General features: G+C 52.7%; 405 protein-coding genes, 7 tRNA genes, 1 pseudogene, 1 riboswitch and 1 other annotated feature (2 of these 415 cut by a window edge). Of the genes and pseudogenes, 227 read left to right on the top strand and 186 right to left on the bottom strand.

Features of this window, described 5'->3' with window-relative positions; genetic code table 11:
- On the top strand, window positions 1–814 hold the 3' portion of the coding sequence (gene yedA / locus ACZRKO_RS10115; RefSeq protein WP_463737059.1) for a drug/metabolite exporter YedA. Its footprint begins 110 nt before the window's first position; 814 of the gene's 924 nt are visible here — the last part of the coding sequence; its start codon lies beyond the left edge, outside the window; its stop codon occupies window positions 812–814.
- A 639-nt stretch (window positions 815–1,453) separates the two neighbouring features.
- Here the strand turns inward: yedA and ACZRKO_RS10110 are convergent.
- Genes ACZRKO_RS10110 through ACZRKO_RS10070 form a run of 9 tightly spaced genes read right to left on the bottom strand, consistent with a single transcriptional unit; the run spans window position 1,454 to window position 8,257 of the window.
- A complete protein-coding gene (locus ACZRKO_RS10110) occupies window positions 1,454–2,002 on the bottom strand; it encodes a DUF3833 domain-containing protein (RefSeq protein WP_463737058.1) in 549 nt (182 codons plus the stop codon).
- A 21-nt stretch (window positions 2,003–2,023) separates the two neighbouring features.
- Window positions 2,024–2,551, bottom strand: a complete 528-nt coding sequence (locus ACZRKO_RS10105) for a chalcone isomerase family protein (protein ID WP_463737057.1) — start codon at window positions 2,549–2,551, stop codon at window positions 2,024–2,026.
- Window positions 2,548–3,051 carry a DUF2878 domain-containing protein gene (locus tag ACZRKO_RS10100; RefSeq protein ID WP_463737056.1) on the bottom strand — a complete coding sequence of 168 codons (504 nt, stop codon included), beginning with the start codon at window positions 3,049–3,051 and terminating at the stop codon, window positions 2,548–2,550. Before ACZRKO_RS10100 ends, ACZRKO_RS10105 begins: the two co-directional genes overlap by 4 nt.
- Entirely contained in the window at window positions 3,048–4,280 is a 1,233-nt protein-coding gene (locus ACZRKO_RS10095; RefSeq protein WP_463737055.1) for a class I SAM-dependent methyltransferase, read from the bottom strand. The genes ACZRKO_RS10100 and ACZRKO_RS10095 overlap by 4 nt, the downstream gene beginning before the upstream one ends.
- A 2-nt stretch (window positions 4,281–4,282) precedes the next feature.
- Window positions 4,283–4,999 (bottom strand): DUF1365 domain-containing protein, encoded by a 717-nt coding sequence (locus ACZRKO_RS10090; RefSeq protein WP_463737054.1) that lies wholly within the window; start codon window positions 4,997–4,999, stop codon window positions 4,283–4,285.
- A complete protein-coding gene (locus ACZRKO_RS10085) occupies window positions 4,996–6,309 on the bottom strand; it encodes an NAD(P)/FAD-dependent oxidoreductase (protein WP_463737053.1) in 1,314 nt (437 codons plus the stop codon). Before ACZRKO_RS10085 ends, ACZRKO_RS10090 begins: the two co-directional genes overlap by 4 nt.
- Window positions 6,310–6,316: 7 nt before the next feature.
- On the bottom strand, window positions 6,317–7,033 hold the full coding sequence (locus ACZRKO_RS10080; RefSeq protein ID WP_463737052.1) for an SDR family NAD(P)-dependent oxidoreductase: 717 nt from the start codon (window positions 7,031–7,033) through the stop codon (window positions 6,317–6,319).
- A complete protein-coding gene (locus tag ACZRKO_RS10075; protein ID WP_463737051.1) occupies window positions 7,030–7,485 on the bottom strand; it encodes a nuclear transport factor 2 family protein in 456 nt (151 codons plus the stop codon). Before ACZRKO_RS10075 ends, ACZRKO_RS10080 begins: the two co-directional genes overlap by 4 nt.
- A complete protein-coding gene (locus tag ACZRKO_RS10070) occupies window positions 7,475–8,257 on the bottom strand; it encodes a MerR family transcriptional regulator (RefSeq protein ID WP_463737050.1) in 783 nt (260 codons plus the stop codon). The genes ACZRKO_RS10075 and ACZRKO_RS10070 overlap by 11 nt, the downstream gene beginning before the upstream one ends.
- A 462-nt stretch (window positions 8,258–8,719) precedes the next feature.
- On the opposite strand from ACZRKO_RS10070, the gene ACZRKO_RS10065 reads away from it, so the two are divergent.
- Genes ACZRKO_RS10065 through ACZRKO_RS10055 form a run of 3 tightly spaced genes read left to right on the top strand, consistent with a single transcriptional unit; the run spans window position 8,720 to window position 10,345 of the window.
- Window positions 8,720–9,262 (top strand): helix-turn-helix domain-containing protein, encoded by a 543-nt coding sequence (locus ACZRKO_RS10065; protein WP_463737524.1) that lies wholly within the window; start codon window positions 8,720–8,722, stop codon window positions 9,260–9,262.
- Window positions 9,263–9,295: 33 nt separating this feature from the next.
- Window positions 9,296–9,832 (top strand): N-acetyltransferase family protein, encoded by a 537-nt coding sequence (locus ACZRKO_RS10060; protein WP_463737049.1) that lies wholly within the window; start codon window positions 9,296–9,298, stop codon window positions 9,830–9,832.
- A 3-nt stretch (window positions 9,833–9,835) separates the two neighbouring features.
- Window positions 9,836–10,345, top strand: a complete 510-nt coding sequence (locus ACZRKO_RS10055) for a GNAT family N-acetyltransferase (protein ID WP_463737048.1) — start codon at window positions 9,836–9,838, stop codon at window positions 10,343–10,345.
- Window positions 10,346–10,636: 291 nt separating this feature from the next.
- On the opposite strand, the gene ACZRKO_RS10050 is transcribed toward ACZRKO_RS10055, so the two are convergent.
- Both ACZRKO_RS10050 and ACZRKO_RS10045 read right to left on the bottom strand, forming a co-directional pair.
- Window positions 10,637–11,443: a 5'-nucleotidase, lipoprotein e(P4) family gene (locus ACZRKO_RS10050; RefSeq protein ID WP_463737047.1), complete on the bottom strand. Its 807-nt coding sequence runs from the start codon at window positions 11,441–11,443 to the stop codon at window positions 10,637–10,639.
- 195 nt (window positions 11,444–11,638) lie between these two features.
- Window positions 11,639–12,739, bottom strand: a complete 1,101-nt coding sequence (locus ACZRKO_RS10045) for a porin (RefSeq protein WP_463737046.1) — start codon at window positions 12,737–12,739, stop codon at window positions 11,639–11,641.
- Between the two features lie 302 nt (window positions 12,740–13,041).
- Here ACZRKO_RS10045 and dinG point away from each other — a divergent pair, with 302 nt between their 5' ends.
- From dinG to ybiB, 3 genes are all read left to right on the top strand, one after another.
- Window positions 13,042–15,213: an ATP-dependent DNA helicase DinG gene (gene dinG, locus ACZRKO_RS10040; protein ID WP_463737045.1), complete on the top strand. Its 2,172-nt coding sequence runs from the start codon at window positions 13,042–13,044 to the stop codon at window positions 15,211–15,213.
- A 105-nt stretch (window positions 15,214–15,318) separates the two neighbouring features.
- The gene (locus ACZRKO_RS10035) at window positions 15,319–15,957 is read left to right on the top strand and encodes an FMN-binding negative transcriptional regulator (protein WP_463737044.1); all 639 of its coding nucleotides are present in this window, start codon (window positions 15,319–15,321) and stop codon (window positions 15,955–15,957) included.
- 74 nt (window positions 15,958–16,031) lie between these two features.
- Window positions 16,032–16,994: a DNA-binding protein YbiB gene (gene ybiB, locus ACZRKO_RS10030; RefSeq protein ID WP_463737043.1), complete on the top strand. Its 963-nt coding sequence runs from the start codon at window positions 16,032–16,034 to the stop codon at window positions 16,992–16,994.
- 179 nt (window positions 16,995–17,173) lie between these two features.
- Here ybiB and ACZRKO_RS10025 read toward each other — a convergent pair whose 3' ends face one another.
- Window positions 17,174–17,584, bottom strand: coding sequence for a hypothetical protein (locus ACZRKO_RS10025; RefSeq protein ID WP_463737042.1), 411 nt, complete (start codon window positions 17,582–17,584; stop codon window positions 17,174–17,176).
- A 152-nt stretch (window positions 17,585–17,736) separates the two neighbouring features.
- On the opposite strand from ACZRKO_RS10025, the gene ACZRKO_RS10020 reads away from it, so the two are divergent.
- Both ACZRKO_RS10020 and ACZRKO_RS10015 read left to right on the top strand, forming a co-directional pair.
- Window positions 17,737–18,078 carry a zinc ribbon domain-containing protein YjdM gene (locus ACZRKO_RS10020; protein ID WP_463737041.1) on the top strand — a complete coding sequence of 114 codons (342 nt, stop codon included), beginning with the start codon at window positions 17,737–17,739 and terminating at the stop codon, window positions 18,076–18,078.
- Window positions 18,079–18,191: 113 nt separating this feature from the next.
- A complete protein-coding gene (locus ACZRKO_RS10015) occupies window positions 18,192–20,054 on the top strand; it encodes a M3 family metallopeptidase (protein WP_463737040.1) in 1,863 nt (620 codons plus the stop codon).
- Between the two features lie 43 nt (window positions 20,055–20,097).
- Here ACZRKO_RS10015 and ACZRKO_RS10010 read toward each other — a convergent pair whose 3' ends face one another.
- Entirely contained in the window at window positions 20,098–20,739 is a 642-nt protein-coding gene (locus tag ACZRKO_RS10010; protein WP_463737039.1) for a flavin reductase family protein, read from the bottom strand.
- A gap of 232 nt (window positions 20,740–20,971) precedes the next feature.
- On the opposite strand from ACZRKO_RS10010, the gene rlmF reads away from it, so the two are divergent.
- Together rlmF and ACZRKO_RS10000 are read left to right on the top strand one after the other, a co-directional pair.
- Window positions 20,972–21,937 (top strand): 23S rRNA (adenine(1618)-N(6))-methyltransferase RlmF, encoded by a 966-nt coding sequence (rlmF, locus tag ACZRKO_RS10005; protein ID WP_463737038.1) that lies wholly within the window; start codon window positions 20,972–20,974, stop codon window positions 21,935–21,937.
- Window positions 21,938–22,304: 367 nt separating this feature from the next.
- On the top strand, window positions 22,305–23,603 hold the full coding sequence (locus tag ACZRKO_RS10000; protein ID WP_463737037.1) for a methyl-accepting chemotaxis protein: 1,299 nt from the start codon (window positions 22,305–22,307) through the stop codon (window positions 23,601–23,603).
- A gap of 676 nt (window positions 23,604–24,279) precedes the next feature.
- Here the strand turns inward: ACZRKO_RS10000 and ACZRKO_RS09995 are convergent.
- Together ACZRKO_RS09995 and yfcG are read right to left on the bottom strand one after the other, a co-directional pair.
- On the bottom strand, window positions 24,280–25,179 hold the full coding sequence (locus tag ACZRKO_RS09995) for a TIGR01777 family oxidoreductase (protein WP_463737036.1): 900 nt from the start codon (window positions 25,177–25,179) through the stop codon (window positions 24,280–24,282).
- Between the two features lie 161 nt (window positions 25,180–25,340).
- Window positions 25,341–25,970, bottom strand: coding sequence for a GSH-dependent disulfide bond oxidoreductase (gene yfcG / locus ACZRKO_RS09990; RefSeq protein WP_463737035.1), 630 nt, complete (start codon window positions 25,968–25,970; stop codon window positions 25,341–25,343).
- Between the two features lie 380 nt (window positions 25,971–26,350).
- Between yfcG and yfcD the strand changes: the two genes are divergently transcribed.
- Window positions 26,351–26,995 (top strand): NUDIX hydrolase YfcD, encoded by a 645-nt coding sequence (gene yfcD / locus ACZRKO_RS09985; protein WP_463737034.1) that lies wholly within the window; start codon window positions 26,351–26,353, stop codon window positions 26,993–26,995.
- Window positions 26,996–27,068: 73 nt separating this feature from the next.
- Here the strand turns inward: yfcD and ACZRKO_RS09980 are convergent, their stop codons facing one another.
- Complete coding sequence (locus ACZRKO_RS09980) at window positions 27,069–28,085, bottom strand: LacI family DNA-binding transcriptional regulator (protein ID WP_463737033.1); 1,017 nt, start codon at window positions 28,083–28,085, stop codon at window positions 27,069–27,071.
- 393 nt (window positions 28,086–28,478) lie between these two features.
- On the opposite strand from ACZRKO_RS09980, the gene ACZRKO_RS09975 reads away from it, so the two are divergent.
- From ACZRKO_RS09975 to ACZRKO_RS09955, 5 genes are all read left to right on the top strand, one after another.
- On the top strand, window positions 28,479–28,922 hold the full coding sequence (locus tag ACZRKO_RS09975; protein WP_463737032.1) for a PTS sugar transporter subunit IIA: 444 nt from the start codon (window positions 28,479–28,481) through the stop codon (window positions 28,920–28,922).
- A gap of 118 nt (window positions 28,923–29,040) precedes the next feature.
- Entirely contained in the window at window positions 29,041–29,322 is a 282-nt protein-coding gene (locus tag ACZRKO_RS09970) for a PTS sugar transporter subunit IIB (protein WP_463737031.1), read from the top strand.
- 46 nt (window positions 29,323–29,368) lie between these two features.
- Window positions 29,369–30,745, top strand: a complete 1,377-nt coding sequence (locus ACZRKO_RS09965; protein WP_463737030.1) for a PTS ascorbate transporter subunit IIC — start codon at window positions 29,369–29,371, stop codon at window positions 30,743–30,745.
- Window positions 30,746–30,858: 113 nt separating this feature from the next.
- A complete protein-coding gene (locus ACZRKO_RS09960; protein WP_463737029.1) occupies window positions 30,859–31,692 on the top strand; it encodes a transketolase in 834 nt (277 codons plus the stop codon).
- Window positions 31,685–32,638, top strand: coding sequence for a transketolase family protein (locus ACZRKO_RS09955; protein WP_463737028.1), 954 nt, complete (start codon window positions 31,685–31,687; stop codon window positions 32,636–32,638). The genes ACZRKO_RS09960 and ACZRKO_RS09955 overlap by 8 nt, the downstream gene beginning before the upstream one ends.
- A 69-nt stretch (window positions 32,639–32,707) precedes the next feature.
- Here the strand turns inward: ACZRKO_RS09955 and pta are convergent, their stop codons facing one another.
- Together pta and ackA are read right to left on the bottom strand one after the other, a co-directional pair.
- Window positions 32,708–34,849, bottom strand: coding sequence for a phosphate acetyltransferase (gene pta / locus ACZRKO_RS09950; protein WP_463737523.1), 2,142 nt, complete (start codon window positions 34,847–34,849; stop codon window positions 32,708–32,710).
- A 193-nt stretch (window positions 34,850–35,042) separates the two neighbouring features.
- A complete protein-coding gene (gene ackA, locus ACZRKO_RS09945; protein WP_463737027.1) occupies window positions 35,043–36,245 on the bottom strand; it encodes an acetate kinase in 1,203 nt (400 codons plus the stop codon).
- A 535-nt stretch (window positions 36,246–36,780) separates the two neighbouring features.
- Between ackA and yfbV the strand changes: the two genes are divergently transcribed.
- The 4 genes from yfbV to ACZRKO_RS09925 all read left to right on the top strand — a co-directional run bounded on the left by yfbV (window position 36,781) and on the right by ACZRKO_RS09925 (window position 40,557).
- A complete protein-coding gene (yfbV, locus tag ACZRKO_RS09940) occupies window positions 36,781–37,236 on the top strand; it encodes a terminus macrodomain insulation protein YfbV (protein WP_463737026.1) in 456 nt (151 codons plus the stop codon).
- Window positions 37,237–37,414: 178 nt separating this feature from the next.
- Entirely contained in the window at window positions 37,415–37,909 is a 495-nt protein-coding gene (locus tag ACZRKO_RS09935) for a YfbU family protein (protein ID WP_463737025.1), read from the top strand.
- Window positions 37,910–37,928: 19 nt separating this feature from the next.
- Complete coding sequence (locus tag ACZRKO_RS09930) at window positions 37,929–38,585, top strand: sugar phosphatase (protein WP_463737024.1); 657 nt, start codon at window positions 37,929–37,931, stop codon at window positions 38,583–38,585.
- Between the two features lie 136 nt (window positions 38,586–38,721).
- Complete coding sequence (locus tag ACZRKO_RS09925; RefSeq protein ID WP_463737023.1) at window positions 38,722–40,557, top strand: SLC13 family permease; 1,836 nt, start codon at window positions 38,722–38,724, stop codon at window positions 40,555–40,557.
- Between the two features lie 4 nt (window positions 40,558–40,561).
- Here ACZRKO_RS09925 and yfbR read toward each other — a convergent pair whose 3' ends face one another.
- On the bottom strand, window positions 40,562–41,161 hold the full coding sequence (gene yfbR, locus ACZRKO_RS09920) for a 5'-deoxynucleotidase (RefSeq protein WP_463737022.1): 600 nt from the start codon (window positions 41,159–41,161) through the stop codon (window positions 40,562–40,564).
- A 113-nt stretch (window positions 41,162–41,274) separates the two neighbouring features.
- Window positions 41,275–42,489, bottom strand: a complete 1,215-nt coding sequence (locus ACZRKO_RS09915) for a pyridoxal phosphate-dependent aminotransferase (RefSeq protein WP_463737021.1) — start codon at window positions 42,487–42,489, stop codon at window positions 41,275–41,277.
- 980 nt (window positions 42,490–43,469) lie between these two features.
- On the opposite strand from ACZRKO_RS09915, the gene lrhA reads away from it, so the two are divergent.
- The 22 genes from lrhA (at window position 43,470) to menE (ending at window position 68,672) form a co-directional block, all read left to right on the top strand.
- Window positions 43,470–44,414, top strand: a complete 945-nt coding sequence (gene lrhA, locus ACZRKO_RS09910; RefSeq protein WP_463737020.1) for a transcriptional regulator LrhA — start codon at window positions 43,470–43,472, stop codon at window positions 44,412–44,414.
- Window positions 44,415–45,132: 718 nt separating this feature from the next.
- Window positions 45,133–45,570 (top strand): NADH-quinone oxidoreductase subunit A, encoded by a 438-nt coding sequence (locus tag ACZRKO_RS09905; protein ID WP_463737019.1) that lies wholly within the window; start codon window positions 45,133–45,135, stop codon window positions 45,568–45,570.
- Window positions 45,571–45,589: 19 nt separating this feature from the next.
- On the top strand, window positions 45,590–46,264 hold the full coding sequence (locus ACZRKO_RS09900) for a NuoB/complex I 20 kDa subunit family protein (protein ID WP_140470293.1): 675 nt from the start codon (window positions 45,590–45,592) through the stop codon (window positions 46,262–46,264).
- 79 nt (window positions 46,265–46,343) lie between these two features.
- Window positions 46,344–48,143: an NADH-quinone oxidoreductase subunit C/D gene (gene nuoC / locus ACZRKO_RS09895; RefSeq protein ID WP_463737018.1), complete on the top strand. Its 1,800-nt coding sequence runs from the start codon at window positions 46,344–46,346 to the stop codon at window positions 48,141–48,143.
- A 2-nt stretch (window positions 48,144–48,145) separates the two neighbouring features.
- Window positions 48,146–48,682 (top strand): NADH-quinone oxidoreductase subunit NuoE, encoded by a 537-nt coding sequence (gene nuoE, locus ACZRKO_RS09890; protein WP_463737017.1) that lies wholly within the window; start codon window positions 48,146–48,148, stop codon window positions 48,680–48,682.
- Entirely contained in the window at window positions 48,679–50,049 is a 1,371-nt protein-coding gene (gene nuoF / locus ACZRKO_RS09885; RefSeq protein WP_463737016.1) for an NADH-quinone oxidoreductase subunit NuoF, read from the top strand. The genes nuoE and nuoF overlap by 4 nt, the downstream gene beginning before the upstream one ends.
- A 142-nt stretch (window positions 50,050–50,191) precedes the next feature.
- Window positions 50,192–52,918 carry an NADH-quinone oxidoreductase subunit NuoG gene (gene nuoG / locus ACZRKO_RS09880; RefSeq protein WP_463737015.1) on the top strand — a complete coding sequence of 909 codons (2,727 nt, stop codon included), beginning with the start codon at window positions 50,192–50,194 and terminating at the stop codon, window positions 52,916–52,918.
- On the top strand, window positions 52,915–53,892 hold the full coding sequence (gene nuoH / locus ACZRKO_RS09875; protein WP_463737014.1) for an NADH-quinone oxidoreductase subunit NuoH: 978 nt from the start codon (window positions 52,915–52,917) through the stop codon (window positions 53,890–53,892). Before nuoG ends, nuoH begins: the two co-directional genes overlap by 4 nt.
- 14 nt (window positions 53,893–53,906) lie before the next feature.
- The gene (gene nuoI, locus ACZRKO_RS09870; protein WP_188469902.1) at window positions 53,907–54,449 is read left to right on the top strand and encodes an NADH-quinone oxidoreductase subunit NuoI; all 543 of its coding nucleotides are present in this window, start codon (window positions 53,907–53,909) and stop codon (window positions 54,447–54,449) included.
- A 12-nt stretch (window positions 54,450–54,461) separates the two neighbouring features.
- Window positions 54,462–55,019 carry an NADH-quinone oxidoreductase subunit J gene (gene nuoJ, locus ACZRKO_RS09865; RefSeq protein WP_463737013.1) on the top strand — a complete coding sequence of 186 codons (558 nt, stop codon included), beginning with the start codon at window positions 54,462–54,464 and terminating at the stop codon, window positions 55,017–55,019.
- The gene (gene nuoK / locus ACZRKO_RS09860) at window positions 55,016–55,318 is read left to right on the top strand and encodes an NADH-quinone oxidoreductase subunit NuoK (RefSeq protein ID WP_004936014.1); all 303 of its coding nucleotides are present in this window, start codon (window positions 55,016–55,018) and stop codon (window positions 55,316–55,318) included. Before nuoJ ends, nuoK begins: the two co-directional genes overlap by 4 nt.
- Window positions 55,315–57,162: an NADH-quinone oxidoreductase subunit L gene (nuoL, locus tag ACZRKO_RS09855; protein ID WP_463737012.1), complete on the top strand. Its 1,848-nt coding sequence runs from the start codon at window positions 55,315–55,317 to the stop codon at window positions 57,160–57,162. Before nuoK ends, nuoL begins: the two co-directional genes overlap by 4 nt.
- Window positions 57,163–57,186: 24 nt before the next feature.
- Entirely contained in the window at window positions 57,187–58,716 is a 1,530-nt protein-coding gene (gene nuoM / locus ACZRKO_RS09850; RefSeq protein ID WP_463737011.1) for an NADH-quinone oxidoreductase subunit M, read from the top strand.
- A 6-nt stretch (window positions 58,717–58,722) separates the two neighbouring features.
- Window positions 58,723–60,183: an NADH-quinone oxidoreductase subunit NuoN gene (gene nuoN / locus ACZRKO_RS09845; protein WP_463737010.1), complete on the top strand. Its 1,461-nt coding sequence runs from the start codon at window positions 58,723–58,725 to the stop codon at window positions 60,181–60,183.
- 210 nt (window positions 60,184–60,393) lie between these two features.
- Window positions 60,394–60,921 (top strand): DUF1097 domain-containing protein, encoded by a 528-nt coding sequence (locus ACZRKO_RS09840; RefSeq protein WP_463737009.1) that lies wholly within the window; start codon window positions 60,394–60,396, stop codon window positions 60,919–60,921.
- 102 nt (window positions 60,922–61,023) lie between these two features.
- The gene (gene elaB, locus ACZRKO_RS09835; protein WP_463737008.1) at window positions 61,024–61,347 is read left to right on the top strand and encodes a stress response protein ElaB; all 324 of its coding nucleotides are present in this window, start codon (window positions 61,024–61,026) and stop codon (window positions 61,345–61,347) included.
- Between the two features lie 246 nt (window positions 61,348–61,593).
- Window positions 61,594–62,967: an isochorismate synthase MenF gene (gene menF / locus ACZRKO_RS09830; RefSeq protein ID WP_463737007.1), complete on the top strand. Its 1,374-nt coding sequence runs from the start codon at window positions 61,594–61,596 to the stop codon at window positions 62,965–62,967.
- Window positions 62,968–62,989: 22 nt separating this feature from the next.
- The gene (gene menD, locus ACZRKO_RS09825) at window positions 62,990–64,675 is read left to right on the top strand and encodes a 2-succinyl-5-enolpyruvyl-6-hydroxy-3-cyclohexene-1-carboxylic-acid synthase (RefSeq protein ID WP_463737006.1); all 1,686 of its coding nucleotides are present in this window, start codon (window positions 62,990–62,992) and stop codon (window positions 64,673–64,675) included.
- Entirely contained in the window at window positions 64,672–65,469 is a 798-nt protein-coding gene (menH, locus tag ACZRKO_RS09820; RefSeq protein WP_463737005.1) for a 2-succinyl-6-hydroxy-2,4-cyclohexadiene-1-carboxylate synthase, read from the top strand. The genes menD and menH overlap by 4 nt, the downstream gene beginning before the upstream one ends.
- A complete protein-coding gene (gene menB, locus ACZRKO_RS09815; protein ID WP_463737004.1) occupies window positions 65,456–66,313 on the top strand; it encodes a 1,4-dihydroxy-2-naphthoyl-CoA synthase in 858 nt (285 codons plus the stop codon). The genes menH and menB overlap by 14 nt, the downstream gene beginning before the upstream one ends.
- Window positions 66,313–67,311, top strand: a complete 999-nt coding sequence (gene menC, locus ACZRKO_RS09810; RefSeq protein WP_463737003.1) for an o-succinylbenzoate synthase — start codon at window positions 66,313–66,315, stop codon at window positions 67,309–67,311. Before menB ends, menC begins: the two co-directional genes overlap by 1 nt.
- On the top strand, window positions 67,299–68,672 hold the full coding sequence (gene menE, locus ACZRKO_RS09805) for an o-succinylbenzoate--CoA ligase (protein WP_463737002.1): 1,374 nt from the start codon (window positions 67,299–67,301) through the stop codon (window positions 68,670–68,672). Before menC ends, menE begins: the two co-directional genes overlap by 13 nt.
- 71 nt (window positions 68,673–68,743) lie before the next feature.
- On the opposite strand, the gene ACZRKO_RS09800 is transcribed toward menE, so the two are convergent.
- Window positions 68,744–70,177, bottom strand: coding sequence for a catalase (locus ACZRKO_RS09800; RefSeq protein ID WP_463737001.1), 1,434 nt, complete (start codon window positions 70,175–70,177; stop codon window positions 68,744–68,746).
- 362 nt (window positions 70,178–70,539) lie between these two features.
- Here ACZRKO_RS09800 and ACZRKO_RS09795 point away from each other — a divergent pair, with 362 nt between their 5' ends.
- A complete protein-coding gene (locus tag ACZRKO_RS09795; RefSeq protein WP_463737000.1) occupies window positions 70,540–71,085 on the top strand; it encodes a YfaZ family outer membrane protein in 546 nt (181 codons plus the stop codon).
- Between the two features lie 130 nt (window positions 71,086–71,215).
- A complete protein-coding gene (locus ACZRKO_RS09790; RefSeq protein WP_463736999.1) occupies window positions 71,216–72,421 on the top strand; it encodes a nicotinamide mononucleotide deamidase-related protein YfaY in 1,206 nt (401 codons plus the stop codon).
- Between the two features lie 150 nt (window positions 72,422–72,571).
- Here the strand turns inward: ACZRKO_RS09790 and ACZRKO_RS09785 are convergent, their stop codons facing one another.
- The 5 genes from ACZRKO_RS09785 to ubiG form a co-directional block, all read right to left on the bottom strand.
- The gene (locus ACZRKO_RS09785; protein ID WP_463736998.1) at window positions 72,572–72,847 is read right to left on the bottom strand and encodes a hypothetical protein; all 276 of its coding nucleotides are present in this window, start codon (window positions 72,845–72,847) and stop codon (window positions 72,572–72,574) included.
- A gap of 317 nt (window positions 72,848–73,164) precedes the next feature.
- Window positions 73,165–73,425 carry a class I ribonucleotide reductase maintenance protein YfaE gene (yfaE, locus tag ACZRKO_RS09780; protein ID WP_463736997.1) on the bottom strand — a complete coding sequence of 87 codons (261 nt, stop codon included), beginning with the start codon at window positions 73,423–73,425 and terminating at the stop codon, window positions 73,165–73,167.
- Window positions 73,426–74,556: a class Ia ribonucleoside-diphosphate reductase subunit beta gene (gene nrdB / locus ACZRKO_RS09775; RefSeq protein WP_463736996.1), complete on the bottom strand. Its 1,131-nt coding sequence runs from the start codon at window positions 74,554–74,556 to the stop codon at window positions 73,426–73,428.
- 63 nt (window positions 74,557–74,619) lie between these two features.
- Window positions 74,620–76,902, bottom strand: coding sequence for a class 1a ribonucleoside-diphosphate reductase subunit alpha (gene nrdA, locus ACZRKO_RS09770; protein ID WP_463736995.1), 2,283 nt, complete (start codon window positions 76,900–76,902; stop codon window positions 74,620–74,622).
- Between the two features lie 490 nt (window positions 76,903–77,392).
- Window positions 77,393–78,130, bottom strand: a complete 738-nt coding sequence (gene ubiG / locus ACZRKO_RS09765) for a bifunctional 2-polyprenyl-6-hydroxyphenol methylase/3-demethylubiquinol 3-O-methyltransferase UbiG (protein WP_463736994.1) — start codon at window positions 78,128–78,130, stop codon at window positions 77,393–77,395.
- Between the two features lie 302 nt (window positions 78,131–78,432).
- On the opposite strand from ubiG, the gene gyrA reads away from it, so the two are divergent.
- Window positions 78,433–81,108, top strand: coding sequence for a DNA topoisomerase (ATP-hydrolyzing) subunit A (gyrA, locus tag ACZRKO_RS09760; protein ID WP_463736993.1), 2,676 nt, complete (start codon window positions 78,433–78,435; stop codon window positions 81,106–81,108).
- Between the two features lie 130 nt (window positions 81,109–81,238).
- Window positions 81,239–84,109 (top strand): two-component system sensor histidine kinase RcsC, encoded by a 2,871-nt coding sequence (gene rcsC, locus ACZRKO_RS09755; protein ID WP_463736992.1) that lies wholly within the window; start codon window positions 81,239–81,241, stop codon window positions 84,107–84,109.
- 85 nt (window positions 84,110–84,194) lie between these two features.
- On the opposite strand, the gene rcsB is transcribed toward rcsC, so the two are convergent.
- The 3 genes from rcsB to ACZRKO_RS09740 are packed head-to-tail and all read right to left on the bottom strand — an operon-like array spanning window position 84,195 to window position 88,740.
- Window positions 84,195–84,845, bottom strand: coding sequence for a response regulator transcription factor RcsB (rcsB, locus tag ACZRKO_RS09750; RefSeq protein ID WP_463736991.1), 651 nt, complete (start codon window positions 84,843–84,845; stop codon window positions 84,195–84,197).
- Window positions 84,846–84,849: 4 nt separating this feature from the next.
- A complete protein-coding gene (rcsD, locus tag ACZRKO_RS09745; protein ID WP_463736990.1) occupies window positions 84,850–87,543 on the bottom strand; it encodes a phosphotransferase RcsD in 2,694 nt (897 codons plus the stop codon).
- A gap of 21 nt (window positions 87,544–87,564) precedes the next feature.
- Window positions 87,565–88,740 (bottom strand): MFS transporter, encoded by a 1,176-nt coding sequence (locus tag ACZRKO_RS09740; protein ID WP_463736989.1) that lies wholly within the window; start codon window positions 88,738–88,740, stop codon window positions 87,565–87,567.
- A 709-nt stretch (window positions 88,741–89,449) separates the two neighbouring features.
- Between ACZRKO_RS09740 and ACZRKO_RS09735 the strand changes: the two genes are divergently transcribed.
- The 4 genes from ACZRKO_RS09735 (at window position 89,450) to ACZRKO_RS09720 (ending at window position 108,273) form a co-directional block, all read left to right on the top strand.
- A complete protein-coding gene (locus ACZRKO_RS09735) occupies window positions 89,450–103,303 on the top strand; it encodes an Ig-like domain-containing protein (protein ID WP_463736988.1) in 13,854 nt (4,617 codons plus the stop codon).
- Window positions 103,304–103,419: 116 nt separating this feature from the next.
- Window positions 103,420–104,802 carry a TolC family outer membrane protein gene (locus ACZRKO_RS09730; RefSeq protein WP_463736987.1) on the top strand — a complete coding sequence of 461 codons (1,383 nt, stop codon included), beginning with the start codon at window positions 103,420–103,422 and terminating at the stop codon, window positions 104,800–104,802.
- Window positions 104,803–104,922: 120 nt separating this feature from the next.
- Window positions 104,923–107,094, top strand: a complete 2,172-nt coding sequence (locus tag ACZRKO_RS09725; RefSeq protein ID WP_463736986.1) for a type I secretion system permease/ATPase — start codon at window positions 104,923–104,925, stop codon at window positions 107,092–107,094.
- A 9-nt stretch (window positions 107,095–107,103) separates the two neighbouring features.
- The gene (locus ACZRKO_RS09720) at window positions 107,104–108,273 is read left to right on the top strand and encodes a secretion protein HlyD (RefSeq protein ID WP_463736985.1); all 1,170 of its coding nucleotides are present in this window, start codon (window positions 107,104–107,106) and stop codon (window positions 108,271–108,273) included.
- On the opposite strand, the gene ACZRKO_RS09715 is transcribed toward ACZRKO_RS09720, so the two are convergent.
- Window positions 108,270–110,246 carry a DUF4034 domain-containing protein gene (locus ACZRKO_RS09715; protein WP_463736984.1) on the bottom strand — a complete coding sequence of 659 codons (1,977 nt, stop codon included), beginning with the start codon at window positions 110,244–110,246 and terminating at the stop codon, window positions 108,270–108,272. The two genes, ACZRKO_RS09720 and ACZRKO_RS09715, sit on opposite strands and share 4 nt — an antisense overlap.
- A gap of 852 nt (window positions 110,247–111,098) precedes the next feature.
- Between ACZRKO_RS09715 and ompC the strand changes: the two genes are divergently transcribed.
- Complete coding sequence (ompC, locus tag ACZRKO_RS09710; protein ID WP_463736983.1) at window positions 111,099–112,223, top strand: porin OmpC; 1,125 nt, start codon at window positions 111,099–111,101, stop codon at window positions 112,221–112,223.
- 163 nt (window positions 112,224–112,386) lie between these two features.
- Entirely contained in the window at window positions 112,387–112,854 is a 468-nt protein-coding gene (locus ACZRKO_RS09705) for a nuclear transport factor 2 family protein (RefSeq protein WP_463736982.1), read from the top strand.
- A 6-nt stretch (window positions 112,855–112,860) separates the two neighbouring features.
- On the opposite strand, the gene ACZRKO_RS09700 is transcribed toward ACZRKO_RS09705, so the two are convergent.
- From ACZRKO_RS09700 to ACZRKO_RS09690, 3 genes are all read right to left on the bottom strand, one after another.
- A complete protein-coding gene (locus tag ACZRKO_RS09700) occupies window positions 112,861–113,247 on the bottom strand; it encodes a helix-turn-helix domain-containing protein (RefSeq protein WP_463736981.1) in 387 nt (128 codons plus the stop codon).
- A 428-nt stretch (window positions 113,248–113,675) separates the two neighbouring features.
- Window positions 113,676–115,442 (bottom strand): penicillin-binding transpeptidase domain-containing protein, encoded by a 1,767-nt coding sequence (locus ACZRKO_RS09695; RefSeq protein ID WP_463736980.1) that lies wholly within the window; start codon window positions 115,440–115,442, stop codon window positions 113,676–113,678.
- A 187-nt stretch (window positions 115,443–115,629) separates the two neighbouring features.
- Window positions 115,630–115,872 (bottom strand): DinI family protein, encoded by a 243-nt coding sequence (locus ACZRKO_RS09690; protein ID WP_140471316.1) that lies wholly within the window; start codon window positions 115,870–115,872, stop codon window positions 115,630–115,632.
- 183 nt (window positions 115,873–116,055) lie between these two features.
- On the opposite strand from ACZRKO_RS09690, the gene ACZRKO_RS09685 reads away from it, so the two are divergent.
- The 4 genes from ACZRKO_RS09685 to ACZRKO_RS09670 are packed head-to-tail and all read left to right on the top strand — an operon-like array spanning window position 116,056 to window position 119,614.
- Complete coding sequence (locus tag ACZRKO_RS09685; protein ID WP_463736979.1) at window positions 116,056–116,442, top strand: copper resistance protein; 387 nt, start codon at window positions 116,056–116,058, stop codon at window positions 116,440–116,442.
- 55 nt (window positions 116,443–116,497) lie between these two features.
- Window positions 116,498–118,534, top strand: coding sequence for a protein-disulfide reductase DsbD family protein (locus ACZRKO_RS09680; protein WP_463736978.1), 2,037 nt, complete (start codon window positions 116,498–116,500; stop codon window positions 118,532–118,534).
- Complete coding sequence (locus ACZRKO_RS09675; protein WP_463736977.1) at window positions 118,531–119,127, top strand: DsbA family protein; 597 nt, start codon at window positions 118,531–118,533, stop codon at window positions 119,125–119,127. Before ACZRKO_RS09680 ends, ACZRKO_RS09675 begins: the two co-directional genes overlap by 4 nt.
- Window positions 119,114–119,614 carry a protein disulfide oxidoreductase gene (locus ACZRKO_RS09670; protein WP_463736976.1) on the top strand — a complete coding sequence of 167 codons (501 nt, stop codon included), beginning with the start codon at window positions 119,114–119,116 and terminating at the stop codon, window positions 119,612–119,614. Before ACZRKO_RS09675 ends, ACZRKO_RS09670 begins: the two co-directional genes overlap by 14 nt.
- Before the next feature lie 6 nt (window positions 119,615–119,620).
- Here ACZRKO_RS09670 and yejM read toward each other — a convergent pair whose 3' ends face one another.
- Window positions 119,621–121,402 carry an LPS biosynthesis-modulating metalloenzyme YejM gene (gene yejM / locus ACZRKO_RS09665; protein ID WP_463736975.1) on the bottom strand — a complete coding sequence of 594 codons (1,782 nt, stop codon included), beginning with the start codon at window positions 121,400–121,402 and terminating at the stop codon, window positions 119,621–119,623.
- Window positions 121,403–121,426: 24 nt separating this feature from the next.
- A complete protein-coding gene (locus ACZRKO_RS09660) occupies window positions 121,427–121,654 on the bottom strand; it encodes a YejL family protein (RefSeq protein WP_463736974.1) in 228 nt (75 codons plus the stop codon).
- A 240-nt stretch (window positions 121,655–121,894) separates the two neighbouring features.
- Here ACZRKO_RS09660 and yejK point away from each other — a divergent pair, with 240 nt between their 5' ends.
- Window positions 121,895–122,899, top strand: a complete 1,005-nt coding sequence (gene yejK / locus ACZRKO_RS09655) for a nucleoid-associated protein YejK (RefSeq protein WP_463736973.1) — start codon at window positions 121,895–121,897, stop codon at window positions 122,897–122,899.
- A 104-nt stretch (window positions 122,900–123,003) separates the two neighbouring features.
- On the opposite strand, the gene rplY is transcribed toward yejK, so the two are convergent.
- Together rplY and ACZRKO_RS09645 are read right to left on the bottom strand one after the other, a co-directional pair.
- Complete coding sequence (rplY, locus tag ACZRKO_RS09650; RefSeq protein WP_463736972.1) at window positions 123,004–123,294, bottom strand: 50S ribosomal protein L25; 291 nt, start codon at window positions 123,292–123,294, stop codon at window positions 123,004–123,006.
- 151 nt (window positions 123,295–123,445) lie between these two features.
- Window positions 123,446–125,209 (bottom strand): DEAD/DEAH box helicase, encoded by a 1,764-nt coding sequence (locus tag ACZRKO_RS09645; protein WP_463736971.1) that lies wholly within the window; start codon window positions 125,207–125,209, stop codon window positions 123,446–123,448.
- A gap of 313 nt (window positions 125,210–125,522) precedes the next feature.
- Here ACZRKO_RS09645 and rsuA point away from each other — a divergent pair, with 313 nt between their 5' ends.
- Window positions 125,523–126,230, top strand: a complete 708-nt coding sequence (gene rsuA / locus ACZRKO_RS09640) for a 16S rRNA pseudouridine(516) synthase RsuA (RefSeq protein WP_463736970.1) — start codon at window positions 125,523–125,525, stop codon at window positions 126,228–126,230.
- A gap of 198 nt (window positions 126,231–126,428) precedes the next feature.
- Window positions 126,429–127,628, top strand: a complete 1,200-nt coding sequence (locus ACZRKO_RS09635; RefSeq protein ID WP_463737522.1) for a Bcr/CflA family multidrug efflux MFS transporter — start codon at window positions 126,429–126,431, stop codon at window positions 127,626–127,628.
- A 32-nt stretch (window positions 127,629–127,660) separates the two neighbouring features.
- Here ACZRKO_RS09635 and ACZRKO_RS09630 read toward each other — a convergent pair whose 3' ends face one another.
- The 3 genes from ACZRKO_RS09630 to ACZRKO_RS09620 form a co-directional block, all read right to left on the bottom strand.
- A complete protein-coding gene (locus ACZRKO_RS09630; RefSeq protein WP_463736969.1) occupies window positions 127,661–129,016 on the bottom strand; it encodes an MFS transporter in 1,356 nt (451 codons plus the stop codon).
- A 114-nt stretch (window positions 129,017–129,130) separates the two neighbouring features.
- Entirely contained in the window at window positions 129,131–130,054 is a 924-nt protein-coding gene (locus ACZRKO_RS09625) for a 2-hydroxyacid dehydrogenase (RefSeq protein ID WP_463736968.1), read from the bottom strand.
- 178 nt (window positions 130,055–130,232) lie between these two features.
- The gene (locus tag ACZRKO_RS09620; protein ID WP_463736967.1) at window positions 130,233–131,216 is read right to left on the bottom strand and encodes a LacI family DNA-binding transcriptional regulator; all 984 of its coding nucleotides are present in this window, start codon (window positions 131,214–131,216) and stop codon (window positions 130,233–130,235) included.
- 206 nt (window positions 131,217–131,422) lie between these two features.
- On the opposite strand from ACZRKO_RS09620, the gene idnO reads away from it, so the two are divergent.
- Both idnO and ACZRKO_RS09610 read left to right on the top strand, forming a co-directional pair.
- The gene (gene idnO / locus ACZRKO_RS09615; protein WP_463736966.1) at window positions 131,423–132,187 is read left to right on the top strand and encodes a gluconate 5-dehydrogenase; all 765 of its coding nucleotides are present in this window, start codon (window positions 131,423–131,425) and stop codon (window positions 132,185–132,187) included.
- 2 nt (window positions 132,188–132,189) lie between these two features.
- Window positions 132,190–132,933, top strand: a complete 744-nt coding sequence (locus tag ACZRKO_RS09610) for an SDR family oxidoreductase (protein WP_463736965.1) — start codon at window positions 132,190–132,192, stop codon at window positions 132,931–132,933.
- A 184-nt stretch (window positions 132,934–133,117) separates the two neighbouring features.
- On the opposite strand, the gene aqpZ is transcribed toward ACZRKO_RS09610, so the two are convergent.
- From aqpZ to ACZRKO_RS09590, 4 genes are all read right to left on the bottom strand, one after another.
- Complete coding sequence (gene aqpZ / locus ACZRKO_RS09605) at window positions 133,118–133,822, bottom strand: aquaporin Z (protein WP_463736964.1); 705 nt, start codon at window positions 133,820–133,822, stop codon at window positions 133,118–133,120.
- A gap of 221 nt (window positions 133,823–134,043) precedes the next feature.
- Window positions 134,044–135,444 (bottom strand): c-type cytochrome, encoded by a 1,401-nt coding sequence (locus ACZRKO_RS09600; protein ID WP_463736963.1) that lies wholly within the window; start codon window positions 135,442–135,444, stop codon window positions 134,044–134,046.
- A gap of 8 nt (window positions 135,445–135,452) precedes the next feature.
- Window positions 135,453–137,108 (bottom strand): GMC family oxidoreductase, encoded by a 1,656-nt coding sequence (locus ACZRKO_RS09595; protein ID WP_463736962.1) that lies wholly within the window; start codon window positions 137,106–137,108, stop codon window positions 135,453–135,455.
- Complete coding sequence (locus tag ACZRKO_RS09590; RefSeq protein WP_463736961.1) at window positions 137,108–137,725, bottom strand: sorbitol dehydrogenase family protein; 618 nt, start codon at window positions 137,723–137,725, stop codon at window positions 137,108–137,110. Before ACZRKO_RS09590 ends, ACZRKO_RS09595 begins: the two co-directional genes overlap by 1 nt.
- Before the next feature lie 593 nt (window positions 137,726–138,318).
- On the opposite strand from ACZRKO_RS09590, the gene ACZRKO_RS09585 reads away from it, so the two are divergent.
- Window positions 138,319–138,663: a YejG family protein gene (locus ACZRKO_RS09585; protein ID WP_463736960.1), complete on the top strand. Its 345-nt coding sequence runs from the start codon at window positions 138,319–138,321 to the stop codon at window positions 138,661–138,663.
- 14 nt (window positions 138,664–138,677) lie between these two features.
- Here the strand turns inward: ACZRKO_RS09585 and yejF are convergent, their stop codons facing one another.
- From yejF to ACZRKO_RS09545, 8 genes are all read right to left on the bottom strand, one after another.
- The gene (gene yejF, locus ACZRKO_RS09580) at window positions 138,678–140,273 is read right to left on the bottom strand and encodes a microcin C ABC transporter ATP-binding protein YejF (protein ID WP_463736959.1); all 1,596 of its coding nucleotides are present in this window, start codon (window positions 140,271–140,273) and stop codon (window positions 138,678–138,680) included.
- A gap of 1 nt (window position 140,274) precedes the next feature.
- Window positions 140,275–141,321 carry an ABC transporter permease gene (locus tag ACZRKO_RS09575; RefSeq protein ID WP_463736958.1) on the bottom strand — a complete coding sequence of 349 codons (1,047 nt, stop codon included), beginning with the start codon at window positions 141,319–141,321 and terminating at the stop codon, window positions 140,275–140,277.
- Window positions 141,321–142,415 (bottom strand): microcin C ABC transporter permease YejB, encoded by a 1,095-nt coding sequence (yejB, locus tag ACZRKO_RS09570; protein WP_463736957.1) that lies wholly within the window; start codon window positions 142,413–142,415, stop codon window positions 141,321–141,323. The genes ACZRKO_RS09575 and yejB overlap by 1 nt, the downstream gene beginning before the upstream one ends.
- A gap of 10 nt (window positions 142,416–142,425) precedes the next feature.
- Window positions 142,426–144,234 carry an extracellular solute-binding protein gene (locus tag ACZRKO_RS09565; RefSeq protein ID WP_463736956.1) on the bottom strand — a complete coding sequence of 603 codons (1,809 nt, stop codon included), beginning with the start codon at window positions 144,232–144,234 and terminating at the stop codon, window positions 142,426–142,428.
- A 206-nt stretch (window positions 144,235–144,440) separates the two neighbouring features.
- Window positions 144,441–146,024 carry a cyclic di-GMP phosphodiesterase gene (locus ACZRKO_RS09560; protein ID WP_463736955.1) on the bottom strand — a complete coding sequence of 528 codons (1,584 nt, stop codon included), beginning with the start codon at window positions 146,022–146,024 and terminating at the stop codon, window positions 144,441–144,443.
- Between the two features lie 185 nt (window positions 146,025–146,209).
- Window positions 146,210–146,794 carry a bifunctional murein DD-endopeptidase/murein LD-carboxypeptidase gene (mepS, locus tag ACZRKO_RS09555; RefSeq protein ID WP_463736954.1) on the bottom strand — a complete coding sequence of 195 codons (585 nt, stop codon included), beginning with the start codon at window positions 146,792–146,794 and terminating at the stop codon, window positions 146,210–146,212.
- A gap of 448 nt (window positions 146,795–147,242) precedes the next feature.
- A complete protein-coding gene (locus ACZRKO_RS09550) occupies window positions 147,243–147,944 on the bottom strand; it encodes a phosphatase PAP2 family protein (RefSeq protein WP_463736953.1) in 702 nt (233 codons plus the stop codon).
- 61 nt (window positions 147,945–148,005) lie between these two features.
- Window positions 148,006–148,980 (bottom strand): CobW family GTP-binding protein, encoded by a 975-nt coding sequence (locus tag ACZRKO_RS09545; protein ID WP_463736952.1) that lies wholly within the window; start codon window positions 148,978–148,980, stop codon window positions 148,006–148,008.
- A gap of 264 nt (window positions 148,981–149,244) precedes the next feature.
- On the opposite strand from ACZRKO_RS09545, the gene ACZRKO_RS09540 reads away from it, so the two are divergent.
- Window positions 149,245–149,553 (top strand): hypothetical protein, encoded by a 309-nt coding sequence (locus ACZRKO_RS09540; RefSeq protein ID WP_463736951.1) that lies wholly within the window; start codon window positions 149,245–149,247, stop codon window positions 149,551–149,553.
- Window positions 149,554–149,792: 239 nt separating this feature from the next.
- A complete protein-coding gene (locus ACZRKO_RS09535; protein WP_463736950.1) occupies window positions 149,793–150,524 on the top strand; it encodes an FCD domain-containing protein in 732 nt (243 codons plus the stop codon).
- Window positions 150,525–150,571: 47 nt separating this feature from the next.
- On the opposite strand, the gene ACZRKO_RS09530 is transcribed toward ACZRKO_RS09535, so the two are convergent.
- Both ACZRKO_RS09530 and yeiP read right to left on the bottom strand, forming a co-directional pair.
- The gene (locus tag ACZRKO_RS09530; RefSeq protein WP_463736949.1) at window positions 150,572–152,041 is read right to left on the bottom strand and encodes a mannitol dehydrogenase family protein; all 1,470 of its coding nucleotides are present in this window, start codon (window positions 152,039–152,041) and stop codon (window positions 150,572–150,574) included.
- A gap of 284 nt (window positions 152,042–152,325) precedes the next feature.
- Window positions 152,326–152,898 (bottom strand): elongation factor P-like protein YeiP, encoded by a 573-nt coding sequence (gene yeiP / locus ACZRKO_RS09525; protein ID WP_463736948.1) that lies wholly within the window; start codon window positions 152,896–152,898, stop codon window positions 152,326–152,328.
- Window positions 152,899–153,150: 252 nt separating this feature from the next.
- Between yeiP and ACZRKO_RS09520 the strand changes: the two genes are divergently transcribed.
- Complete coding sequence (locus ACZRKO_RS09520; protein WP_463736947.1) at window positions 153,151–153,405, top strand: YkgJ family cysteine cluster protein; 255 nt, start codon at window positions 153,151–153,153, stop codon at window positions 153,403–153,405.
- An 89-nt stretch (window positions 153,406–153,494) separates the two neighbouring features.
- On the opposite strand, the gene ACZRKO_RS09515 is transcribed toward ACZRKO_RS09520, so the two are convergent.
- Window positions 153,495–154,064: a phospholipase D family nuclease gene (locus ACZRKO_RS09515; protein WP_463737521.1), complete on the bottom strand. Its 570-nt coding sequence runs from the start codon at window positions 154,062–154,064 to the stop codon at window positions 153,495–153,497.
- Window positions 154,065–154,551: 487 nt separating this feature from the next.
- Window positions 154,552–155,766: a sugar efflux transporter SetB gene (gene setB / locus ACZRKO_RS09510; RefSeq protein WP_463736946.1), complete on the bottom strand. Its 1,215-nt coding sequence runs from the start codon at window positions 155,764–155,766 to the stop codon at window positions 154,552–154,554.
- A 449-nt stretch (window positions 155,767–156,215) separates the two neighbouring features.
- On the opposite strand from setB, the gene fruB reads away from it, so the two are divergent.
- The 3 genes from fruB to fruA are packed head-to-tail and all read left to right on the top strand — an operon-like array spanning window position 156,216 to window position 159,996.
- Window positions 156,216–157,346 carry a fused PTS fructose transporter subunit IIA/HPr protein gene (gene fruB / locus ACZRKO_RS09505; protein WP_463736945.1) on the top strand — a complete coding sequence of 377 codons (1,131 nt, stop codon included), beginning with the start codon at window positions 156,216–156,218 and terminating at the stop codon, window positions 157,344–157,346.
- A complete protein-coding gene (fruK, locus tag ACZRKO_RS09500) occupies window positions 157,343–158,281 on the top strand; it encodes a 1-phosphofructokinase (protein WP_463736944.1) in 939 nt (312 codons plus the stop codon). The genes fruB and fruK overlap by 4 nt, the downstream gene beginning before the upstream one ends.
- Window positions 158,282–158,295: 14 nt before the next feature.
- A complete protein-coding gene (fruA, locus tag ACZRKO_RS09495) occupies window positions 158,296–159,996 on the top strand; it encodes a PTS fructose transporter subunit IIBC (protein WP_463736943.1) in 1,701 nt (566 codons plus the stop codon).
- 79 nt (window positions 159,997–160,075) lie between these two features.
- Here fruA and nfo read toward each other — a convergent pair whose 3' ends face one another.
- Window positions 160,076–160,939 carry a deoxyribonuclease IV gene (nfo, locus tag ACZRKO_RS09490; RefSeq protein WP_463736942.1) on the bottom strand — a complete coding sequence of 288 codons (864 nt, stop codon included), beginning with the start codon at window positions 160,937–160,939 and terminating at the stop codon, window positions 160,076–160,078.
- Between the two features lie 96 nt (window positions 160,940–161,035).
- Window positions 161,036–162,124 carry a YeiH family protein gene (locus ACZRKO_RS09485; protein ID WP_463736941.1) on the bottom strand — a complete coding sequence of 363 codons (1,089 nt, stop codon included), beginning with the start codon at window positions 162,122–162,124 and terminating at the stop codon, window positions 161,036–161,038.
- Between the two features lie 257 nt (window positions 162,125–162,381).
- Between ACZRKO_RS09485 and yieE the strand changes: the two genes are divergently transcribed.
- The 13 genes from yieE to cirA all read left to right on the top strand — a co-directional run bounded on the left by yieE (window position 162,382) and on the right by cirA (window position 177,454).
- Entirely contained in the window at window positions 162,382–163,254 is an 873-nt protein-coding gene (yieE, locus tag ACZRKO_RS09480) for a DNA-binding transcriptional regulator YeiE (protein WP_463736940.1), read from the top strand.
- 141 nt (window positions 163,255–163,395) lie between these two features.
- Window positions 163,396–164,871, top strand: coding sequence for an amino acid permease (locus tag ACZRKO_RS09475; protein ID WP_463736939.1), 1,476 nt, complete (start codon window positions 163,396–163,398; stop codon window positions 164,869–164,871).
- Window positions 164,872–165,218: 347 nt separating this feature from the next.
- Window positions 165,219–166,289: a [citrate (pro-3S)-lyase] ligase gene (gene citC / locus ACZRKO_RS09470; protein WP_463736938.1), complete on the top strand. Its 1,071-nt coding sequence runs from the start codon at window positions 165,219–165,221 to the stop codon at window positions 166,287–166,289.
- Window positions 166,286–166,576: a citrate lyase acyl carrier protein gene (gene citD, locus ACZRKO_RS09465; RefSeq protein WP_463736937.1), complete on the top strand. Its 291-nt coding sequence runs from the start codon at window positions 166,286–166,288 to the stop codon at window positions 166,574–166,576. The genes citC and citD overlap by 4 nt, the downstream gene beginning before the upstream one ends.
- Window positions 166,576–167,472 carry an aldolase/citrate lyase family protein gene (locus ACZRKO_RS09460; protein ID WP_463736936.1) on the top strand — a complete coding sequence of 299 codons (897 nt, stop codon included), beginning with the start codon at window positions 166,576–166,578 and terminating at the stop codon, window positions 167,470–167,472. Before citD ends, ACZRKO_RS09460 begins: the two co-directional genes overlap by 1 nt.
- Before the next feature lie 12 nt (window positions 167,473–167,484).
- Window positions 167,485–168,999, top strand: a complete 1,515-nt coding sequence (citF, locus tag ACZRKO_RS09455) for a citrate lyase subunit alpha (RefSeq protein WP_463736935.1) — start codon at window positions 167,485–167,487, stop codon at window positions 168,997–168,999.
- Between the two features lie 2 nt (window positions 169,000–169,001).
- Window positions 169,002–169,547: a citrate lyase holo-[acyl-carrier protein] synthase gene (citX, locus tag ACZRKO_RS09450; RefSeq protein WP_463736934.1), complete on the top strand. Its 546-nt coding sequence runs from the start codon at window positions 169,002–169,004 to the stop codon at window positions 169,545–169,547.
- Window positions 169,540–170,406 carry a triphosphoribosyl-dephospho-CoA synthase CitG gene (gene citG / locus ACZRKO_RS09445; RefSeq protein ID WP_463736933.1) on the top strand — a complete coding sequence of 289 codons (867 nt, stop codon included), beginning with the start codon at window positions 169,540–169,542 and terminating at the stop codon, window positions 170,404–170,406. The genes citX and citG overlap by 8 nt, the downstream gene beginning before the upstream one ends.
- 59 nt (window positions 170,407–170,465) lie before the next feature.
- Window positions 170,466–171,929, top strand: coding sequence for an anion permease (locus ACZRKO_RS09440; protein ID WP_463736932.1), 1,464 nt, complete (start codon window positions 170,466–170,468; stop codon window positions 171,927–171,929).
- 222 nt (window positions 171,930–172,151) lie between these two features.
- Complete coding sequence (locus ACZRKO_RS09435; protein ID WP_463736931.1) at window positions 172,152–173,318, top strand: ABC transporter substrate-binding protein; 1,167 nt, start codon at window positions 172,152–172,154, stop codon at window positions 173,316–173,318.
- A 42-nt stretch (window positions 173,319–173,360) separates the two neighbouring features.
- On the top strand, window positions 173,361–174,443 hold the full coding sequence (locus ACZRKO_RS09430; RefSeq protein ID WP_463736930.1) for a FecCD family ABC transporter permease: 1,083 nt from the start codon (window positions 173,361–173,363) through the stop codon (window positions 174,441–174,443).
- Window positions 174,443–175,279: an ABC transporter ATP-binding protein gene (locus ACZRKO_RS09425; protein ID WP_463736929.1), complete on the top strand. Its 837-nt coding sequence runs from the start codon at window positions 174,443–174,445 to the stop codon at window positions 175,277–175,279. Before ACZRKO_RS09430 ends, ACZRKO_RS09425 begins: the two co-directional genes overlap by 1 nt.
- Window positions 175,280–175,480: 201 nt before the next feature.
- Entirely contained in the window at window positions 175,481–177,454 is a 1,974-nt protein-coding gene (cirA, locus tag ACZRKO_RS09420; RefSeq protein ID WP_463736928.1) for a catecholate siderophore receptor CirA, read from the top strand.
- A 150-nt stretch (window positions 177,455–177,604) separates the two neighbouring features.
- Here the strand turns inward: cirA and ACZRKO_RS09415 are convergent, their stop codons facing one another.
- The 10 genes from ACZRKO_RS09415 to puuD form a co-directional block, all read right to left on the bottom strand.
- The gene (locus tag ACZRKO_RS09415) at window positions 177,605–178,600 is read right to left on the bottom strand and encodes an ABC transporter permease (protein ID WP_463737520.1); all 996 of its coding nucleotides are present in this window, start codon (window positions 178,598–178,600) and stop codon (window positions 177,605–177,607) included.
- Window positions 178,601–178,608: 8 nt separating this feature from the next.
- Window positions 178,609–180,090 carry a sugar ABC transporter ATP-binding protein gene (locus ACZRKO_RS09410; RefSeq protein ID WP_463737519.1) on the bottom strand — a complete coding sequence of 494 codons (1,482 nt, stop codon included), beginning with the start codon at window positions 180,088–180,090 and terminating at the stop codon, window positions 178,609–178,611.
- A gap of 802 nt (window positions 180,091–180,892) precedes the next feature.
- Window positions 180,893–181,807 (bottom strand): VOC family protein, encoded by a 915-nt coding sequence (locus ACZRKO_RS09405; protein ID WP_463736927.1) that lies wholly within the window; start codon window positions 181,805–181,807, stop codon window positions 180,893–180,895.
- Window positions 181,800–182,915 (bottom strand): alkylhydroperoxidase domain protein, encoded by a 1,116-nt coding sequence (locus ACZRKO_RS09400; protein ID WP_463736926.1) that lies wholly within the window; start codon window positions 182,913–182,915, stop codon window positions 181,800–181,802. Before ACZRKO_RS09400 ends, ACZRKO_RS09405 begins: the two co-directional genes overlap by 8 nt.
- The gene (locus ACZRKO_RS09395; protein WP_463736925.1) at window positions 182,912–183,964 is read right to left on the bottom strand and encodes a putative FMN-dependent luciferase-like monooxygenase; all 1,053 of its coding nucleotides are present in this window, start codon (window positions 183,962–183,964) and stop codon (window positions 182,912–182,914) included. The genes ACZRKO_RS09400 and ACZRKO_RS09395 overlap by 4 nt, the downstream gene beginning before the upstream one ends.
- A gap of 22 nt (window positions 183,965–183,986) precedes the next feature.
- Window positions 183,987–185,639 carry a dipeptide ABC transporter ATP-binding protein gene (locus ACZRKO_RS09390; protein WP_463736924.1) on the bottom strand — a complete coding sequence of 551 codons (1,653 nt, stop codon included), beginning with the start codon at window positions 185,637–185,639 and terminating at the stop codon, window positions 183,987–183,989.
- The gene (locus ACZRKO_RS09385) at window positions 185,636–186,502 is read right to left on the bottom strand and encodes an ABC transporter permease (RefSeq protein WP_463736923.1); all 867 of its coding nucleotides are present in this window, start codon (window positions 186,500–186,502) and stop codon (window positions 185,636–185,638) included. Before ACZRKO_RS09385 ends, ACZRKO_RS09390 begins: the two co-directional genes overlap by 4 nt.
- Window positions 186,499–187,443, bottom strand: coding sequence for an ABC transporter permease (locus ACZRKO_RS09380; protein WP_463736922.1), 945 nt, complete (start codon window positions 187,441–187,443; stop codon window positions 186,499–186,501). The genes ACZRKO_RS09385 and ACZRKO_RS09380 overlap by 4 nt, the downstream gene beginning before the upstream one ends.
- A 16-nt stretch (window positions 187,444–187,459) precedes the next feature.
- Complete coding sequence (locus tag ACZRKO_RS09375) at window positions 187,460–189,100, bottom strand: TIGR04028 family ABC transporter substrate-binding protein (RefSeq protein ID WP_463736921.1); 1,641 nt, start codon at window positions 189,098–189,100, stop codon at window positions 187,460–187,462.
- Window positions 189,101–189,907: 807 nt separating this feature from the next.
- Complete coding sequence (gene puuD, locus ACZRKO_RS09370) at window positions 189,908–190,705, bottom strand: gamma-glutamyl-gamma-aminobutyrate hydrolase (protein ID WP_463736920.1); 798 nt, start codon at window positions 190,703–190,705, stop codon at window positions 189,908–189,910.
- A gap of 326 nt (window positions 190,706–191,031) precedes the next feature.
- Between puuD and ACZRKO_RS09365 the strand changes: the two genes are divergently transcribed.
- Together ACZRKO_RS09365 and ACZRKO_RS09360 are read left to right on the top strand one after the other, a co-directional pair.
- A complete protein-coding gene (locus ACZRKO_RS09365; protein WP_463736919.1) occupies window positions 191,032–192,465 on the top strand; it encodes a glutamine synthetase family protein in 1,434 nt (477 codons plus the stop codon).
- 472 nt (window positions 192,466–192,937) lie between these two features.
- Window positions 192,938–194,317: an APC family permease gene (locus ACZRKO_RS09360; protein WP_463736918.1), complete on the top strand. Its 1,380-nt coding sequence runs from the start codon at window positions 192,938–192,940 to the stop codon at window positions 194,315–194,317.
- Window positions 194,318–194,497: 180 nt separating this feature from the next.
- Here ACZRKO_RS09360 and sbcB read toward each other — a convergent pair whose 3' ends face one another.
- Window positions 194,498–195,925, bottom strand: a complete 1,428-nt coding sequence (sbcB, locus tag ACZRKO_RS09355) for an exodeoxyribonuclease I (RefSeq protein WP_463736917.1) — start codon at window positions 195,923–195,925, stop codon at window positions 194,498–194,500.
- 250 nt (window positions 195,926–196,175) lie between these two features.
- Between sbcB and ACZRKO_RS09350 the strand changes: the two genes are divergently transcribed.
- Both ACZRKO_RS09350 and ACZRKO_RS09345 read left to right on the top strand, forming a co-directional pair.
- Window positions 196,176–197,270 (top strand): FUSC family protein, encoded by a 1,095-nt coding sequence (locus ACZRKO_RS09350; RefSeq protein WP_463736916.1) that lies wholly within the window; start codon window positions 196,176–196,178, stop codon window positions 197,268–197,270.
- A gap of 144 nt (window positions 197,271–197,414) precedes the next feature.
- Window positions 197,415–197,747 carry a DUF496 family protein gene (locus tag ACZRKO_RS09345; RefSeq protein WP_463736915.1) on the top strand — a complete coding sequence of 111 codons (333 nt, stop codon included), beginning with the start codon at window positions 197,415–197,417 and terminating at the stop codon, window positions 197,745–197,747.
- An 88-nt stretch (window positions 197,748–197,835) separates the two neighbouring features.
- Here the strand turns inward: ACZRKO_RS09345 and ACZRKO_RS09340 are convergent, their stop codons facing one another.
- The 10 genes from ACZRKO_RS09340 to ACZRKO_RS09295 form a co-directional block, all read right to left on the bottom strand.
- Complete coding sequence (locus ACZRKO_RS09340; RefSeq protein ID WP_463736914.1) at window positions 197,836–199,095, bottom strand: MFS transporter; 1,260 nt, start codon at window positions 199,093–199,095, stop codon at window positions 197,836–197,838.
- 199 nt (window positions 199,096–199,294) lie between these two features.
- Window positions 199,295–200,371: a ferric ABC transporter ATP-binding protein gene (gene fbpC, locus ACZRKO_RS09335; protein WP_463737518.1), complete on the bottom strand. Its 1,077-nt coding sequence runs from the start codon at window positions 200,369–200,371 to the stop codon at window positions 199,295–199,297.
- A 23-nt stretch (window positions 200,372–200,394) separates the two neighbouring features.
- Window positions 200,395–202,473 carry an ABC transporter permease gene (locus ACZRKO_RS09330; RefSeq protein ID WP_463736913.1) on the bottom strand — a complete coding sequence of 693 codons (2,079 nt, stop codon included), beginning with the start codon at window positions 202,471–202,473 and terminating at the stop codon, window positions 200,395–200,397.
- An 82-nt stretch (window positions 202,474–202,555) separates the two neighbouring features.
- Window positions 202,556–203,596, bottom strand: coding sequence for an ABC transporter substrate-binding protein (locus ACZRKO_RS09325; protein ID WP_463736912.1), 1,041 nt, complete (start codon window positions 203,594–203,596; stop codon window positions 202,556–202,558).
- Window positions 203,597–203,640: 44 nt separating this feature from the next.
- The gene (uhpC, locus tag ACZRKO_RS09320) at window positions 203,641–204,948 is read right to left on the bottom strand and encodes an MFS transporter family glucose-6-phosphate receptor UhpC (RefSeq protein ID WP_463736911.1); all 1,308 of its coding nucleotides are present in this window, start codon (window positions 204,946–204,948) and stop codon (window positions 203,641–203,643) included.
- An 88-nt stretch (window positions 204,949–205,036) separates the two neighbouring features.
- Entirely contained in the window at window positions 205,037–206,566 is a 1,530-nt protein-coding gene (locus ACZRKO_RS09315; protein ID WP_463736910.1) for an MASE1 domain-containing sensor histidine kinase, read from the bottom strand.
- 3 nt (window positions 206,567–206,569) lie between these two features.
- The gene (locus tag ACZRKO_RS09310; protein WP_463736909.1) at window positions 206,570–207,199 is read right to left on the bottom strand and encodes a response regulator; all 630 of its coding nucleotides are present in this window, start codon (window positions 207,197–207,199) and stop codon (window positions 206,570–206,572) included.
- 101 nt (window positions 207,200–207,300) lie between these two features.
- Window positions 207,301–208,266: a D-2-hydroxyacid dehydrogenase family protein gene (locus ACZRKO_RS09305; RefSeq protein ID WP_463736908.1), complete on the bottom strand. Its 966-nt coding sequence runs from the start codon at window positions 208,264–208,266 to the stop codon at window positions 207,301–207,303.
- A gap of 414 nt (window positions 208,267–208,680) precedes the next feature.
- Window positions 208,681–209,859 (bottom strand): MFS transporter, encoded by a 1,179-nt coding sequence (locus ACZRKO_RS09300; protein ID WP_463736907.1) that lies wholly within the window; start codon window positions 209,857–209,859, stop codon window positions 208,681–208,683.
- Window positions 209,856–211,046, bottom strand: coding sequence for a serine hydrolase domain-containing protein (locus ACZRKO_RS09295; protein WP_463737517.1), 1,191 nt, complete (start codon window positions 211,044–211,046; stop codon window positions 209,856–209,858). The genes ACZRKO_RS09300 and ACZRKO_RS09295 overlap by 4 nt, the downstream gene beginning before the upstream one ends.
- Window positions 211,047–211,170: 124 nt before the next feature.
- Here ACZRKO_RS09295 and ACZRKO_RS09290 point away from each other — a divergent pair, with 124 nt between their 5' ends.
- Together ACZRKO_RS09290 and ACZRKO_RS09285 are read left to right on the top strand one after the other, a co-directional pair.
- The gene (locus tag ACZRKO_RS09290) at window positions 211,171–212,055 is read left to right on the top strand and encodes a LysR family transcriptional regulator (protein WP_463736906.1); all 885 of its coding nucleotides are present in this window, start codon (window positions 211,171–211,173) and stop codon (window positions 212,053–212,055) included.
- Between the two features lie 20 nt (window positions 212,056–212,075).
- A pseudogene (locus ACZRKO_RS09285) lies at window positions 212,076–212,191 on the top strand (transcriptional regulator); the annotation flags it as partial.
- A 95-nt stretch (window positions 212,192–212,286) separates the two neighbouring features.
- On the opposite strand, the gene ACZRKO_RS09280 reads toward ACZRKO_RS09285, so the two are convergent.
- From ACZRKO_RS09280 to rutA, 7 genes are all read right to left on the bottom strand, one after another.
- A tRNA-Asn gene (locus tag ACZRKO_RS09280) sits at window positions 212,287–212,362 on the bottom strand.
- A gap of 254 nt (window positions 212,363–212,616) precedes the next feature.
- The gene (rutG, locus tag ACZRKO_RS09275; RefSeq protein WP_463736905.1) at window positions 212,617–213,945 is read right to left on the bottom strand and encodes a pyrimidine utilization transport protein G; all 1,329 of its coding nucleotides are present in this window, start codon (window positions 213,943–213,945) and stop codon (window positions 212,617–212,619) included.
- A 46-nt stretch (window positions 213,946–213,991) separates the two neighbouring features.
- On the bottom strand, window positions 213,992–214,537 hold the full coding sequence (gene rutF, locus ACZRKO_RS09270) for an NADH-dependent FMN reductase RutF (protein ID WP_463736904.1): 546 nt from the start codon (window positions 214,535–214,537) through the stop codon (window positions 213,992–213,994).
- Window positions 214,522–215,349 carry a pyrimidine utilization protein D gene (gene rutD, locus ACZRKO_RS09265; protein ID WP_463736903.1) on the bottom strand — a complete coding sequence of 276 codons (828 nt, stop codon included), beginning with the start codon at window positions 215,347–215,349 and terminating at the stop codon, window positions 214,522–214,524. Before rutD ends, rutF begins: the two co-directional genes overlap by 16 nt.
- 9 nt (window positions 215,350–215,358) lie before the next feature.
- Window positions 215,359–215,748, bottom strand: a complete 390-nt coding sequence (rutC, locus tag ACZRKO_RS09260) for a pyrimidine utilization protein C (protein ID WP_463736902.1) — start codon at window positions 215,746–215,748, stop codon at window positions 215,359–215,361.
- A gap of 22 nt (window positions 215,749–215,770) precedes the next feature.
- The gene (gene rutB / locus ACZRKO_RS09255; RefSeq protein ID WP_463736901.1) at window positions 215,771–216,544 is read right to left on the bottom strand and encodes a pyrimidine utilization protein B; all 774 of its coding nucleotides are present in this window, start codon (window positions 216,542–216,544) and stop codon (window positions 215,771–215,773) included.
- Window positions 216,544–217,644 carry a pyrimidine utilization protein A gene (gene rutA / locus ACZRKO_RS09250; RefSeq protein WP_463736900.1) on the bottom strand — a complete coding sequence of 367 codons (1,101 nt, stop codon included), beginning with the start codon at window positions 217,642–217,644 and terminating at the stop codon, window positions 216,544–216,546. The genes rutB and rutA overlap by 1 nt, the downstream gene beginning before the upstream one ends.
- Before the next feature lie 396 nt (window positions 217,645–218,040).
- Here rutA and rutR point away from each other — a divergent pair, with 396 nt between their 5' ends.
- The gene (gene rutR / locus ACZRKO_RS09245; protein WP_463736899.1) at window positions 218,041–218,700 is read left to right on the top strand and encodes an HTH-type transcriptional regulator RutR; all 660 of its coding nucleotides are present in this window, start codon (window positions 218,041–218,043) and stop codon (window positions 218,698–218,700) included.
- Window positions 218,700–219,689: a metal-dependent hydrolase gene (locus ACZRKO_RS09240; protein WP_463736898.1), complete on the top strand. Its 990-nt coding sequence runs from the start codon at window positions 218,700–218,702 to the stop codon at window positions 219,687–219,689. Before rutR ends, ACZRKO_RS09240 begins: the two co-directional genes overlap by 1 nt.
- 61 nt (window positions 219,690–219,750) lie before the next feature.
- Here ACZRKO_RS09240 and cycA read toward each other — a convergent pair whose 3' ends face one another.
- A complete protein-coding gene (cycA, locus tag ACZRKO_RS09235) occupies window positions 219,751–221,151 on the bottom strand; it encodes a D-serine/D-alanine/glycine transporter (protein WP_463736897.1) in 1,401 nt (466 codons plus the stop codon).
- Between the two features lie 360 nt (window positions 221,152–221,511).
- Here cycA and ACZRKO_RS09230 point away from each other — a divergent pair.
- Window positions 221,512–221,587: transfer RNA gene (locus ACZRKO_RS09230), tRNA-Lys, on the top strand.
- Between the two features lie 232 nt (window positions 221,588–221,819).
- On the opposite strand, the gene fabV is transcribed toward ACZRKO_RS09230, so the two are convergent.
- Entirely contained in the window at window positions 221,820–223,019 is a 1,200-nt protein-coding gene (gene fabV / locus ACZRKO_RS09225) for an enoyl-ACP reductase FabV (RefSeq protein ID WP_463736896.1), read from the bottom strand.
- 56 nt (window positions 223,020–223,075) lie between these two features.
- The gene (locus tag ACZRKO_RS09220) at window positions 223,076–223,279 is read right to left on the bottom strand and encodes a hypothetical protein (protein WP_463736895.1); all 204 of its coding nucleotides are present in this window, start codon (window positions 223,277–223,279) and stop codon (window positions 223,076–223,078) included.
- Between the two features lie 215 nt (window positions 223,280–223,494).
- Between ACZRKO_RS09220 and iraP the strand changes: the two genes are divergently transcribed.
- Window positions 223,495–223,782 (top strand): anti-adapter protein IraP, encoded by a 288-nt coding sequence (iraP, locus tag ACZRKO_RS09215; protein ID WP_463736894.1) that lies wholly within the window; start codon window positions 223,495–223,497, stop codon window positions 223,780–223,782.
- A 179-nt stretch (window positions 223,783–223,961) separates the two neighbouring features.
- Window positions 223,962–225,629 (top strand): 2-isopropylmalate synthase, encoded by a 1,668-nt coding sequence (gene leuA, locus ACZRKO_RS09210; RefSeq protein WP_463736893.1) that lies wholly within the window; start codon window positions 223,962–223,964, stop codon window positions 225,627–225,629.
- Here the strand turns inward: leuA and ACZRKO_RS09205 are convergent.
- The 3 genes from ACZRKO_RS09205 to ACZRKO_RS09195 all read right to left on the bottom strand — a co-directional run bounded on the left by ACZRKO_RS09205 (window position 225,614) and on the right by ACZRKO_RS09195 (window position 227,071).
- A complete protein-coding gene (locus tag ACZRKO_RS09205; RefSeq protein ID WP_463736892.1) occupies window positions 225,614–226,402 on the bottom strand; it encodes an AraC family transcriptional regulator in 789 nt (262 codons plus the stop codon). The genes leuA and ACZRKO_RS09205 overlap by 16 nt on opposite strands.
- A gap of 100 nt (window positions 226,403–226,502) precedes the next feature.
- Complete coding sequence (locus tag ACZRKO_RS09200; protein ID WP_463736891.1) at window positions 226,503–226,673, bottom strand: hypothetical protein; 171 nt, start codon at window positions 226,671–226,673, stop codon at window positions 226,503–226,505.
- A 173-nt stretch (window positions 226,674–226,846) separates the two neighbouring features.
- A complete protein-coding gene (locus ACZRKO_RS09195; RefSeq protein WP_463736890.1) occupies window positions 226,847–227,071 on the bottom strand; it encodes a DUF2594 family protein in 225 nt (74 codons plus the stop codon).
- Between the two features lie 747 nt (window positions 227,072–227,818).
- Here ACZRKO_RS09195 and uvrY point away from each other — a divergent pair.
- The 7 genes from uvrY to ACZRKO_RS09160 all read left to right on the top strand — a co-directional run bounded on the left by uvrY (window position 227,819) and on the right by ACZRKO_RS09160 (window position 232,041).
- Complete coding sequence (uvrY, locus tag ACZRKO_RS09190) at window positions 227,819–228,475, top strand: UvrY/SirA/GacA family response regulator transcription factor (protein ID WP_463736889.1); 657 nt, start codon at window positions 227,819–227,821, stop codon at window positions 228,473–228,475.
- On the top strand, window positions 228,468–230,303 hold the full coding sequence (gene uvrC / locus ACZRKO_RS09185) for an excinuclease ABC subunit UvrC (RefSeq protein ID WP_463736888.1): 1,836 nt from the start codon (window positions 228,468–228,470) through the stop codon (window positions 230,301–230,303). The genes uvrY and uvrC overlap by 8 nt, the downstream gene beginning before the upstream one ends.
- A 56-nt stretch (window positions 230,304–230,359) precedes the next feature.
- Window positions 230,360–230,908: a CDP-diacylglycerol--glycerol-3-phosphate 3-phosphatidyltransferase gene (gene pgsA, locus ACZRKO_RS09180; RefSeq protein ID WP_463736887.1), complete on the top strand. Its 549-nt coding sequence runs from the start codon at window positions 230,360–230,362 to the stop codon at window positions 230,906–230,908.
- A gap of 148 nt (window positions 230,909–231,056) precedes the next feature.
- Window positions 231,057–231,132 (top strand) — tRNA-Gly (locus ACZRKO_RS09175).
- 58 nt (window positions 231,133–231,190) lie between these two features.
- Window positions 231,191–231,264, top strand: a tRNA-Cys gene (locus ACZRKO_RS09170).
- An 11-nt stretch (window positions 231,265–231,275) separates the two neighbouring features.
- Window positions 231,276–231,361 (top strand) — tRNA-Leu (locus tag ACZRKO_RS09165).
- 248 nt (window positions 231,362–231,609) lie between these two features.
- Window positions 231,610–232,041, top strand: coding sequence for an OsmC family protein (locus ACZRKO_RS09160; RefSeq protein WP_463736886.1), 432 nt, complete (start codon window positions 231,610–231,612; stop codon window positions 232,039–232,041).
- A 131-nt stretch (window positions 232,042–232,172) separates the two neighbouring features.
- Here the strand turns inward: ACZRKO_RS09160 and proP are convergent, their stop codons facing one another.
- Both proP and ACZRKO_RS09150 read right to left on the bottom strand, forming a co-directional pair.
- Window positions 232,173–233,675 (bottom strand): glycine betaine/L-proline transporter ProP, encoded by a 1,503-nt coding sequence (proP, locus tag ACZRKO_RS09155; protein WP_463736885.1) that lies wholly within the window; start codon window positions 233,673–233,675, stop codon window positions 232,173–232,175.
- A gap of 280 nt (window positions 233,676–233,955) precedes the next feature.
- Window positions 233,956–234,222, bottom strand: a complete 267-nt coding sequence (locus ACZRKO_RS09150; RefSeq protein WP_463736884.1) for a hypothetical protein — start codon at window positions 234,220–234,222, stop codon at window positions 233,956–233,958.
- Window positions 234,223–234,504: 282 nt separating this feature from the next.
- On the opposite strand from ACZRKO_RS09150, the gene ACZRKO_RS09145 reads away from it, so the two are divergent.
- Window positions 234,505–235,161: a metallophosphoesterase gene (locus ACZRKO_RS09145; RefSeq protein WP_463736883.1), complete on the top strand. Its 657-nt coding sequence runs from the start codon at window positions 234,505–234,507 to the stop codon at window positions 235,159–235,161.
- A gap of 8 nt (window positions 235,162–235,169) precedes the next feature.
- Here the strand turns inward: ACZRKO_RS09145 and ACZRKO_RS09140 are convergent, their stop codons facing one another.
- Window positions 235,170–235,889, bottom strand: a complete 720-nt coding sequence (locus ACZRKO_RS09140) for a PfkB family carbohydrate kinase (protein ID WP_463736882.1) — start codon at window positions 235,887–235,889, stop codon at window positions 235,170–235,172.
- Window positions 235,890–236,144: 255 nt separating this feature from the next.
- Here ACZRKO_RS09140 and deoR point away from each other — a divergent pair, with 255 nt between their 5' ends.
- Window positions 236,145–236,909, top strand: a complete 765-nt coding sequence (gene deoR, locus ACZRKO_RS09135; RefSeq protein ID WP_463736881.1) for a DNA-binding transcriptional repressor DeoR — start codon at window positions 236,145–236,147, stop codon at window positions 236,907–236,909.
- Here the strand turns inward: deoR and ACZRKO_RS09130 are convergent.
- Entirely contained in the window at window positions 236,893–237,390 is a 498-nt protein-coding gene (locus tag ACZRKO_RS09130) for a GyrI-like domain-containing protein (protein ID WP_463736880.1), read from the bottom strand. The two genes, deoR and ACZRKO_RS09130, sit on opposite strands and share 17 nt — an antisense overlap.
- 179 nt (window positions 237,391–237,569) lie before the next feature.
- On the opposite strand from ACZRKO_RS09130, the gene ACZRKO_RS09125 reads away from it, so the two are divergent.
- The 3 genes from ACZRKO_RS09125 (at window position 237,570) to ACZRKO_RS09115 (ending at window position 238,826) form a co-directional block, all read left to right on the top strand.
- Complete coding sequence (locus ACZRKO_RS09125) at window positions 237,570–238,076, top strand: YlaC family protein (RefSeq protein ID WP_463736879.1); 507 nt, start codon at window positions 237,570–237,572, stop codon at window positions 238,074–238,076.
- A gap of 122 nt (window positions 238,077–238,198) precedes the next feature.
- Window positions 238,199–238,510 (top strand): hypothetical protein, encoded by a 312-nt coding sequence (locus tag ACZRKO_RS09120; protein ID WP_463736878.1) that lies wholly within the window; start codon window positions 238,199–238,201, stop codon window positions 238,508–238,510.
- 52 nt (window positions 238,511–238,562) lie between these two features.
- Entirely contained in the window at window positions 238,563–238,826 is a 264-nt protein-coding gene (locus tag ACZRKO_RS09115) for a hypothetical protein (protein ID WP_463736877.1), read from the top strand.
- 54 nt (window positions 238,827–238,880) lie between these two features.
- On the opposite strand, the gene ACZRKO_RS09110 is transcribed toward ACZRKO_RS09115, so the two are convergent.
- Window positions 238,881–239,093, bottom strand: a complete 213-nt coding sequence (locus tag ACZRKO_RS09110) for a YccJ family protein (protein WP_463736876.1) — start codon at window positions 239,091–239,093, stop codon at window positions 238,881–238,883.
- A gap of 227 nt (window positions 239,094–239,320) precedes the next feature.
- Here ACZRKO_RS09110 and ACZRKO_RS09105 point away from each other — a divergent pair, with 227 nt between their 5' ends.
- The 3 genes from ACZRKO_RS09105 to ACZRKO_RS09095 all read left to right on the top strand — a co-directional run bounded on the left by ACZRKO_RS09105 (window position 239,321) and on the right by ACZRKO_RS09095 (window position 240,693).
- Entirely contained in the window at window positions 239,321–239,452 is a 132-nt protein-coding gene (locus ACZRKO_RS09105; RefSeq protein WP_256594519.1) for a hypothetical protein, read from the top strand.
- 263 nt (window positions 239,453–239,715) lie between these two features.
- Entirely contained in the window at window positions 239,716–240,057 is a 342-nt protein-coding gene (locus tag ACZRKO_RS09100) for a DUF2502 domain-containing protein (RefSeq protein ID WP_463736875.1), read from the top strand.
- A gap of 378 nt (window positions 240,058–240,435) precedes the next feature.
- Window positions 240,436–240,693, top strand: a complete 258-nt coding sequence (locus ACZRKO_RS09095) for a hypothetical protein (protein WP_463736874.1) — start codon at window positions 240,436–240,438, stop codon at window positions 240,691–240,693.
- 112 nt (window positions 240,694–240,805) lie between these two features.
- On the opposite strand, the gene ACZRKO_RS09090 is transcribed toward ACZRKO_RS09095, so the two are convergent.
- Window positions 240,806–241,588 carry an IclR family transcriptional regulator gene (locus tag ACZRKO_RS09090; RefSeq protein ID WP_463736873.1) on the bottom strand — a complete coding sequence of 261 codons (783 nt, stop codon included), beginning with the start codon at window positions 241,586–241,588 and terminating at the stop codon, window positions 240,806–240,808.
- Window positions 241,589–241,839: 251 nt separating this feature from the next.
- Here ACZRKO_RS09090 and ACZRKO_RS09085 point away from each other — a divergent pair, with 251 nt between their 5' ends.
- Together ACZRKO_RS09085 and ACZRKO_RS09080 are read left to right on the top strand one after the other, a co-directional pair.
- Window positions 241,840–243,441, top strand: a complete 1,602-nt coding sequence (locus ACZRKO_RS09085) for an MFS transporter (protein ID WP_463736872.1) — start codon at window positions 241,840–241,842, stop codon at window positions 243,439–243,441.
- A gap of 65 nt (window positions 243,442–243,506) precedes the next feature.
- Window positions 243,507–244,541 carry an HlyD family secretion protein gene (locus ACZRKO_RS09080; protein WP_463736871.1) on the top strand — a complete coding sequence of 345 codons (1,035 nt, stop codon included), beginning with the start codon at window positions 243,507–243,509 and terminating at the stop codon, window positions 244,539–244,541.
- An 85-nt stretch (window positions 244,542–244,626) separates the two neighbouring features.
- Here ACZRKO_RS09080 and mdoC read toward each other — a convergent pair whose 3' ends face one another.
- Window positions 244,627–245,790, bottom strand: coding sequence for a glucans biosynthesis protein MdoC (gene mdoC, locus ACZRKO_RS09075; RefSeq protein ID WP_463736870.1), 1,164 nt, complete (start codon window positions 245,788–245,790; stop codon window positions 244,627–244,629).
- A 347-nt stretch (window positions 245,791–246,137) separates the two neighbouring features.
- On the opposite strand from mdoC, the gene ACZRKO_RS09070 reads away from it, so the two are divergent.
- From ACZRKO_RS09070 to ACZRKO_RS09060, 3 genes are all read left to right on the top strand, one after another.
- Entirely contained in the window at window positions 246,138–247,673 is a 1,536-nt protein-coding gene (locus tag ACZRKO_RS09070) for a glucan biosynthesis protein G (protein ID WP_463736869.1), read from the top strand.
- Complete coding sequence (gene mdoH / locus ACZRKO_RS09065; RefSeq protein WP_463736868.1) at window positions 247,666–250,251, top strand: glucans biosynthesis glucosyltransferase MdoH; 2,586 nt, start codon at window positions 247,666–247,668, stop codon at window positions 250,249–250,251. Before ACZRKO_RS09070 ends, mdoH begins: the two co-directional genes overlap by 8 nt.
- Before the next feature lie 87 nt (window positions 250,252–250,338).
- Window positions 250,339–250,584, top strand: a complete 246-nt coding sequence (locus ACZRKO_RS09060) for a YceK/YidQ family lipoprotein (protein WP_463736867.1) — start codon at window positions 250,339–250,341, stop codon at window positions 250,582–250,584.
- Between the two features lie 18 nt (window positions 250,585–250,602).
- On the opposite strand, the gene ACZRKO_RS09055 is transcribed toward ACZRKO_RS09060, so the two are convergent.
- The gene (locus tag ACZRKO_RS09055; RefSeq protein ID WP_463737516.1) at window positions 250,603–251,010 is read right to left on the bottom strand and encodes a MysB family protein; all 408 of its coding nucleotides are present in this window, start codon (window positions 251,008–251,010) and stop codon (window positions 250,603–250,605) included.
- Window positions 251,011–251,231: 221 nt separating this feature from the next.
- Here ACZRKO_RS09055 and ACZRKO_RS09050 point away from each other — a divergent pair, with 221 nt between their 5' ends.
- The gene (locus ACZRKO_RS09050) at window positions 251,232–251,630 is read left to right on the top strand and encodes a VOC family protein (RefSeq protein ID WP_463736866.1); all 399 of its coding nucleotides are present in this window, start codon (window positions 251,232–251,234) and stop codon (window positions 251,628–251,630) included.
- A gap of 15 nt (window positions 251,631–251,645) precedes the next feature.
- On the opposite strand, the gene mdtG is transcribed toward ACZRKO_RS09050, so the two are convergent.
- The 3 genes from mdtG to ACZRKO_RS09035 all read right to left on the bottom strand — a co-directional run bounded on the left by mdtG (window position 251,646) and on the right by ACZRKO_RS09035 (window position 255,626).
- Window positions 251,646–252,884 carry a multidrug efflux MFS transporter MdtG gene (gene mdtG, locus ACZRKO_RS09045; protein WP_463736865.1) on the bottom strand — a complete coding sequence of 413 codons (1,239 nt, stop codon included), beginning with the start codon at window positions 252,882–252,884 and terminating at the stop codon, window positions 251,646–251,648.
- Window positions 252,885–253,170: 286 nt separating this feature from the next.
- A complete protein-coding gene (locus tag ACZRKO_RS09040) occupies window positions 253,171–254,103 on the bottom strand; it encodes a Kdo(2)-lipid IV(A) acyltransferase (RefSeq protein WP_463736864.1) in 933 nt (310 codons plus the stop codon).
- A 425-nt stretch (window positions 254,104–254,528) separates the two neighbouring features.
- Entirely contained in the window at window positions 254,529–255,626 is a 1,098-nt protein-coding gene (locus ACZRKO_RS09035) for an NADH:flavin oxidoreductase/NADH oxidase (protein WP_463736863.1), read from the bottom strand.
- Between the two features lie 274 nt (window positions 255,627–255,900).
- Here ACZRKO_RS09035 and trhO point away from each other — a divergent pair, with 274 nt between their 5' ends.
- A complete protein-coding gene (gene trhO / locus ACZRKO_RS09030; protein WP_463736862.1) occupies window positions 255,901–256,956 on the top strand; it encodes an oxygen-dependent tRNA uridine(34) hydroxylase TrhO in 1,056 nt (351 codons plus the stop codon).
- 107 nt (window positions 256,957–257,063) lie between these two features.
- On the opposite strand, the gene ACZRKO_RS09025 is transcribed toward trhO, so the two are convergent.
- From ACZRKO_RS09025 to pyrC, 5 genes are all read right to left on the bottom strand, one after another.
- Window positions 257,064–257,723, bottom strand: a complete 660-nt coding sequence (locus ACZRKO_RS09025; RefSeq protein ID WP_463736861.1) for a LuxR C-terminal-related transcriptional regulator — start codon at window positions 257,721–257,723, stop codon at window positions 257,064–257,066.
- Between the two features lie 219 nt (window positions 257,724–257,942).
- Window positions 257,943–259,058 (bottom strand): N-methyl-L-tryptophan oxidase, encoded by a 1,116-nt coding sequence (gene solA, locus ACZRKO_RS09020; protein ID WP_463736860.1) that lies wholly within the window; start codon window positions 259,056–259,058, stop codon window positions 257,943–257,945.
- A 199-nt stretch (window positions 259,059–259,257) separates the two neighbouring features.
- Window positions 259,258–259,512: a biofilm formation regulator BssS gene (gene bssS, locus ACZRKO_RS09015; protein ID WP_463736859.1), complete on the bottom strand. Its 255-nt coding sequence runs from the start codon at window positions 259,510–259,512 to the stop codon at window positions 259,258–259,260.
- Window positions 259,513–259,870: 358 nt separating this feature from the next.
- Window positions 259,871–260,116, bottom strand: coding sequence for a DNA damage-inducible protein I (gene dinI / locus ACZRKO_RS09010; protein ID WP_463736858.1), 246 nt, complete (start codon window positions 260,114–260,116; stop codon window positions 259,871–259,873).
- Window positions 260,117–260,240: 124 nt separating this feature from the next.
- Entirely contained in the window at window positions 260,241–261,290 is a 1,050-nt protein-coding gene (gene pyrC, locus ACZRKO_RS09005; protein ID WP_463736857.1) for a dihydroorotase, read from the bottom strand.
- 226 nt (window positions 261,291–261,516) lie between these two features.
- Here pyrC and ACZRKO_RS09000 point away from each other — a divergent pair, with 226 nt between their 5' ends.
- Complete coding sequence (locus ACZRKO_RS09000; RefSeq protein WP_463736856.1) at window positions 261,517–261,804, top strand: putative quinol monooxygenase; 288 nt, start codon at window positions 261,517–261,519, stop codon at window positions 261,802–261,804.
- Between the two features lie 89 nt (window positions 261,805–261,893).
- On the opposite strand, the gene rne is transcribed toward ACZRKO_RS09000, so the two are convergent.
- Window positions 261,894–265,202, bottom strand: coding sequence for a ribonuclease E (rne, locus tag ACZRKO_RS08995; protein WP_463736855.1), 3,309 nt, complete (start codon window positions 265,200–265,202; stop codon window positions 261,894–261,896).
- 591 nt (window positions 265,203–265,793) lie between these two features.
- Here rne and rluC point away from each other — a divergent pair.
- Window positions 265,794–266,756, top strand: a complete 963-nt coding sequence (rluC, locus tag ACZRKO_RS08990; RefSeq protein ID WP_463736854.1) for a 23S rRNA pseudouridine(955/2504/2580) synthase RluC — start codon at window positions 265,794–265,796, stop codon at window positions 266,754–266,756.
- A gap of 59 nt (window positions 266,757–266,815) precedes the next feature.
- Here rluC and ACZRKO_RS08985 read toward each other — a convergent pair whose 3' ends face one another.
- Entirely contained in the window at window positions 266,816–267,412 is a 597-nt protein-coding gene (locus ACZRKO_RS08985; protein WP_463736853.1) for a Maf family protein, read from the bottom strand.
- Window positions 267,413–267,553: 141 nt separating this feature from the next.
- Here ACZRKO_RS08985 and yceD point away from each other — a divergent pair, with 141 nt between their 5' ends.
- The 22 genes from yceD (at window position 267,554) to ACZRKO_RS08875 (ending at window position 286,674) form a co-directional block, all read left to right on the top strand.
- Window positions 267,554–268,078 carry a 23S rRNA accumulation protein YceD gene (yceD, locus tag ACZRKO_RS08980; RefSeq protein ID WP_463736852.1) on the top strand — a complete coding sequence of 175 codons (525 nt, stop codon included), beginning with the start codon at window positions 267,554–267,556 and terminating at the stop codon, window positions 268,076–268,078.
- Window positions 268,079–268,090: 12 nt separating this feature from the next.
- A complete protein-coding gene (gene rpmF, locus ACZRKO_RS08975) occupies window positions 268,091–268,258 on the top strand; it encodes a 50S ribosomal protein L32 (RefSeq protein ID WP_013576249.1) in 168 nt (55 codons plus the stop codon).
- A 61-nt stretch (window positions 268,259–268,319) separates the two neighbouring features.
- A complete protein-coding gene (plsX, locus tag ACZRKO_RS08970; protein ID WP_463736851.1) occupies window positions 268,320–269,354 on the top strand; it encodes a phosphate acyltransferase PlsX in 1,035 nt (344 codons plus the stop codon).
- A 6-nt stretch (window positions 269,355–269,360) separates the two neighbouring features.
- Window positions 269,361–270,314: a beta-ketoacyl-ACP synthase III gene (locus tag ACZRKO_RS08965; RefSeq protein ID WP_463736850.1), complete on the top strand. Its 954-nt coding sequence runs from the start codon at window positions 269,361–269,363 to the stop codon at window positions 270,312–270,314.
- An 18-nt stretch (window positions 270,315–270,332) separates the two neighbouring features.
- Complete coding sequence (gene fabD, locus ACZRKO_RS08960) at window positions 270,333–271,265, top strand: ACP S-malonyltransferase (protein WP_463736849.1); 933 nt, start codon at window positions 270,333–270,335, stop codon at window positions 271,263–271,265.
- A gap of 10 nt (window positions 271,266–271,275) precedes the next feature.
- Window positions 271,276–272,010 carry a 3-oxoacyl-ACP reductase FabG gene (gene fabG, locus ACZRKO_RS08955; RefSeq protein WP_463736848.1) on the top strand — a complete coding sequence of 245 codons (735 nt, stop codon included), beginning with the start codon at window positions 271,276–271,278 and terminating at the stop codon, window positions 272,008–272,010.
- A 153-nt stretch (window positions 272,011–272,163) separates the two neighbouring features.
- Window positions 272,164–272,400 carry an acyl carrier protein gene (acpP, locus tag ACZRKO_RS08950; RefSeq protein WP_463736847.1) on the top strand — a complete coding sequence of 79 codons (237 nt, stop codon included), beginning with the start codon at window positions 272,164–272,166 and terminating at the stop codon, window positions 272,398–272,400.
- Window positions 272,401–272,499: 99 nt separating this feature from the next.
- Window positions 272,500–273,741 (top strand): beta-ketoacyl-ACP synthase II, encoded by a 1,242-nt coding sequence (gene fabF, locus ACZRKO_RS08945; protein WP_463736846.1) that lies wholly within the window; start codon window positions 272,500–272,502, stop codon window positions 273,739–273,741.
- A 162-nt stretch (window positions 273,742–273,903) separates the two neighbouring features.
- Window positions 273,904–274,701 carry an aminodeoxychorismate lyase gene (gene pabC / locus ACZRKO_RS08940; RefSeq protein WP_463736845.1) on the top strand — a complete coding sequence of 266 codons (798 nt, stop codon included), beginning with the start codon at window positions 273,904–273,906 and terminating at the stop codon, window positions 274,699–274,701.
- Between the two features lie 25 nt (window positions 274,702–274,726).
- Window positions 274,727–275,752: an endolytic transglycosylase MltG gene (mltG, locus tag ACZRKO_RS08935; RefSeq protein ID WP_463736844.1), complete on the top strand. Its 1,026-nt coding sequence runs from the start codon at window positions 274,727–274,729 to the stop codon at window positions 275,750–275,752.
- A complete protein-coding gene (gene tmk / locus ACZRKO_RS08930) occupies window positions 275,742–276,395 on the top strand; it encodes a dTMP kinase (RefSeq protein WP_463736843.1) in 654 nt (217 codons plus the stop codon). Before mltG ends, tmk begins: the two co-directional genes overlap by 11 nt.
- The gene (holB, locus tag ACZRKO_RS08925) at window positions 276,392–277,369 is read left to right on the top strand and encodes a DNA polymerase III subunit delta' (RefSeq protein ID WP_463736842.1); all 978 of its coding nucleotides are present in this window, start codon (window positions 276,392–276,394) and stop codon (window positions 277,367–277,369) included. Before tmk ends, holB begins: the two co-directional genes overlap by 4 nt.
- A gap of 79 nt (window positions 277,370–277,448) precedes the next feature.
- Entirely contained in the window at window positions 277,449–278,249 is an 801-nt protein-coding gene (locus tag ACZRKO_RS08920) for a metal-dependent hydrolase (RefSeq protein ID WP_463736841.1), read from the top strand.
- A 341-nt stretch (window positions 278,250–278,590) separates the two neighbouring features.
- A complete protein-coding gene (ptsG, locus tag ACZRKO_RS08915) occupies window positions 278,591–280,024 on the top strand; it encodes a PTS glucose transporter subunit IIBC (protein WP_463736840.1) in 1,434 nt (477 codons plus the stop codon).
- Window positions 280,025–280,226: 202 nt separating this feature from the next.
- On the top strand, window positions 280,227–280,580 hold the full coding sequence (gene hinT / locus ACZRKO_RS08910) for a purine nucleoside phosphoramidase (RefSeq protein ID WP_463736839.1): 354 nt from the start codon (window positions 280,227–280,229) through the stop codon (window positions 280,578–280,580).
- Between the two features lie 26 nt (window positions 280,581–280,606).
- Window positions 280,607–280,975, top strand: coding sequence for a YcfL family putative periplasmic lipoprotein (locus ACZRKO_RS08905; RefSeq protein WP_463736838.1), 369 nt, complete (start codon window positions 280,607–280,609; stop codon window positions 280,973–280,975).
- A gap of 21 nt (window positions 280,976–280,996) precedes the next feature.
- Window positions 280,997–281,590: a penicillin-binding protein activator LpoB gene (gene lpoB, locus ACZRKO_RS08900; protein ID WP_463736837.1), complete on the top strand. Its 594-nt coding sequence runs from the start codon at window positions 280,997–280,999 to the stop codon at window positions 281,588–281,590.
- A gap of 19 nt (window positions 281,591–281,609) precedes the next feature.
- Window positions 281,610–282,455, top strand: coding sequence for a phosphotransferase (locus ACZRKO_RS08895; protein WP_463737515.1), 846 nt, complete (start codon window positions 281,610–281,612; stop codon window positions 282,453–282,455).
- 30 nt (window positions 282,456–282,485) lie between these two features.
- Window positions 282,486–283,514: a beta-N-acetylhexosaminidase gene (nagZ, locus tag ACZRKO_RS08890; protein ID WP_463736836.1), complete on the top strand. Its 1,029-nt coding sequence runs from the start codon at window positions 282,486–282,488 to the stop codon at window positions 283,512–283,514.
- A gap of 60 nt (window positions 283,515–283,574) precedes the next feature.
- Window positions 283,575–284,117, top strand: a complete 543-nt coding sequence (gene ycfP, locus ACZRKO_RS08885) for an alpha/beta hydrolase YcfP (protein WP_463736835.1) — start codon at window positions 283,575–283,577, stop codon at window positions 284,115–284,117.
- Between the two features lie 331 nt (window positions 284,118–284,448).
- Entirely contained in the window at window positions 284,449–285,756 is a 1,308-nt protein-coding gene (locus ACZRKO_RS08880) for an NAD(P)/FAD-dependent oxidoreductase (RefSeq protein ID WP_463737514.1), read from the top strand.
- Window positions 285,757–286,137: 381 nt separating this feature from the next.
- The gene (locus tag ACZRKO_RS08875) at window positions 286,138–286,674 is read left to right on the top strand and encodes a glycine zipper 2TM domain-containing protein (RefSeq protein WP_463736834.1); all 537 of its coding nucleotides are present in this window, start codon (window positions 286,138–286,140) and stop codon (window positions 286,672–286,674) included.
- A 73-nt stretch (window positions 286,675–286,747) separates the two neighbouring features.
- Here ACZRKO_RS08875 and ACZRKO_RS08870 read toward each other — a convergent pair whose 3' ends face one another.
- The gene (locus tag ACZRKO_RS08870; protein WP_463736833.1) at window positions 286,748–287,713 is read right to left on the bottom strand and encodes an XdhC family protein; all 966 of its coding nucleotides are present in this window, start codon (window positions 287,711–287,713) and stop codon (window positions 286,748–286,750) included.
- Window positions 287,700–288,308, bottom strand: a complete 609-nt coding sequence (locus ACZRKO_RS08865) for a nucleotidyltransferase family protein (protein WP_463736832.1) — start codon at window positions 288,306–288,308, stop codon at window positions 287,700–287,702. Before ACZRKO_RS08865 ends, ACZRKO_RS08870 begins: the two co-directional genes overlap by 14 nt.
- A gap of 228 nt (window positions 288,309–288,536) precedes the next feature.
- On the opposite strand from ACZRKO_RS08865, the gene ACZRKO_RS08860 reads away from it, so the two are divergent.
- The 3 genes from ACZRKO_RS08860 to ACZRKO_RS08850 are packed head-to-tail and all read left to right on the top strand — an operon-like array spanning window position 288,537 to window position 293,121.
- Window positions 288,537–291,326 (top strand): xanthine dehydrogenase family protein molybdopterin-binding subunit, encoded by a 2,790-nt coding sequence (locus ACZRKO_RS08860; protein ID WP_463736831.1) that lies wholly within the window; start codon window positions 288,537–288,539, stop codon window positions 291,324–291,326.
- On the top strand, window positions 291,323–291,871 hold the full coding sequence (locus ACZRKO_RS08855) for a (2Fe-2S)-binding protein (protein WP_463736830.1): 549 nt from the start codon (window positions 291,323–291,325) through the stop codon (window positions 291,869–291,871). The genes ACZRKO_RS08860 and ACZRKO_RS08855 overlap by 4 nt, the downstream gene beginning before the upstream one ends.
- Window positions 291,871–293,121 (top strand): c-type cytochrome, encoded by a 1,251-nt coding sequence (locus tag ACZRKO_RS08850; protein ID WP_463736829.1) that lies wholly within the window; start codon window positions 291,871–291,873, stop codon window positions 293,119–293,121. The genes ACZRKO_RS08855 and ACZRKO_RS08850 overlap by 1 nt, the downstream gene beginning before the upstream one ends.
- A 91-nt stretch (window positions 293,122–293,212) precedes the next feature.
- On the opposite strand, the gene mfd is transcribed toward ACZRKO_RS08850, so the two are convergent.
- Entirely contained in the window at window positions 293,213–296,656 is a 3,444-nt protein-coding gene (mfd, locus tag ACZRKO_RS08845) for a transcription-repair coupling factor (protein WP_463737513.1), read from the bottom strand.
- A gap of 238 nt (window positions 296,657–296,894) precedes the next feature.
- Between mfd and lolC the strand changes: the two genes are divergently transcribed.
- The 5 genes from lolC to pepT all read left to right on the top strand — a co-directional run bounded on the left by lolC (window position 296,895) and on the right by pepT (window position 302,327).
- Complete coding sequence (gene lolC, locus ACZRKO_RS08840) at window positions 296,895–298,097, top strand: lipoprotein-releasing ABC transporter permease subunit LolC (protein WP_463736828.1); 1,203 nt, start codon at window positions 296,895–296,897, stop codon at window positions 298,095–298,097.
- Complete coding sequence (lolD, locus tag ACZRKO_RS08835) at window positions 298,090–298,812, top strand: lipoprotein-releasing ABC transporter ATP-binding protein LolD (RefSeq protein WP_463736827.1); 723 nt, start codon at window positions 298,090–298,092, stop codon at window positions 298,810–298,812. The genes lolC and lolD overlap by 8 nt, the downstream gene beginning before the upstream one ends.
- Window positions 298,812–300,062: a lipoprotein-releasing ABC transporter permease subunit LolE gene (gene lolE, locus ACZRKO_RS08830; protein WP_463736826.1), complete on the top strand. Its 1,251-nt coding sequence runs from the start codon at window positions 298,812–298,814 to the stop codon at window positions 300,060–300,062. The genes lolD and lolE overlap by 1 nt, the downstream gene beginning before the upstream one ends.
- A gap of 37 nt (window positions 300,063–300,099) precedes the next feature.
- Window positions 300,100–300,930 (top strand): Sir2 family NAD+-dependent deacetylase, encoded by an 831-nt coding sequence (cobB, locus tag ACZRKO_RS08825; protein WP_463736825.1) that lies wholly within the window; start codon window positions 300,100–300,102, stop codon window positions 300,928–300,930.
- A 161-nt stretch (window positions 300,931–301,091) separates the two neighbouring features.
- Complete coding sequence (gene pepT, locus ACZRKO_RS08820) at window positions 301,092–302,327, top strand: peptidase T (protein WP_463736824.1); 1,236 nt, start codon at window positions 301,092–301,094, stop codon at window positions 302,325–302,327.
- An 89-nt stretch (window positions 302,328–302,416) separates the two neighbouring features.
- On the opposite strand, the gene ACZRKO_RS08815 is transcribed toward pepT, so the two are convergent.
- The 3 genes from ACZRKO_RS08815 to phoP form a co-directional block, all read right to left on the bottom strand.
- Window positions 302,417–303,538: a ribosomal protein uL16 3-hydroxylase gene (locus ACZRKO_RS08815; RefSeq protein ID WP_463736823.1), complete on the bottom strand. Its 1,122-nt coding sequence runs from the start codon at window positions 303,536–303,538 to the stop codon at window positions 302,417–302,419.
- Window positions 303,539–303,670: 132 nt separating this feature from the next.
- Window positions 303,671–305,125, bottom strand: coding sequence for a two-component system sensor histidine kinase PhoQ (gene phoQ, locus ACZRKO_RS08810; RefSeq protein ID WP_463736822.1), 1,455 nt, complete (start codon window positions 305,123–305,125; stop codon window positions 303,671–303,673).
- Between the two features lie 20 nt (window positions 305,126–305,145).
- Window positions 305,146–305,820, bottom strand: coding sequence for a two-component system response regulator PhoP (phoP, locus tag ACZRKO_RS08805; RefSeq protein WP_463736821.1), 675 nt, complete (start codon window positions 305,818–305,820; stop codon window positions 305,146–305,148).
- A gap of 308 nt (window positions 305,821–306,128) precedes the next feature.
- On the opposite strand from phoP, the gene ACZRKO_RS08800 reads away from it, so the two are divergent.
- From ACZRKO_RS08800 to ACZRKO_RS08790, 3 genes are read left to right on the top strand one after another with little or no spacing between them, the layout of a single operon-like run.
- The gene (locus tag ACZRKO_RS08800; RefSeq protein ID WP_463736820.1) at window positions 306,129–307,379 is read left to right on the top strand and encodes a nucleoside permease; all 1,251 of its coding nucleotides are present in this window, start codon (window positions 306,129–306,131) and stop codon (window positions 307,377–307,379) included.
- Between the two features lie 57 nt (window positions 307,380–307,436).
- Window positions 307,437–308,456, top strand: a complete 1,020-nt coding sequence (locus ACZRKO_RS08795) for an ADP-ribosylglycohydrolase family protein (protein WP_463736819.1) — start codon at window positions 307,437–307,439, stop codon at window positions 308,454–308,456.
- Complete coding sequence (locus tag ACZRKO_RS08790) at window positions 308,453–309,427, top strand: PfkB family carbohydrate kinase (RefSeq protein ID WP_463736818.1); 975 nt, start codon at window positions 308,453–308,455, stop codon at window positions 309,425–309,427. The genes ACZRKO_RS08795 and ACZRKO_RS08790 overlap by 4 nt, the downstream gene beginning before the upstream one ends.
- On the opposite strand, the gene ACZRKO_RS08785 is transcribed toward ACZRKO_RS08790, so the two are convergent.
- The 6 genes from ACZRKO_RS08785 to rluE form a co-directional block, all read right to left on the bottom strand.
- The gene (locus tag ACZRKO_RS08785) at window positions 309,424–310,185 is read right to left on the bottom strand and encodes a GntR family transcriptional regulator (RefSeq protein ID WP_463736817.1); all 762 of its coding nucleotides are present in this window, start codon (window positions 310,183–310,185) and stop codon (window positions 309,424–309,426) included. The genes ACZRKO_RS08790 and ACZRKO_RS08785 overlap by 4 nt on opposite strands.
- A 104-nt stretch (window positions 310,186–310,289) precedes the next feature.
- The gene (gene purB, locus ACZRKO_RS08780; protein ID WP_463736816.1) at window positions 310,290–311,660 is read right to left on the bottom strand and encodes an adenylosuccinate lyase; all 1,371 of its coding nucleotides are present in this window, start codon (window positions 311,658–311,660) and stop codon (window positions 310,290–310,292) included.
- Window positions 311,661–311,699: 39 nt separating this feature from the next.
- Window positions 311,700–312,326 (bottom strand): high frequency lysogenization protein HflD, encoded by a 627-nt coding sequence (gene hflD / locus ACZRKO_RS08775; protein ID WP_463736815.1) that lies wholly within the window; start codon window positions 312,324–312,326, stop codon window positions 311,700–311,702.
- 196 nt (window positions 312,327–312,522) lie between these two features.
- Window positions 312,523–313,626, bottom strand: coding sequence for a tRNA 2-thiouridine(34) synthase MnmA (gene mnmA / locus ACZRKO_RS08770; RefSeq protein WP_463736814.1), 1,104 nt, complete (start codon window positions 313,624–313,626; stop codon window positions 312,523–312,525).
- A 223-nt stretch (window positions 313,627–313,849) separates the two neighbouring features.
- Window positions 313,850–314,296: an NUDIX hydrolase gene (locus ACZRKO_RS08765; protein WP_463736813.1), complete on the bottom strand. Its 447-nt coding sequence runs from the start codon at window positions 314,294–314,296 to the stop codon at window positions 313,850–313,852.
- Window positions 314,289–314,915, bottom strand: a complete 627-nt coding sequence (gene rluE / locus ACZRKO_RS08760; protein WP_463736812.1) for a 23S rRNA pseudouridine(2457) synthase RluE — start codon at window positions 314,913–314,915, stop codon at window positions 314,289–314,291. The genes ACZRKO_RS08765 and rluE overlap by 8 nt, the downstream gene beginning before the upstream one ends.
- A 132-nt stretch (window positions 314,916–315,047) precedes the next feature.
- Between rluE and icd the strand changes: the two genes are divergently transcribed.
- From icd to cho, 3 genes are all read left to right on the top strand, one after another.
- Window positions 315,048–316,301, top strand: coding sequence for an NADP-dependent isocitrate dehydrogenase (gene icd / locus ACZRKO_RS08755; RefSeq protein ID WP_463736811.1), 1,254 nt, complete (start codon window positions 315,048–315,050; stop codon window positions 316,299–316,301).
- A gap of 175 nt (window positions 316,302–316,476) precedes the next feature.
- Window positions 316,477–318,054 (top strand): sensor domain-containing diguanylate cyclase, encoded by a 1,578-nt coding sequence (locus tag ACZRKO_RS08750; protein WP_463736810.1) that lies wholly within the window; start codon window positions 316,477–316,479, stop codon window positions 318,052–318,054.
- A gap of 38 nt (window positions 318,055–318,092) precedes the next feature.
- Window positions 318,093–318,932 carry an excinuclease Cho gene (gene cho, locus ACZRKO_RS08745; protein ID WP_463736809.1) on the top strand — a complete coding sequence of 280 codons (840 nt, stop codon included), beginning with the start codon at window positions 318,093–318,095 and terminating at the stop codon, window positions 318,930–318,932.
- A 19-nt stretch (window positions 318,933–318,951) separates the two neighbouring features.
- On the opposite strand, the gene ACZRKO_RS08740 is transcribed toward cho, so the two are convergent.
- Window positions 318,952–319,167: a hypothetical protein gene (locus ACZRKO_RS08740; RefSeq protein ID WP_463736808.1), complete on the bottom strand. Its 216-nt coding sequence runs from the start codon at window positions 319,165–319,167 to the stop codon at window positions 318,952–318,954.
- Between the two features lie 305 nt (window positions 319,168–319,472).
- Here ACZRKO_RS08740 and ACZRKO_RS08735 point away from each other — a divergent pair, with 305 nt between their 5' ends.
- From ACZRKO_RS08735 to ACZRKO_RS08725, 3 genes are all read left to right on the top strand, one after another.
- Window positions 319,473–319,901 carry a GNAT family N-acetyltransferase gene (locus ACZRKO_RS08735; protein WP_463736807.1) on the top strand — a complete coding sequence of 143 codons (429 nt, stop codon included), beginning with the start codon at window positions 319,473–319,475 and terminating at the stop codon, window positions 319,899–319,901.
- A gap of 113 nt (window positions 319,902–320,014) precedes the next feature.
- Complete coding sequence (locus tag ACZRKO_RS08730; RefSeq protein ID WP_463736806.1) at window positions 320,015–320,302, top strand: hypothetical protein; 288 nt, start codon at window positions 320,015–320,017, stop codon at window positions 320,300–320,302.
- A gap of 137 nt (window positions 320,303–320,439) precedes the next feature.
- Window positions 320,440–320,838, top strand: coding sequence for a hypothetical protein (locus ACZRKO_RS08725; RefSeq protein WP_463736805.1), 399 nt, complete (start codon window positions 320,440–320,442; stop codon window positions 320,836–320,838).
- A gap of 14 nt (window positions 320,839–320,852) precedes the next feature.
- Here ACZRKO_RS08725 and ACZRKO_RS08720 read toward each other — a convergent pair whose 3' ends face one another.
- From ACZRKO_RS08720 to ACZRKO_RS08710, 3 genes are all read right to left on the bottom strand, one after another.
- Complete coding sequence (locus ACZRKO_RS08720; RefSeq protein WP_463736804.1) at window positions 320,853–321,071, bottom strand: hypothetical protein; 219 nt, start codon at window positions 321,069–321,071, stop codon at window positions 320,853–320,855.
- A 171-nt stretch (window positions 321,072–321,242) separates the two neighbouring features.
- Complete coding sequence (locus ACZRKO_RS08715) at window positions 321,243–322,886, bottom strand: ABC transporter substrate-binding protein (RefSeq protein ID WP_463736803.1); 1,644 nt, start codon at window positions 322,884–322,886, stop codon at window positions 321,243–321,245.
- Window positions 322,887–323,028: 142 nt separating this feature from the next.
- Window positions 323,029–323,220, bottom strand: coding sequence for a YdfD/YebW family protein (locus ACZRKO_RS08710; protein ID WP_463736802.1), 192 nt, complete (start codon window positions 323,218–323,220; stop codon window positions 323,029–323,031).
- Window positions 323,221–323,423: 203 nt separating this feature from the next.
- Between ACZRKO_RS08710 and ACZRKO_RS08705 the strand changes: the two genes are divergently transcribed.
- Window positions 323,424–323,669: a DUF2766 family protein gene (locus ACZRKO_RS08705; protein ID WP_463736801.1), complete on the top strand. Its 246-nt coding sequence runs from the start codon at window positions 323,424–323,426 to the stop codon at window positions 323,667–323,669.
- 72 nt (window positions 323,670–323,741) lie between these two features.
- On the opposite strand, the gene ACZRKO_RS08700 is transcribed toward ACZRKO_RS08705, so the two are convergent.
- The gene (locus tag ACZRKO_RS08700) at window positions 323,742–323,978 is read right to left on the bottom strand and encodes a YobH family protein (RefSeq protein WP_463736800.1); all 237 of its coding nucleotides are present in this window, start codon (window positions 323,976–323,978) and stop codon (window positions 323,742–323,744) included.
- 185 nt (window positions 323,979–324,163) lie between these two features.
- The gene (locus ACZRKO_RS08695) at window positions 324,164–326,857 is read right to left on the bottom strand and encodes an autotransporter outer membrane beta-barrel domain-containing protein (protein WP_463736799.1); all 2,694 of its coding nucleotides are present in this window, start codon (window positions 326,855–326,857) and stop codon (window positions 324,164–324,166) included.
- 942 nt (window positions 326,858–327,799) lie between these two features.
- Here ACZRKO_RS08695 and mgrB point away from each other — a divergent pair.
- From mgrB to ACZRKO_RS08675, 4 genes are all read left to right on the top strand, one after another.
- Complete coding sequence (gene mgrB / locus ACZRKO_RS08690) at window positions 327,800–327,922, top strand: PhoP/PhoQ regulatory lipoprotein MgrB (RefSeq protein WP_463736798.1); 123 nt, start codon at window positions 327,800–327,802, stop codon at window positions 327,920–327,922.
- A gap of 107 nt (window positions 327,923–328,029) precedes the next feature.
- Window positions 328,030–328,302, top strand: a complete 273-nt coding sequence (locus ACZRKO_RS08685) for a YebO family protein (protein WP_463736797.1) — start codon at window positions 328,030–328,032, stop codon at window positions 328,300–328,302.
- A 123-nt stretch (window positions 328,303–328,425) separates the two neighbouring features.
- Window positions 328,426–328,728 (top strand): phage protein NinX family protein, encoded by a 303-nt coding sequence (locus tag ACZRKO_RS08680; RefSeq protein WP_463736796.1) that lies wholly within the window; start codon window positions 328,426–328,428, stop codon window positions 328,726–328,728.
- 132 nt (window positions 328,729–328,860) lie between these two features.
- Entirely contained in the window at window positions 328,861–329,097 is a 237-nt protein-coding gene (locus tag ACZRKO_RS08675) for a DUF4060 family protein (protein WP_188472122.1), read from the top strand.
- A gap of 111 nt (window positions 329,098–329,208) precedes the next feature.
- Here the strand turns inward: ACZRKO_RS08675 and ACZRKO_RS08670 are convergent, their stop codons facing one another.
- Window positions 329,209–329,499: a hypothetical protein gene (locus ACZRKO_RS08670; protein WP_463736795.1), complete on the bottom strand. Its 291-nt coding sequence runs from the start codon at window positions 329,497–329,499 to the stop codon at window positions 329,209–329,211.
- Between the two features lie 221 nt (window positions 329,500–329,720).
- Between ACZRKO_RS08670 and ACZRKO_RS08665 the strand changes: the two genes are divergently transcribed.
- The 3 genes from ACZRKO_RS08665 to cspE all read left to right on the top strand — a co-directional run bounded on the left by ACZRKO_RS08665 (window position 329,721) and on the right by cspE (window position 331,998).
- Entirely contained in the window at window positions 329,721–330,710 is a 990-nt protein-coding gene (locus tag ACZRKO_RS08665; RefSeq protein WP_463736794.1) for an MBL fold metallo-hydrolase, read from the top strand.
- 920 nt (window positions 330,711–331,630) lie between these two features.
- Window positions 331,631–331,747, top strand: a complete 117-nt coding sequence (locus ACZRKO_RS08660; protein WP_140472023.1) for a DUF2627 domain-containing protein — start codon at window positions 331,631–331,633, stop codon at window positions 331,745–331,747.
- Between the two features lie 41 nt (window positions 331,748–331,788).
- Complete coding sequence (gene cspE, locus ACZRKO_RS08655) at window positions 331,789–331,998, top strand: transcription antiterminator/RNA stability regulator CspE (protein WP_140472021.1); 210 nt, start codon at window positions 331,789–331,791, stop codon at window positions 331,996–331,998.
- A gap of 50 nt (window positions 331,999–332,048) precedes the next feature.
- Here cspE and pgeF read toward each other — a convergent pair whose 3' ends face one another.
- The gene (pgeF, locus tag ACZRKO_RS08650; RefSeq protein WP_463736793.1) at window positions 332,049–332,765 is read right to left on the bottom strand and encodes a peptidoglycan editing factor PgeF; all 717 of its coding nucleotides are present in this window, start codon (window positions 332,763–332,765) and stop codon (window positions 332,049–332,051) included.
- 145 nt (window positions 332,766–332,910) lie between these two features.
- Here pgeF and rlmA point away from each other — a divergent pair, with 145 nt between their 5' ends.
- The gene (gene rlmA, locus ACZRKO_RS08645) at window positions 332,911–333,765 is read left to right on the top strand and encodes a 23S rRNA (guanine(745)-N(1))-methyltransferase (protein ID WP_463737512.1); all 855 of its coding nucleotides are present in this window, start codon (window positions 332,911–332,913) and stop codon (window positions 333,763–333,765) included.
- Here rlmA and mntP read toward each other — a convergent pair.
- The 5 genes from mntP to manX form a co-directional block, all read right to left on the bottom strand.
- Window positions 333,748–334,320: a manganese efflux pump MntP gene (gene mntP / locus ACZRKO_RS08640; protein ID WP_463736792.1), complete on the bottom strand. Its 573-nt coding sequence runs from the start codon at window positions 334,318–334,320 to the stop codon at window positions 333,748–333,750. The two genes, rlmA and mntP, sit on opposite strands and share 18 nt — an antisense overlap.
- A gap of 2 nt (window positions 334,321–334,322) precedes the next feature.
- Window positions 334,323–334,525, bottom strand: a riboswitch (yybP-ykoY riboswitch).
- 215 nt (window positions 334,526–334,740) lie between these two features.
- The gene (locus tag ACZRKO_RS08635) at window positions 334,741–335,199 is read right to left on the bottom strand and encodes a DUF986 family protein (protein WP_463736791.1); all 459 of its coding nucleotides are present in this window, start codon (window positions 335,197–335,199) and stop codon (window positions 334,741–334,743) included.
- Between the two features lie 109 nt (window positions 335,200–335,308).
- Entirely contained in the window at window positions 335,309–336,166 is an 858-nt protein-coding gene (locus ACZRKO_RS08630; RefSeq protein ID WP_463736790.1) for a PTS mannose transporter subunit IID, read from the bottom strand.
- Window positions 336,167–336,177: 11 nt separating this feature from the next.
- Window positions 336,178–336,978, bottom strand: a complete 801-nt coding sequence (locus ACZRKO_RS08625; RefSeq protein ID WP_463736789.1) for a PTS mannose/fructose/sorbose transporter subunit IIC — start codon at window positions 336,976–336,978, stop codon at window positions 336,178–336,180.
- 96 nt (window positions 336,979–337,074) lie between these two features.
- Complete coding sequence (gene manX / locus ACZRKO_RS08620; RefSeq protein WP_463736788.1) at window positions 337,075–338,046, bottom strand: PTS mannose transporter subunit IIAB; 972 nt, start codon at window positions 338,044–338,046, stop codon at window positions 337,075–337,077.
- Between the two features lie 614 nt (window positions 338,047–338,660).
- Here manX and ACZRKO_RS08615 point away from each other — a divergent pair.
- Window positions 338,661–340,217 carry a TerC family protein gene (locus ACZRKO_RS08615; RefSeq protein WP_463736787.1) on the top strand — a complete coding sequence of 519 codons (1,557 nt, stop codon included), beginning with the start codon at window positions 338,661–338,663 and terminating at the stop codon, window positions 340,215–340,217.
- A gap of 78 nt (window positions 340,218–340,295) precedes the next feature.
- Here the strand turns inward: ACZRKO_RS08615 and ACZRKO_RS08610 are convergent, their stop codons facing one another.
- The 4 genes from ACZRKO_RS08610 to pabB all read right to left on the bottom strand — a co-directional run bounded on the left by ACZRKO_RS08610 (window position 340,296) and on the right by pabB (window position 345,787).
- Window positions 340,296–341,870 (bottom strand): EAL domain-containing protein, encoded by a 1,575-nt coding sequence (locus tag ACZRKO_RS08610; protein WP_463736786.1) that lies wholly within the window; start codon window positions 341,868–341,870, stop codon window positions 340,296–340,298.
- Between the two features lie 338 nt (window positions 341,871–342,208).
- Window positions 342,209–343,573: an L-serine ammonia-lyase gene (locus ACZRKO_RS08605; RefSeq protein ID WP_463736785.1), complete on the bottom strand. Its 1,365-nt coding sequence runs from the start codon at window positions 343,571–343,573 to the stop codon at window positions 342,209–342,211.
- A 223-nt stretch (window positions 343,574–343,796) separates the two neighbouring features.
- Window positions 343,797–344,399 carry a CoA pyrophosphatase gene (locus ACZRKO_RS08600; protein ID WP_463736784.1) on the bottom strand — a complete coding sequence of 201 codons (603 nt, stop codon included), beginning with the start codon at window positions 344,397–344,399 and terminating at the stop codon, window positions 343,797–343,799.
- Window positions 344,396–345,787: an aminodeoxychorismate synthase component 1 gene (gene pabB, locus ACZRKO_RS08595; protein ID WP_463736783.1), complete on the bottom strand. Its 1,392-nt coding sequence runs from the start codon at window positions 345,785–345,787 to the stop codon at window positions 344,396–344,398. Before pabB ends, ACZRKO_RS08600 begins: the two co-directional genes overlap by 4 nt.
- A 176-nt stretch (window positions 345,788–345,963) precedes the next feature.
- On the opposite strand from pabB, the gene ACZRKO_RS08590 reads away from it, so the two are divergent.
- On the top strand, window positions 345,964–346,143 hold the full coding sequence (locus ACZRKO_RS08590; RefSeq protein ID WP_463736782.1) for a YoaH family protein: 180 nt from the start codon (window positions 345,964–345,966) through the stop codon (window positions 346,141–346,143).
- 91 nt (window positions 346,144–346,234) lie between these two features.
- Here the strand turns inward: ACZRKO_RS08590 and purT are convergent, their stop codons facing one another.
- Window positions 346,235–347,413 carry a formate-dependent phosphoribosylglycinamide formyltransferase gene (gene purT, locus ACZRKO_RS08585; protein ID WP_463736781.1) on the bottom strand — a complete coding sequence of 393 codons (1,179 nt, stop codon included), beginning with the start codon at window positions 347,411–347,413 and terminating at the stop codon, window positions 346,235–346,237.
- Between the two features lie 296 nt (window positions 347,414–347,709).
- On the opposite strand from purT, the gene dbpA reads away from it, so the two are divergent.
- The 3 genes from dbpA (at window position 347,710) to ACZRKO_RS08570 (ending at window position 351,842) form a co-directional block, all read left to right on the top strand.
- Window positions 347,710–349,092: an ATP-dependent RNA helicase DbpA gene (gene dbpA / locus ACZRKO_RS08580; protein ID WP_463736780.1), complete on the top strand. Its 1,383-nt coding sequence runs from the start codon at window positions 347,710–347,712 to the stop codon at window positions 349,090–349,092.
- A gap of 172 nt (window positions 349,093–349,264) precedes the next feature.
- A complete protein-coding gene (gene yebF, locus ACZRKO_RS08575) occupies window positions 349,265–349,630 on the top strand; it encodes a protein YebF (protein WP_463736779.1) in 366 nt (121 codons plus the stop codon).
- Between the two features lie 154 nt (window positions 349,631–349,784).
- Window positions 349,785–351,842 (top strand): S9 family peptidase, encoded by a 2,058-nt coding sequence (locus ACZRKO_RS08570; RefSeq protein WP_463736778.1) that lies wholly within the window; start codon window positions 349,785–349,787, stop codon window positions 351,840–351,842.
- 74 nt (window positions 351,843–351,916) lie between these two features.
- Here ACZRKO_RS08570 and exoX read toward each other — a convergent pair whose 3' ends face one another.
- A complete protein-coding gene (exoX, locus tag ACZRKO_RS08565) occupies window positions 351,917–352,579 on the bottom strand; it encodes an exodeoxyribonuclease X (RefSeq protein ID WP_463736777.1) in 663 nt (220 codons plus the stop codon).
- A 27-nt stretch (window positions 352,580–352,606) separates the two neighbouring features.
- Window positions 352,607–353,368 (bottom strand): carbon-nitrogen hydrolase family protein, encoded by a 762-nt coding sequence (locus ACZRKO_RS08560; protein WP_463736776.1) that lies wholly within the window; start codon window positions 353,366–353,368, stop codon window positions 352,607–352,609.
- Window positions 353,369–353,890: 522 nt separating this feature from the next.
- Between ACZRKO_RS08560 and pip the strand changes: the two genes are divergently transcribed.
- Entirely contained in the window at window positions 353,891–354,844 is a 954-nt protein-coding gene (gene pip / locus ACZRKO_RS08555) for a prolyl aminopeptidase (RefSeq protein WP_463736775.1), read from the top strand.
- A 37-nt stretch (window positions 354,845–354,881) separates the two neighbouring features.
- Here pip and ACZRKO_RS08550 read toward each other — a convergent pair whose 3' ends face one another.
- A complete protein-coding gene (locus ACZRKO_RS08550) occupies window positions 354,882–355,112 on the bottom strand; it encodes a DNA polymerase III subunit theta (RefSeq protein WP_463736774.1) in 231 nt (76 codons plus the stop codon).
- Between the two features lie 438 nt (window positions 355,113–355,550).
- Here ACZRKO_RS08550 and ftnA point away from each other — a divergent pair, with 438 nt between their 5' ends.
- The 4 genes from ftnA to ACZRKO_RS08530 all read left to right on the top strand — a co-directional run bounded on the left by ftnA (window position 355,551) and on the right by ACZRKO_RS08530 (window position 357,919).
- A complete protein-coding gene (gene ftnA / locus ACZRKO_RS08545) occupies window positions 355,551–356,057 on the top strand; it encodes a non-heme ferritin (RefSeq protein WP_463736773.1) in 507 nt (168 codons plus the stop codon).
- A gap of 199 nt (window positions 356,058–356,256) precedes the next feature.
- The gene (copC, locus tag ACZRKO_RS08540) at window positions 356,257–356,643 is read left to right on the top strand and encodes a copper homeostasis periplasmic binding protein CopC (protein WP_463737511.1); all 387 of its coding nucleotides are present in this window, start codon (window positions 356,257–356,259) and stop codon (window positions 356,641–356,643) included.
- Between the two features lie 3 nt (window positions 356,644–356,646).
- A complete protein-coding gene (gene copD, locus ACZRKO_RS08535) occupies window positions 356,647–357,531 on the top strand; it encodes a copper homeostasis membrane protein CopD (RefSeq protein ID WP_463736772.1) in 885 nt (294 codons plus the stop codon).
- Window positions 357,532–357,583: 52 nt separating this feature from the next.
- Entirely contained in the window at window positions 357,584–357,919 is a 336-nt protein-coding gene (locus ACZRKO_RS08530) for a YebY family protein (RefSeq protein WP_463736771.1), read from the top strand.
- Window positions 357,920–358,262: 343 nt separating this feature from the next.
- Here the strand turns inward: ACZRKO_RS08530 and ACZRKO_RS08525 are convergent, their stop codons facing one another.
- Window positions 358,263–358,754, bottom strand: coding sequence for a DUF2938 domain-containing protein (locus ACZRKO_RS08525; protein WP_463736770.1), 492 nt, complete (start codon window positions 358,752–358,754; stop codon window positions 358,263–358,265).
- A 66-nt stretch (window positions 358,755–358,820) separates the two neighbouring features.
- Between ACZRKO_RS08525 and ACZRKO_RS08520 the strand changes: the two genes are divergently transcribed.
- The gene (locus ACZRKO_RS08520) at window positions 358,821–359,213 is read left to right on the top strand and encodes a helix-turn-helix domain-containing protein (protein ID WP_463736769.1); all 393 of its coding nucleotides are present in this window, start codon (window positions 358,821–358,823) and stop codon (window positions 359,211–359,213) included.
- Between the two features lie 445 nt (window positions 359,214–359,658).
- Here ACZRKO_RS08520 and ACZRKO_RS08515 read toward each other — a convergent pair whose 3' ends face one another.
- Complete coding sequence (locus tag ACZRKO_RS08515; protein WP_463736768.1) at window positions 359,659–360,849, bottom strand: M20 aminoacylase family protein; 1,191 nt, start codon at window positions 360,847–360,849, stop codon at window positions 359,659–359,661.
- A gap of 785 nt (window positions 360,850–361,634) precedes the next feature.
- Here ACZRKO_RS08515 and ACZRKO_RS08510 point away from each other — a divergent pair.
- Genes ACZRKO_RS08510 through ACZRKO_RS08500 form a run of 3 tightly spaced genes read left to right on the top strand, consistent with a single transcriptional unit; the run spans window position 361,635 to window position 367,558 of the window.
- Window positions 361,635–364,226 carry a WG repeat-containing protein gene (locus ACZRKO_RS08510; protein ID WP_463736767.1) on the top strand — a complete coding sequence of 864 codons (2,592 nt, stop codon included), beginning with the start codon at window positions 361,635–361,637 and terminating at the stop codon, window positions 364,224–364,226.
- Window positions 364,223–367,135, top strand: coding sequence for a WG repeat-containing protein (locus tag ACZRKO_RS08505; RefSeq protein WP_463736766.1), 2,913 nt, complete (start codon window positions 364,223–364,225; stop codon window positions 367,133–367,135). The genes ACZRKO_RS08510 and ACZRKO_RS08505 overlap by 4 nt, the downstream gene beginning before the upstream one ends.
- 30 nt (window positions 367,136–367,165) lie before the next feature.
- Window positions 367,166–367,558, top strand: a complete 393-nt coding sequence (locus tag ACZRKO_RS08500) for an ASCH domain-containing protein (protein ID WP_463736765.1) — start codon at window positions 367,166–367,168, stop codon at window positions 367,556–367,558.
- Between the two features lie 46 nt (window positions 367,559–367,604).
- Here ACZRKO_RS08500 and ACZRKO_RS08495 read toward each other — a convergent pair whose 3' ends face one another.
- The 5 genes from ACZRKO_RS08495 to yebS form a co-directional block, all read right to left on the bottom strand.
- Window positions 367,605–367,847 carry a YebV family protein gene (locus tag ACZRKO_RS08495; RefSeq protein WP_463736764.1) on the bottom strand — a complete coding sequence of 81 codons (243 nt, stop codon included), beginning with the start codon at window positions 367,845–367,847 and terminating at the stop codon, window positions 367,605–367,607.
- Between the two features lie 151 nt (window positions 367,848–367,998).
- Complete coding sequence (locus ACZRKO_RS08490; protein WP_463736763.1) at window positions 367,999–369,720, bottom strand: sensor domain-containing diguanylate cyclase; 1,722 nt, start codon at window positions 369,718–369,720, stop codon at window positions 367,999–368,001.
- A 297-nt stretch (window positions 369,721–370,017) separates the two neighbouring features.
- Complete coding sequence (gene rsmF, locus ACZRKO_RS08485) at window positions 370,018–371,487, bottom strand: 16S rRNA (cytosine(1407)-C(5))-methyltransferase RsmF (RefSeq protein WP_463736762.1); 1,470 nt, start codon at window positions 371,485–371,487, stop codon at window positions 370,018–370,020.
- Window positions 371,488–371,625: 138 nt separating this feature from the next.
- Window positions 371,626–374,256, bottom strand: coding sequence for a PqiB family protein (locus tag ACZRKO_RS08480; protein ID WP_463736761.1), 2,631 nt, complete (start codon window positions 374,254–374,256; stop codon window positions 371,626–371,628).
- Entirely contained in the window at window positions 374,225–375,472 is a 1,248-nt protein-coding gene (yebS, locus tag ACZRKO_RS08475) for a membrane integrity lipid transport subunit YebS (RefSeq protein ID WP_463736760.1), read from the bottom strand. Before yebS ends, ACZRKO_RS08480 begins: the two co-directional genes overlap by 32 nt.
- Before the next feature lie 254 nt (window positions 375,473–375,726).
- Between yebS and ACZRKO_RS08470 the strand changes: the two genes are divergently transcribed.
- The 4 genes from ACZRKO_RS08470 (at window position 375,727) to htpX (ending at window position 380,258) form a co-directional block, all read left to right on the top strand.
- Entirely contained in the window at window positions 375,727–376,224 is a 498-nt protein-coding gene (locus tag ACZRKO_RS08470; RefSeq protein WP_463736759.1) for a GAF domain-containing protein, read from the top strand.
- A 95-nt stretch (window positions 376,225–376,319) separates the two neighbouring features.
- On the top strand, window positions 376,320–377,006 hold the full coding sequence (gene proQ, locus ACZRKO_RS08465; protein ID WP_463736758.1) for an RNA chaperone ProQ: 687 nt from the start codon (window positions 376,320–376,322) through the stop codon (window positions 377,004–377,006).
- A 19-nt stretch (window positions 377,007–377,025) separates the two neighbouring features.
- The gene (gene prc / locus ACZRKO_RS08460) at window positions 377,026–379,095 is read left to right on the top strand and encodes a carboxy terminal-processing peptidase (protein WP_463736757.1); all 2,070 of its coding nucleotides are present in this window, start codon (window positions 377,026–377,028) and stop codon (window positions 379,093–379,095) included.
- A gap of 281 nt (window positions 379,096–379,376) precedes the next feature.
- Window positions 379,377–380,258 (top strand): protease HtpX, encoded by an 882-nt coding sequence (gene htpX / locus ACZRKO_RS08455; RefSeq protein WP_463736756.1) that lies wholly within the window; start codon window positions 379,377–379,379, stop codon window positions 380,256–380,258.
- A gap of 84 nt (window positions 380,259–380,342) precedes the next feature.
- Here htpX and ACZRKO_RS08450 read toward each other — a convergent pair whose 3' ends face one another.
- Complete coding sequence (locus tag ACZRKO_RS08450; RefSeq protein ID WP_463736755.1) at window positions 380,343–381,737, bottom strand: MFS transporter; 1,395 nt, start codon at window positions 381,735–381,737, stop codon at window positions 380,343–380,345.
- 238 nt (window positions 381,738–381,975) lie between these two features.
- On the opposite strand from ACZRKO_RS08450, the gene kdgR reads away from it, so the two are divergent.
- Entirely contained in the window at window positions 381,976–382,767 is a 792-nt protein-coding gene (kdgR, locus tag ACZRKO_RS08445; RefSeq protein ID WP_463736754.1) for a DNA-binding transcriptional regulator KdgR, read from the top strand.
- An 82-nt stretch (window positions 382,768–382,849) separates the two neighbouring features.
- On the opposite strand, the gene ACZRKO_RS08440 is transcribed toward kdgR, so the two are convergent.
- The 4 genes from ACZRKO_RS08440 to kduI form a co-directional block, all read right to left on the bottom strand.
- Window positions 382,850–384,241: an L-cystine transporter gene (locus ACZRKO_RS08440; RefSeq protein ID WP_463736753.1), complete on the bottom strand. Its 1,392-nt coding sequence runs from the start codon at window positions 384,239–384,241 to the stop codon at window positions 382,850–382,852.
- Between the two features lie 197 nt (window positions 384,242–384,438).
- Window positions 384,439–384,996: a metal-dependent hydrolase gene (locus ACZRKO_RS08435; protein ID WP_463736752.1), complete on the bottom strand. Its 558-nt coding sequence runs from the start codon at window positions 384,994–384,996 to the stop codon at window positions 384,439–384,441.
- Between the two features lie 147 nt (window positions 384,997–385,143).
- Complete coding sequence (gene kduD, locus ACZRKO_RS08430; protein ID WP_463736751.1) at window positions 385,144–385,905, bottom strand: 2-dehydro-3-deoxy-D-gluconate 5-dehydrogenase KduD; 762 nt, start codon at window positions 385,903–385,905, stop codon at window positions 385,144–385,146.
- Between the two features lie 57 nt (window positions 385,906–385,962).
- Complete coding sequence (kduI, locus tag ACZRKO_RS08425; protein ID WP_463736750.1) at window positions 385,963–386,799, bottom strand: 5-dehydro-4-deoxy-D-glucuronate isomerase; 837 nt, start codon at window positions 386,797–386,799, stop codon at window positions 385,963–385,965.
- 308 nt (window positions 386,800–387,107) lie between these two features.
- On the opposite strand from kduI, the gene ACZRKO_RS08420 reads away from it, so the two are divergent.
- Window positions 387,108–387,440 (top strand): cupin domain-containing protein, encoded by a 333-nt coding sequence (locus ACZRKO_RS08420; protein ID WP_463736749.1) that lies wholly within the window; start codon window positions 387,108–387,110, stop codon window positions 387,438–387,440.
- 60 nt (window positions 387,441–387,500) lie between these two features.
- Here the strand turns inward: ACZRKO_RS08420 and hxpB are convergent, their stop codons facing one another.
- On the bottom strand, window positions 387,501–388,166 hold the full coding sequence (gene hxpB, locus ACZRKO_RS08415) for a hexitol phosphatase HxpB (protein ID WP_463736748.1): 666 nt from the start codon (window positions 388,164–388,166) through the stop codon (window positions 387,501–387,503).
- A gap of 190 nt (window positions 388,167–388,356) precedes the next feature.
- Here hxpB and ACZRKO_RS08410 point away from each other — a divergent pair, with 190 nt between their 5' ends.
- Complete coding sequence (locus ACZRKO_RS08410) at window positions 388,357–388,905, top strand: YniB family protein (protein WP_463736747.1); 549 nt, start codon at window positions 388,357–388,359, stop codon at window positions 388,903–388,905.
- A gap of 77 nt (window positions 388,906–388,982) precedes the next feature.
- On the opposite strand, the gene ACZRKO_RS08405 is transcribed toward ACZRKO_RS08410, so the two are convergent.
- Window positions 388,983–389,852, bottom strand: coding sequence for a fructosamine kinase family protein (locus ACZRKO_RS08405; protein ID WP_463736746.1), 870 nt, complete (start codon window positions 389,850–389,852; stop codon window positions 388,983–388,985).
- A 323-nt stretch (window positions 389,853–390,175) separates the two neighbouring features.
- Here ACZRKO_RS08405 and ACZRKO_RS08400 point away from each other — a divergent pair, with 323 nt between their 5' ends.
- A complete protein-coding gene (locus ACZRKO_RS08400; protein WP_463737510.1) occupies window positions 390,176–390,808 on the top strand; it encodes a transglycosylase SLT domain-containing protein in 633 nt (210 codons plus the stop codon).
- Between the two features lie 31 nt (window positions 390,809–390,839).
- On the opposite strand, the gene ACZRKO_RS08395 is transcribed toward ACZRKO_RS08400, so the two are convergent.
- On the bottom strand, window positions 390,840–391,523 hold the full coding sequence (locus tag ACZRKO_RS08395; protein ID WP_463736745.1) for a MarC family NAAT transporter: 684 nt from the start codon (window positions 391,521–391,523) through the stop codon (window positions 390,840–390,842).
- A gap of 289 nt (window positions 391,524–391,812) precedes the next feature.
- On the opposite strand from ACZRKO_RS08395, the gene thrS reads away from it, so the two are divergent.
- From thrS to ACZRKO_RS08280, 23 genes are all read left to right on the top strand, one after another.
- Entirely contained in the window at window positions 391,813–393,741 is a 1,929-nt protein-coding gene (thrS, locus tag ACZRKO_RS08390) for a threonine--tRNA ligase (RefSeq protein WP_463736744.1), read from the top strand.
- A gap of 3 nt (window positions 393,742–393,744) precedes the next feature.
- Window positions 393,745–394,296, top strand: coding sequence for a translation initiation factor IF-3 (gene infC, locus ACZRKO_RS08385; protein WP_013576136.1), 552 nt, complete (start codon window positions 393,745–393,747; stop codon window positions 394,294–394,296).
- A gap of 96 nt (window positions 394,297–394,392) precedes the next feature.
- Entirely contained in the window at window positions 394,393–394,590 is a 198-nt protein-coding gene (gene rpmI / locus ACZRKO_RS08380; RefSeq protein WP_463736743.1) for a 50S ribosomal protein L35, read from the top strand.
- A 40-nt stretch (window positions 394,591–394,630) separates the two neighbouring features.
- Entirely contained in the window at window positions 394,631–394,987 is a 357-nt protein-coding gene (gene rplT / locus ACZRKO_RS08375; protein WP_034791189.1) for a 50S ribosomal protein L20, read from the top strand.
- 119 nt (window positions 394,988–395,106) lie between these two features.
- Window positions 395,107–395,231 (top strand) — a sequence feature (Phe leader region).
- On the top strand, window positions 395,112–395,156 hold the full coding sequence (pheM, locus tag ACZRKO_RS08370; protein ID WP_106120997.1) for a pheST operon leader peptide PheM: 45 nt from the start codon (window positions 395,112–395,114) through the stop codon (window positions 395,154–395,156). Its footprint overlaps the feature before it by 45 nt.
- A gap of 99 nt (window positions 395,232–395,330) precedes the next feature.
- A complete protein-coding gene (gene pheS, locus ACZRKO_RS08365; protein ID WP_463736742.1) occupies window positions 395,331–396,314 on the top strand; it encodes a phenylalanine--tRNA ligase subunit alpha in 984 nt (327 codons plus the stop codon).
- Window positions 396,315–396,328: 14 nt separating this feature from the next.
- Window positions 396,329–398,716 carry a phenylalanine--tRNA ligase subunit beta gene (gene pheT / locus ACZRKO_RS08360; protein WP_463736741.1) on the top strand — a complete coding sequence of 796 codons (2,388 nt, stop codon included), beginning with the start codon at window positions 396,329–396,331 and terminating at the stop codon, window positions 398,714–398,716.
- A 4-nt stretch (window positions 398,717–398,720) separates the two neighbouring features.
- A complete protein-coding gene (gene ihfA / locus ACZRKO_RS08355) occupies window positions 398,721–399,017 on the top strand; it encodes an integration host factor subunit alpha (RefSeq protein ID WP_004717732.1) in 297 nt (98 codons plus the stop codon).
- A 723-nt stretch (window positions 399,018–399,740) separates the two neighbouring features.
- Entirely contained in the window at window positions 399,741–400,145 is a 405-nt protein-coding gene (locus tag ACZRKO_RS08350; RefSeq protein WP_463736740.1) for a DUF2502 domain-containing protein, read from the top strand.
- A 174-nt stretch (window positions 400,146–400,319) separates the two neighbouring features.
- Entirely contained in the window at window positions 400,320–401,318 is a 999-nt protein-coding gene (gene btuC / locus ACZRKO_RS08345; protein WP_463737509.1) for a vitamin B12 ABC transporter permease BtuC, read from the top strand.
- A 104-nt stretch (window positions 401,319–401,422) separates the two neighbouring features.
- Window positions 401,423–401,974: a glutathione peroxidase gene (locus ACZRKO_RS08340; protein WP_463736739.1), complete on the top strand. Its 552-nt coding sequence runs from the start codon at window positions 401,423–401,425 to the stop codon at window positions 401,972–401,974.
- Window positions 401,975–402,002: 28 nt separating this feature from the next.
- Complete coding sequence (gene btuD, locus ACZRKO_RS08335) at window positions 402,003–402,764, top strand: vitamin B12 ABC transporter ATP-binding protein BtuD (RefSeq protein ID WP_463736738.1); 762 nt, start codon at window positions 402,003–402,005, stop codon at window positions 402,762–402,764.
- Window positions 402,765–403,135: 371 nt separating this feature from the next.
- Window positions 403,136–404,278 (top strand): UDP-4-amino-4-deoxy-L-arabinose aminotransferase, encoded by a 1,143-nt coding sequence (gene arnB / locus ACZRKO_RS08330; protein ID WP_463736737.1) that lies wholly within the window; start codon window positions 403,136–403,138, stop codon window positions 404,276–404,278.
- Complete coding sequence (gene arnC / locus ACZRKO_RS08325) at window positions 404,278–405,258, top strand: undecaprenyl-phosphate 4-deoxy-4-formamido-L-arabinose transferase (RefSeq protein WP_463736736.1); 981 nt, start codon at window positions 404,278–404,280, stop codon at window positions 405,256–405,258. Before arnB ends, arnC begins: the two co-directional genes overlap by 1 nt.
- Complete coding sequence (gene arnA / locus ACZRKO_RS08320; protein WP_463736735.1) at window positions 405,258–407,240, top strand: bifunctional UDP-4-amino-4-deoxy-L-arabinose formyltransferase/UDP-glucuronic acid oxidase ArnA; 1,983 nt, start codon at window positions 405,258–405,260, stop codon at window positions 407,238–407,240. The genes arnC and arnA overlap by 1 nt, the downstream gene beginning before the upstream one ends.
- Window positions 407,241–407,252: 12 nt before the next feature.
- Window positions 407,253–408,152 carry a 4-deoxy-4-formamido-L-arabinose-phosphoundecaprenol deformylase gene (arnD, locus tag ACZRKO_RS08315; RefSeq protein ID WP_463736734.1) on the top strand — a complete coding sequence of 300 codons (900 nt, stop codon included), beginning with the start codon at window positions 407,253–407,255 and terminating at the stop codon, window positions 408,150–408,152.
- A 2-nt stretch (window positions 408,153–408,154) separates the two neighbouring features.
- Complete coding sequence (gene arnT / locus ACZRKO_RS08310) at window positions 408,155–409,822, top strand: lipid IV(A) 4-amino-4-deoxy-L-arabinosyltransferase (protein ID WP_463737508.1); 1,668 nt, start codon at window positions 408,155–408,157, stop codon at window positions 409,820–409,822.
- Window positions 409,819–410,151, top strand: a complete 333-nt coding sequence (arnE, locus tag ACZRKO_RS08305; protein WP_463736733.1) for a 4-amino-4-deoxy-L-arabinose-phosphoundecaprenol flippase subunit ArnE — start codon at window positions 409,819–409,821, stop codon at window positions 410,149–410,151. The genes arnT and arnE overlap by 4 nt, the downstream gene beginning before the upstream one ends.
- 14 nt (window positions 410,152–410,165) lie before the next feature.
- A complete protein-coding gene (arnF, locus tag ACZRKO_RS08300; RefSeq protein ID WP_463737507.1) occupies window positions 410,166–410,555 on the top strand; it encodes a 4-amino-4-deoxy-L-arabinose-phosphoundecaprenol flippase subunit ArnF in 390 nt (129 codons plus the stop codon).
- A gap of 167 nt (window positions 410,556–410,722) precedes the next feature.
- Window positions 410,723–411,202 carry an NlpC/P60 family protein gene (locus ACZRKO_RS08295; RefSeq protein WP_463736732.1) on the top strand — a complete coding sequence of 160 codons (480 nt, stop codon included), beginning with the start codon at window positions 410,723–410,725 and terminating at the stop codon, window positions 411,200–411,202.
- Between the two features lie 78 nt (window positions 411,203–411,280).
- Window positions 411,281–412,294, top strand: coding sequence for a lipoate--protein ligase A (locus tag ACZRKO_RS08290; RefSeq protein ID WP_463736731.1), 1,014 nt, complete (start codon window positions 411,281–411,283; stop codon window positions 412,292–412,294).
- A gap of 354 nt (window positions 412,295–412,648) precedes the next feature.
- A complete protein-coding gene (locus ACZRKO_RS08285) occupies window positions 412,649–413,392 on the top strand; it encodes an EAL domain-containing protein (RefSeq protein ID WP_463736730.1) in 744 nt (247 codons plus the stop codon).
- Window positions 413,393–413,630: 238 nt separating this feature from the next.
- Window positions 413,631–415,085, top strand: coding sequence for a protein adenylyltransferase SelO (locus ACZRKO_RS08280; protein ID WP_463736729.1), 1,455 nt, complete (start codon window positions 413,631–413,633; stop codon window positions 415,083–415,085).
- A gap of 8 nt (window positions 415,086–415,093) precedes the next feature.
- Here the strand turns inward: ACZRKO_RS08280 and ACZRKO_RS08275 are convergent, their stop codons facing one another.
- The 8 genes from ACZRKO_RS08275 to ppsR all read right to left on the bottom strand — a co-directional run bounded on the left by ACZRKO_RS08275 (window position 415,094) and on the right by ppsR (window position 423,478).
- Complete coding sequence (locus tag ACZRKO_RS08275) at window positions 415,094–415,882, bottom strand: heme ABC transporter ATP-binding protein (RefSeq protein ID WP_463736728.1); 789 nt, start codon at window positions 415,880–415,882, stop codon at window positions 415,094–415,096.
- Window positions 415,879–416,901, bottom strand: coding sequence for a FecCD family ABC transporter permease (locus ACZRKO_RS08270; RefSeq protein WP_463736727.1), 1,023 nt, complete (start codon window positions 416,899–416,901; stop codon window positions 415,879–415,881). The genes ACZRKO_RS08275 and ACZRKO_RS08270 overlap by 4 nt, the downstream gene beginning before the upstream one ends.
- Entirely contained in the window at window positions 416,901–417,689 is a 789-nt protein-coding gene (locus ACZRKO_RS08265; RefSeq protein WP_463737506.1) for a heme/hemin ABC transporter substrate-binding protein, read from the bottom strand. Before ACZRKO_RS08265 ends, ACZRKO_RS08270 begins: the two co-directional genes overlap by 1 nt.
- Before the next feature lie 38 nt (window positions 417,690–417,727).
- A complete protein-coding gene (locus ACZRKO_RS08260; RefSeq protein ID WP_463736726.1) occupies window positions 417,728–418,765 on the bottom strand; it encodes a hemin-degrading factor in 1,038 nt (345 codons plus the stop codon).
- Window positions 418,766–418,840: 75 nt separating this feature from the next.
- A complete protein-coding gene (locus ACZRKO_RS08255) occupies window positions 418,841–420,925 on the bottom strand; it encodes a TonB-dependent hemoglobin/transferrin/lactoferrin family receptor (protein ID WP_463736725.1) in 2,085 nt (694 codons plus the stop codon).
- A gap of 99 nt (window positions 420,926–421,024) precedes the next feature.
- Complete coding sequence (gene hemP / locus ACZRKO_RS08250) at window positions 421,025–421,225, bottom strand: hemin uptake protein HemP (RefSeq protein WP_463736724.1); 201 nt, start codon at window positions 421,223–421,225, stop codon at window positions 421,025–421,027.
- 257 nt (window positions 421,226–421,482) lie between these two features.
- Window positions 421,483–422,529, bottom strand: coding sequence for a 3-deoxy-7-phosphoheptulonate synthase (locus ACZRKO_RS08245; protein ID WP_463736723.1), 1,047 nt, complete (start codon window positions 422,527–422,529; stop codon window positions 421,483–421,485).
- Window positions 422,530–422,656: 127 nt separating this feature from the next.
- Entirely contained in the window at window positions 422,657–423,478 is an 822-nt protein-coding gene (gene ppsR, locus ACZRKO_RS08240; protein WP_463736722.1) for a posphoenolpyruvate synthetase regulatory kinase/phosphorylase PpsR, read from the bottom strand.
- A gap of 509 nt (window positions 423,479–423,987) precedes the next feature.
- Between ppsR and ppsA the strand changes: the two genes are divergently transcribed.
- Window positions 423,988–426,372 (top strand): phosphoenolpyruvate synthase, encoded by a 2,385-nt coding sequence (gene ppsA, locus ACZRKO_RS08235; RefSeq protein WP_463736721.1) that lies wholly within the window; start codon window positions 423,988–423,990, stop codon window positions 426,370–426,372.
- Between the two features lie 403 nt (window positions 426,373–426,775).
- Here the strand turns inward: ppsA and ydiK are convergent, their stop codons facing one another.
- Together ydiK and ACZRKO_RS08225 are read right to left on the bottom strand one after the other, a co-directional pair.
- Window positions 426,776–427,873, bottom strand: a complete 1,098-nt coding sequence (gene ydiK, locus ACZRKO_RS08230; protein WP_463736720.1) for an AI-2E family transporter YdiK — start codon at window positions 427,871–427,873, stop codon at window positions 426,776–426,778.
- Between the two features lie 11 nt (window positions 427,874–427,884).
- The gene (locus ACZRKO_RS08225) at window positions 427,885–428,019 is read right to left on the bottom strand and encodes a hypothetical protein (protein WP_463736719.1); all 135 of its coding nucleotides are present in this window, start codon (window positions 428,017–428,019) and stop codon (window positions 427,885–427,887) included.
- A 125-nt stretch (window positions 428,020–428,144) separates the two neighbouring features.
- On the opposite strand from ACZRKO_RS08225, the gene ydiJ reads away from it, so the two are divergent.
- Together ydiJ and ACZRKO_RS08215 are read left to right on the top strand one after the other, a co-directional pair.
- Entirely contained in the window at window positions 428,145–431,201 is a 3,057-nt protein-coding gene (gene ydiJ, locus ACZRKO_RS08220) for a D-2-hydroxyglutarate dehydrogenase YdiJ (RefSeq protein ID WP_463736718.1), read from the top strand.
- Window positions 431,202–431,219: 18 nt separating this feature from the next.
- A complete protein-coding gene (locus ACZRKO_RS08215; RefSeq protein WP_463736717.1) occupies window positions 431,220–431,639 on the top strand; it encodes a hotdog fold thioesterase in 420 nt (139 codons plus the stop codon).
- A 106-nt stretch (window positions 431,640–431,745) separates the two neighbouring features.
- Here ACZRKO_RS08215 and ACZRKO_RS08210 read toward each other — a convergent pair whose 3' ends face one another.
- A complete protein-coding gene (locus ACZRKO_RS08210; protein WP_463736716.1) occupies window positions 431,746–432,150 on the bottom strand; it encodes a hypothetical protein in 405 nt (134 codons plus the stop codon).
- 483 nt (window positions 432,151–432,633) lie between these two features.
- On the opposite strand from ACZRKO_RS08210, the gene sufA reads away from it, so the two are divergent.
- The 7 genes from sufA to ACZRKO_RS08175 all read left to right on the top strand — a co-directional run bounded on the left by sufA (window position 432,634) and on the right by ACZRKO_RS08175 (window position 439,663).
- Window positions 432,634–433,005, top strand: coding sequence for a Fe-S cluster assembly scaffold SufA (gene sufA, locus ACZRKO_RS08205; protein ID WP_463736715.1), 372 nt, complete (start codon window positions 432,634–432,636; stop codon window positions 433,003–433,005).
- Between the two features lie 30 nt (window positions 433,006–433,035).
- A complete protein-coding gene (sufB, locus tag ACZRKO_RS08200) occupies window positions 433,036–434,559 on the top strand; it encodes a Fe-S cluster assembly protein SufB (protein ID WP_463736714.1) in 1,524 nt (507 codons plus the stop codon).
- Window positions 434,560–434,702: 143 nt separating this feature from the next.
- Window positions 434,703–435,449 (top strand): Fe-S cluster assembly ATPase SufC, encoded by a 747-nt coding sequence (gene sufC / locus ACZRKO_RS08195; protein WP_463736713.1) that lies wholly within the window; start codon window positions 434,703–434,705, stop codon window positions 435,447–435,449.
- Window positions 435,424–436,725, top strand: a complete 1,302-nt coding sequence (gene sufD / locus ACZRKO_RS08190; RefSeq protein WP_463736712.1) for a Fe-S cluster assembly protein SufD — start codon at window positions 435,424–435,426, stop codon at window positions 436,723–436,725. Before sufC ends, sufD begins: the two co-directional genes overlap by 26 nt.
- The gene (gene sufS, locus ACZRKO_RS08185) at window positions 436,725–437,945 is read left to right on the top strand and encodes a cysteine desulfurase SufS (RefSeq protein ID WP_463736711.1); all 1,221 of its coding nucleotides are present in this window, start codon (window positions 436,725–436,727) and stop codon (window positions 437,943–437,945) included. Before sufD ends, sufS begins: the two co-directional genes overlap by 1 nt.
- A gap of 28 nt (window positions 437,946–437,973) precedes the next feature.
- Entirely contained in the window at window positions 437,974–438,387 is a 414-nt protein-coding gene (gene sufE, locus ACZRKO_RS08180) for a cysteine desulfuration protein SufE (protein WP_463736710.1), read from the top strand.
- 259 nt (window positions 438,388–438,646) lie between these two features.
- A complete protein-coding gene (locus tag ACZRKO_RS08175; RefSeq protein ID WP_463736709.1) occupies window positions 438,647–439,663 on the top strand; it encodes a L,D-transpeptidase family protein in 1,017 nt (338 codons plus the stop codon).
- A gap of 197 nt (window positions 439,664–439,860) precedes the next feature.
- Here the strand turns inward: ACZRKO_RS08175 and ACZRKO_RS08170 are convergent, their stop codons facing one another.
- The 5 genes from ACZRKO_RS08170 to ACZRKO_RS08150 form a co-directional block, all read right to left on the bottom strand.
- Entirely contained in the window at window positions 439,861–440,097 is a 237-nt protein-coding gene (locus ACZRKO_RS08170; protein WP_013576093.1) for a major outer membrane lipoprotein, read from the bottom strand.
- Window positions 440,098–440,390: 293 nt separating this feature from the next.
- Window positions 440,391–441,803 (bottom strand): pyruvate kinase PykF, encoded by a 1,413-nt coding sequence (gene pykF / locus ACZRKO_RS08165; protein WP_463736708.1) that lies wholly within the window; start codon window positions 441,801–441,803, stop codon window positions 440,391–440,393.
- A 503-nt stretch (window positions 441,804–442,306) separates the two neighbouring features.
- A tRNA-Val gene (locus ACZRKO_RS08160) sits at window positions 442,307–442,383 on the bottom strand.
- A 40-nt stretch (window positions 442,384–442,423) separates the two neighbouring features.
- Window positions 442,424–442,500 (bottom strand) — tRNA-Val (locus ACZRKO_RS08155).
- Between the two features lie 196 nt (window positions 442,501–442,696).
- Complete coding sequence (locus ACZRKO_RS08150; protein WP_463736707.1) at window positions 442,697–444,070, bottom strand: MATE family efflux transporter; 1,374 nt, start codon at window positions 444,068–444,070, stop codon at window positions 442,697–442,699.
- A 262-nt stretch (window positions 444,071–444,332) separates the two neighbouring features.
- Between ACZRKO_RS08150 and ACZRKO_RS08145 the strand changes: the two genes are divergently transcribed.
- On the top strand, window positions 444,333–444,989 hold the full coding sequence (locus tag ACZRKO_RS08145; RefSeq protein ID WP_463736706.1) for a riboflavin synthase subunit alpha: 657 nt from the start codon (window positions 444,333–444,335) through the stop codon (window positions 444,987–444,989).
- A gap of 81 nt (window positions 444,990–445,070) precedes the next feature.
- On the opposite strand, the gene cfa is transcribed toward ACZRKO_RS08145, so the two are convergent.
- Both cfa and punC read right to left on the bottom strand, forming a co-directional pair.
- Complete coding sequence (gene cfa / locus ACZRKO_RS08140) at window positions 445,071–446,222, bottom strand: cyclopropane fatty acyl phospholipid synthase (RefSeq protein WP_463736705.1); 1,152 nt, start codon at window positions 446,220–446,222, stop codon at window positions 445,071–445,073.
- A 369-nt stretch (window positions 446,223–446,591) separates the two neighbouring features.
- On the bottom strand, window positions 446,592–447,800 hold the full coding sequence (gene punC / locus ACZRKO_RS08135; RefSeq protein ID WP_463736704.1) for a purine nucleoside transporter PunC: 1,209 nt from the start codon (window positions 447,798–447,800) through the stop codon (window positions 446,592–446,594).
- Window positions 447,801–447,970: 170 nt separating this feature from the next.
- Here punC and punR point away from each other — a divergent pair, with 170 nt between their 5' ends.
- On the top strand, window positions 447,971–448,876 hold the full coding sequence (punR, locus tag ACZRKO_RS08130; RefSeq protein ID WP_463736703.1) for a DNA-binding transcriptional activator PunR: 906 nt from the start codon (window positions 447,971–447,973) through the stop codon (window positions 448,874–448,876).
- 51 nt (window positions 448,877–448,927) lie between these two features.
- On the opposite strand, the gene purR is transcribed toward punR, so the two are convergent.
- Window positions 448,928–449,953: an HTH-type transcriptional repressor PurR gene (gene purR, locus ACZRKO_RS08125; RefSeq protein WP_463736702.1), complete on the bottom strand. Its 1,026-nt coding sequence runs from the start codon at window positions 449,951–449,953 to the stop codon at window positions 448,928–448,930.
- A 149-nt stretch (window positions 449,954–450,102) separates the two neighbouring features.
- Between purR and cydH the strand changes: the two genes are divergently transcribed.
- On the top strand, window positions 450,103–450,378 hold the full coding sequence (gene cydH, locus ACZRKO_RS08120) for a cytochrome bd-I oxidase subunit CydH (protein WP_463736701.1): 276 nt from the start codon (window positions 450,103–450,105) through the stop codon (window positions 450,376–450,378).
- Window positions 450,379–450,558: 180 nt separating this feature from the next.
- On the opposite strand, the gene ACZRKO_RS08115 is transcribed toward cydH, so the two are convergent.
- Window positions 450,559–451,407: a C40 family peptidase gene (locus ACZRKO_RS08115; RefSeq protein WP_463736700.1), complete on the bottom strand. Its 849-nt coding sequence runs from the start codon at window positions 451,405–451,407 to the stop codon at window positions 450,559–450,561.
- A 486-nt stretch (window positions 451,408–451,893) separates the two neighbouring features.
- Between ACZRKO_RS08115 and ACZRKO_RS08110 the strand changes: the two genes are divergently transcribed.
- Window positions 451,894–452,247 carry a Grx4 family monothiol glutaredoxin gene (locus tag ACZRKO_RS08110; RefSeq protein WP_463736699.1) on the top strand — a complete coding sequence of 118 codons (354 nt, stop codon included), beginning with the start codon at window positions 451,894–451,896 and terminating at the stop codon, window positions 452,245–452,247.
- 111 nt (window positions 452,248–452,358) lie between these two features.
- Here ACZRKO_RS08110 and rnt read toward each other — a convergent pair whose 3' ends face one another.
- From rnt to ACZRKO_RS08090, 4 genes are all read right to left on the bottom strand, one after another.
- Window positions 452,359–453,069, bottom strand: coding sequence for a ribonuclease T (gene rnt, locus ACZRKO_RS08105; protein WP_463736698.1), 711 nt, complete (start codon window positions 453,067–453,069; stop codon window positions 452,359–452,361).
- An 82-nt stretch (window positions 453,070–453,151) separates the two neighbouring features.
- The gene (gene gloA / locus ACZRKO_RS08100; protein ID WP_463736697.1) at window positions 453,152–453,559 is read right to left on the bottom strand and encodes a lactoylglutathione lyase; all 408 of its coding nucleotides are present in this window, start codon (window positions 453,557–453,559) and stop codon (window positions 453,152–453,154) included.
- 144 nt (window positions 453,560–453,703) lie between these two features.
- Entirely contained in the window at window positions 453,704–454,795 is a 1,092-nt protein-coding gene (nemA, locus tag ACZRKO_RS08095) for an N-ethylmaleimide reductase (protein WP_463736696.1), read from the bottom strand.
- A 131-nt stretch (window positions 454,796–454,926) separates the two neighbouring features.
- The gene (locus tag ACZRKO_RS08090; RefSeq protein ID WP_463736695.1) at window positions 454,927–455,538 is read right to left on the bottom strand and encodes a TetR/AcrR family transcriptional regulator; all 612 of its coding nucleotides are present in this window, start codon (window positions 455,536–455,538) and stop codon (window positions 454,927–454,929) included.
- 190 nt (window positions 455,539–455,728) lie between these two features.
- On the opposite strand from ACZRKO_RS08090, the gene ACZRKO_RS08085 reads away from it, so the two are divergent.
- Window positions 455,729–455,968, top strand: coding sequence for a DUF1289 domain-containing protein (locus tag ACZRKO_RS08085; RefSeq protein ID WP_463736694.1), 240 nt, complete (start codon window positions 455,729–455,731; stop codon window positions 455,966–455,968).
- A gap of 107 nt (window positions 455,969–456,075) precedes the next feature.
- On the top strand, window positions 456,076–456,972 hold the full coding sequence (locus ACZRKO_RS08080; protein WP_463736693.1) for an aldo/keto reductase: 897 nt from the start codon (window positions 456,076–456,078) through the stop codon (window positions 456,970–456,972).
- 85 nt (window positions 456,973–457,057) lie between these two features.
- On the opposite strand, the gene ACZRKO_RS08075 is transcribed toward ACZRKO_RS08080, so the two are convergent.
- The 3 genes from ACZRKO_RS08075 to ACZRKO_RS08065 are packed head-to-tail and all read right to left on the bottom strand — an operon-like array spanning window position 457,058 to window position 460,198.
- Window positions 457,058–459,100 (bottom strand): FUSC family protein, encoded by a 2,043-nt coding sequence (locus ACZRKO_RS08075; RefSeq protein WP_463736692.1) that lies wholly within the window; start codon window positions 459,098–459,100, stop codon window positions 457,058–457,060.
- 11 nt (window positions 459,101–459,111) lie between these two features.
- Complete coding sequence (locus tag ACZRKO_RS08070) at window positions 459,112–459,969, bottom strand: efflux RND transporter periplasmic adaptor subunit (RefSeq protein WP_463736691.1); 858 nt, start codon at window positions 459,967–459,969, stop codon at window positions 459,112–459,114.
- A 4-nt stretch (window positions 459,970–459,973) separates the two neighbouring features.
- Complete coding sequence (locus tag ACZRKO_RS08065; protein ID WP_463736690.1) at window positions 459,974–460,198, bottom strand: DUF1656 domain-containing protein; 225 nt, start codon at window positions 460,196–460,198, stop codon at window positions 459,974–459,976.
- A 195-nt stretch (window positions 460,199–460,393) separates the two neighbouring features.
- On the opposite strand from ACZRKO_RS08065, the gene slyA reads away from it, so the two are divergent.
- On the top strand, window positions 460,394–460,828 hold the full coding sequence (gene slyA / locus ACZRKO_RS08060) for a transcriptional regulator SlyA (protein ID WP_463736689.1): 435 nt from the start codon (window positions 460,394–460,396) through the stop codon (window positions 460,826–460,828).
- 182 nt (window positions 460,829–461,010) lie between these two features.
- Here the strand turns inward: slyA and ACZRKO_RS08055 are convergent, their stop codons facing one another.
- A protein-coding gene (locus tag ACZRKO_RS08055; protein WP_463736688.1) for an outer membrane lipoprotein crosses the window boundary here: on the bottom strand, window positions 461,011–461,373 show its 3' portion. It continues 108 nt past the right edge of the window; the window shows 363 of its 471 coding nt (coding positions 109–471); its start codon lies off the right edge, out of view; the stop codon is at window positions 461,011–461,013.

Genomic DNA, 461,373 nt, shown 5'->3' with positions numbered 1-461,373 from the left:
GCCACCGCTGATGATGGCGGGGCTGCGATTCTTTTTGGCAGGCTGCGTGATGTTTGCATTCCTGCTGCTGCGCGGTCACAAAGTGCCGTCACGCAAACAGTGGCTGGCTGCCGGTGCCATTGGTATTTTGTTGCTGGCGGTGGGCAACGGGCTGGTGACCGTGGCTGAGCATATGCAGGTGCCGTCGGGCATTGCTGCGGTGATGGTGGCGACGGTGCCGTTGTTTACTCTGTGCTTCAGCCGTTTCTGGGGAATGCCGAACAGCCGTCTGGAGTGGACCGGCGTCGGTATCGGCCTGTTCGGGATTGTGCTGCTCAACACCGGCAGTAATCTGGGAGGGAATCCGTGGGGGGCGCTGCTGATCCTGCTAGCCTCCCTGAGCTGGGCATTTGGTTCAGTGTGGAGTTCACGCCTGACGCTGCCGGTAGGGCTGATGGCTGGTGCCGCCGAGATGATTGTCGCGGGTGCTGTACTGCTGGTCGCCAGCCGTCTTAGCGGTGAACACCTGACGGCGATGCCGCCATTAAGCGGTTTTCTGGCACTCGGCTACCTGATGGTGTTTGGTTCGATGATTGCCATCAGCGCTTATATGTTCCTGCTGAAAACTGTCCGCCCGGCCCTTGCCACCAGTTATGCCTACGTCAACCCAATGGTGGCCGTGCTGCTGGGTATCAGTTTCGGTGGCGAATGGTTGTCGCCGGTTGAATGGACTGCGCTGGCGGTGATTTTATGCGCTGTCCTGCTGGTGACCTTAGGGAAGTTTGTTTTTGGAAGAAAACCGGCTTCTTTACAGGAGGTGAATACCGACAGGTAGGGGGGGGCGGCGGCCCACTGGCTCTTTTAAATTCAACTTCAACTTCAACTTCAAGTTCAAGGTCGTGGGCTCGCCGCCCACACTGGCCCAAAGGAGGTTTAAACGAACCTCCTTTGGAATCCTGCGTTTTTAAACTGCGCGCTATCGCTGAATCGGGATGGCCGTGTTTCAGGTACCGTTGTTATAGCCGCAAAATGTCGCCGCTTAGGCGGTCCCTTCGCAGCGGGATTCGAGCCTCAGGTCTCGAACCACTTGCTCAGCGCCATTTTTGAATGCGGCGCACACTTTTTTAAATTCAAAATCAGACTGTGCTTCTTTTTTTGTTTTTTGCCTTTTCTTTTGACTTACATAGCCGCTCAGGCGCAGTCAAAAATGGCACCGGATGAGAGGTTCGAGACCTGAGGCTCGAATCCCGAAATACGGGGACGGCGAAGCCGTGACATTTTGCGCCGGGAACGGAAGTGGCTGAAACATGTGCCCTGCCAGCAGCGAAGCTGTCGGTGTCTCATGAAAAAGCCCGGGAGTCCAGAGGGCGGCGGCGACTGGCCGCCTTCTGGGCGGGTGTGGGCAGCAGGCCCACGACTTTTACGTTGAATTTGAATTTAAAGATTTAAAAGCGCATGTGGGCCGCTCAGCCCACTATTTCTTCTCAAAGAACAGCGTCACTCTCGCCACTTCCACACCGAATTTCTTCAGAGAAGTCACGTTAAACAGGTGTTTGTCATCCTGCTGGAAGATCCAGTCGTCAAAGGTCAGGCGATGGGTGCTGCCGCTGGCGGTGACGTCCATTTCGTATTTCCAGTTAAACGCGTTGCCAGCCTGATGGCCGGTGGCGGCGCCGATGATATCGCCAGCGGTACCGGTGAAACTGCCATCCGCCAGTTTGGATATGTGCCATACGCGGGTCTGTTTTTCGCCGTCGTCATAAATAAAATCTTCATGCAATGTCAGCGTCTGGCCCGCGACGTCACCGCGAATTTTCACGGAAAAACGCCGGGTCTGCTTATGGGTATAATCCTGCACCATGCCGTAGGCGACGCTGTCGCCCTGAAAATAACTGAAGATATCCAGCTTTGGCTGCGCCTGCTGATAGTCGTTAATATCGGCGCTGCAACCGGCGAGGAACAGCACGCAGGCTGCCAGCAGGCCGAGAAAACCTTTGTGCAGGAAAGGGCGTGAAACAGTCATAAAACCTCCGGTTGATGAGCGTTAATCTGACGTTGCGGTACCCGTCAGCTTACTGCGTAAATCAGGATATTGTGTGGCAGGCGATAACCAGATCGCCAGAAACGCGTCGCGAAATGCCGGGCTGAACGGTTTGCCAATCGGGTTTACCATCACGCTGTCAGGCGCGCGGCTGTAGAACTGGCCGCCGTGTTCGTCGGCCACAAAAACGATCTCGCTGCCTTCTCTCACGTCCGGCCAGGTGTTTTCTACCGCATTCAGCCAGCCATTTTTCTGCGCGGCGTCGGTGAACCCCAGTGCCTGCCACTGATCGGCGGTGGCTTTGGCAAGCTCCTGACGATCAATGCTGCGCAGGTAATTAATCGCCAGCGCCAGCGGCCATTTCTGCGCCTGATATTGGCCGTCGGGCGTCAGTAATGCGGAGTGATAAACTTTGAACGGCCCCCAGGTGAGCGTGGCGCGTCCGACCTGTTGCCAGTGATCCCATGGCATTGAGGCGTACGCCGCGCATGAAAACATCAGCGCCAGCGCAGCAAACAGAATGCGTTTCATCGGGTTCTCCGCAGCGTATTCCGGTTGAGTAATACCGGCAGGCTAACAAGTGGCAGGAAAATGGCCCAGCCCGCCGCCAGCAACGGCCAGACGGTAGACGGTGAGGCGAGCAGGTGCATCGCGCCGAGCTGCATTCCAAGGTAATAGGCCAGTGGTCCGCTGACGGCGCCGAGAGGGATTAACCAGTAGCCATTCAGCCGTACATTGTCCAGCAGCCATAGCCACCACGCGCTGAATCCGAGCCACAGCGCCATCATCCACGGTGGCACACCCGACGCGTTAGCGAATTCAAACAGGCCGAGAAAACACCACAGGGAATCCATGATGATGCCCAGCAGGCAGGCCACCACCACCCCAAGACGCCGCTTTGACGGCGTCAGTACCAGCATCAAAAAACTGCTGACCATTAACAGCAGGATCACCCGCTCGCGCCCCCAGATGGCCAGCGTCCACCAGACATCAAAGCCCAGCGTCAGCGACCAGAAGCGCAGGGTTTTCATCCGCGCCGCTCGGCGGTCAGTTGCACGGTACTGATGGTGCGTGCCCGGAATCCGGCCTCGCAATAGCACAGATAAAACAACCACAGCCGTTTGAAACGGTCGTCGCTGTCAGGAGCCACCTGCTGACTCCAGTAACTGACCACGCGTTCACGCCATTCGTGCAGCGTGCGCGCGTAGTCAGAGCCGATATCAAACAGGTCGCGTACCACCAGACCGGTGTGACGGGTCATGGCGTCGCTCATGGCGGTGATTGACGGCAGGAAGCCGCCGGGGAAGACGTAGCGCTGAATAAAATCCACATTGCGGCTGTAATATTTGTAGCGCTGATCAGCGATAGTAATGGCCTGAATGGCCATACGACCGTGTGGTTTCAGGAGCGCATTGCAGCGTTTGAAGAAGGTCGGCAAATAGCGTTTGCCGACCGCTTCGATCATCTCGATTGACACCAGTTTGTCATACTGACCGCGCAGGGCGCGGTAGTCTTCGAACAGCACCGTGACCCGGTCGGTGAGCCCGGCTTGCTCAATTCTGTTGACCGCAAAATTATATTGTTCGCGCGAGATCGTGGTGGTCGTGACCTGACAACCATATTCGCGCGCGGCAAATTCCGCCATCGCACCCCACCCGGTACCGATTTCCAGCAGATGATCGCCGGCGCGCAGTTGCAGTTGTTCGCACAGGCGGCGCATTTTGGCCTGCTGCGCCTGCTCCAGCGTCATTTGTGGTTCCTGATACCAGGCCGAGGAGTAGAGCATCTGGCTGTCGAGAAACCCCTGATAAAACGCATTGCCGAGATCGTAATGGGCCGAGATATTTTTACGTGCCTGCTTACGGCTGTTGCTGCGCAGAAGATGGATAAGGCCGTTAAGCGGGGCACTCAGCCAGCTCAGGCGGGCTTCGATTTTATCAACCAGCCCAAGGTTTTCTGCCAGCAGTTGCAGCACCGCGGTGAGATTCGGCGTCGTCCAGTCGCCGTCGATAAAGCTCTCACCGGCCGCTATGCTGCCGCCCAGTAAGACGCGGCGATAGGCACGCAGCCGCTGTACCTCAATCACGCCCTGTAACGGCGCGGTCTCATCACCAAAAAACAGCGGTTCGGATCCCTGCTCGGAAATCGTCAGGCCGGCGCCGCGCAGCTGTTTCAGCACGCTCAGGATCACACTGCGGGCGGCTTTACTTCGGCGGGAATCTGCACCATCACGGGCAAGCTGTACGTCTGGATTGCTCATTGTCAGTCCTTATCAGCAGGAGGATGAGAATAAATAGGCGCACGTTTGAGCCACAGCTTGACCGCCTGCCAGTAAATGGTGACTGCGGTTTTGCCGGTCATCAGCGGCAGCCGCCAGAGCTGTTTACGCAGGGTCTGGCGGGTCAGAGGTTGGGCGATGAGCGTCAGCGTGGCATCAAATTCCCGCGTTTTGCGGTGGTTCTCAATATGAACGCGCAGTTGTTTACCCGGCGGAGTTAATTGCCAGTGGTAAACCATGTCCATCGGGTTAAAGGGTGAAACGTGAAATGCTTTGGCGACAGGGAGGCTGCCGTCCGGTAATACGGCGTAAGTATGGCGCTCGTTCCAGGGGGTATTGCGTACCTCGGTCAGCATCCAGCGCAGCACGCCCTCGCTGTCATAAAGATAGTAAAAATTCACCGGATTAAAATAGAGCCCGAAATAGCGCAACTGGCACAGCAACATCACCCGGCCGGTCAGTCGGTCACCGGTCAGTTCGGCGATCCGATCCTGCGCTTTGCTCTTTATGTCACCGCCGCCGAGATAGTCACTGCGCCTGAAAGTGGCACTGGAGAATGTCTCAAGCGTGATCCCCACCTGATGCAGCTGGTCCAGCTCGTCGAGATCGATAAGCGGCATGAAGATAGCGTAGTCGAAATGGTGCTCAACCGGCGTGAACCGGCGGTGGCGCACGCCGCCGACGTACAGGGTGCTGTTCACGACGCCACCTGCTCAGCTGTAGGCTGACGCTGATGAGCGGCGTTTTTCAGCAACTCTTCCACCACGTCGCGGGCGCTGTTGACGCCGTCTTCATGAAAACCGTTATACCAGTAAGCGCCGCAAAACCAGCTGCGTTGATGGCCGTTGATCCAGCCGCGTTGCAGCTGGGCGCAGTGGCTGGAGAGATTCAATACCGGATGCATATAGTGCGTGCGGAACAGAATCTTGCTCTCATCCACCGGTGTGGTCGGGTTCAGTGATACGCAAAACGTGTGCGGTGAATCCAGCCCCTGCAAAATGTTCATATTGTAGGTCACGCAGGCCTGACGCTGACGGAGTGCTGGGCCCTCTACCGGCAGCAGGTAGTTCCAACTGGCCCAGGCGCGCTTCTGGCGTGGCAGATGGCGCGTATCGGTATGCAGGATCACTTCATTGGACTGATAGGGCAGCGCGCCGAGAATATCTTTTTCGTCCTCGGTTGCGTCCCTGCCAAGCAGCGCCAGCGCCTGATCGGAGTGGCAGGCGAAAATTACCTGATCAAAATCTTCTGCACCGCGCGGCGTTTGCAGCGTTACGCCCTCTTCATGGCGCACCACGCTGTGAACCGGCGTCGACGTCAGTAATTCAACGCGGGCTGGCAGTTGTTGCTGCATCCGGCGGATATATTCGCGTGAGCCACCGGGCACCACCATCCACTGCGGGCGGTTGGCGACGTCAAGCAGGCCGTGGTTCTCGAAGAAACGCAGGAACAGCGTCAGCGGGAAATTCGCCATGTCATCGAGCGAAGAGGACCAGATGGCAGCGCCCATCGGCAGCACATAGTGCAGGGCAAAGAACGCCGAAAACTCATTCTGGTCCAGCAACTCGCCGAGGGTGACTTCATCATTGTTCGGGCTGTGCAGGCGCTGTTTGCACAGGGTGTTAAAGCGCAAAATTTCGCGCAGAAAGCGCCAGAACCTTGGCCGGAAAAAATTGCGGCGCTGGGCGAACAGCGTATTCAGCGTGTGGCCGTTGTACTCAAGGCCGGTCAGCGGATTGCGCACCGAAAAACTCATCTCCGTCGGCTGGCCCTGCAAACCCAGCTCGTTAAGCAGGGCGATAAAGTGCGGGTAAGTGCGCGAGTTATAGACGATAAATCCGGTGTCGATGGCGTAGTCACGTCCATCGAGCGAGATATCCACGGTGGCGGTATGACCGCCCAGCGTTTCACCCGCTTCAAAGACGGTAATAGCGCAGTCAGGTGACTGCCGGGACAACATCCAGGCGCAGCTCAGACCGGAAATTCCGCTGCCGATAATGGCGATTTTCATCAGTCGGTCACCTCACCAGCCGTTGGGTCAGACGTTTTTGCCATGCGACGGGCAGCAGGGCGACGGTTTTCAAAAGCCAGGCAAACAGCGGCGGGAAGGCAATTTCACTCGCCCCGCGCGCCAGTCCTTTACGGATATATTGAGAGGCCTGTTCCACGCTGACCATCATTGGCATCGGGAAATCGTTGCGCTCGGTCAGCGGGGTTTTGACAAAGCCGGGCAGCACCAGTGAAACGTGGATGCCGCGCGGCGCAAGATCCAGCGAGAGGGAGCGGGCAAAGTAGGCCAGCGCTGCCTTCGATGCGCCGTAGGCTTCGGCACGTGGCAAAGGCACCAGTGATGCCGTTGAGCCAACCAAGGCAATCCGCGCACCGGTTTTCAGACCCGGCAGCAGGGCGTCAAGGCAGTTGACCGGCCCCAGCACATTGGTATGCAGCACCCGGCTGACTTTTTCGGCATCCACGACGCCGTTATCAAGATATTCGCAGGTGCCTGCGCACAGAATAACCAGATCAGCTTGCACCCAGGCCAGAGCCTGACGGGTCAGGGCCAGATCGGTCATGTCGAAACTCAGGGTATCGATGGCCGGATGGGCCAGATTCAGCGCCTCGAGTTTGGCGGTGTCACGTCCGCAGGCGGTAACTTTCCAGCCTTCAGCGGCATAATCCAGCGCCAGCTGCTTGCCGATGCCGGAACTGGCGCCGGTGATCAGGACATGGCTCATGATCTTAACCTCGTTTTCAGCGCCCTGACGGCGGTTCCGAGCAGGGGAACGTGCTCGTATAGCATCGCGCCCATGTCGTAATAATCGCGCTGATAAATAATCAGATCGTCGGCCAGACGCAGATGGCTGATGCCGTCGAGTGAGAGATCCTGCCCCTTATTGAGCTTCGGATGAGCGTAGTCCATCCGCCATAACAGCGTCGCTTCATGGCCATTTATTTGCGCCTGTTGGATATCAAAACGGCAGTAGTTGACCGTTTTAAGCAACTGACGGAAATACTCTTCCAACGCGTCCACGCCGTGGTGTTGTCCTACCGGATCGATAAACATAATGTCCGGATGATAAATGCGCGAAAGCTGCGGCAACTGGCTGTTATCAAGATGACGATAAAAATCTTCCAGCCGTTCGAGGATCGCCTGCGGCGTGTCGGTATCTGTCAGGTTATACGTCATGGTCGTCTCCTGCGCCGGGTTCCGGGTCAGTCAGCAGCGCCGCGCTGCCAAGAAGCTGGACCGGCAGCCCCTGCGCGTGCCACTGCGCCAGCTTGTTTTTCTGCACCCTGGTCGGGCGGCCTTCAGACCACAACAAAATCTGATGCGCCCGGATGTTGTCGAGTTGAGGCTCGTCGAGTGGCTGTGGCAACAGGTCAATGTGCACCCCTTCTTCGCTGCGGATCATCGCTTCAAGCCAGAGTTCCGTGCTGTCCATCGCACCCCAGCCCATCAGTACGACCCGCACGCCGGGCTTTTTACGCGCTGCATTCAGGCACATCACCGCATGTTCAATCAGGATGCCGTCAAGCAGATTGCGCAGTAGCATAAGCGACGGGCCGCCGGAGCTGAGGCGGGTGCGTAGCGGGCGCAGAACGTTATTAACCAGCGCAATGGCGGGGTAATCCCGGCCCAGTTCGCTGAGCAACTGGCGAACTTTCTGCATGTTGCTGTTTTGCAGGGCGTCCAGCAGACGATGTTCTGATTGTGACCAGCCGCTCGGCAGTGGCTCGATTTTTCCTTCGAGCAGCGCTTTCACTTGCCCAACCGGCACGCCGCGGTTGATCCACGATAAAATAGTGCGGATGGTGTCGAGATCGTTGTCGTCAAATAGCCGGTGTCCGCCTTCGCTACGCTGAGGTTTCAGCAGGCCGTAGCGGCGTTGCCACGCGCGCAGGGTGACAGGGTTGATACCACAAATGCGGGCGACTTCGCCGATGCTGTACTGAGACATAAGTCCTTCCAAATATTCATACCGTTAATATTTACTCTAGCTGGTATGGGGAAAGTTGTACAAGTTTATTGTTATTGTACAACTTCAGCTTCAAGGTTGTGGGCATCGGCCTACACCGACCAGAGACCCTCAGTCGCGGGGGCCTCTGGACTCCACGCTCTTTTTACTGCGGGCTTCGCTGAATCAGGATGGCCATGTTTCAGCCACTTCCGTGCCTACCGCAAAATGCCGCCGCTTAGGCGGTTCCTTCGCTGCGGGTTCGAGCCATGGGCCTCGAACCTCTTGCTCTGCGTCATTTTTGAATGCGGTTTTTTGGCTATGTAGGTCAAAGGCATTAGAGGCATAACGACAATATTTCTTTTGGACAAGGCATTGTAATTATCTCATATATGGAATAAATTCTCGTTATTGGGAATTTAATAAAAGGTAGGAACCGTGGGAGATGAGCATCTGAACGACGATATGCGGCTGGCGGAAAGGCTGGCGTATTTGCGGGTAAACCAGGGATGGTCGCTGGAAGTGTTATCGGCGCAGACCAGTATCAGCCGGGCAACGCTGTCGCGTATTGAGCGCGGGGAGACCAGCCCCACGGCGTCGTTGCTCGGTAAACTCAGCGCGGCCTATGGGTTGACCACCTCGCGTCTGCTGATGGCGCTGGAGGATAACCCGCCTGAGCTTATCCGCCACGGGCAGCAGTCGGTGTGGCGTGATACGGATACCGGTTTCGAAAGACGTTCTGTTTCCCCACCGGCTCACGGTTTTCGCGCTGAACTGATGGCCGGAAAACTGAAAGCGGGTGCGACGATCTCTTATGATTCACCACCGGTAGTGGGGCTTGAGCAGCATATCTGGCTGCTTGAAGGCGTACTGGAGCTGACACTGGATCAGCGCCATTTCCGGCTGGAAAAAGGCGACAGCCTGCGCTTTCATCTGTTTGGCACGTCATCCTTTCACGTTCCCGGTCCGGATGACGCGCATTACGCGATTGTTATTTCCCGGTCTTAAAATCCTCCACCCGTGCCCCCTGGAGCAAATAGCATGTCGAATCAAAATGAAGTGACTGTGACCGAAGTGTTTGACGGCGCACTCAGCGCCGATGACCTGAATCAGCTGGCTGATACGCTAGAACAGGCGGTGGTGCAGGGGGCGAGTATCGGTTTTGTTCCGCCTTTCGGGCACGCTCAGGCGCTGGTGTTTTGGCAGAAACTCATTCCGGCATTTATCTCAGGGGATCGCCGCCTGCTGGTGGCACGACTGAACGGCAAGATTGTCGGTACGGTGCAGCTGGCCGTCAGCCAGCCCGCCAACGGTATCCACCGTGCCGATGTGAATAAGTTGATGGTTCACCCCGACGCCCGCCGTCTGGGCATCGCCCGTTCGCTGATGGACGCAATCGAGCAGGTTGCGCGCAGTGCAGGTAAAAAATTGCTCGTACTGGACACCATTTCAGATGGCGCAGCACAAGGGCTATACACTTCGCTGGGGTATGAGATTTCGGGGCGAATTCCTGACTATGCCATGTCTACGGCGGGGGAGCTGGAACCAACTACTGTCATGTTTAAAATTCTGGAGTAGCGCATGACAAATAAATTCAACATCGAACAGGCTGATATCAGCAGCCATGATGCCGTCAGATTATTAGGTTTGCTCTCCGACCGGTTGCAGCAGATCACCGGTGATAGCGGTGTTTCATCATTTTCACCGCAGGCAATGACTGAGGTGGGGGCCTGTTTTGTGATAGCCCGCGATAAACAAGGTAATGCCTTGGGATGCGGCGCGGCGCGCAGGCTCAAAAGCGGTATAGCAGAGCTGAAACGGATGTATGCCCAACCGGGGTATCCAGGGTTAGGAACGTCAATCCTGTCCTCTCTTGAGTCTCATGCCCGTCAGTTGGGATATCAGCAAATCTGGCTGGAAACGCGACGTATCAATAAACGGGCCGTCAGCTTTTATCTCGCCCGTGGTTATCATGAGATTGATAACTACGGCCAGTACAAAGGCAGGGCAGAAGCGGTGTGTTTTGCAAAAACGTTAGCTTTAAAAGATAACGAAAACAGAGATAAAGACAAAACTCAGACCCGAATTTGACCTAAATGCTCAGGCCGCATTCAAAAATAGCGCTGAATGAGAGGTGAGAAACGGCGAGCGGTTTTTATGCGAGCGGGTCCGAACCCGAAATGAAGGGACCGCAACGCGGCGCTATGTTGCGGCTGTCACTGTGGTACCTGAAACATGGCCATCCTGATTCAGCGACAGCGCGCAGTTAAAGAGCCGGGGATTCGGAAGGGGCGCGGCGATAGGCGCCCCTTCAGGCCAGTTTGGGTGGCAACCCAAGGTCTTAACCTTGACCTTAAAAACGTTACTCAGCTTTTTAAAGCCTTACTTCCCACTCCACGCCCGCAAGTTAGCCTCACGAACTTTGAGTTTTTGCTCTGGCGTCAGCTTGTTGTAAGACGCGGCCAGACCACTTTCCCAGTCACCGTACAGCGGGTTAGGCAATACGATGTACTGCGTGCCGAACTGGTTGTGGTTCTGGTTTACAAAGGCGCGGCGCTCGGCGTTGTCTTTGTGGTAAGTCGCTGAACCGAAGTCGTTCAGGTTGTCTCCGGCGTAGATAACAATGTTATAGCCAGCCGCTTTAATGGCGTCGAAACGTGCCTGTTTGTTGGACGTATCGCTGCTCAGCAGCAGGGTTTTCTCGTTAACACCGGTGAAACCAAGACGGTTCAGGTTTTCCATGGTAGCAGCGTATTCGCTGGTTTTACGGTTCGACACATAGAACATCGTGCCGCCGTGGGAATTCACGTAATTGGCAAAGTTAACCGCACCCGGAACCGCCAGTGCCTGTTTAGCCGCGGTCCATTCTGACCAGGTTTTGCTGTCAAACGGTTTGTTGGCTTTCACCTGCCAGGCGCTGTAGGCGCTGTTGTCAATCATCGTTTCGTCGAGATCAACCACGACGGCTTTTGGTTTGCCGTCGAGAGGCTTGGCATTATTAAATGCCATCGTCGCGGTATTGAATGCCTGATAGGTCAGCGCCTGATATTCACCAGACTGCTGGAACCAGTTCAGCGCCATCACAGATTCATCGTTAAGCTTTTGTTGGGCATCCGTTTTTTGTTGCGCGCAGCCGGTCAGGGCCAGCATGACTAACGCACTGGTGGCGCAAAGGGTCATCTTTTTCATTCACTATCACCTTTATTATTTATAAGAAAAATCCCTAAAACATTAGCAGATTCATGAGATTAGTGAAGGGTGAAAAACCGATCATGCGACGCAGATAATGAAAAAAGCCGGGGGATGAGCCCGGCGAATAGTGACGCAAGTAACATTTTATCAATGAGGGGGCGTGTGGGCTTGTGAAGGTCACACGGGTAAATCTTAGAACTGATAAACCAGACCCACGGCGACAGTGTCGTCGTTGGCTAATTTCAGCGTATTATTATCACTCAGCTGGTTAATTTTATAATCAACAAAGGTGGACATGTTTTTGTTGAAATAATAGGTGGCAGCGACGTCAACATATTTAATCAGGTCTGCATCACCAATGCCTTCAATATCTTTGGCTTTGGTCTGAACATAACCCAGTGACGGACGCAGGCCCCAGTCGAACTGATATTGCGCGACAGTTTCAAAAGTCTGAGTTTTATTTGCGAATCCGCTGACAGATGCGGGGGTTCCAGCCAGACTACCCGGCACGGAAATACCGATCATATTACGGGTTTCAGCATACATAGCGGCTAAATAAACACCGTTATTGTCATATTTCAGACCACCGGTCCAGGCATCGGCTTTATCACCTTTGCCGTAACGGGAGGTTGTCTGTGCATTAGTGCGGTCAGAGGAGGAGTAAGCCCCCCCGGCGCTGATACCTGAATCCCCAAACGCGTAGGTGGTGGACAGTGCGTAACCGTCGCCGTTGGCGGTGGTAGAAGTGCGGCTGTCGTACTCGTTTTTGCCCTGATACTGTACGGCAATATTCAGATTATCGACCAGGCCGAAGAAGCCACGGTTACGGTAAGTCGCCAGACCATTGGCGCGGCCAGTCATGAAGCGGTCAGCTTTGGTGTAGCCGTCGCCGCCAAACTCCGGGAACATATCGGTCCAGGCTTCGACGTCATACAGTGCGCCATAGTTACGGCCATAATCGAATGAGCCGTAGTTCGCGAGTTTCAAACCAGCAAAACCAAGGCGGGTTTTGGTACCCTGAGTGCCTTGGGCTTCTGAGTGGTTCGCGGCCACCTGATATTCCCACTGGCCATAACCAGTGAGCATATCGTTAATTTGTGTTTGTCCTTTAAAACCCATGCGGACATAAGTCTGGTCACCATCCTGGGTATTATCATCAGAGAAGTAATGCTCTGCTTTCACTTTCCCATACAAATCCAGTTTGTTACCGTCTTTATTATAAATTTCTGCTGCGTGTGTCCCGCAAGTAATCAACAAACCAGGAATTAATAATGCCAGAATCTTATGTTTCATTTTTTTACCCTGCATTCTTCTAAACCCTTTTCATTGGAAGGGATATAAAAGTTGTCATTAAAAAGACGCTATTCATCTTGTGTACTGTGCTTTCAATGTGTGCCTGAAATTTTCACAGCGAGGATTTTTTACCTTATCTGTGTGATCGATTTATGACAGATGAAAATGAACTTTCTTTTTATTTTACAAATGAACGAAAATTTACATGTTCAGTAACAGCAATTGCAGGCTGATCCCAACGCCGGTCTGTGGGACAATGCCCGTCGGATGTTTCCCCAGCAACGCAACTTACTAAGAGATGAATGGCGCTTTCCCCCGCAGTTAAAGATCAGATAAGTCAGTGGTACAAAGCCCTGCAACAGCAAATTCCGGACTTTATTTCCCGCGCACCACAGCGTCAAATGATTGCTGAGGTCGCGAAGGCATTTTCCGGTGATTCCGCACGCCATCTGGCGATTGAGGCACCGACGGGTGTTGGTAAAACCCTCTCCTATCTGATCCCTGGCATTGCTGTCAGCCGCGAGGAGGAGAAACCGCTGATCGTCAGTACCGCCAACGTGGCGTTGCAGGATCAAATCTTCAGTAAAGATCTGCCTTTGCTGAAAAAAATCATTCCGGATCTGAAGTTTACCGGTGCGTTTGGCCGTGGTCGCTATGTCTGCCCGCGCAATTTGTCGATGATGAGCAATGAAAATGCTCAGGGTGATTTGGGTTTGTTCCTCGGAGATGAGTTAGCCCCGTCCAGCGGCGAAGAGCAGAAGCTGTCGAAAACGCTGGAAACGGCGCTGGCCCGCTACGAGTGGGACGGACTGCGGGATCACTACAAACTGACGATTCAGGATCCGTTGTGGGCCAAAATCAGCACCGACAAGGCCAACTGTCTCGGGCGTAACTGCCATTACTTCAAAGATTGCCCGTATTTTGTGGCGCGTAAAGAGATTGAAACCGCTGACGTGGTGGTTACTAACCACGCGCTGGTAATGGCGGCGCTGGAGTCTGAATCAGTACTTCCGCCCGCCAAAGATTTGCTGCTGGTGCTCGATGAAGGTCACCATCTGCCGGATGTGGCGCGCGATGCACTGGAAGTGGAGGCGGAGATCACCGCCGTGTGGAACCATCTGCAACTCGATAATTTTGTGCGCCAGATTGAACAATGTCTGGCGCTGTTCACGCCGAAAAACCCGCCTCCACTGACCAATGCTGAGCGCCTGCACACGCACTGTGCCGAGATGCGCGAACTGCTGCTGCTAATTGAGCAACAGGTCAGCCAGTATTTGCCACCGGACGAACCGGAAGCCGAATATCGCTTCGAAATGGGCGCACTGCCGCCGGAGCTAACCGAGCTGTGTGCCCGCCTGTTCAAACTGACCGACGGGCTGCGCAGTCTGGCGGAGTATATGGTCAATGACCTGAGCGAAAAGACCGGCAAGCACGACATCATGCGCCTGCACCGCGCCATTTTGCACATGAGCCGTATGCAGGGTTATCTCGAAACCATGAGTAAGTTGTGGAAGCTGGCGGCGATGGAGAAAGCCTCCAATGCGCCGATTGGCAAATGGGTTACGCGCCAATATTACGATAACCAAAGCCATCTGGTCTTCCACTGCGTGGGGATCCGCGTCAGTGAACAGCTGGAGAAACTGCTGTGGCGCAAAGTGCCGCACGTGGTGATCACCTCCGCCACGCTGCGTTCGCTCAACAGTTTTGCCCGCCTGCAGGAGATGAGCGGGCTTAACGAGAAAGCCGGTGACCGCTTCGTCAGTCTGGATTCGCCGTTTAATCATATCGATCAGGGAAAACTGGTCATCCCGCAGATGATTAACGAACCGCTGATGGCCAATGAGCCCGCACACCTGGCCGAAATGGCGGAGTTCTTCCGCGCCGAGCTGGCGAAAGGAGAGCACAAAGGGCAACTGGTGCTGTTTGCCAGCAACCGTGCGTTGCAGCAGTTTGTCGGCCTGCTGCCAGATTTACGCCTGATGCTGCTGGTGCAGGGCGATCAGCCGCGCTACCGGCTGGTAGAAGAGCACCGTAAACGGGTGGAAGCGGGCGGAACCAGCGTGCTTATCGGTCTGCAATCTTTCGCCGAAGGGCTGGATCTGAAAGGCGATCTGTTAACGCAGGTGCATATTCATAAAATCGCATTTCCGCCGATCGACAGCCCGGTGATCCTGACCGAGGGTGAATGGCTGAAAACCCTGAAACGGTATCCATTTGAAGTGCAGAGCTTGCCGAGCGCCTCGTTTAACCTGATTCAGCAGGTCGGCCGGCTGATCCGCAGTCACGAATGCCGCGGAGAAATCGTCATTTATGACCGCCGTTTAATCACCAAAAATTATGGTTCGCGCCTGCTGGCGGCGTTGCCGATCTTCCCCATCGAGCACCGCGAAATGCCGGAACCGGGCTCAGTGAAACGCCCTGATCTGCTGAAAACCGCCACCAAAACGGTGAAGCGCCGCCGCAAGGCCCGGTAAATTTACGATCTGTATTCCTGAATTCATTTTCCACTGTATCTTTACGTCCCTTCGCTCATCCATTATCTATAAAGCCTGATAACGGATGAACGAGGAACGGCCCCGATGTATTTACCCGCTGCATTTAAACAAGATGATCCGCAGACGCAGGCGGCGCTAATCCGGCGGTATCCGCTTGGCTTACTGATCACCCATGGCGCTGACGGCTTTGAAGCTAATCCTGTCCCTTTTTTAGTCGACGTCGTTGCCGGTGAAATTACCCTGCGTGCCCATCTGTCGCGCGGTAATGCGCAGTGGAAATCACTGGCGGCTGACGGCCGGTGTATGGTGGTATTTCAGGGCGAAGAGGGTTATGTCTCGCCATCGTGGTATCCGTCGAAAAAACAAAACGGTGGAAAAACGGTGCCGACCTGGAATTATGTCAGCGTGCAGGTGAGCGGCGAGGCAAAAATCATAGAAAGCAGCGAATGGCTGCTCACGCTGTTGCAGGAGCTCACTACGCTGCATGAAGGCGGGCAACGCGAGCCCTGGTCGGTCAGCGATGCACCGAAAAACTTTATTGCAGCACAGATGAAAGGCATTGTCGGGATTGAGCTGGTAGCGCGTAAGGTTGAGGGGAAATGGAAGCTGAGCCAGAACCGCACCGCAGAAGATGTCAGCGGCGTGATTGACGGCTTACGTGAGCGGGAAGGCCCGGAAAGCACGCTGGCGCAGGCTATGGATCACGCTCGTTCACCAAAATGAACCGCGCGGGGCGTTTTCCCTTCTGTATGGCTGAGTTATGCTGGCCGCATTCAACATTGATTAATGGCAGGGCAATGGATTACACCAAACTTATTAAAGAAGTCGGTCGTGGGAAGAACCACGCACGCGATCTAAACCGTGAGCAGGCGCTGGAGCTTTACCGCGAGATGCTGGCTGGCGTTGTCCCTGATTTGCAACTCGGCGGTTTGCTGATTGCGCTGCGTATCAAGGGCGAGTCCGAAGAGGAGATGCTCGGTTTTTATCAGGCGATGGAAGAGCAGGTGATGCCGCTACAGGCACCGGCTGAACGCCCGATGCCGGTGGTGATCCCGACCTATAACGGCGCACGCAAACAGGCTAATCTGACGCCACTGCTGGCGATACTGCTCAGCAAACTCGGCCTGCCGGTGCTGGTTCACGGCGTAGATGAAGACCCGACACGTATTACCAGCGCTGAGATATTCCGCGCGCTGGGCATTGAGGCCGCACAAGGCCAGCAGCAGGCACAGCAGCAGCTTGATGAAGGGCGTCTGCCGGTATTTGTGCCGGTGTCTGTACTCTGTGCACCGATCGGTAAGCAGCTCGCACTGCGCTGGCAGATGGGCGTGCGTAACAGCAGCCATACGCTGGCAAAACTTATCACGCCGTTTGGTGGGCAGGAGTCGTTGCGTCTGTCGAGTGTATCGCATCCCGAATATATTCAGAAAGTCTCGTCGTTTTTCCGCCAGGTGGAAGGACGTGCGTTGTTGTCGCAGGGGACCGAAGGCGAAGTTTACGCCAACCTGCAGCGCAGCCCGCAAATTCACCTGATTGCCAATGGCATCCAGGAGATTTTATCTGACAGGCAGGATTTCGAAAACGTCGAACTGCCTGCATCAAAAGACGTTGTCGCGACCATCGCTTTTACTCAGGAATGCCTGAGCGGTCAGCGCGCGATTCCCCAGGCGATCCTTAATCAACTGATGTGCTGTCTGGTCGGGGCGGGAATATCGGGGGATATGGAGGAAGCGAGAATGCTCATCGAGCAGGTGTTTTAGGCTTCTTGGAAAAGCCTAAATAAAATTTCAACTTCAAGGTCGTGGGCTCGCCGCCCACACGGGCCCAAAGGGTTTTAAACGAAACCCTTTGGAATCCTGCGTTTTTTGCTGCTGTAACACCGTAGCTGCGCAGGTCATAATGGCCGTGTTTCAGGGACCGCGGTGATAGCCGTAAAATGTCATCGCTGCGCGATTCCCGGCTGCGGGTTCGAGCCAACGGTAAAAATGTTGTCTCTCCACCGACTTGCCGGTGAAATTTTGAACACGGCCGAAGCTTCTTTAAATTCAAAACCACTCACTTTTTGCTTTTCAAATTCACGTCTACATTCAAAACTCAAACGGTTCTGGTCTTTCAAAATGCTGAGGCCGCATTCAAAAATTCCGCCGGAGGAGAGGTGGAAAACCGCGAGTCTTTTTTCGCGGGTTTTAACCCGAACGGAGGGGACCGCAACGCGGCGGTATTTTGCGGCTATAACTGAAGCTCCTGAAACAGGGCCATCCCAACTTGCGCAGCTGCTGTTTTTAAAAGAGCCTGGGGTCTTGGGGCGGCGGCGATTGACCGCCCTAAGTCGGTGTGGGCCGATGCCCACGACCTTGAAGTTGAATTTGAAATTAAAGACTCAAAGGCGATATTAGGGCGCCTCCTATCAAATCTCCCCTTAAAAAGGTAAAATACCCAGTATTAAGGATTTACATTCTGATTTAACTCATTTTTTTAAAATCAATTTAACGAGGTTAATACATGGAACAGTTACCTAAATGCCCGAAATGTAGCTCTGAATTCACCTGGCAGGACGGCGCGATGCTGAACTGTCCGGAATGCGGCCATGTTTGGTCATTGGAAGGCGATGCAGAAGCTCAGGACGATGCGCTGGTGGTGGTTGACGCTAACGGAAATGTGCTGGTGGACGGCGATTCTGTCACTGTGATCAAAGACCTGAAGGTGAAAGGCAGCTCTTCCATGCTCAAGATCGGCACCAAAGTGAAAGGCATCCGCCTGTGCGAGGGTGACCATAACATCGACTGTAAAATTGAGGGTTTTGGGCAGATGAAACTGAAATCTGAGTTTGTGAAGAAAAACTAATTTCCCCCGCAGTACCTGCGCAACACATTTAGCGGTTTTGTTACATCGACAGAACCGCTGTCTGAACATACACTCAATGCATAATCTCGTTAACTTTCAGTAGAGAAGACTGCATGAAAAAGCCTCAAGACTATTTTAACGCCCTCAATCACGACTATCTCAACGTCCACAAAACCAAAGAAAATTTGTTCTGGCAAAACTATATGGGCATCGGTGGCGAGAACGTCTCCGCTGAGTTCTCGGCGGCCGAAAGCGCCTATAAACGTTTTATCTCAGAACCAAGCCGATTAGGTGAACTGCGTGAGCTGATTGCTGAGCTGGAAAAACAGACTCTCAACGACAGTGGCAACGCGCTGCTGCACGGCCTGCAAGGCTGGTACCGCTTCTTTGACTGTAATGCGATTGAAGATCCTAAAGCGCAGGCGCTGTTGGATGAAATCATTCAGGTTGAATCAGCGCTGTATGCCAAACGTAAACTGCACCGTCTGACCCACATCAATGCCAAAGGTGAACGTGTTAACGCGTCGCTCGGCGAGTTACTGACCAATCAGGCGAACAATGAAAACGAAACCTATCGCCGCAGTTCGCAGATCGCTCTGCGTGAACTGGAGGTGTGGCTGCTGCACAACGGTTTCCCGGAACTGATTGGCCTGCGTAACCGCTTTGCGCGCCAGCTCGGTTTCCGTAACTATTTCGATTATAAGGTGAACAAAACTGAACGCATGACGCCGGAGCAGTTGTTCGCCATTCTCGATCGCTTTGAAGAGCAGACCCGTGAAGGCAATGTGCGTAGCCTCAATGAACTGGTGGCGCGCGAAGGGGATGCGGCACTGATGCCGTGGAATATCCGTTTCGCCAGCGCGGGGGATGTTACCCGTCAGCTCGACCCTTATTTCCCGTTTGCTGATTCGCTGCGTCGCTGGCTCGACAGCTTTAAACGCCTGAACATCGGTTTTAACGGTGCTGAAATGCAGCTCGATTTGCTGGTGCGTGAAGGCAAGTATGAGAATGGCTTCATGCACAGCCCGGTCCCGGCCTTTTATGACAACGATAAATGGGTTCCCGGTGTGATTAATTTCACCAGCCTGGCGAAGCCCGACCAGATAGGCAGCGGTGCCAGCGGGCTAAATACGCTGTTCCACGAAGGGGGACACGCTGCGCATTTTGCCAATATCCGCCAGAACGCACCGTGCTTTTCTCAGGAGTTCCCGCCCACGTCCATGGCCTATGCGGAAACGCAGTCAATGTTCTGCGACAGCCTGCTCGATGATGCTGATTGGCTGAAGCGCTACGCCAAAAATGCCCAGGGCGAGCCGGTACCGGACACGCTGATCCACGACAGTATTGCTGCCCGTCAGCCGATGCGGGCTTTCAACGAGCGCCATATCTTGCTGGTGCCTTACTTTGAATGGCAGCTCTACCAGTGGCCGGACGAGAAGCGCACGCCGGAAGCGATGCTGGCACTGGCGCGTGACGTTGAAACACATATTCTTGGCGTGACCGGCAGCCCGCGCCCGACGCTGGCCATCCCACATCTGTTGTCGATGGATTCCGCCTGCTCTTATCAGGGATATCTGCTGGCGTTGATGGCGGTGGAACAGACCCGTGCGTTCTTCCTTAAACGTGATGGTTACCTGACGGATAACCCGGCCATCGGGCCGGATCTGGCGGACCACTACTGGACGCCGGGCAACAGCATCAGTCATGACGACACCTTGCGCAGCCTGACCGGCGAAGGTTTCAATCCGGACTATCTGGCGCAGGTTTGTAATCAGACGGTCGCCGTGGCGTGGGAAGAGGCGCAGGAGACCATCAGACTGGCGGCCACGCGTGAACAACCGGCGGCAGATTTTGACCTGAACGTGCATATCCGCGTTGTGGACGGCAGCCGTGTGCTGGCCGATAGCGTGGATGGCGATGATGCCATGTGTCAGGATTTCGCTGATTTTGTCGAACAGACCTATCAGGGGAAATAATCAGAGTCAGTGAAGCAGGCGCGGGGTAACTCCCGCGCCTTTTTTATGGCTGGGATCGGCGGGCGTCGGGGCGGATTAGATCAAAACGGTTCTCTTCGGAAATGCCGTAGTAAGCGGTCGGGCCACCGGCGCGCAGTACCGGCTCCGCCAGCGCTGTCTGGTAAATTCCGTCAATCAGTAAATCTGGCGCGATATGCACCGCGACCACTTCGCCGAGAATCAGCCAGGTGTCGACTTTTTCTCCGGCTGCGCTTTGCAACTGAATGCACTGCGTCAGCTTGCACTCAAAATTGACCGGGCTTTCCTCCACGCAGTCTGCCGCGACGATGCGCCCGGGGCGCGGTGTCAGCCCAGAAAATTCAAACTCGTCGCTGCCCCGGGGCAGCGAGGCGGAGCTTTCGTTCATCTTTTCCAGCAAGGTGCGGGTGGTAAGGTTCCAGACAAATTCACCGGTTTCAACGATGTTAGCCACACTGTCTTTCCAGCCGCTGCTGGCAAAGCCAATGATCGGTGGATGATAGTTAAAGGCATTGAAGAAGCTGTAGGGCGCGAGGTTGCGCTGTCCGGCGGCGTTGCGGGAGGCTATCCATCCGATGGGACGCGGGCCGACGATGGCGTTAAAAGGGTCATGCGGCAGGCCGTGGCCCGCAGAGGGTTCATAATAATAACGTTCATCAGTGCTCATGGTGGTCCCTTGGCGCGCTATAGTCAGTGTGTTGGTTAGCACGTTAACCGTTTTTCTGCGCCTCTTCCAGTCACTGCCCGGCAGAGGCGTGCGGTTTGTGTTATCTTACGCGCCAGAAATTACGACAGGTTGGCAGCCATTTGCAAAATCGGCCAATTCGTCACCCTGTGCGTTTCACGATACTCATTTCATCAATAGCTAATTCATAAATATACTCCGGAGAGTCATTCAGGTGGAAAACAAGAAAATCTTCCCGCAGGAAAAAAGCGGCCTGCATCCGCGTAACCGCCACCGCAGCCGCTATGACTTCCCGGCCCTGATTGCCAGCAGCCCGGAACTTGAGCCATTTGTTTCTGAAAACAAATGGGGCGATTTGTCCGTCGATTTTGCCGATCCACAGGCGGTCAAGGCGCTGAATCGCGCCCTGCTGCGCCATTTCTATCAGATTGAAAACTGGGAAATTCCGGCTGATTATCTCTGCCCGCCCATCCCTGGCCGTGCAGATTATATTCATCATCTGGCAGATTTACTGGCTGGCAGCAATCAGGGCGAAATTCCTAAAGGCAAAGATATTGCCATTCTGGATATCGGCGTGGGTGCAAACTGTATCTATCCGATTATCGGCCTGCGCGAATATGGCTGGCGCTTCACGGCCAGTGAGATTGATGCGACCTCGATGGCTGCGGCGAAGAAAATCGTTGCGACTAATCCGCTGCTGACCAATCAGGTGCGTTTCCGTTTACAGGCTAAACCGCCACGTATTTTTGACACCATCATCCGTCATGATGAACGTTATGATGCGGTCCTGTGTAATCCGCCGTTCCACGGTTCTGCGGAAGAAGCGGCAGGCAGCAGCCAGCGTAAGCGCCAGAATCTGGGCATCGATCGCCGCACCGGCAAAGCTGAACTGAACTTCGGTGGTCAGCATAACGAATTGTGGTGTGAGGGCGGGGAAGAGTCCTTCGTGGTCCGTATGGCGGAAGAGAGCGCTGAAAAACGCAATAACTGCCTGTGGTTCACCGTGCTGATTTCTAAAAAAACCACATTGCCACTGCTTTATGAAGCACTGGAAGAGCTGGAAGCGACCGATGTGCGCACCGTTGAAATGACGCAGGGCAATAAGATCAGTCGCTTCGTTGCGTGGACGTTCCTCACGCCCTGGCAGCAAAAAACCTGGGCTGACAAACGCTGGAACTGACGTAACCCGCTGGTTTTAGCCTGCATTTCCTTAGCCTGACGCGCAGTGTGGCGTCAGGCTAAAAAAAATCCTAAACGCCCCCTTTCTTTTTTACCGCTTTAAATTATGATTAATTCACAATAAGAAAAATAGAATCATTACTCAGATAATGATTTACAGCTTATAGATTTATTATTTACCTACTTTCCAGACTGTCTTTCACCTGCCAAAAAATGCCCACCCCAGGGGCAAGACTCATTAACTTTTCGAATTTATTTTTACGTAAAATTTGCGGAGTCATGAGCACGTGTTTTATTTCCAGCATCTTATTCCAGATAAGTGCGGAATGCGTACTCAATCACGTTATCAGCCATGGGGTTTTCGAAATATGCAACTATTCACACATCCATTCAGTACGGCCTGGCGTGATAAATTTTCGGCGTTTTCGCAAGCCGTTCCTATGATCAGTTTCACCCCGCAGGGTATTGTTACCGAAGTTAACGATCTGTTTCTCAAAGGAATGGGATACACACGAGATGAAGTCCTTGGTCAACCTCATAAAATGTTCTGTACTCCTGAGTTCGTTGCCAGCGATGCTTACCGGCTGCACTGGCAGGGATTACAGCAGGGGAAGTCGGTCAGCGGCAATATCAAACGCGTACACAAAAAGGGTGCCGTCATCTGGCTGGAAGCAACCTATGTTCCTGTTTTAAATAAACAGGGGAAAGTGATTGAGATAATTAAAATTGCCAGTGATGTGACTGAACACATTAATGAATCCCATGAACATCAGGGTGTATTACAGGCTATTGACCGTTCGATGGCATTAATTACATTTACGCCTGATGGCAATATTTTAAGCGCCAACACCAATTTTACGAAAGTGATGGGCTATTCTCTGCAGCAGATTCAGGGGCAGTCTCATGCCATGTTTTGTCTGCCCGAATGGCGAAACTCCAGCGAATACCGTTCACACTGGCAGCGGCTGAAAAAAGGGGAATTTATTGTCGGGCGCTTTGAGCGGGTCAACAGCCGCGGACAGAGTATCTGGCTGGAAGCCAGCTATAATCCGGTGCTTGACGATGAAGGCCGCGTGGTTAAAGTGGTGAAAATCGCGCAGGATATTACTCAGCAAATGACCCAGCAGCGCCAGCAGGAAAGCATGATGAATCATGTACATACGCTGTCGCTTAACACAGATAAAACCGCCGCCGAGGGTGTGACTATCGTGCAGAAAGCGGTGGAAGACATGCAGGAGGTCGAGGCGCTGGCAAAGCGGACTTCCGATATTATCTGTCAGCTTGGTCAGACTTCAGAACGCATCGGCGAGATGGTCGATACCATCCGGCGCATCTCTTCGCAGACCAATTTACTCGCGATTAATGCCACCATTGAAGCTGCCCATGCCGGGGAGCAGGGGCGCGGTTTCGCCGTCGTGGCAGGCGAAGTCCGCTCGCTTGCCGATCAGTCACGTAAAGCCGCAGTAGAGATTGATCAGCTTACCCAAAGCATCCGCGACGGCGTAATGGCGGCCATCGACGGTATGGGTAACTGCGTCAGCCGAGCTGGTGGTGGCGTCACTCTCAGCCGTAACGCCGGAGAAGTGATTAATCAGGTGAATCTCGGGATGCAGGATTTGGTGAAAATGATGGCGGAGTTTTCGGTGGCGTCCGAAAGCCGCTTTTGATCTGGACTTGCAGTCCAGACCTGCTTTTAAATTCAACTTCAACTTCAACTTCAACTTCAACTTCAAGGTCGTGGGCGTCGGCCCACGCCGACCAGAGGGCCGCAGTCGCTCGGCCCTCTGGACTCCGAGCTTTTCAAAATAGCAGCTGCGCTGGTCACAATGGCCGTGTTCCAGTTGCCGCTGTTATAGCCGCAAACTCCGCCGCTGCGCGGTTCTCTCAGTTCGGGCTTCAACCCGCGTAAAAAGACTCGCGGTTTTGCGCCTCTCCCTCGACGTCGTTTTGAACGCGGCCGAAGCTTTTTCAAATTTAAAACCAGTGCGGTGTTGACCTTCAAAATGTCGAGGCCGCGTTCAAAAATGTCACCGGCAAGTCGGTGGAGAGACAACATCTTTATCGTTGGCTCGAACCCGCAGCCGGGAAGCCCGTCAGGGCTGACATTTTGCGGCTATCACTGAGATACCTGAAACACGGCCATTGTGACCAGCGCAGCTGCTGTTTTTAAAAGAGCCGGAGATTCTTAAGAGGCGCGGCGATAGGCGCCTCTTAAGGCCGGTTTGGGTGGCAACCCAAGGTTTTCCAGTGTGGGCGGCGAGCCCACGACCTTGAACTTGAATTTGATTTAAAGATTTAAAGATTTAAAAGCAGGTTTGGGCAACTGCCCAAGAGGGATAGGGTTTAGCCCCCCAGAACGTCCTCAAGCGCCTCTTTCAGATCCTGATGACTGTAAACAAACCCGGCATCTTCCAGTTTTCTGGGTACGGCGCGCTGGCCGCCAAGCACCAGAACGGCGGATTCCCCCATCAGCAGGCGTACCACGCCAGCGGGAACGCGCATAAAGGCCGGGCGGTGCAAAACTTCGCCGAGCAGGGCGCTGAACTGTTCATTGCGTGCAGGATACGGAGATACCATATTGAAGGGACCGCTCAGGGTTTCATGCATCAGCAGGAAAATGATGCCGTTAACCATGTCGTCTATGTGGATCCAGGGCATATATTGCTGGCCGTTGCCGAAAGGGCCGCCGAGGCCGGCGCGGAACGGTAATACCATTTTCGCCAGCGCACCGCCTTTTTTCGCCAATACAACGCCGGTGCGCAGCAGGCAAACGCGGGTGCGGTCACTTTCTGCAGCCTGTGCCAGCGCCTCCCAACGGGCGCATAGCTGCCAGGTAAACTGCTTGTTGGGTGGCTCATCCTCAGGCACCAGCGCCTGACCCTGATCGCCGTAGTAACCGACGGCCGAACCGGAGATAAATACCGACGGTGGATTCTGGCTAGCGTTAATCAGCGTCGCCAGCTGCTCGGTGATTTTCCAGCGGCTGTCGCATAATTTCTGTTTTTGATCTTTGGTCCAGCGCTTGTCGGCAATGGGTTCACCCGCAAGGTTAATTACCGCGTCGAAGCCATCGAGCGAGGTTTTATCGTCTAACGTTTTCCACAGCAACACTTCAGGGCCGAGAAGCTTTGCGGCTCTCTCAGGCGCACGTGTCAGGGAGGTAATGTGGTGCGATTGGCCAAGAAGACGTTCAGTGAGTCGGCGTCCGATAAGACCGGTGGCTCCGGTTATCAAAATTTGCATAGGCTGGCTCCTTAACTGTTTGAATGCGTGCGCGAACGCTTCTTTTCAGCATAGGTTACTCCTGCGGCTAAACACGCGATACAGAGCACATCCCACAGTATTTATTTTGTATTAATGCCGCTGTAGGAAGAAACCTCCGGCGGACGCCAGAGGTCTGGCTCTTACTTTTGTTCAGCGACCGCGTAGGCTTTTTCGGTCGCCGGACGGTTTTTGATGCGTTCGAACCAGTTACGTACGGCAGGGAAGTCCGCCAGATCGATTCGCTGGCGTTCGTGAGAAACCGCCCACGGATAGGTAGCGATGTCCGCAATACTGTAGTTCTCTCCGGCGATATAGGCGTTTTTCTCCAGTTGGGTGTTCAGAACACCGTACAGACGTTTAGTCTCCAACTGATATCGTTCAATGGCGTAAGGGACTGGCTGCGGGGCGTAATGCGTGAAGTGGTGATTCTGTCCGAGCATCGGGCCGAATCCCGCCATTTGCCAGAATAGCCATTCGAGTGTCAGGGTGCGTTCGCGCAGCTCCTGGCTTAATAATTTGCCGGTTTTCTCCGCAAGATACTGCAAAATAGCCCCTGATTCAAAGACGCTGACTGGCGCGCCACCGTCTGCGGGCTGGTGGTCGACAATCGCTGGGATTTTGTTGTTCGGGGAGATGGCTAAGAACTCGGGCTTGAATTGATCACCGGCGCTGATATCAATGCGGTGAATGCGGTAGGGTAACCCGGCTTCTTCAAGAAATAGCGTGATTTTATGACCGTTTGGTGTTGGTGCGTAATAAAGATCAATCATGTTGCCTCCTGCGTTATTTAATTCTCTGTCCGTCGGTGTGTCACCATCGATCGGCAGGGCTGGATGCGTCTAATCTATTAAAAAGTGAGCAAATTTTAGTTTTGCGAGGGTTATTCGCCTAAAAAGATGCGACCCTAGGTTAACATAGCAGCTAAGGTGTCACGCTACAGTGAGACTAGTCTGATGGTTTCCCGCAGCAGGTGTCATAGGTTTAAGGTATCGACAACGCACCTGTTGCTATTGAAGCCCACCCGAAGAGACAGATAGAATCAGCGAACACTCGCTTTCTTCGCGATAGAAAGTCTTGAATAAGTGATAAAATTCCCCCGACTGAACAACAATTGCGCCTATGCGTGCGCTCAAAGAGAAGGTTTCATAGGATGGCGGAACAAGAGCAGAACACCGACACCGGCGAATGGGTTGATATCGTCAATGAAGATAACGAGGTTATCGCCCAGGCCAGCCGTCAACAGATGCGAGCTCAATGCCTGCGCCACCGTGCCAGCTACATTGTGGTGCACGATGGTATGGGCAATATCCTGGTGCAACGACGCACCGAGACCAAGGATTTCTTCCCCGGCTGGTTAGATGCCACGGCGGGTGGCGTAGTGCAAAGCGGTGAAGTGGTGCTGGACTCCGCGCGCCGCGAAGCGGAAGAGGAGCTCGGCATTGCTGGCGTGCCTTTTGCTGAGCACGGAATGTTCTATTTCGAAGAGCCGAATAAGTGCCGTGTATGGGGCGCACTGTTTAGCTGCGTCTCTCACGGTCCTTTCGCCTTGCAGGAAGAGGAGATCGACGAAGTCCGCTGGATGACGCCGGAAGAGATCACCGCCCGTTGTGACGAATTTACGCCAGATTCGCTGAAAGCGCTGTCGCTATGGATGACCCGTAACAACGAGAAAGAGCACGGCAAACCGCTGGTGCGTGATGAACCGATTTTACCTGGTGATCCGCTGCCGGTGGAGAGTTCATCATTTTCTTCATCCCTTGTCCGCGAAGAAGACCAAAACGCAGGCGAAGCATGATGTAAAAGAACCGTCGGGCGGCTTATGTCGCCCGCTATTGGTTTTTTTCAGCGGCAGGTTCAGTAGCTACTATTTAACAACTATCCCGTTTGCACAAAGACGATGCAATCGTCACCTCTTCCCACTCTTCATCATGAATTCTGGCCAGTAAAGCCTGCGCTGCACGGGTACCGATCTCTTTGTGAGGAATGGCAATGGTGGTCAGCGGCGGCTGGCATACGCGGCTGACATCACTGTTGCCAAAACCCACTACGGCCAAGTCGTCCGGCACTTTAATGCGTCGTCTCTGGCATTCGTACAAGACGCCGCAGGCCAGTTCATCAGACACGCAGACCAGCGCATCCAGCTCAGGCCAGGCCAGCAGGAATTCAGGCAGTTGGCGTGCGCCGGTAGAAAAGCTGGCCGGTTCTGCCGAGTTAATAACCCGATGTACCGACATATGCGCCCGAAGCATGGCTTTGTGCCAGCCCTGCAGATGCTGCTGGAAAATCCACTGTTCCTGATTGGCGCACAGCAACCCGATGTTCTGATAGCCTTTGTCGATTACCGTTTTGGTAAGCTGATACATCGCTTCGACGTTATCAATACCAATGTTCATATCGATGGGGGAGTCGGTGAGTGCGCCGATTTCCAGCACCGGTATTGAGGCGTTATCCAGCCAGTTACGCACGTTAGGCGAATGTTCAACGCTGAGTAAGATCGCTGCCGCCAGATTATAGGAGAGCAGGGTTTCCAGCAGTTTCTCTTCGCGGTCCATCCGGTGCTGCGATTCAGCTAGCATGATTTGATAGCCCGCAGGCTGCAGGATTTTTTGCAATCCGGCAAACATCTCAGCACAGCCCGATTCGGACAGGCTCGGCACAATCATCGCGATAGTATAAGACGAGGCTGAAGCCAGCGAACTGGCGGCCTGATTGGGTAAATAACCTAACTGACTGACGGCTTCTTCAATTTTTTCCCGCAGTTTATCTGATACTTGTTCCGGCGTTCGCAACGCCCTGGACACGGTCATACTGCCGACACCCGCGAGTTGCGCGACATCGGCCAGCGTTACTCTTCCGGTACTGCGTCGTTTTTTGTTAATCGACATTCCCAATCCTGACTCTTGCGCATCGTGCGCATAATAATAGCGAAAACAGTGGGCCGCGACCGGCGGGAGCCCGCACGGGTTCCAGGGGTAAACTGCGGCAGATGTGGTGAATTATCGGTAATTCGTAGCCAAAGTATATCCTTATTTCCGGTAAACCGCGGCGGCCAATACCGGAGGGTGATTATTTTTGATAGCGCTATCACAGAATCTGATGATAGGGCTTTGGTAGCGCTATCTTTGTGAGATGTATCACGGATGTTAACGCTACCAGTGAGTAGAGTCTGGATCGTTAACAGGATCGGGGGAAGTTTTAGCTCCAGCCGGAGTGACAGATTTACGGGCCTGATGACTTATCCAAACAACATCTCAAAACAAGACGTGTCGGGAGTAGCAATGCTTAATGATTGGCTGACAGCAGATACGATTCATATCAGGCATGACATCACCACCTGGCGCGACGCCGTTCAGGCGAGTGCTGCACCGCTGCTGGAAAAAGGCGTTATTACGCCGGACTATGTGCAGGCGATTTTTGCTCAGCATGAAAAGTTGGGTCCCTATTATGTGCTGGCCCCCGGTATTGCCATGCCACATGCGCGGCCGGAAGAGGGGGCAAAAGCGCTGGGTTTATCTCTGCTTACGCTGCCTCATGGCGTGAAATTTAACTCAGAACATAACGATCCGGTTTATGCCGTGGTGATGCTGGCTGCACCGGATAAACACAGTCATATCGAATTAATTTCTGAACTGGCTGAGTTATTCTCCAGCGATGATGTGATGCTGAAAATACATCAGGCCAGAGACATTAAAAGTATTCAGGATATTATTGCGAAGTTTTAATTTCCTTATAGAAAGAATGGAATAACGTCAGTTAATCATGGAAGCAGTGAAACGGTATTTACATCAGAATGTAGTCTGATGCGTTACCCTACAAACTTTTAAAACACAGGTAAACATCATGAAAATTATGGCGATTTGCGGTTCCGGTTTAGGCAGCAGCTTTATGGTAGAAATGAACATCAAGAAAGTGCTGAAGAAATTAAATATTCAGGCTGACGTTGAGCACTCCGACCTTTCCTCGGCGATCCCCGGTGAGGCTGACCTGTTCGTGATGGCCAAGGATATCGCTGCCAGTGCCAACATTCCAGAAAATCAGTTGGTTGTCATCACCAATATTGTGGATATCAATGAGCTGGAAGCGAAGTTAATCGCCTACTTTGAAAAGCACCCGGTGTCCTGACGGCCACTGAACCCTACCTATAAAACTAATAAAGTATGAGGTGGATATGTTTATCCAGGAAACACTCAAGTTTGTGGTTGATATATTAAAAGTGCCTGCCGTACTGGTGGGGATCATTGCATTAGTCGGCCTGGTCGCGCAAAAGAAAAACTTTTCTGACGTGGTCAAAGGTACGGTTAAAACAATACTGGGTTTTCTCGTTTTAGCGGGTGGGGCGACGGTATTAGTCGGCTCGTTAAATCCCTTGGGCGGGATGTTCGAACACGCCTTTAATATTCAGGGGATTATTCCAAATAACGAGGCGATCGTTTCTATCGCGATGGAGAAATTCGGCGCGCCGACGGCATTAATTATGGCCTTCGGTATGGTCGCCAACCTTATTGTGGCGCGCTTTACCCGTCTCAAATACGTTTTCTTAACCGGACACCACACGTTCTACATGGCCTGTATGATCAGTGTCATCCTGACCGTAGCCGGTTTTGAAGGCGTGGCCCTGGTCTTCACAGGATCCCTGACGCTGGGTCTTATCATGGCGTTCTTCCCGGCACTGGCGCAGCGTTATATGCGTAAAATCACCGGCAATGACGATATTGCTTTCGGCCATTTTGGCACCATCGGCTATGTGCTGTCCGGCTGGATCGGCAGCAAAGTCGGTAAGGGTTCCCGCTCTACCGAAGAGATGAACCTGCCGAAAAACCTCAGCTTCCTGCGCGACAGTTCTATCTCCATCTCGCTCACCATGATCATCATTTATCTGATTATGGCGGTCTTTGCCGGGCAGATTTTCGTCGAAGCCACTTACAGCGCAGGTCAGAACTATCTGGTGTACTCCATCATTATGGCAATCACATTTGCGGCCGGTGTTTTCATCATCCTGCAAGGTGTGCGCCTGATTCTGGCTGAAATCGTTCCGGCGTTCGTCGGCTTCTCCGAGCGACTGGTGCCGAATGCTCGTCCGGCGCTGGACTGTCCGGTAGTGTATCCGTACGCGCCAAACGCGGTGCTGATTGGATTCTTGTTCAGCTTCCTCGGCGGTTTGGTCGGTCTGTTCCTGCTGGGTCAGATGCACATGGTGCTGATCCTTCCGGGCGTGGTGCCGCACTTCTTTACCGGTGCAACGGCGGGCGTGTTCGGTAACGCAACCGGCGGACGTCGCGGTGCGATGTTCGGTGCCTTTGCCAACGGCGTGCTGATCACCTTCCTGCCTGTTCTGTTGCTGCCGGTACTCGGTGCGCTGGGCTTCGCCAATGCCACCTTCTCTGACGCGGACTTCGGCGTCATCGGTATCCTGCTGGGCAATCTGGCACGCTTCATGTCGAAGGAGGGAATTATGGCGCTAATTGTTGCCATCTTCGCCGCACTGGTTGCCTACAACTATCTGGCGAAAAAGCCAGCCGCAGAAAAAGCAGTAATCGAAAAATAAGTTCTCCGTTCGTCACGATTAACCATCCGGGAAAACACTACGCAAGGTCTGTTAGTTGCTGTTAACAACTAACGGGCCGGGCCAGGTGCTAACTAAAATAAGGACCAATACACATGAAAGATGTCCAAGAGGTTCGTGAGTTTGCGCGTCAAATCCGTATTGAGACACTGAAAATGCTCACCGGGTTAGGCTTTGGTCACTACGGCGGCAGTATGTCGGTGGTGGAAACGCTGGCGGTGTTGTATAGCGATGTGATGCGCATCGACCCCGCACGTCCTGACTGGCAAGAGCGCGATTATTTTGTGCTGTCGAAGGGCCACGCCGGTCCCGCGCTGTACGCCACGCTGGGTCTGAAAGGCTACTTTCCACAGTCCGATTTGAAAACGCTGAACCAGAACGGGACCAAACTGCCGAGCCATCCGGATCGCCTGCGCACGGTCGGCGTGGATGCCACAACGGGTTCTCTTGGACAGGGCGTTTCTATCGCTTCCGGCATGGCGCTGTCGCACAAACTGGCAGGCCGCGCAAACCGTGTGTTCTGCATTTTGGGTGACGGTGAACTTAATGAAGGGCAGTGCTGGGAGGCCTTCCAGTTTATTGCTCACCATAATCTGAACAACCTGACACTGTTTATCGACTACAACAAACAGCAGCTAGACGGCCTGCTTGATGAGGTGATCAAGCCCTTCGACCTGGCGGCAAAATTCAGCGCATTTGGCTTTGATGTTTTAACTATCAAAGGGGATGACGTGGTCGCACTGCAACAGGCGTTGACGCCGGTCCGCGAGGGCGAACAGCGCCCTCTGGTGGTGGTGCTCGACAGCGTGAAAGGACAGGGCGTGAAATATCTTGAGCAGTTGGCGAATTCGCACCATCTGCGTTTAACGCCGGACGTGAAGCTGGAAATCGAAAATGCCATTGCAGAACTGGAGGCCGCGCATGTTTGAAGTCACGCTGGAACTGAAACCTGATACCACGGAAATGCGCAAAGTTTATGCCAACACCGTGCGTGAGAAGATTGTTGAGAACACGCCGATCATTGCGCTGGAAGCGGATCTGATGAGCTCAATGGCGATGGATGCAGTACATAAAGATCATCCGCAGCACGTGATTAACTGCGGCATCATGGAGGCCAACGTGATCGGCGTAGCCGCCGGATTGTCGCTCACAGGGCGCATTCCTTTTGTTCACACTTTTACCGCGTTTGCCAGCCGCCGCTGTTTTGATCAGCTGTTTATGTCGCTGGATTATCAGAAAAATAACGTCAAAGTGATCGCCTCTGATGCCGGTGTCACTGCCTGCCACAACGGGGGGACGCATATGTCATTTGAAGATATGGGCATCGTGCGAGGGCTGGCAAATTCAGTGGTGCTGGAAGTGACGGATGCCGTGATGTTCCGCAATATCCTGTTGCAGTTGATGGATTTAAAAGGCTTTTACTGGGTCCGCACTATCCGTAAACAAGCTACGCAGATTTATCAGGAGGGCGCGACGTTCACTATCGGTAAAGCCAACCTGCTGCGCGACGGCAGCGATATTACGCTAATCGCTAACGGCATTATGGTGGCAGAAGCGCTGAAAGCGGCACAAATGCTGGAGCGCGAGGGCGTGAGCGCTGCTGTCATCGACATGTTTACGCTCAAACCGATCGATAAAGAGATCATCGTGAAGTACGCGGCTAAAACCGGCAAAATTGTGACGTGTGAAAACCACAGTATTCACAACGGGTTAGGATCGGCTGTGGCGGAAGTTCTGGTTGAGCACCATCCGATACCGATGCGCCGCGTGGGTGTCAAAGAGCGTTACGGTCAGGTGGGTACGCAGGAGTTTTTACAGCAGGAGTATGGCCTGACGGCAGAACATATTCTGGAAGCAGCGAAAACACTGTTGTGATGAGGTGACACAAACGGAAGCCAAAAAAAACGCCGACATCATGTCGGCGTTTTACATTATAGAAACAGATTACGCTTTCGCAGCGGCTTCTGCCTGTGCAGACTGGATCGCCGTCAGGGCAACGGTGTAGACGATATCGTCTACCAGTGCGCCACGGGACAGATCGTTGACAGGTTTACGCATGCCTTGCAGCATTGGTCCGATAGAGACTAAATCTGCTGAACGCTGAACTGCTTTGTAGGTGGTGTTACCGGTGTTCAGATCCGGGAAGATGAACACGGTAGCCTGACCTGCGACTGGAGAATTCGGTGCTTTGGATTTGGCAACGTCAGCCATGATCGCGGCGTCGTATTGCAAGGGACCGTCGATGATCAGATCAGGGCGTTTTTCCTGTGCCAAACGTGTCGCTTCACGCACTTTCTCAACGTCGCTGCCAGCGCCTGAGTCGCCGGTGGAGTAAGAGATCATCGCAACGCGCGGTTCGATACCGAAGGCAGCAGCAGAATCGGCAGATTGAATCGCGATTTCTGACAGTTGTTCAGCCGTTGGGTCCGGGTTAATCGCGCAGTCACCGTAAACCAGAACTTGGTCAGGCAGCAGCATGAAAAACACAGATGAAACCAGCGAGCTGCCCGGTGCGGTTTTGATTAACTGCAACGGTGGGCGGATGGTGTTGGCGGTGGTGTGAACCGCGCCAGAAACCAGACCGTCAACTTCACCTTTTTCCAGCATTAGGGTGCCAAGCACCACGTTGTCTTCTAACTGCTCGCGGGCAACTACTTCGGTCATGCCTTTGCTTTTACGCAGTTCGACCAGACGGGCCACGTACTCTTCGCGCACGACAACCGGGTCAACAATCTGAATGCCTTTGCCCAGCTCAATACCCTGAGCGGCGGCAACGCGTTGGATCTCTTCCGGGTTACCGAGCAGCACGCACTCGGCGATACCACGTTCAGCACAAAGTGACGCGGCTTTCACGGTACGCGGCTCGTCGCCTTCTGGCAGGACGATGCGTTTGTTGGCACTGCGTGCCAGTTCAGTCAGCTGATAGCGGAACGCTGGCGGAGAAAGACGACGTGAACGCTCTGAATGGGCACTCAGGGAGTTGATCCAGTCGCTGTTGATGTGTGAGGCCACATACTGTTGCAGCTTCTCAACGCGCTGATGGTCGTCCGCAGGGACTTCCAGATTGAAGCTTTGCAGGCTGAGCGAGGTCTGCCAGGTATTGGTTTCAACCATAAACACCGGCAGGCCGGTTTTGAAGGCGCGTTCACACAGCGTGTTAATGCGCTCGTCGATATCGTAACCGCCGGTCAGCAGGATAGCGCCAATTTCAACGCCGTTCATTGCGGCCAGACAGGCTGAAACCAGCACGTCCGGACGGTCAGCAGAGGTGACCAGCAGGGAGCCTGGACGGAAATGTTCCAGCATGTGCGGAATGCTGCGCGCACAGAAGGTGACGGATTTCACGCGACGAGTTTGTACGTCACCTTCGTTGATGATGCGGGCATTCAGGTGCTTAGCCATGTCGATTGCGCGGGTGGCAATCAGTTCGAAGCTCCATGGAATGCAGCCCAACACCGGCAGCGGGCTGTTTGCAAACAGCTGACTTGGGTCAACATTGGCTACGCTGGCTTTGGTGGAATCATCAAAGATCTCTGACAGATCCGGACGGGTGCGGCCCTGATCGTCAACCGGTGCGTTCAGCTTATTGATGATAACGCCGGTAATATTTTTGTTTTTGCTGCCACCGAAGCTGCTGCTTGCCAGTTCAATACGCTCTTTCAACTGGGCCGGTGAGTCATTACCGAGTGCGATAACGAATACGATTTCCGCGTTCAGGGTTTTAGCAATTTCATAGTTCAGTGCGTTAGCAAACTGATGTTTACGCGTTGGCACTAAGCCTTCAACCAGGACCACTTCAGCGTCTTTGGTATTTTCGTGGTAACGGGCGATGATCTCTTCCATCAGCACGTCTTGCTGGTTGGTACTCAGCAAGGTTTCCACGTGGCTCATTTTCAGCGGTTCAGCCGCTGGCACGCTGGAGTTGGCGCGGATGATGGTAGTGGTCTGGTCTGGTGCATCGCCGCCGGTGCGCGGTTGCGCGATAGGCTTGAATACACTCAGGCTGACGCCTTTTTGTTCCATGGCACGGATCACACCAAGACTGACGCTGGTCAGACCGACGCTGGTGCCTGTAGGGATCAACATAATTGTACGGGACACGGCTAAACCTCTCTGGTTTGCCAGACGAAGCATGACTCGGTGGGGAAGGGGCTGCGCGGGTTCGTTACCCTGAATGTGTACCGGTAACGACGGGGACTTAACGCTGGCTGCTTCCGGACTGGCTACGCTCGCCTGTTATGAAAAAAACTGCCAGCAGACGCTGGCAGTGGGATGCATGTTATGCGGTCAGACGGGCCGCATCTTGAGCAATAACCAGCTCTTCGTTGGTTGGGATAACCAGCGCGGTACGGGTGCCTTCTTTATTGATAGCACCGGATTTACCGAAGCGGGCAGCCAGGTTACGTTCGTGGTCGATTTCAAAGCCAAGCAGGGCCAGCTTATCGAGAGACAGTTCACGAACCATCGCGGCGTTTTCGCCGATACCACCGGTAAAGACGACAGCGTCAAGGCGGCCATCCATCAGTGCAGTGTAAGAACCAATGTATTTCGCCAGACGGTGGCAGAAGACATCCATTGCGCGCTTGGCGTCTTCTTTGGTGGTGTAGTTGTCTTCAACATAACGGCAGTCGCTGGTGACTTCAGTCAGGCCCAGCAGGCCGGATTCTTTGGTCAGCAGCTTGTTGATTTGATCAACGCTCATGCCCAGTGCGTCATGCAGGTGGAATATGATTGCCGGGTCAATGTCACCGCTGCGGGTACCCATAACCAGACCTTCCAGCGGGGTCAGACCCATGGAAGTATCAACGCATTTACCATTACGGATTGCGCTAACAGAGCCGCCGTTACCCAGATGGCAAGTGATCAGATTCACTTCTTCCACTGGCTTGTTGAGCATTTTCGCAGCTTCCTGCGTCACATAGAAGTGGCTGGTGCCGTGTGCGCCATAACGACGGATGTGATGATCGCGGTACAGGCTGTACGGGAGTGCGTAGAGATAAGACTCTTCCGGCATGGTCTGGTGGAATGCTGTGTCGAAGACCGCAACATTTTTATCAGCCAGTTTCGGGAAGGATTTCAACGCCTCAGCGATACCAATCAGGTGTGCCGGGTTATGCAGTGGTGCAAACGGGATAGATTCTTTGATACCCTGAATCACTGCGTCGTTGATGACCATAGATTTAGTCAGTTTTTCGCCGCCGTGAACGATACGGTGTCCGATGGCAACCAGTTCAGCAGACAGTTCAGGTTTTTGTGACAAGATGTTGTTAACGATGTATTTCAGCGCTTCACTGTGCGCTGCACCAGCACCTAAAGCCGCTTCTTCTTTCTTGCCGTCCATTTTCCACTTAAGGCGGGCTTCAGGCAGGTGGAAACATTCGGCCAAACCAGAAATATGCTCTTCGCCGTTCACTGCATCAATGATGGCGAACTTAAGGGAAGAACTGCCACAGTTAAGAACCAGAACTAGCTTACTCGACATGGAAGTACCTATTGATAGTTGGTGTTGTTTAGAAAGAAACAATACACATGGTTAATAAATCGTCAGTCTGACATCAAGCGTAGCGCATAATGACACTGACAATTATGATTAGCATCATGCCAGACAACCAAAACCAGCATGATAATGAAAAAGCTGAAGAATCACTGACCTCAGTGAAAGCCGGGCCGTTATAGAGCAAAAATTATCCGGGCAACGCACAAAACGTGCCTGTTATCGGTTCTTCAGAATGTTATTTGTTAGTGTTGTTTATTTGTAAAAACACTAACAAATAAGACGATATTTAATTACAAAACACCTTGTGCAGAGGCAATATGGTATCAGTCCCCTGTAAAAGCGGGTGAGGGGTCTTCAAACCGCCAGCAGGCCGGATGAGACACTTTCTAAAAAGGCCCGATTTTGCTGGGACAGGATACCGACTGGTGCCCGCAAAAACAAAATATATTTAATCGTGCTAAAATCCCGTTTGTCATTTAAAACTATTTTTTAATTTTTATGTGTGAAGTTGAGGTGCACCATGACCACTAAGCCATCAGGTTCTGTCAGCTGGTTTCAGGTATTCCAGCGAGGGCAGCATTATATGAAAACTTGGCCGTCCGATAAGCGTCTGGCGCCGGTGTTTCCTGAGAACCGCATCTCCACGGCGACGCGCTTTGCTGTGCGCTTTATGCCACCGCTGGCTGTTTTCACGCTTACCTGGCAAATTGCACTCGGCGGCCAGCTAGGCCCGGCGGTTGCCACCTCTATATTTGCGTGTAGCTTGCCGATGCAGGGTCTCTGGTGGCTAGGCCGTCGTTCATTGACACCGTTGCCTCCTGCTTTACTCGGCTGGTTTCACGACGTACGCCAAAAGCTGGTGGAAGCCGGTCAGGCGCTGGCACCCGTCGAAGGGACGCCAACCTATCAGTCGCTGGCTGACGTGTTGAAGCGGGCTTTCAAGCAGCTGGATAAAACTTTCCTGGACGATATTTAACGGATGCTGCGGCATCCGTTTTGCTGAATGCTGCTTTTCATTGTTCATTCAGGCTTCTTAATTAAATGCATTTCAACTCAGTTTATGGGTTCAAATCAAAGAATGGTCAGCTTGAGATTTCGCGCAAGTTTGCCCTGTGCCATGCTTTGGTCATTATGCAGACACGAGGAGTTTCACGATGGAAATGACAAACGCTCAACGCCTGATTTTATCCAATCAATATAAAATGATGACCATGCTCGATCCGGACAACGCCGATCGCTATCGCCGTCTGCAAACTGTGATCGAACGGGGTTTTGGTTTGCAGATGCGTGAACTCGACCGTGACTTTGGCGAGTTGCCTGAAGAGACCTGCCGCACCGTCATTAACATTATGGAAATGCACCACGCGATGCAGGTGTCATGGACCAATCTGAAAGATACCCAGGGTTTGGACCGCCGCCGTCTGGAGTTCCTGGGTTTCGATGCTGCCACGGAATCCCGTTTTCTCAGCTACGTGCGTTTTATGGTGAACACCGAAGGGCGCTACACGGACTTTGATTCCGGCACCCACGGTTTCAACTCGCAAACCAAAATGTGGGAAAAATACCAGCGTATGCTGACCATCTGGCTGGCCTGCCCGCGTCAGTATCATTTGAGCGCGGTTGAGATCGCGCAGATTATTAATGCCTGAGATCAGTAAGGAGTCGCTTGTGGAGTGTAAAGGTTTCTTGTTCGACCTTGATGGAACGTTAGTGGATTCACTGCCCGCGGTTGAACGTGCCTGGATTAACTGGGCGCTGAGTCGCAGTATCAGCCCGCAGGAGGTGTTGGCGTTCATTCACGGCAAACAGGCGATCACGTCTTTACGTCATTTCATGCCGGGTGAAAGTGAAGAGGCCATTCAGCGCGAGTTCCTGAAACTGGAAAAAATTGAAGCAACCGACACCGAAGGCGTTACCGCTTTACCGGGCGCACATCTGTTGCTCAGCGAGTTGAGCCGCCAGAACATTCCCTGGGCAATTGTCACCTCAGGGTCTGTTCCTGTTGCACATGCGCGTCACGCCGCTGCGCATTTACCCAAGCCTGAGGTGTTTATCACGGCAGAGCTGGTAAAACGCGGTAAACCGCAGCCTGATGCCTATCTGCTGGGTGCTGAACGTTTAGGTCTGGCCCCACAGGATTGTATAGTGGTGGAAGATGCGGCGGCTGGTGTGATGTCCGGACTGGCTGCGGGCTGCAAAGTGATTGCCGTCAATGCGCCATCGGATACCCCCGGAATGGACAGGGTAGCGTTGATTCTCACCACGCTGGAAGTGCTGGTGGTGGAAGCAGCCGGAAACGGTACCTGCACGGTAACTTTGCGCTAATTAGCCGCTTTGCTGTATAAAACATCGATTTCGTTGATATGAACCCCGCTCTGGCGGGGTTTTTTTATGGCATTCTTTTATACGCTCTTCTCAGCTTTTACCGCTTTTGTCTTCTCATCACAAACGGAGCCTTGTTTTGACGACTGAACTGATTTGGGTACTGCTGTTGCTGGCGGCAGCGATGATACTTTTCGCCAGCAACAAACTGCGCATGGATGTGGTTGCGTTACTGGTGATTATCGCTTTTGTCATGAGCGGAACCCTGACGCTAAATGAAGCCATGGCAGGGTTCAGTGATCCAAACGTAATCCTCATCGCTGCGCTGTTTGTCGTGGGCCATGGTCTGGTGCGCACGGGGGTTGCCTATCAGGTGGGTGAATGGTTAATGAAAGTTGCCGGTAGCAGCGAAACGCGCATGCTGGTACTGCTGATGTTGACCGTGGCCGGGCTCGGTGCCTTCATGAGTTCCACCGGCGTGGTGGCGATTTTTATCCCGATAGTGCTGAGTGTATCGGCCAAAATGAAAACGGCCCCGGCGCGGCTGATGATGCCGTTGAGTTTTGCCGGGCTTATCAGCGGTATGATGACGCTGGTTGCGACGCCGCCGAACATGGTCGTGAACAGCGAACTGCTGCGTGAAGGGTTTGACGGTTTCGGCTTTTTTGGCGTCACCCCTGTGGGGTTGGTGGTGCTGGTGATAGGCGTGGGTTACATGTTGGTGGCCCGGCGCTGGCTCTCAGCAGAAAGCGGCGGGATCGAGAATAAAGAGACCTGGAAGCGGCGCACCTTTCGCGACCTGATACGTGATTACCGGCTTACGGGCCGGGCCCGCCGTATGGCAATACGCTCCGGTTCGCCACTGGTGGGCAAAGCGCTTGATGACCTGCATTTACGCTCCCGATACGGCGCCAATGTGGTGGGCATTGAACGCTGGCGCAAATTTCGCCGGGTGATGGTCAGTGCAACGGGAAGTACGGAGCTGCGCGCCCGTGATGTGTTACTAATTGATATGACGGACAGCGAAGTTTCCGTCCGTCAGTTCTGTGTCGATGAACAGCTTGAGCCGATGGTGCTGCGCGGTGAATATTTTTCCGAACAGTCCCGTGACGTCGGCATGGCCGAGGTGTCACTGATACCCGATTCCGAGTTGTTAGGTAAAAGCCTGAGACAGGTGGCCTTTCGTTCGCGCTACGGGCTGAACGTCGTGGGGATCCGCCGTCAGGGCGAAGCGATGGAAGGTAAGCTGGTTGATGAGGAATTGCAACTGGGCGATATGCTGCTGGTGATTGGCGACTGGAAACTTATCCGTCAACTGCAACAGAAGATGCATGATTTTATCGTATTAAACTTGCCGGCTGAAGTCGATGACGTCGCACCGGCTGTCAGCCAGGCACCGCACGCTCTGTTTTGTCTCGCCTTAATGGTGGCGCTGATGCTCACCGATGAAGTGCCCAATGCTATTGCGGCTATCGTTGCCTGCCTTTTGATGGGGAAATTCCGATGTATCACCATGGAGGGGGCGTACAAATCAATTCACTGGCCGAGCCTGCTGCTGATTGTTGGTATGATGCCGTTTGCTTTAGCGCTGCAAAAAACCGGCGGGGTGGCGTTAATCGTGCAGGGGTTAATGGACATCAGCGGTGGGCACGGACCGCGCATCATGCTGCTCAGCTTGTTTATCCTGTGCGCGACCATCGGGCTGTTTATCTCGAATACAGCCACAGCGGTGCTGATGGCCCCCATTGCTATCGCTACCGCGCACCAGATGGGGCTGTCGCCTTATCCGTTTACTATGATCGTCGCAATTGCCGCCTCTGCGGCCTTTATGACGCCGGTTTCATCACCGGTGAATACGCTGGTGATGGTGCCGGGGAATTACCGCTTTGGCGATTTTGTGCGAATTGGCGTGCCTTTCACTCTGATGGTAATGGCCGTCAGCGTCCTGCTGGTACCGGCCCTGTTCCCATTCTAAATGTTTAGAGCGGTGAATCCTGGCTGATTTCATCCAGCGACAGACTGAAACTCGGAATGAAGACTTCCATGAAATAGTCCATTTCCGGGCTCTGGCGCAGTGCGAGGGTTTTCTCCAAACGCGCTTTTGCCAGGGTGAACTCAGTATTTCCTGCTGACAGTTCCTCGAGGCATTTCAGATAAGCACACAGTGCATCAGCTTGTTTCACCGTCAATTTCTCTTCGTCACTGTAGTAATGCTCATCAATCAGTGAGCGGAAATCAGCCTGGAGTTCCTCAGGCAACATTTCAATCATTTTCTGCTGGGCTATCTTTTCTATCTTTTTGTATTCATGTGCAATTTGAGGATTGTAATACTTGATTGGCGTAGGCATATCGCCGGTCAGAACTTCGCTGGCATCGTGGTACATCGCCAGCAACGCCACGCGTTCAGCATTGAGATGACCATCAAATTTGCGGTTTTTAATCACGGCCAGGGCGTGGGCCACAAAGGCGACTTGCAAACTGTGTTCGGACACATTCTCAGTACGCACATTGCGCATCAGCGGCCAGCGGCCAATCAGTTTCAAACGGGACAGGTAGGCAAAAAAGTGGCTTTGGCTCATAGATCTCTCAACGACAACAGCGAATGAGGTTCTATTGTGAGCAGTCGCAGAGCAATCGGCAAGTCAGAAGGGAAAGATAAAACAGGGCGCAGCCGTAGCCGCGCCCATGCGTATCACTGACGATAGGTTTCGAGGAAACGAGCCAGCTTGCCGACGGCCATTTCCAGTTCATCCACACGTGGCAGAGTGACAATACGCACGTGATCCGGATACGGCCAGTTAAACGCGGTGCCCTGAACCAGCAGAACCTTTTGTTGCAGCAACAGATCAAGCACCATTTTCTGGTCATCATGAATGTTAAAGCGTTTGGCATCAATGCGCGGGAACATATAGAGCGCGCCTTTTGGCTTCACACATGATACGCCTGGGATCTGGTTAATCAGTTCCCAGGCTTTGTCACGCTGCTCAAGCAGACGTCCGCCTGGCTGAATAAATTCGCTGATGCTTTGATAGCCACCGAGCGCGGTCTGGATCGCATGCTGCATCGGGACGTTGGCACACAGCCGCATTGAGGCTAGCATTTCCAAGCCTTCGATATAGCCTTTGGCATGTTTTTTCGGCCCGTTAAGGACCATCCAGCCCTGACGGAAACCCGCAACACGGTAGGTTTTTGACAGCCCATTGAAGGTCACCGTCAGTAAGTCGGGTGCCAGCGCGGCAATAGAGATGTGCTCGGCATCGTCATACAAAATTTTGTCGTAAATTTCGTCAGAGAAGATAATCAGATTATGTTCCCGTGCGATGTTGACGATCTCCATCAGCAGCTCTTTGCTGTAAACCGCGCCAGTCGGGTTATTCGGATTAATAATCACGATACCCCGTGTACGCGGGGTGATTTTGGCGCGGATATCATCCAGGTCAGGGAACCAGTCTGCGCCTTCATCACACAGATAGTGCACAGCATTGCCCCCGGAAAGGGAGACCGCGGCTGTCCACAATGGATAATCAGGGGCGGGAACCAGCATTTCATCGCCGGTATTGAGCAGCGCCTGCATCGATTGGACGATCAGTTCTGAAACGCCGTTACCGATATAGATATCTTCAACGGTCATGTCGCGCATTTCACGCGCCTGATAATGCTGCATGATGGCTTTACGGGCGGTAAAAAGGCCTTTCGAGTCACAATAGCCCTGAGCGGTCGGTAAGTTACGGATAACGTCGACAAGAATTTCGTCAGGCGCATCAAAACCAAATGGCGCAGGATTGCCGATATTCAGCTTGAGAACCTTGTTGCCTTCTTCTTCCAGACGTTTTGCTTCTTTGAGTACCGGGCCGCGAATGTCATAGCAGACGTTGTCCAGTTTGCGGGATTTTTCAATCGGGGACATGAAATGTGAGCCTTTTGTGTAAAGCCTGTTCTTCCCTGGCACAAGATGGCCGTGGAACAAAGCGAAGGGCACAATTTACTCCCACCGGCGTGGCTTTTGAAGAGGGAACAAGGGCTTTAGTGCAAAGCGTCAGCTACTGCATAGTTAATAATTAATTATCCGCAATAATTCGCATTTTTTGGTTCATATATCTTAAAAATCATTAATTTATAGAATAAAAAACCAAGTAAGATTGTCCCTATGGTCATTGATAAGCCTTATGACACGATTTTTTGTTTGGTTAGGGCTATGTAGCACTCGCCTAACATGAGGGGCAATAAGGAAAAATAAAAAAAAGAGAGGTCAGGTACGTTCTTCGGATTATGATTAGTGTATAAAAGATAGCCTAAGCTGTTTATGCCTATTTTTATAAAGCACTGGATAAATTAACAGATCTTAATAGTGCTAAGTAAAGCTCAGTCAGTAATTTGTAAGTTTGCCTAATCAATATATTTCATTGGAACATCTTTGTTAGAATATGAATAAAAGTAGAAAAATCTTAAGCATCTTTTAACTTAATGAGCACAGACTTTATGTGGCCTCTATGTGACTCAATGAAATTACTCATTAATAATTTAAATGAGAAGAATTATTAATTAAAAACCCTTATATATGCTTCGTGATTTTTACGTTTTTTTGTTGGGAAAAGCCCGCAGGCAGCGGCTCTGTAGCTGGCGGCAGTGTATTGAAGGTAAATGATCAAAGTTTTCAAATGACGGGTTCTAATCAATTTTAGTTATTTAGGATGTGACAGTATTTAGGTGCTTAGTACATAACGAGGGAGAATTCCCCATAATTTCGAATCATATAGCAGAAATATTTCTCATTTCGACTTATCTAATGAGTGAGTGACTGCCATATCTGGTATTCTGCCTTTTGCGGGTACTTTGCCGCATTAATCAGGGTAGCTTGTTATTAGATTTTAAAAGTGAAGAAAAACTATGACAAATGCAAATCGTCCAATCCTCAATCTTGACCTTGATCTGCTGAGGACTTTTGTTGCAGTTGCTGATTTGAATACGTTTGCTGCCGCAGCTGCGGCGGTGTGCCGTACTCAATCGGCAGTCAGCCAGCAAATGCAGCGTCTCGAACAACTGGTAGGGAAAGAGCTGTTTGCCAGACATGGACGTAATAAACTATTGACTGAACACGGAATTCAGCTGCTGGGATATGCGCGAAAAATCCTGCGATTCAATGATGAAGCCTGTACATCACTTATGTACAGCAATGTGCAGGGTGGTATCACCATCGGCGCCTCAGATGATACCGCAGACACCATTCTTCCGTTTCTCCTCAGCCGCGTAACGTCCGTATATCCAAAGCTGTCTATCGATGTCAGGGTGAAACGCAGTCCGTTTATGCTGACGATGCTGGAGAGTGAAGAAGTTGATCTGGCCATCACCACGATGACCACGACGGATCATCCGCATATTGTTTTACGGACATCGCCGACCTTATGGTATTGCTCAGCGGATTTTGCTTACCCGTCTGGCGATAGCGTGCCATTAGTTTTGCTCGATGAACCTAGCCCTTACCGCTCTATGGCAATCGATTACCTTAACCAGGCCGGTATCCCATGGCGTATTGCTTACGTCGCATCCACGCTCTCTGCTATCCGTGCTGCCGTAAGGGCCGGGTTGGGTGTTACTGCACGTCCGATTGAGATGATGAGCCCTGAACTGCGTGTGTTGGGCGAGCAAGACGGTTTACCACGGTTGCCGGATACCCAGTATGTTCTGTACAAGAATACGCACTGTACAAATGAACTGGCGATGGCCATTTTTAACGCCGTTGAACAGGGTAACGACCCCTATTCATTAAGCTCTTATGCTCAGCGCCCCGTAGTAGATAACAGTCCGCCCATTGTTGCCAATCCCAAAGCTTAAGTTCATTTTTTCGTCTACTTTACCCCCGGCCTTCGAACAGTGCGAGGAAGGGGGGTAAAGGCTCATCCTCATTAAGGAGTAGTATTTTTGACGAAAATGAAGCTTTGAGACATTTTGAAATTCCTAAGCTCTATTTACAATGCTCTTCTACTCTTATTTCCTCCCAAAACTGTCACTATTGTTGATTATTTCAGTGGGCGTAATCTTGCTGAAATAGGTTTTTTTTGAGCGTGACAGACTGCATTTTTAGCAAATCAAAACATCATTTCAGCCCTGAATTTCAAAAAAAGTTGTTAGAACCTTGTATTTTTTAGTGCCAAAGATGCTTAAAACGTGTCCTGGATCAAAAAAATAACCTTGTTTAGTACGTGGAAGAACCGCTTATTCCTGAGACAATGTTATTGTTAGCACGAAGCATTAAATCCCGAGAACATCGCCTTGTTCTATCAGACTATTTTACTGACTCGATTTAGCACGTCGCGGTCGCATGATATGTTAATAAAATGATGCGCATGTAAATTAATGTGGAGATACTTTTGTCTAAGTTGACAAAAGGTTATAGAAAGGGGTAAAAAGCCCACAGTAAATCACTGGCTTAAACCGTTTATATGCCGTGATACGGTGTGGTTATTAATCCTTCCCTTGAATCGATGTGGTGCGCAAGCTGCCGTCAAAGAGCAGATGCTATAGCGCCGCTTTTGATGAGTAAGCTAAGAGTATGTCAACAGCCACTGAAGTTATCGCTCAACACTGGGCGTTCGCGGTATTTCTGATCGTCGCAATAGGTCTTTGTTGCCTCATGTTATTGGGCGCAGCGTTCCTTGGTGGGAGAGCCAGAGCGCGATACAAAAACACACCTTTTGAATCTGGTATCGCATCTGTGGGTACCGCCCGCATGCGTCTTTCCGCCAAATTCTATCTGGTCGCGATGTTCTTCGTCATTTTCGACGTCGAAGCCCTGTATCTGTATGCATGGTCAACCTCTATCCGTGAAAGCGGGTGGACCGGGTTCGTTGAAGCCGCCATTTTCATTTTAGTCCTGTTAGCCGGTCTGTTTTATCTGGTGCGTATTGGCGCACTGGACTGGACACCAACACGTTCGAAAGGACCTGTTAAGCCGAGCCCAGCGATTAACACCAACAGTCATCCGCAGTAAGTAATAGCGAGGCATTAAGATGGACTATACGCTCACCCGCATAGACCCGGACGGTGAGAACGACCGGTACCCCCTGCAAAAGCAAGAGATCGTAGGCGATCCTCTTCAGGAGCAGGTTAAACGCAGCGTCTTTATGGGGAACCTCGAAGAGGCGATGCATGGGATGGTGAACTGGGGTCGCAAAAATTCCCTTTGGCCGTATAACTTCGGCCTTTCTTGTTGCTACGTTGAAATGGTGACCTCGTTTACTGCGGTTCACGATGTCGCGCGTTTTGGTGCAGAAGTTCTGCGTGCCTCTCCGCGTCAGGCCGATTTCATGGTAGTTGCCGGAACCTGCTTTACCAAAATGGCTCCGGTCATTCAGCGTCTATACGATCAGATGCTTGAACCGAAATGGGTGATCTCCATGGGTGCCTGCGCAAACTCAGGCGGCATGTACGATATCTATTCCGTGGTTCAGGGCGTGGATAAATTCCTGCCAGTTGACGTTTATATCCCTGGCTGCCCACCGCGTCCGGAAGCTTACATGCAGGCCCTGTTACTGCTGCAAGAATCCATTGGTAAAGAGCGCCGCCCGCTGTCGTGGGTTGTTGGTGATCAAGGCGTTTACCGCGCGAACATGCAATCTGAGAAAGAGCGCAAACGTGCAGAGCGTATCGCCGTGACGAATCTGAAGTCTCCTGACGAGATTTAACACTGCGGTCTGAGAGTCAACCCTGAGGGTGACGGATCCCCTTATGGCATAAATGACCATTTAGTGTGGTGAAAATAAAATGACAGATTTGACGACGCAAGACACCGCTCAGCCAGCATGGCAGACCCGCGATCATCTTGATGATCCGGTCATCGGCGAATTGCGTAACCGTTTTGGGCCTGAGGCCTTTACTGTTCAAGCGACCCGTACCGGAATACCCGTGGTATGGTTCAGACGCGAACAGATACTTGAAGCGATCACTTTTCTACGTAAACAGCCAAAACCTTATGTCATGCTGTTCGACTTGCATGGTATGGATGAGCGTTTACGCACCCACCGCGACGGTTTACCGGCCGCGGATTTTTCCGTTTTCTACCACCTGATTTCTGTTGAGCGTAACCGCGACATCATGATCAAAGTGGCGCTGGCGGAAAATGACCTGCATCTCCCAACCATCACCAAGGTGTTCCCGAACGCCAACTGGTATGAGCGTGAAACCTGGGAAATGTTTGGTATCACTTTCGATGGCCACCCGCACCTGACGCGCATCATGATGCCTCAGACTTGGGAAGGGCACCCGTTGCGTAAAGACTATCCTGCGCGTGCCACCGAATTCGATCCTTTCGAGCTGACCAAGCAGAAAGAAGATCTGGAAATGGAAGCGCTGACGTTCAAGCCTGAAGACTGGGGCATGAAACGCGGGACCGAAAACGAGGACTTCATGTTCCTCAACCTCGGCCCAAACCACCCGTCTGCGCATGGTGCATTCCGTATCATCTTGCAGCTTGATGGCGAAGAGATTGTCGACTGCGTACCTGATGTCGGTTACCACCACCGCGGTGCGGAAAAAATGGGCGAGCGCCAGTCATGGCACAGCTACATTCCGTACACCGACCGTATCGAATACCTCGGCGGTTGCGTTAACGAAATGCCTTACGTACTGGCCGTTGAAAAACTGGCGGGTATCACCGTAGGTGATCGCGTCAACACCATCCGTGTGATGCTGTCCGAACTGTTCCGCATCAACAGCCATCTGCTTTACATCAGTACGTTCATTCAGGACGTCGGTGCGATGACTCCCGTGTTCTTCGCCTTTACAGACCGTCAGAAAATCTACGATCTGGTTGAAGCGATCACCGGTTTCCGTATGCACCCGGCTTGGTTCCGTATTGGTGGCGTTGCTCACGACCTGCCTAAAGGCTGGGAACGTCTGCTGCGTGAGTTCCTTGACTGGATGCCAGCTCGTCTGGACTCCTACGTCAAAGCCGCACTGAAAAACACCATTTTGATCGGCCGTTCCAAAGGTGTTGCCGCCTACAACGCGGACGACGCGCTGGCATGGGGCACCACAGGTGCTGGCCTGCGTGCAACCGGTATCGCGTTTGACGTGCGTAAATGGCGTCCATATTCCGGTTACGAGAACTTCGATTTTGAAGTCCCGGTCGGTGATGGCGTCAGTGACTGCTACTCCCGCGTGATGTTGAAAGTGGAAGAGCTGCGTCAGAGCCTGCGTATTCTGGAACAGTGCTATGCAAACATGCCGGAAGGCCCGTTCAAAGCCGATCACCCGCTGACAACGCCGCCACCGAAAGAGCGCACGCTGCAACACATCGAAACCCTGATCACGCACTTCTTGCAAGTGTCGTGGGGCCCGGTTATGCCTGCGCAAGAATCTTTCCAGATGGTTGAAGCCACCAAAGGGATTAACAGCTACTACCTGACGAGTGACGGCAGCACCATGAGCTACCGTACCCGTATACGTACGCCAAGTTATCCGCATTTGCAGCAGATCCCATCAGTTATCCGTGGCAGCCTGGTTTCGGACTTAATCGTCTATCTGGGCAGTATCGATTTCGTAATGTCAGATGTGGACCGCTAACGATGACAAATTCCATCAACAATTCAGAGCTTCAGTACATCAACGTTTCAGAGCCAAGCGCACCTCCTGCGTTTGAACTCAATGACGCTGAACGTGAAGCCATTGAACATGAAAAGCATCACTACGAAGATAACCGAGCGGTATCTATCGAAGCGCTGAAAATCGTGCAAAAACACCGTGGCTGGGTTCCGGATGGCGCGATTTATGCTATCGCTGAAATCCTGAGTATTCCTGCCAGTGACGTTGAAGGTGTGGCGACATTTTACAGTCAGATTTTCCGCCAACCGGTAGGCCGTCATGTGATTCGATATTGTGACAGCGTGGTGTGTCACATCACCGGTTATCAGGGCATTCAGGCCGCTCTTGAAGAAAAGTTGTGCATCAAACCGGGTGAGACGACCGAAGATGGACGCTTCACTTTGCTGCCGACATGTTGCCTTGGCAACTGCGATAAAGGTCCAAATATGATGGTCGATGATGATACTCACAGTCATCTGACGCCAGAAAAAGTGGTTGAATTATTGGAGCGTTACTCATGACATTCCAGGGATTTACGCCTAAACAGATCGACCGCACGCCAGAGATGCATCCGCTGACCTGGCGTATGCGTGAAGACCAGCAGCCGGTTTTCCTCGACGAATACCGTAGCAAAAATGGCTACGTTGGTGCTGAGAAGGCACTGAAAGGTATGGCGCAGGATGACGTGGTGTCGCTGGTCAAAGACGCGGGCCTAAAAGGCCGCGGCGGCGCAGGTTTCTCCACCGGTTTGAAGTGGAGCCTGATGCCGAAAGACGAAAGCATGAATATCCGCTATCTGCTGTGTAACGCCGATGAGATGGAGCCGGGGACATATAAAGACCGTTTGTTGATGGAGCAAATGCCACACCTGTTGGTGGAAGGCATGTTGATCGCCGCATTCGCATTGAAATCCTATCGTGGTTACATCTTCCTGCGCGGTGAGTACATCGAAGCCGCAGTGAATCTGCGTAAAGCCATTGAAGAAGCGAAAGCGGCGGGCCTGCTGGGTAAAAATATCCTCGGCACCGGATTTGACTTCGAACTGGTGGTGCACACCGGCGCCGGACGTTATATCTGCGGTGAAGAAACCGCACTGATTAACTCCCTTGAAGGCCGCCGTGCTAACCCGCGTTCCAAACCACCTTTCCCGGCATCTTCGGGTGTATGGGGTAAACCGACCTGTGTGAACAACGTCGAAACCTTGTGTAACGTACCGGCCATCGTTGAATACGGTGTTGATTGGTACAAAGGTATTTCTGCGGGCAAAAGTAATGATGCCGGTACCAAAATGATGGGCTTCTCCGGCCGGGTGAAAAATCCGGGCGTCTGGGAGTTGCCGTTTGGTATTACTGCACGTGAAATCCTGGAAGATTATGCCGGTGGCATGCGCGATGGCTTGAAATTCAAAGCATGGCAGCCGGGCGGGGCAGGGACTGACTTCCTGACCGGTGATCACCTCGACCTGCCAATGGACTTCGAAAGCATCGGTAAAGCCGGTAGCCGTATGGGTACTGCGCTGGCGATGGCCGTTGACCATGAAATCGGTATGGTACCGCTGGTTCGTAATCTGGAAGAGTTCTTCGCCCGTGAGTCTTGTGGCTGGTGTACGCCATGTCGTGATGGCCTGCCGTGGAGTGTGAAGATCCTGCGCGCGCTGGAGCGTGGCGAAGGTCAGCCGGGGGATATCGAAACTCTCGAGCAGCTTTGCCGCCAACTGGGTCCGGGCAAAACCTTCTGCGCACACGCGCCGGGTGCCGTGGAGCCATTGCAGAGTGCGATTAAATATTTCCGGGAAGAGTTTGAAGCAGGCATCGCCAAACAGCATTACAACAACGCGCGGGCAATTGGCGGTATTCAGCCAAACAACCTGCTCAAACAACGCTGGTAGTAAAGACAGCAGACGGCGGACGTGAGCCCGCTGTGCGCGAAATCCCAAAACAAGGGATGCGCGGTCGTTTGATATACGCCAACCCGGCAAGAATTTTTGATTAACGCCCGCTTTAAGTGGGCCACGTGGAAGCATGCTGACTATGGCTACGATTCATGTAGACGGCAAAGAATACGATGTAAATGGAGCGGACAACCTGTTGCAGGCTTGCCTCTCTCTTGGCCTCGATATTCCTTATTTTTGCTGGCATCCGGCGCTGGGAAGCGTCGGCGCTTGCCGCCAATGTGCGGTTAAGCAATACCAAAACGCGGAAGACACGCGCGGTCGTTTGGTGATGTCATGTATGACACCGGCGTCTGATGGAACCTTTATTTCCATCAATGACGGCGAAGCCAAAGAGTTCCGTGAAAGTGTGGTCGAGTGGTTGATGACTAACCATCCGCACGACTGTCCGGTGTGTGAAGAGGGCGGCAACTGCCACCTTCAGGATATGACGGTCATGACTGGTCATAGCACGCGCCGTTACCGCTTCACCAAGCGCACCCATAACAACCAAGATCTCGGCCCGTTCATCTCCCATGAAATGAACCGCTGTATCGCCTGCTACCGTTGTGTCCGTTACTACAAGGATTACGCGGACGGCACCGATCTGGGGGTCTATGGTACGCACGACAACGTCTACTTCGGTCGCCCGGAAGATGGCCCGCTGGAAAGCGAGTTCTCAGGTAACCTGGTGGAAGTGTGTCCGACCGGCGTGTTCACCGACAAAACGCACTCCGAACGCTACAACCGTAAATGGGACATGCAGTTTGCGCCAAGCATCTGTCAGCAATGTTCTGTTGGCTGTAACACCAGCCCCGGTGAGCGTTATGGCGAACTGCGTCGCATCGAAAACCGCTACAACGGTACTGTGAACCACTACTTCCTGTGCGATCGTGGCCGTTTCGGTTATGGCTACGTCAACGCGAAAGACAGACCAAAGAAACCACAGCAATTGCGTGGTAACGATTGGATCGAGTTGAACGCAGAGCAGGCGATGCAAGGCGCGGCAGATATTCTGCGTCAGGCACAGAAAACCATCGGTATCGGTTCACCGCGTGCCAGCCTCGAAAGCAACTTTGCGCTGCGCGAGCTGGTCGGTGCTGAGAACTTCTATACCGGTATTAATGCTGCCGAACAGGGCCGCCTTGAATTGATGCTCAACGTTCTGCGCAACAGCGGCGTGCATACGCCAGCGCTGCGTGAAATCGAAGAGTATGACGCGGTGCTGATACTGGGCGAAGATTTGACTCAGACTGGCGCGCGTATTGCGCTGTCCGTCCGTCAGGCCGTCAAAGGCAAGGCGCGTGCCATGGCCGCCGCTCAGCGTGTTGCTGACTGGCAGATTGCTGCCATCCAGAACATTGGACAGCACTCAAAACATCCGTTGTTCATGACTAACGTGGACAACACCCGCCTCGACGATATCGCCGCCTACAATTACCGCGCACCGGTAGATGACCAGGCCCGTTTCGGCTTTGCCATTGCTCATGCGCTGGACAGTTCAGCGCCAGCCGTCACCGATTTGGCAGCAGGTCTCGACAAGAAAATTGACGTGATTGTGCAGGCGTTAACCGACGCGCGTAAGCCGCTTATCATTACCGGCAGTAGTGCGGGCAGTGACGCGATCATCGCCGCCGCCGCTAACGTGGCAAAAGCGCTGAAAGCTCGCGGGAGCGATGTTGGTATTACCTTTGTTGCCTCAGCGGCCAACAGCATCGGATTGTCGATGATTGGTGGCGGTACGTTGGACGCAGCACTGGAACTGCTGGCTAACGGTGGCGCAGACAGCGCAATCGTGATGGAAAATGATCTTTACCGTCATGCGCCAGAAGCCAACGTTGATGCTGCGCTGGAACAAGTTCAGAACCTGCTGGTCGTTGACCATCAGCGCACCCGCATCATGGATAAGGCCAGCCTGATCCTGCCTGCGGCAAGCTTCGCTGAAAGCGACGGTACGTTGGTGAACCAGGAAGGCCGCGCCCAACGTTTCTTCCAGGTTTATGACCCTTCGTACTACGACACAACAGTTTCGATGCTGGAAAGCTGGCGCTGGATGCACTCGCTGCACTCCACGCTTAACAGCCGCCATGTTGACTGGACTCAGCTTGATGACGTGATCGAAGCCTGCGTTAAAGCACTGCCACAGCTGAAAGGCATGGTTGAAGCAGCACCTAATGCAAGTTTCCGTATTCGCGGCCAGAAACTGGCTCGTTCTCCGCACCGCTATAGTGGCCGCACTGCGATGCGCGCTAACATTAGCGTGCATGAACCGCGTCAGCCACAAGATAAAGACACCATGTTTGCCTTCTCCATGGAAGGGAACAACAACCCGTTAGCCGAACGTAATCAGGTGCCATTTGCCTGGGCACCGGGCTGGAACTCACCACAAGCCTGGAACAAGTTCCAAAGCGAAGTGGGTGGAAGCCTGCGCCATGGTGATCCGGGTGTTCGCATGATTGAAGCGGGGGAGGGGACTCTGGATTACTTCTCAGACATTCCTGCGGCCTTCAGTGCTTCTGCCAGCGAATGGCGTGTCGCGCCTTACTATCATCTTTTCGGCAGCGAAGAGATGAGCCAGCGCGCCAGCGTTATTCAGCAGCGTATGCCACAGCCTTACGTGATGGTGAACCCGGCGGATGCCGCGCAATTAGGCATTAACGCCGGTTCACAGGTGGAGTTCACCTGTGGCGGCCAGACGCTGAGCTTGCCGGTACGTCTGAGTGAAACCTTGACTCAGGGGCAGGTTGGTCTGCCACTGGGCTTGCCGGGTATTCCTCCGGTACTGGTGGGTGCAACGGTTGAAAATCTGCGGGAGGCAGCGCGATGAGCTGGTTTACACCTGAAGTGATCGCGACGCTTATCGCCGTGCTCAAAGCAGTAGTGATCCTGTTAGTGGTAGTGACCTGCGGTGCGTTCATGAGTTTCGGTGAACGTCGCCTGCTGGCTCTGTTTCAGAACCGATACGGACCAAACCGTGTCGGCTGGGGCGGCTCGCTGCAACTGGTTGCTGACATGATCAAAATGTTCTTCAAAGAAGACTGGGTACCGAAGTTCACCGACCGTGCGATCTTTACGCTCGCGCCGATGATCGCGTTCAGCTCAATGCTGATTTCATTCGCTATCGTCCCGGTCAGTTCGACCTGGTTCGCTGCTGATTTGAACATCGGTATTCTGTTCTTCCTGATGATGGCCGGCCTGACCGTTTACGCGGTACTGTTCGCTGGTTGGTCGAGTAACAACAAATACTCACTGTTAGGTGCGATGCGTGCGTCCGCCCAGACCCTGAGTTATGAAGTGTTCCTTGGCTTGTCGCTGATGGGCGTTGTCGCGCAAGCGGGATCGTTCAACATGCAGGACATCGTCAATTCACAAGCCCATATGTGGAACATCATTCCGCAATTCTTTGGCTTTGTGACCTTTGCGATAGCAGGCGTGGCGGTGTGTCACCGTCACCCATTCGACCAACCGGAAGCCGAGCAGGAACTGGCGGACGGTTATCACATCGAATATTCCGGTATGAAATTCGGTTTGTTCTTTGTGGGCGAATACATCGGTATCGTTACCGTGTCTGCGCTGATTGTCACTTTGTTCTTCGGTGGTTGGCAGGGGCCGTTCCTGCCTCCGTTTATCTGGTTTGCGCTGAAAACCGCTTTCTTCATGGTGATGTTCATTTTGATCCGTGCTGCTCTGCCGCGTCCGCGTTATGACCAGGTAATGTCCTTTGGCTGGAAAGTTTGCCTGCCGCTGACATTACTCAATCTGCTGGCGACCGCTGCGGTCATCTTGTACAACGCGCCATAAGGGGTGATTTAACCATGACATTGAAAGACATAGTTGTCGGGTTCGGCACCCAGGTTCGTAGCTTATGGATGATAGGCTTGCATGCCTTCGCCAAGCGCGAAACCCAGATGTACCCGGAAGAAAAAGTAAACGTCCCGGCTCGTTACCGTGGCCGCATTGTGCTGACGCGCGATCCGGACGGTGAAGAACGCTGCGTTGCCTGTAACCTGTGTGCGGTAGCCTGCCCGGTAGGCTGTATCTCGCTACAAAAAGCGGAACATAAAGACGGTCGTTGGTATCCGGAGTTCTTCCGTATCAACTTCTCGCGCTGCATTTTCTGTGGTCTGTGCGAAGAAGCCTGCCCGACTACGGCCATTCAGTTGACGCCTGACTTTGAAATGGGTGAGTTCAAACGTCAGGATCTGGTGTACGAAAAAGAAGATCTGCTGATCTCGGGTCCGGGTAAATATCCGGAATATAACTTCTACCGGATGGCCGGTATGGCAGTTGACGGCAAGTCGAAAGGCGAAGCTGAAAATGAAGCCAAACCGATCAACGTCAAAGGTCTGTTGCCTTAAGGAGCCGCAAGCATGGAATTTGCATTTTATATTGCAGCCGTGGTGGCCGTGTTGGCGACATTGCGTGTTATCACGCACACCAACCCGGTGCATGCATTGCTGTATTTGATCGTCTCGCTTCTGGCGATCGCGGCGGTGTTCTTCTCGCTCGGTGCATACTTCGCCGGTGCGCTGGAAATCATCGTTTACGCTGGTGCCATTATGGTGCTGTTCGTGTTCGTGGTGATGATGCTGAACCTTGGCAACGTCGAAGAGCAGGAGCGTGCATGGCTTAAGCCTTCTACCTGGATCGGGCCTTCGATTCTGGCAATCGTGCTGCTGGGCGTGATGATCACCTCCATCCTTGGCCTGCATGACCAAGGTATCAAAGGCACGATGGTTGACGCGAAAGCGGTCGGTATCGCGCTGTTTGGTCCTTATGTTCTGGCGGTTGAGCTGGCATCAATGTTGCTGCTGGCCGGTTTGGTTGTTGCCTTCCACATCGGACGTGAGCACAAAGCGGGCGAAGTGTTCGGTGATACACCGGCAACCACTGAAATGGCGAAAAGAAAAACGGAGGATAGAGCATGATCCCTCTACAGCATGGCCTGATTTTGGCCGCAATTCTGTTTGTTTTGGGGCTGACTGGGCTGCTTGTCCGTCGTAACCTGCTGTTTATGCTGATCAGTCTGGAAGTGATGATCAACGCAGCGGCGCTGGCGTTCATCGTGGCCGGGAGCTATTGGGGTCAGGCAGACGGTCAGGTGATGTACATCCTGGCAATCAGCCTGGCAGCGGCGGAGGCCAGTATTGGTCTGGCGTTGTTGCTGCAACTCTATCGCCGTCGCCACACCCTGAATATCGACACTGTCAGTGAGATGCGCGGATGAACCTACTCTATTTAACAATTCTGTTCCCGCTGATTGGCTTTATTTTGCTGGCCTTCTCACGCGGTCGCTGGTCTGAAAATACTTCCGCTATCGTTGGCGTAGGTTCTATCGGTCTTGCTGCGTTGACGACAATTTACGTCGGCTTCGATTTCATGACCCAACGCGCTGCTGGCGTTGAAATCTTTAACCAGAACCTGTGGAACTGGATGCAGGTAGGCGACTTCAACATCGCCGCCACGCTAACGCTCGACGGTTTGTCGATGACGATGCTGTCTGTCGTTACCGGCGTAGGTTTCTTCATCCACATGTTCGCTTCCTGGTATATGCGCGGGGAAGAGGGCTATTCGCGCTTCTTCGCTTACACCAACCTGTTTATCGCAAGCATGGTGATTCTGGTACTGGCAGACAACCTGTTGCTGATGTACCTCGGTTGGGAAGGCGTGGGCCTGTGTAGCTACCTGTTGATCGGTTTCTACTACACCCATCCGGCTAACGGTTCGGCGGCGATGAAAGCCTTCATCGTGACCCGCGTTGGTGACGTGTTCCTGGCCTTCGCGTTGTTCATCTTGTACCGCGAGTTGGGTACGCTGAACATCCGTGAACTGATGGTGCTGGCACCGCAGAAACTGGCCGTTGGCGACACCGCGATCACCTGGGCAACGTTAATGTTACTCGGTGGGGCAGTGGGTAAATCTGCACAGCTTCCGTTGCAGACCTGGCTGGCAGATGCCATGGCCGGTCCGACACCGGTTTCTGCGTTGATTCACGCCGCGACCATGGTTACCGCCGGTGTTTACCTGATTGCTCGTACGCATGGCCTGTTCCTGATGGCGCCTGACGTTCTGCATCTGGTGGGCATTATCGGTGCAGTAACACTGGTGCTGGCAGGCTTCGCTGCCCTGGTGCAAACCGATATCAAACGCGTCCTTGCCTACTCGACCATGAGCCAGATTGGTTACATGTTCCTGGCGCTGGGCGTCCAGGCGTGGGATGCGGCAATTTTCCACCTGATGACTCACGCATTCTTTAAAGCCCTGCTGTTCCTTTCTTCTGGTTCGGTCATTTTGGCCTGCCATCATGAACAGAATATCTTCAAGATGGGCGGCCTGCGTAAATCGATTCCACTGGTGTATGTCTGCTTCCTGGTCGGTGGTGCGGCGTTGTCTGCTCTGCCAATCATTACCGCTGGCTTCTTCAGTAAGGATGAGATCCTCGCCGGTGCTCTGGCAAACGGCCATCTCAATCTGATGATTGCAGGTCTGGTCGGCGCGTTCATGACGTCCCTGTATACCTTCCGCATGATCTTCATCGTGTTCCACGGCGAAGAGAAAATTAAGGCCCATGCGGGTAAAGGCATCACTCACCATCTGCCGCTGCTGGTTCTGATGGTTCTGTCGACCTTCATTGGTGCGATGATTGTACCGCCGCTGAAAGGCGTCTTGCCGGACACCACTGAGCTGGCGCATGGCAGCATACTGACCCTGGAAATCACCTCGGGCGTTGTGGCTATTGTCGGCATCTTGCTGGCGGCTGCGCTGTATCTTGGCAAACGCTCACTGGTTAACAGCATCGCGAAAAGCGCCATTGGCCGCTTCTTCACGGTGTGGTGGTTCCACGCGTGGGGCTTCGACTGGTTATACGACATGATTTTCGTCAAGCCGTATCTGGCCATCGCTAAGCTTCTGCAACGTGATCCGCTTAACTCAATGATGAATCTGCCTGCCGTGCTATCCCGTCTCGGGAACCGCGGGCTGACGTTGAGTGCAAATGGGCAGACACGCTGGTATGTCGCGTCAATGGGTTTGGGAGCAGTGGTTGTTTTGGCACTGTTGCTGGTTATTTAAGAAAAAATAGGGACACAAAACGCCATGCTACTTCCTTGGCTAATTCTTATCCCCTTTATCGGCGGGCTGCTGTGTTGGCAGACTGAGCGTTTCGGGAGCAAAGTACCGCGCTGGATAGCTCTGATCGCGATGGGGCTGACCTTAGCACTTTCCCTGCAACTGTGGTTGCAGGGGGGTTACTCATTAATGCACCCGGCGGGTATTCCGCAATGGCAGTCTGAATTCTCACTGCCGTGGATCCCTCGCTTTGGTATCAGCTTCCACCTTGCACTGGACGGTTTGTCTCTGCTGATGGTGGTGTTGACCGGCTTGCTCGGCGTACTGGCTATCCTCTGTTCGTGGCGCGAGATCCAAAAGTATCAGGGGTTCTTCCACCTGAACTTGCTGTGGATCCTCGGCGGCGTGATCGGCGTGTTCCTCGCCATCGACATGTTCCTGTTCTTCTTCTTCTGGGAAATGATGTTGGTGCCGATGTACTTCCTGATTGCGCTGTGGGGTCACAAAGCATCAGACGGTAAAACGCGTATCAGCGCAGCAACTAAATTCTTCATCTATACCCAGTCCAGCGGGCTGGTGATGTTGATTGCGATTCTGGGCCTGGTGTTTGTGCACTACAACGCGACCGGCACGTGGACCTTCAACTATGAAGATCTGCTGAAGACGCCAATGTCCCACAACGTTGAATACCTGCTGATGCTGGGCTTCTTTATCGCTTTCGCGGTGAAAATGCCGGTCGTGCCATTGCATGGCTGGTTGCCGGATGCGCACAGCCAGGCACCAACGGCAGGTTCTGTTGACTTAGCGGGTATCTTGCTGAAAACCGCGGCCTACGGCATGTTGCGCTTCATGTTGCCATTCTTCCCGAATGCGTCCCATGAGTTCGCGCCTATTGCCATGTGGCTCGGTGTCATTGGTATCTTCTACGGCGCATGGATGGCGTTCTCTCAGACCGATATCAAACGTCTGATTGCCTACACCTCTGTATCGCACATGGGCTTTGTTCTGATTGCTATCTTTACCGGCAGCCAGTTGGCGTACCAGGGCGCAGTGATTCAGATGATTGCACACGGTCTGTCCGCAGCCGGTATGTTCATTATCTGTGGTCAGTTGTACGAGCGTCTGCATACCCGTGATATGCGTCTGATGGGCGGACTGTGGGGGCGGATAAAATATCTGCCAGCGCTGTCGCTGTTCTTCGCCGTTGCGACGTTAGGTATGCCGGGTACCGGTAACTTCGTCGGTGAATTCATGATCCTGTTTGGCAGCTTCCCGGTTGTACCGGTGATCACTGTCATCTCGACCTTTGGTCTGGTGTTTGCTTCGGTTTACTCGCTAGTGATGATGCAACGCGCTTACTACGGTAAAGCCAAATCTGACCAGCCGTTACCGGGTATGACCGCACGTGAACTGTCGATCATTCTGTTACTGGTGGTATTGCTGGTGGCGCTGGGTGTTTATCCGCAGCCTATCCTCGATACCTCGAGCGCAGCGATGTCGAACGTGCAGCACTGGTTCGGATCATCAGTTTCCACTATTTCAACGACAAGGCCGTAACTCGCCATGACATTTACACTTCAAAATCTGATCGCACTGTTACCGCTGATGATCGTCGGATTGACAGTGGTGGTGGTGATGCTGTCCATTGCGTGGCGACGCGACCATTTTCTTAATGCCACACTGACCGTTATTGGTCTGAACGTTGCCCTGCTTTCCCTGTACTACGTGGGGCAAGTGGGTCCACAGGACGTCACTCCGCTATTACGTATCGACGGTTACTCAATGTTCTACATTGGGTTGGTGCTGCTGGCGAGCCTCGCCACCAGCACGTTCGCCTACCCGTGGCTGGCCGGTTATCCGGACAACCGCGAAGAGTTCTACCTGTTGGTGCTGATTGCAACCATGGGTGGCATTCTGCTGGCGTGCTCTAACCATCTGGCCTCAATGTTCCTCGGGATCGAACTGATTTCGTTGCCACTGTTTGGTCTGATTGGTTATGCCTACCGTCAGAAGCGTTCGCTGGAAGCTGCCATTAAATACATGCTGCTCTCTGCTGCAGCATCATCCTTCCTGCTGTTTGGTATGGCGCTGCTGTACGCGCAGTCAGGTGATCTGAGCTTCGTCGCGTTGGGCAGAAATCTGGCCGATGGCGTGATGTTGCACCAGCCGCTGTTGCTGGCGGGTCTGGGCATGATGATTGTTGGTCTGGGATTCAAGCTGTCGCTGGTCCCTTTCCACCTGTGGACCCCGGACGTTTATCAGGGCGCACCTGCGCCGGTATCAACCTTCCTGGCAACCGCCAGCAAGATTGCTATCTTCGCCGTCGTGATGCGTCTGTTCCTGTACGCACCGGTGGCGGACAACGAAGCGATTCGCATCGTGCTGAGTATTATCGCCTTCTGCTCGATTCTGGTCGGTAACATTATGGCGATCAGTCAGAGCAACATTAAGCGCCTGCTGGGTTACTCGTCTATCGCCCATCTGGGTTACCTGCTGGTCGCACTGATTGCAGTACAAACCCATCAACTGTCGATGGAAACCGTTGGCGTTTATCTGGCCGGTTATCTGTTCAGCAGCCTGGGTGCATTCGGCGTTGTTAGCCTGATGTCCAGCCCGTACAAAGGCCCGGATGCTGAATCACTGTTCTCCTACCGTGGTCTGTTCTGGCATAAGCCAATCCTGTCTGCGGTAATGACCGTGATGATGCTGTCACTGGCCGGTATCCCGATGACCCTTGGCTTTATCGGTAAGTTCTACGTGATTGCAACCGGTGTTACCGCGCATCTTTGGTGGCTGACCGGTGCCGTTGTTGTGGGTTCTGCGATTGGTCTTTACTACTACCTGCGCGTAACGGTGAGCCTGTTCCTCAGCGCGCCGGAAACGCTGGTGCGTGATACCCCGAACAACTGGGCGTTGACCGCAGGTGGTGTGGTGGTGCTGATCTCCGCGATTCTGGTACTGGCACTGGGTATTTACCCGCAACCGCTTATAACCCTGGTTCAGATGGCGCAACCGCTGCTGTAATTGCGGGTCGCCGAATCTCCCGAAGCCGCTCCTGTGAGCGGCTTTTTTTACGTCTGTGTTTTGTACTGAAAAACGCATTTGTGTGATTTGAGTCACATTTATATGTACGTTCATATGTAAATTACATCGATATTGTGATCTATCCCATTTCATTATTCCCGCCAATGCGTACACTGCGCGCTTGTCCAAATTCGTATAGGTTCACACATCATGAATGTACTGGTGATGATCGCCATTACTACCGGTATTCTCTCCGGCGTCTGGGGTTGGGTCGCCATCAGCCTTGGCCTGATAAGCTGGGCGGGTTTCCTTGGCTGTACGGCTTATTTTGCCTGCCCGAAAGGCGGGCTGCGCGGGCTGGTCATCAGTACGCTGACCTGCCTGAGCGGTGTTTTCTGGGCGGAAGTGATCATTGCGGGCAGCAGTCTGCGCCCTGAATGGACTCTCGTGGGCTATATGCTGACCGGCATTGTGGCATTTTTGATGTGTTTGCAGGCCTGGCAGCAGTGGCTGGCCTTTGTTCCCGGTACTTTCATTGGTGCCTGCGCGACTTTTGCGGCGCAGGGTGACTGGCGCCAGGTGGTGTTATCCCTGTTAGTTGGTTTGCTGTTTGGTTATGCCATGAAAAACAGCGGTCTGTGGCTGGCCGAGCGGCGCGAGAAGCAACTGCGTGCTGCGCAGCAAACACTGCATAATGACGCGACATTCCCGCCAGTACAGCGGTCGGAAGGTTCTTAAAAGAGTAATGGCTACGCTTCTCCCCGCTTTTGGCACTGCACGCAGGACGAATCTGCGCTAGGGTTAATGGGTATTGTGATAACCACAAAAAAGGAGATAGCCATGTCTAACCAATTTGAACCTCGCCAGAATGGGCCACAGCAAACTTCCCTGGATGACGATTTACGAATGCTTTCTGAAACGCTGGAAGAGGTGCTGAAATCTTCCGGTGACAAAGCTGACCAAAAGTACATTGAGATTAAAAGCCGTGCAGAGCAGGCGCTGGAAGAGGTGAAATCACGCCTTAGCGGTACCGCCAACTCATACTGCGCCAAAGCCCGTCAGGTTGCTGAGCAGACCGATACCTACGTACGCGACAATCCGTGGCACGGTGTCGGTGCTGGTGCTGCTGTAGGCTTAGTTATTGGTCTTCTGTTACGCCGCTAAGTATCTATGACTCAGTGTTTATGACAGAGGCAGCTCAGGCTGCCTCTGTTTTTTCCCCTTTAATGACTCCTGCGAAGTACCTTCTACCCCTTCATATCCTCCGCCTCTCGCTACGGTTTGATCTGCCGCATATTATCAATCTGCGTAACGCCGCATAATTCTCCCGTATTTGATTTAACCTGTTATTTGATCCAGAAGGGTATTCCTGCCCGACATCAAACCCATCGGATACGACCTGAGGTTACGGTGAAACAGATTTCAGCAATTATTGACCAGTTGGATACGGCCCTGTCAGGGGATTTTCCCGACGCAGCAGGCCTGCGGCAGTTGAGCTACGTACTGGCTGACCAACCGGAAAGTGGCATGCTGGAATGGCTGAACGCACAAACTTGTTACCCCAAATTCTACTGGCAGCAGCGGGATGAAAATGAGGAGGCAGCCCTATGTGGCGATGGTTGCACTTTTGGTCACCTCGCTGAGGCCCAGGCCTTTTTGCGACAATATCCACAACTATCCGAATTACGCATCTGGGGGCTGAATGCCTTTCATGGGGCAGATGCTGTGGCTTTGGATGCTAATGCACTGTTTTTACCTCGCATTGAAATCCACCTCCAGGCCGGAACGTGCAGGCTTTTTTGTAACCTCTACAGTGCGAGCTCTCTACGCGACGAAGCTAAACGGATGCGGACTTTCCTGCGTTCGCTGGTCAAGAGCCGTCCATTGCCTGCGCTGACATCTCACGTATTGCAGCATCAACACCTGCCCGCAAAACCACAGTGGGAACAGATGGTCAACAGCGCTCTGACCAGCATCGGGCAAGGCCATTTTGACAAAGTCGTGCTGGCGCGTAAAACCACGCTGAGCCTCAGTCAGCCACTGAATGCCGCCGCTTTTTTAGCCGCCAGCCGTGCGGTGAATCACCACTGTTATCACTTCATGCTGGCCTTTACGGCGCAACAGGCGTTTCTGGGCTCCAGCCCCGAGCGGCTTTTTATGCGGGAAAACCATGAACTTTCAACGGAAGCGCTGGCCGGAACGGTCGCGGGAGCCGTGGAAAACCTCCAGGCCCATGAACTGGGGCAGTGGCTGCTGAAAGATGCCAAGAACCAGCGTGAAAATATGCTCGTGGTCGATGATATCTGCCAGCGATTGCAGGGGAGTGCGCACTCGCTGGATGTGATGCCCGCTGAAGTGTTACGTCTGCGCAAAGTACAGCATCTGCGTCGAAGCATTCACGCGGTTCTGGCCCATACGGATGACGCAAATTGTCTGCAACGGTTGCAACCGACTGCTGCCGTGGCCGGGCTACCGCGCCAGGCGGCACGCGACTTTATTACGCATCATGAACCTTTTGACCGCCAGTGGTATGCCGGTTCGGCCGGTTTTATCAGTCTGGCACGCAGCGAATTTGCGGTGGCACTCCGTTCTGCGGCGGTGAAGGGGGATGAGTTAGCGCTGTTTGCCGGGGCCGGTATCGTCGCGGGTTCCGATGCTGCGCAGGAGTGGCAGGAAATTGAGAACAAAGCTGCAGGGCTGCGCACCCTGCTGGAAGAGAACGTTGTGCTCGTCGAAAACGTTCTGCCACAAGAAAACTATGCGCCTGCCGTCCGGGCCGGTTAAGCCAGTTTTGCCGGAGTCACTCATGTCATCGACGCTTTCTACCGCCATCTTCAACCGCCGCTGGGCAACGCTGATCCTCGAAGCGCTAAGCCGTCATCAGGTGCAGCACGTCTGTATCGCGCCCGGTTCACGCTCGACGGCGCTGACACTGGCCGCCGCCGCGAATCCGCGCCTGATTTGCCACACGCATTTTGACGAACGTGGCCTCGGTCATTTGGCGCTGGGACTGGCAAAAGCCAGCGGGCAGCCGGTAGCAGTCATTGTCACGTCGGGAACGGCGGTGGCGAATCTTTATCCCGCCATAATTGAAGCCGGGCTGACCGGTGAACGTCTGATCATGCTGACCGCTGACCGGCCGCCGGAGCTGATTGACTGTGGTGCCAACCAGGCGATTCGCCAGCCAGAGATGTTCGCCAGCCATGCCCAACAAACGCTAAATCTGCCACGTCCGACGCCGGATATCAGCGCTCAATGGCTGGTATCCGCCATCGACAACGGCATCTTTGCACTGAATCATGGTGCGTTGCATATCAACTGCCCCTTTGCCGAACCGCTGTATGGCGAAGAAGGTGACGATTTTCTCGACTGGTCCCAAAGCCTTGGCGACTGGTGGCAGGATGACCAGCCGTGGCTGCGTTATTGTGCGCCCCGGCCACACGCTGCTCAGCTAGACTGGGCAGAATGGAGGCAAAAACGCGGTGTGATCATCGCTGGTCGAATGGGGCCGCAGGAAGGACTGCAACTAGCAACATGGGCGCAAACTCTTGGCTGGCCATTGCTCAGCGATGTGCAGTCACAAACCGGCAATCCGCTACCTTATGCTGATTTATGGCTGGCAAGTCCTCAGGCTAAAATGATCCTGGCACAGGCCGAACTGGTGGTTCAGTTTGGCGGCAGTCTGACAGGCAAGCGCCTGTTGCAATGGCAGTCCAACTGCCAGCCGCCTGAATACTGGCTGATTGATCCGCTGCCGGGCCGTCTTGATCCGGCGCAGCACCGGGGGCGCCGTTTACAAGTGCCGGTCGGCGAATGGCTGGCTATGCATCCGGTGCAACCGCAGGTTCCCTGGGCAGCGGCGCTGGGATTGCTGTCCCAGTTGACGTGCGAAAACATGCAGGGACGTCTGGCAACACATTTTGGTGAAGCCACGCTGGCGCAGCGTCTCCCTGCGCTGCTGCCGGAGAACGGCCAGCTGTTTCTCGGCAACAGTTTGGTGGTGCGTCTGGTGGATTCGCTGGCGCAGTTACCCGCCGGGTATCCGGTCTTTGCCAACCGCGGGGCCAGCGGTATTGATGGATTGATTTCCACGGCCGCAGGCGTACAGCGTGCAACGGCAAAACCGACGCTGGTGCTGATAGGCGATCTCTCCGCGCTATACGATCTCAATGCGCTGGCGCTGATGCGTCAGTGTTCTGCTCCGACGGTGATCATCGTCGTGAACAATAACGGCGGCCAGATTTTCTCATTGCTGCCCACTCCGCAGGCGCAGCGCGAGCGTTTTTACTGTATGCCGCAAAATGTCGACTTCAGCCACGCGGCAGCCATGTTCGGGCTTAATTATGCCAGCCCGGACAATTTCACCGGGCTGACCGACGCGGTGAATGCGTGCTGGCAACAGGGCGGCGTGACGCTGATTGAACTGAAAGTCAGCCCGACTGACGGCGCTGAAATATTGCGTGATTTGGTCACACAGGCAGGGAACGTATGACACTTTCCTGCCTGCGGGTTAACGGACATATTACCGGTAAACCCTGGCTGATTTTCCTGCATGGCTTGCTCGGAAGTGGTGATGACTGGCAGACGCTGATGCCGTGGTTTTCCGACTGGCCTTGCCTGCTGATTGACTTACCGGGCCATGGCGCGTCGGCGGGTATTACCGCCGCGGGCTTTGCCGACGTCAGCCAGCAGCTCAGTTCAACGCTGCAACAGCATGGCATTCATGACCACTGGCTGATCGGTTATTCCCTCGGCGGGCGCATCAGTTTGTATCACGCCAGCCACGGCGACATTCGCGGTTTATGCGGCGTGATAGTCGAAGGGGCACACCCTGGTCTGAAAAGCCTGCGTGACCGCCAGCAGCGCCGCCACCATGACCAGTTATGGGCTACACGTTTTCGCTTTCAGCCTATGGCGCAGGTGCTGTCGCTCTGGTATCGCCAGCCGGTGTTTAGCGACCTCACCGATGAGCAGCGCCAACTTCTGGTCGCTCTGCGGCTCAACAATACTCCTTCTGCGCTGGCAGCCATGTTCACTGCTACATCGCTGGCGGTACAGCCTGACCTGCGTGAGCGTCTGTCACGTCTGGCGCTGCCGGTCGTCTGGCTATGCGGCAACCATGATTTGAAATTTATCACCCTCGCGCAGCAGGCGAATTTCCCGCTGCGACTCATCGCCAATGCCGGGCATAACGCCCATCGCGCCAATCCTGCGGAGTTTGCCTGTCAGGCGCTGGCACTGATTTCTTCACCTGTCTTAAAGGAAATAGAACATGATCTATCCTGATGAAAAACTACTCTACGCGCCGGTTGAATGGCTGGATTTTACGGGCGAATTTGAAGATATCCGTTATCACAAATCGACCGATGGTATTGCGAAGATCACCATTAACCGTCCGCAGGTACGTAACGCGTTCCGTCCGCTGACCGTGAAAGAGATGATCCGCGCGATGGACGATGCACGCCATGACGACAACATCGGTGTGATTGTGCTGACCGGTGAAGGCGACAAGGCCTTCTGTGCGGGCGGTGACCAGAAAGTCCGCGGCGACTACGGCGGCTATCAGGATGCCAGTGGCGTGCATCATCTTAACGTGCTCGACTTCCAGCGTCAGATCCGTACCTGCCCGAAACCAGTGGTAGCGATGGTGGCCGGTTATTCCATTGGTGGCGGTCATGTGCTGCATATGATGTGTGACCTGACTATTGCTGCTGATAACGCCATTTTCGGCCAGACTGGCCCGAAAGTTGGCTCGTTTGACGGCGGCTGGGGTGCCTCTTACATGGCCCGTATCGTCGGCCAGAAAAAAGCTCGCGAAATTTGGTTCCTGTGCCGCCAGTACGATGCTGCTGCCGCGCTCGATATGGGGCTGGTTAACACTGTCGTTCCGTTGGCCGATCTGGAAAAAGAGACTGTTCGCTGGTGCCGCGAAATGCTCGAAAACAGCCCGATGGCACTGCGCTGCCTGAAAGCCGCGCTGAACGCTGACTGCGACGGACAGGCTGGTTTGCAGGAACTGGCGGGTAACGCCACCATGCTGTTCTACATGACCGAAGAGGGTCAGGAAGGCCGCAACGCGTTTAACGAAAAACGCCAGCCGGACTTCAGTAAATTTAAGCGTAATCCATAATGCGCCGCGCCACGGTGTACCGGTACAGCCTGCCAATGGAGGCTGGCGTGGTGTTGCGAAATCAACGGCTGAAATTCCGCGACGGGCTGCTGGTGCAGCTGTGGCAGGATGACAAAACGGGCTGGGGCGAGATTGCGCCGCTGCCGGGATTCAGCCAGGAAAGTCTGGAACAGGCGCAGCAGGCCACGCAGCACGCGCTGGCGCAATGGTTGCAGGGTGCATCGCTCAGCGCGGTAGCTTCGGCGTTTGGCGCGCTGCCGTCGGTGGCTTTTGGTTTAAGCATGGCCGATGCCGAACTGAGGGCGCTGTTACCGCCAGCCGCCAGCACCCGCAGCGCGCCGTTGTGTCATGGCGACCCCGATGAACTGTATGCCCGCCTTGACGCACTGCCCGCAGACGTTGAGGGTAAAAAAATCGCGAAGGTCAAAGTGGGGCTGTATGAAGCCGTGGGCGATGGTCTGAATGTCACTATGCTGCTGGAAGCCCTGCCTGATCTCCACCTGCGTTTGGATACCAACCGCAGCTGGACTCCCAGCAAAGCCGCGGCTTTCGCGCGTTATGTGGCGCCTGAGTTGCGGCCACGACTCGCTTTTATCGAAGAGCCCTGCAATACCCGTGAGCAGTCGCGTGAATTTGCCCGCGACACCGGAATTGCCATTGCCTGGGATGAGAGTGTGCGAGAAAGCGGCTTCGAGGTCCATGCTGAACCGGGGCTGGCAGCCATTATTATCAAACCGACCCTTACCGGCAGTCTGACCCGTTGCCGGGAATTGATCTCTCAGGCGCACCGCGCCGGATTGCAGGCGGTGGTCAGCTCCAGTATTGAATCCAGCCTTGGACTGAACCAGTTGGCGCGCATGGCGGCGTGGCTGACTCCGGATACCCTTCCAGGGCTGGATACGCTCGATCTGATGCAGGCACAGCTGGTACGCCGCTGGCCTGAGTCATCTTTACCATTAATAAATGCAGACCAACTGGATCCGATATGGCAGGGATAGATAACTGGCCCTGGCGCGAATGGGCTGACCGGACGTCGTTTTCCATCGCGCTCAAAACACGCGAAATGGCGTGGTGCTGGCATGATTTACAGCAGCGTGTGGATTCGCTGGCTGCGGGGTTTATTCAACAGGGGGTCTGTGAAGGCACCGGTGTCGTGTTACGCAGTAAAAACAGCCCCGATGCGTTGCTGGCTTATCTGGCCTTGCTGCAAACCGGCGCCCGGCTTTTGCCACTGAACCCGCAGTTACCCGTATCTTTATGTGCCGAGCTGCTGCCATCACTGAATATCACTTTTATCCTTGATCTTAGTGACACGTCTTTAGGGCTCAATTGGCCTGCGCTTGAACTATGTTATGCCGCTCCTGGACGAAATCATGCCGTGTGGCAGCCACAGCGTGTAGCAACGCTGACGCTTACTTCCGGCTCCTGCGGGTTGCCGAAAGCAGCGGCGCACAGCACACAGGCGCACCTCGCCAGCGCTGAGGGCGTACTCGGGTTGATTCCGTTTACGCAGAACCACAGTTGGTTGCTTTCCCTGCCATTATTCCACGTCTCCGGGCAGGGGATTATCTGGCGCTGGCTCAGGGCCGGTGCCACGCTGGTGCTGACGGACAGTGAACCGCTGGAAACCGCGCTGGAAGGTTGCAGCCATGCTTCGCTGGTTCCGACCCAACTCTGGCGTTTGTTGCAGCAACCCGCGCTTCCGGCAAACTTGCAGGATGTATTACTGGGCGGCGCGCACATTGCTCAGGAGCTCACCGAACAGGCTGAACGGGCCGGTATCCGTTGCTGGTGCGGCTACGGGCTGACGGAAACAGCATCGACCGTCACGGCCAAACGCGCCGATGGGACGTCAGGTGTCGGTTATACACTGGCCGGTAAAGAGGTGATGCTGGTGGACGGTGAGGTGCTTATCCGCACGCCAAGCCTGGCCGTCGGATACTGGCAACATGGCGCACTGACGCCGCTAACCGATGCTGAAGGCTGGTTCCATACCCGCGATCGCGGTGAGTGGCAGGATGATGAACTGCATATTGCGGGGCGGTTGGATAATCTGTTTTTCAGCGCGGGAGAGGGCATTCAGCCGGAAGATATTGAGCGGGTGCTTGAGTCACATCCGCAGGTAGAACGCGCATTTGTACTGCCGCTGAATGACGCCGAGTTTGGCCAGCGGCCGGTAGCGCTGGTGGACTCTCACCCGGATTTGACGTTTGAACAACTGACTGCGTGGCTGCAAGGGAAACTGGCCCGTTTCCAGCAGCCAGTACGCTATTACACGTTGCCTCTGGAGGCTGCGCAGGGGGGCATTAAAATTTCCCGTCAAAAACTTAAGCTGTGGCTAGAAAGTCAGCCCATCTGATGACCTATTGACGCAAAAAGAAGGGCCGCCCTGTCTGCACAAGGCGGCCCTTTTACTTCGAATTACATCAATCAGGCTTTCAGGGCTTGTTCCACACCGGCGCCATAGGCCGGATCGACCTTATAGAAAAGGTCGAGCTGGCGTTTTTGCGTTTCCGGTGAGGCGTGTTTCAGTTCCCCGGCGATGCGACCAAACATGCGCTGATGCTCTTCATCAGACAGCAGGTTGAACAGCAAACGTGGCTGAGTGAAATAGTCGTCGTCTTCACGGTGATTCCAGTGATCGGCTGCGCCTTCAATCGTCAGCGGGGGTTCGCTGAAATCAGGTTGTTCCTGGAACAGACCGGCGCTGTTTGGCTCATACGTCACGCCATTGCCGCTGTTGCCGTCCACACGCATGGCACCATCACGGTGATAGTTATGGAACGGGCATTTTGGTGCATTAACCGGGATCTGGTGATGATTGACACCCAGACGGTAGCGATGCGCGTCGCCGTAGGAGAATAAGCGGCCCTGCAGCATACGGTCCGGTGAGAAGCCCACACCAGGGACGACGTTCGCCGGGCTCATTGCCACTTGCTCAACTTCGGCAAAATAGTTTTCCGGATTACGGTTCAATTCAAACTCACCCACTTCGATCAGCGGGTAGTCTCCGTGTAGCCAGACTTTGGTCAGATCAAACGGGTTGTATGGTAATTCTGAGGCTTCATGTTCTGGCATGATCTGCACGAACAATTTCCAGCGTGGGAAATCCCCGCGTTCGATAGCGTCATACAGATCGCGTTGGGAGCTTTCGCGGTCTTCGCCGACCAGTTTCACTGCTTCTTCATCCATCAGGTTTTCAATACCCTGCTGGCAGACGAAGTGGAATTTCACCCAGAAACGCTCGTTTTCAGCATTGATAAAACTAAAGGTGTGGCTGCCGAAACCGTGAATGTGGCGATAGGAGTTTGGCAGGCCGCGGTCACTGAAGTCGATGGTGAGCTGATGCAGAGATTCTGGCAGATGGGAGAAGAAGTCCCATTTGTATGCCGGGTTACGCAGGTTGGTGCGCGGATCGCGTTTAACAACGTGGTTCAGGTCAGGGAATTTCAACGGATCACGCAGATAGAACACGGGAGTGTTGTTGCCTACCAGATCCCAGTTGCCCTGCTCGGTGTAGAACTTCATCGAGAAACCGCGGATATCACGTTCTGCATCTGCTGCACCACGCTCACCGGCTACGGTGGAGAAGCGGATAAACATTTCGGTCTGCTTGCCAATTTCAGCAAAAATATTGGCGCGGGTAAATTTGGTGATGTCATGTGTCACGGTAAATGTCCCGTAGGCACCAGAACCTTTAGCGTGCATACGACGTTCAGGGATCACTTCGCGGTCAAAATGCGCCAGCTTTTCAAGGAACCAGACATCCTGCAACAATAGTGGTCCACGGCGACCGGCTGTGATCACATTATTATTATCAACAACGGGAGCACCGGCTGCGGTGGTTAATCCTTTTTTCTTCATGGGCGAAATCCTTCCAGTAGTTGTAGTTAAGATCGTTAATCGGGTGGCATTCTTAAAAATAAAGGGAGCAATCAAGCCCCGAAAATCGGTGGCGCAGTACGGTATCCTTCCGTGAGGTTCACCTTTCCTGGTGCAGTTCACTCTACCTTTATGTTTTAACCCTCATGTTGACGCGGGGCAAATAGGCCTGAGTTATCATTCCAATCAGAATAGTTCATCACATAAATACTGTGGATATTCCTTACAATTTTTTGCGTTGAAACTGATGTTAAAAAGTAATGATTGTTGTTGCATGGTGCTGATTTGCTTTAGACTTCGGTCGATGGTTTACCTACCGTTTAATGAGTAATTCAGGAATGAACATGAAAAAACTTTTTGTCGCTGGCGCAGCTGCCAGTCTGATGTTGGTTGCAGCCTCTGCCAGCGCCATTAGTGTCAACGGTGAAGTTGGCGAACATTACACCCATCTGGGCGCGGGTTTTGGTACCACAACGCCAGGCCTGGCGTTGAGCGGCGACTGGACCCACAACGATGATGACGGCGATGTGGCAGGTCTTGGCCTGGGTTATAACATCCCATTAGGCCCAATGATGGCCACCGTCGGCGGTAAAGGTCTGTATACCAACCCGAAAGACGGTGACGAAGGTTATGCCGCCGCAGTAGGTGGTGGTCTGCAACTGCCAATCGGTGGGATGTTCGCGCTGTATGGCGACTACTACTACTCTCCGGACTCTCTCTCCAGCGGCATCGGCAACTACAAAGAAGGGAATGCTGGCGTGCGTCTGACCGCTATTCCACTGGTTACCGTGAGCGTGGGTTACCGCTATATGGCGCTGGATGGCAAAGACGGCAACCGTGACAACATCATCGCCGATGGTGCGTATGTTGGCGGCGCGATTAATTTTTAAGTAATACCTCCAAACATAAAAGCCTGCCTAGCGGGCTTTTTTTTCGCCTGTCATATCACTTTGTGCCTATGCGATTGTTTTTCAGCGCCAGCCTTTCTACAGTGGAGGGATAAAACGAGAGGAGAGAGTGATGCTTAGGGTCGAGATGCTCAGTACGGGCGAAGAAGTTTTGCATGGCCAAATTGTGGACTCTAACGCCGCCTGGCTGGCAAGTTATTTGTTTGATGAAGGCCTGCCAATGACCAGCCGCGAGACGGTAGGGGACAGCCTGGAAGACCTGGTCAACGTGATGAAAGAGCGCAGCCACATCGCTGACGTGCTGATCGTCAACGGCGGCCTTGGGCCGACCAGCGACGATTTAAGCGCGCTGGCAGCCGCCACTGCGTGTGGTGTTGATCTGGTGGAAGACGCCGACTGGATCCGCAAAATGGAGGCCTTCTTTGCCGGACGCGGCCGGCCAATGGCCGAGTCAAACCGCAAACAGGCGCAAATCCCCGCCGGTGCCGAGGTGCTCGATAACCCGGTTGGAACAGCCTGTGGGTTCAGCATTACGCTCAACCGCTGTCAGATTTTCTTCACCCCTGGCGTACCCTCCGAGTTTAAAGTGATGGTGGAGCAGCAAATTGTTCCGCGTCTGCACAAGAAATTCCCGGCTCTTGAAGCGCCATTATGCCTGCGTCTGACCACGTTCGGCCGTGGCGAAAGCGACCTTGCTACTGATTTGGACGCCATGGTCCTGCCGGAGGGGGTAACCATGGGGTACCGCTCTTCTTCGCCTATCATTGAGCTGAAAGTGACGGGGCCGCGTTCGCAGAAAGTGGCGATCCATAACGCTTTTGAGCGTGTGCGCGAAGTAGCAGGGGAGAGCACTATTTTTGAAGGGTTCGGCAGTTTGCCTGCGCGTTTGGCAGAGCGTTTGCTGGAGCAGAATTTGCGGGTATCGATCAGCGAAAGTTACACCGGCGGCCTGCTCAACTGGCGCCTGCAAAGTGCTGATGTACCGCTGGCCGGTGGCGAGCTGTTACCTGCTGATGCCGAAGCCTCACCAGAGAAATCGCTGGAAAACACGTTGGCACGCGCACAGCGTCTGGCCGAAAAGAGTGGCGTACCGCTGGCGCTGGCCGTCGGTGCAATGTCGGGTGAGGAGCTGAGTCTGGCGCTACACACGCCGTCGGGCACCAGTGGGTTAACCATCCGTTACACCGCCAGCCGCCATGGTCTGACGCTGCGTCAGGAGACTATTGCGATGGTCGCGATGGATATGCTTCGGCGTTATTTGAATGGATGGGATCCGGTGGCGGATTACCCGTGGTTAGAGAGGGTTGCTAAGGCATAGCGGGGCGCAAGACCTTGGACTGCCGCCCAAACCCGCCTTAAGGTCGTGGGCGTCGGCCCACACCGACCAAGACCTTGGGTTGCTACCCAAACCCGCCTTAAGGCCCGCAGTCGCTCGGGCCTTAAGAATCCGACCTTTTTTAACTGCGCGCTATCGCGGGTTGGAATGGACATGTTTCAGCGGGTTCTGTTCACACCGCAAAATGCCGCCGCTGCGCGGTTCCTTCGCTACGGGCTTCGAGCCATAGGTCTCGAACCGTTTGCTCAGCGCCATTTTTGAATGCGGTTTACTGGCTATGTAGGGCAAAAGATAAAATCCAACCAACCAACCAACCAACCAACCAACCAACCAACCAACCAACCAACCAACCAACCAACCAACCAACCAACCAACCAACCAACCAACCAACCAACCAACCCAATTCATTCGATCCAATCCAACAGAACCACTTTCGATTTAAATGCCAGTGTGCCGCATTCAAAACGACGTCGAGTGAGCGGTGGAAAACCGCGAGAGGAATTTATTCGAGCGGGTTGTAACCCGAAATGAGAGAACCGCGCAGCGGCGGCGTTTGCGGCGATCACTTTGGCACCTGAAACAGGTCCATTGTGATTTGCGCAGCAACGGAGTGAAAAAAAACGCGGGATTGGTAAGGGGATTCGTTTCAATCCCCTTACCCCGGTGTGGCCCGGCGGCCACGACCTTGACCTTAAAGCGCGTTTGAGCCGCGGCCCAAGGTCTACTTAGAACTCGAGTTCTACATCCCCAACGGGAAGGCAACAGCATGGAAGGACGTCACCTTCCGGGATGAACGCCAGCGGTTTCTCACTGTAAGTGACTTCCCCGCTTACAAGCCGCATACGGCATGACCCGCAATAACCCTCACGACACTGGTACTCAACGTCTACGTCGTGATCTTCGAACACTTCCAGCAAATTTCGGTGGCCCGCCAGGCAGGCGAGCTGTTGTCCATTGGCAGAAAGTGTGACGGTCCGTTGGCTCATTTAGAACTCAAAATCGCTCAGGTCGTCGGCATTCATTTCTGAATCAATCTGGCCGACCAGATAAGAGCTGACTTCCACTTCCTGCGGCGCAACTTGCACGTTGTCAGACACCAGCCAGGCGTTGATCCATGGGATCGGGTTGGTACGGGTTTTGAACGGTGCAGTCAGGCCAACGGCTTGCATACGGATATTGGTGATGTACTCCACGTACTGACACAGAATGTCTTTGTTCAGGCCGATCATTGAACCGTCTTTGAACAAGTATTCCGCCCAGTCTTTTTCCTGCTGCGCCGCTAGCACGAACAGGTCATGGCACTCCTGCTCACACTCTTTGGCAATCTCAACCATTTCCGGATCGTCCTGGCCTGAACGCAGCAGGTTCAGCGCGTGCTGGGTGCCGGTCAGGTGCAGGGCTTCGTCGCGGGCGATCATTTTGATGATCTTGGCGTTACCTTCCATCAGTTCACGTTCGGCGAATGCGAAGGAACAGGCGAAGCTGACGTAGAAACGCACGGCTTCCAGTGCATTGACACTCATCAGGCAGATGTAGAGTTTTTTCTTCAGCTCGCGCAGATTTACCACAACCGTTTTGCCGTTGACGGTGTGCGTGCCTACGCCCAGCAGATGGTAATAGCTGGTCATTTCGATCAGTGTATCGTAGTAGCCGGAGATATCTTTCGCGCGCTTGAGGATCTCTTCGTTGGTGACGATGTCATCAAATACAATCGAAGGGTCATTCACAATATTACGAATGATATGGGTATAAGAGCGAGAGTGGATCGTTTCTGAAAACGCCCAGGTTTCAACCCAGGTTTCCAGTTCCGGAATAGAAATCAGCGGCAGCAGGGCGACGTTCGGGCTGCGGCCCTGAATGGAGTCCAGCAGCGTCTGGTATTTCAGGTTGCTGAGGAAGATATGCTTTTCATGTTCCGGCAGCGCCTGAAAATCGATACGGTCGCGGGAGACATCGATCTCTTCCGGGCGCCAGAAGAAGGAGAGCTGCTTTTCAATCAGCTTCTCAAAAATCTCATGTTTCTGCTGGTCGAAACGCGCGACGTTGACGGACTGACCGAAAAACATCGGTTCCAGCAGCTGGTTATTTTTGTTCTGAGAGAAAGTGCTATAAGCCATATTGTCCTCGGACAAAAGCCCCTGTTAAGGGGCTTTGTTTAAATGATGATACAAAACAGATGATTAGATTTTGCAGGCGCCGCTTTCGCAGTCGTCAGCCACGTCGGCTTTCATGTCTTCCTGTACGTCATCCGCACCGTCACGGGTGTTCTGATAGTACAGGGTTTTGACGCCGAATTTGTAGGCGGTCAGCAGGTCTTTCAGCAGCTGTTTCATCGGTACTTTGCTGTTCGGGAAGCGCGACGGATCATAGTTAGTGTTGGACGAAATCGCCTGGTCGATGAATTTTTGCATCACGCCAACCAGTTGCAGGTAGCCGTCGTTATTTGGCATATCCCACAGCAGTTCGTACTGATCCTTCAGGCGCTCATACTCTGGCACCACCTGACGCAGGATCCCGTCTTTCGACGCTTTGATACTGATGTGGCCACGTGGTGGCTCGATGCCGTTGGTGGCGTTGGAGATCTGCGAAGAGGTCTCTGATGGCATCAGTGCGGAGAGCGTGGAGTTACGCAGGCCGTGCGTTTTGATGTCTTCACGCAACTTATCCCAGTTGAGATGCAGCGGTTCGTTGCAAATCGCATCCAGATCTTTTTTGTACGTATCCACTGGCATAATGCCCTGTGAATAAGTGGTTTCGTTGAACCACTGGCAGGCGCCTTGCTCTTTCGCCAACTCGTTAGAGGCTTTCAGCAAGTAGTACTGAATGGCTTCGAACGTTTTGTGCGTCAGGTTGTTGGCGCTGCCGTCGGAGTAACGCACGCCGTTTTTCGCCAGATAATAGGCGTAGTTAATGACGCCTATACCCAGAGTACGACGGCCCATCGCGCCACGTTTAGCGGCTTTGATTGGGTAATCCTGATAATCGAGCAGGGCGTCGAGCGCACGAACGGCCAGGACTGCCAGCTCTTCCAGATCGTCGAGGCTTTCGATAGCGCCAAGGTTGAAGGCCGACAGCGTACACAGCGCGATTTCGCCGTTTTCGTCGTTCACATCATCCAGTGGTTTAGTCGGTAACGCGATTTCCAGACACAGGTTGGACTGGCGGACAGGCGCGATGGCCGGATCAAACGGGCTGTGGGTGTTGCAATGGTCTACGTGCTGAATGTAGATACGGCCGGTAGAAGCACGTTCCTGCATCATCAGTGAGAACAGCTCAACGGCTTTCACTTTCTGCTTACGGATGCTGCTGTCTTGCTCATATTTCTCATACAGACGTTCGAACTCGTCCTGATCGGCGAAGAACGCGTCATACAGGCCGGGTACGTCGGACGGGCTGAAGAGCGTGATGTCGCCACCTTTCACCAGACGCTGATACATCAGTTTGTTGATCTGTACGCCGTAGTCCATATGACGGACGCGGTTGCCTTCAACGCCACGGTTGTTTTTCAGAACCAGCAGGCTTTCTACTTCCAGATGCCACATCGGGTAGAACAACGTCGCTGCACCGCCGCGCACGCCGCCCTGTGAACAGGATTTCACCGCCGTCTGGAAATGCTTATAGAACGGGATACAACCGGTATGGAACGCTTCACCGCCACGGATCGGGCTGCCCAAGGCACGGATGCGACCGGCGTTGATGCCGATACCGGCGCGTTGGGAAACGTATTTCACAATGGCGCTGGAGGTGGCATTGATAGAATCGAGGCTGTCACCGCACTCAATCAGCACGCATGAGCTGAACTGACGCGTCGGGGTACGGACACCGGACATGATTGGCGTTGGCAGCGAGATCTTAAAGGTGGAGATTGCATCGTAGAAACGTTTTACGTAATCCAGACGGGTTTCACGCGGGTAGCCGGAGAACAGGCAGGCGGCTACCAAAATGTAGAGGAATTGGGCACTCTCATAGATATCGCCGGTGACGCGGTTTTGCGCCAGGTATTTGCCTTCGAGCTGCTTGACCGCGGCGTAAGAGAAGTTCATATCACGCCAGTGATCAATATAACTGTCCATCTGCTCGAACTCTTCAGCCGTGTAGTCTTCCAGCAGATGTTTGTCATATTTGCCCATTTCGACCATGCGGGTCACTTGCGCGAGCAAGGCCGGGGGTTCGAACTGGTCATAAGCTTTTTTACGCAAGTGGAAAATCGCCAGACGCGCGGCCAGATATTGATAATCCGGGGCATCTTTGGATATTAGGTCAGCCGCTGCTTTAATAATGGTCTCATGAATATCGCTGGTTTTAATACCGTCATAAAACTGGATATGGGAGCGGAGTTCAACTTGTGAAACGGAGACGTTTTGCAAGCCTTCGGCTGCCCAGTCTATGACCCGGTGAATTTTATCAAGGTTGATGCGTTCTTTACGGCCATCGCGTTTAGTAACAAGAAGACTCTGATTCATGAGGGGCTGTACCTTAGAGGTCTATAAACAGGCTGACCACGCACGAATACAGACAGGAGGGGGCTGCACTCGTCCGTAGTGTGGTGGTCAGGATATAAACACAATATATTGTGGGTTTGTTGTTTTCTGATGACAAGATAGTGTCTGAGTGGGGCTTTTGCAAGTGAACAAAATGGCCGATTTTGTGGATAAGTTGGGGAGAATTTTGCGAGGCGAGCCTGAAGCGTACGTGGTTGCTGGGACCAAAGGAGTGTCAATAACTTCGATACGATTTTCTTATATTTTTTGAAAAGTTGATCAACTGCCGGTTTCTTAAACGTTAGAAAAAAACGCTATATCGATGGAGATAACTATTCTAAAAAAACATGTTGCGCAGTTATGCTGCGCCAAAGCGATAAAAAGTAAGCTTTTACTGATAATCCGGACGTCATAATAACCTGCAAAAACGCGTTCTGCGTCCGGAATGAAACTTACTCGCTTGACGCTGACGTTATTCTGGCTGCGTCGCCAGAGCCTGCGTATGAATCATGTAGTTTACGTCAACATTTGGCCCGAGCTTGAAATGGTCGGTCAGCGGGTTGTAGTGCAGACCCATTATGTGGCGTTCAAACAGCGGCGTGCGGTCAACCATTGCCAGCAGTTCCGATGGCTTGATGAATTTTTTGATGTCATGCGTGCCTTTGGGCACCATTTTGAGCACGTATTCTGCCCCGAAAATCGCCATCAGCCAGGCTTTGTTATTGCGGTTAATGGTGGAGAAAAAGACGTGTCCGCCCGGTTTCACCAGACGCGCACAGGCTGCGACGACCGATGCCGGATCCGGCACGTGTTCGAGCATCTCCATACAGGTCACCACATCGTACTGCTGTGGGTGTGCGTCGGCATGCGCTTCCACGAATTCCTGGATGTAATTAACCTTCACGCCGCTTTCCAGCGCATGCAGACGGGCAACCTGTAAAGGCTCACCCCCCATATCCAGCCCGGTAACCGTTGCACCAGCCACCGCCATGCTTTCACTCAGAATGCCACCGCCGCAGCCCACGTCGAGAACGTTCTTACCAAACAGGCCGTCGGCACGTTCGAGAATGTAGTTCAGGCGCAGGGGATTGATGCGGTGCAGCGGTTTGAATTCGCCCTCAAGGTCCCACCAGCGCGACGCGACGGCCTCAAATTTGGCGATCTCATCGTGGTCAATGTTCTGCGTGTTGGCATTCGATGCTGTATTCATGAGTGTGATGAACTCCTTATTCCTCGTTAAGCCAGATTATACATATTCCTGCTGGCAGGTTTCAGTTTTGTCTTTCTGCTCACTGTTTGAGCGAATGGCGGTCTTTTATCAGGGGCGGTGGCAAAGGTTTGATAATCGCTGGATAATAGTGGGTAAAAAGGGAGGTTCTTTTCCACAGATCTCCGCTTTGTGGTATAGTTTTACACCTTTGCGCTAGCTAGCTATATGTGCACATAAGTAACGCATAAGTAATGCCTAAGCAGGCAGCGGCCATGAATAATCAGTAGAGGGATAGCAGCTCCATGAGCGACCTTGCCAGAGAAATCACACCGATAAGCATCGAAGAAGAGCTGAAAAACTCTTATTTGGATTACGCCATGTCCGTTATTGTCGGACGTGCGCTGCCAGATGTGCGAGATGGTTTAAAACCGGTGCACCGCCGCGTACTTTACGCAATGAATGTTCTGGGTAATGACTGGAACAAAGCCTATAAGAAATCGGCCCGTGTGGTCGGTGACGTTATCGGTAAATATCACCCGCACGGTGATACTGCGGTTTATGACACCATCGTACGTATGGCTCAGCCTTTTTCCCTTCGCTATATGTTGGTGGACGGGCAGGGTAACTTCGGTTCGGTAGACGGCGACTCCGCTGCTGCCATGCGTTATACCGAAATTCGTATGTCTAAAATCGCACACGAACTGTTGTCCGATTTAGAAAAAGAGACCGTCGACTTTGTGCCGAACTACGATGGCACCGAGCAGATCCCTGCCGTAATGCCGACCCGTATTCCTAACCTGTTGGTTAACGGTTCTTCAGGTATTGCCGTCGGTATGGCCACCAACATCCCGCCACATAACCTCAATGAAGTTATCAACGGTTGTCTGGCGTATATCGAAGACGAAAACATCACCATCGAAGGGCTGATGGAACACATCCCTGGCCCGGACTTCCCAACGGCTGCCATCATCAATGGCCGTCGTGGTATTGAAGAAGCCTACCGTACCGGTCGCGGCAAAATTCTGCTTCGCGCCCGTGCGGAAGTAGAAGCTGACGCGAAAACTGGCCGCGAAACCATCATCGTTCACGAGATCCCGTATCAGGTGAACAAAGCCCGTCTGATCGAAAAGATCGCCGAGCTGGTGAAGGAAAAACGCCTTGAAGGCATCAGTGCCCTGCGCGATGAGTCTGATAAAGACGGTATGCGTATTGTCATTGAAATCAAACGTGACGCCGTGGGTGAAGTGGTTCTGAACAACCTCTACTCCCTGACGCAGTTGCAGACTACGTTTGGTATCAACATGGTTGCCCTGCATCAGGGTCAGCCAAAAATTCTTGGCCTGAAAGACATCCTGTCCGCGTTTGTCCGCCATCGTCGTGAAGTGGTTACACGCCGTACTATTTTCGAACTGCGTAAAGCCCGCGACCGTGCTCATATCCTTGAAGCACTGGCGATTGCTCTGGCTAACATCGAGCCGATCATTGAACTGATCCGTGCAGCGCAATCTCCGGCCGAAGCGAAAGCGGGCCTGATTTCCCGTTCATGGGATCTGGGCAATGTCGCTGCCATGCTGGCCAGTGCAGGCGATGATGCTGCGCGTCCTGAGTGGCTGGAGCCAGAGTTCGGCATTCACGAAGGTAAATACTTCCTGACCGAACAGCAGGCCCAAGCCATTCTGGATCTGCGCTTGCAGAAACTGACCGGCCTTGAGCATGAAAAACTGCTGGATGAATATAAAGAACTGCTGACGCAAATCGCAGAGCTTATCTTCATTCTGGAAAACCCAGATCGTCTGATGGAAGTCATTCGTGAAGAACTGGAAGCCATTCGTGACCAGTTTAGCGATCCGCGCCGCACCGAAATTACTGCCAATACCTCCGATATCAACATCGAAGACCTGATCAATCAGGAAGACGTTGTGGTTACGCTGTCGCATCAGGGCTATGTGAAATACCAGCCTCTGACCGACTACGAAGCGCAACGCCGTGGTGGTAAAGGTAAGTCTGCAGCACGTATCAAAGAAGAAGATTTCATCGACCGCCTGCTGGTGGCCAACACCCACGACACCATTCTGATGTTCTCCAGCCGTGGTCGTCTGTATTGGATGAAGGTTTACCAACTTCCAGAGGCCAGCCGTGGTGCGCGTGGTCGTCCAATCGTCAACCTGTTGCCACTTGAGCCGAACGAACGCATTACCGCTATCTTGCCGGTACGTGAGTACGAAGAAGGTCGCCATGTATTTATGGCAACCGCCAGCGGCACCGTTAAGAAAACCGCACTGACTGATTTCAGCCGTCCACGCAGCGCTGGCATCATCGCCATCAACCTCAACGAGGGTGATGAGCTGATTGGTGTTGACCTGACTGACGGTAAAGATGAAGTCATGCTGTTCTCTGCTGCCGGTAAAGTGGTGCGCTTCTCCGAAGAAGCGGTGCGTAAGATGGGCCGTACGGCGACCGGCGTTCGTGGTATCCGTCTGGGTACCGGCGACAGCGTTGTATCATTGATCATTCCTCGCGGGGAAGGTTGTATCCTGACCGTGACGGAAAACGGCTACGGTAAGCGTACCGAGTCGGCTGAGTATCCAACCAAGTCCCGTGCAACACAGGGCGTTATCTCGATCAAAGTGAGCGAGCGTAACGGTCCGGTTGTTGGCGCGATTCAGGTGGATGAAGCCGATCAGATCATGATGATCACCGATGCCGGCACGCTGGTTCGTACCCGTGTTTCTGAAGTCAGTACCGTCGGCCGCAACACCCAGGGTGTAACGCTTATCCGTACTGCTGAAGGCGAACATGTGGTTGGCCTGCAACGTGTGGCTGAGCCTGTCGAAGACGAAGAACTCGACGGCGTAGCGACCGAAGAAGGTGAACTGGAAGCCGCTCAGGCGAGCGACCTGCCAGATGAAGCAGAATCTGACGATGAAACTATCGAAGATGATGCCGATTCAGACGAAGCGGATTCTGAGAAAGAATAAGTTTCAGGCGCGTTGAAACAGGGCATAGCATGGCAACATGTTATGCCCTTTCTTTTTAGTCTTTGTGGCAATAGTGTATTCTGATGGCCGTTTTCCGCCGTGGTGACGTCGCAATGTTAATGGTAGCCCTTTGAAATATCTTACCTCGTTTCGAACAACGCTCAGAATTTCCCGTTATCTTTTCCGGGTTCTGGCCTTCATGTTGTGGTCACTTGGCGCATTGCTGACGACGTTCTACGTGCTGAATATTTTCCATACCAAAGAGTCTGAAATTCGTGATGAGGACAACCTCAACTACGATCAGGCGCAGAGCTACATCCGAAATTCCGCTGATATCATGCGGGATATCAAATACATGGCCGAGAAGCGCCTTAGCGATTCCATGAACGGTCTCGACATCATCAACGGTGTCATCAGCAGTAAAAACATCACGCCGACCTATCATCCGCTTTACTCCGAGTCCGACTGTTCCCAGCTAAATGACAGCTACAGAAATTCACTGAATTCGCTCGGTAATATGATCCATTACTGGAAGGATAACTTCTCCGATGCTTACGACCTTAACCGGGTTTTTTTCATTGGCGGTGAGAGCTTGTGCATGGTGGACTTTGGCCTGAGCAGCCTGCCGATTGAGCGCGAAAACAGCGCGGTACTGAAATCACTGCATGAGAAGATTCTGAAATACCGTAACGGTAAGAGTCAGGATAAAGAGAACAGCCTCTACTGGGTGTCGTCCGGCCCGAACAAAGATCTGGGCTATCTGTACGTGCTGACGCCAATTTATGTCGGCAACAAACTGGAAGCGCTGATGGGTATCCAGCAGACCCTGCGTCTGGAGGATATGGTCGCCGCCGGTTCACAACATACCGGCGTGACGCTGCTTGATGCCAACAATCAACCGTTGCTGCGCTTCTTTGAAGGAGAACGCTACGCCTCGCTACTGGGCAGTTATCCTGAAGACCCGACCTATTTCGGTTACATGAACGGCTATAACGATCTGGTATATAAAAAGCCGCTGTCGCCATCGGGCCTGAGCGTAGTCTATTCGCTGCCGTTTAATACGGTGATTGAGCGCTTTAAGATCCTTATCTTTAATGCCGTGCTGCTGAATATTTTCTCGGCGCTGCTGCTGTTTATTCTGGCGTGGGTGTTCGAGCGGAAAATGTTCCTGCCTGCGGAAGAGAATGCCTTCCGCCTCGAAGAGCACGAGCAGTTCAACCATAAAATTGTGGCTTCGGCGCCGGTTGGGATCTCCATTTTACGCATCAGCGATGGCGTTAACATTCTCAGCAACGAGCTGGCGCATAACTACATCAACATGCTCACGGCGGAAGACCGCCAGCGCATCACGCGCATCATCTGCGATCAGCAGGTCAATTTTGTCGATGTGATCACCAAAGATAACAACAACATCCAGCTGAGCTTTGTGCATTCGCGCTACCGCAACGAGGATGTGGCGATTTGCGTACTGATTGACGTCAGTGCGCGCGTCAAGATGGAAGAGTCCCTGCAGGAGATGGCGAACGCAGCGGAGCAGGCGAGTCAGTCGAAATCGATGTTCCTCGCCACCGTCAGCCACGAACTGCGTACGCCGCTGTACGGCATCATCGGTAACCTGGATTTATTACAAACTCAGGGGCTGCCGCAAGGGGTTGACCGTCTGGTCACGGCGATGAATAACTCCTCGGCACTGCTGCTGAAAATCATCAGCGATATTCTCGACTTCTCGAAAATTGAGTCTGAACAGCTGAAAATTGAACCGCAGGAGTTCTCCTGCCGCGAAGTGATCACTCACGTCGCCGGTAACTATCTGCCGCTGGTGGTGAAAAAACATCTGGGGCTCTATTGTTTCATTGAGCACAACGTACCGATGTCATTCCAGGGCGATCCGGTGCGCCTGCAACAGGTGTTGTCCAATATTCTCAATAACGCCATTAAGTTTACCGATACCGGCTGTATCGTGCTGCATGCGCGCACCTGTGGCAATTACATGGAATTCCAGATCCGCGATACAGGCTGCGGTATTCCGGAAAAAGAGATAACCCGGCTGTTTGATCCGTTCTTCCAGGTCGGTACCGGCGTGCAGCGTCATTTCCAGGGAACCGGCCTTGGGCTGGCTATCTGTGAAAAACTGATTAACCTGATGGACGGCGATATCTCAGTCGATTCCGAGCCAGGTCTGGGCAGCCAGTTTACCGTGCGCATCCCGCTCTACGGCGCGACTTTCCCGTCGGAACAGCCACTGGACCTGTGGCAGGGGAAAACGCTGTGGCTGGCTATCCGTAACGCCTATCTGGAAAGCTACCTGATGCAGCTACTGCGTCATCAGGGTGCCGATGTACAACGGCGGCAAAACGACAGCGTCAGCCATCCTGACGATGTGCTGATCGCCGATATGTCGTTGATTCACACTGGCCCTCTGACGGCGCAGATCGAGTTTTCTATCGACCATATCGGGCCGCCGCAGGAAACCCGACCAGGCTATTGGGTTCACAGTACATCGACACCGCTGGAAGTGACGGCGCTGCTTAACCGTATCTATCAGTTGGTCGACCCGGCAGAAGAGAGCGGCATGACGTTGCCAGCGCAGGGAGCGGAGGCGATTCAGGACAACAGTGATATTCACCTGCTGGTGGTGGACGATCACCCCATCAACCGGCGTTTGCTGGCCGATCAGCTCAGTTCGATGGGCTATCAGGTCGTTACGGCTAACGATGGTATGGATGCGCTGGACGCCATTAAAGTTCACACTGTCGATATTGTACTGAGCGACGTGAACATGCCGAAACTCGACGGCTACGGCCTGACCCAGAAACTGCGTGAACTGGGCTATACGCTACCGGTGATCGGGGTTACCGCCAATGCGCTGGCCGAACAACGTCAGCGCTGTCTGGAAGCGGGTATGGATAACTGCCTGTCAAAACCGGTCACCCTTGAAACGCTGCGCGATACGCTAGCCTATTATAGCAAAATAGTACGCCGCTCGCGGGATACTCAGTAAACGCCACCCACAAAAAAGGCACCTTCCCGGTGCCTTTTTTACATAATTGACTCTGAAACTTCCTGATACTGCTTTCGCGTCAGGCTCAGCCCCGGTCAACCGGTTGTGAGCTGACTGAAGAGAGGTAGTTCAGCAGCGCAATATCATTCTCAACACCCAGTTTCATCATGGCTGATTTCTTCTGGCTACTGATGGTTTTGATGCTGCGGTTGAGTTTCTTAGCGATCTCCGTCACCAGGAAACCTTCAGCGAACAGACGCAGAACTTCACTTTCTTTAGGTGAAAGACGTTTATCGCCATAACCATTGGCACTGATTTTTTCCAGCAATTTCGCCACGCTGTCCGGCGTGAATTTTTTGCCTTTTTGCAGGGCGGCCAGAGCTTTTGGTAAGTCTGTTGGCGCACCTTGTTTCAGTACAATCCCTTCAATGTCCAGATCCATTACCGAGCTCAAAATCGCCGGGTTATTGTTCATGGTCAGCACAATGATAGACAGCTGAGGATAATGGCGTTTGATGTACTTGATAAGCGTGATGCCATCACCGTATTTATCGCCAGGCATCGACAGGTCAGTGATCAGCACATGAGCGTCCAGCTTGCTCAGACTGTTGACCAGTGCGGTAGAGTCTTCGAACTCGCCGACGACGTTCACCCATTCAATTTGCTCGAGTGATTTACGGATCCCAAACAGGACAATAGGATGGTCATCAGCAATAATTACGTTCATATTATTCATGTGATTAGCTACCTTGCTGCAGCAGTCTGGAGACAAAAAAATCAATGTGATTAATGTTATCGGTGATCATCAATACGTCGCCAGCGACGATATGTTGTTCTAACGTTTCACACAAGTGCTTGCCTGGGGTCAGGTTCAGCATCGCGAACACCCCCTTGAGGCGATGAGCGGTTTGGGACAGTGATGTAAAATCACGACGTTGGTTTTCATTATACAGTTTCTCAAGATCTTCCGGTACTGTCTCGACGAAAAGCTGATAGTAATCGCTTGATTTGAGCTGTTTTTCGTAAAAATCGAGAGAGTCTTCTCCGGGTTCTTCGGTGTTGACACGGCCATCTGACTCAGCAAATTGCTGCTCAATTAACAGTAGGGTTGCGTCAATCAGCGCACTGCTGATGTTGTAGTTGACGCGAATGTAATGCTTTTCAAGCTGCTGGAAACCGGCTTCATCGCTGGTCAGCAACAGCGTGTATTGGTCGCTGTTCTGCGGGTTATCTGTCAGTAAAACATCGTACTCGCGGGTGACCTGACGCTCATCCGCCACAATGCACACTGCGCCATAGGCGTTCATGGTGCGTGTCACAATTCCGCGTACCTCTTCCGAGGTGATATCCAGCAGCAGCGTCACGTCATCAAGCAAGTTCTCATAGGCTGCCTGAGGTTCTACCGCTTCAAGCGTCTGTTTAATGCGCACCGTATAACGGGTGCCAATGTCCAGCTTGCTGCGAATCTCCAGTTGTCCCCCCAGCTTCTTGCACAACTGATTGCACAGGAAGAAGGTCAGGCCTGAGCCGTGGTTAAAGCGGTCGAGCATGGTCTGGCTCAGGAAAGGATAATTCAGATTACTCAATTCTTCCTTTGAAATGCCGCTGCCGGTATCCGTTATGTGGAAAATCAGCTGGCCCGGCTGTTCGGCATCATGTTCGGTGGTCAGCGTCACTTTCCCTACCGATGTCGTCACAATCGCGTAATCAATCAGCAGCGACAGCACTTTTTTCAGCGCCTGGCCGTCGCCGACAAAACTCGCCTCTGGCTCAGGGTGGAAATGGTTGAGTATCGCCAGACCCTTCTGATTGAGTTTTGGCAGCGCCTCCAGCAGCAGTTCATCCACCAGCGCAGACAGTGCGTAGGATTGCTGCGCCGGTTGCCAGTCCTGCGTCTCCAGACGTGTCAGCAGGGTGATGTTATCGACCAGCGTCAGTGCATTACGTGATTCATTCAGCAGGCGGCCATGCAGCGTCTGACGCTCCTGCGTATCAGTACTTTCAGTCAACGCCTGCACCAGCCCGTTAAGTTCATTCAGCGGCTGATTAAGCTCAATGCCCAGGTTGTGTAGCATCAGTTTACGGGCCTGCAGGTTTTTATCGAACTCGCGGCGCGCCTGTTGCAACGTCTTGTTGACCATCACCTCTTTGTCCTGATCGTGCAGCAGGAACAGGTAGGTTTCCGGCGAAATCTGACTGCGCAACATGCGGATTTCATACACTTCGTTGTTCACCGTCGCTTGGATCACGCCGTGATGCTGCTCCGCCATATTGGCGATTTTATTCAGGCTCAGATGCGGCAGCAGCTGGTCGGCAATTTTGTTGCTCACTACCACGCTGTGGTTACTGAAATTATAGACCAGCAAACCAATCGGCAGACTGGAGATAATCTCCTGATTCAGCGCCTGCTGGGTGTGCAGCTGCGCCGCCATATTTTCACTTGGGCGGATGTACTGATGGCGGATGAAATAGATTCCCGCCATCGCCAGTCCAAGCAGCAAAAGGTTGATCAGCACCAGCCAGAAGTTATTGCGCGACAGATCCATCACAAGGCTGACCACCGGCACGTGGTAGGTCAGCGTCAGCGGAGAGTTACTCAGCGGCGCGGTGAAGTTCACCGACCATCCCTGCAGCGCGATACTGCTGCTGATCTCTGTTCCCTGGGCTGGGTCACCCTCGTTAACCGTGTCATTCACGTTATTTAGCTGGAAATTATCCCGCGCCATAGAGAGCGGGATCAGATCACTCATCGGCAGATCAAAGGCGATCACGGTGGCCAGATGACCGGGGTTATTAAACGTGGTGCGCAGCGAGAAGAAGTAGTCATTGGAGAAGCGTGATTTGCGCAAATTGGAGTAGCTTTCACGCTCATCCAGCGTATTGGCCTGCTGCAGCATCTCGGCCCGGCGAGCCTGTAACGTGCTGGTGAAATAACTCTCTTTCAGCCGGGAGTCCTGCTGTTGCAAAGGCTGAGTGGTGATCAGGATCATGCTGTTGTCCTGACCGTTCAGGTAATACATCGAGTAGGGCAGGTTCTTCACGCCCCACTGATCGTCAAGGAACGAGGAGATTTTTAGCGTCAGGTCGAGTGTCGAGCTGTCATGCGTACCAAAAATCAGCGCATCCGTCTTTTTATGCGGTTTGGTGATGTAATACATGTCCTGACGCAAACGCACTTCCTGCGCGGTGGTGACCTCCGGCGTCAGCGGCTGGCCGGTAAAGTTGTCATAAATCTGGTAGGTGATGTAACGATAATTATCGATGCGTTTTTGCAGGCGTTCGGCGGTAGTTTGCAACGTTCGCTGCTTATCGTTCAGATAGGCATTGGTATAATTGTAGCCATACATACCGAGGCCCATTGCCAGCAGCAAAATGAACAACCAAAAGAACCGCGTGATGTTGGTCGAAGTCAGCGACAGATATTTACTTGGCATAATGGTGACGCATTTCCTTGATTATCGGGTCACGGCGCGTGCGCTGGCAGTCACCAGCAACAGCAACGCGGCTACGCAGCTTAAGGCAACCGACAGGCTGCTGAGTTGGGCGATAAAACCAATTAACGCCGGGCCAGCCAGAATACCGGCATAGCCGAGCGTTGTCACAGATGCAATCGCCAGATTGGCGGGCATTGCTGTCTGATTACCGGCCGCGCTGAACATAATCGGCACCAGATTCGACGCACCAAAGCCGGTCATGATGAAACCGAGTCCGGCCACCCATAAGTTATCGACACTCACCAGCAATACCATGCCGAGGCTGGCACAGAGGCTGCCGAACAACAGCACCTTATACCGTCCCATAGCATTGATGATCCGGTCGCCCGTCAGGCGCCCTGCGGTCATCGCAATGGAGAACACCGCATAACCGATACCTGCCTGATGTGTGCTCACGCCGCGTTCGGTCGCAAGATACAGCGCGCTCCAGTCAAGCATCGACCCTTCGGTCATGAACATCACAAAGCAGAGCAGGCCGAGGAAAATCACCCAGCCGCGCGGCAGCACAAACATCGGGCCATCAGCGCTATTACGCGTATGTCGCCAGAAGTGAGGGCTGGTGGGGATAAGCGTCAACGCGACCACCGCCACGACCAGTAAAATCGATTGAAAAGGAGTCAGACCGAAATAGAGCAACGCGCTGACGGCAAGCGCGCCGAAAATGCTGCCGAGGCTGAAGAATCCGTGAAAACCGGACATCATTGCTTTGCCGCTGGCTTTTTCAACCACCACGGCGTGAACGTTCATGGCAACATCCACCATGCCAATGGCGGCTCCAAACACCATCAGCACCACCGCCATACCCGTCGTCGATTCCATCAGTGTCAGCAGCGGCAGGTCGAGACACAAGATCGCCGAGGCCAGTAAAATCACCGTCTTACAACCCAACCGGCCGGTCAGAAAGCCGGTCAGCGGCATCGAGAATGTCGAACCGGCACCGATACACAGCAATAACAGCCCCAGAGTACCATCACTGATATCCAGACGCAGTTTCACAAAAGGGACCAGCGGCGCCCAAGCGGCCATCGCAAAACCGGAAAGCAGGAAAATTACCCGCGTGGCATGTTGCTGAGCACGGCCCGGAAGGGGAGAGGAAAGGGCTGACACTTTGCCTGATGTGGTGGTGTCGCTTGGCATGGTATCGGCGTCCGTTTGAATGATCTGTATGTGATTGGTGTCAATATCAGTGAAATAACGAAACCTGATTCGTTACAGGCCTGTGCTTTATCACACACCCGGCAAAAGCTGGCAACTATCCTTTATTTTAAGGCGACGTACTTTAACAGCAACCCCACCTGCACGTTATTGCCAAAAATCCTATTTATCGAAAAGTGAAAAGTGATTTAAAAATGATTTTTTTGTGTCCATCACACAATCATTAAGATTTGGTTATGCGTTTGTTGGATAAATAAAGTTAATCATTACGTTTTTTTAGTTTTACCCGCGCAGGCATATTTAAGTCAAATTCCTTGTTTATCAGCTTTCTAAAGTCAAATTATTATGCGTAGCTGATGAAAAGTGACCCGTCAAACTTATATTTCTAAACCTTTCAATCGATTTTTCTTATCGTTTCGATAACAATTTTGCAATGTCTTTGACCGGAATGATGCATATAACTAATGAAGCTACGGCGGATAAAAGCCGGGTTTTAAACAAAAAAATCCTGTGAGTTAATCAGGATGAAGTTTTCAGGCAATTCTTGGCAGTACATGACGCAGCACCCCACCAGTTGGAAAGTAAATCATTGTTTTTATGATTATAAATTCACCTCAGTCTCTCTCCGCTTGCATCGGACAGAAATTTTTGCGGTGCGTATTTACTTATCTGGGTTTAGAAGGGGCACAGCATGGCTCAAAATGGCAATGTCATCGTCGATGTACTGTCACGCACTAACGGCAGCGTAGTTTCCCAGGTTTCTGGCGCCAGCCAGACCGTCAACCTCAATCAACTCAGCATTGTCCGCGTTCACGCCACCCGCGCTGCGGTGACCAGCTATGAGCGCGTGGGCAACGACCTGATCATCCACATGCAGGATGGCAGCACCGTCCGCTACCACAGCTTCTTTAATACCGACGGCAAAGGTCACCACAGTGAGCTGATCTTTGATGACGGCGTACACCCGATTGAACATGCCACCTTTGTCGACACCGGTCTTGCGCCAGGCGCTGCCGTGGCCGTGGTACCGGGCTATGAAACCATCCCTGACGTCGGCGTCTTGTTGCTTGACGGCTCAAACTTTGATCCCGCCATCCTGGGTGCCGTACTCGGTGTGGTGGCATTAGGTGCCGGTATTGCCATTGCAGCTAACAGCGGCGGTGGAGGTGGCGGCGGAAGCAGTAATGACGGCGGATCCGGTGGTAACAATGGCGGATCCGGTGGTAACAATGGCGGATCCGGCGGTAACAACGGCGGCTCCGGGGGCAACAATGGCGGCACCGGGGGCAACAACGGCGGTGCCGGCGGGACTAATCAGGCACCGACTCTGACGCTGGCGACTTTTGCCGGCGATAACGTTTTGAATAAATCTGAAGTCGGCATGGCGCAGGTATTCAGCGGGACCACGACCAACGTCACCACCGGGCAAACTGTCACCCTGACGCTCAACGGCAAAACATATACCACGACCACAGCGGCCGATGGCTCATGGAGCATTACGCTGCCGGCGGGCGATCTGCAAGCGTTGGCCGACGGTACCTATGTTGCCAGTGTCAGCGTAACCGGAACTGATGGTCATACGGTGACGCAGGGTGTGACCGTCGGCGTAGATACTATCGCACCAACGCTCACTGTGAATCCGGTTGATGGCGATAACATCATCGATGCCAACGAACACAACCAGCCGCTGGACATCAGCGGGACAGCTTCTCTGTCGGAAGCGGGCCGCACCGTAACCGTTACCTTCAACAACGTGGCTTACACCACCACGGTGAATGCCGATGGTACCTGGTCGGTTACCGTTCCGGCCAACGTGGTGTCAGCGCTGGGTAACGGGCAGTACAGTCTGACCACCAGCTTGACCGATGCGGCAGGCAACACCGGTAGCAGCACCCCGGTTCAGATTACCGTCAATGAAAACGCAGGGATCATTACCGTCAATCCGGTGGCCGGTGACGGCACACTCAATGCAGCGGAAGCTGCTGCCACATTGACCATTTCCGGAACCACCACCGGCTTTGCGGCCGGTTCAACAATCACTGTCACCCTCAACGGCCAGACCTACACAGGAACCACCGCCGGCAACGGCGTGTGGAGCGTTGCAGTACCGGCCAGTGCGCTGGCAGCCTTGCAGGATGGTACCGCGCACTTTACCGTCAGCGGCACGGATGCGCTCGGTGAGCCCATCAGTGATAATTTCACCTTCAACGTGGTTATCCACAACCTGCCGGACGCCACGCTCAATCCGGTCTTTGGCGACGGCATTTTGAATGCGGTCGAAGCGACACAGCCTCAGACCCTGACCGGCAGCACGGGGGTCAGTGGTGCAGGGCAAACGGTGGTGATCACATTCAATGGTCAGCAATATACCGGCACGGTAGATGCCAGCGGCAGCTACAGCGTGACGCTTCCTGCCGCTGCGCTGACCGGCCTGCCGGAAGGCAGCACGCCAATTAGCGTGACGGTTACGGACGCCGCAGGTAACACCAACACCCTCAATACCACCGCAACGGTAGATACCACGCTGCCGACGCTGACGATCAATCCGCTGACCGGTGACGGCCAGATTAACCTGGCAGAAGCGGCCGTCGCGCAAACCCTGACCGGGACGGCCACCGCCAGCGATGCCGGAAAAACCGTCAATATCACCGTCAACGGCCACAGCTTTACCGCCGTGGTTCAGGACAACGGCACCTGGAGTGCCTCGCTGCCTGCCGGAACACTGAGCGGCCTTACCGGTAACTATCCGATCACCGCGACCCTGACTGACGCCGCCGGTAATACCGGCACGGTGACTCTGGATCAGCATTTCGCAACCGACCCGACCGTGCAGCCAACCCTGACGCTGAATGCCTTTGCCGGGGATAATCTGGTTGATGGCGCAGAGCTTGCGGTATCGCAGGTACTGAGCGGCAGCGCGACAAACGTTGAAGCGGGACAAATCGTCACCCTGACACTCAATGGTAAAACCTACACCGCAGAAGTGGGGGCCAGCGGCAGCTGGACGGTCATTGTGCCGGTTGCTGACGTAGCGCTGTTAGCTAACGGGCAGGGCACGCTGACTGCAACAGTGACTGACCGTGCAGGCAATGCCGGTTCAGCAAGTGAAATTTACACGGTCAGTAATGGCCTGGACGGCGTGGCGATTGACCCGGTTACGGCCGATAACAAAATCAGCCTGGCGGAAAGCGAAGCGGGTATCACGATCAGCGGAACTACGCTGGGTGTTAACGCCGGCACGCCGGTACTCGTCACCTTCGGTGGCCATACTTATTCGGCACTGGTACTGGCAAACGGCCGCTGGAGCGTCAACCTGACACCAGCCGACCTGCTCGGTCTGGCCGAAGGCGCACAATCAGTCAGCGTCAGCACCACAGACAGTCTGGGCAATCCTCTGACCAACAGTCTGGATGTGGGCGTCTTTACCTCGCTGCCAACGCCGACCCTCACCCCACCATTTGGCGACGGTGTGCTTAATATTGCCGAAGCCGCCGTACCGCAAACGATCAGCGGCACCACGGGTGAAACCGGTGACGGCCAGAGTGTACTGGTCACCCTCAATGGCAAAAACTACACCGCCACGGTGGATGCGGCGGGTAACTGGAGTGTCACTGTTCCTGCTGCAGACTTGCAGGCCTTGCCTGCCGGTAATAATGCCGTCAACGTGATAGCCACCGACAGCGTGGGTAACAGCAGCAGCATCAGCCCGACGGTCAGTGTGGATCTCACCGCCCCAACCCTGACGGTAAATCCGATTTCCGGCGACGGACTGATTAGCATCGCCGAAGCACATGCTGATATCTCCGTCACCGGTACGGCCTCGATTTCCGAAGCGGGCCGCACCGTTACGCTGACCCTCAACGGTATCAGCTATACCGGCACGGTACTGGGCAATGGCAACTGGAGTATCACCATTCCGGCCGATGCGCTGACTGGCCATGCCAACGGCACGTTGCCGGTGCAGGTCTCCCTCAGCGATACGGCAGGCAACACCACCACGGATAACACCAGCGTGACGCTGGCGACTGACCCGGCAGCTCAGCCGGTCGTTACACTGAACGCCTTCGCGGGCGATAATATTTTGGACGGTGCAGAACGTCTGGCACCGCAGGTGCTCAGTGGCTCGACGGCCAATGTGGAAGCCGGTCAGTTGGTAAGCATCACCCTTAACGGACACACTTACACGGCTGTGGTGCAGGACAGTGGCGCATGGAGCGTCTCTGTACCGGCTGCTGATTTGCTGACCCTGACCGACGGCACGCAAACCATCAGTGTGAACGTCGCGGACAAAGCAGGCAACGTTAGCACCGCAACCGAGAACTTCACGGTTAACGTCGAACTGGGTGGGCTGGGCATAGACACCATTGCCGGTGATAACCGCATCAATGCCACTGAAGCGGGCGCGCCGGTGCAGGTCAGCGGCACGTCGTTTGACGTTGCAGCGGGCGCTACGGTGATCGTTACCCTCAACGGCAAAACCTATAACGCCACCGTCGGACCGGATGGTACCTGGAGCATCAGCATTCCGACGGCAGATCTGGCACTGCTTACGGACGGCCCGAATACCATTACCGCGCAAGCGGTTGATGCGTCGGGTAATCCGCTGAGCAACAGCATCAGCGTCGGCGTGTATACCCATGATCTGCCGGATCCCACCATTAACACACCGTTTGGTGATGGTTTGTTAGGCATCGCCGAAGCGGCTGCGGTTCAAACGCTGAGCGGCACGACCGGCACGACCGGTGACGGACAGACTGTCGTGGTCACTATTAATGGCCATGATTATACGGCCACCGTGGGCGACAACGGTTTCTGGACCGTTCAGGTTCCTTCTGCTGATTTGCAAACCTTGCCGCCGGGAGCCAATCCGATTCTGGTGACCGCAACGGATGCCGCAGGCAATACCGACACCCTGACCAGCAGTGTCACGGTTGATTTCACACCGCCAACCCTGACTATCAATACCATCGCGACCGACGGCATCATCAATGCTGCTGAAGCCGCGGCGGCCATTCCAGTCAGCGGGACGGCAGACATTGGCGATGCGGGCCGCACTGTCACCCTGAACATTAACGGACAGACCTATACCGCGGTCGTCGCGGGCGATGGTTCCTGGAGCACGTCTGTTCCTGCCAACGCGTTGGCCGGTCTGGCGAACGGGGATTACACCGTCACCGCCACGCTGTCTGACGCTGCCGGAAACAGCACGACGATCACATCGAGCGTCACACTGACGGCCGATCCGCTGCTGCTGCCGACCATTGCGCTGAACGCATTCGCTGTGGATAACGTGCTGGATGGTGCAGAGCGGACGGTGGATCAGACCCTCAGCGGGACGACCACCCATGTGGAATCCGGCCAGATTGTCACCATTACCATCGGCGCGGAAAGCTATTCTGCGACGGTCCAGGCCAGTGGCGCGTGGAGCGCCACCATCCCGGCGGCGGTGTTGCAAGGGCTGGCCGACGGCACGGCGACGTTCAACGTCAGCGTGTCTGACGTCGCGGGCAACCCGACCACGGGCAGCGAAAGCTTTACGGTGAACAGTACCTTAAGCGGCATTGCGATCAACCCGATCAGTGGTGATGGCAACGTCAACGTCACCGAAGCGGCAGCAGGGATCACTATCAGCGGAACCACGGCGGATGTCGCGGTGGGCACCGCGGTGGTGGTGACACTCAATGGTCAGAACTATAACGCGACCGTCGGTGCCGACGGCACATGGACGACCACGGTGCCGTCAGCGGCCCTGAACGCGCTGGCCGATGGCCCGAATCTGGTGAGCGTTTCTACTACGGATGAAGCGGGCGTCACTATTACCAACACCGTTAATCTTGGTGTGTTTATTCACGATCTGCCTTCACCAACCCTTAACACACCATTTACCGATGGTTTGCTGGGCAGCACCGAAGCCACCTCGGCGCAATCGCTGAGCGGGACGACCGGTGTTTCCGGCAACGGGCAAACCGTCACGGTGAGCCTCGGCGGGCATGACTACATGGCGACAGTGGACATCAGCGGCAACTGGACCGTCAGTATTCCGTCCGCTGACCTGCAGACACTGCCAGCGGGACCGGACGCGATCAGCGTGGTCGCCACGGATGCCGCAGGTAACAGCGCAACGACCCCCGGAACGGTGACCGTCGACTTTACGCCACCGACCCTGATCGTGGCGCCGGTCGCCACCGATGGCACGGTGAACGTCAGCGAAAATGCAGATGGCTTCTCTATTACCGGTACGGCGTCGCTCAGCGAAGCGGGGCGCACAGTAAACATCAGCTTTGGTGGGCAGAATTATCAGGCGATCGTGGCAGGCGATGGCACATGGTCCGTGCCGGTTCCGGCCGGTTCTCTGGACAGCATTGGCAGCGGTCAATATGTACTGACAGCCACACTGAGCGATGCGGCGGGTAATGTTACGACCTTCACGGAGAACTACACCGTGGCCGGGGCGGATACCGCGCCAACACCGTCCATCAATACCCCGTTCGGTGACACCTTCCTCAATATTTTGGAAGCCGCCGGGACACAAACCCTGAGCGGTACCACCGGGGAGGTCGGTGCTGGGGGGACGGTGATCGTGACATTGGGTGGCAGGGATTATCCCGCTACTGTGGACGCAGGCGGGTTATGGCACCTCGACGTACAGAGTTCGGTATTGCAGGCGCTCGGTGAAGGCCCGCAAAGCATTGTGGTCACCGTGACCGACAGTGTCGGCAACGTGGGCAGTGTGACCAGCGCTATCACGGTTGATCTGGTGGCACCAACGCTGACGGTCAGCCCGATCGCGAGCGATGACATCATCAATGCTGCGGAGTCCTTGCAGCCGGTCGTGGTCTCAGGGACTGCCTCGCTTAATGATGCCGGACAGACTGTCACCGTGACTTTCCAGAGTGGCAGCTACACCGCCGTGGTGCATGCCGATGGCTCCTGGAGTCTGACCTTGCCGGGTAACGTGGTGCAGGCACTGGCGAACGATACCTACAATCTCACCGCCAGCATCACGGATGCGGCGGGCAATACGACCACGCAGTTGCACAGTTTCAGCATTGATGCCAATCCGGCCAGTCTGCCAACGCTGACCATTGGCGCGGTGTCCGGCGATGATTACATCAACGCGACTGAAAAAGGCGATCCGCTGGTGATCAGCGGTACCTCAACCCATCTGGAAGCAGGACAGGCCGTTACCGTAGTCTTCAACGGAAACAACTACACGGCAAACATTGCGGCCGATGGTACCTGGACCCTGACCGTTCAGCCGGCTGATTTCTCGAATCTGGCTGACGGTCAAACCACCATTACCGCCAGCAGCAGTGATCTGGCGGGTAACCCGGCTTCGGCGACGCACAACGTCAGCGTCATTGCCGATCCGGCGGATCTGCCAACCATCACGGTTTCGCCAATTTCCGGCGATGACGTGATCAACAGCACCGAGCACAGCCAGCCGCTGGTGATCAGCGGCACGTCTAACCATCTTGTTGCCGGTGAAACGATCATCGTTAACCTCAATAACGAGGGATATCCAACCACCGTTGCGGCGGATGGTACCTGGACGGTGACCGTTCCGGCCAATGCCGTTGAGGCGCTGCAAAACCAGGCTTACACCGTTACGGTGACGGGTACGGATGTGGCAGATAACGTTGCTACCGGCACTCACACCGTGACCGTCGATACCACACCGCCGTTGCTGACGATTGTGGTGGACACGGGTTTAGACAACATCCTCAACGCGGCCGAAGCGCTGGCCGGTTTACCGGTCTCCGGTACCGGCGAGGCGGGGGTGACCGTGACGGTCACCCTCAATAATGTCAATTACACCACCGTAGTGCTGGGTGACGGTACCTGGTCACTGACCGTGCCTGCGGGGGATTTGCATGCCATTACCACCGACGGTCTGCTCCCTATCACCGCGACGGCCACTGACCCGGCGGGTAACAACATTGTTGTTTCAGTGGATCCTGAGATTTCATTGGCAATCAACCAACTGCCGACGCTGACGCTGGATTCCGTTACCAGCGACAACATCCTGAATATTGCCGAAGCCGCAGGCGGCTTTAACATTACCGGGACCAGCAGCAACCTGCCAGACAGCACGACGGTGACGGTGAATATCGGTGGAACCTTAGTCAACGGTGTTCTCACCGGGGGCATCAATATCAGCGGAACGGTCGTGGGTGGGATCTGGAGTGCGCCGGTGGCGGCCAACCTGCTTGGCGCCCTGACCGATGGCGTCAGCAATGTGACCGTCAGTGTGACGGATGCCAACGGTAACCCGGCATCTGCCAGCCACAGCCTGACTGTGGATCTGACTGCACCACCGATTCCGGTAATTAACACGCCGTTTGTGGACGGTGCGCTGAACCAGCTGGAAGCGGGCGTGAATCAGATCATCACTGGTTCTACCGGTATTACCGGGCCGGGGCAAACCGTGATTGTCAGTGTGGATGGCAACTCTGCTCATAATGTCACTGCCACTGTTGGGCCGGATGGTACCTGGACTGCCACTCTCCCAACCACCACCCTTGAAGGGCTGGCGGACGGTGACAACACGGTGACTGTTACTGTGACGGACGCCGCCGGCAACAGCACCAGCGGCACGCAGGGTTTCACTGCGTTGATCCATACGCTGCCGGTTGTCACTGTGACGGACAGCTTCAATGGCCTCATCAATTTCAATGAAGCCGCAGCAGGTGGGACGCTCAGCGGCGTGACGGGGATCACCAGCCTGGGCCAAAGTGTTATCGTCAACATCAACGGCAATAACTACACCGCCACCGTCATTGATACCGCCGGAACCTGGACACTGGATCTGGAACCCTCACTGCTACAAACCTTGCCGAACGGCAACTGGACGGTCAGCGTGACCGCGTCAGACGCTGCCGGTAACACCAGCAACGCCAATGAAATTCTGGGCGTACAGCTCACTCCACCGCCGATCCCAACCCTTGCACTGCCGTTTGGCGACGGCATTCTCAACACGGCCGAAGCCGCAGCAGGGCAGACGCTCAGTGGATCCACTGGCGTCATCGGTGCAGGGCAAACGGTCACCGTCACCTTTGCCGGTAACGCCTCGCCGTTAACGGCCACCGTGGCGGCTGACGGCAGCTGGACACTGACCCTCACCCCATCTGAACTCGCTGATCTGAGCGGTCTGCCGAGTCACGCCATTACGGTGACCAGCACCAATGAGTTCGGCAACAGCAGCAGCAGTGCGCCGCTGACCTTTAATGTGGATTTTGCCACGCCAACGCCAGCCATCAATGCGCTGTTTGGCGGCGACAATATTCTGAATATCGCCGAAGCGGGTGCTGCACAGACCATTACCGGGATCACCGGGATCCAGGGTGATAACCAGAATGTGAAACTGTCCATCGACCTCAACGGGGTGCAGTACAACGCCACCGTGGAGGCCGACGGCAGCTGGAGCCTGACGCTGCCTGCGGGCACGCTCAGCACGCTGACCGGTATACCGCATTCAGTCAACGTGACTGTCACCGATGCCAGCGGCAACACCGCCAGCACATCGCTGCCGTTTACCACGGACTTTACGCCACCGGTGGTGGCTGTCACCAGCGTGTTCGTTGATGGTTATCTGAACGCCACGGAAGCGCAATCTAACGCCGGGATCTCGGGCACCACAGACGGCACGGCAGTGCATGTCACCATTGGCGGCGTGCCGTTTGATGCCACAGTGCTCGACGGCGTCTGGACACTGAACCTGACCCCAGCGGACATGGCGACCCTGCCACAGGGTGACCAGACGATTGTGGTCACCGCGACCGACGTTTCTGGCAATACCAGCAACATCAGCACTCAAGTCGGTATTGCTAATACCTTGTTGCCAACCGTGTCTGTTGCCACCTTCGCCGGTGATAACGCGCTGGATTACGCAGAAAGCCGCGTGCCGCAGGTGTTGTCCGGTAGCACCACGCATGTTCAGCAGGGCGAGACCGTCAACATTACTATTCCTGGCATCGCCGGGCCGCTGACGGCGCTGGTGCAGGCCGATGGCAGCTGGAGTTTGACCCTCACACCTGCCCAGCTACAAGGGTTGGGGACAGGCACCGAAAACGTCACGGTGAGTGTTAACGATCTGGCGGGTAACACCGCCAGCGGTGGCACCAGCTTCACGGTAGATTTGACCGCGCCGGTCAACCCGTTCCTGACCATCAACCCGATCAGCACCGACAACATTATCAATGTGGGAGATAACCTCAACCTGACGCTGGCCGTAGGCGGTGAATACCGCAATGCAGCGGTGGTACAGACAGTGAACGTGTTCGTGAATGGCGTCGTCGTGGGGACGGCACCGATTGTTCTGGCGGGTAACGGTACCTGGAGCCTGGCGGTTCCGCTGGTGGCCTTGACGACTTTCCCACTCGACGGCACGTATAACGTTTCCGCCGAGCTGATCAGTATTCTGCCAGTCCCGGGAACGGTGGTGGCGACGGTCAGTGAAACGGTCGTCGTTGACCGCACGCCGCCAACGCTGACGGTGAGCGCCTTTGCCGGTAATGACGTGCTCAACAGCACCGAAGCCGCTGCCGGTCAGGCCGTCAGCGGTACGGCATCCACCACGGAAGCGGGCCGTACCGTGACAGTGACGCTGAACTCGAAAACGTACACCGCAGTCGTCGCCGGAAACGGCAGTTGGACCACCACGATCCCGGCCGGTGATTTGCAGGCAGTACCGCAAGGCAGCAACATCATTACTGCCAGCCTCAGCGACGCTGCCGGTAACGTCACCACCGATACCCACACGTTCACCACCGACACCTCAGCGCCACTGCTGAACCTGAACGTGGTGGCGGGAGATAACGTCATTAACCTGGCCGAATCGCTGTTGGGTACGCTGTTAAGCGGAACCTCAAGTGGCGCCGACGGCCAGACCGTGACCGTCACGCTGGCGGGTGTCACGGTCGGCACGGCGGTTATTCAGCCTGGCGGGACATGGAGCCTGCAACTGTTGCCAAACCAGCTTTCAGGTCTGCTCGACGGTCCGACTATCCTCAACGCGACCGTTGCGGATGGGGCAGGCAATACCACCAGCGTCGATCTTGGCCTGAACATTCTGTTCAACAGCCTGCTGAATGTCTCCGTGGTCAGCGGTCTTGGCTCGGTCGGTAATACGGTGCTGAACGCTGCCGGTGCGCTGCTCGGCCAGACTCTCAGCGGTGTGACGACCGATGCAGGGGTGGGCGCAGTCGTCTCCGTACAAGTTGGTGGGCAAACCGTCAGTGCCAACGTGGGCGCGAACGGGGCCTGGAGTCTGGTTATCCCGCCAACGCTGCTGGCCAATCTGGCTGATGGCCCGCTGGCGCTGAATCTCACCGTGACCGATGCGGCGGGTAACAGCAAAGTCGATGTGCTGAACCTCGATATCGCGAAAACCGTGCCGGTGATTGGCGCTGTCACGTCGGCGCTTGGCGGCGTGGACAGCATTCTTAACGTGGCTGAGTCAGCGGCGGCACAAACTGTCAGCGGCGCAGTGACGGCGGCTAACGGAGCGGTTGTCACACTGACGGTGGGGGCACAAACCTTTACCGGCACCGTGCTCAACAATCTGTACAATATTGCGGTGCCTGCGGGCGCGCTGAATGCGCTGGCGGACGGCGTAGTGCCGGTCATTCTCTCTGTGACCGACGCGGCGGGTAATACCGTTTCGCAAACCCTCAATCAACTGACCGTCGCACTGCACAACCTGCCACAAATTATTCTCGACCCGCTGTTTGGCGATGGTTTACTGAATGCCGCAGATTTGCTGCTCAATCAGACCATCACCGGGACGATTAAAAACGTGGCGGCAGGCACGACGGTATTGGTCACGCTCGGCAATGGCTCTCCGCCGTTAAATGCGCTGGTTGATGCCACCGGGCACTTCAGCGTGACTGTGCCGGTCAGTTCGTTAACCGGTTTGCTGACCGGAACCCTGGGTGTTGACGTCAGCGTGACTGACATTACCGGCAACAGTGCAAATACCAGCGCACAGGTGGCGGTTAACGTGGCGTTGCCGACCCTTTCCCTTACCTCCATTCTTGATCATGGCGTGCTTAACGCAGTCGATGCGCTGACGACACAAACCATTGGCGGTGTAGTAGGCGGAGTGACCGCCGGGACCACGGTGAATGTCACCCTGGGGGGCAAAACCTTCCTCGGCGTAACCGATGCAGGCGGTAATTTCAGCGTCACCCTGCAACCGGGCGACCTGAAAGCGCTGACCGACGGCACGCTGGCGATCGGCGTGTCGGTAGCGAACGGTGCTGGCAACGTGGCGTCAATTTCTGCCAATGCGAACGTGATCATCAACCAGTTGCCGAAAGTGGTGCTGGATACGGTCTTCGGCGGTGACGGTATCCTGAATGCCGCCGAAGCGGCGCTGACCCAAACCATCAGTGGCACGGTAGCCAACGCAGCCGCGGGTTCCACTGTCAACATTACCGTGGGTACGCTCTCCCTGACTGCCACGGTAGACGGTACCGGGCACTTCTCGGCGTCGCTAAATCCGTTGCAGTTGTCGCAACTGCTCAACGGTAACATTGGCGTCAGCGCTACCGTGACCGACGCCGTGGGCAATACCAGCAGTGCCAGCGCCGGGATCCTGGTCGGTATTCACAACTTGCCATCGATTGTTCTTAATCCAATCTTCGGCGACGGCGTACTGAGCGTGGTGGACTTGCTGACCGGTCAGACCATCAGCGGCATTGCTACGAATGTGGCGCAGGGCGCGCAGGTGCAGGTGTCGCTCAATGGTAAGAGCTACACCGCAACCGTCGGGGCGGGGGGCGTATTTAGTGTCACCGTGCCGCCGCTGGATCTGGGCAATATTCTCGACGGCAATATCAATGTGTCGGCGAGCGTGACGGATGCGACCGGCAACATTGGCAGCGCTTCCGGTCTGCTCAGCGTCATCGCGCAGGCTCTGCCAACCATCAGCCTCAACCCGCTGTTTGGTGACGGACTGCTCAACGCGGCTGATGCTCTACTTACTCAGACCATCAGCGGAACCACGACTAACGCAGTCGGTTCGACGGTCACCCTGACCGTGGGCGGCGCCACCCTGAATGCGCTGGTGAAAGCCGATGGCACCTTCTCTGTCAGCGTACTGCCTGCGGTACTGGCTGGTTTGCTGGACGGAACGCTGAACGTTGGCGCCTCTGTCACCAACGCCGCCGGGCATTCCATCAGCGGCAGCGCCACGGCGACGGTGGGGATTCATACCTTGCCATCGCTGGTGCTCGGCACGCTGTTTGGCGGCGATGGTTACCTCAATCTGTCTGAAGCCAACAGTAGTGAGACCCTGAGCGGCACCACCAATGTGCAGTCAGGGAGCGTGTCGGTTAACGTCGGCGGGATCATTCATACCGGGGCAATCACCGGTGGTGTGTGGAATGTAGTCTATACCTCGGCAGAGCTGAAAGGGATTGCCGATGGTACGACAACGGTCAACGTGACGGTCACGGACGGCGTGGGCAACATCACGACACAAACCAGCCCGCTTATCGTTAAAACGCATGAACTGCCGCTGGTGGCGCTCAATCCATTACTCAACGTCACGCTGGGGGTTGTGCTCAACATTCTCGGTGGACAAGGGTTAACGCTGAGCGGGACCAGCCGCAACATTGCACAGGGCGGCCAGGTCAGCGTCACGCTGGTGGGTAACACGCTGTCGGGAACGGTACAAGCGGACGGCTCATGGACGGTCAAATTCAGCAGTGCACTGCTCAGTAGCATTGGCGCACTCAACTTGTTGGGGATATTAACCAGTGTTCTGACCGTGATTGATATTCATGCTGCTGATGCTGCCGGGAATACCGTCGATGCACACGTCGGGCTGACCGCAGGTTCAACATTACCTCCGGATACCAACGTCGTTGCCGCATCCTTGTCTGTAGACGACACGCACACACTGGCAGCGGTGCATACCACCGATACCAGCACTTCAAACACGGACACCACAACGCACACCACCAGTACGCTCACCGATCCTCTGGTGACCCCTGACACTGACTCGTCTTCTTCAACCACCACGACCAGCCCGGCGGACACCACATCCCATGCGGAAACCGCGTTCTCCATCGGCGGCGTGACGATTGAACTGACGGCAACTGACGGGGTGGCAGTCGGCGGTGCAGGTAACGACACCATTTCGGTGCACACTCTCGATTTCTCACAAATCGATGGCGGAACCGGTGTCGATACCCTGTTGCTGGCGGGCACCAATCAGCATCTGGACCTGACCCTGCTGGGTCTGAAAGTGGAGCATATCGATATCTTCGACCTCGGCACCTCCGGCACCAACAGCATCTCACTGAACCTGCATGAGGCGCTGACGGTAAAAGATAACCCGACCGACGAAGTGATCATCAAAGGGGGAACCGGAAGTCTGGTGAACCTGGTGGCAGGCAACGACGGCGCCTGGAGCGAAACCGGCCAGCGCACCGTCGATGGACTGACGTTCGACGTTTATCACAACGCCTCCCTGTCTGACACTAACACGTTGGGAGACGTGTTAGTGCAGCATGGTCTGCACGTTCAACAGAACTGATAGTCAGGCCCTCAGGTGCGCAGGCACCGGGGGCCTTTTTTTTGCATTGACCGAATTTATCAGGCCACAAGAGGCTGAAAAATAATAAAAACCGGCGAGAATAAGTGGTGTCGCTCATGAAAAAAAACAGATCAACCCGGCGTTTTGCCGCGGTACTCGGGACGATATGGATTGTTGTTGCCGGTGCGAACAGTAGCAGTGCGGGCGCGGCTGCTAAGCAGCCTGAATTTGACTGGCAGGCTGCTCCAAGTGAGGAGATGCAGGCCAGCCTGACGTTACGCGATGCGATATTGCGTGCTTTTGCCCGTAACCCGCAGATAGCCGAGGCGGCGGCGCAAATTCGCGTCGGTAACGGCAATCTGGATGCGGCGAAGAGTGCCTGGTATCCGCAAATTTCATTACAGGGCACGGCCGGTAAATCGCGCCAGACCGACTCTTCGGGCACCCTTGATAACAACGCATCGGGCGGTGTTCAGCTCAGCCAGTTACTGTACGACTTCGGCCGTACCGGCGGTAGCATTGATGAGCAGGAACGCCTGTCCGACTCCTACCGTTACTCCCTTTACGGCACCATGACCGACGTGGCGCTCAGTACCCTTCAGGCTTATCTCGAAGTGAAGCGTTATCAGGCGCTGAGCATTGCGGCCCGCGACAATATTGACTCGTTGCAACGCGTGGCGGACACCGCAAAACTGCGCGCCGACGCGGGGTTAAGTTCCCAGTCTGACGTCTTGCAGGCGGAAACCCGTATTGCGGGTATGCGTGCGACGGTCGAGCAGTACCGTGCCCAACAACGGTCGGCGCAGGCACAGCTCACCGTGCTGACCGGCGTGGTGGCCGATAACCTGCCGGACCTGCCGCAAAGCCTGCTGAATCAGAAAGTCACCCTCAACAAAATCCCCTATGAAAACAGCGCGCTGGTGCGTGCCGCACAGGCCAAGCAGCAGGCGGCTATAGAACGGGTGAATCAGGCGCAGGCACAACACTGGCCGACCATCAAAGTGCAGGCCGGGCGCACCCGTTATCAGAACGCCAGCAGCAGCGGCGGTTCCTACTGGGACGACGAACTGCAACTGGCGGTGGATGCACCGGTCTATCAGGGCGGTGCGGTCAGCGCGAAAGCCCGCGCCGCGGAAGGTGAGCGGCAGGCAGCACAAGCAGACGTTGAAAAAACCAAGCTGGACATCAATCAGAAAGCCTCCATTGCTTACGCCGACATGATCGGTGGACAGCAGCGGCAGGTGGCCGGTGAGGACCAGTACGCCAGCGCCACACACACCCGCAGTGTCTATCAGGACGAATACAAGCTGAGCAAGCGCAGCCTCAACGATCTGCTGAGCGTTGAGCAGGACGTTTTTCAGGCCGAGACCATGCGCATCGGTGCATTGTATGACGGCTGGGACGCCACCGTGCGCTATGCCGCCGCCGTAGACAATCTGGTGGACATGTTAGGTATCGACCGGCAAAAACAGACCGGCGACACCCTGCCAAGTTTATAAGGGTAATTACCCTCACACCCAACGTCATTCGAGTTGCATCAAGGCGGCAACGAATAATGAAGGCAGCTAACGCAGAGGCAGCTTGAAGGACGACGGGTAAGAATGCGCGAAAGAGGTGATATGAACAACGAAACCACAACCAGTACCCCGACACCTCAGTCGATAGAGGTTTGGATCAGCGCTTTAGTCCGGGTAGCCGAAAATTTCGGTAAGCCTGCCGATCCGCAATATTTACGCCAGCAGATGCGCTGGTTTGAACATCAGCCGCTGGGCCGTCAGCTCGATCGCCTGAGCGGTTTGATGGGTTTACAAGTCGGCATGGTCAGTTGGACTAAAGTCCGCTGGCGGGCCGAAGTGCTGCCGGCCATTATTCAGCTGGAGCAGGGCGGTATTGCGGTGATCGAACGCCTGCATGATGACGGGCAGGCCGATTACTGGATCAACGATGGCGGCGACTTGCTACGTTCAGCCGAACTGGTGACGTTGCTTGAACAGAGCAGCGGGCCGGTGTTTCTGGTCGGCGTGGCGGCCCGCGGGCGTGACCAGCGCATTGATGAATTTGTTCAGCCGTATAAAAAACACTGGTTCTGGGACAATTTTCGCGGCGCGGGGCGCAAAATCGCGGAGATCTCGCTGGCCTCGGTGATAGGCAACGTGCTGGCGCTGGCCGGTATATTGTTCTCAATGCAAATCTACGACCGCGTCATTCCTGCCCAGTCACTGCCTACGTTATGGGTACTGTTTTTCGGCGTGGTGCTGGCGGCGGCGCTCGAGTATGTCATCCGCCTGATGCGCACGCTGGTCTCCGACCTGATGGGTAAGCGCATTGACCTCAAAGTCTCGTCGCTGTTTTTTGTGCGAGCGATGAACATCAAAAATGACGACCGGCCGAAATCAACCGGGTCCTTTATCTCCCAGCTGCGTGAAATCGATCAGGTTCGCGAACTGCTGACCTCTACCACCGTCAGTGCCGCAGCAGACATGCCATTTGTGCTGCTGTTCCTCGCCATTATGTTTTTCATCGGCGGTCCGCTGGTGATCATTCCGCTGCTGGCGATCCCGCTGATTGTTATTCCCGGCATCATGATCCAGTGGCCGATGGCGAAGCTGGCGAAAGAGGGGATGCGCGAAGGGGCGCTGCGTAACGCGGTGCTGGTGGAAACCATTGAAGGCATTGAAGATATTAAGGCGTTACAGGCCGAAGCCTATTTTCAGCGTCAGTGGGAGCAGACCCATGAAGTCAGCGCATCGGTGGGCATGAAGCAACGTCTGTGGGGGGCACGCCTGACCGGCTGGGCCTCGACGGTACAGCAGTTAACCTACGCAGGGATGTTAGTGGCCGGGGTGTATCTGGTGCTAAGTGGTGATATCACCACCGGTACGCTGGTCGCCAGCAGTATGTTGTCATCACGCACTATCGCGCCGCTGATGCAACTGACCATGGTGTTCTCCCGCTGGCAGCATGCCAAAAGCGCGATGCGCGGGCTGGATGATCTGCTGAAAAAACCTATTGACCGCCCGGAAGATGCCGAACTGTCGCACTGTCCGACGCTGAGCGGCCACTATCAGCTGCGTAACGTCCAGTATACCTATGACAAAGAGCAGTCGCCAAACGTGCTGGGCATTAATCAATTAGAGATTAAACCCGGCGAACGGGTGGCGATTCTGGGCAAAGTGGGCGCGGGGAAATCGACGCTACTTAAACTGCTGTCCGGTCAGGCTGACGCTTCGCAGGGCAAAATTCTTATCGACGGCGTGGACATGAAACGCATTGAACCGGCCGACGTGCGTCGTCAGCTCGGCTATCTGTCACAGGATTCACGGCTGTTCTTCGGCACGCTGCGCCAGAACCTGATGCTGGGTTATCCGCATGCCACTGACCAAGAGATGTTGCAGGCGCTGCGCATCAGCGGCGCACTGTCTATGGTGCAGGCGGACGCTTCAAGTCTGGACAAAATCATCAATGAGGGCGGACGCGGACTCTCCGGCGGCCAGCGCCAGATGGTGCTGCTCAGCCGCCTGATCCTGCGTAATCCGCAGGTGGTTCTGCTCGATGAACCGACGGCTTCAATGGATGAAGCGCTGGAAGAGTATGTGATCCGCCAGCTGCACACCTGGCTCACCGGCCGCACGCTGGTGGTGGTGACGCACCGTCCGGCGCTGCTCGAACTGGTAGACCGTATTGTTGTGATGGACAACGGTCGCGTCGTGGCTGACGGCCCGCGTGACCAGATACTTGCCACTGCCGTTTCCAATACCCCCCCTGCGCCCGCCGTTGCCGCTTCGGCTTAAGGAGTCCTTATGACACACGCAACCTTGCACGATGAGCTGGACGCTCAGCAGAGAAAAGTGTCCGGTATTGTCTGGGCCTCTCTGGTGGGAATTATTCTGTTTTTTGTCTGGGCCTATTTTGCCACCCTCGACGAAGTGACGGTGGGTACCGGTAAAGTCACCCCATCGAGTAAAGCGCAGCAGATTGACTCGCTCGACGGCGGCGTCATTCTTAAACTGATGGTGCAGGAAGGGTCGATTGTTAACCGCGGGCAGATGCTGGCGCAGCTCGACCCGACCCGTTCACAGTCTAACTACGGGGAAGCGGCTTCACGGGTACGCACGCTGCGGGCGTCGTCTGAACGCCTGAGCGCGGAGCTGACCGGTGCACCGCTGAAATTCAGCGGGGAAACCATGAAAGCCCCGGAACTGGTGGCCCGCGAACGCCAGCTTTACCTCTCACGCAAGCAGAACCGCGATGAAACCGTCAGCAACCTGCAACAGTCGCTGAAACTGGTTAACGATGAAATCAACATGACCCAGCCGCTGGTGGCTAAAGGCGCAGCGGGGCAGGTAGAAGTGATTCGCCTCAAACGTCAGGCCAGCGAACTGCGCGGTAAAATTGACGATGCCACGAACCAGTACGCGGTGCGTGCCCGTGAGGAGCAGGTAAAGAACAACGCCGATCTCGACGCCGAATTGCAGGTCATGGCCGGTAAAGAGGATCAGGTTACCCGTTCAGAGCTGTTTTCGCCGGTGCATGGCATCGTGAAGGACATTCAGGTCAGCACCGTCGGCGGCGTGTTGCAGCCCGGCGGAAAATTGATGGAAATCGTGCCGATTGAAGATCAGTTGCTGATCGAAACCCGCATCAACCCGCGTGATATCGCCTACATCCGCCCCGGCTTACCCGCCACAGTAAAAATCAGTGCCTATGACTCCTCGATTTATGGCGATCTGGAAGGGCAGGTGGAAAGTGTCTCGCCGGACACCTTGCAGGACGAAGTCAAACGCGACCAGTTTTACTACCGCGTCTATGTGCGTACCGACAAAGCCGTCCTGACCAACAAAGCGGGACGGCAATTCCCGATAGTTCCCGGCATGGTCGCCAGCGTCGAGATTAAAACCGGCCAGAAAACTGTGCTGGATTATCTGATTAAACCGCTGAATAAGGTTAAAGAGTCACTGCGTGAGCGCTAAACAATACGGTATTGCGCCACCACGTCGGCCTCATCAGTTTTGCGTTTATCCTGCCACAGGCTCATGCGGTTGCGCAGGGAGCCTGTGAGCTCGGTCAGCATTTGGCGCGCGGCGTCGGATTGCGGGTCCAGTTCGAGAACAAACTGCATAAATTGTGCGGCAATATGACGGTTCTTTTTGACGCCGCTGCCGGTCATCCACGCCATGCCGAGGGTATAGGCGGCTTCACTGCGATCAGGGTGTGTAGGGTCGAGCAAAATGGCAGGCAACCACTGCTCCGCGGCCAGACGTTTATCCTGCTCCGGACCGCTGTCCAGTGCGCAGCTGGCGCGCCAGTAGGCGGAGGAGAGATGCCCGGCGTCGATAGCCCGCTGATACCACTGCATCGCCTGGTCGTAATCTGCCTCGCCACCGATACCCTCACGCAGCGCATTAGCGCAGGTAAACATTGCAGGCACCAGCCCTGAGCGGGCGGCACTGATCACGCAGTCCATGGCGTTACTGTCGCTGTGGAATTTCTCTGGAACATCCTGATGCCAGCCATTGCGGTAGAAAAAATAGAGCTCATAGCTGTGCAGCGCGCTGCCGCGGCGGGCCATCTCTGTCATCAGGAAGTGCGCGGCATCGAGATCGTCATTAATCGCCATATCGTGGGCGATGGTGATGAGATCTTTTGCGCTGATCTCCTGGCCTGATTGCAGTATCAGCGATGCCGCGCGGTCCATCAGGCCTGAGCTGAGATCAGGTTGTAGGAGCAAACCGTACAGTCCGTATTGCAACGCCGTAGCGGCATAGGCGATCAGTACGGCGTCGTCAGGTTGATTGACGGCGCGTATCAGCAGGGATGTGAGGACGGGCAGCCCCAGCAGCTCACCGTTTGCCAGTACGGCGCGGGAGATAAACATGGCAGCAAAATGCCCCGGCATGGCCTGCGGCGAGACGGCGAACAGGTCACTGTAAACCCCCAACCCTGCCTGATCGTCATCCTGCCAGTAGGCGGTGCAGGTGCCATACAAATCCAGCAGGCGGATGCGGGTCGCGTCATCCAGCGGCTGCGTGAACAACGCCTGAATGCGCTGTTGCAAAAGATGAGCGCGTTCTGAATCACGGTCGGCAATGTCGCCGGAGAGGGCATCGGTCAGGGCGTTGGCGCGAAAATGATTGCGCTCGGACTCACTGAATTCTGCACAAAGTGGCCCGTCGATGATCTGTATCTGCCGCTCGTCATCGCCACCCCAGGCGGCGGAATGGAAAATCAGATAAGACTCCATCGTACCGACATCGCTGTGACGTACGCTCATCGCCATGCGCAGCCAGTAATCCAGTGCGGCGTCGGCTTCTTTACGGCTGTTTTTCAGGGCCGCAGGTAAGGTCTGCGGCCAGTGGGTTGCCGGTTCGACCCCCAACGCGTGCAGATGGGCCACGCCTTCATGCCAGACAGCGCTTCCCGCGATATTGAATTTTTCATGCAAAGGCAACGGTTGCTGACCGGTAAACAGATCGCGCAGCCAGTAAGGCTCGCCAAAACCGCCGCTCAGATTCATCAGGTGGCGGAAAGCGTGCGTCGGGCGCGGGTGTAATTCGATCGCGCGTAAAAAAGCCAGAACCGAGTAATCGCAGCAGAGTTGTGCGCCCAGCCACTGACTGTCTTCAATCTCATCGCTGCCATTGCCCTGACGAATTTTCCACGCCTGCTCATGCCAGAACATCCCCAGAAGGACGTGTGCATGGTAGCTCTGCGGGCACTGCTGCGCCCAGTCACTGAAGAGTTCCAGCGGGTCAACGGTGTGGGTTTCAGCCCCGGCGGTCAGCGCTCCCGGATGCAGAACCAGACCGTAGTCACTGTGCAGGTCCGTCTGGTTCTGCCAGCCACGCATCAGCAATAACAGCCACTCGTCGAGTTTAACAAAACGGCGCGTTGCCAGTAGCATTCTGGCCTTTGAGAGGTTGTCGTGCTGAAGCTGTTGTGACATGAGGTTCCCTGGGTCCGGACGTAAGAAGTGGCGCGCTGGCAGCGAAAAGGCTGTCTGACAAGGCGCGTGCAGAGCAACAGTGTATCGGCTGAAAGCGGCAACATCAGCGGGATTGCTCTTAGATATCCCCCATAGTAACGGATCATCCCGCCGGCTGACTAATACTGTACAAAAATTGAATCTATTGTGGAGGAAATCAGTACCAGGGTAATTAACTGTTTGTTTTTAGGTCTGAATAATGGCTGTATTTTGTATCGGATATTAATAAATCACTGTTCAGAATGTGAAGAGAATAAGGAAAATAAGAAAGAATAGTGGAGGGAATGAATCAGGAAATAGGAGAGTGGAAAGTTGTCATTATTGTGCTACCGGTAGGAAATAACGCATGAACGACAGTGTCACGTTGCGTGACTACCGCACAAAAAGTAAAAAAAAACCGGCCATGAGGGCCGGCTGTCGTTTCCAGAAAATCCGGAATGAAGGTAATGAATAACAAATAATGATGATAGCAATGTGAATTATAGAGATCTTCTGATTTTTTGCTTTATCACTTAGTGCTGTGTGAGTGTCATTTAATGCAATGAATTGTAAGGTTTTTTATAAATATGAACGATTAGTGCTTTATTTTAACATTGATTTTTTTCAAGAAAGTTCTACGATATTAATATAAAGTTACATCTTCTAATATGTATGAAACATTATCATTAGGTTCGTATCATTTTCTTTCTGGATTAATATGACTTATATCCAGAGAATGGATTTGCCATGTCGGGCATATAATTTTAATAGCGTTATTTCATCTGGTACTCATCAATCAGTGGCACGCCCGACACCCTACGAGGATAGATCAAAATGAAACTCCGAATTCTTTCTCTCTTGGTACCTGCATTATTAGTGGCAGGAACAGCAAGTGCGGCAGAAGTCTATAATAAAGACGGCAACAAACTGGACCTGTATGGTTTGGTTGATGGCCTCCACTATTTCTCTAACGATGCAGGCTCTGATGGCGATCAGAGCTATATACGTATGGGTTTCAAAGGGGAGACGCAAATCTCCGACCAACTGACCGGTTACGGCCAGTGGGAGTATCAGGTGCAGGCTAACCGCGCGGAAAGCTCTGATTCAGGTAACAATTCCTTTACCCGTTATGGTTTTGCCGGTCTGAAATTTGGCGACTATGGTTCGTTCGACTACGGTCGTAACAACGGCGTGCTGTACGACGTGGCCGCGTATACCGACATGCAGCCTGAGTTCGATGGTTCGACTTATGGCGCAGACCAGTTCCTGTTCCAGCGTACCAACGGCGTAGCCACTTACCGTAACAGCAACTTCTTTGGTCTGGTTGATGGCCTGAACTTTGCTCTGCAATATCAGGGTAAAAACGACGGTGGCGGCGAACCGGGCCAACGTGATGTGCTGACACAAAACGGTGACGGCTACGGGATGTCCCTGAGCTATGACATCGGCGCTGGCGTGAGCGTGGCCGGTGCATTCTTCAACTCTGACCGTACCAACGAACAAAACGACACCCCAGGGATCATGGGACAGGGCAGCCGTGCTGAAGGTTATAGCGGTGGTCTGAAATATGATGCGAACAATGTGTACCTGGCTGCGATGTTCACCCAGGCATACAATGCCAGCCGTTTCGGTTCTACCAGCTCAGAAGCCTACGGTTATGCTAATGAGTCTCAGGCATTTGAAGCCTACGCCAGTTATCAGTTCGACTTTGGTCTGCGTCCGTTCGTGGCGTATAACCAAAACCGCGGTAAAGATCTGGGTTCTGACAGCGTAGGGAATACCTATGGCGATCAGGATCTGGTGAAATTCGTCGACCTGGGTGCCACCTATTACTTCAACAAAAATATGTCAGCTTACGTTGATTACAAAATCAACCTGATTGACAGCAGTGACTTCACTCAGGCCGCCGGTATTACTACCGACGACGTGACGGCAGTCGGTCTGGTGTACCAGTTCTAACCTGTTGCAGGTTGCTTTCGCAAACCAGACAGGCATTTTCAGACACAGAATGATGCAGTCACAATCAACGCGGCTTCGGTCGCGTTTTTTGTGTGTTTTTTTTATGTCTGCTTTTTATGTATAAAGAACTGACTCACTCGTCCCATTCAATTTAGAGGTCCGCATGTCAATCAAACCCCCTTTACCCCCGTTCACCCGCGAAAGCGCCATCGAGAAAGTGCGTCTGGCTGAAGATGCGTGGAACAGCCGTGACCCGCAGCGCGTGCGTCAGGTTTATTCTGAAGACACCCGCTGGCGTAACCGCAGCGAATTTGCCGAAGGCCAGCCAGCCGTGGTGGCATTTTTAGAACGTAAATGGGCTAAGGAGCTGGAATACCGTCTAATTAAAGAGTTGTGGGCATTTGATGGCGCGCGCATTGCGGTGCGTTTTGCCTATGAATGGCGGGATGATTCGGGCAACTGGTATCGCAGTTTTGGTAATGAAAACTGGGAGTTTAATGCAGAGGGACTGATGTTTGCCCGCCACGCCTGCATAAACGATCTGCCGATTAAGGAGAGTGAGCGGAAATTCCACTGGCCGTTAGGGCGCCGCCCCGATGATCATCCTTCCCTCAGTGACTTAGGCTTCTAGTCCGTCTCAGGCCGATTTTTGGTGGATGATGTGCAGGGGTGGTGCGACCTCCAATTTGATGTCCGGATTTTGACGAAATTCAAACGGCGTGATGTTGAAGCGTTTGCGGAACATATAAGTGAAATGTGACTGCGAGCCAAAGCCGAAATCCATGGCGATATCAAAAATTGACGTATCACTGCTGCTCAGCTGATAGACGGCGCTGGCCAGACGGCGCTCACGGATATACTTACCGAGTGAGATACTGGTCGATTCTTTAAATAATTTTTGCATGTGCCAAAGCGAATAGCCTGAATACTCAGCTAATTCTTCGAGGTGGATAACGCGCCCAAGATGGCCTTCAATCCATTTGCTGAGTGCGCAGACGATAGTGAGATGAATATCCTGAGCCATAACCAGTCTGTGTTGATGTTCAATAAGGCTATTATACACAACTTCGTCATCATGACGGGGTTGCCACAACGGCGCACGAGGTAGCGTGTTTAACGCAGCAGGATCCAGTGGATGAACCGCGCAATAACATCGTCAAGCACCACTATTCCAATAAGAATAGCAATGATGATCATGATGAATCGCTTACCTGTAGGCAAAATCAGTTCTCACTGGAAAGTAGACATGTCTCGGTTACCAGGGGCCGGAGCCCTGCATATTTAGCGCCACAACTGCCGTACACACTGCGATAAAAATAACGAACACAATAAAAAGCCGCTTCATATAACGCTTTGCAGAGAAGCTCTGCCTCCAACTTTAACACCCCGATGGGCGAAACAAGCGGAAGGTACCAGATTAGAGGCAGAAATCCAGTCTGATGAAGAAAAAAATCATTCTGCTGCTGCGCTGCGCCTGATCAGATTGGTTTTTTGCCCGTTGTTAATAATGGTTTCCGGCGGGGTCTGAGGGACCAGCGCATCAGGGGCGATGTTCATATGATTGAGTACCTGTCCCATAATTTGGCCAAATATCGGACCGGCAACGGATCCCCCGAAGTGCTTACCTGCCTGCGGGTTGTTGACCATCACGACCAGAGCGATGCGCGGGTTACTGGCAGGGGCGACACCGGCAGTGTAGTTAATATAACCGCCGTCATATTTGCCGCTGGCTCCCATTTTTTCCGCTGTACCGGTTTTGATTGCCAGACGGTAGCCTGGAACGGCGGCACTCAGGCCCGATCCGCCGGGCAGGGCGTCACTCTCCATCATATGGATGACAGTCTGAACCACATCCTGAGACATCACCCGGGTGCCAAGCACCGGCGGCGTGACTTTGGTGATCGACAGTGGACGGTAGATACCCAGCGCGCCAATGGTGGCGTATTCACGGGCAATTTGCAGCGGGGTGACCCGCAGGCCATAGCCGAACGAGAAGGTGGCTCGTTCAATGTCAGCCCAGCGCTCACGGTGCAACGGGAAATAGCCGCTGCTCTCGCCGCCAATACCCAGATCGGTAGGTTTTCCCAAACCAAAAGACTGATAGAGCTGCACCAGTACCTGCGCTGGCATGGCAAGGGCGATGTGAGAAACGGCAATGTCACTGGATTTCTGTAACACGCCGGTAATGGTTAAGGCAGGCCAGTGGCCGACGTCTTTGATCAGGTGACCATTGACGGTGTACGGTCGGGTGTCGAGCACAGAGTCCGGGCGGATCATACGACGTGCCAGACCGGCCATAACGACCAGTGGTTTCACCGTAGAGCCGGGCTCAAAGCTGTCACTGATCGCTACGTTGCGCATATCTTTTGGCTGCACACCGGCATAATTGTTCGGGTTATAGGACGGGTAGGAAGCCATACCGAGGATTTCACCGGTATTCACGTCAACGAGCACTGCCGCGCCGGAGTCCGCCTGATTGGCCAGAACGCCAGCCTGCAGACGTGAATACATTACATACTGCATGTAACTGTCGATACTCAGGTTCACTGTCGGTGGTTGTTGCGGCGGGACTTCCTTAAGAATACCAATCACGTTGCCATGACCATCCTGACGGTATTCACGCATGCCCGGCTTGCCTTCCAGCAGAGTGTTAAACCCTTTTTCGACACCGGTTAGCCCTTCATTATCAGTACCCACAACACCCACCAGATTGGCTGCTGCCTCGCTCATCGGATAATACCGGCTGTCATCGTGCTGGCTGCTGATGCCGCCAAGATGCAACTGGCCGATATCATTGGCGATCCCCTGTTCGACTTTACGTCCAAGGTAGACAAAGCGGCGCTGCGGATCGCTGGTGATGATTTGCTGAAGCTGCGACAGCGGCATATTGAGCGCCGAGGACAGATATTGCCATTTCGGACTATTGAGATCGCTGTGCAATTGCAGAACGCGGAAAGGGTCGGCAATGATGTCTTTTGACGCCACGCTCAGGGCCAGCGGATGGCCGTTACGGTCAGCGATGGTGCCGCGATCGGCAGGGATCACCGTGGAGCGCAGCGAACGCTGATCCGCCTGGCGTTCCAGCATCGGGCGGTTAAGCAGCTGTAAGTAACCTACGCGGGCCAGCAGAAAAACCATGCAACAGACAATACCCAGACATATCAGGGCAAAGCGTTTGGAATAAAAATGGGGCTGTGCATTGGCTTTTTTTGGGGGCATGGTGGCTTCGCAAGTCGTTGACGCTGATGTTGCCAAAGAATGACGAAGCAGAGGGTAAAAACGCTTATTAAAGCAGCACGTACCCGGCACTCATCATTCTGATTGATAATGAATTTTGTATCATGCTCATATTATAATAAGCCATTGCCGGGTTATGTTTATTTGAGTTGCGCTTTGTAAGTAACCGTTACTCAACCGAGAGCCATTCATCGGCTTCTTCGAACATCTCTTCGAGCATCTGGTTGAGATGAGAACGCTCCTGCTTACTGGCACCGGACGTGTTCAGACCGTTTGCCTGCATCGGTTTGACTTTGACTTCGGCATCAGGGAACAGGCGGTGGACGCGTTTGGTCAGTTCAGCCTTAATTTTGTCGCTGGCGTCGGGGATCCCGGCCACGTTACGTTTGTCATACACCAGTTCAACCAGCATCGATCTTTATCCTTCATGCAGACTTGTTAGTAAAATTAACTGGCTAAATATACAGTAAATTCAGTGGCTGCTCCAACTGTTTCGAGCGTAAATTCATGTAATAGGTTATACATAACCTTTGTGAATGTTTGATTGGACGTTAGACTACGGCCGCCGCTTCAAGATGAAGGGCGCGAGGAGTGAATGAATAAACAACGGCGTTCTGCACTGACTTTTTTCTGCCTGGCTACTCTGGTCATACTTACTTGTATGACGCAGCGTATCGCCGGGCTGAACGCGTTGTCTGCCTCCCTGCGTGCTGACAGCGTGACGCAACAAGTTGCGGCAGCCGGTGCACACTCCTCAGAAACGCCTTCTGAAGCTTCCCTCATCCCCACGCCCTGCGAGTTAAGCAGCAAATCGTTGCTGTCAGCTCCTCCTGTTATCCTTGAGTTTGCGCTGCTGGCCCTCGGCTTGCTGCTGGCCTTTTTGTCAGCGGGCAATCTGGCGGCTATTCGCACGCGCCTGCCCGAGGCCGTGCCTGTTCCGCGACTGCGGGTACATTTGCGGCTCTGCGTCTTCCGGGAATAAAAACGCGCCTCCGTATTTCATTCGGATGTGACATTTTTATTTTTGGAGAAAATTTATGCGTAGTGCCTTCAGGGCGGCCATGGCCTGCCTGCTGCTGCTTTGGCTGCCTCAGCTTTATGCGGCTGATAGCGGCTGGCTGCAAAGCCCACAAAATACCCACGCCAAAGTGCGTTTTCAGGCTGAGCCATCGGGCGATGAAACTCAGGTTCTGCTCTCAGTCAGTCTGGAAAAAGGCTGGAAAACCTACTGGCGTTCGCCCGGCGAGGGCGGGGTTGCGCCGGTCATCGAATGGCAGAACAGCGCAGCGCCAGTGCAGTGGTTCTGGCCCATGCCGTCGCGTTTTGACGTTGCGGGGCTGACCACGCAGGGTTATCACGACGATGTGACTTTCCCGATCGTTATCAAAGCAACATCACCCGCGACGTTGTCCGGCACGCTGACACTGCCGACCTGCAGCAACGTCTGTATTCTGACCGATTATCCCTTCCATCTTGATCTCACCGCCGCAGGCGACAGGGCTGAATTCTTACGTCAGTTTGCTATCGCGATGGGGCAGGTGCCGATCACGCAGGGACTGACGGGCGACGCTTCGGCCGCTTATCGGCAAGGTAGTCTGGTGATTTCAGCCAGCCGCGCACAGGGCTGGCAGAGTCCGGCGCTGTTTATTGACGGGCTGGAGGGCAGCGCCTTTGGTAAACCACAGATAAAAATCGATGGCGTAAAACTGTCCGCAACCGTGCCTGTCACCGACGAATGGGGCGACGCGGCAGGGGACATCAGCGGAAAAACGCTCAGCCTGGTGCTGGCTGACAACGGGATAGCACAGCAGCTGACTTTGCCGGTCGCTAAGCTGACTGGTACGGCTGCTGGTGGCACAGTCGCGCTCTGGCAAATCGCGCTGATGGCGCTGGCAGGCGGGTTTATCCTCAACCTGATGCCTTGTGTTTTACCCGTGCTCGGAATGAAACTCGGTAGCATTTTGCAGGTGGAACAGCGCGACCGTAAAAGCGTGCGGGTGCAGTTCCTTGCGTCATCGGCGGGTATCATCACCTCGTTTCTGGCCCTCGCGCTGCTGATGACTGTACTGCGTTATACCCATCAAACCCTCGGCTGGGGCATTCAGTTCCAGAGCCCGTGGTTTATCGGCCTGATGGTGCTGGTCACGGCGCTCTTCACTGCCAATCTGCTGGGACTGTTCGAAATTAATCTGCCTTCGCGCATGACGACCCGTCTCGCCACGCAAAAACGCAGCGGGCTGGCGGGCAATTTTGGTGAAGGGGCCTTTGCGACACTGCTGGCGACACCCTGTTCAGCCCCTTTCCTCGGGACCGCCGTGGCCTTTGCGCTGGCGGCACCATTGCCGGTGTTGTGGGGATTGTTCCTGATGCTGGGGATCGGCATGAGCCTGCCGTGGCTGTTGATTGCCACTTGGCCGGGGCTGGCGCTGCGTATGCCCCGGCCGGGGCGCTGGATGCTGCGCCTGCGTGTGGCGCTGGGCGGGCTGATGCTGGCGGCCTGTCTGTGGTTGCTGAGCCTGATGCAAAACCATCTGAGTATCGAAACCGTTATTGGTCTTGCCGTGGTGATGCTGCTGGCACTGGTGCTGGCGTCATTAAGACGCTACGGCAGGCGTAATACGGCAGTGGCGCTCTGCATCGGGTTGCTGCTGGGCGGTCTGCTGATGCTGATAGCCGCATTCTTTTTCAGCGGTACCAGCAGGCCGTTGCAGGACAAGGTCAACTGGCAGCCGCTCACCGAGCAGGCGATCACCGAGGCTCTCGCCAAAAATAAAGTGGTGTTTGTCGACGTCACCGCCGACTGGTGCGTCACCTGTAAGGCCAATAAATTCAACGTACTGCTGCGTGATGACGTGCAACAGGCGCTGAGTGACCAACAGGTTGTTGCTTTGCGCGGTGACTGGAGTCGCCCGTCGAAGCCTATCAATGCATTTCTGCAAAAACGCGGCAGCGTTGCCGTACCGTTCAACCAAATCTATGGTCCGGGCATGCCGGCAGGTGAAATTTTATCACCGCTGCTGACCCGTGACGCCGTATTACAGGGGCTGAAAAATGCTCAGGAAGAGAAAAAATGAAAACGTTAATACTGATTTTAATGATGGTGATATCGCCGGTTTTACTGGCGCAGGAACAGACCCAGACGCCCGAGCAGATCCTGTTCAATGATCCGGCGACGCCGCGCTTTGGTGCCAAAAATGCCCGGCTGACGCTGGTGTCATTTACCGACTACAACTGCCCGTACTGTAAACAGTTTGACCCGTTGCTGGAGCGGCTGGTGAAGGAGAATCCTGACGTGGCCGTGGTTATCAAACTGCTGCCGTTTCGTGGCGCAAGTTCGATCAGTGCAGGACGTGCGGCGCTGACCGTCTGGGAACAGCAGCCGGACAAATTCATGGCGTTGCATCAGCGGATGATGGCGAAAAAAGGGCCACAGGATGAGGAAAGTATTGATGCCGCAATTGCCAAAGTTGGCCTGCCGCCGGTAAAAGTGACGCCGGAAAGTTATCTGCAACTGAAAACCAATGTGGAAATTGCCGAAGTGCTGGGCATTCAGGGAACGCCTGCGACCATTATTGGCGATCAATTGGTGGCCGGTGCCATTTCATGGGATGACCTTAATAAGCTGGTTAAAGTACAGCTTGAGAAGGTGAAAAATGACAAAAGTTAAACGTTGGGCCAAAGAGATAGGCATCGGCCTATTGCTAGTGATGGTGGTGCTGTTCGGCATGGATTTCCTGCGCGCGCCGCAGGCTCCGGCTGACTTCGGCCATCAGCCCCTGCAAACGCTGGACGGTCAGACGGTCACCCTTAACGAGAAAAGCCAGCAGCAGCCGCTACTGGTTTACTTCTGGGCAACATGGTGCGGTGTGTGCAAACTCACCACGCCTAATGTGGGTAAGCTCGCCGCAGAGGGCGAAAATGTGCTGACGGTGGCGCTGCGCTCAGGCGATGGCAGCGAGCTGCAACGGTATTTGCAGGCGAAAAAAATTGAGATGCCGGTGGTTAACGATCAGCGAGGCGAGATTTCTGCGCAGTGGGGTATCGGCGTCACGCCAACGTTTGTGATTATTGATAAGGGCAGGGTAGTGAGTACTACGACGGGATGGACATCTTACTGGGGAATGAAAGCGCGGCTATGGTTTGCCGCGCTTTAATCTCTGCTAATCCGCAATGAACCGTTTCTCATCGGTCAGAACCTGTAACAGCAAGCCCAGTTCAGGTTTCTGATCTTTGATGCGTTGACCATTAAGCTCATAAGCGCGGAAATCGCCATTGCGTTCCAGTTGCAAGGTCTGGGTCGGCGTGGTGATAATCAGCGTGCCGTTGTCACTGGTTGAAATCCAGTTATGACGACGTTTGGCCGCAAACAGGTCTTCACCCTGAGAGAAATCAGCCGGTGACGTGGTGACATGCAGCAGGCGCTGCATCAGGGTAGTCATCACATCTTCGTGATCGGTCAGCTTGTTGATGGCCTGTGCCGGTGTACCCGGCCAATGGATCACCAGCGGCACCTGCAATTGATCGCGGTTCATATTGTTGCCTGAACCCCAGGTCCCATTCTCGTTCAGCTCGACGCCATGCGCAGCGGTAATGACCACGACGGTTTTATCCAGTACGCCCCGCTCTTTCAACCCTCGTAATATCTCGGCAATCCGCTGATCCACCTCTTCAGCACCTTGCTGATAGCGCTGGACGAAGGCCTTGCCGGTCGGAACAGCGTCATCTCCCCGGCGCAATGCTGCCGATACGCCGTTCAGGCTGACATAAGAGAACCACGGACGCATACTGCGCGCATTCAGCCACTGTTGCCATTGTTGCGCCGTCAGCGAGTCGGGCTGATTGGCCGGTGCCGGTAATGAGAAATCGGTCAGCAGCGACTGGCGGTAAAGCGGACTGTTGAAGCCATCAGAGGAGAATAGGCCAAATTCGTAGCCCTGTTTCGCCAGTGACGTCATCAAAACGGAAGGTTTTCGTGCCGAAATAATGCCTTCCATATAGGTCGGCGAGATGCCGTAGAACAGCCCGAACAGACCGGTATCAACACGGTTGCCGGAGCTGTAATGTTGCACAAAACTGACGTTATCTTTCGCAAACTCCGTCAGCGCTGGCATCTCTTTTGCCGTGGTCGACGCGTGCAGGCCATCGACGACGATCATCAGTAAATTATAACCACTGCCCTTGTCGCGGAAATTGATGTCATTAAGCGGGTACTCCACCGACAGCGCTTCCGGATTGCCTTGTTCCATCAGGCGTTGCTGATAGGCCTGAGCATCCAGCAAACCATGCTTCTCGAGGAATTTACGTGCGGTCATCGGGTAGGACAACGGCAGGTTCGAGCGCTGCATGGTGATCGGGCGGTAGAAGTTGGCGTCGGCCCAGATGTACATCAGATGCGAAGCAAAGAAGCTGACAATAAACAAGGCAACCAGCGGTTTGGCGAAATTACGGCGATTCAGGCTGCGCAGTTTTTGCCACGCCCAGGTGCCAAACAGCATTTCAACCAAAAATATGATGGGTACAGCGATGAACATCAGTTGCCAGTCGCGGGCCAGTTCGCCTTGACCAGGGTTGACGACCAGTTCCCACACCACCGGATTGATGTGCAAATGGAAACGGGTAAATACCTCGGTATCCACCAGTAACAACGTGAGCCCGGCTGTGGCTAAAATCGCCGACAGGAACCGTAGCAAACGTTGTGACATCACCACAAAGGTGAGGGGGAAGATGATCAGCAGATAAGTGGAGAAACCGATAAAGCTGAAATGCCCAAGCCAACTGACCAGCGCGTAAAGACGCCCTTCAAGCGAAGAGGGCCAGTCAGAGACAAAGAGATAGCGGCTGCCGAGTCCGAGACTGAGCAGAATATTAAACAGGGCGAACCAGTGCCCCCAGCTGATCATCTGGGATACTTTTTCGCGATAGCGCTGACTATTTGTCACCATAAGAGGTTTTGGGCAAATGTTGGATTAATGGGCTTTATCTTCTCTTATCGACGCTTGCAGTGCGCCTGCAAAAGAGCCTGCAAGGGCTTTTCGCTGCGCAGGTGCGACGCTGGTATTGATTAAGTTGGTCACCATATTACCCAAAACCATCAGAGAAAGATCGGTTGGGGTGCGGTGTTTTTCCAGTACATTGACCAGTTCAGAAAGGAGCTGTTCAACGTGTTCGTCACTGTAACGAGATGGTTGTGGCATGGATTAATGTGCTCAAAGCCTGACAAAGTGCAATATCTTAACGTATCGTGGCATCAGTTTCCGCATTTTTATAACGTAGCGGACGTTGAGAAAGTGAAGGGATGTATTTATTTGTGTTTCAGCACCTCAGGCATAGCGGTTGCAAGCACACCGTATTAGGTGTTTGAATACGCGCCATTACAACGGGTAACGATCCCTTTTTCATCCTCTTTTTTATAAAATGCCTAACCGGAGAACCCCATGAGTCTGGATATCGAGCAGATTGCTTTACACCAGTTGAACAAGCGCGACGAGCAGACGCTGGATGTTGTGCTGCGCGATACCCTGCTGACCCCGAATGCGGCGGTTGAAGAGATGATGGCCGAGCTGCACCGCGTTTACAGCGCCAAAAGCAAAGCGTACGGCTTATTCAATCAGGACAGTGAACTGGCTGTGGCATTACGCAATTGCCGTAAGGGCGAAGAGGATTTTCTCGGTTTCAGCCATGCGGCGACCGGGCGTTTACGCGATGAGCTATCGAAGTATCCGTTTGCCGAAGGCGGCGTGGTGCTGTTCTGCCATTACCGTTTCCTTGCGGTGGACTATTTGCTGATTGCCGTGCTGAACAGCCGCAGCAGTATGCGGGTCAATGAGCAGCTGGACGTCAGCAGCATTCACTACCTCGATATCAATCATGCCGATATCGTGGCGCGTATTGATCTGACCGAGTGGGAAACCAGCCCTGAATCCACCCGCTACCTCACCTTCCTCAAAGGTCGGGTAGGGCGCAAAGTCTCCGACTTCTTTATGGATTTCCTCGGCGCAGCCGAAGGTCTGGATACCAAAGCGCAAAACCGGGGTCTGTTGCAGGCGGTTGATGATTTCTGTAGCGAAGCGCAGCTGGATAAGAATGAGCGTCAGAATGTCCGTCAGCAGGTATACGCCTATTGCAACGAGCAGTTACAGGCGGGCGAAGAGATCGCACTCGATGCCTTGTCCGACGAGCTGCCGCCGTGGAATGACAAGAAATTCAAAGAATTTACTCAGGATCAGGGTTATCAGCTGGAAGAGACTTTCCCGGCAGATCGTAGCACCCTGCGTCAACTGACCAAGTTTGCGGGCAGCGGCGGCGGTGTGAGCATCAACTTCGATGCGATGCTGATGGGAGAACGTGTGTTCTGGGATCCGGCGACAGATACGCTGACAATTAAAGGCACACCGCCTAACCTGCGTGACCAGCTTCAGCGCCGTTCTTCAGGTAAATAACCGACGTTTCCGGCCTGAATCCCGCCAAATAAAAAACCCTGCCTTGGCAGGGTTTTTTATTTGTTCTCGCACGGCGTCCCGATGCGTCTCGATTCAGTTGGCGATTAAACGCGAACGAAGTCGATGTGAGCCAGTTTTGGCTTGAACGGGTGACGCTGTACTGCCTGAACTTTAACTTTGGTTTCTTTACCGTCGATAACCAGAGTGATAGCTTCAGAGTAGAACTCAGCTTTCACTTCCATGTTCTTAACAGAATCATGGTCCAGTTTGATTGAAACTGGAGCAGCTGAACCACCGTAAACGATAGCTGGGAATTTGTTTTCTAAACGCAGGCGGCGGCTCGCACCTTTGCCCTGCTCAGCTTCTGGACGTACTTCTACATTGATAGTGAACATATCTATTTCTCTATATAAGAATGTTTGCCCCGCCACCTGCGACCGAGTGACGAGTTGAGTAATGCTGCTTGCGCACATGGCGAAAGCGGGCGGTATGATACCGGACCCGAAGCCTCGCAACAATGAATAATTATCAGACAGGCTGTGATGATCACCCGCGCAGCTCATTAGCACGGCGGTAACGCCCCTCGTAATCGAACATTTTTTCCCGCACCTGCCAGAACTGCCCTTTCATCCGGGCCACCACAAAATCAGGATGTCGCAGCAGAATTTGTTGTGCCACGACGTCGCTGGCCGTCTTCCACTCAAGCGCAATACCCGGCGCACGCTGGTGCGGACGCAGGAAATTGTGCAGGAAAGCCATGCGCTGGGCCGGGGTGTTGAGGCGAAAACGTTCAGAGACATCCGCACCGTCTTCGTCGTAATAAGTGATTTTCAGCCATTCTCCTTTCTCATCGCGCCCGTTTTCCAGGTTCATGCCGCCGCAGCGCAATACCAGCGCATCTTTTAGGCGCAACGCGGCTTTGAGCATATCGTCCGGATCGACCAGAATCTCCTGACACTGATGGCAACGCCGCGCGGCGATGTCGTTCTCCGCGCCGCAGTGCGGGCAGCTTTTGAAGCGGAAGCGGTAATCGCACTGTTCGCGGTCACCGTTATCATCTTCAAGCACGCCCTGACAGCGGCGGCCAAAATGTTCAATCACCGTGCCGTCTTCGGTGGTTTTTCCCCAGAAAATGTTGGCGAAACCACAGGCCGGACAAAATACCTGCACCGGTTTATTGTCGCTGCCCGGCTTGTGGCTGCCGACTTCGGGCGTGAAAATATCATGCGGATTCCCGGCGTAATCAAGTATCAGACAGTCGGTTTTTCCCGGCGATAAACGCAGCCCGCGCCCGACGATTTGCTGATACAAACTGACCGATTCGGTGGGACGTAAAATCGCGATAAGGTCAACGTGTGGAGCATCGAAACCTGTGGTCAGCACCGAGACGTTAACCAGAAAACGCAGCTGCTGCTGTTTGAATTCGCCGATGAGACGGTCGCGCTCAGGGGCCGGCGTTTGGGCGCTGATGAGCGCAGCCTGTCCTTTGGGCAGCAGGCCAAAGATCTCCCCGGCGTGCTCCACGGTAGAGGCGAAAATCATTACCCCTTTGCGTTCGGCGGCAAATTCTACAATCTGGCTGATGATGTGCGGGGTAATTCGTTTTTGCTGGCGCAACGTGTCATTGAGATCCGCTTCACTGAACAGGCCGTTGCTGTTGGCCTGCAGGCGGCTGAAGTCATAGCTGACCACCGGCATATCCAGCCGTTCCGGCGGCACCAGAAAACCGTTTTTGATCATATAGCGCAGCGGCAGTTCATAAATGCAATCACGAAACAGGCTGTCCGCGTCGCCGCGCACCATGCCCTGATGGTGATACTGATAAATCCAGCCTTTGCCCAGCCGGTAGGGGGTGGCGGTCAGCCCGAGCAGGCGCAGGCGCGGATTGGTTGTGCGCAGATGGCTGATTATTTGCTGATACTGACTGTTTTCATCGTCGGAAATGCGGTGGCATTCGTCGATGATCAGCAGAGAAAACTCGCCGCCAAAGGCAGCCAGATTTGGTGCGACGGACTGCACGCTGCCGAAAACTACCTTTCCGCTACTCTGCTTGATATTCAGTCCGGCGGCAAAAATGTCCGCTTCCAGCCCGTACGACAGATATTTGCTGTGATTTTGCGCCACCAGTTCTTTGACATGCGCCAGCACCAGCACGCGCCCGCGGGCCACCCGCGCCAGTTCGGCGATCACCAGGCTTTTGCCCGCGCCGGTCGGCAGGACAATAACGGCCGGTTCATCATGCTGGCGAAAATGGCGCAGCGTGGCGTCAACGGCATCTTGCTGATAGGGGCGTAGGGTGAAAGCGGTCACAGGCAAACTTCACTGGTAATAAATACAGGGTTTCAGTATGCCAAAAATTGTTGTTGATGGCGATCATCACGCCCGGCTAACTTTTATCGATCCGCGTCGCAAAATGGGGCTTTTTGAGGTTATACTGGCGCTTCACACTGGCAGTCCGTCTGCCCCCGCTGAGGAGTAATAGCACGTCGTCATTACTCACTCTTTGCACTTATTAGCACCGAATAATCCTCAACCCTGTCAGTTACCTTGATGTAACGGCGGGGTGTTGTTTTTTATCAGGAATGCGATCTCACAGATCGCCATCAAAGGTTAGGCAGATTCAATGCGTCTCGATAAATTTTTAGCCCAGCAACTGGGAGTCAGCCGCGCAATCGCGCTGCGTGAACTCCGTAATAAACGTGTCACTGTTGACGGTGAAATCATCAAAACCGGTTCGCTGAAACTGGAACCGCAGCACCGTGTGGAGTTCGACGGCAACGTGCTTGAGCAGAGTGATGGTCCGCGCTACTTCATGCTCAATAAGCCTCAGGGCTACGTCTGTTCCACTGACGACCCGGATCATCCGACCGTACTGTATTTCCTCGAAGAGCCGGTGGCGTACAAACTGCATGCGGCAGGGCGTCTGGATATCGACACTACCGGTTTGGTGCTGATGACCGATGATGGCCAGTGGTCGCACCGTATCACCTCGCCAAAACATCATTGCGAAAAAACCTATCTGGTGACGCTGGAGCAACCGCTGTCTGACGATACCGCCGGGCAGTTCACCGCGGGCGTACAGTTGCACAACGAAGACTCCCTGACCAAACCGGCCGTCCTCGAGCAACTCGAAGAGTGTGTCGTGCGCCTGACCATCAGCGAAGGCCGTTACCATCAGGTGAAACGCATGTTTGCCGCCGTAGGTAACCGCGTGGTGGCGCTGCACCGTGAGCGCATCGGCGGAATTGTGATGGACGATGATCTCGAACCGGGCGAATACCGTCGCCTGACAGAAGAAGAGATCGCCAGCGTCGAAATGCCAGGCCGCTAAACCCTTCATCCTTCAAGCTGCCTTTGCGTTGACCGCCTTTGCGAGTCCCAATCACTTACTGATGTAAGCTCCTGGGATTCACTTAGCTGTCGCCTTGATGCACCAAAAGCAGGCGCCTCTGGGCGACTCGAATGATTTTGGGTTGAGTATCTGATTGCCGCGCCAATTCAGGCGCTGCGGGTTAAGGGGTTAATGAACGTGCAAGAAAACCGGGTATCCCATATAGGTTTGATTTTCATACTGGGATTGATATCGATGCTGATGCCGCTGGCAATCGATATGTATCTGCCGAGTATGCCAGTGATCGCAAACGAATTTGGCGTGCCTGCGGGCAGTGTGCAGATGACGCTCAGCGCCTATGTGCTGGGCTTTGCCATCGGGCAGTTATTTTACGGGCCGATGGCAGACAGCCTCGGGCGTAAACCGGTTATCTTCTGGGGTGTGTTGATCTTCGCACTTGCTGCCGGTGCCTGTGCGCTGGCGCAGTCGGTCGAACAACTGGTCTGGATGCGCTTCCTGCACGGTTTAGCCGCAGCAGCGGCGAGCGTGGTCATTAACGCCCTGATGCGCGATATGTTCACCAAGGACGAATTCTCACGAATGATGTCCTTCGTGGTGCTGGTGATGACCGTTGCACCTCTGCTGGCGCCAATGCTCGGCGGTATGCTGATGGTTGCCTTCAGCTGGCACGCCATTTTTTGGGCGATGGCTATCGCAGCGCTTATTGCCGCCGTGTTGGTGGCGGTGTACATCAAAGAGACGCTACCCAAAGAGAGGCGGCAGAAATTTCATCTGCGTACCAGCCTCGGGAATTTCGCCTCGCTGTTTCGCCATAAACGCGTCCTGAGTTATATGCTGGCGAGTGGTTTCTCCTTCGCCGGAATGTTCTCCTTCCTCAGCGCCGGTCCGTTTGTGTATATCGAACTGAATGATGTATCGCCGCAGAATTTTGGTTTTTACTTCGCGCTGAATATTGTTGCGCTGGTGATCCTGACCATTATCAACAGCCGCAATGTGCGCCGTCTGGGCGCGGTTAAGATGTTCCGCTTCGGTCTGGTAGTACAGTTGATCATGGGCCTCTGGCTGCTGGTGGTCTGTGCCCTGGGGCTGCCTTTCTGGGCGCTGGTGCTGGGTGTGGCCGGTTACGTCGGCGTGATAGCTATGGTGACATCCAATGCAATGGCGGTGATTATGGATGACTTCCCGCACATGGCAGGAACGGCGGCTTCTCTGGCGGGAACGATTCGTTTTGGTACGGGGGCGGCGATTGGTTCGCTGCTGTCGCTGTTCACCGCGAAAAGCGCCTGGCCGATGGTAGGCTCGATGGCATTCTGCGTGATTGCTGCGGCGTTGCTCTATCTCTACGCCAGCCGTCCGGCGAAAGTGGCGGCGGTCTGAAAAACCTCCCCTGTGAAGGGGAGGCATTTATCTTATCCAACAATGCCCGGTTTTACTCCCTGCAACCTGCGCGCTGCTTTTGCTCTCGCATACTCATCGGCCATGGCTTTCGCCTTCGCCCCCGGAATCAATGCCATATCACACTCTTTCGGCAATAACGTGGTGACCAGTGCCGCAATCAGCAGCGAGGCAACCAGCGCATAAATTGCCGTGCTTTGTCCGTAGAAGTGAACCAGCACACCGACCAGATAAGGTCCACAGAAGCCCCCCAGATTCCCCAAGCCGTTGATCACGCCGCGTGCGCTGCCGGCCACTTCCGGTGTGGTGACTTTGCTCGGAATGGTCCAGAAGGCGCTGGTGGCAGCCTGCAGGAAGAAACCCGCGCCGACCAGGAAACCGTAGGAGGCCATCATGTTATGGCTGACGCTCACGGAGGCGGCCAGACAGGCGGCGAATCCGCACAGCGGCAGCGCAATGAACAGGCGGCGCTTACCGGTTTTGTCCGATAGCACGGACATGGCGAGGATCCCGAGCATCGTCCCCACGTAAGGAATAATCGCCAGCATCCCGACCGAGCTCATGTCACCGCCGGTAAGGTTTTTAAGAATAGTGGGCAGCCACAGGGTGTAGCCGTAAATTCCGGTCTGGTAGAAGAAGTTAATGACGATGAGTTTTCTGATTGAGCCATTGCGAAACACCTCTTTCAGCGGGGCATTTTGTACCGGCGCCAGCGCTCTCAACGCATCACGCTCACGGTTAAGCTCGGTGACCAGATAGTGACGTTCGCGCTCAGACAGCCATTTGGCTTCTTCCGGGCGGTCACTGATGGTGAACCACCAGAACACCATCACGACCACTGACAGCAGCCCTTCGATGATGAACAACCAGCGCCAGTCGAGTACGTCCAGGATCACGCCAGACAGCGGGGCGGTGATCATGCCGCCGAGCGGGGCAAACATCAGCACATAGGCGTTAGCCCGGCCGCGTTCTTTGTCCGGGAACCAGTTGCTGACCATGGTCAGCACCACCGGCAGCATTCCACCCTCGGCCACGCCCAGCGCGAAGCGCAGGAACAGCAGCTGATACTGGTTGGTGACCAGACCGGTCAGGACAGAAATGACCGCCCACGCTACCAGCGACCAGGCAATAAATTTGCGCCCGCTGCCGTGTACCGCCAGACTGCCGCCGGGGACTTGTAAAAACAGATAACCGATGAAGAAGATACCGGCTGCCAGACCGGCCATTGACGAGGTAATACCGAGTTCCGCGTCCATTCCGCCGGGCATGGCGAAACTGATATTAACCCTGTCCATAAAGGAGATAATACAGGCAATTAATATCGGCGTAATAACGCGTAACCAGCGGGCTTTGGGGATCTTATTATCCATCGTGACACCTCGGTTATACAGAAAACCCTTCCCGGTCATGAATAAACGGGAAAGTGTTTTACTGATTCGTTTTATTAATAATTCATTATTAGTTTGCAGGTTTTAACGTGGTTATTAATCCAAACACTTGTGTAAATTTGCTAATACTTTTTCACTCATTGCCTGACGTGTTTCATGCGTCGCACTGCCCACGTGTGGTTGTAAAACCACATTATTCATGTTGATTAATTCATGAGGAACGCGGGGCTCGTCGGCAAAAACATCCAGACCTGCACCGCCGATATTTTTATTGTGCAATGCCGTAATTAAATCCTGCTGATTGATCACGCTGCCGCGAGAAATATTCACCACCAGCGCATGATCTGGCAGGGCGTCAAATACGGATTGATTAATCACACCCGCCGATTGCGGCCCGCCGGAGACGGCAATCACCAGCACATCGACCTGTGCGGCGAGCTGTTTAACATCCGGATAGAAGCGGTAAGGCAGGTCGGTTTTTTCGTGATTGCTGGAATAGTTGATCTGCATATCAAAGCCCGCGGCGCGGCGCGCAATCGCCTGACCAATCTGGCCCATACCGAATATTCCGAGACGTTTGCCGCTGATTTTGGTAGAGAGCGGGAAACCGCCTTCCAGCCATTTACCTTCGCGCACAAATTTGTCCGCCTGACAAACATTACGGGATGTCGCCAGCAGTAATGCCATCGCCATATCGGCAACGTCATCGGTTAATACGCCGCTGGTGATTTCCACCTGAACAGTATTTTTTTCTGCGTAATCCAGATCAATCGCATCGGTGCCGACGCCGAAAACGGAAATAACCTTTAAATCAGGCAGGCATTCCAGAATACTATTATCGACACCAAAATCACCGCGCGTCACCAGGCCGAGAATGCCTTTTCCATTGGCGGCTAAAAAAGCCTGTTTGTCCTGCTGCTCAAAATATTTATCCACGGCAAACTGCTGTTCCAGTTTATCAGTCAGGCTGTCCATGACCGGAGCCAGAATTAATACGCGTGATTTTTGTTGTTGGGTCATTATCGTTACCTGTCAAAGTTTGCTGCTCAGAATCGATGTTCTAATAAAAGCATTTTCAGGAAACTATTTCGTGACCGGAGTCACGTTGGATCATGTTAAAAAACTGTGTTACTGGTAACGTGATCCTGGGCCATAAACCGGCGGGGGAGATAACGGGACAGGCAGGTCTGGCGGAGGATTAAATCGTTCCGCCAAGGGAGATGCGATAGTGTAAATCGACCCGTTCAATCGTGGGCAGGTTTTTGATTTTCTTGAGGATGATCTCAGCAGCCACTTTACCCATTTCATAACGTGGAGTGATGACACTGGCTAACAGCGGCGTGGTAGCAAGGCCGATATCCAGACCGTGGAAGCCGGAAATCGCCATCTCTTCGGGGATTTTAATGCCCGATTTCAGGCACTCCTGTAACACACCAACGGCAATATCATCATTGGTGCATAACACAGCGTTAACTTGCGGATAGAGCTGCCGCGCCAGCGCCAGCATCCCGGCTCCTATGGAGACGGAAGAGACTTTATTCGGCGTGATATGCATGGGTTCGAGATTGCGTTCCTGCATTGCCCGGCTATATCCCTGATAGCGTTTTTTATCGCGGGCATCTGACATTGAGCCGAAATAGACCACGTGCTGTTTACCGCTGGCGAGCAGCGTGACTGCCATGTCATACCCGGCCTGAAAGTTGTCGAACCCGACGGCAATGCGCCCGTGCGTATCATCGAGATCCATCACCTGCGCCACCGGGATCGCAGCGGCATTCAGATATTTATCAGCTTTCAGGGTGTGCACGGAGTCAGTGAGAATCAGGCCCGCCAGCTGATAGGTCAGCAAATTGATGATGTGCTCTTCTTCGCGCTCTTTGCTGTACTCGTAATTGACCACCAGCGTCTGGTAGCCCTGCTGAGACGTAACGGACTCAATACCAGCCAGCAGATCCGAGAAAATCTGATTATTGAACGACGGCACCAGAATACCGATGCGCGGGGTTTTCTGTGGGCGCTCGGCATCTTCCAACGGATACCCCACCTCTTCCATGACTTTGGTGATGCGCTCGCGGGTTTCTGGCGACACCTTTTCAGGAGTACGCAGAAAGCGGCTGACAGTCATTTTTGTCACGTCGGCGAGTAACGCGATATCTTGCAGTGTGACGCGCTGGTTTCTCATCCGCGAGGGTCCTGTGTTAAGAAAAGGTATGCTGAATTAATAAGCCTGATTATGCAGCAAAAATGGCAATAACATGTTAGCAAAATGATAGGGATCACGCTTGTGGTAACAGAGTTTGTTAACACGGAGTAGAGTGATCTGGGTCACAGTTTGCCCGCCGATAAACCGTTTAAGTGTGAAGTAACTTTTATCTGCGGACATTCATCATGACAAATCTCTTCTCGCTCGATAACAAAAAAATTCTGGTCACCGGCTCCACGCGGGGTCTGGGCTTCCTGCTGGCAAAAGGGCTGGCACAGCACGGCGCCGAAATTATTGTTAACGGAACATCACCGGACACGACCGCCCGCGCCGCAGAAGCCCTGCGTGCCGAAGGTTTTATTGTCCATCCGGTATCCTTTGATGTCACCGACAGTCAGGCGGTGAACAAGGCGATTGACCATATCGAGAAGGAGATTGGTGCGATTGATGTGCTGGTTAACAACGCCGGTATTCAGCGCCGTCATAAATTTACCGAGTTCCCGGAAAAAGACTGGGACGACATCATTGCGGTTAATCAGAAATCAGTCTTTCTGGTATCACAGGCGGTGGCCCGCTATATGGTCAAACGTGAGAAGGGCAAAATAATCAACATCGGTTCGATGCAAAGCGAGCTGGGCCGAGACACTATCACCCCCTACGCGGCGTCCAAAGGGGCGGTAAAAATGCTGACCCGCGGCATGTGCGTTGAACTGGCGCGCTATAACATTCAGGTTAACGGCATCGCGCCGGGCTATTTCAAAACCGATATGACGCAGGCGCTGGTGGACAACAAAGAGTTCTCTGACTGGTTGTGCAAACGCACTCCGGCCGCGCGCTGGGGCAATCCGGAAGAGCTGATTGGTGGCGCGGTTTACCTCTCTTCTAAAGCTTCTGATTTCGTCAACGGGCATCTGCTGTTTATCGATGGCGGCATGTTAGCGGCGGTATAAAAATGACTAAAATTGCATTAATCACCGGCGGCGGTAGCGGCATTGGGTTGAGTGCGGCCAAAGCACTGGCGGCAGGGGGATTCACGGTGATTATCACCGGGCGCAATCTGTCGAAACTTGAGCAGGCCGTAGCGCAGTTTCCTGACGGGCAGGCGGTGGCGCGGCAGTTGGATGTCACCAGTCCGCCGTCGGTTGAGGCATTGTTTGCTGAGATTAAAACGACCTTCGGGCGGCTGGACCTGTTGTTTAACAACGCCGGAACCAACGTGAAAGATGTACCGATTGAGCAACTGGCGGTGGAGGACTGGCTGGCAGTGATCAATACCAACCTGACCGGTGTGTTCCTGTGCACCCGTGCGGCTGTCGGTTTGATGAAACAGCAAACCCCAATGGGCGGGCGCATTATTAATAATGGATCGATATCAGCCCAGTCGCCGCGTCCGAACTCAGCGCCTTATACCGCCAGTAAACACGCCATTACCGGCCTGACAAAATCGACGTCGCTGGATGGCCGTGCGTTTAATATCGCCTGCGGGCAGATTGATATTGGCAATGCGGCAACCGATATGGGCAATAAAGCGCTGGCAGGCAGAATGCAGGCCAACGGTGAAATTGCCGAAGAACCGGTGATCCCGGTGGAACGTATCGGCGAAGCGGTGGCCTATATGGCCGGTTTACCGCTCGACGCCAATATATTAACCATGACGATTATGGCTTCCGCCATGCCGCTGGTCGGTCGGGGGTAATTAAATATAAAAAGCCCCGCACAGTGGCGGGGCCGGATATACCCTTCATACTTCAAGCTGTATCTTTGTTGCCTGACTTACTCACCCGAGTCACTTAGTTTATTAAGCTCATCGGGATTTCTTCCCTTGCCGCCTCGATGCAGCTCGAATTATTTAGGGTATATAGTTTTAACTATAAATAGGGTTACCGGACGACGGTTTTCCTCTCCAGCAAACAGCGGTAAATAAGTCCGCCTGCAATCCCGCCAAGAATAGGCACCAGCCAGAATACCCACAATTGCTGAATGGCCCAGGTTCCCTGGAATAATGCCACGGCCGTACTTCGTGCCGGGTTCACCGAGGTATTGGTTACCGGAATACTGATTAAGTGAATTAAGGTTAATGCCAGACCAATGGCCAGCGGAGCAAAACCCGCCGGTGCATGTCTGTCGGTTGCGCCATGAATGACAATTAAAAACACCGCCGATAATACAAACTCAATCACAATGGCCGACGTCAGTGAATACCCGCCCGGTGAATGTTCCCCATAGCCATTGGAGGCGAATCCGCTGGCCGTGGCGTCAAACCCGGCTTTACCACTGGCGATCAGATATAACACGGCCGCTGCTGCAATCCCCCCGACGACCTGCGCCACAATATAGGGCACCACATCTTTGGCCGGGAAACGGCCTCCCGCTAATAAGCCTACGGTGATCGCAGGGTTAAAATGTCCGCCGGAAATATGACCGACGGCATAAGCCATGGTCACTACGGTTAAACCAAACGCCAGTGCTACACCAACAAAACCAATACCCAGTTGTGGGAAAGCTGCTGCTAATACAGCACTACCACAGCCGCCAAACACGAGAACAAACGTTCCTAAGAACTCAGCCGACAATTTACTTAGCATGGGATTATCCGCCCTTCATCAACGTATTTTTCTACAGCGCCGGTAATGTCCCGCAACAAGGTGATTACCTTGGGAGATTACTGTTATTAGTATAGTTTCTGTTTTTTACTATTTTCAAAATAAGTTTAGTGACGCTATAAATAAAAAAACACCCGATACCACATCGGGTGTTTGATTTTTTAACGACGATAAACTGACAGCCAGGAGGTCAGTGGTTTCCGTTATTTTTTCAGCTTACGTTTTCTTCCCAGCCAGAATATTAACAGCAGCAGAATGACCACGCCTGCCGCCATCGCCGGAGCCATATAAGGTTGCAGTTTGGCTAACAGCGTTACCGGACCACCGGCACGCAGCACGGCAACGTCGCGGGCATCGACCTGAATTGCCGCATTACCGTAATTCTTCAGCACATAATTGGAGATATCGGCAATCTGCTGGTCATCAAGCTGACCAACGTAGGAGCCTTCGCCAAATTTTGGCATCAGAACATGCTCGTTACCGACCTGACGGTCCACGCCGTAGAGTATGGCGGAGATCAGGTTGGATGCATTCCCCATACCGGTCGCGGTGTTGTTATAGAGCGACGGATAGGCCTGATTTTTGCTGCCGGAACCGTCCGGCTGGTGACAACTGGCGCAATACCCGCTGAACAGGGCCGCGCCGCTGTTGAGCGTATTGTTGGCATTCGCCGGATGTGCCCCGCGTAAACCCTCTTCGACATTCACCGGCTTACCGAAGGTATCGGCCGCCTGCGTGTCGGCCGGATCACGTACCGGTATGCTGTTTTTCAGATAGAAGGCGATGGCATTCAGATCGTCATCGGGCATGTATTGCAGGCTGTTTTGCACCGCTTCAGCCATGCCACCGGCGGCCTGATTTTTACCGGCAGTACGGCCGGTTTTCAGGTATTCCACCAGCTGGGCCTGTGACCAGTTACCGATACCGCTCACCGGGTCCGAACTGATATTTGGCGCATACCACGGGCCGACCATGCCGCCCGCCAGGGGTTTGTCCGTCACCGACCCCATCATCAGGTTACGCGGCGTGTGGCAGGTGTCGCAGTGACCGGCACCGTTGACCAGATAAGCCCCGCGGTTCCATTCGGCACTTTTACTGGCATCCGGCTTAAACGGCGTGCTGTCGAGATACATCATGTTCCAGCCCGCCATCGCAATACGCATATTGAACGGGAACGGCAGGGCAGTTTCTTCGGTCGGGGTTTCCACCGGCTGAACATCCTGCTGGAAATAGACGTACATCGCCTTGATATCGTCATTACTCATGTGGCTGTATGACGTGTAGGGCATCGCCGGGTAGAGATTTTTTCCGTCCGGGCGAACGCCTTGGCGTACCGCGCGGGCGAACTGCTCTTCGGTGTAATTCCCGATACCAAAGGTTTTAGAGGGCGTGATATTGGTGGTGAAAATCGTACCCATCGGGGAGTGAATAGCGTAACCCCCCGCAAATGGCTTTCCGCCTTCCGGGTTGGTATGACAGGCCTGACAGTCGGCGGCGGTGGCGACCAGTTTGCCCTGACGCGCCAGTTCAGCCTGATCGTCGGCGGCAAGCGCGGCACTAGTGAGCAGCAGCCCCAGCAGTGCGGCAGTGAGGCCTTTAAACATCAAATTTCTCATGCGTCACCTGCCAGTTTTTTCGCCATATCATCAGCGGCTTTCAGGCCCAATGCAGCCATAGTCAGCGTACTGTTCACCACGCTTGAAGAGGGGATCGCACCGCCTCCCGGCAGCCATAGGTTAGCGTGGTCATGTGCGCGGCAGTTGCCGTTCACCACGGAATCCTTCGGATCGCTGCCCATAATGGTGCCGCCCATAATATGGTTGTTGGCGTTCAGGCTGGTGGTGATGTTGAATTCATCCGCCATGAACAGCTGGCCGATGTGCTCCAGTTGTTTGTGCGCCGCTTCGGCTCCTTTACGTACATAGTCGCCCACGTCGTAGTGAATATCCGGACACGGAAGGCCATGCGGATCTTTACGCGTAGTGCTCAGCGTCAGGCGGTTGTCCGGATCCGGCAGCGGCTCAAGGCTGATGGATAAATCCACGCCAAAAATGGTGCGGCGGCGGATCTCTTCATCCAGTTCTTTACCGACCAGACCCATCTGCAACGCCTTGGACGTTGCGGGGATCACGCGGTTGATGTTGTTGAGGATCATCTTGTTGGCAGAATATTCTTTGCGGAATTCACCGTCGCGCGGGCCAACCAGACAGCTGCTTTGCGCTGGGCCACGGCCAATCCACAACGGTTCCTGTGCGATGAACGTACAGTGAAAACCGGAGTGATCCATCATGTTACGGCCAACGTGATCGGAAGAATTGGCAATGCCGTTCGGGTTTTTATCGTTGGCAGCCATCAGCAGCAGACGTGGCGTTTCGATGCCGTTACAGGCCAGAGCGAACACTTTACCGGTCGCTTTGTGCGACTGCTTTTTGTTGTCGAGCCAGTGAACGGCGGTGATGTTGTTGTCGGCGTCGGTGTCAATTTTGTACACCACGGCTTCGGCCAGCACGACGGCACCTTTGTTTTCGGCGCGTTCGACGTGGGCGATACCGTTGTACATGGCACCAATCGGGCAAATCGGCTGGCAGTTGTTATTGCCACAGCAGGTCGGGCGACCGTTCCACGGGCGGGTACTGCGGCCCTGTGGAATAGGCACCGAGCGGTAGCCGTGCGGGTTGACCACTTCGGCGAAGCGAGTGTCGCCATAGCCGTAAGGCACCTGTTCCATCGGATAAGGCTTGCTGCGCTCAACCGGGGATTGCAGCGCGGGGTCATTCGGACCGGCCACGCCGATCTCTTCTTCCGCGCGGCAGTAATAGGGCTCGAGTTCGTCGTAGGAGATTGGCCAGTCGCGGCCGACGCCGTAGAGCGTCTTCATTTTGAAATCATTAGGCACGTGACGCCAGCAGGAGGCCGCCCAGTGCCAGGTGGTTCCTCCGACGGTGCGCAGATAGCCTTGTTTGAAGCTGCTGGCGCTCGGGCCGGTCAGGTGCACGTAATTATTTTCAGGAAAGTAGAGCGGGGCGGGCGCGTTTTCAGACTGCGGGTAGAGCCCCTGATAGTCTGAACCGGCACGGTTCTCAAACGGCATATTGCGCCAGTTTTCCACGGCCTGAGCACGTTCAATACGCAGACCGGCTTCCAGCACCAGGACCGAATAGCCCTGACTGACTAACTGATCGGCAATCATGCCGCCCACTACGCCGGATCCCACGACAATCACATCTGCGGACGCATCACCGTCCGCCATAAATTCTGGTTTTTTCATCAGGCTTTGCTCACATCAGTCTTGGAGGCTGCCGGGCCAAAACGGTCGGCGTTCATTGAGTCAGGCATCACGGCGGCAGGGGGCGCGGCGGTAAACCATAAAGGACCGTTGCCGCAGTAGGTCGGCACAATCAGACCGTCACTGACCGGGCGGTACATCAGGGCATCTTTATAGGAGACCAAAATGGAATCGGTACCATGTCCGACAGTGCCGGTATACCAGGCGGTGACGATGCTGGTCAGCAATTCGCCTAATCCTTTTTGCTTTGCCAGCTCTTGTAATTGACTGGCTGACTGATCGTTTTTCACCAACGCATGGAGCTTGCTCACCTGCAGCGGGAAGTCAGGCTGGCTGCGGAAAAAGGCATTAAAGATTTGCGCGGAGCTGCCTTCATTCAGGTTTTTATGTTCGGTAACGGCCTGAGAAACCAGATAGAACTGGCCAAAAATAACCGGAGATGTGGTCGCGGTCTCTTTTTCAGCTTTTGACAAAAACGGGAAGCCGAGCAGGGTAGTGGCAACCATCGCAGACGTGAGGCCCTTAAGCATGTCACGGCGACTGAAACCGGTCCCATTCTCTGATGTATTGCTCTCAATAAGTGAAGGATTGTTGTCCATCTCATATCTCGCTGGTGTTGGGGTGCAGGCCAAAATAGCCCAGGGAAAGGGGAAACCATTAGAAACGGTGCGGATGATAAGCCCAAACGCAAAAGCGGTGCAAACAAATCGTGCGAATTATTTAACATCCGGTCACAATTCTAACCCTTGTTATGCAACAACATGAATGGTTGCTCACCGGTTCATTTTTGCTGACCCGGTTCAACGACGGCGCAGAGACTTTTCCACTATTCCGGCCTCAATCCATTGATACTTAATGGATTGCTGTGGAATAAGATGTCGTGGTGCGGCTTCATTTGTTTTTAAAATGTAAACGAAAAGGATCTAAATGGTAGTGCCAATACATGAAATTAGTTGAGATATCAGATGAAAAAGGTTACAAATAACCCAAAATGAGATCTGGCTCCCAGAATGAAGGTGAGTTGGACATAAAATCAGCGATTAGCGTTGGGCTCTGCGCGGTAACGTTGCAAATATGTTAAGCATTTTTCGACTTCGTGCGGGCATATTCAGGGTAAATCGTCTATAACTTGGTATGTATGTAGTTTTTGTGTGAATGATTTGTTGAAATAAATCATCATCTGGGGATTCACGTGAATAATATCCAACTTTCGGTAGTACATCGTTTGCCGCAAAGTTACCGATGGTTATCGGGTTTTGCCGGCATCAAAGTTGAACCGATTCCGCTGCCGGGCAGCGAAGAAGGCAGCAATCTGATTGGTCTCAAATTATTGAGCCATGAAGGTGATGTTGCGTGGCAGGTGATGCACCGCCTGACCGAGTGCCTGCAGGAAATTCAGGTTGAAAGTGCCGTGGTGGAATGCGACGGCGAGCCTTGCCTGTTCGTTAAACGCGACGACGAAAGTGCCACGCTGTGCCGTCTGAAAAACACCGGTGCAGCGATTGCTGAAACCGTTTCAGCGCTCTATCCCTTCTGAACCCCTTTTGCCATTCAGGTTGTTAACGCCGAGAGTGACAATAACTCTTGCGTATAGGTGTGCGCCGGTGCGCTGAAAATTGCCTCGCAACTGCCTTGCTCCACAACTTTCCCTTCGCGTAAAACAATAAGCTGGTGGCACAAGGTACGCACCACCTGCAGGTCGTGGCTGATAAACAGGTAGGATAATCCCAGGCGCTGCTGTAAATCAGCGAGGATCGCCAGAATTTGCGCCTGCACGGATTTATCCAGTGACGACGTAGGTTCATCTAAAATCAGCAGTTCAGGTTGCAGGATCAGCGCCCTTGCTATGGCAATGCGCTGGCGCTGGCCGCCGGAGAACTCGCCCGGATAACGGTGGCGGGTTTCGGGATCAAGCCCCACTTCTTGCATGGCAGCTATCACCCGCTGTTCGCGCTGTTGTTCAGTGAACTTCTGGTGTACCAGCAGCCCTTCGGCGATGATCTGCGTGACGTTAAAACGCGGATTGAGCGCGGAGAACGGATCCTGAAAAACCACCTGAATCCGGCTGCGAAAAGGCAGCATCTGGCGGCGGTTAAAGCGGTGCAGCGGCTGGCCGTCGAACAAAATCTCACCCTGAGAACTGAGCAGGCGCAGCAGGGCCAGCCCGGTTGTGCTTTTGCCGGAACCCGACTCGCCTACCACGCCGAGGCTTTCTCCCCGCCGCAGGCTGAAGCTGAGTTGATTCACCGCCCGTTTTTCACTGGTCGTGCGGCGCAATAATCCACGCTTTTGAGCAAAACTGACGCTCAGGTTTTTCACTTCCAGCAGCACTGGCTGATGGGGCGCCACGGGTTGCGGGCGGCCCTGCGGTTCGGCCTGTAAAAGCTGCCGCGTGTAAGCGTGCTGAGGCTGGCTGAAGAGTGCGGAACGGGATTGCTGTTCGACCACGCGCCCCTGTTGCATCACCGCCACGGTGTCGGCCAACTGCCGCACGATTTTCAGATTGTGGGTAATGAACAGCATCGCCATTCCCAGCTCCTGCTTGAGCTCGTCCAGCAATCTAAGGATCTGCGCCTGCACGGACACATCCAACGCCGTGGTGGGTTCATCGGCAATCAGCAATTTTGGCTGCGTCAGTACGGCCATCGCAATCATCACGCGCTGACGTTCGCCGCCGGAAAGCTGATGCGGGAAATCCCCCAGCCGCGATTTCGCATTGCGGATCCCCACGCGGTCGAGGCAACTGATGATTTCACTACGCGCCGCCTCACGGCGCATTCCCCTGTGCAGTGACAGTACTTCTGCGAGCTGTTTCTCAATGCTGTGCAGCGGATTGAGAGACACCATCGGTTCCTGGAAAATCATCGAAATATGATTGCCCCGCACGCTGCGCAACTGGCTCTCAGGAGCATGCAGCAGTGACTGACCGGCAAACAGGATGTCACCCTGCGGGTAACTCACCACGGGCAGAAGGCGCAGCACCGAGAGCGCCGTAACGCTCTTGCCGGAACCCGACTCGCCGACCAGTGCCAGCGTTTCACCGGCGTCGATCGTGAGAGAGACGTCACTGACCACCTGATGCAGCAAATCGCCCTGAGGAAAGGCCACGCTCAGATTCTGAATACTCAACAGCGGTGAACTGGCCATATCAGCGACGTTTCCGGTAAAGGGTTTGTGGCCGTGAGGCCGGGTCAAACGCATCGCGCACGGCTTCGCCGATAAAAATCAGCAAAGAGAGCAGGGAGGCGAGCAAAACAAAAGTGCTGATGCCGAGCCAGGGTGCTTGCAGATTGTTTTTGCCTTCCATCAGCAGGCTGCCCAGCGATGGCGAACCAAGCGGAAGACCGAAGCCGAGAAAATCCAGCGATGCCAGCGTGGTAATGGAACCGCAGAGAATAAAAGGCAGATAGGTGAGGGTGGCGACCATCGCATTCGGCAGCATATGACGCAACATGATCATCCGGTCGCTGACGCCCATCGCCTGCGCGGCGCGGATGTAATCGAAATTGCGGGTGCGCAGGAATTCGGCCCGCACCACGCCGACCAGAATCATCCAGCCGGAGAGCACGCTGATCAGCAGCAGCCACCAGAAGTTCGGCTGTACCACGCTCGAAAGCATGATGATGAGAAACAGCGTCGGCATACCGGACCAGACTTCAATCAGCCGCTGCCCCACCAGATCAATTTTCCCGCCGTAGTAACCTTGCGTTGCACCTGCGATCACGCCTATCAGGGAGGAGAGCAGAGTGAGCAGAATGCCAAAGAACAGCGAAATACGCGTGCCATAAAGCAACTGAGCCAGCACGTCGTGGCCGCTGCTGTCGGTTCCGAGCCAGTTCTGCGCAGAGGGCGGGGACGGAAAGGGTTGCTGTGTCGTGAAGTTGATCGAATTAAAACTATGACGAACAGGCGCCCATACGGCCCAGCCGTGGTCCTTAATTTGCGTGATAACAAAAGGGTCCTGATAATCTGCCGGGGTTTCCAGTTCACCCCCAAAGGTGGTTTCACTGTAATTAAACAGGAAGGGCGCATAAATATGGCCCTGATAATTCACCAGCAGCGGTTTCTCATTGGCAATCACATTCGATAAGAGTGACAGGAAGAATATCAGCAGGAAGATCCACAGTGACCAGAAGCCGCGTGTATTGGCGCGAAAGCGGACCCAGCGGGCCTGATTCAGAGGGCTTATCGTCATCAATGGCGGCCCTCGAAGTCAATACGCGGGTCAACCAGTGTGTAGGTGATGTCGCTGATGATATTCAGCAGCAGGCCAATCAGGGTGAAGATATACAGCGTGCCGAACATCACCGGGAAATCCCGCTGCACAATGGCGTCATAACCGAGCAGGCCGAGGCCGTGCAGGGAGAACATCACTTCGATCAGCAGCGAACCGGTGAAGAACATGCTGATAAAGGTGGCCGGAAAACCGGCGATGACCAGCAGCATGGCGTTGCGGAAAACGTGGCGGTAGAGGATCTTTTTCTCACTCAGCCCTTTGGCACGCGCCGTCACTACGTACTGTTTGCGGACTTCATCCATAAAGGAGTTTTTGGTCAGCATCGTCAGGGTGGCGAATCCGCCAATCACCGTGGCCAGTACCGGCAGCGTGATGTGCCACAGGTAGTCGGTGACTTTCCCATACCATGGCAGTTGGTCGAAGTTGGCTGAGGTCAGACCGCGAAGCGGGAACCAGTCAAGATAACTGCCGCCGGTAAACAGCACGATAAGCAAGATGGCAAACAGGAAAGAGGGTACCGCATAGCCAATGATAATCAGCGTGCTGCTCCAGTTATCAAATGCGCTGCCGTTTTTAACCGCCTTACGGATACCCAGCGGGACCGACACCAGATAGATGATAAGCGTGCTCCAGAGGCCAAGGCTGACAGAGACCGGCAAACTGCTTTTCACCAATTGCATCACGGACGCGCCACGGAACAGGCTGTCGCCGAAATCAAAACGCACGTAGCTCCACAGCATGTCGAAATAACGCTCATGCAGTGGTTTATCGAAACCAAAACGGCGGGTGATGTCCGCAATAACTTCCGGATCCAGCCCGCGTGCGCCGCGATACTGGCTGTCGCCAACTTGCGCCACGCCCGGTGCGGCTTTACCCGTCCCGCTGCCGCCACCGCTGCCGGGTAATCCGCTGCTTTGGCCCATTTCAATGGCGGCAATGGCCTGATCCACCGGGCCGCCGGGGGCAATCTGCACGATAAAAAAGTTAATGGTGATGATGGCCCAGAGCGTTGGGATCACCAGCAGCAGACGTCGTAACAGATAACGGCTCACGGCAGGCTCCTCAGCGACGCTCAGCCGGCAGGCGGGCTGCGCGGTTCATGTCATACCACCAGGTATCCAGCTCCAGCCCGTTAGTCGGACGAATAGCAGGCATGGAGAATTTATCCCAGTAAGCGTAGCGCTCGTGGTTGCTGTACCACATCGGGATCATATACCTGTTCCAGGTCAGCACGCGGTCCAGCGCATGGCCCAGCGCCAGCAGAGTGTCGGGTTCTCCCTGATGGGCGGTGATCTGTTCGGTCAACTGGTCAACGGCCGGGTCTTTTACGCCCGGTTTGTTATAGGTGGAGTCAATATATTTGCTGTTCCAGACGATCTCTAAATCTGCACTCGGGTAAGGGGTTGCAGGGTAAACCACCGGCAACATGTCGTAATCACGCTGGCGCATACGGCGGACAAACTGCGAACTGTCGACTTCACGGATAGACATCGCGATGCCAAGACGCTGTAAATTATGCTGAAAAGGTAGGACATACTGCGCATTGCCGCCGCTTGGCAGCAACAGTTCAAAGGTGAAAGGCTTGCCGGTGGCTTGGCTGACCAGTTGCTGATTTTTCATCGTCCAGCCTGCCTGTTTAAGCAAGGCGGTAGCTTTAAGCAGATTGGCGCGGTCGTTACCGCTGCCGTCAGAACGCGGTGGCTGATAGAGCTTACTGAACACTTCGTCCGGGACTTTGCCTTTCAGCGGCCCTAGCCATGCCAGTTCGGCGGAATCGGGGTAATTCTTCGCCATATAGTCCGTGTTCTGGAAATAGCTGTCAGCACGCTGATAGGCGCTGTAATAGAGCGCTTTATTCATCCAGTCGAAGTCAAACGCCAGCGTAATGGCTTCGCGCACCCGGCGGTCGCTGAACTGCGGTTTCTGAATGTTAAAGGCCAGCCAGCGGGTATCCTGTGCTGCCTGATTTTCCTGATCCTGTTTGACGATATAATTCTTGTTGAAGTTTGTGCCCTGATACTGTGCGGCCCAGTTCTTCGGCGAGCCTTCCATGCGGAAATCGAACGCGCCGGACTTAAACGCTTCCAGAGCCACATTGTCGTCAAGATAGTAGTCATAGCGGATGGTGTCGAAATTGTAGCGCCCGCGGTTGACCGGCAGATTAGCGGCCCAGTAATCCGGTACGCGTGAATAGGTGACGTACTGCCCCAGCTTGTAGTCACTGATTCGGTAAGGTCCGCTGCTTAACGGCGGCACCGGCAGCGGTTCGTTGAACTTATGCTTTTCCCAGAACTTCTGCGGCAATATCGGCAGCCCCAGCAGGCCCAGCATCATGTCTTTGTCGGCGCGTGGCAAAACGATCCTGACCGTCAGACGTGCAATGGCTTTCACTTCTGCACCTTTGTACACCACGCGAAATTGCGGGACACCTTCGGTCATGAATTTTTTAAAGGTGAAGGCGACGTCATTGGCGGTGATCGGGCTGTTATCATGAAAGCGGGCGTGCGGGTTGATGTCCACTTCGACCCAGCGGAATTTGCTGTCGTAGCGTGCGGAGTCTGCAACCAGAGGATAGTAGCTGCCGATCTCATCGCTTGAGGTCGTAAACAGGCTGTCATAAAGCGTATCCGTCCGCGCTGCGGCGTTACCCCGCGAGGCATAACGGTTGAAGTTATCGTAGGTGCCGATGGCCGCAAGACGGATAGTGCCGCCCTTGGGCGCCGCCGGATTGACGTAGTCAAAATTGCTGAAGTTGGCGTCGTATTTGGGCTCACCCAAAATCGCAAAGGCGTAACTGTCCTGAATGGTCTCTGCCTGAGCGCAAAGGCTCAGCGTGGACAGTAAGGCTGCGCAAACGAGTCGCAAAAACATCCTGGGAGAACTCCTGCTAAAACGACAGGGTTTCGCTGCAATGCCTGGCGGGCTGCGTGAAAAACTGCCGGTATATGATGGCGGATGCATTGGTAAAGTGATTGAATCGGTTACCAAAAGCCCGCTGATTTCGGCTGTTGTACCACACTCTCAAACAGAGTCTAAGACAAAAAGCGCCAACAGGGTAATTTGTGCGCTGGTACGTGTCACTCTTCCTGTACGGCTTCTACGCCATTGACTTCCTGCGTGAAGCGCACCAACTCTTCGACCGGCAGCGGTTTGCTGTACAAATAGCCCTGCAGCAGGGTCACGCCGTGCTTACGCAGGTATTCGGCCTGTTGGACCGTTTCGACTCCTTCGGCAACGGTTTTTAGTTTCAGCTCTTCCGTCAGCTTTAACACGGTATCCAGCACCGGCGCGATTAAGGTGTTCTGATCGATGGACATGACGAATCCGCGATCGATTTTGAGGTAATCCAGGGTGAATTTCTCAAGATAAATCAGGGCGCTGTGGCCGGTACCAAAATCATCGATAGCAATTTCAATTCCCTGACGGCGAAGCCAGTTGAATTCACGCATGGCGCTTTCATTATCAATCATGCCGCGTTCGGTGATTTCAAACACAATCTGAAAGTGGTCCTCCGGCATGGCGGAGAGGAAGTTCATCACGTCGTCGCGGAAACTGACTTTATCCATGTGGTGCGGGGAGATATTGATGCCGAATTTGGCTTTAAGCGGCATCACCTGTCTGAGACGGTGGGCATCGGCGGCGGCCAGCTCCATCATGCGCTGCGTCAGGGGGACAATCATGCCCTGTGATTCTGCGTAGCTGATGAAAATATCAGGCGGTATGCGTCCCTCGAGCGGATGCTGCCAGCGCATCAACGCTTCAAGCCCCGCCACTTTCAGGCTCTGGGTTTCCATGACCGGCTGGTATTCGACGAAGAACTGGCCGTCCTTTAAGGCCCGCATAATTTCGCGTTCCGGGCTGTGGCGGCTTACCAGGGTAAAATAGATTAGCGCCCCGACCATCAGACTCAGCAGCAGGGCAGCCAGCAGGGTAAAGCGGATATTCTCGCCGGTGATTTGTGGTGCGTACAGGCGCAGGGTAAACGGATAGTTTCCAACTTTAATTTCAGAATAATGCGAGTGGGGGAGATCTTTTACCGCCTCCAGCGTGGTGCTCAAAGAGGTGAGTGCATGGTCGCCAATGATCAGGGCAAAGCCGTGATAGCCTTCGTCACTCTGCGCAAACAGCATATAAGGGGAGAGGGTGAGTTCAATGGTGGCGAGAACGCCGCTGCCTTCTGAGTCAGGATCGCGATACCAGATTGCAATCACCGGCCGGTTGGGAACAAAACTGGTGCCTTGCTCCAGCTTTATATCGAGCTTTTTATGCCGGTCTACTCCTGAGAAGATATCTTCCACGGTGAGGGTCATTTCACCGGTAGCGGATGAGCAATACACCAGACCGTCGCGTACCAGCAAAAAATCCCGCACACCGAGGGTTAGCGCGGCATCGCGGCTCAGCTGATCTTCAGCCATATCGCAACTTCTCTCCGGCATTTGGCTCAGGCGCTTCATGGTATCGGTAAGATTTTGCAAATAGGTCGTGCTGAACTGGGCGGTACGCGCCCCGATGAGTTGTTGCTGCTGCTCATTCTTTAAGGCAATAACGTAAAGGGTAGCAGCGCTGAAAACAAAAAAAAGCAGAGTGGCGGCAATAAGACTTTTAATCAGATAACTGCGTCTGGGTAAAACTGCGTGGGTGAGAGCCGATTTCAACCCCATTTTATCAACCTTCACTCATGATGTTACGGAATTTAAAGTATAACGTAACGCAATGAATAGCAGTCATTAATTAAACTGTACTGGCTTGTTAAAAATGCACAGGGACATTACGCAAAAAAAAACGCCATCCGGAGATGACGTTTTTTTATTCGCTTGGCATAGGACAGCAAGAGTGCATGTTTTAATTAGCTATGTTCACCGCTGGCTAAAACACGTCTTGCTTCACGGAAACGGGTATTCCAGTAAGTCTCGTTCAAATTTGAAATCATCACACCGTTGCTGGTGGAAGCATGAACAAATTGATCGTTACCTAAATAAATACCTACGTGACGTCCCGTAGAGCCTGCACGGAAAAGAACTAAATCACCTGCGCGCAATTTCGTGCGCTGGATTTTTCTGCCCTTTTCTTCCTGTTCATACGTTGAACGAGGTAAATCCATACCGAATTGTTCGCGGAATGTTACCTGAACGAAGGCTGAGCAATCGATACCTCGCTTGCTGTCACCACCTAACCGATAACGAACGCCTTTCCAGTCAGCATACTGATCCATAATTTTGGATTTTACGTTGACGCTACGAACCATTGCTTCGAATTCATCCTGAGAGGCTTGCAGTAGAAGACCATCTTTGTCATTTACTGCACGCATATCAGTTTGCGCGTTTTCTGTGTTCGAAGAATGTGTGCCACTACACGCAGAGAGAATAATTGCTGCGCCAATCGCGGGAATTAACCGCGTGATATATCTCATAAACGGTTGAGACTTGACCATTGTTGTTGTTATCCCTTGATGTCCTTAACGATTAAATCGTTATAAATTGCCAAACGAAGCGAGACTACCTGCCGCGCACAGAGGCGGCAAACTCCTGGCCAGGGAAACGTGCGTTAGCGCACACTTTTTCTGGAATCAAGCCGTTTATGCCACATTTCTATGCAAACGCATTGGAGATTACCGTAATGAATAGGGGATTGCGAGAGGTTTTACCGTATTTTTTATATGAAATTGTGATGTAAAGTGATGTTAGCGTTAATGTAATAAACAATGAGTGGTGTTTGTACGGCTTTGCCGTGAAAGCGCCTGATAACGGGCCTTTCAGACAAGATTCTGCAAATGCTTTGCTATAACTTAGCTATAAAAATGGCCCGATACTGCGAAAAGAACAGTTCGAGCCATAACATTAAAATATAGGTTCAAAAAAAAAATATTTTTTATGAATGATTCAATGATGCCGTAATTGCGGCAATTGGCGATCCAACCAGTTGACGAGTGTGTCACTTGCCGGGGTCATCAGCCACCAGCTTGCGCCCACCAGAACCACGGACAGGGAGCCAACGGCCACATCGGTAAACCAGTGAGCGCCAATCATGATGCGTGGTAACGAGAATACGATGGTGATCACAATAGCGACAGCAAACGCGCCTTTGCCAAGATAGCGCAGCATGAAGCAGCTAAAGACAATCAGCATCATCCCGTGATCGCCGGGGAAGCTGTCGCCGGAAGCATCTTTCGTTGGAATACCAATCAGTTGACTGACACGGTTTACGCCCGGAAAACTGAGGGAAGGGCTCTTGTGACTGACCGGCAGCAGGTGGCCTAACTGATTAAGCACCACGGCGGTCAGCAGCATGACAAAACCGATAATAATCATGCGACGGCGTTCCGCAGTATCACGTCTTATATAGAAGGATAAATAGAGCAGCCCCATAGCCAGTAGCGAGATACCATCAAACGCACGGTTGTTGGTGATAGCCACGACGTGCAGGAAGGTCTCACTGGTCGCGAGATGGCGATTGAAGTAGAAGAAAATAGAGGAATCTATCGGGAACCAGAAACCGTGGTTAGCGGGCAGGTAGTACGACAGAAAAAGCGCAATGCCCAAAACATTGAGCAGCAGAATTGCGGGGAGATTGCGACGCCACATAATTAGAAGCCTGTTATTTAGCGAATGTTAAGTATTACAGAAGGGCGATACGTTAAGCCGCCTAACCTAAACGAATCTTCAACAAAGAAGATTGCAGTGCATTCCACTGGACTTCGTCGCGGGTGATAAGCTCAATCCGGCTGTCCAGTGGCGCGACAGGTCGCGTTTCAATCCGCAAATCCAGCCCCTGCCTGTTAACCAGCAACGTACCCTCTTTTATTCGCATTACGCCTTTCACGCGGTCTGCCGGTGCCAGACGTGCCCAGTCAAGCAGCGCCACGGTATCGAAAACCGTTTCTGCATCGAAAATCCAGCCGCAACTCGAATAACCATCAGCCTGATTCAGCGCACGCCGCCAGCGTTGATTGCCGGGCAGGCTAAGTGCGGCGAGCCCGCGGGTTGAGGCGTGGCCATGATGATGCGCACCATCAGGCAGTTGCGCCAGATTCAGCCGCGGACGATCGAGCAGGGCTGTATCGACGCTCCCGTTTGAGGTGATCACCACGTCCCGTCCCACAGCCCATTGGTTTTGCCATGCAGCCAGCGCCTGATGGTCCTGCTCTGAATAGGTGTCGGATTTATTTGCCACAACGATATCGGCTGCTGCCAGCTGGTCACGGAAGTTTTCATTTTCCACGGTGCGTTGATCGCTGAGATTACGGACATCGAGCAGGCAAAGCGATGCATTCAGCGTCAGCCAGTTGCTGTAAACCTCAGAAGATAATAATGAGAGAATTTGCTTCGGATGGCCCAGTCCGGTGGGTTCGATCAGCAGGCGGTCAGGTTTAGCCTGCTGCAATAACATATTCAGACCCACCTGCATGGGCAGCCCGTTCACGCAACACATACATCCGCCAGGGATCTCTTTGAGCACAGCACCACTGTCTGCCAGAAGCGCACCATCAATACCCACTTCGCCAAATTCATTAACCAGTACAGCCCACTTTTCGCCTTCCGGTTTTTGTGCCAACAGGTGGCGAATGGTGGTGGTTTTGCCGCTGCCCAGAAAACCGGTAATGAGGTTGATTTTTGTCATCAGAGACTCCATGTAGTGTGCGCATCTTATCCTGCTGAAATAATTGATCTTTATTATTCCTGCGCGTTGGGGGATCTAAAAATAAGAGTAATAAGATGCCGTCAGAGCTTAAGAAAATCCACTTTTGTGCCGATTAAACAGTATTAACCGCACGTAGTGGTTATTTCATTTGAGAATAGGCAGTTTTTTTGTACGGAAATGCCTAGTTTTTTAGTGAAGTTATTCTAATGTTAATGATGAGTTAATACTAATGACGAGGTGACAATGAGCAGATTAGCAATGATCCTGTTTTTTGGACTTTTTACCTCAGGGATGACACAAGCAGCAGCAGGCCCTTCAAGCGGTACCATCCACTTCTACGGTGCGATTGTAGAAGACGCATGCAGTATTAACAGCAGCCAGAATAATGTGACAACACATTGTTATCGCAACGGAAAAAATATCGTTCAAACACAATCCCTATCGGCGGGCGATCTGCCAAACTTTACACTGCCTAAGTCGTTGGGGTCTGTGAAGACAGAGAACATTAAAAACAATCCAAATTTAGCCATAATGACCGTGTCCTACAATTAAATTGCGATCTGAATGAGTAGCATGACTAATGTGTGGCGCAGAGTTTATGCTCTGCGCCATTGATGGTCTGACACGTTATTTCTACTGGCCTGTCCAATGTTGACTTCGCCGACACTTTCCGGTCCCCAAACGTAACCCACTGCAATGCCGTGATATACTTTTCACTCATTTTTCGGGCGTTAAGCTGAGGAGTATCATGCTTAATCTGTCTGACCAATTTCATCTTTCAGGGCAGCGTGATGCGACTTTATCAGGAAATCGGCGGGAATTTACGCAGCGCAATAGAAGCGGGTGACTACCAGGCTGGCGATCGTCTGCCGCCCGAGCGGGATATTGCTGAAACCTTTTCGGTCAGTCGCAGCGTCGTGCGAGAAGCATTGATCATGCTGGAGCTGGAGAAAGTGGTCGAAGTACGTAAAGGCTCCGGTGTTTATGTGCTTACCCGCCAGCCGCAAGCCAATGTGTTTCGTGAAGACAGCGGTTACGGTCCGTTTGAGCTGCTGCAGGCAAGGCAACTTCTGGAAAGCGAGGTGGCTGCGTTCGCAGCGATGCAGGCTACCAAGGCCGATATTCTCAAAATGCGCGACGCCATCGAATTGGAACGTGGATTTATTGAACGCGGCGAAGCGGACGAAACCGCCGACGAGTTATTCCACACGTTGCTGGCTCAGGCTTCGCAAAACAGCGTGCTGGCCAATATGGTGGTGGATTTATGGCAAACCCGTAAATGCAGCCCGATGTGGCAGGGGATTCAGCAGCATGTAGGGAAAAATGGACACGATCAGCAATGGTTGCTGGATCACCAGAAAATCCTGCAGGCAGTCTTAAGGCGTGACCCGAAAGCGGCCAAACAGGCCATGTGGCAGCATCTGGAAAACGTTAAAACGATGCTGCTGGAGGTCTCTGATGCTGAAGATCCGGCGTTCGACGGTTACCTGTTTGAATCTATACCTGCTGCATTGAAGGAGTAAAAAAGGCTGCCAACGGCAGCCTTTCTGTTTCTGCGCGAATATCCGCGTTAACCCACCAGACGGGCGACACTCTTTTTGGCACCCACCTCTTGCAGGCGAGCATAGGCATGCTGAATGGCATTTACCGCTGCCGTGCTTTGTGGCAACAGTTCGCCAAACACTGAGTTTAATGCCAGCAGGGCGCTGACGCGGGCTTCACCGTCAGTGGTGGCTGCCACAATCTCTGCCAGCTGTTTTGCCATCGGGTCTTTAATCTCAATGGCAGCACCCGCGTCATCCACACCGCCGACGTAGCGCATCCAGCCTGCGACACCCAACGCCAGACATTCAAACGGACCGCCGTGGGCAAGATGCCAGCGCATAGAATCCAGCATGCGTTGCGGCAATTTCATTGTGCCGTCCATGGCAATTTGCCAGGTACGGTGTTTGAGCGCGGTGTTGCAATAACGGGCTATCAGACTGTCGGCATAGGCTTTCAGATCAACACCTTCCACACTCAGAGTCGGTGCCTGCTCCTGCAACATCAGGCGATGCGCCGCCTGCTTGTAGTGGGCGTCTTCCATGCACTCATTGATGTACTGATACCCTGCCAGATAGCCGAGATAGGCAAGAAACGAATGGCTGCCGTTGAGCATACGCAATTTCATCTGCTCGAAGGGTAAGACATCGGCGACCAGCTGTGCGCCAACCTCTTCCCACGCCGGGCGTCCGGCGACGAAATTGTCTTCCACGACCCATTGAATGAAGGGTTCACAGGCGATACCACAAGGGTCAATAATGCCGCCCAGCGCCAGTGCAACTTCCTGCAAGGTATCGTCTGTTGCGGCCGGGACAATGCGGTCCACCATGGTGCTTGGGAACGTAACGTTGTGGCTGATCCAGTCGGCGAGTTCAGCCGAACGGGCTCTAGCCATACCCAGAATGGCCTTTTTCACAACATGGCCGTTTTCCGGGATGTTGTCACATGAGAGCACCGTAAAGCCTGGTAACCCCCGCTGATGGCGGATGCGCAGTGCTTCGACCAGTACACCCGGCGCGGTGGCGGGAGGATGCTCACCGGTTAAATCCTGCTGGATTTGTGGATGGTTCAGGTCCAGCTCACCGCTGCCGGGCTCGATGCAATAGCCTTTTTCTGTCACCGTCAGGGACACAATTGCCACCTGAGGTTCAGCCATCTTCTCGATGACAGCAGCCAGCCCGTCAACGCTGCCGTGCATTGACTCATGCACGGAGCCCACCACAATGGCCTGATTGCCTTCTGCGCCTTTCTCCAGCACGGTGAACAGGTGATCCTGCTGTTGTAGCGACTGAATCAGACTGGGGTTACCAAACAGGCTGATTTCACAATATCCCCAGTCGCCGCCAAGTTGATTGAGTACGCGGTCGGTGAGGAGTGCCTGATGGGCCCGGTGAAAAGCGCCGAAGCCAAGGTGCACAATGCGCGTTTTCAGCAGGTTGCGGTCGTAGTTTGGTAATTGCACACCGGCAGGCAGCGGCTCTGTGGCGATAGTTTTCATGCACGACTCCATAACGTAAGAACAGCAAAAATTGGTCAGGCCAAAAATGAGTTTGTTATGAATGCTGCGCGACAAGCGGACCCGCTGGCGGCATTTCAGTCATAAAACAGGCTTTTGAGTGTAAAGTCATATGACAGAAATGAAAATTGGTTAGTCCGGATTCGGTTCGCTTTTGTGAGGCAGATCGAAAGAGAGAAGAAAGAGGCGATATTTTTGGTAACGTTTTACGTAGATAACAGCGACAAAAAAGAGCGCCTGAGCGCTCTTAATGTGCAACGGCTGAATTAGTCAGCACGCCCCATATAACGGCGTTCCGCGATATGAATGCGGATTTTGTCGCCGGAACTCAGATATTCCGGCACCTGAATGCTCAGGCCGGTGCTCATTACCGCAGGCTTGTTGCGTGCGCTGGCGGAAGCGCCTTTAATACCCGGTGCTGTTTCAACGATTTCCAGATCTACCGTTTGTGGCATTTCGAGCGCCAGCAGTTGGCTGTCCAGCGTCAGCACCTGCATACCCTGCAAACCTTCTTCAGGAATGAACAGCAGCTCTTCTTCGATCTGCGCTTTATTGAAGGTGTAAGGCGTGAAGTCTTCATCATCCATAAAGATGTATTCATCACCGTCAACATAAGAGAAGTTCACACGGCGGCGGGTGAGGGTGACGGTATCGAGGATGTCGTCGCCCTTGAAGCGCTCTTCGACTTTCCCGCCGGTACGTACGTCGGCGAAGCGCATTTTGTACAAGGTGCTGGCACCGCGCGCGCTTGGGCTCTGAACATCGATGTCTTTTACCAGCAGCAGTTTGCCGTCGTAGTTGACGACAAAACCGCGTTTAATTTCGTTAGCACGTGCCATATCAATACCTGTTCTTAAGAAGAGAAAATATTTTGCGACACGTTACTCGCGCCGCCGATTTCAGGCAATACTCTGGCATAAAAAGAGTGAGTAAAAGCGTGTCACGCTGGCGTTTGTAAACGTTTTGTCCGCTCAGGTTGCACCGGTTCAAAATAAGCGTAGCCAATAAGTTTCAATGAGGGAATATTTCGCTGGTGACAGGTCAGGGCGACTGGTATTGTCGCGCCTCACTAAAGCCTGCCGGAGGCGCTGATGGACTGTCGTACGAATTGTGGGGCCTGCTGCATTGCGCCGTCTATTTCCAGCCCAATTCCCGGGATGCCCAATGGCAAGCCTGCCAATACCCGCTGCATTCATCTGGCAGACAATTTCCTCTGTAACATTTTCACGTCACCGCTGCGCCCGAAAGTCTGCGCCAGTTTGCAGGCCAGCCGCGAAATGTGTCACAGCCACCGGGATGATGCGCTGATCTATCTGACCCAACTAGAAATCGATACCGCGCCTTAAGTGATGTATGTCCAATAAAGATATAATTTGCACGAGGATTGATTTAACCCACCAATGGTGTACGCACAGCGGGGGCAGGTAGCTATTTTTCAATTTTCTGCAATGTTCCAGCGACTATTGAAATGCGCTTGATAGTTGGTTACCGCGCAGGGGGCGTTATCCAAAACGATCACGTTTTCACTATTTTGGTACTCGGCAGAATTAGCAAAGTTAAATGAACCTGTTTCCAGCTTAATGCCATCGATGATCAACATTTTGTCATGCGCAATGTGGAAATGTGTATTAGTGCGAAGGTTTATACCATGAGCCTTAACGCTTGCAATTTTCTGCTGACTTGTGCTGTTTTGATTGTCGAAATTATCAACCACAATCCGGACTTTTACACCTTTGTCTGATGCTTCATTCAATGCTGAAACGATATCTGTGGACTGAAAGGAATAAGCTAACATATCAATACTTTTTGTTGCTTCTTGGATAGATGCCAAAACCAAAGCGCGCGCAGAACCTTCAGGGGAAAAACCAATAGTAATGTGCGGGTTATCATCCGAGCAGGTTTTAAAGTGCGGATCTGTACCGGTAACGTGATTAGTTCCAGTGTTAAAAGCGTAAGCGCTTGATGCCGTTAAAGCTATTGTTATAGCAACTAAAATATTTTGCATTTCCAAACTCTCATTCCTTCCATCGAAAAAAACTTAATGTTCTGCATGTGGGGGGCATTTCCACGAACATTGCGTTTCCTTCAGGTTTCATTTCTACATTCCTTACAAAAAATTCCCCCTACCGTTGCCCCTACATATTTCCAATACACTGGAATTCGCGTATATACCCAAGCAACTTCAAGATGCGGGTTTCAGTACCTGAAAATAGTCGTTAATTCTGGATGCCACAGAGCCTGCCATTTCGGTAGCCTCTGGCAAAAAATTCAAATATTGCCTTCCTGAATTACTTCGAACTACTGAAGTAGCGATTGGGTCATGACGCAGATGCGTTGTAATGATCTCTTTCGATATAGGTGCCAATAACGTTTTCATGAGGCTCCACTGAACGTCAAAAGCATATTGTTCTGCAGGCCAGCCGCGAAATGTGTCACAGCCACCGGGGTGATGCGCTGATCTATCTGACCCAACTCGAAATCGATACCGCGCCTTAAGCTACGGCATTTTCCACTTCTGCCGGTTTTTCATCCACATTTTTCACCCGCCAGATACAAAATACTGACCCGAGTACCATTGCAAACGCCGCATAAAATACCGCGTGATAACTCCAAAACTGCGCCACCAGCCCGGCCGATGAACCGGCTAAAATCCAGCCTGTACGGGTGGAGTTGGTGAACAGCGTGGTTGCCGCGCCTGCCTGACCCGGCATTAAATCCTGAAAATAGAGCATGCCTATCCCGGCCAGAATGCCGATGAAAATGGCGTTCAGCAGCTGTAAAGCAATCAACGCTATTGGACCGGTGATAAACAGCATCCCGGCGTAGAACACTACCCCGGCGATCACCGCCAGACGCATCAGAAAGCGTTTCCCCAGCTGTTTCGCCAGATAACCCGCGATCAACATGGTCGGGATCTCAAGACCAGCAGCACTGCCCATCAGTACGCCTGCCAGTTTTTCCGGCAGGTGCAGCTCATTCACCACGTACAGCGGCATGTTGATGAGATAAATACTATTGGCGGCCCACATCAGCGTACAGGCGATGAACAGCATCAGGGTATCACGGCGGTTACGGCGGGGCGCTTCCAGCGTCGCGGTAGTCTTGATCATCGCTTTCGGCATCGAAGGCAGAAACATCCACACCATGATGCCGCACAGCAGGAAGGCCAGCATGGCGGCGGTATACATGAAGGTAAACCCAAACCCCAGGGAGAGGGCAAACGCCAGCGGCGGCCCGACAACCCACGCCAGCGAAACCTGCGCGCGCAGGATGGAGCTGAACATTACAGCTTCGCGCCCGGTTTTTTCCGCGTGTTCCCGTGCCAGTGCGAAGAGCTGCGGGTTAGCGGTAGAACCGAAACTCGACAGCAGTACGCCGATAAACAGCAGGGTGAAATAATTGCGGTTGAAGGCAAACAGTACGCAGGCCGTCGCACCCAGCAGGCAGCAATACAATATAAGTGTTTTGCGATCACCGCGTTTATCCGACCAACTTGCCAATAGCTGGCTGACAAAAATGCCGATCACCGCGCTGCCTGTAAAGAAGATGCCGACCATAAACGGGCTGACATGCACCTCTGAAGTCAGAAACAGGCTGAGCGTTGGCGTCTGTAACGCACCGGCGATACCAGTAAGAAAGGCAATGATCAAAAATGCAGTCGAGGTGATGTCAGGTAAGCGGCGTGCAGAAACGGTGGATGTTGACATGATGTGCTATTGAACCGGTCAGGAAAAGGTGGGAATTCGCGCGAATATTACGCTTGTTTAAAAAAAACGAAAACCCGTTTTGATCAGTAAAAAAGTAAACAGTGGTGTATTTGCCATACTGATTAATGAAATCGCACAATGTGTTAAAAAATGACCAATCATGAACACTACGGCGCAGGGGGAAATAACGTTTTTAAGCAGCATTTTTTTGCGTCAGCTCAGCTTCAGCTTTAACGAATAAAAAGGAGTCACAATCCGTTTCAGAAAGGCAAACTGTGCGTGGCATCAAAGAAACGTTACGCCATTTCAGGGAATGCTTGATTTAAATTCCGCCCGGAATAAGACTGCCTGAAACGTTTCAGCGTTGTCTGATAAGTACCTCTATCTGACGGCGCTCCTTTTTTCTCAATAGAGCTGAAACGATTCAAATTCAGCAGGAGAGGAGAATTATGTTCCAGTTGTCACAGCAAGATATTCATCTCGGTGCTGCCGCCAGCAATAAGCAGGAGGCCATTCGTCAGGTCGCTGCAGCGCTGACTCAGGCTGGCCGCGTCAGCGAAGGCTACGTAGAAGGCATGTTGCAGCGTGAGTTGCAGACATCTACATATCTCGGTAATGGCATCGCCATCCCACACGGCACCACCGATACCCGCGATCTGGTACTGGATACCGGTGTGCAGGTTTTCCAGTTCCCGCAAGGGATCGAATGGGGTGAAGGCCAGACCGCGTATGTGGTTATCGGTATCGCCGCCCGTTCTGACGAACACCTCAGCCTGCTGCGTCAGCTGACGCACGTTCTGAGTGACGACAGCGTGGCTGAACGCATGGCGAAAACCGACTCAGCTGACGAATTACGCAGTCTATTGATGGGCGAGAAAAACGCCCCTGAATTCAAATTCGACACGCAACTGATCGCCGTTGACGTTGCCGCCGATAACCTGATGACATTACAGGCGCTCAACGCCGGACGTTTGCAGCAGATTGGTGCAGCAGACACCACGTTTGTCAGCGATGTGATCAGCCGCAAACCGCTGAATCTGGGGCAGGGCATCTGGTTCAGCGACAGTACCGAAGGCAATCTGCAAAGCGCAGCCACCTTCAGCCGCGCGGCGACACCTTTCGAGCAGAACGGCGAAACTGTTGCCGCATTGCTGACGATTGCCGTTGCCGATGAGCAGCCGCTGAACGTGCTGAACTACTTAAGTGACCTGCTGATCGCGCAAAAAGCTGAACGCCTGCTGACCGCCGATGCGGTGGGTGTGCTGGCGCTGCTGACCAGCGAAGTCACTGAAGAAAATAATGTACTGTCTGCGGAGTTTGTTGTCCGTAACGAGCACGGCCTGCATGCACGTCCGGGTACCGCACTGGTGAACGTCATTAAGCAGTTCAACTGTGACATTACCGTGACCAACCTTGACGGCAGCGGGAAACCGGCCAACGGACGCAGCCTGATGAAAGTCGTGGCGCTTGGCGTCAAAAAAGGCCATCGCCTGCGCTTTACTGCCGCAGGTGAAGAAGCTGAAGTTGCGCTGAAAACGATCGGTGAAGCTATTGCTGACGGTCTTGGGGAGGGCGTATGAGCCGTAGAGTCGCCACGATCACCTTAAACCCGGCCTACGATCTGGTGGGGTTCTGCCCTGAAATTGAACGCGGTGAAGTTAACCTCGTTCAGACAGCCGGTCTGCATGCCGCAGGTAAAGGCATCAACGTTGCCAAAGTGCTGAAAGATCTCGGCATCGATGTCACCGTTGGTGGCTTCCTTGGCAAAGACAATCAGGACGGTTTCCAGCATCTGTTCAGCGATCTGGGTATTGCTAACCGCTTTCAGGTGGTGTCAGGCCGTACACGTATCAACGTCAAACTGACCGAAAAAGATGGTGAAGTCAGCGATTTCAACTTCTCCGGTTTTAACGTCACGCCGCAGGACTGGGATCGTTTCGTGACCGATTCTCTGTCGTGGCTGGGTCAGTTCGACATGGTTGCCGTATGTGGCAGTCTGCCAGCGGGCGTTGATCCTGACGCGTTCACCGATTGGATGACCCGTCTGCGCAGCCAATGCCCATGCATCATCTTCGACAGCAGCCGTGAAGCTCTGGTTGCCGGTCTGAAAGCGGCACCGTGGTTAGTCAAACCTAACCGCCGTGAGCTGGAAATCTGGGCTGGCCGCAAATTACAGCAATTAAGTGATGTGGTAGAAGCCGCACATGCATTGCGCGATCAGGGAATCGCTCACGTTGTCATTTCCCTCGGTGCCGAAGGCGCATTGTGGGTGAATGCTTCGGGTGCCTGGATTGCTAAACCACCGGCTTGCGAAGTCGTCAGCACCGTGGGTGCCGGTGACTCCATGGTGGGCGGCCTGATCTACGGCCTGCTGATGCGCGAGTCAAGCGAACACACTTTACGACTGGCCACCGCCGTGGCTGCTTTGGCCGTTAGCCAGAGCAATGTGGGTATCACCGATCGTCCGCAGCTTGCGGCGATGATGGCCCGTGTCGATTTGAAACCTTTTAACTGACCGCAGGAGGCAGAATGAAAACGCTGCTGATGATAGACAGTTCGCTCGGACAGGCTCGCAGCCATCTGGCGAAAAATATGCTCGCTGCTGCTGCGGCGAAAGCAGGACACACCCTGACAGACAGCATCGCTGATGCGGAACTGATTGTCGTTGCGGGTGAACATGTACCGGCAAACGCCGCGCTGGCGGGTAAGAATATCTACGCAGGTGATGTTGCGCTGGCTATCCGTGAGCCGGAAGCTTTCCTGCAACGCGCTGCCGCTGAAGCAAAACCTTACGTGGCACCGGTCTCGGCTCCTGCAAAAGCAGTCACTGGTAACGGCCCGAAACGCATCGTGGCTATTACCGCATGTCCGACCGGCGTCGCACATACCTTCATGGCAGCTGAAGCCATCGAAACCGAAGCGAAGAAACGCGGCTGGTGGGTGAAGGTCGAAACCCGGGGGTCTGTCGGTGCCGGTAATGCCATCACCCCGGAAGAAGTCGCGCAGGCTGATCTGGTTATCGTGGCCGCGGATATCGAAGTGGATCTGGATAAGTTTGCCGGTAAGCCGATGTATCGCACCTCGACCGGTCTGGCGCTGAAAAAGACCAAGCAGGAGCTGGACAAAGCGCTGGTGGAAGCTGAAGTCTTTGAGCCGAAAAAACAGGGTTCTGTTGCTGCTGGCAGCAAAAAAGAAACCGGTGCCGGTCCTTACCGTCACCTGCTGACCGGTGTTTCCTACATGTTACCGATGGTGGTTGCGGGTGGGTTGTGTATCGCGCTCTCCTTTATTTTCGGTATTAAAGCCTTTGAAGTGAAAGGGACACTGGCCGCTGCGCTGATGCAAATCGGTGGTGCATCAGCCTTTGCGCTGATGGTGCCTGTTCTGGCCGGTTTTATTGCTTTCTCCATTGCTGACCGTCCGGGCCTGACGCCTGGTCTGATTGGCGGGATGCTGGCAGTCAGCACCGGTGCAGGTTTCCTCGGTGGTATCATTGCCGGTTTCCTGGCAGGTTATGTCGCGAAGTTCATCAGCAACAAACTGCATTTACCGCAAAGTATGGAAGCGCTGAAGCCCATCCTGATCATTCCGCTGGTGGCGAGCCTGATCACCGGTCTGGTGATGATTTATGTGGTCGGTACGCCGGTTGCTAAAATCATGGTTGGCCTGACTAACTGGCTGCAATCTTTAGGTACGGCGAATGCGGTTCTGCTGGGCGCTATCCTCGGTGCGATGATGTGTACCGACATGGGCGGCCCGGTGAACAAAGCGTCCTACGCCTTTGGTGTGGCACTGCTAAGTTCTTCCGTCTACGGCCCAATGGCAGCCATCATGGCCGCCGGTATGGTGCCACCGCTAGCGATGGGTCTTGCGACCGTGCTGGCGCGTAAGAAATTTGAAGAGAGTGAGCGTGAAGGTGGGAAAGCCGCGATGGTGCTGGGACTGTGCTTCATCACCGAAGGCGCAATTCCGTTTGCCGCACGTGACCCGATGCGTGTCCTGCCGTGCTGTATCGCCGGTGGTGCCCTTACCGGTGCGCTGTCGATGGCTTTCCACGCACAGCTGATGGCACCACACGGTGGTCTGTTCGTACTGTTAATCCCTGGGGCAATCACGCCGATTCTGGGTTATCTGGTGGCAATCATCGCCGGTACGTTGCTGGCAGGCGTTTCCTACGCATTTCTGAAACGTTCTGACGCAGCGCTGGCCGCCAAGGTTGTGACGCAGTAATTCTTCAGTCTCAATCCAACAAAAAGGGCGCTCCGGCGCCCTTTTTACTTTTTAAATTTACGCTATTGCATTTCCGTTCTTATGCAGCGGCGTCATCCTGCGATTTTTGTTGTGACTTCAGCCACGCAATTTCATCAATCCAGATCTCCGGATTAACGGTTTCGAGGATCATCGGGATACCGTCGAAACGCGGGTCACGCATCAGCCAGCTGAACACGGTTTTACCAATGTTGCCTTCACCCAGACTGTGATGGCGGTCGACGCGGCTGTTGAATTCACTTTTGGCATCGTTAAGGTGCATACCGCGTAAATACTTGAAGCCCACAATATCTTCGAACTGTTTGAAGGTTTTAATGCACTCTTCTTCAGTGCGCAGGTCATAACCGGCCGCAAATGCGTGGCAAGTATCAATACACACACCGACGCGGCTTTTGTCTTCCACACCGTCAATAATTTTCGCCAGATGCTCAAAGCGGAATCCCAGATTGCTGCCCTGACCGGCGGTATTTTCGATAACCGCAGTCACGCCTTCAGTCTGGCTCAGCGCGATATTCAGCGACTCAGAGATTTTCTCCAAACATTTATCTTCATCGATTTGCATCAGGTGGCTGCCCGGATGGAAGTTCAGCAGCGACAGGCCGAGCTGTTCGCAGCGCTGGAGTTCATCAAGAAACGCCTCGCGGGATTTCTCAAGCGCTTCGGTGACCGGGTGCCCAAGGTTAATCAGATAGCTATCATGCGGCAGGATTTGATTGCTGCTGTAGCCGTATTTTTCACAGGCCACTTTGAATTTTTCAATCACATCCTCCGGCAGAGGTGCGGCTTTCCACTGGCGCTGATTCTTGGTAAACAGCGCGAATGCCGTTGCCTCCAGTTCGTGTGCGCGGATGACGGCCTGATCGACCCCACCCGCTGCGCTGACATGTGCTCCAATAAACTTCATGTTCACTCCTCTGCTGTTCGCCCTTTATCCCCGGATGATAACGCCTTGAGGTCGGGCGTGCAGCACAGATGTGCTAAAACGACGCAGGGTGCGCTCTTAAGCGAATAAATGTTGCACCAGTTCGTTAATTCCCGCACCACCCACAATCAGCCAGACGAAGAGAATGGCAGCCAGCAGAATCGGTTTTAAACCGGCCTGACGCAGTGCGCTGATGTGCGTGGTCAAGCCCAGCGCGGCCATCGCCATCGCCAGCAGGATGGTGTCCAGCGTGATCAGCGGTGGTATCCAGCTGTGCGGCAAGATATCCAGTGAGTTGATTGCCGCCACGACGATGAAAAGCAGGGCGAACCACGGAATAGTGATGTTACGTAAGACGCCTGCGTTTTCGGTTTTCTGCACATTGCTGCGGCTTTTCCAGCCGGACAACAGCAGCAGGAAAGGCGCCAGCATCATTACGCGGATCATCTTGGCGATCACGGCAGCGCTCTCGGCTTCCGGGCTGACACCCTGTCCGGCGGCCACCACCTGTGCCACTTCATGCACCGTCGAGCCGGTGTAAATACCGAACTGTTCGGCGCTGAAATTCACCCAGTGGTGGTGCAGGTTCATCTGCCACAACCAAGGGTAGAGGAAGATGGCGGCGGTACCGAAGATAACCACGGTGGCGACGGCCACGGTCACTTTCTCGGCTTTGGCATCCAGCACCGGCTCCGTCGCCATCACGGCGGCGGCACCGCAAATACTGCTGCCCGCGCCAATCAGCATCGCAGTATCGCTGTCCAGCCCGAAGACTTTCTTACCCAGCCAGCAGGCGAGGGCAAAGGTCGAGCAAAGCATCAGGGCGTCAATCAGGATGCCGGTTGCACCGACATCCGCGATTTGCGCGAACGTCAGGCGCAGACCGTACAGAATGATCCCCAGGCGCAGCAGGCGCTGTTTGGCGAGATTCACGCCATCGTGACACAGCGGGCGAACCGTCGGGTAAACCGTGTTGCCGAGGATCATACCGATGACAATCGCCAGCGTCAGCGCACTGAGCCCCAGATGGCTCAGCTGCGGGAAATCACTCAGCCAGATGGAAATGCCGGTTACTACGCCGGTGAGAACTAAACCCGGTAATACGCGTCCAATCCAGACTGGCTTAAGAAAATTCGAACGGGTTATTTTTGCTGTAAATGTATGCATGTCACTTGCCTCTCTGACTATCCTGCTGACAAGCGTACCGCCGCCTTATATAAAAATGAAATTGATTATAACTTTATAACCTATCGGTAAAAGAGGTATAGAATGGGGCACAGAGCCCGGCGTGGCCGGTCTGGCCGTTGGACTATACTTAATGCAAATGAAAGGGATGGCGACGACCGCCTGCGGTCTGCGGTTCCTGTCAATTACGGGCAACACAAAGCACGGGCGACATGGCGCGTGTGACGGACAAATTACTTATGCACATAACATTGCGACAACTTGAAGTGTTCGCCGAAGTGCTGAAAAGCGGCTCAACCACGCAGGCGTCAGTCGTATTGTCGCTGTCGCAATCTGCGGTCAGTGCGGCGCTGGCTGACGTCGAAGGGCAACTCGGCGTGCAGTTATTTGACCGCGTGGGTAAGCGGCTGGTGATCAATGAGCATGGGCGCCTGTTGTATCCTAAAGCGCTGGCGCTACTGGAGCAGGCGGGCGAGATTGAGCGGCTGTTCAGTAAAGACAACGGTTCGCTGCGCATCGGGGCCAGCAGTACCATCGGCAACTATATGTTGCCGGGCATGATTGCCAGTTACCGGCTCGACTTTCCTGCCACGCCGCTGGAACTGAACGTCGGTAACACCAATGACGTCATTAACGCCGTGGCGGAATTTCGCGTAGATTTGGGGCTGATCGAAGGCCCGTGCAGCGTACCTGAATTGATCACGCAGCCGTGGCTTGATGACCAGTTGGTGGTTTTTTGCGCGCCAGGTAATCCGCTGGCAGGGCAGGCCGTTAGTCTGGAAACGCTGGCACAGGCACCGTGGATCTTGCGTGAACGCGGGTCCGGTACGCGTGAAGTGCTTGACCATCTGCTGCTGCCGCAAATGCCGGACTTCAATCTGGTGATGGAGCTGGGTAACTCCGAGGCGATTAAACACGCCGTCCGCCACGGCATTGGGATCAGCTGCCTGTCGCGGCGGGTGATTACCGAACAGCTCAGCAGCGGGGCGCTGGTGGAAATCCGCCTGCCAGTGGCGCCATTGGTGCGAAAATTGTACTTAATCCATCACCGTCAAAAACATATTTCCAACGCATTATCAAGGTTTTTAACCTATTGCCGGGAACCGGTATAAACGTCTTTTGCTTATGATCCGATGCCGATCATGAAGGTCTCTTATAACAGGGGGTTCGTGCTATTCAGGCCCGCTCGTTTTGTTACAATCCGCGCGTAAAATTCTATCTATACAACAAATCACAGCGCAAACAGGGCAAAAATGGCTGAACCATCGACTAAAACTTCGCAGCCGGCACCGTCCGGACTGCGCCGCGAGCTGAAAGCCCGCCACTTAACTATGATCGCCATTGGCGGTTCAATCGGTACCGGTTTATTCGTGGCGTCAGGTGCTACGGTTTCACAAGCCGGACCGGGCGGAGCACTGCTCTCTTACGCCTTAATCGGCATCATGGTCTATTTCCTGATGACCAGCCTCGGCGAACTGGCGGCCTTTATGCCGGTCTCCGGATCGTTTTCCACCTACGGTTCCAAATACGTAGAAGAAGGCTTTGGCTTCGCACTGGGCTGGAATTACTGGTACAACTGGGCGGTCACTATCGCCGTTGACCTGGTTGCCGCACAGCTGGTGATGAACTACTGGTTCCCGGACACCCCTGGGTGGATCTGGAGCGCGCTGTTCATGAGCCTGATTTTCCTGCTCAACTACATCTCGGTACGCGGTTTTGGTGAGGCTGAATACTGGTTCTCACTGATCAAAGTCGTGACCGTCATCATCTTCATCGCCGTTGGCGTGCTAATGATCACAGGCATTATGCGCGGGGGTGAAACGGCGGGCTGGCACAACTGGACGATTGGCGATGCGCCTTTTGCCGGTGGCTTTGCCTCCATGATTGGTGTGGCAATGATCGTAGGCTTCTCTTTCCAGGGAACCGAACTGATTGGTGTGGCTGCGGGTGAGTCAGAGAATCCGGCCAAGAATATTCCACGCGCCGTGCGTCAGGTATTCTGGCGAATTCTGCTGTTCTATATTCTGGCGATTCTGGTAATAAGCCTGATTATCCCTTATACCGATCCGAACCTGCTGCGTAACGAAGTCGGCGATATCAGCGTCAGTCCGTTCACGCTGGTGTTCCGTAACGCCGGTCTGTTATCTGCCGCAGCCGTCATGAATGCCGTGATCCTGACCGCCGTGCTCTCCGCCGGTAACTCGGGGATGTATGCGTCAACCCGTATGCTGTATACCCTGGCGTCTGAAGGCAAAGCACCGCGTATTTTTGCCAAACTGTCGAAAGGCGGCGTGCCGCGTAACGCGTTGTATGCCACCACGGTGGTCGCTGCGCTGTGCTTCCTCAGCTCGATGTTTGGTAACCAAACGGTTTACCTGTGGCTACTGAATACCTCGGGCATGACCGGTTTCATTGCCTGGCTCGGGATTGCAATTAGTCACTATCGTTTCCGTCGCGGTTATGTTTCTCAGGGACGTGACCTGAAAGAACTGCCGTATTTGTCCGGTTTCTTCCCGTTTGGTCCGATCTTTGCCTTTGTGCTTTGTCTGACGATCACGCTCGGGCAGAACTATCAGGCTTTCCTGAAAGACACTATCGACTGGTACGGTGTTGCTGCGACTTACATTGGTCTGCCGCTGTTCCTCATCATCTGGTTCGGTTACAAGCTGACGCGTAAAACCAAAGTGGTGAAATACAGCGAAATGGAATTCCCGAAGCATACCGATTAATACTATCGGCGAGAATTATCTTAATAAGGCAGAGCTCCGGCTCTGCTTTTTTTATTCCTTATTTTAAATATTAATTAACTCCATAAACTCCACCAACAATCCTTATCTAATTAACGCCATTAACTCCACGCAGAACGCTAAAAATAATTTATTTGGTTGTTTTAATTAAATGTGAAATAGGTCAAATAATCGCGATTTTTTTTAGTTAACATGCAGCACTACTCAATTAGTTTTAATTCACTCTTATCATTTGTGGTTAATGTTTTTATTAAATAAATAACCCAAAGTTGAAATTTATAATAAATTTTGTTTCTGACTTGTTGCATTAAAATATCATCAGGTGATTCATGGACGGAGTATTCAGTCAGGTTAACCGCACCAATCATGCCGCTATTGCCGAAATTACGGCATTCCTGCGCGCCAATGACTTAAACATCGATACGACAGTTGAAGTCTTCATTACCTTGCGTCGCGCCGGAGAGCTACTGGCTTGCGGAGGTATTGCCGGCAATATCATCAAATGCGTGGCCATCAGCGAAAGCGTGCGCGGAGAAGGTCTGGCGCTTACGCTGGCCACCGAACTGGTTAATCTGGCCTATGAGCGGCATCACAGCCATTTGTTTATCTATACCAAAACGCAAAATCAGGCTCTGTTTCAGCGCTGCGGCTTTTACCCGATAGCCAGTGTGCCGGGCATTGTGGTGTTGATGGAAAACAGCGGCTGTCGTTTAAGCCGTTACGCGAATGAATTGCACCAACGCTTTCAGCCGGGAAAACGTATCGGTTGTATTGTGATGAATGCCAACCCCTTCACACGAGGTCATCAATATCTGGTCCAGCAGGCAGCGAAACAGTGCGACTGGTTACACGTGTTTTTAGTGAAAGAGAATAATTCCCGTTTCTCCTATGAAGACCGCTATGAATTAGTCCGCAAGGGCATTGCAGATATTAAGCACGTGACCTTGCATGCCGGTTCAGAATATATGATCTCCCGGGCCACTTTCCCTTGTTATTTCATCAAAGATCAGGGCGTAGCAGATGACTGCTATACCGAAATTGATCTCAAAATATTCCGCCAATATCTGGCCCCTGCGCTGGGAATCACCCAGCGATTTGTCGGTACCGAGCCTTTTTGCGAAGTGACCGCTAAATACAATCAGGACATGCGCTACTGGCTGGAAACTGATGAGCTGGAATGGCCCTCGGTGGAATTGGTTGAGATCCCACGTTTAACCTGGGAAAACACCGCCATTTCGGCCTCGTGGGTACGTAAATTACTGGCGCAATCGGACATCACGACAATCCGCCAGTTAGTCCCTCCGGCCACCTGCCACTACCTCGAACAACTTCTTGCCGTGCGCGCTGGAAAATCCGCAGAGCGGGCCATAGCAACCGCCAACCAGACAGGTGAACAATGAATATTATCCGTGAAACCCTTGCCGGCACGCTGGAGTCCAGCGATGTCATGGTGCGTGTTGCACCTAACCCAACGCATATCGACCTGCAACTGAACAGCACCGTCGAGAAGCAGTTTGGCCAGCAAATCCGCCAGTGTATCGCTGACGTGTTGCAGGATTTACACATTGAAACCGTCACGCTGGTGGTGGATGACAAAGGTGCGCTCGATTGCGTGCTGCGCGCCCGTCTGGAGACGGCGCTTATCCGCGCCAGCGAACAAAATCCTCACCAATGGGAGGTCCGCTGATGCTGACACAACGCAAACTCAGAATGCGTCGCAGCATGTTATTTGTGCCTGGCGCCAATGCGGCGATGGTCAGTAACGCATTTATTTATCAGGCCGATTCCGTGATGTTCGACCTCGAGGATTCGGTGATCCTGCGTGAAAAAGACGCCGCGCGTCGTCTGGTATTCCATGCGCTGCAACATCCGCTGTACCGGGAAACGGAAACCATCGTGCGGGTTAACGCGCTGGATTCTGCTTACGGCCTGGCGGATCTAGAAGCGGTAGTGCGTGCAGGCGTCAACATCGTGCGGCTGCCGAAAACAGATACCGCAAAAGACGTCACCGATATGGAAACCGAAATTGCGCGTATTGAAGCGCAGTGCGGTCGCCCTGTGGGCAGCACCGGTATGCTGGCAGCGATTGAGACAGCCCGCGGCATTACTCAGGCCGTCCACATTGCGCAGGCGTCGCCAAGGCTCATTGGCATCGCCCTGGGGGCTGAAGATTACGTGCGGGATCTGCGCACCGAGCGTTCACCGGAAGGCACAGAACTGCTGTTTGCGCGCTGCTCGATTCTGCAGGCCGCCCGCGCAGTCGGTATCCAGGCCTTCGATACTGTTTATTCGCAAGCCAACAATGACGCCGGTTTTCTTAACGAAGCGGCACATATCAAACAGCTGGGTTTCGACGGTAAGTCGCTCATCAATCCGCGTCAGATTGAACTGCTTCACAACCTCTACGCCCCGACATTAGCCGAAAGAGACCATGCACAGGCCGTCGTTGACGCCGCCGCTGCCGCAGAAGCCGAAGGGCTCGGCGTGGTGTCGCTCAACGGGAAAATGGTTGACAGCCCGGTGATTGAGCGGGCGCGTCTGGTGTTGCAGCGGGCGGCATTGTCCGGACTTCGTGAAGAATAACAGGAGCAAGTGATGCAAAGGCAACAGCGCGTAAATCAGTTCGGCGAAACGGCAGCGGAGACTTTTTCCGCCTTTGCGCCGGTTTCGAAAGCCAACCAGCAGGCGGCTAAACCCCGCGACCACAAACTCTGTTCGTCGCTCGAAAATGCCATCCGCCGCAGCGGATTGCAGGACGGCATGACCATTTCGTTTCACCATGCGTTTCGTGGCGGTGACCTGACGCTCAATCAGGTAGTCGACACGCTGGCGGTCATGGGCTTTAAAAACCTCACGCTGGCATCGAGCTCCCTGAGCGACTGTCATGCGCCACTGATCGAACATATCCGCCACGGCGTGATTGGCCTTATTTATACGTCCGGCCTGCGCGGACCGCTGGCGGAAGCCATTTCGCATGGCGCATTGCCGCAATTACCGCCGGTGCAGATCCACTCCCACGGTGGACGGGTCAACCTGATCGAAAGCGGTGAACTGAGCATCGACGTGGCGTTTCTCGGTGTCCCGGCCTGCGACATCTTTGGTAATGCCAACGGCTACAGTGGCAATGCGCGCTGCGGTTCGCTGGGCTACGCGCAGGTTGACGCGCAGGTTGCGCGCCAGGTGGTGCTGCTGACCGAACAGATTCTGCCGTATCCGCACAACGCCAGTATTGCGCAGGACAACGTTGACCTGATTGTGCAGGTTGAAAAAGTGGGTGATGCCGAGAAGATAGGCGCGGATGCCACCCGTATGACCAGCAATCCGCGTGAATTGCTGATCGCCCGGCGTGCCGCCGACGTCATTGTCGCCTCCGGCTATTTCAAACAAGGTTTCTCCCTGCAAACCGGTACCGGTGGCGCATCGCTGGCCGTCACCCGTTTTCTGGAAAACAGTATGCGTCGTCAGGGCATCACCGCCGGTTTTGCGCTCGGCGGCATCACTGCATCGATTGTCGACCTGCATGAAAAAGGGCTGATCGAACGTCTGCTCGACGTACAAAGTTTTGACCGCCAGGCCGCAGAATCACTGGCGCGTAATCCCGGCCACTATGAAATCAGTGCCAATCAGTATGCCAACCCGGACTCGAAAGGGGCATCGGTGGAACAGCTCGACGTCGTGGTGCTCAGCGCACTGGAAATTGACACGGGCTTTAACGTCAACGTACTGACTGGGTCTGACGGTGTACTGCGCGGAGCGTCCGGCGGCCATTGCGATACTGCCGCCGCCGCACGGTTAGCCATTATCGTGGCGCCGCTGGTACGTGGCCGTATTCCGACGCTGGTGGAGCAGGTTACCACCTGCGTTACGCCGGGTTCGAGTATCGACATTCTGGTCACTGACCACGGTATCGCGGTTAATCCGGCACGGCCAGATCTGTCCAAGAGCCTGCAACAGGCAGGGATCAAAACCGTCACCATTGGTTGGCTGTACGAGCGGGCGCGCCTGCTCAGCGGAGAACCTGCGCCGCTGTCCTTTACCGACCGTGTGGTAGCCGTGGTGCGTTACCGCGACGGCTCGGTTATCGATGTCGTTCATCAGATTGAGGAGTAGCCATGCACGCTGTCTCCCCGTTATTGGCCGCTAACCGCGCAGTCAGTTTGCCGGAACTTCTTTCAAGCCGTGAATCTCGTCAGACCCGGCAGAAAGCGTGGTTGGCGCGCCATCACTGTACGTTAATTTCCCTGACGATGGTGATGCCGGGCGCGGTAAAAGACACCGCGCTCAGCCGGGAACTGTTTTGTCTCGCATGGCGTGCGCTGGAAACGCTCAGCCAGCAACTCGGATGGTCATGGCTGGCATGGCGCTGTCTGCCGCAGGAGACGGGCAGCGAAGGGCTGATCGCCCTTGACGTTCCAGCGCGGGAAGTCAAACAGGCGACGCTGGAACTGGAAGAGAGCCAGCCGCTGGGCCGTCTGTGGGATATCGACGTGCTCGACGCCAGCGGAGCGATATTGTCGCGCCGTGATTTCAGCCTGCCGACGCGCCCTTGCCTTATCTGCCCGCAACCTGCCGCTCTCTGTGCCCGTGAACAAAAGCACAGCACGGCAGAACTGCTTAGCCGGATGGAGACGATGCTCAATGCTACAGCGCATGAATAAAGAAGTCGTTCAGGTCATTGATGTAAAAGCTGAATGGGTGATGCTGGCGTATCAGGCATTACTGCATGAGGTCAATCTGACGCCTAAGCCGGGTCTGGTTGACCGCGCCAATAACGGTGCGCATCAGGACATGACCTTGCAGGATTTTTACCGCAGTGCAGACGCGATTGCACCGTGGTTCGCCCGTTTTATTGCCGAAGGGGAAGAGAGTCATCAGCGACCAGCGGGCGAAATATTACGCCGCCTGCGCCCCTTGGGGCTGGGCTGCGAAAACGCGATGTTTACGACGACCGGTGGCGTGAATACCCATAAAGGCACGGTGTTTTCCATGGGGCTGCTTTGCTGCGCACTGGGGCGTTTGCACCGTCAGGGACAGGTTATTACTGCGGCTGTACTCTGCCGTGAAGTGGCTCTTTTTTGCCAGGATCTGGTTGAGAAAGAGCTGTCCGGCCCACCGGTTTTAGCACAGCAGACAGCCGGACAGCGGCTATTTCATCTTCACGGGCTGACCGGCGCGCGCGGTGAAGCGCAGTCCGGCTTTGCTACGGTGCTGACCCTCAGCTTGCCGTTTTACCGGCGGATGATCGGGCAGCAGAAATCGCAGGAGCAGGCACTAAGCCAGACGTTGCTGCTGCTGATGAGCCTGAATGCGGACACCAACGTGGTGTCACGCGGCGGAATGTCCGGGCTGATGTGGCTGCAACGCCGCGCGCGCGAGGTGCTGCGTGCCTGCCGCCATAAATCACCAGCACCTTTATTACAGCAGTTTGATGAGCAATGTATCTCCCGCAACCTCAGCCCCGGTGGCAGCGCTGACTTACTGATTCTTACGTGGTTTTTGGCACAGTTTCCGGAATAAAAATCTAAAAAAGTTTCGTCATTTTTTTCACTTTAACCCGTTCTTACAGGAGACCATTGATGGTCATTTCAAAGGAATTTATCGGAAAAGCACTGATGCCGCTGGTGGTACTGGCGGTACTGCTGTGTATCCCCGTGCCGGACGGAATGCCGCCGCAGGCGTGGCGCTATTTTGCGATTTTCGTCGCCATGATTGTCGGGATGATCCTCGAACCGATCCCGGCGACGGCGATCAGTTTCATCGCCATGACGGTGTGCGTTATCGGGTCCAACTGGGTATTGTTCGATGCCAAAGAGCTGGCGGATCCCAATTTTGAAGCCGGTAAACAGGCGTTGAAGTGGGGACTGGCGGGTTTCTCCAGTACTACTGTCTGGCTGGTATTCGGGGCGTTTATTTTTGCACTGGGCTATGAAGCGACAGGTCTTGGCCGACGTATAGCGCTGATTATGGTTAAGTTTATGGGTAAACGTACCCTGACGCTTGGCTACGCGATTGTCATCATCGATATTCTGCTGGCGCCATTCACACCGTCTAATACCGCCCGTACCGGCGGGACCGTTTTCCCGGTGGTGAAAAACCTGCCAGCGCTGTTTGAGTCTTACCCCAATGACCCTTCTTCACGGCGCATCGGCGGGTATCTGATGTGGATGATGGTGATCAGTACCAGCCTCAGCTCCTCGATGTTCATTACCGGCGCAGCGCCTAACGTACTGGGCGTGGAGTTCGTCAGTAAAATTGCGGGTGTCCACATTGGCTGGATGCAGTGGTTCCTGGCGTTTCTGCCGGTAGGTTTGATTTTACTGATCGTGGCACCCTGGTTGTCTTACGTGCTGTACAAACCGGGCGTGACGAAAAGCAATGAGGTCGCGGTCTGGGCCGTTGGCGCCCTAAAAGAGATGGGCGGTCTGACTAAAAAGGAACTGACGCTCATTGTTCTGGTGCTGTTCAGTCTTTGTTTGTGGGTATTTGGTACCAACTTTATTGATGCCACTGCCGTCGGCCTGCTGGCCGTCGCGCTGATGCTGATCCTGCACGTCGTGGCATGGAAAGATATCACCAAATATTCGAGTGCATGGAATACATTGGTCAATCTTGCCACGCTGGTGGTCATGGCAAACGGCCTGACCCGCTCGGGCTTTATCAAATGGTTTGCTGACACCATGAGCCATCACCTCAGCGGTTTCTCGCCGAGTGCCACCGTCGTGGCGTTGGTACTGGTGTTCTACTTCTCTCACTATTTGTTTGCCAGCCTGTCGGCGCACACTGCCACGATGATGCCGGTAATTTTGGCCGTGGCGATGGGCTTACCGGGCTTGCCGATGGCTGAATTGTCGATGCTGCTGGTGTTGTCGATTGGTATCATGGGGGTACTGACGCCTTATGCCACCGGTCCCGGTGTCATTATCTATGGTTGCGGCTACGTCAAATCCAAAGATTACTGGCGTCTTGGCGGGATCATGGGCGTGCTCTATATCTCTATGCTGCTGCTGGTGGGTTGGCCGCTGATGAAGCTGTGGATGTGATCACCGCCCGTTGAGGCAATAATCAAAACAAAAGCGGAGCTAAGTCTCCGCTTTTTTTATGAATTTTTTGGTAATACACCTTAACGGGTTGTTACTTCACATCGATTCGTTCCCGCCGTGACATCCTGTACTCTTGATAGTTCCCGCATATCGCATTGATAATTATTATCGTTTCCATTATTGTTATGCCCTCTTCAGGGAACGTAAAGGAATTGCAAGAAGATGATTATGCGGAGAAAAAGCAGCAACAAATTTTTAACAGGCGCAGCGCTTAGCCTAATGCTGGGACTGTTTAGCGCGGGCTCAATGGCTGTTACTGTCACGGATATCGCGGGCCGCACGGTCACCGTACCGGATAATGTAGAACGCATCGTGCTCGGTGAAGGGCGGTTATTCTTCGCATTGTCCCTGCTGGAAGGGCAAAGGCCCTTTGACCGTATTGTCGGCTGGCAGGGCGATTTCCGTAAACTCGATCCGCAAACTTATGCTGTCTACAAAGCGAAATTCCCGCAGATTGATGCTATTCCGCTGATTGGCAATACCAGTGCTGACAGCATCAGCCCGGAAAAAGTGCTAACACTAAACCCGCAGGTAGCGATTTTCGGTTTATCGGGCCACGGGCCGGGGAAAGAGAGCGATCTGGTCGGGCAGTTACAAAAAGCCGGTGTGCCAGTGGTGTTTGTCGATTTCCGCACCTCACCGCTGAAAAACACTTTGCCAAGCATGGAGTTGCTGGGCAAAGTGCTGAACCGTGAGAAGCAGGCCCAGGACTATATTAAGTTCTATCAGGAGAATATCCGCCGCGTCACCGAGGTGACTCACGACATTCCTGAACAGAACAGACCTAAAGTATTTATCGAGCTGCGCGCATCAACCGCAGACGAATGCTGCCGCTCAGCCGGTAACGGGAATATGGGTGACTTTATCAGTCTGGCCGGTGGGGTTAACATTGCCAAAGCTTTGCTGCCGGGCCCGCTGGGGCAGGTCAATCTGGAAAAAGTGATCGCCTCGCAGCCGGATGTCTATATCGTCAGCGGTGGTTCGGCCCCGCAGAAAACCGGTGATGCCAACCCGCCGACCAGCCTGATTCTGGGCGCACAGGTTACGCCAGAGCAGGCTCAGGCCAGTCTCATGCCGCTGTTAAAACGCAAAGGCATCTCCACGCTGAAAGCGGTGGAAGAGGGGCGCAGTTACGGTATCTGGCACAACTATTACAATTCTCCGTACAACGTGATGGCAGTGCAGGCGTTTGCCAAAGGGTTCTATCCGCAGAAGTTTGCCGATCTGGATCCTGAGCAAACCCAGAAACAGATGTACAAGCAGTTCCTGGCCATAGAGCTGACAGGCACCTACTGGACCGACGCGAAAAAAACGGAAAACACGCAGTAGCCTGTGTGTGTTTGTTTATAAATTAATGAGATGTAAAGACACATGAGCGCAACCACCGATCCCTTACTGACGGACAGTCCGCACGCTGACAACAGCGTGATGGGCCGGTACCAGAGTATCGTCCGCCGCCGCCTGATGCTAATGCTGGTACTGGTGATGGCGATTATCGCTTCACTGATTATCGACTTCATTATGGGGCCATCGGGGTTGTCGCTTCATACGCTGTGGCAAACGCTGTTTGACTCAGCATCGGCAGACGCCGGTACCCGCGTCATTGTCTGGGACATCCGCCTGCCCTATGCGCTGATGGCGATTGCCGTCGGCATGTCGCTGGGGCTGGCCGGGGCTGAGATGCAAACCATCCTCAACAACCCGCTGGCTTCCCCGTTTACGCTTGGCGTCTCCTCCGCTGCGGCCTTTGGTGCGGCGCTGGCGATTGTGCTTGGCATCGGGATCCCGGGCGTGCCGGATCAGTGGTTTATCTCCGCTAATGCCTTTATCTTTGCTTTATTCGCCGCGCTGATGCTTGACGGCATCACGCGCTGGACGCGTGTCGCCAGTTCCGGCGTCGTGCTGTTCGGTATTGCGCTGGTCTTTACCTTCAATGCGCTGGTTTCCCTGATGCAGTTCATTGCCACCGAAGATACCTTGCAGGGACTGGTGTTCTGGACCATGGGCAGTCTGGCGCGTGCGTCATGGGTGAAACTGGGCGTGATGATGCTGGCTTTCCTAGTGCTGCTGCCGTGGTCGATGATGAGCGCGTGGAAGCTGACTGCGCTGCGTCTGGGGGAAGATCGTGCCATCAGTTTTGGTATTGATGTGCGCCGTTTGCGTCTTGGCACCTTGCTGCGTATCAGTATTCTTTCTGCGCTGGCGGTGGCCTTTGTCGGTCCGATTGGTTTTATCGGTCTGGTCGCGCCGCACATTGCCCGTTTGATGTTTGGTGAAGACCACCGTTTCTATCTGCCAGCCAGTGCGCTGATCGGTGCGCTGGTGCTGTCGATGGCGTCCGTTGCCTCAAAAAATCTGGTGCCGGGTGTCATTATTCCTGTAGGCATCGTGACGTCGCTGGTCGGCGTGCCGTTCTTCCTGAGTATTATTCTGCGCCACCGGGGGAATGTCTGATGTCCGCTGTATTGCAATTCAAAGCTAAAGGTAGCCTGCACGCCGCAACGCAGGGTCTGCAAATCCGCGACTTCAACGCCGGTTATCCCAAGCGTCCGGTGATCCGCCATCTCAATGTGCCGATGCTGCCGCGTGGAAAAATCACCGTTCTGCTCGGGCCGAACGGCAGCGGGAAATCGACCCTGTTACGCTCTCTGGCCGGGCTGAACCGCGCCGAAGGGCAGCTGATCCTCGATGGTCATGATCTGATGCCCATGCCGTTTGCCCGCCGCGCTGAACAGGTGGTTTACCTGCCGCAGTCGCTGCCTGCGGGCGTGCATTTGCACGTGCTGGAATCGATTATCGTGGCCCAGCGTGCCTCCGGCAGCCATAGCAAACAGGCCGAAACCACCGAACAGGTGATGACGCTGCTGCAACAGTTGGGAATTGAACATCTGGCACTGAGCTATCTCGACCAGCTTTCCGGCGGGCAGAAACAATTGGTGGGACTGGCACAGTCTTTGATCCGTCAGCCCTCGTTACTGCTGCTTGATGAACCGCTGTCGGCGCTGGATTTAAACTACCAATTTCACGTAATGGACTTGGTACGCAAAGAGACGCAAAAGCGTAATATCGTCACCATGGTGGTGGTGCATGACATCAACATTGCGCTGCGCCACGGCGATCGCGTATTGATGCTCAAGGACGGCAATCTGATTGCCAACGGCGAGCCTGAAGAGGTGATCACCCCGGAAAGTCTGGCGCGCGTTTATGGCGTGCGCGGACGCATTGAACGCTGCTCGCAGGGAACGCCGCAAATATTGATCGACGGACTGGTCGGCGACCCTTCTATCTAAAGACACCCGTCAACCTTCAAGACGTTTATAAATAGCCGGGCCGCCAATGCAGTGGCCCCGCATTTCAACTTGTGAGCCTGAAATTAAAAAAATCATCCGACAAATCCGGCGGCATTCACTCGCGCTAAATTCAGGAATTTGACGGAATTTTGCTTACGACCACCGCATGAGCGGGGTTGTTTTTATCTCATGGAGAGAAACATGGTTAAGGTTATATTGACACCGGCATTCAAAGTCGGGCTTATCGCACAGCTTATTACCGCTGCATTCCCGGTCTTTGCCGAGGACGCCAGAGACGTGAAGGAGAAAGAGGATCAGATTGTGGTGACCGCCTCCTCGGTCCAGCAGAACCTCAAGGATGCGCCTGCCAGTATCAGCGTGATCACCCGCGAAGATCTGGACAGAAAACCGGTGCAAAACCTCAAAGACGTACTCAAAGATGTGCCCGGTGTACAACTCACCAGCGAAGGGGACAACCGTCAGGGCGTCAGCATTCGTGGCCTGAGCAGCGGCTATACCTTAATTCTGGTCGATGGCAAACGCGTTAACTCGCGTAATGCGGTCTTCCGCCATAACGATTTTGACCTGAGCTGGATCCCAACGGAATCCATCGAACGTATTGAAGTGGTGCGCGGGCCGATGTCCTCGCTTTACGGCTCGGATGCGCTGGGCGGTGTGGTCAACATCATCACCAAAAAAATCGGCACGGCCTGGCACGGTACCCTGAGCGCGGATACCACCGTGCAGGAGCACCGCGACCGTGGCGATAGCTACAACGGCAACTTCTTCACCAGCGGCCCGCTGATTGACGGCCTGCTCGGCGTAAAAGTTTATGGCGCGTTGGGCAAGCGTGATAAAGATCAGGCAGATTCCTCCAGCGGTGAGAAAGGCCAGCCACGCATCGAGGGCTATACCTCGCGTAACACCAACGTTGAATTTGCGCTGACGCCAACCGACGATCAGGACATGACTTTTGGCTACGGTCTCGACCGTCAGGATCGCGATTCCGATACGCTGGATAAAAACCGCATCGAACGCGAAAACTATTCCATCGGGCACAATGGCCGCTGGGGCTGGGCCAATACCGAACTGCGTTTCTACGGTGAAAACATCGAGAACAAAAACGCCGACACCATCACCTCGAAAAATAACTCTCTTGACGGCAAAATCGTCGTGCCGCTGGGCGAATACAACCAGCTGTTTACCTTCGGTGGCGAATACCGCAACGACAAGCTCGAAGACGGCGTAAATCTCGCCAGCAGCGGCAGCACGCAGGCTAACCAGTACGCACTGTTTGTGGAAGATGAGTGGCGGATTTTTGAAAGCCTGGCGCTGACCGGCGGCGTGCGTATGGATGACCATGAAAACTACGGCGTTAACTGGTCACCGCGTGCTTATCTGGTCTACAACGCCACGGACACCGTGACCGTGAAAGGGGGCTGGGCGAGTGCGTTTAAAGCACCATCCCTGCTTCAGCTCAGCCCTGACTGGCAAAGCGCATCTTGCCGTGGCAGCTGTCAGATCATTGGTAATCCGGATCTGAAAGCAGAAACCAGTGAGAACGTCGAACTGGGCCTGTACTACGCGGGCGAAGAGGGGCTTCTGGAAGATGTCACCGCCAGCGCCACGATATTCCAGAACGATGTCGACGACATGATCAGCGTCAACCGTACGTCAAACCGTTCTCAGGCACCCAGCTACGCTAACTTCGTCGGTTTCGATTCCGCCGGTAACCCGATTTTTAACTACTTCAACGTCAACAAGGCGCGAATCCGCGGGCTGGAAACTGAATTGAATATCCCGTTTAGCGATGAAGTGGGTCTGAAACTCAACTACACCTACAACGACGGACGCGATCTCAGCAAAGGGGGCAACAAACCGCTAACGGCTTTACCGTTCCACACCGCCAACGCCACGCTGGACTGGAAACCGCAGGAAGACTGGGGTCTGTATCTGTCGGCTAACCTCAAAGGCGAAGCGCGTACCGTCGCCAACGACGATGTCACCCCAGGCGGCTACACCATCTGGAACACCGGTGGTTCGTACAAAGTGAACAAAGCCGTGAAAATTCGCGCCGGGGTCTTAAACCTCCTCGACAAAGATCTTAACCGCGACAGCTACAGCTACAACGAAGACGGACGCCGCTACTTTATGGCGGTGGATTACAGCTTCTGATGATGTGTTGACATCATAAGCCGCTTTACGGTCGCGGGCGTCGGCCCGCGAGGGGTAAGAGGATATAAACCCACCCCCTTACCCCATTCCAATGGGTAAACCCATCTGACAGATGGGTTTACCAGCCCGCATGACGGGAAATGGGCATCTTTACCGTTTCTGAATATACGTCAGCGCCAACGCCACGGCGAGAACCAGACCTTTGATGATGTCCATCGCGTAGTAGGGCACCGACAACATGACCAGCCCGTTGGACAGCACGCCCAGAATCACCGCACCAATCAGCGTACCGAGGGCATTGGGTTTGCCTGAACCGGCCAGTGAAAAACCGATATAAGCCGCCGCAACCGCATCCATCAGATAGCCGCTGCCGGCGTTCACCTGCGAGGAACCAATGCGTGAAGCCAGCAAAATACCGCCGGAACCGGCCAGTAATGAAGAGATAATGTATGCCGTCACACGATAGCGCGCAGTGCGGATCCCGGCCAGACGCGCCGCCAGCGGATTTCCGCCGATAGCGTACATGCGCCGTCCATGTTTGGTCAGTGACATAAACAGTTGCACCACGACAGTCACGACGGCCATCACGATAACAATCACCGGCACCTGACCGAGCAGGCTGAACACTGCGGGCACCGTCCCTTCGGCCATATCGCCACTCGGTAACACCATATTTTCGGTGATGGAGCCGCCGTAACTGTAGGTCATCGCCGCGCCCTGAATAACAAACAGACTGGCAAGCGTTGCCAGCATGTCAGGAATTTTCAGAATCACGATCAGGAAGGCGTTGAACAGCCCGACCAGCGTACAGAGCGCAAGCGTGATCAGAATCGCTTCGGTGGTGTTAAACCCGTGCCAGACGAACATCGAGATCACCAGCGCATTGGCCAGCGAAGCGGTTGAACCGACCGACAAATCAAAACCGCCGACCGACAGTGAAATCGACACACCAATGGCGATCACCGTGACGATGGCAATCGAGCGCAGGATATTGATGATGTTTGACGGCTCTAAAAAGTTGTCAGACGCGATGCCGAATCCGGCGATCAGCAACACAACGGTGAGCAACATGCCCCATTTGTAGAGAAAGTCGAATAACTGGTGGCGCCATGGCTGGGCCACAGGGGCATTTTGTTCGGTAATCACAGCTTTGCTCACGCGGGTGCTCCTCCGGTGGAATATATTAATAGTGTCTCTTCGTCGACGTCTGCGGCATTGAGTTCAGCCACAATACGGCCATCCCACAACACCAGAATGCGGTCGCATAACCCGACCAATTCGGCGAACTCACCGGAAGCATAGATAATGCCTTTTCCCTGTTGCGCCAGGCCGTCAATCAGCCTGAAAACGTCCGTTTTGGCCTTGATGTCCACACCTTTGGTCGGTTCGTCAAAAATCAACACCTGACTCTCACTGCGCAGCCATTTCCCGATCGCCACTTTCTGCTGGTTGCCGCCGGAGAGACGGGCCAGTTTTTGCAGTGGCCCGGAAGCCCGAATTCCTAAACGGCCAATAATATCCTTCGCCCAGACCAATGCCCGGCGTGAATTGAAAATCGAAAAACGTGAAAAACTGTCATCGGCGGTGACGCTGAGGTTCATTGGGATATCTTCGTCGATGAAAATTCCCTCCTTGCGCCGCTCTTCCGGCACCAGCGCCAGCCCAAGCTCGACCGACAGATACGGTTCTTTCGGCTTCCAGGGTTTACCGTTGAGTTCGCCGCTCTCCACCTGACTGGGTGTTGCACCAAACAGCGCTTTGCACAGTTCCGTTTTACCAGCACCGGCGAGGCCAGCAATACCCAGAATCTCCCCACGGTGCAGGCTCAGGGAGATATCGCGCAATTTGTCTTTGTCATGCATCCCCTGAATACGCAGCAGGGTTTCAGGGCTGTGCGGCGCACGGCGCGGCGGATAAATATCGTCGAGCTGATGACCAATCATCTTCTCGATAATGTGTTCATTGGTCAGGCCCTCCATGCTGTCATCACTGACCAGACGGCCATCACGCAGCACGGTCATGCGGTCGCAGACATCGCGCAGTTCATGAATGCGGTGCGAAATAAACACCACCGCCATTCCAGCCGCTTTCAGCTTACGCACCAGCGCAAACAGCCGTTCACTTTCGGCCTGATCGAGTGGGGCAGTCGGTTCGTCGAGGATCAGGAAACGGCATTTATGCGACAACGCACGGGCCAGTAAAATCAGCTGTTTTTCAGCCAGCGTGCAGCTTTCGATGCGGGTGCGCAGGTTGATTTTCAGCCCGAGCTGGTCGATAAGCCGCTGCGCATGATGATAGATTTCGGACCAGTTATGCAGATGTCCCGGCTCAGACAGCGTATCCAGCATGATGTTTTCGGCCACATTGAGCGTCGGCACCAGCGCGACATCCACCTCCTGCTGCACCAGATGAATACCGTGCGCCCGCGCCTGATGCGGTAATTTCACCGTCACCGGCTGCCCGTCGATGGTTATCTGGCCGGTGTAATGGTCATGCGTGCCTGACAGCACGGCCATCAGCGTGGATTTTCCCGCACCATTGGCGCCCACCAGGGCATGAACCGATCCGCCTTCCAGGGTGAAGTCCACCTGACGCAGGGCTGGGAAACCGGCAAATGAAATCGAGATATTACGCATCTCAAGGATTGAGGAGCTCACGCTGGGGGTTGGCCTTATACAGATAATTTACGATTGGTGTAATTGGCGTTGTAGACGTTTAGCCGTCCATAACTTGCGGTGACAAAGTTTTAACATACACAGGGATTTAAGCAACTTATTTTCAATCTTTGAAGTGTTGGGCGGCTGCCCAAGCCCGCTTATAAATCTTTAAATTCAACTTCAACTTCAACTTCAAGGTCGTGGGCGTCGGCCCACACCGACCAGGGGGCGGCCAGTCGCCGCCGCCCCCTGGACCCCCAGGCTTTTTCATGGAACACCGGTAGCTGCGCTGGTCACAATGGCCGTGTTTCAGGGGCCACAGCGATAGCCGCAAACGCCGCCGCTGCGCGGTACTCTCATTGCGGGTTACAACCCGCGCAAACCCCGCGCGGTTTTCCACCTCTTATTCGACGTCGTTTTGAACGCGGCCGAGGCTTTTCTAAATTCAAAATCAAACCGTTCTTCTTTCTTCTTTCTTTTTACTTCTTTTGATTTACATAGCCGCTAAGGCGCACTCAAAAATGGCACCGGATGAGAGGTTCGAGACCTATGGCTCGAACCCGAAAGACGGGGACGGCGAAGCCGTGACATTTTGCGCCGTGAACGGAAGTCGCTGAAACACGTGCCCTGCCAGCGGCGAAGCTGTCGGTGTTACATAGAAAAACGCAGGAGTTCCAAGAGGAGGCACGTTTATGCCTCCTTTTGGGCCAGTTTGGGTGGCAACCCAAGGTCTTGACCTTAAGGCCAGTTTGGGTGGCAACCCAAGGTTTTGTCCTTGAATTTAAAAAGCGTTTTCGGTCCGCAACCCGAATGCCAAGGCGACGCCGAGCGCCTCCTCGGCCCTCACCACGATCCGCTCTGCGTTTTCGGTGAACGCAATCTCACCGACTTTCAAACTATTGCGCACCTGTTCCAGCGATCCGGTCGAAAACTCCAGTGCGACCATGCGGGCGCTGCCATTTTCACCTTCCGGGACTTTGCCGAATTCATCGGTGGCGCGGTCGGGCGTGATGAAGCGCACGGTGGCGCGGCCGGCATTAATTTTAAAACCACGTTGATCGTCGCTGACGACCGCCCGTTGGCCAAACAGCTCGCCGTACACCTGTGCGGCCTGATGCGGGTCACTGGCGGCAATAACGAAGCCACTGATGTCGGTCACGCCGTTCGGGTGGCGTTGCCATTCGGTGCGCCAGACCAGTTCCGGTGTGACGTGCTGACAGAAGAAACTGCGGCCATTGGGAACGCGGTCGGCGGCCAGCGGTACGGTACGGAAACGGGCGTTGGGTTCTGAGCCATCGTTAAGCTGCACCGGGCGGAAAAACTCCGCCGGGGGTGAACCGGCGATGTTTTGCTGTTGCAAATGGCTGAAGACGGCGTCGGAATTCTGGGTTTTCCACACCAGCCCGGTTAACCCGAGCGGAGCCAGCCATAAGTCTTTGCGGGTGTGTTCGTTCGCCGCTTCATAGCCCAGCAGTTCAAGATAGTTCTCGCCAAAGATCGCCAGATGATTGCTCGACCCGAGCGAATGGTGTCCGCGCGGTGTGAGCTGAAAACCCAGACGGCGGAACTGCTGCTCAGCATGGTCCAGCCGGCCCGCCACATTGACCACCGCGTGATCCAGATGCGGGGTAATGCGGGTTGTCGCGGCGGTGCCGTGCTCGGGCGTTGCCAGATTATGGACAGATAATTCAGTCATCGAACGGTTCTCCCAGCGTGAGCATCAGGCGGTTGGCCCAGGCGAAGAAGGCCGCGGATTGCGCAAGATCGACAATTTCCAGCGTGCTTAGCCCTTGTTCACGCAGACGAGAAATATGCGTGGTGCTGGCCGTCGGCGGCGTAGCTGAGAGCGCGGCGGCAAAGTCGATTTCGGCCTGCCAGCGTGGCGTCTGCCCTTGGCTCAAAATGCCGCCCGGTGCGGTATCGATAAGCTTCTGCACCTCGTCGTTTTGTTTGGACAGCTGGCTGGCCTTGCGCGCATGCACTGACGCGCAGTAGATACAGCCGTTGACTTTGCTGGCGACGGTGGCGGCCAGTTCACGTTCTTTGCGCGGCAGACCACCGCTGGTGTAGAAAATGCCTTTGTCGGTCAGCGTGCGCTGTTCGAGCACCGGCAGGTTGCGGCCAAGCAGGCGGAAATAATCGGAATCCGTATGGCCAAAACGCGCCAGAATCGCCTGCTGCTCGGTATCAAACTCGGCCAGTTTTTTCGCGGCAATCCACGGCTCCCAGCCCAGCTCTGCTTGTGTGAAAACCTTTGGTGCCGAACGCCCGCTATGCGTTTTACCGTCGGTACGCCAGAAAGCGGCGACGGCCGGTTTGTCGCTGGCGTTTTCCACCGGCTGACCACCAATCAGGCGGTAGCTGCGTAGCACGCGAGTCTGGTAACTCACAAACGCGATCAGTTGCGACAGCGTGACAATGGCGTCAAAGCTCCAGCCTGCCAGTTGCAGACTTTGCAGATGAGCCGCCGTGGCGCTGGCTGGTTTAAAGCTCAGACGTTCGCCGTGATCGAGTGCTGCCTGCAATCTGTCGCTGTTGCCATCGCCGTCGACGCCCTGTAAACGCTCGGCGTAGTGCGACGCCAGTGCGTTATCCCCGTGCCAGCGCGCGACGTTTTCGGCGAGCAGGAGGCGTTCGGCGAGCGTAAAATCCACGGTGTCATCCCCGTTGAAAATCGTCTCATAACTGCCCTGAGTGTGGCGCGTGGCAGCGTCGCGGATTTCGCGGGCTTGTGCCAGTTCAGAATCAGCGTCGATAGCGGCCAGTTGAGCCAGCAGATCGGCGGAGTGCGTCGTAGAAGTCATAAGGTTTCCTTAGCAAGTTCTGGCAGAGGGGAAGTCACAGTTTTTGGAGTACGGCGTACCCAGCCCAGCGCAGGGGCAACCTGTCGGGCAATCAGTTCAATGGAGCGTAAAATATACGGATGCGGCGGATCGATAGAGTGCACCTGGAAAGCCAGATCGGTCACCCGCGCCAGTGCGCTGTCCTGCCTGAGGGAAGTAATGACCTGCTCCGGTGAACCCAGATGCACATCGAACGCACGGATGTGATCGTCAAGAGAATCTCCCTGTACGGTCTGCCCGCTGGTGCGGTGATTTTCTGCCTGACGGCGCAGCCCTTTTTCTGCCAGCCGCCGTGCTTCGTTGCCATCTTCGCTCACAAAGGCGGTGCGTGAACCCATGATGCGCGGTTCGACCCCGGCGGGCAGGGCGGTGAGATAGGCATCAATAATCGGGTTCTGGATCTCGGCCAGGGTCAGGTTTGGCGCATTGGGCGGGCGGGGTTGGGTGCGTGACAGCATCAGGCCATCGCCTGCGAGTCCCGCCCGTTCGCCGCCTTCCACCGAAAACGTGGCCTGCCAGATACGGCCCGCCAGCTGCGGGGCTGCCGGATATAAACGGTTATCGGTGCCTGCCAGCGGTTCGCCGCGCCACGCCTGTAACAGCACGCGCAGATTCTCGCTAAATACCGCGCCGCGCTGGCTGCTCTCCAGCCCGAACGGGGGGAATGAGGTCGGTGTACCGCCAGAACCTAAACCAATTTCCAGTCGTCCACCTGACAGTAAATCCAGCACCGAGGTGTCTTCCGCCACGCGCAGGGCGTTTTCCATCGCCAGCGTGATAATGCCTGTGCCTAAACGGATAAACCGGGTGTGCGCCGCCACCTGAGCCAGAAACACCAGCGGTGCGGGCAGACCGCCTTCCGCGGCGTGAAAATGGTGCTGCGCGACCCACGCCGAGTCAAAACCCTGCTGCTCGGCGTGAACAATTTGCTCTGTTGCCAGCCGGTAGCGCTCCTGCGGACTGGTGTCATCCAGCAGGCGTGTAAAGAATCCAAGTCGTTTAGTGCTCATCGTTATTCCTTCACTCTTTCAGTTATGCAGCGCGATGGCGGCCGGAGCCTGGGATCGCATTAATCAGTTCTTTGGTGTAATCGCTGCCCGGACGGGCAAACACCGATTCGACGTCGCCGGAGTCCACCTGCTGCCCGCGGTTAAGCACCGAGACGCTGTGTGAAATCTGCCGGACCGTGGCGAGATCGTGAGAAATAAACAGATACGTCAGGCCGAGTGAGTCCTGTAACTCCTGCAACAGGCTCAGTATTTGTGCCTGCACGGTGACGTCGAGGGCCGATGTGGCTTCATCCAGCACCAGCACCTGGGGTTCGAGGATGAGAGCGCGGGCCAGCGCCACGCGCTGCCGCTGACCGCCGGACAGTTCGCGGGGTTTGCGGGTGAGCAGTTCCGGCGGCAGAGCCACGCGGTCAGCAATTTTATGGACCCGCTGGCGGCGCTCCTCTGTGCTGAGCGGCTCGAAATTCAGCAGCGGTTCTTCAATCACTTTGAACAGTGTCTGTGACGGATCCAGTGAGGCAAACGGATTCTGATAGACCAGCTGGATCTTACGGCGCAGCTGGCGCAGCGCTTCCCCTTTCAACCGGGTAATATCCTGACCGTCGATAAATACGTGCCCTGAGTCAGGCTGCTGAAAGCCGAGCAGAATGCGCGCCAGCGTAGTTTTACCGGAGCCGGATTCGCCCACCAGAGAGTGCGTGGTGCCGCGCGCAATGCTGAAAGAGACGTTATCCACGGCGCGAAACGCGGGTTTGCCTTTGCCACCGAGGGCAAAATCTTTGATGACATTTTCAACGCGCAGCACGCTGTCGGTTGATGCCGTCCGCACGCTGGCGCGGTGCTTGCCAGAAAGGGCAGGGACATCGGCAAACAGCTGGCGGGTATAGTCGCTTTTCGGCGCATTCAGCACTTCTGCCGTGATGCCCTGTTCCTGTACTTTGCCTTGACGAAACACCAGCAGGCGGTCGGCGCGTTCGGCTGCCACGGCGAGGTCATGGGTGACGAAAAGGACGGCGGTGCCGAATTCACGGCGCAGTTCGTCGATCAAATCCAGAATGCGTTTTTGCACCGTGACGTCCAGTGCGCTGGTGGGTTCATCAGCGATGATCAGCGCCGGTTGCAGTGCAATCGCAATGGCGATCAGCACCCGCTGTTTCATGCCACCGGAAAGCTCATGCGGGTACTGCTTTGCCCGCAGTTCAGGGTGCGAAAGCCCAACGCGCGCCAATAATTCCACCACGCGTTCGTCACGCTGTTTACGCGGCAGACGGCGGTGAATATTCAAAATTTCCGCCACCTGCGCGCCGATGGTTTTTACCGGATTCAGCGAACTGGTCGGGTCCTGCGGGATCAGGCTGATGCGTGCGCCGCGCAGGGCATCCAGACGGCGCTGCGACCACTGGCTGATATCAATCCCGTTGAGGCGGATAGCCCCTTGTTGCAGATGACCGTTTTCCGCCAGCAGGCCAATAATGGCCTGTGCGGTGGTGGTTTTGCCCGAGCCGGATTCGCCGACCAGCGCCACCACTTCACCCGGATATATCGAAAACGACACGTTGTGCACGACGGTTTGACTCTGCGCACCGCTGCTGTAGGCGATAGACACATCTTCCAATGCCAGCACCGGCGTGGCTTCTCCGGTAGCGGTGCGGTTTAAACGTAAGTTCAGGCTCATCGGCGGCTCCTGCGAAACGACTGGCTAATGCGGTTAGCGGAGAGCACCACCAACACCACGACGACGCCGGGGAAGGTGGTCAGCCACCAGGCGGTGGAAATGTAGTTACGGCCTTCGGCGATCAGTAAGCCCCATTCCGGCGTCGGCGGTGGGGTGCCATAACCGAGAAAGCTCAGAGTGGAGATTGCCAGAATGGCGCTGCCAAACTGTAAGGCCGAAAAGGCGATCACTGAGGTGAGTGAGTTCGGCAAGATATGTCGCCACAGTACGGCACCAAAAGTTCCGCCGCTGCCGTAAGCCGCTTCGACATAATCGCTGTGCCGCACCAGTACCACTTCTGAACGGGCGAGGCGGGCGAAGTTGGCAATTGACGTCACCCCGACGGCAATCGCCGCATGGACTGTGCCGAAGCCAAGTAAAATAATCACCGACAGCGACAGCAGCAGGCCGGGAATGGACAGCAGCACGTCGACGATGCGCATGACGACGGTATCGGCGAAGCCACCGACGGCCCCTGCGAATAACCCGAGTGCGGTTCCCAGCACCAGTCCGAGGGCGACCGCCACCAGTGCGCCGGAGAGAGAGTGCGACGCGCCGTAGACAATGCGCGCGTAAACATCGCGGCCCAGTTGGTCAGTCCCCAGCCAGTGGCCGGCCTGCGGAGCCAGACGCTGAGCGCCCGCCACGCCTTCCGTACCGCTGTAAGCGGTAAACAGCCCCGGTGCGATGGCCCATAAAATCACCACGATCATCACGGCCCAGGCCAGAATCAGCCCTGGCTGAAGGCGGGTGAACAGGCTGCTTCGTGTGGCCGGTTTGGCAACGTGAGCGGCCTGAAGTTGATCAATCGGTAAACTGCTCATGCATGGGCTCCCGCAGAAGTTTTAAGGCGTGGATCCAGTAACGGGAACACCAGATCAACCAGCAGGTTGATGGCCACAAAGGCGGCGGCGGAGATCACGACAATGGCCTGCAATACCGCGACGTCCTGATTATTCACCGCCTGCTGAGTCAGTTGGCCAAGACCGTTGAGGCCAAACACCGTTTCGGTGATCAGCGCTCCGGCAATCAGTTCGCCAAACAGCAGACCGGCAATCGTCAGGGCCGGCAGCATGGCGTTGCGCGCCACGTGCCGCCACAGCACACCGCTGCGCGACGCGCCTTTGGCGCGGGCCACGGCCACGAATGGCTGGGTTTGCACCTGATCAATACTGCGAATCAAGATTTGCGCCAGCGGGGCGGAAATCGGTACCGCCAGCGTGATAATCGGCAGAATCAGCCCGACCCATTCACCGGGGTTAATTACCGGGATCCAGCGCAGGTGGAAAGAGAAAAACTGAATCAGCGCAATGCCGAGCCAAAAAGTGGGGATAGAGATAAACAGCGACGGCAGCGACTGAAACAGCGACTTCAGCCAGCCGAAATGCAGCAGGCTGGAGAGGAAAGCGATGGCCACGGCCACCGCCGTCGCCAGCACAAAGCCGAGCACTGCCAGACGCAAGGTCGGTGGGAAGTTACTTTTGAGTAAGTCCGTCACCGGCACACCGGCCTGAATCGAATAGCCCAAATCCCCGCGCAGGAAATTGCCCAGCGTGTGAAAATACTGTTGCCACACCGGAATATCCGCGCCATAGGCGGCGCGCATATCCGCAACCTGCGCCGGGCTCAGGCCCATATCCGGGTTCTGAAATTTGATCAGGATGGCGTCGCCGGGCAGCACCTGTAACAGGATGAAGGAGACAGTAAAGGCCGCCCACAACACCAGAATGGCCTGCCCAATGCGTCCGCTAAAGTATCGGCTCATGGTTTACTCCTGCTGATTAATGCTTTTCCAGCCACGCGCCGTAGAAGCTCGGACGGCCAACCGCTTCAAAGTTGATGCCTTTGAGGTATGGCGCACCGGCAAACACCTGCGGTTCTTCGAAGATCGGAATGACGTAAGCCTGATCCAGCAGGTAATTCTGCACGTCAGCGGTGAGCGCCAGACGTTTTTTCGGGTCCACTTCGGCGGAGACGGCAATCAGCAAATCATTGAGTTTGTCGTCGCGGAAGTTTTTCACCTTGCTGCTGGAGCCGCCTTTTTGCAGCAGAACGTCGCGGTTGGTCGGATAGAAGGCGCTTTTGATCACGTCCGGATCGGCGCGGCCCACTTCAAGCACGTAAGCGGCGGTTTTTTCCGGATCCAGGTTATCGGCCACGCGGCTGCCTGCATCACCGGCCAGAATGTTGAGTTTGACGCCCACCTGTCCCCACTGCTGCGACACCAGCTGCAATACTTCTTTGTTTTGCGGCTGTGGCAGGGATTCATACACGGTCAGCGACAGCGTTTTGCCGTCTTTCTGGCGAAGGCCGTTCGGACCGGCTTCCCAGCCCGCTTCGTCCAGCAGCTTTTTAGCCTGCGCCGGGTCGTAGGTCAGCTTGTCAGCCAAATCAACATAACCGGCAGCGGTTTTCGCCACGACAGAGGTCGCCTGCGGATAGTTAGGTGAGAAAAGCGTATCAACCACCTGCTTGGCATTGGTGGCATGCAGCAGGGCCTGACGCACTTTCAGGTCCGACACCAATACGTTATCCGGGCGGAAAGCGATACCGTCGTTGACGCCTTTGGTTGGCGCAGCGTAAATCGGGAAATTCTGGTCTTTGGCCTGTTTCTCGTCATAGGCCTGAACCTGACGGATGAAATCTGCCTGACCGGCCAGCAGCGCGCCGATACGTACACTGTCTTCGTTGGTGACGATCACCTTGATTCCATCAAGATTGGCGCGGCCCTGCTGTTTAAGCTTCGCCGGGCCCCAGTTGTAATCTTTACGCGCGGTGAGATCGACTTCGCGGCCCAGCGTCTCTTTGCTGACCACAAACGGGCCGGAGCCGATGATGTGAGTGGCGTCGCCAAGGGAGTCAAAGCTGCGGTTAAGCGTACTCAGTGAAACCAAACCAGAACCAATGGTAGCCGTGCCTTGCAGGAATCCCGGTGAGGATTTTTTAAAGAAGAACTTCACGGTCAGCGGGTCAACCACTTCGCTGTGGTCGTAGTTGTTGATCACTTCCGAGACCGGCAGATTGTGTTCTTTATTACCGAGGCCGTAGGTATCAAAGTTTTTCGCCACGGCAGCGGCATCCAGCGGGGTACCATCAGAGAAGGTCACACCGGGGCGGAGTTTAAAGGTGTATTGGGTCTTGTCGGCGTTGAAACTCCACGACTCGGCTATCCAGGGTTCAATCTCCAGCGTTTGCGGATTTTGATAGGTCAGTTTGTCAGTGATCTGATTCAGGATGCCGCCGTTCGGATAAAACCCGCCCGCCGGTGGATATAAGTTGGTATGTGCTTGTTGCTCTAAATAGACCAGCGTCCCGCCCTGAACAGGGGTTCCGTCGGCGGCAAATGCGGTGCTGGTGGTAGAAATTAAAAGCCCTAAAGCCAGAGCGCGGGAAACCGCGTTCAAACGGCGAATGGTATGCATCAACGTATCCTTTTTCTTATCGGCAAGTGAACGTCACTGAAGTCCGCCGTGATGGCTTTAGAACTAAAGTGGTGGTTCTATATCAAACCTTTTTAAAAAGGATATAAACGAAGGATTATTGCTATGGATAGCGAGAAAGTGGGAATAGGAATGTATTGAACATTTACGCGGTTCATGGCGCGCTTTTAAATTCAACTTCAACTTCAACTTCAACTTCAAGGTCGTGGGCGTCGGCCCACAACGACCAGAGGGCCGCAGTCGCTCGGCCCTCTGGACTCCGAGCTTTTAAAAACAGCAGCTGCGCTGGTCACAATGGCCGTGTTTCAGGTGCTGAAGTGATAGCCGTAAAATGTTATCGCTTCGCGATTCCCGGCTGCGGGTTTGAGCCAACGGTAAAGACATTGTCTCGCCACCGACTTGCCGGTGACATTTTGAATACGGCCGGGGCTTTTCTAAAAGACAAAAACAGACCAGGTTTTGCCTTTTATTTTTGTCATTTATCTGTTGATTTACATAGCCGCTAAGGCGCAGTCAAAATGGCACCGGATGAGAGGTTCGAGACCTATGGCTCGAACCCGAAAGACGGGGACGGCGTAGCCGTGACATTTTGCGCCGTGAACGGAAGTGGCTGAAACACGTGCCCTGCCAGCCGCGAAGCTGTCGGTGTCTCAGCGAAAAACGCAGGAGTTCCAAAAGGAGGCGCGTTTACGCCTCCTTTTGGGCGGGTTTGGGCAGCAGGCCCACGGTGTTGATCTTGAAGTTGAATTTAACGATTTTAATCTTTAAAAAGCTGACCTGAGTGGTAACTCACTCCCCCCTGATGCCGTGATGATTTTTACGGCAGGCTGCCACAAAGGATTCGAACAGCTGGCGGGACACCGCGTCGGTCAGGCTGTGCCACTCAGGGTGCCACTGCACGCCAAGGGCGAAAGGATGATTACGTACGCTGACGGCTTCGATCAGGTTGTCCGGCGCACGGGCTTCGATGGTCAGTTCCGCCCCCAGGCGTTTTGCGCCCTGACCGTGCAGGGAGTTGACCTGAAACTGCTGATAGTCAGGTAGCAGTTCGGCAAGCAAACCGCCCGGCTCGATATGCACCGGATGCACCAGATCATACTGCGCATCGTGCGGCAGGGAGGTGTCTTCACGATGATCCATGTAACCCGGCTGTTCATGCACTTTACGGTAAAGCGCGCCGCCGGTAGCGACGACCAGCTCCTGCATACCGCGGCAGGCGGCAAAAAGCGGAATCCGCTGATCCAGCGTGGCGCGGATTAATGCCATGCTGAGTTTGTCGCGGCCGGGATCGGCAAGCAGTTCAACGCCGTCTTCACCATAAAGGTGGGGTTCGACATTGCTCGGGCTGCCGGTCAGGAAGATGCCATCGAGACGCGATAACACTTCATCGATGGCCCCTTCGCGGGAAGCCAGTTCGTGGGGAAGACAGACGGGTAACGCGTTGGCGTTAAAGATAGCGTCGAGATATTTTTCATGCACCGTGAGTGCCGGGTTCTCGTCGATGGTGTTTTCGCACATCACCACCCCAATGATCGGTCTGTAGCTGGTCTCTTTTCTGGCCTGCGCCGAGGAAAATATAGTGCCCATGTTACCGCCTCGTTGAGTTGTTTGAAGGGTTGAAAAAACCGCGCCTTGTCGCTTTCGCCATTCAATTTAGTTGACATTACTCCTCTAAAACTAGCAGCGGAAGGGGGCTTTTTCAAACCGGTTTGTAACCAAACTGTTGCGGTTGCAAAACAATTCCGATGAGTCTAGGGTTATTAATGAGACTAATGTTTGAGCATCATGTGAGGTGTTCCATCAATAGATGAAGTGTGTTGAAAGAGAGTACGTTGAGAGAAACAGAACGTTCTGAACGGCGGGGCATCATGGTGGTGCCAGAGTCGCCAAAAAAGGCAAACGGTGGAAATCCTATGCAATCGATCATTCTTGAATCAAACAGTTCCGAAGTCGAAGACTTCGCTGCACACGGCGAAGAGAAGCGAAGTAGCGCGTTCCAGGATGAAGTAACTCAATACCTGGAGCGTCAACCTCTCACACTTCACGTCGATGTCCTCCTCACAGATTTAAACGGCAGTTTCCGCGGTAAACGCATCCCCGTCTCAGCGTTGAGAAAAATTGAAAAAGGCTGTTATTTCCCGGCTTCCGTGTTCGCCATGGATATCCTTGGCAACGTGGTGGAAGAGGCCGGTTTAGGTCAGGAATTAGGCGAACCCGATCGCATCTGTTTACCCGTCCCCGGCACGCTTGCGCCTTCGGCTTCTGACCCCGATCACATCGGCCAGTTGCTGCTGACCATGCTTGACGAAGATGGCACTCCCTTTGACGTTGAACCCCGCAATGTGCTGAACCATCTGTGGCAAACATTGCGCCAGCGGGGATTGTTCCCGGTGGTAGCGGTAGAGTTGGAGTTCTATCTGCTCGACAGGCAGCGAGATGCGGAAGGCTCAATCCAGCCGCCATGTACCCCCGGAACCAATGAACGCAGCATTCATACTCAATGCTATTCGGTGGATAATCTCGACCATTTCGCCGACGTTCTCAGCGATATCGACCGTTTGGCTCATATTCAGGGCTTGCCAGCCGATGGCGCGGTGGCCGAGTCTTCGCCCGGTCAGTTCGAAATCAACTTGCACCACAGCGACAATATCCTGCGCGCCTGCGACCACGCCCTGACCCTGAAAAGGCTGGTACGTTTGGTGGCGGAAAATCATGATATGGACGCCACCTTCATGGCGAAGCCGTATGATGAACATGCGGGCAGCGGTATGCATATCCACCTGAGCGTGCTTGATGACAATGGAAAAAACCTGCTGGCCGACAGCGAAGGGGAAGATTCAGCGCTAATGAAACGTGCGCTGGCGGGGATGCTCGCGCTGATGCCGGCCTCAATGGCGGTACTGGCACCGAACGTCAACGCTTTCCGCCGCTTCCAGCCGGGCATGTACGTGGCGACGCAGGCCTCGTGGGGCCACAATAACCGCACGGTTGCGTTGCGCGTGCCGTGCAGTGGTAGCGCCGATCACCGCGTGGAGTATCGTCTGGCGGGCGCAGATGCTAACCCGTATCTGGTCGTTGCGAGCGTGCTGGCCGGAATGCTGTACGGCCTCGACAACGATTTACCGCTGCCTGAACCTGTCACCGGTAACGGTCTGGAGCAGGAAGGTATTCCGCTACCCATTCGCCAGAGCGATGCGTTGGTGGAGTTTGACGAGCAACCGGCGTTGAAAAAATATCTCGGCGAGCGCTTCTCTCAGGTTTACCACGCGTGTAAATCGGACGAGTTGTTGCAATTTGAGCGGCGCGTGACTGAAACCGAAATCGACTGGATGCTGCGTAACGCCTGACTGGGCGAAATGGGGGCGTATTTTTTGATCCTGCGCAGCACAAAGAAAGAAATTGTAACTTAAGCCCTCAAAATCTTGTCATCCGCCCTAAAGTTAGGGCAAAATACAGCACATGCAGAATAACCGACGCTTTAAGGCGCCGGTTATTTTTTTTGCATTGTATGGTACGCAAACTAATTCAACAGAGGCCGGACTCAGATCCGGATAGATAACCAGGTTCGTGTGTGACCCCCAAATCAATAAACGGTCACCGCTATGAGGAAATGCATGATGGGGCAATATTTTAAACCTGTACCGGTGCCCGCCGGTATCTTTGTCAGCTGCGGCCAACAACGCTCAGCCTTTATGTCCGTATTCAGCGATGTAAAGATCAATCCCCCGTTTCCTGGTTATCCAACACGAAGTCAGCCCTGTACTTTGCGCACGGAGGCGTTTACACGTCCGGTGCTTGCAAATCAGGGAGGGCTGAGCCATGTCTGCTAATGTCTCAACTGCCGCTCCGGCAACCCATCGCGTACAGCTGCGTAAAACCCTGACTCTGGTTCAGGTTGTGATGATGGGCCTTGCCTATCTGCAACCGATGACCATTTTCGATACCTTCGGTATTGTGTCGGGCCTGACTGACGGCCACGTAGCCACCGCGTATATTTTCGCGTTGATCGCCGTACTGTTTACCGCAGTGAGTTACGGCAAACTGGTGAAACGCTTCCCGTCCGCCGGTTCTGCGTATACCTACGCGCAGAAAGCCATCAGCCCGCACGTCGGGTTTATGGTCGGCTGGTCATCCCTGCTGGACTACCTGTTCATGCCGATGATCAACATCCTGCTGGCTAAAATTTACCTGGAAGCTATCTTCCCGGGCGTGCCGTCGTGGATATTTGTTACCGCGCTGGTCGCGTTGATGACCGCTTTCAACCTGCGTGGCATTAAGGTGGTGGCTAACCTTAACAGCATTATCGTGGTGGTTCAGGTGGCCATTATGGTGGTGTTCATGGGTCTGCTGATCCACGGTGTGTACATGGGCGAAGGCGCAGGTACGCTGACCAGCACCAAACCGTTCTTCAGTGAAAACGCGCACGTGGTGCCGATGATCACCGGGGCGACGATACTGTGCTTCTCGTTCCTGGGTTTCGACGGTATCAGTTCATTGTCTGAAGAGACGCCGAACGCCGGTAAAGTGATCCCGAAAGCAATCTTCCTGACTGCCCTGATTGGCGGCGTGATTTTTGTGGTGGTCTCGTACTTCCTGCAACTTTATTTCCCTGACATTTCGCGCTTCCATGATCCTGACGCATCCCAGCCGGAAATCATGCTGTATGTGGCGGGTAAGTTCTTCCAGTCCGTGATCCTGTGCTTTAGCTGTGTGACCGTTCTGGCATCGGGCATGGCGGCCCACGCGGGTGTTTCCCGCCTGCTGTACGTGATGGGCCGCGACGGCGTATTTCCGGAGAAAATCTTCGGTTATGTGCACCCGAAATGGCGCACGCCGACGTTCAACGTCGTGCTGGTTGGCGTTGTTGCGATGTCCGCTGTGACCTTTGATCTGGTGACCGCAACGGCGCTGATTAACTTCGGTGCGCTGGTGGCCTTCACCTTCGTTAACCTGTCGGTTATCTCGCAGTTCTATATCCGCGAGAAGCGCAACAAGACCTTCAAGGATCACATCAACTATCTGGTCCTGCCGGTGATTGGTGCACTGACCGTCGGCGCTTTGTGGCTGAATCTGGAAGTCAGCTCAATGACGCTCGGCCTGGTCTGGGGCTCGATTGGCCTGTGCTATCTGGCCTTCATCACCAACCTGTTCCGGCAGAAGCCGCCGCAGATGAGTGGCGAGATCATGCCTGAGGCATAAAAAAGTAAGGGACCCGCAAGGGTCCTTTTTTTTTGCTCTTTGGAAAGAGCAGGAAACTAAACTTCAACTTCAAGATCAAGACCTTGGGCTGTAGCCCAAGGTTTACCGGTGTGGGCCGACGTCCACGACCTTGAATTTGAAGTTGAAGTTGAGGTTGAAGACTTAAAGCGAAAGCCGTGCTTACGCCACCAGCTTCTTCCCGTAGTCGAACAGCGCCTTGAGAAGCGCCGTCTTCTCCGCATCCTCCTCGTACAGGTTGTACAGCGATTCGAGCTGCAAAATGTAGTCCTGCACGCGTTCGGCGTTGAGTTTTTCCTGACGATGTTCACGCCAGCGTCGCTGTTCGGCGTCAGTCAGGGTGGCGGGGAAGTTGCGGGCACGGTAGCGGAACAGCAGCGTTTCGATGCGGGAATCGTTAAAGGTCAGATCCAGTGTGGGCAGATTCTCGGGTTTGGTTTCGAGAATAATGCGCATCGCGGCACGGTCGGCATCGCTGAAGAATCCGTCGTACAGGCGGGCATCGACGTCGTCGGAACCTTTGAACGGTTCGGCATCGGCATACAGCGCTACCACTTTTTCACGGACCTGAGTATTCTGGCGCAGCAGCTGTAAATTTTGCAGGCAGCGCTCGCGGTCGATACCCAGACGTTCGGCGTTTTCCGGCAGCAGCGTTTTCGCAGGAGCCAGCACCGGACATTTATTAATATGCAGCAGCTTAATGGGCAGCGGCGACTGACCGGGTTCGAGCGCATCGCGGCGTGTGTAAAGCCGTTCGCGCATCTGTTCAGCATCCAGCGCCAGCAATGGCGTCATGTCGCCGCCTAAATCACAGACAATCACCGCATTCTTGTTCTCCGGGTGCCACGCCAGTGGCGCAACCCAAGCGGTATTGCCGCGCGCGGCGCCAAACATACCGGAGACATGCACCAGCGGCGTCATCGCAGGAATGTCGATCAGTGCGTTGATCTTGTGCTTATTACGGTGCTCAAGCAGGAAATCAAACAGACGGGGTTGCGCCTGTTTCACCAACTTCGCCATAGCGATGGTAGCGTAAACGTCTGCCATCGCGTCGTGGGCATTCTCATGTTCGATGCCGTTGGCCTTGGTCAGATGCTCAAGACGGAAACTCGGGAATCCGTCGTCGTTTTCCGGCCAGTTGATGCCGTCCGGACGCAGGGCGTAACAGGCACGCATCACATCCAGCAGATCCCAGCGGGAATTTCCGTATTGCCAGCTGTAGGCATAAGGATCGCAGAAGTTACGGTAAAAAATATTGCGGCTCACTTCGTCATCAAAACGAATATTGTTGTAGCCGACAATGCAGGTTCCCGGCACGCTGAACGCTTTATGAATGTGCGCGCTGAACTCCGCTTCGCTCAGCCCTTTCTCCAGCGCCAGCTGTGGCGTGATGCCGGTGATCATCACCGCTTCCGGCTCCGGCAGATAGTCGTCAGACGGGCGACAGTAGATCACCAGCGGCTCTTCGATGATGTTGAAATCCTGGTCGGTACGTACACCGGCGAACTGCGCAGGGCGGTCCAGCGCCGGGTTTTTGCCGAAAGTCTCGTAATCATGAAAGTAGAACGTTTTTTGTGGCTTGTCTGACATTGCTGAGTTGACCCTTAATCGCGGCTGGTTGTAATGATGTGGCATGGCGAACAGCCGTTAAGGATAACATTCAGCGGCGAGATGTCATGGGGAAATCTGCCAGCCTGCGACATGTCCTGGAGATCTGCCGGTTATTCACCTAAAGTTTGATTAAACCCCGCTAAAACCACGGTGATCCCCTGTAACAACTCGGCTAAACTAACGGCCTTTGATTCTTCCGCCACTGATGGCATTGCATGGGTATCGCTGTATGCGTCTGGACAAAAAAATCTCGCCGCTCGACAACGTGATTTACAGTCACTATCGCATCACGCATGCGTTGCGTATTGCACTGGCGTTCATTCTTACGTTCCTGATTGTGCGTCTCACCGAGATCCCCGAAGGCACCTGGCCGCTCATCACTTTGGTCGTGGTAATGGGGCCAATTTCATTCTGGGGTAATGTGTTACAGCGCGTCTCTGAGCGTATCGCCGGAACGGTATTCGGCTCGGCTTCCGGACTGATTGCGCTATGGCTGGAGCTTTACTCTTTGCCGCTGATGCTGGCGTGGTGCGGCATCGTGATGTTTGTCAGCGGCTACCTGACGCTGGGTAAACGGCCTTATATGGCGCTGTTGATTGGCGTGACGCTGGCGGTAGTATGCGGTGCTGGGCCCGGAGATATGCACACGGCGCTATGGCGTTCAGGCGACGTGGTATTCGGCTCGCTGCTGGCGCTGTTTTTTGCCAGTATTTATCCGCAGCGCGCCTTTATTCACTGGCGGATGCAGATGGCCGATTATCTGATGTCGCTCAACAAGCTCTACAGCGCCTGGTTGTCGCCGAACATGCTGGAACGCCCGCATTTGCACGGCAAGCTGAAAACCGCCATGAACCAGATGGTGAAGATGCGCGCGCTGTTCGCCCCCGCCAGTAAAGAGTCCCATATTCCCCGCGAAGTGTTCGATGCTATCCAGACGCTTAGCCGCAATCTGTTGTGTACGCTGGAATTACTGGCGGACGCCTATTGGAGTTCGCGTGAAAGCCACTATCTTATGCTCAATGCACGCACGTTGCGCAGCGCCCAATTACTGATGCTGGACTCGCTGGAGCAGTTAAGCGACATGCTGCTCAACGGCACCAAAGGGGATGAATCGGCGCTGAATCATCAGCTCAATGAATCCGCTGAGGAGCTGAAACAGCTGATGCGTGATATGAACAGCGAGCACCTGGAAACACCAATTTACGGCTATGTCTGGCTGAGTATGCAGGTGGCCGAGCAACTTAAGTCGTTAGGTGACCTCATCACGATGACCATGCGCAAAGAAGAGGCGTTAAATGAGGTCAGCACGGTGCCGAAAGTGTGAAGGGATTTTTGTCTGCCCGCTAAAACGGGTAAGATAAGCGAATTAGGCTTTCGTTCTGAACGCGCAGGCATTTCCTGCTACGCTGTAACCCCCGTTCCGGGCTGTCAGTCACTGAATCTGTGTAACTTAATCGAAGGTGTTAAAATGGACAATATCAACAAGCCGAGTTTCCATGACGTTCTGGAGTTTGTACGAATTTTCCGCCGCAAGAACAAGCTGCAACGTGAAATTGCCGACAACGAAAAGAAAATTCGCGACAACCAGAAACGTGTTCTGCTGCTCGACAACCTGGGCGACTACATCAAACCGGGCATGAGCGTTGAAGAAATTCAGGCCATCATTGCCAGCATGCGTGGCGACTATGAAGACCGCGTTGATGACTACATCATCCGCAATGCTGACCTGTCTAAAGAACGTCGTGAAATGTCGAAAAAACTGAAAGCGCTGGGCGAAGTAAAAGCCAACGAAAGCAAATAAGCGTCGTTATTCAGACCGTCATTCGTATTAAAAAGGCCCCGTCACCTGTGTGATAGGGCCTTTTGCTTTTGTTCTTTGTGGTTGAACGTCAAACCGTTTGGACTTTCCCTTCCTGCGTTGACGGCTCATTTTCCAGCCGCTGGCGGCGGCGCAGATTGGGGAACCACGCCATCCACAGACCGACCACGACCAGCGTACCAATCCCGCCGATAGCCGCAGCAGGCACTGCGCCCATCCACGCCGCCAGTAAACCTGATTCAAACTCACCCAGCTGATTCGACGTGTTGATAAAAATGGAGTTGACTGCACTGACGCGTCCGCGCATTTCATCGGGCGTATCGAGCTGCACCAGCGCGCCGCGGATCACCATACTGACCATGTCAAAGCCGCCGAGGAAAAACAGCGCAATCATCGACAGCCACAGCGTGCTGGAAAGCGCAAACACCAGCGTTGCCACACCAAAGCCTGCCACGGCGGCAAACATGGTCATCCCCACATTGCGGGTCAGTGCTTGACGGCTAAGCCAGAACCCGACCAGCAATCCACCGACGGCAGGTGCGCCGCGCAGCAGCCCCAGTCCCCAGGGGCCGGTGTGCAAAATATCTTTGGCAAAGATTGGCAGCAGGGCAGTAGCACCACCCAGCAGCACCGCAAACAGGTCCAGCGAAATCACACCCAGCACGTCAGGCCGGTTGCGGATAAAGCGTATTCCGGCAAACAGCGTCGCAAAGGTGGCGGGTACGCGCTGCGGCGGTGCCTGTTCATATTGCAAACGGCTGACCATCACGATAGACAGAAAATAGAGCAGTCCGCAGGCCAGATACACCACGCTGGATCCTGCGATATAGAGCAAACCACCTATCGCCGGGCCGACCATAGCCGCCGCCTGGCCGGACACCGCATTCGCTGCCATGGCGCGGGCCAGCAGGTGCGGTGGCACCAGTGCGGGCAGCATCGACTGCATCGAGGGAGCTTCCATCGCCTTGGCAATGGCAATCACAAACACCAGCCCGAGGATGGTCAGTTCATTCACATGATGAGTTAGCGTCAGTACACCTAAAGCGATAATCGCCAGCCATTCTGCAATTTGTCCCCAGAGGACAATGCGCCGGCGGTCAAACTGATCCGCTACGTGCCCGGCGAACAGTGCCAGCGTCACCGACGGCAAAAACTGCGCCAGGCCAATGAGGCCCAGATCCAGTGCGCGACCGGTGATCGAATAGATCTGCCAGCTCACGACAATGGAAAGCATCTGGAAACCGAAGCTGGAACCCGCCCTGGCAATCCAAAAGGCGACAAAAGAACGGTGCTGCAATAACGAATCTGAGGTAGCGGGGTGAGGAGGCATCGCACATTCCTGATAATCACTATTTTGGTTCCGGCAGCGTAGACAAGGGGGAGTCAAGAGGGTAGCCAGAAACTTATTAGGGTTATTAATAGTGAGTTAATTATACAAGCAGAAACTTTTAGCATGAATTGGGGAGGGGGGGAAGCCTGTCAGGCAGGCAAACCGCGCCGGGGGAAATTAACCCTCCCCCGGCGTGACATTATACCAGTACGAACATGCCGTAAGGGTGGATTTGCAGGAAGAAGTTATCCCCGGCGGTCGGTTGCAGTTGCGTGGCGTTGACCTGCAACAGCAGCGACTGGCTGTTCCACTCCACGGTGACTTCGTACTGCGGTCCCATATAGGCGACGTGGGTAATGGTGCAGCGCTGGCTGTCGTCACCCTGCAAACCGAGGGTGATGGCTTCCGGCCTGACGCCCACGGTGCAGTGCTGCATTCCTGGTGCAAAACCGCCGGGTTTCGGAATGTGGTAGCCGAAAATCTCCACGGTATCGCGGTGCAAATCCGCCGGGAAGACGTTGGCGTCGCCCATAAAACTGGCCATAAAGCGTGACGCGGGCTGGCGGTAGAGCTCCTGCGGCGCGCCAATCTGCATGATTTTGCCTTTGTTCATCACCAGCACGGTGTCGGAAACCGCAAAGGCCTCGCTCTGATCGTGCGTTACGTACAGCGACGTGATGTTGAACTGCTGCTGCAATTCGCGGATTTTCTCGCGCATGCTGCGGCGCAGGTTGGCGTCGAGGTTACTCAGAGGCTCGTCGAACAGCAGCACTTTCGGTTTGAGGATCAGCGCCCGGGCCAGCGCTACGCGCTGCTGCTGGCCGCCGGAAATCTGGTCGACGTAACGATCTTCAAAACCCTCCAGATCGACCAATGACAGCGCTTCACGCACGCGGTCACGAATTTCCGCTTTTGGCCGCCCGAGCATTCTCAGCCCGTAACCGATGTTTTCTCCCAGCGACATATGCGGGAACAGCGCATAAGACTGGAACACCATGCAAATATCGCGCTGCTGAATGGAGCGGTCTGTCACGTCTTCGCCATCGATAAAAATTCGCCCCTCTGACGGCTTCTCCAGCCCCGCGACCATGCGCAATACGGTGGTTTTTCCGCAGCCGGACGGGCCGAGCAGGGTGACCATTTTGCCTTTTGGGATCGCCAGGTCCAGACCTTCCAGCACGGTATTGGTGCCAAATCGCTTGGCGACGTTTTTGAGTTCAACAAAGCTTTTGGCGGCTTCCACCGGCACGCTTCGGGTTGGGTTCTCAGTGGTCATGGTCATAAAAAGTCACTCCGAAATTATTGGCCGGTTTTGGCTTTTGAGCGGGAAATTCGCGCTTCGCCAACCAGATAGTCAAAGATGAAGATGATCGTCAGCATCACCACGATAAGGATCGATCCGTAGGCAATCGCCACACCGTATTCGCCATCCTCCACCCGGTTGAGGATGTAGGCGGTGGCGACGCGGGTGTCTGGCGTGACCAGAAACACAATCGCGCTGACGGTGGTAATGGCGCGCACGAAGCTGTAAATCAGCGCCGACAGAATGGCCGGTCGCAGCAGCGGCAGCAGAATGTACATCACGGTGCGCATCGACCCGGCACGCAGGCTGAGCGAGGCTTCATCCAGTGATTTATCCAACTGCCCGAGTCCCGCAATACCGGCACGGATACCCACCGGCACATTACGCATCACCATCGAGATAATCACGATTGCCGCCGTTCCGGTCAGGTAAACCGGTGCACTGTTAAAGGCCAGAATGTACGAAATCCCGGCCACGGTTCCCGGCACCGCGAAGCACAGCATGGTGCTGAACTCGATGGTTTTTTTGCCACGGAACTGTTGGCGCACCACGATATAAGCGATGAGCAAGCCAAACAGCGCAGTGATTGGCGCGGCGATCCCGGCGTAGAGCAGGGTGTCGAGCAGCGATGGCCACGCGCCGTCACTGAAGCCCTGGCCGAACAGTTTGGTGAAGTTGGCGAAGGTCAGGGTGTAATCCACGCCCCAGTTGACGGTGAAACTGCCGTAGAAAATGCTGCCGTAAAGCAGGGCGTTGAATGCCACCCAGATTGCCAGCAGCGCGGTCACGCCCCAGACCAGCGTTACCGGCAGCGGCTGAACGTCGCCGCGCGAGGTTTTGCCGGAAATGGTCACGTACGAGCGTTTTCCAATCCACATGTACTGGATGCAGAACACCAGGAGCGAGAAGACCAGCAAGATCACACCGAGCGTACTGGCGGCCTGATAATCGAGCTGAGCGCCGGTGATGTAGAAGTAAATCTGCGTGGCGAGTACGTCGAAGTTACCGCCGAGCACCAGCGGGTTACTGAAGTCCGCCAGCGACTGGACGATGACAATCAGAAAGGCATTCGCGAGCGCCGGTTTGAGCAGCGGCAGGAACACGCGATGGAACGTCTGCCAGCGGCTGGCGCGCAGCGTGTACGACGCTTCTTCCAGCGACGGATGAATGGTTTTGATCGCACCATCCAGAATCATAAAGGCCATCGGCGTGAACGCCAGCACCTGCGCAAGCCAGATGCCGGTGAAACCGTACAGCCAATTGGTGTTGGTTAGTCCGAACCAGTCGGCCATGAACTCGGTGAGATACCCGGAACGGCCCATCATCAGCGTCACGCCAAGGCCGACGATAAACGGCGGGGTGACGATCGGTAAAATCGAGAAGATACGGCCAATAATCGCTGAACGTTTGGCGATGCGGGTGGTGTAAATCGCCAGCACCAGTCCGAAGAAGGTGCAGCCAATGCCAACGGCCACCGACAGAACGAACGAATTCCAGATCACCTGTAAAATATGCGACTGCCCGAGCACCGCCATAAAGGCCAGCGGCGCGAATTCTCCGGCATCGTTGGTGAACATAGGAATGAAGATCGCAATGCTCGGGTAAATGATGAAGACGCCGATGAGCGCGATAATGCATACCAGAGAGCCGAGCACGAAACGGTCACCGCCCAGCCACTCCAGCCGCGACAGCGCCAGCGTACAGACTGCGCCGAGCGCAATAAAAATCCCGATACTGCCATAGCCCAGACCGCGGCCGACCAGCGCGGCGCTGACAATCATAAACAGCGCGCAGAACACCGACCAGACGGCATCGAACTGATGACGACGGCGTGCTTCCAGCCGTTTTGCAAAACGCGGGCGCAGCAGTAAAACCATCGGTAACAGCAGCCACAGCAGGCTGACGTTCAGCCCTGACCAGCCATAGGCGTCGAGGATCTCCTCCTGCGAGGAGTCCATCAGGCCGTAGTCAAGACTCCAGGCTGGCAGCAGCAAGAAGGCTGCCAGAAGCAGCCCCAGCCAGCCGAAAACCGGGTCCCTGCGCCGGGTATCAGGCAGGGTTAGTGAATGAGACATAAGATTTCCCTAAAGAGAAAAAGGTGTTGGCGATAAAAAATGCTCCTCCGCGTTTACACCAGAGGAGCCAAGTGGCGGGTTTTTATTGTGTCTCTTTACCCATCTTCACTTCGTTCACCCATTTGGTGATGAGCTCTTTACGCATATCCGACGCGCCGTACTTGTCCATGTCGTAATTGATGAGCTTCAGGTCGCTCATTTTCAGCGAGTTCGGGGAGGTTTCTGCGGTGGTGTTGGTCAGTATCTGATACGACTGGCCTTTCTTCCAGGCCAGTTCCTGCGCCTCTTTGGACAGCGCCCAGTCTACGAACAATTTGGCGTTGTCGAGGTTGCGCGCGCCTTTAAGGATGCTGACGCCGCCAATTTCATAGCCGGAACCTTCGCACGGTGAGATCAGTTTTAACGGTGCGCCACTCTCTTTTTCCTGAGCGTAATCGTGCAGGAAACCGATGCCGATGGCCGTTTCACCGCGCGCGGCGTTACGCGCCGGGGCGATACCGGATTTGGTGTACTGCGAAATATTGGTGTTAAGTTTTTTCAGGTAATCGAAGGCCTGATCTTCACCCCACAGCTGCGCGAAAGTCGCCAGTGCGGTATAAGCGGTGCCGGAGCTTTGCGGGTCAGCAATCTGGATTTCACCTTTGTAAATCGGGTTGGTCAGATCCTTCCAGCATTTCGGCTCTGGCAAGTTTTTCTCTTTCAGGCGGTTGGTATTCACACCGACCCCCAAAATGCCGATGTAGACCGCCGAGGAGTAGTTGCCTTTGCGTTTCGCAGGATCCTGAAAATTCGGCATGATTTGCGCAAGGTTCGGGGATTTGTAAGGTTGCAGCAGGTCCATTTCACCGGCTTGAGATTGCGGATCCAGCGTGCCGCCGTACCAGACGTCAGCCTGCGGGTTTTTCTTTTCGGCTTCGACTTTCGCCAGCGTACTGCCGGAGCCGTTGCGCAGGAACGAGGTTTTGACATCGTACTTCTCGCCAAAGGCTTTGGCTTCTTCTTCACACATGGCGTTGGTAGCACTGCAATAAATCACCAGACGGCCTTTGGCCTGAGCGGCACCGGTCAGCGCAGTCAGGGCCACGGCGGCGGCAAGAGCGGAATGGATCAGGGACAGTTTCATGGCGTTTACCTTTTATTTTTATAGGGTGGAACAGAGGAACCTTGTCAGTTATCCGGCGGCGAGGTGTTAAGTTCGCGTTTGCTGATCCCGGCCATCATCATCGGCATCAACAGCAATCCGACGCAGGCCGACGCCAGCGTCAGCACGGCGAAAAATCCGGACCAGCCATAATGTTGCATCACTATCGCCAGCGGCCATCCCGCCAGTGCTGCGCCGAGGTAGGCAAACAGTCCGAGAAAACCGGTCACCGTGCCTGCCGCGTCTTTGTGTGAATATTCCGTCGCCGCCAGCCCTATCAGCATTTGCGGCCCGAAAACAAAAAATCCGATACTGAAGAAGCTCAGCGCCAGCAGCCCGAAGTGGTGGACCGGCGCCAGCCACAGGGCGGTGACAGTCAAAAACAGCCCGAGCGAAAACAGTAAAATCATCGGGGCGCGTTGGCCACGAAACAGCAAATCTGAGCCCCATCCGGCGAACAGTGCGCCGAGCAGTCCGCCAAGTTCAAACAGAGATAACGTGGCGTTAGCGCTAAGCAAATTGATGCCATGATTCTCCGCCAGCCAAATATTTCCCCAATCGTTGAGTGCAATGCGGATCAGGTAGACCAGCACGTAAGAGACGCCGAGCAGCCAGATCGTCCGGTTCTGCAAAATGGTCTTACGTAAAATTTGTGTCATGCTCATCGACGGGCTTTGCTGCTCCTGGCGCAGCTCCAGCGGGTCACGCCGCCATTCGCCGACCGTCGGCAAACCTTGTTCCTGCGGCGTGCCGCGCAGCTGACGGCAGAGCCAGACACCGAGCACAATTCCGATGGCACCCGGCACCAGCAGCGCCGCCTGCCAACCCCACGTGGCGGCGAGTATCCCTGACAGCAGAGGCACCGCCGCACCGCCGATGTTGATCGACGTATTCCAGCAGCCCCACCAGAAACCGCGTTCGTTACGCGAATACCAGTGGGTCAGTAATCTGGCGCACGGCGGCCATCCCCAGCCCTGAAAAAATCCGTTCAGCGTCCACACGAAAAGCAGTGCGGGCAGTGAATGACAAAAAGCGAACGCGATGTTGAGCACGCCGGTCATCAGCAGGCCGACGCCCATAAACCAGCGAGCTCCGGTGCGGTCACTGAAAATTCCCGAGACAAACTTCGAGCCGCCGTAGGCCAGATAAAACAGCGTGCCCAGCAGGCCGATATCCCCTTTGGTCAGCCCCAGTTCCAGCTGCATCACCGGCATGGCGAAATTGACGCTCTTGCGGGTGAGGTAGAACGCGGCGTAGCCAATCACCATCGACATCAGCAGATGAACACGCCAGTAGCGATAATCTTTATCAACCTCGGCAGCGGTGAGGGTCATGGTTTTCTCCGGCTTGTAGGGCGAGTGTAGGCGGGTGTTTTTTTCAGGGGATGAGACAAGGTTTTAGATGACTAGGAATTAGTCCTAGTCAGGGCGGTGTTCTTTGCAAATCTGTGGGCAACTTAACAATTATGCGCGTGCCCTGATGCTGTTCGAGCAGCCATTCGCCACCCAGTGCACGTACCCGCTCCTCAATACCGCGCAGACCAAAGCCCTCTTTGACCGGCTGATTAAAACCGATCCCGTTGTCGCTGACGTCGAGTACTAGCATCTGTCGCTGCTGCGTCAGGCTGACGCGCACCCTTGTGGCGCTGGCGTGTTTATTAATGTTATTGAGCAATTCCTGCACCAGCCGGTAGAGCGTGAAAATCAGCGTGTCGTCAGTGGGCACGGCTGGGAGACGGTAGTCGAGCTGAAAGTCGATACCCTGCGAGGCGAAAGCAAATTCACCGGCCAGATGGTGCAGGGCTTTGTCGAGGGCCATTTCATCCAGCACCGGTGGGCGCAGCTGGCGTAACAGTTGCCGCGTGGTGTGGTGAATGCGCTGAGAGAGTTCGCCAATTTGCTTTGCCGCAATGTGCGTCGCCGGGCCGTGCGGAGTGCGGTCGACCAGCATCGCCTGAATCTGAATGGCGGTGATGTTCTGGCCGATCTCATCATGCAGTTCTCGGGCAATCTCTTTGCGTACGGCCTCTTCCGTATGCACCAACCGTTCGGTCAACTGGCGTCGGGTAAGCAGCTCCTGCTCCAGTTGCAGACGGTAGCGGTTGAGGTGTGACGCCAACTGCTGCTGGCGGCTGATGGCGATCCCAAGGCCAATACCCAGCAACGCCTGCGTGGAGAGGAAAAGTTCCAGTTCGAGTAAGTCGTGAAATGCGCCGCTCATCTGGCGTGTAACCGTGATCATCAGGCTGCCCAGCACCGCTGCCAGTACGCCGCCCTGCCAGCCAAAGGCGTAAGCCATGACGACGTTGGGCAGGAAGACCAGAATGATCAGCAACCGCTCGACTTCGGGTGCGAGGCTCATTTGCAGACAGACGGCGAGGGCGAAAAACAGCGAACACCAGATCAGCAAAGAGGTGCGCAGCGGCGGGTCGGGGATCTCCTGCGCGAGCAAGTTTTGCAGATGCTGCTGTTTAAGATATTCGTAAATCAGATAAATAAACGGCGTCAGTAAAACCCCGCCGGTGAAGGAGGCCAGCAAGGTCTGGCTCAGCGGCGAACTCAGCCACAGACCCGGTATCGCCATCTGCAACAGGCTGTTGCCCGCCACCGCGCTGAGCAGCAACAGCAGGCGCTGCCAGTAGAGCGTAAACCGCCGCCAGAAGTGCTGTACCAGCGCGGCGGGGATGAGGCTCAGCAGCGGGGAAAGCAGGATAATCCAGTGTGTCTGCAACTGTTCGCTGTGCAGCCAGACGCCGATGCCCATTTCGGACACCAGCATCGCCGGCCAGTAGCGACGCGAAAGCAGCGTCATCAGCGCGAGGCGCAAACCCTGCGGCAGCAGCAACATGGCTTGCTGGCCGTTTTGCGTGAGGTAAAAACTGATCAACCACAGCGCCAGCCAGCACAGGCTGTAGAACATCGCCAGAAATAACGTCAGCCCTATTTTCCGCACAGGCTAACTTCCCGCGAGCAGATGATGCTGAATAGCGAAATGCACCAGTTCGATGGTGGTGTCACATTGGAGTTTGCCGAGGATATTAGCGCGGTGGACGTGAACGGTTTTATGGCTTAGCGCCAGTTGTCCGGCGATAGCTTTGACACTCAGGCCGTTAACCAGCAGGTCAAAGATTTCGCGCTCACGCGGGGTGAGCGACTGTAAGGCTTTGGGTGTTTGCTGGCTCTGGCGCAGGGCCAGCAGGGCATCAGAACAGAGATAGCGGCCACCGGCATGCACCGTGCGCACCGCCTGCACCAGCTCTTCCGGGCCGCAGCGCTTGGTGAGATAGCCACCGGCACCGGCGTCGAGCGCGCTCTGCACGAACGCCGTGGTGTCATAAATACTCAGAATAATGGCGCGAAAATGCGGGCGTTGTTGCCGCAGACGTGCCAGCAGGCTGAGCCCGCTTTCGTCCGGCATGGCGATATCCATTACGGCCACGTCAATGTTCATTTTCAGCAGCGACGACCAGGCGTTGGCCGCCGAGGCATACTGGCCGACAATCTGCATGTCCTGCTCAAGCCCGAGCAACTGAGCAAAGCCGGAGCGCACCACCACGTGGTCATCAATCAAAGCAACGTTAATCATTAGGCGTAACTGAATGTAAATGGAGTTCGCATAATGGTCATGAATAGTTGTGGATGGCAACTATCAGCTACGGAAATGCAGGACAGATAACGGAATTTGAGTTAACTCAACACTCGTACCGGTTTTCCGGCCAGCCAGGCTTCAATGTCTTCCACGGTTTCGGTGAAATAGGTGTGATAGTTGCCGTCGGCGACGTAACCCAGATGCGGCGTCGCCAGTACGTTGGGCAGGGTACGTAACGGATGGTCTGCGGGCAGCGGTTCAGCGTCAAAGACATCCAGAGCCGCGCCGCCGATTTTTCTGGCTTCAAGGGCGTTGATGAGTGCGGGCTGATCGATAATCGCCGCGCGCGAGGTATTAATGAGCAATGCGGAGTGTTTCATTAATGCCAGATCGGCGGCATCGAGCAGCCCCCGTGTACGCTCGCTCAGTACCAGATGCACCGACACCACATCGCTGGTGGCGAGCAGCGCCTCCTTGCTGGCGGCAAAATCCACGCCGCACTCCGCTGCACGTTCAGCGGTCAGGTTCTGGCTCCACGCGACCACGTGCATACCAAAGGCTTGGGCGACCACCGCCATCTTCTGACCGATTTTCCCAAGCCCGATAAGGCCGAGGCGTTTGCCACTTAAACCAAACCCGACCGTGCTCTGCCACGGACCGTTCTGGCGCAGCGCATTGTTCTCTTCCACCAGATGCCGTGCCAGCCCGAGGATCAGCGCCCAGGTCATCTCCACCGGCGCACTGCCGCCGCTGCCTGTACCGCAAACCGTTACGCCGTGCGCTTTGGCGGCAGCTATATCCACGGAGGCATTGCGCATACCAGAGGTGATCAGCAGTTTGAGTTTCGGCAGGCGGGCAAACAGTGACGCGGTAAAGGGTGTGCGTTCGCGCATGATAACCACGATTTCAGCCTCACTGATGGCGGCGGCGAGCTCCGTTTCATCAGCAATATGTTCGTTGAAAACCTGAGTTTCTAAGCGCGCTTCGAGCGGCGACCAGTCGGCGAAAGACAACGCGACATTTTGGTAATCATCAAGAATGGCACAGCGGATCCTGGCGGACATGGGCGTTCCTTATTGCAAAGAAAGTATGAGCTCAAGACTGGGTTATAGCACCGGCATTGTATAAAGCAAAAAAAGCCGCTCTGAATGATCAGAACGGCTTTTAACGATAACCAGAGACTACCGGAAAACTACTGGCCAACGGGATGTGAGCCGGCAGAGTTCATTCCGTCAGGGAGTTGCTCGTCATCCTGCTGGCATGCAGCAAACACTTGAAACGTCGAGCACATCACCATCACTAACGGCACTAAAGACAGGATCTTGTTCACCTAAAACTCCCTTTAAGTAAGCTGAATAATGCTGCCATTACGTTATGGAAACTAATGGATGAGCCTTAAATATTATCAGCCAGCCGGCAGAGAAATGGTGCGGTATCTCTCTTTTTAGAAAGTAAAATTAATTAGTTACGTAAACAAATTAACCTGTTTTGTAAACACCCCGTGCACCGGATTTAAACCCGTAGGTGCTGGCTTTCCATGCGGTGACTAAACCGGCAAGAAGCAGCGCCAGCGCAGCCCACGGAAATGCACTAATGCCGACATGTTCCAGCAACAGGCCGCCGGTGATACCCCCGCCCGCGATGGCAAGATTCCACGCCACCACAATCATCGACTGGGCGATATCGGCATCAGCTCCGGTTGCGTCCGCTGAGGCAGTTTGCAGCAGGGCCGGAGCGCCGCCGAAGGTGATGCCCCACAGAATAACGCTGGCATACACAACCCAAGGAGAGCTGCCATACACCCCCCACGCGCAGACCGCCAGTGCGAAACCGGTCAAGCTCAGCAGCACGGCCCGGCGCAGCCAGCCATCCACTACTGCGCCCACCATCCAGATACCGCCGAGCGCGCTCAGACCGAATACCAGCAGAACTTTATCGACCTGATCTGTCAGGCCTGCCGGACCGAGCAGTGGCGCAATATAGGTGTAGAGAGTGTTGTGTGCGAAGACCCAGACCACGATGACAAACAGGATTGGCCGGACGCCGGGCGTCGTCAATACTTTGCCAACCGGCTGGCTGTCCTGTGCAAGCTGCCCCGGAAAATCGGGCACCTGCAGCATCACCCAACCGGTCAGCAAAAGGGTTAGTACTGAGATAGTACCGAACACGGTCTGCCAGCTGACCATGCCACCGAGCCAGGTGCCAAGCGGTACGCCAATCGCCAGCGCAACCGGTGCGCCCATCATGGCGACCGCCATGGCCCGGCCCTGTAAATGTGCGGGAACCATACGCCGCGCATAGCCTGCGAGTAGCCCCCAGGCCAGACCGGCTGCCGCGCCGGCCATAAAACGGGCCACCATAATCACCATCAGATTTGAGGAAAGGGAGGTAAGTGTATTAAAGGCCAGAAAGCCGATAAGGGCGGTCATCAGCGCCTGACGCCGCCGCCAACTGCGGGTCAGGGCAGTTAACGGGATGGCGGCCAGCAGCGAACCGAAGGCATATGCCGTGACAAACTGCCCGGCCAGTGATGGCGAAATGTTCAGACCGAGGCTGATTTGTGGCAATAACCCGGCGGGCAATGTTTCGGTCATGATGGCAATAAACCCGGTCATAGCCAGCGCCAATAATCCTGAAATGGGCAGGGTCGCTTTCATTGTGTAACTCCCGGTGAAACGCCGTAGACCGCGTCGCGCAGGTCGGTGACGAAGCCCCCGGACATCCCTTCATACAGCGTGTTGGTGAATGCCACTACGCTTAGTTCCTGCGCCGGATCGACAAACCATGAGTGACCGTACGCACCGCCCCAGCGCCATGTCCCCGGTGATTCCGGCGAGGAGATGGCCTGCGGGTCACGCAACACAGAGAATCCCAGCCCAAAACCGCAACCGGGAAGCTGCGGGATATCTCTCCCATCCGTCTGGTCGCGGCCCATTTGCGCCACAGTTTCGGCTGCAAACAGTGGCGCGCCACCTTGACGCAGTGCTTCCAGCAGGCGCATCAGGTCACCGGCGCTTCCCACCATTCCGGCTCCGCCAGACGCAAAGGCCTGAGGATCTAAGGCTCTGCGGGGGGAGTAGGGAATGCCGACGGTTCCTTCAAAGGCCGGGACGGTTTCCCCTTCCTGTAACCGATGGGGAACCGGCCTGTCGCTGACATAAGCCTGACTCAGGCGGGCCGCATCGTGAGTGAAAAACGCAGTGTCATTCATTTGCAAGGGAACCGTCACCAGCGTGGCCAGCGCTGCGGCCAGAGGCTGCTGACAGACTCGTCCGATGATGGCCCCGATCACATCAATGGCCAGCGAGTAATTCCAAGAGGTGCCCGGCGCGTAAAGTAGCGGAGCGCCCGCCAGCCGGCGCAGGTTTTCTTCCAGGGAAATCGTGCTGTTGTCCATACCGTCAGAGATCCCGGCTAGCGCATAAGGGCCATTATCCTCCTCTTCCAGAAAACGGTAGCTCAGCCCGGCGGTATGGCTGAGAAGGTGGCGCAATGTAATGAGCGGGCAGCGGCCATCGCTCATGCGGGGAGTAAAGTCCGGCAGCCAGCGGCGTATGTCATCATCAAGCGCCAGTTTCCCCTGTGCTACCAGCGCCATTGCAGCCGTTGTCACAATCGGCTTACTGACTGATGCGAGGCGAAACAATGTATCAGTTGCCATTGGCGTTCCCGCTTCCCTGTTAGCCATTCCGGCCGCGCGAACATAGAGAAGCCTGCTCTGATGGGAAACCATGACCACAGCACCCACCAGACGATGATCGCTGATGGCTTGATCAATCACGGCATCTATCTGTTGTGGTTGAATATTAAGACTTTCTGCATGTAGCTGAGCGGGCGATAACATGAGTGACATGGTGATTCCTGCTGTTTAAAAAAGGAGATCGCCACAATAGATAACTACTGAATGCGGAAAAAGTAGGGTAAATTTCTCTTGTATGCGGACAAAAACGTCCGTAATGGGGAAGTGAATGGAAAACCTCAGCAGTCTGACCGTGTTTGTACAGGTGGCGGAAAGCCGCAGTTTTGTTCTGGCTGGCCGTCTGCTTGGGATTTCAGCCTCGGCCGTTGGTAAGAATATTGCCCGGCTGGAAGCGCGGCTGCGCGTGAGGTTGTTTCATCGCAGTACCCGCAGCATTACGTTGACCGCTGAGGGCATGATGTTTCTTGAGCGCAGCCGCCGAATTCTCAATGAACTTGAAGCGGCTGAAGTGGAGTTTTCACAGATCAAAGAGATCCCGCGGGGGCGGTTGCGGGTGAGTCTGCCGCTGGTCAGTTCACTGGTTTTGCCGGTGTTGGGGGACTTCATTCAACAGTATCCGGATATCGAGTTGGATCTGGACTTTACCGACCGGATGGTCGACGTGGTGGAGGAGGGCTTTGATGCCGTCGTGCGCACCGGCGAACTGACTGACTCGCGACTGGCGGCGAAAAAACTGGGCGAATTTCAGATGCTGCTGGTGGGTTCACCCGACTACTTCCGTCGTTACGGGCAACCTCAGCATCCGGAAGAGTTGGCCATGCACCGGTGTATGCATTACCGCTTCCCCTCCAGCGGCAAGCTGGAAAGCTGGCCACTGAACGCCTGCACGGACAGCGATATACCTGTTTCCATGGTGTGTAATAACATCGAAACCCGCGTCTGCTTTGGTCTTAAGGGGCTTGGGATCGCCTGCCTGCCTGACTTTTCCATCCGCGAACTTCTTCAGGCTGGCAGCCTGCAAACCGTGCTGGATGACTACGTTCACCGAACAGTCAGCCTGCATGTTGTCTGGCCGTCCGACCGCTACATGACGCCAAAGCTGCGGGTATTTATTGATTTTCTGAGTGCCAATATGTTCCGCTTCGACGTGTAGTCTCGAAAACTAAACAGCAAAAGAAGCCCGGACGCGATCTCAAGCTTCGTCGCTTAAACGTTACGTTGAGGCGACAGGCGGTAAACTACGCCTTGATATCGAGTTGCCAGACGGTTCCCATTATGGATTCACTGTCTCATTTCTTACGACGGGTAGGGGCAGTGGCTGCTTTCCAACGGCGATACAAAGCAAAAATCCCGCTTAAGTTTCCTTAAGCGGGATTTTCTAATATGGCTCCTCTGACTGGACTCGAACCAGTGACATACGGATTAACAGTCCGCCGTTCTACCGACTGAACTACAGAGGAATCGTTGGAACGGGGCGAATAATAGCGAGTGGCCGTGGGCATGTCAAAGGGTTAGACAAAAATAGTGTCCGTTTGCTGAGACTTTCGCCAGGTTGTTGATTTTTCTCGCATGGGGATAAGAATATTTGCTGCCATTATGTTTTTTTGGAATTCGATGGATTTAAAAGAAAAAAACCAGCGGCTAAACCGGACGGGTGGACCGGATAACCGCTGGCGATCATCAAATTTGATGAGCTAAGGAGAAACTGAGGTCGTCAGTGATCTTTTAATGCAGCTTCTGTGCCAGTTTCGTTAATACGGCGATTTTTCAACAGTGCATGCAGCAGAATCGCGCCAAAGGTGGCTGTGCCGATGCCGCCCATGGTGAAGCCGCCGACGGTCAGCGAGAAGTTGCCTGCGCCCAGCACCAGCGTAACCGCGACCATAATCAGGTTACCGTTCTGGTTTAAATCTACCTTATTTTGTACCCAGATTCGTGCGCCGGCGACGGCAATCAAACCGAACACGACAATGGACGCGCCGCCCAGCACCGGGCCGGGAATGGTGTGGATCAGTGCACCAAACTTGGGAGAGAAGCCCAATACAATGGCAACCAGACCGGCGGCGACAAAAATCAGCGTCGAGTAGATTTTGGTGACGGCCATGACGCCGATGTTTTCGGCGTAGGTGGTCATGCCGTTGCCGCCAACGGAGGCGGAAAGCATGGTTGCCAGACCGTCGCCGACAAACGCCCGCCCGATGTACGGATCAAGGTTTTTACCTGTCATCCCCGCCACGGCTTTTATGTGGCCCAGGTTCTCTGCCACCAGAATCACTGCCACGGGGGCAATCAGCAACATGGCGTGGGTGTTGAAGACCGGCGTAGTGATCGTCGGCAAACCTATCCAGGTGGCCTGCGAAATGACGCTGAAATCGACCGGGGTGCCTAGCCCCAGGCCGTTAGTGATCACCACATAAATCAGATAGGCGGCAATCAGTCCGAGCAGCAGTAACAGTTTTTGTACCAGTCCGCGGGTGAAGACCGCCACGCTGCCAATACACAACACGGTGACGACAGCCATCCAGCTGTCGAAAGAGGAGCCGGAGACGCCGTGCACGGCGATCGGGGCCAGATTCAGGCCGATAGCCATGACCACCGCGCCGGTCACCACGGGTGGCATCAGTTTTTCAATCCAGCGGGTGCCGACGGCCATGACGATAAAGCCAATCAGCATATACACCGCCCCGCAGGCGATGATGCCGCCAAGAGCCAGCGCAATATTCGGGTTGGGGCCGTGTCCGCTGTAGCCGGTAATGGCAATGACCAGCCCGACAAATGCCGCGCTGGAACCGAGATAACTCGGTACCCGTCCGCCGACGATCACAAAGAACAGCAGGGTGCCGATACCGGACATCAGGATCGCGATATTGGCGTCAAATCCCATTAGAAGCGGCATCAGTACCGTTGCCCCAAACATGGCCACCGTGTGCTGCAAGCCCATGATTATCGTCTGTCCCAGCGGCAGCCGTTCATCCGGCGCGACAATAGCGCCATCCAGATTGCCCTGCCGTTTACGCCATTGTGGAAACCAGGAATTCGCCATCGTGTGCTCCGGAGTGTGAGGGGAAAATTGAGTAACAAATGCTTTATCAGGTGCTCTGACGTATCAGCGGGTGATAGCGCCGGTCGAAATACGCCAGTCCGTGGCTCTCGTCATTGCGTACTAATGCAACGGCTTCACAGAACAAAATATCGTGCGTGCCGACGCTGGTGAACTGCGTGATTTTGCAGTCAAACGACACCACTGCGCCGCTTAAGGTTGGCGAACCCGTTGCCAGCGATGACCACTCGGCTGCGTCAAAACGCTGCGCCATCGAGGTTTTTCCGCCGAATAAATTTGACAGGGATTCATGGCTGTCGGCCAGTGTATTGACGCATAGCACCTGGTTTTCTTTGAACGCCGCATAGACAGACGCCGAACGGTTGAGGCACACCAGCAGCGTGGGGGGAGAGTCGGTTACGCTGCACACCGCCGAGGCGGTGAAACCAGCGCGGCCTGCCGGACCGTCGGTGGTGATGATGTTGACCGCCGATCCCAGGCGCGACATCGCATCGCGGAAATCCTGTTTCTCCACCGGGATAATTTCACGAGTCAGCGGGGTCGCCAGTACGTTGTCGGTTAATGTTTCAGCCATGGGCTCTCCGTAGATATCTGTTCTGAAGGTTCGCATTTATGCACCCGCAGCCACTTCAGTAATATCGGGTTAAAGGTTTCGCTGGCGGTCACGCTCATGGCATGACCGCCGTAATTCATCTGCTGATGTTCACCGTTGGGTAGCCCGTCAGCCAACGTGGGCGAACAGTGCCACGGTACCAGCAGGTCATCTTTGCAACTGAGCGCCAGCGTCGGCGTGACGATCTCGTTGAGTGTGTTGCTTAGGTCTGAAGACATCAGTGCTTGCAGGCGGTGCAACAGATTTTCCATCCCCTGAAAATGCGCCACCTGATGCTTATGCTCTTCCTGCAATAACACGTCGTTTTCAGACAGCCAGTCAGCCGGATAAAGAAACAGCGGCTGCGCCTGTACGTAGGCATCCACGCCACTGTTGAGCAGCAGATTCTGCCGAACGTCGAAGCAGCGGCGGGTCTGGCTGTCGAGCTGCGCCCAGCCGTTAATGACCACCAGACTTTGCAATAGGGACGGGTAACGCCTTGCAAGATGCAGGCCGATAATGCCGCCAAGCGCGTGCCCGACCAGATGACAGCGGCTGATGTCCAGACTGCTGAGCATCCCGGCCAGTTCGTCCGCCATGTCTTCTATGCGGTAACCCGCAGGGACGTTGCCATGACTGCCGCCGGTGCCGTGCTGGTCATAGATCACCACGCGAAAATGTGCGTTCAGCATCGCCATCTGTGGTTGCCAGAAGCCATGGACGCCGCCGAGCCCGGAGGACAGCACGACGGTTTCAGCCTCCGCGTTATTTTTACCTGACACCCTGTAATACATCGCGTTACCTCACGGCTTTCCGATATGCGCAATCGACGCAATTTCAATCAGCGCCCCGGGTTTCACCAGTCCGCACTGAATACAGAACCGCGCCGGTTTTTCACCGGGGAAGTATTGTGCATACACCTGATTTACTGCCGCATAGTTCGCCCAGTCGGTGATGAAAATTGAGTTCATGGTGACATCACTCATGTTGCCACCTGCGGTTTCGATCACACTTTTGATGATCTCCAGCACATGGCGGGTTTGCGCAGCGGCATCACCCGGATGTACGACGTTGTTTTCTTTGTCAAAAGGCAGGGTGCCTGAGACGTAAACCACGCCATCGGCCAGCGTGCCGGGAACAAACGGGGCCAGCGGAACCCCGCTGCCAGCCGGAATAATCGCGCTTTTAGGCATAGTGATTTTCCTTAGTGAAAGGTCAGGCCGTCTGGCTTAACGGTTGGGTGTCGTAACTGAGCGCATGGCAGAAGCTGTTCACATCGGACACCCAGCCGAAGAAGGTCTCGATGTTGTAAATTGCGGCTTTCTGCGCAAAATCGGGGCCTGCCTGGTGGGTAGCATCTTCCAGAACTACGCCAAAATATTCGAGGAAGAAGCCGTCGCGCAGGGTGGATTCCACGCAGACATTGGTGGCAATGCCGGTAAATACCAGATGATGAATACCGTAGCTGCGCAGCAGGCTGTCGAGTTGGGTATTAAAGAAGCCGCTGTAGCGCGGTTTCGGCAGCACAATGTCACCAGGTTGCGGCTGAAGATCGTCCACGAGGTTGTAATCCCAGTCGCCTTTTGCCAGCAGTTTTCCCATCAGCTCGGGGCGTTTTCGCATGGTTTTCAGCGCATTGGATTTGTGGAAATTGGGAGAGCCTTCGCCACCGGCTTCCACGTACTGATTGTCCCACCCATTCTGGAAGAAAATGATTTTGATGCCCGCAGAGCGCGCCGCCGCAATAGCCCGCTGAATGTTTTTGATCACAGGGCCGGTGGTCGAAACGTCGAAACCCGCCAGATCCAGATAGCCGCCTTTGGAGGCATAGGCGTTTTGCATGTCGACTACAATCAGCGCCGTTTGCTGTGGGGGGAAGGCGATGGCTTCCGGCCGGGCTGCCAGCACAGTTTCATCACCGCTGTTTTTGGTCTCGCGGCGGACAACCGTTGGATTCTCAACGGCCTTAGGTTTTTCAAAAATAGTCATTAAGCCACCTCTTTATGAATTGCGGTTTCGGTCAGCAGGTTTTGGCGGGTTTTCATCAATGGCTGAATGTATTGGCCGAAGTTTTCTATGCCATTCACGAAGTCATCAAAGGTCAGCAAAATACCTTCAGTGCCCGGCACGGTGGCGATGTCATCGAGCATTCTGGCCACGTTGGCAAAAGATCCAACCAGGGTGCCCATGTTGATATTGACCGCAGAGGTTGGGTCTGCCATCTGGCGCACGTTGGTGTCGCTACCGGATTTGGTGTCTTTGCTGCTCTGGTCGGTGAGCCACGCCAGCGCATCGGCATCAGCGCCGGATTTATACAGCTCCCATTTGGCGCGGGCGGCGACGTCGGTATCGTCGGCGATGATCATAAACAGTACGTAGGAGGCGACGTCGCGCTGTTCGGCGTCAGCGGCAATTTTCATGCGAGCGGCGGTCGGTGCAAAGGCCGTTGGGGTGTTGACGCCTTTACCGAAGCAGAAGTTGAAATCGGCATGTTTGGCGGAGAATGCCATGCCTGCATCGCTCTGTCCGGCGCAGATCACTTTCATCTCGGCCTGCGGGCGCGGGCTGACACGGCAGTCATCCATTTTGAAAAACTCGCCGTCGAGGGTACAGTGGCCGGTCCCCCACAGGTCGCGCAGTACGGTGACATATTCGGTGAGATAGTCGTAGCGGCGGCTGAAATAGTCATCACCCGGCCACATGCCCATCTGCTCATATTCAGGTTTCTGCCAGCCGGTGACGACGTTGACGCCAAAACGGCCGTTGGAGATGGAGTCGATTGTCGCCGCCATGCGGGCGACGATGGCCGGTGGCATTACCAGCGTGGCAGCAGTGGCGTAGAGCTGAATGCGGGAGGTCACAGCGGCAAGGCCCGCCATCAATGTGAACGACTCCATATTATGTTCCCAGAACTCAGTCTTGCCGCCGAAGCCACGCAGTTTGATCATCGACAGCGCGAAGTCGAAATGATAGTGCTCGGCCCGCTGCACGATGTTTTTGTTTAGTTCAAAGGTCGGCTGGTACTGCGGTGCGGTTTCAGAAATCAACCAACCGTTGTTGCCGATAGGAATAAAGACTCCGATTTTCATAGCTCACCTCAATCTCAATAACATAAACAAGGGCTTGCGAAAATCTCTGCGCGGCTTGAGTGCGTCCTGCGGGTTCCGAATTGCACCGGGCGGAAATTGACTGACCGGGATCTCTCTGCAAAGCGGATGCCAGTTTTAATATGATGATATTTATCATTGAGTTAAAGCTGTCAGAGGTATTTGAACAGAACAACTGGTCTGTTTCGGACCATTTGGTCAAAAATAATTGCACGCAAAACAGGCACGCCTGAGCAAAATTGGTGCGAAATTGTTAAAAATATAACCATAAAGAGTTAACAGCCCTTGCGGGAGGCATCACGTCAGTGAATCGCGATAGTCGAGATCATAGGCATTTGTTATGCTTTGGCTTTGGCCTGGAATCTCACCGGAGAGACTGTGAAGCGCGAGGCAGAACATCAGGATAAAGCGCCGACGCGGCGTTCAAGAGCGGTTGCCGCCAAGCGCAGCACCATCATGGCGGCGGCGCTGGAGTTTTTCTCTCTCTATGGCATACACGGCACCAGCCTGGATCAGGTCGCCGAACGCGCCGACGTGTCGAAAACCAATTTGCTCTACTACTTCCCGTCGAAAGAAGATCTGTATGTCGCCGTGCTAAAGGGGCTGCTCGACGTCTGGCTGGCACCGCTCAAAGCGCTGCGCGCGGAGCAGCATCCGCTGGAAGCCATCGGCGAGTACGTGCGTCTGAAACTCTGCGTATCGCGTGACCATCCGCAGGCCTCGAGATTGTTCTGTCTGGAGATGTTGCAGGGAGCGCCTCTGCTTAAGCAGGAACTGGGCGGAAGCCTGAAAACGCTGGTTGAAGAAAAATCCGAGGTGATCCTCGGCTGGATAAAAGCGGGTCTGATTGCCCCGGTTGAGCCTTTGCATTTGATTTTTATGCTGTGGGCGACCACGCAACATTACGCAGATTTTGGGGTTCAGGTCGAAGCCATCACCGGGAAAACCCTGAATGATCCCCTCTTTTTCGAACAAACCGTGGCTAACGTTCAGCGCATTATCACCGGCGGTATTCAACTTCGTGGGCAGGAGCAATAATGGATTCGGTTTCGCAACTGGTTCTGGGGGCGGCGGTAGGCGTCGCGGTAATGGGCAAGCGCACATCAGTATGGAAAGCCGCCTTAGCCGGTGCGGTGTGCGGGACGTTACCCGATCTCGATGTGTTTTACGATCACGGTGATGCCATCAGCAATATGACGCTGCATCGCACTGAGACGCACGCACTACTCTATCTGACGCTGGGTTCCCCGCTGATTGCCTGGCTGATGGCAAAACTGTTCAGCGCCGGGGCGCATTTCCGCCACTGGTGGCTGGCCGTATGGCTGGCGCTGATCACCCATCCGCTGCTGGATATGATGACTGTCTACGGTACCCAGCTTGGCATCCCGTTTACGCATTTCCCGTTTGCCGTCGGCAGTATCTTTATTGTTGACCCGCTTTATACGCTGCCGCTGATTGTGGGCCTTGGTATTGCGCTGTACCGGCAAAACCACCGCGGAGTCTTCTGGAATAATTTGCTGCTGGGCGTGAGTTGTCTGTATCTGGCGTGTACGGTGGTGGAGCAGCATCAGGTGACGCTGCATGTCGGTGAAGAGCTTGAGCGACAGCACATCGAGAGTACACAGGTGCTGGTGACGCCAACGCCGCTAAATTCGCTGGTGTGGCGCGTGGTGGTGATGACCAAAGACAGCTATGGCGAAGGGTTTACCTCGCTGCTGCATCCCGACTCACCGATCCGTTTCTCTTTCTATCCGCGTGGTGCCGCGCTGTATGAAACCTATAAAGATAATCCGTTCCTGGCACGTGTCGCCTGGTTCAGCCAAGGTTTTTTCAGCGTGAAGCAGCAGGGAAATAACATTTTGGTCAGTGATTTACGCATGGGCCAGCAACCTGATTACACCTTTGTGTTTAATCTGGGAGACTTGAGCCAGAACACCCCGAACGCGTTGCCTACGCAGGTCGCCGCAGTCAGACCTTCTGCCAGTAAGTTATTCGAACAGTTCCGGCAGGCACTGAAGGTGGAGTAGGGACAGAGTCGCCAAACTAAAAAGGAGCCATTTGGCTCCTTTTTAGTTTTAGTTGTTTACTTCACGCTAGACGTTTTCTGGTGCGCAGCCAGTAGCCGATGCCGAGAATCACAAACCACAGCGGTGTAACGATCAGCGCCTGTCGGGTGTCATCTTGCAAGGTCAGCAGAACCAGCACGAAGACGAAGAAAGCCATGCAGACCCAGCACATCAGCTTACCGAGCGGCATTTTGTAGATTGAGGCTTCATGCAGTTGCGGGCGCTGGCGGCGGTAGACCAGATACGAGCAAAGAATGATGGTCCACACGAACATGAACAGGATTGCCGACACCGTGGTCACCAGCGTAAAGACGGTCATCACGTTAGGGATAAGATAAATCAGCACCACGCCACCCAACAGGCAGATGCAGGAGAAAGTCAGCCCGTTTGACGGCACCGCGCGTGAGGACAATTTGCCAAACGCCTTCGGCGCATTACCTTCCTGCGCCAGACCAAATAGCATACGGCTGGTGGAAAATACGCCGCTGTTGGCCGACGATGCAGCAGATGTCAGCACCACAAAGTTAATGATGCTGGCCGCTGCGGGCAGCCCGGCAATCACGAACAGTTCCACGAACGGACTTTTATCAGGTACTACGGAGCTCCACGGGGTGACTGACATAATGACGATCAGCGAGAAGACGTAGAACATGATGATGCGCAGCGGGATCGCATTGATGGCGCGCGGCAGGGATTTCAGAGGGTCTTTGGTCTCAGCGGCGGTCGTACCGACCAGCTCAATCCCAACAAAGGCGAAGACGGCTATCTGGAAACCCGCGAAGAATCCGCTGACGCCTTTGGGGAAGAACCCGCCGTCATTCCACAGATTGCTGAAGGCGGCGACTGAGCCGGTTGGCGTCTGAAAATGTGTCAGTACCATCACCAGCCCGGCAATGATCAGCCCCACGATAGCGACGATTTTGATCATCGCGAACCAGAACTCCATCTCACCAAACATTTTTACCGTGGCGAGATTCAGGCTCAGCAGCACCACAACGCAGAGCAGGGAGGCAATCCACTGTGATAGCCCAGGGAACCAGAACTGAGCATAGGCGGTGATAGCCACCACGTCGGCGATGCCGGTAACCACCCAGCAGAACCAGTAGGTCCAGCCAGTAAAATAGCCCGCCCATGGGCCCAGCAGGTCTGCAGCAAAGTCGCTGAAGGATTTGTATTCGAGGTTAGAGAGCAGCAGTTCGCCCATCGCGCGCATCACGAAAAACAGCATAAAGCCGATGATCATATAGACGAAGATGATGGAAGGGCCGGCCAGACTGATCGTTTTCCCTGAGCCCATAAACAGGCCAGTACCAATTGCGCCGCCGATAGCGATCAGCTGGATGTGGCGGTTGCTGAGGTTGCGCCGCAGGTTTTCTGCGCCTTCCTCCTGCGGCTTTGTGAGGATTTTTGTCTCTTCTTGCATGTCGTGTTTATTCCTGTTTTCTGTCCGGCGACACGATACGTCCTGTCGCTTTTTTTATGGTTTTTGAGCTCTGAATGGCTCTTCTTTGTCCGTGTTTCCCCGTTTGGTCGGGAAAGTAACGTAATACTAATGTTAAAAACTCACTTATTATAACCGGTATGAAAATTAAGAAAGAGGAAAACGTATACTATTTTTTACAGAATTGATGACTGAGTGTTAATTAAACGATGAGCGGTGCGAGTACGGGGAATAATACCGCTTTTCGTTGTGACAATAATCACAGTAATGCCTGAGAATGAGTGCAAAAGGTCGGCGGAATGTTTGACATATGACCAGCGGAAGAGAATAATTCGTCGCGTTGGGTCGTTAGCTCAGTCGGTAGAGCAGTTGACTCTTAATCAATTGGTCGGCGGTTCGAACCCGCCACGACCCACCAACAAATCAATGTGTTAGCTTCCCGATAGTGCCTCTCGTTTTCTCCCTGCGCCAGATTCGTGTCATGTAATAATTTTTCTATCTTGCTGTATTATTCATTACCTTGCGGATAAGTTATTTATTACAACTTATTTCCTGCGGATAAATTCGTCTTATTTCTTCTTCACAACACAATAAAAAAGCCTGCTATTAAGCAGGCTTTTAAGATTAATAAATCAGCGGCAAATTAACGCTTAGACTAATTCGATAACCTCGAAATTCACTTCCGCGCTGACATCGGCGTCGTAATCTACGCCTTTCAGGCCAAAACCGAAGAGGCGAAGGAACTCTTCTTTATAGCTTTTGTAATCGGTCAGTTCATAGATGTTGTCATCATTGATCTGGGCCCAGATTTCGCCGCAGGTTTTCTGCACGTTTTCACGCAGTTCCCAGTCGTCAAGACGCAGGCGGTTTTGGTCATCGGTTTCCGGCGTCTGGCCGCTGTACAGTTTGGTCGCGAAAAGACGCTGAACCTGCTCGATACAGCCTTCATGAATACCTTGCTCTTTCATGATTTTAAACACGATGGAGATATACAGTGGCATAACCGGGATCGCAGCAGAAGCCTGAGTCACCACAGATTTCAGTACCGCAACGTTGGCTGAACCGCCTTTGGCTTTCAGTTTGCTGTCGATTGCGTGTGCTGCGCGATCTAAGTCTTCTTTGGCTTTGCCGAGCGTACCGTGCCAGTAAATCGGCCAGGTCAGTTCGGTACCAATGTAGGAGTAGGCGACAGATTTGGCGTTATCCGCCAGCACGCCCGCGTCAGCGAGGGCATCCATCCACAGTTCCCAATCCTGGCCGCCCATCACTTTGATGGTGTCGGCGATTTCCTGCTCGTTGGCAGGTTCAACCACGGCAGAAACCAGTTTGTCTTTGTTGGTGTCCAGCGCAGTGGATTGGTACGGTTCGCCGATTGGTTTCAGCGCAGAACGGACCAGTTCACCGGTATCCGGCATTTTACGGACTGGGGACGCCAGTGAGTAAACCACCAGGTCAATCTGGCCCAGATCTTGTTTGATCAGGTTGATGACGGTGTCACGGCATTCGTTGGAGAATGCATCGCCGTTCACGCTTTTGGAATACAGACCTTCTTCTTTGGCTGCTTTGTCGAAAGCGGCGGCGTTGTACCAGCCGGCGGAACCGGTTTTGGCTTCGCTACCCGGCTTTTCGAAAAACACACCAATGGTGGCAGCATCTGCACCGAAAGCGGCATTAATTCTTGAGGCAAGCCCATAACCCGTAGAGGCACCGATGACCAGGACGCGTTTTGGCCCGTCTTTAAGTTTGCCCTGCGCTTTCACGTAGGCAATTTGCTCACGAACGTTGGCTTCACAGCCTACCGGGTGAGTGGTCGTACAGATAAAACCGCGAATTTTAGGTTTGATGATCATGAATGGCTTATCTTGGTTGCTTATATAAGGAAGGTAATATTACTTAATATTGACACTTATTTCTCGTAGAAATTTTTAATCTCCAGAGGTGCGTCTACACTTGCCCAGCGAATTTCGCTTTCGCGGTGCAGACTGATGGTGCCGTCTCCCCACGAGATGTAATAGGATACGTCGCCTGACCGAGATTCAAAGATATTGGTAATAACACCTTTTATCTCGCCAGATTGGTGCTTCACGATGCTGCCTTTCTGGAAAATCATGCTTCCTCCCCTGACGGTACTGCGCGGTTGGCCGCCGGTATCTCTTCAACTTAGCATAGGTTGACTTGTTGGGTGGCGCAGTTGAGGCTTTTGTCGGCAAGTTCTGGCAGCCCTGGGCGCTCTGGCCTATATCATCAGGGTGTGACGGTTATGGCTACCGCGCCCAAACAATCAGTGCTATTTTCAGTTTCGCAGAGTTAACCAGGGGTATGTAAATGAAGAATCTGATGATCGATGTGCTGATCAAATTGTCAAAGGTTGAGGTGGAGTCCAAAGAGCTGGTTGCTCAGGTTGAAGCACAATCTCTGTTAATCGCTGCGCTGGTACTTTCGGCGGGCAAAGATGCGACGGATAACCTGTCCGAAAATATTCATAATGCGGTATTGGCTGCGGCCCAGTCCTCGCAGGATATCTTACAATCTGATGTAGAGATGATCCTGGCCCAGTTTGACCGCCTGCTGAAAGTGACCCGTTTTGTCGCTGAGCAAGCAGAAGAAGAGTAATTCCTGCGGGCTATAGGTCCTCTATAGCCCTATTATTTCTCACTTTATCCTCCCTTTTTCGACAGTTTGTCCGTTACGCGCGGGTGGATGTCAGTTAGCAAGGCGCACCGTTTCGTCGATTACGCCATACTCTTTTCAGGCTGCGGCATGAGGTCAGCAGCGTTGAATGGAGAATTACCATGTTAGCCGACCCTTCGCAGAAATATCTCCCGTTTCCGCCCGTCAACTTGCCCGATCGCCAATGGCCCGGCAAGGTGTTAAACAAGGTGCCGCAGTGGTGTTCAAGCGATCTTCGTGACGGAAATCAGGCGCTGGCTGAGCCGATGGACAACGAGCGCAAGCGGCTGTTTTTTGACCTGCTTCTGCGTTGCGGTTTTAAACAGATCGAAGTGGCGTTCCCCTCGGCTTCGCAAACCGATTTTGATTTTGTCCGTGGCCTGATTGAAGAAAACGTCATTCCCGATGACGTATATATTCAGGTTCTGACGCCTTCCCGGCCCGATTTGATTGAGCGCACATTTGAAGCGTTAAAAGACGCTCCCCGCGCCATCGTGCATCTGTACAACGCCACCGCACCTATTTTCCGCGACGTAGTGTTTAATCAGGACCGGGCTGCAACCCGAGAATTGGCTGTGCGCGGCGCCAAACAGATCCGCCAGTTGTGTGAACAGAACCCGCAGACGCAGTGGACGTTCGAATATTCCCCGGAAACGTTTTGTTTTACCGAACTGGATTTCGCTCTGGAAATTTGTGAGGCAGTGGCGGATATCTGGCAGCCTGACGCCCAGCGCCCGATGATCATTAACTTGCCCGCCACCGTTGAAGTCAGTACGCCAAATATTTATGCCGATCAGATTGAGTGGTTCTGCCGTCATTTCAGCCGCCGTCAACAGGTGTCTATTAGCGTGCATCCGCATAACGACCGGGGAACCGGCGTAGCCTGTGCCGAACTGGCGATGCTGGCCGGGGCTGACCGCGTTGAAGGCTGTCTGTTTGGCAACGGCGAGCGTACCGGTAATGTGGATCTGGTGACGCTGGCGCTGAATTTATATACCCAGGGTATCGCGCCGGGGCTGGATTTCAGCAATTTGCAGGGAGTTGTCGAGGTGGTGGAACAGTGTAATCAGCTGCCAGTGCATCCGCGCCATCCTTATGCCGGTGAACTGGTTTTCACCGCATTTTCCGGCTCGCATCAGGATGCTATCAAGAAAGGGTTTGCCGCGCAAAACAGCCGTGGCGTTGCCCACTGGCAAGTGCCTTATTTGCCGCTTGACCCTGCTGATGTTGGTTGCAGCTACGAGGCGGTGATCCGCGTTAACAGCCAGTCAGGAAAAAGCGGTGCCGCCTGGCTGCTTGAGCAAAATCACGGCCTGAAATTGCCGCGCGGTTTACAGATTGACTTCAGTAAAGCTGTACAGCGTGAGACAGACACCACGGGTAAGGAAATGAGTACCAGTGATGTATGGCGCCTGTTCCGTCAGCGTTACGGACTGGTGGAACAACCCTTAGTGAAACTGCTGGGATATGACATCCGCAGCGATGCGCATAATGCCTGTCACTTCAGTGCGCGGGTAAACTATCAGGGGCAGGAACACGTGTTAACCGGCACGGGGAATGGTTTGCTCTCTGGCGCCGTCGATGCGCTTAGCCGCCATTTTGATGTCCAGTTTGAAATTGGCGATTATCATGAACATACATTGGGGCATCAGAGTCACAGCCGCGCCGTCGCTTATGTGAGTTGTCAGCGCAAGCAGGGTGAAACACGTTACGGCGTGGGTATCGACAGTGATGTTTCCAGTGCCTCACTGCAGGCACTCTTTAATGCCGTCTCTCAGTTTTTGGTGTGAATCGGCGGGAGAGGAAGCTCAAGAGAGAAATAGTCGCTGGGTGAGACGCCCAGCGCACGTTTAAACATCGCACTAAAGGCGCTGGGGCTGTCATAGCCCAGCTCCAGTGCGACATCCAGCACCGTTTTCCCCGTCGCCAGTGCCTGTAACCCCACCAGCAATTTTGCCCGTCTGACCCAATCACTGAAACGCAGTCCCGTTTCGCGCTGGAAACGCCGCGATAACGTGCGTCCGCTGATATTGAGCTGGCTGGCAACCTCCTCAAGCTCCCAGTGCGATGACAAGGTTTGGCGGATTTGCTGGCAAATCTCCAGCAACTGGCTATCTTTCGGTTCGGGCAGATGCAGGGGCAGGACAGGTAAAAGCCGCAGTTCATCCAGCAGCAATTCCATGACACGCTCATCACGTCCGCCGCTGGGATAGTCAGCGGGTATTGCCAGTGAGGCAAAAATCAGCTGGCAAAGTAACGGTGAAATCTGCACTACCTGACATTGCGAAGATAAATCGGCTCGGGCCAGCGGATCAACGTAGAGTGTTCTGGCCTGAACGCCGCCGATAAACCGCAGGCTGTGTTCGACGTCAGCTGGCAACCACACACCGCGCCCCGGTGGTACCATCCAGACACCCAATGAGGTACTCACCTCCACCACGCCACTGAGCGTATGAATCAGCTGTGAACAGCGGTGGCTGTGCAGGGGCTCAAATTCACCATGCTGATATTCAATGGAAATTGTGGCGACCGACTGAAAAGGGACAAGAGGGGATGTGTGCATCAGGTGAGATTTCCGGACGGAGCGTTACAGGAAAAACGACGGTTATTTTACATGGGCTGCCTGTATCCAGACAGCCAGTGAGCACGAATGATGAACAGAGTTATTTGTGGGGATTATTTTTTGCATCTACCACGGCTTGTTTGGCTTCTTCCGCTTTTTGCTGCAACTCTTCTTCGGTCATCAGTTCGGCCACTTCATGCAGTTTTGCCAGGCCGTCGCTGATATGTACTTCATCAGCTTTCGTTTTATTGTCACTGTTGTTGTCGCTCATCATCTTTTCCTTTTTGAGAACTTTTACCGCAATAAAAGTCTGGTGGAGAAAGTGGAGGTTTGATTTTAGCAGAAACGGAGTCACAGGTCTGGCTGTGTCGTAATGGAGTGCAGGAAGTGCGCATTTGAAATGTCAGGCCCACACTGAGGCGGACCTGCAAAACGGGGAGTAAATTACTGGCGGTAGGCGAATTTGATCTGCTGCAGGGAGTTTCTGAAAATTTCAGCCTGTTTTTCATCTTCCATCTGAGCGGCAAATTTTTCCATATTCAGCATGACCTTGCCAGCATCGGCCTGGCCGATCGCTTTCAACATCAGGGTCAGGGTGGCTTTAAGACAGGCCACTTCCGTTGCCAGCGTTTCGACATTGGCTTCAGTGGTAAAATCGCAGTTACTCATGTGGACTCCAAAGCTGTTCACAGCTCATCAATATAAGGATTTTCTGGCTTTTTCTGAAAGCCAGAAACAAAGTGGCCGTATTCTAACACAATCATTCGTCACTTCGTGTAGCACAGCGATTCATTCAGTGAGCTAAATGAACGGGTTAACCTTTAAGCTGATGGTGCAGGATACTAAACATCAAAGCAGAATTGAGAATATTTCACGTTATCCGGGCGTTTTATTCATTTTAAATCGACGGTTTTTGGCGTGCGAACAATAAAGTATTTAATATAATAGATATATGTACAGCCCGCTCAGACGTTTATTTAGCAGACTATTAACTGAATGTAATCAATCTCGGAAAGTGTGGAAAAACCGGGTTTACAGCTGTTTCATAAAGCGTAGGATTGGTTCCTTTTCTGTATGATTTCTCAGTTCTTTTTCTTAAACACATTTCCGTTTAGTTGGCATTTTGCTTTTACATGCACTAACGCATTTTTTTACAGACATTCCGTGGTCAACCTCTCAGGTATGGAGTAAAATGCTGCAGTTAATTAAATTAACGTTTTTACATGGCGTTTTATTTATTTCCGCTGTCAATGTCTGACAGCCAGGTCAGCAGCCTCATAATCGACCTGTCAATGCTGCACTCTCTTCGTTGTCAAGCTGTCCAAAGCTCTTTATTCACGTTTTCTACGTAATATCGCCTGCCGACAAGCCATGAAAACATGACTGTGTGTCGCCTTTATTTTTGGAGAATTCTCTTTGATTAGCGTTCTTCTTGTTGATGACCACGAACTGGTGCGCGCAGGGATCCGACGCATTTTAGAAGATATCAAAGGCATCAAAGTTGTGGGTGAAGCCCAATGTGGCGAAGACGCCGTGAAATGGTGTCGCAGCAACGATGTAGATATTGTCTTGATGGATATGAATATGCCGGGTATCGGTGGGTTAGAGGCGACTAAAAAAATAGTCCGCTTCTCACCTGACATCAAGATTATCATGCTAACTATCTATACCGAGAACCCGTTGCCAGCCAAAGTGATGCAGGCGGGGGCTTACGGCTATCTGAGTAAAGGTGCGGCACCACAAGAAGTGGTAAACGCAATACGTTTGGTCGATTCCGGTCAGCGTTATATTGCCTCCGATATTGCTCAGCAGATGGCGCTGAGCCAGATTGCGCCGCAATCCGAAACGCCGTTTGACAGCCTTTCTGAACGCGAACTTCAGATTATGCTGATGATCACCAAAGGCCAGAAGGTCAACGAAATCTCCGAACAACTTAACTTGAGTCCGAAGACGGTTAACAGTTATCGTTATAGGATGTTTAGTAAATTAAATATCAGTGGTGATGTTGAACTGACGCACCTTGCCATCCGGCACGGTCTGTTCAATGCGGAGACTTTGTCTGGCAGTGAGTGATGAACGTTTTGATCCCAAAGCCTTTCTAAATACGGTTACCAGCCAGCCCGGCGTCTACAGAATGTACGACGCCAGCGGCACCGTTATTTATGTTGGTAAAGCGAAAGACCTGAAAAAACGTCTTTCCAGCTATTTTCGCCTGCAGGTTTCTAGCCGTAAAACAGAAACGCTGGTTAAAAACATCGCGCAAATCGATGTGACGGTGACTCATACAGAAACCGAGGCGCTGCTGCTTGAACATAACTACATCAAGCTCTATCAGCCTCGCTATAACGTATTGTTGCGCGATGATAAATCCTATCCGCTGATCTTTTTAAGCGCTGATAACCACCCGCGAATTTCAATCCACCGTGGTGCTAAGCATGCCAAGGGCGAATATTTCGGTCCGTTCCCGAACTCATATGCAGTAAGGGAATCTCTGGCGTTACTGCAAAAACTTTTCCCGATCCGGCAATGTGAGAACAGTGTCTACCGCAACCGTTCGCGCCCCTGTTTGCAATATCAGATTGGCCGCTGTCTTGGTCCGTGTGTCAAAGGATTGGTCAGCGAAGAAGAGTATAAAGCGCAGGTTGATTACGTCCGTCTGTTTCTTTCGGGTAAAGATCAGCAGGTCCTGAACAACCTTGTCGAACGCATGGAAGAAGCCAGTAAATTGCTGCGTTTTGAGGAAGCAGGGCGCATCCGTGATCAGATTCAGGCGGTGCGCCGCGTGACTGAACGGCAATTTGTCTCAGGCAACAGCGAAGATCTGGATGTTATCGGCGTTTCCTTTGAATCCGGCCTTGCGTGTTTGCACGTACTGTTTATCCGTCAGGGCAAAGTGCTGGGCAGCCGCAGTTATTTCCCGAAAGTTCCTGGTGGAACCGAGCTGAGCGAAGTGGTCCAAACATTTGTCGGACAGTTTTATTTACAGGGCAGTCAGTCGCGCACGCTGCCCGGCGAGATCCTGCTCGATTTCAGTTTGCCCGAGAAAGATCTGCTGGCGGACTCGCTCAGTGAGATGGCGGGCCGTAAAGTGTTGATTCAAAGTAAGCCCCGGGGCGACAGGGCGCGTTATCTCAAATTAGCGCGGACTAATGCTTCGGTGGCGTTGACGACCAAGCTGGCCCAGCAGTCGACGATCCATCAACGGATGAACGAGCTGGCCAAAACGCTCAAACTTGCCGAAATTAACCGTATGGAATGTTTCGATATCAGCCATACTATGGGCGAGCAGACCGTCGCTTCCTGCGTGGTTTTCGATGCCAACGGACCGCTGCGTTCAGAGTACCGGCGTTACAATATTACCGGTATTACGCCCGGTGATGATTACGCAGCGATGGCGCAAGTGCTCACGCGGCGCTACGGCAAAGCGATAGAAGATAAAAAAATTCCTGACGTCATTTTTATCGATGGCGGCAAAGGCCAGTTGGGTATGGCGATTGACGTTTTTTCCTCGTTGAACGTGACCTGGGATAAGTCAAAACCGCTGCTGATTGGTATTGCGAAAGGAGCCGATCGCAAGGCGGGTCTGGAGACACTGTTTTTTGTGCCGGAAGGCGAGGGTATTTCCTTACCGTCGGATTCACCCGCTCTGCATCTTATCCAGCATATCCGTGATGATTCGCATAATCATGCGATTACCGGACACAGGCAAAAACGCGCTAAAGTACGCAATACCAGTGCGTTAGAAGAAATCGAAGGCGTCGGTCCTAAGCGCCGGCAAGTTTTACTGAAGTATATGGGTGGCATTCAGCCATTGCTGAATGCCAGTATTGAGGAAATTGCACAGGTGCCGGGTATTTCCAACGCGTTGGCAGAAAAGATCCATAATGCGTTGAAACACTAAGAGCGATGTAGCAACATACTCATAATAACCTCACAAGACAGACAGTTACCTACGCCATGCAATTTAATATACCGACGTGCCTCACCCTGTTTCGCGTTGTACTTATTCCGTTTTTCGTGCTGGCTTTCTATTTGCCTTATGCATGGGCACCGACGGCTTGCGCACTGATCTTCGTCTTTGCGGCGATCACTGACTGGTTCGACGGCTATCTGGCCCGCCGCTGGAAGCAGACCACGCGTTTTGGTGCTTTTCTTGACCCGGTGGCTGACAAAGTGATGGTCGCCATGGCGCTGGTGCTGGTTGCCGAGCATTTTCATGCATGGTGGATAACCTTACCAGCGGCCACGATGATTGCTCGTGAGATCATTATCTCAGCGTTGCGTGAATGGATGGCTGAAATTGGCAAGCGCAGCAGCGTTGCGGTCTCTTGGATTGGTAAAGTTAAAACTACGGCGCAGATGCTCTCGCTGGTGGCCCTTTTATGGCGCCATGATGCGATTGTGATTTGGGTCGGTGTCGGCGCGCTCTACATCGCCGCAGTGCTCACTTTCTGGTCGATGTTCCAATATTTGAACGCCGCACGGCATGATTTGTTGGAACCCTGATTCAAACTGAGTTAAAAACCGCCAAACGATCGTTTGGGGTCGATAATTTTATTGACTCATTGCGTCAGGTAAGTAGAATGCATCGCATCAGACGGCAGCCAGCAGGTAGCCAGAAGATAGTTAAAAAAATCAGTAAGTTCTGATTAATGCGGGAATAGCTCAGTTGGTAGAGCACGACCTTGCCAAGGTCGGGGTCGCGAGTTCGAGTCTCGTTTCCCGCTCCAAATTTATTAAGAAGATAGCGATATCGGCTTAAGTGCAAGATAAGTAGTAAGAATTAAAGGCGCGTTAACAAAGCGGTTATGTAGCGGATTGCAAATCCGCCTAGTCCGGTTCGACTCCGGAACGCGCCTCCAATTTTCCCGGAGCCCGGGTGGTGGAATCGGTAGACACAAGGGATTTAAAATCCCTCGGCCTTAGGCTGTACGAGTTCAAGTCTCGTCCCGGGTACCATGGAAAATTAACAGAATAATCAAAAGCAATAAAGTAGCAATGTCGTTTATAGCCACCCTCGGGTGGTTTTTTTATGCCTTTTTTCACCCGTTTTAAACGCCTCTTTCAAACCACCTCTCTCCTTTGACAGCCCGCTTCGGCCACTCTGCTCTACCGTTTTTAACGCCCGTAGTCAGCGAGCTGTTCGCCCCAAACTCCGGATCAGTCACTATACTGATAAGGTAAGTATCACAAATCGGAGGATTGATATGACCATTCATAAGTACGGTACAGCACACTGGGAAGGCGATATTAAACAGGGGAAAGGGTACATTTCGACAGAAAGCGGTGCGCTTAAAGATCAACCCTATGGATTTAATACACGTTTTGAAGGTAAGCCGGGGAGCAATCCGGAGGAGCTGATTGGGGCGGCGCATTCATCCTGTTTCTCAATGGCACTTTCGCTGATGCTCGGCAATGAGGGTTTCGTCCCTGAAAGTATTGATACTAAGGCGATTGTGTCACTCGATAAGGTCGAAGGCGGATTTGCCATTTCCAAAGTGGCGCTGGAAAGTAAGGTCAAAGTGCCCGGTATTGAGAAAGACACTTTCGATAAAATCATCAAGCAGGCAAAAGAAGGCTGTCCTGTCTCTAAGCTGCTTAAGGTCGATATCACGCTGACTTATGAGTTAGAGAACTAAGAAGCACTCTGTGGCTCTGGTGGCCGCTTCTTGTAGGCACCGGCCGATGATGCTGATGTCAAAAATAAAGCCGGGCAGTTTTCACTGACCGGCTTTTGTGCATTTACAGCTTACTGCTACTGTCACCGAAATTAATTAATTTCCGGATGCTGCGCAATCAGGTTTTTTCTTTTGCTTTCAAGCTCGGCGATCTGCGCATCAATATCTTCAATCTTCAGTTCGATATTGTCGTGATGCTCCTGCAAGATCTCTTTGGCTTCAGCGCGGTCGGAGGCTGCGGGTGTCGCCCCTTTCAGCGGTTTATTGGCAGTTTCCTTCATGAATACACCGGTCACCAGACCAATAACGGAGACGACCATCAGATAGTAAGCCGGCATGTACAAGTTCTGCGTCGACTCAACCAGCCATGCCGCGAAGGTTGGCGTGATACCGGCGACCATGATGGAAATGTTGAAGGCAATCGCCAGCGCGCTGTAGCGGATGTTAGTTGGGAACATCGCTGGCAACGTGGAGGCCATGACACCAATAAAGCAGTTGAGCAGTACCGCAAGAATTAACAAGCCGCAGAAAATCAGGCCAATAACGCCACTGTTAATCAGAATGAAGCTTGGGATTGCGAGTATAAACAGGCCAATACTGCCGACGATAATAAAGGGCTTACGGCCTATTTTATCGCTCAACATGCCGATAAACGGCTGTACAAATAGCATGCCGACCATAATGGCAATGATGATTAATACACCATGATCTTCTGAGTAATGCAGACTATGCGACAAGTAGCTTGGCATGTAAGTCAGCAGCATATAGTAGGTGACGTTGGTGGTGATCACGATGCCTACGCAGATAATCATGCTTTTCCACTGTTTAGTGAAAATTTCGCGGAAAGAGACTTTAGGTGGTTCGGCGATATTATTGCGCGAATCGTTGTCTATTTTATCCACGTGTTGCTGGAATGTAGGGGTCTCTTCCAAGGCATGACGCAGGTAAATACCGATCAAGCCCAGCGGTGCTGCGACGAAGAACGGAATACGCCAGCCCCAGTCCAGAAAGTTCTGCTCACCGACAATGCTCGATATCAGAATAACGACACCGGCACCTAAGACGAACCCGGCGATAGAACCGAAATCAAGCCAGCTGCTGAGGAAACCGCGCTTTCTGTCCGGTGAGTATTCGGAAACAAAAATGGCTGCCCCGGTGTATTCACCACCCACGGAAAAGCCCTGAGCGAGTTTTGCCAGTAACAGCAGTATTGGCGCCCAGATACCAATCGTGGCATAGCCAGGTATCAGCCCGATACAGAAGGTGCTGACCGACATTATAATGATGGTGACGGAGAGAACTTTCTGCCGTCCGAACTTATCACCCAATGCGCCAAAGAACAGACCACCCAGCGGTCTCACCAGGAAGGGAACAGAGAAAGTTGCCAGTGCAGCAATCATCTGAATACCCGGATCTGCACCTGGGAAAAATACCTGACCCAGCGCAAAAGCGACGAAACCGTACACACCAAAGTCGAACCACTCCATGGCGTTACCCAGAGCGGCTGCGGTGATAGCTTTCTTCAGCTTGGTGTCATCAATGATAGTAATGTCATTGATTTGCATGGGTTTAACGCGTTTTTTTCTTAATCTCATTTTTTACGTCCTTTGTTCAAATAGCTCCACTGTGTAAAGCGTGAGATATTTATCTGCTAAAGTACTTTTTAGAAATTTCAAATCATTATAGGACGCTTTTGAGAATAGGTGCAAAGCGGGGTCATTTAATGAACAATGGCGCATTAAATGAAAAAAGAGCAGGAAAGACCCACTCTTTTATTGCGCGCTGTTTTTACAAATCGATGTAATGATCAACAGATAAGAAGGGAAATTTAAAACAGGGAAGAGGTTAAAACAGCCCCGAGGGGCGTTTTTAGGGTTAGATTTCACCCGATGTATCTGTATTGCTCAGTGCCCTGATCGACAAAGGCAAATGGTAGTTCGGCTGGCTGGTGAAGAACGCCTGCAAAGCTACGCGCTTCTTACGGTCTATCGAGATCTCTTCCATTGTTTTACGGAAGATACTGTAGCGGCCACAAGAGGTGCAGGTCACGGTGACAATTTTCGCCGACATGTTTACCGACGTCTTATTGGTGCTTTGGCACAACGGGCACTCATCACGAGCGCTTACAACTGTGGAACTCATAAAACCTCCGGTTTTATTCCGAGCGGCCCATAGTATAGCGCGAAAAGGCGTCAATTGCTTAGCGGTAATTTTTTATTAGTGGATTTTAAGCGCAACAAGGTGTAGGCAATTTATCAAAATGGGTTAAAAACCGCGACATAGCCGCTTTTAGCGCTTCCAGCGGCGCCGGAAATATTTTTTCTTCAGGCAGATATTTTTGCGGGGTTGTTGCACAATTCATCACTTATGCAGGGTACATTACACTTAAAGCATTCTCTAACCTAATGGATAAACCAATCCAAAATGACCCCGATTATCTATCAACGGATTGACGGTGCTGAATATCGCCATATCTATGTAGTGGGCGATCTGCACGGCTGTCTTTCAATGCTGGAAGAGCAGCTTGCGCGGGTACGCTTTGACGCGGCCAGCGATCTATTGCTTTCAGTGGGTGACCTTGCTGACCGCGGGCCTGACTGTATCGGCTGTCTGGCTTTAATGGATGAACCCTGGTTTATTTGCGTGCGTGGCAATCATGAGCAGATGGCGATTGATGCGCTGAATGAAACCAATATCGAACGCTGGCTACGTAACGGTGGCGACTGGTTTTATGCGCTTGAGGGGGGAAGGGAAGAGGAGGCCAGGCAGCTCATTTACAAGGCTAACCAACTGCCGCACGTGATTGAAATTAGCACAACTCAGGGCATAGTGGTGATAGCTCACGCTGACTACACCTCAGACGATTATGAATTTGGTAAACCGCTGGATGGTTATCAGGTTATCTGGAACCGAGACCGGGTCAACCATGCGCTGGCGGGGCGTTACCAGGAAATCAGTGGTGCACAGGCTTTTTACTTTGGTCACACGCCGGTCGAACATCCTCAGGTGTTTGCCAACCAGCATTACATTGATACTGGCGCAGTATTTGGCGGGTATTTGACGGTACAGCAAATTCAGTAAGCACTGCTTCAGGGGCGGAACGCCTGAAATTCCGCCAGAGAAGGATAGGCATCCTGCCCGCCTGCACGGGTAACGCAGCAGGCGGCATAAAGAGTTGCGTGTTCTAGCGCATTCAGGACGTCGCCATCTTTCGCATAATAATGCGCGAAGCAGCCAATAAATGCATCGCGGGCACCCCGCGTATCGACCGCATGGACTTTATAAGCAGCAACGTGACGCGTTTTTCCCCAGCTCATCCACAGACAACCGCGCTCACCAAGGGTGATGATCAGATTCCTCAGCCCCTGTTGCAGCAGGCTTTTTGCCGCTTCTTCCATTTGTGCAAAGCCGTTCACCGGCATATCAGTGAGGGTTTCCAGTTCGCTTTCGCTGACAATAAGAAAATCGCCGCGGCAGGCGAGGCCAGCATCCTGTGAGCTGCTCAGGTCAGCAGGGGTGAGAACAACGGTGAGCCCATGGTGCGTCGCACTGGCCATTATCGGGTTCAGTATTTCTGCGGGCTGGTCCAGTTGCAGCAGGAGGAGGGAACAGCGCTGCAGGTCACTTTCATTGTCAGGAAAACACGTACGCACAGCCCGTGAATTGCCCAGTTGCGCGACAGCGCGGGCCTGAAGGATTTCCCGGCGGCGGTTGCTGACGGTACTTTGCGTCATCCCGTTAGAATAAAGAGTGTTCCTCTTGTGGTGTGTTAACTCTGTACCACCGAATCCCATTGCTGCGATACCCATTTTCGTTCTCCCGCTGTCGGATTATTGCGCTATTATTTTGTTATCATAACAACATTGCAATGCAATAATGTTTTAAATGTGACATTTGTCGTGGGTTGAAAGGGCGTGTTATTCGATTTTATCAAGATGCGTCAGTCAGGTAGCTGATGTTTAATGTGATAATTATAACAAATTGCACATTGATGCCGTTTGCCGCTGCCACGCTGCAAAGGTATAGTAACCGATAGCCTTTTGGAGACCCATTAAGACATCATCATGGAAAATAAGCGCGAAGACCGGATACAGCGTCTGTTAATGGCGTTAAAGAAGTCCGATAAAATCCATTTAAAAGAAGCCGCGCTGTTGCTCGATGTGTCGGAAATGACCATCCGTCGCGATTTGAATGCTGCGCCTTCGCCGGTGATCCTCCTCGGCGGGTACATTGTGATCGATCCGAAAAACAGCCCCGCGACACATTATTTTGTCACTGAACAGAAAATGCGTCAGGTGGAAGAGAAACGCCGTCTTGCGAGAGTGGCCGCCCGTCTGGTCGAAGATGACGATACTGTGTTTTTTGATTGCGGAACCACTACGCCCTATATTATTGAAAGTATTCCTGATACGCGGATTTTTACTGCCATCTGTTATTCGCTTAACACTTTCCTTGCTCTGCAGGAGAAGCCTCATTGCGAGGTGATTTTATGTGGGGGTGCGTTTAAATCCAGCAACAGCATTTTCACCCCGATTGGCCGCAGCAATGAACTGGACTATATCCGTCCGAATAAAGCCTTTATTTCAGCGGCAGGGGTGAGTATTCAGTATGGCGTAAGTTGTTTTAATTTCGACGAATTGTTGATGAAGCATCAGGCGATGGAAAGAACCGAGCAAAATATTCTGGTGGTCGACAGCAGTAAATTTGAGCAGGTGCGACCGGCTGCGATCGCACCTCTGGCACGCTTTAATACTTTGGTGACGGACGTTCAGCCCGCTCAGGCGTATGTGGATTTTTGCCGCCAGTCTGATATCACCCTGCTGAACTGAGAGGGTCGGCATGGGCTGCGATCTTTTCCACATGCTGGTAAAAGACCACATCCCAGACTCCATTCTCTGAGCCGTCATTAAGATAGTGCTCGTAGCAGGCTTTACCATCCGGCTTGTAACCACTTTCGGCAATGTACTGCGTGTAAAACTCGGTCCATGCTTTGGCAAAATTACCGTCAGCCACCGTGGTGTGGTAGGCCGCGTAAGTACCACCCGGTAATGTTTGCAGTGCCAGGCCTTCAGCATCGTCGAGAATGAAATTATCGGCAACGCAGACAGACGGGTCAGCCCGCAACTTCTCTCCGGGTGTGGTGTTTGGGTTATCATGGAACAGTGTCAGCCACTCAAGATGTTTTTGATGATGACGTTCTGACCACGCCACCAGATGGCGGAATCCTTCCTTGATGGTTTTTTCATAGGGGCCGACAACCCGGTAACTCACCAGTTTTCTCGCTGGCCTTTCTACTATCATAAATTCCATAGTGTTCTCCTTATGCTTAATATCAGCGAATGGGGTCCTTTTACAAAAGAGGAAAGCAGGTTGAGCTATAACAGTTTCAACCTCAATCGGGGTCAACTGCTCTACGCGCTATAACAGTGACCATGATAAAATCTTGGTATCAGATAGCATTATAGTCGTACCTGTCGCGAGGTTTTGAGATGGACGTAATCAAAAATATATTAAACAGTGAAATTGAGCGGATTAACCGCCTTGAAGGCCGTGACGGCAAGCCGCGTATCAACACTGAATTTTTTGTAAATCATCCGTGGTTGTGTCTCGCGATGCTGGCGGGGTACATTCTGGTGGGGATTGTGATGTATGTATCTCCTTACATGGGGATAGGGTGGTTCGCAGGTTTTACGGCTTTCCTGCTGTTTATGTCAGCCATGTTGCTGATGGAAATCAAACCCACTTACCGCTACGAAGACATTGGCGTGCTGGATCTGCGTGTTTGTTATAACGGCGAGTGGTACTTCAGCCGGGAGATTTCTTCTGATGCTGTGGCGCAGTTGTTGAGTTCTAAAGACGTCAACCAGCGCATCAAAAATCGTATTGAAGCTATTGTACGCAACAAAGGTGCTATTGATTTCTATGATGTTTATGATGTAGCCCGTCAGGATAAGCTGTTGCACAATACGCTGGCCAGTGTACAGGTTGCGCACTAAGACTCCCTTTTCGATGCCTCTGCAATGACGAGACGGCTGCGGTTCTGATAAACTGAAACTGAACTATCCTTCTGGTGAATGTAACATTCTGGCGGATATAACAGCTCAGTACAGAGGCCGCAGTGGAACGAATCAAACTCACAATTCATCATTTATTCAAACTCTCCTCTGACCCCATGAAAACGTCAGCCAGCGTCAAAATGGATGCCACGGCGACCGCGCGTATTTTCGCCGGTGATACACTGCTACTGACAGAAAAGATGCAAGGTCAGGCAAACCATTTTGACCGTTATATCCCCTTGGATCACCTGAACACTCTTTGTCCTGAGGGGCAGGAATTACGGGTGGAATGGGAGAGCGATGGCAGTGTTCACATGTCTGTATCACGTGTCGAAATGTGCCCTTGTTGCGGCGAAGAGGGCCTGCATGGATGAGTTATGGTGAGATGACGGGTAGAATAAGCAGAGATCGGCAATTAAGGGGCGAATGATGACGTTTATCAACAATGAGTTTGAATACCGTAACTGGATCATGGAAGAGATTTTTCAGGTCAGTGCGGTGGGCGAAACCACTGAATTTGTCGATCAGGAAGTTGACGATTTTATCTTTGATGCGCGGCCACTTAATTATCCTTGTATTGCCGTTATGATCCAGACTCCCGGTCAGCCCGGTGTTTGTGAGCCTCGCTTTGTCTACAAAGAGCAGGTTTTTGAGTGGGCACATCAGATGGGGTTTGGCTTCGATAGCTAATGCCGTGTGGTTTCAACCCTGAGCTTTCTGCTCAGGGTCTTCAGGTTTCAGGAATCAGACATTCTTCCTGTCAATTTTCTCTTCCCCCCAGAACAGATAGTCTTCCTTTGTTTTCGCGAAAGCTATTGGAAGAACCTCATCATTTCCTTCCTCCCAAATCTTCTGTGCCAGCACCTCATCATTCTTAGCCAGCTCGAAAATGGCTTCCGCAATTTCATGCGACGTTTCACGCGTATTAGCCCAAGCTTTAATGGTAGACGTGGTCATCTCATTCTCCTTGTGATTAATAATTCAGAATACTGCTCCCTTTAACTATGGTCGCCGAGCGCAGGTGACGCAAATCTGAGTGAGGTTAAATTGCGCGATATGGTGTTGTTTTTAACCATAGCTACTAGATGTAGTGACAAAATGTGCCCGGAGAGGGATAAAAAAGAGCGGGCGACAGGGCTCTGGTTTATAATGCTGACAGCGTTTGATAACTTAGGGTGAAGAGAATGAGTGACGATATTTTTGATTTTGATATAGATGCTGCACTGGAAAAAGCGGAAGAGAAAGCTGCCGAGAAAGCCTCTGCTGTGCCTGAAGTTGTTCAGGATGAAAGTGACTGCGAAGGCTGCAAAATCTAATTTTTCGCAATGTCTGTAATAAACACGCTTTACGTTTTCAAAAAACAAACCGCTCCGGCGGTTTTTTTTATGTCTGTAATTTATGCAATAAAAGTAAATTATCCTTTGTTGTTAACGCGTTGCCTCTTGCGCCCGTTTATGTCTGATTTGTCGTATATGTAAGGAGAACGTGAGGGCTGAGTAAATGGGATAAATTCCTATAGAACAGTAAGATAGCTGGCGGTACCTTGGCATCACCTGATAAGCAGGTCGTGAGGTATCGGATGAAAAAATTAATTTTAGTTCTCGCTGTCATGCTAAGTTTACCGGCCGTTGCGCAGGCTGATGTCGAGATAGGGGTCAACGTCCCCGGCCTGTCACTGCATGTCGGTGATCGCGACCCACGTGGTTATTATTGGGATGGTGGTGGCTGGAGAGAACCTGGCTGGTGGGACCATCATTATCGTGATGAAGGCCGTGGTCACTGGGTTTATTACGCACCGCCTCCGCCTCCTCCGCGTTACTGGCATCATGACCATTATTGGCGTGAAGGGCCACCCCCACCGCACTGGCATGAGGGTCCCCCTCCGGGATGGCGTGAAGGTCCGCCACCGGGACGTTGGTAACAGAGTGAAAAGTATTTGAGAACAGGGTAGGCGGTGATAATGCGAAGGCATCCTCAACGTCTATTCTGTTCTTCTTTATTGAGTGTCAAAACGACGTTTTCAGAGCGCGTTATCATTAATATTTCGGATGTATTTTAAATAAATATTCATTTAATTTATGTATTTAATGGGTGTTGGTTGGTATGCTCCCGTTATCTGTTTAGATTAACTTTCAGATAAAGTGATCCTTGATCATCCCCCGTCAAATTGTTAATTTTATGTTGCTTGAATCAGCAACGGATGGCTCGATTTTATTTTCGCTGCGTAGCCCGGAACGTGAGTTCTTATCAGATATTCGGGGTGCCGCAGTGACAACAGTAAAACCCTGAGAACCATCTTATGTATATGATTAAAAATGATTTTGAATACCGCGACTGGATGATGAAGACCTATTTCCTGCTGGATGGCATTCAGGGCGACAGCTTGCTGACGGAAGAAGAGTTGGAAGACTTTTTGTTCGAAAGCCGACCGGCTCTCTATCCTTGTCTCGCAACGTTACAGCTTTCATCGGTCCGGCCTTTGGATAACGAAATTTCATTTATTTACCCAGAGCAAATTAGCCTCTGGGCAAAAGAGATGGGTGTGATTAAATGTTGATTGATTCAGCTGGTGCATTCGCCAGAGCGTAATGTCTGTATAATATTCGGCTGTTCCCCGTCAGTAAAAAAACGCCTCTCGTGGGCGTTTTTTTATTATCAGGTTTCACCAACTATTTGTTATGGCCGCCCAGATTGCCAATTTCACCGATCAGTTGCGCCTTACAGTGCAAAAGCGTTTCGCGCAACTGCGCTGCATTAGTTTCCATTCGCGTGGAAGGGGCCAATAGTGAAACCGTGTAAAGGCCGAGAAATGTGTCGAGGGTGACGGCCATCGTCGAGATACCTTCCACCGTTTCTCCGTTTTCGGTTGAGATACCGCTCTCTCGTACAACGGCAATTTTTGCCAGTAATGAATCAATATCACGTACCGTATAACAGGTCATTGGCTCAAAAGTTTGCCCCACTAAGGCACGGATCTCCTGATCTGTTTTCAATGCCAGTAAGGCGCGTCCGGCGGAAGTGCTATATATCGGCAGGTTTAACCCTACCCGCGGAGAAACCCGCAATTCACGCTCTGCAACCACGTTATAAATATTGGCAATCTGCATTCCGCTGGCGCGCCCAAGAGCGACAGTTTCATTGGCCGTTTCGCTAAGTTGTTTTAAAAAAGGTGAGGCGATAGCGATGACATCGGTATGAACAGTCGATACCAGGCGCAGTAATGTTGGTCCCAGTCTCACCCCGGCGGCGCCCTCTGAACGAACAAATCCCTCTTCGGCCAGCGCAGCGACAATACGCTGAACCGTCGAGCGGGGCAGGTATACTTCATTAGCGATTGTGCCAAGGCTCATACCCTGCGGATGCTCTCCCAATGTGTTGAGGATCTTCGCTGCGCGGGAAATAACCTGAATTCCCCCTGTACGTTCCTCGTCTGGATGACTGTCATCACTCATCGTTCTCTCCTTTTCAAAACGTTCCCTCTTTACTGAAACACCGATGGGTCAATGTAATCTCCGGCAGCATGAAAAACAAACCCCAATCACATTGCAATACAGTGTCCCGTATTATAGTATTTTCACTGTATCGTATTGCGGTGCAGTGAACCGAAAATATTTTGGAGCAGAATAAGTGTTGAGCTCAGAGACGATAACCCTGCCATCCAACACCAACGGGCAAGATAAGCCGCGGGGTCAACAGGAAATTAATGAACCAATCCGTTGCATTACACGTGGCAGCCGGGGGACCTGAGCCCATAGCCGTCTCCCCCTTACCCCAACCTTTCACCCTGAAGCTGGTAATTGGACTCCTCGGGGTGCTGCTTGCCTCGTTAAGTTCTGGTCTGAATGATCGGGTGACAGATATCGCGTTGGTGGATGTACGTGGAGTGCTGAGCATCAGCAGCGACCAGGGATCATGGCTGATTGGTGCTTATCAGGCTGCTGCTGTGGCGGCCACGATGGTGGCACCGTGGATGGCGATGACCTTTTCTATCCGCCGTTTCGCGATGGGTATGACTGCCGGGTTTATCCTGCTGGCCGCGCTTATCCCCTTTGCACACAATCTGACGGCTCTTATCATTTTACGGAGCATTCAGGGGGTATTTGGTGGGGCGCTTCCTCCATTGCTGATGACCGTAGCGCTGCGCTTCCTGCCCCCACATTATAAGTTATATGGGTTGAGTGCTTTCGCACTGACTGCCACTTTTGGGCCCAATGTCGCGACATCCATGGCTGCCGTCTGGACCGACTACGTCGGTTGGCAATGGGTATTCTGGCAGGTGATCCCGCCGTGCGTGGTCGGTTTTATAATGATGGGTTACGGTATCCCGCAGGATCCCATGCGTTTTGAGCGATTAAGGCAGATGGATCGTATTGGTATGTTCACCGGTTGTAGCGGCATGGCGTTATTGGTGCTGGTCCTGCAGCAGGGCGAGAGGCTGAACTGGTTCAACTCGCCGCTGATCACCCTGATGTTCCTTGCCTCACTGGCGCTGCTGACCCTTTTCATCGTCAATGAGTGGTACCACCCTTTGCCGCTGTTCAAGCTGCAAATGCTTAGTCGTCGTAACCTTTCACACGGATTGCTGACGCTCTTTGGGCTGATGCTGTTATTTCTTTCCGGTTCTGCGCTGCCCTCAGGTTATATGGCGCAGGTGGAAGGATTTCGCGCCGTTCAGTTTGGGCCACTGGCGCTGACTATTGGTTTACCCCAGTTAATCCTGGCACCGCTGGTGGCGGCTTTGCTCAATATTCGCTGGGTGGATAGCCGCTGGGTATTGGTCTGCGGTCTTGGGTTGATGGCTTTCTCGTGTTTTTGGGGAAGCCAGCTGACGACGGCGTGGTCGCGGGATAATTTCTACCCGATCCAGATAATGCAGGCTTTCGGCCAGCCAATGGCTGTTATGCCCATCCTGATGGGGGCGACCAGCGTGGTTTTACCACATGAAGGACCCTTTGCGTCGGCGATGTTCAACACGGTCCGGGCAACGGGCAGTATTGCTGGTGGCGCACTCCTTGCAGAGTTTCTCCATCACAGGCAGCAGATTCATTCGAACGTATTGCTTAATCATGCCGGGAACAACAGCTATTTACTGTCCCAGCCTTACGACGGTGTCAGCACATTTCTGGCTCCGCTGAAGGGTGATGGTTCAGCCATCTCTGCCGAAATTCTGGGGCAGTTTTCTCAGCTGGTGCGCAAACAGTCGCTGGTTCTGGGCATTTCGGATAGTTATCTGGGGATCATCGTGCTGGCACTCTTACTGACATTTTTGGCGGTAATGCTACCGAAACGTACCTTTGCGCCGTAGTCAGGGATTAACCTCCAAAGATTCATCCTGCATTTTCGACCGCACGTTCAAACGAGAATCACAATATGATTAAAATCTCTTCAATACGCTTTGGCGGGCTGATTGCCGCGGTGATTATCGCGCTTTTACTGTTCACGGTCTGGCAGATGCTGGTTCGCAATGGAAGCCCTCAAACCAATGATGCGTTTATTTCTGCCGATTCCACGCTGGTGGCCCCACGGATTTCAGGCACTATTGCAGAAGTTTTGGTTGCTGATAATCAGTGGGTTAAAGCGGGAGATGTGCTGGCCCGTATTGATGATGGTGATTACCATAATGCGGTACTCAGTGCGCAGGCTAATCTGGAAACCGCTAATGCACAGATGTTGAGTTATGCCGCGCAGCTGGGAAAACAGCAGCAAACTATTTTACAGGCCAGGGCACAGGCAAGCGCGGGTGCAGCCAGTCTTACATATGCAAGGCAAAGTGCTGACCGCTACAAGCGGTTGCTGCAAAATGGCTCCGGCACCGCCGATCAGCGCGATGAATCTGACGCCAACTACCGCACGAAACAGGCGGCGCAACAGAGTGATATGGCCGCTGTACTGGCGGCGGAAAAAGAGGTTGATGTGCTTAAAGCCGGGCAGGCACAGGCTAAAGCTGCTATTGACTCTGCGGCAACAGCACTGGCGCAGGCAAAGCTCAATCTGAGTTATACGGAAATTAAAGCCCCCATTGAAGGGATCGTCGGTCAAAGATCAGTGCGCGTGGGGGCATATGTGAGCGCTGGAACGCGTATTTTAGCCGTAGTGCCGCTGCAACATGCCTATGTTGTGGCTAACTATCTTGAAACTCAGCTGGCCGACGTAGCGCCGCGGCAGGCAGTGATGGTGAAAGTTGATGCTTTACCCGGCGTCATATTTAAAGGGCGGGTGGAGAGTATATCGCCCGCGACAGGCGTCACGTTTGCACCCATCGCGCCGGACAACGCTACGGGTAATTACACCAAAGTTGTGCAGCGGCTGGCGGTGAAAATCGTGCTGGATCAGGGGCAGGAGAGTGCCGGGCGACTCAAGGTTGGGATGTCTGCCGTGCCGACGATTGATACGTCATCAGGGTAGATGATGGGTTTCATAATAAAAAAGGCGGCCAGAGAAACCTCATGGCCGCCTTTTTATGGCTCAGATACCTTCGCCTGAACGCACATTATGAATGCTGATTTTGCGCTTTAACCTGGGCCCGTTCCGGTTTACCCGAGAAGAGGAAACGCAGCACAGGGATGCGTTTGTGGATCTCATACAGTATGAAGGCGATACCAAATACAAACACCAGCCCGACGAGAAAACCAACCCAGTCATTGTGAATGCGCGGGGTAATAAAGGCGCCGTAGATTAGGGTCAGCGGATGGTGAACCAGATAGATGAACAGGGACGAATTCACCAGATAGGTTATCCATGGGGACTGGAAATTCAACACATAGTGGCTGAAGGAGAACACCACGTTGACCATCAGGATACCCAACAATGACGTAATAATTGCATCCAGTTCCATCGAGTAAAGTTGTGGAGTATTGATGTGCTGGTTGATCATGTAGGCGACGAACAGGAACAAACTGACAACGCCTGCCCAAGCCGAAGGTTTTATGAACAACTCTTTTAGCCAGGCAAACTTGAAGGCAAACGCACCGATCACAAAGAAGGGCAGGTAGAACAGTGTCTGCATTACGACGAAATTAAATGCGCCATTCGATAACAGTTCGGGTGCGAAAATATAAATTGCGCGGTTAAATGTGGCGTAAATTAAGCCGATAAATAAGAATACAATTGAGAGTTTTCCTAAGCTATTAGTACGGCTCTTAATTGCGTTAATGCGATTAATCTTAATTTCTTTAAGAGATTTAAATAAATAAAAGCAAATACTGGTTAAGATCACCAGGGTCAGCAGGAACCATAAATGTGAAACCATTTCCCACACGGTGATATTGATTTTTTGATAAAGACCGAGGCTATCCCAGTTAGAGAATTTGTCGGTGAATTTCATCAGAAAGTACAGCTGCGGCAGCGTGATCAGCGGGAAGGCCGCAGCCAGCGGGATAGCCACTCGCTCGAGGCGTACCTTCAGCCATTTCTGCGGGTCATAACGTTCATACAGCATATAGGAGAAGTAGCCGGATATAACGAAAAACACCTGCATGCGGAAGGCGTGGATTATGTCATTGAAAACCGTCAGGCCACTTGAGGGGACGGCACTGTTTACTGCCCAGACATGGCTGGAGTAAATCAATGATATATGGAATGGAATTCCGAGCAGCATCAAATAGGCCCGGATGGAGTCCAAAAAGAACTCACGCTGATTATTTTGTGTTTTCATTACGTATCCGTTGTATGAAGCTTATCCTGATTTTAGTGCTTAAATTGCGAACAGGGTAATAATCTGTCGTAAGGAAAAGTGTTCGTTCCTTACGTTAGCTTAATTTATCTGGCGTGAACCTACTATGTTATAGAACAAGTTATAGGACAAGTTTCCATAGCCGGAGTTTCAACGAATTGATATCCTTGTAGCGTTGTGTGCTTAAACGGTTCATCAACGGGATGAACCATCAATCTCTCATGTTGTCGGAAACCTGACTGTTCCTTTAAACTTTAAAAAAGAATGATGAGTTTAGCGCACGTAAAGGAGGGGATGTGCCGGGTAAAAATTTTTCCAAAGGGCCACGTATGACTAAAGTCCGTTTGCTGAGTGCCGCAGTGTTGATGTCTTTGATCTCTTCATCTGCCTGGGCTTTTTCTATTGATGATGTTGCCAAACAGGCCAAAGCGTTAGCTGACAAAGGCTACGAAGCGCCGAAGAGCAACCTTCCATCGCAGCTTCGCGATCTGAAATTCGCGGACTACCAACAAATTCAATTCAATCATGATAAAGCGTACTGGAAAAACCTGAACACGCCTTTCAAGCTTGAGTTCTATCACCAGGGCATGTATTTCGACACGCCGGTGAAAATCAATGAAGTGACGGCTAACACTGTCAAAGAAATCAAATATAGCCCGGACTACTTCAATTTTGGCAACGTGAAGCACGATGCTGACACGGTCAAAAACCTCGGCTTCGCCGGTTTCAAAGTTCTTTATCCGATCAATAAAGCCGATAAAGATGATGAAATTATGAGTGTGCTGGGTGCCAGCTACTTCCGCGTGATTGGCAAAGGCCAGGTTTATGGTCTGTCTGCCCGTGGTCTGGCTATCGATACTGCTCTGGCGTCTGGTGAAGAGTTCCCACGTTTCCGTGAATTCTGGATTGAACGTCCGAATCCGGATGAGAAACACCTGGTGATTTACGCGCTGCTGGATTCTCCGCGAGCTACAGGCGCTTACCGTCTGGATGTGTATCCGGGTAAAGAAGCGACCGTAGACGTTCAGTCTAAAGTGTACCTGCGTGACAAAGTTGGCAAACTGGGCATCGCTCCGCTCACTAGCATGTACCTGTTTGGTGCTAACCAGCCGTCTCCAGTGATGAATTATCGCCCGGCGCTGCATGACTCTAACGGTCTTTCTATGCAGGCTGGTAACGGTGAGTGGATCTGGCGTCCGCTAAATAATCCGAAACATTTGGCCGTCAGCCAGTTCACCATGGAAAACCCGAAAGGCTTTGGTTTGCTGCAACGTGGCCGTGAGTTCTCCAACTTCGAAGATCTCGATGACCGTTATGATCTGCGTCCAAGTGGCTGGGTCGAAACCAAGGGTGATTGGGGTAAAGGTAAAATCGAGCTGGTGGAAATTCCTACCGCCGATGAGACCAATGACAACATCGTTGCATTCTGGACACCTGAGCAGTTGCCTGAAGTCGGCAAACCTCTGGATCTGAACTATCGTCTGCACTTCAGCCGTGACGAAGAAAAACTGCATTCTCCGGATCTGGCGTGGGTACAGCGTACTATGCGCTCTACCGGTGACGTGAAGCAGTCTAATCTGACCCGCGAAGCTGACGGCAGCGTCGCTTTCTTGGTTGATTTTGTCGGTCCGAATCTGAAAGCCCTGAAAGCTGACACCCCGGTGGCCTCTCAGGTCAGTATCGGTGACAACGGTGATCTGGTTGAAAACAATGTCCGCTATAATCCTGTCACTAAAGGCTGGCGTCTGACGCTGCGCGTGAAAGTGAAAGACCCTAAGAAGCCGATCGAAATGCGTGCTTCTCTGGTGAATGGCGAAAAAACACTGAGTGAAACCTGGAGCTATCAGCTGCCTGCAAATGAATAAGTCAACGCATTCTACCCAAGATTACGTGAAGGCTTTGCCGCTTACTGAAGAACAGAAAGCGGCTCTCACTCAGCAGCTTCCTGCTGCTGAAGAGGAGGCCTTTGCCACCGTGCACCGTCGTTTAGGCGGTGCTACAACACAAAGCAGCGATATTGCTGATATCGATGCGCCACTGGTTTCCGTACAGGCCCGCGTGGCCGCAGGTTGGCCAGATGCGATGGAAAATGGCAGCTTGTCCGATGTGGACAACGAAGGCCGTACCATCCTCAGTGCTATGCCTCCGGTCAAACGTTCCAGCATGTTTCCTGATGTCTGGCGTACCAATCCGGTAGGCCGCTTCTGGGACTCCATGATGGGGCGTAGCGCGGCTGCACGTCGTTATACCTCAGCGGAAATGCCTGAGTCGGAAAAAAGATGGCGTCACGCCGGTTCAGTGCGTCGTTATACCTTGCTGGTACTGATGCTGGTGCAAACCGCCATCGCCACATGGTATATGAAAACCATCCTGCCTTATCAGGGCTGGGCGCTGATTGATCCTGCCGATATGCTCAATCAGGACTGGCTGCAGTCGGTACTTCAATTGTTGCCATACGTTTTACAGACCGGGATCCTGGTGCTGTTTGCCATACTGTTCTGCTGGGTTTCCGCCGGGTTCTGGACGGCGCTGATGGGCTTTTTACAACTGCTTATCGGACGGGATAAATACAGCATCACGGCCTCAACCACCGGCCTTGAACCGCTGAATCCGAAGAACCGTACTGCGCTTATCATGCCGATTTGTAACGAAGATGTGGAACGCGTATTCGCGGGTCTGCGTGCAACTTATGAATCAGTGAAAGCCACCGGCGATCTGGACCAGTTTGATATTTACGTCCTGAGCGACAGTTACGACCCGGATATCTGCGTCGCAGAGCAAAAAGCCTGGATGGAAGTGTGCCGCGACGTCGAAGGACATGGCCGAATCTTCTACCGCCGTCGTCGTCGTCGCGTGAAACGTAAAAGTGGCAACATTGATGACTGGTGCCGTCGCTGGGGGGGAGAATACGCCTACATGGTGATTCTGGATGCCGACAGCGTTATGAGCGGTGAATGTCTCACCGGTCTGGCTCGTCTGATGGATGCCAACCCGAACGCCGGTATTATCCAGTCTGCGCCAAAAGCGTCTGGTATGGATACGCTGTATGCGCGTTGCCAGCAGTTTGCTACCCGAGTATATGGCCCGTTGTTTACGGCCGGTCTGCACTTCTGGCAGTTGGGCGAATCGCACTACTGGGGGCATAACGCCATCATCCGTGTGAAACCCTTTATCGAACACTGTGCACTGGCACCGTTGCCGGGTGAGGGTTCGTTCGCCGGTTCAATCATGTCCCATGACTTCGTGGAAGCCGCATTGATGCGCCGTGCGGGTTGGGGCGTCTGGATAGCCTATGACCTGCCGGGCAGTTACGAAGAGTTGCCGCCGAACCTGCTCGACGAGCTGAAACGCGACCGTCGCTGGTGCCATGGCAACCTGATGAACTTCCGCCTGTTCCTGGTTAAAGGTATGCACCCGGTTCACCGTGCCGTGTTCCTGACCGGTGTCATGTCCTACCTTTCAGCGCCGCTGTGGTTTATGTTCCTGGCCCTGTCTACGGCGTTGCAGGTAGTACATACCCTGATGGAGCCGCAGTACTTCCTGCAACCGCGGCAACTGTTCCCGGTCTGGCCGCAGTGGCGTCCTGAACTGGCCATTGCGCTGTTCTCTACCACGCTGGTATTGCTGTTCCTGCCTAAACTTCTCAGTATCGTGTTGATCTGGGCGAAAGGTGCGAAAGAGTTCGGTGGTGGCATCCGTCTGTTCCTGTCGATGCTGCTGGAGATGCTGTTCTCCGTGCTGCTGGCGCCGGTGCGTATGCTGTTTCACACTGTTTTCGTGGTCAGCGCCTTCCTGGGTTGGGAAGTAGTATGGAACTCACCGCAGCGTGACGATGATGACACCCCTTGGGGCGAAGCTTTTAAACGTCATGGTTCGCAACTGCTATTGGGTGCTGTGTGGGCTGGCGGCATGGCGTGGCTCGATCTGCGCTTCCTGTGGTGGTTATCACCGATCGTCTTCTCATTGATCCTTTCGCCATTTGTGTCCGTGCTGTCGAGCCGTGCCACACTGGGAATCAAGAGCAAAAAGGCCAAACTGTTTCTTATCCCGGAAGAGTACAACCCACCGCGTGAACTGGTGGCGACTGAGGAATACCTCAAACTTAACCGTTCGCGTATGCTGAAAAATGGCTTCATGCACGCCGTGTTTGACCCGACTTTCAACGCCCTGGCAACCGGTATGGCGACGTCACGTCACCTGCTGCGCCCTATCGTAGAAAATGGTCGTCAGCAACGCCTTGAATTGGCCTTTAAGACCGGTCCAAAAGCGTTGGGCAAGGCAGATCGCTTGATCCTGCTAAGTGATCCGGTACTGATGGCCCGTCTGCACTCCGCCGTATGGACTCAACCAGACCAGCACGCCTGGAGTGCGTATTACAGTGAGTTGCCACGTAATGTTCAGGCTTTCCCTGAAACACAAACGCTGGAAACGAAGCCTGCCTAAACGGGTAAGCTGAAATACGCTGAAGAAAATAATGGGCAGTATGCTGATGCATGCTGCCCTTTTTATCGGCTTTAATAGGTAAGCGAAGTGATTAAACGAGTTATATTACGCGGCACTCTGGTAGCAATCACCGCAGTGACCCTGACCGGCTGTGGCAGTATTATCAGCCGTACTGTTCCCGGCCAGGGACACGGTAATCAATATTATCCGGGTGTGCAGTGGGATGTCCGTGAAGGGCCGTGGCGTTATGTCACGGTGATCGACGTACCGCTGGCGATGATAGTCGATACTTTTATGTTGCCTATTGATGCCCGCCACGGACCCTATGAATAACGTTGTGCATGTGAACGGTTAGTCGATATCGCGGCCAGGATAATCATCTTCGTCATCCCATTCACTGGCAGCGGCTGCGCCTTCTTCGCTGTCAAGCGGCGGTTCATGCTGATATTCGCCCTCGTCCCATTCATATAACGTACTCTCTTCCATCCACTCCTCTTCAAGTTCGCGTTTATCATAATCGTCATCAAAAATGGCCTGTGCAGCAGCACCGCTGCGAAAGGTCAGACTCTCAATTGAATCACCTTCATTAGACAGAAATTCGGCCTGCCACATGATGTCACCATCCTGCAAAATATACTTTTGCAGATTGAACTGCTCCGGGACCGGCGCTTCATCACTGCCTCTCGTGTCCTGTGTTGCCTCAAGAAATTCTTCGCGCGCGGCATCAACAGCTTCTTCCAGGGTTGCGTACATGCTCATCTCTTTCTCCTGAGTTGCTTTCACGGGGGTTCCGGCTAATGTTTAATGAATACGTTAGTTATTAATGGCTAACGGGATAAGGATAAATGACCAGCCAATGTTTGCCTGACTCACTAATTGTTGACGTTATGGCTGAGGATGCAAGTTTTCGGATGCCAGTTGCGCATAATTTCATTCATAAGTGTCATTTTTCAGAGCACGTTATTCATCAGGATAAATCTATGATCCCGCGCGACAGCGTTTTACGTATTGCACGCCCGACAGATAATCTGGAAACCATCGCTAAGATGTATTGCGAGGGCCTGGGCTTCGAACCGCTGGGGGAGTTTAAGGATCATCTGGGGTTTTCTGGTGTGATGATCGGGCATCCGCAGCATCACTATCATCTTGAATTTACCCACCATCAGGGAACCACGGTGGGCAGAGCGCCAACGCAGGATAACCTGCTGATTTTTTATATTCGGGATGAGCCGGCGTGGCAACGCCAGTGCAAGCAAATAGTGGCTGGCGGATTTATCGAGGTCGTTTCGTACAACCCTTATTGGGATAACACAGGCAAAACATTCGAAGATGCAGACGGTTATCGCGTTGTGCTGGCTCATCGCGACTGGACCGTCTGACCTTCAGGGCTGGGTTTACTCGACCATCGTCTGACGTGGCCGACGCTGCAGACACCAGTAGGAGTAAATGGCGTTGAACAGCACGACCAGAGCGGTGACAAGGAATACCGTGCGAAACCCGTAACTGGCCGACACCGCTGCACCCAACAGCGGGCCGGTCACATTGCCCACATCGCGGAATGACTGGTTGTAGCTGAATACGCGGCCTGCGACCTGATTGGTGCAGTTATAGATAAGCAGGGTTTGGACCGCGGGCAGCAGGGCGCCATCGGCAGCACCGAGCATAAAACGCAGGATCCCCAGTTGCAGCGGATTTTGTACAAAGGCCATTGGTATCAGTAACAGCACTGAAACGCCGAGCATGGCGACCAGGATCCTTTCCGGTCCAATCCGGTCCCCCAGTTTTCCCAATTTGGGCGCACTCATCAGCGCGGCAACGCCGGGAACCGAAGCGATCATGCCGCTAATAAACGCCAGACTCTGGGTGTTACCCGCTAACTCACGTACATAAAGCGTCAGGATAGGGGCAATTGAGCCGGTCGCGACCTGAATAATCAGGGTGGTAATAAACAGAAAAAGCACCAGACGGGGATTTTTCAGCGAAGCAAAAACCTGTTTGCGGCTCAGCATGTCCTTTTTGTGGATCGGAACGAACTGTTCGCGGATACAATACAGGGTCATCAGGAAGCAAAGAAACAGTACGCTGGCAGTGATGAAGAACACCGGCCGTAATCCGTAGCTATCGGCGAGTAACCCACCCACCATCGGCCCCAGCAGTGCGCCGCTGACCCCGCCGGTAGACAACGTCCCCAGTGCCCAGCCGCTTTTATTTCGAGGGATTTGGGTGGCGATCAACGCATTGGCATTCGGAACAAAACCACCGAGCAGCCCGAGCAGGGCGCGCAAGATCAGTAACTGCCAGATATTTTGTGCTACCCCCATCAGCGCCATCACGATAGCCATGCCCAATGCCGAGCGCAGCAGCATGATCTTACGTCCCTTACGGTCAGCCAGCCCACCCCAGAAGGGAGATGCAATTGCTGAAAATAGGAATGTAATACTGAATACCAGCCCTGACCACATATTCAGGGATTCATGGCCGGTAACGCCGAGCGTTTCGATGTACAAAGGCAGGAAAGGCATGACCAGACTAAACGCAGCACCGGTAAGAAAGCAGCCGATCCAGGCGACAAAGAGATTACGTTTCCAATTTATTGGGGCAGGTGCCGTTTCTGGTGCAGGTTCCGAGGTCATAAAATACCGATGAAAGAGGTCCATTGACTCTGAGCTGCTGATGAAAGTAGGTCAGAGAAGAGTAACTATCATTGAGCTGGATAATTATGCGCCTAATAATCAGTCACATCAATAATGTTACGGAAAAGTTAACGCATAAATAAAATACAGGTTCATTAATTTTGAAGGGCAGAGCTAGATCAAAGAGGATGCAAAAGAAGGGCGAAATCGTGAGGAAAAGCAGTAGTGCCAGATTCACTCGGGTTCCTGGCTGCTGTGGTGCCAGCCAGGAACCCGAAGCGGGGATTTATTCTGTCGCCTGATACAGAGAAGGTTCACCCTCAGGGCGGGTCTTAAATCGACGGTGTAGCCACATGTACTGTTCCGGTGCCAGGCGGATTTCGTTTTCTACCACTTTATTCATATAAGTGGCTGCAACGACTTCATCATCCAGTGGGAAATTTTCCACGGCTGGGTGTAACAGCAGCTCGTACCCTTTACCACCTTCAAGGCGACGGGGTGTGAAGGGAATGATCGCCGGTTTACCCATTCGCGCCAGCAGATAGGTGCCCGTGGTCGTGGCAGCTTTGTCAACGGCGAAGAAGGGTACAAAGACGCTGCTGCGAGGACCGTAATCGTGGTCCGGGGCGTACCAGATAATATCGCCCTGTTTCAGGCTGCGAATCATCCCTTTGAGGTCTTTGCGGTCAATCATCGCCTTGTTAGAACGCATACGTCCTTTAGTCTGGATCCAGTCCATCAGCTTATTGTCATGCGGGCGGTAAACGCCGACACCCGGATTGTGGATGCCAAAAATACGGGCACCCAATTCCAGTGTCAGAAAATGTACACCGATAAGCAATACACCTTGCTGGTTGTCGCGGGCTTTTTGAATATGTTCCAGTCCGCTGACCTTAAACCAGCGTTCGATGCGCCAGTCCGGCCAGAACCAGGCCATCCCTGTTTCAAACAGACCCATACCCACGGACTCAAAATTCTTCAGCACCATGTGATCGCGCTGTTCACGGCTCATGTCGGGAAAGCAGAGTTCCAGATTGCGCTGGGCGATATGAAAACGGCGTTTTAAGAAACGCATAGAGAAGCGACCGAGGCCTGTGCCCAGACGGTAAATGACCGGATAAGGCAAAAGCACCAGTAAATAAAGCAGCCCCAAACCCATCCAGGTTAGCCAGTAACGTGGATGGAGAAGGGAAAGTGTAAAGGTCGGTACATGAGTCATAAAATCCCTGCGCCAGTATCTAAGTAAGAAAATATAAGCTCTGTCTAGTGCAGTAGCCTGCCACGGGATAAACATCACAGTTTGGCCATGCAGCCAGCTGTGATTCAATTCCTGAAGCAAAGTGACATATTGTGGCACTTTTTTGGTTTCAGGTGAAAGGCAACGGCATTAATAGTTCATTTGATTTACATCCGCACGCAAACCGGTCAAATATGGTTTTCTTTATGAGCAAATCCACCGGCAAACGTACTATTTCGATCGATTGAATATCGGTACACAATGGCTATTTGTCAATTTAGCCGGGGGTTTTATTCAACGTGGTTATGTTTTTTGAGGTAAACAGAGATGAATTGGGGGAAGAAGTGACATAAACAAAAGGTGACGTAACGTCACCTTTTGTGTGATTTAGATGTGTTCACCGGACACTATTCGGAAAGAAATAATCCTTTTACATTACGGGGTTCGCTGCGCCAATACTGTTTAGGCGCACTGACTTTTGCTCCGAGTTTAGCGGCTGCATGCCACGGCCAGCGGGGGTTATAAAGGATACCGCGGGCCAGAGCGATCATATCTGCCTGACCGGTACTGATGATGGCTTCGGCCTGTTCAGGTTCGGTAATAAGACCCACAGCGATCACCGGCATCTGCACTTCCTGCTTAATTCTTTCTGCAAATGGCACCTGATAGTTAGGGCCGATGCTGATTTTCTGCTGAGGACTCAACCCGCCGCTGGAAACATGGATATAGTTACAACCCAGTTTATCCAGTGCTGTAGCCAGTGCGACAGATTGATCCAGATCCCAACCACCGTCGACCCAATCTGTTGCCGAAATACGCACTCCAATAGGCTTGTGAGCAGGAAAAACGGCGCGGATTTCCTGATAAATTTCCAGCAGCAGCCGCATACGGTTCTCAAGCGATCCGCCATACTGGTCGTTACGCTGGTTGGAAAGCGGTGACAGGAACTGATGCAGTAGATAGCCGTGGGCACCATGCAGTTCAAGCAGATCAAATCCCAGACGTTCGGCCCGTTTGACACATTCAACATAGGCGTTCTTCAACTGTTCGATGCGCCCCAACGACATTGCCTCCGGAGCAGCATCTGTATCTGCGAAGGGAATGGCGGACGGAGCGACAGTTTGCCATCCGCCCTGTTCGCGGGTCAGCTGTTTACCGCCTTCCCAAGGAGTATGGCAGGAGGCTTTACGTCCTGCATGCCCCAGTTGCAGGCCCAGCGGAATAGGGCTATTTTCGCGAATTGAAGTCACCAGACCTTTCATCGCTGATTCGGTTTCATCATTCCACAACCCTAAATCCTGAGGTGTGATGCCCCCAATTTCCTCGACGGCGGTTGCCTCAAGAATCAGCAGCCCCGCACCTGAAAAGGAGAGCTGTCCCAAATGGGCGTGGTGCCAGGAAGTTGCTTTGCCGTGATCGGAGGAGTACTGACACATCGGGGCGACAATTATACGGTTGGCTAAGGTCAAATCACCCAGTGAAATTGGTTCAAATAACTTGCTCATAATTTCCTCATTACCGTGGATGAATATCTGAATGTGACGAAACAGACAATTAATTGCTCATTTCAGGGTATCGCATTTCTGCGACATTGCATGGGCAGCCGGTTACTTTCTGCCCCTGTTTTACTGTAAATTTTGCAACGGGAGATGTCGCTTTTGTTGCTTTAATGTATGATGTTGCCGCTTGAAAAGTTGCATTTTGCTAACCTGATGCAGTCGATTCATCTTTAACGATATTCATTAAATACCACCTCCGCGAAAGACAGGAACGTACACCATGCCAGTGTTACATAACCGAATTTCTAACGAGGAACTGAAGGCACGCATGTTGGCTGAAACCGAGCCGCGAACCACAGTTTCTTTCTATAAATATTTCCATATCGAAGATCCGAAAGCTTTCCGAGATATGCTTTACGTTTGCCTGACCAAGCTCAATGTGTTTGGCCGCATCTACGTTGCGAAAGAAGGGATCAACGCGCAAATCAGCGTTCCGCAAAGCCAGTTCGAGGCATTCAAAACTGAACTTTTTGCCAGCCACGCGGCGCTCAATCAGGTCCGCCTGAATATCGCGCTGGAAGATGATGGTAAATCCTTCTGGGTATTACGCCTCAAAGTGCGTGAACGCATCGTTGCAGACGGCATTGATGACGATACATTTGACCCGTCAAACATCGGTGAATACCTCAAGGCCGAACAGGTCAATGCGATGATCGACGATCCAGACGCCGTGTTCGTGGATATGCGTAACCATTACGAATATGAAGTGGGGCATTTTGATCAGGCCCTTGAGGTGCCGTCAGATACTTTCCGCGATCAGCTGCCGATGGCTGTTGATATGCTGAAAGAAGACAAAGACAAAAAAATCGTCATGTACTGCACCGGTGGTATCCGTTGTGAAAAAGCCAGCGCGTATATGCTGCATAAAGGCTTTAAAAATGTCTATCATGTGGAAGGCGGGATTATCGAATACGCCCGCCGTGCAAAAGAGCAGGGCCTGCCGGTAAAATTTAAAGGGAAGAACTTTGTCTTTGATGAGCGCATGGGGGAGCGGATTTCAGACGACGTGATCGCCCATTGTCACCAGTGCGGCGCAGAATGTGATGACCATACCAATTGCAATAATGACGGTTGCCACCTGCTTTTTATCCAGTGTCCAAGCTGCGCGGCTAAATTTGACGGTTGCTGCAGTGAGATTTGCCAGACAGAACTGAAGCTGCCGCGTGAAGAACAGCGCGCTTTACGTGCTGGCCGCGAAAATGGCATCAAGATCTTCAATAAGTCCAAAGGATTGTTGCAGACCACCATGCATATTCCCGGGCCAGAAAAAGAGTGATTGTCTGAGCGATTTGCTGTCAGCCAGTCAAAGCTCTGGAAACTGAGCTTTTTTTATAGAAATAAAAGGCCAGTAATATGGCCTTAAATGGAATGAGGTCAGGGTTGTTACTTGTACAACGTCAGGATCTCTTCTTTGGCCTGACGGCTGAGTGGTGCCCGTGACAGTTGATCAATAGGCCAGAACAGATACTTAATAAAATTATAAATGAAGCAAAATTCCAGCCTGTTCCTTACTTTTATTTTTTGCGCCAGATGGCGCTTATGCACATAGACAGTACGGCTGCTAATTTCAAGCTTTCGTGCAATGCGGTAGTTTTGCATTTCAGACATCCAATAATTCATGACCAGTATTTCCTGATCGCTAAAAATAGAACGGCTGACATAGTTCATCGGCGAAGACAAATAACTACCCGGATTCGTGACAATACTTTTCAACAAGCTGGTCACAAGCTGTTTATTCAAAATAGACACATTACGGGTTACTGAAATAGGGATATCGGTCACGGGATATTGTGCATCGACATAACAAAACATTTTTACATTATGCACAAGGTCAATGAATTGCTGCAACTGTTGAGATAATTCTGAATGCTGACAGTAGGTTGTGGCATTGATGAGGATCAGGTCAGGTTGAAATGCCGGGATTTCTTGCATGGCTTGCGTAATATTGTCGCAGTCCAAAATGTTAATTTTATCATTCTCAAGCAAAAAGGAATTTATACCGAGACGAGTAAAAACGCAGGATTCTATGACAAGTAAATTCATATTACTTCCTTGTTAGTGCGCATACGTTGCGCGGTAGTTATCACTCCTGTGATAACTGATGGAAGCATAAATTCATACATCTCACCCTGTCAATTCGAAAAAACTTGGGCATTTGTCCATAAAAAGGGATTAGAAATAAGAGCGTTAAATAATAACGAATTATCAGTCAGTTAATTCCCACCGGTTCGGGTCACCGGTGGGGAGATGAGGTGCAATATTTCAGGAAAAACGAGAAAGAGTGAAAGGCTGAAGATTAAATGCACTGGCCTGATTTCTTCCAAAGTCTGACACGATTTCTCCCAATACACTGGAGAATTTAAAACCATGACCACTCAGGCCGCTGATCACTAACGCATTACCGTGCCCTGGCAACGTATCAATGATGAAATCTTCATCTGCGGTCACATCATAGGTACAGGCTAAGCCATGCAGGCAAACGCCCACGCCCGGCAGATGGTGGCGCAGGAAATTAAAGACTTCAGTGCCATCCTGCGCCACCGTGCCAAAGGGTTTACGCTGTTCCGGGGATTCGATTGGTTGGCCGCCATTATGTTTGCCCAGTTTTAACGCATCTTTAGAAGATGGGAAACCATAGTACTGGTCACCCTTCAGGGTCTGGAAAGTGAAAGCGGGAAAATGGTTCTCTTCGCTGTAGCGGCCATCAGCATGATGCCAGGCAAAGACTTTACGTACCGGGCTGACAGGTAATTCTGGGTAGAGTTTCTTCACCCAGGTACCTGCGGTAATGGCTACCTTTGGCGCACGATAAGTTCCTTCATTCGTCGTCACGATAACACCCTGCTCGTCATAATCGATTGATTCGACTGGGCATTTAAACAACTGGGCACACCCTGCTTCGCGGGCCAGACGGATATAAGCCGAGATGGCTATTTCACTTCTCAAAAAGCCGGAGTCAGGCTCAAACACACCGCAGTAATCATCGCTGATACTGATTAGCGGCCATTTGGCGCGGATCTCTTCGGCGTTCATGGCAACAGTATTTAATCCATATTCGGCGGAGCTGCTTTTCACGTTGGTGATAAATTCCGAACCTTCAGGGCCGATGTTGATAACACCGCTGCGGTGGAAAATTTTCTCCCCCGTGGTTTCGGCCAGTTCATCCCAAAGGCTCTGCGCTCTGAGCAGCATAGGAACATACCGGGCACCTTCACCATACGCATGGCGTATGATTCGCGTCTCGCCATGGTGGCTGCCTTGTGAATGCGGTGGCATTGCGCTGTCAATCATCAGCACCTTTAGACCGGCACGCGTTGCGTAATATCCGGCTGCTGAGCCGACTGAACCACTGCCGATGACGATGAGGTCATATTCCATTTAATCCAGGCTCCTCTGATGACTTTTAACAATTCTGTGACGTGCATCATAGAGAGTTTCTGAGGGCAAAGGCAAGGCGTCTGCCTTATGAAAAGGGATTACATTCAAAGCGGAGGGGGAATGGGTGGGGTAGAAATGAGAAAGGCACCCTGACGTCAGTCGAGAGTGCCTTTAGAGTGAAGCGTCTTGCTTATCGATGTTAATGTTTACGATGATCAATATACTCATACTCGTTGGATTCAATCTTTTCTATGCCGGCTTCAAGAATGTTGATCAGCTGTCTTGCAACATCTGTGGTTAACCACAAGGTTCTGTCTACCTGAGCATCTTCTGCCGGTTGGTCTTTAGAAGACAGGTAATGCAGACGTATCATCATGGCGTCGTAAGAGTCCACGGTACTGATATCCCAACCTACAAGCGGGTGTGTCTGAATAACTTCATCATTTCTGTCCATATAGACCCCTTAATGGTAGTGACTAACATGAGTGACTAGCGAGGATCAAGGCGGCTCATTATCTTGTGAGCTTTTTCAGTATAAACATTTAAACGCAGTTGTGGCGGGCAATCGTGTATTAATGCGTAAATAAAGTGTGAAAAATAATGAAGGAGTAGGAAGTGATGCAGATTTAATACAAATTTCATGTCGAATGGATTGGGAAAATTTGAGCGAATAAGGGATAAAAAAACCGGACAGCGACGCCCGGCGAAAGTAGTACTGGCTCAGAGAGCCTAGTTTTATCAACCTGATTATTATTAATCCTATTAAAGCATCAAGCGCAGTCAGTATTGGACATAAACCAACCTAATAATGATTAGTCAGTCGTGAACCATTCATCCGCACTTTCCCACGTTTCCTGCAAAATTTCTTCAATGCGATCCCGGTCAGTTTTCGGCGCGCCTAAGACGGAGAGATTATTAGCTCCGGCATAACGCACCTGAATTTTATTATCACTGTCAGAAAACTGCTGGTTAATACGCTTACTTAATTCACCCGACAATGCTTCGATAGCACCAACTGGCAGAGGTTTGGTTTTATCTATAGTGACTTCAACTCGCATAAGACCTCCTGAATACATTTGACTGTATAAATATACAGTCAAATGGGGTGGTAAGCAAGCGCAGTTTTGGCGAACTTCAGGAAAACTCATGAGAGCAGGATTTTCGTCGTGCTCTCTTTTGTTTTTAGCAGGACGTTACTTTCCAATTCAACGTCTGCCCGGCAAGGAAGGGCACAACGGACTCGTTACCGAGGGCTATTTCTTCTGGCTGAATCACCGCGGTACGCGTCACTTCGATAAAGTCATCATTCAATGGTAACCCGTAGAAACGTGGGCCGTTCAGGGAGCAGAATGCTTCAAAATGTTGTAACGCGTTCATCTCTTCAAAAACGGTGGCATAAGACGGGATTGCCAGAGGCGCATTGAAACACCCTGCGCAGCCGCAGCTGGATTCTTTACGCCCTTTTGTGTGCGGTGCAGAGTCCGTACCCAGGAAGAAACGTTCTGACCCACTGGCAATGACCTCACGCAACGCCTGCTGATGAATATTGCGTTTGAGGATCGGTAAGCAGAACAGATGAGGGCGCACACCGCCTACCAGCATATGATTACGGTTGAACATGAGATGTTGGGGGGTGATGGTTGCACCCAGATATTGATTGCCTGCCTGAACGTACTGGGCGGCTTCTTTGGTCGTGATGTGCTCGAAAACAATTTTCAACTCTGGAAAATTCAGACGGAGAGGCTCCATCACTTCATCGATGAAACGGGCTTCCCGGTCAAAAATATCCACGTCGCTGTGAGTCACTTCACCGTGAATCAACAGTGGCATGCCGATGCTCTGCATGCGCTCCAAAATCGGGTAGAGCGCTTTAATGTCCGATACGCCATGCTGCGAGTTGGTCGTTGCATTCGCCGGGTAAAGTTTCGCTGCTGTGAATACCCCTTCAAGGTAACCGCGCGCCACTTCTTCAGGGTCCAGAGAGTCTGTGAGGTAACAGGTCATCAGCGGAGTGAAATTATGCCCTGCCGGGGTAGCGGCAATGATGCGATCACGGTAGGCGATCGCCGCTTGCACGCTGGTCACAGGCGGTGTCAGATTTGGCATAACGATAGCGCGGCCAAAAACTTCACTGGTGAATGGCAGAACAGTGCTGAGCATGTCGTCATCACGAAGATGAATATGCCAGTCATCTGGACGGCTAATTTTCAAAACTTGCGGTGTTGCAGTCATCGGGCAGAACTCCGGCATTGAGAGACAAGACGTTGGGATCAGGTGCAGTAATGGGAGCATTAACGGCGGGGAGCAAGAATAAGCGTAAATCTGTTTTGTTGCATCTGTTTAATAAAGTTAGCGTTGAAATCCGTGCGCTCTGAGGTCCATAGTAAGGGCAGCACATTGTAAACCATCGCTTTCATCCAGATTAGCGAAAGCCCGTTCTATACGAGAGGAGAGGATTATGGAAATCAGAGTCGTTGCAACTGTCATCGTCAAACCTGAATTTTTGAGTGAGGTAACGGAGGCATTGCATGAAGTGATTGAACCCAGTCGTCAGGAAATCGGCTGCCTGCAGTATGAATTACATCGCGATATTGACCATCCTGAAACCTTTGTTTTCTATGAGCGCTGGGCATCAAAAGAGGCGCTGTCACAGCATAATGACACTGAACACTTTGTGAACTTTGCGCGACGTCTGGAAGGCAAACTGGTTCGCCTTGATATTAAACGTCTCAAAACGGTTGCCTGATTTTCAGGGAAGTTTGTCTGACGAAGACTGAATACTGGTAATAAAAAACCCGCCGAAGCGGGTTTTTTTATAAACAGATGTTATGCCTGTTACTCAGTTGGCATGGTCGGTTTGGTTGCTGGCGCGGTTGCCGTGCTAACTGCTGCATGACCGCCTGCAGAACCTTTGCCTTCAAAGTCGAATTCCGGGCGAACCCAGTCGCTTTGAGGTGCCGCTGCCTGAACATAGGCCGGAGCCGGTGCTTTAGTCATCGGCGCGGTAGCATGGTGCTTGAAGCGTGGAGCCAATTCAGCCGGAGCTGCGACAACAGTTTGCTGTGCCGGAACCGCTGCGGCTGGAACCACCTCTACCACAGGCTCAGCGACCACAGCGGCAGGTTCAACAACCAACGGCTGTTGTGCTTCAGGTTTCACTTCAACCACAGGTGTCGGTTCAACCGGCTCAGCAGTTTTAGCTTCAATCAGTACAGGCTCATCAGCAACTGGCTTTGCAGCCGTTACTTCAGGTTGTTCCTGCGACTGTTCCACCGGGGCATTAACCACTTCTGGTTCGGCCTGAGCAGGTTCGAATGCTTTCACTTCAGTGGTGGTAGCCACCTCAGGTGCAGCTTGCACCGCCTCAGCCACAACGTCAGCGTGCTCGTTCAACACAGGAGTATTTTCCTGAGCAATCTCGACCTGGCTTGCCAATACTTCAGCCTTGTCAGCTGCAGCTTCCTGAACGTCATGCTGCTCAGTGGACTGTGCTACTGGGTAAGTGATCCACACTTTACCTGATGCCATTTCCGGAGAAACAAATGCACCTGCCAGCGGCATTGGTGACTGTGTCGGATAACGCTCGTCACGGTAACGGCGACGACGCTGACCACTAACACGCAGATGACGAGGTGAACGGCGTGAACGACGTGGCATGCCACCCTCACGACCATTTTCAGCCTGGTTGTCATCATTGTCATTGTTCGCAACAGTTTCTGCTTCAGGCGCTGCTTGTGCAATTTCACGTGGTTCCTGTGAAACTACAGCAGACGGCATCACACCTGTGATCAACTGTTGGGCCGCGGCTTCAGCTTCGTGATCCACTTCTGGCTCGAAACGGACTTTCTGAGAAAGTGAACGACGCTGACGACGCTGTGCAGGCTGACGATCTTCCTGTTCAGTTTCTTCAGCAGCAACTACAGGAGCAGCGATAACGGTTTCCTGAGCGACGAGCTCCTGAGGTTTATCTTCCTGCGGGCCTTTGCGTTTGTCATCTGAGCGACGGCGAGAGCGATCGCCACGTTCACGACGCGGTTGCTGCTGCTCATCACGTGAAGAAGTTAGGGTATCAACGTCTTGTTCAGTAACCACTTCAGAAGCAACGGCAGGCTCCTGATTACGACGGTTGCGACGCTGATCTTCACGAGGCTCACGGCTGTTTTCACGAGTATCACGACTTTCGCCACGGTTATCACGGTTGTTTTCGCGACCTTCGTTGCGGTTATCGCGGTTACCACGATCGCTGCGTTCGCCACGTTCACCGTTACGTTCACGGCGTCCACCACCCTGACGACGTTGATTACGACGTTCACCATTACGGCGATTTTCGTTTTCAGCGGTCTCAGTTTCAACTTTTGGCGCTTCGGCAGGCTTAACTTCGGCTTGAGGTTCTGAAGCAAACAGGTTTTTCAAACCACTGAGCAGGCGGCTGACAAAACCAGGTTTCTCGGCAGCAGATGCAGTGACCGTTGCCGTACGAGTTTGTAGTGGTTGCTCAACTGCATCAGGCTGTTCGAAAGAGGACGGTGGCGCTTCGCCTTGCAGGGCAAACGCTGCCAGAGCAGGTTGTTCAGGGCGTTTGCGCTCGCTAGGCACTTCTTCTGAAGGCTGCAGCATTTCAGCTTCATGATGCTTAGGCAGCAGGTAGCTTAGTACTGAAGACTCTTCGCCCTTCCGAACACGCAGAACCGAGTAATGCGGTGTTTGCATCTGATCGTTAGGTACGATCACTGCACGCACGCCACCCAGACGCTTTTCAATGGCGTTCACGGATTCACGTTTCTCATTGAGCAGGTACGAAGCAATCGGTACCGGAACAATAGCGTGAACTTCCTTGGTATTCTCTTTCAGCGCTTCTTCTTCAATCAGACGCAGAATTGACAGTGACAGGGATTCGTTATCACGAATAGTCCCGGTACCCGCACAGCGCGGACAGATGTGATGCGTTGACTCACCCAGTGATGGGCTCAGCCGTTGACGCGACATCTCCAGTAAACCAAAGCGGGAAATACGGCCAATTTGAATACGTGCACGGTCCTGACGAACGGCATCGCGCAGACGGTTCTCAACTTCACGCTGATGGCGCACAGGCGTCATATCGATAAAGTCGATAACAATCAGGCCACCGAGGTCACGCAGGCGTAACTGGCGAGCAATTTCATCTGATGCTTCCAGGTTGGTATTGAAAGCCGTTTCTTCGATATCGCCACCGCGGGTTGCCCGTGCGGAGTTGATATCGATAGCTGTCAGCGCTTCGGTGCTGTCGATGACAATCGAGCCACCAGAAGGGAGACGCACTTCACGCTGGAACGCGGACTCAATCTGGGATTCAATCTGATAGTGGCTGAACAGAGGGATCTCACCAACGTAGGGTTTGATTTTGCTGCTGAAATCCGGGCGGCCTAAGGCAGCGATATGTTCTTTCGCCAGCTCAAGGACTTTCGGATTATCAATCAGGATCTCGCCAATATCAGGGCGCAGATAATCACGGAATGCGCGGACAATGACGTTGCTTTCCTGATGAATCAGGAAAGGAGCAGGGCGACCTTCAGCGGCTTTCTTAATGGCGTCCCAGTGTTTCAGACGGAAAGTCAGGTCCCACTGCAGTGCTTCAGCAGATTTACCAACACCTGCGGTACGCACGATGAGGCCCATGCCATCTGGCAATTGCAGAGAGGACAGGGCTTCTTTCAATTCAGTACGGTCATCGCCTTCAATGCGGCGGGAAATACCCCCAGCACGCGGGTTGTTTGGCATTAACACTAAATAGCTGCCGGCCAGGCTGATAAACGTCGTCAGCGCTGCACCTTTATTACCACGTTCTTCTTTATCAACCTGAACAATGACTTCCTGGCCTTCGCGCAAAACATCTTTGATGTTAGGGCGACCATGCGAGGCGTAATTGTTAGGGAAGTATTCGCGGGAAATTTCTTTGAGAGGGAGAAAACCGTGTCGTTCCGCGCCATAGTCAACGAAAGCCGCTTCAAGGCTAGGTTCTATGCGGGTGATTTTACCTTTATAGATATTGGCTTTTTTCTGCTCATGGCCCGGACTTTCAATATCCAAATCATACAGCCGCTGTCCATCTACAAGGGCAACGCGCAACTCTTCTTGCTGAGTCGCGTTAATCAACATTCTTTTCATCTTAACTTACTCGTTATTTTTCCATTATTGATAGAGCTGCGGGCAAAATGACCTCATGACCGGGTAAACCGTTGGCCCCGAGTCTTCTCGCAAAGTCGTCAACCTCACGGTTGTCGCTTGCATAGGGGCGCATTATTTCGGTAAGCCTGCTTTTGCCGTTTTAAGAACACCAGCGTTGTGAAAGCAGTACTTTTATTAGGGGAATAGCTTCTGAATTTAGGTTAACAGATCTCATTCCATTTGCCGGCCAAGCTGCAACCCGCAGCCCGCTAATTGCTTGATTTCACATTACGTCTTACGCCATTGCTGCGCTTTTGTGCGATCAGGCAAATCTATAATTCCTGCGTTTTCCCTAACTTAAGAGAAACAACGCGGAAAGTAACCTCATTATTCCATTGCAAGCACCGTGATAGCAAGGTGACTTTAGCGCTTGCAGTAAAGATTCTTATGCATATGCGAGATGTGCCGCATTGATAAACCTCTTATCGGATGCAGTCCGTCGAGTTTTCCTTGTCGGTTGCTGGTAAACTATGAGTTAAGCACATAAAAACCTGTGGCGCGAAACGTGCCGGATATTTAGAATCGCCAGCCATGAAAACTGAGAATCCATCTGTACAATTAATTCCCATTTCCGAAGACGAAGCCGGGCAGCGCATCGATAACTTCTTACTCAAAATCCTTAAAGGCGTGCCGAAGAGCATGATTTACAGGATTGTGCGTAAGGGGGAGGTTCGGGTTAATAAGAAACGCATAAAACCAGAATATAAATTATTGGCCGGCGATGAAGTACGGGTTCCACCTGTGCGCGTTGCTGAGCGCGATGAAGTTCCCGTCTCTGCCAAGCTGGATAAGGTCGCGGCGTTGACCGACTGCATCCTGTACGAAGACGACCACCTGCTGATCCTCAATAAACCTTCTGGCACGGCTGTCCATGGCGGGAGCGGCCTGAGCTTTGGCGTTATCGAAGGTTTGCGTGCTCTGCGCCCTGAAGCGCGGTTCCTTGAACTGGTGCATCGTCTGGACAGGGACACTTCCGGCGTGCTTTTGGTCGCCAAAAAACGGTCAGCACTGCGTTCGCTGCATGAGCAGCTGCGTATGAAAGGCATGCAGAAAGATTATCTCGCGCTGGTACGCGGCGAGTGGCAATCGCACTGTAAAGTCGTTCAGGCGCCTTTGCTGAAGAATATTTTGCAAAGCGGTGAGCGTATCGTGCGCGTGAATGCTGAAGGGAAACCTTCTGAGACCCGTTTCAAGATTGAAGAGCGGTATGAGTTTGCGACCTTGATCAAAGCCAGTCCGGTAACGGGCAGAACGCATCAGATCCGCGTCCATGCGCAATATGCTGGGCATCCGATTGCTTTTGATGACCGCTATGGCGATCGTGAATTCGACGGGCAACTCGCCGGTACTGGCCTGAATCGCCTGTTCCTGCATGCTGCGGCTTTACGTTTTGAACATCCAGGTACTGGCGAGACAATGCGTATTGAAGCGCCGCTGGATCTGAAGTTGCGCAATTGCCTGAAGAAACTGCGGCTGAAACCCGCGAGGTCCTGAGCCTGAAAACATAATGAATAAAGCGCTGAAAGGCGCTTTATTCATTTCTGACGTTTCCCTTAGCGGAGCAGTGGATTAATCCCCTTAGCCCGTAAGCACGCCAGCAACGCAATTAGCGGCAAGCCAATGAGGGTATTGGGGTCTCTGCCGCTGAGTCGCTCAAAGAGACTGATGCCGAGACCTTCGCATTTAAAACTGCCAGCACAGTCGTAAGGCTGCTCTGCCCGTAAATAACCCCGAATTTCATCGACAGTCAGGTGGCGGAAAGTCACGTCAAAGGTTTCGCACAGTGTCTGCGCCTCGCCGGTATCACTGTCGACAAGCGATAAACCGGTGTAAAAAGTGACAGTCTGTCCGCTGGCGGCCTGGAGTTGTATCAACGCGTTATCAAAGGTATGAGGCTTGCCGGTAATGTGCCCGTTAATCGCACACACCTGATCCGAACCAATGATGTAATGGCCCGGATGTGAAAGAACTAATGCGCGCGCTTTTGCTTCTGCCAGCCTTTGCACCAGCTCCCCAGGGAGTTCGCCGGGATGCGGTGATTCGTCAATATTTGGCGTAGCACTGGCGAAACCCAGCATTGTTTTTTCCAGCAACGCCCTGCGATAGGGCGATGTGGAGGCCAGTAACAACTTTTTAGGCGGGAGATTCATAATTTTTTCCACAAAGCATAGCGTTATTGAATCGCACATTTTAAACTGTCTGCCGCTGCGGAAGCGAATATTGGTGAAAGGTGCGGTTTTAAGGCCTTTTTCTTTGACTCTACGTCGTTACAAAGTTAATATGCGCGCCCTATGCAAAAAGTAAAATTACCCTTGGCCGTTGATGCGGTTCGTACAGCCCAAAAGCGTTTAGATTACTCCGGTATCTATGTGCCTGAACAGGTAGCACGGTTAGCAGCATCAGTGGTTAGTGTTGATTCTGATGTCCAAACCTCGTTGTCGTTTGATATCGACAATCTGCGTCTGGCGGTCATTAATGGCCAGTCTGAAGTTACTGTAACTCTGGAATGCCAGAGATGCGGTAAGACGTTTGAACATCAGGTTCACGCAACGTATTGTTTTAGTCCTGTCCGCAATGATGAACAGGCTGAGGCATTACCGGAAGCGTACGAGCCGATTGAAGTCGATGAGTTTGGCGAAGTCGATCTGCTGGCGATGATTGAAGATGAAATCATTCTTTCATTACCTGTCGTTCCGGTACATGAATCTGAACACTGTGAAGTGTCCGACGCGGACATGGTGTTTGGTAAACTGCCTGCAGAGGTGGAGAAACCAAATCCATTTGCCGTATTAGCGAGTTTAAAGAAAAGTACTTAAGGAGTAAGGTCCATGGCCGTACAACAAAATAAACCAACCCGTTCTAAACGTGGCATGCGTCGCTCTCACGATGCTCTGACCACCTCCACTCTGTCTGTGGACAAAACTTCTGGTGAAACTCACCTGCGTCACCATATCACTGCCGACGGTTTCTACCGCGGTCGCAAGGTAATCGGCTAAGATTTGCTTGCTACTTATTTGCGTGATCAATCATGGTGATAAGTACTAGCAAGGCGATTCCTTGACTCGTCTAACCATTGCGTTAGATGTAATGGGCGGGGACTTCGGTCCTTCGGTCACAGTGCCTGCTTCATTGCAGGCACTGACCTCTAATTCTGAACTCAATCTTCTTCTGGTCGGCGATCCCGACGCAATCACACCATTTCTCGCTAAAGCCGATGTTTCCCAAATGGAAAGAATTCGGATTATTCCTGCTGAATCAGTTATAGCCAGTGACGTTCGTGCATCGCAAGCTATTCGAGCCAGCAAGGGCAGCTCAATGCGTGTGGCGTTGGAACTTATCAAAAGCGGAGATGCTCAGGCCTGTGTCAGTGCTGGAAATACCGGGGCATTGATGGGCTTGGCAAAAATGGTAGTTAAGCCTCTGGAAGGTATAGAACGCCCGGCTTTGATGACGGTTTTACCGAATCAACAGCGCAGTAAAACGGTGGTGCTTGATCTGGGGGCGAACGTTGAGTGTGACAGCACAATGCTGGTCCAGTTTGCCGTGATGGGATCGGTGATGGCCGAAGAAGTTATCGGTATCCCCAACCCGCGCGTTGCCTTACTAAATATTGGTGAGGAAGAGTCAAAAGGGCTGGATAACATCCGTGACGCGGCTGCAATTCTAAAAAATACTCCCGCGATCAACTATATCGGCTATCTTGAAGGCAATGACCTCCTGACCGGTAAGACGGATGTGATGGTGTGTGACGGTTTCGTTGGGAATGTCACCCTCAAAACCATGGAAGGTGTAATAAGGATGTTTTTGTCACTGTTAAAATCCTCTGGGGAGGGTGGCAAGAAGGCCTGGTGGCTGAAATGGTTAGGCCGTATCTTGCAGAAGAAACTCGCAAAGCGCTTCGGCCATCTCAATCCAGACCAGTATAATGGCGCATGTTTGTTAGGATTACGGGGCATCGTTATTAAAAGCCACGGCGGGGCAAACCAGCGAGCGTTTGCTGTCGCTATCGAACAGGCTGTGCAGGCGGTGCAGCGGCAAGTTCCTACACGGATAGCCGCGCGCCTTAAGGCTGTATTACCCAAGAGTGACTGATCGTACATGTATACAAAAATTCTCGGTACGGGGAGCTATTTACCCGTGCAAGTTCGGACTAATGCCGACTTAGAAAAAATGGTGGATACCACCGACGAGTGGATTGTCACCCGAACAGGTATTCGTGAACGTCGCATCGCTGCGCCGGATGAGACTGTGGCCACAATGGGCTTGCATGCAGCAGAAAAAGCGCTTGAGATGGCCGGCGTCAGCGCAAGCGACGTGGGTTTGATCATTGTTGCAACAACCTCGTCTTCTCACGCGTTCCCAAGTTCAGCCTGCCAGGTGCAGAATATGCTGGGCATCAAGGATTCCGCGGCGTTCGATCTGGCTGCTGCCTGTGCAGGTTTTACCTATGCACTGAGCGTAGCCGATCAATATATTAAAAATGGTGCCGTGAAGTACGCGCTGGTGATCGGTTCCGACACCTTGTCGCGTAAACTCGATCCTGAAGATCGCGGTACAGTGATTCTTTTCGGTGACGGTGCGGGCGCGGTATTGCTTGGCGCATCCGAAGAATCCGGCATCATTTCTACCCACATGCACGCCGATGGCCATTACGGTAATCTGCTGACTCTGGCCTATCCGGACCAGTCGGCACCAGAAAAACCGGCGTATGTCACGATGGCGGGCAATGAAGTGTTTAAAGTCGCGGTGACTGAGCTTGCACATATCGTTGATGAAACGTTGCAGGCCAATAATCTCGACCGTTCTGAGCTCGACTGGCTGGTGCCGCATCAGGCGAACCTGCGCATCATCAGTGCAACAGCCAAGAAGCTGGGAATGGGCATGGATAAAGTCGTCGTGACTCTGGATCGCCACGGTAATACTTCGGCGGCTTCTGTACCGACAGCGCTTGATGAAGCGGTGCGTGACGGACGAATTCAGCGCGGGCAATTAGTGTTGCTCGAAGCATTTGGCGGTGGCTTTACCTGGGGCTCGGCGCTGGTACGTTTTTGATTTAACAGGACGATGAAAATGACAAAAATAGCAGTTGTTTTTCCTGGCCAGGGCTCACAGGCTCTGGGAATGCTGGCTGATTTGGCCGCAAATTATACGCTTGTAAAGGAGACCTTTGCTGAGGCCTCTTCTGTGCTGGGTTATGATTTGTGGCAGCTGGTACAACAGGGTCCGGCTGAAGAGCTGAATAAAACTTGGCAGACCCAGCCGGCTTTGCTGGCAGCGTCAGTGGCTATCTGGCGAGTCTGGCAGCAGCAAAACGGCACCAAGCCTGTATTTATGGCAGGCCATAGCTTGGGTGAATACTCTGCTCTGGTTTGTGCTGGAGTGCTGGATTTCAAACAGGCTATTTCGCTGGTGGAACTGCGCGGGAAACTCATGCAGGAAGCCGTACCTGAGGGTACTGGCGCGATGTCAGCAATCATTGGTCTTGATAACGACGCCATCGCGAAAGCGTGTGAAGAGTCTGCACAGGGTCAGGTTGTTTCTCCGGTGAATTTCAACTCGCCGGGTCAGGTTGTCATTGCTGGGAACAAAGAAGCCGTTGAACGCGCAGGTGCTGCTTGTAAAGCCGCTGGTGCAAAACGTGCTTTGCCGTTGCCTGTCAGCGTGCCATCCCACTGTGCATTGATGAAACCTGCTGCTGATAAAATGGCTGTAGCGCTCGAAGACGTGACGTTCAGCACATCGCAGTATCCTGTGGTGAATAATGTGGATGTGAAGGTAGAAACGTCGCCAGAATCTATCCGTAGCGCATTGGTTCGCCAGCTTTACAACCCAGTCCGCTGGACCGAGTCTGTTGAGTTTATGGCAGCGCAGGGCGTTGAGCATTTAGTCGAGGTGGGACCGGGTAAGGTATTGACCGGCCTGACCAAACGTATTGTTGATACCCTGACAGCGGCAGCAGTGAACGACTCTGCGAGCCTCACAGCGGCGCTTGAGCAAGAATAAGAGGAAGATAATGAGCTTCGAAGGTAAAATCGCCCTGGTAACCGGCGCAAGCCGTGGGATTGGACGTGCTATCGCAGAAAAATTAGTGGCCGGTGGTGCAACAGTGATCGGCACCGCGACCAGTGAGAAAGGTGCTGAAGCAATCAGCGAATATTTAGGCGAAAAGGGTAAAGGAATCGCCCTTAATGTGGTTGATTCTGCATCGATTGAGCAGGTATTGTCTACGATTCGAGCTGAATTTGGCGAAATTGACATTTTAGTTAATAACGCCGGCATCACACGTGATAACCTCCTCATGCGTATGAAGGATGACGAGTGGCAGGATATCCTGGATACGAATTTGACTTCTGTGTTTCGGCTGTCAAAAGCAGTAATGCGGGCTATGATGAAAAAGCGGTTTGGCCGGATCATTACTATAGGTTCTGTTGTTGGAACTATGGGTAACGCAGGGCAGGCGAACTACGCGGCGGCTAAAGCCGGCTTGATTGGTTTTAGCAAGTCTTTGGCGCGTGAAGTAGCTTCACGCGGCATTACTGTCAACGTCGTTGCTCCCGGCTTTATTGAGACGGACATGACAAGGGCGTTGACAGATGATCAACGCGCAGGCATTTTGTCATCAGTTCCAGCCAACCGGTTGGGTGATGCAAAAGAGATTGCCAGCGCAGTTGCTTTTTTAGCCTCTGACGAGGCCAGCTATATCACTGGTGAAACATTGCATGTCAATGGCGGCATGTACATGATTTAAAAATTACGAAACTATTTGCGTTATTTGCGGTAAAAACCGCAAAATAGAGCAAATTCGTGGTTTGACCAGCCGGGATTTAGTTGCATCTTTTCCAACATTTTATACACTACGAAAACCATCGCGAAAGCGAGTTTTGATAGGAAATTTAAGAGTATGAGCACTATCGAAGAACGCGTTAAGAAAATCATTGTTGAACAGCTGGGTGTTAAACAGGAAGAAGTAGTTAACTCTGCGTCTTTCGTAGACGACCTTGGCGCTGATTCTCTCGACACCGTTGAGCTGGTTATGGCTCTGGAAGAAGAGTTTGATACCGAGATCCCTGACGAAGAAGCTGAAAAAATCACTACTGTTCAGGCAGCTATTGATTTCATCAACTCTAGCCAGCAGTAAGCTAATCTGTTTTTAGTTTAGATAGTTAGGCGGTCACTCGACCGCCTAAGTTTTTTTTGTCCCACCGTATTCCTTTTCTCCCTCCCTGGAGGACACAACGTGTCTAAGCGTCGAGTTGTAGTGACTGGACTTGGCATGCTGTCCCCTGTCGGCAATACTGTAGAGTCCACTTGGAACGCTCTTCTTGCCGGTCAGAGTGGCATTAGCCTAATCGATCATTTTGATACTAGCGCCTATGCAACGCGTTTTGCTGGCTTAGTAAAAGATTTTAACTGTGAAGAGTACATTGCGCGCAAAGATGCCCGTAAGATGGACGCCTTCATTCAGTACGGTATTGCCGCCGGTATTCAGGCAATGCAAGACTCCGGTCTTGAAGTGACTGCCGAGAATGCACCGCGCATTGGCGCTGCAATTGGTTCCGGCATTGGCGGCCTTGGTCTAATCGAAGAAAACCATACCTCACTGGTTAACGGCGGACCGCGCAAAATCAGCCCATTCTTTGTTCCTTCCACTATCGTAAATATGATTGCCGGTCATCTGAGCATCATGTTTGGTTTACGTGGACCGAGCATTTCAATTGCCACAGCTTGTACTTCAGGTGTCCATAATATCGGTCATGCGGCACGTATCATTGCCTATGACGATGCAGATGTCATGCTAGCCGGTGGTGCTGAAAAAGCCAGTACGCCGCTGGGTGTCGGTGGTTTTGGCGCAGCACGCGCTTTATCTACCCGTAACGACAATCCTCAGGCTGCCAGCCGCCCCTGGGACAAAGACCGAGATGGTTTTGTGCTGGGCGATGGTGCAGGCATCATGGTACTGGAAGAGTACGAACACGCGAAAAAACGCGGCGCAAACATTTACGCAGAAATTGTGGGCTTTGGCATGAGCAGTGATGCCTTCCATATGACCTCACCACCAGAGGACGGCGCAGGTGCTGCGCTGGCGATGGAAAATGCGCTGCGCGACGCGGGTATTTCGGCGTCAAAAATTGGTTATATCAATGCGCACGGCACGTCAACGCCTGCGGGCGACAAAGCGGAAGCCCAGGCGGTTAAATCAGTATTTGGTGCAGGTTCACAAAGCGTGCTGGTGAGTTCGACCAAATCAATGACCGGCCATTTGCTGGGTGCCGCCGGGGCGGTTGAATCGATCTTTACCCTGCTGGCACTTCGCGATCAGGCTGTACCGCCAACCATCAATCTGGATAATCCGGATGAAGGTTGTGATCTGGACTTCGTCGCACGCGAAGCCCGTCAGGTAAAAAATATGGAATATACGCTGTGTAATTCGTTTGGTTTTGGCGGCACTAATGGTTCACTGGTGTTCCGTAAAATCTGACGCAATAATGCGTGCTGTTTCTTCCTGAAAAAGGCCCGTTTTGGGCCTTTTTGCTGCCTGATATCCTGTTGGAAAAGCAGGAATGCTCTACTTGTCAGGCGATCTGAAATACTTCAGGCTCTACGGCTGCCATACTGCAAAGCAGGACACGGGAGAGTAAGAATGTGGATTAATGGTATCTCGGGTAAACTGTTGGCCGCCGGCGACCGCGCAATACAATTTGGTGACGGAAGTTTCACCACCGCACGCATCGTCGCCGGAAACATTCAGCATCTGGCCGGGCACATTTCGCGGTTGAAAATCGCCTCGCAGCGTTTAATGATTGACGGCGTTGACTGGACTGCACTGGAGGCTGAAATGAACTACGCGGCCGGCCTGCAGGGCGAAGGTGTGGTTAAAGTTATCATCAGCCGGGGAGAGGGCGGTCGGGGCTATAGCCCGCAAGGGTGCAGCTCACCGACGCGCATTATTTCTGTCTCGGACTATCCGGCACATTATCAGCAGTGGCGGCAGCATGGAGTCACGCTTGCGCGAAGTCCTGTGGCATTAAGCCGTAATCCAATTTTGGCGGGCATTAAGCACCTTAACCGGCTGGAGCAGGTGATGATCCGTCTGCATCTTGACCAGACATATGCCCATGAGGCACTGGTAGTTGACACCTCGGGGATGCTGGTAGAATGCTGTGCCGCGAATATATTCTGGCGCAAAGGTCATGAGGTATTTACCCCGGATCTCAGCGATTCTGGCGTTTCTGGAATTATGCGCAACCACATTATCTCGTTGCTCACGCAATCGGGAATTTATACGATTTCCGTTGTCAAACAATCGCCTGAAATTCTGCAGGAAGCAGATGAGGTAATTATTTGCAACGCGCTGATGCCCGTGCTGCCGGTCCGACAGGCAGACGAATGGCACTTTACGTCGTCGCTGTTGTACGATTTTTTACATCAGGTTTGCTAAAACCACGCGTTTAAAGTGAATGTTTATGAAGAATAAAAAACTCAAGATTTCCGCCCTTATCCTGATCCTGTTAGTCGGTGCTGCTGCATTTGCCTATCATAAAGTGCAGCGCTTTGCTGACCGGCCAATCAACGTCAGCAGCGAAACGATCTTTACGCTGCCTGCGGGTACAGGGCGCGTGGTACTGGAAACACTGTTGGTCAAACATAAACTGATGCAGGCCAACCCTTATTTTTCCTGGCTGCTGCGTATCGAGCCCGAACTCAGTGAGTTCAAAGCGGGGACTTACCGTTTTGAAAAGGGCATGACCGTACGTCAGATGCTCGAATTGCTCAAAAGCGGAAAGGAAGCCCAGTTCAGCATGCGCTTTGTTGAAGGCTTTAAACTGAGTGACTGGATGAAGTTATTGCAAAATTCAGCCTACGTGAAGCATGAACTGACCGGTAAAAGCGGTGAAGAGATCGCGGCAGCCATCGGTGTAAAAGACACCACCAATGCGGAAGGCTGGCTGTATCCGGACACCTATCTCTATACCGCAGGCATGACGGATTTGTCCCTGCTTAAACGCGCACACCAACGTATGGTAAAAACCGTCGATACGATCTGGCAAGGCCGCGACGAATCTCTGCCTTACAAAACGCCGACTGAAATGTTGACCATGGCGTCCATTATTGAAAAAGAGACGGCCGTTAAAGAGGAGCGACCTGAAGTGGCTTCTGTCTTCATCAACCGCCTGCGTATTGGCATGCGTTTACAAACCGATCCGACCGTGATCTACGGCATGGGTGAAAGTTATACCGGCAGCATTACCCGTAAAGCTCTGGAGACCCCGACGCCCTATAACACTTATGTGATTTCAGGTTTACCGCCGTCGCCGATTGCCATGCCGAGCGAAGCGTCAATCGAAGCCGCTGCGCATCCGGCCAAAACGCCTTACCTTTACTTTGTGGCTGATGGCAAAGGCGGGCATACTTTTACGACTAACCTCGAAAATCACAATAAAGCGGTGCGTGTGTATCGTGAGACATTGAAGAATAAGAATGAAAAGTAAGTTTATCGTTATCGAAGGTCTGGAAGGGGCCGGCAAAACTACCGCGCGCGACGTCGTCGTTAACACACTGCGCAGTCTGGGTATCGAAGATATCGTGTTTACGCGCGAGCCGGGTGGTACTCCGCTGGCCGAAAAGCTGCGGGATTTATTCAAACGTGGTGTTGAAGATGACAAACCTACGGTTAAGGCCGAAGTGCTGATGCTCTACGCTGCCCGCGTCCAGCTGATAGAAACGGTCATCTTGCCCGCATTGGCTCGGGGGGCGTGGGTGGTGGGTGACCGCCACGACCTCTCGTCGCAGGCCTATCAGGGAGGGGGACGCGGTATTGATGCGCAACTGATGCGTTCATTACGCGATACCGTACTGGGCGATTTTCGCCCCGACCTGACGCTGTATCTCGATTTGCCGCCGGAAATTGGCTTACAACGCGCCAGTGCACGCGGTGAGCTGGACCGCATCGAAAAAGAGGCGCTGCCGTTCTTCGAACGCACGCGCGAGCGTTATCTCAGTCTGGTAGCCGAAGACAGCCGCATTAAAACCATTGATGCCTCACAGTCTCTGGAGCAGGTTACCGCCTCAATCAGGCAGACCTTGCTGCAATGGTTTGAAAGCCAGAAGCTAGGGGAAGGTGGTCAGCAATGACCTGGTATCCGTGGCTCAGTGGCCCTTACCGGCAGTTGGTCGGTCAATATCAGTCCGGCCGCGGGCATCACGCGGTACTGATACATGCCTCAGGGGGTATGGGTGATGAGGCGCTGGTCTATGGCCTGAGCCGCTGGCTCTTGTGTCAGCATCAGGATGGCGACAAGAGTTGTGGAAAATGCCACAGCTGCCAGCTGATGATTGCCGGTAATCATCCTGACTGGCACGTCCTGACGCCCGAAAAGGGCAAGAACTCGCTGGGTGTTGACCCGGTACGGCAACTGATTGAAACGCTCTACAACTACTCGCAGCAGGGCGGTGCAAAAGTGGTATGGCTGCCGCAGGCCGAATTGCTGACGGAAGCCGCTGCCAACGCCTTGTTAAAGACGCTGGAAGAGCCACCGGCAAAGACGTACTTCTTAATGGGTTGCCGTGAGACATCGGGGTTGCTTGCCACGCTGCGTAGCCGCTGTTTCTACTGGCATCTGCCGGTTCCGGAGGAAGCGCCCGCAGCGCAGTGGATTGGCCGCCAGCTTAGTGCCGATCCCGTAGCCATTAAAACGGCATTGCGTCTAAGCAACGGTACGCCACTGGCCGCGCTGGCGTTGCTGCAACCTGAACGTTGGAAACAGCGTGCGGCGTTATGTCAGCAACTGGCGGGCAGCTGCCAGCAGCGCGATATGCTTTCTTTGCTGGTTCAGCTCAACCACGATGACGTCGCCGATCGTCTGCAGTGGCTCTGTTCGTTGTTACTGGACGCGATTAAATGGCAGCAAAATGCCGCTCAGTTTATTATTAATCACGATCAGCAGCCCCTGATAGCCCAGATCGCCGGTTTACAGAGCAATGATTCACTGCAAAAAAGCGTTCAGGCCTGGATGCATTGCCGTCAGCAGTTACTGACGATTGTGGGCGTGAACCGGGAGCTGCTGCTGACGGAGCAACTGCTCGAATGGGATATCTCCCTGAATTAGCACCACTCTCATTATCCCCAACGGTGCGCGGAAAAGACGCGTACCGACCTGCAAAAACCATCGTAACGAGTTAAATATTATGTTTTTAGTCGACTCCCACTGTCACCTTGACAGTCTGGATTACAACGAGCTGCACAGCGGTGTGGATGCAGTTCTGGAAAAAGCGCGTGAGCGCGACGTGAAATTTATGCTGGCTGTGGCCACCACATTGCCGGGTTATACCGCGATGACCCAATTGATTGGTGACCGCCAGGATGTGGCGTTTTCCTGTGGTGTACATCCGCTGAACATCGACGAAGGTTACGACTTTGAAGAGCTGCGCCGTCTGGCTGCGGCACCGAAAGTGGTGGCGATGGGCGAAACCGGGCTGGATTACTTCTACCAGAAAGAAGAGCATCAGTTAAAACTCCAGCAGGATTCCTTCCGCCACCATATTCGCGTTGGCCGTGAACTGAATAAGCCGGTGATTGTGCATACGCGTGACGCGCGCCAGGACACACTGGATATTCTAAAAGATGAAAATGCCGGTGAATGTGGTGGCGTGCTGCACTGCTTTACTGAGGATTTGCCGACCGCAGAATTCCTGTTGGATCTGGGCTTCTATATTTCGTTCTCAGGCATTGTGACCTTCCGTAACGCCGAGCAGCTGCGTGAAGTTGCGCGCTATGTGCCACTCGACCGTCTGCTGGTGGAAACAGACTCGCCGTATCTGGCGCCCGTTCCGCACCGTGGTAAAGAGAATCAACCCGCCTACGTGCGCGATGTGGCTGAATACCTTGCAGTACTGAAAGGCGTCAGTCTGGAAAAGCTCGCAGAAGCGACAACCGCGAACTTTTCCCGGCTGTTCCACGTCGATACTTCCTCCCTGATCTCCTCTTAAGCGCAGTCATTTGCACTGGATTTATTTTACGCCTCGTAATTAATCGCCTGAACGGGTAATGTGCACACCCGTTTTGGGTTGCTTGGTATGAGGAATTCGGATTTTCTTTAAGAAATATGCCGCTTTTAAGCAAGGTTAGGCCGATTTTTAGAAAAAACGTGACTGCCATCAAACATTAACAAAGGGAATTATTTTACCCTGCGTAAAAATTCAGAAGGGGTGCTTAGACACCCTAAACCGCAAGGGTTTTCATAATCTTGCAACGCGGCAGCCCGCAGATTCACATAAAGGGGCGCCGTGAGAAGTATCAAAAGCATCATTACTCAGGAGCACACTCAATTATGTTTAAGAACGCGTTTGCAAACCTTCAGAAGGTCGGTAAATCGCTGATGTTGCCAGTTTCCGTATTGCCCATTGCAGGTATTCTGCTTGGCGTCGGTTCTGCAAACTTCAGCTGGCTGCCACTGATCGTTTCCCACGTCATGGCGGAAGCGGGCGGTTCAGTCTTCGCCAATATGCCGTTGATTTTTGCCATCGGCGTCGCGCTTGGTTTCACTAATAACGACGGCGTATCTGCACTGGCAGCGGTAGTGGCTTATGGCATCATGGTGAAAACCATGGCCGTTATCGCCCCTCTGATCCTGCATTTACCACCGGAAGAAATTGCGGTTAAACACCTCGCTGATACCGGTGTTCTTGGCGGTATTATCGCCGGTTCCATTGCGGCCTATATGTTCAACCGCTTCTACCGCATCAAGTTGCCTGAATATCTGGGCTTCTTCGCGGGTAAACGTTTCGTGCCGATCATCTCTGGTCTGGCCGCGATCGTCATGGGTGTGGTTCTGTCCTTTATCTGGCCTCCAATTGGCAGCGCAATCCAAACCTTCTCCCAGTGGGCTGCGTATCAAAACCCGGTCGTGGCATTCGGTATTTACGGTGTCGTTGAACGTGCGCTGGTGCCGTTCGGCCTGCACCATATCTGGAACGTTCCATTCCAGATGCAGATTGGCGAATACGTGAACTCTGCGGGTCAGGTATTCCACGGTGATATCCCACGTTACATGGCAGGTGACCCAACGGCAGGTAAACTGTCCGGTGGCTTCCTGTTCAAAATGTATGGCCTGCCAGCCGCGGCAATTGCTATCTGGCATTCAGCGAAACCTGAAAACCGCGCGAAAGTGGGCGGCATCATGATCTCCGCTGCGCTGACGGCATTCCTGACCGGTATCACCGAGCCAATCGAATTCTCCTTCATGTTCGTGGCGCCGATCCTGTATGTGATCCACGCGATTCTGGCAGGGCTGGCTTTCCCAATCTGTATCCTGTTGGGGATGAGAGACGGCACCAGCTTCTCACACGGTTTGATCGACTTCATCGTGCTGAGCGGTAACAGCAGCCGTATCTGGCTCTTCCCGGTTGTTGGTATGATTTACGCGGTGGTTTACTACAGTATCTTCCGATTCCTGATTGTGAAATTGAACCTGAAGACACCTGGCCGCGAAGACACTACCAGCGAACAAACGACGCAGGGCGGCTCAGAAATGTCTGCTTCTCTGGTTCAGGCGTTTGGCGGTAAAGAGAACATCACTAACCTTGATGCCTGTATCACCCGTCTGCGCGTGAGCGTAGCGGATATATCAAAAGTGGATCAGGCTGGCCTGAAAAAACTGGGTGCAGCAGGGGTTGTGGTTGCGGGTTCTGGCGTTCAGGCAATCTTTGGTACCAAGTCTGATAACCTGAAAACCGATATGGACGAGTACATGCGTAACCATTGATCTTCGTATCGGTGATTAGCGTGTAGAAAAAGGAGGCTGCGGCCTCCTTTTTTTATGCCTGAAATTCGGCGCAGGGCTATTTCGCCTTGCGGCTGGCGGTTTCTAAGCCATTTACGTCGTAAAAAGCGTAATCAGGTTGAAAGGAATGGAAATTGTCACTCATACTGCGTACACCGCTTTTGAGTTTTGAAGGAGAGCCAAGATGGCCGAAGAGACGATTTTCAGCAAAATTATCCGCCGTGAGATCCCGGCCGATGTGGTTTACCAGGATGAACTGGTGACGGCGTTCCGTGATATTTCACCACAGGCACCGAGCCATATTCTGATCATTCCTAATATCCTTATTCCTACCATGAACGATGTTACCGTTGAGCATGAAGCGGCGCTGGGCCGTATGATGACCGTCGCGGCTAAAATTGCCGAGCAGGAGGGTATCGCCGAAAGTGGCTATCGCCTGATTGTTAACTGCAACCGTGACGGTGGTCAGGAGGTATATCACATCCATATGCATCTGGTCGGTGGCCGTGCACTTGGCCCGCTGCTTACGCGTCAGTAATACTTCCTCACCGAAAAGGAAAGACCATGCGATTTTTGATGGCGTTGTTACCCGTTATAGTACTGATGGGCTGTAGCAGTACGCCGCATATTGCGCTGAACAGCCAGCAAACGGTCATCATGGAATCGCCGGTGCTGACGGCGGGCATTATCCCCGGTGCGCCGTCAATTTCAGAAGTGGATGGGCGCAAGCAGGCCACCAGCATACTGAGCAACAGCCAGCCACACGCCGTGACACTGCATTATCGCTTTTACTGGTATGACAAACAGGGGCTGGACCTGCTGCCGATTGCCGACGCACGCACCATCACCGTTCCTGCCAATTCAGATCTCGTTATCTCCTCCCTGAATGGCAATCTTGATGCGTACAGTGTGCGTGTTTACCTTTACCTCTAATTTCCTGTACGGAGAAGGTTGATGAAAAAGTATTTCCTCATGGTGGCGATGGCCGCCCTGATCCTTGGTGGTTGTACCTTGCCCACGAAACAACAACCGGCAGAGCCACAACAGCCCACGGCACCTGTGACCGTTGAACCAGGTACACCGGAAACTTCCGGGCAGCCACCGGTTGAAACCGTTCCACAGCCGCCGAAAGAGCAGACTATCAACTGGAGTGCCAGCGTTCAGCCAATGGTGGCGAAAATGCTTCAGGCCGACGGCGTGCAGGCGGGCAGTGTCCTGTTGCTCGACAGCGTAAAAAACAGCACCAACGGTTCTCTGCCGGTGAGTAAAGCCACGGCTGCGCTCCATGATGCGCTGGCAACCAACAATAAATTCCAGGTGGTACCGGACTCCCAACTGGCAACCGCCAAGCAGGCGTTGGGATTATCCGTGGATGACAGCTTAGGCTCGCGCAGCAAGGCCATCGGGCTGGCGCGCTACGTCAATGCGCAATACGTGCTTTACAGCACCGTAACCGGTGACGTAAAAGCCCCAACGCTTAAAATGCAAATGATGACCGTGCCGAGTGGCGAGATCGTCTGGTCTGGCAACGGTGCCGTTCAGCATTAAGGGCGCGCTGGAACAGCTTATTGAACAACAACTTCCGGCGGTTTTTTCCGCCGGTTTTCATTTGAGCCCGGTCGCCGGGCTGACGGGGCAGAGCTGGAAAGTCGAGACACCGACTCAGTCATGGCTGGCAAGAGTGCAGTCGGCAGAAAAAACAGCGCTTGGCGTGGAACGCCAGCGGGAAAAGAGCATATTGCGGCATGTCGCAGGGCTGCTTATTGCGCCGCGCATCAGGTTGTTTTCTCCTCCGTGGTTGGTCGTTGAGTGGCTGGAGGGTGAAACCTGCCCGATAAGCGGAGGGAGCGAAACGGATTATCAGCCGCAACTCGCCGCGTTGCTGGTGAGTTTGCACCGGCTGGTGCCCTGCGGTTACCGACTACCATTGCGCGAGCAGTTTGCCCGTTACTGGCAGCAGATTGACCGTCGACGTCTGACTCCTGCCTGGTTGCGCTTACATCGTAAGTTTATGCGCCAGCCGTTACCTGTACCGTTGAAAATGGCGGTGTTACATATGGATGTGCATCCCGGTAATCTGGTGCGTAATGAGCAAAAATTAACGCTTATCGACTGGGAGTACGCCGCTGGGGGCGATGTAGCCCTCGAACTGGCGGCGCTGTTTCGCGGCAATGACTGGTCGCCGGTGCGGCAGCACGATTTTCTGCGCGCTTACGTTGCCTGCGGTGGCTACCGGGATATCGCGCGGCTGACGCAACAGGTCAGGTGCTGGACGCCGTGGGTCGATTATCTGATGCTGATGTGGTTTGAAGTGCGCTGGCGGCAGACCGGTGACAAAATCTATTCAGACTGGGCGCAACCGCTGCGTGAGCGATTATTCGCCACCGGGCGCACCGGTAATAAAACAAAATAATGGAAGGAGAGCACTGACGTGGGTCCCGTAATGCTAGACGTTGCCAGCTATGAGCTGGATGCCGAAGAGCGCGAAATTTTGCAACATCCGCTGGTCGGCGGTTTGATTTTGTTCACCCGTAACTACCACGACGTGGAACAGTTGCATGAACTCATTCGTCAGATCCGCGAAGCGTCACGCGATCGTCTGGTGCTGGCCGTCGATCAGGAAGGGGGCAGGGTCCAGCGTTTCCGCGAAGGCTTTACCCGTGTTCCGGCGGCTCAGTCTTTTGCCGCGATTAACGAAAGCCACGAAGGCCAGCGTCTGGCTAAAGAAGCGGGTTGGCTGATGGCATCCGAGATGATTGCCATGGATATCGATATCAGCTTTGCTCCGGTTCTCGACATCGGTCACGTCAGCGCGGCCATTGGCGAACGCTCTTTCCACGCTGAACCGGCAAAGGCTCTGGGCATGGCGGAGCAATTTATTCTCGGTATGCATGGAGCGGGGATGAAAACCACCGGCAAACATTTCCCAGGCCACGGTGCCGTCACCGCAGATTCTCATAAAGAGACGCCACGCGATGATCGTCCGCTAAAAGTGATCCGCGAACATGACATGGCGATTTTCCGCGAGCTGATTGATAAGAAATTGCTCGACGCGGTGATGCCTGCGCACGTTATCTATACTCAGGCAGATCCACGCCCGGCCAGTGGTTCCCCGTACTGGCTACAGAAAATTCTGCGTCAGGAACTCGGCTTTGATGGCGTGATCTTCTCTGACGATCTCTCTATGGAAGGTGCGGCGATCATGGGCAGTTATGCCGAACGGGGGCAGGCTTCGCTGGATGCGGGTTGCGACATGATTTTGGTCTGCAACAACCGCGAAGGGGCAATCAGCGTGTTGGATAACCTGTCTCCGGTCAAAGCGGATAAAGTTGCCGGGTTGTACCATCGTGGCAAATATACGGGTAAAGATGCGCGCCGGGACCTGCTTAACTCCAGCCGCTGGCAGCTTGCCAACCGGGAGTTAACCGCACTGGACGCTCGCTGGCAGGATCACAAACAGTCAGCACGTTAAATGGCAGCCCATCGTCATTAACCTTGATGTTCTCAACGTACAATAAGGACGAGGAAAACGATGATTATTTATTTGCACGGTTTTGACTCAACCAGCCCCGGTAACCATGAAAAGGTGCTGCAGTTGCAATTTATTGATCCGGACGTCCGGTTTATCAGTTACAGCACGCTGCATCCGCGTCATGATATGCAGCATTTGCTGAAGGAAGTGACCAAGGCCATTCAGCAATCCGGAGACGACAGGGCGCTAATTTGCGGCGTGGGTCTGGGAGGGTTTTGGGCTGAGCGCATTGGTTATCTCTGCGGTATCCGTCAGGTGATGTTCAACCCGAACCTTTCGCCGCAGGACAACATGACCGGCAAAATCGACCGTCCCGAAGAGTATCTCGACATTGCGACTAAATGCGTCAGTGATTTCCGCGAGAAAAACCGCGATCGTTGTCTGGTCATTCTGTCGCGTGAAGACGGCGTCCTCGACAGTAAGAAAACCGCTGCCGCGCTGCATCATTTCTATCAGATTGAATGGGATGATAAGCAAAGCCACAAATTCAAAGATATCTCGACGCATCTGCAGCGGGTTAAAGCTTTTAAAAACCTCGCCTGATTGGCGGATAATCATGAATCAAAGGGGCCACAGACCTACGTCTGTGGCCTTTTTTTTACAAAATATCGCTACAGCCATTCCTATCATCATGAGATTTTTTCCATGTCCCCCTTCTAAGCGCCTGATTCAAAAAGGTCAAAAACCGTGCCACATCACTAAGGGAATTTCACTGAATGGAATTAAATTGATGTACATCAATTTTGGTATGACCAAATCACCACGCATGTTATTCTCGGGGAAGATACCGATTTAACTTAAGCCAACCCTATGTATTCTAAGGATAATAATTTTACTCTTAGATAACAATTGGTTCACATTTGAGGGGATCATGTTGACTACAACCATGAAGAAAATTGTGATTATCGGCGGCGGTGCCGGTGGTCTGGAACTGGCAACCAGTTTAGGTCGCAAACTGGGCCGCAAAAAGAAAGCCGAAATTGTGCTGGTGGACCGTAACCACAGCCATCTGTGGAAACCGCTGCTGCACGAAGTCGCCACCGGCAGTCTTGACGACGGTGTGGACGCGCTGAGCTATCTGGCCCACGCCCGTAACCACGGCTTTAATTTCCAGATCGGCTCACTGGTTGACATCAACCGCGAGGCGCAGACCATTCAGCTGGCTGAGATTATCGATGAGAAAAACGGTGAAGTGCTGGTGCCTGCGCGCGATATCGCTTATGACACGCTGGTAATGGCTCTCGGCAGTGCGTCAAATGACTTTGGCACGCCGGGCGTGAAAGATAACTGTATCTTCCTCGATAACCCGCACCAGGCGCACCGTTTTCACAACGAAATGCTTAACCTGTTCCTGAAATTTTCTGCCAGCCCGGATAAACAGAAGAAAGTGAACATTGCGATTGTCGGTGGCGGCGCGACCGGCGTTGAGCTTTCGGCTGAACTGCATAACGCGGTGAAACAGCTGCACAGCTACGGTTTCGAGGGACTCGACAGCCAGGCGCTGAACGTCACACTGGTGGAAGCCGGCGAGCGTATCCTGCCTGCATTACCGCCGCGGATCTCCGGTGCGGCGCATCAGGAACTGACCAAACTCGGCGTGCGCGTGCTGACCAAAACCATGGTAACCAGCGCAGATAAAAACGGTCTGAATACCAAAGACGGCGAATTTATTGAAGCTGATCTGATGGTATGGGCGGCAGGGATTAAAGCGCCTGATTTCATGAAAGATATCGCCGGGCTGGAAACGAACCGTATCAATCAGCTAGTGGTCGAGCCAACGCTGCAAACTACCCGCGACCTGAATATTTTTGCGATTGGTGACTGCGCCTCCTGTCCGCAAAAAAGTGGCGGTTTCGTGCCTCCGCGTGCGCAGTCAGCACACCAGATGGCGTCACGTTGTTTCGACAATATTATGGCGCAGCGCAAAGGCCAGAGCCTGAAAGAGTACGTCTACAAAGACCACGGCTCTCTGGTTTCACTGTCGCGCTTTAGTACCGTTGGCAGCCTGATGGGTAACCTGATGAAAGGCTCGATGATGGTAGAAGGGCGCATTGCGCGTTTCGTGTATGTTTCCCTCTACCGAATGCACCAGATTGCCTTGCACGGTTACACCAAAACCGCGCTGATGATGCTGGTAGGCGGAATTAACAAGGTGATCCGCCCGCGCCTTAAATTACACTAATCGGCTTATATTTTTCGCCAGAAGCTGAATCGATTCTTATTAAAAGCCTGTATTAACAGGCTTTTTAAGTTTATTTATCACCCAAACAACATTCAGCATAAGATTTCGCATAAGCAACTTCGTTCGCTAAGAATCTTCCTAAACCCTCATTTTCCCAGTTACAGATGCTATTTTCGTCCGTGAGTCTTATTGCCGAAATGTAAAACTTTGTGCAAACTTTATCTTGTTTACAGACGGCGATTCACGCACGCCGATCCCTCAATATCAGGCTTTGCCGGTTGAGGACCTGTCGCCCGACGCGGTATCCCAATGTTTAACAAGCAGGGAGGCCCGGCACAAAAGGGTCACAGAATGCGTGGTAACATTTCAGGAGGATGTCCTGTGAACAAGTCAATGTTAGCTGGCGTCGGTATCGGTGTCGCTGCGGCGCTCGGCGTTGCAGCAGTAGCAAGTATGAATGTCTTTTCTTCAGGCCCGGAGTACGCTCAGGTACTCAGCGCGACGCCAATAAAAGAAACGGTCAAAACTCCACGCCAGGATTGTCGTAACGTGACAGTGACCCACAGACGCCCTGTGCAGGATGAGCATCAAATTGCCGGTTCTGTTCTGGGTGCCGTTGCCGGTGGCGTTCTCGGCCACCAGTTTGGTGGTGGGCGCGGGCGTGATGTCGCGACGGTAGCAGGTGCTTTGGGCGGCGGCTATGCCGGTAACCGTGTACAGAGCAGCATGCAGGAAGGTGACACTTACACCACGCAGCAACAACGTTGCAGTACGGTCTATGAGAAGTCAGAAAAGAATCTGGGTTATGACGTGACCTACAAAATCGGCGACCAGCAGGGAAAAGTGCGAATGGACCACGATCCTGGCACACAAATCCCGTTGGATAAAAGCGGCCAGTTGCAGCTTACCCGCACCTGATACGCAAGATTGCGTACATGCGTACATGCGTACAGAAGAAAGCCTGAGGATTCCCCCTCAGGCTTTTCTATTTTCAGGCATTGCCGTTTTTGTGTTTCACAATATCGGCCATAACTGCCAGCGCAATCTCTGCCGGGGTTTTACTGCCAATATTCAGCCCGACCGGTGCATGTAGACGCGCAAAATCCTGTGGCGCAAACTGGGCGATGGTCTGTAAACGTTCGCGGCGGCGGGCGCTGTTAAGCTGTGACCCCATCGCCCCGATATAAAATGCCGGTGTATTGACGGCCTCCATCAGCGTCAGGTCATCCATACGCGGATCATGCGTCAGGGCCACAATGGCGGTGTTAGCATGGCAGCCAGTCTCTTCCAAATATTTGGCCGGGAAGACTTTTTCCAGTTTCACTTCCGGTTTCAGCGTGGGTGCAAAATTTTCCAGTGCATCCTCGCGGCATTCACAGACGACCACTTCAAACCCCAGCGCACAGGCAAAATCTGCGCAGTACATCGCTACGCTCGATAAACCGGCAATCAGCAGACGAGGTGGGGCGGCGATGTGCAGCGTAATAGTGTTTCCCACCCGCGTGACCTGCGTATCGCTGTGATAGCCGGTCAGTGCCAGATGGTCACAGGCCGCGGGTAAGGTCAGGCTTTTATTCATGGCGTAATGGCCCTGCAACGCCTGCGCCATACGGGACAGGTGATCGCGGTTGCTTTGCACAGGCAGCAGATACTCCACCAGTACGTCGAGCGAACCGCCGCAGGGTAGCGCGACATTGGGCGTCAAGCCGCCTTCCCCATAACGGATGACCTGACTGGCCGCCTGATACTCGCCAGCCGCGATCCGTTGCAGGAAATTCTCTTCGACGCAACCGCCTGACAGTGAGCCGCAATAGAGCCCGTTTTGCGTCGCTGCCATCAACGCGCCGGGCGCGCGAGGGGAGGAGCCGTAAGTCGTCAATACGGTGCAAAGCCAGACGGGCTGCTCTGAAAGCCAAAGGCTGGCCTGTTCAATCACCTGATTATCAAGATGCTGCATGTGAATTCCTGTCAGAAGCGGCAAGACAAAGTTGAGAAGGAAGATCGATATCCGCGATCACCATCGGGGTGTCAGCTTCAATGCGCAGAACGGGACGATCGCGCAACAGCTGACGGGCACCCTGATCGCCTGCGAGTTGTTGTAACTCTTCACGTAATGCAGGGCCAAAACCGACCGGATGCCCCGGCGTTTCCCGCCAGAAGGGGCGGGTGATCTCTGCGCTCTGCAAGCCTGCCGCGACGGACAACATGACCTGGGAGGTAACAAAAGGCATATCTGCGAGATGAATCAGCCAGCCATCCCAGCCTGCCGTCGCGCGCACGCCGGAGGCGATGGACTCACCGGTTCCGGCGCTGTTGATTAACGTCACCGGCACGCCCGCTTTGGTACACGCCTGCTGTACCGGGGTATTTTCCGGCCGAGTCACGACATGCACATCCAGCCCTGTCTCCATAGCCTGCTGAAGGGTCGTTGAAAACACGCACACCAAATTGCCTGCGGCATCCTCGCACAGGGCATTTAATTTATTGCCTTCTCCACCCGCTGCGCTAAACCGGCTACCGGTTCCAGCAGCGAGGATGATTATTCCTGCCACGCTTGTCCTGCCTTTTGAGGTTGGCTGCTTGACGAGTGCTTTAAGTTTGCGCAACATCCACGCAACAATCGTATTATTTGCGCAACAGTGTAAACGAAATATTAAAAATGTGTTTTTAGTCATGCCGTTTTGTAATTCGTCACCCTATAATCGCCCGCTATAAGCGATATTTTTCGAGTATAAGAAAAAATCGCCATAAAAAAACGACAAAAAGTAGCAAGGAAATTTATGAGCAACTTCAACCCGTCCCGGCGTCGCTTTGTAAAAAGCGCGGTGATCGCTGGTGTGTCCGTGTATCTCGCGCCGCTGCACAGCCGTGCTTATGCGGCGCTGTTCGAAGAAAAAATACTGCAAGCGCCACAGTGGGATGCTGAAAACAAACGCATCCGCTTCCGCATTGACGGTAAAGCCAAAGTGATGGGGCAGAAAGTCTTCGCCCGCGATATCCGCGCGACGGATATGCCGCATTGGCCGCAAAAACAGGCCCATGCTTTTATTATCCGCGTCACCAAGGCTGACCGCCTGTACGCCGGGCTAGACCTGTCACTTCTGGGTGACGAGCTGCAACCTGACCAGCTGGTTACTGCCGACGTTCTGGCGCGAGACGGACTGGCCTTCCCCGCCTTTTACGGCGATGACATGCTGTTGCCGGAAGGCAAGACGCCGGCCTACCTCGGGCAAGCAGTGGCTATTTTGGTGTATCAGGATTTCGCCCGCTTCCGCTTTGCCAAAGACGCACTTAAATTCAAAGACAATGTGGTGCGCTACGGCGCAGAAACCGGACCGCTGGAGCGTGACCCGTGGGGCACCTTCCGCTTTGTCCGTGTCGGTGGTGCCACACCGTCGGATGACGATAAATTCTCCAGCCTGAAAGATATGCCGGTATTCCCGGTCAGCATGAGAAAACATTTGCCGGTCTGGCCGGAAGGCCGTGAAGGCGGCAAGCTGGACCAGCAGGGTATGTTCTTTGCCGGTGAAATGGCTGATGAGTTGAAATCGCCGCCGCCGGAGTGGATGGTGATGTCCCGCCGCTATACCACGCAGTCGGTCGATACCTCGGCGCTGGAGCCGGATAACGCGAATGGCTGGTACGACGCTGCAACGCAAACCCTGCACATGGTGGTGCCAACGCAGTCGCCGCAGGAAGTGGCCGACGAAATGCCGCGCATGATGGCTAAAGGCCACCGCACCGTTAAAACGCTGATCCTGCACCCGTGTTACACCGTCGGCTATGGTTCGAAGGATCACTACAACTTCCCTTACTACGGCGCAGTGGCCGCCATGTACGGTGACGGCACGCCGGTTCGTCTGGCTAATGACCGTTTTGAGCAGTTCCAGTCATCATTGAAACGCCATGCTTTCGACATGAATTATGACATTGCCGTTAACCGTCAGACCGGCATGTTGCAGTCATTCCATGCCGCGATGACCGCCGACGGCGGCGGGCGCAGCAACTTCACGCCGTCTGTCGTCATGGTGGGCGCAACGGCGGCGCAGTCCATTTACTATTTCCCTAAAAGTGATCTGTCGGCTGTGGGTCTTGCCTCACGGGCGCTGGACGCCGGTTCAGCACGCGGTTACGGCACGCTGCAAAGCATGGCTGCCACCGAAATGATGATGGATGAAATGGCCGCCGAGCTGAAACTCGATCCGATCGCCTTCCGCTTGCGCAACGTGCTCAAATCCGGCATGAAAAACACTCAGGGCGCGATCCCGGCGGGTGCCATTCGCGCTGATGAAGTGCTGGAGAAAGCGGCCGTTCACCCGCTGTGGACAGGGCGCCAAAAACGTAAAAGCGAGTACGAGAGTCAGTATCCGGGCAAGCGCTACGGCGTGGGTTTCGGGTGCGTGCAAAAAGATTTCGGTACCGGCGCGGAAACTTCTTTTGCCCGCGTTGAAGTGAGCGAAAACGGCCAAATCAGCCTGTGGCACAGCGGCGCTGAGATGGGAACCGGCATGTCCACATCGCAATCAGTACTGTGCGCGCAGTGGTTGGGGAAACCCGCTGACGAAGCGCATTTCTCCGTGACGGACTGGTCAGTCTTACCGGTGGAAACCAGTGGTGACCCGTACATTATGTCGCAGGCAGATCAGGACAAACTGCAAACCAATCCACGCTGGTCGCCGTCCTATTGCTCGCCGTCCAGCGCCAGTAACTCGGCCTATTACTTCTCGCACAGCACCCGCGAAGCCGCGCGTCTGATCTTCGAACATGGTCTGTGGCCCGCCGCGCTGGCTATCTGGCAGACCGGCATCGGTGGCGGGCAAGCAGCACCGTATATCGTACGCAAAGAGGATGCGCGCTGGGTCGACGGCGGCCTGACTGCCAATGGTATGCAGATCCTCAGCCTGGAAATTTTGGCGAAAAAAGCCTACGCCATGGGCGGGCTGACCGGCGCCGCGGTGCACGTCTTTAACCGCTGGCAGTGGGCCGAAGCTGATTTCACCCTGAGCAACAGCCGTCAGCGTATTCCGGTGGACGGATTGTCCGTGCGCAACGGCGCGGGTGAGTTTAAGACGCTGGCGCGCGAAAGCGTGTTTTACCCGCCGACGCAGCGCAACAACGCTTCGGTGACGTACTACAGCGCGGTTGGGACGCTGACCGAAGTGGCGGTGGATATCGCCACTGGCAATGTCGAGTTGCTTAACCATCACTCCATTATGGAGTGTGGAAATATGATCGTTCCTGAACTGGTCTCCGGCCAGTTGCAGGGCGGGCTGGCGATGGGTATCGGCCATGCATTGCATGAATATTTACCGCTGTATGAGGACGGGCCGGGCGACGGTACCTGGAACTTCAACCGTTACCACCTGCCGCGTGCCAGTGATGTGGCGGTGTGGAAACAGACCAGCGACATACTGCCTGCTCTGTCGGAAACCGATCCGCCAAAAGGCATGGCCGAGGTGGTGATGATCCCGGTCGTTGCGGCTCTGGTAAACGCCATCGCCCATGCCACCGGCCACCGTTTCCGTGATTTGCCTGTCCGTGCTGAAAATATTCGTGAGGTTTTACAATGAGCATCAAAACCCAGCCACTGTCGCTGACCATTAACAATCAACATTACGGCCCGCTGGAGGTTCCTGAAGGCCTGATGATGATCGACTTCTTGCACGAATATGTGGCCCTGACCGGCTGCCGTCTTGGCTGCGGACAGGGCATCTGCCACGCCTGTGTGGCGATTGTTGACCACGACAGCGGCACCAGCGAAGAGGTGCGCACCTGCATCACCGGCGCCCATTTCTTTAATGGTAAAAAAGTCCGTACGGTTGAAGGGCACGCGACGACGGATGACAAAGGCGAAGTTCAGCTATCGCCGGTTCAGCAGGCGTTTCTCGAACATTACAGTTTCCAGTGCGGTTACTGCACACCGGGCTTTGTGAATGCAGCGACGCTGTTTATTGAGCGGCTGACGAAGCAGCCGATCCCTCTAGCTGACCTGGAAGAGGCGATCGAAAAGGCGCTTGAAAACCATATCTGTCGCTGTACCGGCTATGTGCGTTATTACCAGGCCGTGCGTGATGTGGTGCTGAAAACGCCGGGTCTGATTAAGGAGCCGGTGTGATGAAAAAGCGTGTTTTTCTCGGGTTAATCGTGCTGGTGATTCTGATTGTGGCCGTGCTCTGGTGGCGTGAAAACCGCCGTCTGGATGCACCGGTACAACAGGTGAAAGCCGACGCACAGCAGATCGACCGCGGACGTTATTTGATACAGGCTTCGGACTGCGCAGCTTGCCATACCGCTTCCGGCGGTGCACCGCTCGCCGGAGGTTATGCGCTAGAGACGCCGTTCGGCAAAATCTTTGGCAGCAACCTGACGCCAGCGGCGGACGACGGCATCGGACGCTGGACCTCAGATGACTTCTATCTGGCGCTGACTCAGGGCGTGGCACCGGGCGGCCGTCATCTTTATCCGGCGATGCCTTACACCTCCTATAAAGGCGTAACGCGGCAGGATTCTGATGACATGTATGCCTACCTGATGACCCGTCCGGCGGTGAATCAGCCAGTACCGGAAAATGAGATGCCTTTCCCGTTCAACCAGCGCATGGCGATGATTGGCTGGAACCTGTTATTCCGCACCGCAGATCCAATGCCAGCCAGCTCGCAGGGCGATTCTGCTGACTGGCAGCGCGGAAAGTATCTTACTGACGTGCTGGGCCATTGTGGCGAATGCCATACGCCACGCGGCGCGCTGGGGCAGATGCAGCTCAGTGAAAACCTGCAAGGTGGAACGCTCGGACGCATTACCGCGCCGAATATCACCCCTGAGGCGCTGGCGCAGCGTGGCTGGACACCGGCGGATCTCAGCCGTTTCCTCGGCACCGGTATCGCCGCGCAGGGTTCAGCCTTTGATGAGATGCACAAAGTGGTCAGCCTGAGTACCCGCTTCCTGACGCCGGAAGATCACCGCGCATTGGCTACTTATCTGATGGGCGACCAGCCGCCAGCGGCCGTTCCGGCTGCTATTCCGACAAATGCTGGGCAGGGCAATGATGCCGGCCGCATCACGTATCTGGATCAGTGTTCGGGTTGTCATGCGGCCGATGGCTCAGGTAAACCGCACGTAGCGGTAGCGATGCAAAACAACGCGACGCTGCGCCAGCCGGATGGTCGCAACCTGATTATCTCAGTACTGGACGGGTTACCGGCGCAGGAGTTCCCCGGTGGTGAAAGTATGCAATCTATGCCGGGTTTTGCTGACCGTCTGAATGATGCGCAAATCGCTGAGATGGTGAATTATCTGCGGGTGACTTTCGCCGGTTTACCGGCAGACATCACGGCTGATAAGGTGAAGGCACTGCGTAAAAACTAACGCTTCGATTGATGCCATAAAATTGAAGCCATTAAAAAGCCCGGCGCATATTGCTATGCACCGGGCTTTTTTTAAGGCTCTGCGTGAGGCGTTACATCATATTTTCCGCAAACGCTGCCAGCAGGTCGTCGATAAATTTCAGACGCTTAGGCCGGTCGGTCAGATCAATCATAAACTTCAGCTTGCTCGGTCCGTCGAGGCGGTAAATCTGCGGCTGTTTCTGTAAAAGACCAATCAGATAACCCGGATTTACCCGATTCTTGTCGCTGAATTCCACAAAGCCGCCGCGTTCATTTCCTTCAATTCGTTTGATACCCAGCGCTTTGGCTTTCAGGCGCAATACCGCAATGTGTAACAGATTACGCGCGCCGTCAGGCAGCGTACCGAAACGGTCAATCAGCTCTACACGCAGTTCGTCGAGTTCGCTTTCACTGCCTGAACTGGCAATGCGTTTATACAACGACAGGCGCGTATTGACGTCGGGAATATACTCTTCCGGCAACAGGGCGGGCATGCGCATTTCGACTTCAGTCTGGCTGGTGGTTAAATCTTCCAGCGACGGTTCGCGTCCCTCTTTCAGCGCTTCTACCGCATTTTCCAGCAGTTCCATATAGAGCGTGAAACCAATACTGGTCATCTGGCCGCTCTGACCCTCGCCAAGCAGTTCGCCCGCACCGCGAATTTCAAGGTCATGGGTGGCGAGTGCAAAACCGGCACCCAAATCTTCCAGCGATGCGATGGCTTCCAGACGTTTGTGGGCATCGGCGGACATGGCTTTCGGTGGTGGCGTCAGCAAGTAGGCATAAGCCTGATGGTGCGAACGGCCGACGCGGCCACGCAGCTGGTGCAGCTGCGCCAGACCGAGATGGTCAGCGCGTTCTATAATGATGGTGTTCGCGCTTGGAATATCGATACCGGTTTCAATGATGGTGGTACACACCAGCACGTTGAAACGCTGGTGGTGGAAGTCATTCATCACGCGCTCCAGATCGCGTTCGCGCATCTGGCCGTGGCCGATGGCAATGCGTGCTTCCGGAACCAGTTCCGCCAGTTTGTCGGCAGCCTTTTCGATATTTTCCACATCGTTGAACAGATAATAAACCTGCCCGCCGCGCAGCACCTCACGCAGAATGGCTTCGCGGATGACCAGACTGTCATACTCGCGCACGAAGGTTTTCACGGCCAGACGGCGCGCTGGTGGCGTGGCAATGATCGACAAATCACGCATTCCGCTCATGGCCATATTCAGCGTTCGCGGAATGGGCGTGGCGGTCAGGGTCAGAATGTCCACGTCGGCACGCATCGCCTTGATACGCTCTTTATGGCGCACACCAAAGCGGTGTTCTTCGTCAACAATCAGCAGGCCCAGATCCTTCCACTGCAAACTACTTTGCAGCAGTTTATGGGTGCCGATGATGATATCAACCTTGCCTTCCGCCGCCTGTTCCAGCGTGGCGTTCAGCTCTTTGGTACTGCGAAAACGCGACATCATCTCGATACGAATCGGCCAGCTGGCGAAACGGTCGCGGAAGTTGTCGAAGTGCTGCTGCGCCAGCAGGGTGGTCGGCACCAGTACGGCGACCTGTTTATTGTTCGATACCGCCAGAAAGGCGGCGCGCATCGCCACTTCTGTTTTACCAAAGCCCACGTCACCACAGACCAGACGGTCCATCGCCAGCGGTTGGGTCATATCGGTCAATACGGCGTTGATAGCCTGTGCCTGATCCGGCGTGGTTTCAAATGGGAACGCCTGACAGAAGAGCTGATACTGTTCCTTGTCATGTTTGAAGGCGAAACCTTTTTTGGCTTCTCGCTGGGCATAGATATCGAGCAACTCCGCCGCCACATCACGCACTTTTTCGGCCGCTTTTTGTCTGGCTTTTGACCAGGCTTCACCGCCAAGTTTATGCAGCGGTGCGCTTTCGTCTGCACCGCCGGCATAACGGCTGATAAGGTGCAGCGACGAGACCGGCACGTAAAGTTTGTCTTCACCGGCGTAGGTGAGGATCAGGTACTCGGCCTTGATGCCGCCGGTTTCGAGCGTGGTCAGGCCCAGATAGCGCCCGACGCCGTGCTCCATATGCACCACTGGCTGACCAGTACGCAGCTCTGCCAGATTGCGGATTAGCGTGTCGGTATTAATCGCGCGGCGGCTGTCCTGACGACGACGCGCCACACGTTCACCGAGCAGATCGCTTTCGCAAATCAGCGCCAGTTGCTTTTCGCTGTCGAGGAAACCACGTTCGCAGGCACCGATCATGATATAGCGGCCCACCGTTTGCGCTTCTTCAATGCGGGTGATCAGTGTCGGGCTAAGCTTGATACGCGCCAGCAGGTCTTGCAGGGTTTCGCGGCGGCCTTCGCTTTCTACCGAGAACACCAAACTGCCTGCGAAGGACTCGTTAAAGCGGCGCAGATTGTCCATCGGGGCTTTGTTTTGCGGCTGAACGGAAAGATCCGGCAATGCCTGATAACTCAGGTTGGTATTGGCGGCTTTCGCGGGCAAAACTTCGGTTTTCAGCTGAATGCGCGGCCAGGCTTTCAGTTCGCTAAACAGTGAATCAACGCGTAACCACAGGGTTTCCGGTTCCAGCAGCGGACGCATCGGGTCAACGCGGCGGTTCTCATAACGCTGGGTAGCATCGAGCCAGAAGCGGTCGGCGGCGTTTTCGAGATCGCCGGTATTGAGCAGCAGAGTATTTTTCGGCAGGTAGCTGAACAGGGTAGTCAGCGGCTGGCTGAAAAACAGCGGCTGCCAGTATTCGATTCCCGCCGGGAAGGTGCCTTTACTGACTTGCTGATAAATGTGTTCAGCATCGCGGCGCACTTCGAACTTTTCACGCCACTGGCTGCGAAACAGTTCGATGGCCGTTTTGTCGGTCGGGAATTCGTGCGCGGGCAGAAGGTTAATCTGTGCCACTTCACTGAGTGTGCGCTGGGTATCGACGTCAAACACCCGCAGACTGTCGATTTCATCGTCGAAAAAGTCGATGCGATAAGGTTCGTCGCTGCCCATCGGGTAGAGGTCAAGCAGGGCACCACGGGTGGCAAACTCACCGTGTTCCATCACCTGATCAACGCTGCGGTAACCGGCCTGTTCCAGCTGGGCGCGCAGTTTATCGCGCGACAATAACTGGCCTTTTTTCATCACCAGCGCGTGGCCGTGCAGGAATTCATGCGGGCAGACCCGCTGCATCAGTGTGTTTACTGGCAAAATAATGATGCCGCGTTCGAGTATCGGCAACTGGTACAAGCTCGACAGACGGGAGGAGATGATCTCCTGATGCGGCGAGAAGCTGTCGTAAGGCAGCGTTTCCCAGTCAGCAATGTTGATCACTTTGAGATCGGTAAACTGCTGGATTTCGTCGCGCAGGCGAAGGGCATTTTGCATGTCGGGCGCGATGAGCATGACCGGCCCGTTGTGACGCTCGCTGATTTCGGCGCATTCCAGTGCGCAGGCGGAACCGGTGAGCTGCCCCAGTACGCGGGTGTCGCCGGGGCGTTCAGGCAAAGAATAACGATGATCGTGAGGCATAGGCTGTAATGTTATCTCGTTGTCGGCGTCCATCTGGACCTGATTTGCAGAGCGTATCTTGCGATGGGGCGCTAACCGGGGTCAACCCGATTATCTAATATTAAAGTCGATAAAAGACAATAAAGCCGGGGGGTTAATACTGTTAGTGGTTCCATAAAGCGGGACTAGCCTTTATTATCCTTGATCACTTTAGTCTGCGCCATGCACTTAACACGGCCAAGCACGTAAAACGGATGTCATGTATCAACCTGTCGCGTTATTTATAGGCCTGCGCTACATGCGCGGGCGTGCTTCAGACCGCTTTGGGCGGTTTGTCTCCTGGCTTTCGACTATCGGCATCACCCTCGGGGTGATGGCGCTGGTGACGGTGTTATCGGTCATGAACGGTTTTGAGAAGGATCTGGAAAGTAACATTCTGGGTCTGATGCCTCAGGCGTTGGTGACGACGGCACAGGGTTCGCTGGATCCTCAAAAAATTACTCAGGCGGATGTTGCCGCGCTTAAGGGTGTCACCCGCGCTGTACCGCTAACGACTGGCGACGTGGTGCTGCAAAGCCCCGGCAGTGTAGCGGTTGGCGTGATGTTGGGCGTAAATCCTGATGAGAAAGATCCGCTTTCCAACTATATGGTGGCGGTGAATCAGGATGTACTACAACCGGGCCAGTACAACGTCATTCTCGGCGACCAGCTCGCGCAGCAGCTGAAAGTTAAACGCGGCGACCAACTGCGTCTGATGGTCACCAGCGTCAGTCAGTTTACGCCGATGGGCCGTATTCCAAGTCAGCGTTTGTTTACCGTCGCCGGCACTTTTGCCGCCAACAGTGAAGTGGATGGCTACCAGATGCTGGTTAATCAGCAGGATGCCTCACGTCTGATGCTCTATCCGAAAGGGAATGTAACGGGCTGGCGTCTGTTCCTCGACAAGCCGTTGGACGTGGACAGTCTGAGTACGCAAACCCTGCCGAAAGGCACCGAGTGGAAAGACTGGCGAGAACGTCGCGGTGAGCTGTTCCAGGCGGTGCGCATGGAAAAAAATATGATGGGTCTGCTGCTCAGTCTGATTGTTGCCGTCGCCGCCTTTAACATTATTACGTCCCTCGGGTTGTTGGTGATGGAGAAGCAGGGCGAAGTTGCCATACTGCAAACCCAGGGGCTGACCCGCCGTCAGATCATGGCACTGTTCATGGTACAGGGGGCAAGTGCCGGTATTATTGGTGCGCTGTTCGGGGCCGTGCTCGGTGTAGTACTGGCAACCCAGTTGAATAACATCATGCCTGCTATTGGACTGATGCTTGATGGCGCGTCGCTGCCGGTGGATATCGAACCCACTCAGGTGGTGATTATTGCGCTGATCGCCATGGCGATCGCTTTATTGTCAACGCTTTACCCTTCGTGGCGCGCAGCTGCCGCCCAACCCGCAGAGGCTTTACGTTATGAGTAATTTAGTATCATCGCAGGGCGAATTATTATTGCAGTGCGGAAACCTCTGTAAGACCTACACCGAAGGCAAAATGCACACCGATGTGTTGCGCGATGTCTCTTTTGCGATTCAGCCAGGCGAAATGATGGCGATTGTCGGCAGCTCCGGCTCAGGTAAAAGTACCTTGTTACATCTGCTGGGCGGGCTTGATTCCCCGACTTCCGGTGAAGTGGTGTTTAAAGGCACCTCGCTTAACACCATGTCTTCTGCTGCTAAAGCCGAACTGCGTAACCGTGAACTGGGCTTTATCTACCAGTTCCACCACCTGTTGCCAGACTTCACGGCGATGGAAAACGTCGGTATGCCGTTGTTGATCGGTAAAGGTAAAGCGGCTGAAGTGGAGGAAAAATCCATGGCGATGCTAGCCGCCGTTGGTTTGCAGCACCGCAGCAAACATCGCCCGTCTGAACTTTCTGGTGGTGAGCGTCAGCGTGTGGCAATAGCCCGTGCGCTGGTAAACAGCCCGTCACTGGTACTGGCCGATGAACCGACCGGTAATCTGGATCAGAAAAATGCTGACAGTATTTTTGACTTACTGGGTGAACTGAATGTCCGTCAGGGCACGGCATTTCTGGTTGTCACACATGACCTCCAGTTGGCTAAGCGCATGAACCGTCAGTTGGAGATGCGCGATGGTAAGCTGCAACAGGATTCGACCCTGCTGGGAGCGAAGTGATGTCAGCTATCCCCTTCTCGCTTTTAATCGGCCTGCGCTTTAGCCGTGGTCGCCGCCGCAGCGGCATGGTGTCGCTAATTTCGATTATCTCTACGCTCGGCATTGCGCTGGGCGTGGCGGTGCTGATTGTTGGTCTGAGCGCCATGAACGGTTTTGAACGTGAGCTGAAAGAGCGTGTGCTGGCCGTGGTGCCGCACGGCGAAATTCGCCCGGTCAATCAGCCGTTTGAAGGCTGGCAGGGCGTACTTGAACGCGTGGAAAAAGTACCGGGCATTGCCGCCGCCGCACCTTATGTGGAATTTAACGGCCTGATTGAGCATGGTGCGAAACTGCGCGCGATTAAACTCAAAGGTGTGGATCCGCAGCAGGAGCCACGCGTCAGCGCCGCGCCGTCCTTTGTTCTGGGTGATGCCTGGAAGAGTTTCAAAGCAGGTGAACAGCAGGTCATTTTGGGCAAAGGCGTTGCTGACGCTATCGGCGTAAAACAGGATGACTGGGTCACAGTGATGATCCCCAACAGTGACCCGCAAATGAAGCTGCTTCAACCTAAGCGCATCCGTCTGCACGTCACCGGTATCTTGCAGTTAAGTGGCCAGCTCGACCACAGTTTAGCGATGGTTCCCCTGGCGGATGCCCAGCAGTATCAGGACATGGGCAGCAGCGTCACCGGGATTGACATTAAAGTGAACGATGTCTTTGCCGCACAGAAACTGGTGCGTGACGCCGGTGAGGTGACGCAGGCCTACGTTTACATCAGCAGTTGGATCGGCACCTATGGTTACATGTACCGCGATATCCAGATGGTGCGTGCCATCATGTATATGGCGATGGTGCTGGTGATTGGCGTCGCCTGTTTCAATATCGTCTCGACGCTGGTTATGGCCGTGAAGGATAAAAGCAGTGATATTGCGATTCTGCGCACACTCGGCGCAAAAGACGGGCTGATCCGCGCCGTGTTCATCTGGTACGGTTTACTGGCCGGGCTGGTGGGCAGTATTTGTGGCGTGGTGGTGGGGGTGATTGCCTCCTACCAACTGACGAATATCATTAATGCGCTGCAAAAATTTACCGGGCATCAGTTCTTGTCGGGCGACATTTATTTCATCGACTTTTTACCGTCGGAGCTTCACTGGCTGGACGTAGCAGGCGTGTTGTTCACCGCACTGGTGCTTAGTCTGCTGGCTAGCTGGTATCCGGCACGCCGCGCCAGCCGTATTGATCCGGCCCGTGTATTAAGTGGCGGACAGTAGAAACTTTTAACAGACTTGTAAAACAGCAGGAGCACTTATGCGCACACGCCATCGTCTGTGTCGGTTTCGCAAAAATAAACGCATACGGCACCAACGTTTTCGCTCAAGTATTTTCCATCGCGACAATATGGCTGCCGCGTCATTAAAACGGCCTTTTGTCGTGGTGCTGACCGGCGCCGGGATCTCGGCTGAATCCGGTATTCGCACCTTCCGCGCAGCGGACGGATTGTGGGAAGAGCATAACGTGGAAGATGTGGCGACGCCCGAGGGCTATCGCCGCGATCCTGAACTGGTTCAGGCATTTTACAATGCCCGCCGTCAGCAGTTACAGCAGGAAGCGATCCAGCCGAACGCGGCCCACAAAGCGCTGGCCATGCTTGAAGATGCGCTGGGCGATAACTTTATGCTGGTGACGCAGAACATCGATAATTTGCATGAGCGTGCGGGGAATAAGCGCGTGATGCATATGCACGGTGAATTGCTGAAAGTACGTTGTACTCAGTCAGGTCAGGTCTTCGACTGGCTGGGTGATCTCAGTGTTAACGACAAATGCCACTGTTGTCAGTTCCCGGCCGCGCTGCGCCCGCACATTGTGTGGTTTGGTGAAATGCCGATTGGCATGGACGAAATCTATCAGGCGCTGGCGAAGGCTGATTTCTTTATTGCAATCGGGACCTCCGGGCATGTTTATCCGGCCGCCGGTTTTGTGCATGAAGCCCGTTTGGGTGGGGCTTTTACGATTGAGCTGAACCTCGAGCCCAGCCAGGTCGAAAGCGAGTTTGATGAGAAGAAGTACGGGCTCGCCAGTGAGGTCGTCCCCGAATTTGTTCACGCCTTTCTGACCAAAGAAGATAATGCCTGGCGCTAGCCGGGCTTTTTTTGCCTTTTCCCTCTTTTTACGTTATCCCTAAAAAATTGCGCCCGTGCAGAACACTTCGGTGACTAAACTTGGACAAAAATGACCTGACGCAATATTTGCGATTTTCATGCTGCGCATAATAAAAGTCGGCTGCCTGAGGATACCTAATTATGGATAAGTTGCTCGATCGTTTCTTCCACTACGTTTCATTTGATACCCAATCGAAAGCCAATGTCAGGCATACGCCCAGCACAGAAGGGCAAACGAAGCTGGCACGTGAATTACGTAACGAGCTGATTGAACTGGGGCTCGAACAGGTTACGCTCAACGACAAAGGCTGCGTGATGGCCACTTTACCGGGCAACGTCGCCTGGCAGGTTCCAACGATTGGCTTCATTTCCCATCTGGATACGGCACCTGACTTTACCGCCAAACACGTCAATCCGCAGATCGTCGAAAATTATCGCGGGGGGGATATCGCGCTCGGTAACGGCGATGAAGTTCTCTCTCCGGTGATGTTCCCCGTACTGCACCAGTTGCTTGGTCAGACACTGATCACAACTGATGGCAAAACGCTACTGGGTGCCGATGACAAAGCCGGTATTGCGGCCATTATCACCGCCATGGCGATGCTCAAAAAAAGTAACCGGCCACATGGCCCGCTGCGTATAGCATTCACGCCGGATGAAGAAATTGGCAAAGGCGCGCAGACATTTGACGTTACGGCATTTGGCGCAGAATGGGCTTATACCGTGGATGGCGGCGGGGTGGGCGAGCTTGAATTTGAGAACTTTAATGCCGCCTCTGCGACCATTAAAATTGTCGGTAATAATGTGCATCCGGGCAGCGCCAAGGGCGTGATGGTTAATGCGTTGTCTCTCGCAGCACGCTTTCACAGTGAGCTTCCGGCCGACGAAACACCGGAGAACACCGAAGGTTATGAGGGCTTTTATCATCTGACGTCGATGAAAGGCTCGGTTGAGCGCGCCGAAATGCACTACATTATCCGTGACTTCGATAAAACTAATTTCGAAGCACGTAAGCAAAAAATCATTGATGTTGCCCACGTGGTTGGCAAAGGATTGCACCGCGATTGTTATATTGAAGTGACGCTCGACGATCACTATTACAATATGCATGACAAGGTGGCAGAGCATCCGCACATCATTGAAATTGCCAAACAGGCGATGGTGGCTTGTGATATCGACCCCATTATGAAGCCGATCCGTGGTGGTACTGACGGCGCACAGCTCTCTTTCCGTGGCCTGCCTTGCCCGAATATTTTCACTGGCGGCTATAATTTTCACGGCAAGCACGAATTTGTCACGCTTGAAGGGATGGAAAAAGCGACCGACGTTATCATGCATATTGCCGAGCTGACGGCGCAGCAAGCGGCAAAACACTGATTTTATCCAGGCAGTTAACCGAGTCGCATAAACGAAAAGGGAGCACTTTATTGCAAAGTGCTCCCTTTTATTTTACTGCGTTAACCAGGTCAGTCGTTGAAATACCAGTACCCGCTGTTGACCAGCGCAGAGAGCAAGGCAAGGAATGACGGATCTTCCAGCGCATCACCCAGCATGTCACGGGTGACTGTCATGTGGCGGGTCATGGCATCGGCGGCAGCCAGATGTTCAGTTGTCATCGCTTCGCCATTGACGTAGCACACATCCCCCACGCGCAATACGCGCAGACCGCAAAGCCGTTGCAGCGATTCACCGGACTCCAGCAACTCATAAATTTCACCCGCCTGATAAGGCGGCTCCGGCGGCGCCAGATCCAGCTCATGACGTGACTGGGAGATAAATTCACCAAACCAGCTGTTGAAGTGCTCCGGGTTACCGACCAGCTCCAGCATCATGCTACGCATGCGGTCGAGCTCTTCCGGCTCAACCAGCGCGGGATGTTCACGTTCTACAAGATCCGGGTCGCCGTAGCGGTGACTGCCCAGCTCGCGGGCAAGAATGTAATCCGCGTAACCGCTGACCATCTCGCGTGCATTCGGTGCGCGGAAACCAACGGAGTAATTCAGCGAGCTTTCCAGCGAATAGCCTTCGTGCGGAAAACCCGGTGGAATATAGATGATGTCACCCGGTTCCAGCTCTTCATCAATGATGGCCTCGAACGGAGCCACCTGGAGCAAATCCGGGTGCGGGCTGTGTTGTTTCATCGGAATTTTTTCGCCTACACGCCAGCGGCGGCGGCCGGTGCCCTGAATGATAAACACGTCGTACTGATCCAGATGCGGGCCGACACCGCCACCAGGGACTGAGTAGGAGATCATCAGGTCGTCCATACGCCAGTCAGGAATATGGCGGAACGGGCGCATCAGATGGGAAGAGGGCTCGTGCCAGTGATCAACGGCCTGAACCAGAATCGACCAGTTGTTTTCACCCAGATGATCATAACTTTCAAACGGACCGTGACTGACCTGCCAGCGACCATCCTGATGACTGACCAGACGGCTGTCTACTTCGTTTTCCATCGCCAGGCCGGCCAGCTCATCCGGGGAGAGCGGGTCAACAAAATTTTTGAAGCCACGTTTAAGAACAACAGGACGTTTTTGCCAGTAACGTTGTAAAAAATCGGTCCAGTCTAAGTCGAGTTGATAATCCATATGTTTATTCCATGGCCTGAAAAGAAGACTATTGAGAAGGATTATAACGGAAGGCGCCGCTGCTGCATTGGGCAATCACCAGCAATTTTCACTTGCTGATAACATTTTTGTTTGCAGCAGCGTCAGTCTGGCTTAGTCAATATCCGATTCGTGCTGCTGACCGAAGCAGACACGCATACTGGCACCGCCGAGCGGGCTGTCGCCGATGATAATTTCACCGTCATATTGTTCGATGATTTCACTGGCTAAAGAGAGGCCCAGTCCCTGACCCGGACGCAGGGTATCAGCGCGCTGGCCTCGCTGGAAAATGACGGTGCGTTTGCTTTCCGGAATGCCGGGACCATCATCTTCAATCAGAATGACCAGTTGTTTTTCGGTGTAAACAGCGCTGATCTCCACAAATTCCAGACAATATTTACAGGCGTTGTCGATGACGTTGCCCATCACTTCGATGAAGTCGTTTTTCTCGCCAATGAAGGTGATTTCCGGGGAAATATCCAGCGTCAGTACCACGCCTTTACGCTGATACACTTTATTGAGTGCTGAGCATAGGCTGTCGAGCAGTGGCGGAACGGAGTGTACTTCACGGATCAAAATAGTGTGTTCAGAACGCAGTGTTGCGCGGTGCAGGTAATATCCTATCTGTTGTGAGATACGGCTGATCTGCTCGAGCATCACCGGTTCGGCTTCTTCGATGGTCATCTGTTTGCTGTTTCGCAATGAACGCAGCGTCGACTGCATCACGGCCAGCGGCGTTTTCAGGCTGTGGGTCAGGTCCGCCAGCGTAGTGCGGTAGCGGTCATAGCGTTCCCGTTCGCCATGCAGGAGGGTATTTAGGTTGCGCACAAGCCCTTTGAGCTCACGCGGCGGGTTTTCATCCAGCGCTTCACGCTCGTGGGTTTCCAGCTCAGCGACCTGGCGGATCAACGCTTTGATCGGACGCAGGCTCCAGTAAGCCGCCAGCCACAGTAGCGGTACGACTAGCAGCAAATTCGCTAACAGTACATAACTGAACCATTCCCATACCAGATCCGAACGCTGTAACTCCTGCGGAATAGTATCCACTACCACAATATTCAGTGCGGGCAGACGGGACGTGGCAGCGTAAGTATTGACGGCGATGGAGTGGGTCATCGCGTTGGCGTCGGTGTCATCGTAATCTTTGAGCTTATCCTGAGCTTTCGGGTTATCGCCGACCACTTCGCTACTGATTTGAGTGTCGGTATCAAGCTCATAGAAGCCAGGTTTGTTCATCCACGTTTTGTCGATACGGGCTTCAATTTCTGGAAGTTTACGCTCGGCCCACAGCAGGTCGCCTTTATCATCATAAATGAACACCAGCGTGGGGGAGTTGAGATCCAGATCGGGTGGGACATTGATCGTCAGCTTGTTATCACGCCACTGGGCGAGGCTGAAAAAAAGGTTACTTTCACCGCGTAACAGGCGGTAGGCGGTTTTATCGAAGCTGACCATATAACCGACCACGGCCACCAACCCGTAAGCCAGTGACAGTGCGAGTACTACCGCCGCAGTCGCCAGCATAAAGCGTGAACGCAGCGAAAAAGGTTGGTTGTTGCGAAATTTCATTAGTCAGCCGTTGGAAAACATTACGGACGAATATCGAAACGATAACCCTGACCGCGTACAGTCGTTATCACATCGGTCGGGTACTCGGCCTGCAGTTTCTTACGTAACCGGCCCATCAGTACATCAACGGTATGGCTTTCACGCAGCTCAGCATCCGGATAAAGTTGTAGCATCAGCGAGTCTTTGCTGACCACTTTTCCTGCGTTGCGGATCAGGGTTTCTATGATGGTGTATTCAAAAGCGGTGAGCTTCACCGGCTGCTCGTTTACCGTGAGTTCACGGCGGGAGAGGTCAATCTGGAACGGGGCTATGGCGATAACCTGCGAGGCCAGGCCGCTGTTACGGCGCATCAGGGCCTGCATACGCGCGACCACCTCCTCCAGATGGAAGGGTTTGGTAACGTAGTCGTCGGCACCGGCTTCCAGTACCGCTACTTTGTCCTGCCAGCTTTCGCGTGCGGTCAGCACCAGAATCGGTAATTTGGCCTGATGGCTGCGCCAGCGCTGAATCAAACTGAGGCCATCTTCGCCGGGCAATCCGAGGTCAACAATGGCGATATCCGGAGCGTGTTCCTGCAAAAAGTAGTCAGCTTCTTTGGCATCTTCTGCCGCGTCGACCTGATGTCCCATCTCACGCATTTGTACCGACAGGTGATGGCGTAACAGCGCATTGTCTTCGACAACCAGAATTCGCATAGCAACTCCTTTTTGAGGGCAGGGCTTAACCCTGGCCAGCTTTTTATAATATATCCTGCGATAACTGTAACGTATTCAGAATGATTTTCTTCAACGTCAGATAAACACGTTGAAAGGCAGGTTAAACGAAAGATAAACCAAGTATAAACGGGCATTCTCATCAGTGACAGAAAATGTGAGAAGGATCGCGGTAAAAATTCAAAGGTATCATTAAGGTACTATAAAGGTATTCAATAGATGCCTTTATCTGCCTCGGGTCTGGCTTTCCTTCAGCTCTGAAAGGTTTCCTGTTCAGCAAGGATATAATAATGAAACGTACCCATCTGAAGCTGTCTGTCATGATGTTTATTGAGTGGTTTATCTGGGGGGCCTGGTTTGTTCCACTGTGGCAATACCTGAATAAACTCGGTTTTAGCCCCTCGGAGATTGCCTGGTCCTACAGCAGTACGGCGATTGCTGCCATTCTCTCGCCTGTGCTGGTGGGTGTTATTGCCGACCGTTATTTTGCAGCGCAGAAAGTGCTGGCGTGGCTGCTGCTGGCCGGTGGCGCGCTGATGTGTTTCATCGCCATGCAAACACAATTCTCGACGTTTTTCCCGCTGCTGGTGGTGTATGCCATTACTTACATGCCATCGGTGGCGCTCACCAATAGCATCGCTTTTGCCAATATCAATGATACCGAGAAGGACTTCCCGCGTATCCGCGTTCTCGGCACACTGGGCTGGATTGCCTCAGGATTGTTCATTGGTTTTATGCTGCCGCCGATGCTCGGTCTCGGCAATATTTCCGACACCAATCTGCCGCTGTGGCTGACTGCCGCTGCCTCTTTTGCACTGGGTATCTACAGCTTCTGGCTGCCGGATACGCCCGCTAAAGGCAGTGGTCTGGTGGATATCAAGGCTCTGTTTGGGCTTAATGCACTGGGATTGCTTAAAGACCGCTCCTTCGCGATTTTCGCCCTTTGCTCCTTTCTTTTTTGTATGCCGCTGGCTTTCTATTACCAGTTCGCTAATGGTTATCTGACGCAGGTTGGCCTCACCAATGCCACTGGCTGGATGACCCTCGGTCAGGTGTCTGAAATTTTCGCGATGCTGGCGCTCCCTTTTCTGCTTAAACGCTTTGGCATCAAAAAAGTGCTGATGCTGGGCTTCGTGACCGCCGCGATTCGCTACGTTTTCTTCATCTATGGCGGCACGGAGGATGTGTGGGCCTACAGCATGTTGTTCCTCGGCATCCTGCTGCATGGCGTCAGTTACGACTTCTACTTTGTGACCGGTTATATCTACGTCGATAAAAAAGCGCCACCGCATATGCGCACCGCGGCGCAGGGCCTGATCACCCTGATTTGCCAGGGATTGGGGAGCTTTATCGGCAACTGGCTTGGGGGCCGCGGGATGACCACTTTCGCGTTGGAAAAACCGCATAACGGGATGACCTTCGACTGGTTCGCCGTGTGGGGCGTTGGCGCCGCCATGGTGGCAGGTGTGATGCTGCTGTTCCTGCTGTTTTTCCGCGAACGCGACAAAACCATTACGCCGGTCGAACTGGCACGCCCTTAACGTTCACTTTTCTGGCGGGCATTATGCCCGTCAGCTGACATCTTTTAGGAGGTAAATATGCAACAGATAACCCGTGAGAACCGCATTCTTGGTGCGCTGTATGGACAAATGCTGGGGGACGCGCTCGGGATGCCGTCCGAGTTATGGCCCCGTGGACGCGTGAAGAAGCACTTTGGCTGGATTGACCGTTTCCTTGATGGGCCGGCCGAAAATAACGCCGCCTGTTATTTCACTGCCGCTCAGTTTACGGATGACACCTCAATGGCGCTGGCGCTGGCCGACGCGCTGATCGAAGCGGACGGTGCGGTGGTTCCTGAACTGATTGCCCGCAATGTGATCCGCTGGGTCGATGACTTTGATGCCTTTAACAAAAACATTCTTGGCCCAAGTTCAAAACTGGCACTGGCCGAGCAGAAGAAAGGAGTGGCAATCAGCGAGTTGGAAAATAACGGCGTCACCAACGGTGCCGCAATGCGCGTCTCACCGCTAGGCTGCGTACTGCCTTCCGCGCCGCTCGAGCATTTTTGCCAGCAGGTTTGGTTGGCTTCCAGCCCGACGCACAAGTCAGATATTGCCGTTGCAGGTGCGGTGGTGATTGCCTGGGCGGTGGCAAAAGCGGTGGAAGGGGCAAGCTGGGCGGACATCCGTCTTGCGCTGCCGGACATCGCCAAATACGCCCAGACCCGCCAGACTACCACTTTCAGTGCGTCGCTCGCGGCCCGAATAGAACTGGCGTTTGACGTGGTGGAGAAAGCCAGTGGCACGGAGCAGGCATCAGAGCAGATCTATAATGTTGTTGGGGCTGGTGTGAGTACCATTGAATCCGTTCCGGCGGCGCTGGCGATGGTTGAACTCGCCGGAACCTGCCCAAACCGCTGCGCGGTATTGTGCGCCAATCTGGGCGGTGATACGGACACCATTGGCGCAATGGCAACGGCAATTTGCGGAGCGTTGCACGGCATTGAAGCCTTCAGTGCGGAGTATCTGACCGAGCTAAAACGCGTGAATCCGCTGAGTATGACCCATTACAGCCACGCTTTTCTGCGTTTTCGTAAACGTGCTGAGGAGGTGCAATGAGCAGCTGCCAGCACGGTGAACTTTTACAAACCCTGATGCAGGGTAACTGGCATCAGCAGTGTCCGGTCACAGTCGTCGGGGCGGCGGTGATGGATATGGTGGCCCATGCGGATAATTTGCCAGTACGCGGGGGCGATATACCTGCCACAGTTTCAGGTTTTCATCTGGGCGGCTGCGCGCTGAATATCGCCCTTGGCCTGAAACAATTGGGGATCGATAGCCACAATATGTTGCCGCTGGGCGAGGGCATGTGGGCGACGCGGCTGCGTGAGGAGATGACCGCGCGCGGCATTCAGTCGGATCTTCAGGTCAGCGGCGGTGACAACGGCTGGTGTCTGGCGCTGGTAGAACCCGACGGCGAACGGACGTTTATCTCCATCGATGGAGTTGAAAATCAGTGGCAACCATCGTGGCTCAGTGCTGAGGTGCCACAAAATGCTCTGGTCTATCTGTCCGGGTATCAACTGGGTGCAAAACAGGGCGGGGTGCTGGTGGAGTGGATGCAGCATCTGCCCGCCGGTGTTCGGGTAGTGCTGGATCTGGGCCCACGTCTGGATGCCATGTCAAAAGAGCTCGTTAAAGGACTGATCCGCCCCGGCGTTATTTTGACGCTTAATCAGCGTGAAGCCAGTTTGCTGGGGTACGTAGAGGATGAGGAAATTTTCTGTCGCCAATTGCAGGCGAAAACCCATGAACTGGTGGTATTGCGCTGCGGTGAGAAGGGCAGTTATTACTACGGTGGTGAGCAGGAGCACGGCTGGATCGCCGCACGCAAAGTGACAATGGTGGACAGCATTGGCGCAGGTGACAGCCACTGCGCCGGTTTGCTTGCGGGGTTATCTCTGGGCCTGACTCACTGGCAAAGTATGATGCTGGCCAACTGCGTGGCGGCTTATGTGGTCTCCAAACCCGGAGGTGACTGCGCCCCTACGCTGGCCCAGCTTGCCGGGGATTTCGGTCCTGTGGGTTAATCTTCGCTGATAAATTCGTACATATCGCTGCGGCAAAAACTTTCGCTGTATTCGATGGGGCGGTTTTGCCCGTCGAACAGTGTCTGACGAATGATCAGTACCGGCATCGGCGCAGTCAGCTGCAGGGATCGGGCGGTGTCGTCATCAGCCATGGCGGCGCTGACCCGACTTTGCAGCGCACCGAGTTCAACATTGTTGCGGTGGAAATAATCATACAGCGAGACGCCGATATCCTGGACATCAGCGATTGCATCCGTCACCACATAAGAAAGCGCCACGGACATCGGCTGCGTGTCAATATAGTGAATACGCTTGAGTTTATAGACATCGCTTTTTTGGGTGATCGCCAGTTTACTGGCAACCAGAGCATCGGCGGGCACCTTTTCGCGGCTGATCCAAAGCGTGTCCGGTTTCCGCCCCTGTAATAGCACTTCGCGCGAGAAACCTTTCATATCTGCTAATGAATAGGAGAGTTTGCTCTCTGCTTTATTCTTGATAAAGGTGCCGTAACCGCGCGACCGGCCGATATTTCCGGCCTCCTCCAGCTTTGCCAGCGCTTTACGTACCGTAATACGCGAAATTCCAAGCTCCTCGGTGAACTGTCGCTCACTGGGCAAGAAATCGCCTTCGGCCAATATGCCGGTATTTATGGCCTGCAAAATAGCGTCACTGAAACAGAGATAAAGCGGCTGCGCGCCAGCATGGGCAAGGTTCTGCCGGAGTTTTTCCAGCACGCGCTGATTGGTGTCCATGCTCATAAACGGCTGATTTTCCTGTGGGCTACAGTGTTGGTATCTATTTTATACCCTCAGACATAAAAAAGGCGACCCGCAGGTCGCCATATATGCAATAAGCCGAAAACTTATTTCAGCTCATCGACCATTTGAGCTGCACGGCCTATATAGTTGCCTGGAGTCATGGCTTTCAGGCGAACTTTCTCGTCTTCCGGCAATGGCAGGCTGTCGATGAATGCTTGCATGCCCGCTGCATCAACGCGTTTGCCACGGGTCAGCTCTTTCAGCTTTTCGTAAGGTTTCTCGATGCCGTAACGGCGCATCACAGTCTGGATTGGCTCGGCGAGTACTTCCCAGTTGTGGTCAAGTTCGAACGCCAAATTCCCTTCGTTCACTTCCAGTTTACTCACGCCTTTCATGGTGGCCTGATAAGCGATCAACGCATAACCCAAACCGACACCGAGATTGCGTAGGACGGTGGAGTCTGTCAGGTCACGCTGCCAGCGGGACACCGGCAGTTTGCTGGCCAGATGCTGCAGTACGGCGTTGGACAAACCGAGGTTGCCTTCTGAGTTTTCGAAGTCAATTGGGTTCACTTTGTGCGGCATGGTAGAAGAACCAATTTCGCCGGCAATGGTGCGCTGCTTGAAGTGGTTCAGGGCAACGTAACCCCAGATATCGCGATCGAAGTCGATCAGAATGGTATTGAAACGCGCCACGCAGTCAAACAGTTCTGCGATGTAGTCATGCGGTTCAATCTGTGTGGTGTACGGGTTCCAGGTAATGCCCAGCGAGGTCACGAATTCTTCGCTGAACTTATGCCAGTCCACTTCCGGGTAGGCCACGATGTGGGCGTTGTAGTTGCCGACTGCACCGTTGATTTTGCCAAGAATTTCCACTTGCTGGAGCTGCTTGTACTGGCGATCCATGCGGTAGGCTACGTTGGCAAACTCTTTACCAATTGTGGACGGCGTAGCAGGCTGGCCGTGGGTGCGTGACAACAGGGGAATATCACGGAACTGGTGAGCCAGATCTTTGATGGAATTAATGATTTTCAGCCAGTATGGCGCCACGACGTCCTGGCGTGCCGTTTGCAGCATCAGGGCGTGAGAGAGGTTGTTGATATCTTCAGAAGTACAGGCGAAGTGAATGAATTCAGACACGGCGTGCAGGGCAGGGATGGCCCCCACTTTTTCTTTCAGGAAGTATTCAACTGCTTTGACGTCATGGTTGGTGGTTTTCTCGATGTCTTTAATACGCTGTGCGTCTTTTTCGTCGAAGTTAGCCACTAACTGGTCAAGGAAAGCGTTTGCGTCGGCATCAAAAGCAGGGACTTCTTTGATGTCCGCACAAGCTGCCAGTTTTTGCAGCCAACGTACTTCAACCTGCACACGGAACTTCAGCAGGCCAAATTCGCTGAAGATTGCGCGCAGCGCGCTGACTTTATCACCGTAGCGTCCATCAACGGGGGAAACGGCGGTCAGTGAGGATAATTCCATCGGTTGCAACTCCTGGGATTGTGTTTATTTACAGTAAAATCAACAATGGGCTAAAATATTTTTTGCCTGTTCAAACAAGCGATTACGGGAAAACATCAGCTGCAGGCGTCCGCCGCCTACCTGCTGCCACAATACGGCTGAGCGGATACCCGCCAGCAGCACGGCCCGGACTTTGGCCTGAACTTGTGAATTCTGTAGAATCGCGGGTGAGCCTGTGACCTGAATTCGCGGGCCGACCGGGCTTACGATATCAACGTAAATCGCCGCCAGGGAGCTCAACATGGTTTCTGATTCAAGTTCAAAGTGCGCCAGCTGTCGGTCTAACTGATCAAGACGTTCGCCAAGCTTGTTCATCGCCGCTTTATTGGCGTTAAGTTTACGCTCCAGCACCATCAGACTCAGCGTGTAGCGTGTCAGTTCGGCGCCCGGTCCCTGACGGTTAGCGTTTAATACGCCCAGCAGGGTTTCCAGCCCCATCTTCAGGTTGGCTTCATTATTGCCGTAAACCGCTAGCGTGGATGCCGGATTCATCTCCAGCAGGCTGCGTAACGACACTGACATTTCTTCCTGTGCACAATGACCTTCATGGGCAAGTTGCTGCACCAGGCGTGCCGACTGGCACATACCGGCCAATGCCAGCGTAATGTCATAATAATTTTTAGCCACGTTTACTCCTGTAAGCGTTGTTCGGATACTCACCGGCTTCAGTAATGAAGAACGAGCCGGCTGGCCGAATCTGAGGCGACAGATCATGCCATAAAACGAGGGCTAAACACAGTTCGGAATCAGTGCCGATTTGCGAGGTTGATCTGGAGAAAAGAAATCGGGACGCATGGCGCGTCCCGTATCGATATTCACTGCGTTACAGCGGGTGGCGCTGTTCGATAATGCCGCCACCAAGGCAGACCTCACCGATATAAAACACAGCCGACTGTCCCGGTGTGACTGCAGCAACCGGCGCGTCGAAACGCACATCAATGCGCTCATCGCCGAGCGGCGTTATGGTGCAGGGGATATCCTGCTGGCGATAACGCGTTTTCACCATACATTTGAACGGTTCGGTGACGGGTTTGCGGTCAACCCAATGCAACTGCTGGGCAATTAGCCCAACGGACATCAGACGCGGATGCTCGCCACCCTGGGCAACATAAAGAATGTTATTCGCCACGTCTTTCTCTACCACGTACCACGGGTCTTCGCCGCCATCTTTCTGACCGCCAATGCCCAGCCCTTTGCGCTGACCGAGCGTGTGGTACATCAGACCCTGATGCTGGCCCATATCCTGACCATCGACGCTTTTAATCGGGCCGGGTTGGGCAGGGAGGTAACGGCCGAGGAAGTCCTTGAATTTGCGCTCACCGATAAAACAGATGCCGGTAGAGTCTTTCTTTTTGGCGGTGATTAAATCCAGCGCTTCGGCAATGCGGCGTACTTCTGGTTTTTCCAGCTCCCCTACGGGGAACAGGCTTTGCGCGATTTGGTCGCTGCCGAGCGTATAGAGGAAGTAGCTCTGATCTTTGTTGCCGTCGGTTCCACGCAGTAAGTGGCTGATGCCGCCAACGTCCTTGCGGCGCACGTAATGACCGGTCGCAATGTAATCAGCACCGAGATCTTCGGCGGCAAATTCCAGGAAGGCTTTAAATTTGATCTCTTTATTGCACAGGATATCCGGGTTGGGGGTACGCCCCGCTTTGTACTCTTCGAGGAAAAGCTCAAAAACGTTGTCCCAATATTCCGCTGCAAAATTCACGGTGTGCAGCTTCATGCCCAGTTTGTCGCACACGGCCTGCGCATCGGCAAGGTCGGTGGCGGCACTGCAATACTCTTCGTTGTCGTCCTCTTCCCAATTTTTCATGAAGAGGCCCTCCACCTGGTAGCCTTGCTGCTGTAGCAAATAGGCCGAAACGGAGGAGTCGACGCCGCCGGACATCCCGACGATCACTTTTTTCTGGCTGTTGTCAGACATAATAGTCCCGAAAAACATAGGTAAATTGCCCGACAGGTGGCGCTTTTGACTGGCGTTTCAATGCCAGAAAGTCACACGAGGATGAAGGCCGCGCGCAACAAAAAAGTCACTCCGGACCGGACAGCGGTGGTGAGTATTTTTTACGTAAAAAAACTAAGCGCGAAATTTTATCACGTCAGGCCGCTGGCTGCACCGTTGATTGGTGCCGCCAGCGAGGGAGCGATTATTCCGGCAGGTTGAAATTAGCCAGCAGGTCGAGCGGATAGCGCGGACTTTGCTGATAACAGCGAATACTTTCGGCAACCAGCGGGGAACGCAGTCGGGGCGAGCCGATAATGTCATCCGCACTGGCCCAGACGCAGCCGTCAATGTCGCTGTCCTGAGGTTCAGTGGGCGGCTGTTCGTCAAGATCAATGACGAACGCGAAGCGCAGGAACGGGGTGCCGTCCGGGGCCTGCCACTGATGCAATTTGAGGAAAGATTGCGGCTCGGCATGGATACCGGTTTCTTCATAGAGTTCACGTTTAGCGGCACTGAACAGAGTTTCATTGGCCTCCAGATGACCGGCTGGCTGGTTCCAGGTCACTTTGCCATTGACGGTTTCTTCGACCACCAGAAATTGTCCCTGTGACTGCACTACGCAGGCGACGGTGACGTGCGGTTTAAACATCTGCGATCTCCTTCCATTGTCCGGGTTGTAAATCACCGAGCGAATATTCACCCATGCTAAAACGGATCAGACGCAGCGTCGGGAAGCCTGCGTGGGCGGTCATGCGACGCACCTGACGGTTGCGACCTTCATATAATGTAATTTTCAGCCAGGCGGTAGGAATGGTTTTGCGTTCGCGGATAGGCGGATCCCGCGGCCACAGCCACTGCGGCTCTTCCACCAGCTCAACGCCTGCGGGCAGAGTTTTGCCGTCTTTCAGCTCAACGCCTGAACGCAATGCATTCACCGCGCCGTCGTCAGGCACACCTTCTACCTGCACATAATAGACTTTACCGGTCCGCTTGCCTGGCTGAGTCAGCGCAGCCTGCAGTTTGCCATCGTTGGTCAGCACCAGTAAACCTTCGCTGTCGCGATCCAGGCGCCCTGCGGCATAGATGTCTGTTAATGAGATGTAGTCTTTGAGCGTGGCGCGACCGGCTTCGTCGGTGAACTGCGGCAGTACATCGAACGGTTTATTGAACAGCACCACTTTACGTGGACCGTTTTGCGTTGGACGCACCCTGTCAGGCCGCTTGCTGAAACGGTTAACGTGGTGATTTTTAACAGAGATCGGTTTCATAGGCATTGAAGTCAGAGAGAATTAGCGCATTATACGTGAAAACGGTTTCAGATTGGCGCGCGGACATTATTGAAGTAATATCGACCCGCATCTTACAAATTTTTAACAAAAATGCGCTCGAAGGAGAGGTTAATGGAAAGCAAAGTAGTTGTTCCGGCGGAAGGTAAAAAGATTACAGTTGATGCCCAGGGTAAACTGATCATTCCTAATAATCCTATTATCCCGTTCATTGAAGGCGACGGTATTGGCGTTGACGTTACCCCTGCCATGATCAAAGTGGTGGATGCAGCGGTTAAAAAAGCCTACAACGGCGAACGTAAAATTTCCTGGATGGAAATCTATACGGGTGAGAAATCAGTCGAACTGTACGGTAAAGACGTATGGTTGCCTGAAGAGACGCTGGACCTGATCCGTGATTACCGCGTTGCCATCAAAGGCCCGCTGACTACCCCGGTCGGTGGCGGTATCCGCTCCCTGAACGTTGCCCTGCGCCAACAGCTGGATCTTTATATCTGCCTGCGCCCGGTACGTTATTACACCGGCACGCCTAGCCCGGTAAAACGCCCGGAAGACACTAATATGGTGATTTTCCGCGAGAACTCCGAAGATATCTACGCAGGTATTGAATGGAAAGCCGGTTCAGCTGAAGCCGACAAAGTGATCAAATTCCTGCAAGACGAAATGGGCGTAAAGAAAATCCGTTTCCCACAGGATTGCGGTATCGGTATCAAACCTTGCTCGGAAGAAGGTACCAAACGTCTGGTCCGTGCAGCGATTGAATACACGATAACCAACGATCGTGATTCCCTGACGTTGGTTCACAAAGGCAATATCATGAAGTTCACCGAAGGTGCATTCAAAGATTGGGGTTACCAGCTGGCTCGTGAAGAGTTTGGCGGTGAACTGATCGATGGCGGCCCGTGGGTGAAAATCAAGAACCCGAACAATGGCAAAGACATCATCATTAAAGATGTCATTGCTGATGCCTTCCTGCAGCAGATCCTGTTGCGTCCGGCTGAGTATGACGTTATCGCCTGTATGAACTTGAACGGTGACTACATTTCCGACGCCCTGGCGGCGCAGGTTGGCGGTATCGGTATCGCACCGGGTGCTAACATCGGTACGGATTGTGCACTGTTCGAAGCGACCCACGGCACAGCACCTAAGTATGCCGGTCAGGATAAAGTGAACCCTGGTTCTATTATTCTTTCCGCAGAAATGATGTTACGTCATATGGAATGGTTCGAAGCGGCAGACCTGATCGTTAAAGGTATGGAAGGCGCAATCGCGGCTAAAACCGTGACTTACGATTTCGAACGTCTGATGGACGGCGCTAAACTGCTGAAATGTTCAGAGTTTGGCGACGCAATGATCGCAAATATGTAATTCAGGCCGATAGATTTGCCCAAACGGGAGCTAAGAAAGCTCCCGTTTTTTATTGTCCGGAATCTACAATTGTCTCTTTCATCAGCATAAGAGCAGACGTTTTTATATCCGTCGTCTTGTACAGAAGGGCTGACGGTGGTAAACATTAGCCACTTTTTCCCCCGGGATCATTGACTTGTCACCTTCATCTTTCTTCAGCGTTTTTTTTCGACTTGATCTACGCCGTCTGATCCTGATTCTGGCCGTGACCAGTGCCTTCGTGACACTGGCAAACAGTTTCTATGCCAGCTACAGCGTGCAGCGGCAGTTGCTTATCGATAACACGCTGGAGGCGAACCGGGTTTATGCTACCAAGCTGGCATCGAGCACTGAGCTTTTTGTCCACAGTATGCAAAAACAGCTGTTATATAGCAGCCGTATTGCTGCTGCTCATTTTGATGATAACGCTGTGTTGCAGGCTGAAACAGCGCGGCTGAAATATCAGAGCGACAGTTTTAACTCAGTGGTGATCACGGATGCGAACGGTATTATCCGCGCAACGTCTCCCGACAGTCTGCAGCTGATGGGACATAAATTAACCACGCCCGGCGCGCTTGAAGCGCTGTCGCTGCGCCGTCCGCTGGTCAGCAAGCCCTATATCTCCGCGGCCAACAATCTGGTGATCAATATTTCCACACCGATTGTGTCAGCCGATGGTCGCTACCACGGATACATTGGCGGCACGATTTATTTGCGCCAAAAGAGCATTCTCAACGAGCTGCTGGGTGAGCACTATTACCGCGACGGCTCTTACATTGTGGTGCTGGACCGCGACCGGCGTATTCTCTACCACCATAATCCTTCGCGTATCGGGGAAGTGCTGGCGCCCAAACCTATCACTGATGCTGTTCAAAAGGGAACGAATGGCAGCCTGATGATGGTCAATACCGTCGGCGAGCCATTACTGGCAGGCTTTGCCGTGGTGCCTTCAACCGGTTGGGCTATTATTACACTCAGGCCCACGGACTCGACCCTTAAGCCATTACAGGGGCTGATGTTTAAAGTGCTGCGTCATTTGACGCCATTAGCATTACTGACACTGTTTTGTGTCTGGATATTGTCGCGTCTGATTGCCCGGCCACTGCGCCAGCTGGCGCGCAGCGCCAACGATATGGATAAACCAGATATCTCCAACAGTATCAGGCTGATCCCTGACTGGTACTTCGAAGCAACGCAGCTGAAACGGGCGTTGCTGATTGGCATCAGCTTGCTGCAAAAGAAAATTGGCAAACTGAAGTTTGAGGTACAAACCGATCCGATGACCGGATTGTTTAACCGGCGCGGGCTGGCGACGGCGCTGGAGTACATACAGCAGATGAAGTTGAATTTCTCCGTGATCGCACTGGATATCGACCATTTTAAAAAGATCAATGACACCCATGGGCATGATGTTGGTGATGAAGTGATAAAACTGCTGGCCCAGCAGATTCGTGCGAGTTCGCGTGAAAGCGATATACTTTGCCGCAACGGTGGCGAAGAGTTCCTGATGGTATTACCGGGAACCTCACAGGACGTCGCGACCCAAATTGCCGAGCGTTTACGCCAAAGTGTGGAAGAGATGCAGATTCCGCAGGCGGAAAAGATCACCATCTCCTTAGGGGTTGCGGCGGGGAGTTCTGGCAAAAGTCAGTCTGAACGCGTTCTGAAAAAAGCCGATGAGGCATTGTATCGTGCCAAGCAGGAAGGGCGTAACCGGGTGGTGTCGCCGTCATAAAATGTGATGAAATGAGTGAGTAAATCAGTTTGAGGAATGTGTCCCGCAGCGAGTTTGACGCTGAAATTTATCAGTACCCGGAGCATCTGCGCGCCTCTTTGGCCGGGCTGCCTTCGGTGCCTGGCGTGTATATTTTCCACGGCGTCAGCGATCAGTTGCCGCTGTACATTGGCAAAAGCATCAATATCCGCAGCAGGGTGATGTCGCATTTTCGCGCCAGAGACGAGGCAAAGTTATTACGCCAGACTACCCGTATCTCCTATCTGGAAACGGCAGGTGAACTGGGTGCGTTACTCACCGAAGCCCGCATGATTAAAGAGCAGCAGCCGCTGTTTAATAAACGGCTGCGCCGCTCTAAACAGCTCTGTTCACTGCATATTCACGACGGCAATGTTGACGTGGCCTACGCCAAAGATATTGATTTCGCCAACACGCCGGGGCTGTTTGGCCTGTTTGCCAACCGTACCGTGGCGCTGGAGAAGCTTCGCATTCTCGCCGATGAGCAGAAACTTTGTTATGGCGTATTAGGCATCGAGAAAGTCATCAAGCACCGCGCCTGTTTCCGCTATAGCCTGAAGCGTTGTGCCGGAGCGTGCTGCGGTACCGAAACCCGCGAAGCGCATCACGAAAGACTGCTGCTGGCGCTGGAATCCCTGCGGGTTAATTGCTGGAGCTGGCCAGGCAGAATTGCCATTGTCGAAGAAGGGGCATCTTTCACCCAATACCACATCGTGCAGGACTGGTTCTATCTTGGGACGGTCAGTTCGCTGGAGGAAGAGAATATCTTGCAGAAGGTCTCCGCCCATTTTGACAGCGACGGGTACAAGATCCTCTGCAAGCCGTTATTCAGCGGTCGCTTTAAGACCATCGAGTTATAATTTTTACGGCGTTAAGCGATTATTTCGCCGCCGTTTGCGCCTGTTCTGCCTTGGCTTTTGCCGCCAGATGATGACCTACCGCACAACCCGCCACTGCGCCTAACACTGCGTGGTGCTCAAGATGACCCGCTACGCCACCGACAACTGCACCTTTCAGACAACCTGCTGCGTGAGCCAGTGAACTTACCGACAACATCAGCGCTAAAACCACTGTATACACCGTACTTCTTGCCATAAATCTCACCTCGAAATGCAGGACATCTACCCATAAGTTGATGGCAAAAATGTCACAACCCAATCAGATATACCACCGGCCCATCTGTAACCAGATGATGCGATTATTTCGTCAGTTTTTCGCTATAGGGTGGTAAGCCAGCAGGTGTGGGCGTTCGTTTGTCCGTAAAGCGCCGCCGCGCAGTTACAACTCAATGTATCAATCTAATAACTTGTTAATTGGTTGAATATTGGTTTAATGAATGATTCGTATTCGGATGATTTATCAGGCTATGTGGGGGTTCATTTTTCTATAGGGAGGGCGTAATGATGCAGGAACTTGTAATTTCGACGGATAAGGCACGTTTAGATCTGACGGCTATCCACCACTTTTTAAGTGAAGAGTCGGCGTGGGGTAAGGGGATCCCACTGACTGTAGTGGAAAAATCTATCGAGGGCTCTTTGTGCTTTGGCGGATATCTGGAAGACCAGCAAGTCGCTTTTGCCCGCGTTATCACCGATTTCGCGACCTTTGCGAATCTGGTTGACGTCTTTGTGTTACCGCAGTATCGCGGCCGGGGATTTAGTAAGGCGTTAATGGCGGCCATTCTGGCAGCGCCGGAGCTACAGGGTTTACGTCGTATTACATTGGCCACCAGCGATGCGCATGGTTTGTATGCACAGTTTGGTTTTTCGCCGCTGACGAAACCCGAGACTTTCATGGAGCGTTATCAGCCGGATATTTACAGCCGGTAGGTATTCAGCGTCGGTGCCGGAGGCCTTTTTTTGTTTCTGCTAAACTTATTATCAAACTCTGTGTTATTCCCATGACGTCAGGGTTATTTCTACCAGAACAGAAGGATGCCGCTATGTCTGATCATGACCTTTTGCAGTCTCTGGTTGCGCGTATTGATGCCCTTGAACAGCGTGAGAAACAGCTTCTTTATGCTTCCAATGCCTATCAGGCCATTCTGACCACGTTGCTGGGGAATCTTGATAAAAATACCCGTGACAGGGTGATCAGCATGGTTGATCAGGCCCATGATATTGCCTATGCCCGTGCCAATCTGGAACAAAAAGGCAATATTCTCGGCACCGATGATATTACCCAACGGATGTTTCTGTTTGCTCAGGGAAGGGCCACTCAGTCTAAATAACCGATTATCTGTCAGGGGAAGGAGTCGCCCCTGCGGGTATTAATCGTTGCTTTAGTTTACGAACAACAGTTGACAGACAATCATCGTCTGGCCACGCGTGTGGCCGGAGGTTAAGTGCGTGCAGATTTGAGGTGGTCATGCAAAATTTCATCCTGTTTTATAAATCCATACGGGCCACAATGATTGAGTCATTACCCCGACCGGTAGAATTCGACACGCTGGCCATCATTAACGCATCTCTGGCACAAGGCGAGCTTGGGGAAGGGGTTGCGGGATGGAGTATCAGCAAAGAAACCAATGCCGATGCTCCAAGCAGTATTTTCGTCACGGTAGCGAATTACGATTATTTCTTTATTGATACTGCGGGTGAAAAGGTCGGCGAGACGGAGCTGGATGCGTGGGAACTGATCGCGGATTTTGAAGCAACCCTGCACTGGATGGTAATTAACGGGCATCTCTATGGCGATAAAGGCAGCTACGTGGTGCTCGAAAAGTGTCTGCGAACCCTTTCGCCAGAAATTACTTTTCCGGCCTAGCTCCTGGGCCGCCTTCAGTTACGAACGCGGTTAGTTTTCATCATATTGATCGCGGCGCCCAACAGGACGCGGCGTTTAACCTCGTCTGTTTCACCAAGCTGGTGGTTGAGATATCCCACCAGCTCTTCTGCGGTGAAAGGTTTGCCGTGGTGATGTAGCTGAATGACGGCGTCGCCGATGATGCGCGAGACTTCATCCCATAATGGTTGAATCTCACTTTCCGAGAATTTCATCTTTTCTCCCGTTCGTGTGATTTTCAACCAATCTAACATTTGAGCGCGTTGTGGCAAATCCCTTCCTGAAAACGAAAGGCTAGCGGAAGTGACGCGGGAGGCGTTCGGGGGCTTAATGCAGTATCCGGACGAAGGCTAAATTGTCCGGATACTGTGGACACTGAAAATGACTTAGTGTTTGATCACATAGAGATCTTTGGCATAAATGTAGCCCAGCGGGCTTTGGTTGTCATAGCCGCCGATGTAAGGTTTCACTAATTTGGCGCTGACATACTGATACAACGGGATCACCGGAATCTGAGTGCTCAGAATATCTTCAGCTTGCTGATAATACTGGCCTACCTGCGCTTTATCGTTCGCATCTAAGGCGTTATCCAGTGCTTTGTCATAGGCTGCATCGCTGAATTTTGATGAGTTCTCGCTGTCACCCGTGCGCAGGGTGTTGAGGAAGGTAGACGGTTCGTTATAATCGGCAATCCACGCATAACGGATGGCATCATAATTTCCCTGACGCTTAGTATCCAGCATGGTTTTCCACTCCTGATTCTGCAGTGTGGCGTCAACGCCCAGATTTTTCTTCCACATGGATGTCGCTGCGATGGCGATGCGCTGATGTGATTCTGAAGTGTTATAAAGCAGATTAAATTTCAGAGGCTTATCTGGGCCATAACCGGCCTCACTAAGCAGCTTTTTCGCTTCAGTGACGCGCTGTTCCTGAGTCATTTGCTGATATTTGTTTTTCTTAAAATCAAAACCGCCCGTGTTATCCGGAACGATATTCCATGCCGGTTTTTGGCCCTGACCCAATACTTTGCCAGCAATAATGTCTTTATCTATGGCGAGGTTGAGGGCTAAACGTACCCGGGCATCGTTAAACGGCGGTTTGGACGTATTCAGGGAGTAGTAATAAACACCGAGTTTTGGGCCGACGTGAACCTGATCGCCAAGCTGTTTTTTCAGCGAAGCGAATTGTATTTCAGGAACTGTCGACGTTATATCAATTTCACCGGCTTTATAGCGGTTCACATCCGCAGTGCCCGAAACAATCGGCAGGTAGGTTATTTTGTTGATGACTGTATGTTCGTTGTCCCAGTAATTAGGGTTGCGCACGGCGGTGACGCGTTCGTTGACCGTCCAGGTATCCAGTTTAAAAGGACCACTGCTGACTAAATTACCCGGCTGCGTCCACTTATCGCCGTATTTGGTAATGGCGGCTTCATTGAGCGGGAAGAGTGTCGGGTGAGCCAGCATTCCAAGGAAGTATGAAATAGGTTGATCGAGTGTGACTTCAACCGTGTGTTCATCCAGCGCTTTCACACCCAACGTATCCGGTTTCTTCTTACCGTTTACGATATCAACGGCATTAACCATGTGCATACTTCCGGGGTAGGTTGCGTACGGTGAACCGATAGTAGGGTCGACTAAGCGACGCCAGCTGAAGACCACATCCTGAGCGGTAATGGGTGAACCATCGGACCATTTAATATCCGGGCGTAAATGGAAGGTCCATACCTTATTGTCTTTATTGTCCCAACTGGCGGCCAAAGAAGGATGTGGATTACCTTTGTCATCAATACTGATAAGTCCGGTAAACAGATCGCCTATGATATTAAACTCGACATCGCTGGAGACTTTGTGGGCATCAAGGGAAGCGGGTTCGCTGCCGTTGTTACGTACTATTTCCTGCTTAGCAGCCAGTTCAATACCCGCCGGTACCTGCGCAGCAAACGCCGGAAGAGATGTAAGGAAAGTACCGGAAAGAAAGAGAGCCAGAGGAATTTTTTTGAAAACCGCTTTACGTCTTTTTATCGTCATTGCCATTTCCTGCCCTGTCAATATAGTTAAATATCAATGAGTAACAGGATAGTGATACCTTTGCTTGTCACCTTTGGCAATACTTTAGTTACATTTATGTTAAGCAAGAGCCAAGAACAGAATAAAATAGGGGATCTGGTTCTCAGAAGTCGGCATTTTCCTGAGCCGGTGACCAGTAGCCATCAATGAAATCTTCTATCGGGTAGCATTTCGCATGCCGCAAACCTTCCTGGCGCATAGCCACCATACATTGCTGTTTGGTATCAAAAGCATCGATGGCTAAATCATCACAACCACCACCGAGATAACAAATGGTTAATACAAGCGCGAACATAATATCCCCTTATCGCTCCGCTCTGTTAAGCATAGAAGATTTGCGCTTATAACCACAGCCGGACCGGTCTGTTTGACCGATCTTTGAGCATACTGACGTGGTGGGGCTCGAGATAACCCACGGGGCGGGGGTAAAAATAGCGCACGACATGTTATTCTGGCTGCCGTAATTTTTATGATGAGTGGAATAAATAAGGAGCCCGCATGTCTGAGCTGTTAACGAAAGAGCAGGAATTTGAATCCGATCTGGTGGCATGCCAGCTAGTGATTAAGCAAATTCTGGACGTGATCGATGTGATTGCGCCGACGGAAGTGCGTGACAAAATGTCGCATCAGTTGAAGAGTATTGATTTCTCACGTCACCCGGCCGGTACGGATCCGGTGACCAAACGTGCGATCCAAAAAGCAATCTCTCTTATCGATCTCAAATTCACGAAGCATGACAGCTGATTGGTAAATGTTTAATGCAGAAGAGGATGCCTGCACATGCAGGCATCCTGAGTACTCAGTTTTAGAAAAAACTTATTTATTATCAACCACTTTGTCAATTTGTTTGAAAATCGGACATTTAGCCACGCCAACGATCCCACTATCGCTGTGAATATATTGAGAATCAACGATGCCCCGTGCGGTCAAATATTGACACTTCAGACCCAAACCTGCGGCATTTTCACTGCTGCCAACCGTCACGCCATAACCCGAAAACAGAAAAACGGCGTAAATAATCGCCAGTACAATGATGGCTTTGATTACACTCATCAGCAGTATTCCTCTTATTGTATTTCCTGAGGGCCTCAGGATGTTGAGAAGTATAGATGTAATGAATATTTCATCGCTATCCCTCACTGAAAAATACAGGTAATTCTTAGCGGCAGCTGAATGCATAAAAAATGGCCCTCTACAGGGCCATTCAGGTAAACGTGGGGTGATAAGTCGCTTAACTATCAGAAGCGGTATTTAGCACCCAAATTCGCAGTCCATGGCTGGTCAACATCGCTGCCGCCCAGATAGTCGGCACCGGCATAAACGGTGAAGTTTTTGCTCATGTCGAACTGACCACCAAGACCTACGCGAACGGCAGAACCATTAACACCATTGTCGATGCGGTCGCCGTTAATATTGGCATCGTTGTTGGCATCTTCGTAGACGTAAGCCAATGTTGCGTATGGGGAAAGCGCCTGATTCGCACCCAAATCGAAGGTGTAACCGATGTTGCCGCCCACTTCATAACGCATGCTGTCATACGCTTGATCGCTCACGCTCATTTTATTGCTCATGGTGTAAGAATCATCACCAATGAACACGCCGCTGACGCTTGCATATGGAGTCAGGTAAGCTTGAGGCGCGAATGCCCAGTTGTAACCTGCTTTCAGACCGAAGCCCCACGCGTCGTTGGTACTGTCGCCGGAAGATTGCTGGCCATTACTCATGGAGCTATCCATAGAGTTGTTGAAATGGCTGTAGCTTAAAGAGGTATCAACAAAGGCACCGTTTTTGAAGTTCACGCTGGAATAGACACGTGCTGACTGGCTATCTGTGTCTGCAGAGGCATTATCCATATCCAGGTTTGATTTCGCGAAGCTTGCAGCCATACCCACCAGCCACTCACGACCGCCCCCGCCTTCAGTGACGCTATCGACACCGACCATGATGCCGTTAACGTCCTGATCGTAATCAACAACATTATTGTTTGTATCGGCGTGACCACCGAAGTAATTAACCCACACACCACCTTTATCACCGCCCTGAGTATGACGGGTGCTGTCGAGGCGGTTAGACAAGGTGTCCTGCTCCATGTGCCAGGTTGTAGCATTGGAAGAAGGCAGGCTCAGGGCTGCATTAGCAGAAGAGGTAATACCTTGTTTAGACAGGATAACCACATCACCCTGCTGCTCAGCCTGGTATTTATAAGCCCCCAGATCAGCAGTATTCGCGTTTGTGAAGGTTGCATTACCTCCGTAGGTACGGATCAGCTCTTTGTTTTCGTAATCAGCAATGCGGCCCTGACCGGTGGCATTATCGATACGGACCTGATAGTTACCATTTGTCACGCCATTAACAGCCAGGTGGCCATCAGAGTTCATACCAATGGTGCCCTGATCGTAAACATAGTCTGCGGCAGTTTTATCGCGGGCGTTATTCATATCAGAGTTCAGCACATATTCGCGGCTGCCGATGTTTAAACTACCGTTATCTGTCAGCACCATGTTGTGCGTATCCACCTGACCCAAACCTACATTCAGTTCAGAGCTGTCACCCACTGTAATAGTATTGGCATACAGATAAGCGGTTTCTTCGGTCAATGTCGCTTTACTGCCTGAGTTCAGGTTCAGCGCATCAGTAAGTACGCCACCATGTGCGGCAATTTTCAGGCTTGATTCGTTCGCCAGGGAGATGCTGTCTGCAATCAGACCCGAATCCACTACATTGACTTGTGACTGATTATTAAGAGTCAGCACATCGATGTTCGAGCTCTTGGTGGTATCCCACTCAGAGCCGTTGTTCAGTGCGACATTAAACAGGCCGCTTTGATAAACGCTGGCACCGGTAAGATAACCGTTGGTGGTACTAAAGACGGAGGTCGGCCAGATGCTGTTAGTGCTGCGATCATAGAGCTGTGCATCTGATTCAACATTTGAGATGGCCGCACCGACCCATTTACTGCCATTATTCAGCGTCAGGTTCAGCTCATCCGTGTCATCCCAGCCATTGGTGTCAATAACGCCATCGCCGTTGCTGTCACGACCGCCAACATAGTAATTATGATCGAATGAGCTTACGAAAACTACATCGCCAGTAATGGTCGAGTTGTTAAAGGTTGCGTTAGTTCTCATTGCGTTATCAGCCGCTGCATTAGCAACTACAGACAATGCAACATCGTCAGCCGCAGTACCATTAGCGCTGATATTACCGTAATCGCTTGGTTTGTCAGATTGGCCGTAGAAACCGCTGGTTTGGAGTTCAGTGTATGAACCTGAAGTCAGAACTGAATCATTAACGGTCAGGTTGTTGTCGAAAGTATTACTATTATTAACGTCAGTGTCAGCCCACTCATAACCCTGTGAAAGCGCAATGCCCGCCACATGAGAGTTATTCTGGATGAGAATGTTGCTTTCCTGATCGAGGGTTACAGCTACACCTAAATCATAGGTATTAACGGTGTCATGATCGCGAACTTTATTAGCATCCGTGACGTCATAATCGAAGTGTTCGTAGGTATCATTGATAGTGGAGTTATCAATGGTCAATTGCAGAGGGGACTGGTCGTAATTATTACGGGCAGCCCCACAGTCAGTAGTCATGCATTGAGATGAAATCATGCCGTTGACCGTGGTGTTACTGATGTTCAATGTGTTGCTGGTATTGCTATCAAAACCGAGGTAATAGGTAGAGATTACACCGTTGACTACGGCATTATTGATATTCGAGTAAATGTCACCGCCGGTATAACCGCTATTGGTAGCATCGTTATCCACGTAACCGCGATAGCCTACGTGACCAGCCAGTGTACTGTCATGGTAATAGGTATCGTAAACGGTACCTGAAATATCACTAGCCATAGCTGCAGGTGCTGAAACAGCCACCGCGCAGGCTAACGCTAACTTAGACAAGAAAAAGTTTTTATTACGTGCGAGCATTTATTAATCCCTCAACCGAATATATCCGTGCGCATAAATTAGTGAGTAACTAATTTATGTGCTTTCCATTATTCATTTATGTGAATGAAGACCATCTGATCGACGGCGGAATCATATTTTATGAATGTTCTTTATTCAACTATAAATTTTAAAAAAAACTTATAGTTGAGTGAATTTTAAATAGTTGAAATTGTCATGGTCGATAATTAATAGCGTTATGGCTGGTTGTTTGTTTCTTAATAGTGGTCTGGGAAATCACTCCCTTTCTGGAAAATCACAAATTAATGCCTGATTATACAAAACTTGTTTTTTTAATAATCTCACACTGTTTGGTTTTTTTATCATGAAAATTGCGGGTTTAAGCAGTGAGGCGTTAGATGCGTAATAAATACATTGGAAAGTATGGTTGTTGTGAGTTTTTGTAATTTCCGAATGTTGAAAATAAATGAAAAATAAACTGAGCGGTTATATTGATGTTATTGGGGAAGTTTTTTTCTATTTTTTGTTTTTTTTGGAAAGTGTTTTATCTGTGTGAGGTGCTGAATGGATTATGGAATTAAATGGTTGAAAAATTAAATATATAATTTAAATGATTATATTATTACTAACGTATTTGTTTGGTGGATGGTTCGAGTGGTTATAATAATAACGCAGGGGAACTATTGCTGGGGATTTAATGTGAAGAGTTAGTGTAGATAAATGCTTCAACGTAAAATGATCTGCCGTCAGGACGCCTGTTAGTGGTTGTTGTTAAGGAATGCGTGCTGGACGTGTATATGAGGAATGCTTTGTTATAATTTTGTTTAAGGTAGATGGCGTAGGATAAACGCATTATTCTTAACGTGTTGGATGCAGACATTGAGCCTCAATAAACGCGTGTTAAACCGTAAGCGAGATGCTATCAAACTGAAAAGGCCCGTCTTTAACTTCAGGAAAATTGCGATGTTCGTGATTTTTCTGCTTGTTTGTGTCGCGTTATATCTTCTTGCGTTAAACAGCTACTGTGATCAGGGGGGGAATTTTGACCTTGGCGTCTGTTCCGTGACCTCTTTTATTCCCTGGTGATAGGCAGGATTGCGTCAGCGTGGACGCTGTATTTTTGCGGATGGCTTCCCTGACGGTGACGTAATGGTAAGATAGTCGTTCGGAAAAATTAAGCAGTAGGGTAGTCAATGTTTGATCTCGCAATGGGCCAATCCAGCCTGGCCTCATTGGTGCTGTGTGTACTTTTTGTTTTGCTGTTCTTGCTGCTGTGGTTTGTTGTCAATCGGGCCAGTGTCCGCGCTAATCAGCAGATTCAGCTTTTGCAGGAAATCGCTGATCATCAGCGCCAACAAACTGAATTGCTGAAAATTTTAGCCGGACAGGTTGAAGGGCAAGCGCCCGCAGATGCCATGGATGATGATTCTGCACTCAGCCTGCGTGGATTTATCCCCGAAAGATAATTTTTTGCTTCAGATGTGAGCCCGCTTTATGCGGGCTTTTCTTTATCTGTGCTTATGCATTCATAAAAATGTCTTAATTCTGTCGTAGGCTCATGGCAACAGCGGCATAGGATGGAATGACAGATGATTAGATGGTCTGAAGAGAATGACAGCGAAGTGAACCACAGCATTGCCCTGTTGACCGGCGAAGAACCTCATAAGTGGTATCCGTACGGTGGCGTAAAAGGCAAAGATTATTGCAACAACCCCTCTGACGCCTGGCCAATTATTTGCGCCAATAATATCAGCCTTAACGCGACTGAACTGCCTGATAAAACATCATGGTCTGCACAAATCATCAGTGAGCAGGGGCTCTGGCAAGCTGCCAGCCACAGACCACTGCGTGCGGCTATGGTCTGCTTCCTGTTAAGTAAAACTTGCGCATAAAGAAAACCGCAGAGATACTCAATCTGTAACAAAGTTACAAAGAAGTGATTCGAATAAGCGTCGCATAAAGCGATGCGTATCAAGTGATTAATGTTTCCTCATTTTGACTGTTTGTCTAAGGCGGAGTCCATTATGAAGCGCATCATTAAAGGTGATAAAACTCTCTCCCATCTGGTGGTTGCCCATGCAGCCATTGACAGTCACGAAAAAGCCTACGGCACACGTCGCCAGGGCTGGCCCTCGACCTACCTGATCAAATACCAAAACTCTCGGGTTGCTGTAGAAGTCGTTACGCGACGGCAATCCTATGTGGCAACATTGATGATCGGAGCCAGAAATCTCACCAAACTTTGTGCTGAAGCTGCCTGAGGCCCCCTTAGCGCCGGGGCAACGATAGAACTTTGTCCAAACTGATTCATATAATAAAAACCGCGCCGGAGAGATCGCTTCAGCGCGGTTTTTTTTGCGTCAACGTTCCTGTCAGGCATTGGCTCTGACCGTCGGGAAGCGCAGGTTGTTTTTGTGCCGGAAGGGATTTTGCATTGTTGAAACCAACAACATGACGATATCAAAGATAACGATTGTCGCCATGACGGCGCAAAGAACCAGCGCGCTGAGCATCACGCCAGCTAACATCATAAAAGTCTGCGGCATCCTTGTCCGGCGCAGGCGTGATTTGAGCCATAGTGCCCAGTACTGGCGCTGCACAGTAAAGGCGCTTTGAAAACGTCCTGTGCCACCCTGCGGGCGGTTTAAATTATGTTGAGTCATATTGCCTCCTTGAGTTACTGGCCACCATAACAACAAAGTCATCTTAAGATTTGCTTAAGGACGGGCATTTTGTCACTAGCAGCGACACAGACCACAGGCTCTTGCACGTTCTGCAACATAATATTTGCGAGATTCATGCTACTAAATAGTGGCGTCTTGTCATCAGGACAAGGCCTAAACACTGTAACCCTGATTTAATAAGGTGAAACCGCTGGAGTGTTATGACCGTCAAAAACCGCTATTACAATCCTTCCCTGGCGCACCACACGCCCGAAGGATTCACAAACCCTGAACCCCATCCTCATGAGTACGGTGACTTTAAACGGTGGCAGCGCGAGCGCAAAGCACAGCAGTTACCCAAACCGCCCCGGATGGGCTATCAGCAATTTATTGCTCAGTGGTGGCAAAAGGCGGATTTTAGCGGCACGGATGACCGGCTGTGGTTCTTAGGGCATGCCTGTCTGCTGCTCCGTATTGCCGGCAAAACTGTGCTAACTGATCCGGCACTTTCTGACCGCGCTTCGCCACTGAAATTTTATGGTCCGAAAAGGAAAACCCCAGTCGCTGCCTGCGTGGCTGACTTACCCCAGATTGATTACGTTGTTCTCTCACATAATCACTACGATCATCTGGATAAAACCACCATAAAACAACTTCTCGGACGCTTCCCTCAACTGATTTTCATTGTGCCGTTGGGTATGAAGCGCTGGATTGAACGTCAGGGTGCCCATCATGTGGAGGAACTCGACTGGTGGCAGCAGCATAAAATCGGTGGTCTGACTTTTCACGCGGTTCCAGCGCGGCACTGGAGTATGCGTACACCCTGGGACCGCAACCGTTCCCTGTGGTGTGGTTGGGTGGTAGTCAGCGACGCGCTGCGTTTTTATTTTTCCGGTGACAGCGGTTACAGCAACCAGTTTAAAGAGATTGGTAACCGGTTGGGGCCTTTTGATCTGGCTGCGATACCGATTGGCGCCTATGCACCAAGATGGTTCATGAATGCGCAACATATGGACCCGCAACAGGCCGTGACCGTCTTTTCAGAAGTGAAATGCAGAAAAGCTGTACCGATACATTGGGGAGTGTTTGAATTAGCCGACGAATCCTTGGATGAACCTTTGCAGGAATTAGCACAAGCTAAAGAGGGCCATGACCATGTTGCCCCCCATTTTGTTGCGCTGAAAATTGGGCAAAGTATTTTGCCAGATTGAAGCGGCAAGTGACCTGAGTCCGGAGCCGCTGGCTAAGCCTCCCGGAACTCTGTGGTTACCCGCAAAGACTGGTTTAAGCGCTATTTGTAGCCGGTTCTTTCCGGTCAATAAATAAAACCGTGATGTGTGTCACGGTTAATTATTTATTTTAGCCAAAAAATGAAATTCATCTTTTCCTCTGACACAAATAGAGCCTCACGACGATCAACACTAATTTAACGTTCAGGTCATCATTATTTCATCATATTGTTAAAAACCAGTCTGAGCACTTATTATAATGTTCTTTATTTGAGGTTTCTCTTTCAAATATCCCCGTATTTCTTGCAGTCGATTATTAAAAAAATTTGTCAGCCACCTTCACGACTAGGGTGCAACTTATTCACCCATCGGGAAACTGTTGCACCAAACGGGGGTATCACGCCCCTTTTGGTTAATGCATAACCAGTCAGTCATGGCTTTGTGAATAATTCACTCTTCTGGATGAAAAATGAGCGTTGGGTTGCCAGCCGTCTCGAGAAAATTATGACATACAAGGTTGGCTACACTGATACAGCAAGGATGTGCCGGGCAGATAAAGGGACATAAAACGGCAAGCCACTGGCATCGGGGCAAACAGTAGCCCCGTACTTTCAGGCATAACTTAAAAGATAAAAATTCAAATACAAGTCTGTTTTAAGCTTATAGTTCGGCATTAAATGATCAATAATCACTGCTGGTCGTTATTGTTTTGAGCGACGGGCTTGTTGAACTGTTAAGCAGAAAAAAGCATGTCTATCAACATATTTCAGCTTAGCTGGAGAGTAAGAGCCGTTAACCGACACAAATATGTGCGACATGTCCATCACTGATTAAAAATGGCTTGCCATCGAATTCAGAGTATGTGATAACGCATCTGGGTAAAACGAGGTACGGTTCTGTATATGTGTGGCATTTTCAGTAAAGAAGACCTGAGTAAAAACGTTATCGTTGAATACCGCTTCTCTGCCGATTTATATCTTAGTGCCTCAAGCAGTAACGACTCTAGTTTGTCTATGTAACGCCTCAGGGCGGTTAAAACAATCCAAAGGAAATACTCAAGATGGCAAAGATCAAAGGTCAAGTTAAGTGGTTCAACGAATCTAAAGGTTTTGGTTTCATTACTCCTGCTGACGGCAGCAAAGACGTGTTCGTACACTTTTCTGCAATCCAGGGTAACGGCTTCAAAACTCTGGCCGAAGGCCAGAACGTAGAGTTTGAAATCCAAGACGGCCAGAAAGGCCCTTCAGCCGTTAACGTAATGGCTATCTAAGCAGCTTCTGCTGTAATAAAACCCGCCATGTGCGGGTTTTTTTGTGTCTGTCAGTTTGGAATGATGATGATGCCCGACTGCTGATTTCTGCCGCTGATACCTGGATGTGCGGGATCTTTAGCCCTCTGATGGCTGTTGCGGCGAAAACTGGTGTATTTGTGACCTGCGTGGCCTGAAGCGTCAGTCACCGTACTGCAGATCGTACAGCTGCCTGCACGGTCAATTAAGGCAAAGCCCAACTGGTCGAGCTTAGCCTGCGCAATCGCGGCAAGATCTAAATGCCGGTGCGAAGGGCTCATCAATGCAGGCGGTAGGTCGAGTTCCGTTAGAAACTCATCAATTAACGCCTGGCTCACCTCATAGCAGCATGGATGGGCCGCAGGCCCGACGCAAGCAACCCAGTCAGCTGTTGAACCATCCTGACTGATGCGCTCAGCCATTTTCTCAATAATCCCGTCTTTCAGCCCGCGCCATCCGGCATGTACCACACCAACGCGCTTTCCATCCTTTCTGCTGAAGATCACCGGCAGGCAATCAGCGCTGAAAACTGTCAGCAGAATACCGGGCTGGTCGGTATAAAAACCGTCGGCTTCTCCGCTTTCCTGCGCGGGTTCGACCACGTCCACGATCCGCACGCCATGCACCTGTTTCTTGTTAGGACGCGTTGCTTCAAACGGCTGGAGTACAGCGGGAAGAAGGGCGCTTTTATCGCCAAAACCGTGATGTATCCCTGGGATCTGGCTGAGTAAGGCCGAAATATCAGTCATATGAAATCACTTCAATAGAGAAAGCCACAGGCCCTCAGTGTAGCTGGCTTTTTCACTGCGATGCCAGTGGTTGCAACTGACAGTGGGCTTCTTTAGACTTGGTGACATTATGTTATCCCGCGCCTACCACTCTTTTGGATCTTTCATGAGTTATCAATGCCCGCTTTGCCATCAACCACTTAGCCTTAGTGATAAACAGTGGCGGTGTCCGCAAAATCATCAGTTTGATCATGCGAAAGAAGGGTATGTCAATCTGATGCCTGTTCAGCATAAACGGTCGAAACAACCGGGCGACAGTCCTGAGATGATGGCATCGCGGCGCAACTTTTTAGATGGCGGTCATTATCAGCTTTTACGCAATCGCATCGCGCAACTGCTCGATGAGGTCCTACCCGCTGATGCAGAGAAATTGCTGGATATCGGCTGTGGCGAAGGGTATTACACCACTGACGTAGCGAGCCGGCTCATGCACAGCAGGGCGATGACGGTGTTTGGACTGGATGTGGCGAAAGTGGCTATCCGGAATGCGGCCAAGCGCTATCACAATGCGCAATTTTGCGTGGCATCCAGTCATCGGCTGCCGTTCGCCGACGGATCCCTCGATGCCGTACTACGGATTTATGCGCCCTGTAAGGCCGAAGAGTTGTACCGTGCGGTTAAGCCCGGTGGACTGGTATTAACAGTGGCCCCCGGTCCGCGGCATCTGTATCAGCTTAAGGCCTGTATTTATTCAGAGGTGCAGTTACACGCAGAAATGGATGAACAGCTGGCAGGGTTTGAGCGGATCCGCTCTGAGACGCTGGCGTACACGATGACACTCAGCGGTTCTGATGCTTTTGATTTGTTGCAGATGACGCCTTTTGCGTGGCGCTCCACCGAAGAGGTGAGGGCAGCATTGAAAAATGAAACTTTATTTTCCTGCGAAACAGATTTCGTCATCAGAGTGCATCAGCGCAAATCTGATGACGTGTCATCTGTAGAATCAGCCAATATAGCCTAAGTGTTCTAGCAGGATATTAAAGCCGATACCAATCAGCACCACCCCTCCGAGAACCTCAGCCCATTTACCCAATAATGGGCCAATAAACCGACCGAGCATAATACCGATGGTCGCCATGACCATGGTCGCCATGCCAATGGCTAACGCAGTATGAAGAATGTTCACCTGCAGGAAGGCCAGACCAACGCCGATCGCCATGGCATCCAGGCTGGTGCCTACCGCGGTCACTACCAGGATCCAGAAGCCGTGACTGCGCTGGCTGGTAGCCTCTTCTTCGGGTTTATTTTTCAGGCCTTCGACAATCATACGTGCGCCGAGGATAAACAGCAGGCTGAATGCAACCCAGTGATCCCATGCCATGATGTATTTGCTGGCGACCAGACCAATACCCCAGCCAATCAGCGGAGTAATGGCTTCGATAACACCAAAGATAAGACCTGTACGCAGGGCTTCACTAAAGCGTGGACGATGAAGGGAGGCACCTTTACCAATTGATGCAGCGAAAGCATCCATCGACATGCCAAAGGCCAAAATAAGCGTAGCGGATAAATTCACGAGAGTAACCTCGGCCGGGTATTTCCATATACACGTAGCCCACCCCCAACCTTACGACGGAGCTACGCGTCTATGGTCTCGCCAACCTCCTGGCTGCCCGTACCACGTTTTATTGTTAAAACGAGTATGTTGATACGGGCGTTTCCACACGCTTTGCGTAGAGCAAAATGATGCAAAAACCGGCTACTCCCCAAATGACGGCGCAACCTTAACATAATATTTAAATTAAGAGCAACAACAAATAAAATAAGGATTGGGTTTCTTTAGGATAATTATTTTCATTAAGTACACACATTAATCACATTGATTAAATAATAAACTCACAAAGAGTGGATGTAATGACGAATATATATTTGTGGCTAAAGGATATAAATTAAATATAAGGCTATCAAATATAGCCTATAGCATATTTATTATAACCTACTGATTTTCAATCATTAAGTTGTAGATGTTTTCGAGGTCATCCATGTTGTTCACGCGGATTAATAATTTTCTCTGTTCCAGATCAATCACTAAAATGCCATCTTCTGAAAGGTTCATCGCTTTTATCCGGTCATAAGTAATGAAGGCGTTGGCATAAAAGAAGCCGGTTTCTTTAAACAACAATTTTGGCCAGCGGATAAACGAAATATAGAAAGCGATCAGCGCTAGGGCAATTAATAAATAGTTAGTGACCACCGTTCCCTGAGTATTGATGTTGTTGTAGAGCAAAATCGCCAGCAGACCAATGAAGATAATGCAGTCCAGTTTGTTGCGACGGCGTAAATTCACCTTCAGGCGAGTGACCCCTTTATTCATTCCCATCAGGAATTCATCGTAGACGGCATACGCCAGCAGCAGCAGAGAGAAAAGGGCGAGGACGATATCAGTGACGGACATGGAACTTCTCCAGCGGACTTACCGGGTGTACAACCGGCGGGACAACATGATAGCCCAAGCAGCGGGCATAAAAAAACCGGGGGAGAGTATCCCCCGGTTTTATCTGCTATTAAAGACCTAGCAGGCCAATCCAGTAACCGAAGATACCAATGGCGAAGAAGCCAATGATGATCCACAGCGCATTCACTTTACGACGCAACAGCCACATACAACCGAAGGTCAGTAACAACGGAACCAGGCCCGGCATTAACTGATCGAGGATGGTTTGCACCGTCGTAATATTAGTTTTGCCTGTCTGGTCGGTTATCGTTGATACCACCAGTGGAATGTTGACGTGCGTCCACTTGTTAACCAAGGCTCCCATGACAAAGAGGCCAAGAATCGACGCCCCCTCAGTCAGTTTTTGCAGGAAGCCACCGCCCATATCGTTAACGATATTGACGCCTTTGGTATAGCCGTAAGACACGCCGTAGTAACGGGTCATCAGACGTACAAGGTTAAACAGGACGAAGAACAGCAACGGACCGAGCAGGCTGCCGCTCATCGCGATACCGGCACCCAGGGCTGCGAACACCGGACGAACAGTACCCCAGAAAATCGGATCACCGACACCGGCCAACGGACCCATCAGGCCGACTTTCAGGCCGTTGATGGCCGCATCGTCAATTGGCGCGCCATTGGCACGTTGTTCTTCCATCGCCAGCGTAACGCCGAGCACAGGGGCTGCAACATAAGGATGGGTGTTAAAGAACTCCAGGTGACGTTTAATGGCGGCTTTACGTGCGTCATTATTTTCCGGATAGAGGCGACGGATCGCCGGAACCATGCAATAACAGAAGCCCAGTGCCTGCATACGTTCGAAGTTCCATGAACCCTGGAACAAGTTCGAGCGCAGGAACACACCACGGATATCGCCTGGCGTCAGTTTCTTTTCTGGGGTTTGGCTAACTGCAGTTTGATCAACCATTTCTTTCACCCTTAATCCAATTCGTTATCGAGATCGTTAACACCCTGTGCTGGTCCCGCTGCATTCGCAGACTTGTTGTATTTAGGACTCAACTGGATGTACAGCACTGCCATAACCACACCAATCACACCCAGTGCAACCAGGTTGAAGTTGGTGAAAGCAGCGGTAACGAAACCGAGGTAGAAGAACGGCATCAGATAGCCAGCGCGCATCATGTTGATGACCATCGCGTAACCGACAACGACAATCATGCCGCCTGCGATGTTCAGACCGTTGGTGACGACCTCTGGGATAGAGGAGAGCATAACCTGAACAACTTCGGTACCAACAGACACAGCCACGATAACGGCAGGAATAGCGATACGCATTGCCTGCAGGATCAGCGCCGAAACGTGGATCCAGGAGAGCGTACTTAAATTACCGCGTTCTGCGGCACTGTCAGCCGCGTGCTGGAAGGCAACGGTGATAGTACGAACGATGATGGTAAGAACCTGGCCTGCTGCTGCCAGTGGGATAGCAAGGGCAATACCCGCGCCGACCGACTGACCGCCTGCAATAACCAGAATGGTTGAAATTATCGAGGCGAGAGCGGCATCGGGCGCCACGGCGGCACCAATGTTCATCCAACCCAGAGCAATCATTTCCAACGTACCACCGATAATGATCCCGGTTTTCATATCACCGAGAATAATACCGATTAAGGTACAGGCCACCAGCGGACGGTGGAACTGGAACTCATCCAGGATGGAGTCCATCCCGGAAATACATGCAACAATAAATATCAGCACAATCTGTAGTGTGGTGATCTCCATTGCACTTCTCCTATGACCAAAAAAACGCTGAGTAAAATAAGCTCATCAAAAACAGACAACGTTGAGGGAGTCCGTGGCTTTAATTCGCTGAGTTTATTAATTCATCTTATTAATGAGATCCATCATCTTCACACGGCTGTCAGAAGAGACTTTACGCACCTCAAGCTCAATACCTTTTGCATTCAATTGATTGAATGCATCGATATCTTTTTTATCGACGGAAACGGCGTTTGTCACCTGAGTTTTACCCTGACGGAAGGCCATACCCCCGATGTTCACCGAGGTGATGTTCACGCCGCCTTCCACAACGCGCAGGACGTCGGTTGGGTTGGTGAACAGCAGCATGACGCGGTCGCCAGCATATTTTGGGTTGTCATACACGCGGATAGCTTTAGCCACATCAACAACATGTGCAGTCACACCCGGAGGAGCAACCTGAGTCAACAATGTTTTACGCACGTGGTCGGCAGCAACTTCGTCGCTGACAACAATGATGCGGTTAACATTGGTTTCTTTGGTCCAACGGGTCGCAACCTGACCATGAATCAAGCGGTCATCGATACGGGCCAGACCGATTTTCATGTGGTCGTTAGGACCAGTAGGTTTGGCAGGCGCCGCTGCCTTAGGTGCAGCAACAGCGGGTTGAACGGCAGCAGTTTCAGTTGCCGGTTCAGGGGTTTTCAGGGCTTTGACACCGATACGACCGGTTTCAACGGCGATGGCAACCAGTTCCGAAAAGGACGGATTGTCGTCACGTGCCATGAAAGTTTCCGCCAGCATAGGGATGTTGACCCCAGTGACGACTTCATAGTTTTCTTTATCGACAACGATACGGCTGGCGGCATTAAACGGACTGCCTCCCCAGGTATCGACCAGAAAAAGAACGCCGCTGCTGGTATCAAGCCCGCCCAGCTTTGCCGTGTATTTCTCAATCAATGTTTCGGCGTTTTCGCCGGGAACGAAATCGATAAAGGCAACGTTATCCTGTTCACCTAAAATCATTTCCGCTGTTTTCAGCAGCTGTTCGGCTGCTGACCCGTGCGTGCCGATGATAATAGCAATACTCACTCGCTACCTCCTCTGTTAACCCGCGAAAGGGTTATGCACATAAGTGATGGTGCTGATGTCATTCGCCGCTTTTTATTCCTTCAGCGAATGTTTGCTGTCCTTGCGCTATGTTTTTTGAGTGCCAGACTCAAAACATCCTTGCGTGTATGGCGTTACTTTCTGATAAACAATAAAAAGGCCGTACTGCAGAACCTCAACAGGTTGTGCGACCCGATTTATTTTAGTGTGTGAAAAAATAAATTTTGTGACTTCCGTCTGTTATTGAAATACCGAAAGTGAATGCGTTACCACATTGCATATAAAAACAGCATAGGTGTTACAAAACGATGCTGCCGGTAAAAAAACGTTCTTTTCCAGATTAATGATTCCTGATAGAGTTGTTTTCCCAATAATTGAACAGGAGTATCGGGCCTCAGCCCTCCCTATGGACTGTCACCGACGTCACTTATCCTCTAAATCATCACCTCTTTTTTCCGGCAACTTCACCTTATCAGGTCGGGTTATCGTCGCATTGAAAGCGTTTCCACTGATCCCCACTGATCACTACTCACAGACATTGTCTGGTGGGAACGTATTGCGTCTTATTTATCCAACTGCTCATAACGGGACCTGATATGGAATTTTTAATGGACCCATCGATTTGGGTCGGTTTGCTGACATTAGTCGTACTCGAAATTGTTCTGGGCATCGACAACTTGGTGTTTATTGCCATCCTTGCGGATAAACTTCCGCCAAAACAGCGTGATAAAGCCCGCATCATCGGATTGTCGCTGGCGCTGATCATGCGTCTTGGCTTGTTATCGCTGATTTCATGGATGGTGAAACTCACGGCGCCGCTGTTTAGCATCGCGCAGTTCAGTTTCTCTGGGCGTGATTTAATTTTGCTGCTAGGCGGATTATTCCTGCTATTCAAAGCCACGACTGAGCTGCATGAGCGGCTGGAAGGGCATGAAAGCCATGGTAATAACAACCGCGGCTACGCCAGTTTCTGGTCAGTGGTGGCACAAATCGTGGTGCTTGACGCTGTGTTCTCGCTCGATGCGGTGATCACCGCCGTCGGTATGGTGAACAATCTGGCCGTGATGATGACCGCCGTGGTGATCGCCATGGGCGTGATGTTGCTCGCTTCCAAATCACTGACGCGCTTTGTGAACAACCATCCTACCGTCGTCGTGCTCTGTTTAAGCTTCCTGCTGATGATCGGCCTGAGTCTGATTGCCGAAGGTTTTGGCTTCCACATTCCGAAAGGTTATCTGTACGCTGCGATCGGCTTCTCCATTCTGATTGAATTGTTTAACCAGATTGCCCGCAGGAACTTCCTTAAAAGCCAGTCGAACCGGCCAATGCGTGAACGTACCGCAGAAGCGATTCAACGGCTGATGGGAGGTAAGCGGCAGCATCAGGATGAAGATGACGAGCAAGAGCAGAAGCAACCGGGTAAAGAGACTTTCGCCGAAGAAGAGCGCCATATGATAAGCGGTGTTCTGACGCTGGCCTCGCGTTCGCTGCGCAGCATCATGACGCCGCGCACGGAGATCTCCTGGGTTGACTGTGAACGCTCTCCGGCGGAAATCCGCATGCAACTTCTGGACACACCGCACAGCCTGTTCCCGATTTGCCGTCATTCGCTAGACGATGTGATTGGTGTCGTGCGCGCGAAAGACCTGCTGGTGGCGCTGGAAAACGGTGAGAACATTGTGGCTTTCGCGGAAAAAACGCCGCCGATAGTCGTGCCGGAAACCATGGATGTCATCAACCTGCTGGCCGTATTGCGCAGGGCAAAAGGGCGTCTGGTGGTGGTGAGCAATGAATTTGGTGTAATTCAGGGGCTGGTCACACCGCTTGATGTCCTTGAGGCGATTGCAGGTGAGTTCCCGGATGAAGACGAAACGCCGGATGTGATCGTTGACGGTGACGGCTGGATCGCCAAAGGCGGGACCGATCTGCACTTGCTGCAACAGGTACTCGATACCACTGACCTGGTCAGCCCGACGGCGGATTATGCGTCTCTGGCCGGTTTCCTGCTCTCCCAGTCGGGGCAGATGCCGGAGGCTGGTGAAATCATCAGCATGCCGCCGCTGACGTTTGAGATCCTCGACGTCTCGGAGTACCGTATTGACCGAGTACGTATTACCAAAGCCAAAATGGATGAATGGCGCGAAGACGAATAATTCTGTTATTGCGTACTTTTGCATGAATAAAAACGGCGACTTCGGTCGCCGTTTTTTATGCCTTTCAGCCCGCATAAATCACAGCGAAGAGACCGAAAAATCAGCTTTTTCATAGCGCTCCAGCCATAACGGGAAAATGTCGATGGGCATCGGTCGGGCGAAATAGTAACCCTGCAATGAATCAACCTCGCGCTTACGCAGATATTCGGCCTGTTCGCGGGTCTCCACGCCCTCGGCAATCAGTTTCAGATTCAGCCGCTGAGCGAGGGTGATAATCGTATCGGTCACGGTTGCATTGATGGCATCTGTGCCGATGGAGGCGGTAAAGGCGCGATCAATTTTCAGCACATCAGGATTGAGGGTCTTCAGGTAACTCAGGGAACTGTGCCCGGTGCCGAAATCGTCAATGGCCAGCATCACGCCCATCTCCTTAAGTGCGCTTATCTGCTCGGTGCTGAGTTCCTGCAAACGGGTCCGCTCTGTCAGCTCCAGCATCAGCGACAACTCAGGCTCTGCGGATAACCATAACTGACGAATATCATCGACGATCACCATGTCATTAAAGTGCTGGGCGGCGACATTGATACTGATATAAAAATCGGGGCGGGCAGGGAACAGCGCAAGATTTTCACTCACCTGTTTGATCAGATAACGGGTCAGCGAGATGATCAGGTCGTGCTGTTCAGCCAGTGGAATAAACACATCGGGGGATACCCACTCCTGACGTCGGTTCTTCCAGCGCATCAGTGTTTCAACGCCGACACAGCGGCCGTCGGCGCTGTTAATGATGGGCTGACAGTAGACCTGAAATTCCCGGTGAGAAATGGCGTGGCTGATAGGGTAGGCGAGGCTGATGCGGCTGCCGGAAAGCAGGTAAATGGCAATCGCCGTCAGCAGGCTTATCAGCAGGGAGAGCGGCAGATGCGTCGGCAGCTCACTCCAGGCCAGCGTGGCCGCATCATCACCATAAATAGAAACAGAGAAGTCGTAGCTGCCGGAACGGGCGGAAAGTATCGGTGTTTGCTCCAGCGTGTCGCGGGGGATGATCTGATTTTTATCGTATTCAAGACTGTGTTTCAGGACGTTAAGCACAATACTGCTAGCATAAGGGGGCTGGGGCTCAAGCAGGAAATTAGCCAGCACGCCGATGTTATAGACGAACAACAGTCCGTTGCGGTTATCGCTGCCTTCAGGACGCCATAACACCAGTGTCGGGATAGCGTCGGGTGTTATCATGGAAGCACGCAGCTGGAGATGGCTGTCACCCTGCGCCAGTTGCGGTAACAACTGATTAAAATCGTAATTCACTTCGCCAGCCAGACTGGAGCAGAGAATTTTTCCATCCCGGACCAGCGCAATGGCCCGCAGCGTCTGTAAGCGCGCAACCACTTGCTGCAACACCGGCTGCTGGGAGGAACAATTTGGGCTGGACTGAATGAGTTGGTCGAAGGAGACGGAGTTGGCGGGTTGTAACAAGGTTTCCAGTTTTGAAATCGTGTGGCGGGCAACACGCTGCTGGTCCTGACTGATCACCCGTGTCTGTTCATAAATGCGGATGCCCAGCGTCAGGAAAAGCGTCAGCAATCCCATCGCTGCAGCCAGAGCCAGACGATAGTAGCGATATTTCGCAAGCGCAATCTGGTTGAAAGGCATCGTGTTAATCCTTGTTTTTCGATGTTTTTCTTAAGTGTGACGTTGTCACTTATGATCACCCTTATTTATGCCTTCACTGGTTATAGCGGCTTATTGGTTTAATTGGATTTTCGTAACCGGAAAAGTTGAGGCAATCTGTGTTTCGCAAAGCAATCAGAATGCCGCAGCACGGAGGTCGAAAGCAAGAGCCGGGAAAGAGTTTTCCAGATAATACAGAGGGTTTTTGTTAATAGAGCCGATTTTACCGTGTGCGCGGCGGTGTAAAACATTTCCTGCGGCAGCATCCCGGTTTTCGCCAAAGAAAAGGGATGCTGCAGGCAGACTACAGGCACGACTGATTAGTCACATTGTACTTTAATAGCCAGTCCGCCCCGGGAGGTTTCACGGTATTTAGCGTTCATGTCCTTGCCTGTTTCGTACATTGTCTCGATAACCTTATCCAGTGACACCCTCGGTTCACTGGTACGACGCAGCGCCATACGTGCCGAGTTAATAGCTTTGACCGAGGCAATGGCGTTACGCTCAATGCAGGGAACCTGCACCTGACCGGCAACCGGATCACACGTCAGCCCCAGGTTATGCTCCATGCCAATTTCAGCAGCAATACATACCTGCACCGGGCTTCCGCCCAGTAATTCGGCAAGTCCCGCTGCCGCCATTGAACAGGCCACACCCACTTCACCCTGACAACCCACTTCAGCCCCGGAGATCGATGCATTCATTTTATACAGAATGCCGATGGCCCCGCAGGTGAGGAAATAGCGCAGATAGATATCCGCACTGACCGGCTCAATAAACTGATCATAATAAGCCAGTACGGCCGGGACAATCCCGCAGGCGCCGTTGGTTGGCGCAGTCACCACCCGTCCACCGGCGGCATTTTCTTCATTCACCGCCAGCGCGAACATATTGACCCAATCAATGACATTCATTGGGTCATTGGAGAGTTTGTCGTTAGAGACCAGCATACGGCGCAGCGCTGACGCACGGCGCGGCACGCGCAGCGGACCTGGCAACACACCTTCCGTATTCAGGCCGCGATCGATACAGGCCTGCATGGTGTGCCAGATGGTTTCGAAATACTGTTCGATCTCCTGCTTGCTGTGCTGAGCCAGTTCGTTCTGCATCATCAGTCCTGACAGAGACAGCCCGTTCTCTTTGCATTTTGCCAGCATTTCACTGGCCGAATTAAAGGCGTAAGGCACGCTCACTTCATTGAGAACCGGCTGGCCGAAATGTTCATCGTCCACGATAAAACCGCCGCCAACAGAATAATAGGTTTTGCTGTACAGCAGTTTATCGCCGGCAAAGGCGTGGATCTGCATCGCATTTTCATGCTTAGGCAAATTCTCCCCCCGGAATACCATGCCGGTATCACGCGGGAAATCCACTTCGTGATGGGTTTCACCTAACGGCAGGCGTTCGCGCTGCTCAACATCACGGATAAAGTGCGGAATGCCGTCAATATCTACGGTGTCAGGCTTATTGCCTGCCAGACCGAGAATAATGGCGATATCGGTGTGGTGCCCTTTTCCGGTCAGTGAGAGTGAACCGTAGACATCCACAGCTACACGCGTCACGTCAGGGAGCATGCCCTTTTCAAGCAGGTCATCAGCGAACTGTTTACCGGCTTTCATGGGGCCCAAAGTATGGGAACTGGAAGGGCCAATCCCGACCTTGAACATGTCGAAAACGCTAATCACGTCGAATACTCCTGTTTTGGGAGATGGCACTGAAATGAGCGCCATGCCCGGATAGATTTACTGTGTAACACTTAATTGATAGTGGATTATCGCAGTTTTATGCATGACTTAACACACAGTCTAAAAGGGCTTGTGACGGAAAGTTGCTTTTTTCGCATGAAATAAATTAATTTGATGCGAAAATGTGATGCACTTGTAACTTTTTGGTTGCGAGGGCTGGCCATCAGGCACGGATCTGTTCCGCCAGACGCCGGATAATGGCGGCGGTCAGCCCCCAGACAAATTGCTGCTGGTACCAGGAGAGGTAAACACGATGATGTATTCCTCGTCGGTGAATATCGAGCGGATGGTAGCGGGCGAGATCAAACGCCTCTTCAAGCGGGATTTCGAATAACTCTGCCACTTCGTCTTCGCACGGGTGTAACGGCACATCCACCGGTAATAATCCCACCACCGGCGTAACCTGAAATCCGCTGCTGCTGTCGAGCGGTGCCAGCGTGCCTAACACGGTCACGTCAGCCGGAGGGATCGCCACTTCTTCGTGAGCTTCCCGCAGGGCAGTAAATATCAGTGACGTATCTGACGCGTCAGCCGCACCGCCGGGGAACGCCACCTGACCGGCATGTTTGCGCAGAAAGTCTGAACGCCGGGTGAGCAGCAGCGTCGGCTGCGCACGGCAGATGATCGGGATCAGTACCGCTGCGTGCCGGTGTCCGCGTACCGCAGGCGCGGGCGATGCCGGCAACTGCAACTGAAAACGGCGGATGAACTCCAGCACGGCCGGTGAGTAACGGGAAGAGTCCGGCTGAGCGTTAGAAAGGATCAAGGCTGCGGTTCTCCCTGCGGTTGCCCTTTTAACTGTGGAAGAATGCGGGCGACTTTATCGAAAGTTTCCTTGTATTCGGCCTGCTCCTGACTGTCTGCAACTATACCGCCGCCTGCCCAGCAATATATATTTTCGCCTTCGGTCAGCAGGGTGCGGATGGTGATATTACTGTCCATCGTACCGCAGCAACTGATATAGGCGATGCTGCCGCAGTAAGCGTTGCGGCGGTGCGGTTCAAGCTGTTCGATAATCTGCATGGCGCGCACTTTCGGCGCACCGGTGATAGAACCGCCGGGGAAGCAGGCGCGCAGCAGTTGGCTGGCGTGGCACGCTGGCGGTAATTGAGCCGTGATCGTACTGACTAGATGGTGTACTGCCGGGAAAGGTTCGACCACGAACAGTTCCGGCACGCGCACGCTACCCGGTACCGCGACGCGGCCGATATCATTACGCAGCAAATCGACGATCATCAGGTTCTCGGCGCGATCTTTTTCTGAGGTGGAGAGCCGCAGTGCCTGCTCTGCGTCGGCCTGTTTATCCGCCAGACGGGGCAACGTGCCTTTAATCGGGCGGGTTTGTACGCGCTGGTTTTCAAGCCACAGGAAGCGTTCAGGCGAAAGGCTGAGTACGGCGTTTTCCGGCAAACGGATAAATGCCGAGAAGGGAGCACGGTTGGCGGCGTTTAACGTCAGGAATGCCTGCCACTCATCGCCGGAATAACGGGTGCTGAAACGCTGGGCCAGATTGATCTGGTAACAGTCGCCGCTGTGCAGATAGTCCTGAATCTGGCGGAATTTTTCACCGTACTCTTCGCGGCTCATGTTGGCCTGCCAGTCGCCGTGCAGCTTGAGAGGCTTGAATTGCGCGGGTGATGCGTGTTGTTCCAGCCACGCCAGACGCATTTGCACATCCCCATGACACACCAGTGTCAGGCGCTGTAAATGGTGATCGGCAATCAGCGCCCAGTCATAAATTCCCACCGCCATGTCCGGCAAATCGATGTCTCGCAGGGACGTGGCAGGCAGCGTTTCAATGCGGCGGCCCAGATCATAACCAAACAGCCCCAGCGCGCCACCCAAAAAGGGCAAGTCCGGATGCGGTTCAGCTTGTAGTCCGGACTGCACTAATTGCTGCTCTATCAGGGAAAACGGGTCGGTATCACTGAATCCGGTACTGCTTAGCGTGGCTATTTCAGTTTGTGCGCCCCGCGTGGTCAGTGTGATCAACGGGTCAGCAACCATAATATCGAAGCGGTTATGCACATGCTCTGCCGAACCGGAATGCAGCAGCATGGCCCAGGGCAGGGAAGAGAGCGGAGCAAACTGCGTGAGCAGGGCATCAGGCTGATATTCCAGTGGATAAAATGTGACGGACTGAGCAGGTTGCATGGACGATTTCACGGTTCTGGCGGATGTCGGGACAGGTTGTGATCCTAGCATAAATTTCTGCGCCATAGGCCAGCGGAAGAAGAAGGCGTATACTGTCCGGTCAATGATGGCAGTTGCGCATAACCCGCGTGGCTTCCACCCGATTTCCAGCCATAACCCAGATACAGGACACTCCCATGCTTACAGGTATGCCTTCACTTTCACACAGCGAACAGGAACAGGCCGCCGACCGTATCCGCGATATGATGGCCGGCGGAATGAGCAGTGGCGAAGCCATTGCCACGGTAGCAGAGGAAATTCGCGCCAAGCACAAAGGCGATCGCGTTACCGTTATTTTTGACGACGAAGACGAATAAACATCCATCTGTTATTAAAAACGGCAATAAAAAACCGGATCCCTCGCAGGCCCGGTTTTTTTACAAGGTGACAACGAAAGCGGCGCAGGGATCAGCCTTTTACAACGACTGCCGCTGCAGCCTGTTTCGCCGTTTCCACCGCCTCCTCAACGCTGTCACCAATCGATAACGCCACGCCCAGACGACGTTTACCCTGGATTTCCGGCTTACCGAACAAACGCACCTGATTTGAACCGGCCAGCGCCTGCTCCAGCCCGCTGAACGAGACGTTGTTGCTGTTCAGTTCCGGCAAGATAACCGCAGATGCAGACGGACCAAACTGGCGGATCTGCCTGATGGGCAGGCCGAGGAATGCGCGCACGTGCAGGGCGAACTCTGAAAGGTCCTGCGAAATCAGCGTTACCATGCCGGTGTCGTGCGGACGCGGTGACACTTCGCTGAATACCACGTCATCTGCGCAAATAAACAGCTCGACGCCAAACAATCCTTTCCCCCCCAGCGCTTTAACGACGCGTTCCGCGATGTCTTTGGCGCGTTGCAGGGCCAGTTCGCTCATCTGCTGAGGCTGCCATGACTCTCGGTAGTCGCCATCTTCCTGGCGATGACCGATCGGTGCGCAGAAATGAATACCGTCCACGGCGTTGATGGTCAGCAGGGTGATTTCAAAATCAAATTTCACCAGCCCTTCAACAATCACCCGTCCGCCACCCGCACGACCGCCTTGTTGGGCGTAGTCCCACGCCTGTTGCAGGGTTTCAGCACTGCGGATCAGGCTCTGGCCTTTGCCCGATGAACTCATCACCGGCTTGATGATGCACGGATATCCAATCTTTTCCACCGCGGCACGGAACGAGGTTTCATCGTCAGCAAACTGGTAGGTTGAGGTCGGCAGTTGCAGCGTTTCAGCAGCCAGCCGACGGATGCCTTCGCGGTTCATTGTCAGGCGCGTCGCTTCTGCACAAGGCACTACGTTGTGGCCTTGTTGCTCCAGCTCCACCAACATACTGGTGGCGATAGCTTCAATTTCAGGCACGATAAAATCCGGGCGTTCACTCTCGATAATCTGCTTCAGCGCATCGCCGTCGAGCATATTGATCACATGGCTGCGGTGAGCGACCTGCATCGCTGGCGCATCGGCATAACGGTCAACGGCGATCACTTCCAGACCAAGACGCTGGCACTCGACGGCCACTTCTTTGCCCAGTTCTCCGGAACCTAATAACATCACGCGAGTCGCGCCAGAGCGCAGTGCAGTACCGATGGTTAACATAGCTTCGTACCCAGATCTGTGGAGGTTGAGAATGTGTGCTGACACCGCATTGCAGGGCGGAAAATTACCGCTAGCCTGAACCGGTCGGCCGCAGTATATCCGAAAATCTTGGCGACGAAAACGATTGCGCGGCGGCCGTTTCATCAGGTGGTCAATAATCTTCACGGGTTTTTTACCCACGGCGCCCGGTGAGTAAGGCAGTGAAGCCGTGGTTCTGTTATCATTTATCCCAAACCATGGCGTCATATTTTCTGCCGCTGCCCCGAATTTTCTGCCTTACATAAAGAGTTATCGCCTTGAGCACGCATTCATTTTCCGTCCTGACTTTGCCCGCTGAGCAACTTTCTAACCTGACCGAACTGGGTTATGCCGAAATGACGCCGATTCAGGCCGCGTCGTTGCCTGCCATTCTGCAAGGGCAGGACGTCCGCGCGAAAGCCAAAACGGGCAGTGGTAAGACCGCGGCCTTTGGCATTGGCCTGCTGGATAAAATCACCGTCAGCCAGTTTGTTACCCAGGCGCTGGTTCTCTGTCCGACGCGCGAACTGGCCGATCAGGTCAGCAAAGAGCTGCGCCGTCTGGCGCGCTTCACCCAGAATATTAAGATCCTCACCTTATGTGGCGGTCAGGCTATCGGGCCACAACTCGAGTCGCTGGTGCACCCTGCGCATATTATTGTCGGCACGCCGGGCCGTATTCAGGAGCATCTGCGTAAAGGCACGCTCAAGCTCGACCAGTTGAAAGTGCTGGTACTGGATGAAGCGGACCGCATGCTGGACATGGGTTTTAGTGAAGATATTGAAGACGTCGTCAGCTACGCACCGCAGGACCGCCAGACATTGCTGTTCTCTGCGACTTATCCGAGCGGGATTGAACGCATCAGTAACAAATTCCAGCGTCAGCCGCTGAACGTTGAAATTGAAGGCGACGATGACATTGCTGATATCAAGCAGGTGTTTATCGAAACTGACCGTCATCAGCGCCTGGCTCTGTTAACGGCAGTGCTTTATCAGCATCAGCCAGCCTCCTGCGTGGTGTTCTGTAACACCAAGCGCGACTGCCAGGAAGTGTATGAAGCGCTGGAAGGGAAAGGCATCAGTGCGCTGGCCTTGAACGGTGACCTCGAACAGCGCGACCGCGATCGTGTGCTGGTGCGTTTTTCCAACGGCAGTTGCCGCGTACTGGTCGCGACCGACGTTGCGGCGCGCGGTCTGGACATTAAACAACTCGGGCTGGTGATTAACTACGAGCTGTCGTTTGACCCGGAAGTTCACGTTCACCGTGTGGGCCGTACCGGCCGTGCGGGTACCAGCGGTCTGGCCGTCAGTCTGGTTACCCCGCAGGAGATGGTGCGTGTTCACGCGCTGGAAGATTACACTCATCAGACCGTAGTCTGGCAGCCGGCCGCACAGGTACTTTCCGCCGCACCGGTGGCGCTGGATCCAGAAATGGCAACGTTGTGCATCGACGGTGGCCGCAAAGCTAAAATCCGTCCGGGCGATATTCTGGGCGCGCTGACCGGTGAAGCAGGACTCACGGCGGCCGAAGTCGGTAAAATCGACATGTTCCCGATTCATGCCTACGTTGCCATCCGCCAGAAGAGTGCCAAAAAAGCGCTGCAACGTTTGCAGGAAGGTAAGATCAAGGGCAAGAATTGTAAGGCCATTATTTTACGTTGATATAGCCGCCAATTATTTAGGGTTCAGCGGTACGTACCGCCTTCATGTTAACGTTGTGTTATGTCCTTGTCTGGGATTATTATGTTCTTGTTAATGATGACCTCACGCAGAATAAGGATATTCATTCTTGCAGGGGTCACAAGGACAGACAAACGCGAACAGGAGGCGGTACATGAAAAAAGTAATAATTGGCGCATTAGTGGCAGTGGCCGGATTGAGCACTGTGGTGCATATCGCACAGGCGGCGGAACCCGAAAACCGTACCGCAACAGTCGCGCCTTGTGGTAATGCCAGCAAAGATGAAATCGCTGCGCTGGTTAAGCGTGATTTCCTGCAAAATCGCATTACCCGCTGGGATGCGGATAAAAAGCTGCTTGGGACGTCAACGCCGGTCGTCTGGATCTCCTCTGACAGCATTACCGGTGACAATGCGAAGTGGAATATTCCGGTGAAGGTGCGCGGTGACCGTACAGACAAAATCTATCCGGTTACACTCAATTGTCAGCTTGGCGAAATTACCTACGGCAATCCGCAGTAATCTGTTCAGCAGTCAATCGAAGCGTCGTCATGGCTCAGCATGTCGGCGCTTTTTTCATGCTCTGCATTCCCCTCTGAATACCCCTTACCGCTTGGTTTCCCTGTATAAACCTGTCACTCTGATGGCACTATCATGAACATTGAGATAAGGCGAGATGATGACACCTCCGAAGGCTGAGAAACGCCCAAAAACGCTGAACATTCATGGCGAAACACGCATCGATGACTATTACTGGCTGCGTGACGATGACCGCACCGATGCGGATGTGCTGAACTATCTGACCGCCGAAAATGCCTGGACCGAACAGGCGTTACAGTCGCATCAGACGCTGCGCGAGACACTGTATGAAGAGATGGTCGCGCGTATCGCCCAGCAGGATCACTCCGTGCCTTATGTAAAACACGGTTTCCGCTACCAGACCCGTTATGAGCCGGGCAATGAATACGCGATCTATCTGCGCCAACCTGCCGCTGAAAGCGAAGCGTGGCAAACCCTGATTGACGGCAATGAGCGCGCCAAAGATAGTGAGTTTTACACGCTCGGCGGGCTGGACATCAGCCCGGATAATCAGCGCATGGCCGTGTCAGAAGATTTTCTCTCCCGCCGCCAGTACGACATTCGTATCAAAAATCTGACCGATGACAGCTGGGCCGAGGATGTGCTTAAAAATACTTCCGGTGGCAGCGAATGGGCCAATGACTCGCAAACGCTTTACTACGTGCGCAAACACAAGAAAACACTGTTGCCGTATCAGGTCTACCGTCATACCGTCGGGACTGACCCGAAAACTGACCAACTGGTGTACGAAGAGAAAGATGACACTTTTTACGTCGGGCTGGATAAAACCACCTCTGAAAAGTACATCCTGATCCATCTGGACAGCACCACCACGTCAGAAGTGCTGTTGCTGGATGCCAGCGATCCTCAGGCCAAACCGCAGATGTTCCTGACCCGACGTAAAGATCACGAATACGGGCTGGACCATTATCAGGGGCATTTCTATATCCGCTCCAACCGGGATATCAGCACCAGCAAAGACGGCAAGAACTTCGGTCTCTACAAAAGTGCTGACAACAAAGAAGCACAGTGGCAGACGCTGATTGCACCCCGTGAAGCGGTGATGCTCGAAGGCTTTAGCCTGTTCCGCGACTGGCTGGTGGTGGAGGAGCGCGAGGAGGGGCTGACCCACCTGCGTCAGATTCACTGGCAGAGCGGTGAGGAGAAATCCCTGGCTTTTGACGACCCGACGTATGTCACCTGGCTGGCGTACAACCCTGAGCCAGATACCGCGCTGCTGCGCTACGGCTACTCCTCCATGACAACGCCGAGTTCTCTGTTCCAACTGAATCTGGACACCGGTGAGCGCACGCTGCTCAAACAACAGGAAGTGAAAAGTTTTGATGCGGCGAATTACTGCAGCGAACGCGTGTGGGTGACCGCTCGTGATGGCGTGAAAGTGCCGGTTTCGCTGGTTTACCGTCGCGACATTTTCAAGGCCAACAGTAATCCGCTGCTGGTTTATGGTTACGGATCCTATGGCAGCAGCATGGATCCCGCTTTCAGCGGCAGCCGTCTGAGCCTGCTGGACCGCGGATTTGTCTTTGCGCTGGCCCATGTCCGGGGCGGGGCGGAACTCGGTCAGCAGTGGTATGACGACGGCAAACTGCTCAACAAGATGAACACCTTCCATGACTTTATCGATGTAACCAAAGCGTTAGTTACGCAAGGTTATGGAGATGCTGAAAACGTGTTCGCTATGGGCGGAAGTGCTGGTGGCCTGCTGATGGGCGCGGTGATCAATCAGGCACCAGAGCTCTATCGTGGCATTGTCGCGCAAGTACCTTTTGTCGATGTGGTGACCACTATGCTCGATGAGTCGATTCCACTGACGACCGGTGAATATGACGAGTGGGGTAATCCGAACGATAAAACTTTCTACGACTATATTTTGCAATACAGTCCGTATGATCAGGTGAAAGCGCAGGATTATCCGCACATGCTGGTGACCACTGGCCTGCATGATTCACAGGTGCAGTACTGGGAACCGGCCAAGTGGGTGGCGAAACTGCGTGATGTGAAAACCGATGAAAATCAGTTACTGATGTATACCGATATGGATTCTGGGCATGGCGGGAAGTCTGGCCGCTTCAAGGCTTACGAAGATATCGCGCTGGAATATGCGTTTGTGCTGGCATTAGCCGAAAAAGGCTAATCGTGTGATACAAGAAGGCGGTGTTTTCAATGACGGAAACGTCGCCTTCTTTATGGCTAACGTTGGGTTAACGGTCACTTTTCGAGGAAATGCTCGAGGCTGTATCGCATATCGCCACTGAGGTCTTTAATCGACTTCAGCATCCATTGCAGGTATTCCGGATCTTGCTGGGCAATATCTTCAATCTTCTGACCGCGATATTTACCAAACTTCAGCGTACGTAGTAATGTCGGACTGTTACTGATTTCCACCATTTTCTCCGCTGACCAGCCGGAATCCTTGATGATGCGCTGCAGCAGGGCAGCGGTGACATAGCAATCATACAGGGCGCGGTGGGGATACAGGCCGTCGGGCACAGTGACGTCGAGTTTTAACGCGTAGCGCAGATACTGATTGCTGTAGCGAATATTCGGATAAAGCGCCCGCGCCAGTTTCAAGGTACAAATCCATTCACCGTGCATTTCGGGCAGCACACCGCGATCAAACGCCGCATTGTGTGCCACGTAATAGGGGCTGCCGTGGTATTTACCGATGGCTGCTGCAATACGCGGTTTGCCTTCCACCATCTCTTCTGTGATGTGATGGATAGCCATCGCCTCAGTACTTATCGGGCGGTCTGGGCTGATGAGGTCGCTCATCGGCTGGACGATCTGGCCGTCAATCACATCGACCGTCGCAATTTCAACAATGCCGCCATCCAGGCCGCAGGTTTCCGTATCAATAACCCGGAATGTCATACCTTAAATCTCCTCGTTGTACTGGAATTATGCTGTCAGCGTCAGGGGCTGTATTTCTCCCAGCCAGCCTGCATCACTTTTGTTAGCGATAGCAAGAGCATCGTCGCCTGCGGATGCGGTAACAACTAGGCGTCCGGATTCATCCCAGATAGCGCTATGACCAGCAGGTTCCCAGCCACCGGTAGGAGCACAGTGATTGGATAAGATAACCACCATGCGGTGTTTTTCAGCATAACGTTGCAACATGCCACTTTCCAGCGGATAGCTTTTTTTCGAGATAAGAACACCCGCAGCATAGACTGTCGCACCACAGTCAGCGGCGTGTTGCGGGTGGGTCTCAGAAAGAATATCGGCGCAAATCGCCAGACCAATCTGGTGTTGTTGCACCTGTATAAGCGGTCCACCCTGACCGGCCGTGAAGATAGCGGCTTCGGGTCCGTGCAAATGCTGTTTGGTATACGAATACAGTGTGCCGTCGGGTGCAAAAATAATGGCACCGATATACAGGGCGTCTGCATCGCTTGAGCGCAGCGGTGCGCCGCAGACCAGCGTCATTTGATGTTTTATCGCGCTCTCACGCAGTTCGACCAGGCGGGGGTCCTGCAGTGTGATCGCGAGCTGCCCGGCCAGATCCGGTTCATAACCGGTAAGCGAGAGTTCAGGAAAGAGCAGGAAATCAACGTGATGCGCGGCGGCCTGTTCTGCTGTTTGCAGGTGGCGCTGAATATTGACGTCGATATCACCGGCGGCACAGCGTAATTGAGCGGCCGCAATAATCATGTCATTCATGGCTTTATCCTCAGTGTGCAGGGGCAAAACAGAACAAAAAAACCCGCCATAAGCGGGTTTGTCTCAATACGAAGCGCTAAGTCTACAGACCAAACGTTACGCGGATGCCTTTTTGGCTTTCTTATCAGCCTTTTTCTCGGCTGGAGTTTTCAGCGGCTTCTTCTTCGCATTCTTTTTGCTATCCATTCCTTTACTCATAATCGCCTCTCTAAAGCCAGTGGATTGGGTTGCTCACCTATTTACTGCTAATTTCCATAAACATGCAAGAGATGCCGGATAAGTTTTGGGCAAGGATCTGTTTCTGCGCAAATTATTGTTGTACTTGTCTTTTGGCGATGCTTTTTTCAACGATTATTGGTTCCTCTTTCGCTGGGTTGCATAAATACTGCGCGACCGATCGGAAAAATGCCCTTTTTTATTGTTAACAACATGTTGTTGATTGACCGGCCCCGCGCTATGCGCTGTTATGACTAAAGCGAACGAGCGAGTCGAGACTCTGGAAAATAAAAAACAGGAAACGCGATGTCGAAATTTAAAGGGTTGTATCCGCCAAGAGAGGCTTACGCCAGCGGGATATTAGATACCGGCGACGGACATCAAATTTATTGGGAACGCAGCGGAAATCCGCAGGGAAAACCGGCCGTATTTATTCACGGCGGACCGGGCGGAGGCTGTTCAGCAGTTCACCGTCAGTTGTTTGACCCCAATGACTATGACGTCATGTTATTTGACCAGCGCGGCTGCGGACGTTCTAAACCTCACGCCAGCCTGGAGAACAACACCACCTGGCATCTGGTCGACGATATCGAACGACTGCGCAAGATGGTGGGTGCGGAGAAGTGGCTGGTTTTTGGCGGATCATGGGGCGCAACATTGGCTCTGGCCTATGCGCAGACTCATCCTGAGCGCGTCAGCGAAATGGTGTTGCGTGGCATCTTTACGCTGAGAAAGCAGGAGTTGGACTGGTATTATCAGGAAGGCACATCGCGTTTCTTTCCGGAGAAATGGCAACGCATGATGTCTATACTTTCTGAGGGAGAGCGTAAGGATGTGGTGGCTGCCTACCGTAAACGCCTCACGTCACCGGACCGCGCCGTTCAGTTGCAGGCCGCAAAGATCTGGAGCCTGTGGGAAGGGGAGACGGTTACCCTCTTACCGACCGAAGACGCCGCGTCATTTGGCGAGGACGATTTTGCACTGGCATTCGCGCGTATCGAAAATCATTACTTCACTCACATGGGATTTATGGACAGCGACGACCAGTTGCTGCAAAACGTCACGCGGATCCGGCATATTCCGGCTGTGATCATCCATGGGCGCTACGACATGGCCTGTCAGGTGCAAAATGCCTGGGACCTTTCGCAGGCCTGGCCCGAGGCGGAACTGTATATTATTGAAGGAGCGGGACATTCGTTTGATGAACCGGGGATCCTCGATCAACTCATCCGTGCCAATCAGCGGTTTGCGCGCAGCTAAGTCACTCATCTCTTTTATCTGCCATACGAACCGTAAACTATTTTTGTTTGGGTTCGTACGGCAGTCTGGAAAATTGGTGAGATAGCGCGCGGTAATGCGCCACACGTTCGCGAAAATAGCCGCGCAGGGGTTCACGCTGTTCACGTTCGGCCATCTCAGCCACAACGGGCATGTTATAGCGCTCTTTAAACGCCACGGCTGATGCCGCCAGATCGACGTTAATCTTATCCATCTCTTCTTTGGTCAGTTCTGCCAGATTGCTGCTCATTCTCTTTTCCCGAAGTCTTTTTTCCTGATGCATTGTACCCGACCTGCAGGGCAGGGTGAATGCTGATGTCAGACTTTGTGCCGTAGTGGCGCGCCAAGACTCCCTCATTTTTTCTACGGCAAATATAGCACGATGATAAATGATTTATTTTGGTAATGAGAACTGTTCCATGAAAATGGCCAGCAGGATATTTAAAAAGTGGGCAGAATAAGTAACATAAAGAATAAGAATGATTCTCTTTAATATTTAATTGGCTGTGAATAATTCTCAATAAGATTTGAGGGTGTAATTTATATGCAATAAAAACAGTTAGTTATAATTTAATGTTATTTATTGGAATATATATGTGACGCAGGTGTTTTTATTTTGTTTGATGAGCGGCATAATGCGGGGAAATAATACATTCATCCTGCTTTACGCCAATTTCCTGGAGTCATCATGCTTAAAAAAGAAATGATCGATCAGCTTAACGAACAGCTGAATCTTGAGTTCTATTCTGCCAATTTATATCTGCAAATGAGCGCATGGTGCAGTGATAAGGGTTTCGAAGGGGCTGCTGCGTTCCTGATGAAGCACTCTCAGGAAGAGATGGGCCACATGCAGCGCCTATTCAAATATGTCAGCGACACCGGTGCATTGCCCCTGCTGGGCGCAATTGCAGCACCGCCTGTTGAATTCGAATCCCTGTCTGACGTGTTCCAACAAACGTATGAACATGAACAGCACATCACCAACAAGATTAACGAACTGGCCGATCTGGCTATGACGCTGAAAGATTACTCTTCCTTCAACTTCCTGCAATGGTATGTGGCAGAGCAGCATGAAGAAGAGACTCTGTTCAAATCCGTGCTTGATAAACTTGGTCTGGTGAGTAATACAGGTAACGGTTTGTTCTTCGTAGATAAAGATCTCAAAACAATGGCTGCACAAATGCCGGTTGTCTGATAGTTCCTTGTGACGGATTAAACCGCAGCCTTGTAGCACTAACGTGCAATAAGGCTGCGGTTTTTCTTTGTGCGAAACGTGCCAAACGCGACGCGTATTCAGATAATGCCTATTAACCGCTTAATTTTGACAGACTCACAAGGCCACTTTGCGCTAAAGTTGCGGCGATAAAATCTCCCAACCAGAAAGCTAAGGAAAAATTGTGTCGCAAAAATCCTCTTCTCTCTGCCGTATTCTGGCAACTACCGCCGTTCTCGTTGCCGGGCTGATGTCGCAACAGGCCTTTGCGCATGCGCATTTAAAAACTGAGACGCCTGCTGCTGATATCACCCTCAAAGCCTCTCCGACAGAACTCTCTTTAGGGTTTAGTGAAGGAATCGAGCCAAGCTTCAGCAAAGTCACCCTCATTGGCCCGAATAAAAAAACGGTTGCTACCGGCGCACTGGCGCTTGCCGCCAATGACAATACGCAGGCTATCGTGCCGCTGACGGCGCCACTCAGTGCGGGTAAATACACGGTCTCCTGGAACGTCGTCTCCGTTGATGGTCACAAAACAGAAGGGCAGTACAGTTTCACTGTGCAGTAAGTGATGACTCTGGCCACCCTGTTTGTCCTGTGCCGGTTCATTCATTTTGCGTCATTGATGCAGATTTTTGGCATATGCGTCATGGTGACGCTGCTGGCACCGCGTGGTTTCGCCACAGGATTGCTGCACCAGAATGAGCGTTTGCTGACACTTTCCGCCTGTATGGGGGCATTGACATCCATTGGCATGTTGGCGATTCAGGCAGGCCTGATGGGCAATGGCCTACAGGACTGCCTGAACCTGAACGTTTGGCTGCTGGTACTGACCACCACATTTGGGGAAATCTGGCGCTGGCATCTTTTGCTGACGGCCATCGTGCTGATGGTTTGCCTGATGGACTGGTTGCCTGGCCGCGGTGTTGCCCTCCTGTTCGCCAGTACTGTGCTTTTATTAAGTCTGGCGTTTATCGGCCATGCTGCCATGCATGAAGGCCTGTTGGGTATTGTTCAGCGCAGTAACCACTCTTTGCATTTACTCAGTGCTGCGTATTGGTTCGGCAGTCTGTTACCCCTGTTGTGGTGCTTGCATAACACAAAGAGACAGGATATGCGGCCGCACGCGATCACTACACTGATCCGGTTTTCGACCTGCGGGCACGTTGCCGTGGGTCTGGTTATCATCACCGGCATCATTAATAGCGTGATTATTTTGCAGCGCTGGCCGACGGATTTTTCGTCGCTCTATCAGATGTTGTTGTTGGTGAAAATCGCGCTGGTGGCGGGCATGGTAGGCGTTGCGCTTTACAACCGATATAAGCTGGTACCATTAATGGCGATAAATCCACAGCTGGCGCACCGGCGCCTGATTTCATCCACATGGCTGGAAATTGCGTTATCACTGGCTGTCTTAGTGCTGGTGAGCTGGTTTGCCACGCTGGCGCCCGGCTAAAGCCTGACCAATTAGTATCCGTAATATTTGAATAGAAAATTGAGGAATAGTCATGAGGAAATCACTCCTTGCCTGTCTGCTTATGACACTCTCCGCCAGCAGCTTGGCGGCACCAGAACTGGCAACGGTCACCCGTTTGCAATATGGCAAAGACTGGGCATTCACCCGTGAAGAAGTCATGTTGCAGTGCCGCCCGGGTAAGGCGCTATATGTCATCAATGACAGCACACTGGCTCAGTACCCGCTGAATGAAGTTGCGAAAGAGCAGGTGAAAGCGCGTCAGGTTCAGGCCATTTCGCTGGAGAAGATCCTGCTCGACGACCCGAAAAACCCAGGTCAGAAAATGAGCCTTGCGCCATTTATCGCCAAGGCCGAGTCACTTTGCTGACGCAGCCTTCAAGGCTAATGGTTTGTTGTTAAAACTATGTTTTGGGATTGTTGTCACAAAGCATAATTAATTTAGCCTTGTTATTATCACTTGGTTGCAAACTGGCTGGAAAATAACCACAGCTCAACTACGCTTTAAGTTGTACGGCTTAACCGCCTGCATTAATGCCAACTTTTAGCGCACGGCTCTCTCCCAAGAGCCATTTCCCTAGACCGAATATAGGAATCGTATTCGGTCTTTTTTTTGCCCATTTTTAAAATCAACAACTTACCTTAAAAACAATAGACAATGAAACGCCAAGTAATTCACGTGAAGCACTTTATCCGGATGACCTTCATACCTCTCAAATCCCACTTAGCGCTTTAGCTGTTATAAAAAGACCTAGACCAAAAATGGCATGTGCACACACACTGAAGAATCTGGCTCTGAGTGGGTGGGGGATATTGGCAGCGGCGATACCGAAACCGAGCGCGGGCTGCATGATCAAAAAGGGGGCTATGAGGCTCAATAACCCGCTTGTTAATGCAGTTACTGGTTCCGGATTGAGAAACCAAAATTTACCTGACAACAACAGCGGCAAAAAAGCGAATAGAATACCTATCGCATAGTGGGATACCCAGCCGATCATCTTCTCGCCATGCAACGCCGGAGAATCAGTAATTTTCTGATGCCGGAACTTGCCTTCATTCATCCCCAGAAGCCAGCGCCCTACCAGTGCATAATCAAGAGAATGTACCCTAAAGATAACCTTCAGAATCATGGCCCAAATATCCATGCAAAAAGTTGCGCCAATCCCTGTAAAAATAATCCGTAAGATGATTTCTGTGTTCATCATGATGCCCTCATTCTTCTCCAGTGATAATCTGTGGGGATTGTGCAACTTTAAGTCAGCTTCAAGTCAATGATGAATGAACTCGATATCGGCAAAGTGGCAGAAATGACAGGTTTAGCCCCTTCGACGTTAAGGTATTACGAAAAGAAAAGGCTTATAAATCCAGTAGGACGAAACGGACTCAGACGGCAATACAGCCTTGATGTCATTGATAAACTCAGGCTAATTTCCCTCTATCGTATTGCGGGACTCTCACTGGATAAAATTTCCTTGCTTTTTGATACCGATGGAAAAATTTCCATAGATCGTGAGTTACTGGCAGATAAAGCTGATGAACTGAACAGGACCATCATCCACTTAGGAAATATTCGGGATGGTTTGACCCATATGGCGAACTGTCCGAAAAACGATCATATGCAGTGTTCTCAGTTCCAAAAAATACTGCATCGAGGAGAATTTTAACTTTCTCTCAGACCATTGTGACGGTCACCGACCTTCTGATTAATCTGACCAAACTGGCAGTCATTGGGCTGGGGGGCTGTACGCCTTTCGCATAAAAAAAGCCCGCTCAAGGCGGGCTGAAAGGGTAATGCGAGGGTAGCTAAGATGATGAAACACAGAGAGGGGCACCGATGCTCAGCCTAATTTACACACCAAATACAAACTGCGTCGTTCAGCTAATAATCGGCAAGCTTCTTTAGCCGCCCTGTGAAAGTATCAAAAGCTAGGTCATGTCGTTAATTCCTGCAGGTAATATTAGTGGTGCCTGCCCGGTTTCTGCGCCGGCACGTGTGCAGACATTTGGTACTAGGGTGTTGAGTTCTATTTTTCTCGCCAGCTGTAGGCTGAGGTTAAGTCGTACAATATTTATTGCGCTTGGGGCTATTATCACGTGTCCTTCGGGATGTTACTGCATTGAATCGTCCACCAGATATCGCTCCACTAAACGGGTCCAGAATGCAGCGCCGAATCCCAGACTATCATCGTCGAAGTTATAAGCTGGATTGTGTAACACGGCGCTGTCACCGTTACCTAAACGCAGGAAGCACCCCGGCTTTTGTTGCAGGAAATAAGCAAAATCCTCGCTGCCTGAAATCGGTGGTAAGTTTTCAATCACGTTATTTTCCCCCAGCAACTCTTTTGCCACCGTTTGTGCAAACTCGGTTTCCTGTTGGTGATTCACCAATACCGGATAGCCTGGGACATACTCAATTTCGGCACGGGCACCGTAACCGGCGGCATGGTGTTCAACCAGTTCACGAATACGCGCTTCAAGGATTTTACGCACACCTTCATCAAATGAACGAACGCTCATTTCGAGTCGTGCTGTTTCAGGGATAACGTTAGCGGCATGACCAGAATGCAAGGAGCCAACGGTCACAACCGCCGTTTCATTGGGATCTATGTTACGTGAGACCACTGTCTGCAACGCAACCACGATGCTGCTGGCGACCAGAATAGGGTCAACGGTCATATGTGGACGTGCGGCATGGCCCCCTTTGCCGTGGATTATGATGTTCACTGTGTCACAGGCTGCCATAAATGGCCCCGCGCGAAACATCATTTTTCCGACTGGGTATCCGGGGTGATTGTGCAGGCCGTAGATGGCATCGCAGGGAAATTGCTCAAACAAACCTTCTTCCAGCATTCTTTCTGCACCGCTATTAAATCCAATCTCTTCAGCGGGTTGGAAAATCAGATGCACAGTCCCCGAAAATTGCTGGCTGCGAGATAGCTGCTCCGCAGCGCCCAATAGCATCGTAGTGTGACCATCATGGCCACAGGCATGCATGGTGCCGGGGCGTTGGCTGGTGTACCTGACGCCGGTCTGTTCAGTGATGGGCAAGGCATCCATATCTGCGCGAATGCCAATGCGGCGTTGTCCGCAGCCGCGGGTCATTGTACCGATAACTCCATGCCCTCCTATGCCGGTCGTCACTTCAAATCCCAGTGTTCTCAGTTTGTCGCCGACGAAAGCTGCGGTATCTGTTTCTTCATTCGAAAGTTCAGGATGTTGATGCAGGTGTTGGCGAATTAACCGTAAGCCGGGTTCAAGATCTTCCACGTCAGCGAGAGTACAAAAATTTTTATTATTCATGGCGATCTTCTGTCTGCTCCTAAAAGGAATATCCGGCATAGCAGCCGAACAGCGATGTGATACGAAGAACAGAATGCAATCTGAGCCAGCCGATGGCAACAGCCAAAAACAAAGATGTGATGATTTTTCTTCAGATTGGAATGTTCAATTCAATACCGCTATGTAATTGATGTAACGCGTTAATGTTTCTCCATCACTGTGCGCAAAACTCGTTTTTCTCTGTGGACGAGCCCGAATGCATTTTCTACTATTTATGGGTAATTTCGATGTCTGAGAAATGAGAAGGAGGGGGTACTAAGAACGGAGGCTTAGCGCATTAACTAGTCGGAAAAATGAGCCTTTTCAATAGCGAAAAAACGGTGCTGAAAATAATCGACAAATTAACGTTGAGTTTTTACGCAAAAGTGCCGTTAAAGAGTGTATTCATTGGTTACAGAGTAATAAATTAGCTGCTTTTTATCTCACAAGCTGACACCCTGTAACGAGTAGCGTACTGGTGTCATTGAACTTGATTATTATCGGAATTATACCGTTTAACGCGTCTTCAGCGGATATCATCAAGGTTTGTGCGCTAAACTTTCTCATTATCAGGCCATTAAGGGAATCGGATGATTTGCTCCGACACACTCAAACATTTTAGAAATTTTAGCGCCTTAGCGTTAGTTCTGAATGCGACGTTTAGTTTACCGGTTCACGCAGAAGAAGCGTGGCAAGGGGTATGCAGTAGCGCCAAAACAGCTGAAAACTGCCAGTTGCCGTTTCAGCAAGGTCTTTCACCTGTATTAATGGGGTCACCGCGAGATGCTCAGGGACTCTGGGGATATGTTGATCTGACGGGACACATGGTGATAGAGCCCGCATTTCGTGAGGTTCGGGGCTTTTCGAATGATTTAGCCGTTGCAAGAAAAGATGACCGTTTCGGATATATAGATAAGAAAGGCCATTGGGACATCGATCCGCAATTTACCCGTGCAACAGATTTTAACGCCCAGGGTACTGCGCTAGCGGTTACGGATAACCGGTTAGTTTTAATTGATCGCAAAGGCGCGGTGGTGAAAACCCTGCCGTTTGCCACGGCTCTTACCAGCGAAGGATTTGTGAAGGGGCAGCCGCTGGCCAGTGTGCAAGTTCAGGTATCCCCTGCGTTATGGAATGCCCAAACCAGTAAATCCCTGGCTGTGCCGGATGATGTTATGGCATTGGGGAAACCTCAGGCGGGCTGGATCCCGGCGCAAAAGCGTGATACTGCGGACAGCGGTTACTGGGGCTATCTCGATGAAAATGGTGAATGGGCCATTGATCCAACGGTTTTAAAAACACGGAATACTCCTTTGCTCAATGGCGATACTGTTGCAGTAAAAGGAAAAACAGAGTGGAGCTTCTTCGACAAGCAGGGCGTTGCACTGAGCAAAGAGCAATATAAATCAGTCTTTGCGCTGAAGTCTGGAACCTGGCTGGTGACGGATTCTAACAATGCTCAACAGCTGTTAAATAGAAAACTTGAGAAGCTGCAGGATATTACGGCTGAACAGTCCGGAGAGTCACTGAACTGGGGAGACTGGCTGATAACAAAAGGGACAAAGGGCATTACCCTGATTGGCCCGCAGAATCAGGTCATCAATGTTAAGGCCAATAAGCCTCAGCTGTTGCAGCAAGGTCAGCGACTTTGGGTGATGCAACCCGACGGGAAATCACATCAGGTTATACAGATTTATGATACTAACGGTGTGGGATTATTGGCTGATACCGCATTGGCTGCGTTACGCGACTATCAGGTTCAACCCCTGAATACCCATGAAGTAAGGAAGAATACGGATAGCGCTCAGGCAACCAGTGATGCTATTTCTGGCCTGCCGTGGGCTGTGCTCAAACCTAATGATAATAAAAAGCCAGCTGCGATCCTGACTTCGCAGGGCGAAGTGTTCTCTGACCCCCAATGGGCGCTGATTGATACGGATGCGCCACATGCCCCACTTTTGGTTCATACCGCAAACAATAAAATGGGGGCAATTGATGCCAGTGGTAAATGGGTCATTCAGCCAACATTTACCCAAATCACCCCCTTTGACGGTGAGTACAGCTGGGCGTACACGGATGACACCCATGCACAGAGCAAACGCATTATCGACCGTGCCGGTAATGTGATTGACGTACCTGCGCCAGTCATGCAAACCGGCCAGCGTATCAGCAGCGGAATTTTGCTGACGGCCGAAGGTGAAGGCAAAGATCGTCGCTGGGGGCTGTGGGACATTCAAAGCAAAAGTATTCTGGCCGCACCACAATTTAGTGAACTGGAAGATTTCCAAGAGGGTTATGCGCTGGCAAAAGCCGATAATGGTTGGGGCGTTGTTGCACTGAGTGGCAAATGGGCGATTGCGCCAGATGCGGATCTGATCAGCAAACCAGAATATATTGGTGATGCAATGTTCATTATGGCGGATAACGACCAGCCTGGAGAACGAGACAGTGCCTCAAGCCATTTCAGTATTTTCAATGCAGTCAACGGGCAGACTGTAGCAACTGATTTACTCAGCAAGCCACTCAATGTCGGAAAAGAACACTGGCTTGTACAACCGGCTGATGGTGGCGTGGCGTTGATCGACAACGATGGCCGTGCTGCGGTAAGTAAGGCTATTGTGCCTTCATCCACAGAGATTGATGGTGAGTGGGTGTCGCTTGGCTTTGGCCCGCGTTTTGGTGCCATTGATAACCAAGGAGAGTGGCAAATACAGCCGCTCTATTCAGCGGCGTTGAATTTCGTGCAACCCCTGAACTGGACCAGTGCAGTGAGTGATAACCGGGTGACCTTGATTGACTCTACCGGTGGTGAGCCTCTGGAAGGATTTGAAACCGCAGAACCCTTATCATCTATGGCGCGTCTGGTACTCAACGACACTACCACGGGTGAAACGGTATTCTTTGACAACTCTGGCCACGAAATTCAGCGCTATGCGGGTCCGGACAGTGTGCAAATTAACAATGCCAGTGAAGGTACAGTGCCTTTGCGTAACAGCAAAGGCTTGTATGGATTTATTGATGCCAGTGGTAAAAAAATCATTGGCCAATATTTTGATAAAGTAGGCCCGATAAAAGACGGATTGGCTAAAGCCGTGAAACAGTCCACCTATGGTGCGAACTACGGTTATATCAATCTTGGCGGCCGCTTCGCGGTGGCGCCAGCCTTTGAGTGGGCGGGTGATTTCAGTGAGAAACGCGTTTGGGCCGGCATGAAAGGTCAGGCCCAGCTTTTGAATACCAACGGTGGAGTGGTTGTACAACTGCAGATCCGCTGTAATCAGCGGATTATCACGGATACGAAAGGCCACCAGTTCTGGCCAGGCAAACCTGTTACCTGTGCAAATGGTGGGTCGCAATGACTATGCTAATTCATTCAGTTTCGTTGCAACGGGCCATTGGTCTTGCCATTCGCTCTGGTGGCGTAATGGCACTGGTGGCACTGGCGCAACCTGCTCTGGCCGGGCAAACAACCGCGTGTTTTGTACCTGTACAGGTAAACAAAGCCAACGATTATCAGACCGTGCTGGCATTGCCCGTGGCGCAGAACCATTGTATACGTGATGTACATGAAGGCCGCGCCGCCGTTCTCTTACCCGATGCCAACCGTCAAGTCGAAGACGTGGCTGCGGAAAACAGACTCAGCGGACATCGCTGGGGTTTTCTTGGCACGCAAGGCCAGCTGGTGATTAAGCCTATTTTTGATGAAGTGGGTGATTATCACTTTGGTGCGGCAGCTGCAAAACAGAAAGGTAAATGGGGTTACATCGACCCTGCGGGTAACTGGCTTATCCAACCGACTTTTGATGAAGCACAGGACTTCACGCAGTCTGGTCTCGCGGTCGTCATGCAAAATGGCAAAGTACAAATTATCGACAGCAAGGGGGTACAGGCGGGTCAGGCACTTGATGAGCTGACGGATGCCGCGACGTTAAGTGACGGGCAACCAGCTCGTCTTAGGATTGATTATAAAACGGTCCTGCTCTCGCCTGACGGCGGGCGTCACGTAGCCAACGATAAGATGGAAGTCTTGCAGCCTTTCGGTAATAGCGGGCTGTTTATCGCCCGTGATGCGGATAAAGGCTATGGCATTGCGGACCAAGATCTGACCTGGCGTGTTGCTCCGCAGTTTAAGAATATCGGCCTTGATGAACATAATTCTCAGTTGGCGTTGGCAACGGGCGATGATGGGATCACTATCATCCGTGGTGATGGCTCACTTGATACGGCGAAATATGAGTCAGTAAAAGCCGTGACACCTCAGTTCTGGCTGGCAAAAAGTGCTGACGCTTACAAATTACTCGATAACAGCAGTGTCGTTGTTGCAACTCTAGACAGCGCAACGGCGAATTCATTAAGTTATCAGGGAGATTATGTCCTTGATAAAAATGCCAAAGAACAAGTTTCTGTGTATGTGCCGGGGCGAAAACAACCTTTATCTTTGCCCGCAGATAGTCAGCCTCTGAAACTGGATTCAGGACGTTACCTGCTGACGACGAAGGGCGAACAGCAAAAGGTGAATGCGATTATCGCCCCATCCGGTGGCATGATCGGTGGTGTTCAGTCTGTCGGCTGGCTTGCTCAGGTAGCGGATGCCGATGTGATCGACGGGCGTCTGTGGCTGCGTAACCCCCAGGGCATGACCGTTAATATCGTTGATCAAAATGGTAAGGCGTTGCTGACACAGAAGAGCATGGCCACGCTTGAAGGCTATCGTATTGAGCCGCTAAAAAATGATATTGCTGATGCGCCCGCATCCTTGCCAGTGGCATTAATTCGTCCGAATGACTCCACGTCAAAATCCGGGGCGGGTTTTGTACGTGCCGATGGAAGCCTTCAGCTCGATGCGAAATGGCAAGATATTCAGCCTGCAGCAAACAGTGATGAGTCTGATATCCGGGTTAAAAATCAGTACATCGTAAAAACTGCGCAAGGTACCGGGATAGTGGATGAGCAGGGTAAAGTCCTGATACCGCTGGCGGAAGATAATATCTCGCCTTTCGAGCAGGGATACGCGCTGGATTATATGAATGGTAAGCTCACTGCAATTGATACCAGCGGTAAGCACTATAATTTACCAGATGCGTTTGAAATAGAATCACTGGGAAATGGCTGGTTCCGTTACCGTGAAACAGCTGCGGAAGGGGCGCTGTGGGGTATTTACGACGTCGTGGCCCAAAAGGTTATATCCCAACCGTTATACCAGTCTGTCGGGCACTATTCAGATGCTCAGGTTGACGTTCAGCTTCCTAATAATTTATGGGGAATCGTCGATCAAACCGGTAAAACGGCAGTTGACGCAAAATATGCGAATGTTAAACGCATCAACCGAGCGCTTTGGTTGCTGATTCAGCCCGCCGTTGCCGGTACGCCTGAGTCTTCCGTATTAGCTGAAGTTGTCGGGACCGATGCCAAACAGCGTATCGCTGCTACAGCAGGTCTGAATGTCACACAATTCAATGATGGCCGTATTTTAGCGACGTCAGCCGGGGGGCAGTCTTGGTTACTGGATGCGCAGGGTAATATCCAGTTGCATGAACAACAGACCAAAATCAGTGCCGTGGGTGACTGGATTAAGCTGTCACGTCAACCGCAGGAAGGTTATTTGTCGGCGCAGGGCAGTTGGCAAATCGCGCCAGCTATCGCAGTACAAAGCTCGGCATTTGCCAAAGATCGCGCATTGCGCATGACAGAGCAAGGCACTGAGTTAATCGATACTAAAGGCGAGCGCGTGGCTGCTATGCCACAGGGGAAATGGTATCTGCCTCTCGCGAGCGATATGTCAGTCTCCTATGATCCGCAGGACGATATCCCGACAACCCGTTATGTTGATACAACCGGTAAACAAGTGTTATCCGTACAGGGCAAAGGGAGTCAAATGATCAACGGGCGTGCGGTACTGACGCGTGACGACGGCACTAAAGTTTGGATTGATGCGCAGGGGAAAGTGGTTCCTGATATCACCTATTCAGATCTGGGCCTGCTGTCAGATGGATTGGCTTTTGCAGAGGTAGATAATCATTACGGATTTATTAATGCGCAAGGAAGTTTCATTATTCCTCCGGTATTTAATGCCGTCTCGCCTTTTGACAGCAACGTGAGCGTCGTTTCGACTGACAATTCGTCAATGATGATTGATATCACCGGTAAACCTCTGGCGCGTGTTGACAATGAATGCGGTATTCAGGTGTTGTATGGCGCAGGTAGTACGCGCCAGTGGCCGCAGGAAATGCCTGAGCATTGCACATCTTCTGATGCGGCTGACGAATAACATGTGCCTTATTAATCAAAAGGATAAATTATGACCCCTCAAATCCCACAAAAGTACAGAGCCGCAGAGCGTTGGTCTTTTGGAGACAACGAGGCGCAAGCTGATGAAGTCGCCAAACGCGTTATCGATGGCATTAAAACGGCGACCTGCGCCAACCTTGATGACGAAGGTGAGCCTGAGCCTGGCGAAATTTTTGTGATCGTTGATGGTCGCAATAATCCGGTTTGTGCGGTTAAGCTGACTGAAGTAAAACAGGTACCTTTTGATTTGGTCACCGAACAACATGCGTGGGAAGAGGGCGAGGGAGACAGAACTCTGGCTTCATGGCGCACAGAGCATCAGCGATTCTTTGAGGAATACGAGATGTTCTCCCCCAATATGCCGCTGCTGTTAATGAAATTTGTTCTGATCGAAACCTTCTGACATTTTGCGTGCTGCATGGCGAACGAACCCTGTTCGCCATGCATGATCACTCCAGTCTCATAATCCATTCATCTTTTTGTTTGTCATATTTCTCTTTATAGAGTATCGAGTGACGGCCATCCAGAATTGCCGGTACGCTAGTGTGATCGTCCCAGGCATCAAGTTGCATGCATAAATCTGGATCAGATTTACAGGGAATATGCACCGTATCCCCACCCTTGGCTTCAGGCGTGGACAGTTCGGCGTCGTCAATTTCATAACTGCCTATTCGAATGACTGATTTACCCATATGTATCTCCGTACCTGTAAAAGTCAGATTATTTTCGATGAGGTATGACCAGTTGGGTCACCTATTGAGAATAGCCGACAGCCCTGAAAGTGCCATAAGATTTTTTCTCATAGCACAGCTATAGGTTCAGGAGATTGCAGAAAGGGTAGAGCTATAGCTGATTGTGCCGGGCAGAAACCGGCATGGCATTGATCTGATTGCGGCCATGATTTTTGGAAAGGTAGAGCGCTTCATCGGCGGCGCTGACGATATCCGACTGATCGGCCAGCTCCGGATCATGTGCAGGAGAATAGGTAGCGATCCCCTGACTGATGGTGACCCTGTTGAATTCGCTGAAGCTGTGCTTGATGCCCAGACTTTCAATGGACTCCATAATTTGACGCGCGACAATCCAGGCGCCTTTCTGGTCGGTATCAGGCAGGATGGCTGCAAACTCTTCGCCCCCAAATCTCGTGACGATATCGGTATTACGCTTGAGTGATTTTCGCAACGTTCTGGCGACGAGACGCAGGCAGGCGTCACCGGAGAGATGGCCATAATGGTCGTTGAAATGCTTAAAATAATCGATATCAATCATGACGATAGACAGTGGGGAGCGATTACGTTTAGCACGCATATACTCATGGCTGAGGACTTTCTTAAATTCCCGACGGTTGGGCAATTTCGTCAGCGAATCGGTACGGGCCTGAATCTCAAGGCGACGGTTGGCCTTAACCAGTTTTAACTCCAGCAGTTTCCGCTCGTGAACATCTTCTGCCGTGCCATACCAACGCTGAATAGCCCCGTCAGGCGCATAGCTTGCCGCCGCCCGGATCCGCATCCAGTTCCACCCGCGATCGACGTGACAAAACCGTACTTCAATATCCAGCGGTGCGCCGGTTTTCAGACACTGCTCCCAGGTCTGCACGGCACCGCGCCGGTCTTCAATGTGCATACTCTGGATCCATTTGTCAGCCAGAATATCCTGCCGGGTCATGCCGGTAATGCGCTGGAAACGTGAACTGACATCATTTAGCATCCCTTTGGCATCCGCTGTCCACGGGATCTGCGGGTTCAGCTCAACCATATTACGGTAGTGCTCCTGGCTTTCCCGCAGTGCACGCTCCATGCGTTTTAGACTGGTGATGTCAGTCATTGCCACAGACAAACCGGAAAGTTGATTTTGCGTGTCGAACGCTGTTTTAATGCGGACGAAGAAGATCTGATTTTTACCCGGCAATGAGAATTCTTTATCGGGCGTAGCTTCATTGCGCTGGGCAAGTTCGAGAGCATTAGCCAGTAGGGGGGAGAGGCCGGGCAGAAAGGCACTGACCTTACGGCCAATGGCCTCATAAGGCTGTAGGCCAATGATATTGGCCATCGCATCGTTAACCGTCACGTAGCGCATTTGCAGATCGATAAAACACAGTCCCACCGGCGCGTTGGAGTAAATGGTCTCCAGCTGGAAAAGGCGCTGCCCAGGGGCTTGATCGAGATTCGTCAGATTGCGGTCAATGCCGCGATAACCCCGAAATTCCCCATCAGGAGTAAACAACGGAATACCGCTGGTTTCGAGAATGATCTCGGTACCGTCTGCACGGATGTTGCGGTTTAGTAATCCGCCAAAGGGCACGCGGCGCTCTGCAATGGCGGCAAACTGGGCTCCCACGCGATCTGCTTCGTCGGGGGGCATGAAGTCGAAAGGCGTTTTTCCCAGAACCTGTTCAGGCGGAACACCCAGAAATTCAAGGCATTTATTGGATGAAAAGACATAGCGCCCCTGAACGTCAACCTCCCAGATCCAGTCAGAATTGTTGTCGATGATATCGCGCAGGCTGGCCATTTCTCGAAGAAGGTTACCCTCCGTTGATGGGTACTGAATTTCATCCGACATGATACTTCTCCGACTGGTAAGACTTTACTCAACAACGGGCTATATGCTTCATATCTGAAAATAATAAATTCACAGCGAGGCATTCATGAGCGCAATAATACATGCCTGATTAGGATTATTCCTACTAATAATTCAATTCAGGTTGCTGGCATATATAAGGAAATATGATGAATTGGTAGCATAAAATGTTATTTATGCGATCTGGAGTGAGTATTCAAGAAAAAAAAGAGACCGTGAATATTTAGCAGAAAATATTCACGGAGGTGACCATGCATTTTGTTATTAACGGTATACGGTTTAATCCGCGTCCAGATTCTGCGGGCGAATCGCGCCATCCCGGACCAGCTCACGTGGCAAACTGTTCTTGATTCTGCTGCCAATTTTCTTCGCCAGACCGAGAGGTTGCCGTTGCCAGACAACCAGACATTCGTCAGTCTGCGGCGCCTGTGGTGGATAAATATCGACACCACGGAACCACTCCTGCGCCAGTTCATCGCCAATCGGAAAATGATTGCTGCCTGTTGTGGCACTGAGAGCCACGACCGCCTCATGTTGCCACCGGAAACCTTTAGAAAAACGCTCTGCCAGTTTTATCCCGATGCGCGAGAAACGTACCTTTCCAAACAAGGGTTCGAGTATGGCAGGAAAAAGCCACAGTTCTTTATCGCGTTGCCACAGCGTCATGCCTTTCTCAGGCCAGAAAATTCCCGCCGCGTTGGCCGCGATAACAATTTCTGCGGTGTCTTTACGTGACATCGGTGAGAAGGGGAACTTACCCACTTTATAGCCGGGCGCTGGCAGGCGCTCGATTGAATCCGTTTTACGCAGCCGGGCGACGAAGAATCCTTCGCTGTCATACACCTGCGGGAATACATGCAAATAGCCTTCAGCTGTCAGCGTCTTTTCGGCACCCTCAAATAAACCTTCGAGCGATTCTACTTCGACGGCTTCCGGGTATTCGTTCAGCAACCACTGGCAAATTTGCTGATTCTCCTGCGCGTTCAGTGTACAGGTTGAATAAACCAGTACGCCGCCGGGTTTCAGTGCATGGAAAGCACTGTTGATCAGTTCGCGCTGAGTTGCCGCAATGTCCGCCACGCTCTCTTCTGACCAGTTGCACATCGCATCCGGGTCCTTACGCACCACGCCTTCGCCTGAGCAAGGAGCATCCAGCAATATTGCATCGAAGGTTTCTGGTAACGCCGCGCCGAAAACACGTCCGTCAAAGTGGGTCAATGCGGTATTTGCCACGCCACAACGGTTGACGTTTGCGTGCAAAACTTTCACGCGGCTGGCGGAATATTCGTTAGCCACAATCCCACCCTGATTATTCATCAGTGCGGCGATCTGCGTGGTTTTCGAGCCAGGCGCTGCCGCGACATCCATTACCAGCTGCGGATCCGTTTGATGGGCAAACAGTGCGGTAACCGGCAGCATTGAGCTGGCTTCCTGAATGTAAAAAAGGCCAGCGAGATGAGCAAGAGCATTACCTAAGCGTGTTTCATCATCATTATGGCGCTGTATCCAGAAACCTTCAGCACACCAGGGGATCGGCATTAATTGCCACTGCCAGGTTGCAGCAAGTGTCACAAAGTCGGCCACGCTTATTTTTAATGTATTCACGCGCAAACTGGGGCGCAGTGGCCGGTTACAGGCGGCGATGAATGCATCCATGCTCAGTTCGGCTGGCATTATTTCGCGGGTAGCATTGAGGAATGCAGGAGGAAGTTTAGCGGTATGAGTCGAAGTTTGAGCATGTTTGGACAAAGTCGGCAATCTCGTCGATGGTGAAACGGATAAATAATTTGGCGCGAGTTTAGCATGATCCTTAACGGATATGCCGCGCACTGAGTCAGGGTAATAAAAAGGCCACCCGCAGGTGGCCTCAGTATCATGACATAACGATCAATTTTTCGGGATCGCCGTTCCCCATTTCTGCCAGTCTTTCGGCTCTTCAGGGTTAAGCAGGAAGTGGCGTCCGGCGGCTGCTTTCGGTGCCACCGGCGTCGTTGGTGGCGTAGCGAAGGCAATCCCTCCCCGGATAAATTGCTGGAAGGTACCGCTTTTGAACATGCCGCCGGTCAGGCCAAACTGCAGGTTATAGCCGGATGCAGACCAGAACACGCTGTTGTCACGCACCAGATACTGGTACTTCTTACTGATGCGCAAGGTGACATTGACCCGGTCAGCCATGGCGCCGAGATAGAAACCCGTCACGGTACCGACTTCAATGCCGCGGAACAGCACAGGCGTACCAATTTGCAGCGAACCGACTTCGGCGGCATCGACCACAATCCCCAGTCCGTCAGTATAACGGGAGTCCGTGATAGTGGATTCCTGCAGATCGAAGGTACGGGATGCAGGGCCTTTACCGGCTTCTACGTTGATATAAGGTTGTAATAAAGTATCCAAGTTGCTGACGCCACCGGCGGAAATTTCCGGTGAGACAATCGAGAAACGGGTCCCCATACGGGCAAAGGTATCGACATATTCAGGGTAGAGCACGGCTTTGGCCGACACCTGATTGAGCTGGGACTCAAGCTTGAGTGACTCAACCTGACCAATCGTTATGCCGAGATAGCGTATCGGCATACCCGGCGACAGCTTACTGGCGTCGTAGGTATTGAGGGTTATCTGGCTGCCTACAGCTCGTGCAGCAGTTTCGGAATCATACAATACCCGTTTGGCGCCTTTACTCAGCGAGACACCTTCGAAGTTATCAAAACTGATAGCCCCTTTCAGCGCACGATCGAGAGGGGAGGCCTGCACCGTCAGCCCGCTGCCGTTAAGCTGCACTTTTGCGCCACCTTCAGCCCAGAAAATACTTTTATCGGTAAGCAGTTTACGGTATTCAGGGCGAATGTAGACGTCTACATCAAACTCATTGGCTTTAGGTGTCACGTTGACTATTTGACCGACCTGGAATTTACGGTAAAGCACGACGGAACCGGTCTGAACATCTGGCAGGCTCTTCGCCGTCAGGGTTAAGGTCGCACCGGGCTGTTCACCCTGAATGCCTTCCGCGGCTTTTTCAGCGTTGCTGTAGAGCGGATATTTCTGCGTCGGTTTGCCTTTACCGCCCGGCATAATGCGTACGCCGCCATCGATCCACTCCTGTGCGCTGGCCCCCAGCACTTCCATACCATCGATGCCTAATTTGACATCCACGCGGCTGTTCACCACAAATTTACTGTCTTTATGCAGCAGATCTTTGTATTCGGATTTGATAGCAACGTTAAACAGGATGCCTTCGTCCGTCAGTTTACGGTCAAGGATCTGGCCGACCACGATACCGTGCAGTAACACTGGCTGACCGCCGTCTATGCCGTAGGTTTGCGGGGCGATGAGCTGAACTTTCAGTACACCCGGGTCCTGTAACAGGCGTTGATTGCTGTCGAGAACCACGAAGTGTTTCTGCGGTTCGCCTTCGCCGGGGATCAGCTCCAGCGTATTGCCGGTCAGCAGTTGGCTGATTTTGGCATTATTGAGGCTGATTCGCGGGCTGTTCATCTCAATGCGGCTGCCGCTACGCATCATATCGAGCACCGACGGGTCTACCGTCAGTTTGCCGGTGACTTTATTATCCGGTTGTAACGTGACTTTTGTCAGCGTACCCACCTGTAAGCCCTGATACATCAGCGGGGTACGGCCCTCGTTCAGGCCATCGCCGTTTGGCAGGTCGAGATCAATCTCCACACCGCGCTGGCTTTGCGCCAGATCCGGATACAGCTCGTAGGACTGCTCTTGTTTGGCAATATTTCCGTCCGCAGGCGAGTCCAGTGCAATGGCACCGTTGACCAGCGCTGCCAAACTTTCCATTTCCACTTTTGCACCGCTCAGGCTGAAGTCCCCTTTAAAGCCGGAGACATTCCAGAAACGGCTGGTGTCTTTTACCAGATGCGCGAAGCGGCGGTCGATCAGTACATCGATGGTGACGCCATCGTTACCGGCTTCAATATCGTAGTCATAAACTTTACCGACCGGAATTTTGCGGTAATAGACCAGTGAACCGGTGCTCAGCGAGCCGAGATCTCGGGCATGAAGATGAATCATTAACTCGCCAGTATTAAGGCGATATTTCGGTTGAGTATCGAGCGCCACAAAGTGATCTTTCTCTTTGCCGGTTCCCGGCATCATGCCGATATAGTTACCGCCAACCAGCGCGTCGAGTCCGGATACCCCGGCCAGTGACGCCTTGGGCGTCACCAGCCAGAACTGAGTGCCGTCACGCAAGGAATCGGCCAGATCACTTTTAATACTGACCTTAACCATGATGGTTCGCAGATCTTTGCTCAGACTTATCGACTCAACGGTGCCCACTTCTACGCCCTGATATCGCACAGGGGTTCGCCCAGCGACGATGCCAGCAGCAGACTGGAAATCAATGGTGACCGTGGTGCCACGCTCCTGATAATTGCTATAGATAAGCCAACCGGCAATCAGTAAAGCAATAAAAGGCAGTAACCAGAAAGGCGAGATCCGGCGTCTGTTTTTAACCCGCGCTTCAGTCGGTGTATTCGGCGTTTCCTGTTGCATGTGCATCCCAAATCAAGCGGCTATCCAGCCATTCTACGGCAAGTATCGTGAGGATCACGGCGGTGCCAAAGAAGAAGGCCGCCGGTCCCATCGTAAATGACAATAACTGGTCACGGTTGACCAGCGACATCATCAGAGAAATAACAAACAGATCGAGCATCGACCAGCGACCAATCCAGGTCACCAGCCGCAGTAAGCGTATCCGCGTTTTCAGTCCCTGAATCGCTTTGAAATGAATGCTTAACAAGAGGGTCAGCATAACGATGACTTTAGTAAAAGGCACCAGTACGCTGGCAATAAAAACAATAGCCGCAATCGGCACATTACCGGAGGTCGCCAGAGAAACCACACCGGAAAAAATGGTGTCTTCCAGCCGCTGCCCGTTGGCGTAAATGATGGAGATAGGCATCAGATTAGCAGGGATCAGGAACATGATGGCCGCGATCAGTGCCGCCCAGGTTTTTTGCAGGCTGTGTTTGTAGCGCGTGCTCATGGGTACATGGCAGCGCGGGCAGCGCCCCTGATCATCCGCATGGCCGGTAAATTTACACGACAGACATAATTTTAGTGATGAAGGCGGCCCTTTAGGGCGCGGCTGCGGGTAAAATTCTTCCCACAGTTGCTCAATATTAAGATTTATCAGCGTGAGTGTGACGAGAACCGTCATCATCAGGTACGCCACCAGTGCGACTCCGACGTCAATATCGGCGTACTCTTTCACTTTAATACTGGCAACCGCCATGCCGACCAGATAGATGTCGAGCATTACCCAGTCTTTCAGGCGGTCCAGCATTAGCAGTACCGGCTTAAGGTTCATCCCCCAGCGGCTACCGAAATGAAGATAGAGAATCGAGCAGGCGAGCGTCAGCGGGGCGCCAATGGTACAAAAAGCCACCATGCTGGCCGTCAGCGGTGAACCCTGGCTGGACATCTGCCAGATCCCTTCAAAGAGGCTGGCATCAATGCGAGTACCCAGCAGACGAATGCTGATGAGCGGCTCGGTATAAGCAAACGGCATCAGCAAAAGAATGCTGATGGCGATAATGATCAGGCGCGGCAGGGAACAGACCCTGCCTTTTTCCACTTTCGCATTACACCGCGGGCAATGCGCTGTCTGCGTTTTTTTAAGAGCAGGTATAGAAAACAGGTAATCGCACTCACTACAGCGCTGGTAACGTGCTTGCGGTAACGGTCCTGACATTGCGAGTATTTTCATAGGGCCTGAGTGTAAATTTGCCTGTTGTAACAATTGTTCACCCATCTGAAATGCATTACAGGGGAGTGATGCTAAGATCTGTCAGGTTTTTTCGACAAAATAACGTATTATGCGGGCGACAAACAGTCATTGTAGGTCAGTCTTTTTGAAGTCACATAGGATTAACCTTGTTCAGATGGGCATTTAATGCTTATTTTATAGAGGTTAAGCACAGCATAACGGCTGCCTGCCACTGGGTTATTATTGGTTATTACATGAATAAAGAAGAATTCTACGCGGAATTGAAACGCGATTTGAGCGCCCTTATCGCCGGAGAGAACAATTTTATTGCCACTCTGTCGAATACCAGCGCCTTGCTTTTTGAACGCTTTGAAGGGGTTAACTGGGCGGGTTTCTATCTTTTGGATGGCAGCTCGCTGGTGTTAGGGCCGTTTCAGGGCAAAATTGCCTGCGTGCGTATTCCCGTTGGGAAAGGTGTTTGCGGCACGGCTGTGGCTGAGAACCGCGTACAGCGCGTGGGCGATGTGCATGCTTTCCCAGGCCATATTGCCTGTGACGCGTCCAGCAATGCAGAAATTGTGTTGCCAGTGACCGTTAACGGCACAGTGATCGGTGTTCTGGACATTGACAGCACGGTTTATCAACGCTTCGACGAAGCGGATGAACAGGGGCTGACAGAGTTGGTCGCCGGGCTTTGCCAACATTTGCAAAACAGCGATGCGGCAAAATATGTCAATCTGATCGCAAGTTGATCTACGGATAACGTGGCATTTAATAACGACGTCATTATAATGACGCCTGTTCATGCCTGCGCCGGTTGGCAAACCCGTTGTAATCAGGAAATTTCATGGAAAATCAACCTAAGTTGAACAGTAGTAAAGAAGTCATCGCCTTTTTGGCTGAGCGTTTTCCGCTCTGTTTTAGCGCCGAAGGCGAAGCACGTCCTTTAAAGATCGGTATTTTTGCGGATTTGGTCGAGCGCGTGCAAGGTGAAGAGAATCTGAGCAAAACTCAGTTACGCTCTGCTCTGCGCCTGTATACCTCTAGCTGGCGTTATTTGTATGGCGTTAAAGTTGGCGCACAGCGCGTTGACCTTGACGGCAATGCCTGCGGCGAGCTGGAAGAGCAGCACGTCGAACATGCCCGTAAGCAATTAGAAGAAGCGAAAGCCCGCGTTCAGGCACAGCGTGCTGAACAACAGGCAAAACGTCGTGAAGCCGGTGAAGCCGAGCCACGTCGTCCTCGTCCTGCGGCTAAGAAACCTGCACCGCGTCGTGAAAATGCGCCTGCAGCTGTGGCTGGTCAAGAAAATCGCAAACCACGTACACCTCGCCCACCGCGTGAGGAAAAACGTGAACCGCGTCAGGTGCCAGTAACAGATATCTCAAAACTGCAAATTGGCCAGGAAATCAAAGTCAGAGCAGGTCAGAGTGCGATGGATGCTACCGTTTTGGAAATTGCCAAAGACGGTGTCCGGGTGCAGCTCTCTTCGGGTCTGGCGATGATCGTGCGCGCAGAACACTTGCAGTTCTGATACGGAGGCCAACTCAGGCATGAACAAATTTGTCAGATTAAGCGTTATTGCAGGTCTGTTGTTGTCAGGAGCGAGTCTGGTTAACACCAGTTATGCGAACGATAGTGCACCGGTGACTATCGATCAGCTCAAGCAACTGACACAAGAACCTCAGGACGCCACGGTGAGTGAGCGTGTTACGGCACGCTTTACCCGTTCGCATTATCGTCAGTTTGACCTTAATGCTGATTTCTCCGGGAAAATCTTCGACCGTTATCTCAACATGCTCGATTATGGCCATAACGTATTAATGGCATCCGATGTGGCCCAGTTTGCATCCAAGCGTAACACGCTGGGTGAAGAGCTGAAGTCGGGTCAACTGACCACGCCGTATGCTTTATATAATCTGGCGCAGCAGCGTCGCTTCGAACGCTATAACTACGCGTTGCAAGTGCTTGCTCGCCCGATGGATTTCACCGGCAACGATACGATTAATCTGGATCGTTCTAAGTCTCCCTGGCCGAAAGACCGGGCTGAGCTGGATCGTTTGTGGGATGCCAAAGTCAAATATGACGAGCTGAACCTCAAACTGACCGGTAAGAATGATCAGGAAATTCGCGATGTTCTGACCAAACGCTATCGTTTTGCGATGAAACGCTTGACCCAAAGCAACAGCGAAGACGTATTCCAACTGGTCATGAATGCCTTTGCGCATGAAATTGACCCGCACACTAACTATCTGTCTCCGCGCAGTACTGAGCAGTTCAATACCGAAATGAGCTTGTCTCTGGAAGGGATTGGCGCTGTGTTACAGGGCGATGACGACTACACGGTGATCAACTCGATGGTAGCTGGCGGCCCGGCGGCCAAAAGCAAAGCTATCGCAGTGGGTGACCGTATTGTTGGCGTTGGGCAAGTAGCGACAAGTAAAGGCGTTGTTGATGTGATCGGCTGGCGTCTTGATGACGTTGTCGCGCTGATCAAGGGCGCAAAAGGCAGTAAAGTTCGTCTCGAAATTCTGCCAGCAGGTAAAGGGACCAAAACCCGCACTGTGATCCTGACCCGCGAGAAAATCCGTTTGGAAGATCGCGCGGTGAAAATGACTATCAAGAAAGTCGGCAATGAGAAAGTTGCTGTGATGGACATTCCGGGCTTCTACGTTGGCCTAACGGATGACGTAAAAGTGCAGTTGCAGAAAATGGCGAAACAGGATGTCAGCAGCCTGGTTATCGATCTGCGTACTAACGGCGGCGGTGCATTAACCGAAGCGGTTTCACTCTCTGGCCTGTTCATTCCAAGCGGCCCGGTTGTGCAGGTACGTGATAACAATGGCCGTATCCGCCAGGATAGCGATACCGATGGCGTCGTTTACTACAAAGGTCCGCTGGTGGTATTAGTTGACCGTTTCAGTGCCTCGGCATCAGAGATTTTCGCCGCAGCGATGCAGGATTATGGCCGTGCGCTGATTGTCGGTGAACCGACATTCGGTAAAGGGACTGTCCAGCAGTACCGCTCACTGAATCGAATTTACGACCAGATGTTGCGCCCTGAGTGGCCTGCATTGGGTTCTGTACAATATACGATTCAGAAGTTTTATCGCATCAACGGTGGCAGTACTCAGCGTAAGGGCGTAACGCCTGAAATTCTGATGCCAACGGGTATTGAAGCGATTGAAACCGGTGAGAAATTCGAAGACAACGCCTTGCCTTGGGACAGCGTCAATGCCGCGACCTATACTAAGACCGGCGATCTGGCACCTTTCGTCCCTGAATTGCTGAAAGATCATCAGGCACGTATCGAGAAAGATCCGGAGTTTCAGTACATCCAACAAGATATCGCACGCTACAAAGCGCTGAAAGATAAACGCGATATCGTCTCACTGAATTACGCCCAGCGTGATAAAGAAGACAAGGAAGATGATGCGACCCGACTGACTCGCCTGAATGAGCGCTTCAAACGTGAAGGTAAAAAGCCGCTGAAATCTCTCGACGATTTGCCGAAAGATTACGTTGCGCCGGACCCTTACCTGGATGAAGCCGATAACATTGCGCTCGATTTGGCCCGTTTGCAGAAAGCACAGAGTGCTCAGGCACCGGCTGCCAGTAAATAAGTGGACGTTAGCTGAAAAATAAGTCCTTGAGAAAGCGCACTCCGGTGCGCTTTTTTATTGCCTGCGGATTCTTCTTATGACGCCCACCCTGTCTTGTGGGGAAATCGAACAAGAATGTGAAATCAAAGGCTGCATTTTGTAAAGTATTGTGAATTTTAAGGCTTAAAGCTGGCAGGCTCTTGAATCTGTTGTATTAGCCCATAGGATCTATGTCGGCTTGGGAATATTTCTGGCCTCTGCATTGCACAACGTTGAATCAACAATGAGGAAGTGAAAATTTTATGATGCGTATAGGGTTGTTCCTGATAACTAACCTGGCGGTCATGCTTATCTTTGGTCTGGTACTGAGCCTGACCGGCATTCAGTCGAGCAGTGTGCAAGGGCTGATGATCATGGCTGGCCTGTTCGGTTTCGGTGGCGCCTTCGTATCCTTACTGATGTCTAAATGGATGGCGCTGCGTTCGGTCGGTGGCGAAGTCATCGAGCAACCACGTAATGAAACGGAGCGCTGGTTGGTTGAGACGGTTCGCCGTCAGTCCAAACAGGCAGGCATTGCCATGCCGCAGGTTGCGATTTACCACGCGCCTGATATTAACGCATTTGCAACTGGCGCACGCCGTGATGCATCGCTTGTGGCGGTAAGTACCGGCCTGCTGCAAAGCATGAGCCAGGACGAAGCTGAGGCGGTTATCGCCCATGAAATCAGCCATATTGCCAACGGTGATATGGTCACAATGACGCTGATCCAGGGGGTCGTGAACACCTTTGTGATCTTTATCTCCCGCCTGATCGCTCAGGTTGCGTCAGGCTTCCTTTCCGGCAACCGTGACGGCGAGGAAAGCAACGGTGGTAACCCGATGATTTACTTCGCGGTGGCAACCGTACTGGAGTTGGTCTTCGGTATTCTGGCGAGTATTATCACTATGTGGTTCTCGCGCCATCGTGAATTCTATGCCGATGCCGGTTCAGCCAAACTGGTTGGGCGTGAGAAAATGATTGCTGCGTTGCAGCGTCTGAAGACCAGTCATGAGCCGCAGGAAGCGGGCAGCATGATGGCCTTCTGCATTAACGGTAAGTCGAAGTCATTCAGCGAACTGTTTATGTCGCACCCGCCTCTGGATAAGCGTATCGAAGCGCTTCGCAGCGGACAGTATTTGAAGTAATCCTCAGTGACGTGATTTAAAAACGAAAAACCCGGCAGCGATGCCGGGTTTTTTTATGTGCAAAATTCAAGGTGAAGCTTTGCTTCAGGATTTGTCAGCCGCCTCTTTCTGGCTGGCGGTCTGCTGAGTCATACGCATGAAACTCACTATTGCACCGCCGCCTGCCAGCGTGCCGGCCAGAATCAGTGAGGCGTGGGTCCCATGCTCAGGGAACAGGTTAAACATAAGCGCGACCATAGCCGCCCCGGTGGTCTGGCCTAGTAGCCGGGCCGTACCCAGCAGGCCGCTGGCGCCACCGCTACGGTTACGCGGTGCGGCAGTGATAATAGTATGGTTGTTGGGGGACTGGAAAAGACCAAAACCTGCGCCGCACAGCAACATTCGCCAGATGATATTCAGATTTGACGGATCCTGTGGCAACAGTGAGAGCGAATAAAGCCCGAACGAAAATACAATCAGACCAATCCCACCGAGCATTCCCGGATGGTAACGCTCCACCAGACGGCCGGCGATAGGTGCCATCACCATCGTAGCCAGTGGCCACGGGGTAAGCAGCAGACCGGTTGAAACGGAATCCAGTCCCAGCGTATTCTGCAAAAAGAACGGCAGTGACACGAATGCCAGCATTTGCGCACTGAAGGAGCACAGTGAGGTACCCAGTGACATGGCGAAAATGGGAATTCGTAACAAGTCTACCGGTAACAGAGGGAAGGGACGTGACAACTGACGGCGCACAAAGAACCAACCAATGATCAGCAGTGCGACCACTTCACCGAGAATAAGCATCCGGTTCTGACCTTGTGCAAATCCACTGATCGCGATGATCAGCAGTCCGAATGTCAGAGCGTTCATCACACTGCTGGTGAAGTCGAATTTCTGTCCCTGACTCTTGTTGCTGTTGGCCGGTAGAAATTTTAAGCCCAGCGCCAGTGCCGCCAGACCAATCGGCAGGTTGATGGCAAACAGCCATTGCCATGACGCAAAGGAAAGTATCCCCGCTGCCACGGTGGGACCTGCCGCTGAAGAGACCGCCACGATCAGCGCATTTATGCCCATTCCCCGCCCGAGAAACCTCTGCGGGTAGATGATGCGTATCAGCGCGGTATTGACGCTCATGATCGCCGCTGCGCCAAATCCTTGCAAGATACGAGCGATAGTTAACGTGGTCAGTGAGTCCGAGAGGGCGCAAAAAAGCGATGTAATACTGAAGACCAGTAAGCCAGTCTGGTAAATACGTCGGTAACCGAAAATGTCCCCGAGCGATGCCAGTGAGAGCAGCGATATAGTGATCGCCAGCTGGTAGGCGTTGACTACCCATATTGATGAGGCAGGGCTGGCATTCAGATCTCTGGCGATGGTAGGTAAGGCCACGTTGGCTATCGCACCATCGAGCACTGAAACGGTAATGCCGAGAGCGATCGCGAGGATTGCTCCGTAGCGCTGCGGAACAGGAAGTCCGTCATTTGGCGTGAGAGTCATGAATGTGTGTCGGCATTGAGGTAATCAGAAGTAGGGATATTATCACGCGAGTAACTAAAAGGTGACAACCGTGATTATTGAGAATTACTTTTAATATTGTAAGGAAAATTATTAATAAGCTGAGGTTCCGCTCAGGGTCTCCGGCTGGAGATTGCGTATGCGGAATGCTTGCCAGTATAATGAAAACTGCGTTCTATTTTTTTTGAAACAAAACTTAAGCGGGCAGGTAAGAGAGACTATGGCTATCGCAGATCTTGATAAACAACCGGATTCCGTTTCCTCCGTCATGAAGGTATTTGGCATTTTACAGGCCCTTGGCGAGGAGCGTGAGATAGGGATCACCGAGCTTTCACAACGCGTAATGATGTCAAAAAGTACGGTTTACCGTTTTCTTCAGACAATGAAATCATTAGGTTATGTGGCGCAGGAAGGCGAGTCGGAAAAATACTCACTGACGCTGAAATTGTTCGAGCTTGGGGCTAAAGCCTTACAAAATGTTGATTTGATCCGAAGTGCAGATATCCAGATGCGCGAACTTTCGCGTCTGACCCGCGAGACAATACATCTTGGTGCGCTGGATGAAGACGGTATCGTCTATATTCACAAAATCGACTCTATGTATAACCTGCGTATGCACTCGCGTATTGGGCGCCGTAACCCGCTACACAGTACCGCAATTGGTAAAGTGCTAATGGCCTGGGGCGACAGCAGTGAAGTAGATTCACTGCTGTCAGAAATGGAGTTTACCCGCAGCACCGATAACACGATTCTGAGTGCAGAAGCGCTGCGTGCGGCACTGGAAATCGTGCGTGAGCAGGGATTTGGAGAAGATATTGAAGAACAGGAGCAAGGCTTGCGCTGTATCGCTGTGCCCGTGTTTGACCGTTTCGGAGTGGTGACTGCGGGGCTGAGTATCTCTTTCCCTACTATCCGCTTCTCGCAAGAGAGCAAAAGTGAATATGTGCGCATGCTGCACACGGCTGCGCGTAACATTTCCCAGCAGCTTGGTTACCACGGTTATCCGTTCTGATTTTTGTCTGATGATGAGCACAAAAAAACCGAAGCCAGGGCTTCGGTTTTTTATATCACTCAGTTAACCGGAAAAAGGGGGACTAACGATGTGCCAGTTCAGCACTCTCTTCTACATCCATCACTGATTTATCAGTCTGTTTCAGCAACTGGCTGGTAATGGTCCCTGCGGTCATTGATCCGCTGACGTTAAGCGCAGTACGGCCCATATCAATCAGTGGTTCAACTGAGATAAGCAAGGCAACCAGAGTTACCGGCAGGCCCATCGCAGGGAGCACAATCAGCGCAGCGAAGGTTGCACCGCCACCCACACCCGCCACACCCGCAGAGCTCAGGGTAACAATACCAACCAGCGTGGCAATCCACATTGGGTCAAACGGGTTGATGCCCACCGTTGGCGCAACCATCACGGCTAACATAGTCGGATAGAGACCCGCACACCCGTTTTGGCCGATAGTGGCACCGAAGGAGGCGGAGAAGCTGGCGATGGATTCAGGAATACCGAGACGACGAGTCTGCGCTTCCACGCTCAGCGGAATGGTTGCAGCACTGGAGCGGCTGGTGAACGCGAAGGTCAGGACCGGCCAGACTTTGCGGAAGAACTTCGCCGGATTCACACCGGTGAAAGACAGCAACAGCGCATGGACGACAAACATGATCGCCAGACCGAGGTAGGAAGCCACCACGAAACTGCCGAGCTTGACGATATCCTGTACGTTGGAACCTGCAACGACTTTGGTCATCAGCGCCAGCACGCCGTATGGAGTCAGCTTCATGACCAGACGCACCAGTTTCATCACCCATGCTTGCAGGGTATCGATGAAGACCAGAACGCGAGGGCCTTTTTCCTGATCGTCTTTAACCAGTTGCAGGGCAGCAACGCCGACAAACGCGGCAAAAATCACTACGCTGATAATTGACGTTGGGCTTGCACCAGTCAAATCAGCAAACGGATTTTTTGGAATAAAGGAAAGAATCAGCTGTGGCATGGTCAGATCGGCCACTTTACCCACATAGGTGCTTTGCAACGCAGAAAGACGCGCTGTTTCCTGAGCACCCTGAACCAGACCGTCCGCCGTCAGGCCGAACAAACCGGTTACGAAAACACCGACCAGTGCTGCAATCATCGTGGTGAACAGCAGGGTACCGATGGTAAAAAAACTGATTTTACCCAGCGAAGACGCGTTATGTAACTTCGCGACCGCGCTCAAAATAGAAACGAATACCAGCGGCATGACAATCATCTGCAACAGCTGTACATAACCGTTACCGACAATATTGAACCAGGTAATGGAGGTCTTGAGGACCGCATTATCAGACCCATAGATCAACTGCAGTGCCAGGCCAAATACGACACCCATCACCAGACCGACTAAGACTTTTTTTGCCAAACTCCACTGCTTGTGGCGAGTTTGCGCCAACAGCAAAAGGAGGGCAACGAAGACCACTACGTTAATCACGAGCGGAAGATTCATACCCAGATCTCCAAATTTTTCATTATTTCGTTATGTATTGCTTACCGGTGTTCTCAGCGAGGAGTGCACCATCCCGTAGCGTTGGGCGACAGAATATCAGGTCATTGCAGTCAATTATTATATTCAAAAGGAATGGTTTATAACTTTTTGGATTTTTTGTATGAAATAAGAACGATATGGTCGATATTTCGTCATAATTAAGTGATCAGGTTCAAAATTCTGCTGAAAGACTCCGGCTTGATTGCACTAATAATGGGCGTCCAGTTGGGCCAGAACAGGGTAAACGCGACCAATGCCAGACACAACGTCCGCTCAAGCTGGTTGCCTTTTTGACTGTTAATCAGTGGCAATCGAAAACGCCACCGGCATGGCCACAGCAAGGGAACGCCGGCAGGTGTGAGCATATCCGCCAGAATATGACTCAGGTAACCGATAATCATCGCGTGCAGGGCATCAATGGGGATAACCCAGTTGTGAGGGAAATGCGTGCGCAGTAAAAAGATACTGGCAATCACCGCCAGCAAACTGTGGGTGAAGCCGCGGTGACCGAACATACGGGCAATCGGCGCTGAAACCCATTTCAGACGCTGGCCTATCAAAGATTTAGGATGGTCAATATCAGGTAGCAGTGAAGTCAGCATCGACGCCGGGATAATATGCCACCAGTCGCCATGTGCCAGCTCCGGTGAGAGCTGTGCTTTTTTTGCGAACACCGCGCAGGCGATAGAGAATATGAGATGGCCTTCCGCCGTCATGAGACTTCCGAACTGAATAACTGTTATTTTATCCAGTATATGTGAAAGTGTCACAATCAGGGAAGTGTTACGCTGTAACTAATTGTCAACAGATTGATAAAATTGCTAAAAAGCGCAAAATTTGCGCCTTTTCAGAGCAAAAAATTGTTATCGCGCCAGCCAGCCGCCGTCTACTGCCACGGTATAGCCGTTGATGTAGTCAGAGGCTTTTGATGCGAGGAACACCACCGGCCCCATGACATCTTCCGGCAAGCCCCATCGCCCGGCAGGAATGCGTTCGAGGATCTCTTTACTTCGGTCTTCGTCTGAACGCAGTTGCTCGGTATTGTTGGTCGCCATGTATCCCGGTGCAATGGCATTGACGTTGATATTGTGTTTAGCCCATTCGTTTGCCATCAGACGGGTGACACCCATTACAGCGCTTTTTGACGCGGTGTAAGAAGGAACACGGATGCCGCCCTGATAGGAGAGCATAGAGGCGACATTAATAATTTTGCCGCCTTTACCCTGTTTGATAAATTGACGGGCCACCGCCTGTGACATGAAGAACAGTGTTTTGCTGTTGACGTTCATAACGTCATCCCAGTTTTTCTCGCTGAAGTCGATCGCATCTTCTCGGCGGATGATGCCAGCATTATTGACCAGAATATCGATGTGGCCGAATTCACTGACGGCCATTTCAATCAACTGAGGAATGCCGGCAATGCTGCTGAGATCGGCGCGTAAATCGAGAAAGCGGCGTCCCAGTGCGGTAACACGTTCTACGGTTTCGTCCGGCGCGCTGACGTTGACGCCGACAATATCGCAACCCGCCTGAGCCAGGCCCAGCGCCATTCCCTGACCAAGACCCGTATTACAGCCGGTCACCAGTGCTACTTTTCCTGCTAAATCAAATGCGTTGAGGATCATGATTGTTCTCACTTTTGCAACGGCGCTCCCGCCGTAAAGGAATGTTCTGCGGGTTAATTAGCGCAGTTCGCTGACTTTTACATGGTCCATATCATCAAACACCTGATTCTCGCCTACCATTCCCCAGATAAACGTATAGCGTTTGGTGCCTACGCCAGAATGAATCGACCAGCTTGGTGAAATGACCGCTTGTTCGTTATGGACCAACAGATGACGGGTTTCCTGCGGTTGCCCCATCATGTGGAATACCGCCGTATCATCGTCCATATCGAAATAGAAATAGACTTCCATGCGGCGCTCATGGGTGTGGCACGGCATGGTGTTCCACAGGCTGCCCTGTTCAAGTTTGGTCAGGCCCATGGTGAGCTGGCAGGTCTCCAGTACGTCGGGAACGATGAACTTATTGATAGTGCGGCGATTGCTGGTCGCGGTGTCGCCAATCGTTTGTGGGGACGCTTGCGCTAAGGAGATTTTTTTGTTCGGGAAAGTGGTGTGGGCTGGCGCGCTGTTGTAATAGAACTTGGCCGGTTTGGCGGCATTAAAACTGCTGAATTCAACCTGTCTGGCGCCTTTCCCAACATACAACGCTTCTTCATTCCCAATTTCATACGTGGTGCCGTCAACAACAATCAGTCCCGGCCCGCCTATATTAATCACCCCCAGTTCGCGGCGCTCAAGGAAATAGCTCACCCCCAGCTGCCTACCAACGTCATCCCCGACAAACACTTTGGCATCGACCGGCATCACGCCGCCGACGATGATGCGGTCGATATGGCTATATGTCATGGTATAGGCGTTCTTTTCGAAGATTTTCTCGATGAGGAATTCGCGCCGTAATCCGGCGGTGTCGAGCTGTTTGGCGTGTTCGCTGTGGATGCTTTGACGGACTTGCATGTCTGTGCCTCTCGTGCGTGATCAATGTAACGAAGGGAGGAGTGACCGGAGCGGAGTATGGCGTGCGTGGCAGTAACAGCACCATGTTGATTCCGCTATCCGGCTGCTCCACGTTACATGCAGCATAAAGTCATTGGCATGCCAATTCAATAAAAATGAAATGATGTTTTATTTATTTCATGAGGTGGTTCAAGGTTTATGACATCCGGTGGTGGCAATACAAGACCCTTCGTTAGAATGCAGAAAGAAAGCGCGGCCCTTTGCGGCGCGGTGGGACATTTTTAAGTCATGGGTTGCGGAGAAAAGTCATGAAAACCTTCTTTATAAATGATGAAACTGCCTGGGAAGAGTTAGGTAACGGGATTCGGCGCAAGATAATGACCTGGAGTGATGAGCTGATGATGGTGGCCGTCCAGTTTGATAAAGGCGCAATAGGTGTGGCTCACCTGCATGATATTCATGATCAGATTGCTTATGTTGCTGCTGGCTGTTTTGAAGTGGAAATAGAGGGCGCAAAAAAGGTGCTTAAAACGGGCGATGCTTACCGTGCGGTGAAACATCAGATGCATGGCGTTGTTGCGCTTGAGCAAGACAGCGTACTGATAGATACGTTTTCACCCAAACGCGCTGATTTTCTTTAAACCCTATCTGGTCGCATTCTGTGAGGAAGCATCGGGCGCACCACCGCGCGCCCGATATTATCAGCGTATATACGTGGCCGTAAGCTTTTCCAGCGACGAGAGTTTGACGTCAGCCAACGCCCAGCGCGGATCCTCACTGAACTCATGAGCCGGGACGACAATAGAGCGCATACGCGCGGCTTTCGTCGCAATCATTCCGTTAAAGGAATCTTCCAGCGTCACGCAATTTAACGGGTCAACCTGCAACTGGCCTGCCGCCTGCAAATAGACTTCAGGATGCGGTTTGCTGTAAGGCAGGTGCTCTGCGGAAACACGCACCTGGAAATAGGGAGTTAAATTAAACATTTCTAGCACGGTATCGAGCATGTGCAGAGGTGATGCGGATGCCAGACCAATTTTCAGCCCCTGATCACGGCACAATTCTAGAGCATGTGTCACACCCGGCAGCAGTGGTCTTGTCTGTTCAACCAGTTCAATGGCACGTGCAATAACCTGCTGTGTTACTTCGGCCTGACTTGGCCCCTGCCATGGCATCGCCTGATACCACATTCTTACGACCTGATCGATTCTCAGACCCAGTGTGTCAGGCAATAAATGCCGCTGTGACAGATCCAGCCCCAGGCTGCCAAAAACATCCAGTTCTGCCTGCGTCCATAAGGGTTCAGAATCGATCAGCAGACCATCCATATCAAAAATTGCTGCAGTAACAGGGCGTATATAGGCCATCAGTTATCACTCCGTCGTGTGGGGACCATCACTTTAGCATTCGCCACGACACAGGCGAAAGAGTGAAAATGCACAGCGGCCTGTACGTATTTTGCTGACTTTTTCCCTAAGCCATTAAAACAGTGGGCGGTGTTGAGATTCTGTAGGTAAACTTAGGCGGATAACTGACACGTCCTTACAAGGGGAATTCATGACGTATCAACAAGCCGGGCGCGTTGCGGTACTAAAACGGATCATGGGATGGGTGGTTTTTCTTCCCGCATTATTGTCCACGGGCATTTCGCTGCTTAACTTTGTCTATGAACACAGTAAAGCCCAGCAGGGGATCAATGCGGTGATGCTGGACTTCGTCCACGTGATGGTCGATATGGTGCGTTTTAATACCAATTTTCTGAATATGTTCTGGTACAACTCACCCGTACCGGTGCTTGGACAGGGCGTGACCAGCGCCAATACCATGTTTTTCATCATTTACTGGCTGATCTTCGTCGGGCTGGCGCTTCAGGCTTCTGGGGCAAGAATGTCGCGACAGGTGACGCATATCCGTGAAGGAATTCAGGATCAATTGATTCTTGAGCAGGCAAAAGGCAGTGAAGGCCGGACGAAACAACAAATTGAAGAACGCATTATTTTGCCGCGCCACACTATTTTCGTGCAGTACTTCCCTTTGTATATTCTACCGATTGTACTGGCCGTGATTGCCTATTTCATTTTGAAATTGCTGGGTTTATTTGGCTGAGTTAAGCACCCTGAATACTGTTTTTAATTTATTCCCATCAGACCTGAGCCGAAATAGACTCAGGTTTTTTTACGGGTTTATCCCTCGTCACTGCGTAACAGGCGTTCGACCGCACGTTGCGCGACCACGGAGTGTTGACCGCCGAAAAGATTACTGCGATTGAGTAAATAATAGAGCTGATATATCGGCTGACGCTGGACGAAATCATCAGGAAGGGGAGTCCGGCTTTGATAACCATCATAAATATTGGTCGGGACTTTAGGATATAACGGCAACATGGCCAGATCGCATTCGCGGTCACCCCAATAACAGGCCGGGTCAAAAATCACCGGTCCACTGGTGGCTAATCCACAGTTGTGTGGCCACAAATCGCCGTGCAGTAGAGAAGGGCGTGGCTGGTGGTTATGCAAACGGGCTTCTACCATGGTGGTGATGTCTTCGATATTCCCAAAGTTCATGCCTTTTTCGGCTGCGAGCTGCAACTGCCAGCCAATGCGTTGTTCAGCGAAGAAGGTGGCCCAGCGACGTTGCCAGGTATTGGGCTGAGGAAGCGTGGCCAGTTCGTTATCGAAGTCGAGACCAAACTGCAACTGCTCACTCCATTGATGCAAATCTGAAAGCTGTTGCCCCAGAAGATAGGCATTATGGGCATCCAACGGCTCGAGCGGCATGTATTCCAGTAACAGGAAACTGTAGTCACGATCGCTGCCCACGCCATAAACCTCGGGTACGCGTACCGTCTGGCTATGGGCAAGCAGTGAAAGCTGATCGGCCTCAGCGGAGAAGATGGGTAACATTTCACGTGCGTTGCATTTCACAAAAACGTCTCTGTCGCCGTAACTCAGGCGCCAGGCAGGGTGTATTTCTCCCCCCGGCAGCTCAACGCGTTCGCGGATTTCAGCATTGCCAAGATGTTCACTTAACAGACGATTAACGGCTTGCCACATGGAATCACCCCTTCTGACTGGCCTGATAATTCATTAAGTTAGCGTATTTACCGCTGTAAAAACCTGATCCCGCCCACAGCTAAATCAGGTCATGAGGTAAATATATACAGTTCAGCTCGCATCGCGTCTTGTGTTTGCATCAATGAAAAGTGAAAAAATAAGAATAAGTGAAATGAATGAGCAAATATAACCAGAATTATCTTATCGACTAACTTCTAACATCTTTGTTTCACGGAACATTATTCATCATAGACTAAAAATATATTCAGGTGTGTGAAGAAGATGTATATGCTGGCTTCCGTCAACGTCGCGAGAGGCATAACGTGAAACCAAAAATTCTTTATTTGATGGCCGCGCTTTTATTAGCAGGTTGCGCTAAAGAAACGCCGGTACAACGGACTCATTTTCTGAATCCACCGGCCGCTACCCCGGACACGTCCATGATGCATCAGGGCCCATACGGAAGCGTTATACACCAGGCCGCTAATACCTATGGTGTTGATGAAACACTGGTAAAAGCGATTATTCAGGTTGAATCGGGATTTAATCCCACTGTCGTGAGCAAGTCTAACGCCGTAGGTTTAATGCAGCTCAAAGCGTCAACAGCAGGGCGTGATGCCTACCGTATGAAAGGGCGGAATGGTCAGCCGAGTACCTATGAATTAAAAGATCCTGCAGTGAATATCGATTTAGGCACTGCGTATCTGAGTATGCTGCAACAGCAACTGGCTGGGATCAGTGACCCACAAACGCGGCGTTATGCCACTACCGTGGCCTATGTGAACGGCGCCGGCGCCTTGCTGAGAACCTTCTCCAGTGACAAAACGTATGCCGTGGCTAAAATTAATCAAATGACGCCGGAACAATTCTATAAACACGTGCAGCAAAAACATCCTGCGCCACAAGCGCCTCGTTACTTGTGGAAAGTGAACAACGCTTATCTGGCGATGCGATAAGCCTTGTTCATTCTGTCCGTCAGCGTGCCTCTCAGGCCGCTGGCGGATAGTGTGCAATAATCTCCAGAATTCCGTTAATGCCAAACTGAACGCCCATACAGACCAGTAAGAATCCCATCACACGTGAAATCGCTTCAATCCCGCTTTTCCCGACCAGACGCATAATCGCCCCGGAACTTCTCAGGCAAACCCAAAGAATCAGGCCAATAATCAGAAAAATTAACACCGGCGCGACAGTGATAACCCATGCAGGATAATCCACCCCGTCTTTAATTGCCGATGCGCTGCTGATAATCATCGCAATGGTCCCGGGGCCTGCAGTGCTTGGCATGGCCAGTGGAACAAAGGCGATATTGGGTGAGTCCTGTTTTTTCATCTCCTCGGTTTTATGCTCTACCATGGTTTTCTCTTCAGCATGTGGCTGAGGGAAAAGCATCCGAAAACCGATAAAGGCAACAATCAGACCGCCTGCAATACGCAGCCCCGGAATGGAAATGCCGAAGGTATTCATCACCACCTGACCTGCGTAGTAGGTCACCATCATGATAATAAACACATAAACAGAAGCCATCATCGACTGACGGTTACGCTCCTGCTCGGTCATATTCCCTGATAATCCTAATAACAATGCGACTGTGGTCAGCGGATTTGCCAGCGGCAGCAGGATCACCAATCCTAAGCCGATCGCTTTAAACAAGAGGCCGATTTCAGTCATAAGTTATTATCCATTTAATTACGTCCTTTTAACGTGTGAATGCTGACGGGAATTACACGAAAAATAGCATCAATAAGCAACTCAGGTTGCTGGAAAAGCGCACTTTACGGATGTTACACTGACTGGCGTTTTTTACGTCGCATCTTGAGGCAATGGAATCAGGGCTTCATGGGTGTCTATATTCGGCAAAGTAGAGCTGAATAGCGTAACAAATCGAATGAATTCACACTCAAATATTGTTCTATATGTGCTCTGTCGTGTGGGGCACCACTGTAGATGAGGAATTAAAATGCCTGTTATTACTCTTCCCGATGGAAGCCAGCGTTCGTTTGATGCTCCTGTTTCACCTCTTGATGTCGCCCTTGATATTGGTCCTGGTCTGGCGAAAGCCTGTATCGCAGGGCGCGTTAATGGCGAACTGGTTGATGCAACAGATTTGATCACCGAAGATGCGCAACTCGCGATCATCACCACAAAAGACGAAGCTGGTTTGGAAATATTGCGTCACTCCTGTGCGCATCTGTTAGGCCATGCAATTAAGCAATTGTGGCCGAACACCAAAATGGCCATCGGCCCGGTTATCGACAACGGTTTCTACTACGACGTCGATTTAGATCGCACGCTGACTCAGGAAGACATTGATCTGCTTGAAAAACGCATGCATGAACTGGCTGAAAAGAATTACGACGTTATTAAAAAGAAAGTCAGCTGGCAAGAAGCGCGCGATACTTTTGACAGCCGTGGTGAGCAGTACAAAGTGGCGATTCTGGATGAGAACATCAGTCATGATGACCAGCCAGGTTTGTATCATCACGAAGAATACGTAGATATGTGCCGTGGCCCCCACGTCCCAAATATGCGTTTCTGCCATCATTTCAAACTGCAGAAAACCTCAGGGGCATACTGGCGCGGCGACAGCAAAAATAAAATGCTGCAACGTATCTACGGTACCGCCTGGGCTGAGAAAAAACAGCTGAACTCATACCTGCAACGTCTGGAAGAGGCGGGTAAGCGTGATCACCGTAAAATTGGTAAGCAGTTAGATCTCTACCACATGCAGGAAGAAGCACCAGGTATGGTGTTCTGGCATAACGATGGCTGGACAATCTTCCGTGAGCTGGAAGCCTTTGTGCGCATGAAACTGAAGTCTTATGACTATCAGGAAGTGAAAGGTCCGTTCATGATGGACCGCGTACTGTGGGAAAAAACCGGTCACTGGGACAACTACAAAGAAGCAATGTTTACGACCTCTTCTGAGAACCGTGAATATTGCATCAAGCCGATGAACTGCCCAGGTCACGTGCAGATTTTTAATCAGGGCCTGAAGTCTTACCGTGATTTGCCATTGCGTATGGCTGAATTTGGTAGCTGTCACCGTAATGAGCCTTCTGGCGCATTGCATGGACTGATGCGCGTACGTGGCTTCACTCAGGATGATGCTCACATCTTCTGTACTGAAGAGCAGGTGCGTGACGAAGTTAACAGCTGTATCCGCATGGTTTACGACATGTACAGCACCTTTGGTTTTGAAAAGATTGTGGTTAAGTTATCAACCCGTCCAGAAAAACGCATTGGTACTGACGAAATGTGGACCCGTGCGGAGGATGACCTTGCTGCAGCGCTGACTGAAAATAAAATTGAATTTGAATATCAGCCAGGTGAAGGGGCGTTCTATGGCCCGAAAATTGAATTCACCTTGCATGATTGTTTGGATCGTGCGTGGCAGTGTGGTACCGTGCAACTCGACTTTTCATTACCCGGCCGCCTAAACGCATCTTATATCGGCGAAAGCAACGATCGTCAGGTACCGGTAATGATTCACCGTGCAATTCTGGGTTCAATGGAACGCTTCATCGGTATTCTTACCGAAGAATATGCGGGCTTCTTCCCAACATGGATTGCTCCGGTTCAGGTAGTCGTAATGAATATTACTGACACACAAGCTACCTATGTCGAAGAATTAACTAAAAAACTGCAAGAAGCAGGCATTCGCGTTAAAGCCGACTTGAGAAATGAGAAGATTGGCTTTAAAATTCGCGAACACACGCTGCGTCGTGTTCCTTATATGTTGGTTTGTGGCGATAAAGAGGTAGAAGCGGGCAAAGTTGCCGTTCGTACCCGCCGCGGAAAAGACTTAGGAAGCATGGACGTCAGCGAAGTCGTTGACAAACTGCTCGCGGAGATCCGCAGCAGAAGTCTTCATCAACTGGAGGAATAAAGTATTAAAGGCGGAAAACGAGTTCAACCGGCGCGTCCTAATCGCATTAACAAAGAGATTCGCGCGCAAGAAGTTCGCCTCACCGGCGTCGATGGCGAGCAGATTGGTATTGTCAGTCTGAATGAAGCTCTTGAAAAAGCTGAGGAAGCGGGCGTCGATTTAGTAGAAATCAGTCCGAATGCCGAGCCGCCAGTTTGTCGAATCATGGATTACGGCAAATTCCTCTACGAGAAGAGCAAGTCGACTAAAGAGCAGAAGAAGAAACAAAAAGTTATTCAGGTTAAGGAAATTAAATTCCGACCTGGTACCGATGATGGCGACTATCAGGTCAAACTACGCAACCTGATTCGCTTTCTGGAAGATGGCGATAAAGCCAAGATCACCCTGCGTTTCCGTGGGCGTGAAATGGCGCACCAACAGATCGGTATGGAAGTGCTTAACCGCGTCCGTAAAGACCTGTGTGAAGATTCTGAACTGGCCGTTGTCGAATCCTTCCCTACGAAGATCGAAGGTCGTCAGATGATCATGGTGCTCGCACCTAAGAAGAAACAGTAAGGCTTCCAAGTAACTAACCCCGCACAGTGCTTGCGCTGTGCGGGGTTAGTTCGCCTTTCTGATTCATGTTACTAACAATGCGAAGTGGAATGTAAAATGCCAAAGATCAAAACAGTACGTGGCGCCGCTAAACGCTTTAAGAAAACCGGTAGTGGTGGTTTCAAGCGTAAGCACGCTAACCTGCGTCATATTCTGACCAAAAAAGCTACTAAGCGTAAACGTCATTTGCGTCCTAAAGGCATGGTATCCAAGAACGATTTGGGTCTTGTCATCGCATGTTTGCCGTACGCATAAATACACTTTTTTTAATCAAGAATAATACTCAGGAGAGCATATGGCTCGCGTAAAACGTGGTGTGATTGCACGTGCACGTCACAAGAAAATTTTAAAGCAGGCGAAAGGTTACTACGGTGCCCGTTCGCGCGTATATCGTGTTGCATTCCAGGCTGTTATCAAAGCTGGTCAATACGCCTACCGTGACCGTCGTCAAAAGAAACGTCAGTTCCGTCAGCTGTGGATCGCGCGTATCAACGCAGCAGCTCGTCAGAACGACATGTCTTACAGCAAATTCATTAACGGCTTGAAAAAAGCTTCTATTGAAATTGACCGTAAGATTTTGGCTGATATCGCCGTTTTCGATAAGTTCGCGTTCAGCGCACTGGTAGAAAAAGCGAAAGCAGCACTGGCGTAAGTCAGCTAAGAAAGAGGGAGCTTGCTCCCTCTTTTTTGTTTATAATCAGTCGGATTAGTGGTTTAATTCCCTACTGGTGTCAGCGTTAGCCGATTTCGCATCAAACCAACAAGGTACTGCAAGCATGAATGCTGCTATTTTCCGTTTCTTTTTTTACTTTAGCGCCTGATTCAGGAAGGCTTTCGCGCGTAAGAGAAGAAACGAAAAGTAGCGCCTAAGCCTCCCTCGTGGAGGCTTTTTTGTATCTGTTCTTTATTCGTTAAGGTCCAGGGCCAAAATCGCGCCCCTGATTAATAACAGTTATTTCACATCCGGCCATACAGGCCAGAAGAAGAGGAAAGCAATGCCACATCTCGCAGAACTGGTTGCCAACGCCAAGGCCGCCGTAGAGAGTGCTCAGGATATTGCCACGCTGGATAACGTGCGTGTCGAGTATCTTGGTAAGAAAGGCCACCTGACGCTCCAGATGACGACGCTGCGTGAATTGCCAGCAGAAGAGCGCCCGGCAGCAGGCGCCGTGATCAACGAAGCGAAAACGCAGGTTCAGGATGCCCTGAATGCGCGAAAAAATACGCTGGAGTCAGCCGTGCTGAACGCGCGTCTGGCCGAAGAGACCATTGATGTCTCACTGCCGGGTCGTCGTATCGAAAACGGCGGTTTGCATCCAGTGACCCGCACAATCGATCGCATTGAAACTTTCTTTGGTGAATTAGGTTTTACCGTGGAAACCGGTCCAGAAATTGAAGATGACTACCATAACTTCGATGCGCTGAATATCCCTGGCCACCACCCGGCTCGTGCAGATCACGACACTTTCTGGTTTGATGCTACGCGTTTGCTGCGTACCCAAACCTCTGGCGTGCAGATCCGTACCATGAAAGGGCAACAGCCACCTATCCGTATCATTGCACCTGGCCGTGTTTACCGTAACGACTACGACCAGACGCACACGCCGATGTTCCACCAGATGGAAGGCCTGATTGTTGATAAAGACATCAGCTTCACCAATCTGAAAGGTACGTTGCATGATTTCCTGAACAACTTCTTTGAAGCTGATTTGCAGATCCGGTTCCGTCCTTCCTACTTCCCGTTTACTGAGCCTTCTGCTGAAGTGGATGTTATGGGCAAAAATGGCAAGTGGCTGGAAGTGTTAGGTTGCGGCATGGTGCACCCGAACGTGTTGCGTAACGTCGGCATTGACCCGGAAATTTACTCCGGTTTTGCATTCGGTATGGGAATGGAGCGTCTGACGATGCTGCGTTACGGCGTGACAGACTTGCGTGCATTCTTCGAAAACGATCTGCGTTTCCTCAAACAGTTTAAGTAAGGCGGGAATATCACATGAAATTCAGTGAACTCTGGTTGCGTGAGTGGGTAAACCCAGCCATCAGCAGCGAAGCATTATCTGACCAAATCACCATGGCCGGTCTGGAAGTTGACGGCGTAGAGCCTGTTGCCGGTGCTTTCCACGGCGTCGTCGTCGGTGAAGTTGTCGAGTGCGGTCAGCATCCTAACGCTGACAAACTGCGTGTCACCAAGGTGAACGTGGGTGGCGAACGCCTGCTCGATATCGTCTGCGGGGCACCGAACTGTCGCCAGGGTCTTAAAGTCGCGGTTGCGACCGTAGGCGCCGTACTACCGGGTGATTTTAAAATTAAAGCCGCGAAACTACGTGGTGAACCTTCTGAAGGGATGCTTTGCTCGTTTTCTGAGCTGGGTATTTCCGAAGACCATGACGGCATCATCGAATTATCTGCTGATGCCCCAGTCGGCACCGATATTCGCGAATACCTCAAGCTTGATGACAGCACGATTGAAATCAGCGTAACGCCAAACCGCGCCGATTGCTTGGGTATTATTGGTGTAGCACGAGACGTGGCAGTTTTTTATCAGATGTCGTTAAACGAGCCTGATATGTCGCCAGTCGCCGCCACCATCAGTGATGTCCTGCCTATTGATGTCAAAGCGACAGAAGCCTGCCCACGCTATTTGGGCCGCGTAGTGAAAGGCATCAACGTTAAAGCGGCAACGCCTTTGTGGATGCGTGAAAAGCTGCGTCGTTGTGGCATCCGTTCAATCGATCCGGTTGTAGATATCACCAATTTCGTGCTGCTTGAACTCGGCCAGCCGATGCATGCTTTTGATCTGAACCGTATTCAGGGCGGTATCGTAGTCCGTATGGCGCAGAAAGATGAAGCGCTGACGTTACTTGATGGCACCAAGACTAAGCTCAACGATGACATGCTGGTGATTGCAGACCACGAAAAAGCACTGGCGATGGCTGGTATTTTCGGTGGTGAACACTCGGGTGTGAATATTGAAACGCAGGATGTGCTGCTAGAGTGCGCTTTCTTTAACCCGCTGTCTATTACGGGGCGTGCGCGCCGTCAGGGATTGCATACCGATGCTTCTCACCGTTATGAGCGCGGTGTTGACCCGGCGTTGCAGCACAAAGCGATGGAGCGCGCTACCGCACTGCTGCTGGAGATTTGCGGTGGTGCTGCCGGTCCGGTCATCGACGTGACATCAGAAAAAGATTTGCCAAAAGCAGCCACTATTTCGTTGCGTCGGGAAAAACTGGATCGCCTGATCGGTCACCATGTTAACGATGCACAGGTCACGGACATTCTGACGCGCCTAGGCTGTAAGGTTGAACAGAAAGACGGTGGCTGGACCGCTGTGGCACCAAGCTGGCGTTTCGATATGCAGATCGAAGAAGATCTGGTTGAAGAAGTGGCCCGTGTTTATGGTTACAACAACATTCCGGATGTGCCAGTAAAAGCTAATCTTGAAATGACCAAACACCGCGAAGCCGATTTGTCGCTTAAACGCGTTAAAAATCTACTGGTTGACCGCGGTTTCCAGGAAGCTATCACCTACAGTTTCGTCGACCCAAAAATTCAAAATTTGTTGCACCCAGGTGAAGAAGCGCTAATTTTACCGAGCCCGATTTCTGTTGAAATGTCAGCAATGCGTCTTTCTCTATGGACGGGCTTGCTGACATCCGCGGTTTACAACCAAAACCGCCAGCAGAGCCGCGTGCGTATTTTTGAAAGTGGCCTGCGCTTTGTTCCTGATACTCAAGCGAATCTGGGTATCCGTCAGGACGTCATGCTGTCTGCGGTGATCACTGGCAATAAAAATGAAGAACATTGGGATCTGGCGCGCCAGTCAGTTGACTACTACGATTTGAAAGGTGATCTTGAGGCGATTCTTGAGCTTACCGGCAAATTAGATGATATCCAGTTCAAAACCGAAACGAATCCTGCGCTGCATCCTGGGCAGAGTGCAGCAATTTATTTACGCGGCGAACGTATTGGTTTCATTGGTGTAGTCCATCCTGAGCTGGAACGTAAGCTTGACCTTAACGGTCGTACGGTGGTGTTTGAACTGCTGTGGAATAAGGTCGCAGACCGCGTGCTGCCTGATGCGAAAGCCATTTCGCGCTTCCCGGCAAACCGTCGTGACATCGCTGTTGTGGTTGCTGAAAATGTCCCTGCAGAAGATATTTTGGTAGAGTGTAAGAAAGTTGGCGCAAATCAGGTAGTTGGCGTAAACTTATTTGACGTGTATCGTGGGAAGGGCGTGGCAGAGGGTTATAAAAGCCTGGCTATCAGTCTGGTATTGCAGGATACCGCTCGTACACTGGAAGAAGAAGAGATCGCCGCTACTGTTGCAAAATGTGTAGAGGCTCTAAAGCAGCGATTCCAAGCATCCTTGAGGGATTGAACCTATGGCGCTTACTAAAGCTGAAATGTCAGAACACCTGTTTGAAAAGCTTGGGCTTAGCAAACGGGATGCCAAAGACCTGGTCGAACTGTTCTTCGAAGAAGTGCGTCGCGCTTTGGAGAATGGCGAACAAGTTAAATTGTCTGGTTTTGGCAATTTTGACCTGCGTGACAAAAACCAACGTCCGGGACGTAACCCGAAAACCGGCGAAGATATTCCTATCACGGCGCGCCGTGTGGTGACTTTCCGTCCGGGACAGAAGTTGAAAAGCCGGGTTGAGAATGCCACTCCTAAAGAATAAGTGAGTTGGACAAAAAGGTCGCGAAAGCGGCCTTTTTTTTACCTTCATTCCTAAACCTTTTATATCATTTCGGCATAAATAATAAAGGTATCAATAATCCGCTAATAAAGTGAAAAGATAGTGTTAAGGTGATTGGGTATTCAGGATTAGTCTGATAGATTAAATTGAGTCGCGATGGAATGAGTGGTTTATTGGTCGGAGTGTTTTATATAAATAAAATAAGGGGCCGAAGCCCCTTATCAGCAATATCATTCATAAAGTGGTCGGTTTTTCCTGATGCCAGTCAGAGGAAAACGGAATAAGAAATTAAATGTTTAACTATCAATGCCAGTAGTGTGGATGGCCACCATCATGATAGCCGCCATGGCCGTAGTGGCCAGGGAAGATACAACCACTCAGGCTGACGATAACCAGAGCGACACTTAAGAAAGCGATGATACGACGCATATATATATCCTTCGTGTGATTAAACACATTCAGTATAAATAGAATGGTATCAGGCTGTTGTCAGGCTAGCGTTAAGATATGTTAAGAGCATTATAAGAATTGAATAGTTTCCCCGCATGCCCCTGCTGTTATATTTCAGCGGGGACATATTTGTATTCTTTTTGTAAGCTGTAAGAAAGTTAACCGAAAAACATCTTTTATCTCATGGTCAGCTTTACTTCTGCTTGTTATAAATTTTGTTAAGGACAAGTTTATGAAATAAATAAGGTGGATACTGTGAAAAAATCTCTATTACTGCTTTGTTGTGCACTGGCACTGCCTGTCGTCGCACAGGCAGGTGTGACGGTAGACGTCAACGTACCTGGCGTGTCGGTTCACATCGGAGATCAGGACCAGCGCGGATACTACTGGGATGGTTACGACTGGCGACCGCCGCAGTGGTGGCACGAACATCAGGGGCACCACGTCGGTGATCGCAATAACCATGGTATGTACTGGCGCGGTGACCGCTGGCAGCCTTCACCTCCACCAAAACAATATTATGATCGTGCCCATGAGCAGCCGCCTCACCATCAGCAGCAACATGGTGACCCGCATCATGATAACAACGGGCATCAGGGCGGTTATGATAACCATCAGGGGAACGGGCAGCCGATTCCACCAGACGGTCAACGTCACTAAGTCGGATCCCTTTCCAAAGGCCAGTGCATATGCGCTGGTTTTTTTTATGGGCTTTTGGAAAATTTCGACAAAAAATGACATAGAATCGGTAGGATACTTATTTATAGTTTCCCCGTAGCCGATGATTTGCTGAGAGGCAGTCGCGCCAGGATGCCCATTTTCATGCCCGACTTGCTGAAAACACTCCCTTCTTTCTCAGAGCTTGAGCGGCGGCAAAAATGCCGGGATCGCCGATTATTGATTCTGTTCATTGGGTTGCTGATTGCTGTTTTCCTTTTCAGCCTGTGCGCGGGCGAAAACTGGCTATGGCCGGATAGCTGGTCAGGTCCACAAGGGCAGCTTTTCGTCTGGCAGTTACGCCTTCCCCGTGCCATTGCTGTGGTCCTGGTTGGCGCAGGGCTGGCGGTCTCCGGTGCGGTTATGCAGTCACTGTTTGAAAACCCCCTGGCCGAACCCGGACTGCTCGGCGTTGCCAACGGTGCCGGTGTGGCGCTGGTGCTGTGCGTTATGCTGGGAAACGGCCTGCTGCCGGTGTGGCTCATGAGTCTTTCTGCCGTCGCCGGTGCGCTGGTGATCACCTTCTTTTTATTGCACTTCGCCAGACAGCATCTGCTCACTAATGCCCGCCTGCTTCTGGTTGGGGTCGCCATTGGTATTGTCTGCAGTGCCGTGATGACCTGGTCGGTCTACTTCAGCACTAATCTGGACTTACGCCAGCTTATGTACTGGATGATGGGGGGGTTTGGCGGGGTGGACTGGCGGCAAAGCTGGCTGGGCGTGATGCTCATTCCCGTAGTTGTCTGGATGATTTTTCAGGGGAGAACGCTGAATCTGCTTTCACTCGGGATCGGACAGGCGCAGCAGTTGGGGGTCTCTGTGGCTGTGTGGCGAAACCTGCTGGTTCTGGCGGTCGGCTGGGTGGTGGGCCTGAGTGTGGCGATCGCCGGGGTGATTGGCTTCGTCGGGCTGGTGATCCCCCATATCTTGCGGCTGTGTGGCATGACTGACCAGCGTGCTTTATTACCGGCCTGTGCTCTGGTGGGCGGTGCGGTATTGCTGTTAGCCGATGTACTCGCCCGCATTGCACTCTATTCCGCTGAATTGCCGATAGGCGTAGTGACAGCAACGCTTGGGGCGCCCATTTTCATCTGGCTGCTGGTCAAAGCTGCCTGAATCAGACAGGATTGACCGACGACACGCCAGGGACGGGCTATCTTTGACTTTTCTTCATTTCGCCTACGGCACGAAGCACTTGCCAATAACTAAGGATATTCAAGATGAGTAATGCAATTTTTGACCTTCCCCTGACAACAATTAACGGCGAAACCACGACGCTGGGTGCCTATAAAGGCTCTGTGCTGTTGGTGGTTAACGTGGCATCCCAGTGCGGACTGACCAAGCAGTATGAAGGCCTGGAAACACTCTATCAGACCCGTCACGAGCAGGGTTTTGAAGTGCTTGGCTTCCCATGTAATGAGTTTGGCGCACAGGAACCGGGCACGGAAGAGGAGATCCAGAATTTCTGCACTACCAATTTTGGTGTCAAATTCCCGATGTTCAGCAAAATTGAGGTCAACGGTGAAAATCGCCATCCGCTGTATAAAGCGTTGATTGCTGCCTGTCCGCAGGCCGTAAAACCGCAAGGCAGTGAATTTTATCAGCGTCTCGCAAGCAAAGGACGTGAGCCGAAGCAGGCGGGCGATATTCTCTGGAACTTCGAGAAATTCCTGATCGGGCGTGACGGTACCGTTATCCAGCGCTTCGCGCCAGATATGACACCAGAAGACCCGTTGCTGACGGAAGCGATCGCACTCGCTCTGGCAAAATAGCCCTTATATTGCTGAGCAAGGAGAGCCTATGCTGGAGTGCCAAAACCTGAGTGTGCCGGGCAGGTTGCAGGCGTTTACAAGCCATGTAAGTGCAGGCCGTCGGGTGCATATTATCGGGCCGAACGGTGCCGGTAAAACCAGCCTGCTGGCACGTATTGCCGGGATGCTGGATGGGGGAGGGAGTGTCAGCCTTGCCGGGCAACAGCTCGATGGGTTATCCGGCAAAGCGCTCTCGCTGATGCGCGGCTATCTTTGCCAGCAATCCGCACCGGTATCAATGATGCCGGTGTTTCAATTTCTCTCATTGCATCAGCCTGCGGGAGCGGATCCTGTTTTGCTGGAGCAGACTGTCGCTATGCTGACATCCGCCCTGCATTTGCAGGATAAGCTTTCCAGGCCCGTAACGCGGCTATCCGGTGGCGAATGGCAGCGGGTCCGGCTGGTTTCCGTGCTGCTGCAAGTCTGGCCGACGCTTAATCCTTATGCTCATCTGATGCTGCTTGATGAGCCGATGAACAGCCTGGATGTTGCTCAGCAATTAGCCCTTGATAGCCTCATTACACAATTTTGCGCCAGCGGCGGCATTGCCGTTATCAGCGATCATGACCTCAACCATACATTGCACCATGCTGATCAAGTATGGCTGATGGTTGATGGCCGGGTTGAGAGGGCAGGAACTCGCGACGAGGTCATGCAAGTTGATCTCCTGACGCCAGTATTTGGTGTTGATTTTCAGATACACAACGTAGCCGGACAGCAGTGGCTTATGACGACGGTGGGGCATAATTGAGCAGATATACCTCGTTGCAGCCGATCTGAATAATGAATGACACGCTTGTTTACAATCTACTTATGGTGAAAGTAGATTGCCCGCTAAGAATTAACTGCACGCTGTTGAGGTTTCGTTAATAGAGCTTTTTATTATCACCGTTATCCTAAAAAGCATTCATCTATCTGATATTCTTAATATATTTATTCAATAAATACATGTGACATCACATATCTTTCTATTTTTCATCGAGTTAACTTGACGGGCCTTAAGGTTAAATTAAGATTAAGCTGTCAATGTGCATTCATTATTTCAGTTCTGCGTTTAATTATTGTTAACTGAGCGCGTACTAAAGTTTGTTTCGAGTAAATTACCTCTTGTGGGATTGTGTCATGGAAAATTTTTTGCCTTTCTCCCGTCCTTCGATGGGCGAGGAAGAAATTGAGGCGGTGAGTCATGTACTGCGTTCTGGCTGGATCACTACGGGGCCTCAGACGCATCAGCTCGAACAGGATTTTGCTGCAACCTTCGGATGTAAACACGCCATTGCTGTCAGCTCGGCAACCGGTGGGATGCACGTCACTCTCATGGCTCTGGGTATTGGCCCGGGCGATGAAGTTATTACCCCTTCTCAGACCTGGGTTTCTACTATCAATATGATCGTGCTGCTGGGCGCAGAGCCGGTAATGATTGATGTTGACCCGGATACCCTGATGGTCAGCGCAGAAGATGTTGCTGCCGCCATTACGCCGAAAACCAAAGCAATTATCCCGGTGCACTATGCCGGCGCGCCTTTGGACCTCGATCCTCTCTACGCACTGGCTGAAAAACATGGCATTGCCATTGTTGAAGATGCGGCACATGCCGCAGGCACGCGCTACCGCGATCGCTGGATTGGTTCGCAGGGGACGGCAATTTTCTCCTTCCACGCGATTAAAAACATGACCTGTGCGGAAGGTGGCCTGGTGGCAACCGATGACGACGAACTGGCAGCACGCGTTCGCGCGTTGAAGTTCCACGGTCTCGCAGTAGATGCGTTTGATCGCGAAGTGCAGGGGCGTAAGCCACAGGCGGAAGTGATTGAACCGGGTTTCAAATACAACCTTTCTGATATTCATGCCGCTATCGCGGTAGTTCAACTGCGCCGTCTGCCTGAAATCAACGCGCGTCGCACAGAACTGGCGAATCTGTATCTGCAAAAGCTTCTGGGTTCGCCGTTCCTGCCCATGAAGGTGCCGGACTATCCGCATCTGCATGCCTGGCATCTGTTTATGATCCGTGTTGATGAAGCGCGCTGCGGTATCAGCCGTGACGCACTGATGGAGCGCCTGAAAGCGCTTGGCATCGGAACCGGTTTGCATTTCCGTGCAGCCCATACGCAGAAGTATTATCGTGAACGCTATCCCGATTTAAGCCTGCCACACAGTGAATGGAACACTGACCGTTTGTGCAGTTTGCCGCTGTTCCCTGATATGCAGGACAGCGATGTAGACCGCGTTGTCGCGGCTCTATTTTCCATTGCGGAGGCCAAGTAGTGGCGCAATTTGAACCTATTAAAAAAGTCTCGATAGTCATACCGGTCTATAACGAGGAAGAGAGCCTGCCGGCACTGCTTTCCCGCACACAGGCCGCTTGCCGTCAGCTCACACAAAAATACGAAATCATCTTAATCGATGATGGCAGCAGTGACCGTTCTGCCGAAATGTTAAGCGAAGCCGCTGAACAGCCGGAGAACTGCATTATTGCTGTGCTGCTTAACCGTAACTACGGCCAGCACTCTGCCATTATGGCGGGTTTCAGCCATGTGTCGGGTGACCTGGTGATCACGCTTGATGCCGACTTGCAAAACCCACCGGAAGAAATTCCGCGTTTGGTGGCAAAAGCAGAAGAGGGCTATGACGTTGTTGGTACCGTGCGTGCCAACCGCCGTGATTCATGGTTCCGTAAGTCTGCATCCAAGATGATCAATATGATGATCCAGCGTGCTACCGGCAAATCCATGGGTGACTATGGTTGTATGCTGCGCGCTTATCGTCGCCATATCATCGAAGCCATGCTGCATTGCCATGAGCGCAGCACATTTATCCCTATTTTGGCCAATACCTTTGCGCGCAGAACCGTGGAAATTCCGGTGCAACATTCGGAACGCGAGTTTGGCGATTCAAAGTACAGTCTGATGAAACTTATCAACCTGATGTACGACCTGATCACCTGCCTGACAACGACCCCTCTGCGTATGCTGAGTGTGGTGGGCAGCCTGATTGCCTTGTTTGGTTTCGTACTGGCGGTATTCCTGATCTTGATGCGATTAATCAATGGTCCGGAGTGGGCAGCTGAAGGGGTCTTCACCCTGTTTGCCCTGTTATTCATGTTCATCGGTGCGCAGTTTGTAGGCATGGGATTACTCGGTGAGTACATCGGGCGAATCTATAATGATGTCCGTGCACGTCCCCGTTATTTCGTACAAAAAGTCGTTGGAATGCGTTCTGACGAAAACAGCCAGGAAGAAGAGTGATGAAAGCGATTGTATTTGCGTACCATGATATTGGTTGCGTCGGGCTACAGGCCTTGGTTGACGCAGGTTATGACGTACAAGCGGTATTTACTCATACCGATTCCCCGGACGAAAACAACTTTTTCGCCTCCGTTGCCCGCTTGGGTGCCGGATTAAACCTGCCGGTGTATGCCCCTGAAGATGTGAATCATCCGCTGTGGGTTGATCGTATCCGTGAATTGCAGCCGGATGTGATTTTCTCCTTCTACTATCGCAACATGATAAGCGATGACGTGCTCTCCCTGGCACCACAGGGCGGCTTCAACCTGCACGGTTCCTTATTGCCGCGCTACCGCGGTCGCGCACCGGTTAACTGGGCGTTGCTGAAAGGCGAAAAAGAAACCGGTGTTACCCTGCACAAGATGGTTAAACGTCCTGATGCTGGTGACATTGTTGCTCAGCGTGCCGTACCTATCAGTGCTGACGACATCGCTCTGACCTTGCATGCCAAAGTGCGCGATGCCGCACAGGTTCTGCTGGCGGAGGTGTTGCCAAAAATGAAGCAGGGCGACATTACCCTGACGCCACAGGATGAATCACAGGCTAGCTATTTTGGTCGCCGTACTGCGGCTGATGGTGAAATTCACTGGCACAAACCGGCAACCGAAATCAATAACCTGGTCCGCGCCGTAACCGAACCTTACCCAGGTGCGTTCACCTATCTGGGTCAGCGTAAAATGACTATCTGGCGTTCGCGCCCGCTGGCAACCGCGCACGAAAAACAGCCGGGTACCGTGCTGTCGAGTGATCCGCTGGTTGTAGCATGTGGCGAAGGCGCACTGGAGATTCTGGCCGGTCAGAGTGAATCTGGTCTTTACGTTCAGGGTTCACGCCTGTCGCTGGAACTGGGCATCATGCCTGACGTGAGACTCAGCTCATTACCAACGTCGGTAATGAAACGTCGCACACGCGTGTTGATCCTCGGTGTGAACGGCTTTATCGGTAACCACCTGAGCGAACGTCTACTGCGTGAAGATAACTATGAGATCTTCGGTCTGGACATCAGCTCTGATGCTATCAGCCGCTTCATGGATAACCCGCACTTCCACTTTGTGGAAGGTGACATCAGCATCCACTCCGAGTGGATCGAATATCACATCAAAAAATGCGACGTGATTCTGCCGCTGGTGGCGATTGCCACGCCAATCGAATACACCCGCAACCCGTTGCGCGTATTCGAACTCGATTTTGAAGAGAACCTGAAAATCGTCCGTGACTGCGTGAAATACAAAAAACGCATCATCTTCCCGTCGACTTCTGAAGTTTACGGTATGTGTGACGATAAAGAGTTCGATGAAGATACTTCACGTCTGATTGTTGGCCCGATCAACAAACAGCGCTGGATCTACTCTGTCTCCAAACAGTTGCTGGACCGTGTTATCTGGGCCTACGGCGTGAAAGAAGGCCTGCGCTTTACCCTGTTCCGTCCGTTCAACTGGATGGGACCGCGTCTGGATAACCTCGATGCTGCACGTATTGGTAGTTCACGCGCCATTACCCAGCTGATCCTGAACCTGGTTGAAGGTTCACCTATCAAGCTGGTGGACGGCGGTGAGCAGAAACGCTGCTTTACGGATATCAACGATGGTATCGAAGCACTGTTCCGTATCATCGAGAACAAAGAGAACCGTTGCGACGGGCAGATCGTTAACATCGGTAACCCGACTAACGAAGCCAGCATCCGCGAACTGGCAGAAATGCTATTGCGCAGCTTTGAAGCGCATCCGCTGCGTGATCAGTTCCCACCGTTTGCCGGTTTTAAATCTGTGGAAAGCAGCAGCTACTACGGTAAAGGCTATCAGGACGTTGAGCACCGCACGCCGAGCATCAAAAATGCTAAACGTCTGCTCAACTGGACGCCTGAAGTGTCGATGGATAAAACCGTCGACAAAACCCTCGATTTCTTCCTGCGTTCGGTTAATCCAGACAGCCCTCAGGCATAACGGAATTTGTGCATGAAAAAAGTCGGACTACGAATTGATGTCGACACCTGGAGCGGCACCCGAAAGGGTGTCCCTTCATTACTGCGTGTTCTGGAAAAACATCACATCACAGCCAGTTTTTTCTTCAGCGTAGGACCGGACAACATGGGGCGTCATTTATGGCGCCTTTTACGTCCGCGCTTCCTGTGGAAAATGCTGCGTTCTAATGCGGCCTCATTGTACGGACTGGATATTCTGCTGGCCGGCACCGCGTGGCCGGGTAAGAAAATCTATCGCGATTTCGCGCCGCTGATGAAAGAGACAGCAGAGCGCGGCCATGAAGTGGGGTTGCACGCCTGGGATCATCAGGGCTGGCAGGCGAAAGTGGCGAAATGGTCCAAACCTGAGCTGAAAAAACAGATTCGCCTCGGGCTGGAAGCCCTGCAAAACAGCATCGGCAGGGCGGTGGATTGCTCGGCGGTGGCGGGTTGGCGCGCTGACCAGCGGGTGATTGACGTTAAACAGACCTTTGGTTTTCGCTACAACAGCGACTGCCGGGGCAAACGACCTTTCCTGCCGCTGCTGGAAAACGGCGAAACAGGTACGGTACAGATCCCGGTGACCTTACCGACCTACGACGAAGTCATTGGTAATGAAGTGACCACGGCGACGTTTAATGATTTTATCCTGCAGGCCATCGAGCACGACAACGGCGTGCCGGTCTATACCATTCACGCCGAAGTGGAAGGTATGTCGTTGGCCGACATGTTTGACGATTTACTGACCCGCGCCGCCCAACAGGGCATTCAGTTCTGTGCGCTGGGTGAATTATTGCCTGACGATCTCTCCAGTTTACCAACCGGCCGTGTCATTCGTTCCTCCTTCCCCGGACGGGAAGGGTGGTTAGGTTGCCAGCAAGAAGGTTTTTCCTGATGTTGAAAGCGTACAAAGGTGTGTGGAGCACCGTTCTCCTCCTGTTCTTTGCCTTGGTTTATTTGGTTCCGCTCAATACCCGTCTGCTCTGGCAGCCCGATGAAACCCGCTATGCGGAAATCAGCCGCGAAATGCTGCAACGGGGTGACTGGGTGGTGCCGCATCTGCTGGGTCTGCGCTATTTCGAAAAACCGGTGGCAGGCTACTGGTTTAATAACCTCAGCCAGATGATCTTCGGTGACACTAACTTTGCCGTGCGTTTCGGTTCAGTATTTTGCACGCTGCTCAGTACGATAATGGTGTTCTGGCTGGCGATGCTGATGTGGCGTAACCGCCAGACGGCCTGTGTTGCTGCGCTGATGTATCTCTCTTTCCTGCTGGTTTTCACAATCGGAACCTACAGCGTTCTGGATCCGATGATCACGCTGTGGATGACGGCGGCAATGGTCGCCAGTTATTACTGTATGCGGGTCACCTGTACCCGGCACAAAGCACTGAGCTGGATAGCGCTGGGTCTGGCCTGCGGTATGGGCTTTATGACCAAAGGCTTCCTGGCGCTGGCCGTTCCTGTGATTGCGGTACTGCCGATTATCTGGCGCGAGAAAAAGTTCAAAACCCTGTTTGGCTGGGGACCACTGGCGATCCTGAGTGCTATTTTGCTCAGCCTGCCCTGGGTATTAGCGATTGCACACCGCGAGCCGGACTTCTGGAACTACTTCTTCTGGGTCGAACATATCCAGCGCTTCGCTGAACAGAATGCCCAGCACAAAGCGCCGTTCTGGTACTACATTCCGGTGGTGTTCCTTGGTGCATTGCCGTGGATGGGATTACTGCCGGGTGCGCTGATCGGCGGATGGACCAAACGTGTAATGCGTCCTGAACTCTTTTTCCTGCTGAGCTGGGCGGTGATGCCGCTGATTTTCTTTAGCATCGCCAAAGGGAAATTGCCGACGTATATCCTGCCGTGCTTTGCGCCGCTGGCGTTACTTATGGCCGATTATCTTGACCAGATACGTATTTCCGGTCGGCTGAAAGCGCTCAGGGCCAATGGCATTATCAACATTGTCTTTGGTGTGCTGGCTGTTATCGCGCTGGTCGTTATTTCAGGGCGTCTACCGCTGCATATCAAGCCCGTTTACACCGCCGCAGAGTTCCCGAAAGTCGTTATTGCCATCTTGTGCTTTGCCGTTTGGGCACTGGCTGGCGCGCTCAGTCTGACCTCACTGCGCAATCGCTGGTATTGGGCGGCGGCCTGTCCGCTGGTTATGGCTTTGCTGGTGGGTCAGGTTATTCCGCAAAAAGTGATCGACTCCAAACAACCGCAGGCATTTATTGATGCCAATATCTCGATGTTAAAAGAGAGCAAGTACGTGCTGGCGGATAACGTTGGGATCGCCACCGGGCTCGCCTGGACGCTCAAGCGTAATGACATCCTGATGTACGATGAAAAAGGCGAACTGCAATATGGCCTGGGCTATCCGGATGCACAGCATCGTTATATTGATGCGCAGAGCTTCCCGGCATGGCTGCAAAATGCGCGTCAGCAGGGCAATGTGACGGTGGCTGTGAAGCAGGAGAGTATCGATACCGATAACTCGAAACTTCCCCCACCGGATAAGGTCGTTGAAATGGATCGCTTAGCACTGTTGTTCTACAGCAAGCTGCCATGACCGGTTATTTGCTGGTACTGGTGGTCAGCGTACTGACCTGTGCGGGACAGCTTTGTCAAAAGCAAGCCGCGCAGATAGGTAAGGGCGATGTTGCCCGGGTTCTGCGCTGGCTGGCGCTGGCCGTCGGTCTGCTGGGGTTTGCCATGCTGCTGTGGCTGCGTGTGTTACAGCAGTTGCCGCTCAGCATTGCCTATCCGATGCTCAGTCTGAATTTCGTTCTGATCACCCTCAGTGCACGCTGGATATTCAAAGAGCATGTTGACCGGCGCCACTGGGTTGGCGTCGGCTTTATCATGTTAGGGATAGCGCTGATGAGTATTAATGCATGAAGACCAACGAATTGATGAAAGGCTACGCATGGGGCTGTGCCAGTTTGCTGTTAGTGACGCTGGCCCAGTTGCTGATGAAGTGGGGAATGGTACAAATCCCGCTGCTTTCACTGTCTGAGATACAGATAACGTGGTTTCTCAATCACCTGACGGCGCTGATGGCGGTGGGTTTGGGTATCACCGGCTATGTTTTGTCGATGGTGTGCTGGTACTTCACGTTGCGCGTATTGCCGCTGCACCGTGCCTATACGCTGCTCAGTCTTAGCTATGCGCTGGTCTATCTGGCCGCAGTGACACTGCCCTGGTTCAATGAAGACGTCCATCTGCTGAAAACCTGCGGCGGACTGCTGGTACTGTTTGGCGTCTGGCTTATCCACAGTAAGCCGAGCCAGCAAGCTCACTGAAAGCGATAAATTCCAACAAATTGCCTTTTTCGATTGGATGACGGATAAAATAGCGTTAGATTCTTTTTATCCTCAAATAACCAGATTTTAGCGCGCAGTGATGTGTTCCGGCAACATTCCGGCCAGACTGTGTCACTGTGACCGTCATCCCTGAAGGAAAGACAGCCATGCGTTGGAAGACCGGAACATTTTACTCCCTGCTGATTTTCGTTGCGCTGGTGCTCAACGGTTGTAGCAGTCATGCGCCCCCGCCGAGTGGTAAATTGTCCGATTCGATCGCCGTGGTGGCACAATTAAACGACCAGCTAAGCCAGTGGCATGGTGCGCCTTATCGCTATGGCGGGCTCCAGCCGAGTGGCGTTGACTGTTCTGGCTTTGTTTTCCGTACTTACCGTGACCGTTTTGGTGTCATATTGCCGCGCACGACGGTCGCGCAGACCAAAATCGGTAATAAAGTCTCCCGCGATGAACTGCTTCCGGGGGATCTGGTGTTTTTCAAAACCGGCAGTGGCGAAAACGGCCTGCACGTCGGCATTTACGATACGGGTGATCAGTTTATCCATGCGTCCACCAGTCAGGGCGTAACCCGCTCTTCACTTGATAACGTCTACTGGCGCAAGGTCTACTGGCAGGCGCGGCGAATCTAATTCCCCCGCCGCGACTGCGTATTTAGCCCGCTTTTAACCTGCTATCATCACATCAGACTTCTTTCAGGATGAAACGTGATGAAACCTCTCAGAGTACTGCTTTCCGACTCCTACGATCCTTGGTTTAACCTCGCTGTGGAAGATTGTATCTTCCGTCAGATGACCACTCAGCGGGTACTTTTCCTGTGGCGCAATGCTGAAACCGTGGTGATCGGTCAGGCACAAAATCCGTGGAAGGAGTGCAATACCCGCCGTATGGAACAGGACGGTATCCGCCTTGCGAGACGCAGCAGCGGCGGCGGTGCTGTGTTTCATGACCTGGGGAATACCTGTTTTACATTCATGGCAGGCAAGCCGGAATACGATAAAAGTGTATCGACGGCAATAATTCTCAATGCATTGACATCGTTGGGTATCAGCGCCAGCGCGTCAGGGCGTAACGATCTGGTGGCCAGCACCGCGGATGGTGAACGCAAAATTTCGGGCTCGGCTTATAAAGAAACGCAGGATCGCGGATTTCATCATGGCACCTTATTACTCAATGCCGACCTCAACCGTCTGGCAGATTATCTGAATCCCGATCCGAAAAAATTGCAGGCCAAAGGGATCACCTCGGTGCGTTCACGCGTCGCTAATCTGAGCGAACTCATTCCCGATATTAACCATCCGCAAGTTTGCGACGCCATTATCCATGCCTTCTTTGACTGGTATGGCTCAGAGGTCGAGCCGGAAGTTATTTCTCCTGACGTTTTCCCCGACTTACCCGGTTTCCCGGAAAAATTCGCTAAACAGAGCAGTTGGGAGTGGAATTTCGGTAAAGCGCCCGCATTCAGCCATTTACTGAATGAGCGCTTTGTATGGGGCGGTGTGGATATTCATTTTGATATTTTAAAAGGGCGGATCAGCCGCGCGCAGATTTTTACCGACAGCCTCAATCCGGCACCCTTAAATGATCTGGCGCTGCAACTGGTTGATACGCTTTATCGGGCGCAGGAAATAGAAGAGAAATGCCGGCGTATCATCGCGCAATATCCGGCACAGCAGGCGGAGCTTACCGAGCTGCAACATTGGCTGGTGGGTTGCGTAAAATGATAGCCCCCTGAATTTCTGCGACAGCGGTAGGGAAAGGCCTTCACCGCGTGGCAAAATTAATGGATCCTGCCCCAATTTCCTCAGTTGCGCGAACGGATAGCTAGCGATAAGATTAAGTGATAACGCCTTATTTTCCCCTTGTAAGCGGCTGTAAAGAGAGAGCGATACAGCAAGGGGAGATTTTAAAAACATTGATTTTGCTTCTTTTCAGGAAATCTGAACACCATGCTTAACACCGGACCGGCACTTTTTGGTATCAGTAACAGAACTGTTTCGGGGATGCCCCGAACCCCCGCTACCTTTCTGACTTGATTGATATACAACAAAGTTATTAATCATTATGTAGCGCCGTTGATGTTTTGGAAAAAAATGAAAATACAATTCGATGCGGCCTTTAGCAGCAGCTACTTCTGCCAGCCAATATATTCCGGTAAAGGGAAACTATTAGCGGTTGAATTAATTTGTCGATTTGCCAGTACAGACAGCAAGCTAATAATGCCGACTGAACTGGTTTTGAATTTATTAAACACCCAGCAATTAACCCGCTTTCTAACCGAACAATCAGCCTGGGCCAGAGAGCACGCGCTTTGGTTTGAGAAGAATCAGGTAATACTCAATATTTCCATCGAAGACAAACTGGCAAAAATTATTATTGAGAATGCTGAAATACGAGATGGCCTTAAGGCCTCGCCTTTTCTTCATCTCAGTCTCAGTGAGTCATTTCCGCAACTTTCCGAAGGCAAGCGCAATTCACAGTTGATGGCGCTAAAAACTGACTTCACGTTATGGCTGGATGGTTTTGGATCCGGTAATGCCAATATGGCCGCAGTCTTCGATCATATTTTCAGTTGGGTGAAGCTTGACCGCGGCCTGTTTTGGGAACTCTATGAGGGCGAAAACTTCACCATTGTTCTGCCTTCATTGATAAGAAACGTTAACCGTTTCTGCCGCAATATCGTGATTGACGGTCTGGACAACGCGGAGCATTTCGACGCCCTTAACAAGAGCGAAGTTCAGGGTATGAAAGGGCAGCTATGGCCCGGCGTGGAGCCCGGCGAGCTGGATCATTTATTGCTAAGTCCTCCTCAATTTCACTAATATCTCCGCTGTCCCTTACGCAAATAATGCGTTGCTTTCCTGAATTCCCCCGGTCACTTACCTGTGTAAGCGCCGGGGATTCATTCCTTTGCCGTCCTGATTCAGCATAAAGAGTGTTGGGGGTAAGATTTCGACAACCCCTTTTCCAACCAAGATTGTGTACCTGAATATAATCTCCCTGCTTTTACTCCGTGTTAATCGATGCTCCGTGGTTCTACACTGAAAGAAAGGGGGACTTATGCCACAGTTTGAACATCACTATGCCGACCAGCTCGGCGGTTTTTATACCGCACTTAAACCCACGCCGTTAAAAGGCGCAAAGCTGCTCTATCACAGTGAGCCGCTGGCGCAGGCGCTGGGATTAGACGCCAGCCTGTTTGATACTGCACACCGCGAATACTGGTGCGGCGAGGCCTTTTTCCCTGGCATGAAACCTCTGGCACAAGTTTATAGCGGCCACCAGTTTGGCGTTTGGGCGGGCCAATTGGGGGACGGCCGCGGGATTTTACTCGGTGAGCAGGTTCTACCTGATGGTCGCCGCTATGACTGGCACCTGAAAGGTGCCGGGCTGACGCCATATTCGCGTATGGGCGATGGCCGTGCGGTGTTGCGCTCCGTCGTGCGCGAGTTTCTGGCGTCAGAGGCGCTGCACCATTTATCCATTCCGACCACCCGCGCGCTCAGCATCGTCACCAGCGACGAGCCGGTATTTCGTGAACAACCTGAACGCGGCGCTATGCTGATACGCGTGGCGGAGAGTCATATCCGTTTCGGCCATTTTGAACACTTTTACTACCGCAAGCAGCCTGAGCAGGTTAAACAGCTGGCTGATTACGTGATTGCCCATCACTGGCCACCTCTGCTGGAGAGCGAAAGTGACCCTTCCCGGCGTTATGCGCTTTGGCTGCAGGACGTGGTGGAGCGAACAGCAAGGCTGATTGCTCAATGGCAAAGTGTCGGTTTTGCTCATGGCGTGATGAATACCGATAACATGTCGATTCTCGGCCTGACCATCGACTTCGGTCCGTATGGTTTCCTCGACGACTACCAGCCCGGCTATATCTGTAATCACTCAGACCACCAGGGGCGCTACAGTTTTGATAACCAGCCCGCGGTGGCCTACTGGAACCTGCACCGTCTGGCGCAGACGCTCTCTGGCTTAATGAGCGCTGAACAGTTAGAGGGCGCGGTAAACGCCTATGAACCGGCGCTGATGGCAGCCTATGGCAAACTAATGCGGGGGAAATTGGGGTTCTTTACTGAAGATAAACAAGATAATGATCTGCTGACCGGCTTGCTGAGCCTGATGGCGAAAGAGGGGCGCGATCACACCCGCACCTTCCGCCTGCTCAGTGAGGTTGAGCAGCAGCAGTCCGCATCGCCGCTGCGCGATGAGTTTATCGATCGCGGGGCTTTTGACAGCTGGTATCAGCAGTACCGCCAGCGGCTGCAAAGGGAAGGGCAGGATGATGCCACGCGCCAGCAGGCGATGAAGCTCTCCAATCCGCGTATTATTCTGCGCAATTATCTGGCCCAGCAGGCGATTGAGAGAGCAGAGCTGGATGACATCAGCGTATTGACTCAGCTGCATCAGGCATTGCGTGACCCCTACAGCGATGCACCACAGTATGATGCGATGGCTGCTTTACCTCCGGACTGGGGAAAACATCTGGAAGTCTCCTGCTCAAGCTAAAACCTGTACTACTGCCGCAGGAAAACCTGCGGCACCGCCGTTTCAGGATGCCAGTTTACTCCGAGGTCAGCCTGATACCAGCGGGCAAGGATCTCTGCTGTCAGCACGTCAGCTGGCGTACCTGATGCCACTACGCGACCTTCATGCAGCAAGACAATCCTGTCGGCATACAGTGCAGCCAAATTCAGGTCATGCAAAACACAACACACTGACAGCGGGTTTTCGCGCGTCAGCTGACGTAGCAGACGTAGCGTATGCTGTTGATGATAAAGGTCCAGCGCGGACGTTGGCTCATCGAGAAACAGCCAGCTGGGCGAGGGCTGCGGTTGCCACAGTTGGCTTAATACGCGAGCCAGCTGTACCCGTTGCTGCTCACCACCGGAGAGCTGACGATAGTCGCGATCGGCCAGTGTCAGGCAGTCGGTTTGCGCCATGACCTGATGCAGCGCCTCGGCGTTATGGGTTTTCGCGTGAGGTGCCCGGCCAAGGGTAATGATTTGCCGCACGCTGAAACCAAAAGCCAGCTCGCTGCTTTGGCGCATCACCGCACGGGTACGTGCCAGTTCCTGCGGGGGCCAGTCAACAAGCGCTTTACCCTGCAATTCACAACGCCCTTGATCCGGTTGCAGAAACCCCGTCAGCAGACGCAATAACGTCGACTTTCCCGCCCCATTCGGTCCGATCAGCGCGACCATTTCGCCCCCTTTCAGCTCAAGGGAAACGTCATCGATTAACCGGCGGTGACCGGCAGAAAGGAACAGGTTTTCCGCCCGCAACGTGGAGGAAGAGTGAGTCATCGGCGCGTTCCCGGACGTAAAATCAGCCATAAAAAATAGGGTCCTCCCAGCAGGCTGGTCAGCAGACCCACGGGCATTTCAGCGGGGGCGACCAGAGTTCTTGCCAGCGTATCGGCCAGCAGTAATAAACAGGCCCCGCCGAGGGCAGAACCCGGCAGCAGCCAGCGGTGATCAGCACCGACGCGCAAGCGTAAAAGATGCGGGATAACGAGCCCGATAAACCCGATAACCCCCGTCACGGCCACCGCAACACCGACCAGCAGAGCACTGAGCAGCAATAACTGTAACTGTGTCTTGCGAACATTCACCCCGAGATAGTGGGCATCTTCGTCACCCAGTTGTAATAAATTCAGGCGGCGTGACAGGAAAAAGGTTGTAAGGCATGCGGGCAGAATCAGCGTTGTTGCCACGCTTAGCGTCGACCACTGTGCCTGACCTAAACTGCCCATACTCCATAACGAAAACTGGCGCAGCTGCTGATCATCGCTGACGTAGGTCAGCACACCCACCGCCGCACCGCACAGTGCATTAATGGCAATCCCGGCCAGTAACAGGCGCGAAAGATTGCCGTGGCCGAAACGACTCAGGGTGAAGACGATGAGTGAAATCACCAGACTGCCAGCAAAAGCTGCAAACATATGTCCGTACAGGGCGACTACCGGCGGCAGGGAGAGCGGCATCACTATCATCAGCGCGACAAACAGCGCCGCGCCGCTGCTGATACCCAGTAATCCGGGGTCAGCCAGCGGATTGCGAAACAGCCCTTGCATCACCGTACCGGAACAAGCGAGGGCGCAGCCCACCACCACAGCAAGCAGAACCCTAGGCAGGCGGATCGTGAGCCAGATTTGCCACATACCGTCATCCAGCGGGCGGCTTATCAGTGTGCGAAAAGACAGCGACATGGCACCGGAATTCACTGCAATCACCGCCAGAACCAACAGGATGGCTGTGAGTCCCAGCAGCACCCTGACCGGCGTGCTGGTACGCAGATAAGCGAGTGTGGTCAACGAACTCATTATTTAACCTGTTCTGCGGCCTGACGCAGGGTGGCCAGCACGGTGGGGGTTTCAAGGCCAAAGCCCAGCAGCGACATATCGTCCAGCACCAGCACCCGATGGTTTTTCCCTGCAGGCGTCAGCGCCAGACCTGGCAATTTCCAAACCTGATCCAACCCGCCCAGCGTGCGAACACCATCGGTGGTGATCAGCAGCAAATCCGGTGCGCTGGCAATAATGCCCTCCTGCGATAACGGCCGGTATCGGGTGAATCCCTGCATGGCATTTTGCGCGCCCGCAGAGGTTATCATCGCGTCCGCGGCCGTGTTCTGCCCGGCAGCCAGCGCGGTAGTTCCACCGTGATTCATCACAAACAGAATTTTGACCGGTAACGGCCCATGCTTCACGGCGGCTAATTGCTGACGATATATTGCAATCAGTTTTTCACCTTCAGACTGCCGATTGAGGGCATTGGCGATCACGTCAATTTTTTGCGGGACCGTATCGAGCGTGGTATTGCCTGGGATCCGCACCACGGTCACGCCGTTTTGCGCCACCTGCTGTAATACCAGTGACGGCTCAGCCAGTTCGCTGCTCAGCACTAACGTCGGTTTCATGGCCAGAATACCTTCGGCATTCAGCTGGCGCATGTAACCCACATCTGGCAACTTTTTGACTCTCTCAGGATGCAGGCTGGTGCTGTCACGAGCCACCATCTCATCCCCGGCACCCAGCGCATAGACGATTTCCGTCACATCGCCGCCGATGCTGATCACGCGTTCTGCCGCGTGCGACAGTGGGGCCAGCATGCCTGTCAGCGCGATCACCACTGCACTCAACTGACGATTCATGCGGCGATGTCCTCGTTGCGCAGCGCGGCCACCTGCTCGCGCCATTGCTGTTGTTCCGGATGACCTTCGGTCCTCTGGCCGTAGAGCTGCGCGATTTGCGTGCCGTCCGCGGCGAACAGTTCCAGACTGGTGACAAACCCGTCTTTGGTCGGTTTGCGCGTGACCCAGCTTTCGGCAATAGCACCTTCAATCAGGTGCAGGGTAAAGCGCGAATTGAAGATGTTGATCCATTCGCCGTGCGGTCTGACTTTCTCGATTTCACCGGTGAAAATCTGCACGCAACCCGGGTTGCCAACGAAAATCATAATTTCGTTTTTGTCATCACGTGCGGCTTCCAGAATTTGCGCCAGTGAAGCGTTATCCACGCTGTATGCCAGATCGTCGCCTACGGCGCGGAAAGCCTGCTGACGGCTGAGATTATGGCGGCGCAGTAACTGGAAAAACTGGTGGACGTCCGTCATTGCACGCCATTCGGCATCTATATCTGCCATCTCTGACTGAACAGCATCATTTTGCAGCTTTTTGACCTGAGTTATCTGTAACGGCGGATTTTCCTCGCTGCGGTACTGGGCCACCAGAGCATCCCAGGCGGCCATGTCCGTTTCACCGGTGGTATACACTTTGTGTACCGCATGGCCTGCTGCGTTAAAGAACTGGATGCTGTGGCGATCGCCCTTAGGGTGACTTTCCGTCATGCAAAAGATATGCATCCAGTGCTGGAGGAACAAACGCAGATCCAGCGCACGCGGATTGAGGATAAGCCCCGCATGGCCGTTCAGATGCTGATTCTCATACCGCCCCAGTTGCTCATGTACGGCGTAGTCATTCCGGGTGATGGATTTGGTTTCACCCACCGTTTCCAGTGAGGTGAGCAATGTACGAGCGTCAACGTCCAGACGCCCGGCATCGTGAGAAACGCGCAGGTGCGTCAGCTCAGCTTCGCTGATGGTGAGAATTTCAGCCAGATCACGCGCATACTTTCCAGGGTTGGCTTCTTTTACCTGCAGATAATTTTCGTAACTTACTGAACTCATTGCGCTGTCCTCGCATGTATTTGTTGATAACGCCCGGCACTTCGTCCGGGCGGTGAAGAGGGAAGGATTAACCCGTTACCACTGATAGCTGACGAACAATTTGGCGTTGCGTCCGTCCTGCGGAATGCCTTGCGGTGAATAGGACTCTTTGTCGAAGGCATTACCCAGCACCACGGCGGTGGTCATGCCTTTCCAGCTGTCGTGACCTTTATAGCTGACATAGAAGTCGTTGATGGCGTAACCCGCCTGATCGGCATAGTCAGATGTCACGTGCGTTGAGCGTTCAACAAAAGTGCCGACCCAACCCAGGGAGAACGCTGTCCGGGCAACCGGTACGTCAAGCGTACTGACCACGGTGTCCGGATTGATACTGGCAATCCAGTCACCAGTTGCTTCATCTTTACCCCGGGTGCGGTTATAGGCCACATCCCATGAGAACCAATCGGTTTTGTAGCTCATGGTGGCGTCCCAGCCCCACAGTTTTGCCCGGTCAATGTTGGTCGAATAGGTGCTGCAATCGATGCAGTAAGGTCCGTTACGGCCAAATCCGAGGTTCATGGTGACGCCGGTGGTGATGTAATCCTTCGCCTTGGTATCGAAGTAGCTGGCTTTAAATTGCAGATCATCATTCGCCATCATCAGGTCATTGAAGCGCAGACCGAAACCGTACTCCTGAGTCTCATTAGTTTCTGGTTTCAGATTTGGGTTCGGCACCCAGTTATTGGTGATGGTGGTTCTGCCCATCGGGATAGAGAAGTGCACCGAATCGTTGTACATCTCGCCCATGGTTGGCGCGCGGAATGCCTGTGCGTAGGAGCCAAACATCATCAGCCAGTCAGTCGGGTTGATGCTCATCGCGCCGCGGGAAGACCACTTATCGGCATCGACATCGGCGTAACCGTCGCTGCTGCCACGGTAATTGTCATATCGGGTACCGGCCAGAATCGAGACCGGCAAGTCACGCAACGTGATCTCATCCTGCAGCCAGCCGGAGCCGAAATTAATGTCCGCCTGCGGGAAACTGGTGGTGGCACCGCCCGGCGTTTGTTCCTGCTTGTAGGCTTCACTGCCGTAAGTCAGCAGGTGCGCAGCAAAGGTGTCAGTAAACACGCGCGAGCGGTTTTCCAGCTTTGCTCCTTTAGTCGTCTGCTTTCGCTCTTCCTCACTGCCGCCATCCGGGCGGGCATTGATTTCCACTTCGGAATAGTAGACATCGGCTTTGGCATCCAGCCAGTCCTGACCCAGCGGTTTAAGGTTATAGCTTAGCTGGGCATCGCGCTGAATGGTCGAACGGTCAGTCCAGACGTTGCCGCTTGAGACATCCGGCGTCTGCGGATTTTTCGGTTCTTTTGCACGGTTATCGTAATAGCGAAGATTGGTGCTGACTGATTGTGCCGGGTCCATCTGCCAGGTGCCTTTTGCCAGCACGTTGCTGATGGTCTCATCGTTCGGCGCATTGAAACTGTCACTCTGTTTGATATCGCCCACGTCGCGGGTCCCAAAAGAGAGCAGGCCGTCGAAATTATCGATTTTACCGTAGGTGCTGGCACCCATGCCAAGGCTGTGATCGCCTGTCGCGCCCGTGCCGAAGACACGGTATCCCATGTCCTGACCGGGCAGCAGCAAATCAGCCGCATCGACGGTTTCATAAGAGATAACACCCCCCAGCGCGCCGCTGCCGTACAGCAGGGCAGAGGGGCCACGTACGACTTCGATTCGTTTGACCAAGCCGGGATCAATAAAGGTGCTGTTGAGGTGCCCGGTATCTGTGCCTTGACGGATGCCATCCACCAGTGTCAGCACGCCACGGCGATCGTAGCCGCGCAGGGAAATGTCCTGACCGTTAGTGCGTCCGGTACCGCCAACGCTCAGCCCCGGAGCGCGGCGCAGCATGTCAGCGGACGACGACGAGGTCAGGCTCTCTGCGCTGGTGCCGTCAATCACCGTTACCATCATCGGTGCTTCAAAACTGTCGCGGGCATTACCCGTCGCGGCCACCGTTAAGGTGTCTTCCTGTGCTCTCTTGTGGGCGTTGGAATTCTTTTCAGGGGAACTGGATGCCGGTGTTGTGGTGTCGGCCTGGGCTACCAGCGGCAGAGCACAGGCAATCGCCAGGCTCAGGGATGAAAAACGCAGCCGTGTGGTAAGGGAGTGAAGCATGGGGCAATTCTCCGTATGTTTTCACATATCAATAGATTTGCTGGCTGCCTTGATCTTCGGACCTGGGTGGCTGGCGGTAAAGTAGGTAGGGTGTACCGGTTATTTTGTCAGTATCAGTTTTCCGGCTTTGGTCTGACGTAACTGATAGCGTTGTCCATGATGAAGAATGGTGGCGACGCCAGCATTGCCCAGCAGATCCGTGCTGGAAATACATAGCCCGCTGGCAGCCTCTCCATCCTGACTTTTCAGCGATAAATCGCCGACGTCTGGTGGCGTAAAGTGTTCAGGTTGGTCATTCATAGTTACAAACGTTAATGGCAATTAATATCAATGTAATAATCATTATCAAATCATTGACACAGCACATCAAGAGAAATCTGATATTAAATCATCAGTTATCTGACGTTTAACCACAAATCTTGCAGGGGGAGGGAAAACTGTGAGGTAAATCAGCAGTTGCGAACAAGTGACAGAAAAGTGATAAGAGAAAAATTGCATTAAAAAGGGGCAACGCGATGTGCCCCTTGGAAATAGATGAAATGTGATTCGGGATAGGATCAGAAACGGCTGTTAGTCGCCTCAGCCAGCATGGCCAGCAAGGTCTCTGTATCTTCCCAGCTCAGACAAGGATCAGTGATGGATTTGCCATACGTGAGTGGTTTACCCGCCACAATCGGTTGGGTGCCTTCTTCCAGGAAGCTTTCGGCCATGATCCCGGCGATGGCAGTTGAGCCAGTGCGGATTTGCTGGCAAATATCTTCTGCCACTTTCAGCTGCAAACGATGCTGTTTCTGGCAATTACCATGACTGAAATCGACCACCAGTCGCTGCGGCAAATCGAACTCTGACAGATTGCGGCAGGCTTCCTGCAAATCATCAGCATGGTAGTTTGGCTTTTTTCCCCCACGCATGATCACGTGACCGTAAGGGTTACCCGCCGTGCGATAAATGGTCATCTGACCGGTTTTATCCGGCGAAAGGAACATATGGCTGGCGCGTGCTGCGCGGATGGCATCGATAGCAATGCGGGTATTGCCGTCAGTACCATTTTTGAAACCCACAGGACACGACAGGGCAGAAGCCATTTCGCGGTGGATCTGGCTTTCCGTCGTCCGCGCGCCAATCGCACCCCAGCTAATTAAATCAGCAATATACTGGCCGATCACCATATCCAGGAATTCAGTCGCGGTAGGCATACCTAGTTCGTTGATTGCCAGCAGAACTTTACGGGCCAGTTCGATACCGTGATTTACGCGATAGGAGCCGTTAAGCTCGGGGTCAGAAATTAAGCCTTTCCAGCCCACCACGGTGCGCGGTTTTTCAAAATAAGTGCGCATTACGATTTCAAGACGGTCGTGATAACGTTCGCGCAGAACGTTCAGTTTCGCAGCGTAATCTATTGCGGCTTCGATATCGTGGATGGAGCAGGGACCAACCACCACGAGAAGACGCGGATCTTCGCCGCTGATGATTTTTTCAATTCTTTTACGTGATGCCATCACGTTTTGTGCAACCGACGGGGAAACCGGCAGTTTTTCTGCCAGTGCCTGAGGTGTAATCAGGCTGTCGATGCGCGTCGTACGCAGTTCATCTGTCTGTGACATGTGGTTCTCTAAATTTTTTTCTTCGCTACGGCAGGAATACCGGGAAGTGATGGCGATCACAATAACGCAAAATTGGATGTTTTCAACCTCAGACGACAGGTTATGCCGTCTGGGTCAGTAAAAGCCGCTAAAACATGCGGCGGCTCATGCCAAAGCTGTCCATGATTTTGGCTGAAATCTCTTCAACGGAATAGTTTGTACTGTTGAGATAGCGGATCTGATTTTTACGGAAAAGCGCCTCGACCTCTGACACCTCCATCCGGCACTGACGCATAGACGCGTAGCGACTGTTTTCTACCCGCTCCTGACGTATGGCGGATAACCGTTCCGGGTCGATCGTTAAGCCGAACAACTTATGCATGTGCGGTTTCAGGGCGGGAGGCAGCTGGATGTTGTCCATGTCATCGGCCGTAAACGGGTAGTTGGCTGCACGGATACCAAACTGTAATGCGAGATAGAGGCTGGTCGGGGTTTTGCCGCAGCGTGAAACACCGAGCAGGATCACCTGCGCCTGATCCAAATTGCGTAATGAGATACCGTCATCATGTGCCAGCGTGTAGTCAATGGCCGCAATACGGGCGTCATATTTGCTGATATTGCTGGCCGTCAAACCGTGTGTACGGTTGGCTATCGGTGTCGGATCAACGCCCAGCTCATTTTGTAACGGAGCCACCAAAGCCTGAACAATGTCCTGACAGAAGCCTTCGCTGCTGACAATGATGTCACGAACCTCCCGCGAAATAATTGAATAAAACACCAGCGGCCGCGCCCCGGTCTTTTCATAAATTTCATTGATTTGCAGACATACAGCTTTCGCACGGCCTTCATTTTCGACAAAAGGAAGGGAAAAGGTAGTGGCGTTCACCGGGAATTGTGACAGCACGGCATGGCCCAATACTTCTGCCGTAATGGCCGTACCGTCTGAAATATAAAATACGCATCTGTCCACTTTAAACTCCTGAATTCCCAATATCTGGCTCACTCACCGGCCAGTATTTTCATTTAACTTCCCGCTCAGATAAACAGTAATAGCCGTATTGTCGGAAAATAAAAAGCAGAAAACTTTTATTGCGCAAACTCTGCGAGATATTGCGCAATTTTGCTGAGAAAAATGAAATGACATTTTATTTTTTCAGAGAGTTCTCGCACGGTTTTGATTTGCTTCAGCACAACTTCAGCCAAGCTGATAACTTATCGGCATGTTGAAAGTGCGGCGCGTGTCTTCATGATTTGTAACCAATTACTGTTCCATGGTGCTAAAGGTAAGCGTGAAGGGTCTGGAATTTTCTTAAACAGAAAGAGTTTAAATAGCTGGATCGATTCACCTGTCCAAGTGTTATGGATCATTATGCTAGGCTGAAATAACTGACCCACTCAGTGGTAAGCCACATTACTTACCTCAACTACTAGCCTGCTTAATGTAAAAAGTAGCCTACTGAATTAAGAAAGGATTGTTTCATGGCCAATCTCGAACCCGATTTACGCAATGTTATCTGGTACAACCAGCTAGGTATGAACGACGTTGACAAGGTCGGGGGTAAGAATGCCTCGCTGGGGGAAATGATAACTAATCTGTCCGATCTCGGCGTGTCCGTGCCGAATGGCTTTGCTACAACGTCACAGGCGTTTAACGATTTCCTCGATCAAAGCGGTGTGAATACGCGAATTCATGATTTGCTCGACACAGTGGATGTTGATGACATCAGCCAGTTGACTAAAGCAGGGGCTCAAATCCGTCAGTGGATCGTTGAAACCCCTTTCCAGCCAGCGCTGGAAAAAGACATCCGCGAAGCCTATCAGCAACTTTCTGAAGGTGAAAAAGACACGTCGTTTGCCGTCCGCTCTTCCGCGACGGCCGAAGATATGCCGGATGCCTCATTCGCCGGCCAGCAGGAAACCTTCCTTAATGTGCAGGGGTTTGACGCAGTCCTGACTGCGGTTAAGCATGTTTATGCGTCTTTGTTTAATGACCGTGCGATCTCTTATCGTGTCCATCAGGGCTATGACCATCGGGGCGTGGCGTTGTCTGCCGGTGTTCAGCGCATGGTGCGCTCTGACTTAGCTGCCGCCGGTGTAATGTTCACCATCGATACCGAATCCGGCTTTGATCAGGTGGTGTTTATCACCTCCGCTTATGGCCTGGGAGAGATGGTCGTGCAGGGTGCCGTTAACCCTGATGAATTCTATGTGCATAAGCCGACGCTGGCTAAAAACAAACCAGCCATTGTGCGTCGAACTATGGGTTCGAAGAAGATCCGCATGGTGTATGCCGACAGCCAGGAGCACGGTGAGCAGGTACAAATTGAAGATGTGCCCGCCGAACTGTGCGAGCGTTTTTCACTGACTGACGATGAAATTCAAGCGCTGGCGCGTCAGGCGCTGCTGATTGAAAAACATTATGGTCGCCCGATGGACATCGAATGGGCCAAAGACGGGCACAATCAGAAGCTGTATATCGTGCAGGCGCGTCCGGAGACTGTTCGCTCTAACGGTCAGGTGATGGAACGCTACCAGCTCAATGGCAGCAGTAACGTGCTGGTGGAAGGGCGTGCTATCGGCCATCGCATTGGTGCTGGCCCGGTTAAAATCATTCATGACATCAGTGAAATGCACCACGTGAAAGCCGGCGACATTCTAGTGACTGACATGACCGACCCAGACTGGGAGCCGATCATGAAAAAAGCGTCAGCTATCGTCACGAACCGTGGCGGCCGAACCTGTCACGCAGCGATTATCGCCCGTGAACTGGGGATCCCAGCGGTCGTGGGCTGCGGTGATGCAACGGACAAGCTCAAAGAGGGGCAGAAAGTCACCGTGTCATGCTCGGAAGGTGACACGGGCTATGTGTACGAGGACGAGCTCGACTTCAGCGTGCAGAGTTCAGAAGTGAATGAACTGCCAGAATTGCCGCTGAAAATTATGATGAACATTGGTAACCCTGACCGTGCGTTTGATTTCGCCTGTCTGCCAAATGAAGGGGTTGGTCTGGCCCGCCTTGAGTTCATCATCAACCGTATGATTGGTGTCCATCCAAAAGCATTGCTGGAATTTGATAAACAGGAACCGGCATTGCAGGAAGAGATCACTAAGCTGATTCAGGGTTACGACAGCCCGCGCGAATACTACGTGGCGCGCCTGACGGAGGGGATCGCCACTCTTGGTGCAGCATTCTGGCCGAAACGCGTCATCGTACGACTGTCTGACTTTAAATCTAATGAGTACGCCAATCTGGTGGGCGGAGAAAAGTACGAACCTCATGAAGAGAACCCGATGCTGGGCTTCCGTGGCGCTGGCCGTTACGTATCAGATAATTTCCGCGACTGTTTTGCGCTGGAGTGCGAAGCCATGAAACGGGTACGTAATGATATGGATCTCACTAACGTTGAAGTGATGATCCCGTTCGTTCGTACCGTCGCGCAAGCCGAAGCCGTGGTGGCCGAACTGGCCCGTCAGGGGCTTAAACGTGGTGAAAACGGGCTGAAGGTCATCATGATGTGCGAAATCCCGTCCAATGCGTTGCTGGCTGAACAGTTCCTTGAACATTTCGACGGCTTCTCGATTGGTTCAAACGACATGACGCAGCTGACGCTCGGTCTGGATCGTGATTCAGGTGTGGTTTCTGAGTTGTTCGATGAGCGTAACGAATCGGTAAAAATGCTGCTTTCCATGGCGATTAAAGCGGCGAAAAAACAGGGTAAATACGTTGGGATTTGCGGTCAGGGGCCATCCGATCATCAGGATTTCGCGCAATGGCTGATGGATGAGGGCATCGACAGTTTGTCTCTCAACCCGGATACCGTGGTGCAAACCTGGTTGGCGCTGGGTGAAAAGAAACTATCCTGACGGGCGCGGTTATTTTCGAATGAGTCGAAGCCGTGGTGTTGAGCCACGGCTTTTTTTATGGCATTTGTGGCAAATTCAGGGCAAAAAAAAGCCCATCATGAGAGATAGGCAAAGACTACACACAGCAATTTGGTTTATGCAGGCTCAGGGGAAAGCTTGCATATAAATCATGGGGTTGAAATCCGAACTGTTAATAATACTAGGGTTCTGCGAGGTTTCCGTCTGTAAGATTTGTCTTAATAGCAATTATTTCTATAGCTAACTAATTAATGAAGTTTATCAAAAGAGGAAAGCGGTGATCTTAAACGCAGGAGTGTAAGGAGAGGGGGATACTGAGAGCGGCAATATTATGCTGCCTGTCTGCGAAATGCGGCGTCGTTATGACAGGCAGCGTGGTTAAGGTTTATTCTTCGAGGGACCGGGCAACCTGATGAATATCGTGCTCAGGTTCGGGCGCCTCATTGACCCACAGTGAAATCAGGCGGTAAGAGACTGCCAGCACAACCGGGCCAATAAACAGGCCAATCATGCCGAAGGCAAACAGACCACCGATAACCCCGGAGAGGATCAGTAACATTGGTAAATCTGCACCCATACGGATGAGCACTGGGCGAAGTACGCTGTCGAGCGACCCTACCACGCAGCTCCACACCAGCAGCACCGTGCCCCAGGTATTATCACCGGTCCAGTACAACCAGATGATGGCGGGAATAAGCACCAGTAAAGGACCGATTTGCGCCACGCAGCAGACAAACATCACTACGGTCAGCACCGTTGCATAAGGAATACCGGCGAGAGCCAGACCGATCCCCCCCAATACTGACTGAACAATGGCGGTCACCACAACACCCAGTGCGACCGCACGGATCGCCTGACCGGCCAGAATAACGGCAGCGTCGCCGCGCTCGGCAGCCAGACGCACAGCAAAGTGGCGGATACCCATTCCGACCTGTTCACCACGGCTGTAGAGCAGGGCGCTGAATAAGAGCATCAGCGAACAGTGAACAATAAAGCGTCCCAGATGACCGGCCTGAATCAGGAACCATGAGGCGGTTTGTCCGACGTAGGGCTGCACTTTGGTCATTAACGCATTGCCGCCACCGTTAATCATAGAATGCCAGCCGCTATATAGCTTATGGCCGACCAGAGGAATCGAACGCAGCCACTGGAAGTCGGGCATATGCAGGCTTGACGGGTTGCCGGCCAGTTGTACCAGGGGGGCGCCGTTCTCAATGGCGCTGCTCACCAGCAACGCAATAGGCAGAACAAACAGCAGAATAAGCAGCAGTGTCATCACGATCACCGCCAGGAAACGTTTACCCCAAAGCAACCTTTGCAGTTTGATCATTAAAGGCCAAGTGGCGATCACCACCATGCCCGCCCAAGCAAAACCTAAAATAAAAGGCTGAACAATCCAAATACTGGCGACGGTCATCAGGGCGATAAATAACACCCCGAACATAATCTGAGGCAAATCATAACGTTTAATCGGGAGATTCATTCTTCGTTCTCTTAGTAAAACAGGGCAATGTGCCTGAATAACGCTTTCAATTTTTGCAGGTCATGATGTTGGTAAGCATGGTGCATTTCGCCATTTTTGGACAGCACGCCGCACTTTTTGTTATCAGCCAGCGCGAGTTTTTTCATACTGATGAAGTTCAGGAGATAACTGACCACACTCAGACGAAGCGCTGGAAAACGAAGTATGTTAGTTTTTATATTGGGTAAAGAACAGGGCCCGGCAAACAACAACAAAGACAGAGTCAAAATAAATGATCCCACAGATTTCACAGGCACCTGGCATTATTCAGCTGGTGCTCGATTTTTTGGAAGCCTTAAAGAAAGACGGGTTTACGGGTGATGTTACAACAACCTATGCCGACCGGTTAACCATGGCGACCGATAACAGCGTGTATCAGCTCTTGCCTGATGCCGTGCTGTTTCCAAAAGCCACCTCTGATGTTGCTCTGCTGGCACGGCTGGCCGGGCAGGAGCGCTTCCGTTCGCTGGTATTTACGCCACGCGGTGGCGGTACAGGCACCAACGGACAGTCGCTCAACCGCGGAATTGTGGTGGATATGTCCCGTCATATGAACCGTATTCTGGACGTCAACGTTGATCAGGGTTGGGTAAAAGTTGAAGCGGGCGTCATTAAGGACCAGCTCAATGATTATCTGCGTCCGCTGGGTTATTTCTTCTCTCCGGAACTCTCCACCAGTAACCGGGCGACGCTTGGCGGGATGATTAATACCGACGCCTCGGGTCAGGGTTCTCTGGTCTACGGAAAAACTTCCGACCACGTGTTGGGATTACGCGCCATTGTGATTGGCGGTGATATGCTCGATACGACGGCGATGCCGACAGAGCTGGCCGATAAACTCGGTGAAGAAGATTCGGTCATCGGCCGTATTTACCGGACGGTGCTCGACAGTTGCCGCGATAATCGCGCGCTGGTTATCGAAAAATTCCCCAAACTTAACCGTTTCCTCACCGGTTATGATCTGCGCCACGTGCTAAGCGATGACCTGCAAACCTTTAACCTGAGCCGCATTCTCACCGGTTCCGAGGGTTCGCTGGCCTTTATCACGGAAGCGCGGCTCAATATTATTCCTATTCCGAAAGTACGGCGGCTGGTGAATATTAAGTACGATTCGTTCAACTCAGCTTTGCGTAATGCACCCTTTATGGTTGAAGCAAAGGCGTTGTCGGTGGAGACGGTTGATTCGAAAGTGCTGAATCTGGCCCGCGAAGATATCGTCTGGCACACAGTGTGTGATTACATTACCGATGTTCCCGGTAAGGACATGCAGGGTTTGAATATCGTTGAATTTGCCGGAGACGACGGTGAACTGATTGAACGCCAGCTTGAAGCTCTGTGTGAACGCCTTGATGGTTTGATCAGTGATGGCGAAGGCGGTGTGATCGGTTATCAGATTTGTGCTGACTTGCCGGGCATTGAGCGTATTTACAATATGCGTAAAAAAGCCGTGGGCCTGCTGGGCAATGCAAAAGGTCAGGCGAAGCCGCTGCCCTTTGCGGAAGACACCTGCGTACCACCGGAATTTCTGGCTGACTATATTGTGGAGTTTCGCGCACTGCTGGACAGTCATCACCTCAGCTATGGCATGTTCGGGCACGTCGACGCAGGCGTGCTGCATGTGCGCCCGGCGCTAGATATGTGTGACCCTCGGCAGGAAGTCTTGCTTAAACAGATTTCTGATCAGGTTGTGGCACTCACGGCCAAATACGGTGGTCTGTTATGGGGAGAACACGGTAAAGGTTTCCGCGCTGAATACAGTCCGGCTTTCTTTGGCGAAACGCTGTTCAATGAGCTTCGCCGTATCAAATCTGTTTTTGATCCCGATAACCGGCTCAATCCGGGCAAAATCTGCGCGCCGCTAGACTGTGATGAACCGATGATGAAAGTGGACGCTGAAAAGCGCGGCACGCTGGACAGGCGTATTCCGCTGGAGGTTCGCCAGTCATTTCGTGGTGCCATGGAGTGTAACGGCAACGGTCTCTGTTTTAACTTCGATGTAAAAAGTCCGATGTGTCCGTCGATGAAAATTACCGGCAGCCGCATTCACTCGCCAAAAGGCCGTGCTGGTCTGGTAAGGGAATGGTTGCGTCTGCTTTCGGAACAGGGCGTGGATCCGCTGGCGCTGGAAAGTGTGCTACCGCAGCAGAAGATGAGCTTCCGGTCACTGATAGATCGTACCCGTAACACATGGTATGCCAATAAAGGCGAGTACGACTTTTCCCATGAAGTGAAAGAGGCGATGTCAGGCTGTCTGGCGTGTAAGGCGTGCTCGACGCAGTGTCCGATTAAAATCGATGTACCGGGCTTCCGCTCGCGCTTTCTGCAGCTGTATCACACCCGTTATCTGCGCCCAGCGCGTGACTATTTGGTGGCAGGCGTCGAAAGTTATACGCCGCTGATGGCTAAAGCACCGAAGGTGTTCAACTTCTTCTTTAGTCAGCCCTGGGTGAGGGAGATGAGCCGCAAAAGTATCGGCATGGTTGACCTGCCGTTGCTGTCGACCCCGACGCTGCGTCAGCAATTACTCGGTCACAGTGCGACGACGATGACACTTGAGCAGCTGGAAAAAATCAATCCGGCCCAGCGCAGTAACTATGTACTGATTGTTCAAGATCCCTTTACCAGTTATTACGACGCGCAGGTGGTGGCCGATTTCGTCCGTCTGGTGGAGAAGCTGGGGCGAAAACCTGTTCTGCTGCCGTTCTCACCGAACGGCAAAGCTCAGCACATTAAAGGCTTCCTGCAGCGGTTCGCCAAAACGGCTAAAAAGACCTCCCTGTTTCTTAACCGCGTGGCTCAGCTTGGGATGCCGCTGGTGGGCGTCGATCCCGCGCTGGTGCTCTGCTATCGCGACGAATATAAAGAGATTCTGGGTGCAACGCGCGGGTCATTCGAAGTACAGCTGGTGCATGAATGGCTGGATAAGCTGCTGAATGAATTGCCGGCACAGCAGCAAAGCGGCGAGTCCTGGTATCTATTCGGACATTGCACCGAAAGCACGGCGCTGCCGGGCAGCAGCAAGCAGTGGATTGACATTTTCGCACGCTACGGTGCCAAACTTGAGAATGTGAGTGTCGGCTGTTGCGGTATGGCCGGGACATATGGTCACGAAAGTAAAAACATTCAAAACTCGCTCGGTATTTATGAACTGTCGTGGCACCAATCCTTACAGCGTCTGCCGCGCCAGCGCTGTTTGGCAACGGGGTATTCATGCCGCAGTCAGGTAAAACGGATTGAAGGCAATGGCTTACGCCATCCTTTACAAGCATTACTGGAATTGATCCCTTAAAGGTTGCAGGAGCAGCAGATGGCTTTTTGGAAAAGAGAGACCACACTCGAAGCGCTTAATCAATACAGTCAGGGGTGTATGGTCGCGCACGTCGGGATTGAGTTTACAGTGCTGGGTGAAGATTACCTTGAAGCGACCATGCCGGTTGACTCGCGTACGACACAGCCGTTTGGCCTGCTGCACGGCGGTGCATCGGTGGTACTGGCAGAATCAATGGGGTCGATGGCTGGTTATTTATGTACCCGCGGGGAACAGCAAATTGTCGGGGTTGAGATCAATGCCAACCATCTGCGGGCCGCTACCCGGGGTTACGTGAAAGGAGTGTGCCGGGCTTTACATACAGGGCGTCGTAATCAGGTCTGGCAAATTGAAATTTTCGACGAGCAGGAAAAGCTGTGCTGCATTTCACGGTTGACGACAATGGTGATTGATATCTAAACCGTCACCGGCTTTTGATCAGAACGTAAGGACAAGACGGAAGCATTTTCAGTGCTTCCGTTTTTTTATTTTTGCGGCGAGTTGCAGCTAATTTGTTGAAATTTGGTTAAAGCTGGAAAGGAACGCGTTTAACGAAGTCAGTCTGAAAGGCTGTCGCTTTGTCCCAGATGCCCAGCATGGCATAATAGTGACAAATCAGTTTCAGCGTATGACGGGCAAAGTGGTAACTCTGCACGCGAAACAGCTCATTACGATGCGGCGTGTTGATCTCAAGAATAAGGCGGTTATGCAGCTTGCACAGGGCGTGCAGGTAACTGTGATCATCGCCATTTTGCAGACATATATTGGCCATGTCGAGGCAGTGCGTGTTGAAGCGCTTGAGCTGGCTGATGTCAGCATCTTCCCGGCGCAGTGCGGCTTCCGTCATATAAAAGTCTACGGTGGCATCGCGAATAGTAAATTTGTATTCGTCGATTTTACTTTGCAGCCACGCATTAACAGATTGAGCCATTCGCGTCAGTCCGAATTTTGAATGATAACCATTATCAATTTAAGAATCTATCATATTGGCAAATAAGCGAGGGATCAATCGCAGCGTCGGCTTTTTTTTCGGCGGGGTTATCAGCGGCAATACCCATTAATTTAGTGTGGAAATGAGGCAAAAAAAGGCATTTCCTGACTATAAATGGACGAATTCATAAATAGGTATTTCCGATGAATGTTTTATAATAGTTATCAGGAAGACTATTTGTCTCGCGGCTGCCGTGGGGCATTCACTTTTTTTAACAAAAAATTGACAACTTATTCAATGTGTTGATGGCTGCGGTGTTAAAGACCCGCCAGCGGCCGGCCTTAAAAAGCGCAGGCGTTGAGTGACTCACCTCACGCGAAATCGCTATACCCTCTTAAAACAAGAGGTTGAAGTGATATAGGTTATCACTAGAATAGGCACAATAGGTCTGGTCTATGACCCTGAAACGATGAGGTAGGACAGATGCAAACTGAAACTGTCGGCACGTTCTCTTTAGATGAGAATATTTGGCAAGGCGTGACGTTGACTGACTCTGCTGCGAAGCAGGTAAAAACGTTGATAACTCAGGATCCTGAGGTGAAGGGACTACAGCTCTCTGTGAAGCAGTCCGGCTGTGCCGGTTTTGCCTACGTGCTGGACCTGACCAAGCAACCCGCCAGTGATGACGTGGTGTTTGAGCATGATGGCGCGAAGTTATTTATTCCGTTGAAAGCCATGCCTTTCATCGATGGTACCGAGGTGGATTTTGTCCGTGAAGGGCTGAATCAAATATTTAAATTCAATAATCCTAAAGCTCAGCATGCCTGCGGGTGTGGCGAAAGCTTTGGTGTCTAACATTATTGTAAACGAAGCGATGTAACCAACATGTCACGAAGCAACGTAGAAATTCCAGACGATGTGCAGTCTTGGGTCGGTGAGGGAGCGAAATACAAGGAAGGGTTCTTCACTCAACTGGCAACCGATGAATTAGCATCTGGCATCAACGAAGATGTAGTACGTGCCATTTCCGCGAAGCGCAATGAGCCTGAGTGGATGCTGGAGTTCCGTCTGCAGGCTTACCATGCTTGGCTGAAAATGGAAGAACCACACTGGCTGAAAGCGTATTACACGCCGCTGGATTATCAGGATTACAGCTACTACTCAGCGCCTTCCTGCGGCAGTTGTGATGACACTTGCGGCTCGCAGCCCGGTGCAACACAAGAGTCGCCAGCACATGCGCACGGTGTCCCTGTGCCTGAAGGTAAAAACTACCTGACCAGTGAGGTGGAAAAAGCCTTTGAGCAGTTAGGTGTTCCGGTGCGTGAAGGCAGGGAAGTGGCGGTCGATGCCATTTTTGACTCCGTGTCTGTCTCCACGACATACCGTGAAAAACTGGCTGAATCTGGCGTTATTTTCTGCTCATTCGGTGAAGCCATTCACGAATACCCGGATTTGGTGCGCAAATATCTCGGTACGGTTGTGCCTGCCCAAGATAACTTCTTTGCGGCGTTGAATGCTGCTGTGGCCTCTGATGGCACCTTCGTTTATGTTCCGAAAGGCGTACGCTGCCCGATGGAACTGTCGACCTATTTCCGCATCAATGCGGCGAAAACCGGTCAGTTCGAACGTACTATTCTGATTGCCGATGAAGGCAGTTACGTCAGCTACATCGAAGGCTGTTCAGCGCCGGTGCGCGACACCTATCAGCTTCATGCGGCAGTGGTTGAAGTCATTTTGCACAAAGATGCTGAAGTGAAATATTCCACTGTGCAGAACTGGTTCTCCGGCAGCAAAGACAGCACCGGTGGGATCCTGAACTTCGTCACTAAACGTGCACTGTGTGAAGGGGCAGGTTCCAAAATGTCCTGGACGCAGTCTGAAACGGGTTCTGCGATCACCTGGAAATACCCGAGCGTCATCCTTAAAGGTGATAACTCAATCGGTGAATTCTTCTCTGTGGCGCTGACCAGCGGCCAGCAGCAGGCGGATACTGGCACCAAGATGATCCACATTGGTAAAAACACCAAGTCGACCATTATTTCCAAAGGTATTTCCGCCGGTCACAGCCAGAACAGTTATCGCGGTTTGGTAAAAATTCTGCCGTCTGCAGAAAACGCCCGTAACTTTACCCAGTGTGACTCCATGCTTATCGGCCCGGACAGCGCGGCGCATACCTTCCCTTATGTGGAAGTGCGCAACAATACTGCCCAGCTTGAGCATGAAGCCACCACCTCGAAAATTGGTGACGATCAGCTGTTCTACTGCTTACAACGCGGTATCAGCGAAGATGATGCCATCTCAATGATTGTTAATGGTTTCTGTAAAGACGTCTTTTCCGAGCTGCCGCTGGAGTTCGCTGTTGAAGCGCAAAAACTTCTGGCCATCAGCCTTGAGCACAGCGTTGGATAATTGTTAACAAAATCCTGACGCCTTTTCCTGCGTACGCCTGCGTTTCTTTCCCGTAAAAATCCGGGCGCGGCAGGAGTCTTAAAGAACTGACACAGTAAGAACCACAGAATTATGAGCGCTCAGGCGCAAACTCAAGGATACGTATGTTAAGCATCAAGAATTTAAAGGTCCGTGTCGAAGAAAAGGAAATTCTTAAGGGACTTGATCTGGAGATCAAGCCTGGGGAAGTGCACGCCATTATGGGCCCAAACGGCTCAGGTAAAAGTACGCTTTCCGCGACGCTGGCCGGACGCGAGGACTACGAAGTTACCGACGGTACCGTGCAATTCAACGGTAAAGATTTACTGGATCTCGCTCCGGAAGACCGGGCAGGCGAGGGCGTATTTATGGCCTTTCAGTACCCGGTAGAGATCCCTGGCGTCACCAACCATTTCTTCCTGCAAACTGCCGTTAACGCCGTACGCAAATACCGCGGCCAGGCACCGATGGATCGTTTTGACTTTGCTGATTTCATCGAAGAAAAAATTGCCATGCTGAAAATGCCGGCAGACTTGTTGACCCGTTCCGTCAACGTCGGCTTCTCCGGCGGTGAGAAAAAACGTAACGACATTCTTCAGATGGCTGCCCTTGAGCCTAACTTGTGCATTCTTGATGAAACCGACTCCGGTCTGGACATCGATGCGCTGAAAATCGTTTCTGACGGCGTGAACTCTTTACGCGACGGCAAACGTTCATTCGTTATTGTGACCCACTACCAGCGTATCCTCGACTACATCAAGCCTGACTACGTGCACGTTCTGTGGCAGGGCCGCATTGTTAAATCCGGCGATTTCACCTTGGTTAAACAGTTAGAGGAGCAGGGTTATGGCTGGCTTACAGACGAAGAGTAATGTCCCTGCGGCGGGCAGTTCGCACGCCATGCAGCAGTTGTATCGTCTGTTCGAAAGCGCAGGCGGTGAGCTTTCAGCACATGCACATGCTCACTGGCAGCAGGTTTTACGCATCGGTTTCCCGAATGCCAAGCTGGAAAACTGGAAATACACCCCGGTTTCGTCCTTGCTCGGTAACCAGTTTTTTGCACCGCAGCTTCATGCGTTATCTGTTGATGAGCTGAACGCGGTTGCGCTGCCGGTTGAATCTTATCGCCTGGTGTTTGTTGATGGTCGCTTCGATGCTGATCTCAGCGACAGTCAGACGGGTGCCTTTGAAATTGAGAACCTCAGCCCTTCGGTGCAGCAGACGCTGCCGGAGCCGATTGAGTCTGAAGTTTTCTTGCATCTGACTGAAAGTCTGGCGCAGGACGGTCTGTCTGTCCGTTTACCTGCCGGTAAACAGGCGGAGAAACCGCTTTATCTGCTGCACATCAGCAGTGGGCGTGAGCGGGCGCGTGAAATCAATACCGTTCACCATCGCTACCACCTGAACATTGAAAACGGCGCGAATGCAGAAGTCATTGAGCATTACGTCACGCTCGGTGAGAAAGGGCACTTTACCGGTGCACGCCTGACGGTAAACGTCGGCGATAACGCGGATTTCACCCATTATAAACTGGCCTTCGAAAGTCAGGCGAGCTTCCATTTCTCGCACAATGATTTGGTAATTGGCCGTGACGCGCGCGTTGCCAGCCACAGTTTCCTACTGGGCGCGGGTCTGACCCGTAATAACACCAGTGCGCAGCTGAACGGCGAAAACAGCAATCTGGATATCAACAGTCTGGTGCTGCCGGTCGATGCAGAAATTGCGGATACCCGTACTTACCTTGAACATAATAAAGGTTACTGCAACAGCAACCAGCTGCATAAAGTGATCGTACGTGACCGCGCCAAAGCCGTGTTTAACGGCATGATTAAAGTGGCGAAACACGCATTGAAAACTGACGGCAAGATGACCAACAACAACCTGTTGCTTAGCAAACAGGCCGAAGTGGACACCAAGCCACAGCTGGAAATCTATGCCGATGACGTGAAATGCAGTCACGGTGCGACCGTTGGCCGTATTGATGACGAACAGCTTTTCTACCTGCGCGCACGTGGCATCAGCGGTCAGGATGCTCAGCACATGATTATTTTTGCTTTTGCCGCCGAGCTGACTGAAGCGATTAAAAATGAAACCCTGCGCGATGTAGTCATTGCCCGTATTGCTGGCCGACTAAATCGAGGTGAGTAATGAGTTTTCCCCTGGAAAGAGTTCGTAGCGATTTCCCTCTGCTGAGCCGTGAAGTTAACGGCCAGCCTCTGGCCTACCTTGACAGCGCGGCCAGCGCGCAGAAACCCCGTCAGGTAATTGAGCGTGAGCTCGAGTTCTATGAGCATGGTTATGCTGCGGTTCACCGCGGCATTCATACCTTAAGCGCTGAAGCCACTGAGCAGATGGAAAACGTTCGCACACAGGCTGCGCAGTTTATCAATGCGTCCTCCGCCGAAGAAATCGTTTTTGTTAAGGGCTCAACCGAAGCCATTAATCTGGTCGCCAATACCTTTGGGCGAACTGCGCTGCACGCCGGTGACCGCATTATTATCACCGAGATGGAGCACCACGCGAACATCGTGCCCTGGCAGATGCTGGCGAAAGAGCGTGATTTGCATATCGACGTCTGGCATCTGACGCCAAACGGCGAGCTGGATCTTTCTGAGCTGGAAACGCTGATCACGCCACGCACCAAATTGCTGGCGCTGGCGCATGTTTCCAATGTGCTGGGTACGGTCAATCCGATCGAGACAATCATTCCTCAGGCGAAAGCCGCGGGGCTGACGGTGCTGGTGGATGGCGCGCAGGCAGTAATGCACTATAGCGTGGACGTTCAGGCGCTGGATTGCGATTTCTACGTCTGGTCCGGACACAAGCTGTACGGGCCTTCCGGTATCGGGATCCTTTACGGTAAAAAAGCGTTGTTGGAACAGATGCCACCGTGGGAAGGCGGCGGCTCTATGATCAAACACGTGAGCCTGACCGAAGGGACGACCTTTGCTGCGCCGCCTTGGCGTTTCGAAGCGGGTACGCCGAATACAGCCGGTATCATGGGGCTTGGCGCGGCGATGAGTTATGTCAGCAGCCTTGGTATTGCGCAAATTCATGACTACGAACAGTCACTGATGAGCTATGCGCTTGAAGCTATGGCGCAGGTCCCGGATATTGTCATTTACGGTCCGGCCATCCGTTCCGGCGTCATTGCCTTTAATCTCGGCAAGCATCACGCTTATGATGTGGGCAGCTTCCTGGACCAATATGGGATCGCCATTCGTACCGGACATCACTGTGCGATGCCATTGATGTCATTTTACGGCGTTCCGGCCATGTGCCGCGCATCGCTCGCGATGTACAATACCCGGGAAGAAGTCGACCGTCTGGTCGCAGGGCTGCAACGCATTCACCGGCTGTTGGGTTAACCGATAGGCCATTATCAGGACCTGTTTTATGGCTTTGCCAGATAAAGATAAATTAGTTAAAAACTTCTCCCGGTGCCCGAACTGGGAAGAAAAATACCTTTACGTAATTGAACTGGGTGGGCAGCTGGCGCCGCTTACCGAAGAATACCGTCAGGATAAAAACCTGATTTCTGGCTGCCAAAGCCAGGTGTGGATTGTCATGCAGGCCGGTGAGAACGGGCAGCTGAGCTTCCACGGTGACAGTGATGCCGCCATCGTCAAAGGTTTGCTGGCGATTGTTTTCAGTCTCTATCAGGGGCTGACGGCGCAGGATGTAGTGGCGCTTGACGTCCGCCCATTCTTTACGCAGCTGGAACTGAGTCAGCATCTGACGCCTTCCCGCTCGCAGGGGCTGGAAGCCATGATCCGTGCTATCCGTGCCAATGCTCAGCAACTGAACTGAATCTGCGTTAATCTCTTCGTTGCTCATTAGGAATGTTCTGCTAATGAGCAACGCAACTTCTCCTCTTTTTCTCGCCCGTTTGCTGTTTACTCCTGATTTTTCAATTCACTATCCCCGCCTGTTTTACTGGCATTTACAGCAGGTAACTTTCTGATTTCCTGTGGTTTGATTGCCACAGAATTCCATGCTGCTAGTATTAACAAACACGATGATTGTCTTTCCTCAGATTGTCTGAGGGCAGGCTGAAAAAGGACTGAGTATGAGACGCACCTTACCCCTTCTGGCGATGTTAGTTGGCACCCTGATGGCAACGCATTCCATAACCGCAAGTGCAGCAGAATATCCACTCCCGCCGGACAACAGCCGTCTGATTGGTGAGAACACGACGTACGTCGTTCCTAATGACGGGTTGCCACTGGAAGCCGTTGCGGCGAAATACCAGATTGGTTTGATTGGCATGCTGGAAGCAAATCCGGGCACTGACCCTTATCTGCCTAAGCCAGGCACCGTGCTGACCATCCCTTCCCAAATGCTGCTGCCGGATACCAAGCGTGAAGGCATTGTGGTGAACCTGGCGGAGCTGCGTCTTTATTACTATCCGAAAGGTGAGAACAAGGTGATTGTTCTGCCGATAGGTATTGGTCAGCTTGGGCGCAATACGCCGGAAATGGTCACCTCCGTCAGCCAGAAAATCCCCAACCCGACGTGGACTCCAACGGCCAATATCCGTAAAGCGTATCTGAAGGATGGCGTGAAGCTGCCGGGGATGGTGCCTGCGGGTCCTGAGAACCCGATGGGGCTGTTCGCAATGCGCCTCTCTGCCGGGACCGGGCAATATCTTATCCACGGCACCAATGCCAATTTTGGTATCGGAATGCGTGTGAGCTCGGGCTGTATCCGTTTGCGCCCGGATGACATTGAAGCGTTGTTTAATATGGTGCCGAAAGGGACGCGTGTGCAGATAGTCAACCAGCCCATCAAATTTGACGTTGAACCGGATGGAAAACGCTACATAGAAGTACACCAGCCGCTGTCCCATACCGAGAAAGACGATCCGCAGACCAAGCCTATTCCACTGACGGCTTCTGCGAAGAAGTTCGTTATGAATAAAGAGACCGATGATGATGTCGTGAAACAGGCAATTGAGCGCCGTTCCGGTATGCCGGTGGTTGTCAGCAAAGGTGTGGAGGCGACGGATGCACCTCCTCTGGTCGCAGCGCCACAAACGACAGAAAATACGGTACAGAAACCTTATGAGACTGCTGATAACCAATAATGGCTCTGTGTGCGTTTGAGTAAGGTTTAAACCAGAGGGGCGGGTTACCGCTCCTTTTTTACATCTGTAGAGTAGGGAGGCTGTGTAGGATGCTTAGAATAAGGCGTCGCTGGAGGTGAACGAGGTGCAGAAGGGAACAGCAAAATTCAGGTAAAAAAATGGCGCACTGAGTGCGCCATTTAGCTAAAGAAGTAATATTACTTCTTGTAAGCGTGTGCTTGGTTGTCAAGACGTTGGTTAGCGCGTGCTGCGTCGTCTTTAGCTGCCTGAACGTCAGAACGGATTGCGTTCACGTCGTTGCTCAGTTGGTCAACTTTAGAGTTCAGAGTAGAAACGTCTGAAGACAGTTGGTCGATTTTAGCATTGCTTGAACAACCAGCCAGCATAGTTGAAGCCAAGATCACAGCGCCCAGTACCAGTTTAGTGCGATTCATTATAAAACCCTCTAGATTAAGTTAATCTCCATGTAGCGTTACAAGTATTACACAAACCTTTTTCTAATGAGAATAAATTTTTGCTCGCAAACGCTTTATTTTGATCGTTCGCTCAAAGAAGCATCTTTTTTTGCAAATAAGTTAAAAATTGTAGCGAAAACAGCTGGATTCCATGAGACTTCTCTCATTTATTTGTTAACCAATTTGCGGATTATTTTGGGATTTACCAAAGCGTAGCTAAAAAAAACGCCGCAATGTGCGGCGTTTGGATCAAAAACGATGTCACGTTTTAATTAAACAACGTGTACCGATGCAGTATTGGTGGTGCCACTTTGTACCAGGGCGCCTGAAACCATCACTACAACGTCGCCTTTCTGGGCCAAACCACTTTCCAGAGCCGCTTCTTTACCGATGCGATAGAAGTCGTCTGTAGAGGCGATTTCTTTAACCAGCTGAGTGATCACGCCTTTGGTCAGGATCAGCTGACGTGCGGTCACTTCATTGGTGGTCAGGGCAAGAATCGTGGCGTGCGGGAAGTATTTACGAACAGCTTTAGCTGATTTACCGCCGTTGGTCGCAACCACGATCAGAGGCGCATCCAGTTTCTCAGCCGTTTCAACGGCACCGCGGCAAACTGCTTCGGTGATACGCAGTTTACGGTTGTCATTCTGACCATCAATACGGCTTTCCATCACGCGGTCTGTACGCGCACAGATGGTTGCCATGATGGTCACAGCTTCCAGCGGGTATTTACCCTTAGCACTTTCACCAGACAGCATCACGGCATCGGTACCGTCGATGATGGCGTTAGCAACGTCGCCAGCTTCAGCACGGGTAGGGCGTGGGTTCTTGATCATGGAATCGAGCATCTGAGTCGCGGTAATAACGACTTTGCGTGCACGGTTACATTTCTCGATCATCATCTTCTGCGCGAAGATCACTTCTTCAACCGGGATTTCAACACCCAGGTCTCCACGAGCAACCATGATGCCGTCAGAGGCTTCAAGGATTTCGTCGAAGTTGTTCAGGCCTTCCTGATTCTCAATTTTAGAGATGATCTGGATATGTTCGCCACCGTGGGCTTTCAGATGCTCACGGATTTCCAGCACGTCAGAACGCTTACGGATAAAGGAAGCCGCAACGAAGTCAACGCCTTGCTCACAACCGAAGATCAGGTCGCGTTTGTCTTTTTCAGCCAGCGCTGGCAGAGCGATGGAAACGCCCGGCAAGTTAACGCCTTTGTTTTCACCAAGGTCGCCGTTGTTCAGAACTTTGCATGTCACTTCAGTTTCTGAAACTTCGGTCACTTCCATGCCGATCAGGCCGTCATCAACCAGAATGGTGTTGCCGATTTTCAGGTCAGCAGCGAAGCCAGCATAGGTCACAGCAACGCGGGTGGTGTTCCCAATCACTGACTGGTCGGTTGTGAAGGTGTAGGTCTGGCCAGCAACGAGAGAAGCGTCAACGCCGCCTTCCAGTTTCATGGTGCGGATTTCAGGGCCTTTGGTGTCCAGCAGGATGCCTGCTTTATGACCGGTTTTAGCCATGACATTACGGATGTTTTTGATGCGCTGACCGTGCTCTTCGTAATCACCGTGAGAGAAGTTCAAACGCATAACGTTCATGCCTGCATCAAGCAGTTTGGTCAGCATTTCTTCGGATTCAGTTTTTGGTCCGATGGTACAAACGATTTTAGTCTTTTTCATGACGATTTTATCTACAAGTTGTGATGGATTGGAAATGAGTTCGCCTGACAGCACGGCTGCCTGCGAGGAATTGGGTTGGTGCCGGATTGTAACAAAACACTCTTAAGCGTAGGCGACTGGAGAATAAAGGGTGTGTAAAGTTCAGCCAAGACGTGGCGATCTGTACGATTATTCATCGTTTCGTATGAGGTCATGCTTTTATAGGGACGATATCGACAGATCAAGGGGCTGAGACCATTCAATCGAAGAGACGGTACGTATTATAAGGGCTAAGCGGCGGGAAACAAAATAAAAAACATGATGCTGCGCAAGCTTAGGGTAACTCTGCGGCGTTAGTTGCGCAAATGACCAAAATGGGCATGAAGTCTGCGTAAAATGACCAATAAGTTATATGGATAGCGAAGTATCAAAAGGGGATAAATAGCGAAGCTAAATTTATGTGCGTGCGCGATATAGATTTCAGGAAACGGAAAGTGAGACAGAAAGAGTGGGATTATTTTATCTGGTGCGTCCGAATGGACTCGAACCATCGACCCCCACCATGTCAAGGTGGTGCTCTAACCAACTGAGCTACGGACGCACATCGGATAAAACGTACTGCGTAGAACTTTGCAGAATTTTGGTGCGTCCGAATGGACTCGAACCATCGACCCCCACCATGTCAAGGTGGTGCTCTAACCAACTGAGCTACGGACGCATCGCATTCTGTCTGCCAGTGCGGCAGCGGGGACGAATATTAACGACCTACCGGATGGCTGGCAAGGGAAAAAAAACATTTTGCCGTTATATTGTGACTGAGTGATGCGTGAATGTTCACTGCGTTGATTTTTTGAACATTAATGACAAAAATCTTCGCCGCCGGATAAAAAGTTTCCGGCGGCGAAAAATCACTGCTAACGTCCGGCATTCTCCAAAATTGTGAATGACGGTTGTTTTTGGATCCAACGGATACGCAGCATCACCATCACCGCGGCGAAGGTCAGACCTAATATAAAGCCCCACCAGAAGCCGCTGGGGCCCATCGCCGGGACGACGTAGTTGGTCAATCCCAACGTGTAACCCACAGGCAAACCCAGGACCCAATAGGCCACAAACGTAATATAGAAGATGGAGCGGGTATCTTTATATCCACGTAACACACCCGTACCAATGACCTGGATAGCGTCAGAAATCTGGTAAACCGCCGCGAGTAACATCAGGCTTGAAGCCAGTGCGATGACTTCAGGGGTGTCATTGTATAAGCCGGCAATGTGTGTGCGGAAAATAACGGAAAGCGATGCACTGATGCAGGCGATGACGATACCGGTAAAAATACTGGTGTAGGCAGCAACCTTAGCCCCCTCTATTGATGACTCGCCCAGCTTTGAACCCACACGAATGGTACTTGCCATGCCTAATGACAGTGGGATCACAAACATGACCGAACCCAGACTCAACGCTATCTGATGACTGGCCACTGCGACAATGCCTAATGGCGAGACCAGCAGGGCAACGATGGCAAACAGCGTGACTTCGAAAAACAGTGCCAGACCGATAGGTAAGCCCAAACCGATCAAACGTTTTAATGTCACCCAGTCAGGTTTGGCAAATTGGGTGGGAGCAACAATGTCTTTCATGAAGTACGCGCGTTTCACGTAAAAGCGCATCATCAGGAACATCACCCAATACACCGTACCGGTGGCAACACCGCAACCTACACCACCCAATGCGGGAGCGCCAAATTTGCCATAGATGAAAATATAGTTAACCGGAATGTTCACCAGCAGTCCGATAAAGCCGAAGACCATACCCGGTTTGGTTTTAGACAAACCTTCGCACTGCACGCGCAGCACTTGGAAAAACAGATAGCCAGGCGCACCCCACATGATGGCATGAAGGTAGCCAATGGCTTTGGCTTTGAGCTGCGGGTCAATATTGTGCATCAGCCCGATAATCTGGTCGCAGTGATACAATACGGCGATAATCAGCACCGAGACACCGGATGCCAGCCAGAAGCCCTGCTGGATCTGATGGGCAATTTTATCGCGTCGGCCTGCGCCGTTGAGCTGTGCGACGGTCGGGGTGAGGGCGAGTAACAGGCCGTGCCCAAACAAGATTGCCGGTAACCAAATCGAGGTTCCGACGGCGACCGCGGCCATGTCAGTCGCACTGACGCCACCGGCCATAATTGTATCGACCACGCCCATGGACGTTTGCGCAATTTGGGCCAGGATAACGGGGATCGCGAGAGCTAATAACACACGCGCTTCTGTAAGGTACTTCTGCACGCATACACCTTTCATGTTTTGAATAAAAAACGCCACGCAGGGCGTGACGCTAAAATAGCGGAAAATAACCCAAAGATTGTACATCGTCAGACTTTTTAAGCAATCAAAGCTGTTAATGGCGAGTTACGTTTTGTCCTCTTTTCAGTTGCTGATATTCTGCCCTCATTGATTTGGCTTTCTAATAAATCTGCGGCAAACTGGCAGGCAGAAACGAAATACACTGCAGATGCTTTACTGCACAAAAATGAATGAGGCATGGCCTATGTTTACCGGTATTGTTCAGGGCACAGGAACGTTAGTGTCCATCGATGAAAAACCTAATTTTCGCACCCACGTTGTGCAGATGCCTGCACACATGCTCGATAATCTGGAGCTGGGTGCTTCGGTGTCGCACAATGGTTGTTGTCTGACAGTCACCGAGGTGAAAGGTGACCTGGTCAGTTTTGACTTGGTGAAAGAGACGCTTCGCCTGACTAATCTGGGTGATTTACAACCCGGTTCGCAGGTGAATCTGGAACGCGCTGCCCGTTTTGATGACGAAATTGGCGGGCACCTGATGTCCGGGCACATTATATGTACGGCAGAAGTGGCAAAAATTCTTACATCAGAAAATAACCGCCAAATCTGGTTCCGTATGCCACATGAAGATTTGATGAAATATGTATTACATAAAGGGTTCATCGGCATCGATGGAATTAGCCTCACCGTGGGAGAGGTAACCAAAACCCGTTTCTGTGTGCATCTGATCCCCGAAACTTTGCAGCGAACCACTCTGGGAGCCAAGCGTTTGGGCGATAAAATAAATATTGAAATCGATCCGCAAACGCAGGCCATTGTCGATACGGTCGAGCGCGTGTTAGCCAGCCGTGAAGCGGCCATCGCCACCGCTCAGGCAATGGTTGAGCAGCAAGAGAAATAGACCTTCAGGATTTTACACCGCGTAAAAACAAAAGCCGGGCAGAAGACTGTCCGGCTTTTTTATGTCGATATCGCTGTTGTATTAACGCGGTACGCGAATTCCACCTTCCACACCCTGCGGGCTGAACAATACCTGCCACAACTGAATATCGCGGGCGCGGAAAGCACCGGCACAGGCATTCAGATAGTACGTGAACATGCGCTCGAAGCGGTCCGAGTATTTATCCGCCAATGTCGGCCATGCCTGCAGGAAACGCTCCAGCCACGCCATCAGGGTGCGGTCATAGTCCGCGCCAATATTGTGCCAGTCTTCCATTACAAACAGGGATTCGGTCGTCTGCGCGATCTGTTTGATAGAGGGCAAACAGCCATTAGGGAAGATATATTTATCGATCCAAGGATCGACGCTTAAATCCGATTTATTCGAGCCAATGGTATGAAGCAGGAACAAACCGTCTGGCTTGATATTGCGTTTTACTACGTCGAAGTAAGTCTGGTAATTCTTCGGCCCGACATGCTCAAACATCCCTACCGAAACAATCCGGTCAAACTGATCATTCAGATCGCGATAATCTTGCAGCAAAATGGTCACATCGAGATCTTTACAGCGATCCTGAGCCATTTTTTGCTGCTCAGCCGAAATCGTCACGCCGACGACGCTGACGCCGTAATGTTTGGCGGCGTATTCCGACAGACCACCCCAACCGCAACCAATATCCAGCAAGCGCAGGCCAGGTTTTAGTTGCAGCTTATCGCAAATCATTTTTAATTTTGCTTCCTGAGCCTGCTCAAGCGTTATTGCGTCTTTCCAGTAGGCACAAGAATATTGCATATAAGGGTCAAGCATCAGACTGAAGAGGTCATTTCCCAGGTCATAATGCTCTTTGCCTACAATCCAGGCGCGTTTTTTGGATTGAAGATTGGTAAGCCGGGCGGCTGCGATGCGGAGTGTGTCTTTAAAATGTCGGGGAAGTTTACTTTCAAGACCGGCATTCAGGACGCGCTGGAAGAAAATATCCAGTCGTTCGCATTCCCACCAGCCATCCATGTAACTTTCGCCCAGGCCCAAAGAGCCTTCCTGTAAAACGCGCTTAAAAAAATCAGGGTTTTTGACTTTAATGTCGAAAGGGCGGGTGCCGTTGATCTGTACATCTGCCATTCCCAACATTTCATTGACGATGCGATACCACTGATTGTCCTGAATACTCAGATCTTCTACACACGATGAACTCATAGCTTCTCCATCACTTTCTCTTCTGACTTATTAACCTGCCGGAAAAAAACCAAAGCAATTTATGCAGGTCATTATGAGAACAGACGGTTAATCCGCCTTGTCTGATATGCGACTATGAACAGAGGAAATCAGAAGAACACCCGTAACCTGGGCGGTATGGGGTGAAAAATCCTTTTTTATAAAACGTGACGCAGTGCCCGCGCACGAAAGTTACTTGTGATAAAAGCTTAGTATAAATGTTATTTTTAGAGGTTTTATTGAGTATAAACTCGCCTGCGCGCATTCTCAATAACAAATAGCGCGCGGCGATTATGTTTTTTAAGTGACTGTCACGTAAGGGTATTATGACGATTAGGTAGTATGATTCCGTTAACCGCGAGCCAGTTCCTCTTTGTCTGCCACTTTCACTGCATCATTCTGTTTTGCACTCTTTTTTACCATCACAAAACCCAGCGCAACCAGTACCAGCGTTCCTAACATAACCGTTACCGTGGCCAGCAAAGGCCGGGCAATGAATGCCGAGACCAACAGGCTGGTAAAAAAGCACAAACCTAATTGTAGTGTATTTTGCAACGCAGCGGCCTTCCCTGTATTAGCAGGAAATGGCATAAGTGCGTTCGCGACAACAATTGGATAACAAGCACCGTTCACCAGCGCCATTAGACAAAACGGGATTAGTAAGGTGGTCAGCGTTGCGCTGGTAAGCGTTGCCACCAGATAAAGTCCCACGACACTCAGTGCGTAACCGGCCAGCAGCCACGGGAGAATACGGTTACCGTCAATCTTGTTAATCAACATGCGGCAACCAAACCCCCCCACAAGGAAAGCGATAGTCTGAGGAACATAACTCAGGCCGATAACGCCTGGCGTATAACCCATGTCACTGAGTATAAAAGGTGAGCCCGTCAGCCAGGCAAAAAATCCGGCAGAACATGCGCCGTAAATCATGACGTTACCGCTGAATACAGGCGATGCCAGCAGTTTGAAAAAACCGATGCGGTTGGTTTTAGGATGACCCGCCGTTTTTTTAGTTTCCTGAATACGGAGTGAGCAAATTAACAGCAGAACGCCAATCGCCAAGAGCAGGGCGAAGATAGCTTCCCAATCGAAGTGATTTAAGACCCAGGCGCCTAGCAAGGGTGCCAGCGCAGGCGATAACGCCACCAACGGCATGATGGTGGCGAAAGTTCGTTTGGCGACGTCCGCAGAGTAACGGTCAACGACCAGCGCCTGCCAGCTGACGGCAGCAGCACATACGCCAATGGCCTGCAGGAAACGCAATGCCAGCAGCAAATAGATGTTCTGTACCCAGATCATTCCCAGACAGCCCAGTGCGAAAAGCGTCAGACCGGCAATAAGCACAGGTCTGCGGCCGAGCTTGTCTGACAGCGGCCCCCACAGCAATTGTCCGATAGCGAATCCGCCGAGAAAAATACTCAGGCTGGCGCTGATCATTCCCGGACTAGTCATCAGGCTGATTTGCATTGCGCTAAACGCAGGAAGGTACATATCTGTCGCTAAAAAGCCGAGCATGCTCAGGCCAGCCAGATACAGCATAAATCCAAAGGAGGGTTTCATGATTTTCTCTTTTTATTGGCGATGTTTGTTATGCGAAAAATTATTGAACAGCGGCACAACGTGCAGGAAGTCTCAGGCGCGAAGTGTAAAGGTTTGGCTTACCGCTTGTGAAACGCTAATATTTGCAATCTTGTATCAAAAAAATTGAAAGCAGGTGGGGAGACTGGGCGATGTGGTCAGAATATTCTTTAGAAGTGGTCGATGCCGTGGCGCGTACCGGCAGTTTCAGTGCGGCGGCACAAGAGCTGCATCGTGTTCCGTCTGCGGTAAGCTACACCGTTCGCCAACTGGAGCAATGGCTGGCAGTACCGCTGTTTGAAAGGCGTCATCGGGATGTAGAGTTGACCGCCGCCGGTCAGGTTTTTGTCGAAGAGGCTCGGTTGCTTATCAAAAAAATGATAGCGACACGGCGTCAGTGTCAGCAGGTGGCGAATGGCTGGCGTGGGCAACTCAATGTAGCGGTAGACCGCATTGTGAAACCGGAAAGGTCGCGGCGTCTGGTTACCGATTTCTACCGGGCATTCCCCGATACGGAACTGATCATCCATTCCGAGGTGTTCAACGGCGTGTGGGACGCGCTGGTGGATGGCCGTGCGGATGTCGCCATCGGCGCAACACGCGCTGTGCCCACCGGCGGGCGTTTTAGTTTCAGGGATATGGGGTTTATGGACTGGCACTGTGTGGTCAGCCCTGACCATCCGCTGGCGGCGCTCACTGTGCCATTAGTGGATGAACAGCTGCGTGCCTATCCGGCACTTTGTATCGAAGATACGTCGCGCAACTTACCTAAGCGTGATACCTGGACGCTAAACAATCAGCGACGTCTGGTTGTTCCCGACTGGACCTGCGCCATAGACTGCCTGTGTGAAGGACTGTGCGTGGGGATGATGCCCGTGCATCTGGTCGAAGACTGGATATCACATCAAAAATTGAGTGTGCTGACGCTGGCTGCCGCATTTCCCGAAAGCGCCTGCTGCCTGACCTGGGATCAGAGTAACCAGTCTCCGGCGCTGGCGTGGCTTCTGGATTATCTGGGCGATACCCCTACGCTGAATCAGGAGTGGTTACGCAACTAAAAACGCCTGCAAATGTGCAGGCGTTCGTGTTATGGCTTTCGGACTACGCTGTTAACGGCGATAGTCGCGGTAAGGACCATCGGCTACCGAGCGGCGTTCAACCAGTTTCGGGTGGACTTCAATGGTCTGTGACTCCTCACGTTTGCTGATAATGCGATCCAGCAGCATGGTGAATGCCATCTCACCCAGGCGCTCTTTGGGCTGGTGGATTGTCGTCAGTGCAGGGGAGAAGTAACGGGCGTTGCGTACGTTATCATAGCCGATCACCGAAATATCCTGCGGCACCCGCAGACCCATTTCATCAGCGGCACAAATAGCCCCCATCGCCATGACGTCACCGCCGCAGAAGACGGCCGTCGGGCGCTGTTTCTGCATCAAAATTTTATGCATCGCCTGATAGCCTGACTCGGGTTCAAAATCACCCTGAACGACCCATTCTTCGCGCAGCGGGATGTTGGCTTCCGTCATGGCTTTGAGGAAACCCTGGAAGCGGCCGCCACCGGTGTTACGAGCCAGTTGCCCCGGGATCACACCGATATCGCGATGACCGCGTTCAATCAGATAGCGCCCGGCCATATACCCACCTTCAAAGGCATTATCGATGATACTGTCGGTGAAGTTTTTACGTGCTTCGCCCCAATCCATCACCACCATCGGGATCGCTCGGTATTCTTCGAGCATGTCGAGCAATGCATCGGGATATTCCGCGCACATGACCAACAGACCATCGACGCGTTTTTGCGCCAGCATGGCCAGATAGGCCTGCTGTTTATCAAGATTATTATGCGAATTACACAAAATCAGTGTGTAGCCTTTGGCGAAACAGCTGTTTTCTACTGCCTCGATCACTTCGGCAAAATAGGGCGCTTCGCTGGATGTTGCCAGTAATCCGATAGATTTTGTATTGTTGACCTTGAGGCTACGGGCCACCGCGCTGGGAGAGTAGTGCAGCTCTTTTATCGCTGTCTGCACGGCGGCTTTAGTTTCTTCGGCGACGAAACGTGTTTTATTGATGACGTGCGACACGGTTGTGGTGGAAACGCCAGCCCGCTTTGCGACATCTTTTATCGTTGCCATGAAAAGAATGACTCCTGTCTGACGTGCTTTAGCACGTTAGCATTATGTTAATCGTTTGCCTGCGTGGATCTGACTGCTGGAAAAGAGATGAGCAGTGAAATCGTTGGTGGGTTTTTCAGAGCACAACAACTGTCTGAAAGAACATCGGAATGAATCGACCCGCACGCAGTGTGGTAACCGCGAATTTTCTCTTATATCTTGGTAAAGGGGAAGTAAAAAGTCTTCGTAACGCAGGGAATGATCACGGGATTTTAAAACAAAACTATGAGAAAATGCGTTGGCACACAAACTGTATGGCTTATAAAAAGGCCACATTTGATCCAGAAGGGGTTTTAATGGATACCAATCTGAAATTTGCTCTCATTACTGTGGTTGGCGCACTGGCAATGATTATGGCTTTCAGTTTTACCGCAGTGATGCACTGATCCTTTTTTACCTTCATTCGCTGAGGGTAAAAAGATCAGAAAAAAGGGCGATTCCTTTTACAGGTGTCGCCCTTTTCAATTCTTTGTTTTGCATCGTTCGCAAAATACTGTCTTAGCGACTGATTGTTTCATAAACGTTTCGTTAAATGCTATTCATCGCTGATTAGCGGTACTGCGGACTTAACGAATCGTTTTAGGCGTCATCACTCGACGCGCGCCAACATAGTGATCTTGCCAGTAATCTTCACCCAGTGAGGTGATTTTGATCTCTTCACCTGTACGGGGGGACTGAATAAATTTACCGTTTCCTACATAGACACCAACATGATCTGCTGCGCCGCGGTTATTGATTCTGAAGAAGACTAAGTCGCCGCTCTCCAGCTCACCGCGTTTAACTGGCGCCGCGTCCCGAAGGTGGTACATTTCGTTAGCGGTGCGTGGCATTTTGATACGAATCAGGTCTTTATATGCGTAATACACTAAACCACTGCAATCGAAACCGGTATTGGGAGAAGTGCCTCCCCAGCGATAAGGTTTGCCGACCTGATGCATTAGCTTGGTCATCGCGGTCTGCTGCGCATGTTGATAACGTTTTTTATGCGCGGCACTCAAAGCAATCGGTTTGGTGTCTTTCGCGAGTCCGTCTTTTGATTTTCGATGGCGACCGTAGGCTTTTTTACTATTTTTACTGGTCTCATTTTTCGCAATCGTTCGGCTTTCTTTCTTCGCTGTCATCTTGCTGTGGGTCACTTTGGCCGTTTTCTTTTCAGAATGTTCGTTGCGAACCCGCTTGGTGCTGGTGACTTTTTTGGTTTCTTTAACTTTTGCTTTTTGTTCTTTAACTGGCTCTGATTTTGATTTTTTACTGGTTCGGGCAACGGTTTTTCGCTTTCGTCTCTCATCAGGTTTTGCCTGACTGACGTGGCTTTTCCGCTGATCGGCAGCAACGTTAGTTTGTGGCGAAGCATGCGCCAGATTCAGAAACAGCTGGGTAAAGAACAGCACGGAAAGCGTAAACAATAAACGCATGGCGTCGTTACCAATATTGGCCCAAGGTTAAACATCAGAGATGTCAGAGTATTGCCCAAAAGAAGCAGACAAAACAGCACGAATTGCTTCGATTCTAGATCATATTGTGAGAAAAAGTTAATAGCATTTTAAATGCTGTAAAAATGGTCATTTTCAGTTCTAAAAACCATCTTTTATCAGAGAGTTAAAAATGTGCTCTGACCAGCTCAGCTCAGTCACAAGAGAGTTAAACTCAACGATCAAAAATGTTATTCTGAATGAATGTTTATTATTGCGAGCCATCAGACAGTTTGATTAAAAAGTAATGACGTAAACGCATGAATGAAAGCTGGGGTGGAAAGACCCTGCAAAAAATGGCGTTTTTATCCAAAGCCCGCCATCGTTACAATAGACGCTAAGCGACAAGTGGCGCGCATTTCCAGACAGTGCCCTGCGCATCAATGAGTAATGACAGTGACAGCCAGTTTTGGCTTGAGGAAGCAATAAATGACCACGACCACTATCGAAAAAATCCAGAAGCAGGTTTCCGAAAACCCAATCCTTCTGTACATGAAAGGCTCACCGAAGTTGCCTAGCTGTGGTTTCTCCGCTCAGGCTGTGCAGGCGCTTTCAGCCTGTGGCGAACGTTTTGCCTATGTTGATATTCTGCAAAATCCGGATATCCGTGCTGAAATGCCGAAATATGCAAACTGGCCAACCTTCCCGCAATTATGGGTAGACGGTGAGTTGGTTGGCGGTTGTGACATCATCATTGAGATGTATCAACGTGGTGAGTTGCAGACGCTGATCAAAGAAACTGCTGAGAAGTACAAATCTTCTGAAGAGCAGCAACCCGAGTAATATCAGCGCGTCTGGCTCTGTATCAGGCAATCTCTGAAACGGGTAAATAAAAAGAGCGACCTCAATGAGTCGCTCTTTTTTTCTGAATTTTGGGGACAACACCGTCAGCGTTTACGCATCGTTTTCTTGCGTTTGCGCTTTTTCATCATCTGAGTTGATCGGCAACGGCCAGCCGCCCAGGCGTTTCCAGCGGTTTACCAGTTCACAGAATAACTCTGCAGTCTGCTCTGTATCATACAGTGCAGAATGCGCCTGGCTGCTGTCAAACGCCATGCCTGCGCTGATGCAGGCTTTAGCCAGTACAGTCTGACCAAGCACTAAACCGCTCAGTGCCGCGGTGTCGAAAGTGGCAAAGGGGTGAAACGGGTTGCGTTTCAAGCCTGCGCGTTCTGCGGCCGCCATCAAAAAGCTGTGATCAAAATTGGCGTTGTGCGCAACGATAATGGCGCGACTGCAGTTTTGTTCTTTCATTCCTTTACGAATGACTTTGAAAATTTCATGCAGCGCATCATATTCGCTCACGGCACCGCGAAGCGGATTAGTGGGGTCGATGCCGTTGAAGGCCAGTGCTTCCGGTACCAGAATTGAGCCTTCAAAGGGCTCAACGTGAAAATGCACCGTCTCGTCGGTTTTTAGCCAGCCATCTTCATCCATTTTCAGGGTGATCGCGGCAATTTCCAGCAGTGCATCGGTCTTGGCGTTAAATCCAGCCGTTTCTACGTCGATAACCACGGGGTAAAAACCACGGAAACGGCCTCTCAGGGCGTTAATGTCACTATTGTCGGCCATCAGTTTCTTATCTTCATCGAATTCAGCGCGCATTATGGCAAATTTTTAATGGAGATGCAGGAGTATAGGGGCAGAAAAAAGGGCGCCTTTGCGCCCTTCATGATGTGAGGGGACATTAATTCCCCAGGCCCTGGCCTGCATGTTTAGATTCGATCAGTTCGATTTTATAACCATCAGGATCTTCAACGAAAGCGATGATGGTGGCGCCGCCTTTGACCGGACCGGCTTCACGGGTCACGTTACCGCCCGCTTTACGAATGTCTTCGCAAGTTTGTGCCACGTTATCCACGCCCAGTGCAATATGCCCGTAGGCTGTACCGAGGTCGTAGCTGTGAACATCCCAGTTGTAGGTCAGTTCGATCACGGCACCTTCGCTTTCATCAGTGTATCCCACGAACGCGAGGGAGTATTTGTATTCGGTATTTTCGCTGGTACGCAGCAGACGCATACCTAAAACATCAGTATAGAAATTGATTGAACGTTGCAGGTCGCCGACGCGAAGCATGGTATGAAGTAAGCGCATAATTTCCTCTGATTGCAGGGATAAGTAATAAATAACAGACTAACTGATTGTCACCGGACAGGCAAAAAAACGCGGCAGCCGGAGGGCAACGGCTGCCGCATCTTCAGGTATCAAAACATACCCTGTTAATTGATAACGCTAATCTTACAGCGTTGGGTAGTCGGTGTAGCCCTGAGCGCCGCCGCCGTAGAATGTGTCCGCTTTTGGCTCATTCAGTGACGCGTGATTTTTCAGGCGCTCAACCAGGTCCGGGTTGGCAATGTAGCTGCGGCCAAAGGCCACGGCATCGATATAACCTTTTTCGATCAGCTCTTCGCCTTTTTCAGCGGTATAAGCACCGGCGCCAACAATCACACCCTGATAGTGCGCACGGATTGCCGCACGGAAAGCTTCTGAGTAAGGCTTGCCACCGGCCCAGTCTGGCTCAGAAATATGCAGGTATGCCAGTTTGCGGTTATTTAGCTCATCAAGCAGATACAGCGCGGCTTCTTCCTGATCTTCACCATTATCCAGACCATTGAACGGGCCGAGCGGGGAAATGCGGATACCCACGCGGTCTGCGCCAATTTCAGCGATGGAGGCATCAACCACTTCCAGTGTCAGACGGGTACGGTTCTCGATGCTACCGCCGTAGGCGTCGGTACGCACGTTTGAAGCTGGCGCCATGAACTGGTGCAGCAGGTAGCCGTGTGCCGCATGGATCTCGATATAGTCGAAGTCAGCTTCGCGGGAGTTGGCTGCCGCCAGGCGGAAATCGTTGATGATGCCCGGGATTTCACTCAGCTCGAGTGCGCGCGGGGTAGGGCAGTCTTCACGGACCGCGTTACCCTGCGCATCACGCAGGCTGGTACGGGTGTTTGGATTGATGGCTGACGCAGAAACAGGAGTCTGACCGTCCGGTTGCACGCTGTTGTGTGAAATGCGTCCGGTGTGCCACAACTGCACCGCGATGTGACCTTCTTTTTGATGAACACCGGCAACGATTTTCTTCCATGCCGCCGTTTGTTCTGGCGTATGTAAGCCAGGCGCGCCCGCATAACCCTTAGCCTGGAAAGAGACCTGGGTCGCTTCAGTGATGATAAGGCCAGCACTGTGGCGCTGTGCATAATATTCGCCCATCAGCGGGGTTGGAATATCGCCAGGCTCAATGCTGCGCAGACGGGTCAGAGGAGCCATAAATACGCGATTCGGTAAGGTTTTATTACCGACAACAATCGGGGAGAAAAGCTTGGTCATGTTCTAAAACTCCTGGTTAATAGACTGGTCGGTCTGATTATGAAAAAAATGTGTAACCAAACTAACGCGTCATATTAGGGTTTGGATTTGTAAATAATGAGCAATTCATCAACAACATTTTGAAAATATATTCAGCGCGTTGCTTCTGGTGGCTGCAATAACATTTCAACGCTTTCCAGTGCTGCCGCCAGCGGCGTTACGGAGCGCTTAATTTTTGCCAGCAGCGAAGCACCTAGCCAGAGTGAATACAGCGTTGCCGCTGCCACAGCCGGGGATACCGGTACCGTCAGTGAACCTTCGGCGATACCTTTTTCAATAGCATCTTTCAGGCGGTTAATCACCTGCGCAGAACCTTGTTCGAGTACGTGACGCATTGGCTCGGACAGATCGCTGACTTCCGCGGACAGTTTGACCGACAGGCATGCGTTATGGCACTCACTGCCGCAGAAATTGGTAATGTTCTGGGCATAGTAGCTCAGGATATGGTGACGCTGATCGCCCTGAGTCTGTCCAAAAAGCTGCTGCAAATGTGCATCATAATGTTCGAAATAACGCTGAATCATGGCTTCGCCAAAGGCTTCTTTAGAGCGGAAATGGTGATAGAAAGACCCCTTCGGCACCTCTGCCGTTTTCAGGAGTTCTGTCAGTCCCATGCCGGTAAAGCCTAAGCGCAGGCTGAGTTCTTCGCCGGTGGCCAGCAGATGTTCGCGTGTATCGCTATGAGGTTGAGCAAGTTTGTTCATGGAGCTGAGAGTAATAGACCGATCGGTCTAGGTCAAGAGGGCAGCAGGAAAAGAGCACTTTTTTGCCAGGTTCGTTGCTGTATTAAAAGTTGCACTAAAGAAACGGGATTGTTGCGAAATATCAAAAGAGACTTGCGGGATACCCGCAAAGCGTCTTCAATAAGGATTCAGTAATTGACGCGGAGACGTTGTGGCTCAACAGCTCGAGTTTTTTGACATTCCCAGCCCATGTCGCGGTATCTGTCAGGCAGATAGTCGCGGTTTTTGCCGTGGTTGCCTGCGCAGCCGTGAAGAGCGCTTTGGTTGGGTGACAATGACCGATCCTGAAAAGCGTCAGGTATTGCGCCTGTGCCATCAGCGGTTGTTACGGCTGCAACGTGCAGCCAAAAAGCCTGATGATCCTCTGCCCGAACAACCCTCTCTTTTTTAACCCCGAGCGCGTCGTGCTACCGGCAGAGATCAATACAGGAATGGGATAAGTTCTGTATGCTGTCAGGGTCTTACACTCTTTCATAATGAATATATCGAGGTAATAACATGGATCCCCGTACCCCATTGTCCGCGCAGGGCCCAGATTTTTCCCGCATGATTTGCGGTTACTGGCGCCTGATGGAATGGAACATGACCCCACAGCAACTGCTGGGGTTTATCGAGCAGCATGTTGAAATGGGTATCACCACGGCCGATCATGCGGACATCTATGGCGGCTACGCTTGTGAAGCAGCGTTTGGCGACGCGATGCGCCTGAAACCTGCACTGCGCCAAAAGATGCAAATTGTGAGCAAATGCGGGATCGCCACCACCGCTAATCCTGACAATAAAATCGGCCACTATATTACCGACAGCCAGTACATCACTGAGCGGGCTGAAAAATCACTGAGCAATCTGCACACCGATTATCTTGATCTGCTGTTAATTCATCGTCCGGATCCGCTGATGGATGCCGATGACGTCGCTGAGGCATTCACCTCGCTGCACAAAAGCGGCAAAGTGAAGCACTTTGGTGTTTCCAATTTTACGACGGCACAGTTCACGCTGCTGCAATCGCGCCTGCCGTTCGCGCTGGTGACGAATCAGCTGGAAATCTCCCCTGTGCATCAGCCCGCTATTCTCGACGGCTCACTGGATCTTTGCCAGCAATTGCGTATCAAGCCTATGGCCTGGTCATGTCTCGGCGGGGGAAGTTTGTTCAGTGATGCCAAATTCCAGCCTTTGCGTGATGAATTGCAGAAAGTGGCAGAAGAAATTGGTGCAGAAAGTATTGAACAGGTGGTTTATGCGTGGGTAATGCGTCTGCCATCGCAGCCGTTGCCAATCATTGGTTCTGGTAAAATTGAACGCGTCCGTTCAGCGTGGAACTCTCTGTCGCTTGAGCTGACGCGTCAGCAATGGTTCCGTATTCGTAAGGCCGCACTGGGTTACGACGTACCTTAATGTTACTTCACTTACGCTTTAGCTGCGTGGCTGCAGCGCCAATGACTTCGGGTTAAATCAATCTGGCCCGAAGTCATTGTGTTTCTCAGGCAGGCTGAACCGGGCTGCCTGTGGCGATTTCTTCAATGGAAATGGCCTGCTGCAACTGTGACAATGAGCAGTACAGACGCCAGATCACTCCGGCCAGCTCACGGCCTGACTCATCATGATGATGTGCCAGCGAATGACTGATACGCATGAGCTCAATCAGGCTTGAATCCAGCACGACGTGGCTGACACCGCGTTCAGTCATGATCCCCTTCAGGCAGTGGATACACACATCGCGAACGGCCGATAACGGGTCGGAGCGGGTTTCCCACTCGCGAAGCTGCCAGACAATATGGCTGCAATTGAGCAGCACCACTCCCCAGCGCAACAGCCAGGTACGTGAAACCTGATCCTTACTTTGATTAAGCTGATTAATACGGTGATAAATCAGGGATTCGAACTCCAGATGGCTGAGCTGCGGTTTGCGGCTGAGTTGGTCGATAAAATCACGTCGCAGCGCGCGGATAATACGCCGGCTTTTACGTTTGTCAGAACTTGGCCGCAGTACCTGAAAAGCGATACCCGCCAGCATCACGCCGACAATCCGGCCAATCCCGTCATTGATAAATGCGCCATAGTCGTAGCTCGGGGGATTCGTCACAGCCAAAAATGAACCGCTAAAGACAATCAGTTGCCCCCACAAACCCGCAAACCGTTTGTACTGCAATTTCATCATCTGCATGGTGACCAGAATTGGCAGCAGGAAGGCGCAAAATACCCAAAAATCATTCAGTTGGATCATTAGACCGAACTTGAGAATAAAACAGCCCACAAACAGCAGCAGCAAAGATTTAATCAGCAACGTAATGCTGCTGATGGGGGATGCGGTAGAAGAGTAGAGCACGCAGCTCACCGCCGTAAGCGCTACCGCCGATGTCCCTGAACTCCACTGGGTACTCATCCAGAACCAGCAGGCGACCACAATGCACAAAAAGGTACGTATGCCGTTATAGGCCGCTTCATAGGTGTCTGTGTGCTCAGTCAGGCGGCTGACGCGCGGAGGTTGCAAAAATTCCACCTGCGCTGCGCTGGTGTTTTCCACTCTCTGTAACCAGCGTTCGTTTCGCAGATATAGCCAGCAAAAATCCCGCAGCCTTTTCCAGAATGCCTGATAGCGAAAATCTGAGGTGTCATGCGGCTTGATCTGGCTGAGAATTTTAGCGATTTGATATTTATTGCTTTCAGGATTTTTAAGCTCATCCAGCAATAAAGTCAGCACCTCGTAGAGTCGCTCTGGCGGGTCAGGCCAGTTGAGCAGCATGCGGCGCAAACTGGAAATATAACTGGTCATCCGTAACTGTTGATGAAGTAAATAATTGAGCAGATTGTTTTGCTGACGCAGGCGGTAATGGCTCCACACGGCCTGAATGCGCAGCAGATTCATGGTGAGGATCTGCCCGATGACGCCTTCGTGCGAGGTACGGATCTGTTCGGTGATGTCGGGGCGCCACAGCAATTTGGCGTGATCAAGCAATTGTGCATGCATTTTCCGCAGAGAGGTCAGCAGGGCGTTACCGTCTGACGTGCTGGGGAGCACCATCATCATAAAACCGCCGCAAAGTATACCGGTGATCACTTCACAGACGCGGGCCTGGGCAATATCAAAAATCTTACCCGTATCGGTCACGTTGACCGTTGAGAACGCAATGATCGCGGCGGTATAACCTGCCAGCGCAAAAGCGTAAGAGACGTTATTCTGATAATGATTGGAAACGTACGTGCATAGCCCGAGCCACGCGGCGATGGAAAATGTGAACAGCCAGGGGTCGTTCAGGCAATGACCCGCGATCAACACCGATGCCAGGGCACCAATCAGACTCCCGATGACGCGACCTATGCTCTTGCTGATGACGCCACCAACGGTGGGGAAACTCACAACGGCCGCGGACGTCAGCGCCCAGTAGGGATCATCAAGCTGTAATACGAAGGCGATGTACAGCGCCAAACACATGGCAATCGAGTTGCGCAGCGCATAACGCCACTGCCCGCCCGTGGCTTTTCCCCACGGGGTATTTTTCCAGTCAAGCCAGGATAAATTCACGGCGCGCGCCTTCAGTCATGCACAGAAATGGTGGCGGTCGTACCTGCGACAAGCACCACATCTGCAGGGACATTAAGCAGCTTAATTCTTACTGGTACGCGTTGTGCAAGCCTTACCCAGGGAACATTGGGTTTAACGTTCATTAATAAATCGTCGGAAGCATCGACACTCTGGTCATATATTGCACGGCCGATACTTTCCACCTGACCTTGCAGCGGAATATTACCGTTGTACAACGTAATATCTGCCTGGCTGCCCTCTTTTATATGGCGCAACTTAGTTTCTTCAAAATAACCCAAAACATAAAAGGAATGCGTATCCACTAGCCCGACGATAGGTGTACCTGCTGTGGCGTAGTTCCCTTTACGGGTTTGCAAATTGGTTATATAGCCATCAGTTGGGGCAAATATTTTGGTTTTACTCAAATTCCACTTGGCTTGTTCAAGGGATGCCTGTGCAGCCTGATATTGTGCCTTCATAGCTTTTGCCGAAATATTGGACTCATCCAGTGATTCAGCAGAGATAATATTGGCAGCCAGTCCACGGCGGCGCTGCGCTTCATGGTTAGCCTTATCGAGATCAGCTGCGGCTTTGGCCAGCGCGGCGTCGGCATTATCCAGCGCTATCTGGTAGGGGACAGGGTCAAGCACGAAGAGCAACTCGCCGCTTTTGACAAACTGATTATCGTGAACGTTGATGTCAGTGATACGACCCGACACTTCTGGAGTGATATCCACCAGTTCGGCGCGGACTTTTCCATCGCGCGTCCATGGGGACTGCATATAATAATTCCACATCCACCAACCAGCACATAAAGCGACAGCAAAAACGAGTACAGTCGAGAAATATTTCAGCGTTTTAAATTTCATGTTCTTACTCATTAACCAGAAGTAGCAGGGCGCCACAAATAGAGATGACGAAAATAGACAAATCCATCAATGTCGGATGCCACACCTCGCCGGAATAGATCCAGTCACGTAAAAGATGATGTATCAAAATCCAGAAAACCAGCCCAAGCAAGACAGCCTTGAAAATGGGGGGGAAATATAGCGAGGCACCGAGAACTAAATCCGTCAGCGGGGAGCCTGAATGAAACATTTGCGCATCCACAATATTAATCTCTGCGGGTGATTGTGTTATAAACGAGGTCAATGCAGGGAGGCACAGGCCGGTCTCTGACTGACGGTGATACGATCCAGTATATATAGAAACGTAATTACACGATTAAAATTCCGAAAACTAGGCTAAACTCTGGGGAGTTATCTTAGCATGCTAATTATAAGGAGGGGTTAATTGGAATCGAACCTGGGATCAGATCTAGCACGATTAGTTCGTGCCTGGCGCGCGCTTATCGACGAACGCTTAAAACCGCTCGAGTTAACGCAAACTCATTGGGTAACCTTGCATAACATCAATATATTACCGCCAGAACAATCGCAAATTCAGTTGGCGAAGGCGATTGGGATTGAACAACCTTCTCTGGTCAGAACGCTGGATCAGCTCGAAGAGAAGAAGCTCATCACCCGGCAGACTTGTGCAAGCGATCGTCGTGCAAAACGCATCAAACTGACCGAAGAAGCAGCCCCGATCATCAATGCTATGGAGTCGGTTATCGACTCAACCCGCAAAGAGATTCTGACCGGTATGTCTCATTCAGACATTGAGCAGTTATCCGGCATGTTGGCGCGTCTGGAAAAAAATATCGCCGTACTGCAAAGTAAATCATAACAATTTGATGATTCACGCCGTGGCCTGCACGGCATTTCAGTTTTCATTTGTTGCATACAGCGCAGTTTCAGACAGTCCTCAAATCTTGTTTTTCTGATAAGAGCGGAGTGATGTTTGAGAAAAGAAAAAGCCGGAAGCTTTCGCTCCCGGCTTTATTGCATTTCAGAACCCACTAAGCGGGATCAGGCGCTCGGGGACACCGTAACGGTGCTGCCGCTGGTCGCCATACTGACACGCTGGCCAACGCTGAACTTGGTTGGGCCTGTTTTCTGCACAACCTGAATGGTTGTACCGTCATCACGACGAATTTGTAACTCGACCGCGTTCGAACGGTTGAGGGTGCTCTGCACGCCCTGACCAGCTACGCCCCCCAGAACTGCACCACCGGCAGTTGCCAGACTACGACCGGTACCCGCGCCGACGGTGTTACCCAGGAAACCACCCAATACCGCGCCGCCCAGTGCACCGATGATGTTGCTTTCATCGCCGCCCTGAATTTGTACTGCACGGGTCGAAAGAATGGTGCCGTAAGAGACCTGTTGGAT

Source organism: Ewingella sp. C233 (genome assembly GCF_055407225.1).
Note: the sequence above shows the minus strand (reverse complement) of the source record. Positions and strands in the feature narration are given on the sequence as shown.

Excerpts from the sequence above, each read along its gene's own strand:
- ACZRKO_RS10110 (WP_463737058.1), bottom strand. The coding sequence starts at position 2,002 with ATGACTGTTTCACGCCCTTTCCTGCACAAAGGTTTTCTCGGCCTGCTG.
- ACZRKO_RS10105 (WP_463737057.1), bottom strand. The coding sequence starts at position 2,551 with ATGAAACGCATTCTGTTTGCTGCGCTGGCGCTGATGTTTTCATGCGCG.
- ACZRKO_RS10100 (WP_463737056.1), bottom strand. The coding sequence starts at position 3,051 with ATGAAAACCCTGCGCTTCTGGTCGCTGACGCTGGGCTTTGATGTCTGG.
- ACZRKO_RS10095 (WP_463737055.1), bottom strand. The coding sequence starts at position 4,280 with ATGAGCAATCCAGACGTACAGCTTGCCCGTGATGGTGCAGATTCCCGC.
- ACZRKO_RS10085 (WP_463737053.1), bottom strand. The coding sequence starts at position 6,309 with ATGAAAATCGCCATTATCGGCAGCGGAATTTCCGGTCTGAGCTGCGCC.
- ACZRKO_RS10080 (WP_463737052.1), bottom strand. The coding sequence starts at position 7,033 with ATGAGCCATGTCCTGATCACCGGCGCCAGTTCCGGCATCGGCAAGCAG.
- ACZRKO_RS10075 (WP_463737051.1), bottom strand. The coding sequence starts at position 7,485 with ATGACGTATAACCTGACAGATACCGACACGCCGCAGGCGATCCTCGAA.
- ACZRKO_RS10070 (WP_463737050.1), bottom strand. The coding sequence starts at position 8,257 with ATGTCTCAGTACAGCATCGGCGAAGTCGCCCGCATTTGTGGTATCAAC.
- ACZRKO_RS10065 (WP_463737524.1), top strand. The coding sequence starts at position 8,720 with ATGCGGCTGGCGGAAAGGCTGGCGTATTTGCGGGTAAACCAGGGATGG.
- ACZRKO_RS10060 (WP_463737049.1), top strand. The coding sequence starts at position 9,296 with ATGTCGAATCAAAATGAAGTGACTGTGACCGAAGTGTTTGACGGCGCA.
- ACZRKO_RS10055 (WP_463737048.1), top strand. The coding sequence starts at position 9,836 with ATGACAAATAAATTCAACATCGAACAGGCTGATATCAGCAGCCATGAT.
- ACZRKO_RS10050 (WP_463737047.1), bottom strand. The coding sequence starts at position 11,443 with ATGAAAAAGATGACCCTTTGCGCCACCAGTGCGTTAGTCATGCTGGCC.
- ACZRKO_RS10045 (WP_463737046.1), bottom strand. The coding sequence starts at position 12,739 with ATGAAACATAAGATTCTGGCATTATTAATTCCTGGTTTGTTGATTACT.
- dinG (WP_463737045.1), top strand. The coding sequence starts at position 13,042 with ATGGCGCTTTCCCCCGCAGTTAAAGATCAGATAAGTCAGTGGTACAAA.
- ACZRKO_RS10035 (WP_463737044.1), top strand. The coding sequence starts at position 15,319 with ATGTATTTACCCGCTGCATTTAAACAAGATGATCCGCAGACGCAGGCG.
- ybiB (WP_463737043.1), top strand. The coding sequence starts at position 16,032 with ATGGATTACACCAAACTTATTAAAGAAGTCGGTCGTGGGAAGAACCAC.
- ACZRKO_RS10020 (WP_463737041.1), top strand. The coding sequence starts at position 17,737 with ATGGAACAGTTACCTAAATGCCCGAAATGTAGCTCTGAATTCACCTGG.
- ACZRKO_RS10015 (WP_463737040.1), top strand. The coding sequence starts at position 18,192 with ATGAAAAAGCCTCAAGACTATTTTAACGCCCTCAATCACGACTATCTC.
- ACZRKO_RS10010 (WP_463737039.1), bottom strand. The coding sequence starts at position 20,739 with ATGAGCACTGATGAACGTTATTATTATGAACCCTCTGCGGGCCACGGC.
- ACZRKO_RS10000 (WP_463737037.1), top strand. The coding sequence starts at position 22,305 with ATGCAACTATTCACACATCCATTCAGTACGGCCTGGCGTGATAAATTT.
- ACZRKO_RS09995 (WP_463737036.1), bottom strand. The coding sequence starts at position 25,179 with ATGCAAATTTTGATAACCGGAGCCACCGGTCTTATCGGACGCCGACTC.
- yfcG (WP_463737035.1), bottom strand. The coding sequence starts at position 25,970 with ATGATTGATCTTTATTACGCACCAACACCAAACGGTCATAAAATCACG.
- yfcD (WP_463737034.1), top strand. The coding sequence starts at position 26,351 with ATGGCGGAACAAGAGCAGAACACCGACACCGGCGAATGGGTTGATATC.
- ACZRKO_RS09980 (WP_463737033.1), bottom strand. The coding sequence starts at position 28,085 with ATGTCGATTAACAAAAAACGACGCAGTACCGGAAGAGTAACGCTGGCC.
- ACZRKO_RS09975 (WP_463737032.1), top strand. The coding sequence starts at position 28,479 with ATGCTTAATGATTGGCTGACAGCAGATACGATTCATATCAGGCATGAC.
- ACZRKO_RS09970 (WP_463737031.1), top strand. The coding sequence starts at position 29,041 with ATGAAAATTATGGCGATTTGCGGTTCCGGTTTAGGCAGCAGCTTTATG.
- ACZRKO_RS09965 (WP_463737030.1), top strand. The coding sequence starts at position 29,369 with ATGTTTATCCAGGAAACACTCAAGTTTGTGGTTGATATATTAAAAGTG.
- ACZRKO_RS09960 (WP_463737029.1), top strand. The coding sequence starts at position 30,859 with ATGAAAGATGTCCAAGAGGTTCGTGAGTTTGCGCGTCAAATCCGTATT.
- ACZRKO_RS09955 (WP_463737028.1), top strand. The coding sequence starts at position 31,685 with ATGTTTGAAGTCACGCTGGAACTGAAACCTGATACCACGGAAATGCGC.
- pta (WP_463737523.1), bottom strand. The coding sequence starts at position 34,849 with ATGTTGATCCCTACAGGCACCAGCGTCGGTCTGACCAGCGTCAGTCTT.
- ackA (WP_463737027.1), bottom strand. The coding sequence starts at position 36,245 with ATGTCGAGTAAGCTAGTTCTGGTTCTTAACTGTGGCAGTTCTTCCCTT.
- yfbV (WP_463737026.1), top strand. The coding sequence starts at position 36,781 with ATGACCACTAAGCCATCAGGTTCTGTCAGCTGGTTTCAGGTATTCCAG.
- ACZRKO_RS09935 (WP_463737025.1), top strand. The coding sequence starts at position 37,415 with ATGGAAATGACAAACGCTCAACGCCTGATTTTATCCAATCAATATAAA.
- yfbR (WP_463737022.1), bottom strand. The coding sequence starts at position 41,161 with ATGAGCCAAAGCCACTTTTTTGCCTACCTGTCCCGTTTGAAACTGATT.
- ACZRKO_RS09915 (WP_463737021.1), bottom strand. The coding sequence starts at position 42,489 with ATGTCCCCGATTGAAAAATCCCGCAAACTGGACAACGTCTGCTATGAC.
- lrhA (WP_463737020.1), top strand. The coding sequence starts at position 43,470 with ATGACAAATGCAAATCGTCCAATCCTCAATCTTGACCTTGATCTGCTG.
- ACZRKO_RS09905 (WP_463737019.1), top strand. The coding sequence starts at position 45,133 with ATGTCAACAGCCACTGAAGTTATCGCTCAACACTGGGCGTTCGCGGTA.
- ACZRKO_RS09900 (WP_140470293.1), top strand. The coding sequence starts at position 45,590 with ATGGACTATACGCTCACCCGCATAGACCCGGACGGTGAGAACGACCGG.
- nuoC (WP_463737018.1), top strand. The coding sequence starts at position 46,344 with ATGACAGATTTGACGACGCAAGACACCGCTCAGCCAGCATGGCAGACC.
- nuoE (WP_463737017.1), top strand. The coding sequence starts at position 48,146 with ATGACAAATTCCATCAACAATTCAGAGCTTCAGTACATCAACGTTTCA.
- nuoF (WP_463737016.1), top strand. The coding sequence starts at position 48,679 with ATGACATTCCAGGGATTTACGCCTAAACAGATCGACCGCACGCCAGAG.
- nuoG (WP_463737015.1), top strand. The coding sequence starts at position 50,192 with ATGGCTACGATTCATGTAGACGGCAAAGAATACGATGTAAATGGAGCG.
- nuoH (WP_463737014.1), top strand. The coding sequence starts at position 52,915 with ATGAGCTGGTTTACACCTGAAGTGATCGCGACGCTTATCGCCGTGCTC.
- nuoI (WP_188469902.1), top strand. The coding sequence starts at position 53,907 with ATGACATTGAAAGACATAGTTGTCGGGTTCGGCACCCAGGTTCGTAGC.
- nuoJ (WP_463737013.1), top strand. The coding sequence starts at position 54,462 with ATGGAATTTGCATTTTATATTGCAGCCGTGGTGGCCGTGTTGGCGACA.
- nuoK (WP_004936014.1), top strand. The coding sequence starts at position 55,016 with ATGATCCCTCTACAGCATGGCCTGATTTTGGCCGCAATTCTGTTTGTT.
- nuoL (WP_463737012.1), top strand. The coding sequence starts at position 55,315 with ATGAACCTACTCTATTTAACAATTCTGTTCCCGCTGATTGGCTTTATT.
- nuoM (WP_463737011.1), top strand. The coding sequence starts at position 57,187 with ATGCTACTTCCTTGGCTAATTCTTATCCCCTTTATCGGCGGGCTGCTG.
- nuoN (WP_463737010.1), top strand. The coding sequence starts at position 58,723 with ATGACATTTACACTTCAAAATCTGATCGCACTGTTACCGCTGATGATC.
- ACZRKO_RS09840 (WP_463737009.1), top strand. The coding sequence starts at position 60,394 with ATGAATGTACTGGTGATGATCGCCATTACTACCGGTATTCTCTCCGGC.
- elaB (WP_463737008.1), top strand. The coding sequence starts at position 61,024 with ATGTCTAACCAATTTGAACCTCGCCAGAATGGGCCACAGCAAACTTCC.
- menD (WP_463737006.1), top strand. The coding sequence starts at position 62,990 with ATGTCATCGACGCTTTCTACCGCCATCTTCAACCGCCGCTGGGCAACG.
- menH (WP_463737005.1), top strand. The coding sequence starts at position 64,672 with ATGACACTTTCCTGCCTGCGGGTTAACGGACATATTACCGGTAAACCC.
- menB (WP_463737004.1), top strand. The coding sequence starts at position 65,456 with ATGATCTATCCTGATGAAAAACTACTCTACGCGCCGGTTGAATGGCTG.
- menC (WP_463737003.1), top strand. The coding sequence starts at position 66,313 with ATGCGCCGCGCCACGGTGTACCGGTACAGCCTGCCAATGGAGGCTGGC.
- menE (WP_463737002.1), top strand. The coding sequence starts at position 67,299 with ATGGCAGGGATAGATAACTGGCCCTGGCGCGAATGGGCTGACCGGACG.
- ACZRKO_RS09800 (WP_463737001.1), bottom strand. The coding sequence starts at position 70,177 with ATGAAGAAAAAAGGATTAACCACCGCAGCCGGTGCTCCCGTTGTTGAT.
- ACZRKO_RS09795 (WP_463737000.1), top strand. The coding sequence starts at position 70,540 with ATGAAAAAACTTTTTGTCGCTGGCGCAGCTGCCAGTCTGATGTTGGTT.
- ACZRKO_RS09790 (WP_463736999.1), top strand. The coding sequence starts at position 71,216 with ATGCTTAGGGTCGAGATGCTCAGTACGGGCGAAGAAGTTTTGCATGGC.
- ACZRKO_RS09785 (WP_463736998.1), bottom strand. The coding sequence starts at position 72,847 with ATGAATTGGGTTGGTTGGTTGGTTGGTTGGTTGGTTGGTTGGTTGGTT.
- yfaE (WP_463736997.1), bottom strand. The coding sequence starts at position 73,425 with ATGAGCCAACGGACCGTCACACTTTCTGCCAATGGACAACAGCTCGCC.
- nrdB (WP_463736996.1), bottom strand. The coding sequence starts at position 74,556 with ATGGCTTATAGCACTTTCTCTCAGAACAAAAATAACCAGCTGCTGGAA.
- nrdA (WP_463736995.1), bottom strand. The coding sequence starts at position 76,902 with ATGAATCAGAGTCTTCTTGTTACTAAACGCGATGGCCGTAAAGAACGC.
- ubiG (WP_463736994.1), bottom strand. The coding sequence starts at position 78,130 with ATGAATACAGCATCGAATGCCAACACGCAGAACATTGACCACGATGAG.
- gyrA (WP_463736993.1), top strand. The coding sequence starts at position 78,433 with ATGAGCGACCTTGCCAGAGAAATCACACCGATAAGCATCGAAGAAGAG.
- rcsB (WP_463736991.1), bottom strand. The coding sequence starts at position 84,845 with ATGAATAATATGAACGTAATTATTGCTGATGACCATCCTATTGTCCTG.
- rcsD (WP_463736990.1), bottom strand. The coding sequence starts at position 87,543 with ATGCCAAGTAAATATCTGTCGCTGACTTCGACCAACATCACGCGGTTC.
- ACZRKO_RS09740 (WP_463736989.1), bottom strand. The coding sequence starts at position 88,740 with ATGCCAAGCGACACCACCACATCAGGCAAAGTGTCAGCCCTTTCCTCT.
- ACZRKO_RS09735 (WP_463736988.1), top strand. The coding sequence starts at position 89,450 with ATGGCTCAAAATGGCAATGTCATCGTCGATGTACTGTCACGCACTAAC.
- ACZRKO_RS09730 (WP_463736987.1), top strand. The coding sequence starts at position 103,420 with ATGAAAAAAAACAGATCAACCCGGCGTTTTGCCGCGGTACTCGGGACG.
- ACZRKO_RS09725 (WP_463736986.1), top strand. The coding sequence starts at position 104,923 with ATGAACAACGAAACCACAACCAGTACCCCGACACCTCAGTCGATAGAG.
- ACZRKO_RS09720 (WP_463736985.1), top strand. The coding sequence starts at position 107,104 with ATGACACACGCAACCTTGCACGATGAGCTGGACGCTCAGCAGAGAAAA.
- ACZRKO_RS09715 (WP_463736984.1), bottom strand. The coding sequence starts at position 110,246 with ATGTCACAACAGCTTCAGCACGACAACCTCTCAAAGGCCAGAATGCTA.
- ompC (WP_463736983.1), top strand. The coding sequence starts at position 111,099 with ATGAAACTCCGAATTCTTTCTCTCTTGGTACCTGCATTATTAGTGGCA.
- ACZRKO_RS09705 (WP_463736982.1), top strand. The coding sequence starts at position 112,387 with ATGTCAATCAAACCCCCTTTACCCCCGTTCACCCGCGAAAGCGCCATC.
- ACZRKO_RS09700 (WP_463736981.1), bottom strand. The coding sequence starts at position 113,247 with ATGGCTCAGGATATTCATCTCACTATCGTCTGCGCACTCAGCAAATGG.
- ACZRKO_RS09695 (WP_463736980.1), bottom strand. The coding sequence starts at position 115,442 with ATGCCCCCAAAAAAAGCCAATGCACAGCCCCATTTTTATTCCAAACGC.
- ACZRKO_RS09690 (WP_140471316.1), bottom strand. The coding sequence starts at position 115,872 with ATGCTGGTTGAACTGGTGTATGACAAACGTAACGTGGCCGGGATCCCC.
- ACZRKO_RS09685 (WP_463736979.1), top strand. The coding sequence starts at position 116,056 with ATGAATAAACAACGGCGTTCTGCACTGACTTTTTTCTGCCTGGCTACT.
- ACZRKO_RS09680 (WP_463736978.1), top strand. The coding sequence starts at position 116,498 with ATGCGTAGTGCCTTCAGGGCGGCCATGGCCTGCCTGCTGCTGCTTTGG.
- ACZRKO_RS09675 (WP_463736977.1), top strand. The coding sequence starts at position 118,531 with ATGAAAACGTTAATACTGATTTTAATGATGGTGATATCGCCGGTTTTA.
- ACZRKO_RS09670 (WP_463736976.1), top strand. The coding sequence starts at position 119,114 with ATGACAAAAGTTAAACGTTGGGCCAAAGAGATAGGCATCGGCCTATTG.
- yejM (WP_463736975.1), bottom strand. The coding sequence starts at position 121,402 with ATGGTGACAAATAGTCAGCGCTATCGCGAAAAAGTATCCCAGATGATC.
- ACZRKO_RS09660 (WP_463736974.1), bottom strand. The coding sequence starts at position 121,654 with ATGCCACAACCATCTCGTTACAGTGACGAACACGTTGAACAGCTCCTT.
- yejK (WP_463736973.1), top strand. The coding sequence starts at position 121,895 with ATGAGTCTGGATATCGAGCAGATTGCTTTACACCAGTTGAACAAGCGC.
- rplY (WP_463736972.1), bottom strand. The coding sequence starts at position 123,294 with ATGTTCACTATCAATGTAGAAGTACGTCCAGAAGCTGAGCAGGGCAAA.
- rsuA (WP_463736970.1), top strand. The coding sequence starts at position 125,523 with ATGCGTCTCGATAAATTTTTAGCCCAGCAACTGGGAGTCAGCCGCGCA.
- ACZRKO_RS09630 (WP_463736969.1), bottom strand. The coding sequence starts at position 129,016 with ATGGATAATAAGATCCCCAAAGCCCGCTGGTTACGCGTTATTACGCCG.
- ACZRKO_RS09625 (WP_463736968.1), bottom strand. The coding sequence starts at position 130,054 with ATGACCCAACAACAAAAATCACGCGTATTAATTCTGGCTCCGGTCATG.
- ACZRKO_RS09620 (WP_463736967.1), bottom strand. The coding sequence starts at position 131,216 with ATGAGAAACCAGCGCGTCACACTGCAAGATATCGCGTTACTCGCCGAC.
- idnO (WP_463736966.1), top strand. The coding sequence starts at position 131,423 with ATGACAAATCTCTTCTCGCTCGATAACAAAAAAATTCTGGTCACCGGC.
- ACZRKO_RS09610 (WP_463736965.1), top strand. The coding sequence starts at position 132,190 with ATGACTAAAATTGCATTAATCACCGGCGGCGGTAGCGGCATTGGGTTG.
- aqpZ (WP_463736964.1), bottom strand. The coding sequence starts at position 133,822 with ATGCTAAGTAAATTGTCGGCTGAGTTCTTAGGAACGTTTGTTCTCGTG.
- ACZRKO_RS09600 (WP_463736963.1), bottom strand. The coding sequence starts at position 135,444 with ATGTTTAAAGGCCTCACTGCCGCACTGCTGGGGCTGCTGCTCACTAGT.
- ACZRKO_RS09595 (WP_463736962.1), bottom strand. The coding sequence starts at position 137,108 with ATGAAAAAACCAGAATTTATGGCGGACGGTGATGCGTCCGCAGATGTG.
- ACZRKO_RS09590 (WP_463736961.1), bottom strand. The coding sequence starts at position 137,725 with ATGGACAACAATCCTTCACTTATTGAGAGCAATACATCAGAGAATGGG.
- yejF (WP_463736959.1), bottom strand. The coding sequence starts at position 140,273 with ATGGCCAGTTCACCGCTGTTGAGTATTCAGAATCTGAGCGTGGCCTTT.
- ACZRKO_RS09575 (WP_463736958.1), bottom strand. The coding sequence starts at position 141,321 with ATGACGATAAGCCCTCTGAATCAGGCCCGCTGGGTCCGCTTTCGCGCC.
- ACZRKO_RS09565 (WP_463736956.1), bottom strand. The coding sequence starts at position 144,234 with ATGTTTTTGCGACTCGTTTGCGCAGCCTTACTGTCCACGCTGAGCCTT.
- ACZRKO_RS09560 (WP_463736955.1), bottom strand. The coding sequence starts at position 146,024 with ATGGGGTTGAAATCGGCTCTCACCCACGCAGTTTTACCCAGACGCAGT.
- mepS (WP_463736954.1), bottom strand. The coding sequence starts at position 146,794 with ATGGTCAAGTCTCAACCGTTTATGAGATATATCACGCGGTTAATTCCC.
- ACZRKO_RS09550 (WP_463736953.1), bottom strand. The coding sequence starts at position 147,944 with ATGTGGCGTCGCAATCTCCCCGCAATTCTGCTGCTCAATGTTTTGGGC.
- ACZRKO_RS09545 (WP_463736952.1), bottom strand. The coding sequence starts at position 148,980 with ATGACAAAAATCAACCTCATTACCGGTTTTCTGGGCAGCGGCAAAACC.
- ACZRKO_RS09540 (WP_463736951.1), top strand. The coding sequence starts at position 149,245 with ATGAGCAGATTAGCAATGATCCTGTTTTTTGGACTTTTTACCTCAGGG.
- ACZRKO_RS09535 (WP_463736950.1), top strand. The coding sequence starts at position 149,793 with ATGCGACTTTATCAGGAAATCGGCGGGAATTTACGCAGCGCAATAGAA.
- ACZRKO_RS09530 (WP_463736949.1), bottom strand. The coding sequence starts at position 152,041 with ATGAAAACTATCGCCACAGAGCCGCTGCCTGCCGGTGTGCAATTACCA.
- yeiP (WP_463736948.1), bottom strand. The coding sequence starts at position 152,898 with ATGGCACGTGCTAACGAAATTAAACGCGGTTTTGTCGTCAACTACGAC.
- ACZRKO_RS09520 (WP_463736947.1), top strand. The coding sequence starts at position 153,151 with ATGGACTGTCGTACGAATTGTGGGGCCTGCTGCATTGCGCCGTCTATT.
- ACZRKO_RS09515 (WP_463737521.1), bottom strand. The coding sequence starts at position 154,064 with ATGCAAAATATTTTAGTTGCTATAACAATAGCTTTAACGGCATCAAGC.
- setB (WP_463736946.1), bottom strand. The coding sequence starts at position 155,766 with ATGTCAACATCCACCGTTTCTGCACGCCGCTTACCTGACATCACCTCG.
- fruB (WP_463736945.1), top strand. The coding sequence starts at position 156,216 with ATGTTCCAGTTGTCACAGCAAGATATTCATCTCGGTGCTGCCGCCAGC.
- fruK (WP_463736944.1), top strand. The coding sequence starts at position 157,343 with ATGAGCCGTAGAGTCGCCACGATCACCTTAAACCCGGCCTACGATCTG.
- fruA (WP_463736943.1), top strand. The coding sequence starts at position 158,296 with ATGAAAACGCTGCTGATGATAGACAGTTCGCTCGGACAGGCTCGCAGC.
- nfo (WP_463736942.1), bottom strand. The coding sequence starts at position 160,939 with ATGAAGTTTATTGGAGCACATGTCAGCGCAGCGGGTGGGGTCGATCAG.
- ACZRKO_RS09485 (WP_463736941.1), bottom strand. The coding sequence starts at position 162,124 with ATGCATACATTTACAGCAAAAATAACCCGTTCGAATTTTCTTAAGCCA.
- yieE (WP_463736940.1), top strand. The coding sequence starts at position 162,382 with ATGCACATAACATTGCGACAACTTGAAGTGTTCGCCGAAGTGCTGAAA.
- ACZRKO_RS09475 (WP_463736939.1), top strand. The coding sequence starts at position 163,396 with ATGGCTGAACCATCGACTAAAACTTCGCAGCCGGCACCGTCCGGACTG.
- citC (WP_463736938.1), top strand. The coding sequence starts at position 165,219 with ATGGACGGAGTATTCAGTCAGGTTAACCGCACCAATCATGCCGCTATT.
- citD (WP_463736937.1), top strand. The coding sequence starts at position 166,286 with ATGAATATTATCCGTGAAACCCTTGCCGGCACGCTGGAGTCCAGCGAT.
- ACZRKO_RS09460 (WP_463736936.1), top strand. The coding sequence starts at position 166,576 with ATGCTGACACAACGCAAACTCAGAATGCGTCGCAGCATGTTATTTGTG.
- citF (WP_463736935.1), top strand. The coding sequence starts at position 167,485 with ATGCAAAGGCAACAGCGCGTAAATCAGTTCGGCGAAACGGCAGCGGAG.
- citX (WP_463736934.1), top strand. The coding sequence starts at position 169,002 with ATGCACGCTGTCTCCCCGTTATTGGCCGCTAACCGCGCAGTCAGTTTG.
- citG (WP_463736933.1), top strand. The coding sequence starts at position 169,540 with ATGAATAAAGAAGTCGTTCAGGTCATTGATGTAAAAGCTGAATGGGTG.
- ACZRKO_RS09440 (WP_463736932.1), top strand. The coding sequence starts at position 170,466 with ATGGTCATTTCAAAGGAATTTATCGGAAAAGCACTGATGCCGCTGGTG.
- ACZRKO_RS09435 (WP_463736931.1), top strand. The coding sequence starts at position 172,152 with ATGATTATGCGGAGAAAAAGCAGCAACAAATTTTTAACAGGCGCAGCG.
- ACZRKO_RS09430 (WP_463736930.1), top strand. The coding sequence starts at position 173,361 with ATGAGCGCAACCACCGATCCCTTACTGACGGACAGTCCGCACGCTGAC.
- ACZRKO_RS09425 (WP_463736929.1), top strand. The coding sequence starts at position 174,443 with ATGTCCGCTGTATTGCAATTCAAAGCTAAAGGTAGCCTGCACGCCGCA.
- cirA (WP_463736928.1), top strand. The coding sequence starts at position 175,481 with ATGGTTAAGGTTATATTGACACCGGCATTCAAAGTCGGGCTTATCGCA.
- ACZRKO_RS09410 (WP_463737519.1), bottom strand. The coding sequence starts at position 180,090 with ATGCGTAATATCTCGATTTCATTTGCCGGTTTCCCAGCCCTGCGTCAG.
- ACZRKO_RS09405 (WP_463736927.1), bottom strand. The coding sequence starts at position 181,807 with ATGACTGAATTATCTGTCCATAATCTGGCAACGCCCGAGCACGGCACC.
- ACZRKO_RS09400 (WP_463736926.1), bottom strand. The coding sequence starts at position 182,915 with ATGACTTCTACGACGCACTCCGCCGATCTGCTGGCTCAACTGGCCGCT.
- ACZRKO_RS09395 (WP_463736925.1), bottom strand. The coding sequence starts at position 183,964 with ATGAGCACTAAACGACTTGGATTCTTTACACGCCTGCTGGATGACACC.
- ACZRKO_RS09390 (WP_463736924.1), bottom strand. The coding sequence starts at position 185,639 with ATGAGCCTGAACTTACGTTTAAACCGCACCGCTACCGGAGAAGCCACG.
- ACZRKO_RS09385 (WP_463736923.1), bottom strand. The coding sequence starts at position 186,502 with ATGAGCAGTTTACCGATTGATCAACTTCAGGCCGCTCACGTTGCCAAA.
- ACZRKO_RS09380 (WP_463736922.1), bottom strand. The coding sequence starts at position 187,443 with ATGAGCCGATACTTTAGCGGACGCATTGGGCAGGCCATTCTGGTGTTG.
- ACZRKO_RS09375 (WP_463736921.1), bottom strand. The coding sequence starts at position 189,100 with ATGCATACCATTCGCCGTTTGAACGCGGTTTCCCGCGCTCTGGCTTTA.
- puuD (WP_463736920.1), bottom strand. The coding sequence starts at position 190,705 with ATGGGCACTATATTTTCCTCGGCGCAGGCCAGAAAAGAGACCAGCTAC.
- ACZRKO_RS09365 (WP_463736919.1), top strand. The coding sequence starts at position 191,032 with ATGCAATCGATCATTCTTGAATCAAACAGTTCCGAAGTCGAAGACTTC.
- ACZRKO_RS09360 (WP_463736918.1), top strand. The coding sequence starts at position 192,938 with ATGTCTGCTAATGTCTCAACTGCCGCTCCGGCAACCCATCGCGTACAG.
- sbcB (WP_463736917.1), bottom strand. The coding sequence starts at position 195,925 with ATGTCAGACAAGCCACAAAAAACGTTCTACTTTCATGATTACGAGACT.
- ACZRKO_RS09350 (WP_463736916.1), top strand. The coding sequence starts at position 196,176 with ATGCGTCTGGACAAAAAAATCTCGCCGCTCGACAACGTGATTTACAGT.
- ACZRKO_RS09345 (WP_463736915.1), top strand. The coding sequence starts at position 197,415 with ATGGACAATATCAACAAGCCGAGTTTCCATGACGTTCTGGAGTTTGTA.
- ACZRKO_RS09340 (WP_463736914.1), bottom strand. The coding sequence starts at position 199,095 with ATGCCTCCTCACCCCGCTACCTCAGATTCGTTATTGCAGCACCGTTCT.
- fbpC (WP_463737518.1), bottom strand. The coding sequence starts at position 200,371 with ATGACCACTGAGAACCCAACCCGAAGCGTGCCGGTGGAAGCCGCCAAA.
- ACZRKO_RS09330 (WP_463736913.1), bottom strand. The coding sequence starts at position 202,473 with ATGTCTCATTCACTAACCCTGCCTGATACCCGGCGCAGGGACCCGGTT.
- ACZRKO_RS09325 (WP_463736912.1), bottom strand. The coding sequence starts at position 203,596 with ATGAAACTGTCCCTGATCCATTCCGCTCTTGCCGCCGCCGTGGCCCTG.
- uhpC (WP_463736911.1), bottom strand. The coding sequence starts at position 204,948 with ATGACCCTCACCGCTGCCGAGGTTGATAAAGATTATCGCTACTGGCGT.
- ACZRKO_RS09310 (WP_463736909.1), bottom strand. The coding sequence starts at position 207,199 with ATGATTAACGTTGCTTTGATTGATGACCACGTGGTGGTGCGCTCCGGC.
- ACZRKO_RS09305 (WP_463736908.1), bottom strand. The coding sequence starts at position 208,266 with ATGTCCGCCAGGATCCGCTGTGCCATTCTTGATGATTACCAAAATGTC.
- ACZRKO_RS09300 (WP_463736907.1), bottom strand. The coding sequence starts at position 209,859 with ATGAAAGCGACCCTGCCCATTTCAGGATTATTGGCGCTGGCTATGACC.
- ACZRKO_RS09295 (WP_463737517.1), bottom strand. The coding sequence starts at position 211,046 with ATGTTATCGCCCGCTCAGCTACATGCAGAAAGTCTTAATATTCAACCA.
- ACZRKO_RS09290 (WP_463736906.1), top strand. The coding sequence starts at position 211,171 with ATGGAAAACCTCAGCAGTCTGACCGTGTTTGTACAGGTGGCGGAAAGC.
- rutG (WP_463736905.1), bottom strand. The coding sequence starts at position 213,945 with ATGGCGAATTCCTGGTTTCCACAATGGCGTAAACGGCAGGGCAATCTG.
- rutF (WP_463736904.1), bottom strand. The coding sequence starts at position 214,537 with ATGGCTGAAACATTAACCGACAACGTACTGGCGACCCCGCTGACTCGT.
- rutD (WP_463736903.1), bottom strand. The coding sequence starts at position 215,349 with ATGTATTACAGGGTGTCAGGTAAAAATAACGCGGAGGCTGAAACCGTC.
- rutC (WP_463736902.1), bottom strand. The coding sequence starts at position 215,748 with ATGCCTAAAAGCGCGATTATTCCGGCTGGCAGCGGGGTTCCGCTGGCC.
- rutB (WP_463736901.1), bottom strand. The coding sequence starts at position 216,544 with ATGACTATTTTTGAAAAACCTAAGGCCGTTGAGAATCCAACGGTTGTC.
- rutA (WP_463736900.1), bottom strand. The coding sequence starts at position 217,644 with ATGAAAATCGGAGTCTTTATTCCTATCGGCAACAACGGTTGGTTGATT.
- ACZRKO_RS09240 (WP_463736898.1), top strand. The coding sequence starts at position 218,700 with ATGGATTCGGTTTCGCAACTGGTTCTGGGGGCGGCGGTAGGCGTCGCG.
- cycA (WP_463736897.1), bottom strand. The coding sequence starts at position 221,151 with ATGCAAGAAGAGACAAAAATCCTCACAAAGCCGCAGGAGGAAGGCGCA.
- fabV (WP_463736896.1), bottom strand. The coding sequence starts at position 223,019 with ATGATCATCAAACCTAAAATTCGCGGTTTTATCTGTACGACCACTCAC.
- ACZRKO_RS09220 (WP_463736895.1), bottom strand. The coding sequence starts at position 223,279 with ATGATTTTCCAGAAAGGCAGCATCGTGAAGCACCAATCTGGCGAGATA.
- iraP (WP_463736894.1), top strand. The coding sequence starts at position 223,495 with ATGAAGAATCTGATGATCGATGTGCTGATCAAATTGTCAAAGGTTGAG.
- leuA (WP_463736893.1), top strand. The coding sequence starts at position 223,962 with ATGTTAGCCGACCCTTCGCAGAAATATCTCCCGTTTCCGCCCGTCAAC.
- ACZRKO_RS09205 (WP_463736892.1), bottom strand. The coding sequence starts at position 226,402 with ATGCACACATCCCCTCTTGTCCCTTTTCAGTCGGTCGCCACAATTTCC.
- ACZRKO_RS09200 (WP_463736891.1), bottom strand. The coding sequence starts at position 226,673 with ATGAGCGACAACAACAGTGACAATAAAACGAAAGCTGATGAAGTACAT.
- ACZRKO_RS09195 (WP_463736890.1), bottom strand. The coding sequence starts at position 227,071 with ATGAGTAACTGCGATTTTACCACTGAAGCCAATGTCGAAACGCTGGCA.
- pgsA (WP_463736887.1), top strand. The coding sequence starts at position 230,360 with ATGCAATTTAATATACCGACGTGCCTCACCCTGTTTCGCGTTGTACTT.
- ACZRKO_RS09160 (WP_463736886.1), top strand. The coding sequence starts at position 231,610 with ATGACCATTCATAAGTACGGTACAGCACACTGGGAAGGCGATATTAAA.
- proP (WP_463736885.1), bottom strand. The coding sequence starts at position 233,675 with ATGAGATTAAGAAAAAAACGCGTTAAACCCATGCAAATCAATGACATT.
- ACZRKO_RS09150 (WP_463736884.1), bottom strand. The coding sequence starts at position 234,222 with ATGAGTTCCACAGTTGTAAGCGCTCGTGATGAGTGCCCGTTGTGCCAA.
- ACZRKO_RS09145 (WP_463736883.1), top strand. The coding sequence starts at position 234,505 with ATGACCCCGATTATCTATCAACGGATTGACGGTGCTGAATATCGCCAT.
- ACZRKO_RS09140 (WP_463736882.1), bottom strand. The coding sequence starts at position 235,889 with ATGGGTATCGCAGCAATGGGATTCGGTGGTACAGAGTTAACACACCAC.
- deoR (WP_463736881.1), top strand. The coding sequence starts at position 236,145 with ATGGAAAATAAGCGCGAAGACCGGATACAGCGTCTGTTAATGGCGTTA.
- ACZRKO_RS09130 (WP_463736880.1), bottom strand. The coding sequence starts at position 237,390 with ATGGAATTTATGATAGTAGAAAGGCCAGCGAGAAAACTGGTGAGTTAC.
- ACZRKO_RS09125 (WP_463736879.1), top strand. The coding sequence starts at position 237,570 with ATGGACGTAATCAAAAATATATTAAACAGTGAAATTGAGCGGATTAAC.
- ACZRKO_RS09115 (WP_463736877.1), top strand. The coding sequence starts at position 238,563 with ATGATGACGTTTATCAACAATGAGTTTGAATACCGTAACTGGATCATG.
- ACZRKO_RS09110 (WP_463736876.1), bottom strand. The coding sequence starts at position 239,093 with ATGACCACGTCTACCATTAAAGCTTGGGCTAATACGCGTGAAACGTCG.
- ACZRKO_RS09105 (WP_256594519.1), top strand. The coding sequence starts at position 239,321 with ATGAGTGACGATATTTTTGATTTTGATATAGATGCTGCACTGGAAAAA.
- ACZRKO_RS09100 (WP_463736875.1), top strand. The coding sequence starts at position 239,716 with ATGAAAAAATTAATTTTAGTTCTCGCTGTCATGCTAAGTTTACCGGCC.
- ACZRKO_RS09095 (WP_463736874.1), top strand. The coding sequence starts at position 240,436 with ATGTATATGATTAAAAATGATTTTGAATACCGCGACTGGATGATGAAG.
- ACZRKO_RS09090 (WP_463736873.1), bottom strand. The coding sequence starts at position 241,588 with ATGAGTGATGACAGTCATCCAGACGAGGAACGTACAGGGGGAATTCAG.
- ACZRKO_RS09085 (WP_463736872.1), top strand. The coding sequence starts at position 241,840 with ATGAACCAATCCGTTGCATTACACGTGGCAGCCGGGGGACCTGAGCCC.
- ACZRKO_RS09080 (WP_463736871.1), top strand. The coding sequence starts at position 243,507 with ATGATTAAAATCTCTTCAATACGCTTTGGCGGGCTGATTGCCGCGGTG.
- mdoC (WP_463736870.1), bottom strand. The coding sequence starts at position 245,790 with ATGAAAACACAAAATAATCAGCGTGAGTTCTTTTTGGACTCCATCCGG.
- ACZRKO_RS09070 (WP_463736869.1), top strand. The coding sequence starts at position 246,138 with ATGACTAAAGTCCGTTTGCTGAGTGCCGCAGTGTTGATGTCTTTGATC.
- mdoH (WP_463736868.1), top strand. The coding sequence starts at position 247,666 with ATGAATAAGTCAACGCATTCTACCCAAGATTACGTGAAGGCTTTGCCG.
- ACZRKO_RS09055 (WP_463737516.1), bottom strand. The coding sequence starts at position 251,010 with ATGAGCATGTACGCAACCCTGGAAGAAGCTGTTGATGCCGCGCGCGAA.
- ACZRKO_RS09050 (WP_463736866.1), top strand. The coding sequence starts at position 251,232 with ATGATCCCGCGCGACAGCGTTTTACGTATTGCACGCCCGACAGATAAT.
- mdtG (WP_463736865.1), bottom strand. The coding sequence starts at position 252,884 with ATGACCTCGGAACCTGCACCAGAAACGGCACCTGCCCCAATAAATTGG.
- ACZRKO_RS09040 (WP_463736864.1), bottom strand. The coding sequence starts at position 254,103 with ATGACTCATGTACCGACCTTTACACTTTCCCTTCTCCATCCACGTTAC.
- ACZRKO_RS09035 (WP_463736863.1), bottom strand. The coding sequence starts at position 255,626 with ATGAGCAAGTTATTTGAACCAATTTCACTGGGTGATTTGACCTTAGCC.
- trhO (WP_463736862.1), top strand. The coding sequence starts at position 255,901 with ATGCCAGTGTTACATAACCGAATTTCTAACGAGGAACTGAAGGCACGC.
- ACZRKO_RS09025 (WP_463736861.1), bottom strand. The coding sequence starts at position 257,723 with ATGAATTTACTTGTCATAGAATCCTGCGTTTTTACTCGTCTCGGTATA.
- solA (WP_463736860.1), bottom strand. The coding sequence starts at position 259,058 with ATGGAATATGACCTCATCGTCATCGGCAGTGGTTCAGTCGGCTCAGCA.
- bssS (WP_463736859.1), bottom strand. The coding sequence starts at position 259,512 with ATGGACAGAAATGATGAAGTTATTCAGACACACCCGCTTGTAGGTTGG.
- dinI (WP_463736858.1), bottom strand. The coding sequence starts at position 260,116 with ATGCGAGTTGAAGTCACTATAGATAAAACCAAACCTCTGCCAGTTGGT.
- pyrC (WP_463736857.1), bottom strand. The coding sequence starts at position 261,290 with ATGACTGCAACACCGCAAGTTTTGAAAATTAGCCGTCCAGATGACTGG.
- ACZRKO_RS09000 (WP_463736856.1), top strand. The coding sequence starts at position 261,517 with ATGGAAATCAGAGTCGTTGCAACTGTCATCGTCAAACCTGAATTTTTG.
- rne (WP_463736855.1), bottom strand. The coding sequence starts at position 265,202 with ATGAAAAGAATGTTGATTAACGCGACTCAGCAAGAAGAGTTGCGCGTT.
- rluC (WP_463736854.1), top strand. The coding sequence starts at position 265,794 with ATGAAAACTGAGAATCCATCTGTACAATTAATTCCCATTTCCGAAGAC.
- ACZRKO_RS08985 (WP_463736853.1), bottom strand. The coding sequence starts at position 267,412 with ATGAATCTCCCGCCTAAAAAGTTGTTACTGGCCTCCACATCGCCCTAT.
- yceD (WP_463736852.1), top strand. The coding sequence starts at position 267,554 with ATGCAAAAAGTAAAATTACCCTTGGCCGTTGATGCGGTTCGTACAGCC.
- rpmF (WP_013576249.1), top strand. The coding sequence starts at position 268,091 with ATGGCCGTACAACAAAATAAACCAACCCGTTCTAAACGTGGCATGCGT.
- ACZRKO_RS08965 (WP_463736850.1), top strand. The coding sequence starts at position 269,361 with ATGTATACAAAAATTCTCGGTACGGGGAGCTATTTACCCGTGCAAGTT.
- fabD (WP_463736849.1), top strand. The coding sequence starts at position 270,333 with ATGACAAAAATAGCAGTTGTTTTTCCTGGCCAGGGCTCACAGGCTCTG.
- fabG (WP_463736848.1), top strand. The coding sequence starts at position 271,276 with ATGAGCTTCGAAGGTAAAATCGCCCTGGTAACCGGCGCAAGCCGTGGG.
- acpP (WP_463736847.1), top strand. The coding sequence starts at position 272,164 with ATGAGCACTATCGAAGAACGCGTTAAGAAAATCATTGTTGAACAGCTG.
- pabC (WP_463736845.1), top strand. The coding sequence starts at position 273,904 with ATGTGGATTAATGGTATCTCGGGTAAACTGTTGGCCGCCGGCGACCGC.
- mltG (WP_463736844.1), top strand. The coding sequence starts at position 274,727 with ATGAAGAATAAAAAACTCAAGATTTCCGCCCTTATCCTGATCCTGTTA.
- tmk (WP_463736843.1), top strand. The coding sequence starts at position 275,742 with ATGAAAAGTAAGTTTATCGTTATCGAAGGTCTGGAAGGGGCCGGCAAA.
- holB (WP_463736842.1), top strand. The coding sequence starts at position 276,392 with ATGACCTGGTATCCGTGGCTCAGTGGCCCTTACCGGCAGTTGGTCGGT.
- ACZRKO_RS08920 (WP_463736841.1), top strand. The coding sequence starts at position 277,449 with ATGTTTTTAGTCGACTCCCACTGTCACCTTGACAGTCTGGATTACAAC.
- ptsG (WP_463736840.1), top strand. The coding sequence starts at position 278,591 with ATGTTTAAGAACGCGTTTGCAAACCTTCAGAAGGTCGGTAAATCGCTG.
- hinT (WP_463736839.1), top strand. The coding sequence starts at position 280,227 with ATGGCCGAAGAGACGATTTTCAGCAAAATTATCCGCCGTGAGATCCCG.
- ACZRKO_RS08905 (WP_463736838.1), top strand. The coding sequence starts at position 280,607 with ATGCGATTTTTGATGGCGTTGTTACCCGTTATAGTACTGATGGGCTGT.
- lpoB (WP_463736837.1), top strand. The coding sequence starts at position 280,997 with ATGAAAAAGTATTTCCTCATGGTGGCGATGGCCGCCCTGATCCTTGGT.
- nagZ (WP_463736836.1), top strand. The coding sequence starts at position 282,486 with ATGCTAGACGTTGCCAGCTATGAGCTGGATGCCGAAGAGCGCGAAATT.
- ycfP (WP_463736835.1), top strand. The coding sequence starts at position 283,575 with ATGATTATTTATTTGCACGGTTTTGACTCAACCAGCCCCGGTAACCAT.
- ACZRKO_RS08870 (WP_463736833.1), bottom strand. The coding sequence starts at position 287,713 with ATGCAGCATCTTGATAATCAGGTGATTGAACAGGCCAGCCTTTGGCTT.
- ACZRKO_RS08860 (WP_463736831.1), top strand. The coding sequence starts at position 288,537 with ATGAGCAACTTCAACCCGTCCCGGCGTCGCTTTGTAAAAAGCGCGGTG.
- ACZRKO_RS08855 (WP_463736830.1), top strand. The coding sequence starts at position 291,323 with ATGAGCATCAAAACCCAGCCACTGTCGCTGACCATTAACAATCAACAT.
- ACZRKO_RS08850 (WP_463736829.1), top strand. The coding sequence starts at position 291,871 with ATGAAAAAGCGTGTTTTTCTCGGGTTAATCGTGCTGGTGATTCTGATT.
- mfd (WP_463737513.1), bottom strand. The coding sequence starts at position 296,656 with ATGCCTCACGATCATCGTTATTCTTTGCCTGAACGCCCCGGCGACACC.
- lolC (WP_463736828.1), top strand. The coding sequence starts at position 296,895 with ATGTATCAACCTGTCGCGTTATTTATAGGCCTGCGCTACATGCGCGGG.
- lolD (WP_463736827.1), top strand. The coding sequence starts at position 298,090 with ATGAGTAATTTAGTATCATCGCAGGGCGAATTATTATTGCAGTGCGGA.
- lolE (WP_463736826.1), top strand. The coding sequence starts at position 298,812 with ATGTCAGCTATCCCCTTCTCGCTTTTAATCGGCCTGCGCTTTAGCCGT.
- cobB (WP_463736825.1), top strand. The coding sequence starts at position 300,100 with ATGCGCACACGCCATCGTCTGTGTCGGTTTCGCAAAAATAAACGCATA.
- pepT (WP_463736824.1), top strand. The coding sequence starts at position 301,092 with ATGGATAAGTTGCTCGATCGTTTCTTCCACTACGTTTCATTTGATACC.
- ACZRKO_RS08815 (WP_463736823.1), bottom strand. The coding sequence starts at position 303,538 with ATGGATTATCAACTCGACTTAGACTGGACCGATTTTTTACAACGTTAC.
- phoQ (WP_463736822.1), bottom strand. The coding sequence starts at position 305,125 with ATGAAATTTCGCAACAACCAACCTTTTTCGCTGCGTTCACGCTTTATG.
- phoP (WP_463736821.1), bottom strand. The coding sequence starts at position 305,820 with ATGCGAATTCTGGTTGTCGAAGACAATGCGCTGTTACGCCATCACCTG.
- ACZRKO_RS08800 (WP_463736820.1), top strand. The coding sequence starts at position 306,129 with ATGAAACGTACCCATCTGAAGCTGTCTGTCATGATGTTTATTGAGTGG.
- ACZRKO_RS08795 (WP_463736819.1), top strand. The coding sequence starts at position 307,437 with ATGCAACAGATAACCCGTGAGAACCGCATTCTTGGTGCGCTGTATGGA.
- ACZRKO_RS08790 (WP_463736818.1), top strand. The coding sequence starts at position 308,453 with ATGAGCAGCTGCCAGCACGGTGAACTTTTACAAACCCTGATGCAGGGT.
- ACZRKO_RS08785 (WP_463736817.1), bottom strand. The coding sequence starts at position 310,185 with ATGAGCATGGACACCAATCAGCGCGTGCTGGAAAAACTCCGGCAGAAC.
- purB (WP_463736816.1), bottom strand. The coding sequence starts at position 311,660 with ATGGAATTATCCTCACTGACCGCCGTTTCCCCCGTTGATGGACGCTAC.
- mnmA (WP_463736814.1), bottom strand. The coding sequence starts at position 313,626 with ATGTCTGACAACAGCCAGAAAAAAGTGATCGTCGGGATGTCCGGCGGC.
- ACZRKO_RS08765 (WP_463736813.1), bottom strand. The coding sequence starts at position 314,296 with ATGTTTAAACCGCACGTCACCGTCGCCTGCGTAGTGCAGTCACAGGGA.
- rluE (WP_463736812.1), bottom strand. The coding sequence starts at position 314,915 with ATGAAACCGATCTCTGTTAAAAATCACCACGTTAACCGTTTCAGCAAG.
- icd (WP_463736811.1), top strand. The coding sequence starts at position 315,048 with ATGGAAAGCAAAGTAGTTGTTCCGGCGGAAGGTAAAAAGATTACAGTT.
- ACZRKO_RS08740 (WP_463736808.1), bottom strand. The coding sequence starts at position 319,167 with ATGGCAAGAAGTACGGTGTATACAGTGGTTTTAGCGCTGATGTTGTCG.
- ACZRKO_RS08735 (WP_463736807.1), top strand. The coding sequence starts at position 319,473 with ATGATGCAGGAACTTGTAATTTCGACGGATAAGGCACGTTTAGATCTG.
- ACZRKO_RS08730 (WP_463736806.1), top strand. The coding sequence starts at position 320,015 with ATGTCTGATCATGACCTTTTGCAGTCTCTGGTTGCGCGTATTGATGCC.
- ACZRKO_RS08725 (WP_463736805.1), top strand. The coding sequence starts at position 320,440 with ATGCAAAATTTCATCCTGTTTTATAAATCCATACGGGCCACAATGATT.
- ACZRKO_RS08720 (WP_463736804.1), bottom strand. The coding sequence starts at position 321,071 with ATGAAATTCTCGGAAAGTGAGATTCAACCATTATGGGATGAAGTCTCG.
- ACZRKO_RS08715 (WP_463736803.1), bottom strand. The coding sequence starts at position 322,886 with ATGACGATAAAAAGACGTAAAGCGGTTTTCAAAAAAATTCCTCTGGCT.
- ACZRKO_RS08710 (WP_463736802.1), bottom strand. The coding sequence starts at position 323,220 with ATGTTCGCGCTTGTATTAACCATTTGTTATCTCGGTGGTGGTTGTGAT.
- ACZRKO_RS08705 (WP_463736801.1), top strand. The coding sequence starts at position 323,424 with ATGTCTGAGCTGTTAACGAAAGAGCAGGAATTTGAATCCGATCTGGTG.
- ACZRKO_RS08700 (WP_463736800.1), bottom strand. The coding sequence starts at position 323,978 with ATGAGTGTAATCAAAGCCATCATTGTACTGGCGATTATTTACGCCGTT.
- ACZRKO_RS08695 (WP_463736799.1), bottom strand. The coding sequence starts at position 326,857 with ATGCTCGCACGTAATAAAAACTTTTTCTTGTCTAAGTTAGCGTTAGCC.
- mgrB (WP_463736798.1), top strand. The coding sequence starts at position 327,800 with ATGTTCGTGATTTTTCTGCTTGTTTGTGTCGCGTTATATCTTCTTGCG.
- ACZRKO_RS08685 (WP_463736797.1), top strand. The coding sequence starts at position 328,030 with ATGTTTGATCTCGCAATGGGCCAATCCAGCCTGGCCTCATTGGTGCTG.
- ACZRKO_RS08680 (WP_463736796.1), top strand. The coding sequence starts at position 328,426 with ATGATTAGATGGTCTGAAGAGAATGACAGCGAAGTGAACCACAGCATT.
- ACZRKO_RS08675 (WP_188472122.1), top strand. The coding sequence starts at position 328,861 with ATGAAGCGCATCATTAAAGGTGATAAAACTCTCTCCCATCTGGTGGTT.
- ACZRKO_RS08670 (WP_463736795.1), bottom strand. The coding sequence starts at position 329,499 with ATGACTCAACATAATTTAAACCGCCCGCAGGGTGGCACAGGACGTTTT.
- ACZRKO_RS08665 (WP_463736794.1), top strand. The coding sequence starts at position 329,721 with ATGACCGTCAAAAACCGCTATTACAATCCTTCCCTGGCGCACCACACG.
- ACZRKO_RS08660 (WP_140472023.1), top strand. The coding sequence starts at position 331,631 with ATGTGTGGCATTTTCAGTAAAGAAGACCTGAGTAAAAACGTTATCGTT.
- cspE (WP_140472021.1), top strand. The coding sequence starts at position 331,789 with ATGGCAAAGATCAAAGGTCAAGTTAAGTGGTTCAACGAATCTAAAGGT.
- pgeF (WP_463736793.1), bottom strand. The coding sequence starts at position 332,765 with ATGACTGATATTTCGGCCTTACTCAGCCAGATCCCAGGGATACATCAC.
- rlmA (WP_463737512.1), top strand. The coding sequence starts at position 332,911 with ATGAGTTATCAATGCCCGCTTTGCCATCAACCACTTAGCCTTAGTGAT.
- ACZRKO_RS08635 (WP_463736791.1), bottom strand. The coding sequence starts at position 335,199 with ATGTCCGTCACTGATATCGTCCTCGCCCTTTTCTCTCTGCTGCTGCTG.
- ACZRKO_RS08630 (WP_463736790.1), bottom strand. The coding sequence starts at position 336,166 with ATGGTTGATCAAACTGCAGTTAGCCAAACCCCAGAAAAGAAACTGACG.
- ACZRKO_RS08625 (WP_463736789.1), bottom strand. The coding sequence starts at position 336,978 with ATGGAGATCACCACACTACAGATTGTGCTGATATTTATTGTTGCATGT.
- ACZRKO_RS08615 (WP_463736787.1), top strand. The coding sequence starts at position 338,661 with ATGGAATTTTTAATGGACCCATCGATTTGGGTCGGTTTGCTGACATTA.
- ACZRKO_RS08610 (WP_463736786.1), bottom strand. The coding sequence starts at position 341,870 with ATGCCTTTCAACCAGATTGCGCTTGCGAAATATCGCTACTATCGTCTG.
- pabB (WP_463736783.1), bottom strand. The coding sequence starts at position 345,787 with ATGCAACCTGCTCAGTCCGTCACATTTTATCCACTGGAATATCAGCCT.
- ACZRKO_RS08590 (WP_463736782.1), top strand. The coding sequence starts at position 345,964 with ATGCTTACAGGTATGCCTTCACTTTCACACAGCGAACAGGAACAGGCC.
- purT (WP_463736781.1), bottom strand. The coding sequence starts at position 347,413 with ATGTTAACCATCGGTACTGCACTGCGCTCTGGCGCGACTCGCGTGATG.
- yebF (WP_463736779.1), top strand. The coding sequence starts at position 349,265 with ATGAAAAAAGTAATAATTGGCGCATTAGTGGCAGTGGCCGGATTGAGC.
- ACZRKO_RS08570 (WP_463736778.1), top strand. The coding sequence starts at position 349,785 with ATGATGACACCTCCGAAGGCTGAGAAACGCCCAAAAACGCTGAACATT.
- exoX (WP_463736777.1), bottom strand. The coding sequence starts at position 352,579 with ATGACATTCCGGGTTATTGATACGGAAACCTGCGGCCTGGATGGCGGC.
- ACZRKO_RS08560 (WP_463736776.1), bottom strand. The coding sequence starts at position 353,368 with ATGAATGACATGATTATTGCGGCCGCTCAATTACGCTGTGCCGCCGGT.
- pip (WP_463736775.1), top strand. The coding sequence starts at position 353,891 with ATGTCGAAATTTAAAGGGTTGTATCCGCCAAGAGAGGCTTACGCCAGC.
- ACZRKO_RS08550 (WP_463736774.1), bottom strand. The coding sequence starts at position 355,112 with ATGAGCAGCAATCTGGCAGAACTGACCAAAGAAGAGATGGATAAGATT.
- ftnA (WP_463736773.1), top strand. The coding sequence starts at position 355,551 with ATGCTTAAAAAAGAAATGATCGATCAGCTTAACGAACAGCTGAATCTT.
- copD (WP_463736772.1), top strand. The coding sequence starts at position 356,647 with ATGACTCTGGCCACCCTGTTTGTCCTGTGCCGGTTCATTCATTTTGCG.
- ACZRKO_RS08530 (WP_463736771.1), top strand. The coding sequence starts at position 357,584 with ATGAGGAAATCACTCCTTGCCTGTCTGCTTATGACACTCTCCGCCAGC.
- ACZRKO_RS08525 (WP_463736770.1), bottom strand. The coding sequence starts at position 358,754 with ATGATGAACACAGAAATCATCTTACGGATTATTTTTACAGGGATTGGC.
- ACZRKO_RS08520 (WP_463736769.1), top strand. The coding sequence starts at position 358,821 with ATGATGAATGAACTCGATATCGGCAAAGTGGCAGAAATGACAGGTTTA.
- ACZRKO_RS08515 (WP_463736768.1), bottom strand. The coding sequence starts at position 360,849 with ATGAATAATAAAAATTTTTGTACTCTCGCTGACGTGGAAGATCTTGAA.
- ACZRKO_RS08510 (WP_463736767.1), top strand. The coding sequence starts at position 361,635 with ATGGGGTCACCGCGAGATGCTCAGGGACTCTGGGGATATGTTGATCTG.
- ACZRKO_RS08505 (WP_463736766.1), top strand. The coding sequence starts at position 364,223 with ATGACTATGCTAATTCATTCAGTTTCGTTGCAACGGGCCATTGGTCTT.
- ACZRKO_RS08500 (WP_463736765.1), top strand. The coding sequence starts at position 367,166 with ATGACCCCTCAAATCCCACAAAAGTACAGAGCCGCAGAGCGTTGGTCT.
- ACZRKO_RS08495 (WP_463736764.1), bottom strand. The coding sequence starts at position 367,847 with ATGGGTAAATCAGTCATTCGAATAGGCAGTTATGAAATTGACGACGCC.
- ACZRKO_RS08490 (WP_463736763.1), bottom strand. The coding sequence starts at position 369,720 with ATGTCGGATGAAATTCAGTACCCATCAACGGAGGGTAACCTTCTTCGA.
- ACZRKO_RS08480 (WP_463736761.1), bottom strand. The coding sequence starts at position 374,256 with ATGCAACAGGAAACGCCGAATACACCGACTGAAGCGCGGGTTAAAAAC.
- yebS (WP_463736760.1), bottom strand. The coding sequence starts at position 375,472 with ATGAAAATACTCGCAATGTCAGGACCGTTACCGCAAGCACGTTACCAG.
- ACZRKO_RS08470 (WP_463736759.1), top strand. The coding sequence starts at position 375,727 with ATGAATAAAGAAGAATTCTACGCGGAATTGAAACGCGATTTGAGCGCC.
- proQ (WP_463736758.1), top strand. The coding sequence starts at position 376,320 with ATGGAAAATCAACCTAAGTTGAACAGTAGTAAAGAAGTCATCGCCTTT.
- prc (WP_463736757.1), top strand. The coding sequence starts at position 377,026 with ATGAACAAATTTGTCAGATTAAGCGTTATTGCAGGTCTGTTGTTGTCA.
- htpX (WP_463736756.1), top strand. The coding sequence starts at position 379,377 with ATGATGCGTATAGGGTTGTTCCTGATAACTAACCTGGCGGTCATGCTT.
- ACZRKO_RS08450 (WP_463736755.1), bottom strand. The coding sequence starts at position 381,737 with ATGACTCTCACGCCAAATGACGGACTTCCTGTTCCGCAGCGCTACGGA.
- kdgR (WP_463736754.1), top strand. The coding sequence starts at position 381,976 with ATGGCTATCGCAGATCTTGATAAACAACCGGATTCCGTTTCCTCCGTC.
- ACZRKO_RS08440 (WP_463736753.1), bottom strand. The coding sequence starts at position 384,241 with ATGAATCTTCCGCTCGTGATTAACGTAGTGGTCTTCGTTGCCCTCCTT.
- ACZRKO_RS08435 (WP_463736752.1), bottom strand. The coding sequence starts at position 384,996 with ATGACGGCGGAAGGCCATCTCATATTCTCTATCGCCTGCGCGGTGTTC.
- kduD (WP_463736751.1), bottom strand. The coding sequence starts at position 385,905 with ATGATCCTCAACGCATTTGATTTAGCAGGAAAAGTAGCACTGGTGACC.
- kduI (WP_463736750.1), bottom strand. The coding sequence starts at position 386,799 with ATGCAAGTCCGTCAAAGCATCCACAGCGAACACGCCAAACAGCTCGAC.
- ACZRKO_RS08420 (WP_463736749.1), top strand. The coding sequence starts at position 387,108 with ATGAAAACCTTCTTTATAAATGATGAAACTGCCTGGGAAGAGTTAGGT.
- hxpB (WP_463736748.1), bottom strand. The coding sequence starts at position 388,166 with ATGGCCTATATACGCCCTGTTACTGCAGCAATTTTTGATATGGATGGT.
- ACZRKO_RS08410 (WP_463736747.1), top strand. The coding sequence starts at position 388,357 with ATGACGTATCAACAAGCCGGGCGCGTTGCGGTACTAAAACGGATCATG.
- ACZRKO_RS08405 (WP_463736746.1), bottom strand. The coding sequence starts at position 389,852 with ATGTGGCAAGCCGTTAATCGTCTGTTAAGTGAACATCTTGGCAATGCT.
- ACZRKO_RS08395 (WP_463736745.1), bottom strand. The coding sequence starts at position 391,523 with ATGACTGAAATCGGCCTCTTGTTTAAAGCGATCGGCTTAGGATTGGTG.
- thrS (WP_463736744.1), top strand. The coding sequence starts at position 391,813 with ATGCCTGTTATTACTCTTCCCGATGGAAGCCAGCGTTCGTTTGATGCT.
- rpmI (WP_463736743.1), top strand. The coding sequence starts at position 394,393 with ATGCCAAAGATCAAAACAGTACGTGGCGCCGCTAAACGCTTTAAGAAA.
- rplT (WP_034791189.1), top strand. The coding sequence starts at position 394,631 with ATGGCTCGCGTAAAACGTGGTGTGATTGCACGTGCACGTCACAAGAAA.
- pheS (WP_463736742.1), top strand. The coding sequence starts at position 395,331 with ATGCCACATCTCGCAGAACTGGTTGCCAACGCCAAGGCCGCCGTAGAG.
- pheT (WP_463736741.1), top strand. The coding sequence starts at position 396,329 with ATGAAATTCAGTGAACTCTGGTTGCGTGAGTGGGTAAACCCAGCCATC.
- ihfA (WP_004717732.1), top strand. The coding sequence starts at position 398,721 with ATGGCGCTTACTAAAGCTGAAATGTCAGAACACCTGTTTGAAAAGCTT.
- ACZRKO_RS08340 (WP_463736739.1), top strand. The coding sequence starts at position 401,423 with ATGAGTAATGCAATTTTTGACCTTCCCCTGACAACAATTAACGGCGAA.
- btuD (WP_463736738.1), top strand. The coding sequence starts at position 402,003 with ATGCTGGAGTGCCAAAACCTGAGTGTGCCGGGCAGGTTGCAGGCGTTT.
- arnB (WP_463736737.1), top strand. The coding sequence starts at position 403,136 with ATGGAAAATTTTTTGCCTTTCTCCCGTCCTTCGATGGGCGAGGAAGAA.
- arnA (WP_463736735.1), top strand. The coding sequence starts at position 405,258 with ATGAAAGCGATTGTATTTGCGTACCATGATATTGGTTGCGTCGGGCTA.
- arnD (WP_463736734.1), top strand. The coding sequence starts at position 407,253 with ATGAAAAAAGTCGGACTACGAATTGATGTCGACACCTGGAGCGGCACC.
- arnE (WP_463736733.1), top strand. The coding sequence starts at position 409,819 with ATGACCGGTTATTTGCTGGTACTGGTGGTCAGCGTACTGACCTGTGCG.
- arnF (WP_463737507.1), top strand. The coding sequence starts at position 410,166 with ATGAAAGGCTACGCATGGGGCTGTGCCAGTTTGCTGTTAGTGACGCTG.
- ACZRKO_RS08295 (WP_463736732.1), top strand. The coding sequence starts at position 410,723 with ATGCGTTGGAAGACCGGAACATTTTACTCCCTGCTGATTTTCGTTGCG.
- ACZRKO_RS08290 (WP_463736731.1), top strand. The coding sequence starts at position 411,281 with ATGAAACCTCTCAGAGTACTGCTTTCCGACTCCTACGATCCTTGGTTT.
- ACZRKO_RS08285 (WP_463736730.1), top strand. The coding sequence starts at position 412,649 with ATGTTTTGGAAAAAAATGAAAATACAATTCGATGCGGCCTTTAGCAGC.
- ACZRKO_RS08280 (WP_463736729.1), top strand. The coding sequence starts at position 413,631 with ATGCCACAGTTTGAACATCACTATGCCGACCAGCTCGGCGGTTTTTAT.
- ACZRKO_RS08275 (WP_463736728.1), bottom strand. The coding sequence starts at position 415,882 with ATGACTCACTCTTCCTCCACGTTGCGGGCGGAAAACCTGTTCCTTTCT.
- ACZRKO_RS08270 (WP_463736727.1), bottom strand. The coding sequence starts at position 416,901 with ATGAGTTCGTTGACCACACTCGCTTATCTGCGTACCAGCACGCCGGTC.
- ACZRKO_RS08265 (WP_463737506.1), bottom strand. The coding sequence starts at position 417,689 with ATGCTGGCCCCACTGTCGCACGCGGCAGAACGCGTGATCAGCATCGGC.
- ACZRKO_RS08260 (WP_463736726.1), bottom strand. The coding sequence starts at position 418,765 with ATGAGTTCAGTAAGTTACGAAAATTATCTGCAGGTAAAAGAAGCCAAC.
- ACZRKO_RS08255 (WP_463736725.1), bottom strand. The coding sequence starts at position 420,925 with ATGCTTCACTCCCTTACCACACGGCTGCGTTTTTCATCCCTGAGCCTG.
- hemP (WP_463736724.1), bottom strand. The coding sequence starts at position 421,225 with ATGAATGACCAACCTGAACACTTTACGCCACCAGACGTCGGCGATTTA.
- ACZRKO_RS08245 (WP_463736723.1), bottom strand. The coding sequence starts at position 422,529 with ATGTCACAGACAGATGAACTGCGTACGACGCGCATCGACAGCCTGATT.
- ppsA (WP_463736721.1), top strand. The coding sequence starts at position 423,988 with ATGGCCAATCTCGAACCCGATTTACGCAATGTTATCTGGTACAACCAG.
- ydiK (WP_463736720.1), bottom strand. The coding sequence starts at position 427,873 with ATGAATCTCCCGATTAAACGTTATGATTTGCCTCAGATTATGTTCGGG.
- ACZRKO_RS08225 (WP_463736719.1), bottom strand. The coding sequence starts at position 428,019 with ATGAAAAAACTCGCGCTGGCTGATAACAAAAAGTGCGGCGTGCTGTCC.
- ydiJ (WP_463736718.1), top strand. The coding sequence starts at position 428,145 with ATGATCCCACAGATTTCACAGGCACCTGGCATTATTCAGCTGGTGCTC.
- ACZRKO_RS08215 (WP_463736717.1), top strand. The coding sequence starts at position 431,220 with ATGGCTTTTTGGAAAAGAGAGACCACACTCGAAGCGCTTAATCAATAC.
- ACZRKO_RS08210 (WP_463736716.1), bottom strand. The coding sequence starts at position 432,150 with ATGGCTCAATCTGTTAATGCGTGGCTGCAAAGTAAAATCGACGAATAC.
- sufA (WP_463736715.1), top strand. The coding sequence starts at position 432,634 with ATGCAAACTGAAACTGTCGGCACGTTCTCTTTAGATGAGAATATTTGG.
- sufB (WP_463736714.1), top strand. The coding sequence starts at position 433,036 with ATGTCACGAAGCAACGTAGAAATTCCAGACGATGTGCAGTCTTGGGTC.
- sufC (WP_463736713.1), top strand. The coding sequence starts at position 434,703 with ATGTTAAGCATCAAGAATTTAAAGGTCCGTGTCGAAGAAAAGGAAATT.
- sufD (WP_463736712.1), top strand. The coding sequence starts at position 435,424 with ATGGCTGGCTTACAGACGAAGAGTAATGTCCCTGCGGCGGGCAGTTCG.
- sufS (WP_463736711.1), top strand. The coding sequence starts at position 436,725 with ATGAGTTTTCCCCTGGAAAGAGTTCGTAGCGATTTCCCTCTGCTGAGC.
- sufE (WP_463736710.1), top strand. The coding sequence starts at position 437,974 with ATGGCTTTGCCAGATAAAGATAAATTAGTTAAAAACTTCTCCCGGTGC.
- ACZRKO_RS08175 (WP_463736709.1), top strand. The coding sequence starts at position 438,647 with ATGAGACGCACCTTACCCCTTCTGGCGATGTTAGTTGGCACCCTGATG.
- ACZRKO_RS08170 (WP_013576093.1), bottom strand. The coding sequence starts at position 440,097 with ATGAATCGCACTAAACTGGTACTGGGCGCTGTGATCTTGGCTTCAACT.
- pykF (WP_463736708.1), bottom strand. The coding sequence starts at position 441,803 with ATGAAAAAGACTAAAATCGTTTGTACCATCGGACCAAAAACTGAATCC.
- ACZRKO_RS08145 (WP_463736706.1), top strand. The coding sequence starts at position 444,333 with ATGTTTACCGGTATTGTTCAGGGCACAGGAACGTTAGTGTCCATCGAT.
- cfa (WP_463736705.1), bottom strand. The coding sequence starts at position 446,222 with ATGAGTTCATCGTGTGTAGAAGATCTGAGTATTCAGGACAATCAGTGG.
- punC (WP_463736704.1), bottom strand. The coding sequence starts at position 447,800 with ATGAAACCCTCCTTTGGATTTATGCTGTATCTGGCTGGCCTGAGCATG.
- punR (WP_463736703.1), top strand. The coding sequence starts at position 447,971 with ATGTGGTCAGAATATTCTTTAGAAGTGGTCGATGCCGTGGCGCGTACC.
- purR (WP_463736702.1), bottom strand. The coding sequence starts at position 449,953 with ATGGCAACGATAAAAGATGTCGCAAAGCGGGCTGGCGTTTCCACCACA.
- cydH (WP_463736701.1), top strand. The coding sequence starts at position 450,103 with ATGAATCGACCCGCACGCAGTGTGGTAACCGCGAATTTTCTCTTATAT.
- ACZRKO_RS08115 (WP_463736700.1), bottom strand. The coding sequence starts at position 451,407 with ATGCGTTTATTGTTTACGCTTTCCGTGCTGTTCTTTACCCAGCTGTTT.
- ACZRKO_RS08110 (WP_463736699.1), top strand. The coding sequence starts at position 451,894 with ATGACCACGACCACTATCGAAAAAATCCAGAAGCAGGTTTCCGAAAAC.
- rnt (WP_463736698.1), bottom strand. The coding sequence starts at position 453,069 with ATGCGCGCTGAATTCGATGAAGATAAGAAACTGATGGCCGACAATAGT.
- gloA (WP_463736697.1), bottom strand. The coding sequence starts at position 453,559 with ATGCGCTTACTTCATACCATGCTTCGCGTCGGCGACCTGCAACGTTCA.
- nemA (WP_463736696.1), bottom strand. The coding sequence starts at position 454,795 with ATGACCAAGCTTTTCTCCCCGATTGTTGTCGGTAATAAAACCTTACCG.
- ACZRKO_RS08090 (WP_463736695.1), bottom strand. The coding sequence starts at position 455,538 with ATGAACAAACTTGCTCAACCTCATAGCGATACACGCGAACATCTGCTG.
- ACZRKO_RS08080 (WP_463736693.1), top strand. The coding sequence starts at position 456,076 with ATGGATCCCCGTACCCCATTGTCCGCGCAGGGCCCAGATTTTTCCCGC.
- ACZRKO_RS08070 (WP_463736691.1), bottom strand. The coding sequence starts at position 459,969 with ATGAAATTTAAAACGCTGAAATATTTCTCGACTGTACTCGTTTTTGCT.
- ACZRKO_RS08065 (WP_463736690.1), bottom strand. The coding sequence starts at position 460,198 with ATGTTTCATTCAGGCTCCCCGCTGACGGATTTAGTTCTCGGTGCCTCG.